The 449,950-nt window shown below is 61.2% G+C and carries 431 protein-coding genes, 2 tRNA genes, 4 pseudogenes and 1 riboswitch (1 of these 438 running past the window's edge); of the genes and pseudogenes, 208 read left to right on the plus strand and 229 right to left on the minus strand.

The window, feature by feature from the left end:
* The 4 genes from AC4CWH_RS11025 to AC4CWH_RS11040 form a co-directional block, all read right to left on the minus strand.
* On the minus strand, window positions 1-1,102 hold the 5' end (the start) of the coding sequence (locus AC4CWH_RS11025; protein ID WP_491318768.1) for a class I SAM-dependent DNA methyltransferase. It extends 2,333 nt beyond the left edge of the window; 1,102 of the gene's 3,435 nt are visible here — the first part of the coding sequence; it begins with the start codon at window positions 1,100-1,102; its stop codon lies beyond the left edge, outside the window.
* An 84-nt stretch (window positions 1,103-1,186) separates the two neighbouring features.
* Complete coding sequence (locus AC4CWH_RS11030; RefSeq protein ID WP_491318769.1) at window positions 1,187-1,612, minus strand: type II toxin-antitoxin system VapC family toxin; 426 nt, start codon at window positions 1,610-1,612, stop codon at window positions 1,187-1,189.
* Window positions 1,613-1,798 (minus strand): hypothetical protein, encoded by a 186-nt coding sequence (locus tag AC4CWH_RS11035; RefSeq protein ID WP_491282072.1) that lies wholly within the window; start codon window positions 1,796-1,798, stop codon window positions 1,613-1,615.
* A gap of 122 nt (window positions 1,799-1,920) precedes the next feature.
* The gene (locus tag AC4CWH_RS11040) at window positions 1,921-2,391 is read right to left on the minus strand and encodes a YcgN family cysteine cluster protein (RefSeq protein ID WP_491282073.1); all 471 of its coding nucleotides are present in this window, start codon (window positions 2,389-2,391) and stop codon (window positions 1,921-1,923) included.
* 182 nt (window positions 2,392-2,573) lie between these two features.
* Between AC4CWH_RS11040 and AC4CWH_RS11045 the strand changes: the two genes are divergently transcribed.
* Complete coding sequence (locus AC4CWH_RS11045) at window positions 2,574-4,772, plus strand: transglycosylase domain-containing protein (RefSeq protein ID WP_491318770.1); 2,199 nt, start codon at window positions 2,574-2,576, stop codon at window positions 4,770-4,772.
* A 32-nt stretch (window positions 4,773-4,804) separates the two neighbouring features.
* Entirely contained in the window at window positions 4,805-4,990 is a 186-nt protein-coding gene (locus tag AC4CWH_RS11050; RefSeq protein WP_491318771.1) for a hypothetical protein, read from the plus strand.
* A 14-nt stretch (window positions 4,991-5,004) separates the two neighbouring features.
* Here the strand turns inward: AC4CWH_RS11050 and AC4CWH_RS11055 are convergent, their stop codons facing one another.
* Both AC4CWH_RS11055 and AC4CWH_RS11060 read right to left on the minus strand, forming a co-directional pair.
* A complete protein-coding gene (locus AC4CWH_RS11055) occupies window positions 5,005-5,325 on the minus strand; it encodes a HigA family addiction module antitoxin (RefSeq protein WP_491318772.1) in 321 nt (106 codons plus the stop codon).
* Complete coding sequence (locus AC4CWH_RS11060; RefSeq protein ID WP_491321413.1) at window positions 5,297-5,581, minus strand: type II toxin-antitoxin system RelE/ParE family toxin; 285 nt, start codon at window positions 5,579-5,581, stop codon at window positions 5,297-5,299. The genes AC4CWH_RS11055 and AC4CWH_RS11060 overlap by 29 nt, the downstream gene beginning before the upstream one ends.
* Before the next feature lie 116 nt (window positions 5,582-5,697).
* On the opposite strand from AC4CWH_RS11060, the gene AC4CWH_RS11065 reads away from it, so the two are divergent.
* The gene (locus tag AC4CWH_RS11065) at window positions 5,698-6,285 is read left to right on the plus strand and encodes a DUF1214 domain-containing protein (RefSeq protein WP_491318773.1); all 588 of its coding nucleotides are present in this window, start codon (window positions 5,698-5,700) and stop codon (window positions 6,283-6,285) included.
* Window positions 6,278-6,826 (plus strand): DUF1254 domain-containing protein, encoded by a 549-nt coding sequence (locus AC4CWH_RS11070; protein ID WP_491318774.1) that lies wholly within the window; start codon window positions 6,278-6,280, stop codon window positions 6,824-6,826. Before AC4CWH_RS11065 ends, AC4CWH_RS11070 begins: the two co-directional genes overlap by 8 nt.
* A 15-nt stretch (window positions 6,827-6,841) precedes the next feature.
* Here AC4CWH_RS11070 and AC4CWH_RS11075 read toward each other — a convergent pair whose 3' ends face one another.
* Together AC4CWH_RS11075 and AC4CWH_RS11080 are read right to left on the minus strand one after the other, a co-directional pair.
* A complete protein-coding gene (locus AC4CWH_RS11075; RefSeq protein WP_491282078.1) occupies window positions 6,842-7,039 on the minus strand; it encodes a hypothetical protein in 198 nt (65 codons plus the stop codon).
* 570 nt (window positions 7,040-7,609) lie between these two features.
* Window positions 7,610-7,831, minus strand: coding sequence for a hypothetical protein (locus AC4CWH_RS11080; RefSeq protein WP_491321479.1), 222 nt, complete (start codon window positions 7,829-7,831; stop codon window positions 7,610-7,612).
* Between AC4CWH_RS11080 and AC4CWH_RS11085 the strand changes: the two genes are divergently transcribed.
* Complete coding sequence (locus AC4CWH_RS11085) at window positions 7,764-8,798, plus strand: DUF2336 domain-containing protein (protein ID WP_491321414.1); 1,035 nt, start codon at window positions 7,764-7,766, stop codon at window positions 8,796-8,798. The two genes, AC4CWH_RS11080 and AC4CWH_RS11085, sit on opposite strands and share 68 nt — an antisense overlap.
* Here AC4CWH_RS11085 and AC4CWH_RS11090 read toward each other — a convergent pair whose 3' ends face one another.
* Window positions 8,799-9,137: a DUF1491 family protein gene (locus AC4CWH_RS11090; protein WP_491318775.1), complete on the minus strand. Its 339-nt coding sequence runs from the start codon at window positions 9,135-9,137 to the stop codon at window positions 8,799-8,801.
* Window positions 9,138-9,285: 148 nt separating this feature from the next.
* Here AC4CWH_RS11090 and AC4CWH_RS11095 point away from each other — a divergent pair, with 148 nt between their 5' ends.
* On the plus strand, window positions 9,286-9,519 hold the full coding sequence (locus tag AC4CWH_RS11095; RefSeq protein ID WP_491282081.1) for a hypothetical protein: 234 nt from the start codon (window positions 9,286-9,288) through the stop codon (window positions 9,517-9,519).
* A 28-nt stretch (window positions 9,520-9,547) separates the two neighbouring features.
* On the opposite strand, the gene AC4CWH_RS11100 is transcribed toward AC4CWH_RS11095, so the two are convergent.
* The gene (locus AC4CWH_RS11100; RefSeq protein WP_491318776.1) at window positions 9,548-10,459 is read right to left on the minus strand and encodes a peptidoglycan-binding domain-containing protein; all 912 of its coding nucleotides are present in this window, start codon (window positions 10,457-10,459) and stop codon (window positions 9,548-9,550) included.
* Window positions 10,431-12,014 carry a sensor histidine kinase gene (locus AC4CWH_RS11105; RefSeq protein WP_491318777.1) on the minus strand — a complete coding sequence of 528 codons (1,584 nt, stop codon included), beginning with the start codon at window positions 12,012-12,014 and terminating at the stop codon, window positions 10,431-10,433. The genes AC4CWH_RS11100 and AC4CWH_RS11105 overlap by 29 nt, the downstream gene beginning before the upstream one ends.
* Window positions 12,015-12,461: 447 nt before the next feature.
* On the opposite strand from AC4CWH_RS11105, the gene AC4CWH_RS11110 reads away from it, so the two are divergent.
* Together AC4CWH_RS11110 and AC4CWH_RS11115 are read left to right on the plus strand one after the other, a co-directional pair.
* Window positions 12,462-12,887: a DUF5330 domain-containing protein gene (locus tag AC4CWH_RS11110; protein WP_491282084.1), complete on the plus strand. Its 426-nt coding sequence runs from the start codon at window positions 12,462-12,464 to the stop codon at window positions 12,885-12,887.
* 178 nt (window positions 12,888-13,065) lie between these two features.
* On the plus strand, window positions 13,066-13,500 hold the full coding sequence (locus AC4CWH_RS11115; RefSeq protein WP_491318778.1) for a SufE family protein: 435 nt from the start codon (window positions 13,066-13,068) through the stop codon (window positions 13,498-13,500).
* A 4-nt stretch (window positions 13,501-13,504) separates the two neighbouring features.
* Here AC4CWH_RS11115 and AC4CWH_RS11120 read toward each other — a convergent pair whose 3' ends face one another.
* From AC4CWH_RS11120 to AC4CWH_RS11165, 10 genes are all read right to left on the minus strand, one after another.
* Complete coding sequence (locus tag AC4CWH_RS11120) at window positions 13,505-14,407, minus strand: DUF6456 domain-containing protein (RefSeq protein ID WP_491318779.1); 903 nt, start codon at window positions 14,405-14,407, stop codon at window positions 13,505-13,507.
* Window positions 14,400-14,927 (minus strand): helix-turn-helix domain-containing protein, encoded by a 528-nt coding sequence (locus tag AC4CWH_RS11125; protein ID WP_491318780.1) that lies wholly within the window; start codon window positions 14,925-14,927, stop codon window positions 14,400-14,402. Before AC4CWH_RS11125 ends, AC4CWH_RS11120 begins: the two co-directional genes overlap by 8 nt.
* A gap of 656 nt (window positions 14,928-15,583) precedes the next feature.
* A complete protein-coding gene (locus AC4CWH_RS11130) occupies window positions 15,584-16,012 on the minus strand; it encodes a Ros/MucR family transcriptional regulator (RefSeq protein ID WP_491282088.1) in 429 nt (142 codons plus the stop codon).
* A 417-nt stretch (window positions 16,013-16,429) separates the two neighbouring features.
* Window positions 16,430-16,765, minus strand: coding sequence for a monovalent cation/H(+) antiporter subunit G (gene mnhG, locus AC4CWH_RS11135; protein WP_491282089.1), 336 nt, complete (start codon window positions 16,763-16,765; stop codon window positions 16,430-16,432).
* On the minus strand, window positions 16,762-17,139 hold the full coding sequence (locus tag AC4CWH_RS11140) for a cation:proton antiporter (protein ID WP_491318781.1): 378 nt from the start codon (window positions 17,137-17,139) through the stop codon (window positions 16,762-16,764). Before AC4CWH_RS11140 ends, mnhG begins: the two co-directional genes overlap by 4 nt.
* Complete coding sequence (locus AC4CWH_RS11145) at window positions 17,139-17,612, minus strand: Na+/H+ antiporter subunit E (protein ID WP_491282091.1); 474 nt, start codon at window positions 17,610-17,612, stop codon at window positions 17,139-17,141. The genes AC4CWH_RS11140 and AC4CWH_RS11145 overlap by 1 nt, the downstream gene beginning before the upstream one ends.
* Window positions 17,609-19,174, minus strand: a complete 1,566-nt coding sequence (locus AC4CWH_RS11150) for a Na+/H+ antiporter subunit D (protein ID WP_491318782.1) — start codon at window positions 19,172-19,174, stop codon at window positions 17,609-17,611. The genes AC4CWH_RS11145 and AC4CWH_RS11150 overlap by 4 nt, the downstream gene beginning before the upstream one ends.
* A 17-nt stretch (window positions 19,175-19,191) precedes the next feature.
* On the minus strand, window positions 19,192-19,569 hold the full coding sequence (locus tag AC4CWH_RS11155) for a Na+/H+ antiporter subunit C (RefSeq protein WP_491282093.1): 378 nt from the start codon (window positions 19,567-19,569) through the stop codon (window positions 19,192-19,194).
* Window positions 19,569-19,988: a Na+/H+ antiporter subunit B gene (locus AC4CWH_RS11160; protein ID WP_491318783.1), complete on the minus strand. Its 420-nt coding sequence runs from the start codon at window positions 19,986-19,988 to the stop codon at window positions 19,569-19,571. The genes AC4CWH_RS11155 and AC4CWH_RS11160 overlap by 1 nt, the downstream gene beginning before the upstream one ends.
* Window positions 19,985-22,372: a putative monovalent cation/H+ antiporter subunit A gene (locus AC4CWH_RS11165; RefSeq protein WP_491318784.1), complete on the minus strand. Its 2,388-nt coding sequence runs from the start codon at window positions 22,370-22,372 to the stop codon at window positions 19,985-19,987. The genes AC4CWH_RS11160 and AC4CWH_RS11165 overlap by 4 nt, the downstream gene beginning before the upstream one ends.
* Window positions 22,373-22,563: 191 nt before the next feature.
* On the opposite strand from AC4CWH_RS11165, the gene msrB reads away from it, so the two are divergent.
* Window positions 22,564-22,971 (plus strand): peptide-methionine (R)-S-oxide reductase MsrB, encoded by a 408-nt coding sequence (msrB, locus tag AC4CWH_RS11170; protein ID WP_491318785.1) that lies wholly within the window; start codon window positions 22,564-22,566, stop codon window positions 22,969-22,971.
* 19 nt (window positions 22,972-22,990) lie between these two features.
* Here msrB and AC4CWH_RS11175 read toward each other — a convergent pair whose 3' ends face one another.
* From AC4CWH_RS11175 to AC4CWH_RS11195, 5 genes are all read right to left on the minus strand, one after another.
* A complete protein-coding gene (locus AC4CWH_RS11175) occupies window positions 22,991-23,293 on the minus strand; it encodes a type II toxin-antitoxin system RelE/ParE family toxin (RefSeq protein WP_491318786.1) in 303 nt (100 codons plus the stop codon).
* Window positions 23,290-23,556: a type II toxin-antitoxin system ParD family antitoxin gene (locus AC4CWH_RS11180; RefSeq protein WP_491318787.1), complete on the minus strand. Its 267-nt coding sequence runs from the start codon at window positions 23,554-23,556 to the stop codon at window positions 23,290-23,292. Before AC4CWH_RS11180 ends, AC4CWH_RS11175 begins: the two co-directional genes overlap by 4 nt.
* 104 nt (window positions 23,557-23,660) lie before the next feature.
* Window positions 23,661-24,164, minus strand: a complete 504-nt coding sequence (locus tag AC4CWH_RS11185; RefSeq protein ID WP_491318788.1) for a GNAT family N-acetyltransferase — start codon at window positions 24,162-24,164, stop codon at window positions 23,661-23,663.
* An 88-nt stretch (window positions 24,165-24,252) separates the two neighbouring features.
* A complete protein-coding gene (gene trhA / locus AC4CWH_RS11190) occupies window positions 24,253-24,921 on the minus strand; it encodes a PAQR family membrane homeostasis protein TrhA (RefSeq protein ID WP_491318789.1) in 669 nt (222 codons plus the stop codon).
* Window positions 24,922-25,096: 175 nt separating this feature from the next.
* Complete coding sequence (locus tag AC4CWH_RS11195; RefSeq protein WP_491318790.1) at window positions 25,097-25,507, minus strand: universal stress protein; 411 nt, start codon at window positions 25,505-25,507, stop codon at window positions 25,097-25,099.
* Between the two features lie 200 nt (window positions 25,508-25,707).
* Between AC4CWH_RS11195 and AC4CWH_RS11200 the strand changes: the two genes are divergently transcribed.
* Window positions 25,708-26,577 carry a VOC family protein gene (locus tag AC4CWH_RS11200; protein ID WP_491318791.1) on the plus strand — a complete coding sequence of 290 codons (870 nt, stop codon included), beginning with the start codon at window positions 25,708-25,710 and terminating at the stop codon, window positions 26,575-26,577.
* Between the two features lie 67 nt (window positions 26,578-26,644).
* Window positions 26,645-27,811, plus strand: a complete 1,167-nt coding sequence (locus tag AC4CWH_RS11205; protein WP_491282102.1) for an AI-2E family transporter — start codon at window positions 26,645-26,647, stop codon at window positions 27,809-27,811.
* A 76-nt stretch (window positions 27,812-27,887) separates the two neighbouring features.
* Here AC4CWH_RS11205 and AC4CWH_RS11210 read toward each other — a convergent pair whose 3' ends face one another.
* Window positions 27,888-28,277: a DUF930 domain-containing protein gene (locus tag AC4CWH_RS11210; RefSeq protein ID WP_491285396.1), complete on the minus strand. Its 390-nt coding sequence runs from the start codon at window positions 28,275-28,277 to the stop codon at window positions 27,888-27,890.
* Between the two features lie 153 nt (window positions 28,278-28,430).
* Here AC4CWH_RS11210 and AC4CWH_RS11215 point away from each other — a divergent pair, with 153 nt between their 5' ends.
* From AC4CWH_RS11215 to AC4CWH_RS11240, 6 genes are all read left to right on the plus strand, one after another.
* Window positions 28,431-28,706, plus strand: coding sequence for a hypothetical protein (locus AC4CWH_RS11215; RefSeq protein ID WP_491318792.1), 276 nt, complete (start codon window positions 28,431-28,433; stop codon window positions 28,704-28,706).
* A gap of 272 nt (window positions 28,707-28,978) precedes the next feature.
* Complete coding sequence (locus AC4CWH_RS11220) at window positions 28,979-29,194, plus strand: type II toxin-antitoxin system RelB/DinJ family antitoxin (RefSeq protein ID WP_491318793.1); 216 nt, start codon at window positions 28,979-28,981, stop codon at window positions 29,192-29,194.
* Window positions 29,195-29,320: 126 nt separating this feature from the next.
* Window positions 29,321-31,426 (plus strand): S9 family peptidase, encoded by a 2,106-nt coding sequence (locus tag AC4CWH_RS11225; RefSeq protein WP_491318794.1) that lies wholly within the window; start codon window positions 29,321-29,323, stop codon window positions 31,424-31,426.
* Between the two features lie 90 nt (window positions 31,427-31,516).
* Entirely contained in the window at window positions 31,517-32,779 is a 1,263-nt protein-coding gene (locus AC4CWH_RS11230; protein WP_491318795.1) for a DUF2254 domain-containing protein, read from the plus strand.
* Window positions 32,780-32,997: 218 nt separating this feature from the next.
* Window positions 32,998-34,716 carry a diguanylate cyclase gene (locus tag AC4CWH_RS11235; RefSeq protein WP_491318796.1) on the plus strand — a complete coding sequence of 573 codons (1,719 nt, stop codon included), beginning with the start codon at window positions 32,998-33,000 and terminating at the stop codon, window positions 34,714-34,716.
* A gap of 171 nt (window positions 34,717-34,887) precedes the next feature.
* Window positions 34,888-35,166 carry a hypothetical protein gene (locus AC4CWH_RS11240; RefSeq protein ID WP_491318797.1) on the plus strand — a complete coding sequence of 93 codons (279 nt, stop codon included), beginning with the start codon at window positions 34,888-34,890 and terminating at the stop codon, window positions 35,164-35,166.
* 164 nt (window positions 35,167-35,330) lie between these two features.
* On the opposite strand, the gene dmeF is transcribed toward AC4CWH_RS11240, so the two are convergent.
* From dmeF to AC4CWH_RS11255, 3 genes are all read right to left on the minus strand, one after another.
* Window positions 35,331-36,335, minus strand: a complete 1,005-nt coding sequence (gene dmeF / locus AC4CWH_RS11245) for a CDF family Co(II)/Ni(II) efflux transporter DmeF (protein ID WP_491318798.1) — start codon at window positions 36,333-36,335, stop codon at window positions 35,331-35,333.
* 74 nt (window positions 36,336-36,409) lie between these two features.
* Entirely contained in the window at window positions 36,410-36,682 is a 273-nt protein-coding gene (gene dmeR / locus AC4CWH_RS11250; RefSeq protein ID WP_491318799.1) for a Ni(II)/Co(II)-sensing transcriptional repressor DmeR, read from the minus strand.
* A 155-nt stretch (window positions 36,683-36,837) separates the two neighbouring features.
* Window positions 36,838-37,605 (minus strand): cation efflux transmembrane domain-containing protein, encoded by a 768-nt coding sequence (locus AC4CWH_RS11255; RefSeq protein WP_491318800.1) that lies wholly within the window; start codon window positions 37,603-37,605, stop codon window positions 36,838-36,840.
* Between the two features lie 86 nt (window positions 37,606-37,691).
* Here AC4CWH_RS11255 and AC4CWH_RS11260 point away from each other — a divergent pair, with 86 nt between their 5' ends.
* Window positions 37,692-38,105, plus strand: coding sequence for a MerR family transcriptional regulator (locus tag AC4CWH_RS11260; RefSeq protein WP_491318801.1), 414 nt, complete (start codon window positions 37,692-37,694; stop codon window positions 38,103-38,105).
* A 52-nt stretch (window positions 38,106-38,157) separates the two neighbouring features.
* Here the strand turns inward: AC4CWH_RS11260 and AC4CWH_RS11265 are convergent, their stop codons facing one another.
* Both AC4CWH_RS11265 and AC4CWH_RS11270 read right to left on the minus strand, forming a co-directional pair.
* Window positions 38,158-38,868, minus strand: coding sequence for a nucleotidyl transferase AbiEii/AbiGii toxin family protein (locus AC4CWH_RS11265; RefSeq protein ID WP_491318802.1), 711 nt, complete (start codon window positions 38,866-38,868; stop codon window positions 38,158-38,160).
* A 37-nt stretch (window positions 38,869-38,905) separates the two neighbouring features.
* A complete protein-coding gene (locus tag AC4CWH_RS11270) occupies window positions 38,906-39,112 on the minus strand; it encodes a hypothetical protein (protein WP_491318803.1) in 207 nt (68 codons plus the stop codon).
* Window positions 39,113-39,280: 168 nt separating this feature from the next.
* Between AC4CWH_RS11270 and AC4CWH_RS11275 the strand changes: the two genes are divergently transcribed.
* Both AC4CWH_RS11275 and AC4CWH_RS11280 read left to right on the plus strand, forming a co-directional pair.
* The gene (locus AC4CWH_RS11275; RefSeq protein ID WP_491318804.1) at window positions 39,281-39,853 is read left to right on the plus strand and encodes a GNAT family N-acetyltransferase; all 573 of its coding nucleotides are present in this window, start codon (window positions 39,281-39,283) and stop codon (window positions 39,851-39,853) included.
* A 30-nt stretch (window positions 39,854-39,883) separates the two neighbouring features.
* Window positions 39,884-40,456, plus strand: a complete 573-nt coding sequence (locus AC4CWH_RS11280; protein WP_491318805.1) for a DJ-1/PfpI family protein — start codon at window positions 39,884-39,886, stop codon at window positions 40,454-40,456.
* Window positions 40,457-40,466: 10 nt separating this feature from the next.
* Here AC4CWH_RS11280 and AC4CWH_RS11285 read toward each other — a convergent pair whose 3' ends face one another.
* The 9 genes and pseudogenes from AC4CWH_RS11285 to AC4CWH_RS11325 all read right to left on the minus strand — a co-directional run bounded on the left by AC4CWH_RS11285 (window position 40,467) and on the right by AC4CWH_RS11325 (window position 47,280).
* Window positions 40,467-40,805, minus strand: a complete 339-nt coding sequence (locus AC4CWH_RS11285) for a hypothetical protein (protein ID WP_491318806.1) — start codon at window positions 40,803-40,805, stop codon at window positions 40,467-40,469.
* On the minus strand, window positions 40,802-41,626 hold the full coding sequence (locus AC4CWH_RS11290) for a CbtA family protein (protein WP_491321415.1): 825 nt from the start codon (window positions 41,624-41,626) through the stop codon (window positions 40,802-40,804). The genes AC4CWH_RS11285 and AC4CWH_RS11290 overlap by 4 nt, the downstream gene beginning before the upstream one ends.
* Before the next feature lie 110 nt (window positions 41,627-41,736).
* The gene (locus tag AC4CWH_RS11295; RefSeq protein WP_491282118.1) at window positions 41,737-41,913 is read right to left on the minus strand and encodes a CbtB domain-containing protein; all 177 of its coding nucleotides are present in this window, start codon (window positions 41,911-41,913) and stop codon (window positions 41,737-41,739) included.
* A gap of 25 nt (window positions 41,914-41,938) precedes the next feature.
* Window positions 41,939-42,154, minus strand: a riboswitch (cobalamin riboswitch).
* Between the two features lie 83 nt (window positions 42,155-42,237).
* On the minus strand, window positions 42,238-43,152 hold the full coding sequence (locus tag AC4CWH_RS11300; protein ID WP_491318807.1) for a c-type cytochrome: 915 nt from the start codon (window positions 43,150-43,152) through the stop codon (window positions 42,238-42,240).
* Window positions 43,153-43,242: 90 nt separating this feature from the next.
* The gene (locus tag AC4CWH_RS11305) at window positions 43,243-43,686 is read right to left on the minus strand and encodes a c-type cytochrome (RefSeq protein WP_491318808.1); all 444 of its coding nucleotides are present in this window, start codon (window positions 43,684-43,686) and stop codon (window positions 43,243-43,245) included.
* A 169-nt stretch (window positions 43,687-43,855) separates the two neighbouring features.
* A pseudogene (locus tag AC4CWH_RS11310) lies at window positions 43,856-44,754 on the minus strand (metallophosphoesterase).
* Between the two features lie 500 nt (window positions 44,755-45,254).
* Window positions 45,255-45,857: a superoxide dismutase gene (locus tag AC4CWH_RS11315; protein WP_491318809.1), complete on the minus strand. Its 603-nt coding sequence runs from the start codon at window positions 45,855-45,857 to the stop codon at window positions 45,255-45,257.
* A 227-nt stretch (window positions 45,858-46,084) separates the two neighbouring features.
* A complete protein-coding gene (locus AC4CWH_RS11320; protein WP_491318810.1) occupies window positions 46,085-46,960 on the minus strand; it encodes a branched-chain amino acid aminotransferase in 876 nt (291 codons plus the stop codon).
* A gap of 197 nt (window positions 46,961-47,157) precedes the next feature.
* Window positions 47,158-47,280, minus strand: coding sequence for a hypothetical protein (locus tag AC4CWH_RS11325; RefSeq protein WP_491282124.1), 123 nt, complete (start codon window positions 47,278-47,280; stop codon window positions 47,158-47,160).
* A 185-nt stretch (window positions 47,281-47,465) separates the two neighbouring features.
* Between AC4CWH_RS11325 and AC4CWH_RS11330 the strand changes: the two genes are divergently transcribed.
* Window positions 47,466-49,019, plus strand: a complete 1,554-nt coding sequence (locus AC4CWH_RS11330) for a phospholipase D-like domain-containing protein (protein WP_491318811.1) — start codon at window positions 47,466-47,468, stop codon at window positions 49,017-49,019.
* A 46-nt stretch (window positions 49,020-49,065) separates the two neighbouring features.
* Window positions 49,066-49,758, plus strand: coding sequence for an exopolysaccharide biosynthesis protein (locus tag AC4CWH_RS11335; RefSeq protein ID WP_491318812.1), 693 nt, complete (start codon window positions 49,066-49,068; stop codon window positions 49,756-49,758).
* Between the two features lie 6 nt (window positions 49,759-49,764).
* Here the strand turns inward: AC4CWH_RS11335 and AC4CWH_RS11340 are convergent, their stop codons facing one another.
* The gene (locus AC4CWH_RS11340) at window positions 49,765-50,673 is read right to left on the minus strand and encodes a LysR family transcriptional regulator (RefSeq protein ID WP_491318813.1); all 909 of its coding nucleotides are present in this window, start codon (window positions 50,671-50,673) and stop codon (window positions 49,765-49,767) included.
* Between the two features lie 142 nt (window positions 50,674-50,815).
* Here AC4CWH_RS11340 and AC4CWH_RS11345 point away from each other — a divergent pair, with 142 nt between their 5' ends.
* From AC4CWH_RS11345 to AC4CWH_RS11355, 3 genes are all read left to right on the plus strand, one after another.
* Window positions 50,816-52,003, plus strand: a complete 1,188-nt coding sequence (locus AC4CWH_RS11345; protein ID WP_491318814.1) for an MFS transporter — start codon at window positions 50,816-50,818, stop codon at window positions 52,001-52,003.
* A 38-nt stretch (window positions 52,004-52,041) separates the two neighbouring features.
* A complete protein-coding gene (locus AC4CWH_RS11350; RefSeq protein WP_491318815.1) occupies window positions 52,042-53,079 on the plus strand; it encodes an aldo/keto reductase in 1,038 nt (345 codons plus the stop codon).
* Window positions 53,080-53,171: 92 nt separating this feature from the next.
* The gene (locus AC4CWH_RS11355) at window positions 53,172-53,999 is read left to right on the plus strand and encodes an aldo/keto reductase (protein WP_491318816.1); all 828 of its coding nucleotides are present in this window, start codon (window positions 53,172-53,174) and stop codon (window positions 53,997-53,999) included.
* 51 nt (window positions 54,000-54,050) lie between these two features.
* Here AC4CWH_RS11355 and AC4CWH_RS11360 read toward each other — a convergent pair whose 3' ends face one another.
* Together AC4CWH_RS11360 and AC4CWH_RS11365 are read right to left on the minus strand one after the other, a co-directional pair.
* The gene (locus AC4CWH_RS11360; protein WP_491318817.1) at window positions 54,051-54,638 is read right to left on the minus strand and encodes a YqaA family protein; all 588 of its coding nucleotides are present in this window, start codon (window positions 54,636-54,638) and stop codon (window positions 54,051-54,053) included.
* A gap of 443 nt (window positions 54,639-55,081) precedes the next feature.
* Window positions 55,082-55,540 (minus strand): MarR family winged helix-turn-helix transcriptional regulator, encoded by a 459-nt coding sequence (locus AC4CWH_RS11365; protein WP_491282132.1) that lies wholly within the window; start codon window positions 55,538-55,540, stop codon window positions 55,082-55,084.
* 199 nt (window positions 55,541-55,739) lie between these two features.
* Between AC4CWH_RS11365 and AC4CWH_RS11370 the strand changes: the two genes are divergently transcribed.
* The 3 genes from AC4CWH_RS11370 (at window position 55,740) to AC4CWH_RS11380 (ending at window position 57,390) form a co-directional block, all read left to right on the plus strand.
* Complete coding sequence (locus tag AC4CWH_RS11370; RefSeq protein WP_491282133.1) at window positions 55,740-56,162, plus strand: organic hydroperoxide resistance protein; 423 nt, start codon at window positions 55,740-55,742, stop codon at window positions 56,160-56,162.
* Window positions 56,163-56,264: 102 nt separating this feature from the next.
* On the plus strand, window positions 56,265-56,669 hold the full coding sequence (locus tag AC4CWH_RS11375; RefSeq protein WP_491318818.1) for an antitoxin Xre-like helix-turn-helix domain-containing protein: 405 nt from the start codon (window positions 56,265-56,267) through the stop codon (window positions 56,667-56,669).
* Entirely contained in the window at window positions 56,629-57,390 is a 762-nt protein-coding gene (locus tag AC4CWH_RS11380) for an RES family NAD+ phosphorylase (protein ID WP_491318819.1), read from the plus strand. The genes AC4CWH_RS11375 and AC4CWH_RS11380 overlap by 41 nt, the downstream gene beginning before the upstream one ends.
* A gap of 6 nt (window positions 57,391-57,396) precedes the next feature.
* On the opposite strand, the gene AC4CWH_RS11385 is transcribed toward AC4CWH_RS11380, so the two are convergent.
* Window positions 57,397-57,843: a MarR family winged helix-turn-helix transcriptional regulator gene (locus AC4CWH_RS11385; protein ID WP_491318820.1), complete on the minus strand. Its 447-nt coding sequence runs from the start codon at window positions 57,841-57,843 to the stop codon at window positions 57,397-57,399.
* A gap of 66 nt (window positions 57,844-57,909) precedes the next feature.
* On the opposite strand from AC4CWH_RS11385, the gene AC4CWH_RS11390 reads away from it, so the two are divergent.
* Both AC4CWH_RS11390 and AC4CWH_RS11395 read left to right on the plus strand, forming a co-directional pair.
* Complete coding sequence (locus AC4CWH_RS11390; protein ID WP_491318821.1) at window positions 57,910-58,647, plus strand: DUF899 domain-containing protein; 738 nt, start codon at window positions 57,910-57,912, stop codon at window positions 58,645-58,647.
* Window positions 58,648-58,664: 17 nt separating this feature from the next.
* A complete protein-coding gene (locus tag AC4CWH_RS11395) occupies window positions 58,665-59,471 on the plus strand; it encodes a VOC family protein (RefSeq protein WP_491318822.1) in 807 nt (268 codons plus the stop codon).
* Window positions 59,472-59,503: 32 nt separating this feature from the next.
* On the opposite strand, the gene AC4CWH_RS11400 is transcribed toward AC4CWH_RS11395, so the two are convergent.
* Window positions 59,504-60,952: an MFS transporter gene (locus AC4CWH_RS11400; protein ID WP_491318823.1), complete on the minus strand. Its 1,449-nt coding sequence runs from the start codon at window positions 60,950-60,952 to the stop codon at window positions 59,504-59,506.
* Between the two features lie 86 nt (window positions 60,953-61,038).
* Here AC4CWH_RS11400 and soxR point away from each other — a divergent pair, with 86 nt between their 5' ends.
* The 3 genes from soxR to AC4CWH_RS11415 all read left to right on the plus strand — a co-directional run bounded on the left by soxR (window position 61,039) and on the right by AC4CWH_RS11415 (window position 62,751).
* Window positions 61,039-61,488: a redox-sensitive transcriptional activator SoxR gene (gene soxR, locus AC4CWH_RS11405; protein ID WP_491318824.1), complete on the plus strand. Its 450-nt coding sequence runs from the start codon at window positions 61,039-61,041 to the stop codon at window positions 61,486-61,488.
* 212 nt (window positions 61,489-61,700) lie between these two features.
* Window positions 61,701-62,003, plus strand: coding sequence for an alkylphosphonate utilization protein (locus AC4CWH_RS11410; protein WP_210103172.1), 303 nt, complete (start codon window positions 61,701-61,703; stop codon window positions 62,001-62,003).
* A 109-nt stretch (window positions 62,004-62,112) separates the two neighbouring features.
* Window positions 62,113-62,751: a glutathione S-transferase family protein gene (locus AC4CWH_RS11415; RefSeq protein ID WP_491318825.1), complete on the plus strand. Its 639-nt coding sequence runs from the start codon at window positions 62,113-62,115 to the stop codon at window positions 62,749-62,751.
* A 55-nt stretch (window positions 62,752-62,806) separates the two neighbouring features.
* On the opposite strand, the gene AC4CWH_RS11420 is transcribed toward AC4CWH_RS11415, so the two are convergent.
* Window positions 62,807-64,396, minus strand: coding sequence for a helicase HerA-like C-terminal domain-containing protein (locus AC4CWH_RS11420; RefSeq protein WP_491318826.1), 1,590 nt, complete (start codon window positions 64,394-64,396; stop codon window positions 62,807-62,809).
* A gap of 132 nt (window positions 64,397-64,528) precedes the next feature.
* Between AC4CWH_RS11420 and AC4CWH_RS11425 the strand changes: the two genes are divergently transcribed.
* The 3 genes from AC4CWH_RS11425 to AC4CWH_RS11435 all read left to right on the plus strand — a co-directional run bounded on the left by AC4CWH_RS11425 (window position 64,529) and on the right by AC4CWH_RS11435 (window position 67,782).
* Complete coding sequence (locus AC4CWH_RS11425; RefSeq protein ID WP_491318827.1) at window positions 64,529-65,497, plus strand: YihY/virulence factor BrkB family protein; 969 nt, start codon at window positions 64,529-64,531, stop codon at window positions 65,495-65,497.
* A 162-nt stretch (window positions 65,498-65,659) separates the two neighbouring features.
* The gene (locus tag AC4CWH_RS11430) at window positions 65,660-66,049 is read left to right on the plus strand and encodes a hypothetical protein (RefSeq protein WP_491318828.1); all 390 of its coding nucleotides are present in this window, start codon (window positions 65,660-65,662) and stop codon (window positions 66,047-66,049) included.
* A gap of 260 nt (window positions 66,050-66,309) precedes the next feature.
* On the plus strand, window positions 66,310-67,782 hold the full coding sequence (locus AC4CWH_RS11435) for a serine hydrolase (RefSeq protein ID WP_491318829.1): 1,473 nt from the start codon (window positions 66,310-66,312) through the stop codon (window positions 67,780-67,782).
* 9 nt (window positions 67,783-67,791) lie between these two features.
* On the opposite strand, the gene AC4CWH_RS11440 is transcribed toward AC4CWH_RS11435, so the two are convergent.
* Complete coding sequence (locus tag AC4CWH_RS11440; RefSeq protein WP_491318830.1) at window positions 67,792-68,715, minus strand: LysR family transcriptional regulator; 924 nt, start codon at window positions 68,713-68,715, stop codon at window positions 67,792-67,794.
* Window positions 68,716-68,784: 69 nt separating this feature from the next.
* On the opposite strand from AC4CWH_RS11440, the gene AC4CWH_RS11445 reads away from it, so the two are divergent.
* Complete coding sequence (locus AC4CWH_RS11445) at window positions 68,785-69,429, plus strand: NADPH-dependent F420 reductase (protein ID WP_491318831.1); 645 nt, start codon at window positions 68,785-68,787, stop codon at window positions 69,427-69,429.
* A 66-nt stretch (window positions 69,430-69,495) separates the two neighbouring features.
* On the opposite strand, the gene AC4CWH_RS11450 is transcribed toward AC4CWH_RS11445, so the two are convergent.
* The gene (locus AC4CWH_RS11450; RefSeq protein ID WP_491282149.1) at window positions 69,496-70,227 is read right to left on the minus strand and encodes a L,D-transpeptidase; all 732 of its coding nucleotides are present in this window, start codon (window positions 70,225-70,227) and stop codon (window positions 69,496-69,498) included.
* A gap of 161 nt (window positions 70,228-70,388) precedes the next feature.
* Window positions 70,389-71,207 (minus strand): L,D-transpeptidase, encoded by an 819-nt coding sequence (locus tag AC4CWH_RS11455; RefSeq protein WP_491318832.1) that lies wholly within the window; start codon window positions 71,205-71,207, stop codon window positions 70,389-70,391.
* Window positions 71,208-71,394: 187 nt separating this feature from the next.
* Between AC4CWH_RS11455 and AC4CWH_RS11460 the strand changes: the two genes are divergently transcribed.
* Window positions 71,395-72,108, plus strand: a complete 714-nt coding sequence (locus tag AC4CWH_RS11460) for an SDR family oxidoreductase (RefSeq protein WP_491318833.1) — start codon at window positions 71,395-71,397, stop codon at window positions 72,106-72,108.
* Window positions 72,109-72,350: 242 nt separating this feature from the next.
* Here AC4CWH_RS11460 and AC4CWH_RS11465 read toward each other — a convergent pair whose 3' ends face one another.
* From AC4CWH_RS11465 to AC4CWH_RS11480, 4 genes are all read right to left on the minus strand, one after another.
* On the minus strand, window positions 72,351-73,343 hold the full coding sequence (locus AC4CWH_RS11465) for an alpha/beta hydrolase family protein (RefSeq protein WP_491318834.1): 993 nt from the start codon (window positions 73,341-73,343) through the stop codon (window positions 72,351-72,353).
* Window positions 73,344-73,413: 70 nt separating this feature from the next.
* Complete coding sequence (locus AC4CWH_RS11470; protein ID WP_491318835.1) at window positions 73,414-75,054, minus strand: cisplatin damage response ATP-dependent DNA ligase; 1,641 nt, start codon at window positions 75,052-75,054, stop codon at window positions 73,414-73,416.
* A 274-nt stretch (window positions 75,055-75,328) separates the two neighbouring features.
* A complete protein-coding gene (locus tag AC4CWH_RS11475; protein ID WP_491318836.1) occupies window positions 75,329-76,339 on the minus strand; it encodes a ligase-associated DNA damage response exonuclease in 1,011 nt (336 codons plus the stop codon).
* 51 nt (window positions 76,340-76,390) lie between these two features.
* Window positions 76,391-77,896 carry an MDR family MFS transporter gene (locus tag AC4CWH_RS11480; RefSeq protein ID WP_491318837.1) on the minus strand — a complete coding sequence of 502 codons (1,506 nt, stop codon included), beginning with the start codon at window positions 77,894-77,896 and terminating at the stop codon, window positions 76,391-76,393.
* Window positions 77,897-78,012: 116 nt separating this feature from the next.
* On the opposite strand from AC4CWH_RS11480, the gene AC4CWH_RS11485 reads away from it, so the two are divergent.
* Window positions 78,013-78,552, plus strand: a complete 540-nt coding sequence (locus AC4CWH_RS11485; RefSeq protein WP_491318838.1) for a MarR family winged helix-turn-helix transcriptional regulator — start codon at window positions 78,013-78,015, stop codon at window positions 78,550-78,552.
* 47 nt (window positions 78,553-78,599) lie between these two features.
* On the opposite strand, the gene AC4CWH_RS11490 is transcribed toward AC4CWH_RS11485, so the two are convergent.
* Window positions 78,600-80,126 carry a diguanylate cyclase gene (locus AC4CWH_RS11490; protein ID WP_491318839.1) on the minus strand — a complete coding sequence of 509 codons (1,527 nt, stop codon included), beginning with the start codon at window positions 80,124-80,126 and terminating at the stop codon, window positions 78,600-78,602.
* 492 nt (window positions 80,127-80,618) lie between these two features.
* On the opposite strand from AC4CWH_RS11490, the gene AC4CWH_RS11495 reads away from it, so the two are divergent.
* Window positions 80,619-81,284, plus strand: coding sequence for a glutathione S-transferase family protein (locus tag AC4CWH_RS11495; RefSeq protein ID WP_491318840.1), 666 nt, complete (start codon window positions 80,619-80,621; stop codon window positions 81,282-81,284).
* Here the strand turns inward: AC4CWH_RS11495 and AC4CWH_RS11500 are convergent.
* The 3 genes from AC4CWH_RS11500 to AC4CWH_RS11510 all read right to left on the minus strand — a co-directional run bounded on the left by AC4CWH_RS11500 (window position 81,232) and on the right by AC4CWH_RS11510 (window position 83,938).
* Entirely contained in the window at window positions 81,232-81,876 is a 645-nt protein-coding gene (locus AC4CWH_RS11500) for a DUF2087 domain-containing protein (protein ID WP_491318841.1), read from the minus strand. The genes AC4CWH_RS11495 and AC4CWH_RS11500 overlap by 53 nt on opposite strands.
* 174 nt (window positions 81,877-82,050) lie before the next feature.
* The gene (locus AC4CWH_RS11505; RefSeq protein ID WP_491318842.1) at window positions 82,051-82,974 is read right to left on the minus strand and encodes a LysR substrate-binding domain-containing protein; all 924 of its coding nucleotides are present in this window, start codon (window positions 82,972-82,974) and stop codon (window positions 82,051-82,053) included.
* A gap of 340 nt (window positions 82,975-83,314) precedes the next feature.
* Window positions 83,315-83,938 carry a glutathione S-transferase family protein gene (locus tag AC4CWH_RS11510; RefSeq protein WP_491318843.1) on the minus strand — a complete coding sequence of 208 codons (624 nt, stop codon included), beginning with the start codon at window positions 83,936-83,938 and terminating at the stop codon, window positions 83,315-83,317.
* 300 nt (window positions 83,939-84,238) lie between these two features.
* Between AC4CWH_RS11510 and AC4CWH_RS11515 the strand changes: the two genes are divergently transcribed.
* Window positions 84,239-84,727 (plus strand): hypothetical protein, encoded by a 489-nt coding sequence (locus tag AC4CWH_RS11515; protein WP_491318844.1) that lies wholly within the window; start codon window positions 84,239-84,241, stop codon window positions 84,725-84,727.
* Between the two features lie 271 nt (window positions 84,728-84,998).
* On the opposite strand, the gene AC4CWH_RS11520 is transcribed toward AC4CWH_RS11515, so the two are convergent.
* On the minus strand, window positions 84,999-86,006 hold the full coding sequence (locus tag AC4CWH_RS11520) for an asparaginase (RefSeq protein WP_491318845.1): 1,008 nt from the start codon (window positions 86,004-86,006) through the stop codon (window positions 84,999-85,001).
* Between the two features lie 172 nt (window positions 86,007-86,178).
* Between AC4CWH_RS11520 and AC4CWH_RS11525 the strand changes: the two genes are divergently transcribed.
* Window positions 86,179-86,916: a DUF3750 domain-containing protein gene (locus tag AC4CWH_RS11525; protein ID WP_491318846.1), complete on the plus strand. Its 738-nt coding sequence runs from the start codon at window positions 86,179-86,181 to the stop codon at window positions 86,914-86,916.
* A gap of 314 nt (window positions 86,917-87,230) precedes the next feature.
* On the opposite strand, the gene AC4CWH_RS11530 is transcribed toward AC4CWH_RS11525, so the two are convergent.
* Both AC4CWH_RS11530 and AC4CWH_RS11535 read right to left on the minus strand, forming a co-directional pair.
* Entirely contained in the window at window positions 87,231-88,232 is a 1,002-nt protein-coding gene (locus tag AC4CWH_RS11530) for an NAD(P)H-quinone oxidoreductase (RefSeq protein ID WP_491318847.1), read from the minus strand.
* 84 nt (window positions 88,233-88,316) lie between these two features.
* Complete coding sequence (locus AC4CWH_RS11535) at window positions 88,317-90,119, minus strand: bifunctional diguanylate cyclase/phosphodiesterase (RefSeq protein WP_491318848.1); 1,803 nt, start codon at window positions 90,117-90,119, stop codon at window positions 88,317-88,319.
* A 230-nt stretch (window positions 90,120-90,349) separates the two neighbouring features.
* Between AC4CWH_RS11535 and betI the strand changes: the two genes are divergently transcribed.
* Window positions 90,350-90,961 carry a transcriptional regulator BetI gene (gene betI, locus AC4CWH_RS11540; RefSeq protein ID WP_491318849.1) on the plus strand — a complete coding sequence of 204 codons (612 nt, stop codon included), beginning with the start codon at window positions 90,350-90,352 and terminating at the stop codon, window positions 90,959-90,961.
* Window positions 90,958-92,421 carry a betaine-aldehyde dehydrogenase gene (gene betB, locus AC4CWH_RS11545; protein ID WP_491318850.1) on the plus strand — a complete coding sequence of 488 codons (1,464 nt, stop codon included), beginning with the start codon at window positions 90,958-90,960 and terminating at the stop codon, window positions 92,419-92,421. The genes betI and betB overlap by 4 nt, the downstream gene beginning before the upstream one ends.
* 316 nt (window positions 92,422-92,737) lie before the next feature.
* Here the strand turns inward: betB and AC4CWH_RS11550 are convergent, their stop codons facing one another.
* Together AC4CWH_RS11550 and AC4CWH_RS11555 are read right to left on the minus strand one after the other, a co-directional pair.
* Window positions 92,738-93,088, minus strand: coding sequence for a helix-turn-helix domain-containing protein (locus AC4CWH_RS11550; protein ID WP_491282170.1), 351 nt, complete (start codon window positions 93,086-93,088; stop codon window positions 92,738-92,740).
* 6 nt (window positions 93,089-93,094) lie between these two features.
* A complete protein-coding gene (locus AC4CWH_RS11555) occupies window positions 93,095-93,340 on the minus strand; it encodes a type II toxin-antitoxin system RelE family toxin (protein WP_491282171.1) in 246 nt (81 codons plus the stop codon).
* 95 nt (window positions 93,341-93,435) lie between these two features.
* On the opposite strand from AC4CWH_RS11555, the gene betA reads away from it, so the two are divergent.
* On the plus strand, window positions 93,436-95,091 hold the full coding sequence (gene betA / locus AC4CWH_RS11560; protein ID WP_491318851.1) for a choline dehydrogenase: 1,656 nt from the start codon (window positions 93,436-93,438) through the stop codon (window positions 95,089-95,091).
* Between the two features lie 3 nt (window positions 95,092-95,094).
* Here betA and AC4CWH_RS11565 read toward each other — a convergent pair whose 3' ends face one another.
* Both AC4CWH_RS11565 and AC4CWH_RS11570 read right to left on the minus strand, forming a co-directional pair.
* Window positions 95,095-95,460, minus strand: a complete 366-nt coding sequence (locus AC4CWH_RS11565) for a type II toxin-antitoxin system VapC family toxin (RefSeq protein WP_491318852.1) — start codon at window positions 95,458-95,460, stop codon at window positions 95,095-95,097.
* On the minus strand, window positions 95,454-95,675 hold the full coding sequence (locus AC4CWH_RS11570) for a ribbon-helix-helix domain-containing protein (protein ID WP_491318853.1): 222 nt from the start codon (window positions 95,673-95,675) through the stop codon (window positions 95,454-95,456). Before AC4CWH_RS11570 ends, AC4CWH_RS11565 begins: the two co-directional genes overlap by 7 nt.
* Window positions 95,676-95,944: 269 nt before the next feature.
* Between AC4CWH_RS11570 and AC4CWH_RS11575 the strand changes: the two genes are divergently transcribed.
* The 5 genes from AC4CWH_RS11575 to AC4CWH_RS11595 all read left to right on the plus strand — a co-directional run bounded on the left by AC4CWH_RS11575 (window position 95,945) and on the right by AC4CWH_RS11595 (window position 100,363).
* Entirely contained in the window at window positions 95,945-96,496 is a 552-nt protein-coding gene (locus AC4CWH_RS11575; RefSeq protein WP_491318854.1) for an RNA polymerase sigma factor, read from the plus strand.
* On the plus strand, window positions 96,486-96,980 hold the full coding sequence (locus AC4CWH_RS11580) for a hypothetical protein (RefSeq protein ID WP_491318855.1): 495 nt from the start codon (window positions 96,486-96,488) through the stop codon (window positions 96,978-96,980). The genes AC4CWH_RS11575 and AC4CWH_RS11580 overlap by 11 nt, the downstream gene beginning before the upstream one ends.
* Window positions 96,977-97,426, plus strand: a complete 450-nt coding sequence (locus AC4CWH_RS11585; RefSeq protein WP_491318856.1) for a periplasmic heavy metal sensor — start codon at window positions 96,977-96,979, stop codon at window positions 97,424-97,426. Before AC4CWH_RS11580 ends, AC4CWH_RS11585 begins: the two co-directional genes overlap by 4 nt.
* Window positions 97,427-97,502: 76 nt before the next feature.
* A complete protein-coding gene (locus tag AC4CWH_RS11590; RefSeq protein ID WP_491318857.1) occupies window positions 97,503-99,137 on the plus strand; it encodes a DUF1800 domain-containing protein in 1,635 nt (544 codons plus the stop codon).
* Between the two features lie 2 nt (window positions 99,138-99,139).
* A complete protein-coding gene (locus AC4CWH_RS11595; RefSeq protein ID WP_491318858.1) occupies window positions 99,140-100,363 on the plus strand; it encodes a DUF1501 domain-containing protein in 1,224 nt (407 codons plus the stop codon).
* Between the two features lie 72 nt (window positions 100,364-100,435).
* Here the strand turns inward: AC4CWH_RS11595 and AC4CWH_RS11600 are convergent, their stop codons facing one another.
* From AC4CWH_RS11600 to AC4CWH_RS11615, 4 genes are all read right to left on the minus strand, one after another.
* Window positions 100,436-100,861, minus strand: a complete 426-nt coding sequence (locus AC4CWH_RS11600; RefSeq protein ID WP_491318859.1) for a hypothetical protein — start codon at window positions 100,859-100,861, stop codon at window positions 100,436-100,438.
* The gene (locus AC4CWH_RS11605) at window positions 100,858-101,112 is read right to left on the minus strand and encodes a type II toxin-antitoxin system Phd/YefM family antitoxin (protein ID WP_491318860.1); all 255 of its coding nucleotides are present in this window, start codon (window positions 101,110-101,112) and stop codon (window positions 100,858-100,860) included. Before AC4CWH_RS11605 ends, AC4CWH_RS11600 begins: the two co-directional genes overlap by 4 nt.
* Before the next feature lie 127 nt (window positions 101,113-101,239).
* Entirely contained in the window at window positions 101,240-102,169 is a 930-nt protein-coding gene (locus AC4CWH_RS11610; protein ID WP_491318861.1) for an IS110 family RNA-guided transposase, read from the minus strand.
* 334 nt (window positions 102,170-102,503) lie between these two features.
* Window positions 102,504-103,064 (minus strand): nucleotidyltransferase family protein, encoded by a 561-nt coding sequence (locus AC4CWH_RS11615; protein ID WP_491318862.1) that lies wholly within the window; start codon window positions 103,062-103,064, stop codon window positions 102,504-102,506.
* Window positions 103,065-103,316: 252 nt separating this feature from the next.
* Here AC4CWH_RS11615 and AC4CWH_RS11620 point away from each other — a divergent pair, with 252 nt between their 5' ends.
* From AC4CWH_RS11620 to AC4CWH_RS11655, 8 genes are all read left to right on the plus strand, one after another.
* Complete coding sequence (locus AC4CWH_RS11620; RefSeq protein WP_491318863.1) at window positions 103,317-104,660, plus strand: chloride channel protein; 1,344 nt, start codon at window positions 103,317-103,319, stop codon at window positions 104,658-104,660.
* A 267-nt stretch (window positions 104,661-104,927) separates the two neighbouring features.
* On the plus strand, window positions 104,928-105,962 hold the full coding sequence (locus AC4CWH_RS11625) for a TRAP transporter substrate-binding protein (protein ID WP_491318864.1): 1,035 nt from the start codon (window positions 104,928-104,930) through the stop codon (window positions 105,960-105,962).
* 94 nt (window positions 105,963-106,056) lie between these two features.
* A complete protein-coding gene (locus AC4CWH_RS11630; RefSeq protein WP_491318865.1) occupies window positions 106,057-106,596 on the plus strand; it encodes a TRAP transporter small permease in 540 nt (179 codons plus the stop codon).
* Complete coding sequence (locus AC4CWH_RS11635; RefSeq protein WP_491282187.1) at window positions 106,596-107,906, plus strand: TRAP transporter large permease; 1,311 nt, start codon at window positions 106,596-106,598, stop codon at window positions 107,904-107,906. The genes AC4CWH_RS11630 and AC4CWH_RS11635 overlap by 1 nt, the downstream gene beginning before the upstream one ends.
* A 264-nt stretch (window positions 107,907-108,170) precedes the next feature.
* Window positions 108,171-109,088, plus strand: coding sequence for a S8 family serine peptidase (locus tag AC4CWH_RS11640; RefSeq protein ID WP_491318866.1), 918 nt, complete (start codon window positions 108,171-108,173; stop codon window positions 109,086-109,088).
* A gap of 77 nt (window positions 109,089-109,165) precedes the next feature.
* The gene (locus tag AC4CWH_RS11645; protein ID WP_491318867.1) at window positions 109,166-110,086 is read left to right on the plus strand and encodes a cyanobactin maturation protease PatG family protein; all 921 of its coding nucleotides are present in this window, start codon (window positions 109,166-109,168) and stop codon (window positions 110,084-110,086) included.
* A 45-nt stretch (window positions 110,087-110,131) separates the two neighbouring features.
* On the plus strand, window positions 110,132-110,416 hold the full coding sequence (locus AC4CWH_RS11650) for a hypothetical protein (protein WP_491318868.1): 285 nt from the start codon (window positions 110,132-110,134) through the stop codon (window positions 110,414-110,416).
* 90 nt (window positions 110,417-110,506) lie between these two features.
* The gene (locus AC4CWH_RS11655) at window positions 110,507-110,716 is read left to right on the plus strand and encodes a hypothetical protein (RefSeq protein ID WP_491318869.1); all 210 of its coding nucleotides are present in this window, start codon (window positions 110,507-110,509) and stop codon (window positions 110,714-110,716) included.
* Between the two features lie 18 nt (window positions 110,717-110,734).
* Here AC4CWH_RS11655 and AC4CWH_RS11660 read toward each other — a convergent pair whose 3' ends face one another.
* From AC4CWH_RS11660 to AC4CWH_RS11685, 6 genes are all read right to left on the minus strand, one after another.
* A complete protein-coding gene (locus AC4CWH_RS11660; RefSeq protein WP_491318870.1) occupies window positions 110,735-112,114 on the minus strand; it encodes a GNAT family N-acetyltransferase in 1,380 nt (459 codons plus the stop codon).
* A 377-nt stretch (window positions 112,115-112,491) separates the two neighbouring features.
* The gene (locus tag AC4CWH_RS11665; protein WP_491318871.1) at window positions 112,492-113,553 is read right to left on the minus strand and encodes a sulfate/molybdate ABC transporter ATP-binding protein; all 1,062 of its coding nucleotides are present in this window, start codon (window positions 113,551-113,553) and stop codon (window positions 112,492-112,494) included.
* Window positions 113,554-113,567: 14 nt separating this feature from the next.
* Entirely contained in the window at window positions 113,568-114,431 is an 864-nt protein-coding gene (gene cysW / locus AC4CWH_RS11670) for a sulfate ABC transporter permease subunit CysW (RefSeq protein ID WP_491318872.1), read from the minus strand.
* Between the two features lie 197 nt (window positions 114,432-114,628).
* Complete coding sequence (gene cysT / locus AC4CWH_RS11675; RefSeq protein WP_491318873.1) at window positions 114,629-115,483, minus strand: sulfate ABC transporter permease subunit CysT; 855 nt, start codon at window positions 115,481-115,483, stop codon at window positions 114,629-114,631.
* A 43-nt stretch (window positions 115,484-115,526) separates the two neighbouring features.
* Entirely contained in the window at window positions 115,527-116,552 is a 1,026-nt protein-coding gene (locus tag AC4CWH_RS11680; protein WP_491318874.1) for a sulfate ABC transporter substrate-binding protein, read from the minus strand.
* 270 nt (window positions 116,553-116,822) lie between these two features.
* On the minus strand, window positions 116,823-117,272 hold the full coding sequence (locus AC4CWH_RS11685; RefSeq protein WP_491318875.1) for an RrF2 family transcriptional regulator: 450 nt from the start codon (window positions 117,270-117,272) through the stop codon (window positions 116,823-116,825).
* 368 nt (window positions 117,273-117,640) lie between these two features.
* On the opposite strand from AC4CWH_RS11685, the gene AC4CWH_RS11690 reads away from it, so the two are divergent.
* The 5 genes from AC4CWH_RS11690 (at window position 117,641) to AC4CWH_RS11710 (ending at window position 121,889) form a co-directional block, all read left to right on the plus strand.
* The gene (locus AC4CWH_RS11690; RefSeq protein WP_491318876.1) at window positions 117,641-118,402 is read left to right on the plus strand and encodes a phosphoadenylyl-sulfate reductase; all 762 of its coding nucleotides are present in this window, start codon (window positions 117,641-117,643) and stop codon (window positions 118,400-118,402) included.
* Window positions 118,403-118,538: 136 nt separating this feature from the next.
* Window positions 118,539-119,495: a sulfate adenylyltransferase subunit CysD gene (cysD, locus tag AC4CWH_RS11695; protein WP_491318877.1), complete on the plus strand. Its 957-nt coding sequence runs from the start codon at window positions 118,539-118,541 to the stop codon at window positions 119,493-119,495.
* Complete coding sequence (gene cysN, locus AC4CWH_RS11700) at window positions 119,495-120,985, plus strand: sulfate adenylyltransferase subunit CysN (RefSeq protein ID WP_491318878.1); 1,491 nt, start codon at window positions 119,495-119,497, stop codon at window positions 120,983-120,985. Before cysD (AC4CWH_RS11695) ends, cysN (AC4CWH_RS11700) begins: the two co-directional genes overlap by 1 nt.
* A gap of 213 nt (window positions 120,986-121,198) precedes the next feature.
* Complete coding sequence (locus AC4CWH_RS11705; protein WP_491318879.1) at window positions 121,199-121,570, plus strand: type II toxin-antitoxin system RelE/ParE family toxin; 372 nt, start codon at window positions 121,199-121,201, stop codon at window positions 121,568-121,570.
* On the plus strand, window positions 121,560-121,889 hold the full coding sequence (locus AC4CWH_RS11710; protein WP_491282197.1) for a helix-turn-helix domain-containing protein: 330 nt from the start codon (window positions 121,560-121,562) through the stop codon (window positions 121,887-121,889). Before AC4CWH_RS11705 ends, AC4CWH_RS11710 begins: the two co-directional genes overlap by 11 nt.
* A 99-nt stretch (window positions 121,890-121,988) precedes the next feature.
* On the opposite strand, the gene AC4CWH_RS11715 is transcribed toward AC4CWH_RS11710, so the two are convergent.
* Window positions 121,989-123,014, minus strand: a complete 1,026-nt coding sequence (locus AC4CWH_RS11715) for a LacI family DNA-binding transcriptional regulator (protein WP_491282198.1) — start codon at window positions 123,012-123,014, stop codon at window positions 121,989-121,991.
* Window positions 123,015-123,854: 840 nt separating this feature from the next.
* Between AC4CWH_RS11715 and AC4CWH_RS11720 the strand changes: the two genes are divergently transcribed.
* From AC4CWH_RS11720 to AC4CWH_RS11740, 5 genes are all read left to right on the plus strand, one after another.
* Window positions 123,855-124,208, plus strand: coding sequence for a hypothetical protein (locus tag AC4CWH_RS11720; RefSeq protein ID WP_491282199.1), 354 nt, complete (start codon window positions 123,855-123,857; stop codon window positions 124,206-124,208).
* A 151-nt stretch (window positions 124,209-124,359) separates the two neighbouring features.
* A complete protein-coding gene (locus AC4CWH_RS11725; RefSeq protein ID WP_491318880.1) occupies window positions 124,360-125,091 on the plus strand; it encodes a COG3904 family protein in 732 nt (243 codons plus the stop codon).
* Window positions 125,092-125,352: 261 nt separating this feature from the next.
* Complete coding sequence (locus AC4CWH_RS11730; RefSeq protein ID WP_491282201.1) at window positions 125,353-125,562, plus strand: cold-shock protein; 210 nt, start codon at window positions 125,353-125,355, stop codon at window positions 125,560-125,562.
* Window positions 125,563-125,741: 179 nt separating this feature from the next.
* Window positions 125,742-125,963 (plus strand): hypothetical protein, encoded by a 222-nt coding sequence (locus AC4CWH_RS11735; RefSeq protein WP_491282202.1) that lies wholly within the window; start codon window positions 125,742-125,744, stop codon window positions 125,961-125,963.
* 36 nt (window positions 125,964-125,999) lie between these two features.
* Entirely contained in the window at window positions 126,000-126,380 is a 381-nt protein-coding gene (locus tag AC4CWH_RS11740; protein ID WP_491282203.1) for a DUF6481 family protein, read from the plus strand.
* Between the two features lie 163 nt (window positions 126,381-126,543).
* Here the strand turns inward: AC4CWH_RS11740 and AC4CWH_RS11745 are convergent, their stop codons facing one another.
* The 7 genes from AC4CWH_RS11745 to AC4CWH_RS11775 all read right to left on the minus strand — a co-directional run bounded on the left by AC4CWH_RS11745 (window position 126,544) and on the right by AC4CWH_RS11775 (window position 132,578).
* Window positions 126,544-126,837, minus strand: a complete 294-nt coding sequence (locus AC4CWH_RS11745) for a helix-turn-helix domain-containing protein (protein WP_491318881.1) — start codon at window positions 126,835-126,837, stop codon at window positions 126,544-126,546.
* Entirely contained in the window at window positions 126,834-127,211 is a 378-nt protein-coding gene (locus AC4CWH_RS11750) for a type II toxin-antitoxin system RelE/ParE family toxin (protein WP_491318882.1), read from the minus strand. The genes AC4CWH_RS11745 and AC4CWH_RS11750 overlap by 4 nt, the downstream gene beginning before the upstream one ends.
* Window positions 127,212-127,345: 134 nt before the next feature.
* Window positions 127,346-128,539 carry an ABC transporter permease gene (locus AC4CWH_RS11755; protein WP_491318883.1) on the minus strand — a complete coding sequence of 398 codons (1,194 nt, stop codon included), beginning with the start codon at window positions 128,537-128,539 and terminating at the stop codon, window positions 127,346-127,348.
* A gap of 5 nt (window positions 128,540-128,544) precedes the next feature.
* A complete protein-coding gene (locus AC4CWH_RS11760) occupies window positions 128,545-129,687 on the minus strand; it encodes an ABC transporter permease (protein WP_491318884.1) in 1,143 nt (380 codons plus the stop codon).
* Entirely contained in the window at window positions 129,684-130,427 is a 744-nt protein-coding gene (locus tag AC4CWH_RS11765; protein ID WP_491318885.1) for an ABC transporter ATP-binding protein, read from the minus strand. The genes AC4CWH_RS11760 and AC4CWH_RS11765 overlap by 4 nt, the downstream gene beginning before the upstream one ends.
* Window positions 130,424-131,245, minus strand: a complete 822-nt coding sequence (locus AC4CWH_RS11770) for an efflux RND transporter periplasmic adaptor subunit (protein ID WP_491318886.1) — start codon at window positions 131,243-131,245, stop codon at window positions 130,424-130,426. The genes AC4CWH_RS11765 and AC4CWH_RS11770 overlap by 4 nt, the downstream gene beginning before the upstream one ends.
* A 289-nt stretch (window positions 131,246-131,534) precedes the next feature.
* Complete coding sequence (locus AC4CWH_RS11775; protein WP_491318887.1) at window positions 131,535-132,578, minus strand: helix-turn-helix domain-containing protein; 1,044 nt, start codon at window positions 132,576-132,578, stop codon at window positions 131,535-131,537.
* Between the two features lie 351 nt (window positions 132,579-132,929).
* Here AC4CWH_RS11775 and AC4CWH_RS11780 point away from each other — a divergent pair, with 351 nt between their 5' ends.
* Together AC4CWH_RS11780 and AC4CWH_RS11785 are read left to right on the plus strand one after the other, a co-directional pair.
* Window positions 132,930-134,099 (plus strand): sensor domain-containing diguanylate cyclase, encoded by a 1,170-nt coding sequence (locus AC4CWH_RS11780; RefSeq protein WP_491318888.1) that lies wholly within the window; start codon window positions 132,930-132,932, stop codon window positions 134,097-134,099.
* 3 nt (window positions 134,100-134,102) lie between these two features.
* Complete coding sequence (locus AC4CWH_RS11785) at window positions 134,103-134,234, plus strand: hypothetical protein (protein ID WP_491318889.1); 132 nt, start codon at window positions 134,103-134,105, stop codon at window positions 134,232-134,234.
* A gap of 73 nt (window positions 134,235-134,307) precedes the next feature.
* Here AC4CWH_RS11785 and AC4CWH_RS11790 read toward each other — a convergent pair whose 3' ends face one another.
* From AC4CWH_RS11790 to AC4CWH_RS11815, 6 genes are read right to left on the minus strand one after another with little or no spacing between them, the layout of a single operon-like run.
* On the minus strand, window positions 134,308-135,189 hold the full coding sequence (locus tag AC4CWH_RS11790; protein WP_491318890.1) for a MurR/RpiR family transcriptional regulator: 882 nt from the start codon (window positions 135,187-135,189) through the stop codon (window positions 134,308-134,310).
* A complete protein-coding gene (locus AC4CWH_RS11795; RefSeq protein WP_491318891.1) occupies window positions 135,189-136,250 on the minus strand; it encodes an ABC transporter ATP-binding protein in 1,062 nt (353 codons plus the stop codon). Before AC4CWH_RS11795 ends, AC4CWH_RS11790 begins: the two co-directional genes overlap by 1 nt.
* The gene (locus AC4CWH_RS11800; RefSeq protein ID WP_491318892.1) at window positions 136,247-136,999 is read right to left on the minus strand and encodes a glycerophosphodiester phosphodiesterase family protein; all 753 of its coding nucleotides are present in this window, start codon (window positions 136,997-136,999) and stop codon (window positions 136,247-136,249) included. The genes AC4CWH_RS11795 and AC4CWH_RS11800 overlap by 4 nt, the downstream gene beginning before the upstream one ends.
* A gap of 35 nt (window positions 137,000-137,034) precedes the next feature.
* Entirely contained in the window at window positions 137,035-137,844 is an 810-nt protein-coding gene (locus AC4CWH_RS11805) for a carbohydrate ABC transporter permease (RefSeq protein ID WP_491318893.1), read from the minus strand.
* The gene (locus tag AC4CWH_RS11810; RefSeq protein ID WP_491318894.1) at window positions 137,834-138,703 is read right to left on the minus strand and encodes a carbohydrate ABC transporter permease; all 870 of its coding nucleotides are present in this window, start codon (window positions 138,701-138,703) and stop codon (window positions 137,834-137,836) included. The genes AC4CWH_RS11805 and AC4CWH_RS11810 overlap by 11 nt, the downstream gene beginning before the upstream one ends.
* Before the next feature lie 56 nt (window positions 138,704-138,759).
* The gene (locus AC4CWH_RS11815; protein WP_491318895.1) at window positions 138,760-140,019 is read right to left on the minus strand and encodes an ABC transporter substrate-binding protein; all 1,260 of its coding nucleotides are present in this window, start codon (window positions 140,017-140,019) and stop codon (window positions 138,760-138,762) included.
* 424 nt (window positions 140,020-140,443) lie between these two features.
* Between AC4CWH_RS11815 and rfbB the strand changes: the two genes are divergently transcribed.
* From rfbB to AC4CWH_RS11860, 9 genes are all read left to right on the plus strand, one after another.
* Window positions 140,444-141,505: a dTDP-glucose 4,6-dehydratase gene (rfbB, locus tag AC4CWH_RS11820; protein WP_491321416.1), complete on the plus strand. Its 1,062-nt coding sequence runs from the start codon at window positions 140,444-140,446 to the stop codon at window positions 141,503-141,505.
* A gap of 3 nt (window positions 141,506-141,508) precedes the next feature.
* Window positions 141,509-142,393 (plus strand): dTDP-4-dehydrorhamnose reductase, encoded by an 885-nt coding sequence (rfbD, locus tag AC4CWH_RS11825; protein ID WP_491318896.1) that lies wholly within the window; start codon window positions 141,509-141,511, stop codon window positions 142,391-142,393.
* A gap of 4 nt (window positions 142,394-142,397) precedes the next feature.
* Window positions 142,398-143,282, plus strand: a complete 885-nt coding sequence (gene rfbA / locus AC4CWH_RS11830; RefSeq protein WP_491318897.1) for a glucose-1-phosphate thymidylyltransferase RfbA — start codon at window positions 142,398-142,400, stop codon at window positions 143,280-143,282.
* Window positions 143,282-143,827 (plus strand): dTDP-4-dehydrorhamnose 3,5-epimerase, encoded by a 546-nt coding sequence (gene rfbC / locus AC4CWH_RS11835; RefSeq protein WP_491318898.1) that lies wholly within the window; start codon window positions 143,282-143,284, stop codon window positions 143,825-143,827. Before rfbA ends, rfbC begins: the two co-directional genes overlap by 1 nt.
* Complete coding sequence (locus tag AC4CWH_RS11840; RefSeq protein ID WP_491282219.1) at window positions 143,827-144,645, plus strand: ABC transporter permease; 819 nt, start codon at window positions 143,827-143,829, stop codon at window positions 144,643-144,645. The genes rfbC and AC4CWH_RS11840 overlap by 1 nt, the downstream gene beginning before the upstream one ends.
* Window positions 144,635-146,005: an ABC transporter ATP-binding protein gene (locus AC4CWH_RS11845; RefSeq protein WP_491318899.1), complete on the plus strand. Its 1,371-nt coding sequence runs from the start codon at window positions 144,635-144,637 to the stop codon at window positions 146,003-146,005. Before AC4CWH_RS11840 ends, AC4CWH_RS11845 begins: the two co-directional genes overlap by 11 nt.
* A complete protein-coding gene (locus AC4CWH_RS11850) occupies window positions 145,998-151,193 on the plus strand; it encodes a glycoside hydrolase family 99-like domain-containing protein (RefSeq protein WP_491318900.1) in 5,196 nt (1,731 codons plus the stop codon). The genes AC4CWH_RS11845 and AC4CWH_RS11850 overlap by 8 nt, the downstream gene beginning before the upstream one ends.
* 68 nt (window positions 151,194-151,261) lie before the next feature.
* Window positions 151,262-153,538, plus strand: coding sequence for a glycosyltransferase (locus AC4CWH_RS11855; RefSeq protein WP_491318901.1), 2,277 nt, complete (start codon window positions 151,262-151,264; stop codon window positions 153,536-153,538).
* Window positions 153,535-154,515: an NAD-dependent epimerase/dehydratase family protein gene (locus AC4CWH_RS11860; RefSeq protein ID WP_491318902.1), complete on the plus strand. Its 981-nt coding sequence runs from the start codon at window positions 153,535-153,537 to the stop codon at window positions 154,513-154,515. The genes AC4CWH_RS11855 and AC4CWH_RS11860 overlap by 4 nt, the downstream gene beginning before the upstream one ends.
* A gap of 64 nt (window positions 154,516-154,579) precedes the next feature.
* On the opposite strand, the gene cysN (AC4CWH_RS11865) is transcribed toward AC4CWH_RS11860, so the two are convergent.
* The 4 genes from cysN (AC4CWH_RS11865) to AC4CWH_RS11880 form a co-directional block, all read right to left on the minus strand.
* Entirely contained in the window at window positions 154,580-156,475 is a 1,896-nt protein-coding gene (gene cysN / locus AC4CWH_RS11865; protein ID WP_491318903.1) for a sulfate adenylyltransferase subunit CysN, read from the minus strand.
* Window positions 156,475-157,374 (minus strand): sulfate adenylyltransferase subunit CysD, encoded by a 900-nt coding sequence (cysD, locus tag AC4CWH_RS11870; protein WP_491318904.1) that lies wholly within the window; start codon window positions 157,372-157,374, stop codon window positions 156,475-156,477. Before cysD (AC4CWH_RS11870) ends, cysN (AC4CWH_RS11865) begins: the two co-directional genes overlap by 1 nt.
* Window positions 157,375-157,406: 32 nt before the next feature.
* The gene (locus AC4CWH_RS11875) at window positions 157,407-158,330 is read right to left on the minus strand and encodes a glycosyltransferase family 2 protein (protein WP_491318905.1); all 924 of its coding nucleotides are present in this window, start codon (window positions 158,328-158,330) and stop codon (window positions 157,407-157,409) included.
* A 382-nt stretch (window positions 158,331-158,712) separates the two neighbouring features.
* Window positions 158,713-158,787, minus strand: a tRNA-Gln gene (locus AC4CWH_RS11880).
* A 172-nt stretch (window positions 158,788-158,959) separates the two neighbouring features.
* Here AC4CWH_RS11880 and AC4CWH_RS11885 point away from each other — a divergent pair.
* Together AC4CWH_RS11885 and AC4CWH_RS11890 are read left to right on the plus strand one after the other, a co-directional pair.
* On the plus strand, window positions 158,960-159,256 hold the full coding sequence (locus AC4CWH_RS11885) for a cupin domain-containing protein (protein WP_491282227.1): 297 nt from the start codon (window positions 158,960-158,962) through the stop codon (window positions 159,254-159,256).
* Between the two features lie 80 nt (window positions 159,257-159,336).
* A complete protein-coding gene (locus AC4CWH_RS11890) occupies window positions 159,337-160,251 on the plus strand; it encodes an MBL fold metallo-hydrolase (protein WP_491318906.1) in 915 nt (304 codons plus the stop codon).
* Between the two features lie 48 nt (window positions 160,252-160,299).
* Here AC4CWH_RS11890 and AC4CWH_RS11895 read toward each other — a convergent pair whose 3' ends face one another.
* Window positions 160,300-161,253 (minus strand): DUF1499 domain-containing protein, encoded by a 954-nt coding sequence (locus AC4CWH_RS11895; RefSeq protein ID WP_491318907.1) that lies wholly within the window; start codon window positions 161,251-161,253, stop codon window positions 160,300-160,302.
* A gap of 148 nt (window positions 161,254-161,401) precedes the next feature.
* On the opposite strand from AC4CWH_RS11895, the gene AC4CWH_RS11900 reads away from it, so the two are divergent.
* Together AC4CWH_RS11900 and AC4CWH_RS11905 are read left to right on the plus strand one after the other, a co-directional pair.
* Entirely contained in the window at window positions 161,402-161,665 is a 264-nt protein-coding gene (locus AC4CWH_RS11900) for a hypothetical protein (RefSeq protein ID WP_491321417.1), read from the plus strand.
* A gap of 25 nt (window positions 161,666-161,690) precedes the next feature.
* Entirely contained in the window at window positions 161,691-162,764 is a 1,074-nt protein-coding gene (locus AC4CWH_RS11905) for a glycosyltransferase family 4 protein (protein ID WP_491318908.1), read from the plus strand.
* A 54-nt stretch (window positions 162,765-162,818) separates the two neighbouring features.
* Here AC4CWH_RS11905 and AC4CWH_RS11910 read toward each other — a convergent pair whose 3' ends face one another.
* The 8 genes from AC4CWH_RS11910 to AC4CWH_RS11945 all read right to left on the minus strand — a co-directional run bounded on the left by AC4CWH_RS11910 (window position 162,819) and on the right by AC4CWH_RS11945 (window position 174,321).
* On the minus strand, window positions 162,819-163,037 hold the full coding sequence (locus tag AC4CWH_RS11910) for a hypothetical protein (RefSeq protein WP_491318909.1): 219 nt from the start codon (window positions 163,035-163,037) through the stop codon (window positions 162,819-162,821).
* Between the two features lie 7 nt (window positions 163,038-163,044).
* Window positions 163,045-165,720 carry a pyruvate, phosphate dikinase gene (gene ppdK, locus AC4CWH_RS11915; RefSeq protein ID WP_491318910.1) on the minus strand — a complete coding sequence of 892 codons (2,676 nt, stop codon included), beginning with the start codon at window positions 165,718-165,720 and terminating at the stop codon, window positions 163,045-163,047.
* Between the two features lie 816 nt (window positions 165,721-166,536).
* Window positions 166,537-166,974: an Ivy family c-type lysozyme inhibitor gene (locus tag AC4CWH_RS11920; protein ID WP_491318911.1), complete on the minus strand. Its 438-nt coding sequence runs from the start codon at window positions 166,972-166,974 to the stop codon at window positions 166,537-166,539.
* Window positions 166,974-170,435, minus strand: a complete 3,462-nt coding sequence (locus AC4CWH_RS11925; protein WP_491318912.1) for a chromosome segregation SMC family protein — start codon at window positions 170,433-170,435, stop codon at window positions 166,974-166,976. The genes AC4CWH_RS11920 and AC4CWH_RS11925 overlap by 1 nt, the downstream gene beginning before the upstream one ends.
* 396 nt (window positions 170,436-170,831) lie before the next feature.
* The gene (locus AC4CWH_RS11930; RefSeq protein ID WP_491318913.1) at window positions 170,832-171,536 is read right to left on the minus strand and encodes a DsbA family protein; all 705 of its coding nucleotides are present in this window, start codon (window positions 171,534-171,536) and stop codon (window positions 170,832-170,834) included.
* A gap of 148 nt (window positions 171,537-171,684) precedes the next feature.
* The gene (locus AC4CWH_RS11935) at window positions 171,685-172,182 is read right to left on the minus strand and encodes a DUF721 domain-containing protein (RefSeq protein ID WP_491318914.1); all 498 of its coding nucleotides are present in this window, start codon (window positions 172,180-172,182) and stop codon (window positions 171,685-171,687) included.
* On the minus strand, window positions 172,179-173,423 hold the full coding sequence (locus AC4CWH_RS11940; protein WP_491318915.1) for an O-antigen ligase family protein: 1,245 nt from the start codon (window positions 173,421-173,423) through the stop codon (window positions 172,179-172,181). Before AC4CWH_RS11940 ends, AC4CWH_RS11935 begins: the two co-directional genes overlap by 4 nt.
* A gap of 130 nt (window positions 173,424-173,553) precedes the next feature.
* Entirely contained in the window at window positions 173,554-174,321 is a 768-nt protein-coding gene (locus tag AC4CWH_RS11945; protein ID WP_491318916.1) for a glycosyltransferase family 25 protein, read from the minus strand.
* Window positions 174,322-174,376: 55 nt separating this feature from the next.
* Here AC4CWH_RS11945 and mutY point away from each other — a divergent pair, with 55 nt between their 5' ends.
* The 3 genes from mutY to AC4CWH_RS11960 are packed head-to-tail and all read left to right on the plus strand — an operon-like array spanning window position 174,377 to window position 176,420.
* Window positions 174,377-175,456 carry an A/G-specific adenine glycosylase gene (gene mutY / locus AC4CWH_RS11950; RefSeq protein ID WP_491318917.1) on the plus strand — a complete coding sequence of 360 codons (1,080 nt, stop codon included), beginning with the start codon at window positions 174,377-174,379 and terminating at the stop codon, window positions 175,454-175,456.
* Between the two features lie 48 nt (window positions 175,457-175,504).
* Complete coding sequence (locus tag AC4CWH_RS11955) at window positions 175,505-176,119, plus strand: HAD family hydrolase (RefSeq protein ID WP_491318918.1); 615 nt, start codon at window positions 175,505-175,507, stop codon at window positions 176,117-176,119.
* A gap of 4 nt (window positions 176,120-176,123) precedes the next feature.
* Window positions 176,124-176,420 carry a putative quinol monooxygenase gene (locus tag AC4CWH_RS11960; protein WP_491318919.1) on the plus strand — a complete coding sequence of 99 codons (297 nt, stop codon included), beginning with the start codon at window positions 176,124-176,126 and terminating at the stop codon, window positions 176,418-176,420.
* 323 nt (window positions 176,421-176,743) lie between these two features.
* Here the strand turns inward: AC4CWH_RS11960 and AC4CWH_RS11965 are convergent, their stop codons facing one another.
* Entirely contained in the window at window positions 176,744-177,874 is a 1,131-nt protein-coding gene (locus AC4CWH_RS11965; protein ID WP_491318920.1) for a site-specific DNA-methyltransferase, read from the minus strand.
* Window positions 177,875-178,017: 143 nt separating this feature from the next.
* Between AC4CWH_RS11965 and AC4CWH_RS11970 the strand changes: the two genes are divergently transcribed.
* Together AC4CWH_RS11970 and AC4CWH_RS11975 are read left to right on the plus strand one after the other, a co-directional pair.
* A complete protein-coding gene (locus tag AC4CWH_RS11970; protein WP_491321418.1) occupies window positions 178,018-178,314 on the plus strand; it encodes a nucleotidyltransferase family protein in 297 nt (98 codons plus the stop codon).
* An 11-nt stretch (window positions 178,315-178,325) separates the two neighbouring features.
* Window positions 178,326-178,652 (plus strand): HepT-like ribonuclease domain-containing protein, encoded by a 327-nt coding sequence (locus AC4CWH_RS11975; protein WP_491318921.1) that lies wholly within the window; start codon window positions 178,326-178,328, stop codon window positions 178,650-178,652.
* On the opposite strand, the gene AC4CWH_RS11980 is transcribed toward AC4CWH_RS11975, so the two are convergent.
* Complete coding sequence (locus AC4CWH_RS11980) at window positions 178,636-178,989, minus strand: antibiotic biosynthesis monooxygenase family protein (RefSeq protein WP_491318922.1); 354 nt, start codon at window positions 178,987-178,989, stop codon at window positions 178,636-178,638. The genes AC4CWH_RS11975 and AC4CWH_RS11980 overlap by 17 nt on opposite strands.
* Window positions 178,986-179,315, minus strand: coding sequence for an NIPSNAP family protein (locus AC4CWH_RS11985; protein ID WP_491318923.1), 330 nt, complete (start codon window positions 179,313-179,315; stop codon window positions 178,986-178,988). Before AC4CWH_RS11985 ends, AC4CWH_RS11980 begins: the two co-directional genes overlap by 4 nt.
* 73 nt (window positions 179,316-179,388) lie before the next feature.
* On the opposite strand from AC4CWH_RS11985, the gene AC4CWH_RS11990 reads away from it, so the two are divergent.
* Window positions 179,389-180,084: an ArsR/SmtB family transcription factor gene (locus AC4CWH_RS11990; protein WP_491318924.1), complete on the plus strand. Its 696-nt coding sequence runs from the start codon at window positions 179,389-179,391 to the stop codon at window positions 180,082-180,084.
* Between the two features lie 112 nt (window positions 180,085-180,196).
* A complete protein-coding gene (locus tag AC4CWH_RS11995) occupies window positions 180,197-180,883 on the plus strand; it encodes an HAD family hydrolase (RefSeq protein ID WP_491318925.1) in 687 nt (228 codons plus the stop codon).
* Between the two features lie 188 nt (window positions 180,884-181,071).
* Here AC4CWH_RS11995 and AC4CWH_RS12000 read toward each other — a convergent pair whose 3' ends face one another.
* Window positions 181,072-183,780: an autotransporter outer membrane beta-barrel domain-containing protein gene (locus AC4CWH_RS12000; RefSeq protein ID WP_491318926.1), complete on the minus strand. Its 2,709-nt coding sequence runs from the start codon at window positions 183,778-183,780 to the stop codon at window positions 181,072-181,074.
* A 240-nt stretch (window positions 183,781-184,020) separates the two neighbouring features.
* On the minus strand, window positions 184,021-184,590 hold the full coding sequence (locus AC4CWH_RS12005; protein WP_491285402.1) for a PilZ domain-containing protein: 570 nt from the start codon (window positions 184,588-184,590) through the stop codon (window positions 184,021-184,023).
* 273 nt (window positions 184,591-184,863) lie between these two features.
* On the opposite strand from AC4CWH_RS12005, the gene thrC reads away from it, so the two are divergent.
* From thrC to AC4CWH_RS12025, 4 genes and pseudogenes are all read left to right on the plus strand, one after another.
* Window positions 184,864-186,261, plus strand: a complete 1,398-nt coding sequence (thrC, locus tag AC4CWH_RS12010; protein ID WP_491318927.1) for a threonine synthase — start codon at window positions 184,864-184,866, stop codon at window positions 186,259-186,261.
* A 26-nt stretch (window positions 186,262-186,287) separates the two neighbouring features.
* Complete coding sequence (locus tag AC4CWH_RS12015) at window positions 186,288-187,586, plus strand: M16 family metallopeptidase (protein ID WP_491282251.1); 1,299 nt, start codon at window positions 186,288-186,290, stop codon at window positions 187,584-187,586.
* Window positions 187,587-187,646: 60 nt separating this feature from the next.
* Window positions 187,647-188,261, plus strand: a complete 615-nt coding sequence (locus tag AC4CWH_RS12020) for a GNAT family N-acetyltransferase (RefSeq protein ID WP_491282252.1) — start codon at window positions 187,647-187,649, stop codon at window positions 188,259-188,261.
* Between the two features lie 86 nt (window positions 188,262-188,347).
* A pseudogene (locus AC4CWH_RS12025) lies at window positions 188,348-191,161 on the plus strand (EAL domain-containing protein); the annotation flags it as partial.
* A gap of 21 nt (window positions 191,162-191,182) precedes the next feature.
* Here AC4CWH_RS12025 and AC4CWH_RS12030 read toward each other — a convergent pair.
* The 3 genes from AC4CWH_RS12030 to AC4CWH_RS12040 form a co-directional block, all read right to left on the minus strand.
* Window positions 191,183-192,244: a zinc-binding metallopeptidase family protein gene (locus AC4CWH_RS12030; protein WP_491282253.1), complete on the minus strand. Its 1,062-nt coding sequence runs from the start codon at window positions 192,242-192,244 to the stop codon at window positions 191,183-191,185.
* A 97-nt stretch (window positions 192,245-192,341) separates the two neighbouring features.
* Entirely contained in the window at window positions 192,342-192,533 is a 192-nt protein-coding gene (locus AC4CWH_RS12035) for a CsbD family protein (RefSeq protein WP_491318928.1), read from the minus strand.
* A gap of 102 nt (window positions 192,534-192,635) precedes the next feature.
* Window positions 192,636-193,277, minus strand: coding sequence for a YqgE/AlgH family protein (locus tag AC4CWH_RS12040; protein ID WP_491282255.1), 642 nt, complete (start codon window positions 193,275-193,277; stop codon window positions 192,636-192,638).
* Window positions 193,278-193,490: 213 nt separating this feature from the next.
* On the opposite strand from AC4CWH_RS12040, the gene AC4CWH_RS12045 reads away from it, so the two are divergent.
* The 3 genes from AC4CWH_RS12045 (at window position 193,491) to AC4CWH_RS12055 (ending at window position 196,741) form a co-directional block, all read left to right on the plus strand.
* Window positions 193,491-194,291 (plus strand): protein-disulfide reductase DsbD domain-containing protein, encoded by an 801-nt coding sequence (locus AC4CWH_RS12045; RefSeq protein WP_491318929.1) that lies wholly within the window; start codon window positions 193,491-193,493, stop codon window positions 194,289-194,291.
* Between the two features lie 98 nt (window positions 194,292-194,389).
* Complete coding sequence (locus tag AC4CWH_RS12050; protein ID WP_491282257.1) at window positions 194,390-194,875, plus strand: peroxiredoxin; 486 nt, start codon at window positions 194,390-194,392, stop codon at window positions 194,873-194,875.
* A gap of 177 nt (window positions 194,876-195,052) precedes the next feature.
* Window positions 195,053-196,741 (plus strand): FAD/NAD(P)-binding protein, encoded by a 1,689-nt coding sequence (locus tag AC4CWH_RS12055; protein ID WP_491318930.1) that lies wholly within the window; start codon window positions 195,053-195,055, stop codon window positions 196,739-196,741.
* On the opposite strand, the gene AC4CWH_RS12060 is transcribed toward AC4CWH_RS12055, so the two are convergent.
* Window positions 196,726-197,484 (minus strand): MOSC domain-containing protein, encoded by a 759-nt coding sequence (locus AC4CWH_RS12060; RefSeq protein ID WP_491318931.1) that lies wholly within the window; start codon window positions 197,482-197,484, stop codon window positions 196,726-196,728. The genes AC4CWH_RS12055 and AC4CWH_RS12060 overlap by 16 nt on opposite strands.
* 191 nt (window positions 197,485-197,675) lie before the next feature.
* Here AC4CWH_RS12060 and AC4CWH_RS12065 point away from each other — a divergent pair, with 191 nt between their 5' ends.
* The 5 genes from AC4CWH_RS12065 (at window position 197,676) to AC4CWH_RS12085 (ending at window position 202,458) form a co-directional block, all read left to right on the plus strand.
* Entirely contained in the window at window positions 197,676-197,798 is a 123-nt protein-coding gene (locus tag AC4CWH_RS12065; RefSeq protein ID WP_491318932.1) for a hypothetical protein, read from the plus strand.
* Window positions 197,795-198,544: a metal ABC transporter ATP-binding protein gene (locus AC4CWH_RS12070; RefSeq protein ID WP_491318933.1), complete on the plus strand. Its 750-nt coding sequence runs from the start codon at window positions 197,795-197,797 to the stop codon at window positions 198,542-198,544. Before AC4CWH_RS12065 ends, AC4CWH_RS12070 begins: the two co-directional genes overlap by 4 nt.
* On the plus strand, window positions 198,541-199,413 hold the full coding sequence (locus tag AC4CWH_RS12075) for a metal ABC transporter permease (RefSeq protein ID WP_491318934.1): 873 nt from the start codon (window positions 198,541-198,543) through the stop codon (window positions 199,411-199,413). Before AC4CWH_RS12070 ends, AC4CWH_RS12075 begins: the two co-directional genes overlap by 4 nt.
* Before the next feature lie 17 nt (window positions 199,414-199,430).
* Complete coding sequence (locus AC4CWH_RS12080; protein WP_491318935.1) at window positions 199,431-200,327, plus strand: metal ABC transporter substrate-binding protein; 897 nt, start codon at window positions 199,431-199,433, stop codon at window positions 200,325-200,327.
* A gap of 376 nt (window positions 200,328-200,703) precedes the next feature.
* Entirely contained in the window at window positions 200,704-202,458 is a 1,755-nt protein-coding gene (locus AC4CWH_RS12085; RefSeq protein WP_491318936.1) for a peptidoglycan D,D-transpeptidase FtsI family protein, read from the plus strand.
* On the opposite strand, the gene AC4CWH_RS12090 is transcribed toward AC4CWH_RS12085, so the two are convergent.
* The 17 genes from AC4CWH_RS12090 to coxB all read right to left on the minus strand — a co-directional run bounded on the left by AC4CWH_RS12090 (window position 202,452) and on the right by coxB (window position 216,377).
* Window positions 202,452-202,991 carry a TetR/AcrR family transcriptional regulator gene (locus AC4CWH_RS12090; RefSeq protein ID WP_491318937.1) on the minus strand — a complete coding sequence of 180 codons (540 nt, stop codon included), beginning with the start codon at window positions 202,989-202,991 and terminating at the stop codon, window positions 202,452-202,454. The genes AC4CWH_RS12085 and AC4CWH_RS12090 overlap by 7 nt on opposite strands.
* Before the next feature lie 588 nt (window positions 202,992-203,579).
* Entirely contained in the window at window positions 203,580-204,773 is a 1,194-nt protein-coding gene (locus AC4CWH_RS12095) for an IS91 family transposase (protein WP_491318938.1), read from the minus strand.
* Window positions 204,774-204,776: 3 nt separating this feature from the next.
* The gene (locus AC4CWH_RS12100; protein ID WP_491318939.1) at window positions 204,777-205,685 is read right to left on the minus strand and encodes a tyrosine-type recombinase/integrase; all 909 of its coding nucleotides are present in this window, start codon (window positions 205,683-205,685) and stop codon (window positions 204,777-204,779) included.
* 151 nt (window positions 205,686-205,836) lie between these two features.
* On the minus strand, window positions 205,837-206,145 hold the full coding sequence (locus tag AC4CWH_RS12105; protein ID WP_491318940.1) for a Dabb family protein: 309 nt from the start codon (window positions 206,143-206,145) through the stop codon (window positions 205,837-205,839).
* Window positions 206,146-206,225: 80 nt separating this feature from the next.
* The gene (gene rnhA / locus AC4CWH_RS12110) at window positions 206,226-206,669 is read right to left on the minus strand and encodes a ribonuclease HI (RefSeq protein WP_491282268.1); all 444 of its coding nucleotides are present in this window, start codon (window positions 206,667-206,669) and stop codon (window positions 206,226-206,228) included.
* Entirely contained in the window at window positions 206,666-207,646 is a 981-nt protein-coding gene (locus tag AC4CWH_RS12115) for a homoserine kinase (protein ID WP_491318941.1), read from the minus strand. Before AC4CWH_RS12115 ends, rnhA begins: the two co-directional genes overlap by 4 nt.
* Before the next feature lie 133 nt (window positions 207,647-207,779).
* Window positions 207,780-208,106 carry a type II toxin-antitoxin system RelE/ParE family toxin gene (locus tag AC4CWH_RS12120; RefSeq protein ID WP_491318942.1) on the minus strand — a complete coding sequence of 109 codons (327 nt, stop codon included), beginning with the start codon at window positions 208,104-208,106 and terminating at the stop codon, window positions 207,780-207,782.
* Window position 208,107: 1 nt separating this feature from the next.
* Window positions 208,108-208,353, minus strand: a complete 246-nt coding sequence (locus tag AC4CWH_RS12125; RefSeq protein ID WP_491318943.1) for a type II toxin-antitoxin system ParD family antitoxin — start codon at window positions 208,351-208,353, stop codon at window positions 208,108-208,110.
* A gap of 385 nt (window positions 208,354-208,738) precedes the next feature.
* Window positions 208,739-209,737 carry a 4-hydroxy-3-methylbut-2-enyl diphosphate reductase gene (ispH, locus tag AC4CWH_RS12130; RefSeq protein ID WP_491285404.1) on the minus strand — a complete coding sequence of 333 codons (999 nt, stop codon included), beginning with the start codon at window positions 209,735-209,737 and terminating at the stop codon, window positions 208,739-208,741.
* A 141-nt stretch (window positions 209,738-209,878) separates the two neighbouring features.
* Window positions 209,879-210,598 (minus strand): SURF1 family protein, encoded by a 720-nt coding sequence (locus AC4CWH_RS12135; protein ID WP_491321419.1) that lies wholly within the window; start codon window positions 210,596-210,598, stop codon window positions 209,879-209,881.
* 13 nt (window positions 210,599-210,611) lie between these two features.
* Window positions 210,612-210,995, minus strand: coding sequence for a DUF983 domain-containing protein (locus AC4CWH_RS12140; protein WP_491318944.1), 384 nt, complete (start codon window positions 210,993-210,995; stop codon window positions 210,612-210,614).
* Window positions 210,996-211,073: 78 nt separating this feature from the next.
* Window positions 211,074-211,949 carry a cytochrome c oxidase subunit 3 gene (locus AC4CWH_RS12145; protein ID WP_491318945.1) on the minus strand — a complete coding sequence of 292 codons (876 nt, stop codon included), beginning with the start codon at window positions 211,947-211,949 and terminating at the stop codon, window positions 211,074-211,076.
* Window positions 211,950-212,007: 58 nt separating this feature from the next.
* On the minus strand, window positions 212,008-212,613 hold the full coding sequence (locus AC4CWH_RS12150) for a cytochrome c oxidase assembly protein (protein WP_491318946.1): 606 nt from the start codon (window positions 212,611-212,613) through the stop codon (window positions 212,008-212,010).
* Window positions 212,614-212,641: 28 nt separating this feature from the next.
* Window positions 212,642-212,776, minus strand: coding sequence for a cytochrome c oxidase system small membrane protein (locus tag AC4CWH_RS12155; RefSeq protein WP_491321420.1), 135 nt, complete (start codon window positions 212,774-212,776; stop codon window positions 212,642-212,644).
* Window positions 212,776-213,732, minus strand: a complete 957-nt coding sequence (locus AC4CWH_RS12160) for a heme o synthase (RefSeq protein ID WP_491318947.1) — start codon at window positions 213,730-213,732, stop codon at window positions 212,776-212,778. Before AC4CWH_RS12160 ends, AC4CWH_RS12155 begins: the two co-directional genes overlap by 1 nt.
* Window positions 213,733-213,791: 59 nt before the next feature.
* Window positions 213,792-215,489: a cytochrome c oxidase subunit I gene (gene ctaD, locus AC4CWH_RS12165; RefSeq protein WP_491318948.1), complete on the minus strand. Its 1,698-nt coding sequence runs from the start codon at window positions 215,487-215,489 to the stop codon at window positions 213,792-213,794.
* A 15-nt stretch (window positions 215,490-215,504) separates the two neighbouring features.
* Complete coding sequence (gene coxB, locus AC4CWH_RS12170) at window positions 215,505-216,377, minus strand: cytochrome c oxidase subunit II (RefSeq protein WP_491318949.1); 873 nt, start codon at window positions 216,375-216,377, stop codon at window positions 215,505-215,507.
* Between the two features lie 356 nt (window positions 216,378-216,733).
* On the opposite strand from coxB, the gene AC4CWH_RS12175 reads away from it, so the two are divergent.
* The 3 genes from AC4CWH_RS12175 (at window position 216,734) to AC4CWH_RS12185 (ending at window position 219,359) form a co-directional block, all read left to right on the plus strand.
* A complete protein-coding gene (locus tag AC4CWH_RS12175) occupies window positions 216,734-217,354 on the plus strand; it encodes an invasion associated locus B family protein (RefSeq protein WP_491318950.1) in 621 nt (206 codons plus the stop codon).
* Between the two features lie 162 nt (window positions 217,355-217,516).
* Entirely contained in the window at window positions 217,517-218,932 is a 1,416-nt protein-coding gene (tldD, locus tag AC4CWH_RS12180) for a metalloprotease TldD (protein ID WP_491318951.1), read from the plus strand.
* A 4-nt stretch (window positions 218,933-218,936) separates the two neighbouring features.
* Window positions 218,937-219,359: a bleomycin resistance protein gene (locus AC4CWH_RS12185; RefSeq protein ID WP_491318952.1), complete on the plus strand. Its 423-nt coding sequence runs from the start codon at window positions 218,937-218,939 to the stop codon at window positions 219,357-219,359.
* 134 nt (window positions 219,360-219,493) lie between these two features.
* On the opposite strand, the gene AC4CWH_RS12190 is transcribed toward AC4CWH_RS12185, so the two are convergent.
* Complete coding sequence (locus AC4CWH_RS12190; protein ID WP_491318953.1) at window positions 219,494-219,802, minus strand: pyrophosphatase; 309 nt, start codon at window positions 219,800-219,802, stop codon at window positions 219,494-219,496.
* A gap of 278 nt (window positions 219,803-220,080) precedes the next feature.
* Between AC4CWH_RS12190 and AC4CWH_RS12195 the strand changes: the two genes are divergently transcribed.
* Entirely contained in the window at window positions 220,081-220,872 is a 792-nt protein-coding gene (locus AC4CWH_RS12195; protein ID WP_491318954.1) for a sulfite exporter TauE/SafE family protein, read from the plus strand.
* 110 nt (window positions 220,873-220,982) lie between these two features.
* Window positions 220,983-222,053, plus strand: coding sequence for a polysaccharide deacetylase family protein (locus AC4CWH_RS12200; protein WP_491318955.1), 1,071 nt, complete (start codon window positions 220,983-220,985; stop codon window positions 222,051-222,053).
* Here the strand turns inward: AC4CWH_RS12200 and pdxH are convergent, their stop codons facing one another.
* Complete coding sequence (gene pdxH, locus AC4CWH_RS12205; protein ID WP_491318956.1) at window positions 222,054-222,692, minus strand: pyridoxamine 5'-phosphate oxidase; 639 nt, start codon at window positions 222,690-222,692, stop codon at window positions 222,054-222,056.
* A 64-nt stretch (window positions 222,693-222,756) separates the two neighbouring features.
* On the opposite strand from pdxH, the gene AC4CWH_RS12210 reads away from it, so the two are divergent.
* The 4 genes from AC4CWH_RS12210 to AC4CWH_RS12225 all read left to right on the plus strand — a co-directional run bounded on the left by AC4CWH_RS12210 (window position 222,757) and on the right by AC4CWH_RS12225 (window position 226,448).
* On the plus strand, window positions 222,757-223,209 hold the full coding sequence (locus tag AC4CWH_RS12210; protein ID WP_491282287.1) for an RT0821/Lpp0805 family surface protein: 453 nt from the start codon (window positions 222,757-222,759) through the stop codon (window positions 223,207-223,209).
* A 248-nt stretch (window positions 223,210-223,457) separates the two neighbouring features.
* Window positions 223,458-224,702, plus strand: a complete 1,245-nt coding sequence (locus AC4CWH_RS12215) for a DnaJ C-terminal domain-containing protein (protein WP_491321421.1) — start codon at window positions 223,458-223,460, stop codon at window positions 224,700-224,702.
* 143 nt (window positions 224,703-224,845) lie between these two features.
* Window positions 224,846-225,664, plus strand: coding sequence for an enoyl-ACP reductase FabI (fabI, locus tag AC4CWH_RS12220; protein ID WP_491282288.1), 819 nt, complete (start codon window positions 224,846-224,848; stop codon window positions 225,662-225,664).
* 193 nt (window positions 225,665-225,857) lie between these two features.
* Window positions 225,858-226,448, plus strand: coding sequence for a histidine phosphatase family protein (locus AC4CWH_RS12225; protein WP_491318957.1), 591 nt, complete (start codon window positions 225,858-225,860; stop codon window positions 226,446-226,448).
* 15 nt (window positions 226,449-226,463) lie between these two features.
* On the opposite strand, the gene AC4CWH_RS12230 is transcribed toward AC4CWH_RS12225, so the two are convergent.
* The gene (locus AC4CWH_RS12230) at window positions 226,464-226,727 is read right to left on the minus strand and encodes a DUF1344 domain-containing protein (RefSeq protein WP_491285408.1); all 264 of its coding nucleotides are present in this window, start codon (window positions 226,725-226,727) and stop codon (window positions 226,464-226,466) included.
* Window positions 226,728-227,032: 305 nt separating this feature from the next.
* Between AC4CWH_RS12230 and AC4CWH_RS12235 the strand changes: the two genes are divergently transcribed.
* The 3 genes from AC4CWH_RS12235 (at window position 227,033) to ribB (ending at window position 232,571) form a co-directional block, all read left to right on the plus strand.
* Window positions 227,033-230,176 (plus strand): bifunctional diguanylate cyclase/phosphodiesterase, encoded by a 3,144-nt coding sequence (locus AC4CWH_RS12235; protein ID WP_491318958.1) that lies wholly within the window; start codon window positions 227,033-227,035, stop codon window positions 230,174-230,176.
* A 160-nt stretch (window positions 230,177-230,336) separates the two neighbouring features.
* A complete protein-coding gene (gene aroC / locus AC4CWH_RS12240) occupies window positions 230,337-231,434 on the plus strand; it encodes a chorismate synthase (RefSeq protein WP_491318959.1) in 1,098 nt (365 codons plus the stop codon).
* Window positions 231,435-231,470: 36 nt separating this feature from the next.
* A complete protein-coding gene (gene ribB / locus AC4CWH_RS12245) occupies window positions 231,471-232,571 on the plus strand; it encodes a 3,4-dihydroxy-2-butanone-4-phosphate synthase (protein WP_491282292.1) in 1,101 nt (366 codons plus the stop codon).
* Window positions 232,572-232,913: 342 nt separating this feature from the next.
* Here ribB and AC4CWH_RS12250 read toward each other — a convergent pair whose 3' ends face one another.
* The 3 genes from AC4CWH_RS12250 to AC4CWH_RS12260 form a co-directional block, all read right to left on the minus strand.
* The gene (locus AC4CWH_RS12250) at window positions 232,914-233,378 is read right to left on the minus strand and encodes a DUF5680 domain-containing protein (RefSeq protein ID WP_491321422.1); all 465 of its coding nucleotides are present in this window, start codon (window positions 233,376-233,378) and stop codon (window positions 232,914-232,916) included.
* Window positions 233,379-233,402: 24 nt separating this feature from the next.
* Window positions 233,403-233,768 (minus strand): GNAT family N-acetyltransferase, encoded by a 366-nt coding sequence (locus tag AC4CWH_RS12255; RefSeq protein WP_491321423.1) that lies wholly within the window; start codon window positions 233,766-233,768, stop codon window positions 233,403-233,405.
* 103 nt (window positions 233,769-233,871) lie between these two features.
* A complete protein-coding gene (locus AC4CWH_RS12260) occupies window positions 233,872-235,059 on the minus strand; it encodes a winged helix-turn-helix domain-containing protein (protein ID WP_491318960.1) in 1,188 nt (395 codons plus the stop codon).
* Between the two features lie 125 nt (window positions 235,060-235,184).
* Between AC4CWH_RS12260 and AC4CWH_RS12265 the strand changes: the two genes are divergently transcribed.
* From AC4CWH_RS12265 to AC4CWH_RS12285, 5 genes are read left to right on the plus strand one after another with little or no spacing between them, the layout of a single operon-like run.
* A complete protein-coding gene (locus AC4CWH_RS12265) occupies window positions 235,185-235,865 on the plus strand; it encodes an energy-coupling factor ABC transporter ATP-binding protein (RefSeq protein ID WP_491318961.1) in 681 nt (226 codons plus the stop codon).
* A complete protein-coding gene (locus AC4CWH_RS12270; protein ID WP_491318962.1) occupies window positions 235,859-236,464 on the plus strand; it encodes an energy-coupling factor transporter transmembrane component T family protein in 606 nt (201 codons plus the stop codon). Before AC4CWH_RS12265 ends, AC4CWH_RS12270 begins: the two co-directional genes overlap by 7 nt.
* Before the next feature lie 39 nt (window positions 236,465-236,503).
* Window positions 236,504-237,067, plus strand: a complete 564-nt coding sequence (locus tag AC4CWH_RS12275; RefSeq protein WP_491318963.1) for a biotin transporter BioY — start codon at window positions 236,504-236,506, stop codon at window positions 237,065-237,067.
* 60 nt (window positions 237,068-237,127) lie between these two features.
* The gene (locus tag AC4CWH_RS12280; protein ID WP_491318964.1) at window positions 237,128-237,433 is read left to right on the plus strand and encodes a type II toxin-antitoxin system MqsR family toxin; all 306 of its coding nucleotides are present in this window, start codon (window positions 237,128-237,130) and stop codon (window positions 237,431-237,433) included.
* Window positions 237,434-237,437: 4 nt separating this feature from the next.
* Window positions 237,438-237,860, plus strand: a complete 423-nt coding sequence (locus AC4CWH_RS12285) for a type II toxin-antitoxin system MqsA family antitoxin (RefSeq protein WP_491318965.1) — start codon at window positions 237,438-237,440, stop codon at window positions 237,858-237,860.
* 13 nt (window positions 237,861-237,873) lie between these two features.
* Here AC4CWH_RS12285 and AC4CWH_RS12290 read toward each other — a convergent pair whose 3' ends face one another.
* The gene (locus tag AC4CWH_RS12290; RefSeq protein WP_491282298.1) at window positions 237,874-238,275 is read right to left on the minus strand and encodes an acyl-CoA thioesterase; all 402 of its coding nucleotides are present in this window, start codon (window positions 238,273-238,275) and stop codon (window positions 237,874-237,876) included.
* Between the two features lie 148 nt (window positions 238,276-238,423).
* Between AC4CWH_RS12290 and AC4CWH_RS12295 the strand changes: the two genes are divergently transcribed.
* The 3 genes from AC4CWH_RS12295 (at window position 238,424) to AC4CWH_RS12305 (ending at window position 239,823) form a co-directional block, all read left to right on the plus strand.
* Window positions 238,424-239,359 carry a histone deacetylase family protein gene (locus tag AC4CWH_RS12295; RefSeq protein WP_491318966.1) on the plus strand — a complete coding sequence of 312 codons (936 nt, stop codon included), beginning with the start codon at window positions 238,424-238,426 and terminating at the stop codon, window positions 239,357-239,359.
* Window positions 239,360-239,361: 2 nt separating this feature from the next.
* A complete protein-coding gene (locus tag AC4CWH_RS12300; protein WP_491282300.1) occupies window positions 239,362-239,616 on the plus strand; it encodes an exodeoxyribonuclease VII small subunit in 255 nt (84 codons plus the stop codon).
* Between the two features lie 78 nt (window positions 239,617-239,694).
* Window positions 239,695-239,823, plus strand: coding sequence for a hypothetical protein (locus tag AC4CWH_RS12305; protein ID WP_491282301.1), 129 nt, complete (start codon window positions 239,695-239,697; stop codon window positions 239,821-239,823).
* Window positions 239,824-239,854: 31 nt separating this feature from the next.
* On the opposite strand, the gene AC4CWH_RS12310 is transcribed toward AC4CWH_RS12305, so the two are convergent.
* A complete protein-coding gene (locus AC4CWH_RS12310; protein WP_491321424.1) occupies window positions 239,855-241,123 on the minus strand; it encodes an ROK family protein in 1,269 nt (422 codons plus the stop codon).
* Between the two features lie 179 nt (window positions 241,124-241,302).
* Here AC4CWH_RS12310 and xylF point away from each other — a divergent pair, with 179 nt between their 5' ends.
* The 4 genes from xylF (at window position 241,303) to AC4CWH_RS12330 (ending at window position 245,340) form a co-directional block, all read left to right on the plus strand.
* Entirely contained in the window at window positions 241,303-242,343 is a 1,041-nt protein-coding gene (gene xylF, locus AC4CWH_RS12315) for a D-xylose ABC transporter substrate-binding protein (protein WP_491282302.1), read from the plus strand.
* 111 nt (window positions 242,344-242,454) lie between these two features.
* Window positions 242,455-243,768: a sugar ABC transporter permease gene (locus tag AC4CWH_RS12320; protein WP_491318967.1), complete on the plus strand. Its 1,314-nt coding sequence runs from the start codon at window positions 242,455-242,457 to the stop codon at window positions 243,766-243,768.
* 12 nt (window positions 243,769-243,780) lie between these two features.
* Window positions 243,781-244,566, plus strand: coding sequence for an ATP-binding cassette domain-containing protein (locus tag AC4CWH_RS12325; RefSeq protein ID WP_491282304.1), 786 nt, complete (start codon window positions 243,781-243,783; stop codon window positions 244,564-244,566).
* Between the two features lie 408 nt (window positions 244,567-244,974).
* Window positions 244,975-245,340: a hypothetical protein gene (locus tag AC4CWH_RS12330; protein WP_491318968.1), complete on the plus strand. Its 366-nt coding sequence runs from the start codon at window positions 244,975-244,977 to the stop codon at window positions 245,338-245,340.
* Between the two features lie 49 nt (window positions 245,341-245,389).
* On the opposite strand, the gene AC4CWH_RS12335 is transcribed toward AC4CWH_RS12330, so the two are convergent.
* A complete protein-coding gene (locus AC4CWH_RS12335) occupies window positions 245,390-246,310 on the minus strand; it encodes a homocysteine S-methyltransferase family protein (RefSeq protein WP_491318969.1) in 921 nt (306 codons plus the stop codon).
* 189 nt (window positions 246,311-246,499) lie between these two features.
* Window positions 246,500-248,476, minus strand: a complete 1,977-nt coding sequence (locus AC4CWH_RS12340) for a DEAD/DEAH box helicase (protein WP_491318970.1) — start codon at window positions 248,474-248,476, stop codon at window positions 246,500-246,502.
* Between the two features lie 225 nt (window positions 248,477-248,701).
* Between AC4CWH_RS12340 and AC4CWH_RS12345 the strand changes: the two genes are divergently transcribed.
* On the plus strand, window positions 248,702-249,625 hold the full coding sequence (locus tag AC4CWH_RS12345) for a pirin family protein (RefSeq protein ID WP_491318971.1): 924 nt from the start codon (window positions 248,702-248,704) through the stop codon (window positions 249,623-249,625).
* Window positions 249,626-249,728: 103 nt separating this feature from the next.
* Window positions 249,729-251,645 (plus strand): 1-deoxy-D-xylulose-5-phosphate synthase, encoded by a 1,917-nt coding sequence (dxs, locus tag AC4CWH_RS12350; protein WP_491318972.1) that lies wholly within the window; start codon window positions 249,729-249,731, stop codon window positions 251,643-251,645.
* A 323-nt stretch (window positions 251,646-251,968) separates the two neighbouring features.
* On the opposite strand, the gene AC4CWH_RS12355 is transcribed toward dxs, so the two are convergent.
* A complete protein-coding gene (locus AC4CWH_RS12355) occupies window positions 251,969-253,912 on the minus strand; it encodes a methyl-accepting chemotaxis protein (protein ID WP_491318973.1) in 1,944 nt (647 codons plus the stop codon).
* Between the two features lie 428 nt (window positions 253,913-254,340).
* Window positions 254,341-256,413 carry a methyl-accepting chemotaxis protein gene (locus AC4CWH_RS12360; RefSeq protein ID WP_491318974.1) on the minus strand — a complete coding sequence of 691 codons (2,073 nt, stop codon included), beginning with the start codon at window positions 256,411-256,413 and terminating at the stop codon, window positions 254,341-254,343.
* A gap of 203 nt (window positions 256,414-256,616) precedes the next feature.
* On the opposite strand from AC4CWH_RS12360, the gene AC4CWH_RS12365 reads away from it, so the two are divergent.
* Window positions 256,617-257,396, plus strand: a complete 780-nt coding sequence (locus AC4CWH_RS12365) for a TlyA family RNA methyltransferase (RefSeq protein WP_491318975.1) — start codon at window positions 256,617-256,619, stop codon at window positions 257,394-257,396.
* Entirely contained in the window at window positions 257,393-258,652 is a 1,260-nt protein-coding gene (locus tag AC4CWH_RS12370; protein WP_491318976.1) for a class I SAM-dependent RNA methyltransferase, read from the plus strand. Before AC4CWH_RS12365 ends, AC4CWH_RS12370 begins: the two co-directional genes overlap by 4 nt.
* A gap of 284 nt (window positions 258,653-258,936) precedes the next feature.
* Here the strand turns inward: AC4CWH_RS12370 and AC4CWH_RS12375 are convergent, their stop codons facing one another.
* From AC4CWH_RS12375 to AC4CWH_RS12385, 3 genes are all read right to left on the minus strand, one after another.
* Window positions 258,937-259,194 (minus strand): hypothetical protein, encoded by a 258-nt coding sequence (locus tag AC4CWH_RS12375; protein ID WP_491318977.1) that lies wholly within the window; start codon window positions 259,192-259,194, stop codon window positions 258,937-258,939.
* 77 nt (window positions 259,195-259,271) lie between these two features.
* Window positions 259,272-260,036 carry a crotonase/enoyl-CoA hydratase family protein gene (locus tag AC4CWH_RS12380; protein WP_491318978.1) on the minus strand — a complete coding sequence of 255 codons (765 nt, stop codon included), beginning with the start codon at window positions 260,034-260,036 and terminating at the stop codon, window positions 259,272-259,274.
* 11 nt (window positions 260,037-260,047) lie between these two features.
* Window positions 260,048-261,838 (minus strand): acyl-CoA dehydrogenase family protein, encoded by a 1,791-nt coding sequence (locus AC4CWH_RS12385; RefSeq protein WP_491318979.1) that lies wholly within the window; start codon window positions 261,836-261,838, stop codon window positions 260,048-260,050.
* A gap of 285 nt (window positions 261,839-262,123) precedes the next feature.
* Between AC4CWH_RS12385 and AC4CWH_RS12390 the strand changes: the two genes are divergently transcribed.
* Window positions 262,124-263,125: a transporter gene (locus AC4CWH_RS12390; RefSeq protein WP_491318980.1), complete on the plus strand. Its 1,002-nt coding sequence runs from the start codon at window positions 262,124-262,126 to the stop codon at window positions 263,123-263,125.
* A gap of 78 nt (window positions 263,126-263,203) precedes the next feature.
* Here AC4CWH_RS12390 and AC4CWH_RS12395 read toward each other — a convergent pair whose 3' ends face one another.
* The 4 genes from AC4CWH_RS12395 to AC4CWH_RS12410 form a co-directional block, all read right to left on the minus strand.
* Window positions 263,204-263,710 (minus strand): BA14K family protein, encoded by a 507-nt coding sequence (locus AC4CWH_RS12395; protein WP_491318981.1) that lies wholly within the window; start codon window positions 263,708-263,710, stop codon window positions 263,204-263,206.
* A 256-nt stretch (window positions 263,711-263,966) separates the two neighbouring features.
* The gene (locus AC4CWH_RS12400) at window positions 263,967-264,452 is read right to left on the minus strand and encodes a BA14K family protein (protein WP_491282319.1); all 486 of its coding nucleotides are present in this window, start codon (window positions 264,450-264,452) and stop codon (window positions 263,967-263,969) included.
* 172 nt (window positions 264,453-264,624) lie between these two features.
* Window positions 264,625-265,707 (minus strand): FAD-binding oxidoreductase, encoded by a 1,083-nt coding sequence (locus tag AC4CWH_RS12405; protein WP_491282320.1) that lies wholly within the window; start codon window positions 265,705-265,707, stop codon window positions 264,625-264,627.
* Window positions 265,708-265,835: 128 nt separating this feature from the next.
* Window positions 265,836-267,080 carry an aromatic ring-hydroxylating oxygenase subunit alpha gene (locus AC4CWH_RS12410; RefSeq protein WP_491318982.1) on the minus strand — a complete coding sequence of 415 codons (1,245 nt, stop codon included), beginning with the start codon at window positions 267,078-267,080 and terminating at the stop codon, window positions 265,836-265,838.
* Window positions 267,081-267,559: 479 nt separating this feature from the next.
* On the opposite strand from AC4CWH_RS12410, the gene AC4CWH_RS12415 reads away from it, so the two are divergent.
* The 3 genes from AC4CWH_RS12415 (at window position 267,560) to AC4CWH_RS12425 (ending at window position 270,987) form a co-directional block, all read left to right on the plus strand.
* The gene (locus AC4CWH_RS12415; RefSeq protein WP_491282322.1) at window positions 267,560-268,171 is read left to right on the plus strand and encodes a DUF6656 family protein; all 612 of its coding nucleotides are present in this window, start codon (window positions 267,560-267,562) and stop codon (window positions 268,169-268,171) included.
* Between the two features lie 45 nt (window positions 268,172-268,216).
* Complete coding sequence (locus AC4CWH_RS12420) at window positions 268,217-269,197, plus strand: L-threonylcarbamoyladenylate synthase (protein ID WP_491318983.1); 981 nt, start codon at window positions 268,217-268,219, stop codon at window positions 269,195-269,197.
* A gap of 356 nt (window positions 269,198-269,553) precedes the next feature.
* The gene (locus AC4CWH_RS12425; protein ID WP_491318984.1) at window positions 269,554-270,987 is read left to right on the plus strand and encodes an FAD-binding oxidoreductase; all 1,434 of its coding nucleotides are present in this window, start codon (window positions 269,554-269,556) and stop codon (window positions 270,985-270,987) included.
* A gap of 28 nt (window positions 270,988-271,015) precedes the next feature.
* Here the strand turns inward: AC4CWH_RS12425 and AC4CWH_RS12430 are convergent, their stop codons facing one another.
* Window positions 271,016-273,319 carry a DUF1217 domain-containing protein gene (locus tag AC4CWH_RS12430; protein ID WP_491318985.1) on the minus strand — a complete coding sequence of 768 codons (2,304 nt, stop codon included), beginning with the start codon at window positions 273,317-273,319 and terminating at the stop codon, window positions 271,016-271,018.
* A gap of 340 nt (window positions 273,320-273,659) precedes the next feature.
* Between AC4CWH_RS12430 and AC4CWH_RS12435 the strand changes: the two genes are divergently transcribed.
* A complete protein-coding gene (locus AC4CWH_RS12435) occupies window positions 273,660-274,226 on the plus strand; it encodes a DUF6101 family protein (RefSeq protein ID WP_491282326.1) in 567 nt (188 codons plus the stop codon).
* A gap of 104 nt (window positions 274,227-274,330) precedes the next feature.
* Here AC4CWH_RS12435 and ubiA read toward each other — a convergent pair whose 3' ends face one another.
* The 3 genes from ubiA to AC4CWH_RS12450 all read right to left on the minus strand — a co-directional run bounded on the left by ubiA (window position 274,331) and on the right by AC4CWH_RS12450 (window position 279,418).
* On the minus strand, window positions 274,331-275,293 hold the full coding sequence (ubiA, locus tag AC4CWH_RS12440; protein WP_491318986.1) for a 4-hydroxybenzoate octaprenyltransferase: 963 nt from the start codon (window positions 275,291-275,293) through the stop codon (window positions 274,331-274,333).
* Between the two features lie 364 nt (window positions 275,294-275,657).
* Complete coding sequence (locus AC4CWH_RS12445; protein ID WP_491318987.1) at window positions 275,658-276,914, minus strand: cyclopropane fatty acid synthase; 1,257 nt, start codon at window positions 276,912-276,914, stop codon at window positions 275,658-275,660.
* 188 nt (window positions 276,915-277,102) lie between these two features.
* Entirely contained in the window at window positions 277,103-279,418 is a 2,316-nt protein-coding gene (locus AC4CWH_RS12450) for a Tex family protein (protein ID WP_491318988.1), read from the minus strand.
* Window positions 279,419-279,611: 193 nt separating this feature from the next.
* Between AC4CWH_RS12450 and purD the strand changes: the two genes are divergently transcribed.
* From purD to AC4CWH_RS12465, 3 genes are all read left to right on the plus strand, one after another.
* Window positions 279,612-280,880 carry a phosphoribosylamine--glycine ligase gene (gene purD / locus AC4CWH_RS12455; RefSeq protein WP_491318989.1) on the plus strand — a complete coding sequence of 423 codons (1,269 nt, stop codon included), beginning with the start codon at window positions 279,612-279,614 and terminating at the stop codon, window positions 280,878-280,880.
* A 98-nt stretch (window positions 280,881-280,978) separates the two neighbouring features.
* Window positions 280,979-281,458 (plus strand): plant virulence effector HPE1-like domain-containing protein, encoded by a 480-nt coding sequence (locus AC4CWH_RS12460; RefSeq protein ID WP_491318990.1) that lies wholly within the window; start codon window positions 280,979-280,981, stop codon window positions 281,456-281,458.
* 238 nt (window positions 281,459-281,696) lie between these two features.
* A complete protein-coding gene (locus AC4CWH_RS12465) occupies window positions 281,697-283,538 on the plus strand; it encodes a methyl-accepting chemotaxis protein (RefSeq protein WP_491318991.1) in 1,842 nt (613 codons plus the stop codon).
* 102 nt (window positions 283,539-283,640) lie between these two features.
* On the opposite strand, the gene AC4CWH_RS12470 is transcribed toward AC4CWH_RS12465, so the two are convergent.
* The 5 genes from AC4CWH_RS12470 to AC4CWH_RS12490 form a co-directional block, all read right to left on the minus strand.
* Window positions 283,641-284,135, minus strand: a complete 495-nt coding sequence (locus tag AC4CWH_RS12470; RefSeq protein ID WP_491318992.1) for a 2-thiouracil desulfurase family protein — start codon at window positions 284,133-284,135, stop codon at window positions 283,641-283,643.
* Window positions 284,136-284,139: 4 nt separating this feature from the next.
* The gene (locus AC4CWH_RS12475) at window positions 284,140-284,439 is read right to left on the minus strand and encodes a type II toxin-antitoxin system RelE/ParE family toxin (protein WP_491318993.1); all 300 of its coding nucleotides are present in this window, start codon (window positions 284,437-284,439) and stop codon (window positions 284,140-284,142) included.
* Window positions 284,432-284,683 carry a type II toxin-antitoxin system ParD family antitoxin gene (locus tag AC4CWH_RS12480; protein ID WP_491318994.1) on the minus strand — a complete coding sequence of 84 codons (252 nt, stop codon included), beginning with the start codon at window positions 284,681-284,683 and terminating at the stop codon, window positions 284,432-284,434. The genes AC4CWH_RS12475 and AC4CWH_RS12480 overlap by 8 nt, the downstream gene beginning before the upstream one ends.
* A gap of 100 nt (window positions 284,684-284,783) precedes the next feature.
* Entirely contained in the window at window positions 284,784-286,934 is a 2,151-nt protein-coding gene (glyS, locus tag AC4CWH_RS12485; RefSeq protein ID WP_491318995.1) for a glycine--tRNA ligase subunit beta, read from the minus strand.
* Window positions 286,935-287,136: 202 nt separating this feature from the next.
* The gene (locus tag AC4CWH_RS12490) at window positions 287,137-288,405 is read right to left on the minus strand and encodes a 3-phosphoshikimate 1-carboxyvinyltransferase (protein ID WP_491318996.1); all 1,269 of its coding nucleotides are present in this window, start codon (window positions 288,403-288,405) and stop codon (window positions 287,137-287,139) included.
* Between the two features lie 295 nt (window positions 288,406-288,700).
* Between AC4CWH_RS12490 and AC4CWH_RS12495 the strand changes: the two genes are divergently transcribed.
* Entirely contained in the window at window positions 288,701-289,426 is a 726-nt protein-coding gene (locus tag AC4CWH_RS12495) for a pentapeptide repeat-containing protein (protein ID WP_491318997.1), read from the plus strand.
* 24 nt (window positions 289,427-289,450) lie between these two features.
* Here AC4CWH_RS12495 and AC4CWH_RS12500 read toward each other — a convergent pair whose 3' ends face one another.
* Window positions 289,451-290,386: a glycine--tRNA ligase subunit alpha gene (locus tag AC4CWH_RS12500; RefSeq protein ID WP_491285411.1), complete on the minus strand. Its 936-nt coding sequence runs from the start codon at window positions 290,384-290,386 to the stop codon at window positions 289,451-289,453.
* A 251-nt stretch (window positions 290,387-290,637) separates the two neighbouring features.
* On the opposite strand from AC4CWH_RS12500, the gene AC4CWH_RS12505 reads away from it, so the two are divergent.
* Window positions 290,638-291,042 (plus strand): thioredoxin family protein, encoded by a 405-nt coding sequence (locus AC4CWH_RS12505; RefSeq protein WP_491318998.1) that lies wholly within the window; start codon window positions 290,638-290,640, stop codon window positions 291,040-291,042.
* A 3-nt stretch (window positions 291,043-291,045) separates the two neighbouring features.
* Window positions 291,046-291,765 (plus strand): cytochrome c biogenesis CcdA family protein, encoded by a 720-nt coding sequence (locus AC4CWH_RS12510; protein WP_491282342.1) that lies wholly within the window; start codon window positions 291,046-291,048, stop codon window positions 291,763-291,765.
* Window positions 291,766-291,829: 64 nt separating this feature from the next.
* On the opposite strand, the gene AC4CWH_RS12515 is transcribed toward AC4CWH_RS12510, so the two are convergent.
* The 4 genes from AC4CWH_RS12515 to AC4CWH_RS12530 form a co-directional block, all read right to left on the minus strand.
* Complete coding sequence (locus AC4CWH_RS12515) at window positions 291,830-292,021, minus strand: hypothetical protein (RefSeq protein ID WP_491318999.1); 192 nt, start codon at window positions 292,019-292,021, stop codon at window positions 291,830-291,832.
* Window positions 292,022-292,053: 32 nt separating this feature from the next.
* Complete coding sequence (locus AC4CWH_RS12520) at window positions 292,054-292,929, minus strand: S49 family peptidase (RefSeq protein WP_491319000.1); 876 nt, start codon at window positions 292,927-292,929, stop codon at window positions 292,054-292,056.
* Window positions 292,930-293,020: 91 nt separating this feature from the next.
* Complete coding sequence (locus AC4CWH_RS12525) at window positions 293,021-293,815, minus strand: tRNA1(Val) (adenine(37)-N6)-methyltransferase (protein WP_491319001.1); 795 nt, start codon at window positions 293,813-293,815, stop codon at window positions 293,021-293,023.
* Window positions 293,816-293,837: 22 nt separating this feature from the next.
* Window positions 293,838-294,071, minus strand: coding sequence for a putative signal transducing protein (locus tag AC4CWH_RS12530; protein WP_491319002.1), 234 nt, complete (start codon window positions 294,069-294,071; stop codon window positions 293,838-293,840).
* A gap of 104 nt (window positions 294,072-294,175) precedes the next feature.
* Here AC4CWH_RS12530 and AC4CWH_RS12535 point away from each other — a divergent pair, with 104 nt between their 5' ends.
* From AC4CWH_RS12535 to moaB, 4 genes and pseudogenes are all read left to right on the plus strand, one after another.
* Entirely contained in the window at window positions 294,176-295,192 is a 1,017-nt protein-coding gene (locus AC4CWH_RS12535; RefSeq protein ID WP_491319003.1) for a polyprenyl synthetase family protein, read from the plus strand.
* Window positions 295,193-295,351: 159 nt separating this feature from the next.
* A pseudogene (locus AC4CWH_RS12540) lies at window positions 295,352-297,370 on the plus strand (tetratricopeptide repeat protein); the annotation flags it as partial.
* Between the two features lie 181 nt (window positions 297,371-297,551).
* Window positions 297,552-298,463 carry a 4-(cytidine 5'-diphospho)-2-C-methyl-D-erythritol kinase gene (locus AC4CWH_RS12545; RefSeq protein ID WP_491319004.1) on the plus strand — a complete coding sequence of 304 codons (912 nt, stop codon included), beginning with the start codon at window positions 297,552-297,554 and terminating at the stop codon, window positions 298,461-298,463.
* Window positions 298,460-299,011 carry a molybdenum cofactor biosynthesis protein B gene (moaB, locus tag AC4CWH_RS12550; RefSeq protein WP_491319005.1) on the plus strand — a complete coding sequence of 184 codons (552 nt, stop codon included), beginning with the start codon at window positions 298,460-298,462 and terminating at the stop codon, window positions 299,009-299,011. The genes AC4CWH_RS12545 and moaB overlap by 4 nt, the downstream gene beginning before the upstream one ends.
* 3 nt (window positions 299,012-299,014) lie before the next feature.
* Here the strand turns inward: moaB and AC4CWH_RS12555 are convergent, their stop codons facing one another.
* Window positions 299,015-299,527, minus strand: a complete 513-nt coding sequence (locus AC4CWH_RS12555; RefSeq protein ID WP_491319006.1) for a glycosyl transferase — start codon at window positions 299,525-299,527, stop codon at window positions 299,015-299,017.
* Between the two features lie 131 nt (window positions 299,528-299,658).
* Here AC4CWH_RS12555 and AC4CWH_RS12560 point away from each other — a divergent pair, with 131 nt between their 5' ends.
* Both AC4CWH_RS12560 and rnhB read left to right on the plus strand, forming a co-directional pair.
* Entirely contained in the window at window positions 299,659-300,816 is a 1,158-nt protein-coding gene (locus AC4CWH_RS12560) for a PA0069 family radical SAM protein (RefSeq protein ID WP_491319007.1), read from the plus strand.
* Window positions 300,817-301,128: 312 nt separating this feature from the next.
* Window positions 301,129-301,782 carry a ribonuclease HII gene (rnhB, locus tag AC4CWH_RS12565; RefSeq protein WP_491319008.1) on the plus strand — a complete coding sequence of 218 codons (654 nt, stop codon included), beginning with the start codon at window positions 301,129-301,131 and terminating at the stop codon, window positions 301,780-301,782.
* 411 nt (window positions 301,783-302,193) lie between these two features.
* Here rnhB and AC4CWH_RS12570 read toward each other — a convergent pair whose 3' ends face one another.
* From AC4CWH_RS12570 to AC4CWH_RS12620, 11 genes are all read right to left on the minus strand, one after another.
* Window positions 302,194-302,679, minus strand: a complete 486-nt coding sequence (locus AC4CWH_RS12570) for a F0F1 ATP synthase subunit B (RefSeq protein WP_491319009.1) — start codon at window positions 302,677-302,679, stop codon at window positions 302,194-302,196.
* A 5-nt stretch (window positions 302,680-302,684) separates the two neighbouring features.
* Window positions 302,685-303,308, minus strand: a complete 624-nt coding sequence (locus AC4CWH_RS12575; RefSeq protein ID WP_491319010.1) for a F0F1 ATP synthase subunit B — start codon at window positions 303,306-303,308, stop codon at window positions 302,685-302,687.
* A gap of 79 nt (window positions 303,309-303,387) precedes the next feature.
* Complete coding sequence (locus AC4CWH_RS12580; RefSeq protein ID WP_491282357.1) at window positions 303,388-303,615, minus strand: F0F1 ATP synthase subunit C; 228 nt, start codon at window positions 303,613-303,615, stop codon at window positions 303,388-303,390.
* 72 nt (window positions 303,616-303,687) lie between these two features.
* Window positions 303,688-304,437 (minus strand): F0F1 ATP synthase subunit A, encoded by a 750-nt coding sequence (locus AC4CWH_RS12585; RefSeq protein WP_491319011.1) that lies wholly within the window; start codon window positions 304,435-304,437, stop codon window positions 303,688-303,690.
* A gap of 61 nt (window positions 304,438-304,498) precedes the next feature.
* A complete protein-coding gene (locus AC4CWH_RS12590) occupies window positions 304,499-304,849 on the minus strand; it encodes an AtpZ/AtpI family protein (RefSeq protein ID WP_491319012.1) in 351 nt (116 codons plus the stop codon).
* 229 nt (window positions 304,850-305,078) lie between these two features.
* On the minus strand, window positions 305,079-306,212 hold the full coding sequence (locus tag AC4CWH_RS12595; RefSeq protein WP_491321425.1) for a cell wall hydrolase: 1,134 nt from the start codon (window positions 306,210-306,212) through the stop codon (window positions 305,079-305,081).
* A 209-nt stretch (window positions 306,213-306,421) separates the two neighbouring features.
* Window positions 306,422-308,335, minus strand: a complete 1,914-nt coding sequence (locus tag AC4CWH_RS12600) for a potassium transporter Kup (RefSeq protein WP_491319013.1) — start codon at window positions 308,333-308,335, stop codon at window positions 306,422-306,424.
* A 15-nt stretch (window positions 308,336-308,350) separates the two neighbouring features.
* Entirely contained in the window at window positions 308,351-309,322 is a 972-nt protein-coding gene (locus AC4CWH_RS12605) for a magnesium transporter CorA family protein (RefSeq protein WP_491282361.1), read from the minus strand.
* A gap of 137 nt (window positions 309,323-309,459) precedes the next feature.
* Window positions 309,460-310,629 carry an Mrp/NBP35 family ATP-binding protein gene (locus AC4CWH_RS12610; RefSeq protein ID WP_491319014.1) on the minus strand — a complete coding sequence of 390 codons (1,170 nt, stop codon included), beginning with the start codon at window positions 310,627-310,629 and terminating at the stop codon, window positions 309,460-309,462.
* 388 nt (window positions 310,630-311,017) lie between these two features.
* Window positions 311,018-311,752 carry a helix-turn-helix transcriptional regulator gene (locus AC4CWH_RS12615; protein ID WP_491282363.1) on the minus strand — a complete coding sequence of 245 codons (735 nt, stop codon included), beginning with the start codon at window positions 311,750-311,752 and terminating at the stop codon, window positions 311,018-311,020.
* Window positions 311,753-311,979: 227 nt separating this feature from the next.
* Window positions 311,980-312,765 (minus strand): IclR family transcriptional regulator, encoded by a 786-nt coding sequence (locus AC4CWH_RS12620; protein WP_491319015.1) that lies wholly within the window; start codon window positions 312,763-312,765, stop codon window positions 311,980-311,982.
* Between the two features lie 166 nt (window positions 312,766-312,931).
* Between AC4CWH_RS12620 and AC4CWH_RS12625 the strand changes: the two genes are divergently transcribed.
* The 5 genes from AC4CWH_RS12625 to AC4CWH_RS12645 all read left to right on the plus strand — a co-directional run bounded on the left by AC4CWH_RS12625 (window position 312,932) and on the right by AC4CWH_RS12645 (window position 316,987).
* Window positions 312,932-313,705 carry an SDR family NAD(P)-dependent oxidoreductase gene (locus AC4CWH_RS12625; protein WP_491319016.1) on the plus strand — a complete coding sequence of 258 codons (774 nt, stop codon included), beginning with the start codon at window positions 312,932-312,934 and terminating at the stop codon, window positions 313,703-313,705.
* The gene (locus AC4CWH_RS12630; RefSeq protein ID WP_491319017.1) at window positions 313,705-314,643 is read left to right on the plus strand and encodes a 2-dehydro-3-deoxygalactonokinase; all 939 of its coding nucleotides are present in this window, start codon (window positions 313,705-313,707) and stop codon (window positions 314,641-314,643) included. Before AC4CWH_RS12625 ends, AC4CWH_RS12630 begins: the two co-directional genes overlap by 1 nt.
* Window positions 314,640-315,278: a 2-dehydro-3-deoxy-6-phosphogalactonate aldolase gene (locus tag AC4CWH_RS12635; RefSeq protein ID WP_491319018.1), complete on the plus strand. Its 639-nt coding sequence runs from the start codon at window positions 314,640-314,642 to the stop codon at window positions 315,276-315,278. The genes AC4CWH_RS12630 and AC4CWH_RS12635 overlap by 4 nt, the downstream gene beginning before the upstream one ends.
* Window positions 315,275-316,159, plus strand: a complete 885-nt coding sequence (locus tag AC4CWH_RS12640; RefSeq protein ID WP_491319019.1) for an SMP-30/gluconolactonase/LRE family protein — start codon at window positions 315,275-315,277, stop codon at window positions 316,157-316,159. The genes AC4CWH_RS12635 and AC4CWH_RS12640 overlap by 4 nt, the downstream gene beginning before the upstream one ends.
* A gap of 207 nt (window positions 316,160-316,366) precedes the next feature.
* Complete coding sequence (locus tag AC4CWH_RS12645; RefSeq protein ID WP_491282369.1) at window positions 316,367-316,987, plus strand: PRC-barrel domain-containing protein; 621 nt, start codon at window positions 316,367-316,369, stop codon at window positions 316,985-316,987.
* Between the two features lie 119 nt (window positions 316,988-317,106).
* Here the strand turns inward: AC4CWH_RS12645 and AC4CWH_RS12650 are convergent, their stop codons facing one another.
* Together AC4CWH_RS12650 and AC4CWH_RS12655 are read right to left on the minus strand one after the other, a co-directional pair.
* Window positions 317,107-318,465, minus strand: a complete 1,359-nt coding sequence (locus tag AC4CWH_RS12650; protein WP_491319020.1) for a putative bifunctional diguanylate cyclase/phosphodiesterase — start codon at window positions 318,463-318,465, stop codon at window positions 317,107-317,109.
* A gap of 97 nt (window positions 318,466-318,562) precedes the next feature.
* Window positions 318,563-320,260 carry a response regulator gene (locus tag AC4CWH_RS12655; protein ID WP_491319021.1) on the minus strand — a complete coding sequence of 566 codons (1,698 nt, stop codon included), beginning with the start codon at window positions 320,258-320,260 and terminating at the stop codon, window positions 318,563-318,565.
* A gap of 288 nt (window positions 320,261-320,548) precedes the next feature.
* Here AC4CWH_RS12655 and mutL point away from each other — a divergent pair, with 288 nt between their 5' ends.
* Entirely contained in the window at window positions 320,549-322,438 is a 1,890-nt protein-coding gene (gene mutL, locus AC4CWH_RS12660) for a DNA mismatch repair endonuclease MutL (protein ID WP_491319022.1), read from the plus strand.
* Between the two features lie 89 nt (window positions 322,439-322,527).
* On the plus strand, window positions 322,528-322,761 hold the full coding sequence (locus tag AC4CWH_RS12665; RefSeq protein ID WP_491319023.1) for a DUF2093 domain-containing protein: 234 nt from the start codon (window positions 322,528-322,530) through the stop codon (window positions 322,759-322,761).
* Window positions 322,762-323,058: 297 nt separating this feature from the next.
* Here AC4CWH_RS12665 and lpxK read toward each other — a convergent pair whose 3' ends face one another.
* From lpxK to AC4CWH_RS12695, 6 genes are all read right to left on the minus strand, one after another.
* A complete protein-coding gene (gene lpxK / locus AC4CWH_RS12670) occupies window positions 323,059-324,108 on the minus strand; it encodes a tetraacyldisaccharide 4'-kinase (RefSeq protein WP_491319024.1) in 1,050 nt (349 codons plus the stop codon).
* Between the two features lie 169 nt (window positions 324,109-324,277).
* Entirely contained in the window at window positions 324,278-325,009 is a 732-nt protein-coding gene (locus AC4CWH_RS12675) for an HAD family hydrolase (RefSeq protein ID WP_491319025.1), read from the minus strand.
* Window positions 325,009-326,325 (minus strand): lipid IV(A) 3-deoxy-D-manno-octulosonic acid transferase, encoded by a 1,317-nt coding sequence (gene waaA, locus AC4CWH_RS12680; protein ID WP_491321426.1) that lies wholly within the window; start codon window positions 326,323-326,325, stop codon window positions 325,009-325,011. Before waaA ends, AC4CWH_RS12675 begins: the two co-directional genes overlap by 1 nt.
* A 146-nt stretch (window positions 326,326-326,471) precedes the next feature.
* Window positions 326,472-326,711, minus strand: coding sequence for a DUF4170 domain-containing protein (locus AC4CWH_RS12685; RefSeq protein ID WP_491282376.1), 240 nt, complete (start codon window positions 326,709-326,711; stop codon window positions 326,472-326,474).
* Between the two features lie 59 nt (window positions 326,712-326,770).
* The gene (locus tag AC4CWH_RS12690; RefSeq protein ID WP_491319026.1) at window positions 326,771-327,571 is read right to left on the minus strand and encodes a 3'(2'),5'-bisphosphate nucleotidase CysQ; all 801 of its coding nucleotides are present in this window, start codon (window positions 327,569-327,571) and stop codon (window positions 326,771-326,773) included.
* 2 nt (window positions 327,572-327,573) lie between these two features.
* Window positions 327,574-328,920 carry a TldD/PmbA family protein gene (locus AC4CWH_RS12695; protein WP_491319027.1) on the minus strand — a complete coding sequence of 449 codons (1,347 nt, stop codon included), beginning with the start codon at window positions 328,918-328,920 and terminating at the stop codon, window positions 327,574-327,576.
* A 104-nt stretch (window positions 328,921-329,024) separates the two neighbouring features.
* Here AC4CWH_RS12695 and AC4CWH_RS12700 point away from each other — a divergent pair, with 104 nt between their 5' ends.
* Window positions 329,025-330,818, plus strand: a complete 1,794-nt coding sequence (locus AC4CWH_RS12700) for a monovalent cation:proton antiporter-2 (CPA2) family protein (RefSeq protein WP_491319028.1) — start codon at window positions 329,025-329,027, stop codon at window positions 330,816-330,818.
* 65 nt (window positions 330,819-330,883) lie between these two features.
* Here the strand turns inward: AC4CWH_RS12700 and AC4CWH_RS12705 are convergent, their stop codons facing one another.
* Genes AC4CWH_RS12705 through AC4CWH_RS12715 form a run of 3 tightly spaced genes read right to left on the minus strand, consistent with a single transcriptional unit; the run spans window position 330,884 to window position 334,589 of the window.
* Window positions 330,884-331,762 carry a patatin-like phospholipase family protein gene (locus AC4CWH_RS12705; protein ID WP_491319029.1) on the minus strand — a complete coding sequence of 293 codons (879 nt, stop codon included), beginning with the start codon at window positions 331,760-331,762 and terminating at the stop codon, window positions 330,884-330,886.
* A gap of 10 nt (window positions 331,763-331,772) precedes the next feature.
* Complete coding sequence (gene rsmD / locus AC4CWH_RS12710) at window positions 331,773-332,333, minus strand: 16S rRNA (guanine(966)-N(2))-methyltransferase RsmD (RefSeq protein ID WP_491319030.1); 561 nt, start codon at window positions 332,331-332,333, stop codon at window positions 331,773-331,775.
* 3 nt (window positions 332,334-332,336) lie between these two features.
* Window positions 332,337-334,589 carry a pseudouridine synthase gene (locus tag AC4CWH_RS12715; protein WP_491319031.1) on the minus strand — a complete coding sequence of 751 codons (2,253 nt, stop codon included), beginning with the start codon at window positions 334,587-334,589 and terminating at the stop codon, window positions 332,337-332,339.
* A 156-nt stretch (window positions 334,590-334,745) separates the two neighbouring features.
* On the opposite strand from AC4CWH_RS12715, the gene AC4CWH_RS12720 reads away from it, so the two are divergent.
* A complete protein-coding gene (locus AC4CWH_RS12720; RefSeq protein WP_491319032.1) occupies window positions 334,746-335,201 on the plus strand; it encodes a nucleoside deaminase in 456 nt (151 codons plus the stop codon).
* Between the two features lie 351 nt (window positions 335,202-335,552).
* Here the strand turns inward: AC4CWH_RS12720 and AC4CWH_RS12725 are convergent, their stop codons facing one another.
* Together AC4CWH_RS12725 and ileS are read right to left on the minus strand one after the other, a co-directional pair.
* On the minus strand, window positions 335,553-336,194 hold the full coding sequence (locus AC4CWH_RS12725) for a hypothetical protein (protein WP_491285413.1): 642 nt from the start codon (window positions 336,192-336,194) through the stop codon (window positions 335,553-335,555).
* A gap of 138 nt (window positions 336,195-336,332) precedes the next feature.
* Window positions 336,333-339,284, minus strand: a complete 2,952-nt coding sequence (gene ileS / locus AC4CWH_RS12730) for an isoleucine--tRNA ligase (protein ID WP_491319033.1) — start codon at window positions 339,282-339,284, stop codon at window positions 336,333-336,335.
* A gap of 283 nt (window positions 339,285-339,567) precedes the next feature.
* On the opposite strand from ileS, the gene AC4CWH_RS12735 reads away from it, so the two are divergent.
* Both AC4CWH_RS12735 and AC4CWH_RS12740 read left to right on the plus strand, forming a co-directional pair.
* A complete protein-coding gene (locus AC4CWH_RS12735; protein ID WP_491319034.1) occupies window positions 339,568-339,819 on the plus strand; it encodes a DUF1902 domain-containing protein in 252 nt (83 codons plus the stop codon).
* A gap of 23 nt (window positions 339,820-339,842) precedes the next feature.
* A complete protein-coding gene (locus tag AC4CWH_RS12740; protein WP_491282386.1) occupies window positions 339,843-340,016 on the plus strand; it encodes a type II toxin-antitoxin system HicA family toxin in 174 nt (57 codons plus the stop codon).
* A gap of 6 nt (window positions 340,017-340,022) precedes the next feature.
* On the opposite strand, the gene AC4CWH_RS12745 is transcribed toward AC4CWH_RS12740, so the two are convergent.
* From AC4CWH_RS12745 to chrA, 3 genes are all read right to left on the minus strand, one after another.
* Window positions 340,023-341,003 carry a bifunctional riboflavin kinase/FAD synthetase gene (locus tag AC4CWH_RS12745; RefSeq protein WP_491319035.1) on the minus strand — a complete coding sequence of 327 codons (981 nt, stop codon included), beginning with the start codon at window positions 341,001-341,003 and terminating at the stop codon, window positions 340,023-340,025.
* A 12-nt stretch (window positions 341,004-341,015) separates the two neighbouring features.
* Entirely contained in the window at window positions 341,016-341,864 is an 849-nt protein-coding gene (locus AC4CWH_RS12750) for a TIGR01459 family HAD-type hydrolase (RefSeq protein WP_491319036.1), read from the minus strand.
* A gap of 130 nt (window positions 341,865-341,994) precedes the next feature.
* A complete protein-coding gene (gene chrA, locus AC4CWH_RS12755) occupies window positions 341,995-343,383 on the minus strand; it encodes a chromate efflux transporter (protein ID WP_491319037.1) in 1,389 nt (462 codons plus the stop codon).
* 199 nt (window positions 343,384-343,582) lie between these two features.
* On the opposite strand from chrA, the gene groES reads away from it, so the two are divergent.
* Window positions 343,583-343,879: a co-chaperone GroES gene (gene groES / locus AC4CWH_RS12760; protein WP_137132408.1), complete on the plus strand. Its 297-nt coding sequence runs from the start codon at window positions 343,583-343,585 to the stop codon at window positions 343,877-343,879.
* A 70-nt stretch (window positions 343,880-343,949) separates the two neighbouring features.
* Window positions 343,950-345,590: a chaperonin GroEL gene (gene groL / locus AC4CWH_RS12765; RefSeq protein ID WP_491282390.1), complete on the plus strand. Its 1,641-nt coding sequence runs from the start codon at window positions 343,950-343,952 to the stop codon at window positions 345,588-345,590.
* 85 nt (window positions 345,591-345,675) lie between these two features.
* Here the strand turns inward: groL and AC4CWH_RS12770 are convergent, their stop codons facing one another.
* A complete protein-coding gene (locus tag AC4CWH_RS12770) occupies window positions 345,676-346,626 on the minus strand; it encodes an ornithine cyclodeaminase family protein (protein WP_491319038.1) in 951 nt (316 codons plus the stop codon).
* 219 nt (window positions 346,627-346,845) lie between these two features.
* Here AC4CWH_RS12770 and AC4CWH_RS12775 point away from each other — a divergent pair, with 219 nt between their 5' ends.
* Window positions 346,846-347,298: a DoxX family protein gene (locus AC4CWH_RS12775; RefSeq protein ID WP_491319039.1), complete on the plus strand. Its 453-nt coding sequence runs from the start codon at window positions 346,846-346,848 to the stop codon at window positions 347,296-347,298.
* Between the two features lie 256 nt (window positions 347,299-347,554).
* Here AC4CWH_RS12775 and hisG read toward each other — a convergent pair whose 3' ends face one another.
* The 3 genes from hisG to hisS all read right to left on the minus strand — a co-directional run bounded on the left by hisG (window position 347,555) and on the right by hisS (window position 351,415).
* Window positions 347,555-348,250 (minus strand): ATP phosphoribosyltransferase, encoded by a 696-nt coding sequence (hisG, locus tag AC4CWH_RS12780; RefSeq protein WP_491319040.1) that lies wholly within the window; start codon window positions 348,248-348,250, stop codon window positions 347,555-347,557.
* Window positions 348,247-349,371 carry an ATP phosphoribosyltransferase regulatory subunit gene (locus tag AC4CWH_RS12785; RefSeq protein WP_491319041.1) on the minus strand — a complete coding sequence of 375 codons (1,125 nt, stop codon included), beginning with the start codon at window positions 349,369-349,371 and terminating at the stop codon, window positions 348,247-348,249. The genes hisG and AC4CWH_RS12785 overlap by 4 nt, the downstream gene beginning before the upstream one ends.
* A gap of 424 nt (window positions 349,372-349,795) precedes the next feature.
* Window positions 349,796-351,415, minus strand: coding sequence for a histidine--tRNA ligase (gene hisS / locus AC4CWH_RS12790; protein ID WP_491319042.1), 1,620 nt, complete (start codon window positions 351,413-351,415; stop codon window positions 349,796-349,798).
* A gap of 178 nt (window positions 351,416-351,593) precedes the next feature.
* Here hisS and AC4CWH_RS12795 point away from each other — a divergent pair, with 178 nt between their 5' ends.
* The 3 genes from AC4CWH_RS12795 (at window position 351,594) to AC4CWH_RS12805 (ending at window position 354,044) form a co-directional block, all read left to right on the plus strand.
* Entirely contained in the window at window positions 351,594-351,782 is a 189-nt protein-coding gene (locus AC4CWH_RS12795; protein ID WP_491319043.1) for a hypothetical protein, read from the plus strand.
* A gap of 335 nt (window positions 351,783-352,117) precedes the next feature.
* Window positions 352,118-352,873: a hypothetical protein gene (locus AC4CWH_RS12800; RefSeq protein WP_491319044.1), complete on the plus strand. Its 756-nt coding sequence runs from the start codon at window positions 352,118-352,120 to the stop codon at window positions 352,871-352,873.
* Window positions 352,874-353,114: 241 nt separating this feature from the next.
* Window positions 353,115-354,044 (plus strand): IS110 family RNA-guided transposase, encoded by a 930-nt coding sequence (locus AC4CWH_RS12805; protein ID WP_491318559.1) that lies wholly within the window; start codon window positions 353,115-353,117, stop codon window positions 354,042-354,044.
* A gap of 191 nt (window positions 354,045-354,235) precedes the next feature.
* Here the strand turns inward: AC4CWH_RS12805 and AC4CWH_RS12810 are convergent, their stop codons facing one another.
* On the minus strand, window positions 354,236-354,487 hold the full coding sequence (locus AC4CWH_RS12810) for a hypothetical protein (RefSeq protein ID WP_491319045.1): 252 nt from the start codon (window positions 354,485-354,487) through the stop codon (window positions 354,236-354,238).
* Between the two features lie 27 nt (window positions 354,488-354,514).
* Between AC4CWH_RS12810 and AC4CWH_RS12815 the strand changes: the two genes are divergently transcribed.
* The 3 genes from AC4CWH_RS12815 (at window position 354,515) to AC4CWH_RS12825 (ending at window position 355,965) form a co-directional block, all read left to right on the plus strand.
* On the plus strand, window positions 354,515-354,676 hold the full coding sequence (locus AC4CWH_RS12815; protein ID WP_491321480.1) for a hypothetical protein: 162 nt from the start codon (window positions 354,515-354,517) through the stop codon (window positions 354,674-354,676).
* Window positions 354,677-354,738: 62 nt separating this feature from the next.
* Window positions 354,739-355,155 (plus strand): CopM family metallochaperone, encoded by a 417-nt coding sequence (gene copM / locus AC4CWH_RS12820; RefSeq protein WP_491321427.1) that lies wholly within the window; start codon window positions 354,739-354,741, stop codon window positions 355,153-355,155.
* Window positions 355,156-355,257: 102 nt separating this feature from the next.
* Complete coding sequence (locus AC4CWH_RS12825; RefSeq protein WP_491319046.1) at window positions 355,258-355,965, plus strand: HAD family hydrolase; 708 nt, start codon at window positions 355,258-355,260, stop codon at window positions 355,963-355,965.
* Window positions 355,966-355,970: 5 nt separating this feature from the next.
* Here AC4CWH_RS12825 and AC4CWH_RS12830 read toward each other — a convergent pair whose 3' ends face one another.
* Window positions 355,971-356,600, minus strand: coding sequence for a DNA-3-methyladenine glycosylase I (locus AC4CWH_RS12830; RefSeq protein ID WP_491319047.1), 630 nt, complete (start codon window positions 356,598-356,600; stop codon window positions 355,971-355,973).
* Window positions 356,601-356,809: 209 nt separating this feature from the next.
* On the opposite strand from AC4CWH_RS12830, the gene AC4CWH_RS12835 reads away from it, so the two are divergent.
* Both AC4CWH_RS12835 and AC4CWH_RS12840 read left to right on the plus strand, forming a co-directional pair.
* Window positions 356,810-357,625 (plus strand): L,D-transpeptidase, encoded by an 816-nt coding sequence (locus AC4CWH_RS12835; protein WP_491319048.1) that lies wholly within the window; start codon window positions 356,810-356,812, stop codon window positions 357,623-357,625.
* Between the two features lie 90 nt (window positions 357,626-357,715).
* Window positions 357,716-358,384 carry an outer membrane protein gene (locus tag AC4CWH_RS12840; protein WP_491319049.1) on the plus strand — a complete coding sequence of 223 codons (669 nt, stop codon included), beginning with the start codon at window positions 357,716-357,718 and terminating at the stop codon, window positions 358,382-358,384.
* Here the strand turns inward: AC4CWH_RS12840 and glcF are convergent.
* Genes glcF through AC4CWH_RS12855 form a run of 3 tightly spaced genes read right to left on the minus strand, consistent with a single transcriptional unit; the run spans window position 358,381 to window position 362,395 of the window.
* On the minus strand, window positions 358,381-359,685 hold the full coding sequence (glcF, locus tag AC4CWH_RS12845) for a glycolate oxidase subunit GlcF (protein WP_491319050.1): 1,305 nt from the start codon (window positions 359,683-359,685) through the stop codon (window positions 358,381-358,383). The genes AC4CWH_RS12840 and glcF overlap by 4 nt on opposite strands.
* Window positions 359,685-360,896, minus strand: coding sequence for a glycolate oxidase subunit GlcE (gene glcE, locus AC4CWH_RS12850; protein ID WP_491321428.1), 1,212 nt, complete (start codon window positions 360,894-360,896; stop codon window positions 359,685-359,687). The genes glcF and glcE overlap by 1 nt, the downstream gene beginning before the upstream one ends.
* 44 nt (window positions 360,897-360,940) lie before the next feature.
* Window positions 360,941-362,395 carry an FAD-linked oxidase C-terminal domain-containing protein gene (locus tag AC4CWH_RS12855; protein ID WP_491319051.1) on the minus strand — a complete coding sequence of 485 codons (1,455 nt, stop codon included), beginning with the start codon at window positions 362,393-362,395 and terminating at the stop codon, window positions 360,941-360,943.
* 311 nt (window positions 362,396-362,706) lie between these two features.
* Here AC4CWH_RS12855 and AC4CWH_RS12860 point away from each other — a divergent pair, with 311 nt between their 5' ends.
* From AC4CWH_RS12860 to AC4CWH_RS12880, 5 genes and pseudogenes are all read left to right on the plus strand, one after another.
* Window positions 362,707-363,174, plus strand: a complete 468-nt coding sequence (locus tag AC4CWH_RS12860; RefSeq protein ID WP_491285417.1) for an NUDIX hydrolase — start codon at window positions 362,707-362,709, stop codon at window positions 363,172-363,174.
* Between the two features lie 225 nt (window positions 363,175-363,399).
* Window positions 363,400-364,909, plus strand: a pseudogene (locus tag AC4CWH_RS12865) (inorganic phosphate transporter); the annotation flags it as partial.
* Window positions 364,910-364,946: 37 nt separating this feature from the next.
* Window positions 364,947-365,684, plus strand: a complete 738-nt coding sequence (locus AC4CWH_RS12870; protein ID WP_491319052.1) for a 16S rRNA (uracil(1498)-N(3))-methyltransferase — start codon at window positions 364,947-364,949, stop codon at window positions 365,682-365,684.
* Window positions 365,685-365,825: 141 nt separating this feature from the next.
* Window positions 365,826-367,199 carry a glutamate--cysteine ligase gene (locus tag AC4CWH_RS12875; RefSeq protein ID WP_491319053.1) on the plus strand — a complete coding sequence of 458 codons (1,374 nt, stop codon included), beginning with the start codon at window positions 365,826-365,828 and terminating at the stop codon, window positions 367,197-367,199.
* Between the two features lie 114 nt (window positions 367,200-367,313).
* Complete coding sequence (locus AC4CWH_RS12880; RefSeq protein WP_491319054.1) at window positions 367,314-368,204, plus strand: DUF937 domain-containing protein; 891 nt, start codon at window positions 367,314-367,316, stop codon at window positions 368,202-368,204.
* 124 nt (window positions 368,205-368,328) lie between these two features.
* Here AC4CWH_RS12880 and AC4CWH_RS12885 read toward each other — a convergent pair whose 3' ends face one another.
* Window positions 368,329-368,640, minus strand: a complete 312-nt coding sequence (locus AC4CWH_RS12885) for a YjiS-like domain-containing protein (protein WP_491319055.1) — start codon at window positions 368,638-368,640, stop codon at window positions 368,329-368,331.
* A gap of 207 nt (window positions 368,641-368,847) precedes the next feature.
* On the opposite strand from AC4CWH_RS12885, the gene AC4CWH_RS12890 reads away from it, so the two are divergent.
* Window positions 368,848-369,801, plus strand: coding sequence for a LysR substrate-binding domain-containing protein (locus tag AC4CWH_RS12890; protein ID WP_491282408.1), 954 nt, complete (start codon window positions 368,848-368,850; stop codon window positions 369,799-369,801).
* Window positions 369,802-369,854: 53 nt separating this feature from the next.
* Here AC4CWH_RS12890 and AC4CWH_RS12895 read toward each other — a convergent pair whose 3' ends face one another.
* The 8 genes from AC4CWH_RS12895 to AC4CWH_RS12930 form a co-directional block, all read right to left on the minus strand.
* On the minus strand, window positions 369,855-370,733 hold the full coding sequence (locus AC4CWH_RS12895; protein WP_491319056.1) for a dienelactone hydrolase family protein: 879 nt from the start codon (window positions 370,731-370,733) through the stop codon (window positions 369,855-369,857).
* A gap of 156 nt (window positions 370,734-370,889) precedes the next feature.
* Complete coding sequence (locus AC4CWH_RS12900) at window positions 370,890-371,672, minus strand: 3-hydroxybutyrate dehydrogenase (protein WP_491319057.1); 783 nt, start codon at window positions 371,670-371,672, stop codon at window positions 370,890-370,892.
* A 63-nt stretch (window positions 371,673-371,735) separates the two neighbouring features.
* Window positions 371,736-372,848 (minus strand): DUF3734 domain-containing protein, encoded by a 1,113-nt coding sequence (locus AC4CWH_RS12905; protein ID WP_491319058.1) that lies wholly within the window; start codon window positions 372,846-372,848, stop codon window positions 371,736-371,738.
* A gap of 171 nt (window positions 372,849-373,019) precedes the next feature.
* Window positions 373,020-374,048 (minus strand): alcohol dehydrogenase AdhP, encoded by a 1,029-nt coding sequence (gene adhP, locus AC4CWH_RS12910; RefSeq protein ID WP_491319059.1) that lies wholly within the window; start codon window positions 374,046-374,048, stop codon window positions 373,020-373,022.
* Window positions 374,049-374,182: 134 nt separating this feature from the next.
* A complete protein-coding gene (locus AC4CWH_RS12915; RefSeq protein WP_491319060.1) occupies window positions 374,183-374,602 on the minus strand; it encodes an MAPEG family protein in 420 nt (139 codons plus the stop codon).
* Between the two features lie 98 nt (window positions 374,603-374,700).
* Window positions 374,701-375,063, minus strand: a complete 363-nt coding sequence (locus AC4CWH_RS12920; protein ID WP_491319061.1) for a hypothetical protein — start codon at window positions 375,061-375,063, stop codon at window positions 374,701-374,703.
* 109 nt (window positions 375,064-375,172) lie between these two features.
* The gene (gene guaB, locus AC4CWH_RS12925) at window positions 375,173-376,663 is read right to left on the minus strand and encodes an IMP dehydrogenase (RefSeq protein ID WP_491319062.1); all 1,491 of its coding nucleotides are present in this window, start codon (window positions 376,661-376,663) and stop codon (window positions 375,173-375,175) included.
* A 173-nt stretch (window positions 376,664-376,836) separates the two neighbouring features.
* On the minus strand, window positions 376,837-377,841 hold the full coding sequence (locus AC4CWH_RS12930) for an MBL fold metallo-hydrolase (RefSeq protein ID WP_491319063.1): 1,005 nt from the start codon (window positions 377,839-377,841) through the stop codon (window positions 376,837-376,839).
* A gap of 198 nt (window positions 377,842-378,039) precedes the next feature.
* Between AC4CWH_RS12930 and AC4CWH_RS12935 the strand changes: the two genes are divergently transcribed.
* Window positions 378,040-379,449: a DHA2 family efflux MFS transporter permease subunit gene (locus AC4CWH_RS12935; RefSeq protein WP_491319064.1), complete on the plus strand. Its 1,410-nt coding sequence runs from the start codon at window positions 378,040-378,042 to the stop codon at window positions 379,447-379,449.
* Between the two features lie 16 nt (window positions 379,450-379,465).
* Here AC4CWH_RS12935 and AC4CWH_RS12940 read toward each other — a convergent pair whose 3' ends face one another.
* Both AC4CWH_RS12940 and AC4CWH_RS12945 read right to left on the minus strand, forming a co-directional pair.
* Window positions 379,466-380,254, minus strand: a complete 789-nt coding sequence (locus AC4CWH_RS12940; RefSeq protein WP_491319065.1) for an RlmE family RNA methyltransferase — start codon at window positions 380,252-380,254, stop codon at window positions 379,466-379,468.
* On the minus strand, window positions 380,251-381,843 hold the full coding sequence (locus AC4CWH_RS12945; RefSeq protein WP_491321429.1) for a Ppx/GppA phosphatase family protein: 1,593 nt from the start codon (window positions 381,841-381,843) through the stop codon (window positions 380,251-380,253). Before AC4CWH_RS12945 ends, AC4CWH_RS12940 begins: the two co-directional genes overlap by 4 nt.
* 900 nt (window positions 381,844-382,743) lie before the next feature.
* Here AC4CWH_RS12945 and AC4CWH_RS12950 point away from each other — a divergent pair.
* Window positions 382,744-382,817 (plus strand) — tRNA-Gln (locus AC4CWH_RS12950).
* A 334-nt stretch (window positions 382,818-383,151) separates the two neighbouring features.
* Here AC4CWH_RS12950 and AC4CWH_RS12955 read toward each other — a convergent pair.
* Together AC4CWH_RS12955 and AC4CWH_RS12960 are read right to left on the minus strand one after the other, a co-directional pair.
* On the minus strand, window positions 383,152-384,327 hold the full coding sequence (locus AC4CWH_RS12955) for an MFS transporter (RefSeq protein WP_491319066.1): 1,176 nt from the start codon (window positions 384,325-384,327) through the stop codon (window positions 383,152-383,154).
* A complete protein-coding gene (locus tag AC4CWH_RS12960; RefSeq protein ID WP_491319067.1) occupies window positions 384,324-384,848 on the minus strand; it encodes a TetR/AcrR family transcriptional regulator in 525 nt (174 codons plus the stop codon). The genes AC4CWH_RS12955 and AC4CWH_RS12960 overlap by 4 nt, the downstream gene beginning before the upstream one ends.
* Before the next feature lie 304 nt (window positions 384,849-385,152).
* Here AC4CWH_RS12960 and AC4CWH_RS12965 point away from each other — a divergent pair, with 304 nt between their 5' ends.
* Together AC4CWH_RS12965 and AC4CWH_RS12970 are read left to right on the plus strand one after the other, a co-directional pair.
* A complete protein-coding gene (locus tag AC4CWH_RS12965) occupies window positions 385,153-385,764 on the plus strand; it encodes a hydrolase (RefSeq protein ID WP_491319068.1) in 612 nt (203 codons plus the stop codon).
* Between the two features lie 40 nt (window positions 385,765-385,804).
* Window positions 385,805-386,314: a hypothetical protein gene (locus AC4CWH_RS12970; RefSeq protein WP_491319069.1), complete on the plus strand. Its 510-nt coding sequence runs from the start codon at window positions 385,805-385,807 to the stop codon at window positions 386,312-386,314.
* Window positions 386,315-386,376: 62 nt separating this feature from the next.
* On the opposite strand, the gene AC4CWH_RS12975 is transcribed toward AC4CWH_RS12970, so the two are convergent.
* Window positions 386,377-387,141 carry an SDR family oxidoreductase gene (locus tag AC4CWH_RS12975; RefSeq protein ID WP_491319070.1) on the minus strand — a complete coding sequence of 255 codons (765 nt, stop codon included), beginning with the start codon at window positions 387,139-387,141 and terminating at the stop codon, window positions 386,377-386,379.
* Between the two features lie 123 nt (window positions 387,142-387,264).
* Here AC4CWH_RS12975 and AC4CWH_RS12980 point away from each other — a divergent pair, with 123 nt between their 5' ends.
* Window positions 387,265-388,173: a LysR family transcriptional regulator gene (locus AC4CWH_RS12980; RefSeq protein WP_491285422.1), complete on the plus strand. Its 909-nt coding sequence runs from the start codon at window positions 387,265-387,267 to the stop codon at window positions 388,171-388,173.
* 210 nt (window positions 388,174-388,383) lie between these two features.
* On the opposite strand, the gene AC4CWH_RS12985 is transcribed toward AC4CWH_RS12980, so the two are convergent.
* From AC4CWH_RS12985 to AC4CWH_RS13005, 5 genes are all read right to left on the minus strand, one after another.
* Window positions 388,384-389,187, minus strand: coding sequence for an inositol monophosphatase family protein (locus AC4CWH_RS12985; RefSeq protein ID WP_491319071.1), 804 nt, complete (start codon window positions 389,185-389,187; stop codon window positions 388,384-388,386).
* 31 nt (window positions 389,188-389,218) lie between these two features.
* The gene (locus tag AC4CWH_RS12990; RefSeq protein WP_491319072.1) at window positions 389,219-390,277 is read right to left on the minus strand and encodes an ABC transporter ATP-binding protein; all 1,059 of its coding nucleotides are present in this window, start codon (window positions 390,275-390,277) and stop codon (window positions 389,219-389,221) included.
* Entirely contained in the window at window positions 390,274-392,505 is a 2,232-nt protein-coding gene (locus AC4CWH_RS12995) for an ABC transporter permease (RefSeq protein ID WP_491319073.1), read from the minus strand. Before AC4CWH_RS12995 ends, AC4CWH_RS12990 begins: the two co-directional genes overlap by 4 nt.
* A gap of 77 nt (window positions 392,506-392,582) precedes the next feature.
* On the minus strand, window positions 392,583-393,608 hold the full coding sequence (locus tag AC4CWH_RS13000; RefSeq protein ID WP_491319074.1) for an ABC transporter substrate-binding protein: 1,026 nt from the start codon (window positions 393,606-393,608) through the stop codon (window positions 392,583-392,585).
* 108 nt (window positions 393,609-393,716) lie between these two features.
* A complete protein-coding gene (locus tag AC4CWH_RS13005; RefSeq protein ID WP_491319075.1) occupies window positions 393,717-394,739 on the minus strand; it encodes an ABC transporter substrate-binding protein in 1,023 nt (340 codons plus the stop codon).
* 214 nt (window positions 394,740-394,953) lie between these two features.
* Here AC4CWH_RS13005 and AC4CWH_RS13010 point away from each other — a divergent pair, with 214 nt between their 5' ends.
* The 8 genes from AC4CWH_RS13010 (at window position 394,954) to AC4CWH_RS13045 (ending at window position 408,452) form a co-directional block, all read left to right on the plus strand.
* On the plus strand, window positions 394,954-395,694 hold the full coding sequence (locus AC4CWH_RS13010; protein WP_491319076.1) for a response regulator transcription factor: 741 nt from the start codon (window positions 394,954-394,956) through the stop codon (window positions 395,692-395,694).
* The gene (locus AC4CWH_RS13015; RefSeq protein WP_491319077.1) at window positions 395,691-397,814 is read left to right on the plus strand and encodes a sensor histidine kinase; all 2,124 of its coding nucleotides are present in this window, start codon (window positions 395,691-395,693) and stop codon (window positions 397,812-397,814) included. Before AC4CWH_RS13010 ends, AC4CWH_RS13015 begins: the two co-directional genes overlap by 4 nt.
* A gap of 554 nt (window positions 397,815-398,368) precedes the next feature.
* A complete protein-coding gene (locus AC4CWH_RS13020) occupies window positions 398,369-399,958 on the plus strand; it encodes an AfsR/SARP family transcriptional regulator (RefSeq protein WP_491319078.1) in 1,590 nt (529 codons plus the stop codon).
* A gap of 39 nt (window positions 399,959-399,997) precedes the next feature.
* Window positions 399,998-400,987 carry a phosphatase PAP2 family protein gene (locus AC4CWH_RS13025; protein WP_491319079.1) on the plus strand — a complete coding sequence of 330 codons (990 nt, stop codon included), beginning with the start codon at window positions 399,998-400,000 and terminating at the stop codon, window positions 400,985-400,987.
* 169 nt (window positions 400,988-401,156) lie between these two features.
* Window positions 401,157-401,660 carry a hypothetical protein gene (locus AC4CWH_RS13030; RefSeq protein WP_491282482.1) on the plus strand — a complete coding sequence of 168 codons (504 nt, stop codon included), beginning with the start codon at window positions 401,157-401,159 and terminating at the stop codon, window positions 401,658-401,660.
* Between the two features lie 69 nt (window positions 401,661-401,729).
* Window positions 401,730-403,478: a vanadium-dependent haloperoxidase gene (locus AC4CWH_RS13035; RefSeq protein ID WP_491319080.1), complete on the plus strand. Its 1,749-nt coding sequence runs from the start codon at window positions 401,730-401,732 to the stop codon at window positions 403,476-403,478.
* A 301-nt stretch (window positions 403,479-403,779) separates the two neighbouring features.
* Window positions 403,780-404,715: a hypothetical protein gene (locus tag AC4CWH_RS13040; protein WP_491319081.1), complete on the plus strand. Its 936-nt coding sequence runs from the start codon at window positions 403,780-403,782 to the stop codon at window positions 404,713-404,715.
* Window positions 404,716-405,053: 338 nt separating this feature from the next.
* On the plus strand, window positions 405,054-408,452 hold the full coding sequence (locus AC4CWH_RS13045) for an AAA domain-containing protein (protein WP_491319082.1): 3,399 nt from the start codon (window positions 405,054-405,056) through the stop codon (window positions 408,450-408,452).
* Between the two features lie 288 nt (window positions 408,453-408,740).
* Here the strand turns inward: AC4CWH_RS13045 and AC4CWH_RS13050 are convergent, their stop codons facing one another.
* The gene (locus AC4CWH_RS13050; protein WP_491319083.1) at window positions 408,741-410,168 is read right to left on the minus strand and encodes an FAD-binding oxidoreductase; all 1,428 of its coding nucleotides are present in this window, start codon (window positions 410,166-410,168) and stop codon (window positions 408,741-408,743) included.
* A gap of 39 nt (window positions 410,169-410,207) precedes the next feature.
* Window positions 410,208-411,302 (minus strand): guanitoxin biosynthesis MBL fold metallo-hydrolase GntH, encoded by a 1,095-nt coding sequence (gene gntH / locus AC4CWH_RS13055; RefSeq protein WP_491319084.1) that lies wholly within the window; start codon window positions 411,300-411,302, stop codon window positions 410,208-410,210.
* A gap of 437 nt (window positions 411,303-411,739) precedes the next feature.
* On the opposite strand from gntH, the gene hisC reads away from it, so the two are divergent.
* From hisC to AC4CWH_RS13105, 10 genes are all read left to right on the plus strand, one after another.
* Window positions 411,740-412,852 carry a histidinol-phosphate transaminase gene (gene hisC, locus AC4CWH_RS13060; RefSeq protein WP_491319085.1) on the plus strand — a complete coding sequence of 371 codons (1,113 nt, stop codon included), beginning with the start codon at window positions 411,740-411,742 and terminating at the stop codon, window positions 412,850-412,852.
* A 635-nt stretch (window positions 412,853-413,487) separates the two neighbouring features.
* Window positions 413,488-414,516 (plus strand): Bug family tripartite tricarboxylate transporter substrate binding protein, encoded by a 1,029-nt coding sequence (locus AC4CWH_RS13065; protein WP_491319086.1) that lies wholly within the window; start codon window positions 413,488-413,490, stop codon window positions 414,514-414,516.
* A gap of 10 nt (window positions 414,517-414,526) precedes the next feature.
* The gene (locus AC4CWH_RS13070) at window positions 414,527-414,970 is read left to right on the plus strand and encodes a tripartite tricarboxylate transporter TctB family protein (RefSeq protein ID WP_491319087.1); all 444 of its coding nucleotides are present in this window, start codon (window positions 414,527-414,529) and stop codon (window positions 414,968-414,970) included.
* 12 nt (window positions 414,971-414,982) lie between these two features.
* Window positions 414,983-416,482 carry a tripartite tricarboxylate transporter permease gene (locus AC4CWH_RS13075; protein WP_491282493.1) on the plus strand — a complete coding sequence of 500 codons (1,500 nt, stop codon included), beginning with the start codon at window positions 414,983-414,985 and terminating at the stop codon, window positions 416,480-416,482.
* A gap of 90 nt (window positions 416,483-416,572) precedes the next feature.
* A complete protein-coding gene (locus AC4CWH_RS13080; protein ID WP_491319088.1) occupies window positions 416,573-417,136 on the plus strand; it encodes a MarR family winged helix-turn-helix transcriptional regulator in 564 nt (187 codons plus the stop codon).
* 709 nt (window positions 417,137-417,845) lie between these two features.
* On the plus strand, window positions 417,846-421,292 hold the full coding sequence (locus AC4CWH_RS13085) for a response regulator (protein ID WP_491319089.1): 3,447 nt from the start codon (window positions 417,846-417,848) through the stop codon (window positions 421,290-421,292).
* Window positions 421,289-422,122: a CheR family methyltransferase gene (locus AC4CWH_RS13090; RefSeq protein ID WP_491282496.1), complete on the plus strand. Its 834-nt coding sequence runs from the start codon at window positions 421,289-421,291 to the stop codon at window positions 422,120-422,122. The genes AC4CWH_RS13085 and AC4CWH_RS13090 overlap by 4 nt, the downstream gene beginning before the upstream one ends.
* Window positions 422,119-422,691, plus strand: a complete 573-nt coding sequence (locus AC4CWH_RS13095; RefSeq protein ID WP_491319090.1) for a chemotaxis protein CheB — start codon at window positions 422,119-422,121, stop codon at window positions 422,689-422,691. Before AC4CWH_RS13090 ends, AC4CWH_RS13095 begins: the two co-directional genes overlap by 4 nt.
* Entirely contained in the window at window positions 422,688-423,830 is a 1,143-nt protein-coding gene (locus tag AC4CWH_RS13100) for a hybrid sensor histidine kinase/response regulator (RefSeq protein WP_491319091.1), read from the plus strand. Before AC4CWH_RS13095 ends, AC4CWH_RS13100 begins: the two co-directional genes overlap by 4 nt.
* 201 nt (window positions 423,831-424,031) lie before the next feature.
* On the plus strand, window positions 424,032-425,585 hold the full coding sequence (locus tag AC4CWH_RS13105) for an HWE histidine kinase domain-containing protein (RefSeq protein WP_491319092.1): 1,554 nt from the start codon (window positions 424,032-424,034) through the stop codon (window positions 425,583-425,585).
* 208 nt (window positions 425,586-425,793) lie between these two features.
* On the opposite strand, the gene ligM is transcribed toward AC4CWH_RS13105, so the two are convergent.
* The 4 genes from ligM to AC4CWH_RS13125 form a co-directional block, all read right to left on the minus strand.
* Window positions 425,794-427,206 (minus strand): vanillate/3-O-methylgallate O-demethylase, encoded by a 1,413-nt coding sequence (gene ligM / locus AC4CWH_RS13110; protein ID WP_491319093.1) that lies wholly within the window; start codon window positions 427,204-427,206, stop codon window positions 425,794-425,796.
* A gap of 255 nt (window positions 427,207-427,461) precedes the next feature.
* Entirely contained in the window at window positions 427,462-428,196 is a 735-nt protein-coding gene (locus AC4CWH_RS13115; protein WP_491282501.1) for a GntR family transcriptional regulator, read from the minus strand.
* Window positions 428,197-428,342: 146 nt separating this feature from the next.
* Window positions 428,343-429,191: a formyltetrahydrofolate deformylase gene (gene purU, locus AC4CWH_RS13120; protein ID WP_491319094.1), complete on the minus strand. Its 849-nt coding sequence runs from the start codon at window positions 429,189-429,191 to the stop codon at window positions 428,343-428,345.
* 90 nt (window positions 429,192-429,281) lie between these two features.
* A complete protein-coding gene (locus tag AC4CWH_RS13125; RefSeq protein WP_491319095.1) occupies window positions 429,282-430,253 on the minus strand; it encodes a VOC family protein in 972 nt (323 codons plus the stop codon).
* Between the two features lie 359 nt (window positions 430,254-430,612).
* Between AC4CWH_RS13125 and AC4CWH_RS13130 the strand changes: the two genes are divergently transcribed.
* The gene (locus AC4CWH_RS13130; protein WP_491319096.1) at window positions 430,613-431,512 is read left to right on the plus strand and encodes a methylenetetrahydrofolate reductase; all 900 of its coding nucleotides are present in this window, start codon (window positions 430,613-430,615) and stop codon (window positions 431,510-431,512) included.
* 113 nt (window positions 431,513-431,625) lie between these two features.
* Here the strand turns inward: AC4CWH_RS13130 and AC4CWH_RS13135 are convergent, their stop codons facing one another.
* Complete coding sequence (locus AC4CWH_RS13135; protein WP_491282505.1) at window positions 431,626-432,156, minus strand: DUF992 domain-containing protein; 531 nt, start codon at window positions 432,154-432,156, stop codon at window positions 431,626-431,628.
* A 561-nt stretch (window positions 432,157-432,717) separates the two neighbouring features.
* On the opposite strand from AC4CWH_RS13135, the gene AC4CWH_RS13140 reads away from it, so the two are divergent.
* The 3 genes from AC4CWH_RS13140 to AC4CWH_RS13150 all read left to right on the plus strand — a co-directional run bounded on the left by AC4CWH_RS13140 (window position 432,718) and on the right by AC4CWH_RS13150 (window position 436,486).
* Window positions 432,718-433,368: a sugar transferase gene (locus tag AC4CWH_RS13140; RefSeq protein ID WP_491319097.1), complete on the plus strand. Its 651-nt coding sequence runs from the start codon at window positions 432,718-432,720 to the stop codon at window positions 433,366-433,368.
* 258 nt (window positions 433,369-433,626) lie between these two features.
* A complete protein-coding gene (locus tag AC4CWH_RS13145; protein ID WP_491319098.1) occupies window positions 433,627-435,060 on the plus strand; it encodes a mannose-1-phosphate guanylyltransferase/mannose-6-phosphate isomerase in 1,434 nt (477 codons plus the stop codon).
* Between the two features lie 121 nt (window positions 435,061-435,181).
* Entirely contained in the window at window positions 435,182-436,486 is a 1,305-nt protein-coding gene (locus AC4CWH_RS13150; protein ID WP_491282508.1) for a UDP-glucose dehydrogenase family protein, read from the plus strand.
* Window positions 436,487-436,588: 102 nt separating this feature from the next.
* Here the strand turns inward: AC4CWH_RS13150 and AC4CWH_RS13155 are convergent, their stop codons facing one another.
* The 3 genes from AC4CWH_RS13155 to AC4CWH_RS13165 all read right to left on the minus strand — a co-directional run bounded on the left by AC4CWH_RS13155 (window position 436,589) and on the right by AC4CWH_RS13165 (window position 439,240).
* Window positions 436,589-437,368, minus strand: a complete 780-nt coding sequence (locus AC4CWH_RS13155; RefSeq protein WP_491321430.1) for a metallophosphoesterase family protein — start codon at window positions 437,366-437,368, stop codon at window positions 436,589-436,591.
* 221 nt (window positions 437,369-437,589) lie between these two features.
* Complete coding sequence (locus AC4CWH_RS13160; RefSeq protein WP_491319099.1) at window positions 437,590-438,432, minus strand: DUF6030 family protein; 843 nt, start codon at window positions 438,430-438,432, stop codon at window positions 437,590-437,592.
* A gap of 211 nt (window positions 438,433-438,643) precedes the next feature.
* Window positions 438,644-439,240, minus strand: coding sequence for a transglutaminase-like cysteine peptidase (locus AC4CWH_RS13165; protein ID WP_491319100.1), 597 nt, complete (start codon window positions 439,238-439,240; stop codon window positions 438,644-438,646).
* A gap of 283 nt (window positions 439,241-439,523) precedes the next feature.
* Here AC4CWH_RS13165 and AC4CWH_RS13170 point away from each other — a divergent pair, with 283 nt between their 5' ends.
* From AC4CWH_RS13170 to AC4CWH_RS13190, 5 genes are all read left to right on the plus strand, one after another.
* On the plus strand, window positions 439,524-440,987 hold the full coding sequence (locus tag AC4CWH_RS13170) for an O-antigen ligase family protein (RefSeq protein WP_491319101.1): 1,464 nt from the start codon (window positions 439,524-439,526) through the stop codon (window positions 440,985-440,987).
* A 141-nt stretch (window positions 440,988-441,128) separates the two neighbouring features.
* A complete protein-coding gene (locus AC4CWH_RS13175) occupies window positions 441,129-442,304 on the plus strand; it encodes a polysaccharide biosynthesis/export family protein (protein WP_491282512.1) in 1,176 nt (391 codons plus the stop codon).
* Window positions 442,305-442,365: 61 nt separating this feature from the next.
* Window positions 442,366-443,160, plus strand: a complete 795-nt coding sequence (locus AC4CWH_RS13180; protein WP_491319102.1) for a hypothetical protein — start codon at window positions 442,366-442,368, stop codon at window positions 443,158-443,160.
* Window positions 443,161-443,193: 33 nt separating this feature from the next.
* Window positions 443,194-445,467, plus strand: a complete 2,274-nt coding sequence (locus AC4CWH_RS13185; protein ID WP_491319103.1) for a polysaccharide biosynthesis tyrosine autokinase — start codon at window positions 443,194-443,196, stop codon at window positions 445,465-445,467.
* Entirely contained in the window at window positions 445,457-446,167 is a 711-nt protein-coding gene (locus AC4CWH_RS13190) for a hypothetical protein (RefSeq protein WP_491319104.1), read from the plus strand. The genes AC4CWH_RS13185 and AC4CWH_RS13190 overlap by 11 nt, the downstream gene beginning before the upstream one ends.
* A gap of 199 nt (window positions 446,168-446,366) precedes the next feature.
* Here AC4CWH_RS13190 and AC4CWH_RS13195 read toward each other — a convergent pair whose 3' ends face one another.
* Window positions 446,367-447,188, minus strand: a complete 822-nt coding sequence (locus AC4CWH_RS13195; RefSeq protein WP_491319105.1) for a bifunctional allantoicase/(S)-ureidoglycine aminohydrolase — start codon at window positions 447,186-447,188, stop codon at window positions 446,367-446,369.
* Between the two features lie 640 nt (window positions 447,189-447,828).
* Here AC4CWH_RS13195 and AC4CWH_RS13200 point away from each other — a divergent pair.
* Window positions 447,829-449,571: an MFS transporter gene (locus AC4CWH_RS13200; RefSeq protein ID WP_491285424.1), complete on the plus strand. Its 1,743-nt coding sequence runs from the start codon at window positions 447,829-447,831 to the stop codon at window positions 449,569-449,571.
* 103 nt (window positions 449,572-449,674) lie between these two features.
* On the opposite strand, the gene AC4CWH_RS13205 is transcribed toward AC4CWH_RS13200, so the two are convergent.
* Window positions 449,675-449,860: a hypothetical protein gene (locus AC4CWH_RS13205; protein ID WP_491319106.1), complete on the minus strand. Its 186-nt coding sequence runs from the start codon at window positions 449,858-449,860 to the stop codon at window positions 449,675-449,677.
* Between the last annotated feature and the right edge of the window lie 90 nt (window positions 449,861-449,950).

The raw sequence follows: 449,950 nt of genomic DNA on the forward strand, positions 1-449,950 counted from the left end.
GCGTGTAATGGGCGCCGAGCTTGCGCCGGTCATCAGGATCGAGCGCCTGTTCCAGAAACGTGCCGAAAATGGCGGGCTCGACATCCTTCCAGTCGTAGCGGGCAGCCGCTGCCAGTTCGCCCAGTTCCTCTTTCGCCAAAGGCAGGGCGCGGCGGTTCTTGAAAAATTCGCCGTTGAACTTTTTCACCCGGTCGCGGATCGTGGCGGAAAAGCCGCCCTCGTCCATGGCCTTCCACAGGTCTTCCATCATGCCCGGAAAGATCGCCGGTTTTTGCGCACATTCCTGCAACAGCGCCTTGAAGCAATCCTTTGGCAGAAGGTCCACGTCCTCGGCAAACATGGTGAAAAGCATGCGCATGAGGAACATCGCCACCTCTTCCGTCGGGTGGCCGGATTTTTCCAGCGCCTGGCTGACGCGGGCAATACGGGTGGCAATTTCCCGCGTCACCTTTGCCGCATGGCGTGACGGATCAAGCGAGATCGGATCGCTCCAGATCGCCTTCAGCCGGTCGCGCACCTTATCGTCGCGCAGATCTTCCAGATAGATACGGAAGGTGCGGCGGTCAGGAAACTGGTCATAGGCCTTTCCGTCGCGGCGGAAATTGGCATAGACCTCGATGGCATGGCCGACATCGCAGACCAGCACGAAAGGCGGCGGCTCATGGGCGGCGGGCAGAAGCCGCACATAATTTTCGCCCTGCGCGCGGGCATTCAGCATCAGCACGTCCCAGGAGCGGTTGGCGCTGGCGCGTTTTCCGCGCGGGGCTGTCTCGTTTAAAAGCGTCAGACCGGGCATTTGCGGCGCGCCGGAGAGTTTCTTGTCCCCCGACAACCGGCTCTGCTTGGCCTCCAGCACAAAACAGTCGCGCTTGTAGAGATCGATGCGCTTGGAGGAGACGGTGCCATCGCGGGCTTTTTCCTTCACCACGCGCTCGAAGACATAGTCATTGTCCTCATGTGCGGCGGAGGCGGGATCGGGATGCGCAAGGCCGAGGAGGTCGCAGAGTTCCGTCAGGAAAAGCGCGTAATTGGCCCTTTCCTGGCCACCCTCCTGCCCCTGCCAGCGCTTGATGAATGCCTCAACCCTTGCCTGCACGTCCACGCGTTTCCCCTTTATCTTGCGCCGCGATCATAAGCATCGCACAGGTGGAGGCAACGGGGAAAAGGCGGGGGTGAGGTTTGCGGCTCAACACCGAATGATATCAATGTAACCGCCTGCGGCTATCTTGCCGATGGTGGCATCGCGGCTGACGACCGGGGCTTTTTTGTATCGCGCGGTTGCCATGATGTAACAATCGCCCGGATCTTTATGTCCGGTCACTGCAATCATGGTTGCGGCTTCAAGAGCCACCGCTGAACCGATGGGCACAAGTTTGCAGGACGTTGCCGCAACGGCCGCCCTGAACCAGTCCCTCACAGCGACATTTTCGATATCAGGTGCGTTCGCCTTCTTGTTGACGGCGATGGCCAGTTCCCATGCCGTGATCGGTGACACAAACAGTGTCCCGCTCTCCTGTGCAGCGGCAATCGCAACCAATGCGTCTTCATGAAGTGTTTCGGGCTGCGTGACCAACCACAACAGTGCGTGCGTATCGAGGACGACGCCCGCCAACTACTTGGGCTTCTTGCGGACCGTTTGGCCGAGAGCCTGGCTGGCAATGGGCTTGGTCAGGTCAAGGCCGGGCTGAATGGAGAGCTTGTTGTCCTTCAAGGCGCCGGCCCCTTGCACAGTCACAACCTGCCCGGTCCGCGAATTGCGGACTGTCATGCTGGACGGTTTCATCTTCAGCTGTGCCATGGCCCTAACATGAGCCGAAACCGTGCGCTCTTCAAGTCGGCAGAATGCGAATATGCTGCCTTCGATCCGTTATAGGGTCGCGCAGATGACGGCCCCTTCAACCTCTGCCGGATCTTGCCCCCTCACCGTCGCGCCTGCGCCGTTTCGCCCACATGCAGCGGCCAATCGACGAGATAGTCCTCAAAATCCTCGGCGGGCACGTCCATTTCGCTCACCGTGCGGTTTTTGGCCGAAATGCCGGCCTGATGCACGGTGTCGGCGCTGCCGGAAACGAGCGGGTGCCACCAGTAAAGGTCTTCGCCATCGCGGATCAGGCGGTAACCGCAGGTGGGGGGAAGCCAGGGGATGTCGCGCACCGCTTCCACCGTCAGCTGGATGCATTCCGGCACGATGTCCTGCCGGTTTTCATAGTCCGAGCAGCGACAGCTTGTGCCGTCCAGGAGGCGACAGGCAACGGAGGTGAAGGCCACCTCACCGGTGTCCCAATCCTCCAGCTTGTTGAGACAACAGAGCCCGCAGCCGTCGCAGAGGCTTTCCCATTCGGCCTGGCTCATCTCCTCCAGGCTTTTCGTTTTCCAGAACTGATTTTCCATCTTGTCTTTTTTAGCACCGGCTGAACATATTTCGCTGAACACAGATTTGAGTGGGATGGACCGGCGGCATAAACCGCGCGTCAACCATTTATCAGCCATTGCTGCCTAAAGCAGTCCCGAGGCTTTTCGTCGTTTGTTCGCCAAGCGTCAAGCTCTCCAGGTCCAAACGAGGAAGATCCACGGTGCCGGACGATCCCCACAGCCCGGACAAATCAAAAAGACCGCGCCGCGCCAAGCGCCACCTTCTGCTGCGCGCCGATAGCTGGATCGATTCCACCGTCTGGAACCTCGGCTTCAAGCTGTCCGAGATCTGGGAAGAAATTACCATCTTTTCACGAAAATTTCGCGTGCGCGGCTGGAAGCGTATCGTGGTGGAAGTGGCCGACGAGGCCATGACCTTCGGCACGGCGGGTTTCGTTCTGCTTCTGGCCCTGGCGCTTCCGGCGTTTGAGGAAACCAAGGAAGACTGGCGCTCGCGCGGCGATTTTGCCGTCACCTTTCTCGATCGTTACGGCAATGTGGTGGGCCATCGCGGCATCATCCATGAAGACAGCGTGCCCTTCGACCAGCTGCCGGACCATCTGGTGAAGGCGGTTCTGGCCACCGAAGACCGCCGTTTCTTCAGCCATTTCGGCATCGACTTTTTGGGCCTTGCCCGCGCCATGAACGAAAACGCCAAGGCCGGCGGCGTCGTGCAGGGCGGCTCGACGCTGACCCAGCAGCTGGCCAAAAACCTCTTCCTCACCAATGAACGCTCGCTGGAGCGCAAGATCAAGGAAGCGTTTTTGGCGCTCTGGCTGGAAGCGAACCTGTCGAAAAAGGAAATCCTGTCGCTTTATCTCGACCGCGCCTATATGGGCGGCGGCACGTTTGGCGCGGCAGCCGCCGCCCAGTTTTATTTCGGCAAAAATATAACGCAGGTGAATCTCGCGGAGGCAGCGATGCTTGCCGGCCTCTTCAAGGCGCCGGCGAAATACGCCCCCCACGTCAACCTGCCCGCCGCGCGTGCCCGCGCCAACGAGGTCCTGACCAATCTCGTGCAGGGCGGGCTGATGAGCGAGGGACAGGTGGTCGCCGCAAGGCGCAACCCGGCAAGCGTCATCGACCGGGCCGCTGCCACCGCGCCTGACTATTTTCTCGACTGGGCCTTTGAGGAAGTGCAGAAACTGGCGGATGCCGGCAAGCTGAAAAAACATTCCGTCATCGTGCGCACCACAATCGACATGGGCCTGCAGCAGGCCGCTGAGGAGGCGATGGAATCGGGTCTTCGCGAATATGGCGAGAGTTACCGCGTCAAGCAGGGCGCACTTGTCATGATTGAAAACGGCGGCGCCGTACGCGCCATGGTCGGCGGGCGCGATTACGGCGAAAGCCAGTTCAACCGCGCAACGAAGGCGCAACGCCAGCCGGGTTCCTCCTTCAAGCTCTTTACCTACACGGCCGCCATGGAAAAGGGCTTTACACCGGAAACCATGATTTCGGATGCGCCGATCACCTGGCGCGGCTGGTCTCCGCAAAACTATGCCCGCTCCTACAAGGGCCGCGTCACGCTTCTGTCGGCCATGGCGCAATCCTTGAACACGGTTCCGGTGCGCCTTGCCAAGGACGAACTTGGCACGGAAATCATTGCCGAAACCGCAAAAAAGATGGGCGTCGAAACCCCGCTTCGCACCGACAAGACCATTCCGCTCGGAACCTCTGAAGTGACCGTGATGGATCAGGCGACGGCCTATGCGGTCATGCCCGCCGGCGGCGTGCAATCGCGCCGGCACGGGCTTGCCCAGGTCATGGATTACGAAGGCGACGTGCTCTACGATTTTGCCCGCGACGAACCACCGCCGGCCCGTATCGTCAGCGAGCAGGCGACATCCTCGATGAACCGCATCCTGACGCAGATCCCGGTCATTGGCACCGCCAAGCGCGCAGCCCTTGATGGCGGCATCGTCACGGGTGGCAAGACCGGCACGTCGCAGAGTTATCGCGATGCCTGGTTCATCGGCTTTACCGGCAATTACACCACCGCCGTCTGGTTCGGGAATGACGATTTCACCTCGATGAACAATATGACCGGCGGCTCGCTTCCGGCGATGACCTTCAAGAAGCTGATGGATTACGCCCATCAGGGTATCGAGCTGAAACCCATTCCCGGCATCGAAAATCCTCTGCCATCGGGCACCCATGTCAAGGGTCCGGCCATGGCGGCAAAAGGCGATGCCGGCGGCCTGCCGACCCTAAGCCGCCCCCGTTCGCTGTCTGCCGAAACAACACGGCTTCTGCGCCGCATCGCCAAATCCTTCTCCACCGCCACCCCGCTCAGCCCTACGCCGCAAAAGCTTGCAGGCGGCAAGGCGCAGGTGGTGAAGGTGAGCGACGGGTTGTGAGGGGATGACGTCATGACCACGAGGAGATGCGCATGACCGACCTCAAACCGAAAGAATTTCGTGCAGGCGAAGGCTATAGCCGGAGAGAATGGGAGAGTGTCGATTTCCCCGAACTGACCGATCCGGAACTTGCGGCCATGCTACCGGCCCGCGAGGTGCTGCCGGAGGCCTTTTTCCAGGAGGTGGAGGCAAGGCGGCACAAAACAACCAAGCCTTGAGCGCTTTGCTCGGATCACGCGGCGTAAGGCTGGATGCGTTCCAGTTGCGGGCCAAGTTCGCGGCGGCGGTTCATCAGGTCGTGATCGATCTGCAGGCCGAGAAAAAAGCCTTCGGATACGCCGAACAGACGCGCCAGCCTCAGATCCGTATCGGCCGTCACCGCACGCTTTCCCAGCACGATCTCGTTGATCCGGCGTGGCGGAACGTCGATATCCCGGGCAAGCCTGTACTGGCTGATCCCCATCGGCTTTAAAAACTCTTCGAGCAGGATTGCCCCTGGATGCGGGTTGGGCAGAAGTTCCGCATCAGTCATGATAATCGACGATTTCGACATTTGAGGCGCCTCCGAAAGTCCATTGAAAGCAAACACGCCATTGCTCGTTGATGCGAATTGACCATTGCCCTGCGCGATTACCCTTGAGCGCTTCGAGCCGGTTTCCGGGCGGCACCCTCAGGTCCGTCAGCACCCTCGCCTGGTTCAGCATACGCAGCTTGCGAAGCGCAATGGGCTGTATATCGGCAGGCAGCTTGCGACTGCGCAGACCGTTCCAGATCCGTTCTGCTTGCGGGTCGGCAAAGCTCATTATCATCTTGACAGCGATAATATCGCATCGCGTTATCAATGGCAAACCTTGCCCTTCGCCATTTTCCAGCCCTTCAAACAATGTTATCCGTCTGAGCTGATTTGCAAAAGGTTCTGGCCCGCTTGTTTCGTCTTCCGTTTCTCGTGCTCATCGCCTTGACCGTCGCCTTTGGTGGCGGGATCTGGTCGACGCTTGTGGCGCTGGATGCCACCACCGGTTTCGGGGCGATCCGGCTTGGCGCCTGGGAGGCGTTTCCGCAGGCGCAGACCGCCGATGCCGATCCTTATGCCAAAGCCCACCGCGCCAATGGCGGACGGCTGCTTTATGGCAGTGCCGAGGGCTTGAGTTTTACCGCAACGGTGGATCAGAAGGGCGAGCGGCTTTCCGGGCGCTGCACCTATCTGATTTCCGGGCAAACGCCGGTGGCGCGCCTCTGGACGCTGTTTGCCAGCCGCGCCAATGGCGAGGCGCCGGCCATGGGCCAGGACCTGCCGATGGCGCTGAATTCCCGCACCGTGCTGCGCGATGGCAATGGCGCCTTTGTCATCACCATTGCGCCGCAGGCGGCACCCGGCAACTGGCTTGCCGTGCCGCCGGGCGAACCCTTTCGCCTGACATTGACGCTGCTCGATACACCGACGGCTGGCAGTTCCGGGCTGATCGACCTTGCAATGCCGCGCATCGACCGGATCGGGTGCGGCAATGCTTAAAGTGATACTCGCGCTCCTCGTCGGTCTTGTCGGGGCGGGCCTGCTGCACCTCGTCATCATCCTGTCGCTGCCCTCGTTCAGCGAGCGCGATGCCTATAGCCGGGTGCTCGGGGAAGGACCGCCGCATCGGTTTCATGTGCTGGCGGCGCGGGTGGATGCAGCCGGCCTGCAAAAGACCGATCCGTTTCTAGACACAGCCGTCTGTGCCTTCGATCTCTCGGAAAATCCGGTGCGGCTGACAGCTGCGGGCGCCCTGCCCTTCTGGTCGCTTGCGACGTTCGACAGCGCCTCGAATGAAATCTTCAGCATCAATGACCGAACCTCTGTGGGCAACGGGCTCGATGTGCTGCTGGCAACGCCTGTTCAGGCAACGGCCCTGCGCAAGGCGCAGCCTTCGCCGCTTGCGCAATCGATCATTGTCGAAACCCGCGCGGTGCAGGGTTATGCGGTTCTGCGCGCCATGGCGCCGCAGGCAAGCTACAAGCCGATGACAACAAAGTTCCTCGCCGGCGCTGATTGCTCAACGCTCGAACTGCGCTGACGCCTTCACCAAGCCTCAATGGCTGTCGAGGCGCATTGCCGTCTCGTCCATGCCGCGATGCGTCAGTTCCGCCGGCCGCTCGTAACGCACGCCGGTAAACATCAGCAGAGCCGCACCCGGCGCGGAGGAAGCCTTCTCCTGCTGCGGACGTGACAACAACCCGCGATGCGGATGGGCATCCCGCCATGTCTTCATTTGAACGATGTCTGCCATGCTCGTCTCCTCAAAGGGTTCGAGACGGATGAAGGACGGACCGATTTCACCCTGCCCCATGGGGGGCCGGCGCATCCTCGAAACGAGGCATTGTGCGCCTTTCTCGTCAGCGCCCAGGCTTTTTCGCCATGGGCTCCAGCGACACAGACAACACATGAAACGGCAACTGGTTTCACCGAGGGATCAAAGAGATTGATACCGGGTTCAAACCGGGTTTTCCCTTTGCTTCAACGGCCCTGCCCGCACCGGAAAACCGGTGGGGACAGGCAGCGATTCGCGCCATGCTGTCTGTTGCGGATTGAGCCATAGGGTCGTTAACAAGTCACTAATTCTAATAAACCTGTTTCGCATCCTCAAAACTTGTAAAGCGACCGAAAACCCTCCCGGCAGGCCGGTCTGCGCGGGCGCCAGAAGGCGCGCCCTGCCGTCTTTGCGCCAGTCCGCTGGCCAGCGCTCAAACCGCGGTATCCCGTTGCCAAAACCTGCCGCGCTTTGAAACAGCGGCTGGGGATAAGTCGAATGCTGCCACACTCCTTCACCAGACATTAACCTCGTTCCGGTAGCGTGTTTTTAACCATGCCAGACCGTAAACGACGCCGTGCAGCGCAGCGTTTCAACCGCGCCCACCGCCTCCTTGTCCAGCATGCCCGCATGAACATCTTCGTGGCGGAGCCCTGCCACGCCGAACCTTGAAGTCTGTATCTTTTGTATTGCGTCGGTGGATATGACCGTGGATCGGTATCGTGAACTTGAAAGGCCGCAGGCCATGCGCAGAAAGGATGTGGTGCTCATGGCGACCGTCACGAGTTTCGAGGAACTCGAGCATCCCACACGGTCAGAGCTGCGCCAATTTGCCGAACTGTTCCTGCCGCTTTTCCAGGCCTCCAGCGACGAGGCAAGGCGCCAGGCAGTTGCCGCCCTTTCCCGCTCCCGTCACGTACCCTCCGCAGTCGCCTTTTTTATCGCCAGCCAGCCGATTTCCATTGCAGCCCCCTTCCTTGCCTGCTCCGCCTGCCTCGATGATGAAACGCTGATTGCCATTGCCCGCACGCAAGGCGCCGAACATGCCCGCGCCATCGTGCGGCGCGAAAACCTGTCGCCGATGGTCATCGATGCGCTGGTTGGAATGCGTCACGCCCGCCATCCGGCCGAAGAAGACGACAGTCTGTCTGCCCCGACGGCCGCCCAAGTCGCTGCCGAACAGGACGAGGCCGAGGCGCGCCATCAGCGCGAGGAAACTCTTCGCCAGCAGATCAAGCGCATGGCCGCCCACCTGCATCGCGCCCCCGGCGACCGCCTGGGGCTTCGCACGCTGACCGACGTTCAGGAAGCGCTGCTGGTGCGTTTTGCCCGCGCCCGCGAGGCCGATGGCTTTGCCACAACGCTTGCCGATACGCTCTCTGCCAGCCGCTGGCTTGCCGAACGCATCATGCTGGATATTTCCGGCCACCAGCTGGCGACCACGCTGAAGGGCATCGGCATGCGCCAGGACGAAGCAGTCGCCGTGCTCGAACGGTTCTACAATCCTTTGCAGGAACCGATCGGCGACACGCGCCGCAGCCTCATCCTCTGGCAGTCTCTGCAGGAAGACGACTGCGGCCGGCGCCTGGAAGCCTGGCGCCGCGCCGATCGCCATACCCATGCGGATCCGGCAACCGAGCATGAGAATGAAAACGGCCGTAGCGCGGCAGAAACGGGCAAGGTCATCCGCACCACGGCAGTTGAACCGCTGCCGCTTCGCCTGCGCGCGGCGCGCTGATCAGCCGGTTTCGATCACCGTCAGGAGATCGCCAAGCGCATCGGTTTCGATTTCCACCAGCCAGAGATCGCTGTCAAAACGGCGCTCGCCCACGATCGCCGCCTCCACGTCGTCACGCTCGGCAAGGCTGAGGCGCTTTTCGAACCGGCGCTCGCCATCCTCCTCGATCATCATCTGCGGTGCCGGGCCGTAAAGATCCTCGCGGCCGTCGCGATATCTCAGGCGCACGAAAATGGCGCCGGCCTGATCAGCGCCGCGCTGTTCGACGGCGGCAAAACCGCCTTGCGAAAATACGCGCCGGGTGAGCGCTGCAACAAAAATATCGGACCTTAAACGCATGGGGGGAGATGTAGAGGGTTTTGGCCGCGAAGGAAACCAGGCGTCACGGCCGACAGCGGCGTGAAAACAAACGCCTCGCGCCTCGGGCAAGCTTCAGCCTCTATGGCAGGCAAAGCCACAGGCTCTGCATCCCGCAACAGGAGGTGACATGGCGAAATACAAATACAGTCAGCATCTGGTCGAGACCAACGTCCCGGCCTTCGACAAGGAATGGCAACCGGGACAGGTGCCGCCGAATGCCGGCATCTATCGCTGCAAGAACTGCGGCGATGAAATTGCCGTGGGAAAAGGCCAGCCGCTGCCCAACGGCCATCACCAGCACACGGTGCTCGGCCCCGTTGTCTGGACGATGCTGGTCTTTGCCCAGGAACACCCGAAATAGGTTTTTGGGGTTTCGCCGGCGCCTTGGCCTACAGCGCGCCGATGGATTTCAGCTTGGAAAGCACCGCCTCGGACGGTTCGCCATCGACCGGCAGACGGTAATGTTTCTGGAAATGGCGGATGGCAGCGCGCGTCTGCTCGCCTGCAACACCATCGATCGATACGTCCGTATAGGCGATGTTGGAAAGCCCCTGCTGGATCTGCAACACCAGCTGCGCCTCCGAGCCAAGCGACACCGGCGTTGCCTTCATGTCTGCTGCCTGACGCGCCTTGCTGGCACGCGCGGCGGCTGGAATATCGGCCGGTGGCGAAGGCTGCGCGCGGCTGGCCTGCAGGCGATTGGCCTGCGAGTTAATGGCTTGCTGGCTATTGGGCTGAGCGGCCGGCGACGACGGGCGGGCAGCAGGCTCTGGCCGAAGTTCGGCGGCCCGGATGGCGGCTGCCACAGGATCGACAGCGCCGGCGGCAGGGTTTACCGTCACGCTCGGGCGCGGCAAAGGCACGACAATTGGGGCAGCCGCCGGCGTGTCATCGCCGATCACATCCGCGACGCTGGTTTGCGATGGTTCAACGGAAGAAGCCGGTTGCGGCGCGGCGTCAAGGTCTGCGGTCTGCTCCGGTGCCACGTCGGGCGCGCGTTCGATGCGGAATGTCGTGACGTCTTCGGGGGCTGCTCGCCGTTGCGGCTGGTATCCGGCAATCGCGTTCGGATCCTGCGGGTCGCGCGTGGCAAGGAAAGGGTGCGGATGGTTGCGCGGCTGATACCAGAGCGCATTGGCGGCAACGAAGGAAAACACCACGAACAGCGCGACGCTGCCGCCGAGCGTGCGCGGATACCGCGCCACAAGCCCTGCCGCCCCGGAGAGGACCCGCAGGGCAAGAGCCGGGCGCTTCATCGGCGCCCGTCTGCGTTCAGCCGGCTTTCGCTTTCGCGCGGTCATGCGCAAATCCCTGTCTACCCGTTACGCTGCCGTCTGCCGGTTGGCGCAGGCGTGGCGGAAATTCCAGCGGCTCGGCAATGCGTGCCACGCCATCTGGCGCATCCGCACCATCGAGCGGCCGTTCATCGACCGGTTTTCCATCCACTGGAAAGCTGACCGTTACCACAGTTCCCTCGCCAAGGCGACTTTCGATCCGCATCTGTCCACCGTGGAGAGAGACGAGACCCTTGACCAGCGACAGGCCAAGGCCGGTGCCTTCGTAAGCGCGGGCAAGATTGTCCTCCACCTGCATGAAGGGCTGGCCAAGCAGCGCCACCTTGTCGCTGGCAATGCCGATGCCGGTATCGCTGACGACCAGTTTCAGCATGCCCTCTTCCACCAGCGCATCGATGGTGACCGCGCCGCCGGCCTTGGTAAACTTGATCGCATTGCCGGCGAGATTGATGAGGATCTGCTGCACGGCACGCCGGTCCGCCACGACATCACCAAGGCCCCGCGGGATGCGGGTGGCAAGCGTGACGCCCTTGTTGCGGGCCTGCAGGTCCAGCATCGCCCGGCAGCTTTCCACCGCGTCTGCAATGCGAAATGGCTCGGTCAGCAGGCAATAACGGCCGGCCTCGATGCGGCTCATGTCCAGCATGGTGTTGACGACGGAGAGCAGATGCGCACCCGACTGGCGGATCAGCGCCACATATTCGCGCTGGCGATCGTTTTCCAGCCGGCCGAAATATTCACCGGCCAGCACATCGGAAAAGCCCAGAATGGCGTTGAGCGGCGTGCGCATCTCATGGCTGACGGCCGCCAGAAACCGCGATTTTGCCTCGTTTGCCGATTGCACCTCAACGGCGCAGGCTTCCACCTCGTCGCGCAGGCACTGTTCCCAGGAGATGTCGGTCAACTGCACCAGAACCTGCTGCAGGGCGCCGTCACCGCCGGTGAGCGACGAAAGATCAAGCCGCACGGCCAGAAACTGCCGGCCGCCGAGCGGGCAGAGCCCCTGCTCGATGCGCACATCGGCAATGGCGGATGGCGCCCCCTGGCGCAGGCTGTCCAGCGCCTGCAAGACGGCAATACGATCGGAGACATGCACGAGCTCGGCAAGCGTCAGACCCGGACGTTCCCGCATAGCGGACGGCAGAAGATGACGGTCGCGGCCGCCGGTGCGCAGGATCGTGCCTTGTGTATCACAAGAGAGAAGCACACCGGGGCAGGCTTCAAAGACGAGATCGGCGGCCAGCCCGTCGCGCCCGCTTTCTGTGTCCTGTGTCTCGGCACGGGAAAGCCGCGAGACTGTCATGGCGGCAGCGGAAACGGCGAGCATGCCAGCGCCGACAAAGGCGACCCCGAGCGGCAGGGCAAGGGCGGGACCAACCAGAAGTGCAAGCGCTGCCGGCACAGCCACCAGGCAGGCAAGCCCTGTCGCCGTCATCAGGCGCAAGGTCGCAATGTCGGCGCCGCGTGGCTGATCACGATCGCCGAACGGGCCGAGCCAGCCGAGGGCCAGATGATCCAGCACATGGACCGCTCTGCCGCCAATGGAATTGAATACGCGCACGCCTATACCTTACCGCGAACTCTGTCAGGCCCGAACATAGGCGTCAGCGACTTAAGGAAACTCTAAAAACGAGAGCCCGAACGGCCCTCAAGGCGTTCAAAGCGGGGCTTTCGGTGTTTCGGTACGATGCAGTTCCAAATATGGTTAACAGGGCGTAAGCATCGGAACTTTTTCAATTTTATCGAGCCTGTTAGGTTTTGACGCAACCGCGCGCAAGATTCTCTTTGTATTTTGGCACAACTGCCATAAATATGATGAACGTGATCGGGTAAAGTTTGATTGAAATGCCGCTTGAAGGCTTTCCCGAGCGCGATATTTAAAATGCAGTTCAAATGTCGATTAAACTTTAGCGAGTGGCGTAACGGCGTGTTTTTCCAGAGTTCCTAAGCTTCATGGCATGGCCCCGGACAAGACCGGTGGGCATGTGAAGCGGGCGGGTAAAGGCAGATGTGGTTCCTGATCAAGGGTAGCGTGTTTTTTGCGATGGGTCTGGTGGTGCTGTCCTATTTCAGCACGAACCCGCATATCGCCGCGCCCGATCAAAAGCCGGTTCCCCTCTCCGACACGTTTTCCGCTGTCACCGACGCCTATCATTACATCAGCGCCATCTGCGTCGAAAAACCCGATGTCTGCGAAAAGGGCTCGGAAACGTTTACCGCGCTCGGTTACCGCGCCAAGGAAGGCGCGCTTGTGGCCTTTCGGTTCCTCGACAGCCAGTTTTCAGGCAATGAGCCTGAAGCGCCTGTGGTGAACAGCAAGACCTCCCCGCGTCAGCCGATGCCGGACAAACTGGTGAGCAACCAGAATTTTGCCACTGACGATGGACTGGCAACTGGTTCCGTGCCGGTGCCGCTGAGCCGCCCGCTGCACTGACAGCCATTCCTGTCAATCTTTGCGTCCAATCTCCGTTTTTCGTTTTCGTCCGGCCGTCTCGCCCCTATATGGAGGAGAAGGCCCGGGGGCCGATGCTGCGGCAAACACCGGGCCACGACGTGACACCCACGTCATGCGGCCTTGATGCATGACGTGCAGGACAAAGCTGGAGCCCTTCATGACGAGCCCTTCCACCCCCGGCATCGACCAGATCATCGATGATTTCGCCTATCTCGAGGAATGGGAAGACCGCTACCGTTACGTGATCGAGCTGGGCAAGGCGCTGCCTGAACTCGCCGACGAAAAAAAGACGGCGGAGAACAAGGTCAACGGCTGCGCAAGCCAGGTCTGGCTCGTCTCCCATCACGGTGATGGGGAAGACCCGGTGCTGACCTTCGAGGGGGATTCGGATGCGCATATCGTGCGGGGGCTCGTTGCCATCGTGCTCGCGGCCTATTCCGGTAAAAAGGCCTCCGAGATTGCCACTTATGATGTGATCGACACGTTCAACCGCATCGGGCTTGTCGAAAACCTCTCCTCCCAGCGGGCAAACGGCCTGCGCTCCATGGTGAAGCGCATCCGCGACGAGGCCCGCCTTTCGGCGCCCGCCTGAGGTTTTACATCTGCGGGCGAAACCCTTCGGCACCCCAGCTGTGGTTGAAGCGGGGCGCGGACGGCGGCGCATAATGGCGGGCAAGAGTGAGAAGCGCGGTGCGCAGCATCAGTTTTGCCGAGCGCACCGGCCAGCCGCGCTCGCGTTCCACCAGTTCCAGGCCTTTTTCAAAGCAGCAGATGTCAAGCGCCACGCCGGAGAGTTCCGGCCCCATGGCCTCGATGGCCCTGGTGACCCGGGCTCTTGCCGCCATGGCGCTTTCGGTGAGGTCCACCTTGCCGCCTGCCTCGCCTCTGCCACGTTGAAACAAACGCGGCTCCCAACTGGCGGTGATCTTCGGTTGCAGATGGCCGCGCTCGAAATCGCCTGCCAGCCGCTCCCCCGCCTCGATGGCCTCTTGGGGAAGAAACGGCCGGCCCTCGCGATCCTTCAGGCGCGCAAGGCCCGAAAGGGGCGATTCCAGAAGGTTGCGCCGCACCCTTTCGCGGCCCCCCTCAAACTCGACCGTATCGGACACGATGGCGCGATGCTGACCGGCAAAATCCATGCCGTCGGCAGGACCGCCGATCCCCTTGTCGCGCGCGGCCGATTTTCCCGCCGTCGTTTTTGCCACCCCGTCGACGTCTTCCGACGTGGCATCGCCCAGATGCCGGCGCAGGAAGGACAGCGTTTCCGGGCGCGCAAGAAGTTTTTCCCCCTTCTTTTGCACAAGACCGGCGGTGGCGGCCGCCTCAATGATGTCAAGGGAATGGCCATGGCGGACGCCGTTGCCGCAGAGGAAAATCTGCGCCGGCGTCTCGCCCGGTTCGATGGCGCAGGACCCGCGCGAAAGCTGGCGCAACAGGCGCAGCAGCGGGCGGGTTGCCGGCAGGATCTGCCCGGTGGTTCGTGCAATCACCTTAGTCATGCCGCGGCACCTCGCTGCGGCCAAACACGGTGTTGGCGATCCGCTCGACGGTCGAGACGAAATCGTCGAAACCGGCGTTTTCGCGCCTCTCCTCCACCACGCCGCAGGCATGACCGACGGTGGTGCGGTCCCGCCCGAAAGCCTCGCCAATATCGCTCTGGGCTATGCCAAGCGAGACGTGGCAGACATACATGGCGATCTGGCGGATGTGGCAGAGCGCCCGGCGACGGTCGCGGCGCATCTGCACGCGGTCGCCGATCAGCATCAGCAACTCGTCGACGAGATGGCGCACGATGCCGCAGGCCTGAACCGGCGACATGCCGGAAGGCGATGCGAGTTGCGATACCGGATGCGGTGCCGGGCTGTCGGCGGCAGCTGCCGGATCGCCGCAATGGCCGTCCGGCTGATGCACAGCGGCCGACGGGGCGGCATCCGTATCGTTGGGCGAAGAGGCCGGATAACGGCCGGGCCCGGCTGGGATGATTGCGGGGGAAGGCCCGCTTTTGGTTTCAAAAGACATGAACAACTCCTCTGATAGGAATTAATTCATACACCCTATGCGAAGATGGGGGATGAGCGAAAGCCCAACACGGACACTTCCACTTGTTTTTGGTGTGTTTTTTGATGTTACGCGCAAAAATTCTGGGATTATTTTCCTCATCCCTAATGAAACAATCACGCGCAAAGATATCCCGGGAGGCGAGATGCGCTGAAGGCGGGGCTGGATAGGAGGTAGGGGATGAGGCCGCGAACGCCGGTTGGATATTGTTCAGGCGTGTGGTGCCGGCAGACATATCGTGGCTGGAAGCGTGGGACGCGGGAAGGAGTGCCGCACGCACGACCGTCGAAAAGTCTGGCCGCTGGCTTCGCACCCATCATGCGCCTGAGAGGCAGATGGGCCGAAGACGTGCGAAACGTGCGAAAAACTTCGCACGTTGCATGGTTTTCAATCACCGCGCATGTTCAGCACCGGTGACCTTGATGTGGCGCCAAGATCCAGGCCGGTTCAGATGTGGCGGCCTTGGCACGCCCTCATCTTCCGTCACGCCGTCTCGCGTGACTTGTCCCGCAAGCACATGTCCTGCAGGGACTTGACCTGAAAACCCTGGCCTGCAGTGACTTTGCCCGCAGTGACCTGGGACGAAGTTACTTGGGGCGCAGTTATTTGGCGCGCAGTTATTTGGCGCGCTTGCGGCGCTGGCCGAGGCCCATTTCCTTGGCAAGCCGCGAACGGGCTTCCGCATAGGCCGGAGCAACCATCGGATAGTCGGACGGCAGGCCCCACTTCTCGCGATATTCCTCGGGCGTCATGTTGTAATGGGTCATTAGGTGGCGCTTAAGCGACTTGAACTTCTGGCCGTCTTCCAGGCAGATCAGGTAATCGTCTTCGATCGACTTGCGGATCGGCACGGGCGGCTTCGGCTTTTCGACGGCGGCGGGAACCTGAACCGGCGATGCGGTGTTGTTCAGTGCGCCATGAACGTCGGAAATCAGGCCGGCGAGATCGCCGACGGGAACAACGTGGTTGCTGACATAGGCGGCAACGATATCGGCGGTCAGTTCAACGAGAAGATCCGACCCCTTAACTGCGAGTGTTTCTGTCATTTCATATCTCCTGTTCGATTCACTGGAGCATGTATCACCTTGACACACAAACTCCGTAAAGCAACGCCGGAAAGCCCTGATCCGTGATCCGCACTTCGCGAACGAAGAAGGATCCACCCCTAGATCCCCACAGATACGGCGGACTTTCCCACGTTTTCGGCAACATCAACCACCCGAAGGCCTCCCGGTTGCTTCCCGACATCACGCACGATGCCGTTTTCGCCACGAGAGACACAACGAATTCCATCGATATTCGTGCTCTACTGAAATGCGATTAACATTGTTTGGCGCAAAGTCCAAATACAATCTTTAAGTATTTGTTCTATTGTGGAGATGCGCGAGCTATTTCCACACTTACTGATTGATTATCGGACAGCCCTCAAGGCGGCGAAGTAGATGTGTCAGGACCTCTGATATTCAAGGGGGACCGTTTCTCATCTCGTCCACGACGGTTGAGTGATGCAGCACGTATCCCACCTTGTGCGCCGCCCGCGCCAGCAGATGCGCGGAAATGGGGGCCGTGAGAATGAAGAACACCCCACCCGCCAAGGCCCTGACAAATATGGATATATCCCCGGAATGAATGCCAACCGCAATCAACAGCAGGCCGGATCCGACGGTGCCGGCCTTGGAGGCCGCATGCATACGGGAGAATACGTCGGGCAGCCGCAGCAGGCCCACAGACGCAATCAGCGCGAATAAACTGCCAGTAATAATCAGAATGACTGTCAGAAGCGTAAACAACCAGCTCATCCGCGACCTTCCTGTGTCGTTTTGGTACGCCCAGTGACATCAAACTCCGCCGAATCGACATCCATCAACCGATTATCCGCCTCGCCCTCCTCGTCGGCCGTGCGGCGCGAGAGGATAAACCGCGCAAATGCGACCGTAGCAAGGAAACCGACCAGCCCAAGCGCAATGGCGACATCGATGTAAAGAACAAAGCCGGTCTTGATGGCGATGAGCGCGATAAAACCGATGGCGATGCCAACCAGCATGTCGAGCGCCACCACCCGGTCGGCAAGCGTCGGGCCGCGCACCACGCGCGCCACCGTCAGCAGGAAGGAGATCGCGAGCAGCGCATTGGCGATCCAGATCGCCACGGCAAGCAGAGCCTGTTCGGTCATCAGCGGAACGCCTCCATGATCTTGGCCTCAAAACCTTCGCGGATATCGCGCTTGGTGCCCTCGATGTCGGAACAGTCGATGGCATGGACATAGAGGAAACGACGATCCTCGGAGACATCGATGGAAAGCGTGCCCGGCGTCAGCGTGATCATGTTGGCGAGAAGCGCGATCTCGAAATCGCGGTCCACCGTCAGCGGAAAGGCAAAAATGCCGGGCTTGGCGTCAAGCTTCGGCCGCGTGACGAGGACCGCAACCTTCCACGCCGAAAGCGCCAGTTCCTTGAAGAACAGCATCAGCAGCGACAGGATACGACGGATGCGCCCGAGGTAACTGACGCCATGCGCCTGCTCGCGGATGAGCCCGATGGCAAAGGCGGAAATCACGAAACCGAAGAGGAAGTTGAGGAAGGTGGCGCTGCCGCTCACCGCCACCCAGACGACGGCAAACAGCACATTCATGGAAAAAGCCGTCATGGCGCAACACCTCCCTGAAAGACCGAGCCGATATAGGCAGCCGGTTCCATCAGCCGGATGGCGGCTGCCTGCGACAGCACCAGCGGCCATTCCGGAAAGAGCCCGAACAGCGTGACGATGGCGGTCAGGCCAAGGATTGGGCCGAACGATGTCCAGCCGGTCGGCTCCGCTGCCCCATCATGGACATCCCCACCCGGCACTGGGCGCCAATAGGCCAAGAGGAAAACGCGGCCAAGCGCGATGGTGGAGATAAATCCGGAGACGAGAATGCCCGCCGCAAGCCACCAGGCGCCGATATCGATCGAGGCCTTCACAAGCATGATCTTTGGCCAGAGCCCGGAAAACGGCGGCAGGCCGGCAACCGCCAGCAGGAGCGCGAGAGAGACAAAGGCAAATGCCGGCGCCCGCTTGTAAATCCCGCCGATCGACTGCAGCGTGAAATGCCCTGATAGCGCGGCGGCACGCCCGACAACCAGATAAAGCGCCGTCATCGCCAGGATCGAATGCAGTGCGTAAAGCACGGCGCCGGCAAGACCGGCAACGGTTCCCGTCGCAATGCCGGCCAGCATATTGCCGATGCCGAGGATAACGGCATAACCGGCGAGACGGCGCAGGTCGTTTTGCGCCAGCATGCCAAGGCTTGCCAGCACCATGGTCAGAAGCGCCACCATGCCGACGACGAGGCTCCACTCTTCCGCCTGCACCGGAAACAGCATGATCATCACCCGCATCAGCGCGTAGATGCCGACCTTGGTCAAAAGCCCGCCGAACAGCGCAGACACCGTGATGCGCGGCGTGTGATAGGAGGCCGGCAGCCAGAAATTAACCGGAAAGGCGGCAGCCTTCATGGCAAAGGCCAGAATGAACAGGCCACCCAGCGTCATCAGCGGCGCGCCGGAAATGTCCCTCGCCCGCAGCGTCAGGTCTGCCATGTTGAGCGTGCCGAAGATGGCATAGGTATAACCGACGGCAATCAGGAAGAAGGTGGTGCCGAGAAGGTTCAGGATGGCATATTTCAGCGCGCCATCGATCTGCTCCCGCTCAGACCCTAAGATGAGCAGGCCGAAGGAGGAGATCAGCAGCACCTCGAACCAGACATAGAGGTTAAACAGGTCCCCCGTCAGGAAGGCGCCGGAGACGCCGGCCATCAGCAGCATCAGGAAGGGGAAGAAACCGTAACGGCGGCCCGTCGCGCTGATATCGGAGAGGGCGGCGATGCCTGCGGCAAGGGCGGCGACGGCAGACACCAGTGCCATCAGCGCACCGAAGACATCGACGGTGAAGGCAATGCCGAAGGGCGGCAGCCAGCGTCCCATCACCATGGTGACAGGCCCTTCCACCGACACCTTCCACAACAGAAGGGCATCGAGCAGCACCAGAAGTGCCAGACCCGGTACGGCGACAAAACCATGCAGACGCACCGAATGGCGCATCATCATCAGCACGGCGCCAAGCCCGATCATGAGGGCCGGCGGCAGAATGACCAGCCAGTCACCGATCGCAGGCGGTGTCATGACAAAGGCGAGGGAAAGATCGACAGGCGTCGAAGTAGTGGAGGCCATAGCGTCTGAAAACCTCCTCAGTAGCCGATAGGCGGCATGGGATCATCCTTCGGCTCTGCCAGCCGCATCTCGTCGGTATTGTCGGTGCCGAGTTCCTGATAGGCGCGGTAGGTCAGCACCAGCAGGAAGGCGAAGAACGAAAACGAGATGACGATGGCCGTGAGGATGAGCGCCTGCGGCAGCGGATTGGCGGCACCGGCCGGCAGTGTATCCATGCCTGCCCCGATGATCGGCGGCACTTCGCGCGTCAGCCGTCCGCCGGTAAACAGCAAGAGGTTGACGGCATTGCCGAGAATGGCGATGCCGAGCAGCATGCGCACCGAATGTTTTGACAACATCAGATAGATTGCTGCCGAAAAGAACGCACCGACGAGGATTGCGGCAAGAAACTCCATCAGTCGCTCTCCTTTTCTTCCAGTGCCAGCGCAATGGAGGTGATGGCCCCGACCACAACGAGATAAACCCCGATATCGAAGGACATGACGCTCGACAGCGCGATTTCGACGCCGAAGAGATGCGGATAAATCCAGAGACCGGTCATGAACGGCACGCCGGCAAAGATCGACAGGAAACCGGACAGCGTCGAGAGAAGAAGGCCGAAACCGGCAACCGACATCGGATGGAACCAGATGGCGCGGCGCACGGCGGCCACGCCATAGGCAATGCCGTAAATGGCAAAGGCGGAGGCTGCAATCAGCCCGCCGATAAAGCCGCCGCCCGGTTCGTTATGGCCGCGCAAGAGCACGAAGACCGAAAAGACCAGCATCAGCGCGGTGAGGAAGGGGGCGACGGTGCGAAAGATCAGCGTGTTCATGGGCGCGCTCCTTCGTTCATCGCAACGGTGCCGGCCGGCTTGGGTGTCGGATCGGGAGCATCCGGATCGTTATCGGCGGGTTTTATCGCCCCGACGCGGACACGGATGAGGGCAAGGATCGCAAGGCCGGTCACCATCACCACGGCGATTTCGCCCAACGTATCTGTGCCGCGGAAATCGACGATGATGACATTCACCACATTGGCGCCGTGGGCGATCACCTTGGAATAGGCGTTGAAGAAGTCTGTCAACCGCGTGTCAAAAACGCCCTCGACGGATTTCATCAGGAGCAGCATGAAGCCGACACCGCAGGAAATGGCGATCACCGCGTCGCCCAGCATCTGGCGGACCGGCCGGTGGTCGGTCGGCAGTACCCGCAGCCGCGTCATGGCAAGCGCCAGAATGACCACAGACAGCGTTTCCACCATGAACTGCGTGAACGACAGGTCCGGCGCGCCAAACAGAAGGAAGATGACGGCCACGGCAAAACCCTGAATGCCGAGCGAGACGATGGCCGTCAGACGGTTGCTGGCGCGCAGCACGGCGACAAGGCCGATCAGCGCAATCACGAAGAACGCCCATTCCTGCACCATCACCCCGGCGGGGAAGGACGGCAGCGCCGGCAGTTCGCCGTAAACGAAGGGCGGCACAAGAAGCGTCAGCGCCAGAAGAATGAAGGTCGCGGTGACATAAACCTCCAGCCGTCCGGGCTGAACGAAACGCGAGACGGCAACCGAAAACTTGACGAGACCGGCAATCGCAGCGTCGAAACCACGATCCGGCCCCGGCCCCAGCGCATCGATGAAGCGCACCATCAGGGCACGGATGCGGGCAAGCTGCAGATAAACGAGAAGTCCGAAGGCGACCGTGACCAGCGACAGGGCAAGGGGCGCCCCCCAATGCGGAATGGTGGAGATCGTCACGTCAGTTGCCACGCCCTCCACGGCGCTCGCCATCGGCGAGGAAATGAAGCGATGCGCAATGGTTGAAAACACGCCACTGACAAGGCCGAGAACGGCCAGCACCAGCGGGCCAAGCCACAGCAGAACCGGGCCTTCATGTGCATGTTTCGGTGTTTCCACCTTTTTGCCGAGAAACGGTTTCAGCGCCACGGCAAAGGCCAGCGCAAACATCAACCCGTTACCGATAACGGCAACCGTGGTGAACAGGATCGAGCGCAGATCGCCACCGGCCAGCGCATAATAGATCTCTTCCTTGGCCAGAAATCCGAAGAACAGCGGCAGACCGCCCATCGACAAGGCTGCCAGAAGGGCTGCCGCAAAGGTGATCGGCATGGCTTTCGCAAGGCCCGAAAGCTTGGTCACGTCACGCGTACCGGCCTCGTGGTCGATGAGGCCCGCGACCATGAACAACGCGCCTTTAAACAGCGAATGCGCCACCAGATAGAGGACGGCCGCGGCAATCGCGTGTTCGGAATCAAAGCCGGTCAGCATCACCAGAAGCCCGAGCGATGCCATGGTCGTATAGGCGAGCATCAGCTTCAGATCTGTCTGGCGCATCCCGAGAAAAGTGCCAACGATGAGGGTGACGCCGCCGAAAAAGGGCAGCAGGATTTCCCAGGCGGGCGTGCCGCCGAGCGTCGGGTTGAGCCGCATCAAGAGATAAACGCCGGCCTTCACCATGGTGGCGGAATGCAGATAGGCCGAGACGGGCGTTGGCGCTTCCATGGCGTTCGGCAGCCAGAAATGGAAGGGAAACTGTGCAGACTTGGTAAAACAGCCGCCGAGCACCAGCAGCAGCGCTGCCAGATAAAACGGGCTCTGGCGCATCAGCTCGCCCTGGTGGATGACGAGCGAGAGCTGGGTCACGCCGGTGATGTTCCAGATGAAGATGAGACCGGCAAGCAGGCAGAGCCCGCCGCCGCCAGTCACCACCAGCGCCTGCAACGCCGAGCGGCGCGCAGCTTCGCGCGTGTGATCGAAACCGATCAGCAGGAAGGAGGTGATCGAGGTCAGTTCCCAATAGACAAAAAGCATCAGGAAACTGTCGGAAACGACGACGCCGAGCATGGCGCCCATGAAGAGAAGAATGAAGGCGAAAAAGCGCCCCTGCTGCGGATGGCCCTTCATGTAACCGCCGGAATAAAGCACGATCAGCGTGCCGATGCCGGTGATGAGAAGGGCAAAGGTCAGCGACAGCCCGTCGAGAAACCAGGAAAATGACAGGTTGAGGCTGGGCACCCAGGCATAACCGCCCGTGACCACCTCACCGGCCGCAATTTCCGGCAGATAGCCGGCAAAGTAGAAAAAAGATAAAGCCGGCGCCAGCGCCAGTAGCCAGGCGGCATTTGCGCCAAGAGCGCGCGTCAGAGGAGGTGCAGCAACAGCCGCTATGAATGGCAGGAACAGACATACCAAGGTCATTGCGGCGATATCATCCTCCTGTCGGCGCCTTCGCACCCGTTATACATCTCCGCACCCAGGCCGAGACAAGAGAGCCCTACTTAAGGCATGGGTTTGTCAGTCTCAACGCTTTGTTGTCGAAAAACGACATCCGCCCACCCTTTTTGATGACAATGTGAACGCCTATATCCGGGGAAACAAAGGAGTGCTCCATGTCGGATATCAAAACGCCGAAGGTTATTAAGAGCGATCGGGACTGGCGCGAACAGTTGAGCCCGGAACAATACCGCATCCTGCGCGAACATGGCACGGAACGGGCCTTCACCGGCCCTTATTGGAACAGCAAGGACAAGGGGCTTTACCGCTGCGCCGGCTGCAACGAGCCCCTGTTCATTTCAGATACCAAGTTTGATTCCGGCTGCGGCTGGCCGAGTTATTTCGAGCCGGTGACGCCGGTTGCCGTGGTGGAACTGCGCGACATCAGCCATGGCATGGTGCGCACCGAAATCCGCTGCGCCTCCTGCGACGGCCATCTCGGCCACGTCTTCCCCGACGGCCCGCCCCCGACCGGCCTGCGCTACTGCATCAACGGTTATTCGATGGTGTTCGAGCCGGTGTGATGCCGGCTCACGAAGAGGCTCACTCGCCTTCCCCAAACAGCATGCGGTCGATGTCGCGGGCCGCATGCAGCACGTGGATGATCTCGATACGGTTATCGAGCACCCGGTAAAACATCAGGTAATTGCCATGGACAGCGCGGCGGATGCCTTTTGCCGAATAGCGCCTCACCAAGGCAAAGCGATAGGGCATGGTGGCGAGGCTTTCACCGAGATCGATCAGTTCTTCGACAAAACTTGTCGCACGGACCGAATTTTCTGCCGCAATAGCCTGCCAGATCGCGTCCAGATCGTCCCTGGCACGATCTGAAAAGACGACCTTCATCGCGATGTCGTGGATCGAGAGCCCGGATGCAGTTTCGCGCGAAAATGCGCCCGCAAATCCGCAGAGGATGTCACGCGCCCCGCATCGGCGTCGGCAAGGCCTTCTGCGATTGCAGAATCAAGCTCTGAAAGACGCTTTTCCTGCATCTCCAGCAACCGGACACCCTCCTGAAGCGCTTCGTCGCGCGATCGAAAACGCCCTTCGCTGACGAGGGACGCGACATAGTCTTCCAGGGGTTGGCCAAGGTCTGCCTTGATGCTCATCGGATGCTCCTGACGGACACGATAACACTCAAAACAAGGCCGGCAAAGCGCTGTAACGCCGGGACAGAACGGACCTGTTCCCGTCGCTGCCCCGAACCGCCTGATCACCCCAGCCGCTTTTCCATGCAGGTGAGATCCAGCCAGCGGCCGAACTTCGTGCCGACCTCAAAAAATGTGCCGGCGGTGCGAAAACCCAAGGCTTCGTGCAGGCGGATGGAGGCGCTGTTTTGCGCCTCGATGCAGGCCACCATCACGTGGATGCCGCCCGCTTCCGCCCGTGCCACAAGCGCCAACATCAACTGTCGGCCAAGGCCTGCGCCGCGATGATCCCGGTGGACATAGACCGAATGTTCCACCGTGTGGCGAAACCCTTCAAACGCACGCCAGTCGCCATAGGAGGCGTAACCGGCAATTTGCCCGTCCGCCTCTGCCACCAGAACCGGAAAGCCGCGGGCAAGGCGGGCCGCATACCACTCCTGTCGGTTGGCAAGATCGACCAGATTGTCGTTCCAGATCGCCGTCGTATTTGCCACCGCATCATTATAGATGTCGCGGATCGCGGGAAGATCCTTCTCTTCAGCGTCCCGCAGAAGGAGTTTGGCTGCCATTTAAAAATCCACTATAATAAACGTATCGTCTTCCATAGCAGACAGTCGGCGCAGACGTCCAGTGCCGTCTCCTGCCGCGCAAGCTCGGTCAGATGCTGGGCGACGGCAGGCTGAAGCAGGTGACGACGGCCGAATAATGCACGGCGGCGGCGGCAATGACGAAAGCGTGCCAGATGGCATTCTGGAAGCGCAACCGTTCCCAGACGTGAAAGATCACGCCGAGCGAATAGATGACGCCGCCGGCAACGATCAGCCACAGCGTGATCGAGGGCAGTTGCTGCGAGAGCGGTGAGATCACCACAACGCCGCTCCAGCCCATGCCGAGATACAGCAGGATGGTCAGCCGGTCGAAACGACCGGGAAACACGCATTTCAGCGTGATGCCGAAGAGTGCCACCGCCCAGACGAAGATCAGCATGGCAAAGACCAGCGGATCGGACGAGCCTCGTTCGAGAAACGGCGTATAGGTCGCGGCAATCAGCACAAAGATCGCCGAATGATCAAACCGTCGCAGCAGCCATTTGGTGCGCGAATGCGGCCAGATATTATAGGTGAACGACACCGAGAGACAGAGCACCAGCCCGATGCCATAGGTCCAGGCGGCAAACAGTTCGCCATGGCTTGACCAGAGCGTCGCGTAGAAGATGAGCGCGGTTGCACCGATCAGCGCAAACACGATGCCAACGCCGTGGACGACGCCATCGGCGACGATCTCGTGAAAATCATAGGCTCGTCCGAATCGCAGCAGGTCGCTCATAAATGCCCGGTCTCCTTTGCCGCCCACCATGAAGGTAAGGACAAAAAGACGCAACCGACGAGACGCCGCAGCCGCCATCACATTCCGTTATCAGCGTTTACGACTTTTCAAAACCGCGTGACAGCCTGTTCAGATTTCCTTCACACAGGCGTCACGGACGGATCATCGCCTGCGTTCAGCGCTCGACCAGAACCGAACATTTGGCGTGACGCACGACGCGGTCGGCGGTGGCGCCAATCAGGTAGTTGGAAAAATCCGGCACATGCGATGCCAGCATGATGAGATCGGCCTTATTGGCGGAGGCAGAGGCCAGAATCTCGTGTGCCGGTGCCCCCTGGCGTATCTCGATCTGCGCATCGAGCCCCAGTTTGTCACGCAGCGCGCCGAGCTTTGCCTGGCTATCGGCACGCGCCTGCCCCATCAGGTCGGAGGGGATATCGATGGTGAGATAACCCGGCACTTCCTCGACCACGTTGACGAGGGTGACCTTTGCGCCGGCATCCGCGAGCATGGCGGCCTTTGCCGCAAGGCGCTCGGCCTTGTCCAACTGTGCGACATCGATGGCAACGATGATGGAACTGTACATGGCATTCTCCCTGGAGTGTGCCAGTATGTTTCTCACGCCACGCGTGCGGGCGCCTTGAGGCAGGTCAAATCGTCAAGCATTGCAGGTTTCAGAAGATCGTTCTCTTTTTGTGAACGGGATGTCGTCATATCCAGATCTTTCGTGAACGATACGGCGCGTGCATAGTGCTGGCAATGATTGAGAATAGCGAGATCCGCAAGATGACGACTGCCGCAGCAACGCCCTCCTTTGCCCTCACCCGCCCCGCCCATGTGGAGGGCGCGCATCTGGTGGTGACCGATCTTGCCGGCACCGGCGCCTTCTACCGCGACATTATCGGGCTTTCGCTGCTGGAGGAACGCCCAAGCGGCCTGATTCTGGGTGTCGATGGCGTGCCGCTTCTGACGCTTTCCACCGGCACCGGCATTGCCCGTGCGCCACGAACCGCGGCCGGCCTTTTCCACACCGCTTTCCTGGTGCCCAACCGGGCAGAACTTGCCGCCTGGCTTGCCCATGCCGTCCACCGAGGTATCAGGCTCGAAGGCGCTTCCGACCATCTGGTGAGCGAGGCGATCTATCTCTCCGACCCCGAAGGCAACGGCATCGAGATCTACCGCGATCGCTCGCCGCTCGAATGGAACTATCAGCCGGATGGCATGGTTGCGATGGCGACCGAGCGGCTGGATCTGCAGGCGCTCTATGACAGTGCGGCAAAGGAAAGCTGGGCCGGCATGGCGCCCGGCACTGCCATCGGCCATATCCACCTGCAGGTGGGCAATGTGGCAGACGCCGATGCCTTTTACCGCGATGTGCTCGGCCTGAAGATCATGGCACGTTATCCGGGCGCCAGCTTCTTTGCGACCGGTGGTTATCACCATCACCTCGCCGCCAACATCTGGAACAGCCGGGGTGCCGGGATGCGCCAGAAGAGCATGAGCGGCCTTTCCGATTACACGCTGAAATTTACCGATGCGGCAGCGCTTGAAACGGCGCTGCAGGGCCTGGAAAAGCTGGAGATCGCCACCTCCCGGACTGCCGCCGGCATCACGCTTTCCGATCCCTGGGGCATCGGCCTGACACTTGCCGCCTGACGCATCATTTCCCGCTGGAACCGCTGCAACCCTCGCGCGTTGATGCCGCGCAAAGGGGATAGCGAATATGACAACCACAGCGGCCCGCGTGGCCAGGCAAAACGGCAAAGCCAAGCGACGCACGATAGAGCATGAAGGCGCGCGCCAGGACGAGATTGCCGGCTACAGCGCCGATGCAACCGAATTTATGCCGCTGGGCCGCGATGCGCTGGAAGTGGCCAAGGCCTGGGCGGTGATCGGGATTTTCCTCATCATCGGTTTTGCCGTGGTTCATCAGCTGTCACTGATCCTGAAGCCCGTGGCGCTTGCCATCGTCATCGGCATGATCCTTGGCATGGTGGCCGAGCGCATGGGGGAATTCGGCATTCCCCGCTTCGGCATTGCGCTCATCCTGTCGACGCTGGTGATGGCCTGCCTCTTCCTGCTCGTTAATGCGCTCGCCGAACCGGTGGCGACGCTCATTGGCGAGGGGCCGCGCGTGGTGGAGGAAACCTTTGCCCGCATCACGCCCTTCCTCGAAAAACACCACTGGCTGAACATCACGCCGGCCACGTTCAACAGCGGGCCGATGTCGATGGAAAAGCTCCTGGAAAACAGCGGCAATGTGCTGAGCGTGGTCTCGGCCAACCTGACGCCGGCAATCGTGCAGGGGCTGATCTTCTTTGCAGCCCTGCTGCTCTTCCTCTATGGGCGCCTGAAACTGCGCCGCACCATCATCATGGCCTTCCCGACCCGGCGCCAGAGGCTTTTGTCCATCCGCATCTTCAATGCGGTGGAAGAAGTGCTCGGTTATTATTTCGCCACCGCCAGCCTGATGTATCTCGGCCTCGGCGTGGTGATGACGCTGATCGCCTATGCCGGCGGCCTGCCCATGCCCATTCTCTGGGGCGTGTTTGCCTTTCTGTCCAGCTTCATCCCCTTTCTCGGCATCACCGTCATGACGTTTTCCGTCGCGGTTGCCGGCATCCTTGTGCATGATACGCTGATGATCGGGTTGTTGCCGGCGATCTGCTTCTTCATGGTCCATCTCATCATGGAAAACCTGGCTTTTCCCGCCGTCATGGGCCGCCAGTGGGAAATCAACCCTTTCGTGGTTTTTGTCGCCATCCTGTTCTGGACATGGATGTGGGGGGCCGTTGGCGCCATGCTGGCGCTGCCGCTGTCGCTGATTGTCATGACGATGTTCCACGAGATGTTTCCAGACCGCAAGACCGTGCCGCAACTGCCGGACTGAGCGGCGCAGACGACAGAGACAAAAAAGCCCGAGGATCCGGCCGGATCCTCGGGCTTTCGTATTGGGTCGGAAAATCTCAATCGTAGAGATAATATTCCGGCCACTGCTCGCGCGGAATTTTTGAGCCCAGCTTGTAGTCGAACGTAGTGATGGCGAGGCCATCATTGGCCGTCTGGCACTTGTATTTCAGGCGATACCAGTTGCCGCCGCTGCGAAAGACGGCACCCGGCGCCCGGATCAGGTCACCCTTTTCGATCGTATCGCCAAACGTGTAGGCGATCACCTTGTCGGGCTTGAAACCGTCCGCTTCCTTGGCGATCCGGTTCATCGCCTCGATGTCGCAACGTTGCTCGCGCCGCTCCTCTGGTGTCAGCGCATCCAGCTGGCGCACGATGCTGCTATCGATAGCATGGGCTTGAAGGGCGGGAAAAAATACGATCGTCAGAGCGACGATCCTCGCGGTCATTGTCATGGCATTCTCATCCAATAGAGGTCGGACGTGGGGGAAACTAGGAAAGGTAGGGCCGATTGACCACCCACCATGACGAGAATTACCCTGTTTTTGTTCACCCGCCGCCGGCGAATAGTAACGGCTGAGCGGAATGCGACGGAGGAGTTCATGTCTGATGTGGACGGGGAACCGCTGCTGATGCCGTCGTTGTCGGATGCCCGCAAGGAGCAGATCAAGCTGCGCGGCACATTTCTAAACGGTATCGGCATCGGCATCGGCGTCATCCTGATCGGCGTATTTACGCCGATCATTCGGATTCTGAACGACCCAGCACTCTCGCAGGCAAACCTGCTTTGGGCAGGACTTTCGCTTGTCGTTTGCTTTATTCTCGGCCTGTGCCTACGTTATACGGCAACGCTGATCCTCGATGGATTGGACCCATGACCCAACAATTGGCCTTGCTTCTGATGCCCGTCGCCGGCCTCGCCGCTGTAGTTGCGTTTGTCTACTGGCAAAACGGCCGCGACGCCCGCCGCGACCATCGAAAATAGTGCGCTTTTCTCCAGCATCTAAGCTTCTGCCGCTCTTGCACCTATGTGCCGCCCATCTCCGACATCTGCACTTGCTGCAGTACCCGAGCCACGCCTAAAGGGAGCAGCAGCTGATATGATGTCAATGAAAGATTGAGGACCACTCCTATCCTTGAGGACACCGCAATGGCTGGCAATACTTTCGTCCGAATCAGGATTGATGCATCCCTGAGGAACGAAGCGGCACTTGTACTCGACAGTCTCGGTCTGACCATTTCTGATGTCATGCGCATAACGCTGACTGAGGTTGTTCGAGAAAAGGCCCTTCCCTTGTATCTTTTGCGCCCCAATCCGCAGACTGTCGCCGCAATCGAGGAGGCGCGCGCTATCAAGGCGTCTTAACTCTTCGCGTAACCACTTCTCCCCATCACGTCCCCTTGTCCCACCACAATCGCGTCGCGCGCCTTGCCCTTCGCCCCCGCCCCGCCTATCTCTGGCTCTCCTGTTCCCCTGATGCCGGAGTGTCCCTTGGCCCGTTCCAAAGCCGTTTTCCAGAACCTCCCTTCCCCTCCGATTGCGCCGAAAAAGCCGGTGAGCGATACCCACCACGGCGTGACCCGCACGGATGATTATGCCTGGATGCGCGCCGACAACTGGCAGGCGATGTTCAAGGATCCAAGCCTGCTCGACCCCGAAATCCGCGCCCATCTGGAGGCGGAGAACGCCTATATGGAGGCGGCACTCGGCGATACGAAAGACCTGCAGAAGACGCTGTTTGCCGAGATGAAGGGCCGCATCAAGGAAGACGATTCGTCGGTTCCGATGAAGGACGGTCCGTTTGCCTATGGCACGCTTTATGTCACCGGCGGCGAGCAGGCGCATTATTTCCGCACGCCCCGCGACGGCGGCGACCGCGAACTGTTGCTCGATGGCGACCGCGAGGCTACGGGCAAGGATTATTTCCGCCTGTCCGGCATCGACCATTCCTCCAACCATGCCTTCGGCATCTGGGGTTATGACGACAAGGGTTCTGAATATTTTACGCTGCGGGTGCGCGATCTCTCGACGGGCGAGGATCTGCCAGACGTTATCGAAAATACCGCCGGCGGCGGCGTCTGGGCGCCCGATGGCAAGAGCTTCTTTTATACGCTGCAGGACGAGAACCACCGTCCGTCAAAAGTCTTCCACCACATCGTCGGCGAACCGCAATCAGCCGACCGGCTGGTGTTTGAGGAAACCGATCCGGGCTTCTTCATGGGCGTTGGCGGCTCGCTGCTGGATGACGTTATTTACGTCGACATCCACGACCACGAAACCTCGGAATACCGCATCCTCTCGACCAAGGATCTGACCGCCGAGCCGGTTCTGGTCGCCGAGCGCGAAGAGGGCATCGAATATTCGATGACCGAGGGCGGCGATGTCTTCTACATCCTCACCAACGCCGATGGCGCCAAGGATTTCAAGATCGTCGAGGCGCCGTTTGATGCGCCGGGCAGGCAAAACTGGACGGATCTGGTGGCGCACGAGCCGGGCCGCCTCATCCTCAACCACATGGCCTTTGCCCGCCATCTGGTCTGGCTGGAACGGCGCGACGGCCTGCCGCGCATCGTCGTGCGGGATCGAAAGAGCGGCGAGGAACATTCGATCGCCTTTGCCGAAGAAGCCTATTCGCTCGGCCTTTCCGGCGCTGCCGAATATGACACCGACGTCATCCGCTTTTCCTATTCCTCAATGACGACACCCTCGCAGCTTTACGACTACAACATGGCCACGCGCGAGCGTACGCTCTTGAAAACGCAGGAGGTTCCCTCCGGCCATAACCCCGATGATTACGTCACGCGCCGTGTGATGGCGGTGTCGCATGATGGCGCGCTGGTGCCGATCTCTCTGCTTTACCGCAAGGACACGAAACTCGACGGCTCCGCGCCCTGCCTGCTCTACGGCTACGGCGCCTATGGCATCAGCATTCCCGCCTCGTTTTCCACCACCAACCTGTCGCTGGCCGACCGCGGTTTCGTTTACGCCATCGCTCATGTGCGCGGCGGCAAGGACAAGGGGTTTTCCTGGTACGAAGACGGCAAGATGGAGATGAAGGAAAACACGTTTAGGGATTTCATCGCGGCGGCCGATCATCTGGTGGCGGAAGGCTTTACTGCCTATGACAACATCATTGCCGAGGGCGGTTCGGCCGGCGGCATGCTGATGGGCGCAATTGCCAATATGGCGCCGGAAAAGTTTGCCGGCATTATCGCCGCCGTCCCTTTTGTCGACGTGCTCACCACCATGCTCGACGACACGCTGCCGCTGACGCCGCCGGAATGGCCGGAATGGGGTAACCCGCTCGACTCGGCCGAAGAGTATCAATGGATTGCCGCCTATTCGCCTTATGACAACGTAGGAACAAAATCCTACCCGCCGATCCTCGCCATTTCCGGCCTCACCGATCCGCGCGTCACCTACTGGGAACCGACGAAATGGGTGGCGAAACTGCGTGACAAGGCGCCGGACGCCGGCCCTTACCTGTTGAAGACCAATATGGCGGCGGGTCATGGCGGAAAATCCGGCCGTTTCCAGCGGCTGGAGGAAATCGCCTTCGAATATGCCTTCGCCATCAAGATGGCGGGCCGCATGTAAGGGCTGCGTGATGATCAAGACCTCGCGATGGCGGCAAATCTTCGCCATCGCGATGGTCGGCCGAGACGGCTGAGGCGGCGAGGAGATCCGATGTTTTCCAGGCAGTGGTGGTTCATCTCGCACATGATGCGGCGGCTGTGGTTCACCGCAACGCTTTATTGCCTGTTCGGCGTGGTCTCGGCGCTTGCCGCCATCTGGATCGCGCCTTACCTGCCGGATGAACTGCCGCGAACCTTCGGCTCCAGCGCCGTTGACAGTATCCTGTCGATCATCGCGTCGAGCATGCTGGCCGTCACGACGTTCTCGCTGACGACGCTTGTCTCGGCAACGGGTGCGGCCGCCGATGCCGCAACGCCCCGCGCCACCAGCCTGCTTCTGGAAGACCGCACGGCGCAGCGGGCGCTCTCCACCTTTCTCGGCGCCTTCCTGTTTTCGCTGGTCGGGCTGATTGCGCTGAATACCGAGCTTTACGGCGAGCGCGGACGTTTTGTGCTGTTTATCGCAACGCTCATCATGGTGGCGCTGATCGTCGTGACGCTTCTGCGCTGGATCGATCATCTGGCGGGCCTCGGGCGCATGGGCGAAACCATTTCGCGCGTCGAGGAAGCCGCGCAAAAGGCGTTCAGCGCCTATCGCGCCGCCCCGATTTTTGGCGCCAATCCCTGGACACCGCCCGCTGTCGGTGCAATTGCCATCTACCATCCGCGCATCGGTTATCTCCAGCATCTCGACATCGCGACCCTCTCGGATATTGCCGGGGAACTCGATGCGACCCTTCACGTGGAGCGCCGGCCCGGCAGCCATTGCGATCCGACGGTGCCCATCGCCTACCTGACGCTCAGCGACAAAAGCCGCACGCTGGAAGACACCGTGCCCGGCCGCATCGCCTCCGCCTTCACCATCGGCAACCGCCGCTCCTTTGACCAGGACCCGCGGTTTGGCCTGATCGCGCTCTCGGAAATCGGCTCGAAGGCGCTATCACCTGGTATCAACGATCCCGGCACGGCCATAGACGTGCTGGCCACGCTGACACGGCTGATGGCCGCCGACACCGGCCCCGAAGAACCGTCCAAAATTCTTCATGAGCGTATCTATCTCTCGCATATTGCCGAAGACGACCTCATGGAGGCCGCCTTCATGCCGATATCGCGCGATGGCGCCGGACTTCTCGAAGTGGCAATCCGCCTGCAGAAATCGCTGGCGGCAATTTCTGCCCATTCCTCGGCGCAGGCCAGCGCCGCTGCCCGCCGCATGGCCGCCTCCGCCCTTGCCCGGGCGCGCGAATCGCTGACTTTCGGCGAGGATCGAAAGAGGATCGAGGACGAATACGCGCGGCTTTTCAACCACAACTGAGCGCCCTTCGCGCCGCACCCGCCCACAATCCTCCTGCCCCCCCGACAATAGCGCTTTCCTTGTGCCGTAGCGGAACAGACTGTGCCATTTTCCATCCGTAAGGCCGATGTTTCTATTGGCAAAAGCGCAAGAAGACATGCACGATTCAGCATGCCGTGGTATAGCGCAGGAACGCATCGTCCGAAGCAGGACTGGTGCAAGGGCAGGGGTTTGAAGCTTTGAGTGTATCGATCGGACTGCTGGCAGCAGTGATCGTCATGGGCGTGCTGATCATGATCGGCACGGTGCGGGCGCCCAACGCGCCCGGACGCAAGGCCTTTGCCCTGTCCATCCTGATGGCCCTGTGGTGGACCGGATGTGTGCTATACCGGCACGGCAGTGAAGATCTTGCGGCCCATATCCTGGCCTCCAAGCTTGCCTGGTTTGGCATCATGGGCACACCGCTCTTCTGGTCCTTGAGCTTTTTAAGCTATGCACGCGGCCGTGAATCGGAAAAGGGCTGGCACCTCATCGCGCTTGGCGCGATCAGCGCCTTCTTCGGCATCATGGCGCTGACCAACGACTGGCACCACGGCCTCTATATCGAGCTGCTCGACCCCAAAACCATGCTGTTTCGTCATGGCTGGCTCTATTCGGTCGCGAAAGCGCTGGCCTATACGGCCATGGCGATTTCCTGCTGTTCCGGCATTGTGCTGACCCTGCGCTCGCGCGGCATTCACCAGTGGCAGCTTTGGGCGCTGCTGGTATCGGCACTTTTGCCGCTCGCTGCCAATATCGCCTACACCGCCTATGGTTTCATGATCTTCGATGACGATCCGACCCCGTTCATCTTTGCCGGAACCGGGGCTTTCATGCTGGGCGCGCAGCTGTTCGGCCGGCTTTTTGTGCTGCCGCCCATCGGCCGCGATGCGATTTTTGCCGTTCTGCCCGATCCTGTAATCGTGCTGGATGAGGCGGGCCGCATTCTGGAACTCAACCCGGCAGCGGCAAGCCTGCCGGGCATTCCCGTGCAGCCAATCGGCAAGTTTTTGCACGAGCCGGCGGAAATCGCTGCTTTTCTGAAAACCATGACCGAGGACGATGGCGAGCGTCACGAACTGACGCTTGGCGGAAATGGCTGCACCTACGAGGTCTCCTGCCATTCGCTGCGGCCCTGGGGGCGCATCGGCGGACGGATGATCGTGATGCGCGATATCTCGTTGCGCAAGGCAGACCAGACGCGATTGGCCGACCTCTCGCGCGATCTGGAACTGAAACTGTCCGACAATTTGCACCTGCAGGCGCTGTTGCGGGAAGAGGCCATCCGCGACCACCTGACCGGGCTTTACAACCGCCGCCACGCGCAGGAGGTTCTGCCGCCGCTGATGCAGCATCGTGCCGAGACGGCACTGGACAGTTCACCCCACAGCGCCACCACGGACGCAGAGCAGCCGAATGCGGTTCTGGCGATTGCCATCGTCGATATCGACCATTTCAAATCCTTCAACGACCGCTACGGCCATCAGACGGGCGACGACGTGCTGAAGGTGTTTGCTGCCATGCTGCAGGAAAGCCTCGATCCCTCTGACAGCGTGTTCCGCTGGGGCGGCGAGGAATTTCTGGTGGTGATGCCGCAAACCAGCCGCCAAAAGGTGGAGGAACGGTGCGCCGAGTGGAAGGCCAGACTGGCCGATACAAGACTGGCTGACACAAGACTTTCTGGCAATCACTGCCCGGCACTCACCTTCTCCGCCGGTATTTTCCTTTCGACCGAAGGCGCGACAACGATTGACGAGGCGGTCAGGGCCGCAGACGTCGCACTTTACCGTGCCAAGGCCGATGGACGCGACTGCTGCCGCATCCATGGCGACGGCACACCTGGTCCGACGCTTTCTGTTGTGCCGGCCCTGGCGATGGCTGAAAGCGATGTGGCAGGCGCCCTTGCGGCGTCGGGCTGAGGCGCGACCTTTTTTTTAAAACTTCATCGTCGCGGCGAAGCAGGCGCCGGCAACCGTCAGAAGCGGCTGCCTGTCAATGCCCGCTTTCTCGCATTTGCGAGATGTCGCAAGCCTCGCGCAAGCTTGATCAGTTAACACATTCTTAACGATAACAACCACGGACAGACCGCCATGCAGATTGACAGCGGACTGAGCGGGTATGGATATTCCGGGCGAACCTACGGTATCGACCGCCGGACCGAAGAACCCGCACAAAGCCAGCCGGAGACGCGCAAACGTTCCGCCTCAGCCCTGACCGGCAGCAGCACGCTTTTATCCTCATCGCTGTCGAACGCGCTGTGGATGGTGGAAAACGCGCGTGCCGGAACAGAACCGCACGATGCCTCCCGCATTCTCCAGGCTCCCGCTCCCTCTGTGGAGCAGGTGGAAGACGTCTACTCGGAATTCTGACGCGCAACCGGCAAGCCTGTGGCGCGATAGCGCGGGCGGCCTTTATGGCCTTTGCCGGTCGATCTATCTACCTCATAGCCGCCATATCTGGCCTGCAGCCCGCCTGCGCCCCTCCCGGGATCGGCCTGCGGCAGCCCCCGCCCCAAAAAATGCTTAGATGGCTGTCACGCGGCCCGCATCACCTCCACGGTGACATGCGACAGGCTTTCAAGATCCTGCAGTCTTTCCTTGTAGGCGGCAGGCTCCAGCGGATCGCGCGCGCAGATGGCAAGGATGGCCGCATGATGGCCCGGCCCCACCTGCCAGACGTGAAGGTCGGTCAGTTGCGCATCCGCCCCTTCCACGCGGGCACGAATCTTGTCGGCCAGCCTGCCCTCTTCCGGTACGGCATCGAGAAGCACCGCAGACGTATCGCGCACCAGCCCTAAGGACCAGCGGGCAATCACCAGACCGCCGACAATCCCCATTACCGGATCGAGCCAGATCCAGCCATAGGCGCGGCCTGCCAGGAGTGCTGCGATGGCAAGAACCGAGGTCAGCGCATCCGCGAGCACATGCAGATAGGCGGCGCGCAGGTTGTTGTCTGCGGCTTTGGACGGGGCATGGTGCGCGTGATGGCCATGGTGGCCGTGATGCCCGTGGTGACCCTCATGGGCTGCATGACCGTCGTGGTCTTCGTGGTCTTCGTGCGCAAAATGATGCCCATGGCTGTGGCCGTGGTGATGATCGTCCTTCAGCAGCCAGGCGCTGACGAGGTTGACGACAAGCCCGAGCACGGCGACGACGACCGCCTGATTGAACTCGATGGCGACAGGGCTTGCCAGCCGCACCAGGCTTTCGACGGCAATCAAGAGAGCAATCAGCGCCAGCGCCACCGCACTGGCAAAACCTGCGAGATCGCCAAGCTTGCCGGTGCCGAAGGTGAAGCGACCGTTTTTCGCCTCGCGCTTCGCATACCAGTAGGCCCCGGCGGCAATCAGCATGGCGCCGGCATGGGTGGACATGTGCCAGCCATCCGCCAGAAGCGCCATCGAGCCATAAAGCGTGCCGGCGACGATCTCGCCCACCATCATCACGGTGGTGATCACAATCACCAGCCAGACCTTTTTGGCGTTGCGATCATGGTTTTCGCCGAGGAATACGTGGTCGTGCGAAGAGGAAGCGGTCATGGCGGGTCTCCGGGAAATCTTCTAGTCAGGCAATCCGGCTCGGCCGGTCGGGCGCGAGCGGTTAGACGATCGCATCAGCGGATGTAGCTGCGCAGCGCCGCAGCCAGTTCCTCGGCAGCCTTTGTCCGCTCGGCCTCGTCGGTTGCGTGCAGCACATGGTCGTGCAGATGCGCCTGCATCACCTCGCCGGTCAGGCCGTTCAGCGCACCGCGAATGGAGGCGAGCAGTTGCAGCACCTCGCCGCACGGCTTTTGCGCTTCCAGCGCCCGCTCGACGGCCTCCATCTGGCCCTTCAGGCGGCGCACGCGGGCCAGAAGTTTTTCACCGTCACGAATGGTATGGGACATGGCATTCTCAAATTTTACTATACCCCCCTACCCTATCATCAATTTGGTGCGGTGCAAGTTGGCTGCCGCCTATCTCGTGTTCAGGCGCCACGCAAAACGGCATAAAAAACGCCTCGCCGCGTGCGGCAAGGCGCTGGTATCCGGCCGGCAAACGGTCAGTGGCGGTGCCCTTGCCTGCCATCATGGTCGGAATGGCCCGATTGGTGAGAGTGACCGGCGTGATCCGAATGATCGGCGCAGCAGGCATGGGCGGCGTGGCTGGCCTCGCCGCTTCCGTGATCATGCGGATCGAGGTTCGGGTCGATGGCACCCTTGGTTTTCCATTCCGTCCAGGACTGGCGCACGATCTGCACCGAAGACGTGAGGAAAAGTCCGGCCATCACGCCTGCAACCGCAAGATCCGGCCAGGCCGATGCCGTGCCCCAGACCCCGGTTGCCGCCAGCATCACGACGACATTGCCGATGGCATCATTGCGCGAGCAGAGCCAGACGGAGCGCACATTGGCATCGCCATCCTTGTAATTGACGAGAAGAAGCACGCTGAAGAGGTTCGCGGCAAGCGCCAGGAAACCGATGACGCCCATGACCTCCGCCTCCGGAACGCCGGTCGCAAACACCCGGTAGACGGTGGAGCCGAACACCCAGAGGCCGATGAAGAACAGGCTTGCCCCCTTGGCCGCCGCCGCCATGGTGCGCACCTTCAAGGACGCCCCGATGACGGCGAGCGAAATGCCATAGGTGACGGCATCGGCAAAAAAATCCAGCGCATCGGCCTGCAGCGCCTGCGAGCGGGCCAGATGCCCCGCCGTCATCTCGACGAAGAACATCGCCGCATTGATGACGATGACCGCCCAGAGGCGCCGCCGATAATCGTCGGAAAGCCCCTCGAATGTGCCGTGATGATGGCCGCAGGACGCACTCATGATGTCACCTTTTTGCTTGATCTGGCGTGGTGACACCGTACATAATTGCTCTAGCGACTAGAGGTTCAAGCGGTAATTTTGAAAAAATGCTCTCGATTGGTGATTTGTCCCGACGCACCGGCGTGAAAGTTCCGACCATCCGCTATTACGAGCAGATGGGGCTGATGGCGGCTGCCGAACGTTCCGGCGGCAACCAGCGGCGATATGGCCGCGAGGATCTGGAACGGCTGGCCTTCATCCGCCACGCCCGCGATTTAGGCTTCGAGATCGAGCGCATCCGTGAACTGATTGCGCTCAGCCACCACCCAAAGGACGCCTGCGAGGGCGCCGACCGCATCGCGCTCGCCCACCTCGCCGACGTGCGCGAAAAGATCGACAAGCTGAAAAAGCTGGAACACGAACTGGAACGCATCGTCTCCCACTGCTGCGGCCACACGGTCGAGGACTGTTATGTCATCCGCGCGCTCTCGGATCATGGCCTGTGTGACCACGAGCATTGAGGGGAGCTTGAGCGGCACTCGTCACACCCTGCAAAGGCACGGGCCGGCCGCGTCAGCTACTCTCTTCGAAATGCTGTTGAACCTGTTGCCTCAAGGCAGCGATGGCATCCAGCGCAACAGCCAGATCCATATCCAGCGTCATCGCGGCATACTCTACCTCGCCCGGGTTCTGGCCGAGATGGCTGACAATGCCGCGCAGCTTGCGCCCGATGTCGGCGCCGTAAGCTGCCTCGGCTTTGACGCGCGCTGCCGGCGGAATGTCCCCATGCACGCGGATGAGGCGCCCGAGATCCATCGCATCGCGATAGGCGACCGCCCGATCATAACAACGGTCGGCATTGGCCAGAAGCTTTTCTGTAAACATGTCATCAAGCGACAGGGTCGGAACATGCAGATACGCGTGGCGGCTGCCGGTCAGATCGATGCGCCCTTCGCGGACAATCTCGAACTTCAGCACCAGCCCCTGGCACTCAAGAAGAGCGCGGATCCCGTAGGTATCAGCGACCGGCTCCCGCAAAAGCTGCACCGTGGACGGGAACAGCGCTCCATCTTTTCCCTCAAGAAAGCAACTGCGCAATTGCCGGTAACCGTCACGGTCGGCACAGAGGAAATCGATATCGAGAGAGCGACGATACTCCCCATGCGTCAGCACAATGGCCGTGCCGCCCCCGAACCAGCACCGGCATTCCATCAAGAGGTCATGGTCCAAACCTCGCAAAAGCGACGCGATGACCGTATGCTCGGGGCGTTGAAACTCTGTCACGGGCAACTTTCCGGCAAGCGCCGATGCAGGATGAGGATCAGATCAGCAGGCGGCCATGGCCGAACTCAATCGCCAGTTCGCGGATGAGGCCGCTCTCCCTGTCGGTCAACCGCTGGCGATCAACGAAACGCCAGTTCCTTTCGTAAAGCGAAAAAGCTTCGGCAGCGGGCAGCGGACGCTGCGGATCCCGGCTCCAGGCCAGGAGCTTCAGCTCGGGAAAATCGTCAGGGACAATATGCTGCAAATCCTGTCTCATGACACAAAGCCTATCATCGATGACGGGCAAAGTCAGCACCCCCCTTGACATCCACCCCTTTCCGGCGCATCGATCCTTCCCATGATGATCGTACACGCACCCCTCGCTGCCATGTATTTTTGGGCCTACCGGTAACCGGCGGCTCGACAGATCATTTTGTCAACAAGCCGCCGTCAGGCGGCTTTGTTGTATGAAACGGCACCTGACGGCACCAGATCAAACCTTCAAGGGATGCCGCACATGACCGAAGACAGTGAAATTTCCATCATCCGCGCCGATGTCGTCAATATACGCGCCGCAAAACCGCGCGACCTGCCGGAACTGAATGCCATGATCGCGGCTCTTGCCGCCCATCACGGCGATGCCGCCGCCATGACATCGGAAACGCTGGAGCGCGACCTGTTCGGCCCCGTGCCGTGGATCCAGGCGCTGGTGGCCGATACCGGTTCGGAACTGATCGGATACGCCATTCTCGTGCCGCTCTACCGCGCCCAGGAAGGCAAGCGCGGCATGGACCTGCACCATCTCTTCGTGCGTGATGGCCATCGCGGCCACGGCATCGGCCAGCATCTGGTCAATCGTGCCCGTGATTGCGCAAAGGCGCAGGGCTGCGATTACCTCTCCGTCAGCGCCGCCACCGGCAATTTCGCCGCGCATCGTTTTTACGAGCAGATGGATTTCACCGCCCGCCCGGTCACCGGCATGCGGTTCTTGCAGGCAATAGCCTGACATTTTCCCCTCCATTGCGGGAGAGACGACATGAAACGGGTTGTCATTGCGCTGACGGACGATTTTGCCGATTGGGAATGCGCCCTGCTGATGGCATCGGCGCGCACCTATCTCGGTGTCGAGGTGGTGACCGCAACGCCCGATGGTGCCGCGGTGCGCTCCATGGGCGGATTGACGGTCACCCCGGATCTTGCCTATGCAGCACTTGATGCAGAGGATTTCGATGCGCTGGTCATTTCCGGCGGCATGAGCTGGGAAACCGGGACGGCCCCGGATTTTGCACCGCTTGCCCAGCGGTTTCACGACGCGGGAAAACTCATCGGCGGCATCTGTGCGGCGGCATCCGCCCTTGCCGCAACCGGCCTGCTGAACGACGTTGCCCATACGGGAAATGCGCTTGCCGCCCATCAGGTCTATCCGGCCTATAAGGGCGCTGCCCGTTACCGGGATCAGCCGCAGGCCGTCTGCGATGGTGGGATCGTGACGGCGGCCGGCAGCGCGCCTTTTAGCTTCACCGTCGCAATCCTGAAGGCGCTCGATCTGTGGACGCCGGAAGCGCAGATGGAGCTTTCGCCGTTTTCCGCCGAGCATCATCGGGGCTGAAACGACCGCCTCAGCCGCCCAGCACGCGGCAGGCCTTCACTGGCCCATCCGAAATTTCACCCGCCATGGCGCGACGGATATCGCGGCTGTTGAGGTGAAGGTTTCGGCCGGGGGCCAGTTTCAGCCGCGCGATCTTGGCCATGGCCGCGGCTTCGAAATGCCGGCTTTCGCTGAGGAAAAATTCAAGACAGGCCTGCCGGGAAAGGCTTTCTCCCGGGCCAGAAGGCAAAAGTGCGCGAAAGGCGAGCCGGTGGACAAGGCAGAGACTGCCCTGCCCCGGCACGCCAAACTGCAGGGCATCGAGATCGTCGCGCCAGATTGCGGAGCGATCAGGAGCGCTTTCGCTCACCGCGCCGCCTCGAAACGCTTCATCAGGAGGCCACTCAGAGAACCGAGAAGCGCCCAGAACACGAGGCTCGTCAGCGTCGCTGCCACGATGAACTGGCGTTCCAGCCCAAGCGGGGCAAGCGCATGTTCGCCGTCTGGCGGCAGCGGTGCGCCGATGAGATGCGGTGCCGCAATCAGCGCAATGGCGGCGACAGCGGAAAACCCGTCACGGCGAAATGCCAGAAGCGCGATACCGAGTGCGGTGGCAAAGGCCGTCGACAGCCACCAGATCTGGCGCGCGCCGAGATCGCCGGCGGGAGAACCCGGCAGTTCCGGCGGCAGCCCCACCATTGGCGCCAGCATGACAGAGGCAAACCCTGCAAGGCCGAAGAAAAGGCCCGTGCGCCAATCGATGGTTTTGGCAAACCCGCCCTGAATAGCGACAGACAGAAGCCCGCAGAGCACCAGCGCATAACCGATGGCCGTCAGGATATTGGCGGCTGCCGTATAGGAGAGCCGTTCCAGCCCATCGGCCGGCGCCCAGCCGTCTCCGTGGTCATGGCCCCCGTGGTCATGGCCTTCCTGACCGTGACCATCGGCATGTTCATGTGGCGCCGTTCCGGCGGCATGGACGTGGGAGGCAGGGTTTTCTGTAGCGGCCGGCACGGCAACGGGTGCTGCTGCCGCTTGCGCGTGGTCATGGCCGGCGGCACCTGCGTTTTCATAGGTTTCGGCAGACAGAATGAGCGGCGTGGTGCCAACCATCTGCATCAGCGAGACGGCAATACCGCTCACAATCCCCACCACAACGGCGGAGAAGACAATGGATCTGAACATGAAGATAACCTTATCCCGTGCGGGCAAAGCGCCTATGAACCGGACGATGTCCGGCAAGCGCGATACCCGATTTAAACGTGGCTGAACGACCTGGTACTTTTCAGATGGAGCGCGCGTTAGTGGCAGGGAAAGGCGTTGGCGTGGCGCGTATCGTGGGCAGCGTTGTGCACGGCTTCCGCATGGGAAAAACCGACGAAGCCGACGATGAACAGGCCAAGTGCGACCGCAAAAACGGCCTGGAGCATGGATGTGGATTTCGCCGAAGTGCCGGCGGTGGATGTTTGGATCGACATGCAAAAACCCCTCGTTGCATATGCGTTGACGACAGGTGCGGCGGCAGGTCTCCTGGCTCGCGGGTCGCTGTTCAAGGACCAGACCTTCCCGGTTTCCCAGTGGCCAAAACAGTCGATGAACTCACCGCTCACAGTTGCGGGGGCAGCCACGAATGAGGCACTTCTCTCGATGCCCTATCGTGTTCCCTTTTCATCCCGACAGATCTTTCATCCGGCAGGAACCGTCACACGCTCTTCTTGTGGCCCGCCACCGGGGGCCTGTCAATACGCGTCGCAACCCTGGGGTTTCCGAGTTTTGCGGATGTACCGCGATTATTCCCCTGCTCAGCGGGAAGGAACCGCCTTCAGATAGGCCGCAATTGCCTCCAGATCGCTTTTGGGCAGGTGCGAAAGGTTCTGTTGCACCTCCACCATGGAGCCGCCGGCACTGTCGAATTCAGGGGTGAAGCCGGTTTCGAGATAATTGGCGATATCGCCCTCGCTCCAGCTGCCGATGGCCTTTCCGCCGGGGGTGATGTTGGGAATACGCCCCTCGCCTTCCGGGTTCGGCCCGCCTGCCAGCCACTGTCCACTTTCAAAGCCGCCGAGCGCATTGCGCGGCGTATGGCATTCGCCGCAATGGCCGGGCCCTTCCACGAGATATTGCCCGCGCTTGACGGCATCGCTCGGGTTGTCGAGCGCAACGCGCGGGTCTGCACTGAAAAACAGCAGCTTCCAGCCGCCGAGCGTCACGCGTTGGTTGAAGGGGAAACCGAGTTCATGCGGCGGCGCAACATTGCGGCTTGCCGGCAGCGTCTTCAGGTAACCGAAGAGATCGTTCACATCCTTTGGCGTCAATCGCGCGTAGGAACTGTAGGGGAAAGACGGATAAAGATGTTCACCCTCGGGGCCAACGCCCCGCGTCATCGCATCGCCAAACTGCGCCAGCGTCCAGCGGCCGATGCCAGCCTCTGGATCGGGTGAGATATTGGGGACGTGGAACGTGCCGAAGGCCGTTGGCAACGCGCGACCGCCCGACAGGACTTTCTGGTCTTCGCCCTTGGCATCTTTCGGCGCATGGCAGCTGACGCAGCCGCCGGCCCAGAACAGGTGTTCGCCGTTTGCCACATCCGCCGCGCCGAGCCCTGCCCAATAGTCTGCCGGATGTGGTGCGGGCCGCGTCAGCGCATAAGCTGCCGCGCCGCCCGCCACGACGGCAAAGACACCCGCCAGTGCGATTTTGGCCCATGTCGATGCCATGGCCGCTCCCCGTTCATGTTCTTAAAAACCCGAATGCCCAAAAAACCGCCGCCCGACAGGGTGCCGGGCGGCGATCATAAAAGGCTGCGCTTAGCGCTTCAGACGATAGGCCTGGTGACAGGTGCCGCAATCGGCGCCCAGCGTCTGCATGGCCTGCCCCACGGCTGCCTGATCGGCGGGCATGGAGGCCAGAACCGTTTCGGCATCGGTGGAAAGCTTCATGGACTTGGCCTTGAAGTCATCCATGTTCTGCCAGATGGCCGGCGACGCCGCCGTTTCCATGCCCGTTTCGGAACCGGCCGGAAAATGGTTGGGGAAATCCTTGGCGGACGCGCTGATCGTTGAAAGCGCCGTCTTCACGGTGGCTGCGTCATAAGGCTTCTGGCCCTTGGCGATGGCGCCAAGTTCACCCATGGAGCCGCCGATCTTCTTCATCAGCGCCTGACGCTCGGCCTGCGGCTCGCCGGCGGCAAACACCACGCCGGCGCCAAGACAGAGGGCCATCACGGCCGTGGATACCCGTTTCAAATTCATGCTCATTCTCCCCTTGTCGCAGGCCATGGAGGCACCGCACGCTGCTATGTCGGCGCCATGATTACATCGTATGCATTTGAGAGAAATGACATTTTTCTGCTCACACAGAGATGTGAACACCTGCGGCAAAAGGCAGCGAAGGGCCTGTCCTGCCCCGCGTGTCTTCAGCCTACGCGGCCGACTGACCGATGGCCCGCATCCCGGCGTTGATGGTGGCACCGGTAATGGTAGCGCGTGACAGATGCCGGCTTTCCTCGCGCCCGTAGCCGGTAATGGCAAGGTGGTCGGCATGAACATCCACGACGGCAAAGGCGCTCTGGCGTTCGGTATCCACCATGCCACGAAAGTTGACGAACCAGCAGGAACCGGCCTTTGCCACGCCGCCCGCATGATAATGCCCGCAGAGATAGGCAATCACCTGCGGCGAGGACGACAGCAGATCGGCAAGCGCGCCGCTATCCCAAAGATTATGATCGCCTGCCGGATAAAGCGGAAAATGCCCCATGACGATGACCGGCCGGCCCGAAGCTTCCGCAGCCTTCAGCTCTCTGGCGATCCAGTTGAACTGGCGGTCGGAGATGCCGCCGTTCCAGTCCATGGCATTGATCGCGCCCGGCTGCGCAGGCCATCCAGCCGGGCCTTTGCCTCGGCATGCCGCTCGGCATCACCCGCCGTTGCAAACAGGCTTTCCTCGCAGCCATCGATGACAAGGAAACGGATGCCGGCGCGGGTAAAGGCATAATAGGGTGCGGGCATGCCGAGCCGATCAAACACATGCGCAATCTTCTCCGGTGCGACGAGAAAATCATGATTGCCCGGCAGGAACAGGCATTCGTGGCGCGAGCGGCCAAAAATCTCGAGCGGCGCATCAAAGCTTGCAAAATCGCGGTCGATGAGGTCGCCCAGCGTCATCACGAAAGACAGATCCTCCCCCTCGAATGTGGCGATCGCTTCGGCAAGCTTGCCAAGGCTGTTTCGAAAATGCCGGTCGAGACCCGTGTTGGGCTCGAGATCGGCATATTGCGGGTCGGCGATCACGCCGAAGCGGAGGAGCGGCTGATTTGGCATGATTTTGCCAATAGCGGCATGGCGTGACAGGGGAATGACAGGGGAGCGGGCTGTGGATGGACGGCGGCGGTGGCGCGGATAGCAGTGGGCGGCGGGTGGCAGCGCGAGTGGCCCCCTCATCCGCCTGCCGGCACCTTCTCCCCGCTGGGGAGAAGGGAGAAGGAGGCACCGCCTTCACCAGTCTCTCGCCGCAAGACGAATGATGAGGCGGCACAACGCTGCGGCATGTCCCTTCTTCCCTCGGGGAGAAGGAACATGTGGCCAGCGCTTCGGTTCAATCTCCCTTCTCCCCTCGGGGAGAAGGTGGCGGCAGCCGGATGAGGGGGCGGCAACCACCGACGCTTCGGCATAGTAGCCCCAAAGGCGGCAGCGACCAGAACTGCCGGACAGTCGCCCCCAGCCTAAAAACCACACGCGCCGCCGGACAACCACCCAAAACACAAAAACGCCCGGCGGGAAAACCCGCCGGGCGTTCAACTTTCAAACCTTTTCCGAGCAGCTTACTTGGAAGCGGCTTCGTACATTTCCAGCACGTAATCCCAGTTGATCAGGCTGTCGACGAAAGCTTCGAGATATTTTGGACGGGCGTTGCGGTAGTCGATGTAGTAGGAATGTTCCCACACGTCGACGCCGAGGATCGGGGCGGCACCGTGAACCAGCGGGTTCTCGCCATTCGGGGTTTTCGAGATGACGAGCTTGCCGTCCTTGACCGAAAGCCAGGCCCAGCCGGAGCCGAACTGCGTGGTGCCGGCAGCGATGAAATCGGACTTGAACTTGTCGTAACCGCCGAGATCGCTGTCGATGGCTGCCTGCAGCTTGCCGGGCAGATTGTTGCCGCCGCCGTCCTTCTTCATCCACTTCCAGAAATGGATGTGGTTGTAGTGCTGGGCAGCATTGTTGAAGAGGCCGGCATGGGTGCCGAACGACTTCTTGACGACTTCCTCGACCGACAGATCGCCAAAGCCTGCTTCAGCAGCCAGCTTGTTGCCGTTGTCGACATAGGCCTTGTGGTGCTTGTCGTGGTGATATTCGAGCGTTTCCGCCGACATGTAGGGGGAAAGCGAATCGTAGGCGTAGGGAAGTTCCGGAAGTTCAAAAGCCATGATCTTACTCCTTTTCGGCAAAACAGCGGTCTGAGTGGTGATCGGGAACATAGGTGCGCGCGCCACAAGAGGCAACGGGCCGGAGCGCAATTTTAAACGCGCTCGTGTGTCCTGTCGCTAACGTTTCAGATCGTGTTTGGTTTGCCCGGCGCATGCGATTTTTTGCGCGCGCCGGGTTTGGACGACGGGCGAAGGCCGCAAGACCCCGCCCCTTGGCAAAGACAAACTCAGGCGGCCGCGCGGGCCCAGTCCATATAAAGCTGCAGCGCCTTGCGGGCGACCGGGCCTTCCTGGAATTCCTGGCTTTCCAGCCGGTTGACCGGCACGATCTTGGAATAGTTGCCGGTGGTGAAAATCTCGTCGGCGGCCATGAAATCATCGACCGTTAACGTGCATTCGCGCACCTCAACACCGGCGCCGCGCAACAGGTTGATGATACGCGAACGGGTGATGCCGGCCAGAAACGTGCCATTGGCAACCGGCGTCATCACCACGCCATCCTTTGCAAGGAAGATGTTGGAGGATGCGGTTTCGGCGACGTTGCCGTTCATGTCGCGCGCCAGCGCATTGTCGAAACCGCGGCCGCGCGCCTCGATGATCATGCGGCCGCTATTGGGATAAAGGCTGCCGGTCTTGGCGCCGGTCATCGCCACTTCCGGGTTGGGGCGGCGATAGGGCGAAACGGTGAGCGAAGACGGCTTTGCCGTGTGCATCGGTGCTTCGAACAGGCAAAGTGCAAAACGGGTCGATTCCGGATCAGGTGCGACAACCGAATAAGGCAGACCGTGTTCGGCCCAATACATCGGCTTGATGTAGATGGCGGTCTTGCCGTCGAATTTCTTCACGCCCTCCAGCGCCAGCGCCTCGATGGCCTTGGCTTCCATGACAGGCATCATGCCCATGTTGGTGGCGGAGCGGTTGACGCGCTCGCAATGCAGGTCGAGATCGGGAGACATGCCGTCGAACCAGCGGGCGCCGTCAAACACAGTCGAACCCAGCCACATCGCATGCGAGGTGGGGCCGATGAGCGGCGGATTGCCGGGCACCCAATCGCCATCGACAAAGGTGAAGGTGGCGCTGCGGGGGGTGGTATCGACAGGCATGGTATTCTCCTTGAACGCACGAATTTGGCGGGAATGAAGTCCCGCGCCGACGGCAAGGTCAAGGATTTTTTAAAGGGGCAGAGAGGATCGAAAGAATATTGCTCGCGAGCAGCCGGCAGCTATCCATGCCGTACGAGAGCAAGCAACGGCATAGATGAAATCATCACCGAAAGTGATGGCGCCAGGAACGCTCGCCCTCACGGCCGCTGCTGCGCCGGCGCCGGCAGAAGCGGCGCATCCTGCCGCGGCATCGTCGTATTCGAGTGGTTCTGCACCACGTCCCGTTCGATCAGCGGAATACAAAGGACGATGGCGATCAAGACCGCCAACCATACAATACACCAGGAAATCCTCATCAGCCCTCATGCTCTCTCATTGATGCCACCCTAGCCCCCTCATGCGGCATAAATTCGATGGCACCCTCGGAATTCCCGGAACAAAGCTGCCCCGATCCGCGTCTTTGGCACGAACCGCCGGTCTATTCACAGCAGCTTCGGAACACATCATGACATGCTTTCCCGCAAAGGGAACATCCGATCCGGCAGAGGCGAAAGCAATATTTGCCGCTCAGAGCCTTGTCGTGGAGACCGAAACCTGCTGGCGCATCGCGCATGCCGACAGGTTTTCGGTGATCGTTGATGCCGCCGATTTTTTCCGCCACGCCAAGGACATGATGATGCAGGCGCGCCGCTCCATCATGCTGATCGGCTGGGATTTTGATACGCGCATCCGCCTCGTGCCGGGCGAGGATACAAGCGAGCACCCGGACAAGCTCGGCCGCGTGTTCGAGCATCTGGCGCGAAAGAATCCGGACCTGCAGATCCGCATCCTCAAATGGGATGTCGGGCTTGTCCATTCGATCACGCGTGGTGAAACGCCGCTGCACATGTTGCGCTGGCTGTTTTCAAAACGCATCCACCTGAAGCTCGACCGCGCCCACCCTGCCCTTGCCGCCCATCATATGAAGCTCTTGATCATCGACGATACCGTGGCCTTCTGCGGTGGCATCGACATGACCGTCGGGCGCTGGGATACGCGGGACCATCGACAAGAGGATCCGAACCGGCTGTCGCCCTATGGCCACGCCGAACCGCCATGGCATGATGCGACAAGCTGTTTTTCCGGCCCTGCCGCCAAGGCGCTGGGTGACCTTGCGCGCGAGCGCTGGCAGATGGCAACCGGCCAGATGCTGGAACCGGTTCCCATCAACGAGGGTCTCTGGCCCAAAGACCTGCCGGCCGATTTCGAGGGCATAGACATCGGCATTTCCCGCACGGCCCCGGAATATGCCGACCATGAGCAGGTGGTGGAAATCGAGACGGCCACGCTTGCCATTATCGCGGCGGCCCGGCGCACGCTTTATATCGAAAGCCAGTATTTTGCCTCGCGCCGCATCGCAGAAGCCATGGCAAAGCGGCTGCAGGAACCGGATGGCCCGGAAATCGTCATCATCAACCCGATGGGCGCCAGCGGCTGGCTGGAGGAAAAGACGATGGATACGGCCCGCGCCCGGCTGCTGAAGCTGGTCAGGAAGGCCGACCACAACAACCGGTTCCGCATTTTCTATCCGGTCAATCACGCCGGCAAGGAAATCTATGTTCATGCCAAGATCATGATTGCCGATGACCGCATCCTGAAGCTCGGATCCGCCAATCTCAACAACCGCTCCATGGGTTATGACACCGAATGCGACATTCTGGTGGAAGCCCCCCGGAGCGGGAGTGACGAAAGCCTGACCCTTCTCACCCGTCGTAACGATCTTCTGGCAGAACATCTGGGACAGACCATCGAAACCATCGAGGAAACGCTGGAACGACATGGCGGATCTCTGGTGAAGACCATCGAAGCGCTTAATGCACCAGACGGCGGGCGGGGTCTGCGCCCCATCGAGGAGCGCGAAATGGGGATCGATGACGAGTGGGTGGCCGAATCCGATCTGGTCGATCCCGAGCGCCCGGCCGGGCTGCGTTACCGGACATCAGCCTTTCTGCGCAACCGTTTCGGCCGCCGGCTGTTTGGACGGCATAGCGAAAAGCCGATTGCCGACGCAAAAGATTGATCCCCCTTTCGCGCCGCAGCAGATTTTTGCCAAGGACAAGAGCCCAATGGACGCACGGACGCGCGACGACAGGACAACACCCGCAGCCGTTTCAGGCCACCATTCGGGGAGCCAAAATTCGGGGAACCACCAATCTTCCGGACGGGAACCGGAAAGCCTGACCGACGTGCTGGATGCCATTGCAAACCTCGCGAACGAGAAGGATGCAGTCAGCATTCACGACGTGCGCGAACAGATCGGCGAGCGCAGTTTCGGGCCGTTCCTGCTGGTGCCGGCGCTGATCGAGATCAGCCCGATCGGTGGTATTCCCGGCCTGCCCACGGTGCTTGCCGTGGTCATCGGGCTGTTTGCCGTGCAGATCCTCATCGGTCGAAAACATCTCTGGTTGCCGCAATTTGCCGAGCGCCGCACCATCGGCGCGCAAAAGCTGGCCAAGGCGATGGACACGCTGCGGCCGGTGGCGCGCTTTACCGACAGGCTGTTCAAGCCGCGGCTAAAATGGCTGACGAAACCGCCATGGCTGCAGGGCATGGCAGCGCTTTGCATCGCGCTCTGCTTCACCGTGCCGCCGCTTGAACTGGTGCCCTTTGCGAGCACCGCCCCGATGGGGACGATTGCGCTTTTCGGCCTGTCGCTGACGGCCCGCGATGGCCTGATCGCCAGCATTGCCGCCCTCACATCGCTCGGCGCGATCTACCTCGTCTATAGCGTGCTTGCCGGCGGGCTGATCGGCGGCTGAGGCCGCTTATGGCCCGACGCGACCGTGTTCGGCCAGAAAATCGAGAAGCGCGCGCACCCGCGACGGCAGTGGGCCGCCTTGGCCGACATAAACCGCGTAAAACGCCTCGCGATGACCGGGATCAAAATCTTCAAGCAGCGGCACGAGGCGGCCGGCGGTGATATCATCGGCCACCGCAAAGGCACCCATGCGGGCAATACCGACGCCTGCAAGCGCCAGCTGGCGCATGCCCTCGCCATCGTTCACCTGCACGGCACCGGCTGGAACAATGGAAAAATCCTCGCCATCCACTTTGAAATTCCACTCGCGAATGCTCCGCGTATAGGAAAACCTGAGCAGCGAATGGTGGACAAGGTCTGCCGGATGGCGCGGCGTGCCGGATCGTTTCAGATAGGCCGGGGAGGCTACGACCCGAAGCGGCGTCTCGCCAAGCTTGCGCGCCACAAGGCTCGACGCCTTTAAGGGCCCGGTGCGCACGGCCACATCCGCATGATCCGCCAGAAGATCAATCACCGCATCGGTCTGGGCAATATCCAGCGTGACGCCCGGATAAAGCGCCAGAAATTGCGGCAGCAGGCGATTGAGCACATGCGTGCAATAGACCGAACTGCTGTTTAACCGGATACGCCCGACCGCTTCCACGGCAGCACCTGCCGCCCGCTCCGCATCCTCGATACTGGCAAGAATGGCGGTGGCGCGATCAAAGAAATCGCGCCCCTCCGGCGTCAGCCGAAACTGCCGGGTGGAGCGAGACACAAGGCGGGCGCCGAGCCGCTTTTCGAGCCGCGTGACGAGCTTGCTCACTGCCGACGGCGTCATCGACAGGCGTCGCGCGGCGGCGGAAAAACCTTGCGCCTCCACCACCGCCACAAACACTTCCATTTCGCCGGAACGGTTGATCTCGGATCGGGCCATGGTGAAACCATTTCACAACTGATGTTCTCAAGCGCAGCCTAGTTCACAGTGAGCGGGCCGTCTATCTCTTTGGCAGATCTTCGGCACCGGCAATTTCTGCCAGCGCCTGCACCAAACCCTGTTCCACCTTTGGAAGACGCCCATGCCCCTTGCACTTTTTGCCCTGACGATCGCGGCCTATGCGATCGGCACCACCGAATTCGTCATCGTCGGCCTGTTGCCGACGGTTGCTTCCGATCTTCAAATCACCCTGCCGCTCGCCGGCATGATCGTGTCCATCTACGCGCTCGGCGTCACTTTTGGTGCGCCGGTGCTGACGGCGCTGTCTGGCCGCATTGCGCGAAAGCCGCTGCTGCTTGGCCTGATGTCGCTGTTCATCCTCGGCAATCTCGTAGCCGCGTTTGCTTCCGGTTACGGCATGCTGCTTGTCGGGCGCGTGCTGTCGGCCTTTGCCCATGGCGTATTCTTTTCCGTCGGCGCCACGATTGCCGCAGACCTTGTGCCGGAAAACCGCCGCGCCTCGGCCATTGCCCTGATGTTCATGGGGTTGACGGTTGCCATCGTCACCGGCGTTCCGCTGGGCACGCTGATTGGCCAGAATTTTGGCTGGCGCGCGACGTTTCTGGCCGTCTCCGGACTCGGCGTCATCGCCTTTGCAGGTATTCTCGCCCTTCTGCCGTCAAAGCTGTCGAAGGCGGCACCGGCAAGCCTTCTCGAGCAGGTGCGCGCGCTGGGCTCCGGCCGGTTGCTTCTCGTTTATGCCATGACCGCCTTCGGTTATGGCGGCACCTTCGTTACCTTCACCTATCTCGCCGTCATGCTGCAGGAGGTGACGGGATTTTCAGCGGGAAGTGTCAGCCTCGTGCTTGTGCTCTACGGGCTTGCCATCGCATTCGGCAACCTTGCCGGCGGGCGCATTGCCGGCCGCAATCCGGTGAAGGCGCTGGCCGTTCTGTTTGCGCTTCAGGCGCTGGTGCTTGGCCTCTTCACCGTCACAGCCCCTTATGCGGTGCCGGCGCTCGTCACGCTTGGGGCCCTTGGCTTCCTCTCCTTTGCCAGTGTGCCGGGCCTTCAGCTTTACGTCGTCCAGCTTGCCCGCCGTCATCGCCCCGGCGCGGTCGACGTGGCGTCTGCCCTCAACATCGCCGCCTTCAATCTCGGCATTGCCGGTGGTGCGTGGATCGGCGGGCTGGTGGTCGCCTCGCCGCTCGGCCTTGGTGCCACGCCGCTGGTTGGCGCCGTGCTGGTCGCCATCGCCTGCGGTCTGACGCTTCTGAGCGGCGGGCTGGACCGTGCCACAGAGGCAGCAACGCCGGCCCGCGCCGCCTGACCTCTCGCTTAACCATTCCATCAACAAAGGATCCTGTCATGGAATACCGCAATCTCGGCAAATCCGGCCTGAAAGTGCCGGTCTTGAGCTTTGGCGCCGGCACTTTCGGCGGTTCCGGCCCGCTGTTTGGCGCCTGGGGCAGCACGGATGTGGAGGAGGCAAGCCGCCTCGTCGACATCTGCCTGGAGGCCGGCGTCACCCTGTTCGATACCGCCGACGTCTATTCCGACGGCGCCTCCGAAGAGGTGCTTGGCAAGGCGATCAAGGGCCGGCGGGACCGCGTGCTGGTCTCCACCAAGGCCGGCTTGCCGACAGGCTCCGGCCCCAACGACTGGGGCACCTCGCGCGCCCGCCTCATCGCAAGCGTCGATGCGGCACTCAATCGGCTCGGCACCGACTATATCGATATTTTTCAGCTGCACGCGCACGATGCCTCGACGCCGGTCGAGGAGGTTCTCTCGACGCTCGACCTCTTGGTGAAGGCGGGCAAGCTGCGCTATATCGGCGTCTCCAACTTTTCCGGCTGGCAAATCATGAAATCACTGGCTGCCGCCGAGCGCCACGGCTGGACGCGTTATGTGGCGCACCAGGTCTATTATTCGCTCGCAGGGCGCGATTACGAATGGGACCTGATGCCGCTGGGCCATGACCAGGGGCTCGGCGCACTGGTCTGGAGCCCGCTTGCCTGGGGCCGCCTCACCGGAAAGATCGGCCGCGCCAAGCCGCTGCCTACAGGCAGCCGCCTGCATGAAACGGCGCAGTTCGGCCCGCCCGTCGAGGACGAATACCTGTACCGCGTCATCGACGCGCTGGAGGAAATTGCAGCGGAAGTGGAAAAAACCGTGCCGCAGGTGGCCATCAACTGGCTGACGCAGCGGCCAACCGTCTCCTCCGTCATCATCGGCGCCCGCAACGAGGAACAGTTGCGCCAGAACCTCGGCTCGATTGGCTGGCAGTTGACGGCAGAGCAGATCTTAAAGCTCGATGCCGCAAGCGCGGTCACAGCGCCTTACCCGCATTTTCCCTATCGCCGGCAGGAAGGTTTTGCCCGCCTTGATCCGCCGCTTGCCGGCTGAGGCGGGTTGAACTGCGCCCATTCCAGCCCATCTACAAAAGACACCCTTCATGGCGCATGCGCGCCGATCCACAATCTCAAAGGGAGCATTTCATGCATTCAGTCACCGCCAATGGCGCCCAGATTCCAGCGCTGGGCTTTGGCACCTTCCGCATGCCGGGCGCCGACATCCTGCGCGTTCTGCCAAAGGCGCTCGAGCTTGGCTTTCGCCATGTCGATACCGCCCAGATCTATGGCAACGAAGCGGAAGTGGGACAGGCGATTTCAGGCTCCGGCATTGCCCGCACCGATATCTTTCTCACCACCAAGGTTTGGGTCGACAAGTACGCCAAGGCCGATTTTGCAGCCTCCGTCGACGAGAGCCTCAAAAAGCTGAAGACCGATTATGTCGACCTTCTGCTTCTCCACTGGCCACAGAGCGACGTGCCGCTTGGCGAGCGGATGGACAGCCTGAACGCTGTCCATAAGGCCGGCAAGGTCCGCAATATCGGCATTTCCAACTTCAACATCGCGATGATGGAGGAAGCGGCAAAGCTTTCGGACGCGCCAATTGCCACCAATCAGGTGGAATTCCACCCCTATCTCGATCAGTCGAAACTGCTTGAGGCAGCGCGGGCCAAGGGCATTTCGCTGACCGCCTATTACCTGATGGCCGATGGCAAGGTGCCGAATGATCCGCTTTTGAAGGAGATCGGCGCCCGCCATGGCAAGACGGCAGCCCAGGTGACACTCAGATGGGCCGTGCAGCAGGACGGCGTGATTGCGCTTTCCAAGACGGCCACCGAAAGCCGCCTTGCCGAAAACTACGACATTTTCGACTTCGAACTCTCCGACGAGGAGATGGCGGCGATCAAGGGACTGGCACGGCCGGATGGCCGTATCGTCAACCCCGGCCACCTTCGTCCGCCGCACTGGGATTGATGTTTTTTTGGAAAACTTCTTCACGCGGCCGATGCGCCGCGTGGAGAAACCTCAATGCAGGAACATGTAGGCTGCGTAAACCACGATCAGCACGCCGGCCACCACACCTGAAATCAGCGACAGGCGTTTTTCGATGAAGTGGCGCATCTCCTCGCCATAGCTGTTGAGCAGCCAGGCCAGCGCGAAAAAGCGGGCGCCGCGGGCGACGATCGCCGAGAGGATGAACAGGCCGAGGTTGAAATTGGCAACGCCCGAGAGGATCGTCACCACCTTGATGGGCGGCAGATGCGCAAGGCCTGAGGTGACCAGCAGGATGAGGATGGTCTTCCAGTCCACCGAATGCGCCAGCCCCTCAAAGGTGTCGAGCTTGCCATAAAAGGTCAGCACCGGGCGGGCGATGGCCTCAAAGGCATAATGGCCGATGGTCCAGCCGAGAATGCCGCCAAGCACCGAGGCGATGGTGGCAATCGTCGCGTAAAAATACGCCCGGCGTGGGCGCGCCAGCACCATGGGCACAAAGAGCACATCGGCGGGGACCAGGAAAAAAGAACTTTCAACAAAGGCGATGATGCCAAGCCACCAGGCGGCGGCTTTTCGCGCGGCAAGCGCCATGGTCCAGGCGTAGAGATTACGAAGCATGCGGAAAACATCCTTTGGCATGTTCAAAAAATGCCGCAGCAGCGCTTGGGATCAATCAACCGGCGGCGGTTCGTCATCAAAACAGTGTGGCCACGGTTACCTCCCGCACCTGTCAGGCGCAAGACACCACGGTAAATACCGCCCGACGATTGAATGCACGGCTGGCCCCAAAATCCCTTCTGCCCAACCAGGGCTATTACAGATGAAGAAAGTCCCCTCCCAAACCCTCCCCACAAGGGGGAGGGCTTAACCCAGCCGCGCCGTCTGATGCAGGAACAGCGCGCTTGCCACGTCGGTTCTCCCCCCTTGTGGGGGAGATGCCCGGCAGGGCAGAGAGGGTCTTATCTGAAATGCAATAACTCTGCCCTTGTGGGCGGGGCGAGAGGGGACTTGTCTGATATGCCATTGCCCTGCCCCCAAAGGAGAGGGCAAGCCGCCTCCCCTTACCGGCTGCCGCTTTCAACCAGCATCGTCTTCAGCGTCGCAAGGCTGTCGCGAAGCTCATCCACCTGGGCACGCGTGCAGCCGGTGGCCTCACCGATCGCCGCCGTCACGCCGGCGGCGTCGCGTTGCAGCAGGCGGCCCTTTTCGGTGAGCATGATGATCACCTGCCGTTCGTCCTTTTCGGCACGGGTGCGGGTCACGAGGCCGGCCTGTTCCAGCCGTTTCAGAAGCGGCGACAGCGTGCCGGAATCCAGATCCAGCGCCTCGCCCAGCCCCTTGACCGGCTGGCCATCCTTTTCCCAGAGGCTGATCATGACGAGGTATTGCGGATAGGTCAGCCCCAGCGGCTCAAGTAGCGGCTTGTAGGCGCGCGAAAAGGCATGCGATGCGCCGTAAAGGGCAAAGCACAACATTTGCTGCAGGCGGATCTGCTCGCTGTTTTCGCTCACATCGCTCATTTTCTTCAAGCCTTTCCGCAGTTTTCCGGCCTTTATCGGCGGCTACCCCTGACATTGCCGCGCCCTGCCCTAACTTTCCTATTGTCGCAGGCTTGACGTGGGACTTCAATGCGCATAATTATATTGTGCGCAATTCAATTACACACAATAAATAGAACCCGACGTCAGGGCAAGCCTGACACCAACCAAGGAGACGATCATGGCTATCCTCTACACGACCAAGGCATCCGCAACTGGTGGCCGCGCCGGCCGCGCCGTATCCGAAAACGGCGTGCTTGACGTGACGCTGACGGTTCCGAAGGAACTCGGCGGCGATGGCGCCACCGGCACCAACCCCGAGCAGCTGTTTGCCGCCGGTTATTCCGCCTGCTTCCTCGGCGCGCTGAAGAACGTGGCCGGCAAGGAAAAGGTAAAGGTTCCGGAAGACACCAAGGTCACCGCCTCGGTTGGCATCGGCCCGCGCGAAGACGGCACCGGTTTTGGCATCGAAGTGTCGCTCGTTGTCGACATCCCCGGCATGGACAAGGCACAGGCCGAAGACCTGATCGCCAAGGCCCATATCGTATGCCCCTACAGCCACGCCATGCGCACCTCGACCGAAGTGCCGGTCTCGGCTGCCTGATCCGAACGTTCAGCTGACATTGGAAAGGGTCGCGTCCGCGCGGCCCTTTCTTGCATTTTGAGGTTTTTTCCCTATAGTCTTTCTAAGGAAAGAAGGTGGCCCATGCAGAACCACAGCCTGATGCGCGAGCCGGAAGTGCCCGTTCGCCAGACATCTCCGGCAGATGCCGCCGTTGTCGGCAAGGCTGCGGTGCGCGCGGCAGAGCGTCTTGGTCTCAACGGCCGGCGGCTCGGCGCCATTCTTGGCCTGTCGGAAGCCTCGATTTCGCGGCTGAAGCGGCAGGACCTTGCGTTGCAACCGACAGACAAGGCCTTTGAGCTGGCGCTTCTGTTCATCCGCCTGTTCCGGTCGCTCGATGCGGTCACCGGCGGCGACGAGGCGACCGCACGCGCCTGGATGGTAAACCACAACACGGCGCTCGACGGCGTGCCCGCCGACAAGATCCTCACCATATCGGGGCTGATCGATGCTCTCGCCTATCTGGACGCCCGACGCGCTCTCGTCTGAAAAGACCGGTATCCACGGACATTTCTGGCGTCTGGTGGAGGCACAGCATCAGGTGTCCACGATGAAGCTTGTCGATACCGCCGACGAGCAATCGCGCCTTGAAGACTTGCTGGAGGAAACCAAGCCGGCCTTCCCGAGCCAAGCGCGGGGGCTTGATTATCTGCTGGCCACGCCCTTCCGTTACGGTGCGCTTTATCCGACCGGTTCGCGCTTTCGCCGCGCCGGAAAAACCTTGGGCGTGTTTTACGCCGCCGCCACGCTTCAGACGGCCGTGGCGGAAATGGCCTTTTACCGGCTGCTGTTTTACGCCGAATCTCCCGCGACGCCACTGCCGGCCAATGCCAGCGACTACACGGCGTTCGCGGCCCGCATCGACACGGAAAACGGCATCGATCTCACGCTGCCGCCGCTTTCGGCAGATGGAAAAACCTTCGAGCATCCCACGGATTACGCCGCCTGCCAGACGTTTGCCGATGTCGCGCGGGCCGCCGGGCTGGACGCCATCCTCTACCGCTCGGTGCGTGACCCCAAAGGCGGGCAGAACCTTGCGCTTCTCGATGCACGCGGCTTTGGCGCCCGCGAACCGGTGCAGCGGCAGGCGTTGCGCATGCACCTTTCGGCCGGCCACGTGCAGGCGCTCTGCGATTTTCCGCGTCAGCGATTTGGTTTTGATCTCACCGATTTTCGCGCCGATCCGCGTATCGCCGCCCGCTTTTCCTGACGCCGCTCACCGGATCTTTGCAAGATCTGCGCGCAGCCGCTGCGAGCCACCCTCGCCCAGCCCCTCATCCACCACGCCATGCGTTGCAGTCCAGATCGGCACGGCTTCGGCAAGCAGCGAAATGCCCTCCGGCGTCAATGTCAAAAGCCGGCTGCGGGCGTCCTTGGGGTCGGCGATCACCTCGATCAGGCCGCGCCTCTGCAGCGGCTTCAGCGCCGCCGTCAGCGTCGTGCGGTCCATGTCGAGAAGGGTCGCGACCGAACCCATCGGCGCCGGCTGCGGCCGGTTGAGAGACATCATCAGCGAAAACTGGCCGTTGGTGAGACCCAGCGGGCGAAGCGCGGCATCGAATTTTCGCGCCAGTGCGCGGGCGGCGCGCTGCACATGCAGGCAAAGGCAGGTGTCGCGAACATGAAGGGTTGTCGAAAAAGGAATCACTGCGGGGTTTGACATAACTGATTTATGTTGATATCAACCCAATTGTCAAGACGAGCCACACATGATTGCCGGGAGGGCGATATGGAGCATGCCGTAGTCTCGAAGGAAGAATGGCTGGAGGCGCGCAAGGCGCTTCTGCTGCGGGAAAAAGAGGTGACGCGGTTTCGCGACACCGTAAACCGCGAGCGCCTGGCGCTGCCCTGGGTCAAAATCGACAAGGACTACCGGTTCGATACGCCCACGGGCCAAAAATCGCTCAGCGACCTGTTTGACGGCCGCAGCCAGCTGATCGTCTACCACTTCATGTTCGGTCCCGATTGGGATGCCGGCTGCACCGGCTGCTCCTTCTTTGCCGATCATCTGGATGGCACGCTTGTGCATCTCAACCATCACGACGTGACGCTGACCTGCGCCTCGCGCGCGCCGCTTCAAAAGATCGAGGCCTACAGGCGCCGCATGGGCTGGCACTTCCCCTGGGTCTCTTCCTTCGGCAGCGATTTCAACTTTGATTTCGGCGTGTCCTTCACCAAGGAGCAGCTTGCGAACGGTTCCGTCTTCTACAATTACCGGGAAACGCCGAGCGCCAAGGCGCATGACGAACTGCCCGGCAGTTCCAGCTTCTACCGCAACGACAAGGGCGAGATCTTTCACACCTATTCGAGTTATGCCCGCGGTGGCGAGGAAGGGTTGGGCACGCTGATGATGCTCGATCAGGCACCTTTGGGGCGCAACGAAAGTTCAACGATGAATTTCGTCAAGCGCCACGATGAATACGAGCCCGCCCCCGTTTTCATTCCCCCCGCCAGCTGCTGCCAGTGACACGAGAAGGAATTGTCATGCCCTCCAAAACCCATGGGAAATTCATCTGGTGCGAGCTGATGACCAGCGACACCGAGGCCGCCACACGCTTCTACAAAGCCGTGACCGGCTGGACGGTGGTGGAGATGCCGATGTCGGATCCGCCCGGAGCGGATGAGATGCGTTACCACATCTTCAACACGAATGGGGGCGCGGAACCCTGTGGCGTGGCCGGCATGATGGATATTCCAGCCGAGATGAAAGGCCAGGTGCCGCCGAACTGGACGGGTTATGTCGCCGTGGATGACGTCGATGCGATGACGCAGCGTTTTGCCGAAGAAGGCGGCGCCATCATGCGCGCGCCGGAGGATATTCCTGATATCGGACGTTTTTCCGTGGTGGCCGATCCGCACGGCGCCGTTCTTTGCCTGATGACGCCGGCACCGATGGACAATGCCCCGCCCGAACCGCACCCGGGCTCCCCCGGCACCATCGGCTGGTATGAACTGTTTGCCAATGATGGAGAGGAAGCGCTGGCCTTTTACGGAAAAATGTTCGGCTGGACGCTGGACCATGCGGTGGATATGGGCGCGATGGGGCAATACCTGATCTTTGCCCATCACGGCACCGCCATCGGCGGCATGATGACACGGCCGCCGCAGGTGCCCGTCGCCCACTGGGGCTATTACATCACTGTTGCCGCCATGACGCCGGCCGTTGCCGCCATCACGCAAGGCGGCGGCACGGTGATCAATGGCCCGATGCCGGTTCCCGGCGGAAGCGTCATCGTCAACGCGCAGGATCCGCAGGGCGCCTATTTTTCGCTGGTCTCCACCGCCGCCTGATGGTTTTGGTAAAAGGTGGCGGCTGAAGACCTTCAGCCGTCCATCGCCGCTCGCGTGGGCTTCAGCCGCACCCCCCGCGCCGCAAGAAACGCCAGAAGCGACAGACAGCCGGCGCCACCCCAGAGCAGCAGCACATCCGGATGCGGGCCTAAGCCGGCCAGCCGCTGGGGAATGGCAAAACCGCTGCTGAGGCCGGCCATGACGCTGCCGCCCATCACATAACCGCTCGTTTCAAGCGAGGGTAGAAGCGAGGCCGTCGTCATGCGATGCTCGGGGGCGGCATCCTCGATGACGGCCTGGCTGGTGCTGGCAAACACCATGGCAAAGGCTGCCCCGTTCAACATCTGGCCCGCAAGCACCAGCGGCAGGAAGGTCTGATAAAGACCTGTTCCGACACAGGCGACACCAGCGAGTTGCAAGAGCGGTCCGACCCGCAGGATCTTTTCGCGCCATGCCTCCTTCTCCACGCTGCCGACGGGGATGGCAACCACGCTCCAGGTGAGCGACAGCGTGATCAGCACCAGCCCGACGCGAACCGGCGCAAGACCGATGATATGATGCAGGCTATAGGCGAGGAAAACGGTGGAAACGCTTTGCGCTGCCGTCATCAGAAACAGCAGCCAGCTGCCGCGCCCGACGGTGGAGGAAACCGAAAAGAATCTTGGCGGCAGGAGCCGGAACGAACGCCTGCCGGTCCTCGACGCCTTTGCCTGCGTCGTGGCAGGTGCAGCCGACGCTTCGCCCGCCTCCTGCCGCAGCGCCTGTGGCAGAACAACAAAGAACAGCACAAGGCAGGGCAGGCTGACGGCAAGGGCCGCCCGCCAGCCGAAAAATTCCACCGTCAGCCCGCCGGCAAACGGCCCGAGCACGGCTGCCACCGCCCAGACCATGGCTTCCACGGCAAACACCTTTGGCACCAGATGTTTTGGAAAAAGATCGCTGATCAGGCTGTAGCAGAGCGCCACGATCCAGCCATCCGCCAGCCCCTGCAGCGCCCGCCCGAGGATGAGCAGCCCGGCATTGGGCGCCAGAACCTGCGCCAGAATGCCGACGCAATAGAGCACGCCCGCCAGCATGAGCCCGCGCATGGCGCCAAAGCGGCGCCGAAGCGGCGAGGCGGAAAGCCCGCCGGCAATCACTAGGGTAAAAAACACCGCATAAACATAAGGCAGGAGAACGACGCCGTTCAGCCCTTCCAGCGCGAGCGGCAGAACCGGGGCGATTGCCACCTCGTTGAAGGCATGCAGGCCGATGCCCACCGAAAGCGCCGCAAGACGCATTCCATAAGGGGCCGCCAGAAGCGCACGCCAGCCGGCCACCGGCCCCTCGGCTTCGACCTCTTTCACCGCCGCCGTCTTGGCAAGCCCTTTCTTGGCAGGCCCGGCCGCTGAGGCCACGGCACGCCTTGCGGCACCCTCCCCTTCGCACGGAACGCCCGGGTCCAATCCGTCGGTACTGCCCTCACCTGATGCCTGTTGCATGCCCTGTCCGATCCTTTTCGGTTTACGTGTCGGACAAAGCCTGTAAGACCTCAAGTGCAGTTGAGGTCAAGAGAGGAAACGCCGCCATGACGCTATCACGGGAGATGTCGGTGGGCGAGATTGCGCGGCGCAGCGGCGTTGCCGTTTCGGCCCTGCATTTTTACGAGGCGGAAGGCCTGATCCGGGCGAGCCGCACCGCTGCCGGCCATCGGCGTTATGGTCGCGATGTGCTGAGGCGCATCGCCATCATCCGCGTTGCCCAATCCGCCGGCCTGACGCTGCAGGATATTTCGCAGGCCTTCTCAACACTGCCGGAGGGGCGCACGCCAACCGCCCGCCACTGGCAAAAGCTGTCGGCCAGCTGGCATGAGGCGCTGAACACCCGCATCGACCAGTTGACCCGCCTGCGCGACAATCTGGCCGGCTGCATCGGCTGCGGCTGCCTGTCGCTCGATCAGTGTCCCCTGCGCAATGGCGAGGACCGCTTGTCGCAAAAGGGCGCCGGCGCGCATCTGCTGACCGGGCGGCAGGACTGAGCAGGCGGATTGAGCGTGCGGCTGTTCTTCACCCAGATCTTGTCCCCGATCTTGCCCCCATTTTGCCGATGACTTGCTTTGACTTGCCCAGCCCCACCAAGAGACTGACGCTCTTCCTTCCCCGGCAGAAACGCCCGCTTTGACATCTGCCGTCGAGGGGCCTAAGCCCGCTTATCCGATTTTTCAAACAAGCGATCAGGGAGCACGCGGCTATGGCTGGCGATGACGACGACTATATCTATGACGAAGCAACCGGCGAATGGCGTCCGGCCTCGGAACTGGCCGCCGCGGCCGCCAAGGCAGCCGAAGTGGTCGATTCCGCCGGCACCGTGCTGCAGAATGGCGACAGCGTCACCCTCATCAAGGACCTGAAGGTCAAGGGTGCCGGCCAGACGCTGAAGCAGGGCACCGTGATCAAATCGATCCGCCTCACCGACAACCCCGAAGAAATCGACTGCCGCCACGACGCCATCAAGGGCCTCGTGCTGCGCACGGAATTCGTGCGCAAGCGGTAAAGGGCGGAATTTGGGGCGGGGGTGATGTCTGAGCTGCCTTGGCATGAACGATCATGGATGCGGCTTGCCTTGGATCCAAAGGCATTCGCAACGACACGAAGGTGAGCAAATGACAACACCGCCGCGCCTCTTCGGAGCAGATTACAGCGTTTACGTCCGGATTGCTCGACTGTGCCTGATCGAGAAAGGCATCGAACATCAGCTTGTTCCGATCGATATTTTTGCAGAGGGTGGCCCTCCAGCCGACTACCTGGCAAGGCACCCGTTCGGACGCATTCCGGCCTTCGAGCATCAGGACATCAGTCTTTATGAGACGAGTGCGATCACTCGATATATCGATGAAGCTTTCGAGGGGCCGCACCTTCAGCCCTTGGACCCGCTGCACCGCGCAAGATGCAATCAACTCATCAGCATTGCTGACAACTATGCCTATCCTCATCTCGTGTGGGGCGTTTATGTGGAGCGGGTATCAAAGCCCGGCAGAGGCGTTCCCACAGACGAGGACACGTTGGTCGCGGCGCTCCCGAAAGCACGAAACTGCTTGATGGCGATGTCTCAATTGATGGGAGATGCCCCATGGCTCGTTGGCGAACAACTGACGCTCGCCGATTTGTATGCCGCTCCCATGTTCGACTATTTCCTGATGGCACCCGAGGGAGCGGACCTCATCCGCCAGCACGCAAACCTGCAGGAATGGTGGGCCCGCATGGCATCGCGGCCTTCAATGGCTGCAACTCAACCGTCTTAGTTTTCGTGCGGTCTGGCGTGATCTCGCGTATCTGGTAGCCCGGTTTCAGATCGGCCTACCGCTTCAAACTCCCCAAAATCCCTCGCACCAGCGCCCGGCCCACCTGGCTTGCTACCGAGCGGGCGGCACTTTTCATCGCGGCCTCGATAACCGTTTCGCGCTGGTATCCACCGCGTCTCGCGGACGGGGTGCGGCGGGCATCGTCGGTTTCTTCACCCTCCGTGCCAAAACCCGGCAGTTTCCAGCGGCCGGCGGCGCTGTTATTGTCTGGTGTGTCCTCATCCCTCGGGGCCGTTGTGGTGGCGGGCCGGGCGCGGGTGGACGGGGCTTTGCCCACCGCCTTTCCCGCCCGTGCCATCAAGATCTCGAAGGCGGACTCGCGGTCGAGGTCTTCGTCATAGAGGCCGGCGACCGGGCTGTCGGCCAGAATGGCGGCGCGCTCGGCATCCGTTAGCGGTCCGATGCGGGCCGAGGGCGGGCGGATGAGGGTGCGGGCGACGATGGAGGGCGCGCCCTTGGCTTCCAGAGTGGAAACCAGCGCCTCACCGGTGCCAAGCGTGGTGATCACCTCGGCGGTGGAAAAATCCGGGTTGGCGCGAAATGTGTCGGCCGCCGTCTTTACCGCCTTCTGCTCGCGCGGCGTATAGGCGCGCAGTGCGTGCTGCACCCGGTTGCCGAGCTGGGCGAGCACGGTTTCGGGCACATCGAGCGGGTTCTGCGTGATGAAATAAACGCCGACACCCTTGGAGCGGATGAGCCGCACCACCTGTTCCACCCGCTCCAGCAGCACCTTCGGCGCCTCGGAAAACAACAGATGCGCCTCATCGAAGAAAAACACGAGGCGCGGTTTTTCCGGGTCGCCCACTTCAGGCAGTTCCTCGAACAGTTCCGACAGAAGCCAGAGCAGGAAGGTGGCGTAGAGCCTCGGGTTCATCATCAGCCGGTCGGCGGCAAGCACCGAGACCATGCCGCGCCCATCCGGCGCAAGGCGCATGATATCCTCGATCTTCAGCGCCGGTTCGCCAAAAAACTGGTCGGCGCCCTGCTGTTCCAGCACAAGCAGCCCGCGCTGCAGCGAGCCGATGGAGGCTTTCGAGACAAAACCGAAACGGGCGGAAATTTCCGAGGCCTGTTCGGCCATGTAGGAGAGGAGCGCCTGCAGGTCCTTCAGGTCCATCAGCGGCAGGCCACCCTCGTCGGCTATTTTGAAGGCGATGTTGAGAACACCCTCCTGCGCGTCGCTGGCATCCATCAGGCGCGCCAGAAGAAGCGGCCCCATCTCGGCCACGGTCGAGCGCACGCGATGCCCCTTTTCACCGTAGAGATCCCAGAAGATCACCGGAAAGGCGGCATTGTCATAGTCGGAAAACGAAATATCCTCGGCACGTTTCAGCAAAAAATCCTTCGGCTCTCCAACCGCTGCGATGCCGGAAAGGTCGCCCTTGATATCCGAGCAGAACACCGGCACGCCGGCGGCCGAAAACCCTTCCGCCAGCACCTGCAGCGTCACCGTCTTGCCGGTGCCGGTCGCACCCGTCACCAATCCGTGGCGATTGGCGAATCTGAGGTCGAGATATTCCGCTTTTGCCAGCGTATCATCGGGATTGCGGCTGGCGCCGATAAAGAGTTTTCCCTGATCGACCATGCAACCGGCCCCCTTGCGTCAGCGTTAGCGCGTATTGGACTTTATAGGGGGGACAGGCATGTTCGGCAATGCGAGACGTTTTACGGCGGCAATGCCCTGTGGCCGCTCTTCGGATGGGAGAGGGACCGCAGGATGAAACAGACAGGCGGGGCCGATCTTCGCGGACGAAGCGCCGACACACCCTCGGCAATACCCTGGAAGGGCCTGCTCGATGTCGCCTACCGCGTCTATAACGCCATCATCGAAGACCGGGTGATGCTGGTGGCCGGCGGCGTGACCTTCTATCTGCTGCTCGCCGTATTTCCCGCCATGACGGCGCTCGTTTCGCTTTATGGCTTCGTGGCCGATCCGGCAGCGATTACCGAACGGTTGGATTTTCTGCGCGAGGTCATGCCCTCCGACGGCCTGGAAATCTTCTTCAAGCAATTGCAGACGCTGGCCGGCGAGGAGCGCAGTTCGCTGAGTTACGGTCTGGTGATCGGTCTTGCCATTGCGCTCTGGAGTACCAACAATGGCGTGAAAGCCATGTTCGAAGCGATGAACATTGCCTATGGCGAGGAGGAAAAGCGCAGCTTCATCCGCCTCAACCTCGTCTCGCTGTTGTTCACCTTCATGGCTCTGATTGCCGCCATCGTGCTTCTGGTCGGGCTCGGCGTCATTCCCGCCATGATCGCCTTCCTGCCGCTGGGCGGTTTTGCCGAAACGCTGCTGTCGCTGGCCCGCTGGCCGGTGCTGCTGGTTCTGGCAACGCTCGGCATCAGCCTGCTTTATCGTTATGGCCCCAGCCGTGAGCCGGCCAGAAAACGCTGGATCAGCTGGGGCGCTTCGCTTGCCGCCCTGTTCTGGCTCGGCGGGTCGCTTGGCGTCTCGTTTTATCTCTCCCATATCGCCAATTTCAACGTCACCTATGGCACGCTTGGCGCGCTCATCGGCTTTCTGTTCTGGGTGTGGATTTCCTCGATCATCATCATCCTCGGCGCGGAGATCAATGCCGAACTGGAGCACCAGACGCAGCGCGACAGCACCACCGGCCCGGAACAACCGATGGGAAAACGCGGCGCCTATATGGCCGATACGCTGGGAAAAATTTTTCGAAACTGAGCTTTCCGCCCTGCGCTATCTGGGAAAAACTGGAGCGCCCGATGGCAAGACCCACGGCGCGGTGCTAGCACTGAAATCCACGCGACGGCGCAGAGGTGAGGCTTGCATCCGGCGGCGCATTTATTTACGTTGACGTTAACGTCAAACATCGAGGAGAGTGTGATGAACGAACTGGTCACCCGCGTGGCAGACAAGGTGGGCATTGCGCCCGAAATCGCTGAAAAGGCCGTGGGCATGATGCTGGGTTTTCTCCAGCGCGAGGCCGATGACGCAGCCGTTGCCCGCATGATCGAGGCGATCCCCGGCGCACCGTCGCTGGTGGCGCAGTTCAATGGCGAAGGATCCGGCGGCGGCGGCCTGCTCGGCGGGCTGATGTCCACTTTCGGCGGCGGTGTCATGGCGCTTGGCCAGCAGTTGATGTCGCTTGGCCTCGGCATGGGCGAAATCACCGCCCTTGCCCGCGAAACCATTGCCGTTGCCCGCGAACATGCCGGCACCGAAACGGTGGACGAAGTGGTCAATTCCGTGCCCGGTCTCAGCCAGTTCGTCTGATTTTCCGACCCCATGCCTCAACCCGCCCGGCCGGCCGCCGGGCGGGTGCTGCTCCGTTACGGGGCGCCCGGCCTGCGCGCCCTGGTCGGGCATCTGTCGCCGCAGAAACCCTGCTTGCGCCATGTTCTGCATCAGAACGAAACATGTTCCCGCTTTGGTTCACCCTCCGTTAAGCGCGTCGGCAATCGATAAAATTCTATCAACTGTCTCGCCATATTGTGACGTTATGCGTCGGTTGGACGTCACAGCGGGGGTATGGAATGTCGATTACAGTGCGCGCCTACGCGATCATGCCATCGCTTGCCCTCGGGCTTGCCCTGATGTTGAGCGCGCTCACCGCCTTTGCCGGTCCGGCACGGGCGGGTTACGCGCATTTCGTCGTGGACGCGGCAACCGGCAAGGTGCTGGCGGCGGAAAATGCCGATACGCTGAACCACCCGGCGTCTCTCACCAAGATGATGACGCTCTACATGGTGTTTGAAGCGCTGCGCGATGGCCGTCTCAAATGGGACCAGCAGATCGTCATGTCGAGGAATGGTGCTGCCACCATCCCCACCAAGCTCGGCGTTCCCGCCGGCAAGACCTATACGGTGCGCGAGGCGGTGTATGGCATGGTGGTCAAATCCGCCAATGATGCCGCCGAAGGCATCGGCGATCATCTGTACGGTTCGGAAGAAAAATTCGGCGAGGCGATGACCCGCAAGGCCCGACAGCTCGGCATGAGCCGGACTGTCTTCCGCAACGGATCCGGCCTGCCCGACAGCCGCCAGGTGACGACCGCGCGTGACATGGCAACGCTCGGCCTTGCGCTGATGCGCGATTACCCCAGGGAATACAAGATCTTCGCCACCCGCTCCTTCACCTTTCGCGGCAAGACCATTCGCGGCCACAACAACCTCATGTACCGCTATAACGGCATGGATGGCATCAAGACCGGCTTCATCAATGCCAGCGGCTTTAATATCGTCAGTGCCGTCAACGACCGGGGCCGCAGGGTGATCGGCGTGGTGATGGGCGGGCGCACGGCAAGAGCCCGCGACGCACAGATGGCGGCCCTTCTGGATGATGCCATGCCGCGCGCCTCGGTCCGCGGCGGCGCTCTGGTGGCAGCCGTTGGTGCCCCGAGCCTGCCAAGATCGGGCGTCCCGACACCGTTCCGCAGAGCGCAGGCAGAGCCGGAAGGGTTCGATCCGGTGGCCGCACAGATTGCCCATGCCGAAACCATGGGGCGCACCCAGTCGGGCGAAAACCTTGGCATGGACGCCGAAACCGCCGACCATTTTCCGCCCGTTCCCACCCGTCCGGCTGCTGACCGCCCGGCGCGACAGCGCAGCCCGGCATCCCGCACCGCCGCCATAAAACCGGCAGCGCCGCCTGCAAGTCCGGTTTCGGCTTATGCCGAGGGGCCGGTGCCGCAGGCGGCCATTCCTGGCCGGCCCGGCAACCCGCCCGGCGGCCTGCCCTTTGCCATGGCCGAACATGCCGGCTGGACCGTGCAACTGGCCGCAGCGCCCAGCCAGGCGGAAGCGATTTCGCTTCTGTCGCGTGCGCTGCCGGCGCTTGATCGCAGCTTCTCCGGCATCACGCCTTATACGGAAAGCGTTCAGGGCCGCGCCGGCCTTCTGCACCGCGCCCGCCTCTCCGGCTTTGAAAACCGCGCCGCCGCGCAATCCGCCTGCCGGGCGCTGACGGCGCAATCCTTCTCCTGCCTGGTGGTGGACGGCAACGGCTGACCGTGTTGGTCAGCCCGCGCCGAACTCCTCCACGACGGCATCGACAAAACTGCGCACCTTGACCGTCGGGCGCCGGCCCGAGGGATAAAGCACGTGCATCGGCCGCACCGGCCCTTCATAATCATCGAGAACCCGCACGAGACGGCCGGCGGCGATTTCGCCGCTCAGCACGCTTACCGGCCCAAGCGTCACCCCAAAACCTTCGATGGCCGCATGGAGCAGCGCCTTCCAGTCATTGCTGCGCATGCGCCCGGTGGCGCACACCTCTTCGGCGCGGCCGTTGCGGGTAAACACCCAGCGGCACGGAATGGACGGCGACCAATAGGCATAGGCCAGACAGTCATGGCTTTCGAGATCCGAGGGTGTTTTGGGAACGCCGCGGGCCGCCAGATAGGCAGGCGAGGCGCAGGCGATTACCCGATAGGGTGACAAGGCATGGGCGATCAGGCCGCTTTCCTCGACAGGACCAATGCGCACCATCACGTCGAACCCCTCCTCCAGCGGATCGACAAAGCGGTCGTTCAGCGTGAGATCCACCTGCATGTCCGGGTAACGGGCGAGATACCGCGTCACGAACGGGGCAAGGCTGAAGGCGCCAAAGGTCATCGGCGCATTAACCCGCAGAACGCCCTGCGGGTGCGAACGCATCTCCTCAGCCAGCGCATCGGCGGCATCCGCCTCGGCCAGCACCAGCTTGCAGCGATCGTAATAGGCGCGGCCGACATCCGTCAGGCTCTGGCGCCGCGTGGTGCGGTGGATGAGGGCCGCGCCAACGCGATCCTCCAGAAACACCACATGTTTTGCCACCATCTGCGGGGAAATTCCCATGACCTCGGCAACGGCTGCGAACGAGCCGAGATCGGCCGCCCTGACAAAAACCGACATGCTGGTCAGCCGATCCATGAATTCCACCCTCACAGTTGTCAATGTCATTCGATCTCAAAGATTTATCACTGGATGAGCAGGAATTAAAGCTCTCTCCACCAACCATGGAGAGACCATATGAAAATCGGAATCATCGGAGCAGGTTTTGTCGGGCGTGCCATCGGCAAGCTGGCGGTCAAAGCCGGCCATCAGGTCATGCTCAGCAACTCACGCGGGCCACACACCCTGTTCAGCCTGCGCCACGGCGTTGGCGCCGAAGTGGGCACTGTCGAGGACGCCGCGAAATTTGGCGAGATCATTGTGATCGCCATTCCCTTTGCGGCCTATCGCAGCGTGCCGGCAGATTCTCTCGCCGGCAAGGTCGTCATCGACACCAACAACTATTACCCGGACCGCGACGGCCGCATCGCCGAACTCGACGCCTTCGAGACAACGACCAGCGAGATGCTGGCAAAACACCTGCCGCAATCGCGCATCGTCAAGGCGTTTAATGCCATCACGATGAATGATCTGGAAACGGACGGACGGCCTGCTGGTGCCGCAGATCGCCGCGCCCTGCCGCTTGCCGGCGACGATGTGGATGCCAAGGCTGTTGCAATGCGCCTCTACGAGGAATTCGGCTTCGATGCGGTGGATGCGGGGCCGCTGTCTGAAGGTTTTCGCTTCGAGCGCGCAACGCCTGCCTATTGCGTACCGCACACGAAACCACGGCTTGAAGAGACGCTGGCGCACACCACCCGCACCGGCACGCGCGCCGCGTAAAACGCCGCATGAAAAAGGCGCCACCCGGGCGCCTTTTTAGATCGGTGTTCGTACCCGCTGGCGACATTACTGCCAGACGATGATGCGGGCCTTGTTGGGTACGCGTTCGTAAAGGTCGATAATGTCCTGGTTCATCAGGCGCACGCAGCCCGACGAGACGGCCTTGCCGATGGAATTCCATTCGGGATTGCCGTGCAGGCGGTAAAGCGTGTCCTGGCCATTGCGGAAGATGTAGAGCGCGCGGGCGCCAAGCGGGTTCATCAGGCCGGGCGCCATGCCACCGTTTGCGGCGGAATATTTGACCAGTTCCGGCTGGCGGGCGACCATTTCCTGCGGCGGGGTCCATTTCGGCCACTTCTGGCGCCACTGGATAACGCCCTCGCCTTCCCAGGCAAAACCTTCGCGGCCGATGCCGACGCCGTAACGCATGGCCGAGCCGCCCGGTTCCACCAGATAAAGGAAACGCGAGGCCGTATCGACAACCACCGTGCCGGCCGGTTCACCCGTCGGGTCCACCACGCGCTGGCGATAGAAGCGCGGATCGATATTCCAGTAGGGAATGGCGGGAATGACGAAGCCGCCATCCACGGTTTCGCCATACATGGCATCGAGTTCCGGTGAGCGTCCACGCAGCGGAGCAGACGGCGGGGCAAAGGCGTTACCGCCATCGCGGTAGGTGATGCGAAGACCGCCGGGTCCGGTGCCGCCGGAGGAGGCGCAGCTTGCAAGCGTGGAGGCGGTGCCGACGGCCAGAAGGCTGAGCAGACGGCGGCGGCTGAAAAGATCGGATGTTGTCATGAGGGCGGTTTTACTTCTTCACTGGAAAAGCGGGTACATTAAGAACGCGCATCAACGAACGTCAGCGACACTTGTTCCCGCATTATGTCTGAAAGAAGTATAGGCCGCCACAGTTAGACGACCAGTGTGGCTGTCCGCACTCTATCGTGACAGAGGTGTGATCAGATAACCACAATCGGGGTTGCCGCCGGCACCCGATCATAGAGATCGATGACATCCTGGTTCAGCAGGCGCACGCAACCGGAAGAGGTGGCGCGGCCGACCGATTGCCAATCCGGCGTGCCATGGACGCGGTAAAGCGTATCCTTGCCGTCCTTGAAGATATAGAGCGCGCGGGCGCCGAGCGGATTGTTGAGGCCGGGCATGGCGCCACCTTCGGCGGCCGCAAATGGACGAAGATCGGGCTGGCGTGCCACCATATCGGCGGGCGGCGTCCAGCGTGGCCATTTTGCCTTCCACTGGATGACGCCACGCCCCTTCCAGGCAAAGCCCTCGCGCCCGAGGCCGACGCCGTAGCGGATTGCCCGCCCGTTCGGCTGGACGAGATAAAGGAAACGGTCCTTCGTATCGACGACCAGCGTGCCCGGTGCCTCCTGCGTGGCGTAATCCACCTCTTGGCGCAGATAACGCGCATCGATGCGCGAGAACGGAACGGCCGGCAGCGTGTGGCCGTCATCGCGGATGCTGGCGTAATAGGTGCGGTGGACGGGATTGGAGACCGGCAGCCCATAAGTCTGGTGGAACTGCGTCTGGTAAAGCTGGCGTTTTTGCGGAATGGCCTGCTGTTTCTGCGTGGGCTGCGGCTGCGGTTCCGGCGGGGCGGACGGATTGTAAAACACCGGCGCGGTTTCCTGCACGAAAACGTCAGGGTTCATGCGGCTGGTATCTGTGACCAGAATGCAGCCGGAAAGGCTGGCGGTTCCGGCAAGCATCGCCGCAAGGAGGACGCGTCGGGAGACAGTGCGCAAGGTCTGGAACATGAGAATACAGCTTCCGGCAGATGACATCAGCCGGAACAATGCACGCCGCGGCTGGCGCGAGGCTTTCCATGGGACCGTGCGCCGCCTGGACAAGGCAGAGCGCCTGCCGGCCGAAGCACGCCGCAATCAGGCTTGCCTGCCGGCGCCGGCAGTGAAACAGTTCGCTTATAAAACGGAGGAAAACAGCATGAGCGACACGACGGGCGGCAAGGTTGCCATCATCACGGCGGGCGGCAGCGGCATGGGGGCGGGAGCGGCGCGAAAACTCGCAGCCGATGGCTTCACGGTCGCCATCCTCTCCTCCTCCGGCAAGGGCGAGGCGCTGGCAGCCGAACTCGGCGGCATCGGCGTGACCGGGTCCAACCAGTCCAATGACGACCTGAAGCGGCTGGTCGATCTGACTATGGAGCGGTTCGGGCGCATCGACGCGCTTGTCAACAGCGCCGGCCATGGCCCGCGCGCGCCCCTGCTCGACCTCTCCGACGAGGACTGGCATCGCGGCATGGAGGTCTATTTCCTCAATGTCGTGCGCCCGACGCGCCTCGTCACGCCCATCATGCAGGCGCAGAAATCCGGCGCCATCGTCAATATCTCGACCTTCGCCGCCTTCGAGCCGGACCCGGTGTTTCCGACCTCCGGTGTGTTCCGCGCAGGCCTTGCCGCCTATACAAAACTGTTTTCCGACCGTTATGCGCAGGACAATATCCGCATGAACAACGTGCTGCCGGGCTTCATCGACAGCCTGCCGGAAAAGAGCGAATTCAAGGAGCGCATTCCGATGGGACGTTATGGCACGGTGGACGAGGTGAGCGAACTGATCGCGCTTCTCGCCTCCGACCGCGCAGCCTACATCACCGGCCAGAACATCCGCATCGACGGCGGCATTACCCGCTCGGTCTGAAGGCTGCACCGGGCAGGTTTTCCCCGCCCTCAGACTGCTGACAAAGGGCCTTGTGCATCTTCCGTCATGCTTGGGCTTGTCCCGAACAGATATAACCTATTGATTTTATTTTACCTTGGCAGATCCTCGGCACAAGGCCGAGGATGACGTCGTGGTAGGAAACAGCTCTGTCAGCAAGCTGCGGGCGGGATTATCCCCGCCCTCTCCTTTTTGCGCACGGCGACGCGGCGGCCGGTGCGATCTCAGGCGCCGTGGCTCTTGAAGAAGCGGATGCTTTCGGCGACCGCTCCCGGCACCACGCCATTATGCGTGCCGGGTAGGATCTTCTTGTCGATGGAGACACCACCGGCCACCGCTCGCTCGATGAACAGGAGATGATTCTTGTCAAACGGCCTCTCTTCGCTGCCGCGCAAAAGCAGCGTCGGGCATTTGAGGCTTGGCGAAAAACAGACCGACGAGCGCATGATGAATTCGCGCGGATCGTCCCAGTCGAAGCGGATTTCCTTCTCGTAACGACCGAAATAACGCCAGGCATCGACACCGGCCGATATCGGCGCTGCCGCCTTGAAGCGGCGCGTCATGGCAGCCAGAAGCGCCAGCGTGCCGCCATTGCTGTGGCCGGCAATGAAAAACCGGTTCTTGTCGACGCCGGGCAGGTTTTCCAGATAATCGGCCGCCGAAAGCGCATCGGCGGTCTCGTCATAGAAACCGGAATAATTGCCCGCCTGGCCGTTTTCGCCGCGAAACGAGGGAAGCATGACGATAAAGCCTGCCTCGACATAACCCTTCATCAGCTCCCAATGGCCATCGCCGGTGGCATTGCCGCCATGCAGGAACAGAACGGCCGGTTTTGGCGCGGCCGAAGGTTCGTAATGCGAAACCCAGGCCACCAGCGGCAGCGACCGATCCGGCCCGCCGGGATAGGTCACGCGCGTGGCGCCCGGCGGCGTGCCAAGCGGCGGCGCTGCCTCCGGCGACGGCCCCTTGCGCAACAGGTTGGTGCGGAAATGTTTACGCGCCTCGCTATAATCCGTGGTCTCAAGCGGCGGCACTTCCGGCGTCGGGAACGGTGCTTCGCTCACAGGCTTTGAGGCGGCAACCGAGGGAGCGGCCGCAGGAGCTGCAACGGGCTGCACGGCGGCAGATTGCGCTCTGGCTGCAAAGGGGGCCAGCGACGGCGCAAGGGCTGCCGTGGCGGAAAGCCCGAAAATCATCTGGCGGCGGGAAAACGGCATGAATATCACCATGTTGCAAAATAGTCCCGGATCGTAGCATCCGGATTTACGCTCGCAAGTCTCGGCCGGATCACGCTTTCTCGATGGGAAGCGGCCGGGCATCCACCATCGCCATCAAGGTGGAGAGCCGGTCCGCATCGGCTGGAAGCTTGTCGGTACGAAGCCTTGCAATACGGGGAAAGCGCATGGCAACGCCGGATTTGTGGCGGGTGGAGCGGTTGATGCCCTCAAAAGCCACTTCCAGCACAAAACCGAAGCCCGGCTCGGCCCGAACGGCCCGCACCGGGCCGAACCGCTCCACCGTGTTGTCGCGCACGAACTTGTCGAGCACCTCCAGTTCCGCATCGGTAAAGCCAAAATAGGCTTTTCCAACAGGCACCAGCTGCGCGCCCTCCTCGCCATCGGCCCAGACGCCGAAGGTGAAATCGGAATAATAGCTGGAGCGTTTGCCGTGGCCGCGCTGGGCATACATCATCACCGCATCGACATTAAACGGATCACGCTTCCACTTGAACCACGGGCCTTTCAGGCGGCCTGCCTGATAGGCGCTGTCCTTGCGCTTGATCATCACGCCCTCGATGACGGGATCGGGCGGGGCGATGCGCAACCGGTCGAGTGTCGCCCAGTCAGTGAACGGCACCAGCGCCGACAGATCGAACCGGTCATGCGGGGCCTTGTCGATGAGGCCGGTGAGACGCTCGCGGCGGGACAAAAACGTTTGCGCGCGGATATCGTCGCCGCCCTCGAACAACAGGTCATAGGCGCGCACGAAGGCCGGATAATCGGCAAGCATCCGGGCATTCACCGTCTTGCGGTTCAGCCGCTGCTGCAGATCGGAAAAGGTCCGCGTGGCACTGTTGGAGCGCGCCGTGCCGCCGACCAGCAACTCACCATCGACAACGCCCTCGAAATTGATCGCTTCGATGACATCGGGAAAGGCACCGGAAATATCGTCGCCGGAGCGGGAATAGAGCTTTTTCGTCCCCCCATGGCTCGACATCTGCACGCGAATACCATCCCATTTCCATTCCGCGGCGTAATCGGCAGGATCGAGCTTTTCCAGATCGCCCTCCTCCACCGGATTGGCAAGCATGACGGAATGGAAGATGGCGGGGCTTGCCAGCACCGGTTTTTCCGCCCTGCCCTCCAGCCAGGAAAACAGCGAGACATAGGGCGGCTCCAGCCCGTGCCAGAGCGTTTCGATTTCGGTCACGTCACGCCCGCTCATCTGCGACAGCGCCTGCTTGGCCAGCCGCGCCGATACGCCGATGCGAAGCCCGCCGGTTGCAAGCTTCAGGAAGGCAAAACGGCTGGAATGATCGAGGTGGTCGAGCAGATCGCGCACCGCACCGCGCACCTCCGTGCGTCCCAGCGCATTCATGCGGGCGACGACCTCGCCCAGCCGCGGCTGCCCGCCTTCCGCCACCCTCTCCTTGCCCCCGCCATCCCAGACGAGCGCGATGGTTTCGGCGAGATCGCCGACATAATCATAGGAATACTGGAACAGAACCGCATCGAGCCGTTCCAGCGCCAGTTCCTTCAAGAGCGCCGGCTTGACGCCCTTCAGATCGAGCGTTCCGGCAAGGGCGGCAAGCCCATAACCGCGATCCGGATCGGGCGTATCACGGAAATAGTCGGCCAGCAGCGTCAGCTTGCCGTTGCGCGACGGGGTGAGGACGAGGCGATCGAGGAGGGTTGCGAAGGGTTTCATGATCTGGCCCTCGCGGGACAAGGTTGCCCTTCTGTGCTGCTGGTCGTACCCCCTGCAAGGGCAGGGTCATTGCATTTGAAACAAGACCCTCTCTGCCCTACCGGGCTGACCGGGGTCGAGCCACAGGTCTCGCCCCGTCCTTCGGACCCCCCAAAGGGGGGAGATAAGACGCAGCAACCGCCCCATTCCTGCATCAGACGGCGCGGCCGGGTTAAGCCCTCCCCCTTGTGGGGAGGGTGTGGGAGGGGTCTTTCTTCATATGATGTTACCATCATCAATCCCCCTCATCCTCGTAACCCACCAGATGCAGCGGTTTGGCCGGGATGCCCTGCATCTCACACCAGCGCACCAGCGCTTCTTCGCGCCCATGCGTGACCCACACTTCGGAAGGGGCGATTTCGGTGATGGTATCCAGCAGTTCCGGCCAGTCGCAATGGTCGGAAATGACCAGCGGCAGTTCCACGCCGCCCTGTTTTGCCCTTTGCCGCACCATCATCCAGCCGGAGGCAAACGAAATCAGCGGTTCGTTGAAGCGGCGCGCCCAGCGATCCTGAAAAGCAGACGGCGGGCCGACGACGATGGCGCCGTGGAAGGCGGCGGGATTGCTCTTTTCAAGCGTTGCCGGGCGAAGTTCGCCAAGATCTATCCCCTGCCCGGCGTAATAATCGCAGAGTTTCTGCAGCGCGCCGTGGATGTAGATCGGTCGGTCATAACCGCAATCACGGATGAGCCGGATCACCCGCTGTGCCTTGCCGAGCGCATAGGCACCGACCAGATGCGTGCGCTCGGGAAACTGCAGGAGCGACGCCAGCAGCTTTTTTGTTTCCGCCTTCGGGTCCGGGTGATGAAAGACCGGCAGGCCGAAAGTGGCTTCCGTGATGAAGACATCGCAGGCGACGGGCGCAAACGGTGCGCAGGTTGGGTCTATGCCGCGCTTGTAATCGCCGGAGACGACGATGCGCAGGCCATCTTTCTCGATGGCGATCTGCGCCGAACCCAGCACGTGGCCGGCCGGATGAAAGGTGACGGTGACGCCGTTGACGGTCACTGCCTCGCCAAATTCTGCCGCCTGCTCGGCACCGGCAAAATCGACGCCGTAACGCAGCGCCATGATATCGAGCGTCTGGCGGGTGGCAAGCACATGGCCATGGCCTGAGCGGGCATGGTCGGAATGGCCGTGGGTGACGAGCGCCCGGTCCACCGGGCGCACCGGATCGACATAAAACTGGCCGGGCGGGCAAAAAAGCCCGGCCGGTGTGGGATGAAGAAGCGCCTCGGGTTTCATGCCCTCAAAGATAGGCAGGAATTGCGCGAGGAAAAGACACCCGGCGTGTGATCAGGCGCGTTTCACCTCGGCGGTCGGCAGCCGCACCGGCTTCAGCATGATGGCGGCGATGAGGCCGACGGTTGCAAAACCTGCCGCCGTCAGGAACATCGGCTCGAAGGCATGGCCATAGGCGGTGGCAATCGCTAGGCGGGCCGCGTCCGGCAGGCCGGAAAGCTGGTCCGGCGTCAGCCGGCTGACATCCTCGATGCCGGGCACCGTGACGCCCGCCATGAAGGCGGAGATGACGGCGCCATAGACGGAAATCGCAATCGCTGCTCCCCCCATGCGCGTCAGCGTGACGGCACCCGTCGCAGAGCCGATATCGGCGCGCGGCGCGGAATTCTGCACGCCGATGACAGGTGCCTGCTGGCCAAGGCCGACAGCCAGCCCCTGCAACAGCATGACCACGGCCACCACCCAGAGCGGCGTCGTGCCGGAAAGCTGGGAAAAGATGACCAGCGCCAGAACATTCAGCACCAGACCCGCGACGCAGAACGGCTTGTAACGTCCGGTTCTGGAAATCAGGCGGCCGGCCGAGAGCGAGCCGATGACGATGCCGCCGGTGACGGCAATGAAGAACAGGCCGGCATGGGTCGGCGACAGGCCACCCGTGGTCTGCAGGAACAGCGCAAAATAGTTGACCATGCCGATCGCCACGCCGCCGGTCGTCAGCGACACGATGAGGAAGAGCGAAAACGTGCTGTCCTTGAACAGGCGCAGCGGAATGATCGGTTCGGGCGCGCGGCGTTCGACGAGGATCCAGGCGATGACCGAGGCGACGCCGATCACCAGCACCGTCAGGCTCTGCCAGGAGACGAGCGAGCCGAACAACGAGATACCGTCGGTCAGCAGGACGACCGTGGTGCTGGCAAGCGCCAGAAGCACGGCGCCGAGGTAATCGATCTTCGGCTGGCGGGCCGGCCGGCGGTTGGGCAACAGGAAGATGAGACCGGCCAGCACGAAAAGCCCGATTGGCAGATTGATCAGAAAGATCGAACGCCAGCCGAACAGATCACTCATGGTGCCGCCGATGAGCGGCCCGACACTGCCCGAGGCCATGATGACGAGGCTGGAATAACTCTGGTAGCGGGCGCGCTCACGCGGCTCGAAGAGATCGGCATTGACGGCAAAGATCGACACCATGATGCCGCCGCCGCCAAGCCCCTGAAACACGCGCGCGGCAATCAGCGAGTTCATCGACCAGGCAAAACCGCAAAGCGCAGACCCGATGGTGAAGATGGTGACGGCGGCAATCATCACATATTTGCGGCCAAAAAGGTCGCCCAGCTTGCCATAGACCGGCATGACCGCACTGGTGGCGAGCAGGAAGGCAGAGCCCACCCAGCCGAAACGCTCGAACGCGCCGAATTCACCGACAATGGTGGGCAGCGCCGTCGAGACGATCTGGTTGTCCAGCGTCGCCATGAACATGGCCGTCATGAGAAAAAGGAAGAGGGTCAACCGCAGGCGCTTGTCGGTGACGAGCGGTTGCGGGGCGTTCAACGGCATATCCATGGGGCGATCCTGATGTTTCGCAAATTCATGTGCCTTTAGCATATAATTGTCAACGGCAGATTTTTGTGAACTGCATGTGCTTGAATGAAAGCAGGCATCTGCTATACGACAACACCATGACACAGGATCACGCCCCTAAAGCCTCACCGGAGCCCCCCGAGGACCTTGTCCGCATCGGGCAAAGCATGTCGATGATGCGGGTGATGATGGGCCGGCGCGTGATCGGCCGCATGGCCATTGCCCGCGCCGCCCCCGGTATCGACCTGTCGCAGCTCGATATTCTCGATGTGGTTCAGCGCATCAGCAAGGACGGCGGCGAGCCGACGGTCGGCGCGATTGCCGACGCCATGCGCATCGATCCCTCGCGCGGCAGCCGGCTGGTGGCGGAACTGGTGACACGCGGTCTCCTGAAACGCGATGCCTCGCAGGAGGACGGGCGCCGCTCGTTGATCCTGCTGACGCCTTCAGGCGAGGCCGTGCTGGGGGAAATCCGCGCCATCAAGCATAGCATCATCGAGACAGCGACCGCCGACTGGTCGGCGGACGAACGCGCCGTCTTCGGCGACCTGTTCGAGCGCTTCATCACCGGGTTCTACCAGGCGGCGCTTGGCACCGCGCCCGCCGACTGCGACGACACGCAGGCCGCGGCATCCTGACGATCAGCCGTCAGGCGTCCTGACCCCGGCAGAAACGCCTGACGTCCTCAGCCGAAGACGACATCCGTCTGGCGGCTGACCTGCAGGGCATCGCGGCCCATGGCCTTTGCGGCATACATGGCGCGGTCGGCGGTGGCGAGCAGCCCTTCGGGCGTATCGCCATCCTGCGGGTAAAAGGCAACGCCCATGCTGCAGGTGATGGGGATTTCCGTTGCCTCCACCGTCACCGGCTGCGACAGGATGGAGCGGATCTCGCGCAGGCGCCTCAGCACACTTGCCTCGTTCTGATAGGCATTGCTGAACACGATGGCAAACTCGTCCCCGCCAAGCCGCACCACGAGATCGGCCGCCCGCACCAGCTGGGTCACACGCCCGGCCAGCTGTTTCAGCACCTCGTCACCCATGGCATGGCCAAAACTGTCATTGATCCCCTTGAAATTGTCGAGATCGACATAAGCAACCGTGATCTTGCGGCTTTCGCGCTCCGCATCGTTCAGCGCGCGGCTGAACTGTGCCCAGAACAGCGTGCGGTTGGGAAGGCCGGTCAGCGGATCATGATAGGCCATGTGCTGGATGCGCTCTTCGTTCTGCGATCGCTCGATGGCGATGCCGCCGAGATCCACCGCCACGGCGGTGATCTCGATCTCGCGCTGCGACGGCGCGCGGATTTCGCTGGAATAAAGCGCAAACGTGCCGAGCACCCGCCCGTCGGCACTCATGATCGGGGTGGACCAGCAGGAGCGCAGGCGAAACACGGCGGCGAGATCGCGGAAATCCGACCACAGCGGATCGGTGTCGATATCCTCGACGACGACGGCGGCGCGGCGCCAGGCGCAGGTGCCGCAGGAGCCGACGCGCGGGCCGATCGCCACGCCATCGACCAGCTTGGTATAGGCGATCGGCAGGCTGGGAGCGGCGCCATGGCGCAAAAACTCGCCGGTTTCGTCAAGCAGCAGTACCGAGGCGGAAATGCCCTCAAGCTGGCCTTCCATCACCTGGCAGAGCGTTTCGAGCACCAATGGCAGCGGTTTTCCGCGCGCCACCATTTCCAGAACGCTGGCATGGCCGCGCTGCAGGTCTGCGTGGCGGCGTGCCTCGGTAATATCGCGTGACATCACCATCAGGCCGGCAACCGCCCCGTTGCTGTCGCGCAGGCAGGTGCGGGTGGTCGACAGCCAGAATTCCCGCCCGTCCGGCAGCCGCAGCAATTCCTCGCGCTCGCTGTTTTCGCCGTCCGACATCAGTTGCTGTTCGAAGGCGAACCGCTCTCCGGCGGCCTCGTCATCGAGAAAATCGAATTCGGTGCGCCCGAGCAGCGTCGACAGGTTGTCGAAACCTGCAAATTTTAGCACTGCGGCATTGGCAAACACAAAGCGGCTGCGGCGATCCTTCAGACAGAAGAATTCCGGGAACTGGTCAAACAGGGTCTTGTTATCAAGCGACTGGAAAAGAGAGGTACTGTCGAGACCATCGATATCCGCGGATGTGGCGACCTGAACAAGATACCGGCTCAGCGGATCGAGCGGAGCGACAGGCATGGCCTGCGCTGCCCGTTGCGCCATGGGTTCGTTCATCGGTCATTCTCCTTGATCCGCATGCCTGCTCTGGTCCCCGAAACCACCTGCCATCACGTCGGCAAAGGTTTACATGAGAAGTCCCAAATAAGTCTTAGGCTCCCGGTTTTGCCAAAGAATGGGGAGGCATGGCTTACGCTCTCTTAACGTGTTTGCGCAAAGACCCCCGCGAGCCCGCAGGCAGCGACAAGGGCGCCGGTTCCCGTGCCGGATCAGGACAGGCCGTTGCGACGCGTGGTTCCGGCACCTGCCCCCGCCACTGCCGCGAGCCGGAAAGCGGCTGGCAAACCGCACCGGTGATTCGCCCGCGCAGCCATCGGAAGTCACGAAAATTTTCGTGCCGCACGGCAGGCGGTATCGCGCCCCTTTTCGTCTTGCGGCCGGGGCCAGAAGGTTCTCTAACCATCCCATCCGCCATCGCGTGCGAGATCCGATCCCGGCTTTCACCGCAGATCCGCGTCGGCTGGCGGCAGTTGCAATGAGGAGCTTTCCATGCTGAAAATCTATGGCGCCTATCGCTCGCGCGCCACCCGCACGCTCTGGCTTGCCGACGAGATCGGGCTTGCCTTCGACCATGTTCCGGTGCTGCAGGCCAAGCGGCTTGCCGATCCGAAAAAAACCGATGCGCCCATCAACACGCAGTCGCCGGCATTCCTTGCCATCAACCCGATGGGCACCATTCCCTCGATCGACGATGATGGCGTGATCGTCCACGAATCGCTTGCCATCAACCTCTATCTCGCCCGCAAATACGGCGGCGACCTCGGGCCGAAGGATCTGGTGGAAGAAGCGGCGATGCTGCAATGGTCGCTGTTTGCGGCAACCGAAATCGAGGCGACGGCGCTGAAGATCTCGTTTGCTTCGCTGGCGGAGGCCACGGACGAGACGCGCGCCGTGGTCGACCAGTCGGCGGCAAATCTCGAGCGGTCGTTCACCGTTCTCGAAAAACACCTCGCGGACAAGGATTTTGTTGTCGGCGACCGCTTTACCGTCGCCGACATCAACCTTGCCGAAATCGTGCGTTATGCGCAGGCGCACGCGCCGCTGTTTGAAACACGCCCGGCGCTGAAAAGCTGGCTGGAGCGGGCGCAGGCCCGCCCCGCCTTCAAGGCGATGTGGGAGAAGCGGCTGGCGGAGCCGGCCTCGGGGCCGGTCTGAACGCCGGCCGGTTCGAGATCCGGGGCGTGGCCTTTGCCCTTATCCGCACTTGCAGATGGTGGATCAGGACAAGGGCGTTGGCCGGCGGACGGCACTCCGTTCGCCGGTAGAGCCTGCAATCGGTCGAGCGGCTCATCATGCCCCAGTCGATCATTTCGCGGCGCATCAGCACATGATCGCCAAAGCCGTTTTGCCGCTTCAGAATCTCGTTCACCTCGGGTTCCGGCAGTTCACGGCGGGCCGGCATCAACGACCAGCACCACCAGAGCGCCAGTTTCTGCTGCTGCGTCTTTTTTGGCCAGCGCGTCAGCACGCCGTCATCGTCAAAACACCGCAGCACCTGTTCGATGCGCCGGTGATCGACGGGCTCGGCCTCGGCCAGAGGCTGTGGCGCGGGTGCGGCAAGGCGCATCTCGGCCCCTTGTGAGGCTTTCAGGTGCTGGAAATTGCGAAAGCCGGCGCCGCGCGCCAGAATGTTCAAGAGTTCCACATGGCCGGGCTTGCGGTCTTCACCGTCATCAAGCGCACGCCGAATGGTTTTCGCCAGCGCCGAAACATCCGGCACGGTGATGGAAAGCGTAGTCTTCGACATCGTTTCATCCTCGATATCGTGCCGATCAAACTGTCGGTGGTCACCGTCTTTCCGACCCGGCACGCGGGGATAAACCTCATGCGTTCTGGGAAAACATATCGCGGCAGGTTTAGCACTTGACTCTGCGACAAGCGGTGACGCCTGGGTGAACTGCCGACCCTTGGCGCGGTTGTTTTACAAGGCGGCGGCCTCTGCGTCAATCACGGCCCAGTCGGCCATGGCGTCCGACAGTTCCTGGCGCAGCCAGCCTTCGAAGACGCGTACCTTGTGCGGTCGCCGCGCGCCGGCGCGTGTGACGAGGTAATGGCCCATTCCCGTCGAGGCGCGCTGCCGGAAAGGCACGACAAGGCAGTTCTGCCGCACCGCCGCCAGCGCCAGCAGATGCCAGGCGAGCATGACGCCCTGTCCGGCAATGGCCGCTTCAAGGCAGAGCGAGGCCTCGCTGAACACATGGCGTGGCGTCACCCGGCACTCGGAAAGGCCTGCTTCACCGAGCCAAAGATCCCAGGAGAACATCGCCTGGCCGTCCATCAGGATCGGCAGTTTCAGGAGGTCTGCCGGCTCCTTCAGGCCTTTGGCGAGGGTTGGCGCACAGACGGGAAACACCATCTGCGGCAGCAGAAGATCGGCTGTGACACCCGGCCAGTCACCCCGCCCGATGCGCACCCCGACATCGACATCGTCGCGGGAGAAATCGGCAAGCTGCGACGTCGCATCGAGCCGCAGGCGAATATCCGGGTAAAGCGCCGCAAACCGGTCAAGCCGCGGCAGGATGAAGCGGGAGGCAAAAACCGGCGCCACCGTCACGGTCAGCAGCGTGTCATCCGTTTCGCGCCCGATGGCGACAGCCTCCGACAGGGCGGCAAAACCATCCCGCAGCCGCGCGATCAGCGGTTCGGCCCCGGGCGCAAGCACCAGCCCGCGGGAGGTACGAACAAAGACCTGCCGGCCAAGCTGCGCTTCGGCCTTGATCACCTGCTGGCTGATGGCACCGACTGAGACACCAAGTTCGCCGGCCGCCGCCTGCATCGAGCCGAGGCGGGCAACGCTTTCCAGCGCCCGCAAGCCATTCAGATGAACTCGGTTGAGGTTCTGCATGAAGATTTTCTATAGGCGACTGCAGAAACAATCAATGGACGCAAGGACGCGTATCCCCGATAGGATGGCTCTCAGTCTCACCGACCCTTGAGGCATCCCATGATCATCTTCAAGTTTTTCTGGAGCGCCACTCGCCGGGCGCTGACGCAGGCGCTCGACTGGGCGCGACAACCGGACCTTGCTCTTTGCGGACATGATCCGCTCTTGCACCCTGCCCTTTGCGCCATGGATGCGCGTATGCTGGCGGACCTGCCCTTGGCCGATCCGCTCCATCAGCCGCAACAGCCGGCGGCAGGTTTTTCTGGCCCACCGCCCGCTGTACAGCCGAAGCCCTGCCTGATCAGGCAGCCGCTTCGTCGGCCAGAGCCTTGATGACCGCCGGGCGGGCCGACATCAGGGCATAATGATCGGCCACGCGCGGGAATTCGGCGATCTCGACGCCATCACCCTTCAACCAGCTTTCCATGACGAAGAGGTAGATGTCTGCGACGGAAAAATCTTCGCCCAGCACAAAGGGGCCGGCCAGCATGCCATCCTCGATCAGGCGAAAACAGTCGCGCATGGTGGCGGGCACCTTGCGCTTCATGTCCTCGATCGAGGTCGGCTCGTCGGCCCAGCGGCTGGCGCGACGGCCATGGGCATGGGCGACATGTACGGTGGAGGCGATGAAGCTGTTGAAGGCCTGCATCTGCGCCAGCTTGAACGGATCATCGAGCGGCGCCAGCTTCTTCTCCGGCGCCATCTGCGCGATGTAAAGAAGGATAGCCGGGTTTTCGCTGAGCGTGCCCTCGGCAACGGCAAGTGCCGGCACCCGCCCCTTGGGATTGAGCCTCTTGAACTCCGGCGAATTCTGCTGGTTCTCGGCAAGGTTCACCCGCGACAGCCGATACTCGAGCCCTGCTTCGATCAGGGCGATATGGGTGGCCAGCGAACAGGCGCCGGGCGAAAAGAAAAGCGTGATCATGACGGGTTCCTTGAGGTCAGCCCTGCGGAAAGGCTTCGGGACGGCGATGATAAAAAGGTCGGCGGTTGGAGGCAAGCGCTTTGGCGCCTTGAACACCCGCAGCAGACACGGACTTCATCGATCAAGCATGCGCAGCGCGCCTTGACGGGGGTGTCACGGACGGCCGCACAAATGGCCTTTGTGCTGATGTCCGCGCCATGGACGTTGCGGGGGGCAGTCCAAAGTGGCGAACGTGATCCGGCAACGCCATTGCGGCGTAAGGGCTTCAACCGGACGATGAACGGACCACAGGAGGAGAGGATGATCCCCGACCGACCCCATGCCGCTGCAAATGCCACCCTGCTGGCGCTCGATGCGACCGCGATGACCGGAGACCGGATCATAGCCGGGGCACTTCCCCTGGCGCTTGCGCTGGCGCTGGCATTTTTCGCGGCCCTTGCCCTGCCGGCGCGTGCCGAAGGCGAGCGTTTTTCCGATCACGACATCCAGCGGCTGATCGTTGGCAAGCGCATCTATCTGGCAGCCCCGCTGGGCGGCGAGTTTCCGCTCAACTATCGCCGCTCCGGCACGGTGGATGGCTCCGGCGAGGCCGTCGGCCTCGGGCGGCTGGCAAAGCCCAACGATACGGGCAAATGGTGGATCCGCGGGGACCGTCTCTGCCAGCAGTTCACCACCTGGTACAAGGGCGCGCCGATGTGTTTTGAACTCTACAAGACCGGCGCCACCACGCTGAAATGGATCCGCGACAACGGGCAGACCGGGACGGCAAGGATCGGGGAAACGATCTGAGTTTTTTGGGGGGTAATGAATGCCCGGCGTCCGGGCCCCCCTCATCCGCCTGCCGGCACCTTCTCCCCGCGGGGGAGAAGGGGGATGCGGCTCACGCCTCTGCCAAACATCAAGATGGTCGGCGCTCGCGACGCCCTGAACGGCATCCGTGATGCCTTATGAGCACCGTGTCTCTTAAGTGAGACCGTCCGGCACACCCCTTCTCCCCTCGGGGAGAAGGTGGCGGCAGCCGGATGAGGGGGCCGCACGGCACAGCCCCGCGCAAAAACCCTCACGCAAACAGCGCGTCGGTCACCTGGATATCCCCCACGTGAATTCCGTTCCAGTTCTTCATCGAACGGTTGGCCATGCCCATCAGCGTGTCGCGGATCTCGCTGCCCGGCTCGAACTGGCGGGCAATGAGCGCATAGATCATGGCTTCGGCGGCCCTTGTCGTGCCGTCCTCGCATTTGACGGCAATCGCCACGCCCTGGTCCGGAAGGGCTGCCACGAAAACGCCCTCGGCGCCGGTCTTGGCAAAGATTTTTCCAGGCGCCACCTGCATGAGGCGCGTGCAGGCGCGTTTGGTGCCGGCGACATAAAACGGTTCTGCCATGCAGGCGTCCATCAGCCGGCGCGAGGCCTGCGCGCGGGCGGCGGAAATTCCCTCGCCCGTCAGCATCTTGGCAAAACCATGCGCAAGCCCCTTCAGCGGCACGGCATAAGTCGGAATCGAGCAGCCGTCCGTACCGCAATTGTCGGTGCCAAGGGCAGCACCTGTCAGATCCGTCATCACGGCGCGGATTTCGGCCTGCAGCGGATGATCGTAACCGACATAACCCTTCGGATCGAACCCGGATTGCACGCAAGCGCAGATGAAGCCGGAATGTTTGCCCGAGCAATTGTTGTGCAAGGCGGTCGGCGCATCCAGCGTGCGGGCCTGACGGATCAGCGTCTGCTGGTCGGAGGACCAATGGGCACCACATTCCAGCACGGAGAGATCATGGCCGGCCTTTTTCAGCATGCCGGCTGCCGTTGCCACATGCGCCTCCTCGCCGGAATGGGAGGAACAGGAAAGTGCCAGTTCCGACGCCGAGAGGCCAAAGGCATCGGCAGCCCCGCTTTCGATCAGCGGCAGCGCCTGCATGGCCTTGCAGGCGGAGCGCGGAAACACCGGCTGATCGACATCGCCGAGCGAGAACAGGGTTTTGCCGGCGCCATCCACCACCACAGCGATGCCGCGATGACGGCTTTCGACACGATTGCCGCGGGTGACTTCGACGGTAACGGGATTTTGCATGGGAGTGCCCTGAAGTTGCTGTTTTGTTGCGGTCATAGCGCGATAACGCAGGCCGCGCAAAACGATATGGCCGCGTGCGAGACAGACCCCGCCTGACGGAAGGCGCCGCAGATGCCGGCAGGTTTTCGAGCCTTACGGTAATCAGCGGCAAACAGACACGGAAACGCATGAGATGAAGGCTGTAAAACGGTTGGCTCTGGCCATTCTGGTAATCTACCTGCTGCCGACCTTTGCCGCTGCCGGCTGGTGGGCGCTGCAGGACCGCCCTGCCCGCTGGAGCGAGGCAAACTGGGGCTCGGCGGGCATTTTACCCAAACCGGAGGCCGATGAAGACGCCGCCATTTACGTGTTTTCCGCGGCAACCGGCGGCCTAAAGGGCTCCGTTGCAAGCCATGCCTGGATCGTGACGAAGGACAAGGGCGCAAAGACCTATACCCGCTATGACAAGGTGGGCTGGGGCAACCCGATCCGCCGCAACCATCGCGCCGCCGATGCCTTCTGGTATTCCAACCGGCCGCAGCAGGTGGTGGCGATCACGGGCAGAGAGGCGGAATCTTTGATCCCGAAGGTGGAGAGCGCCATTTCCGCCTACCCTTACGCCGAGCCGGGCGGCTACACGATCTGGCCGGGGCCGAATTCCAACACGTTCGTGGCCTTCGTGCTGCGCTGCGTGCCGGAACTTGGCGCGGTGCTGCCGCCGCATGCGGTGGGGCGTGATTACCTGCCGGACGGCGAATTTCTGCATGTCGATGATGATTGGCGGGACGTGCATGTGACGCTGCGCGGCCTCATCGGCATATCAGCCGGCGTTCGAAGCGGCTTTGAGGTGCATTTTCTGGGTCTTGTCGCAGGTCTCGATCTTGCCCGCCCCGGCATCAAGATCCCCGCCATCGGGCGGATCGGCATCTGAAAGAAAGCGCAAAAAAGGAAAAGGGCCGCTTTCGCGACCCTTCCATGAGTTTGGTCTGTATCACCAGACCGGGACGACAGACAGGCTGCCAGACCCCGAGGAAAGTGTTGGTCAGGCAGAGGGCTGCCCCGTCAAAACCGTAACCTTTCCATTGTCCGACTTGCAGACCGAAATCTCACTCGACATTGGATCACCTTCCTTTCGTTACGTTGCTGTTGAGAAGAAGGTAGGCGCGATCAGGCGCTTATGCAAGGCACGTTATATGACAAAGTTCGAAAGGCCGTTACCGGATCCTCGTCCCCTGCCCGGCCGCCTTATCCGAGCTTCAGCACGATCTTGCCGATATGGCTGCTGCTTTCCATCAGGCGGTGAGCTTCCACCACGTCATCGAAGGGCAGGACGGCGTGGATGACGGGGGCAACGGTTCCCGCTTCCAGAAGCGGCCAGACATGCGACAGGAGATCGTCGCGGATGGCGCGTTTTTCCTCGGCCGTGCGCGGGCGCATGGTGGACCCGGTCACCGTCAGGCGCTTCACCATGATCGGCGACAGATTGATCTTTTCGGCGACCGCGCCGCCAAGGAAGGCAATGATCGACAGGCAGCCGTCCTTGGCAAGGGATTGAAGATTCTTTTCCAGGTAGGAAGCGCCGATCATGTCGAGGATGACATCGACCCCCGCCCCGCCGGTTGCCTCCTTCACGACGGAGACAAAGTCCTCCGTCTTGTAGTTGATGGCTTTTGTCGCGCCGAGCTTTTCGCAAGCCGCGCATTTGTCCGCAGAGCCCGCCGTCGTATAGACCGTCGCGCCAAAGGCATGGGCAAGCTGGATGGCGGTGGTGCCGATGCCAGAGGAGCCGCCGTGGATCAGCACGCTTTCGCCCTCGGTCAGCCCTGCCATCTGGAAGAGGTTTGCCCAGACAGTGAAGAAGGTTTCGGGCACGGCCGCCGCCTTCACCGCATCATACCCCTTGGGAAAGGCAAGCGCCTGCCCTGCCGGAATGACGGCATATTCGGCATAACCGCCGCCATTCGCCAGCCCGCAGACCTGATCGCCCACCGCAAAATCCGTAACACCTTCGCCAAGCGCTGCCACCGTGCCGGCAACCTCAAGGCCGAGGATCGGGCTTGCATCCTTCGGCGGCGGATAGGCGCCCTGGCGCTGCGCGACATCAGGACGGTTGACGCCGGCCGCCTCCACCTTGACGAGGATTTCGCCGGCGCGCGGATGCGGCACCGGGCCGGTCGCAAAGGTCATCACGTCAGGCGCTCCGAAGGACGGCAGGTCGACATGACGCATGGTGGCGGGAAGTGTCATCAGGAAATCCTCTTCGTTCGGTCCCCTGATGTAGGACAGCGATGGCGGCTTGAAAAGGCGGCGCGCTGACGCGGGGGGCAAGCCTCAGCCGGCGCCGAAGGTGGCAAACACCAGACCCTCCTCGCAATCCTTCGCCTGCGCCTTCACCTGCGCAATCGCGGTGCTGATGCGCCCGACATCATCCAGCAGCAGGCCTTGCGGCAGTTCCACCACGCCGATGGAGCAGCGCAGCAGCGGAAAATCCCGCTCGGTGCCGCTGCGATCATGGCCGCGAATGCTGCCGGCGGCTCGATCTTCGATGGAATAAAGCTCCACCACGTCGTCATGGAAATCCGACAGCAGGCGGGCAAGAATTTCCGAGAGGTCCTCGCGTGTCCAATCCGACAGGCCGATGAAGAAATCATCGCCGCCGACATGGCCGAGGAAATCGCCTTCCGAAAAGAAATACCGCTTCATCAGCGCGGCAAACAGCGAGATGGCGTGATCGCCCATCTGAAAACCGTAATGATCGTTGAACGGCTTGAAGTGGTCGAAATCGCAGTAACAGAAGAAACGCGTCTGGTCGTCGTCGCGGCCCACTTCCTGCATGAAATCGCGGATGGCGCGGTTGCCGGGAAGGCTGGTGAGCGGGTTCTGGTCCTGCGCCACCTTCAACTGTTTTTCGTTGATGACCTTGATCAGCGATGCCGCCGACACGATGCCGGCATAACGCATGTTTTCGGTGAGGATGACGCAATCACTGCCATCCATGTTGGCAAAAATGTTCATCAGCCGCTCGGCATTGGCATCGAGGCCAACGATCGGCGCGCCCTCAACGAAATGCGAGATGGAGCGCTCGTAGATCTTGTTCTTCAGGAGGTCGCGGCCGAAGGGGCGGTAGATATATTCCTTCAGATGGTATTCGCTGATGATGCCGCGCGGCTCGCCATTGGCATTCAGCACCGGAAAGAAGGCCTGGCGGGGATTGGCGCGAAACAGCTCGAACACCGTGTCGACGCTTTCGTTTTCATAAACCGTCGGCAGCATCTCGATCTGCTTGCGGATGAGGATTTCATCGAGCGACTGGCTGGAGCGACGCCCGCGCCCGAGATCGACAAGATGGGGAAAGGACGGCTGCAATTCGCTGAGAAACGTCGTCGGGCGCGCGATGAACCAGCCCTGCACGAGATCCACGCCAAATTCCCGGCAGGCAAGGCATTCCGCCTCCGTCTCCACCCCTTCCGCAATGACCCGCACGCCGAGCACATGGGCGATGTTGACGATGTTGCGGACCAGATGACGCTTGCGCGGGCTGGTATCGAGTTCGCTGATGAAGTGCCGGTCGATCTTCAGGTAATCCACCGGGAAATCACACAGCAGCTTCATTTCCGCATGGCCGACGCCGAAATCGTCGATGGCGAGCTTGAAGCCGGATTTGCGCATGGTGGTGATGAGGGCCGGAAATTCCGGCGCGCTGGTATTATCAAACCGTTCCGACAGTTCAAAACAGATGGACGATGGCGGAATGCCGGCCTTGCGCAGATGCTGAACCAGCTTTTCGATGACCTGCTCGCCTTCGCGGATGAGGCGGCCATCCAGGTTGATGAACAGCGTATTGTGGGCAAAATCCGGCAAAGTGGCAAATTTCGCCAGCGCCCGGCTTGCCATCATCTGTTCAAGGCCGAGCAACTGATCGGACCCGGCGGCCGTATCCAGAAGATCGAGCGGAGAGGCAAAGCCCAGCCGCTCATGGCCACGCATCAGGGTTTCATAACCGAAGACCCGACCTGTCGACAGCTCCACGATCGGCTGGAAAGCATTTTCCAGCACCAGCTTGGAGAGCGGCAAAAGCTGATCGTTGGCGTAACGTCTCAATACAGTGTCTTCCAGCGTGACAACGCTCGACATAAACGATCCCCGTTGCCCGGAAGCAAATGAAAAAATACGACAGACAATCACTTGCCACCCGTCAACGAAGTCTTGCCGCCAGATGAATGTTTCATGACAGTTAAACACTTTCTGTCCCTCTCTTCTTTCCGGTGACGTATCGCCGACGTCCGTAGCGACGGTCCCGGCAGGCAGATTTTTATTGATTGATCAGTCAATCAAAAATATACTCCTGCCTTCAGGAGACAAAAATGCCCAAGCTTGGAATGGAACCGGTGCGCCGCAAGGCGCTGGTGGAAGCGGCCTTGCGCACCATTGGCAGCCAAGGCTCGCTCGATGTGACGATGTCGGAGATCGCCCGCGAGGCCGGCGTTTCGGCAGCGCTTGCGCATCATTATTTTGGCAGCAAGCAGCAATTGCTGATCGCCACCATCCGCACGCTTTTGCGCCAGCTGAAGGCCGATGCGGTTGCAGCACTTTCGCACGCAGCCACGCCCCGGGAACGGGTGTCAGCGGTCATCCGCGTCTCCTTCGATGCCGATCAGTTTGCCCCTGACGTCGTGGCCGCCTGGCTGGCCTTTTATTCCGAGGCGCAACGCTCCGAAGAGGTACGCCATCTGCTGGTGCTTTATGCGCGCCGTCTGCACTCCAACCTTCTCTCGGGCCTCACGCCGCTCTGCGGCCGGGCCGAGGCCCAACGCATCGCCGAAGGGGCCGCCGCCCTGATCGACGGGCTCTACATTCGCCGCAGCCTGCGCACCGCGACGCTCTCCATCGATACCTCCGTCACACTGGTGGAGGATTATGTCAGCGGTCAGCTTGATACCCGAAACACCCGTTCACCGTCTGGAGACAGGACATGAAAGCCCAACCGCACGCCTCCCACTTCATCGACGGGGTTTATGTCGAGGATACCGCCGGCACGGTGATCGAGAGCATCTATCCGGCAACCGGCGAGGTGATCGCACGCCTGCATGCGGCAACGCCTGCCATCGTGGAACAGGCCGTCGCCTCCGCCAAGCGGGCGCAAAAGGAATGGGCCGCCTTCAGCCCCGCCCAGCGCGGCCGCGTGCTGAAAAAGGCCGCCGACCTGATCCGCGAACGCAACCGTGAACTGTCCGAGCTGGAAACGCTCGACACCGGCAAGCCGATCCAGGAAACGATCGTCGCCGACCCCTCCTCCGGCGCCGACAGCCTCGAATTCTTCGGCGGCATCATTGCAACGGCGCTGAACGGCAGCCAGATCCCGCTTGGCAGCGACTGGGCCTATACGAAACGTGTGGCCCTCGGCGTCGTCGTCGGCATCGGCGCCTGGAACTATCCGCAGCAGATCGCCTGCTGGAAGGCAGCGCCTGCGCTTGCCGCCGGCAATGCCATGGTGTTCAAGCCCTCGGAAGTCACGCCGCTCGGCGCGCTAAAAATTGCCGAAATCCTCATCGAGGCCGGCCTGCCGAAGGGCGTCTTCAACGTGATCCAGGGTGATCGCGATACGGGGCCTCTGCTGGTGAACCACAAGGACGTCGCCAAGGTGTCGCTCACCGGCTCTGTGCCGACGGGGCGCAAGGTGGCGGGTGCGGCTGCAGCCCAGCTGAAGCATGTGACGATGGAGCTTGGCGGCAAGTCACCGATCCTCGTGTTCGACGATGCGGATCTGGAAAGCGCCATTTCCGGTGCCATGCTCGGCAATTTCTATTCCTCCGGCCAGGTCTGCTCCAACGGCACCCGCGTCTTCGTGCAAAAGGGGCTGCGTGACAAATTTCTGGCGCGCCTCAAAGAGCGCACCGAAGCCATCGTGATCGGCGACCCGCAGGACGAGGCGACCCAGATGGGGCCGCTCGTTTCCTTTGCCCAGCGCGAAAAGGTTCTTTCCTATATCGAGAAAGGCAAGGCGGAAGGTGCCACGCTGATCTGCGGCGGTGGCATTCCCAACACCGTCTCCGGCGAAGGTTTTTACATCCAGCCGACCGTGTTTGCCGATGTGACCGACGAGATGACCATCGCCCGCGAGGAAATTTTTGGGCCTGTCATGTGCGTGCTGGATTTCGAGACCGAAGAGGAAGGTATTGCGCGGGCCAACGCCACCGACTTCGGCCTCTCCGCCGGCGTCTTCACCCGCGACATCACCCGCGCCCACCGCGTGGTGGACCAGCTGGAAGCGGGCACGCTGTGGATCAACACCTACAATCTCTGCCCGGTGGAAATCCCCTTCGGCGGCTCCAAACAATCCGGCTTCGGCCGCGAGAATTCGGCCGCAGCGCTGGAGCATTATTCGGAGCTGAAGACGGTCTATGTCGGCATGGGACCCTGCGAGGCGCCGTATTGAGATGACGGGGAGCGCCGGAATGCCCCTTCTGTCCTGCCGGACATCTCCCCCACAAGGGGGGGGCAGCGTCCGGCTGACGGCGCGTGCGCACCAAGGCGCCACCCGGCGCGCGACAGGCTACAGCCTGCTGACCACGCACACCGACGCCCCCCTCATCCGCCCTTCGGGCACCTTCTCCCCGCTGGGGAGAAGGGGAACGGTGCCGCAGCACGCGCCGATACCCCTCTCCCCTCGGGGAGAGGGTGGCCGAGCGCAGCGGAGGCCGGGTGAGGGGGCGGTGCGGCGGACACGTCCGCAGACCAGCCTCGTCCCACTGTTACATCACGATATCATCCAGATCGACCTTCAGGGCCGCGGCAATGCGCTTCAGCACATCCACCGAACCGGTCTTCTTGCCGCTCTCGATTTCCGACAGATACGGCTGCGAGATGCCGGCCGCTTCGGCCAGTTCGGAGACGGAGAGTTTTCGGTAGGTGCGGTAGGTGCGGATGCGGCTATCGGTTTCGGACAGTTCCATGACCAGCTCGAGCGGCCAGGTTTCTTCGCCTGCGGCAATGCGGGCCATGATGGCCTCGGCGTGAAGACCATCGACCAGATCCTCGTAGTCTTCCTCGCTCAGCAGAACATAGGACTTGCCGTCAATGGTCAGTTTCTGGATCTCACCCATATCAATCTAATCCTTGTAAATTCCGCCGCGCGGCCCTGCCTCGATGACGAAGATCACCCGCCCCTGCTCGTCAATAATCACGCGGTCATCGCCAACACGAATGCGATAGTAGCGGCTGTCTTTCATCTTCTTGATGTCGACCCGCTCGCCGCGCGCATAGGCCAGAAGTTTTGCATAGATGGCCGCTTGTCGCTTCGGCTGCATTCGATTGAGGCTGCGTGCCGCTTCTCGACTGACCACGACTTCCTTCATTCCGCCACCGTCGCCCAGAGCGATACCGCTGCGCCCAACTATAGCGCATCGCGATACACCTGTCACTCGTTTCACTAAAACACCGGAACCCCATCATGACCCAGCAGGCAGATTTCGTCATCATCGGTTCCGGCTCCGCAGGGGCTGCCATGGCTTACCGGCTGTCGGAGGACGGGAAGCACACGGTCATCGTGCTGGAATTCGGCGGCTCCGATATCGGGCCTTTCGTGCAGATGCCCGCAGCGCTCGCCTACCCGATGAACATGAACCGCTATAATTGGGGTTACCTGTCGGAGCCTGAGCCGCATTTGAACAACCGGCGGATGATTGCCCCGCGCGGAAAAGTGGTCGGCGGGTCCTCGTCGATCAATGGCATGGTCTATGTGCGCGGCCATGCCGAGGATTTTAATCGCTGGGAGGAGATGGGCGCCCAGGGCTGGGCCTATGCGGATGTGCTGCCCTATTTCAAGCGCATGGAACATGCCCATGGTGGAGAAGACGGCTGGCGCGGCACGGACGGTCCGATGCATGTGCGCCGGGGTGCGGCCAAAAATCCGCTCTACAGCGCTTTCATCGAAGCTGGTCGCCAGGCCGGATTTCCGGTGACAGAGGATTATAACGGCAGCCACCAGGAAGGTTTTGGCCTGATGGAACAGACGAGTTTTGCCGGGCGCCGCTGGTCCACCGCCAATGCCTATCTGAAGCCGGCGCTGAAACGCGATAATTGCCGTCTCATCCGCTGTTTTGCCCGCAAGGTGGTGATGGAAGGCCGCCGCGCGGTTGGCGTGGAAGTGGAGATCGCCGGCAAGATCGAGGTCATCAGGGCAAACCGCGAGGTGATCGTGGCAGCCTCCGCCTTCAACTCGCCAAAGATCCTCATGCTCTCGGGCATCGGGCCTGCAGCGCATTTGAAGGAGATGGGAATTTCCGTGGTGGCAGATCGGCCGGGCGTCGGTCAGAACCTGCAGGACCATCTCGAATATTACCACCAGTTCAAATCAAAGCTGCCGATCACCCTGCATGCCAAGAACAACTGGTTCTGGAAGGGTGTGGTCGGCGCCGAATGGCTGTTCTTCAAGACCGGGCTTGGCACATCCAACCAGTTCGAGGCCGCCGCCTTCATCCGCTCGGCCGCCGGCGTCAAATGGCCTGACATCCAGTATCATTTCCTGCCAATTGCCGTCTCCTATGATGGCAAGTCGTCTGCCGAAGGCCATGGTTTCCAGGCCCATGTCGGCTACAACATGTCGAAATCGCGCGGCTCGGTGACGCTGCGCTCGCCGGATGTGAAGGACGCGCCGGTGCTGCGCTTCAACTACATGAGCGACCCCGAAGACTGGGTAAAATTCCGCCATGCCGTGCGCGTGACCCGAGAAATCTTTGCCCAGAAAGCATTCGACCCCTACCGCGAAAATGAAATGGCGCCGGGCGGCACCGTGCAGAGCGACGAAGAGATCGATGCGTTTCTGGCCGAGCATCTGGAAGGCGCCTACCACCCCTGCGGTACGGTCAAAATGGGCCGTGTCGATGATCCGATGGCAGTGGTCGATCCGCAGTGCCGGGTGATCGGCGTGGAGAACCTGCGCGTGGCCGACTCATCCATCTTCCCGCACGTCACCTATGGCAACCTCAACGGCCCCTCGATCATGACCGGCGAAAAGGCCGCCGACCACATTCTCGGCCGCGATCCCCTGCCCCGCAGCAATCAGGAACCGTGGATCAACCCGCGCTGGCAGGTGAGTGACCGGTAGGGGTTAGACCCTATAGGGAATTCGAATGCTGGGATGGCCCGTCGGCATGTCCTTGATATCGCGGGTCACCAGCAGACGATCCTGCACCTGGGCGCTCGCCCACACGATTGCATCCGGCAGTTTCAACCGATGCTGACGGCGCAGGGCCACGGCTTTATCTGCAACAGCCCGGTCGATTTCCACCAGATGAAAACGGGCGAGGAATGCCTCGGTTGCCCCGCGGTGAGGCTCCGGCGCGCCCACCATCACCTCCATCCAGGTGATCATGCTGATGGCGCGGTCGTCGTAGAGACCGATTTCGTGTCGCGCCGCCTCAATGCCATTGAGGTAGTCGATCAGGATATTGGTGTCGAAAAGCGCCTTCACCATTCTGCCCTGAGCGCGCGCTGGTACTGCAGGCCATCCTGGCGCGCGTCATCCGATGCCCAGAGGCCGAATGCTTCATCGAAATCGGGCTTCAGGCGTTTTTCGAGGAGTGCCGTAACGGCCTCTCGCACCAATGCGCTGCGAGACACGTTCTCGTCGCGGGCGATGCGATCGAGAGCCGCAATCGCGGTATCGTCAAAATCGATGAGCGTGCGCATCACAGCCTCCATACCATATATCAGCATATGATATACGCATCCTGCATCCGCTCTCAAGGGCATCATTTTTCCTGAAATCCACCGACGGAATTTTGTGTTTGATGCGTTCAATAGGCATGATGCGGGCCTTAGAGGTCATGACGCGGCAGGAGAATGCAGATCGCCATCCAGTCGAGACGGGTGCAAGAGACACGTTGCCTGCGGTCCGCCCGCCAGCGCGCTGGGCAGGGCTGTCCGATTGGCGGGCGCGTGGCATCGGGCAGCCCCCGATGACCCTCGATCCCGATGCAGATCTCGTCCAAGGCGTTGCTGCCGGCGATGCGGCGGCGATGCGAGCGATGGTGACAAAAAAGCTGCCGCGGTTGCTGGCGCTTGCCACCCGCATGCTGGGCGATGCGGCGGAAGCAGAAGATGTGGCGCAGGAAACCTTTTTGCGCATCTGGAAACAGGCCGGTACCTGGCGGCAGGGGCGCGCGCGGTTTGACACCTGGGCGCACCGGGTGGCGCTGAACCTGTGTTACGATGCGCTGCGCAAGCGCCGCGACGTGCTGGTGGCTGAACCACCCGAGCAGGCCGATGACGCCCCTTTGCCGGATGACGGCGTTGCGGGCCGGGAAGCGGAAAGCCGGCGGGTGGAGCGCGCGCTGCAAACCATTGCGCCGCGCCAGCGCGAGGCGATCATCCTGGTCTATTACCAGGACATGTCGAATATCGAGGCGGCCGAGGTGATGCAGGTGAGCGTCGATGCGCTGGAAAGCCTGCTGTCGCGGGGACGGCGCGCATTGCAGGCCATCCTGAAGGGAGAAGACGATGAAGACTGAGACGCCCCCTATGAGCCCACAGGATTTTTACGCCCTTGTCGAAGCCTATGGCGCCGAAGAACGTCGCTGGCCGCTGGATAAAAGGGCCGCCGCCGCGCGGTTTGCAAGCACCCCGGAAGGGGCCGTCTATCTGAAAAAGGCCGCCGGGCTGGACGCGCTGCTGTCGCACTATCAGGCGCCGTCTCCTTCGCCGGCCCTGGTGGGCCGCGTGCTGCCGCCCACAGCGTTTGCCGCAGCCAGCCGGCGCGCAAGCTTGCAAAAACGGCTGCGGGCCTGGTGGATGGGGGCAGGTCTTGTCGGCCTTGGCCTTGCCGGCGGGTTGACCGGGGCGATTGCCGTTTCCGTCATCATGCCCGGCCAGCCGATGCCGTTTGGTGATGGTGGAATGTCAGGCGGGATATCCATTGGAATGGCCGGCAATGCCGATACCGCCTTCGGCACGGTGTCCGGCGACAATGACGTGACGATCGGAACGATGCAATGAACGAGACGAGTTTTCGCCGGCTGACTGTCGGCCTTCTGCTGGCCAATACCTTTCTTGTCTGCGCGCTTGCCGGCGCCGGCGCGGTTTATCTCTCCGGCCGCGATGCAGCCCCTCCGTCGCGCATGCCGCTTGCCGGCGAACAATTGCCGGGCGATGTGCGCGCCGCGTTCCAGAAGGCGCTCTCGGATGCAAGGCGCGAGGTGCGCCTGACGGTTCAGGAAGCGCGTCAGGCTCGTGTCGAGGCGGCCGCCCTGATGGGCAAGCCGGTTCTCGATGCACAGGCGCTGTCGGATGCGCTGGAGCGGGCGCGCGATGCGGAAATGGCCGTGCGTGCCGCCACCGAAAAGCGCGCGGTGGAATTTGCCCAAAATCTTTCGCTCGATGAGCGCCGCCGTCTGGCTGACGGACTGGTGCAGCGCGAGGCCCCGCGCCCCGCCACGAAATGATCACATTTGAAAACCGACGGATTGTTGCCCCTGCCCCCGTTGAAGAACCGATAACACAACGGAGTTCGGTTCCATCATGGCCAATCCCAGGGATATCGATGCAGCGCTTGCCCTCTGGCGTTTCGGGCTCGGCGCGCAAGAGGGCAGCATAAACGCCATCAAGGCAGACCCGCGTGATCTGCTGCGGCAGGAAATAGTCGAACAGGCGGTGCCGACCCCTGTCGGTGCGGACCTGCGCTCCCATGCAGACCTGCTGATCTCGCTATACGACTACAACGAGCAGGTGAAGGCCGAGCGCGAGCGCCCGCAGCCGACACAGGTTTCCGCAAAGCCCGGCGATGCCGCCATGGCAACAGCCGGAACTGCCATGGCAGGCGCCGGATCGACCCCACCCTCTGCCCCGGCCAAACCGGCAGCTTCCGGCATGCAAGGCGGCGGCAATGGAATGGGCGGCGCGGAGATGGGCGCAAGTGGCATGGGTTCAAGTGGAATGGGCGCGGGCGGAATGGCCCCCGGCAATGCTGCGGGCCAGAAAATGCCGGATGGCGGCGCGACAAAACCCGCCGCACAACAGGCCGACAGCGCCTCAAAACGTCCCTATCTGCCGCAGCAGATCCTTCTGGCGGAGGCGGACGCGCGCTTCAACGGCACCATTCACCAGCCGCTGATCGGCTTTGGCGAGCGGCTTGCGCAGTTCTGGGCCAATCACTTCTCGATTGCCACGTCCAAGGGCGGCGAGGTGCACATCCTCGCCGGCTGTTTCGAGCGCGAGGCCATCCGCCCGCATGTGTTCGGCCGTTTCGAGGACATGCTGGTGGCGGTGGAAACCCATCCGGCCATGCTGGTTTTCCTCGATAACCGCCAGTCCATCGGCCCCAATTCTCCCGCCAACAAGAACGGCAAGCGCGGCCTCAACGAAAACCTCGCCCGCGAAATCATGGAACTGCACACGCTCGGCGTCGGCAGCGGTTATAGCCAGGCGGATGTCACCTCGCTTGCCCGCATCATCACCGGCTGGACGGTGTTTCGCGATGAGAAAAAGCCGGGGCCGCAAGGCACGTTCGTCTTTAATACATACGCGCATGAACCGGGCGACCATGCGGTGATGGGCATAACCTACGCGGAAGGCGGCGAGGAACAGGGGCGCTCAGTGCTCCGCGATCTTGCCCGCCACCCCGCCACCGCCCGCCATCTCGCCACAAAACTGGTGCGCCATTTCGTGGCCGACGTGCCGCCGCCGGCGCTCGTGGCAAAGCTTGCCGCCGCCTATACCAAGACCGGCGGCGATCTCTCTGCGGTCTATATGGCGCTTGTCGATGCCGAGGAGGCGTGGAACCCGCAGCTCACCAAAATTCGCACGCCGCTGCAATATGTGACGGCCGTGCTGCGCACCACCGGCATCAAGCCCAAACCGCAGCAGGTGATTTCGGTGCTGAACGCTCTCGGCCAACCTTTGTGGAACCCCTCCGGGCCGAACGGTTTTTCGGATGTGAGCGACGCCTGGGCCTCGTCCGAAGGCCTTGCCACCCGCATCGATGCGGCAAGCCTGTTTGCCGGGCAGGTGCCGGGGGCTGTCGATCCGCGCGCCTTTGCCGGCGACCGGTTCGGGCCGCTCCTCTCCGATGACACGCTGCAGGCGATCTCGCGAGCGGAAACGCGCCCGCAGGGGCTTTCCATCGCCTTCCTTTCCCCCGAATTCCAGAGGGCCTGATCATGATGTGCGAAAATTTGAACCCCACCCGCCGCGCCGTGCTTGGCGCTTCCGGCGCGCTGTTTGCCTGGGCCTTCATGCCGCGTTTTGCCCATGCGGCCGGCGGGCGCGATCCGCGCTTCGTCACCATCATCCTGCGCGGCGCGCTGGATGGGCTGACCGCCGTGCCGCCGATTGGCGATCCAAATTATGCAAGCCTTCGCCAGCAGATCGCGATGCGGCTGGATGGCGACAACCCGGCGCTGCCGCTCGACGGCTTTTTCGGGCTTCATCCCTCGATGCCGAAATTCCAGAAGATGTTTCTGGCGAAAGAGGCAGCCGTCGTCCATGCCAGCGCCACCGCCTATCGCGAACGCTCGCATTTTGACGGGCAGGACGTGCTGGAATCGGGCTATTCGACCCCAGGCCATGTGGAAACCGGCTGGCTGAACCGCCTGCTGGAAGGCCTGCCGGAGGGCGAAAAGATCGCCCCCGGCGCATCCGAGCGGGTGCGCGGCCTGTCGATCGGTGCCAATGCGCCTCTGGTCATCCGCGGCAAGGCACCGGTGCTCGGCTGGGCGCCTTCGGTGCTGAAGGCAGCCGACGGCGATCTTGCCCCCCGTCTCGTCGATCTCTACGGCAAGACCGATCCGCTGTTGTCGGAACTGCTGAAGGAAGGCATCGAGACCGGCAAGATCGCCTCGGGCCTTGATGTGAAGGCGCGCGGCGGGCCGGGTGATCCGAATGGCATGGAGCAGATGGCGCGTGGTGCCGCAAGGCTTCTGGCGCAACCGGATGGCCCGCGCGTCGCAGCGCTTGCCTTCGAGGGCTGGGACACCCATGCGCAGGAGACGGAGCGGCTGGCGAAACTCCTGTCGGGCCTTGATAATTCGCTCGCCGCCTTCCGCGAGGAACTGGGCCCGGTGTGGAAGGATACCGCCATTGTAGTCGCCACCGAATTTGGCCGCACCGCCCGCATCAACGGCACCGAAGGCACCGACCACGGCACCGGCACCACGGCGTTTCTGGCCGGCGGGGCGGTGGCCGGCGGCCGCGTCATCACCGACTGGCCGGGCCTGAAGGACAGCCAGCTCTTCGAAGCCCGCGATCTCGCCGCCACCACCGATATCCGCGCGGTGGTGAAGGGCATGGCCGTCGATCTCCTGGGCGCCAGCGCCGGCCACCTCGCCGACGTCGTTTTCCCCGGCTCGCAAGCCGTTCAGCCGATGAAGGGGCTGATCGTCTGACGGGAGACGTGCTGCCGGTCTCACCCCCTGCCCCGAGACCGGCAGCCGCTCGCGTCGTCAACCTCAACCGGTTCAGCGTCGCGTCGAGGGAATGCGCCCCTTCATCATGGCCTGATGAAGCCGGGCCTTGATCGTTTCGAAAAAATCCGCAGGGATCATGCCGTAATCGAAGCGGTTCGGGTCAGACGGCAACGGGCGCAGATGAATGCCGGGCCACACGAACCGGTTGACCTCACTCACGCGCACCCAGTTAATCTCGTCATCCAGACCAAGCTGGCCCCGGAGTTCCGCAGGAACCTCGACGGAAAGCTCCTCCTCGCCGGGTTCGGGAGGCGAATGGGTGATGGGGACGACGATCGTGTCCTGGCTCTTTGAATGATAGAGGATGATGGCGCAGGGCCTGTCCTTGAGCCCGACAGTGCGCCCTTCGACTTTTTCCTGATCCCAAAGATAGTTGTAGCGGATGACAAGGCCGGGAACCGGGACCGGATAATTCACTCGGCTGCTTTGCCGTATTCGGCACCCATGATCAGCGCCATGGTGTCGTCATCGATCTCGCTTGCGCGGATAACCTCGCGTTCGCGCTTCTTCATATCCTGATAATGCTCGAGTTCAGCCGCAGACAGGAAGGCGCCGATGGTGCGATTGTGCGCCGTGATCTCGATCACGCCCGCCGTCTGCACCTGCTCCCTGAACGTGGTGAACTTGCGGGCAAATTCCGTGGCCGAAACTTTCAAAGCCTGCGCCATGACCCATCCATCTCTTTTTTTGTAAAATACGCATTTTACAAGCGCACGTCAAGGACGAGAGGATGAGAGAGCCGCCTCCGCTGCGGCAACATCCCTTCTCCCCCGGGGAGAGCGACTGTCTGGGCAGTCAAGCGTTTTGCCATGGTTTTTGGTCCCGGATGATGGCGTTGAGCATGGTGAGAAGTTTGCGCATTGTGGCGACGATGGCGACGATCTTGGGTTTGCCGGCTGCGACGAGACGGTCACGAAAGGCTTTGAGCACGGGGTTGTGCCGGCTGGCGACGAGGGCTGCCATGAACAGCACGGCCCGCACTTTGCCCCTGCCGCCGCCAATGAAGCTCTTGCCTTTCCACGTGCCCGATTGTCGGGTAAAGGGTGCCAGACCCGCAAGCCATGCGATCTGACGTCGATCGAGACTGCCCAGTTCCGGCATCTCGGCGAGCAGCGTGCGAGCGGTGGCGGGCCCCACCCCCGGCACCGATGTCAGCAGCTGCTCGCGCACCCGCCACAGCGGCGACTTGCGGATATGTTCATCGAGATCGGCGTCGAGACTTTCCAGCTCGCGCTTGAGGGCTTTCAGCAACCGCGTAATGCTCTTCTGGGCCTCTTTCGCCAGAACCATGCGCGCCCGGTTTTCCTCGGCCACGATCATCTGGACGATCTGCCGCCTGCGGGCCACAAGTGCCGACAAAGCCTGGGTTTCCAAGTCTTTGAGCGGTCTCAGCTCTGGCTGGGTCGCAATCACGAAAGCGGCAATCACTGCCGCATCGATCGGATCTGTCTTGGCGCGACGGCCGATCGCATTGGCATAAGAACGCACCTGCGCCGGATTGACCACGAGGACGGCAAAGCCCGCCGAAGACAGCGCCGCCACCGCCAGCATCTCAAACCCGCCAGTTGCTTCCATGGCAACGGCATCGGCTTTGATCGATTGCAGTCGCGAGACCAGATCTTCGACGCCCGCATGCGTATTTTCCACCGCAAACGTCACACCGGATGGCGCCACGGCGATATCCAGACGATCCTTCGAAACATCGATCCCAACAACGATATCCATCTTTTCCCATCCTTGCCTAAACGGACTTTGCCTGCGCAAGCGGTCCTGGCGACTGTTCGGGTTCGATGGAACGGCGGACGAAGACCCTTGCTCTCCCGCGGGCTTGGTGTCCCAAAGGTTTGTCGGTCTCCCATCCGCCACCGCATCGGGCAGTACACACCCAAATGCGGCTATTGGGAAGTTACAAAGGGTCCGCAGGACGCAAGGCGGATGAGGGGGGCGGCTGGCGCCTACTGTGCCCCCTTCTGAAGCGCTCTCGACAAACATCATCTTCGTTTAAAAGCCGCTGCTTTATAACGATATCACCGCGACGTCCGAACGTGTTGACGACGGATCATATTGCAACAGAAAGCCAGGGCCAGCGGGTTCTGTAATCCGCACATTTGCTGACGAACAAATCCTTCAGCGAATTATGGGGATTGATGCGCAGAATGCCGTTCCAGAGGTCGTTGAACCCGTGAGGGGCATAAACGGCACCATTCTCCAGATTGATCCCGACCTGCGTGCAGGTGATGAGAAAACGGTCAATCCCGCCTTCCACGCGTGTCAATGGCGGGCAGGCAGAACCGAATTTCTGCGCGTACCAGAGGTGAACACGCGCCTGATTTCTGATCTCGACTTTGTCCGCGAGATCGCCAAGCGTATCCCTTGCCTTTTGTATGACCGCGTCTTCCGCTTCCCACGACAGGTCGCCGGCGTCGAAATAGAAAATGTCATAGTCCTTGATGGCCCAATCCGGTTTGTTCCCGACCTTCAGGTTCCAGACCGTCTGAGCCAGGCAGCCGGCGGTAAGGGTGCCCTGCGGCAGTTCCAGGCTGGGGAGACTCTCCAGAAGCCGGCGGTTGACGGGATTTTTCCGGACATGCTCCACGAACTGCTGCTCAGAAAAGGGCATGATTCCGCCGCCACTTCGTTCCCTAAATGTTCCGACCAACCTTCCAGCGATTCATAGAATGTGTCAACGGGGCCGAACCTTCCATCACCAAGCGTCCGATGCAGTGACAGCGCCCTAGCCGATCCTTTCAACTCGCCTTTCCCCTTAAAATCCGCCCTATGTTCCGCCTTGCTGCGCTAAAGGCTTGCATCCCCATGCCTCGGAGGCGTTAAAGGGGTCTGCCTTACCTTAAAAAAATCTCCCGAGCCTGCCATGCCCCTCTCCTACCGCAAGTCCAAGATGTTTCGCCGCTCCCGTGTCATGCGCGGGTCGTGGCGGGTGTGGAAGCCGCGGATCGTGTTCTGGATCGGGGCGGTGGCGATCGGGGTGGTGAGCGTCGGTTTTGCCATGGCGGCCGATCAGGCGCAGCACCTGTTCAAGACGCTGACGACGGCCGGGCCTTACGCTTTCCTGCTGCCGCTGCTTTTGACGCCGGCGGGGTTTGCGCTGAGTGCATGGATGGCGCTGTCGTGGTTTCCCAATGCGCAAGGCAGCGGCATTCCGCAGGCGATTGCGGCCCGGCACTTGAGCCATGAGGCGGCGCGCGGGGCATTGCTCTCGCTGAAACTGGCGGTCGGAAAAATCCTGCTCACCCTTGTCGGCCTGTTTTGCGGCGCCTCCATCGGCCGCGAGGGACCGACGGTGCAGGTGGGGGCGGCCATCATGCTGGCGAGTGGTCGCATCGGCGGCATGGCGCAGGCCAAGGGGCTGATTCTCGCGGGTTCCGCCGCCGGCATTGCCGCTGCGTTCAACACGCCGCTTGCCGGCATCGTTTTTGCCATCGAAGAAATGAGCCGCAGTTTCGAATCCCGCGCCAACGGACTGGTGCTTGCCGCCGTCATCCTGTCCGGGCTTGCAGCGCTCGGGCTTGTCGGCAGCTATACCTATTTTGGCGAGACCTCGGTTGCCGCATCCGGCATGCGCGACTGGCTGCTGGTGCTTGCCTGCGGGCTTGCCGGCGGCGGGCTTGGTGCCGCCTTCAGCGCCGGCGCGCTTTCGGTTGCGCGGCGCGTGCGCCGTTTCGTACAGCCCTCACCGCTCAAGAAAACCGTGATGCTGGCTGCCATCTGCGGTCTGGCGGTTGCCGTCATCGGCATTATCTCCGGTGGTGAAACATTCGGCACCGGTTATGAACAGTCGCGCGCCATTCTGAACGGCGAGGCGCCTGGGCATTTCCTGTTTCTCGAAAAATTCGCCTCCACCTTCCTCTCCATGGCCTCTGGCATTCCGGGCGGCATCTTTGCCCCGTCGCTCACCGTCGGCGTCAGCCTTGGCGGAACGATAGCGGGCCTCATCGGCGGCAATATCGCACTCGGCGCGCTTCTCGGCATGGCCGGATATTTCGCCGGCGTCGTGCAGGCGCCGATGACCGCCTTCGTCATCATCATCGAAATGACCGGCAATCATGAAGCCGTCATCCCGATCATGGCGGCCTCGATGCTCGGTTACGTCACCTCGCGCATCCTTGCGCCGGAACCGCTCTATCACGGGCTGTCGCGCGCCTTTCTCGCGCAGGCGTTGCGCGCGCAGCGCAGCGAGCAACGCACGGCATCCTGAAAACCGGCGGGATGACGGCTGCTCCCTCGCATGGCCAGCACAAACCAATGCGATGCATATCCGTTAAGTTATGAATGGCGTGATTGTTTTTATTTGCGCGGCCCGTTTGCTTCTGTAAGCATAACCAGCATGGGGGAAGGATGGGACCACGGAGGGGTCCGTCCGGTCCGGAACAGGGCGCGGCGCTCACCACGAGTGCCGAAAGCCGCCGGCAGGACAAGGCCGTGCCAGATTTCCCCTGACATTTCAGCGCGATTGGAGGAGATCATGTTGCGCAAGTTCCTTTTGGCCGGCCTGTCCGGTGCTGCCCTTTCCCTGATGCCGCTTTCGGCCTTTGCCGCCGAGGTGGTTCTGAAACTGCACCATTTCCTGCCGCCGCAGGCCACCATCCCGTCCAAGGTGCTCACACCCTGGGCCGAAAAGATCAAGGCGGATAGCGGCGGCCGCATGGAGGTGGAGATCTACCCGGCCATGCAGCTGGGCGGCAAACCCGGCGAAATCGTCGATCAGGTCAAAGACGGCGTCGTCGACATGGGCTGGACGCTGATCGGTTATACACCCGGCCGCTTCCCGAAATCGGAAGCGTTCGAGCTGCCCTTCATGGTAACAACAGGCGAGGCAACCTCGCTTGCCTTCAACGATTATTACGAAAAACACCTGAAGGACGAGTTCAAGGATTTCCATGTTCTGGCCGTCCACACGCACGGCCCCGGCCTGCTGCACACGATTGCCGCAAAGCCGATCAAGTCGCTCTCCGACATGAAGGGGCTGAAGCTGCGTGGCACGTCCAAGGTGGTCAACCAGATGCTGGAAGCCATGGGCGCATCGGCGGTCGGCATGCCGGTAACGACGGTTCCGGAATCGCTGTCGAAGAGCGTCATCGATGGCACCGTGGTTCCCTGGGAAGTGACACCCTCGATCAAGATTGCCGAACTTGCGCCCAACCACACGGCCTTTGCCAGCAAGACCGGCCTTTATACGGGCGCCTTCATCTTTGCCATGAACAAGGACAGCTATGAGGCGCTGCCGGCAGACCTGAAAAAGGTCATCGACGACAATTCCGGTGCCGCCCTTGCCGCCAAGTTCGGCGCTGCGATGGATGCAGGCGATGTGCGCGGCAAGGAACTGGCCGACAAGGCCGGCAACACCACCTATGTGCTGGACGAGGCCGAGACCAACCGCTGGAAGGCGCTGGGCGACAAGGTGACGAAAAACTGGGTGGCCGAGATGGATGGCAAGGGCCTTGATGGCACCACGCTCTACAAGGATGCCATCTCGATGATCGAGAAGCACACCAAGTAATTTTGCAAGCACTGCCCCTGTCCAGGCACCGCCGGCGGTCGCCTGGACAGGCGTTTTCAAGATCATGTCTTTTTCAGAATCAAGGATGTCTCTGATGGCAACCGAAAAACCGACTGCGTTCGATGGGCTGGAGCGCGCGGCAAATCTTTTGGCTGGCGTTTTCGTCGGCTTTGGCGGGCTCTGCCTCGTCGCCGCCTGTACACTGACCGGCCTTTCCATTCTGGGCTCGCTGACGATCCGGCCGATCCCCGGCGAAATCGAACTGGTGGAAGCACTGTGCGGCCTTGCCGTCTTCGCCTTTTTGCCGTTCTGCCAGTTGCGGCGCGGCCATGTCGGCGTCGATATCCTGATCGCCGCCTTTGGGCCGAAGGCGATGAACGTCACGCAGCTGATTGGCGACATCATCATCGCCGTGCTTTTTGCCCTCCTCACCTGGCGCCATGGCGTCGGTCTCATGGACAAGTTCGGCAATGGCGAAACCACGCCGCTTCTGCTGCTGCCGGTCTGGTGGGGCTTTGCCGCTGCCATGGTCCTGCTTGTCGTCAATGTGTTGATTTGTCTTTTCGTCATTCTGGCGGACCTGCGCGATATCCGCCGCGGCCAAGCCATTGTCGCCTCCATGGGAGCCCATTGATGAGCAGTATTGAAATCGGGCTCTGGTCGTTTCCAGTCCTTATCCTGTTGATTTTTTTGCGCGTGCCGATTGCCGCCGCCATGCTCGGCACCGGCATTGTCGGCACCTATCTGGTGCTTGGCAAATGGGTGCCGATCCTGTCGCAGCTGAAATCCATCGCCTGGACAACGAACGCCAACTATTCCCTCTCGATCATTCCGCTCTTCCTGCTGATGGGCCAGTTTGCCGCACGCGGCGGCATGAGCCAGGCGCTGTTTAATGCCGCCGCCGCCTTTGTCGGCCACCGCAAGGGCGGTGTTGCCATGGCAGCGGTGGGTGCCAGTGCCGGCTTCGGCTCCATCTGCGGCTCGTCTCTGGCAACCGCTGCGACGATGGCGCAGGTCGCTTTGCCGGAGTTGCGCCGCCACGGTTATGCCGGTGGCCTCTCCACCGCAGCGCTTGCCGCCGGCGGCACGCTCGGCATTCTCATTCCGCCCTCGGTCGTGCTGGTCATCTATGCGATCCTTGCCGAACAAAATATCGCAAAGCTGTTTCTCGCCGCCTTTGTGCCCGGCATCATCGCGGCGATCTCCTATCTCATCGTCATCGCCATCTATGTGCGGGTGAAACCTGAAAGCGCCGGACAGGCGCCGCGCGTGCCCTGGGCCGAGCGGGTGCCGGCGCTCCTGGCCGTCTGGCCGGTCGCGACAATCTTCTTCCTTGTCGTCGGCGGCATCTATCTCGGCTGGTTCACGCCAACACAGGCAGCCGCTGTCGGGGCAGCCGGTGCAGGCCTCGTTGCCTGGAAAAATGGCGGGTTGGATCGTGCATCGCTTCTCGCCTGCTTCAAGGAAACCGCCGTTTCCACCGGCATGATCTTCTTCATCGTGCTCGGCGCCTCGGTGTTCAACTCGTTCCTTGCCTTCTCGCGCCTGCCGCAGATGGGCGCCGAATGGGTAACCGCGCAAGGGTTTGCGCCGATGACGGTGCTCATCATCATCCTCGCGCTCTACATCATCTTCGGCTGCATCATGGATTCGCTGTCGATGATCGTGCTCACCATCCCGATCTTTTTCCCGATCGTGACGGCGATGGATTTCGGGCTTTCACCGGAGCACTTTGCCATCTGGTTCGGCATTCTCGTGCTGATGGTGGCCGAGATCGGCATGATCACACCACCCGTTGGGCTCAATCTCTTCATCATATCCGCGATGTCGCGAGAGGTGCCGGTGCGCGATACCTACCGGGGCATCGTCCCCTTCGTCACCGCCGACCTCTTGCGCATCATCCTCCTCACGGCCTTCCCGATCATCTCGATCTTTCTGGTGTGACACACCGCTGAACTGCGGAACTTCGTCTGACTGTTGTATTGCGCGCCGTGTCTCGACACGGCGCGTTTTTTATTGCCCAAGACACCACCTTTGTTTGTGTGAAATATTTTTTATTCTTTATACGTGTATTTTACACTGGACACTTTTTAAGTGTATCTGTAAATATTTCTCCATAAGCACGTAAGTGCGTGGGAGCGTATCGATCAGCAGACAACATTGACGGCAGGGACCGGCGCACACCGCGCATCCGGGAGGAGTACAACCATGCCTGATACCAAGCGGCAGAGAACGCCGCCCCTTTTTGACGGGGGCAGCGAAGACATCACCATTGCCATTCTCGACGGCCAGGTGCTGAAAACGCACGAAAGCCTGCGCGAGGCGCGGCTTCACCTTCTGGGCGATACGGCGGCCGAAGCGGCACCTGCAACCGGCAATGGCCTGCAGCATGGCACCGCCATTGCGAGCCTGCTGTTTGGCCAGCCGGGCAGCGATGCCACCGGATTTGCGTGGCGCTGCAAGGGTTTAATCCGCCCGATCTATCGCGATGGGCCAGACGGCATCATTCCCGCAAGCCAGGAGGATCTGGCCAAAGCGATCCGTGACGTGATCGCGGCCGGTGCCGATATCATCAATATCAGCGGTGGCGAACTGGCCGGTAACAAGGCGATGTCACCGCTGCTTGCCGAGGCGCTGGCCGAGGCGGAACGCGCCGATATTCTGGTGATTGCGGCCACCGGCAATGACGGATGCGACTGCGCGCATTTTCCGGCCGCCGTGCCGAGCGTGTTGGCCGTCGGCGCCGTGGATATCGAAGGCATGGCCCTGCCCTCCAGCAACTTTGGCGCGCATTACACCAACCATGGCATCGTGGCGCAGGGACAGGGCATTGCCGCGGCTGCAACCGATGGCAGCGTGATGCACCCGCAGGGCACCAGCATGGCAACAGCGGTCGTTTCCGGTGCCGCAGCCCTGCTGATGGCCGCCGGCCGCCGCGCAGGCCAGCGCTTCGGTGCATCCGCATTGCGCCATGCACTAATTGCCGGCGCCCGGTCTGTCGAGGGACCGGACGCGCCCAGATACCTTTCCGGCCGTATCGATCTATCCGGCGCCCTGACGCGGCTTCTACCCCAGCTCCCCTCACCCCAGCCAACCCAGAAGAAAGCAGAGGCTATCATGCACTGATCACTTTATCCGATGTGACCCCTGATGAGATCTCGCCCAGCATGATGTCGGGATCGCAAGAGACGGACGCGCAATGGATGCCGTCCCTTGAGGCGCCGGCGGGTGGCACACTGCAGGCGGCAGCACCCCATAAACCTGCCGGACTTTCGCCCTCTGTGGCGCCGAGCGACGACGACTGCCCAACCTGCCAGAAGGGAGCTTCTGCCGGCACCGGCAAGATTGTCTACGCGCTCGGTACGCTGAGCTATGACCTGGGCAGCGATACGCGCCGCCGGTCGCTCAGCACATCGCTTGACGACAAGGCCTTCTACGATCCGAGTGCCCTGCTCAAGGAACTGCAGAAGGCTTCAAATTCCTATCTGGCCGAATCGATCATCTGGACGTTGTCCATTGACGAGGTTCCGGTCTATGCGATCCGGCCCGGCGGCGCATTTGCGGCCGAAGGCTACAAGCAGCTGCTTTCGCTGCTGGACGACCAGCTGAACGAAGGCGCCGAGCGCGTATCTCTTCCGGGCGTTCTTGACGGGCATGTCGCCCTCCCGAGCGGCCTCATCCTGCCGGTCGTCGTTCCCGAGCTGCGCGGCATGTACAGCTGGACCACGGCAGCGCTCGCCAAGACCATGCTTGCCGGTGTTGCGGATGAGAATGTCGCAGGCCTGGAGGATGCGATCGTCACCTTCCTTGAACGCGTCTATTTCGAGATCCGCAACCTCGGCCAGACGCCGCAGGACCGGGCGCTGAACTTTGCCGCCACCCAGGCCTATCAGGTGGAACGGGTGTTCGAGCGGGCGATGATGGAAAAGCTCCAGCTGGACGGGATCGAGGTGGGCAAAAGCCCGATCGCCCGGCCGGGCTCCGATAGCTGGGATGTCAAACTGACATTCTTCAACCCGATGAAGCGGTTGGAAGAGGCCAGAATGCTGTTCCGGTTCACCGTTGACGTCTCCGACGTCATCCCCGTGATGGTCGGAAAAGTACGCCAGTGGCGCGCCTACTGATCCGCTTTCACTTCCTAAAACCAGCAACCTCGAAAGGATGAAATCATGCGTCTACCCGTACAAGCCGGCGGTGTCCTGCCGTCCTCGTCACGCAATGGGGTTCGCCCGAGCTTCGGCTTCTGCGTGTCCGTGTCCGTCCAGAACGGCCAGGTCTGCGTCGATATCCCGATCTTCGGCAAGCATTGCATCTCGCTCCCCATCTCGCTGCCATCCGGCACCGCCGCCCAGGCCTGCGTCTCGTCCTGCGGCTCGTTCTTTCCCACGGGCGCCTGCGTGACCGTGACGGCACTCGGCCATCAGGTCGCGCGGGAATGCGTCGGCTCTTGCTGAGGAACTGATGTTCCAGCGCCGCCTCCCGCCTTTGCCGGCGGGGGGCGGCATCCCCTTTGGAGATGGCCATGAGCGACAGAGGAGGCCTTGATGTCTGATGAAAAGACACCCACAGCAGACGATGAAGCACCCGAGCCAACGCTACGGCGCATGCGCCTGCCACCGATCGTGCGGCCAGAGGATGAGGGCATGGGCGACGTGATTTCGCGCCTCAGCCGCAGCGTCGGAATGGTTCCCTGCGACAGCTGCCGCGAGCGACAGCAGCGGCTGAACGCCTGGATGCCCTTCCGCAGAAGCTAACCCGCTGACCATGCAGCATCACCGCCGCAGCATGTTGCGCAGCCCGCCGCCGATCAACATGGTGACATCGTAGAGTGATGCGATGGGTACGCCTGCGCCGACGGCGAGGTAACGGGGTTGCCAGGCGGGATCGAACTTCGACTTGAACGACAGGACGCCCTGGAAATTGTAGAACCGTTCGCCGTGGCAGAAGATCCGGCGGCCGATGTGGTTCCACAAGGGGGCGGCGTGGTGGTCGCTGAGGCCGGCAAGCGGCGCCATGCCGAGGTTCATCGTGCGATAGCCATCCGCCTTCAGCCCTTCCATGGTGCGCACGAACAAAAGGTCCATCAGGCCGCGATGGGTGCCGGGTATATGGCGCATCAGGTCGATGAAGGCTTCCCGGCCGTTGTCGGCCGTGAGGATATTGGCGAATGCCACGATGCGGCCTTCGATGCGCACGACGGCCACCAGGCTTGCCGCGACATAGGCCGGCTGGAACGTGCCGAGTGAAAAGCCCTTTTCGCCGGCATTGTGGGCGGCGAGCCATTGCCGCGAGACCGAAAAAAGTTCGTCCAGCACGGCCGGCACATCGCAGGGCTGCAGCAGGGAAAATTCAAGGCCGTCGCGCTCGGCCCGGTTGATCGAGCGGCGCAATTTTAGCCAGGCGCCGCCCTTCAGGTCGAAGCGCGTCAGGTCCACCGCCGCCTGTTCGCCAAGCTTGTAGGGTTTCAGCCGCGCATCGACGGCTGCCGGCAAAAATTCCGGCGAAACCTGGTAGAACACCGGGCGGCAGCCATCGGCGCGGGCCGCATCCATGAATTTCATCACCAGCCCCGGCCATTTTTCACGCGGACCAACCGGGTCGAACAGCGCCACCCAGGAGCGGTTGTGGCGGGCATACATGATGAAAGCTTCGCGGTCTTCGCAAAACAGCACATGTTTGTCGCCCAGCCGCACGAGGCCTGCGCTGGCGTTGGGATGGCGCGCGACAATCTCGGCAGCGCGGGCAAGATCCTCGGATGCCGGGCGGCTCCGGACCTGCGGAGCCGGGCGCAGGATGCGCCGCCCCGCCCATGCGCCGGCCACCAGCGTCAGCGACAGCGTCGAACCGGTCCCCTCCGGCATGGGAATGCCGAGCCACAGAGGCAGGGCAAGCAACCCCTCCTCCAGAAAAACATCCGCCAGCGCACAGGCTGTAAAGACGAGAAGACAGGCAAAACCGAAGGTGGGGCGGCCCGGCCGCACGCTGAGCAGCAGGGCGGCAAAGGCCAGCAGCCGGGCGGTCATGCTGCGGGGTCCCCCGTCCGCTTCCGCCTGCGCACCAACGTACCGTGCCACCGGCATGGGCATCTGCCGGTCGGTCAGGTCGTCGCCAACTCGCATCATCGTCTGAGGATCTGTCGAAAGCATATCCATGTCTGGCCCGTCAAAGCTTAAAAGTCCGGCAGTGGCACATAAAAGTCCTGCATGGTCTCAAGCTTATGGCACGCAGACGTAAACCAAGACGTAAGCGCCAAGGTTTCGAATGCGTGAAAACCGGTCCCGGGCGTGGTCCAGATACGGCGTCACTGATTGTCGGTCATTCCCCCAAGTGTTGCCAGACGACAATGCTGCAGCTGGACAATCGTGTGCAGAATGTTTTCAGGCGCATTAGGCATAAGACATCGGACCGGGCAGTCAATATCTGACGCGTCCGGATGCAAAACATCTTATACTGCAATGCACGCGTAAAAACCCTCTGCAACGCCGTGCGCCGATCCCGAATTGCCATGCCCGGGATCGACGGCCCTCGGTCAGCCCTCGAAAAACAGCCGCCAGCGGGTTGGACGGAAGGAGAGGTCAGCCCCGAGCGTCACGGGTGCATCGAGCGGAACCTCGATTTCGACGTGATGCGGCTTGCCGCCCTTGGCCTCGCCGTTGGAGATGTCGATTTCGGCAATGCGGGTGCCGGCAAGGCGACGACAGGCGGTGACCTTGCCCGACAGCGCATCGGCTGCGTCCATCAGCACCACATCCTGCGGGCGGAAGAACAGGCGGGCCTTGCCGTCCGCTGGCCCCTCTCCCGCCGCGCCGATACCGATCGGGCGGCCGTTGAAACGGACGCCACCACCCGCAAGCGTCACCGGCAGTTCCGACGAGGAGCCGATGAAGGAGAAAACGAAGGGCGAGCCCGGCCGGTCATAAACATCATCGGCGGTGCCCACTTGCTCGATCTTGCCCTGGCTCATGACGACGACACGGTCTGCCAGTTCCAGCGCCTCTTCCTGGTCGTGGGTCACGAAGACGGTGGTGTGGCCGGTGCGATCATGAAACTCGCGCAGCCAGCGACGCAGCTCCTTGCGCACCTTGGCGTCGAGCGCGCCAAACGGTTCGTCAAGCAGCAGGATGCGCGGCTCGATCGCCATGGCGCGGGCAAGCGCCACGCGCTGGCGCTGGCCACCCGACAGCTGGTTCGGATACCGTTTGTCGAGCCCGTTCAGCTGCACCATCTCGAGCAGATCGGCGACACGTTTGCGGATCTCGGCCTTTGGCGGGCGGGTGGCGCTGGGGCGTACTTTCAGGCCGAAGGCGATGTTTTCGGCCACCGTCATATGGCGAAACAGCGCATAACTCTGGAACACGAAGCCGACATTGCGCTCCTGCACGGTGCGGTGCGAGGCATCCTCCGTGCCAAACAGGATTTTTCCCTCTGTCGGCTGGTCGAGGCCGGCGATGAGGCGCAAAAGCGTCGTTTTGCCGGAACCGGAGGGGCCGAGCAGCGCGATCAGCTCGCCCGAGCGGATATCGAGCGAAACGTCGTTCAAGGCCGGAAAACGGGCGAATTCCTTGCGGATGTGGTTGATGGTGACGTCCATGGGAGTTGCGCCTTTCAATGCCGGCGGCCGCCAGCGCCACCGGCGCCGAACCGCAGTTCCAGAAGTGTTTTGAGAGCAAGCGTGACGAGGGCAAGGGCTGCCAGAAGCGAGGCCACGGCAAAGGCTGCGACGAAATTATACTCGTTGTAGAGGATTTCCACATGCAGCGGCATGGTGTTGGTAAGCCCCCGCACATGGCCTGAGACGACCGAGACGGCACCGAATTCGCCCATGGCGCGGGCATTGCAGAGAAGCACGCCGTACAGCAGGCCCCATTTGATGTTGGGCAGCGTCACGAACCAGAAGGTTTGCCAGCCGGATGCGCCGAGCGACAGGGCCGCCTCCTCATCGCCCGTGCCCTGGTCCTGCATCAGCGGGATCAGTTCGCGCGCAACGAAGGGGAAGGTCACGAACACGGTGGCGAGCACGATGCCGGGCACAGCAAACAGGATCTCGATGCCATAGCTTTTCAGGAAGGGCCCAAGCACGCTCTGGCTGCCGAACAACAGCACGTAGACGAGGCCGGAAATCACCGGTGAGATGGAAAACGGCAGGTCGATCAGCGTGGTGAGGAAGGCCTTGCCCTTGAATTCGAACTTGGCAATCGCCCAGGCGGCGGCCACGCCAAAAACGAGGTTGAGCGGCACGGCAATGACGGCCACCAGCAGCGTCAGCTTGATGGCAGAGACCGCATCCGGCTCCACCAGCGCCTCGACATAAGCTTCAGCGCCCTTGCGGAACGCCTCGACGAAAACGCCGACGAGCGGCAGGAACAGGAAGAAACCAAGGAAAACGAGGCCGATCAGGATCAGCAGCAGCTTGACCAGCGGGCTTTCATCGGCGGGATTGCGGAAATGTGCGCGGGTGGGTTTAGACATGAGACAAGACCCTCTCTGCCCTGCCGGGCGACCGGGGTCGAGCCACGGGTCTCGCCCCGTCCTTCGGACCCCCCACGAGGGGGGAGAACCGACGTGGCAACCGCTGCGTTCCTGCATCAGAGGGTGCGGCTGGGTTAAGCCCTCCCCCTTGTGGGGAGGGTTGGGAGGGGTTCTTCTTCAAGGCATCTCGAAAAACTTCACACATAACCATACCTCCTGCGGCTCCAGGCCTGGATGAGGTTGATGACCAGCAGCATGGCAAAGGAGATGGCGAGCATGATGGTGGCAACCGCCGTGGCGCCGGCGTAATTGAACTCCTCCAGCCTGATAACGATGAGGAGCGGTGCGATTTCCGAGACGTAAGGGATATTGCCGGCGATGAAGACCACCGAGCCGTATTCGCCGACGCCGCGGGCGAAGGCCAGCGCAAAGCCTGTGAGCACGGCCGGGGCCAGCCCCGGCAGAAGCACCTTGAAAATGGTCTGGAAACGGTTGGCACCGAGTGTTGCCGCCGCCTCCTCCACTTCGCGGTCGATCTCTTCCATCACCGGCTGCACCGTGCGCACCACGAAGGGCAGACCGATGAAGATGAGCGCCACGACGATGCCGATGGGGGTAAACGCAATGCGGATATCAAAGGGCGTGAAGAACGCGCCGATCCAGCCTTTTGGCGCATAAAGCGAGGCAAGCGCGATGCCGGCAACGGCCGTCGGCAGCGCAAACGGCAGGTCCACCATGGCATCGATCAGCCGGCGGCCGGGGAAATCATAGCGCACCAGGATCCAGCAGATCAAAACGCCGAACACGGCATTGACCACGGCGGCAATCAGCGCGGTCCCGAAGGATATATAAAGAGCAGCAAGCGTGCGCTCATCGAAAAAGATGGAAAAGAATTGCCCCCATCCGAGCGACGCCGTGCGCCACACAAGGCCCGTGAGCGGGATGAGAATGATCAGCGACAGGTAGGCGAGCGAAAAGCCGAGCGTCAACCCGAAACCCGGGATGATGCTCGGCTGTTTCCATCGCCACCGCGAGGTGGCTGTTTTTGTCATGCGAACGGATGCCCTCCGGTTCCCCTATATATATAAAGTGAGCTTAGCGGCCCGGCTTGTAGATCTGGTCGAAGATGCCGCCATCGCCGAAATGCTCGGGCTGGGCCTTTTTCCAGCCACCGAAGATCGGATCGTCGATGGTCACGAGCTTCACGTCAGGCAGTTTCTTCAAAAGCTCAGGCGCCACCACCTCGGGTTTTGCCGGGCGATAAAAGTGCTTGGCAGCCAGATTCTGGCCTTCATCCGAATAGAGATATTGCAGATAGGCCTCGGCGACCTTGCGGCTGCCCTTGGCATCCACATTGGCATCGACCACGGCAACCGGCGGCTCGGCAAGGATCGAGATCGGCGGCACGATAATGTCAAAGCTGTCCTCGCCGAATTCCTGGCCGGCAAGATATGCCTCGTTTTCCCAGGCAAGCAGCACATCGCCGATGCCGCGCTGGGCAAAGGTGACGGTGGAGCCGCGGGCACCGCTGTCGAGAACAGGGGCGCGCTTGTAGAGATCGGCGACATAGGCCTTGATCTTCACCTGATCGCCCTTGAACTCTTCGTTCGCCCAGGCCCAGGCGGCAAGATAATTCCAGCGCGCACCGCCCGAGGTCTTCGGGTTTGGCGTCACAATCTGGATATCGCCCTTCACGAGGTCGCCCCAGTTATGGATGCCCTTCGGGTTGCCCTTGCGCACCAGGAACACGATGGTGGAGGTATAGGGAGAGGAATTGTTGGCAAGACGTCCGCGCCAGTCCGGCTTGATCTTGCCGCCATTGTCGACGATGGCGTTGATGTCGCTTTCGAGCGCCAGCGTCACCACATCGGCTTCCAGACCGTCGATGACCGAGCGAGCCTGCTTGCCGGAGCCGCCATGCGATTGCTGGATCGTCACCGTCTCGCCGGTCTCTGCCTTGTAGTGTTTGGAAAAGGCCGCGTTGAACTCCTTGTAGAACTCGCGGGTCGGATCATAGGAGACATTGAGCAATTTCGTATCGGCAAAAGCCGGGGCCACGAGGCCGACACTGAGCGAAATTCCAAGCGCAATGGCGCCCAACCCATTCTTCAGTCTCTTCATGACGGTCCCTCCATCGGAATGCCACGTTAATGTCTACTGAACAGGTAGAGTTGGTCAATCGGGCTGACGTAGAAGGCAAAACTGTTTCCCTGCGCCGCAAATCGACAACAAAGAATGGGATGCGAGACGGCAATGTGGCGCAAAACACTGGTGGTGGGAAGCATCGGACGCGCAAACTTCATCCATGACGGGCGCGCAAAACGGGTGGACGGCGACAGAAATTCTGCGCCGGATCGTTCCTTCAAGCCGGTTATTCAGGTGGATGCCGGTTCAGGCGATGGCAAGATCCAAGGCCCGCGCGTCTTCGACACCGCCGACAGCATCGGCGATGGTGGTGGAAAACAGAACGTCGCGGCTGGCATCGGCGACGCGGGCAAAGACATGGCGGATTTCGCAGAGGTGTTCGCCGTCGCAATCCTCGCAGCGGCGATAGGCCGTCTGTGACAGGCAGGGTAGCGGCGCGATGGGCCCATCGATCAGCCGCAGGATTTCGCCAAAGGTGATGTCCTGCGCCGGCTTCAGCAGCAGATAACCGCCCTGCTTGCCGCGTCGGCTTTCCACGATGCCGTTCCGCTTCAGTTCCAGAAGGATCTGCTCGAGAAATTTCTTCGGAATGGCCTGCTGCGTGGCAATTTCCGAGATCATCAGCGGACGCTCGGTGTCGGCTTGCGCCAGAGCGGTCAGCGCCCGCAGGGCATATTTGGCTTTCTGCGAAATCATCAAGGTTCCATCAGCGAGATCGAATGCGAGTTGACCTCTGGAAACCCCGGCAACAGGATCGTCGGGAATGGCGGTCGACAGGGCGTGGAGAGGCATGCGCACGGCCCGCCACACGCAAGCCGGAGCGGGTGCCCCGGGCGCGTTCAAGCCGCGTCCCCGCACTACCCCAAATCCACCGGAAATACAAACGGATCAGCCCCCTCAATGGGGGCCGCGCGCAGGTTTTTGCCGGCAGGCGCCAAGTTTTCTCGGGAAGCGGCGTTTTCTAGAGATATTTGCTCTTACGCGCGCGCGCTTCAAATCCCTGTTTCTGTCTCCCGCAGTGCGGTCATGGCATAACCCTTGGCAACACAGCGGATTTTTGCTTCATGACCTTGCATCAGACACTTCAGGACATCGCCTCGCTCGACGCTGAACTCGCAGCGCTTCCTCTTGCCGGCCGGCTGTCGCTGGCAGCAGGCCTTGGGCGGGCGGTGTTTACCACCTCGCTCGGCATCGAGGATCAGGTGATCACCGCCGAGATCGGCACGCACCAGCTGCCGATCGAGGTTTCGACGCTGGAAACCGGACGGCTGTTTGCCGAGACGGTGGCGCTGATCGGCGAGACCGAGGAGCGCTACGGCATCACCATCAAGCGCTTTTATCCCAAACCTGCCGATATCGAAGGTTTTGCCGCGCAATACGGCCTCAACGGGTTTTACGACAGCGTGGAAGCCCGCCACGCCTGCTGTCATGTGCGCAAGCTGAAGCCTCTCGCCGAGGCTTTGGCTGGCGCCGACATCTGGATCACCGGCCTTCGTCGCGGCCAGTCCGGCAACCGCGCCACCACGCCCTTTGCCGAGTATGACGCCGAGCGCGGCCTCCTCAAGATCAACCCGCTCGCCGACTGGTCGCTCGAGGCGATCAACGCCCATGTCGAGGCCATGGATGTTCCGGTGAACCCGCTGCACGCCCGTGGTTATCCCTCCATCGGCTGCGAACCCTGTACGCGCGCCATCAAGCCCGGCGAAAACGAACGCGCCGGCCGATGGTGGTGGGAAAACGACGAAAAACGCGAATGCGGCCTGCATGTGCCCGAACCTCATGTGCCCGAACCGCCCGCCTCCTCCATCATCCCCACCCAGAACTGAATGATGGCCTGACTTTTTCGGCCTCCCTCTCCTCTCCCCACCGGGAACATGCTTCCCAAACGCGGTGAGAGGCTGAGGGTGGCAAACAGCGGCACATCAAAAACAAGACCGGGCGAAAAACCCCAGGAAAGACAAGATGCATATCCACACCTCCGAATACGATCCGCATTCCAAGGACCAGGTCGCCAAGCCGCCGCTCGATCCGCATCTGAAGGCGCTGGAAAACGAAGCGATCCACATTTTTCGCGAAGTGGCGGCCGAATTCGACAAGCCGGTGATGCTCTATTCCATCGGCAAGGATTCCTCCGTGCTGCTGCATCTGGCGCGAAAGGCGTTCTTTCCGGGGCGCGTACCCTTCCCGCTTTTGCATATCGATACCGGCTGGAAATTTGCCGAGATGATCGCGTTTCGCGACCTGATGGCGGAAAAATACGATCTCGACCTCGTGACCTACACCAACCCGCGCGGAAAAAGCGAAGGCGTCACCCCGTTCAGCCATGGCTCTGCGCTTTACACCGACATCATGAAGACGGAAGCGCTGCGACAGGCGCTGGATGCCGGCGGATACGACGCAGCCTTTGGCGGCGCGCGCCGTGACGAGGAGGCAAGCCGCGCCAAGGAGCGCATCTATTCCTTCCGCACACCCGAACACCGCTGGGACCCGCGCAACCAGCGCCCGGAACTGTGGAACATCTATAACGGCATGATCCGCAAGGGCGAAAGCGTGCGCGCCTTCCCCCTCTCCAACTGGACGGAAGTCGATATCTGGCGCTACATCCAGGCGGAAAACATTCCGCTGGTGCCGCTCTATTACGCAGCGGAACGCCCTTACGTGGAACGCGACGGCATGATGATCCTGGCCGAAGATCCGCGTCTTGAACTCCTGCCCGGCGAAACCGTGCAGCAGGGCATGATCCGCTTCCGCACACTGGGCTGCTTCCCCCTGACCGGCGCCATCCGCTCCACGGCAACGACGCTGGACGAGGTGATCGCCGAACTCGAAATCGCAACCGTCTCCGAACGCCAGGGCCGCGCCATCGACCGCGACCAGTCCGGCTCGATGGAAAAAAAGAAGCGCGAAGGATATTTCTGATGACCGCTCAGAACACCAAAACGGCCGAGACGGTGGCCAGCAATGTCGTTCCGTTTGCCGAACCGGTAAAGGCCGTGCGCGACAGCCGCCCGCTGCGCCTCATCACCTGCGGCTCCGTCGATGACGGCAAGTCCACCCTGATCGGGCGCCTGCTGTGGGACACGAAGGCAGTGAAGGAAGATCAGGCCGCGACGTTGCGCCGTGACAGCGGCAGCCAGAACGATCTCGGCCTGCCCGATTTCGCGCTGCTGCTGGATGGGCTGCAGGCCGAGCGCGAACAGGGCATCACCATCGATGTCGCCTATCGTTATTTCGCCACCGACCGGCGTTCCTTTATCGTGGCCGACACACCCGGCCATGAGCAATATACCCGCAATATGGCAACCGGCGCCTCGACGGCGGATCTTGCCATCCTGCTCGTCGATGCCCGTGCCGGCCTTCTCGAACAGACACGCCGCCATGCCACCATCGCCTCGCTGATGGGCATCAAGCAGTTCGTGCTTGCCGTCAACAAGATCGACCTCGTCTCCTACGACAAGGCGATCTTTGAAAAGATCAGCCATGATTTCAAGGAGCTGGCGCTGTCTCTTGGCGTGCGTCAGGTCACTGCCATCCCGATGTCGGCGCTGAAGGGCGAAAACGTCGTTTATGACGGACGCGCCGCCATGCCGTGGTACGAAGGCCCGAGCCTTGTCGAAACGCTGGAGCTTGCCACCACCCGCTCCGCCCAGGCCGGCGGTTTCCGCCTGCCGGTACAGCGTGTCTCGCGCCCCGGCGAAAGCTTTCGCGGGTATCAGGGCACGGTTGCCGGCGGCTCGATCAAGCCCGGCGACAGCGTCACCATCCTGCCGTCTGGCATGGTCGCAAACGTCAAGCAGATTGTCACCTTCGACCTTGTGCGCAACGCGGCTGTTGCGGGCGATGCCATCACGCTCGTCCTTGATCGGCAGGTGGACGTGTCGCGCGGCGACATGATCGTTTCCATGGACGGCCAGCCGATGACCGGCCTCAACTTCGATGCGCATCTGGTGGCGCTGCAGCCGGGCGGCATCGAGCCTGCCAAGCGCTACTGGCTGAAAAGTGGCGCGCGGCGCCAGCGCGTGACGATCACGCCCACCTCCCAGCTGGAGCTTTCCTCCGGCAAGTGGAAACCGCACCACGAAACGCTCTCGATGAACGCCATCGGCAAGGTGCATCTGACCTTTGACGAAGTGGCCGTGTTCGACCCCTACGAACAGAACCGCGGAACCGGTGCCTTCATCATCATCGACCCCGATACCAACAACACGGTGGCCGGCGGCATGGTGACGGCCAAGCGCACCGACCTGGGCGGCATTCACCGCGACGGCCAGCGCGTGCTGATGTCGCTTCCGGCAGATCTGGCCGACGAACTGATGGCCAGCGAGACCTTCGCCGCCCGCCGCGACGAGGTTGACCTGCGCCGCATCAGCGCCGCCCGCGCCGCCGATCTTCTTGGCGAAATCGAATAGGCTTTTGGGACTTGAAAAGATGAGCCGGCCGGCGCGATGCCTTGGCCGGCTTTTTGCTGCGCACTTGCTGGGGAGGATGGGGTGCGAAGTTGGAATGGTCTGCAATGAGGTGGCGAAGGTTACGATAACGTGACATTGTGAGAACTCCACCTATGAGTGCGCAGGCGATCCTGCACCTGTCAGCTTGACTTTATATCTTTTAGGATATATTTTTTGAAGAAGACGATGTCCTATGTCGTGAAGTTCCATTCCGATTTCGTCCCGGAATGGAAGGTGCTGGACATCGGATTGAAAGAACGTGTTGGCGAGGTTCTGGACCACCTTGAAGATGATGGCCCGTTCCTCAAACGGCCTGAGGTGGATACACTTTCGGGTTCCGCGCACGCCAATATGAAGGAAATCCGGGTGACATTCGCAAAGCAGGTGTGGCGTTTCGCCTTTGCCTTCGACCCCGACCAGGCTGCGATTATCCTGTGCGGCGGCGACAAACAGGGCAAGAACCAGACGCTCTTTTACAAGCAGCTGATCAGCAAGGCTGATCCCCGTTTCAGTTCGTGGCTGAAGGATAGAGAACATGGACAATGACTGGAAGACGCTGCGCGCCGAACTCCCGCAAGACGTTCGTTCACGCCTCGACGAAAAGCGCGAAACGCGCCGCCTGGGCAAGGCTCTGGCCGAAGTGCGCAAGGCGATGAACGCCACACAGCAGGACGTTGCCACGGGCGCCGCGATGACACAGAACACCGTCTCGAAGATCGAGAGCGCTGACGATGTCCTGCTGTCCTCGGTCATCCGCTACATGCATTCCATTGGAGGCGGCGTCGAGCTTGTCTTGAAGATGCCGGACGGCAGGGCGAAACGGGTCGACTTCGATCCTGAGATCGATGTGAAGCAGTACGCCTAACCCCAAGGCCGCGCGCACACATGGATGGCAGGTGCGGCCCAGTCCATTATTTTGGATCCTGCGCGTGCCGGCGATGTGCCAGTCCGGCTTCGTCCAAAATCACCCCTCGCGCTTGCGCGTGGTGCGGCGTTCGATCAGTTCGAAACCGAGCTTGATGGTCTGGCGTTCGATGGCGTTGCCCTCGGCGCTGCGGATCAGGAGGTCGCCGGCGCGGTAGCCCATTTCGAAGAGCGGCGTGCGCACGGTGGTGAGCGGCGGGTTCATCACGGCGGCGAAATCGAGATCGTTATAACCGCAGATGCCAAATTCGTCCGGCACGGATTTCCCCAGCCGCTGCGCCTCAAACAGCACGCCAAGCGCCAGATCGTCGTTCTGGCAGAAGGCCGCATCGATGCCGGGGCGAACCTTCAAGGCCCGGCGCAGCAGGCGGCAGCCCATCTGGGTGGTGGTGGTGGCATTTTCGTGGTGGATGAGATCGGGATCGTAAAGCCCGGCTTCCTGCAGCACGCGCGCATACCCCTCCGTGCGCCGGCGTCCGCGTTCGTCGGGCGTGCCGCCAAGAAGGGCGATGGTTCGATAACCGCAGGCCAGCAGATGGCGGGTGGCAGCCTCGGCGGCGGCCGCATGATCGACCGCAATGGCTGCCCCCGCCGTCTCGATGCCGACATCGACCACCTGAATGACCGTGCAATTGGCGCGACGGATCAGGTCGCTGATCTCGTCCAGCCCTTCAAGGCCGCCGAGCACGATGCCCGCCGTGTTCTGCGACATCAGCAACCGAACCTGGCGCTTTTCCTCCTCCACGGAATTGTGCGTATTGGCATATTGGATGCGGAATGTGCTGTCGCGCACCCGCTCCTCCACGCCTTGCATGAAACTGAGGAAGGCGCGGTTGGTGAGCGAGGGCACCAGGACACCGAAGGTGGAATTGTGACGGCTGGCCAGCGCCCGCGCTGCCTGATCGGGCACATAACCCATGTCGTCGATGAGATCGAGAACGCGCTGGCGAAGATTGGGAGAGACCTTTTCCGGCTCCCGCAGCACTCGCGACACGGTGATGGCACTGACGCCGGCACGCGCCGCCACATCCATCAATGTCGTGCGCTCGCTGCGCCCCCGCCTCAAAACCCTGTCTCCCTCGACCCTTCTGCCAGTGGCGCCGGCAGCACTTTGTCCGCCATGCGAGGCACGGACGGGAAACTGATGGATGGACGGAGTTTTTCGGACATGCGTTGTTTTTCCAGCTCCGCGTCGCAACCCTAGATGATTGCAACCAGTATCTCCGGAAGCCTGAAATAAGCAACGGCGCTCGGCAAGAAAAAACAGGAGCGGCAGAAGAACTTGTTGACAACGAAAAACAGATGTTTATGTAATTCTTAAATTACGTAACCGTGATGCCTGTGTATCGCTTGAATATGTTGATACAACCTGCACCACGGGAACATAAGCATCGATAGAAAACCGGCGGTCAGAAGACCAGACGGTACACCGACCATAGAATGACCGCCCACATCAGCATCGAGATGTTGAGCGACAGAACATAGGGCGAGTGGTAAAGTTTCATCATCATCTTTCCTCCTCCGCGACGGCACGCCTCCACACGACACCGTCACAGGAATGAAATATAACCGCAAAGGTTCCACGACGCAATAAGTGGTCAGCAGCAATTCAGCCGTTATGGCACAGCCTCCACAGGACATTGCCTCACTGTGAAACGGCCTGGCTCGAGCGTGCCATTGCGCGACAATAATGCGGCACCACGTGACAAAAAAGTAAAAGCAGCGGTTTATTTTCATGGCGCACGCAGCGCCCTCTCGCGGATACCCCCGCAAATCTGCTAGTGCGCCTCTTCAGGCACATGGGCCTTGTCCGTGCGCCACGGCGCGTGCTCCGCCAAGCCGAATTGCGTTTGAAGACGGCTTGCGAGAATGCCGTTTCACGAGAGATGAGAAGGGTTTACCAGAGATGAACTACCGCTTGATTGCTGCTGCCGCACTTGCCGGCGTGCTGTCCGGTTGCGCCACGACGGCTTCGCCGCCCTCGCCGATCGAGGCACGATGGAAAGGCCAGTCGGCCGGCGTGTTTTTTGCGCGGTTTGCGCCGCCTTATAGCGATGTCACCTCCGGTTCGCAGACCACCTATAACTGGCGCGGCGGCTTCCAGCGCATCAAGACGAAAGACGGCCGCTCGATGCGCGTCAACTGCAGCGCGCAGATCGTCACCGATCAGGACTACCGCATCCAGTCGATCACCGTCACCGCAGACCGGCCCGGCGCCAACGGCCCGAGCTACTGCACCGAGCTTCTGACCGCCGAATAATGTTTTTCGCCCGGTGGCGCCGCACGCGCCACCGGGTGTGCCTGCTGCAGCACTTGCCATGGGATGTATGTCACGAAAAAGCCCTCAACTCCGGGATGCTGGATGAAAGACGGCCTTTTGAGAAAAGCGTTGCGGGCCGCCGGAGACGCTTATGGGCCGCATATCCGCATGCATTTTGCCAGCCGGCGCCACGCCTGACATGCCCGATGCGACCATGCGCGATCGCACCGCCCCGCCCTCCTCTTCTTTCCTGCGAAAGCTTCGGGCGCTCACAAGCGCCCTCACAACTGCCGCCTGCCTTGTCATGCCCCTACAGGCATTTGCGGCAGAGATCACCGGCATCGAGATCACCCCCGGCTTCGGCCTGATCACGGTCAGCGGCCAGATCGTTGCCGGTGACGCGCAGCGGTTTTCGGCCGTCGCCCGGCACTATCCCGGCGCCACGGTGCGGCTGACAAGCCCCGGCGGCGAGCTGGAACCGGCGCTTGCCATTGGCGCGCAGATTGCCGCCAAGCGGTTTGCCACCAGCGTCGCGCCCTCATCGCTTTGCGCCTCCGCCTGCGCGCTCATCTGGCTTGCCGGTACCCCCCGCATCATGTCAGCCGACTCGCTCATCGTCTTTCACGCCTCCTATCGCCTGGAGACGGACGGGCGCAGGGTGCTGAGCGAACGCGGCATAGGCCGCGTGCGCCAATACCTTGCCCGCCTGCGCCTGCCCGCAGAAGCGATCTCGTTTGCCGCGCAGGACGCCACAGGCGCTAAGCCCGAGGAAAGCCTGGCGAGGCTTACCCCGGAAAAGGCCCGGTCCCTTCGCCTCGCCGTGGACATCCACCGCGCGCCAATGGCCGGCGCACCCTTTCCCGAAAGGCCGACACTGCGCTGATAAAGGCCTGATATCGTTATCCTTCTGCATGCGGATCGGCCCGGTCTCGGGAGAGGCATTTCCGAAATCGCGAAAATAAAAATTGACAAGGAAGCCGCCAGCCCTTAGGTATGGGTCATCGATATTTTGCTTGCTGAGCTTTGGTTACCGCGCGATTAGCACCGCGCCCTGAACGAACCTTTCCTTTCAAAACAATCGTTATCACCATCCGCGAGGCATCTGCTTCGTGGTTCCTCACGTATTGCTAAGAAAGGGTTCATCATGACCACTGGCACCGTAAAATGGTTTAATTCCACCAAGGGCTTCGGCTTCATTCAGCCTGACAACGGCGGCGCTGACGCCTTCGTTCACATCTCGGCCGTCGAACGCGCCGGAATGCGCGAAATCGTCGAAGGCCAGAAGGTTTCCTACGACCTCGAGCGCGACTCGAAGTCGGGCAAGATGTCGGCCTGCAATCTTCAGGCTGCTTAATTCGGTATCTGCTTTCCCTTGACCACGGATGTACTGGCACTGTCGAAAGCACGTGTACCAAGCGAGGTCAGGCAAAAATTGCCTGGCCTTTTTTATTGCCGCGGCCGCATAGCCCGGCCGTTCTCCTGGATGCTCACGGCCCGCGTGCATGCGCCGGCCCTTCCCGGGAAGGGAACATCATGACAGAGACTTACAGCAAATCCCGCCAGCAGGCCGAAAAGGCCTTCGGTGCCACGCAGACGCAGTTTTTTGCCAATGCGCATGCGGTGGAAGAACTGGACTCCATCACAAAAGCCCGCGACGACAAGACGGCGCGGCTGCGGGAAGCGCGCCTTCAGCGAGATCTTCAGGAAAGCCTGAAGCCTGCAAGCCCGTCATCAAAACGCGCTAAGAAACCCTGACTTCATCGCTACACTATCTTCAAACGGGACAGAGATTTGAAAAATATTCGAAACAACGAGATTTCCGAGCGTCGCGGCACTGCCGCCGAGGCAAAGGCCGCCCAGCTTGCAGCCTACCGTGCTGCCATGCAGGCCGCGGAACCGAACCGGGAAGCCAAGCAGGCCGAGCGTCTTGCCATTGCCGAGGCCCGCGATGCGCGCCGCGCCGAACGCGAGCAGGTCAAGCTTGAGGAAAAGAACCGCATCGAAGCGGAAGAAGCCGAGCGCGCGGCCGCCATTGCCGCTGCCGAAACCGCAGAAGCCGATGCCCGCGACGCCGCCAACAAGAACCGCGTCAGCCGCGTCATCGAAGACGAAGCCGCTCGCAAGGCAGAACGCGACCGCCGCTACGCCAACCGCAAGGCGCGCCAGCGCTGATAGAATGCAAGGCCGCAACGGGATCCGCCCCAAATACTGGCGCGGCCCCCTCGGCTATGCCCAGAACCCGGCGGCCCCGGTGAACTCCACCGGTCCCGCCCCGCCTTCCGGCGTTGACCGAAGGGCGAAAAACATTTCTGTCGAGATAGGCCGGGTGGCCCGTTCAGGCGTCCACCAGTTCGACTTTCAGTTTCTTGCCGATCGAACGGGCGGCCCGATCCAGCGTCTCCAGTGAAACGGCGACATTGCGGGGATCGAGCACGCGTTTCACCTGCGTCCGGCTCGTGCCCATTCGCGCAGCCATGTCCGACTTGCTGATCGAATGCGCCTTGCGCGCCTCCTCAAACTGCCAGGCCAGAACACGCTTGATGGCCTCGCCATAGATTTCCTCCCCCTCACCGATCTCCTTGAGGAAATCGTCAAGGCACCCGCCCACCGACGGCTGCAGGTCGCTCATGTCTTATTCCTCTTCTTAATTTTCTTCTGTCGCTTCGAACGCTCAAGATGGTCTTTCCAGCGCTTTGCGGCACGGCTGATCGCCTCCTGCTGGCCGTTTTTACCTTCCTCGCCATGAAGCAGCAGCATCACGCCATTGCCGATGCCGAAATAGGTGCGGGCTTCCACACGCCCTGCCTTGATGGTCGAGCGCACTTCGAAAACGCCGTCGCGGATCGGCCGACACGTCGGCATTCCCACAGGCCATCCCAGTTCCACGGTGGCGATATCGACGCCAATCACGTGCCGGTCTGCCTTGTCGAGTGACCTTAGCCAGTCCTTGACAGGCTCGGCTCCCTCGTCGGTCATGAAGAACCGCGCAACGATCCGCTTCATTCAATCTTCCTGTACCGTATAAGGGCCATTTGTGCAAGCGATACCTGTCGCGTGACTGGGTGCGGGGCAACCACAAACGCAATCAGGCGCTGCAATCTATACCCTCTACCGAACAATGAAACTGTGCCACACTGTTAACCCCTTGCCCGCAACGCTGCCGTCAGCGGCAAGCGTGTAGCGGCGAGTGCCGGCAAGGCGCCACCGATAAGGCCGATGAGAAGGCCGAGCAGGCCTGCCCAGACCATCACATCCGGCGTCACCGCAAGATCAAACGACATGCGGGCATTGTTGGCGCCGATCGTGCTCGCCTGCCAGCCGTTGAAGGCAAGGCGCGAGAGGACAAGGCCTAGAACGGTACCGATGGCGGCCAGCATCACCGCTTCCACCCAGGTGGCGAGGAAGGCGGAAAACCGGCTGAAGCCGAGGGCGCGGACCGTTGCAATCTCCACGGTTCTGTCGGAGACCGAACTCATCATTGTATTCAGCGCACCGGCCGTGGCACCTATGGCCATCAGGCAGGCGAGCGGCCAGCCGAACAGGCGGATGAGGCCCGCCGTGCGGCCCGATTGACCGGCATAAAGTTCGGCCTCGCTGACAGCGGTGAGCGGCGTTTCCGTCATTTTTGCAAGGTTTTCGCGAAGCTCGGCGAGGTCTGCCGGATCGGTGAGGCGCAGCTTGACGCTCTGGACCTCCCCCTGCCGGTCGAAGGTGGCGCGCACCGTCTCCAGATCTGCCCATAGCTCGGATTCAAACGCGCTGCCGCCGGCTGCAAATTCGCCGACAACCGTCCAGTCCACCGGCCCGAGCCGCAGCACATCTCCGACATGCAGGTTAAATTCACGGGCGATGCGCGCGCCGATGACGATATCGCGCGCACCCCCTGCAAACAGACGCCCTTGCGTGAGCATCACGCTGTCGCGGAGGACGGCACCGGCCGCATCCATGCCGCGCAGCGCAAGCGTTCGGGACACCCCGCCCTTAGCGTCTGCCAGATCGACCGGCACGACGATTTCGCGCGACATCAGAAGATGGCCGGCCACATCCCGTGCAAGACCCGCATCGGCGGGCAGAGCCGAGAGCGCGTGAACGGTGCCGGGGGGAATGGCGGAACCGCTTTCCTGGTTGGTGCCGCCGCCGAGAACGACCGCCACCAGCGGCGAACCGGCGCCGGCCAGTGCCAGCTCAAACCCGCGCGCCATGGCGAGAAAGCCTGCAAGCGTCGACACGACCAGCGCCACCGAAAGCGCCATGGAGGCGGAAAGCGCAAGGCGACGGGGAAGGCTTGTGAGGGCAGCGCGGATCATCACGCGCGATTGTCGGAAAGACATGGGTGTCACCTCGTTCTGAAGGCTTGGACAATGGGGGTTTTCAGCGCATTGAAGGCCGGCAGCGCGCCCGTCAGAAGGCCGAGGAGCACGATGAGCAAAAGCGCCCGCAACACGATCAGCGGCGTCATGACAAGGCCAAGCTCTGGGCCGGCCAGAAACGTCAGCAGTTTTGCGAGCGCAAGCCCCGCCGCGCCACCGAAAGCCAGCACGAACAGCGTTTCGGCAAGGATCAGTGCCAGGATCGCCGTTTGCGAAAAGCCGAGCGTTTTCAACACACCGATCTCGAAGCGGCGTTCGCGCACGGCAAACATCATGGTGTTGACGACGATCAGCATCAGCGTGACGAAGGCCGCCCCGACGACGAGGTTCACGATCAGGCCGACATCGGCATATTGGCGCAAAAACGCTTCGAGAAACTGCTTTTCCGACTGGGTGCGCGTTGGCGAGGCGGAGTTTTGAAACAACGCATCGATGCGCGCGGCAAGGCGTGCCGCGTCAGCGCCGGCTTTTGGGCGAACGACAAAGGCATCCACGGTATCGCGGCCTTTTGCGCGGGCGGCATCGACATAGTCGAGGCGGGCCATGCTGAAATAGGTGTCGGTGGAGGCGTTTTCGCCCTCGAAAATGCCGGCAATGGTAAAACGCCAGTCGCGCCCTCCCTCCTGCCGCGCCATGGCAAAGGCGCTGACGGTGACCGACTGGCCAACCTTAAACCCTTGCGCATCGGCAAGGGCGCGCCCGACAAGCAGCGTATCGCGCGCCGTGCCCATGGCCGCCACCAGCGCTGGCGTAAGCCCAAGGCTCTTGCCATTGACCTCCATCATCAGGGCGGGATCGACAGCACTGACGGCAAGGACGTTCTTTTCCGTGCCGACAAAACCGCGCAGGCGAACGAGGGGTGCAATGGCTGCGATATCGGGGTCGCCAGCCAGCCGCACCCGCGCCGCCATTGGCAGGGATTGGCCGCGGCCGCCGGCACTCATCACGCCCAAAATATCCTCGCTGGCGGCAGACGCGCCTTGTGAGCCGGCGAGAAAACTTGCGGTCAGTCCATGGATCAGGAAGGCAACGGCCACGCAGACGATGAGCAGCACGGTGCGCAGGGGTTTTCGCCAGGCATTGCGGCGGGCAAGGCCAAACAGGGTCATCCGGCAGCCCTCATTTCTTCCAGAAACTGTCCCTTGTCGAGATGCAGCGTGCGGCGCGCCTGAAGGGCGGCCTGCGGATCATGCGTCACCATCACGATGGTCTTGTTCATCTCGGTGTTGAGAAAGCGCAGCATGTCGAGCACCGCATCGGCAGACGCGCGGTCGAGATCGCCGGTCGGCTCGTCGCAGAGCAGAAGATCCGGATCGGACACGATGGCGCGGGCAATGCCGACGCGTTGCTGCTGGCCGCCGGACATCAGGCCCGGCATCTGTTTTTCCCGTCCGGCAAGGCCAACGAGATCGAGCACTTTTGCGACCCGCGCCCGCCGTTCGCGCGCCGACAGCGGTTTTAGAAGCAGCGGCAGTTCGACATTTTCGGCCGCCGTCAGCATAGGCAGGAGATTGTAGAACTGAAAAACGATGCCCATGTGATGCGCCCGCCAGGCGGCCCGCGCGCCCTCCCCCATCTGGTCAAGGCGGCTGTTGCCGATGCGAAGCGTGCCACCATCGGCCCGGTCTATGCCAGCGAGCATGTTGAGAAGCGTGGATTTTCCAGACCCCGAGGGCCCCATGATGGCGACGAAATCACCGCGGGGAATGGCAAGGTCGAGACCGGAAAAGATCGGGATCGTCTGGCCGCCGATGCGATAGGCTTTGCGCAGGTTTTCAAGCGCGATGTAGGGCTCGTCTGGTAGCGGCGTCTTTGCCAATGGGGTGGGCATGGTCTCGGCGGTGCTCATGGCAGGCGGTCTCCGGTGGGATCGAGGAAAAGGCGAATGCGGGCGGCCATGTTCGGCCGGATGCCCTCAGGTGGGTCGCGGAGCGAAAGACGCAGCGAAATCGTGCCCTTTTCAGCGGAAGCGGCAGGCGCCAGACGGGTGACGGTGACGGCAAAGGCATGATCGGGAAAGCCATCCAGCACCGCCTCCCCGGCAAGACCTGCCCGAAGCATCGCGATCTGGCTTTCGGCGACATCGGCATCGATCACCAGATGCGCGGTATCGGTGAGGGTCAGAAGGCTCTGGCTTTCGCGCACGCTGTCTACGCGGGCCAGCACGCTGTCTCCCACATGCGCCTCAAGCCGCGTGACAGTGCCGGCAAAGGGCGCGCGGACGGTGAGCGCATCGACTTTCTCCTGCGCGATACGGATGGCAAGATCGGCGCTATCCACCGATTGGCGCGCCTGCGCCACGGCGTTGTCAGCCTGAAGCAGCGCCGTCTCTGCCTCCTCCAGCGTCTGGCGGGATGCGGCATCTCGGATGGCGAGCGCCTTTATCCGGGCAAGGGATGCGGCGGCCTGCACACGATCGATCTCGCGCGCCTGCCGCTGCAACTCGGCCTTCGACTTGTCGGAAACGGCCTGTTCGAGCGCGAAACGGGCGCTGGCATCGTCGAGCACGACAAGCACCTGACCGGCCGTCACGACATCGCCGGGGGAGACTGCAACACGCAGAACCTCACCCTCATATTTGGAAAACACCGCCGTCTTCTGAGGGGCAATGACAAAACCGGACCCGGTGATTTCGCGCGCCGCGATGGCTGGCGGGGTAACCGCCACAGGCTTCTGCGGAGCCGGCGCCGGCGTTTTATCGGGCGCCTTGGTAGGCCAGACGACGGTGGCGCCCAAGGCGGCGGCACCGAAAAATGCGGCGAGAAGAAGCAGGTATAAAAGACGCCGGCGTTTGCGTGCCGGCGGCTCCTTTATCGGCGGGAGCGGCTCCTGGAAAAGAGACCGCAATGTCTCGGTGCGCGCCCCGTCGCGCGTCGGGTGAGATGTCTCGGGGTAAAGGGTGTGGGCTTGTCTGTTCATGCCGCAACGATGACGCAGCGGCGGGCGGTGCGAGACCTTAAACGCGCTTTGCGCCGTGCGAAATCGCGATCGAGGACGCCTGCTTGTCGCGCCACTCCAGCGGCGTCATGTCGGTGACCCGGCGAAATTCCCGGTTGAAGTTGGATTTGGTCTGGAAACCCACGGCAAACATGATCTCGGTCACCGGCCTGTCGCTCTCTGCCAGCAGCTGGCAGGCCTCGGCGATGCGCTGTTCGTTGACATATTGCGAGACGTTTTTGCCCGTCGCCCGGTTGATGGCCGCCGAAATCTGGCGCGCGGGAATGCCGGCCTTGCGCGCCAGCCGGTCAAGGTTGAGATCGGCATCGCGGTAGACGCGTCTGGTGCGCATCAGGCCCTCGATGGCAGCAAGCGTTTCGTGATCTTCAGGCAGCGAGGGTTCGGCGGCCGGCTCGGGCTTTTCGGCGGGCGCTGCGCTGGCGCTTGCCGCAGCCGCTGCAACGGAGAGAATGGCAAGCAGCGCCAGATTGCCGACAGCCACGACCGGACGGGCATATTCCCCGCGGGTGAAGGCCATATCGAGAAACACCAGAATATCGATGGTGGCCGAAAACAGCAGCGCAAAGGCGGCAAACAGGATGGCGCGGTAGGCCCGCGCGCTTCCCTCGAACGGCGCAAGCTTCAGCGCATCCGCGCCCGGCCGCATCAAAAGAAGAATGGCCATGGCATAACCGATAAAAATCGCCACCAGCACAAGATCGATGGGGTCACGGCCGAACACCAGAAGCATCACGATGGAGAAAGCCGGAAGCGCATGGAGCAGAAGTCGGCGCGGCAAGGGCGTGCGGCTTTTGCGCACCAGCCGCAGCACACCCGCATAGGCAAGCGGCGGCACGAGCGCTGCCCCGACCGGCGCCAGATACATGACCCAACTTAGCCCATAGCCCCAGCGCAGGCCAGACAGCAGCGATTGCAGGACGCTCAAAAGAATGAGCGCCAGAAACGGAAAATTGCGCGCGCCGTCTTCATCACGTCTCACGACATGGACGAAAACGACAACGAGAAGAATGGCAACGACAAAGGGAAGCGGAATGAACGGCATGAGAGACACTGTGCGCGAAGCGATCCAAATATCATGACCGGGAACCGCACCGAACGCGACCTCAAACGTGATCGAGAACCGAAAGACACACGATAACCGCCCGGCAGCATCTCTTCGTGCCGCCGCCGCCCCCGGCTGCCCTTTCAAGGTTGTGACTCTGTCAGCGCGCCACTGGAGAAAACGGCACATGTCTGCTATCGCGGACGCAGAGGCACACGGCCGACTGTATCAGGAGGAGACAACGGCCAGATCAACGCCTTGACATTGAGCTTTCGTTAAGCTGCCCCACAATAAAACGGATCGTGACGAAACGACGTCGGGTGGTGACGTTCTCCTCAAGCCGGGCATATCATGGGCACGAGCAATATCATCGTTTATGTGCCGCCTGTGATTTTCGGGATGGTCGCCATCATCTTCCTGCAACTGTGGCGAAGCGGCATTGCCACGACCTGGCATTGGAGTGCGGGATTTGCGCTGACCGCTTCCGGTTTCCTGCTGTCGACCTTTCCCGTCGGCCCGCAATTTGATGCCTTCGTCTCGGGCGTGATCTTCATCGCAGCCGCCTATTGTTATTCGAGCGCCGTGCTCGAGCATTTCGAGGCGCCGCCGTGGCATCGGACGCGCCGGCTGTTCTGCGCCGTCTATCTTCTCCTCCTCATCCACACCGTCTTCATCATGCAGAGCCTGCGTTACCAGCTGCTGCTGACCGATGTCGGCTTTGCCTGCCTTGTGGCGCTGGCGCTCGGGACGAGCCTGCCCCGGGCCTCGCGCGGCATCGACCGTATCCTTCTCGCCTCGGTTGGCCTCGTTTTTGCCGATACGATGGTGCGGGCGGTGGTGTTTTTCTTTTTTGTGGATCAGAGCGACGATCTCGCCGATTTCGTCACCTCCACCTATAATCTGAGCGTCCACGTCACGACGATCACGCTCTGCCTGACCTTTCCGTTTGCAGCGCTTGCCGCCATCGGATCGGCAGCCATCGAACGGCACCGGGATGCGGCAGAACGCGATCCGCTGACGGGCCTGTTCAACCGGCGCGGCTTTGACGCGGCCATCGACCGGGCCTTTCCGCTGGGTCTCTCTGCCGGATCGGTCATTGTCTGCGACATCGATCACTTCAAGGCGATCAACGACGCCTACGGCCACGCGGCAGGCGATGAGGTGCTGGTGCAACTGGGCAGACAGTTGCACCAGGCAATCGGCGCCCATGGCATACCGGCCCGCCTCGGCGGCGAGGAATTCGTCGCCTACCTGCCGCACCACGCCCCGCAGGAGGCAGCCCGGCTTGCCGAAACGTTTCGCATGGCCGTGGCAAACCGGATCTTGAACCTGCGCGGCACGTCGCGAACCATGACCCTCAGCCTCGGCATCGCCCCGCTGGAGCCCGGCCGCAACACGCTTCAGACGGCGATCGACCGCGCCGACGAAGCCCTCTACCGCGCCAAGGCCGCTGGCCGCAACCGCACGACAATCGCGACGCCTGCAGGAGATATCGAGGGGGAAAAAACGGCACGAGGGTGAAGGGTGTTACGCATCGACATCACCTGCGAAGACGCCGCACGACCGGGTCAGGTGATGCTCGTTGCTGGCATGCCGGTCGAGACCTTTATCCAGACTGGCGAAAGAAGCGTCGCTTCCTATCTGCTGAAACCCTAAAACGACCAGATCATGCGCGCCTTCCGGGAGAACTGACGGGAGAGCGGGAGGGGGCGAGAAAGAAAGCTTCGCCTCAGTCGAGCTTCAGCCGTGTCTCGGCCCGGAACGACCGCAGTTCGCCAAGCGCCCGGATCGAGCGACCGTCATCGATGGCGGCAAGATCGAGAATGATCGCGTTGGCAATGGTCATCGGCACCACGAGCGATTGGGATTGACCGGGCTCTCCGCGTGAGACCGAGATGTGGCGATCTGGCGCGGGATCGATGCGGGCGGCATGCAGGTCCGTGAGGGCCAGCGTCACCGCGCCACGCTCGGCGGCAATCCGGCGAACCTCGTGCACCAGAGGCGCGACGCGGCGGAAGGAGAGAAGCCAGACCACATCGCCTTTGGAAAGAGACCAGAGAAGCTCCGGCATCTGATCCATCTGGCTGGCAATGTTGACGGCCTCGTATCCCGATCGCACCAAGCGCAGCGTAATGAGGGCCGAGAGCGCCGAAGAATGGCCGCGCCCGAAGACGAAAATGCGGCGGCTGTCGCGCAGGTGCTCGGAAAAGGCGCGGATATCGGCATCGGATACGGTGTTTCGCACAGTGTTGAGCGCGGCGATTTCACTATCCAGAACCGAAGCGAGCAGGCCGCCCTCCTCGGCCCTGACAAGCCGGGCGGCCATGCGCGCGGCAGAGCTTTCAAAATCGCCGCCGCCGTCTCGAAGACTGGCCTGCAGGAAGCTGCGAAACTCCGGATATCCCTTGAAACCCAGCCGCCTTGCCAACCGGACGGCGGAGGCGGGATGGACGCCGGCGCGGAAGGAGACATCCTTGCCGTTCTCCATCGCAGCCCGGATCGGGTCCTGCACCAGCACATCGAGCAGGCGCGTATCGGCATCGGTGAGCCGGGTCGAATGGCGGCTGATCAGATCGGCAAACGCCGGGGGAAACGGGTCTTGCCTGTCCATCACTCTTCCGCTGTTCTGATGCTGCGCAAATCGCGTGCAAGGTCAACACGCTCTCCACTGTCGTTAGCAAAGAACAGCGCCCGGTCAAGATCGTAGGAGATCCACAGCTGCGCCGTATAGTCGGGCATGGCGCGGCGCGGTGCGATGGCCGTCAACCGTCCCGCAGCACTGTCGCAATGCAGGAGCAGATCCGATCCGGTCATTTCCGACAGGACAAGGCGCGCTTCCAGCGCCGGTCCTGCCGGCTTTTGCGCATGAACGCTGAGGATATCCGGGCGCAGGCCTGCCGTCAGTCCCTGCATGCCCTGCCAGCCCGGCAATTTCTCCGCGGCGACGAAATTGATCGGGGGCACGCCGAGAAAACCCGCGACAAATCGGTTGGCGGGGCGATCGTAGATCACCTCCGGCCGGTCGAACTGCTGCAGGTGGCCATCCTTCATGACAGCCACCCGGTCGGCCAGCGACAGGGCCTCGGTCTGGTCATGCGTGACATAAACGATGGTGGCGCCGAGCTGGCGGTGCAGATCCTTGATCTCGGTGCGCATCGCCACCCTGAGCGCATTGTCGAGGTTCGACAGCGGCTCGTCCATCAGGAAGGTGGAGGTGTTGCGGGCCATGGCTCGGCCCATGGCGACACGCTGGCGCTGACCGCCGGACAGCGCGCCCGGCTTGCGCTCCAGATAGGGTTCCAGCTGCAGCATGCGCGCCACCTCCTCGGCCCGCCGGTTGCGCTCGGCCTTCGGCATGCCGCGCAATTCCAGCCCGAAGGAAATGTTTTCACGCACGCTCATATGCGGATAGAGCGCATAGTTCTGGAAGATCATCGCGATGTCGCGGTCCTGCGGCGCCAGATCATTGGCGCGAATGCCTGCAATCTCGATCTCGCCGGCATCGGCACGCTCCAGCCCGGCGATCAGCCGCAGCAGCGTGGACTTGCCGCAGCCGGAGGGGCCGACAATGACGATGAACTCGCCGGGATGGAACTCCATCGACACATCGTGCAGAACCGTCGGGCCGCCCGGATAGGCCTTGCGGATGTTGCGAAGGGCAATGCCGCTCATGCCGTGATCTCCTTCTGGCGAAAGGCAGTGCGCCGGGCAATCGCCAGCGTCGGCCGGTCGGTGGTAAACACCTTGACGCCGAGCGCCAGCGCCTTGTCGATCTGCGCCGGCGTGTGGGCGGCCCAGCAGCCGAAATCGATCCCGGCAGCCTGCACGGTTGCAGCGAGCGTGGCATCGGCCGTGTCGATATGCACGCCAATTTCAGGCACGCCATGCGCCCGGCACAGCTCGATCACCCCATGAACGCCAACCTGTTTCAGCACCGGCGGGCTGACCAGCCACAGTCGCGGCCGGTCGGTGGCAGCCGCCAGCTCGTCCAGCGAGGCGAGCAGGAAGGAGGAAAAGGTGGTGCGCGCCAGCAAGCCGTGGCGGGCAAGCAGGTCGATCACCTTCGGCACGAACCCCGGATAGGCGAGGCCATCGGCGCCGGGCTTGATCTCGCAGCGGAAATCGACGCTGGATGAGGCATAGAGGGCGCAGAGTTCGTCGAGCGTCAGCGGATGGCCGCCGGCACTGTAGTGGATGGTGGCGTCCTTCACCTCGGCAAGCGACAGCGCCGCAATCGCGCCGTAGCGGTCGGTCGTTCCCTCCAGCGTTGGATCGTGATGGACGACGATCGCGCCGTCGGCTGTCGGGTGGACGTCGAATTCCACTTCCTCCAGCGCCATGGCAGCGGTCGCGGCAAAACCGCGCGGCGTGCTGTCGCCATATTCGAGCGTGCCGCCGCGATGGGATGCGATGCGTGTCATCAGTCTGGTCTTTCCCGTTTCGTCTTTTGAGAGGTTCATTTCACGGCGCCCATGGTGATGCCGCGCACGAGATGGCGCTCCACGAACAGGAAACCGGCAAGCACCGGCAGGATAGTAATGGTGGAGGCGGCCATGACCAGCGGCCAGTCGACGAGCCCCTCCCCCGGATTGATCTTGTAGAGCCGTGCCAGACCGATCTGCAGCGTGTAGAGATCCTGCCGGCCGACGGCCACCAGCGGCCAGATGTAGTTGTTCCACTCGGTGATGAAGATGTAGAGCGCCATGGAGGCAATGGCCGGCTTGGAGAGCGGCACGATGATGCGCCACAGCACGGTAAGCGGCGAGGCTCCATCCATATAGGCCGCCTCGTCCAGCGCCTTCGGGATGCCACGAATATATTGCCGCAGGAAAAAGGCGGCAAAACCGTTGGAAATCGCCGGCAGGATCAACCCCGCATAGGTATCGAGCAACCCGACCTTTGCAAGCGTCAGGTAATTCGGGATGAGGCTGATATGGCTCGGGATCATCAGTGTGGCGACGGTTGCGCCGAACAGCAGGTCGCCGCCGCGAAAGGTGAAGCGGGCAAAGGCGAAGGCGGCAAGCGTTGCCACCGTAATCCCGAGAACGGTGACAAGGCCGGAGACGATCAGGCTGTTGAGGAGGTAGCGGGCGAAATTGAACTGGCCGACGGCCCGCTCGTAATTGTCCAGCGTGAAGGTGACGTGACCGGCATAAAAGGCATCGGCCGTCTGGAACGACATCCAGATGGAATAAAGCACCGGCGAGAGGAACAGCAGGCCGACGACGAGCGACAGCACCGCAACAATAGGATTTTCAGGCTTCATAATGCACCTTGCGGCCGATGATGCGCGATTTGAGGATGGCAAGTGCCACCAGCAGGACGAAAAGAATGACGGCAAGTGCTGAGCCGCGGCCGATGTCGAACAGCACGAAACCGATCTCGTAGAGCAGGTTCACCAGCATGTCGGTGGCGCCGGCCGGTCCGCCTTTTGTCATCACATTGACGATGGTGAAGACCTGGAAGGCCTCGATCACCGAGATCACCAGCAGGAAATAGGTGGTGGGCATCACCAGCGGCATGGTCACGCGGCGAAAGACGTGGAGGCGCCGGCCGCCATCGACGGCGGCCGCATCGTAAAGCTCCTGCGGGATCGCCTGCAGGCCGGCGATATAGATGACGATGTCATACCCGATCTGCTTCCAGGTGTTGACGACGATCAGCACCCAGAGCGCCAGATGCGGATCCTGCAGCCATTGTGGTCGGCCGAGCCCCAGCCAGCCAAGAAGCGCGTTCATCATGCCGTAGTCGGTGGAAAAGACCCAGGAAAACACCACCGCGATCGAGACCGTCGATGTCACCGACGGCAGGAACAGCGCGCCGCGCAGCAGCCGGGAGGCCAGCGTTTCGCGCACCAGCCAGTTGGCGATGGCAAGTGCTGCGCCAAGCCTCAGCGGCACCGAAAGCACGGCAAAGATGGTGGTCACCCACAGCGAGTTCCAGAATTCGGCCGAGGCGAACAACTCTTCATAATTGCGAAGCCCCACGAAGGGCATGTCGGGGGTGAGGAAATTCCACTGGCGCACGCTGAGGTTCAGGCTCGTCAGGATTGGAATATAGGTAAACACCGCGATGAAGATCATCAGCGGCGCAACGAAAAGATAGGGCGTCAGCTTGCGGAGCATTGTTTATCTGCGCCGGTCGGACGTTTGCCCGACCGGCGCCCCTGAAGGTTGAAAAATCAGTTTCCGGCGCGCTGGCTTTCCTTGCGCGTCTGTTCGGCAAAGTCCTTCAGCGCCTCGTCGGCCTTGCGCTGGCCAAGCGCAATCGACTGCCACACCTTGTATTCATTGGTGCGCATCCAGGTGACGAAGGTGGCGCGGGCGCGCCCATGGGCGTATGGCAGCGAATTGATCGCAACATCGATGCCCGGCTGGCTTTCCAGCGCCTTGACGGCGACCGGAAGGGCCGCACTCTTCCTGTTGATCGGCAGGTAGCCGGTCGCGGCAAACCAGGCGGCATTTGCCTCCGGCGAAGCGGCGTAGCTCACGAATTTGTAGGCCGCATCCTGCACGTCCTTGGGCGAAGAGGCCATGATGCCGATGCCGGCGCCGCCGATCGGAACCGAGCAGACCTTGTTGCAGGGCATGGGCCGCACGACGAGATTTTCACCCAGCGCCTTCTTGCGGCCGCCGTAGCTACCGGTCGAATCCATGTCGAGACCGACCTTGCCGGCCATGAAGGCGGCATTGCCCATGTCCTCGTCGGTCACGCCATCCGGGGAGGCAACCTTGTGCTGGCTGACCAGCGAACCCATCCACTGATAGGCTTCGATGGTGTTCGGTTTGTCGAGCAGGATCTCGTTGGTCTTCGGATTGATCAGCTCGCTGTCATTGGCCATGACCAGGCCCCAGCGCGCGAACTGGCCAGGCGCGCCCATTCCGGAAATGCCCTCTGAGCCCAGCTTTTCCTGGATCGTCTTTGCCGCCTTGAGGATGTCGTCATAGGTCTTCAGCGGGGTATCGACGGACAGGCCCGCGCGGGCAAAGATGTCCTTGTTGAAATAAAGAACCGGCGTGGAGGAGTTGAACGGCACGGCATAGTTCTTGCCGTTGATCTGGCCGATTTCGAGGGCGAAGTCGTAAAGATCACCCTTCAGCGGATCGGCATCGACGTAAGGCGTCAGGTCCGTCAGGATATTGTTGTTGGCAAACAGACCATAGCGGGTGATCTCAAGGATTACGGCATCCGGTGCGCGACGGGCGGGAATGGCCGCCTGCAGCTTGGCAACCAGATCGTTGTAATTGCCGACAAATTCCGGCTCGACATCGATATCGGGATGGGCAGCTTCGAAGTTTGCGATGATCTTGTTCAGAGCCTCGCCATTGGTCTTGCTGAACGTGTGCCAGAATTTGACCGTGGTTGCGGCTTCGGCAGAGCCGATCGTGGCGAACAGGGCAAAAACGCTGGCTGCAATCGTGCTGTGCAATTTGCGTGTCATGTCTCTCTCCTCTGCAAGTTAAATTGCAATGAGAGCGACATAACGGTCGCACACGACATTCCCGTGAAGCCCGCATGAAGACTTGATGACGGTGCGCTGCCGCGTTGAGAGGGCCCGTTTCGCTGAAGAGGTGGGGATCACATCACCGGCGAACGTCTGGCATCGCATGGCTGACACGATCCAACAGTAGCGCATCTGGAAGGATTGTAAGCCACGCTGGATGTGCCTGCATGGCTGCGAGGCTCATTCAAATGCACCCATATTCTCAGCGTTTCAGTCCCACGCGTATCCGGCCGCGCAAGCGCTCATTCCGCAGCGGGGTTTGACCCGCTTCCAGTCGTCGTGTAACTCCTCCGCTTGCATTGAGGCACGAGACCTCAACTCAGCATCTTTGCGTTCATGCGTAATTCGTGAGGGACATTCGATGGCTATTCTCGTTACCGGCGGCGCTGGCTTCATTGGAAGCAATTTTGTGCTCGACTGGCTCGCCCAAAGTGACGAACCGATCGTCAACCTGGATAAGCTGACCTATGCGGGCAATCTAGACAACCTGGCTGGCCTGGAAGCGGACGCACGGCATATTTTCGTCAAGGGCGATATCGGCGATAGGAAGCTTGTCTCCAAGCTGCTCTCCGAACACAATCCGCGCGCGGTCATCAATTTTGCCGCTGAATCGCATGTGGACCGGTCCATTCACGGACCTGCCGAATTCATACAGACGAACGTGGTTTCAACCTTCACCTTGCTCGAGGAAGTTCGCACGTACTGGGCAAATCTGGCAGACAGTGAAAAGACGCCCTTCCGCTTCCTGCATGTCTCCACCGACGAGGTGTATGGCTCGCTTGAAAAGGATGAGCCTGCGTTCCGTGAAGAGAACCAGTACCGGCCAAACAGCCCCTATTCGGCCAGCAAGGCGGCATCCGACCATCTTGTTCGCTGCTACCATCACACCTACGGCCTGCCGGTACTCACCACCAATTGCTCGAACAATTACGGGCCATTCCATTTTCCGGAAAAGCTCATTCCCCTGTGCATCCTCAACGCGCTATCGCTTAAGCCTTTGCCGATCTACGGTGATGGCCAGCAGATCCGCGACTGGCTCTATGTCCGGGATCACTGCTCTGCCATCCGGCGTGTTCTCGATGCAGGCAAACTCGGCGAAACTTACAACGTCGGAGGCTGGAACGAGAAGGCCAATCTGGATGTGGTTCGCACACTCTGCGCGATCCTCGATGAACTGCATCCGCGGGCCGATGGTCAGTCCTATGCAACACAGATTGCCTTCGTGAAAGACCGTCCGGGCCATGACAGGCGGTATGCGATCGATGCAGGCAAGCTGGAAAGGGAACTGGGCTGGAAGCCGGTTGAAACGTTCGAGACGGGCATTCGCAAAACGGTGCAGTGGTATCTGGAGCACCAGGACTGGGTCCAGAACGTGACGAGCGGCGCCTACCAGCACTGGGTCGGAAAGCAATACGGGAGCTGATCGATGCGGTTGTTGTTGACAGGCAAAAACGGTCAGGTTGGTTTCGAATTGCAAAGGGCGCTTGCCCCTTTGGGGGACGTGATCGCGCTGGACCGGAACGCTTGCGACCTCTCCGACCACACTCAATTGCGGTCGGTTATCCGGGACGTAAAGCCTGATATCATCGTCAATCCGGCTGCCTACACCGCCGTCGACAAGGCGGAAAGCGAACAGGATCTGGCTTTTTCCATTAATGCTACGGCGCCGGGCATCATCGGTGCCGAGGCCGCCGCTCTTGGCGCATTGGTGGTGCATTACTCGACCGATTATGTCTTTGACGGCATGGATGACGGTTTCTACACCGAGGCGCATGAGCCCAGTCCGCAGGGCGTGTATGGCCGCAGCAAGCTTGCCGGCGAGCAATCCCTGAAAGCCAGCGGAGCGCGGCACCTGATCTTCAGGACATCGTGGGTGGCCGGTGCGCACGGCGCCAACTTCATGAAAACCATGCTCCGTCTCGCGGCGGAGCGCGACGAAATGAAGGTTGTGGCCGACCAGATTGGAGCACCGACATCGGCCAGCCTGATCGCCGACGTGACAGCGCATGCCGTGCGGGAAGCCCTGAAACAGGGCCACGCCATTCCAGATGGGGTTTACCATCTTGTGGCGAGCGGAGAAACCAACTGGCACGCTTACGCGTGCCATGTGATCGAAGCCGCGCGTCGCGCAGGAAGGCCTGTCCGCGTGGCGCCGGATGCAATTTTGGCCATTCCCTCAAGCGAATATCCGACGCCGGCGAAGCGGCCTGCCAATTCCAGACTTGACACTTGTAAACTTCGCACGACTTTCGGCTTGAACCTGCCCCATTGGCAGGCCGGTATTGACCATATTCTCCAGCAAATGTTTTGAGGCGATGACGACACGCAAGGGTATCATTCTGGCCGGGGGATCCGGCACACGGCTTCATCCGGCAACGCTGGCAGTCTCCAAGCAGTTGCTGCCGGTGTATGACAAGCCAATGATCTATTATCCACTGACAACGCTGATGCTGGCAGGCATCCGGGATATCCTGATCATATCGACGCCACAGGATACGCCCCGCTTCGAGGCGCTGCTTGGCGATGGCAGCCAGTGGGGTCTCAACCTCACCTATAGCGTACAGCCAAGCCCCGATGGGCTGGCGCAGGCCTTTATCCTGGGCCGCGATTTCGTCGGGGGAAAACCATCTGCCCTCGTGCTGGGGGACAACATCTTCTACGGTCATGATTTCCAGAAGTTGCTGAAGCACGCGGCAACGCAGACTGATGGCGCAACGGTGTTTGCCTACCACGTGACCGATCCCGAGCGTTACGGCGTTGTGGATTTCGACAAAAACAAGAAAGCCTTGTCGATCGAGGAAAAACCTCAGAGGCCAAAGTCGCATTATGCCGTGACGGGTCTCTACTTCTACGATGAGCAGGTCTGCGACATCGCGGCGGATATCAAGCCCTCTGCCCGCGGCGAACTCGAGATCACGGATGTTAACAGCCGCTACCTCGCGCAGGGCCAGTTGAACGTCGAGATCATGGGGCGCGGTTACGCATGGCTGGACACGGGCACCCATGATTCACTGCTGGAGGCAGGACACTACATCGCCACGATCGAAAAACGGCAGGGCTTGCGGGTCGCCTGTCCCGAAGAGGTCGCCTACAGGGCGGGTTGGATCGACGCTGCAAAACTGGAGGAGCTGGCGGCTCCGCTGAAAAAGAGCGGCTACGGCGTCTATCTGATGAACCTTCTCAAGGAGGAAGTGTTCTGATGCAGGCGATCTCAACCAGCATTCCTGACGTCTTGATCCTCGAGCCTAAGGTATTCGGAGACGACCGCGGCTATTTCTTGGAGAGCTTCAACGCGCGCACCTTCAAGGAACTGACGGGTCTTGATCGTGATTTTGTGCAGGACAACCATTCCAGATCATCAAAGAATGTGTTGCGGGGGCTGCATTATCAAATTCGGCAGCCGCAAGGAAAGCTTGTGCGTGTCGTCGAAGGGGAAGTCTTCGACGTTGCCGTCGACATTCGCCGGTCGTCACCGACATTCGGCCATTGGGTCGGCGTTCATCTGAGTGAGCAGAACAAGCGGCAGCTTTGGGTCCCCGAGGGCTTCGCCCATGGTTTTGTCGTTTTAAGCGATGCCGCGCAGTTTCTCTACAAGACGACCGACTATTATGCGCCCGAGCATGAGCGCAGTCTGCTGTGGAATGATCCGCGTATCGCGATTGACTGGCCAATCCAGGGCGAACCGAAGCTTGCGGCAAAAGACGCTGCGGCAGCCACGTTGGATATGGCGGAGTTGTTTGACTGATGCAGACCTTTTCCGCGAGCCTCCGGGAAATGGTGGCGAGCCAATGGCGCCACCGCGGCCTGCTCAAGGCCTCGATAAAACGCGAGGTGCTTGGCCGCTACCGGGGTTCGTTTCTGGGCGTGTTCTGGTCTTTCTTCAACCCGTTGCTGATGCTGAGTGTTTACACCTTCGTCTTCAGCTCCATATTGAAGGCGAAATGGGGCACGGGGGGAACCTCGAAGGCAGAGTTTGCCCTGGTGCTTTTCGCGGGACTCATGACATTCAATCTCTTTTCCGAGACGATCAATCGGGCATCCGGTCTCATCGTTGGCAATCCGAACTACGTCAAGAAGGTCGTCTTCCCGTTGGAAATCCTGCCATCCGTGGTGCTGGGATCTGCGCTCTTTCATCTTTTCATCAGTTTGGCGGTCTGGCTTCTGGCCTATCTCGTGTTTTATGGCCTTCCTCACGCGACCGTTCTGTTTTTCCCGCTCGTGCTTTTGCCCCTTTGCATCTTCACGCTTGGGGTAAGCTGGATCCTGGCGTCGTTGGGAGTGTTTCTGCGTGATGTTGCGCAATTCATCGGCGTTGCCACGACGGCCTTGATGTTCCTGTCGCCTGTCTTTTATCCCGCAAGCGCGCTCCCGGAGAATTTTCGCATCGTCCTTTATCTCAATCCCCTGACACCGGCCATCGAACTCTCACGGGATGTGCTGTTTTGGGGTAAGGCACCCGATTTCGTCATGCTGGGCCTCTATGCATTGGCATCCGTAGCAGTCGCCTGGATCGGCTTCCTGTGGTTCCAGAAGACGCGCAAGGGGTTTGCCGATGTCCTCTGACCTGGCCATAAAGGTAGACAACGTCAGCAAGTGTTATCAGATTTACGATACGCCACGGGCAAGGCTCAAGCAGTTCCTGCTGCCGCGCCTGCGCCGCTCCTTCGGCCTGTCCCAGAACCAGTATTTTAGGGAATTCTGGGCTTTGCGGGATGTCTCCTTCGAAGTGAAGAAGGGCGAGACGGTCGGCATCATCGGTCGCAACGGCAGCGGCAAGTCGACCTTGCTGCAAATGATCTGCGGGACCCTCAATCCGACGTCTGGAAGCATTACGGCGAACGGACGCATTTCTGCCTTGCTCGAACTGGGCTCGGGTTTCAATCCCGAGTTTACCGGCCGTGAGAACGTCTACATGAACGCGGCGATCCTGGGGGTCAGCAAGGACGAGATCGATGCGCGTTTTGGCGACATCGCCGCATTCGCTGACATTGGCGACTTCATTGAACAGCCGGTAAAGAGCTACTCAAGTGGCATGATGGTGCGACTGGCCTTTGCCGTGGCCATCAATGTGGAGCCCGAAATCCTCATCGTGGATGAGGCGTTGTCGGTGGGTGACGAACTGTTCCAGCGCAAATGTTTTTCCCGGATCGAGGCCATCCGTGCGAAGGGCGCGACGGTATTTTTCGTTTCCCACTCGGCCTCGCAGATCGTGGAACTGTGCGACCGAGCCATCATGCTCGACTCCGGCGAGATAATCGCGTCCGGCGAACCCAAGCAGATCGTATCCAGCTATCAGAAGCTGCTGTATGCGCCGGCGCATCTGCGCGATGGGCTTCGCCAGCAGTTGATGGCGGGTTCACTGAATGGCTCGGGCGACGATCTGGCAACCGGAGACGACACCGCTCCTGCGGAACGCGGGGTAGAGCTTGATGAAACCTTCGATCCGAATTTCGTTCCTCAAAGTACCATCGAGTTCGAGGCTCGCGGCGCTCGGATAGGAGACCTTGCACTTTTGACCGCCGATGGCCGTCGGGTCAATTCTCTGAAGAAGCAGGGAAGATACAGGCTCCGATACGAGGTCAATGTCGAGAAATTTATAACCAACGTCCGGTTTGGCATGCTCATCAAGACGGGAAGCGGTATCCCCTTGGGAGGTTTCATGTCGGCCGCGACACTTGCGGATGCCATTGCCTTTGTGGAGCCGGGAACGCGTTACACAGTGGAATACTCCTTCACCTGTTTCTTGAATCCGGGCGTATATTTCATGAATGCGGGCGTCTTCGGTTCTGATGATGCAGATGGCGAGGCTGTTTTGCATCGCAAGGCCGACGCGGTTGTTTTCAGGGTTTTGCCCACGGAAAGAAACTGCTCAACCGAAATCATCGACTTCGACTTCCACTGCGTGGCGAACATAAATGACTGATATCTTTAACCGTCTTCTGGTGTCCTGCCCCAATGAGGCCGGAGGTCTGTTCCTTATCAACCATGACACGGTTCGCAGGATCGATGCGAGCCAGTCAACAGGTCTCGCCATTGATGGCAACCGGACACTTCGAGGCATTCAGCCAGGCACGGTTATCCAGCTCGGGGAACGGCCGTGGATCATCAGCGACAATGAAGCGGGTGTGGATGACATTCACGACGTCGTGTTCAAGGATGGGTATTGTTATGTTGTCGGAACCACCGGCAACAAAGTTATCAAGCTCGACGGAGAGGGCCAGGAAGCCGAAACCTGGACTTTTGCAGATGCCGATGATTCCTGGCATATCAATTGTCTAGGCGACTGGAACGACCGCATCGTTTTTTCTGCTTTTGGCGATTTCTCGACCACGCGCGGCTACAAAAAAGCGACCGCCGGCGCGGGCTTTGTGCGAGATCTGTTATCGGGCAACACACTGATTGATGGGCTCTCGCAGCCGCACAGCCTGGTCTCCTGCGACGAAAATTTGATTGTCGCAAACTCCGAAATGAAGGAAATCCGGGAATACGCCCCAGATGGCACGCTACTGCGCACGGCACAGTTCGATGGCTATACGCGCGGAATCAGCGTCGGCGAGCAAATCGTCTATATCGGCCTTAGCTGTTCGCGAAACGTCAGCGATGCGGGTGTGTCTACGGCCACCGTGGTCGCTATTGATCGAGCGACATGGGCAGAAATTGGCCGTATCGCGCTGCCGTCGCGCGAAATCTACGACATCAGGCAGGTCATCAATCGCGATACCCTCCTGGATGTTATCGGTTCCATCGGAGAGGACGTTGTCAACAGGCTGACCGATGCGTTGAGGCAGCAGCATATTGAGTTTGAGAAAATTCAGCGGGAGCGTGACGAACAGACCCAGCGGGAGCACGAGGAGCAGATCCAACGGGAGCGCGACGAGCAGAACCAGTTGGAGCATGACGAACAGATACAGCGGGAGCGTGACGAGCAGAACCAGTTGGAGCATGACGAACATGTTCGACGACTTGACGAGCAAGAGCGTGTCGTCGAAAGGTTGAATGCGCAAATCGTCGCGATTTTGAATTCACGGTCGTGGCGCTTGACAGAACCATTGCGCAAGGTGGTGTCGCTCATTGCGCAAGTGAAAACAGCATCTGGTGAGATTGATGGCCCCTTGCTGCAGCGATTGCGTCGGGGCTGGCGTGAGTTGCGGCTGCACGCACCGCTCCGGGACGTCCGCAACAGTGCGTTGTTTGATGCGGACTATTATCGCACGACATATCCCGACGTCTCTGAAAGTGGCCTGGACCCCGCAACACATTTCGTCGTGCATGGCTGGAAGGAGCATCGCAATCCTTCTGCGGCCTTCGATACGGCCTTCTATCTGTCCGAAAATCCCGACATTGCCGGAGCAAGTATCAACCCTTTCCTTCATTACATCAGGCACGGCCGTCAGGAAGGGCGAAGAATTTCCGCTTCAGAGACCGTGTCTTTGATTGAGACTGATCCTGAACAGCTGGAGCGTGAGATCGAGACAATCCGCTTGTCAGGTCAGTTCGATGAACAATTTTATGTCTGCGTGTATCCTGAACTTCAATTAGCGCCCGAAGATGCGGTTCGCCACTACTGCGAGCGCGGCTGGAAGGAGCATCGCAATCCTTCTGCGGCCTTCGATACGGCCTTCTATCTGTCCAAAAATCCCGACATTGCTGGAGCACGTATCAACCCTTTCCTTCATTACATCAGGCACGGCCGTCAGGAAGGGCGAAGAATTTCCGCTTCAGAGACCGTGTCTTTGATTGAAATTGATCCTGAACAGCTGGAGCGTGAGATCGAGACAATCCGTTTGTCAGGTCAGTTCGATGAACAATTTTATGTCTGCGTGTATCCTGAACTTCAATTGGCGCCCGAAGATGCCGTTCCCCACTACTGCGAGCGCGGCTGGAGACAGGGCCGCGATCCCTGCGATGACTTCGATACGCAGTTCTATCTTTCGACGTATGATGACATTCGAAATGCAGGAATGAACCCGTTTTTGCACTACGTGGTTTCCGGCGCGGCAGAGACCCGGCGGGCATCAGATCGCTCAAGTGGCCGGCGGGAAGCCGACGCGTGGTTTGGAGAGATCGATAACGACGTTAAACTGATTGCGTTCTATGCAGTGCCGGACTGGGATGTGTTGCAATCGGCGCGGCCGTTGTTCCCGCATCATTCGCAGCCCAAGAAACCTGATGGCAGTCTTGGATATTATGATGTGGCCAGTGCGGACGTCCTGCGCAATCAAGCCGAGATGGCGACGCGTCATGGTGTGTCCGCCTTCTGTTTTGAGCTGACGACTGCGCCAAGCCGCGATACGGACCGAAAGGATCCGCTTGCGCTCTTCCTCGAAAATGAAGACATCAATATACGATTTTGCGTCAGAGTTGACATCTCGGCCGGGGCTGGGGAGAATCTATCCGCAATCGGTGACGCATTGGTGCGGCTTTCCAGCGACCCGCGCTGCCTGCGGGTAGCCGGAAGACCGTTGGTCGTCGTCGAGGCCGCGCAGAAATCATTGCAAGTTTCTCGTTATGTTCCTGCTCTAAGAGGATGGTTTCGCGAACAAGGGTTGGATGAGCCCTTTATCGTCGGGCGCTGTGTTCTTGGCGACGCACAGCACCCCGAACTCATCGAGCTTCTTTCGAGCGGTTGTAACGCTGTTCTCGATTTTCCCGCTAATCCCGTACCGGGCGAAACCGGAGATTTCCGCCCGGATGACCGGAACGGAGTCCAAATAGTTCCCTATAAGGTGGTTTGCGCTACTGGTATAAAAAAAGCACGGATGAAAGCGAACCTGCTGCAACCAGTTTACTCTGTCGTTACACTCGCCCGTGACAATACAGCCCAGCAGACAGATAGTCGCTTGGTATATACGAATTTTTCCACTGACAGCTATCGGCAATGGCTGGATGAATGCATTGCGACCACCCGGGAGGTTCACCCTGAAGATAGGCGTTTTGTGTTTATCAACGCCTGGAACGACTGGGAGAAAGGTCTTTATCTCGAGCCCGATCGTCAAGGTGGCTTCAATAGGCTGAATGAAACCGCGCGCGCGCTTTTGAAGCTAGAAGCCGGCTTGCGTCTACCCAAGATCTCTGTAATTGTTCCAAACTACAATCATGAGGTGTTCCTGCGACAGCGCCTTGAGAGTATATATTCCCAAACCTACAGAAACATTGAAGTTTTATTATTAGATGATTGCTCGTCCGACGGAAGTCGCGAGATTTTAGATGAATATTTGGCGAAATATCCGAACATCACGCGCGTTATATATAATGTAGAGAATTCCGGCGGGCCTTTTAAACAATGGGCCAGAGGCTTGAAAGAGGCGTCTGGCGAACTCGTTTGGATTGCAGAGAGCGACGATTTTTGCGACGAGAGATTTCTTGAGGTGCTCGTTCGTTGCTTCGATGACGAGGCGGTATTGCTCGCTTACGGAAAATCCATGTTCGTGAATCGCGACGGGGCGCCGGTTCGCGATGATTTTAAGGCTTATCTGGCTGATCTTGCTTGTGCTGCCAAATGGGAGAGCGCTTACGTCGAGACGGCTCACAATGAGGTCCAGGAAGCATTAGGTATAAAAAACACGATACCCAACGCGAGCAGTGTACTTTTCAAACGACCGATCGAACTGCCACTCCTGGAGGATGAGCAGTGGTTGTCTATGCGTGTCGCCGGCGATTGGGTGTTTTATCTGCATGTCATTCGGGGTGGAAAGATTGCCTATAATCCCGACGCGATAAACTTCTTCCGTCGTTATGAGGGCAGTGCGGCTGAAGCCACTTACAAGAAAGATTCATTTTATCGCGAAGTCGGACTGGCAAGTCGAGCGGTTGCCGCACTCTATCAGGTTCCCCTTGATGTCCTGGAGCGTTGTCGCAAAGGCTATGAAGAGTTCTATTGGACAAGGGTCGGCAACACAGAGGCAGAATTCTCGGATTGGTACAATTACGAGGCGGTTCTTCAGGCGCGCAGTGAGCGCTCACCCAACGTTCTCGTGTCGACGATGGGGTTTTACCCCGGTGGAGCAGAAATTTTGCCGATTCGCCTGGCAAATGAGTTCAAGCGGCAAGGTCTCTCAGTGCTGCTGCTAAGCGCTGGCCTCGGTAGTCGCGAGGATGGCGTGCGGCAAATGCTTCGCAATGATGTACCTTTTGTCGAGACCTCTAATGTTACGAAATTCAAGGAGACTATAAGCAAATTCCACATAGAGGCGCTGAACACGCACCAATGGCATATTCAGAAATACCCCTTGGTGGTTACAGATGTTTTTGACGATCTTCGAACGCATGTGGCTTCGCTTCATGGCATGATAGAGCACGGCGAAGCGTTTGACGTGACAAAAGAGCAGTTATCTGAAGCCGACCGCAATGTCACAACCTGGGCCTATACAGCCGATAAGAACCTCGAGCCGTTCAAAAAGCTTGGAATTTACGATGCTTCTTCGCCGCGGTTCCAGAAAATACAGAACGGAATGCAGCCGCCCAAAGTGGTCCCTGTTTCGCGTGCGCAACTGAACATCCCTGAGAACGCATTTGTTCTATGCTGCGTGAGCAGAGCGATACCGGACAAGGGTTGGGCGGAAGCGATAGATGCCGTTGAAAGAGCGAGACGGTTGTCAGGACGGGACATACGCCTGATGCTTGTTGGCAACGGGCCCGTCTACGATGATTACTGCAAAAATTTCGCCCCGGATTTTGTTCATCTAGTGGGTTTTAGCGAGGACTCGGTTGGGCATTACGCGGCCGCGGACATGGGTATCATGCTAACGAAATTCAAATCGGAGAGCTTTCCGCTCACGATCGTGGATTGTCTTTTTGCGGGCAGGCCATATATCGGCACGGGTGTGGGTGAGATTGAAAACATGCTTACGGTCGAGGGCGAACTTGCTGGCGCAGTTATTGGCCTTGATGACTGGGAGGTCCCCGTGGAGCAGGTGGCGCATGAAATAGCCGAGTTCGCGTCGGACCACACCAAGTATTCGAAAGCATTGTCCTTAGTGCCTCCGGCAGCCTCTAGGTATAGAATTGACGTAGCGGCATCACAATATATCGCGCTCTTCAAGCGCGATCGTGACGGAGAGCCGATCGGCATGAAAAAGGTCAGAACATCCAATCCTGTTGAATATTCATAGCGTTTTGAGGCAAGGGTTGGTTGCAGTGAAATCAGTTGGTCGGATGCATGCGACAGAATTGTGAGTCGATGAATTTTTTACGCCGCAAGTTTCAGCATGTAAAAGCTCTGACTGCCGCACTTCGCCCCGCTCTATCCTTCTACCAGGGATCGCCGCTGCTTGCGATCCGCAGGGTTGCCGGTGTCTTCAGGCGTGAGGGCATTGGCGGCATCGTTCGGCGTGCGCACATGTTGACGGGCCGCCCCTTGGCGGGAGACGAATTTTCCTCGACCGATCTCTATGGTGAAGTGCGCCCGCTGGCGGCGGATTTCCGCCCGTTGGTTTCAGTCATCGTTCCAAACTATAACCACGCGCCTTATCTGGCGCAGCGGCTGGATTCGATTTATCGGCAGACCTACTCAAATCTGGAAGTGATCCTGCTGGACGATTGTTCGAGCGACGACAGCCTGCAGGTGCTTGGCGACTATGCGGCACGTTACCCGGAAAGGACGATCTGTCATTTCAACGCGGTAAACTCCGGCGGTGTCTTCAATCAATGGAAAAAGGGCCTGGAGCTTGCAAAGGGCGATTTGATCTGGATTGCCGAAAGCGACGACTATTGTTCGGACAGCTTCCTGGAAGAGATGGTGCGTTGCTTCCAGACCGAGGGCGTGAAACTGGCCTTCAGCGATACGGAATTCGTCCGGGGCACGCCGCCGGAAACGATCTGGCGCCTTCAACACTATCTTCATGATCTTGGACTTCATGTCTGGGACAGATCTTTCATACGCTCGGCGCATGCCATGGTGAAGGCAGGCTGGGTTGCGAAGAATCTTGTGCCCAATGTCAGCAGTGCCGTCTTCCGGCATCCGGGAAAGATCGATCTTTTCGACGACGCCGAGTGGCTGCGACTGAGGCTTTGCGGGGACTGGGTATTCTACCTGACCTTGGTGCGCGGCGGGCTTGTCGCGTATAATCCCAAGGCCATAAACTATTATCGCCAGCATGCTGCCAACACCTCCGTAAATGCCCAAAAGGAGGACATTTACTACCGTGAGCACGAGATCTTGGCAAAGCGTGTCGCGGCACTGTATGCGGTCGAGACCGAGGGCTTCAAGCGACAAGAGCAGGTCCTCTACACCCACTGGTGCTCGCAGCGCGGCGAAGGACGATTGAGCGAGTTTCAAGAACTCTACAATCTTGAGCGGATCCTGCCTTGCGCAGCCGGGCGATTGCCGAATGTGCTGATGGCGGTCTACGCGCTTGCAGCAGGCGGTGGTGAAACCTTTCCAATCATGCTGGCAAACGAACTGGCTGAGAAGGGTTATGCTGTGACGGTTCTGAACTGCCACCAGCAGGCTACGGAATCGGGCGTTCGCGCGATGTTATCGCCACGCGTAGCGCTTCTGGAACTGGAACAGATGGATCGCGTTGCAAGCGCGTGTTCGGACATGGGCATCAGCCTGGTTCACTCGCATCACGCATGGGTCGATATGTCGCTCGCCATGCTGTTGATCGGCAAGTCCGACATTTCGCACGTCATCAGCACGCATGGCATGTACGAAATGATGACGCCGGAGCAGGTTACCGGGTTCATGCCCCTGCTGCGCAAGCGCGTTGACGCTTTCGTGTATACGGCCGAAAAGAACCTCGGCGGCTTCCCGCCGGACCTTATTCGCGAAAAGACCTTTCGGCGCATCGATAATGCATTGCCGTTCAAACCTGTTCAGCCGATTCCCCGCGAGACGCTTGGCCTTGGGCAGGGTGATTTCGTGCTGTGTCTGGTTGCAAGGGCCATTCCCGACAAGGGTTGGGAGGAGGCAATCAAGGCGGTCCAACTGGCGAACGATCGATCATCTCGCTCTATCCAATTGCTGCTTATCGGAGAGGGCCCGGAGTTCCAACGCCTTCGTCAAATGCCGGTTGACAAACATATCCACTTTATCGGCTTTAAGGCGAACATCAGGGATTATTTCGCCGCGTCCGACATGGGATTCCTGCCCTCCCGCTTTAAGGGTGAGAGCGCCCCGCTTGTGTTGATTGACTGCCTGCTCTCTGGAAAACCGGTACTGGCAAGCGACATCGGCGAAATACGGTATATGCTGGAAACGGATTCGGGACCGGCGGGATCGCTTTTCGCATTGCAAGATTGGTCGATCAACACGGAAACCTTAGCAGAGATGATCGTCAAGGTCGCAAACGATCCCGAGAGTTATACCCGGATGTCCTCGCAGGTCTCCGCGGCAGCAGCGAAATTCGAAATGGCCGCAATGGTTGAGAAATACGAAGACGTCTATCGCAGTGTGATCACGCCGACCGGTCCCCGATATGATGCTGCGCAACCACATCGGAGATTGGTAAATTGAGCAACTTGAACGATCTCTCCTCAAGATCCGTGAAGCGGTGTTTGATCCTCGGCGGACGCGGCTTCATCGGCTCACATCTTGTCGATGCCCTGCTGGCACGTGGCTTTCAGGTGAGGTGCTTTGATCGCCCGCATGTGCAGCCCATCAGTTCATCCCATCTGAGCGATCCCAATTTTGAGCTTTACGAAGGAGACTTTGTCAGCGAAGCGGATGTTGCCGGCGCGCTCGACGGCTGCGATATCTGCTTCCATCTCGTATCGACAACCCTGCCGAAATCGTCGAATGCCGACCCCGTCTTTGATGTTGACAGCAACGTCATCGGCACTGTTCGCCTGTTGGATCAGGCCGTCAGGCTCGGCGTAAAAAAGGTCGTATTCGCCTCGTCCGGCGGCACGGTTTATGGCATACCGGCGCGGGTGCCGATCGAGGAAACCCATCCAACGGATCCTCTGTCTTCGTATGGCATTACCAAGCTTTCCATAGAGAAATACCTTCACCTGTATAATGTCCTGCACGGACTGGACTATACCGTTTTGCGACTGGCCAACCCGTTTGGCGAGCGCCAGCGTGTGCATGCAAGCCAGGGTGCGGTTGCCGTATTTCTCGGCAAGGTCCTGCGCGGTGAGACGGTTGAGATATGGGGCGATGGTTCGGTTGTCCGGGATTACATCCATATTGCCGATGTCATCGAAGCCCTTATAGCGGCGGCCGAGCGCAATCCCAGTGAACGCGTCTTCAATATCGGCTCAGGTCGAGGGCATAGTCTTAACGAAGTGCTGGATGCAATCGAGAATGTGACAGGCCAAAAGACCGACCGTCGCTATCTGCCGGGTCGGCCATTCGATGTGCCGACCAGCGTTCTCAGCATCGAGCGGGCAAAGCAGGCATTAAACTGGTCGCCGAAGGTGAGTTTCGAAGATGGGCTGCGCCGCTTTTCCGACTGGTTGCGGACAACGGGGAACGACGGCGGGCCGTAAGAGACGGTTTCGTCGCCGCTTTGAGAATGGCGACCGATCTCCCCCGCCCCTTGCAGCAACTCCCCTAAAACTTGTGCTCGAGGTAGTCCTGAACGAGAGCCGCGAGGTCTGCCGGATCCGTTCCGATGGTTCTTAGATGCAGCTCCGGAGTTTCCGGCGGCTCATAGGGCGATTCAATGCCGGTGAAGTTGCGAATGCCGCCCGCGATGGCGCGCTTGTAAAGTCCCTTTGGATCACGTCGGATACATTCCTCAAGCGGTGTATCCACAAAGACTTCGATGAACTCGTCCTTGCCCAACAGTTCGCGCGCAAACTGGCGCTCCGAGCGGAATGGCGAGATAAAGGAAACGATGACGATGAGCCCGGCTTCCGTCATCAGCTTGGCAACTTCTGCTATGCGGCGAATGTTTTCGACGCGATCGGCATCCGTAAAGCCGAGATCACGGTTGAGGCCGTGACGGACATTGTCACCATCCAGCAGAATGGTGTGGCGCCCGCTGGCGTGAAGAAGCTTTTCGACATTGTTTGCAATGGTGGACTTGCCCGATCCGGAAAAACCGGTGAACCATAAAACCGCAGGCCGCTGGTTCATCAGGGCCGAGCGGGACTGTTTGGATACATCCAGCGCTTGCCACTGGATATTCTCCGAGCGGTGCAGCGGAAAGTCGATCATTCCGGCGCCGACGGTCGCATTGGAAAAGCGGTCGATGAGGATGAAGTTGCCGGTGTTTCGGTTGTCCTTGTAAGCATCAAAAACGAGTGGTGCCTGGACCGAAAAGTTGCAGACGCCAAATTCGTTTCGCTCAAGAGACCTTGCAGCCTTATGGGCAAAATTGGTGATATCGATGCTGTGCTTGAGGGCGGTCACGGTTGCTGTGACGCTGTCGCATTCGGTTCTTAAAATGTAGTTGCGCCCCGGCATCAGAGCTTTTTTGTCGAACCAGATCAGATGCGCCTGGAATTGATCGGCAACGTGGGCGGGGTGGTCTGCCGATACCAGCATATTGCCGCGCGAAACGTCAACCGCGTCTTCCAGAACGATGGTCACCGCCTGCCCCTCGCGGGCGCTCTCCAACGAAGCGTCCTGCGTGACAATATCCTTGATGCGCGTCGTTTGCCCTGACTTGGCCACGCGCACACGATCGCCTGGAGCCACTGTCCCGGAGGCGATCTGCCCTGCGAAACCGCGAAATTCCGCATTGGGCCGCGATACATATTGAACGGGAAAACGAAACGGCTTTTCCAGATTGACCTGGTCAATGGCAACCGTTTCCAGTTCGTCCAGAAGCGTTGGCCCCTGATACCAGGGCATTCTGGTCGATTGCATCGTGACATTGTCACCATGGCGTGCCGACAGGGGAATGGGCTGGATGGTTGCAAAGCCCAGACCATCCGCAAACGCTTTGTACGCATCGGCTATCTGGCAAAAAACATCCTGATCGAAATCGACCAGATCCATCTTGTTGACGGCAAGCACGATGTGACGGATCCCAAGCAGGGATGCAATGAAGGAGTGGCGTCTGGTCTGGGGGAGAATGCCCTGCTTGGCATCCAGCAGCACGACGGCCAGATCCGCGGTCGATGCGCCGGTCGCCATGTTGCGCGTATATTCCTCGTGGCCGGGAGCATCGGCCACGATGAACTTTCGTTTTTCCGTGGCAAAAAAGCGATAGGCGACGTCGATCGTGATGCCCTGTTCCCGCTCCGCCTCCAGACCGTCGACCAGCAATGCAAAATCAATCTCGGTGCCGTTAGTGCCATGCTTTACACTATCACGCTCAAGGGCCGCCAACTGGTCTTCGAAGATCAGTTTCGTATCGTAAAGCAGCCGGCCGATCAGCGTGGACTTGCCATCATCGACGGAGCCACAGGTCAGAAAACGAAGAAGCGACTTGCTCTCCTGCTGGCGCAGGTAATCTGCCACACGGGTGGCAGCGCTTGGCGTTTTTGACGGCTCCATCAGAAATAGCCCTCCTTCTTTTTCTTTTCCATGGAGGCTGCTTCATCCCGGTCGATCAACCGTCCCTGGCGTTCTGATGTGCGAACGGCCAAAGTCTCTGCAACGATATCCTCCAGCGTTGCGGCTTCGGACTCGATTGCGCCGGTCAGCGGATAACATCCCAATGTGCGGAACCTGATGAGCTTTTCTTCGATGACTTCGCCGGGTTCAGGCTTCAGCCTGTTGTCATCGACCATGATCAGCATGCCGTTTCGCTCCACGACAGGGCGCGTGCGGGCAAAATAGAGGGGCACGATGGGGATATTCTCTTTCAGGATATATTGCCAGATGTCGAGTTCGGTCCAATTCGAAAGCGGAAAGACGCGGATGGACTCCCCTGGGTTTATCCGCGTGTTGAAGGTCTTCCACATCTCCGGCCGTTGGGTTTTGGGATCCCAGGCGTGCTGCTGGTTGCGAAAGGAGAAGATCCTTTCCTTCGCCCGCGACTTTTCCTCGTCGCGGCGTGCCCCGCCAAAGGCGGCCTCGAAGCCATATTGATCGAGCGCCTGTCTGAGCGCCACCGTCTTCATGACGTGAGTGTAGAGGTTTGAGCCATGGCTGAACGGATTGATGCCCTCCGCCACCCCATCGGCATTGGTATGAACCAGCAATTCCAGTCCCAGCCGCGCAACCGTGCGGTCGCGAAACTCAATCATTTCGCGAAATTTCCAGGTCGTATCGATATGCATGAGAGGAAAAGGCGGCTTTGCCGGATAAAAGGCCTTCATCGCCAGATGAAGCATGACGGACGAGTCTTTTCCGATCGAATAAAGCATCACAGGCTTTGAAAAGCTGGCTGCGACTTCACGGAAAATGTGGATGGACTCAGCTTCAAGGCGATCAAGGTGGGTCAGGGTCAAGACAGGTTTTCCATGCGGATGGGGATAAATTTCTAGATTTGCCTCAGCAACACGGCACTCGCGAGGCCGATATTCCCGGGCAATGTCTGCCGATATAATCCGGAGTTCATGAACGCGCGCAGGTTCTTCGGAAAGGTTGCGGTGCGCGCCTCCTGAAAACGGCGGAGGATCTCGCGGTTTTCAGGGGTAAGGCGTGCTTCAACGGGCTGGAGAGCCGCCATGTGCTGCTCGCTCCATCGTTTGAACCGCCCCTCTTTCAACATCTTCATTCGTCGCAAACGCGCTCGTATACCGGAGTTCGAACCGACCAGATTAAAATCGTGCTGGCGATAGTCAATCCTGGCTATGGGATCATAATGGACAGCACCGCCTGCCCCACAGACCATGATATAACACCACCAGTCGTGGCTCGGGATTGCCAAATCAGCGCCGGCGCTCACAATCAATTCGCGAGCCGCCCGGTTCATGATCATCGTGTTGCCACCGGCAATACTTTGAACAAGGGCGTTGGCAAAGCTTGGCAAACGCTGGAACAGCGGCGAAAATCCGATGGCATTCCCGTCTGGACCAACGATTTTCGTGCGTGAACAGAAGAGTGCCGGGCGATCCGCAGGCTGCCTGCCCAACCACTCAAGCGCAGCCTCAACTTTGTCCGGATGCCATTTGTCATCCTGGTCGGAAAAGCCATAATAGTCGGCATCGATCTCCGGCCTGGCCAACAGCGTCATGAAATTGCGCAAAAAACCCTGACGTGGGCCGGCCAAGAAATGCACAGGCGCACCCGCCTTCAGGCCAAACGCCTCAACGATCTCTTGCGTCTGGTCTGTTGAACCGTCGTCGGAAACCCAGAGGCTCCAGTTCGAATGCGTTTGAGTTCGAATGGACTCGAGTTGTTCCGGCAGAAACCTTTCCCCCTGATAGGTTCCCATCAATATCGCAATGTGGTCGTCTTGCATTTCACATCAAACTTTCGCGTTCTTCCAGACGAATAGGCCCGAGTTGCCGACTGTCATGCGCTGTCTGGGACGCGAGGCTACCAACGGCTCCGCATCCGGTAAATATCGGGGCAGGTGAAGATCGCGGTCACACCCTCTTTGCTCCACCACAGACGCCACATGACCCGTCCATCGTTCAGAAGCCGTCACTTGCATCAGCAACAAATTTACAAGTTTCGAGGCATAAATACGATCAATCACGACATGACAATGAATTATCCCAGCTGCGCGCGACGCAGGCTATCGCCCCGAGAAAGCGCGGTTGGCCCGTGGACCGGTAATATGTGCTCCGCTGACGAAATTTCCACCGCATAAGCTTTTGATTATCGGGCTTATGGGAACATGGCTGGGGCGCCAGGATTCGAACCTGGGAATGCCGGTACCAAAAACCGGTGCCTTACCGCTTGGCGACGCCCCACCGTAGGATGGCGTTAGAGGCTAGGGTGCCGCCTTGGCCATCCGGGTGCGCCTGCATTAGCAAAGCTCCCTTCGCCCCACAATCCTTAAGTTTATCGCCGTCACAGTTTTCTGTGCGCGAAAACCTGCTGCGTGCTAGGTCTTTTGAAAAAGCGTCCATCCTCGGAGACACCATGAGCCAGTATCGCGCCCGCCCGCCTGCCATTGCCACCACGCTGGTCGATGATGCCGTGGTGCGCATCATCCGCTGGGACTTTGAGCCCGGCGCCGATACAGGTGTTCACACCCATGGGCTGGGTTATGTGGTGGTGCCGATGACCGATTGTTCCTTCCTGATCGAGGAAGGCGGCAGCGAGCGTCGGGTTGAGATTGCCAAGGGTGCCGCCTATCGGCGCGATGCAGGCGCCGAGCATAATGTGGTCAATGCCGGGAAAAAGCCGATGTCGTTCATCGAGATCGAATACAAGTAAGGCTAAGGGCTTCCCGCCATGTGCCGGGTGCATCCCTTCTCTCACCACGCGATTTTCTAAACGACAGGCCTTCACGACGCATGGAAACACCGGAATTCGACCGCACTTTCGAGGCAGCGTATGGCGAGGCGGTGCCGGTGGCCGAGGGGGTCTGGCGCATCACCTGCAACAACCCCTCCCCGTTCACCTTTGCCGGCACCAATTCCTATCTCGTCGGGCGCGGGCAGGATGTGGCGCTGATCGATCCGGGGCCGGAAAACGAGGCGCATTTCGAGGCGCTGATGCGCGCGCTGGAGGGCCGTCGCCTCAGCCACATTTTTGTCAGCCACACGCACCGCGATCACTCGCCGCTCGCTGCCCGGCTGAAGGCGGAAACGGGCGCGATCACGGTTGCCGAAGGGCCGCACCGCGCCGCCCGCCCGCTGCATCAGGGAGAGATGAACCCGTTTGCCGAAAGCAGCGATTCGGGGTTTGTGCCCGATCTCGTGCTGGCAGATGGCGCCGGAGTAGAGGGCGATGGCTGGTCGCTGTCCGGCATCTACACCCCCGGCCATACGGCAAACCACATGGCCTTTGCGCTGGAGGGGACCGATATCCTGTTTTCCGCCGATCACGTGATGGCCTTTGCCACCACGGTGGTGGCGCCACCGGATGGTTCGATGGCCGATTTCATGGCCTCGCTGGACAAACTGCTTTCCCGTAGCGACCGAATTTTCTTTCCCGGCCACGGGGGACCGGTTGTCGATCCGCCCGCCTTCCTGCGCGGCCTTCGCACCCACCGGCGCATGCGCGAACGCGCCGTGCTGGAACGGGTGAAAGCCGGCGACCGGGAGATTGCCACGATGGTGAAGGCGATCTATGCCTCAACCGATCCGCGCCTGCATGGCGCTGCGGGCCTTTCGGTTCTGGCCCATCTGGAAGATCTGGTGGCGCGCGGACAGGTGTCTTGCGAGGGGCCGCCGGGCCTTTTGAGCCGTTATTTTTATGCGGACTGACATGTTTTGACGAGAGGAAGTGCCAGACCGGCAGTCCCCTCACGCCCTTCACTCCGGCGCAATGCCTAAAAGCTCCGCATCAAGCGCGCGTAGGAAAGATTGCGCGATTTCGGCGCCTTCGCCAAGGTCATGCGGGCCATAACGGATGGCAACGCGCATATCGACGAAAGTGGTTTCGGCCTCTTCGCTCAAGCGGATCACCACATCGAAAGGCAGGCCAAAAATCAGCGTGCGGGTTTCCCCTTGCAACAGCATGTCGCCGCTTTCGGTTGTGTCGAGGCCGGACGCTGCAAGCGGTGAAGATGCGCCTGCGAGCGGTCGCGGCAGGGGAATGGGAACGACATCGGGCAGGACAGACGCAGCATTGCCCCGTGCAGACGGGCTGCCGCGGCCGGCCGGCAACGCTTCCACCACAGGGGTTTCCGGCGTTGGCAGCTTTTCCCGAACCACCGGCTTTTGCGTCTTCAGCGTAATGCGATTGGCGCGGGCCACGGTGACCACCGCCTGATAAACGCGGTCGAGCGCGCCTTCGTAACGCCGGCCGGTGAGGCCCGGATAAGCCGCCTGCTGCGCCTCCCGATCGCTTTGGGTCACAAAAGCCGGGCGCGGCAGCCAGATCTGGTCGGCCTTGGGCTGACTTTTCCAGGCGGGGGGATCGACGATATCTGTCGTCACATCGAAAAGACGCGGGCGGGTCTCGTAGAAAAACGCGCAGTAGCCTAAAAGCCCCAGCGGCAGTGCGGCCAACAGAATGGCCTTTGTCGCTGCCGTGCCGCCCCGTGCCCCCACCTGCCAGAGGCGCGCGAGGCCAATGATGGCAAGCGGCAGGCTGAGCGCTGCCATGGCGCCGGCCAGAAACACCAGCGCCAGAAAATGCGGCGTGGCCAGCGGCCCGAACCGGTGGGCAAGCCCTGCCAAAAGCAGAAGCAGCAGCGATGCCTCTCCAAGCCATTTTCCGGCATAGGCTGCGGTCGATACGGGTCTGACGAAACGAACAGTCATTTACAGGGGTCTCAGCGTGTCGCGGCGGCGCGGAAATCTGTCTCGACCTTTTTCCGCCTTGCCATTCGTCCTATCTTCTATGACATGCGCTCGTTTGCGTCACCTGCCGTTCAACGCGTGCCGCCTTTCCAAGGAGTTTGCCATGACCATGCCCCGCGCCCTCCTGCCCCTGATGCTCGTTGCCGCCGCCGCACTGTCCGGCTGCCAGACGATGACGCCGGAAGAGAGGCGCGCAGTCGATGAACGCACCTGCGCCGGTTATGGTTTTCGGCCGGGAACGGATGCCATGGCCCGCTGCCTGCTCGACATCGATCTCGACCGCTGCGCCGACATGCGCGCCTTTCAGACCCGCAGCATGATGTTCGACCGCCCGGTGATCCTCGAGCGGCGGGTGATCGTAGAACGGCGGTAACCCCTGCCAGAGACGGAGCCTTCGCTTGTCTTTTCCCTCAGCCTCGCCGATCGTTTTTCTCGCCAGCGCCGATTATGCCCGATTGACCGGCGGTTATGTCTATAACGCGCAACTGCTCACAGCGCTGGAACGCCAGCGTGGCCGGTTTGGCGAGATTACGCTTGCGACCGGTTTTCCAACGGTGCCGCAGGTTGAGCGCGCAAGCCTTGCCGAGCGGCTGAAGACGCTGCCATCGGACACCGTCATCCTCACCGATCATATTTTCCTCGCCGATCTCCCGGATGTGTTTGCAACGACGGAGATTTCCGTGGTGGCGATCTTTCACCATTCGCTGGTGGAGGAAAAGGGCGGGCAAGGAAATGCCGATCCAACCCTGCGCCAGCGCGAAAAACAGGCTGTTTTGCGCGCCAGCCGAATTCTTGTGACATCGACGGAGACCGCGCGTTATCTCCACCAGCATTACGGCGTGGCGGAAAACCGCATCCGCATTGCCGTGCCGGGAAACCGGGCGGCGATCAGGGGCACGGCAGGCAAAGACCGCTCGGGTGGTGCGGCCGGCCAGCGCAATTTCCTATCGGTCGGGGCGGTGATTGCCCGCAAGCGTTATGACTATTGCCTTGATGTGGCAGCCCATCTGCCGAAGGAAGGCTGGCGCTGGAAGATCGTTGGAGATCCTGCCCGTGACCCCGCCCTTCTGCGCGCGCTGCAAGAGAAGGCCGATGCACTCGGCCTAACCGACCGCGTGACCTTTTGCGGCGATCTCAGCGACGAAGCACTCGAAATGCTGTGGCAGGAGACCGATCTTTATATCGCCGCTTCCCGTTATGAAGGGTATGGCATGGCGATTGCCGAAGCGTTTCGCCACGGCGTTCCCGTCGTCACCACAGCATCCGGCGCCGTCTCCACCTGGGCCTCCGGCGGCATCACCGAGGCCCCGGCAGACGATGCCGCCGCCATGGCCCTCGACATCACCACCCTCCTTAAAGAACCAGCACGGCTGCAGGATCAGGCCGAGCGCGCCTGGGCTTTTGGCAGGACACTGCCGACATGGGAGGAGACGTTTGAAGGCGTTGCGGACTGGGTGGTGGGGGACGGCTGACGGGCTATCCAACTCAAAGGTTCAGCGCGGCATGCTCAGCGGGTCGCGAGCGCTTTAACGAGCCCAGACAGCATTCACCTCATCGTCACTGGCAAAATCACCGCGAGCAGCCGCGGCCTTGGATGTCGATATCGCCGCCCGCTCGGCGGCAGAAAGGGCAACAGGCTCCGGCTCGGCATCGGCGAGGCGCAAGGGAATGACGGCAAGCTCATCCTGCTGATCGGATGGCAAGGTCCGAATATGGGCGACGGCCTTTTCGAGCGGATCTGTCATGCGACCTCTACCCCGCCTTCCCCCGCTCCTCGATTGCCGCCTGTGCGGCTGCAAGCCGTGCGATCGGCACGCGGAACGGTGAGCAGGAGACGTAATCGAGGCCGACATCCTCGCAGAAGCGGATGGAGGCGGGATCGCCGCCGTGTTCGCCGCAGATGCCGAGCTTCAGGTCCGGACGCGTCTTGCGCCCGCGTTCGGCGGCAATGCGGATGAGTTCGCCGACGCCGTCGAAATCCAGCGAGATGAACGGGTCCTGCACGATGATGCCCTTGCGCTGGTAGGTGGGGATGAAACTTGCGGCATCGTCGCGCGAGATGCCGAACGTCGTCTGCGTCAGGTCATTGGTGCCGAAGGAGAAAAATTCGGCGGTTTCGGCAATCACATGGGCACGGATGGCGGCGCGCGGCAACTCGATCATCGTGCCGGCGAGATAACCGATCGCCATGCCGGTTTCGCGCGAGACGTCGGCGGCGACCGCATCGATGCAGGCTTTCACGTAATCCAGTTCGGTGCGAAGGCCGACGAGCGGCACCATGATTTCCAGCTCGACGGCAGCGCCGGTGGCCTTTGCAGCAGCAGCCGACGCCTCGAAGATGGCGCGGGCCTGCATTTCGGCAATTTCCGGATAGGATATCGCCAGACGGCAGCCGCGATGGCCAAGCATCGGGTTAAACTCGTGCAGCGCCTCGACGCGGCGCGAGAGAAGCGCCGGCTCCATATCCATGGCCGCCGCCACTTCCTCAATTTCTTCCGGACTTTTCGGCAGGAACTCGTGCAGCGGCGGATCGAGCAGGCGGATTGTTACCGGCAGGCCGGACATGATGGTGAACAGTTCGGTGAAATCCGAACGCTGCATGGGCAAGAGTTTGTCGAGCGCGGCGCGGCGGCCGGCCTCGTCCTCGGCCAAGATCATTTCGCGCATCACATGAATGCGGCCGCCCTCGAAGAACATGTGTTCGGTGCGGCAAAGGCCGATGCCTTCGGCGCCAAACGAGCGGGCGGCGCGCGCATCCGCCGGCGTATCGGCATTGGTGCGCACGGTCATGCGGCGCGCCTTGTCGGCCCAGGCCATCAGCCGGCCGAAATCGCCCGACAGCGCCGGCTGGATCATCGGCACCTCGCCCTTCATCAGGTGGCCGGAGGAGCCATCGACGGTGACGATATCGCCGCGCTTCAGGGTGAAGCCTGGGCCGATCAGAAGTTCGTTGCGCAGATCGACGCGCAAGCCGCCCGCCCCGACCACGCACGGAATACCCATGCCGCGCGCCACCACCGCCGCATGGCTGGTCATGCCGCCGCGCGTGGTCAAAATGGCTTCCGCCACATGCATGCCGTGAATGTCTTCCGGGCTGGTTTCGATGCGCACCAGGATGACTTTGCGGCCTTCGGCTTCGGCTTCTACCGCAGCCTCCGAGGTAAACACGATTTCCCCGGACGCCGCCCCCGGCGAGGCCGGAAGGCCGGAGCCGATCACCACGCGCTCGACGCGCGGATCGATGGTCGGGTGCAAGAGCTGGTCGAGCGAGGGCGGGTCGATGCGGCAGATGGCGTCTTCTTCCGAGATCAGCCCCTCATCCACCATGTCGACGGCGACTTTCATGGCAGCCTTCGTGGTGCGCTTGGCAGAACGCGTCTGCAGCATCCACAGCGTGCCGCGCTCGACGGTGAACTCCACATCCTGCATGTCGCCGTAATGGGTTTCGAGCCGGGTGCAGATCGCCTTGAACTGCGAAAACACGTCTGGCATCAGCTTTTCCATCGAGGGCTTTTCCGAGCCCGACGCGATGCGCCCCTCCTCCGTCAGCGATTGCGGCGTGCGGATGCCGGCTACCACATCCTCGCCCTGGGCGTTGATGAGGAATTCGCCGTAGAGGTTCTTTTCGCCGGTCGAGGGATTGCGGGTAAAGGCAACACCTGTGGCAGACGACGAGCCGAGATTGCCAAACACCATGGCCTGCACGGTGACCGCCGTTCCCCACTCGTGCGGGATCTTGTGCAGCGTGCGATAGGTGACGGCGCGGGCATTATTCCAGCTGGAAAACACCGCGGCAATCGCCCGCCACAACTGCACATGGGGATCTTGCGGAAAATCTTCCCCCAGTTCCTCGACGATCACCTGCTTGTAGAGCGAGACGACATGCTGCCATTCAACGGCCGACAGTTCGGTATCGTAATCATGGCCGAGCTTTGCCTTCTCGTCTTCGAGGATTTCCTCGAAAACCTCGTGATCGAGACCCATCACCACGTCGCCATACATCTGGATGAAGCGACGATAACTGTCCCACGCAAAGCGCGCATCTCCGGCATCGTGGCCGAGCGCCTGCACCGTTTCGTCATTGAGACCAAGGTTCAGAACCGTGTCCATCATGCCCGGCATGGAAGCGCGCCCGCCGGAGCGGACGGAGAGAAGCAGCGGATGCGTGGCCCCGCCAAAACGGCGCCCGGTCAGCGCTTCCATCTCGGCAAGCCCCTCGAGCACCTGATCTTTCAGTGTGTCGGGAAGCGTGCGGCCGCTGGAAAAATAATGCAGGCAGGCATCGGTGACGATCGTCAGCCCCGGCGGCACCGGCAGGCCGAGCGAGGCCATTTCGGCCAGATGCGCGCCCTTGCCGCCTAAAAGCGTGCTGTCCTTCGCACGGCCTTCAGCCTTGCCACCGCCAAAACGGTAGACCCATTTGCTCATGTCGCTCCTCCACCCGAGCATGCACTGCTTCTTGTTTTACCAAGCATTTACAGGATAGCGCGCCGCTTGGGAACCATTGGAGACCAGCATGATGCTGCATTGCAACAAAAATACGGCCCCGCACGGCAAACATGTGAGAATTTCGACAGCAGATCACGTTTGAAGCGGCAGTTCCGGTGCGGGCGCGGGGCGGCAAACGGAAGCCGCACGAGACGGGTTCGGACGACCTGGTGGGCAGATCGAGATTACTGCGCGGAGCCAACAAATGAGCAACGGCGGAGCGCCCACAATGAAAACGGCCGGAAAATTGCACGAAGCAATTTCCCGGCCGACCTTACAAATCGCTCAAGTATATTTTGAATAAGTCCGAAAATCAGACTTTGCGGGGCCGCCTGCTCCGGCCCCGCAAAGTCTTCCGGCAGGTACAGGAACCCCGCCGGGGGGTGCTTGAAACTGTATCGGGACACTGAAATCACTGAATGTCATCATAAGTTAAAATGATCAGAAATCAATCATTTTACATCGATAACGTCCTGTATTTCAGGCCAATTCTCAGGCAGACGCTGGATAGACTTGATCAAAAGCAAAAACACGCGCGCATATGCGATCAACAACAATCAGGCGCTATGCCGTGTTCGCTGTCGATGCAGCCGTTTTACAGCGTAGACAGGGCCTCGATCAACCGGGTTTTTCAAAATTTTCCGTATATCCTGAATTTCGCGCGGCGGCAGACAAACACGTCTCAAAGGGGCACGCTTTTGCCGCCATCCGTGCCGAAATAAGTCACGACATCTGGACGAGGTGTGCAACAGTCGGTCAGATGCCCGGCAGGCGCAGCTGCGACAGAGCAGCTTGCGAGGGCGCACCAAGCAGCACTTCGCCAAGCTGCGCATCCTCCACCCGCAGCGATAGCGCATCACCCTCCGGCGAAAACAGCACCCGCAGGCGGCTTTGCCCACATTTGCCGGCAAGGCAGGCGCCAAACAATTCGGCCGGCTTGCCATCGACAGTAACGGCACGGGAAGCGCCGGAGACATAACGCGGGTTGGAGATCATGTTGCGCACCCAGGAGGGCAGAGAGCGCGCGCCCCGCAACAGCGCCTGCAGGTTCTTCTCATGTTTTTCAGAGCTGCCGACCACCTGCTGCAGAAACCGCCCCGACTGTGCTTCTGCCGCAAAGGCTGGGCCGCCGACGCAGGAAAGGACCAGCACCAGCATCAAAAGCGTGCGCAGGAGACCTGCCATCACAGCCATCACACCGCCTCGCGCAACAGCTCTGCCGTCTGCAGATCGACCGACACCAGCTGGCTCACGCCCTGCTCGGCCATGGTGACGCCGAACAGGCGGTTCATGCGCGCCATGGTGATCGGGTTATGGGTGATGATGACGAAGCGGGTTTCGGTCGATGCCGCCATCTCGTCCATCAGGTTGCAGTAACGCTCGACATTGTGGTCGTCGAGCGGTGCATCCACTTCGTCGAGCACGCAGATTGGTGCGGGATTGGTGAGGAAGACGGCAAAGATCAGCGCCATCGCCGTCAACGCCTGCTCGCCACCGGAAAGAAGCGTCATGGTCTGCGGTTTCTTGCCCGGCGGACGGGCGAGGATTTCAAGGCCGGCCTCCAGCGGATCGTCGCTCTCGATCAGTTGCAACTCGGCCGTGCCGCCATTGAACAGATGGGTAAACAGCCGCTGGAACTGCGCGTTCACCACATCGAAGGCGGCAAGCAGCCGTTCGCGGCCCTCACGGTTGAGGCTCTGGATGGCCGAGCGCAACTTTCGGATCGCATCGATAATGTCGTCGCGCTCCTTGATGAGGGCGGCAAGTTTTTCCGAAAGCTCCTTTTGCTCCTCCTCGGCGCGCAGGTTGACGGCGCCCAGCCGCTCGCGCTCGATCTTCAAGCGGTCGACATCGCGCTCCACGATGGCGGTATCGGGAAGCGCCGCACCGGGGGCAAGCCCGGCCAGCCGGAAGGCTTCATGCGGCTCGATATTCAGCGCCTGGCGAATGGCGTTTTCCATGTCGTGGCGGCGCTCGGCGGTGGAAACCAGCCGTTCTTCGGCGCGGCCGCGCTTTTCGCGCACGTCGGCAAGTTCCGCCAAGGCGGTTGCGGCCTGCTTGTCGGCCTCGCGCTGACGTGTCTCAGCTTGCGCCAGCGCATCGCCGGCCGCCCGCTTTGCAGCGTCCGCCTTGTCCAGCTCATTCATCAGGGCGCGGCGTTTGTCATCGAACTCTTCCGGCGCAAGATCGAGATCGGCCACCTCTTCGCGGGCTTCTTCCTCGCGTTCGCGAAGGGTTGCGATATGGTGCTCGGCGCTCGCGGCCCGGCTCGTCCAGCTCTGACGCTCCTGCGCAATCGCGTTGAGGCGCCGGCGGCGAGCCTCGATCTCGCGGGAAAACCCTTCATGGCGGGCGCGCGCCTCGGCAAGGCTTGCGCGGTCAGTCGCGACTGCCAATTGCTGTTCTGCCAGCCGGCGCTCGACTTCGGATAGATCCGGGGCGTCTTCAAGCTCGCTGCGCGCATCTTCTTCCAGCGCCTGAAGTTCCTCGATCTGTCCCTCGAACTGCTGGATGGCGCTTGCCACCACATCGCGGCGGCGCATCAGGTCGCCGGCGGCGCGCTCCGCCTCAGCCAGCCGGTCGCGCGCATCCGACAGGTTGCGCTGGAGAATGCGTGAGCGCTCGCGGGCGTCGGTGAGATTGGCTTCCTCGACGCCGATGGCCGCAGACGCGTTAGCCAGCAGGCTTTCGGCTTCGGAGAGAAGGATCTGCGCCTCGTCCACCTCCGCTTCCAGTTCCGACAAACGGTTCTTCTGGGCCAGGCGAAGGGCGGCCGCACTTGGCGCTTCCGAGCCGGTGACATGGCCATCCCAGCGATAGACGGCGCCTTCCCGGGTGACGAGACGCTGGCCGGGTTTCAGCTGCGGCAGAAGAGTGTGTGCGTTTTCAGCGGAGACCACGCCGATCTGGTTGAGGCGGCGCGACAATGGCTGAGGTGCCGTCACATGGCGGGCAAGCGGCGTCACATCCGCCGGCAGCGCGGGATCGCCGGTGCCATCGCCATTGCCGGCCCAGTGGGCAGGCGCCTCGGCATCAAGCGGGCTGTCAAGATCATCGCCAAGCGCGGCACCCAGTGCCGTCTCGAACCCGCGATCGACACGGATCAGCTCGGCGGCCGGGGTGAAGGCTCCGGCGGCCATGCCGGCGGCCAGCATTCGGCGGATCGTGCGCGCTTCGGTTTCAAGGCCGTTCAATGTCGCCCGCGCTGCCTCGACCGGCCGGCGCGCCTCGATTTCGCTCTGGCGGGCGCGGGCAAGGGCTGCCTCCACATCCTCGATGGCAAGGCCTGCATCCTCGACAGCACCTTCGGCCGCTTCCACCGCCTCGCGCCGCTCCTGCGGGTCGGCCAGTCCGGCAAGCTGATCGGCCAGCGCCTCAGCCTCGCCCTTCGCCTCGGACAGCTGACGGTCGAGCCGCAGGCGGCGGTCGGCAATATCGCGGATGCTGCGTTCCAGCTGCGTGCGGCGGGCAGACGCCTCGGCGCGCTCGGCGGTCACCTCGGTAAACAGCTGTTCGCTGTCGGCAAGCCGGGCGGCGGCCTCGGCAAACAGTTCGCGGGTTTCCTCCGCCTCCTCGCCCGATTGCGCCAGAAGCTCGCCCAGTTCTTCCTCTTCCGCATCCAGACGGGCGATGACCTGCGCGTTTTCAGCCATAAGCTGCTCTTCGCGCCTGATGTCTTCGGCAAGCTGGGCAAGACGGCGCGCAAGATCGTCGCGGCGGCGCAGGAGGCGTCCGGCCTCTTCCTCCAGCTGGCCGCGGGCGATCTGCAGGCGCTGGAGGGCTGCACCGGCGCTGGCTTCGGCTTCGCGCAATTCCGGCAGTTTCAGGCTGGCGATGGCTTGCGCTTTTGCCGCCTCCATCTGGTTTTGCGCCTTTTCAGCCACCAGCGAGGTTGCCTGATTGAGCGCGGTGTTCGCCTCGTTCTCGGCGTCGCGCGCCAGCACCCAGCGGATATGCAGGAGCATGGCTTCGCGCTCGCGGATATCGGCAGAGAGCATCTTGAAGCGGTTCGCCTGACGGGCCTGGCGCTTCAGGCTCTCGATCTGGCTTTCCAGCTGCGAGGTGACGTCTTCCAGCCGTTCCAGATTGGTTTCGGCGGCGCGCAGGCGTAGTTCCGCCTCGTGGCGGCGCGAATGCAGGCCCGAAATGCCGGCCGCCTCTTCCAGCAGCTGGCGGCGCGCCTGCGGTTTGGCCTGGATGAGTTCGCCGATGCGCCCCTGCCCGACCATGGAGGGCGAGCGGGCACCGGTGGAGGCATCGGCAAACAGCAGCTGCACATCCTTGGCGCGGGCTTCCTTGCCATTGATGCGGTAGAGCGAACCCTGCTCACGCTCGATGCGGCGGGACACCTGGATCTCGTCGCTATCGTTGAAGCCGGAAGGCGCGGTACGGTCGCTATTGTCGAGATAAAGCGCAACTTCTGCCGAGTTGCGTGCCGGACGGTGGCCGGAGCCGGAAAAGATCACGTCGTCCATGCCGGATGCGCGCATGTTCTTGTAGGAGTTCTCCCCCATCACCCAGCGCAGCGCCTCGACAAGGTTCGACTTGCCGCAGCCATTCGGCCCGACGACACCGGTGAGACCCGGCTCGATGACAAATTCGGTCGGTTCCACGAAGGATTTGAAGCCAACGACACGCAGCTTGTTGAACTTCATCGAGCCACCCCGATGGCAGGCGGCTGGAGGCCGGGAAGACGATCATTTCCGCTGTGCCGGAGGTTTACCCCCCTCTGCCCTGCCGGGCATCTCCCCCACACGGGGGGAGATCGGAAGGAGGTGGCGGCGGAGACCCTGCTCAGCCCTTCAGGGCGTCTGCCCGACACCCAGAAAGAGCTGATGGTGGCGGCGGAACCTCTTTTGACAGGAAAATTTCTAGAGGAAATGGGCGCAAGAGGCCAAACACCCTGCTGATCTCCCCCCGCGTGGGGGAGATGCCCGGCAGGGCAGAGGGGGGTAGCCCCAGCCGCCAACCTGCCCAAAAACCCGTCAGACACCCCATAAAAAACGGGCGCACGGCTTTCGCCGGCGCCCGTTTCCATCAAAACGGCCAGATCAGAGAAGGCTGTCGAAAAGGGCAGACATGGCTTCAACCGACATGTCTCCAGAATAATGTTTGCCATTGATCAGGAAGGTGGGCGTGGAGTTCACCTTGAACTCGTCGGCGCCGCGCTTCATCGTGGCGTTCACATCATCGAGAAGCTTCTGGTTCGTCAAGCAGGCTTCGAAGCTCTCCTGTGTAAAACCGGCAAGTTTCGAGTTCTGCAGGAGTGCTGCGCGCACATTGCCGTCCGCCGGTGCTGCCCAGGCGCGCTGCTGCTTGAACAGCATGGAGACCATGGCGAAATAGGCGGCCGGCTCGGAAAGCTCCGCCGGCTTCTGCGGGTTGCAGCGGGCCAGCATGAAGGCGGCCGTCGCCACCGGATCGAATGGGAATTCGCGCACGATGAAGCGCACCTTGCCGGTATCGATATACTTCTGCTTGATCGGTTCAAACGTGGTGTTGTGGAAATGCGCGCAGTGCGGGCAGGTCATCGACATGTATTCGACGACCGTTATCGGTGCATTGGCTTCGCCCAGCGCCATTTCCGGCAACGGGCCGGGCTTCAGAACCTCTGCCATATCCACCGTGCCGGTCGATTCGGGCAGGTCCACCGCAAAGGCCTGCGAGGCCATGCCGATGACCGGCAGGCTTGCGGCGGTAACGGCCACGCCGCCCATCAGATGGCGCCGGGTGAGAGAAAGGGAGCTGATCGGCATTAATGACACCTATTGTTCAATGGAACGCGAAAATCTGAAGAATTCCGTATCGCGCCGGGAAGACCGCGACAAGCACAACAGTTGCCACTCTTCTCAAACAATTGTGACAGAGTGGAGATGGCCCGCAAAAAGCGAAGTGGGCAGTCCGCTATCGCTTGCGCGGCGCTGGCTGCATCACGGCGGTGCCCAGCCGCTCGACAGCGCGGCGCAATGCCTCGTTCTCGATGCCGTCCATCATGTCGGACAGCCGTTTTGCCGCATCGCCCCTCAGCGGCTGCGGCGGGCGGCGATGACGCGTGGAGATGCTGACCGGCTTCTGCACGATGCGCATCTGGCGGATGGCGGGAAAGCCGAAGAAGCCGTTGATCCGCTCGATCAACTCACCCTGCGCGTGGGCCAGAAACAGTGCGCGGGCGCCCTCGCAGGCAATGGTCAGCACGCCGGCCTGATAACCCGCTTCTTCCGTGCCGTCGCGGCGCGGCCAGGCGATCTTTTCCGGCCGCGTGCAATCGGCAAATTCCTCACCGGCAATCTCGTCCCAGGAGCCGAGAAGGGCTGTGGAAATGCCGGCACGGCGCGCCAGCACCGGGTCCATCAGGCCATTGGCGATTTCAGCGATCTGGCGGGGTATCGGGCGTCTACTCATGCAGGAGCCTTCCGCCCTTCCGCCGCCGGCGTCAAGAGCCGCAGGCGCCGAACCTGCGCAATCATCACGCCGCTGAACAGCATGATCGTTGACATGCAAAGCTCGTGGTAAAACGGATCGTGCAGCATGCCGAAGGCAACCGCGGTGAAAGTCACATAAAGCGCGGCGCGCTTGGCGCTGTCTTCGAGCGGACTTGAGATCACCGTCCAGAGAAAACCGAACAGGATGGCGAGCATGAAGGCCAGCCCCAGCACGCCGTTTGCCAGCAATTCCTGCAGCACGATGTTATGCGGATGCTTGAAGCCTTCGAGCATACCGGCATTCGGCCCGGCGACCGCCTTCATGTCGGTGAACATGTCCATCAGGCCGACACCGGTCAGCGGATGCGCCTCGATGACTGTCATGGCCGATTGCCACATGACGAGCCGGATATCCCCCGACTGCATGTCGCGGTCAGGCGCACCCTCGACATAATAGTTGTAGACGGTAACGAAACGCTCAGTCAGCATGCTCTGCACCGGAGGCGCAAGCAGCAGCAGCAGGATGCCGATCGACGCGCCGACATAAGCCCGGTTGCGCAGCCGCGGCCGCCAGTCGAGGCTGCACATGACGAATTCGACGAGGCACAGCACAGGCATGACGACCAGCACGGCCCGGGTCTGCGTAAGGAAGATCGGAAAACAGGCCAGCAGCAGATAAAGCAGGCCATTCGGCAGCAAGCGTGGCGGATGCTTCAGGCGGATGGTCGACATGCCCGCGGCAATCGCGATGAGGAAGGCAACGATGGCGGCATTGCCCTGCCCGTCGTAGCGCTCGGCCACGCCACCCTCCTCAATGAGCGTGCCAAGCGCCAGCACAACCGCGCCATAAATGCCGATCCGCGCGCCGAGAACGAATTGCCGCAGCGGGTGGCGCACGAGACAGAGGCCCGGCGTAATGAAGGAGAGGCCAAGCAGCAGGCACATGAACCCCAATTGCCGGTTGCCCGCCTCGATTTCGCCGCGCCAGGCAATGAGGGACAGCGAAAACAGCGCATAGACCGACACGAGCCCGCCCCAGGAGCGCAGGTGACGCAGGAACCGGCGGCGGTTGGACAATGTCACATACAGCCCGGCAAGCCCGAAAAAACCGGCAACCACAAGCGTGACGGAGATATAAAGCGTAAACGTTGCGGACGCGGCGGTGACCATCCAGCCGTCAATGCGCCTTCGATACAGGAGGGTCTGCTTGAATGTCGGCATCACAGCACCCGGCTCACGTCCGGTGACAAAGGCATCACCTGCAATGCAGTCTCCTTGATCCGGGCCCTCCTGCACGTCAGGGGGCCGTTCCTTGGGAACCTAGCGCTTACTCCTGCCATGTCGAGCGATCTCAGACGAAAAAACCGGCTTGCGCACGCAAAAATGCCTCGCGCGTCCGAAACAGATGCGTCGGCATTTTTTTCCACCCGCGCAGCTTGTGCTGGCGATAATCCGCCCGGTGCGCGATCATCGTATCCTGCCGAAGGGTGCCGAAATCGAGAAGGTTTTCCTTCACTGTCAACACCGGCACCTGATGGTTCCACACCCGCTCCAGCGCCATGTCGAATGGCAGCGACATCGGCAGCAGGCGTGAGACCAGATTTTGCGCGGCCCCGCGTGTGACGAGATAACAGGCGGCAGAACCCTGCGGGCCGAAGAGACAGCGCCCGACATGATCGCCCAGCGCGCTCACCGCCGTCTCGCGAAAGGCGACCACGCGGTGGTTGACCAGTTTCACCACCGCATCGGCCGGCACGACATCCAGAATGGCGGCGGCGCGGGCAACGAGATCCGGCGACAGCGACACATCGTCTTCAATGATAATGGCCGCATCCTGTCCGCTCTCGACCAGATGCGCCAATGCCTTCAGGTGGCTGCGATAACAGCCATATTCGCCTGAAATCATCGGGCGGCCATTGCGGCGGCGGAAGAGGTCGAGATCGACATCCTGCCACATTTCCTGCGGCACGGCGCCGCCATCGACGCCGGCAATGGGCGAAAGGGAAATGCCGAGTTCCAGTGCCTGGCCTTCGATCAACCGCCGCCGGGCGGCTGCCCGTTCGATATTGATGAGGAGGACCGGCAATTGTCTGTCTGCTGCCATTGGCTTCAACGTCACCGCACTTTATCTCTTGGGGCCAGATCGTCCGATCGCTCGAACCCGCACCGGATCCATGCCCGCTTCACCTCACCCAAGCCTCACAGCCGCACTGCTTGCCTGGTACGACCGCCACCACCGCGAACTGCCGTGGCGGGTTTCACCGCGCCAGCGCGCTGAAGGCATCAAAGCCGATCCATACCACATCTGGCTATCGGAAGTGATGCTCCAACAGACAACGGTGCAGGCGGTCAAGCCTTATTTTCTGAAATTCCTGTCGCTGTGGCCGACCGTCAACGATCTGGCGGCCGCCCCTGTGGACGATGTGATGGCCGCCTGGGCGGGGCTTGGTTATTATGCGCGGGCGCGAAACCTGAAAAAATGTGCTGAAGCGGTGGCCGCCGATCACGCCGGTGTTTTTCCCTGTACCGAAGACGGCCTGCGGGCGCTGCCCGGAATTGGCGATTATACCTCGGCCGCCGTTGCCGCCATTGCCTTTGACCGTCCCGCCGCCGTGATGGACGGTAATGTGGAGCGTGTGATTTCAAGGCTTTACGCCATTTCCGACCCGCTGCCGGGATCAAAACCGGCAATGAAGGCAAAGGTGCGCGACCTGACGCCGGAGGTGAGACCGGGCGATTTCGCCCAGGCCATGATGGATCTCGGCGCCACGATCTGCACGCCAAAACGCCCGGCCTGCGCGCTCTGTCCCTTCAATGCCGACTGTCTGGCGCTAAAACACCACGATCCGCAAAACTTTCCGGTAAAAGCCGCGAAGAAAGAAAAGCCGGTGCGCCAGGGTGCGGCCTTCGTCGCCGTCTCGGCGGATGGAAACATTCTCCTGCGCCGGCGCATCGACAGCGGGCTTCTGGGCGGCATGACCGAGGTTCCGACGACCGCCTGGACCGCGCGGCTCGACGGCGGCATCAGCCGAGATGATGCACCGTTTAAGGCGGACTGGCAGATGGCCGGCGTGATCACCCACGTCTTCACCCATTTCGAACTGCGCCTCACGGTGTTTCGCACGCGGGTGGAAATCGAAGAGGAGGCCGGGGGATGGTGGCATGCGGTGACGGAGCTGGAGACTCAAGGCTTGCCGACCGTCATGAAAAAAGCGATCACTCAGGCTATTCCATTGGCTTTCGCGCCCGCCTGACAGCTTTTTGTCATCGCGGGGCACCATTTTTAGATCCTGGGAGTTTTCATGAGCAGTTCCATCGACCACATCGTTTTCGACATCGGCAAGGTGCTGATCCATTACGATCCGAACCTGCCCTTTTCCCGCATCATTCCCGATGCCGACGAACGCCGCTGGTTCTTTGAAAACGTCTGCACCCACGAATGGAACCTGGAACAGGATCGTGGCCGGGACTGGGCGGTGGCCGAAGCGGAACTCATTGAAAAATTCCCTGAACGCGCCGACCATATTCGCGCCTTCCGCCAGCACTGGTCCGAAATGGTGCCGCACGCCTATGACGGCAGCGTCGAAATTCTTGAAAAACTGATCGCCAACGGCCGCGACGTGACCATGCTCACCAACTTTGCCGCAGACACGTTTGTCGAAGCGCGCAAAATGTTTCCCTTCCTCGACAAACCGCGCGGCGTGACGGTGTCCGGCGAAATCTTCCTCATCAAGCCGGATGTGGACATCTACCACATGCACGCCAACAATTTTGGCCTCGACCCGGCGCATACGCTGTTCATCGACGATGCCTTGGCAAACGTTGAGGGCGCAAAAGCTGCCGGCTGGCAGGCGGTGCATTTTGTCAGTGCCGAAAAGCTGCGGGCGGATCTCGCCGGATTTGGGATTTCGGTTTGAGACCATGAACACAGAAAACATCTACCTCGACGGCCATATCGATGTTCCCACAGAGCGGCTGGCGGATGTAACCGCCGCCCTGCCCGCGCATGTGGCGCTGACCCGCGCTGAGGCGGGCTGCCTGTCTTTTAACGTGACACCCTGCGCCACGGTGCCGGGTCGCTTTCTCGTCTCGGAAGTCTTTTCCGATCGTGCAGCCTTTGACGCCCATCAGGAACGCACGCGCAAGTCGCACTGGTTTACGGTGACCGCCGGCATTCCCCGCGATTACACGATCCGCAGCGGTGATACGCCTGCCTGAGCCTGGCCTTTGAACGAAAACGCCCGCCACATTGTCGTGCGCGGGCGTTTTGCCATCCGGGACTGGAACCGGATGGGAAAGTCATCGTCGGAGGCGGTGGATCAGGTCTGCGGCGATGAGACAATTTCAGAAAACACCCCATCTGTGGCAAAGGCGAGGCAAACAGTCAGGTTTTGGACCTCACGGTGGATGGCGGGAACAGGCGCTGTGCCAGTTCGCCCCTCGCTGTCCTGCCAAGCTGATTAGGCTTGAGCCTGGCAAGTCAGAAGGGAGGTAAACCTCGAACGCTAGGAGCCCGATCCAAGCCCCCCAAAAAAAGAACTTCAGCCGAGCTTGCCCATGCCGGCGCGGACGATGGCGCGCAGGTCATCGATCGGCTTCAGCACGCCCTCTTCCTCGAAATGCCAGAAGGTCCAGCCGTTGCAGGTGTCAAAGCCCTGCACCTTGGCGCCGACGCGGTGGATGGAGCCGGCCTCGCAACCGGCAACCAGCGTGCCATCGGCGCGCACGATGGCGCTGACGCGGCGTTTGGCATCCGTCAACACCTGGCCGGGCTTGACCATGCCGCTTTCCACCAGCGTGTTGAAGGCGACGCGCACCTCGGCCTTCTTGCCGGTGAGAACCGTCAGTTCCACCTTGCCGAGCGGCTCGACGGCGGCGATGCGCTCGGAGGCCGCATCGATGTAATCCTGCTCGCGCTCGATGCCGACAAAGTTGCGGCCGAGGCGTTTTGCAACGGCACCCGTGGTGCCCGAGCCGAAGAACGGATCGAGAATGATATCGCCGGGCTTGGTGGAGGCCATGATGATGCGGGCGAGAAGCGCTTCCGGCTTTTGCGTCGGATGCACCTTCTTGCCGTCATCGCCTTTCAGGCGCTCATGGCCGCTGCAGATGGGAAACAGCCAGTCGGAGCGCATCTGCACGTCGTCGTTGGAGGCCTTCAGCGCATCGTAGTTGAACGTATAGGATTTCGCCTTGGCATCGCGGCTTGCCCAGATGAGCGTCTCATGCGCGTTCTGGAACCGGCGGCCCTTGAAATTCGGCATCGGGTTGGTCTTGCGCCACACCACGTCATTCAACAGCCAGAAGCGCAGGTCCTGTAGCATGGAGCCGACGCGAAAGATGTTGTGGTAGGAGCCGATGACCCAAATCGTGCCATTCGGCTTCAGCACACGCCGGCAGGCGAGCAGCCAGGCGCGGGTAAAGGCGTCATAGGCCTGAAAGCTTTCGAACTGGTCCCAGTCGTCATCGACCGCATCGACCAGCGACTGGTCGGGACGGTGCAGCATGCCGCCGAGCTGGAGATTGTAGGGTGGATCGGCAAAAATCACATCGACCGACTGGTCGGGAAGCGCCTCGAGGGCGGCCACGCAATCGCCCTTGATGATGGAGTTGAGCCAGGTGTTCGGACGCACCTCGGCCTTCAGGTCTACAAGCGGGAGAACGGCTGCCATCTGATACTCGCTATACGCTGACTCGGATACGTTTACTGACTGTTATGGTTACCTAGTTTGGTTACCAAACCCTGAAGCAGCGATGTCAAATGCGAGAAATAATCGGGATGGCGGCAAAGCCTCGATGGGATTATGTTAACGGCATGAGGAAAGATGATGCGATCAGATTGCTGAGCGAACGGGCCGAGGCCATACGGGCCCTGGGCGCGACCTCGCTTTATCTGTTCGGATCGGTGGTGCGGGACGAAGCGCGCGAGACCAGTGATCTGGATCTGTTCATTGATTACGACGCGTCAAAAAAATTCTCCCTTCTCGATCTGGTCGGCCTGAAAATTTTTCTGGAAGAAGAGTTGCTGTTGGATGTGGATGTCACGACCCGCAATAGCCTGCATCCAAGGCTGCGCGAGCGGATAGAGCAAACAGCAGTTCAGGTCTTTTGATGCCAAGAGACGTGACCGTCGTCCTTGACGAAATGCTGGAAACGATCGAACGCATCGAAGCATCGCTGGCTCACCGGAAATTTGATCATCTTGCCTCGGAATGGCTTTTCCGAATGGGTATCGAAAGAGCGATCGAGATCCTCTCCGAGGCTTCACGACATCTTCCCGATGATCTCTTGGCGACCGAACCCGGCATCCCCTGGAAGCGGGTTCGTGGCGTGGGAAATGTCCTGCGCCACGAGTACCACCGCATTGCTGCCGAAGTCATCTGGGACGTTGCCGTCAGCGACCTCCCGCCGTTGAAGGCAGCCTTGATCCGTTTTAGATCGCGGTTTTGATATCAACCTCCCCCTCCCCCGGCGCCTCCCCCCGCTCGAACATGCCGTAGTCGCGCAGCACGTGGCCGATACGCAGGCGGTAATCGGCAAAAAGCGTGGCCCTGCCCTCGCGTTGTGCGGCCCGATGCGCCTCGACCTTGCGCCAGGCCTTTACCGCCGCCTCGTCGCGCCAGAAGGAGAGCGACAGGATCTTGCCGCGCAGGGTCAGGCTTTCAAAACGCTCGATGGAGATAAAGCCGTCGATCTGTTCGAGTTCGGAGCGTAGCGCGCCGGCGAGATCGAGGTAACGGTGGCGTTCGCCCATATAGGGCACCACCTCGAAGATGACGGCGATCATGGCGCAACCTTCGGGCCATGCGGCAGCGACAGGTTTTTGAGGAACAGGCGGTCCTCCTTCAGGATGAAGCGTTCGCGCTTGGCAAACACATAGTTTTCACGGCCCAGCGGATCGTCGCGCAGCCGCGCCCGATAGGCCTCGTAGGCGGCGAGGTTTTCGATGTTATAGATGCCGTAGGCGGTGGTGGCAGACCCCTCGTGCGGGCCGAAATAACCGATGAGATCGGCACCGCAGCGGGGAATGGCCTGCCCCCAGGCTTTCGCATAGGCGGCAAATTCATCGCCCTTGAACGGGTCTATTTCATAGCGGATGAAGCAGGTGATCATGGATATGTCTCCGTTGTCAGTGGAGCCATCATGCCCCGTTGCGCAACGAGAATGCTTCGTCTACCATCGAAGCATGAAAGAAGGACCAGACATTGCCCGCATCGGAACGCTGATCGGCGATCCCGCCCGCGCCAACATGCTGACCGTACTGATGGGCGGCGAGGCGCTGACGGCAAGCGAGCTGGCGCAGGCCGCCGGCGTGAGCCTGCCGACGGCAAGCGCGCACCTTTCGAAGCTGGAGGATGGCGGGCTGCTGACCCAGCGCAAGCAGGGTCGCCACCGCTATTTTGCGCTGTCTGCGGAAACGGCAGCGCTTCTGGAAACCATCATGGGCTTTGCCGCAAGCCGTGGACATCTGCGCCACCGCCCCGGCCCGAAAGATCCGGCGCTGCGTGAGGCGCGCGTGTGTTATGACCATCTGGCCGGAGATTTTGGCGTGCGCATGCTCGACAGCCTGTTTGAGCGCGGTGCTATTTTAGCCGATGGCGAAGCTCTCGACCTGACGCCGCGCGGAAAAACCTTCATCTGCGACATGGGCATCGATGTCGATGCGCTCGCCTCCCCCCGCCGGCCGCTCTGCAAGGCCTGCCTCGACTGGAGCGAACGGCGCTCACATCTGGCAGGTGCGCTCGGCAAGGCGCTTCTTTCGCATTTCCTCGATACGGGGCTTGCGAAGCGCCAGCCCGACAGCCGGGCGATTACCTTCACGCGGCAGGGCAAAAGCCGCTTTCTTGCCCTGTTTCCGGTCCACGACGCAGATGCTGCCTGATTGTTATCGACGCCCTCGTCGTGTAGGGGAGGCAGATCAGGCGCCCGGCCACGGTTTTTCGGCACGGCCGGCACCCACCGGCCTCTAACCATGTAAAAAAGAGCTTTTTATCATGAGCGGTTTTGACCTCATCATTTTTGACTGCGACGGCGTTCTCGTCGATTCGGAAATCATCGCGGCGCAGGTGGAATCCCGCCTGCTGACGGAAGCCGGTTATCCGATCAGCGTCGAGGAAATGGGCGAGCGTTTTGCCGGCATGACCTGGAAAAACATCCTTCTGGCCATCGAGAAGGAAGCCGATATTCCGCTCTCGGCAACGCTCATCGACAAGTCGGAAAAGCTGCTCGACGCGCGGCTTGCCCGCGACGTGAAGGTGATCGAGGGCGTCAAGTTCGCCCTGTCGAAGCTCACCACGCAAAGCTGCATCTGCTCCAATTCATCGAGCCAGCGGCTGGACATGATGCTGACCAAGGTCGGCCTCAAGCCCTATTTTGCCCCGAATATTTTTTCCGCCAAGGATCTCGGCCCCGACCGTGTAAAGCCGCGCCCGGACATTTTCGAGCATGCACTGAACGCATTTGGTGTATCGCCGTCGCGCGCCGTGGTCATCGAGGATTCCGTGCATGGCATCCACGGCGCTGTTGCCGCCGGCTGCCGGGTCATCGGTTTTACCGGCGCCTCGCACACCTATCCGAGTCACGCCGACCGCCTGACCGATGCCGGCGCCGAAACCGTGATTGCCCGCATGAGTGATCTGCCGGCCACGATTACGGCGCTCGCCGAATGGGTCGTCGTTTAACAGCCTGCCCCATAATCCCCACCGGCGGGCTGCAAATGGCAATTTCTGTGCTTCCGGTGCTCACGTACGTCAAGTACGCTCCGCTCCGGTTCTCGAAATCACCATTTTCGCCACGCCAGCGGGAATTCTGGAACAGGCTGTGGCCGAACCTCTCTTGAACGCCTTAGCCTTAACGGCGTTGCTCGCCGTCAGAACGAGCCGGCGAGCAATATCGTAGCGCGGTTGCTGACGACATTGTCTGAGAAGAGGCCGTTCCAGTTGAGGGTGAGGCGAATGGCGGGGGCCAGCTGCGCCTCCAGCCCGGCCTTGATGATCACCGCATCACGGGCAAGCGGCACGCCCTCGACGCTGAACGACTGTCCGCCGGCATAGGTGAAGCCGGTTGCCGGCGTCAGATCCCCCACACCGTGGCGCCAGCCGAGTTCGCCGCTCATCGTCACCGGGATATCACCGAACGGAACGGTGGTTTCGGCGCGCAGCCCGAGCGTTGTCAGCGTGACATCGTCGATGCTTTTTCGGGCCGTCAGCGCTGCAATGCCGCCGTCTTCCGCAAAACCATCCGTATAGAGTCGCACGCGGGCGATATTGGCAAAGGGCGACAGGGTGAAATCACCGGCGCGGATATCGGTGGAGACCTCGGCAAACACCTGCGCCGTATCGCTGTCGTAATCGCTGGAAAGGCTTTCGGACACAGAACCGAAATTCACCTGCCGATCGACGGAGACGCGATTGCCGGACCAGACCGCGCCGGTGCTGACCGTCACAGGTCCAAGCCAGGTGCTGGCATAAAGCCCGGCGTGGTAGCTGTCGACATCGCCGCTGTCATGGCTTGCCGTTTCAGACACGGATTTGCGGCTGGCGCCGGCCACGACACCAACGCGGGCGCCGTCGAAACGATCGCTGTCGAAAAGAATGCCATCGGCGCCCAGAAGCGCACCCGCCAACCGGCTTTTCACCTCTTCCGCATTGCCATCGCCGCCGATCTGCGTTCTGGCACCGAACACGGCGGCCCAGAACGTATCCTTGCCCGCCTCATCCTTGCGCATGCGCTCCAGCACCTGATCGCGCGTAAACTGGCTGTCTTCCAGAAGGGTGGATTTGAGCGAGGCGTGGAAATCGCCGTCCAGTTGCTCGAAGGAAGCCGGGGCTTCGTCACGTCCGAGCGATACGACGGCGCGGTAGAGCGGGTCGGTGGAGGCAAGGCCGTCGGCGGCGGCCGCCGCTGCCCGTCCATTTGCCGTTTCGGCCACCGAGGCAAACGATACGGCATTGCGATCGAGATCAAAACTCACGTTCGTTGCGCCATAGGTCAGCAAAGGCGACAGGAAGGCGAAATCGGAGACGACGTTGGAAAACTGACCCGAGACCGCATTTGCCGTCAGGATCGTGTATGTCGTGCCGGGCACATAGACCTCATCTGCCGCCAAGATCTGAAGCGTGGCGTCGGAAATCTGCGCCGTGCCGCCCACCGTCACGAGGTCGGAGGCGCCGCTGGAGGCGATATCGGCAAGATAGGTGGAGCCGGAACCGAGCGTCAGGTTTCCGGTGACATCCATGGTGGCAAGCCCCGGCCCCGGCGACAGGATGCCGCCCGCACCGACAGACAGCGTGCCGACGCTGCCGGTGCCGGACAGGATACCGGCGCCTGAGACATCAAGCAGACCGAGCACCGCGCCATCGTTGACCAGCGTGCCGCCGGAGACGGTGGCTGCGCCGGAAATCGTGCCACTGTTTTCAAACAGGCCATCGGTGTTGGACAGCGACGCCACGGTGCCGCCGTTGGAAAACTGGCCGGCATTGCTGACGGTACCGGCCGTTGCACCATTGTTGTTGACGACGCGGCCACCAGTGCTGACGGAGACATCGGCAAGGCCTGCATTGTTGGTGAGCGTACCGCCGGAGACGGTCGTCGTGCCCGTCACCGTGCCGCCGGCATTGTTGGTAAAATTGCCGGCGGTATTGGAGAGCGAGGCGATTGTTCCGGCATTGCTGACTGTACCGGCATTCGAAACGTCACCCGCGGTCGCGCCGGTATTGTTGGTAAAGATGCCCGACGCATCGACCGAGACATCGGCAAAACTGGCATTGTTGGTGACGGTGCCACCGGAGATCTGTGTTGCGCCTGTGATCACGCCACCGGAATTGTTGGTGAAGCTGCCGGCCGTGTTGGCAAGCGAGGACAGCGTGCCGGCATTGGAGGTATTTCCGGCATTTGCCACCGCGCCAGCCACGGCCCCGCTATTGTTGACGAAGATCGCGTTGGCCGAGACATCCACACCGGCTGCCGTGCCGTTATTGGTAAACGTGCCGTCGCGGACCTCGGTCTCGCCGGCAATCGTGCCGGTGGAATTGTTGATGGCGATGCCGCCCGTTTGAACGGTGAGGCCCGCCATCGTGCCATTGTTGGTGAAGGGGGCGGTGGAAACGCTGGTGTCGCCGGTGATCGTGCCATCATTGACGGCACTGCCGCCCATCAGGAAGAGATCGCCATCCAGCATGCCGGAGATGGACAGCACGCCGCCGCTCACCGTCACGCCCGAAGACAGCGTGCCGCCAACCAGAACCTCGATCTGCCCGGAAGACAGCAGGGTTCCGTTGCCAACCGTCAGTTGGTCCTGCACGCGAAGCGTGCCGCCACTGACGCCAAGGCTTGAAACAGCCGCATCCGGGGAGACGATGGCAACGCCCGAGCCGATCTCTGCCGCATCGCCCGACCCCGGCGCTTGCGGATCCGTCGACCAGTTGCCTGCGTTGGAAAAATTGCTATCGGCATTGCCGGTCCAGCTTGCCGGAGACGATTGCGCGAAAACCGCAGCGGCCGGCGCCACTGCCATGCCAGAGACGAGCGCCGTGGACAACCAAAGGCGAGGCCCGCAGATCCCGCGTCTGCCGTTCATCATCGCCCTCCCCCAACAAGTAGATCGCAAGCTGTATCGCTGCCGTTATCCAATCTAAATTAGAATTTAAGGGTTAAGAAACGTTTAAACCACAGGCCCGGCGAAGGATACCTGTCGCATATCAGGAAAACGCATCGACGGGTGCCAATCGCTGACGCGCCGGCCCATGGCGGCCACGCACAAAAAAGCCGGTCCCGTCGCAACGGAACCGGCTTTTGTGAGGAAAGAGCCGAGTTGAACTCAGCGCTTCTTGCGCGACGTTTTTGCAACCGACCCCTCGTCGAAGCCCAGACGCACACGGGTGAAGCGGGAATTTCCGCTGGCAGCCGTGTTGGGGATCGACACATCGGCCTTGTTGAAGATGAACTGCGTCGAGCCTTCGGCGGGAACATCGACCGGGAAACTGACGGACTGCGAATAGATGACATTGTCGCCATCGACCACTTCCACCACGACCGGCAGCGTCACGCGGCCGGATTTTCCGGCGGGGCCGAGGATGAGGCGGCCCTGCGCCACGACATTGATCGTCATCGTTGCTTCATTTGCCGAGCAGGCGCGGGTCGCATCTGCAAGCGAGGCGCGGTAGATCAGCTTGTCCGGATCGTCCTTGGCGTTGCCGGCATAGGAACTGCGCACCGCCGTTTCATCCCGCAGCACGACCGGCGGGCAATAGGCCTGCACCACAGGCGCCACCGGCTGGGCTACCGGTTCGGCAGCCGAAAGCCCGGAGGTTGGGGCGGAGGAATTGCAGCCGGCAAGAATTGCAAGAAGCGAAACCGAGACAAACTTGAGCGATGACTGGCCAGACACGTAATGCAACCCTTTTCTTCCCAACCGTCCCTGAATAGGCATTCCGGGCTTTCACGGCAAATTTTGATGGTCTATATCAGCGGCGCACGGAAAAATCGATTGGGATTGCAGCCGAATTTTGTCTGAAGCGTTGTTTGCGGGAGGAGTGGCCGAATTTGGCCTTGAGACAGGCCTCCTGCAGAGAAGACGACAGGCAGCATGTGCCGCCTCTTTCGAAAGCCTGCGCCGCCGTCCGGCACGGACAGATGAACACGCGATCCTGGGACCGATATCTTGGAATATATTTCTACTCGCGGCGATGCGCCCGCTCTTGGCTTTCGTGATGCGCTGCTGGCAGGCCTTGCCCGCGATGGCGGGCTTTACCTGCCGCGCGAATGGCCGCAGCTGTCGAAGAAGGATATCCGGGGCCTGCGCGGCAAATCCTACCAGGATGTGGCCTTTACCGTTCTCTCCTTCTTCGTTGATGGCGAAATCCCCGATGAAGCGCTGCGCCGCATGATCGACGAGGCTTATGCCACCTTCCGCCATCCAGCCGTTGTGCCGCTGGTGCAGCTCGGCCCGAACGATTTTGTCGCCGAGCTTTTCCACGGCACGACGCTGGCGTTCAAGGATGTGGCGATGCAGCTGCTGGCGCGTCTCATGGACTACGTGCTGGCCGAGCGTGACGAGCGCGCCACCATTGTCGGCGCGACCTCCGGTGATACCGGCGGCGCGGCCATCGACGCCTTTGGCGGGCGCGAGCGCACCGATCTCTTCATCCTCTTCCCGCATGGCAAGGTGTCGCCCGTCCAGCAGCGCCAGATGACCACGTCCGGCCATAAGAACGTGCATGCACTTTCCCTGCACGGCAATTTTGATGATTGCCAGGATCTGGTGAAGGCCATGTTCAACGACGTGCCCTTCCGCGAAAGTGTCAACCTGTCCGGCGTCAACTCCATCAACTGGGGACGCATCATGGCGCAGGTGGTGTATTTCTTCACCACCGCCGTGTCGCTTGGCGCGCCAGACCGGAAAGTGTCGTTCACGGTGCCGACAGGCAATTTCGGCGATATTTTTGCCGGCTACGTGGCAAAGCGCATGGGCCTTCCCATCGACCGGCTGGTGATTGCCACCAATGACAACGACATCCTTGCGCGCACGCTGAAAACCGGCCGCTACGAGATGAAGCCGGTGATGGCGACGACTTCGCCGTCGATGGATATCCAGATTTCCTCCAACTTCGAACGTCTGCTGTTTGAAGCCTATGGTCGCGAGCCCTCTGCCGTGCGCACTGCCATGTCCGGCCTTCGCCAGTCCGGTGCGTTTGAGATAGAGGCCGAGGCGCTGAAATTCATCCGCCGTGATTTCCGCGCCGGGCGCGCCACACAAAAGCAGGTGGCAGAGACGATCCGCACGACGCTTGCAACCACCGGCTACCTGCTCGATCCGCACACCGCAACCGGCGTTTTCGTCGCCTCCAAGCACGCAAAACCGGCAAGTCCGATGGTGACGCTGGCCACCGCCCACCCCGCCAAGTTCCCCGCGTCGGTAGAAACCGCTTGCGGAATTCATCCGGCGCTCCCATCATGGCTCGCTGATTTAATGACGAGGGAGGAGCGCTTCGACCTGTTGGAACCCGAGCTTAAGGCGGTCGAAACCTATATCGGCCAGCATGCGCGGGCGAAGGCGTGAAGGGCGTAGTGCCGGAAAGACAGACAATGAATGTTGAAATCACCCGGCTTGCCTCCGGGTTGACTGTCGTTACGCAGAACATGCCGCATCTGGAAAGCGTCGCGCTCGGCGTCTGGATCAAGTCCGGCGCACGCAACGAGACCACCGACGAGCACGGCATTGCCCATCTTCTCGAACACATGGCTTTCAAGGGCACGGCGCGCCGCAGCGCCCGTGACATTGCCGAGCAGATCGAGAATGTCGGCGGAGAGCTGAACGCGGCGACCTCGACGGAAACCACGTCCTATTATGCCCGCGTGCTGAAGGACCATGTGCCGCTCGCCATCGATATCCTCGCCGATATCCTGACCGAATCCGCCTTCGACGAAGACGAGCTGGAGCGTGAAAAACACGTCATCCTGCAGGAAATCGGTGCCGCAAACGATACGCCCGACGACGTGGTCTTCGACCGTTTTTCCGAAGTCGCCTACCGCGACCAGACCATCGGCCGCCCGATCCTTGGCACGCCGGAAACGGTCAAATCCTTCACGCCCGACCAGATCCGCGGTTACCTGTCGCGCAATTACACGACCGACCGCATGTTTATCGTGGCCGCCGGTTCGGTCGATCACGATACGCTGGTCAAGCAGATCGAAGATCGGTTTTCGCTGCTGCCGACGAAGCCTGCCACCTCGCCCATCTTCGAGCCCGCCCGTTATCTCGGCGGCGACGTGCGCGAAACCCGCGACCTCATGGATACACAGCTGCTTCTCGGTTTCGAGGGCAAGGCGTATCACATGCGTGATTTCTACTGCTCGCAGATTCTCGCCAACATCCTCGGCGGCGGCATGTCGTCGCGCCTTTTCCAGGAAGTGCGCGAGCATCGCGGCCTGTGTTATTCGGTCTATGCCTTCCATTGGGGTTTTTCCGACACCGGCATCTTCGGCATCCATGCCGCAACCGGCGGCGAAGACCTACCGCAGCTGGTGCCTGTCATCATAGACGAGCTGCGCAAGTCTTCCGAAGTCATCCACCAGCAGGAAATTGACCGCGCTCGTGCCCAGATCCGCGCCCAGCTTCTGATGGGCCAGGAAAGCCCGGCAGCGCGCGCTGGCCAGATTGCCCGGCAGATGATCCTCTACGGCCGCATCATTCCGAACGGGGAAATGATGGAAAGGCTGGAGGGGATCACGACTTCGCGATTGACCGATCTTGCCGGACGGCTGTTTTTCGATACAGTTCCAACATTGTCCGCCATCGGCCCGGTTGAAAAGCTGGCATCCCTGTCGGACATCACGGCGGCGCTGTCTGCGCCGGACGTGGGGCGACACAAGGCAATCGGCTGATCACGGCGCAATTCCGCTCCGTCGACCGTGTTGCAACGGGCGGGGCGGAACGGGCAGAGGATGACGCGATCGGTGTTTCGGTTCTTGTCACGTCAGCCGGAGATGCCGGAGCTTTACGGCGATCACCACATGCTGCGCCTTGCGCGCTACACAGATTACCGCGCGTGGTACAGGCTGCGCTCGGAAAGCCGCCAGTTCCTGCAGCCGTGGGAACCCACCTGGCGCCATGACGAGTTGACGGAGGCCTCGTTTCGCGCCCGCGTCACCCGTCATACACAGGAATTCTCGTCAGGCCTTGCGGTGCCGCTTTTGCTCTTTCACCGCGACGACATGAGCCTGCTGGGCGGGCTTACCATCGGTTATATCCGCCGGGGGGCAGCCCAAAGCTGCATGGTTGGATACTGGATGGGTGAAAAACAGGCGGGCCAAGGTCATATGTTTGCCGCACTCCGTCTTGTAGTACCCTACATCTTCACCGGGCTTCAGTTGCACCGCATCGAAGCGGCCTGTATCCCGGAGAACTGGAAGAGCGTACGGCTGTTGGAAAAAGCCGGTTTCGAACGGGAAGGTCTTTTGCGGAAATATCTGAAAATCAACGGCGAGTGGCGGGATCACACCCTCTATTCCCTGCTTTCGGGCGACCCGGTGGACGTGAAGGTGCAGGCCGAGCGATGAACAGGCCAGGCGCACCCCTATCCCCTCTCCTCACCCGGCTGGCGATGGTCTTCGCCTGCCTTTTCCTCATGCTGCCCGGTGCAGCACTCGCCTTCGAGCCGGTGAAGATCTCCCGCGACGACCGCGCGCTGGACCTGACGGCCACCACCGACATCTATGCCAATCAGGGCGAGGCGTTTCAGGTGTCCACCGCCGCCGGCTCCGATGGCATTCGCCGGCGCATCGAGGTGCGTTCGGCAACCCCTGGCCACCAAGGAGACTGGGCGGTGTTTGCGCTTGCCAACGTTTCGGAAGAACAGCTGGAGCGCGTCATCGTCGCCCCGCATTTCCGCCTCGTCGGCTCGCGCCTCATCTGGCCGGATCTCGGTTCGCAGCGCATCACGGCAATCACCCCTTCGGAAGGTTTTGCCCTCGACCGCGTGGCAAGCCCGGATGCCGACGTGTTCCGCATCACGCTGAACCCCGGCTCGGTCATCACCTTCGTGGCGGAACTGACCTCGCCCAATCTGCCGCAGATCTATCTATGGGAGCCGGACGCCTACAAGGACACGGTCAACTCGTTCACGCTCTATCGCGGCATCGTGCTCGGTATTGCGGGCCTGCTTGCCGTCTTCCTCACCATCCTCTTCGTGGTGAAGGGCACCTCCATGCTGCCGGCAGCGGCAGCCCTTGCCTGGGCGGTGCTTGCTTATATCTGCGTCGACTTCGGTTTTCTGGAAAAGCTGATCAGCATCACCTCCAGCGACGAGCGAATATGGCGAGCGGGCGCCGAAGTGGCGCTGGCCTCCTCGCTGGTGATTTTCCTGTTTGCCTATCTCAACCTCAACCGCTGGCATGTGCATCTGGGTTACGCCACCTTTGCCTGGGTGATCGGACTTGCGCTGCTGTTCGGCGTTGCGATCTACGATCCCTCGATTGCATCAGGCATTGCCCGCATCTCGCTGGCGCTGACCGCCACCGCCGGCATTTTCCTCATCATCTATCTCGGCCTCAACCGGTTTGACCGGGCGATCCTTCTGGTGCCCACCTGGGCGCTGATCCTCGTCTGGCTGTTCGGCGGCTGGCTGACGGTGACGGGTAAACTCGACAACGACATCATCCAGCCGGCGCTCGGCGGTGGCCTCGTTCTCATCGTTCTCCTGATCGGCTTTACCGTGATGCAGCACGCCTTTGCCGGCGGCGCCTATCAGCAGGGCCTGTTTTCCGATCTGGAACGCCAGTCGCTGGCGCTGATGGGCAGCGGCGATACCGTGTGGGACTGGGATGTGGCCCGTGACCGTCTGGTAACGACACCGGATATTTCGCTGCGGCTTGGCCTGTCGCCCGGCTCCATGCACGGGCCGGTGCGCAACTGGCTGCCGCGCCTTCACCCTGACGACCGCGATCGCTTCAAGGCGACGCTCGACGTGCTGCTGGAGCACCGCAAGGGCAAGCTGAACCACGAGTTCCGCATCCGCGCCGAAGACGGGCATTTCCACTGGCTACAGATCCGCGCCCGCCCGGTGCTGGGCTCGAACGGCGAAATCATCCGCTGCGTCGGCACGATCGTTGATGTGACGGAGCCGAAAAATTCCGTCGAGCGGCTATTGGCCGATGCCATGCATGACAACCTGACCGGCCTTCCGAACCGCCAGGTGTTTCTCGACCGGCTGCAATCGGTGCTAACCATTGCCGCCACCAGCGATGCGGTGCGCCCGACGGTACTGGCCATCGACATCGACCGCTACAAGCAGGTGAATGACAGCCTGGGCATTGCCGCCGGCGACAACATTCTGATCGCGCTGACGCGGCGCCTGCGCCGACTGCTGAAGCCGCAGGACACGCTGGCGCGTATTTCCGGCGACCAGTTCGGCCTCATCCTCGTCTCCGAACGCGATCCCGGCAAGGTGGCCGATTTTGCCGATGCGGTGAGCAAGGCGATCATGGTGCCGATCAACTTTGCCAATCGCGAGGTGATCCTGACGGCCTCCATCGGCCTCTCCTCCTGGGTCGACCAGCAGGAAAGTGCCGCAAGCCTGCTGGGTGATGCTGAGCTTGCCATGTACCGCGCCAAACGCGCCGGCGGAAACCGGGTGGAGCCGTTCCGCCCCGCCTTCCGCAGCAATGGCACGCCGGACCGGCTACAGATCGAGACCGATCTTCGCCGGGCGCTGGAACGAAACGAACTGACGCTCGCCTACCAGCCGATCATCCGGCTCGACAATGGCGAGATCGCCGGTTTCGAGGCGCTGATGCGCTGGGAGCATCCCAAGCGCGGCAGCATTCCGCCCGGCGAGTTCATTCCCATTGCCGAAATGTCCGACCTCATCGGTCCGCTCGGCATGTTTGCACTGGAAAGTGCAACAGCTGACCTGACGACCTGGGAAAAGCAGACGGGCGAGCTGCCGGTGTTCATTTCGGTCAACCTGTCGAGTGCGCAGCTGCTGAACGCCGATCTCTACACCGAAATACGCTCGCTCCTCAGCCGCAGCCACTTCGACCCGGGCCGGTTGAAGCTGGAACTGACGGAATCCATGATGCTGGAAAATCCGGAACAGGCACGCCTTGTTCTGGCAAAACTCAAGGAAACCGGCATCAGCCTGGCGCTCGATGATTTCGGCACCGGTTATTCCTCGCTGTCGCACCTGACGCAGTTCCCCTTCGACACGATCAAGCTCGACAAGTCGATCGTCGCCAATCCCTCCGACCGCGGCGCGGTTCTCCTGCGCTCGGTGATTTCCATGGCGCGGCAGATGGAGATGACGGTCGTGGCCGAAGGCATCAGCTGCGACGAGGATGCAGGGGATCTTGCCAAGATGGGCTGCCAGTTCGGCCAAAGTTTCCTCTTCGGCGCCCCGATGCCGCCAGACGCGGTGCAGCGCCTGCTGAAGGAACGTTTTCCGCTGACCAAGCGCGCCTGACAAGACAGGCGCGCCCTTCCCTCAATGATTGCCGTGAACCAGGCCGTGGATAAACTCCAGCTTGGCAACCACTGTCGGCGTCAGGATGAACGGATAAAGATCCGGCACGCCCATCGAGCGGTGGATGCTGTTCATTGCCACGCTGAAGGGGATCCAGGCTTCCACCAGCTGGGCGGCATCATGGGCGCGGTAGGGGTTGAAATCCACTTCGGAGGCAAGTTCGGCGTGGCCGCGGGGCTCCACCACCATGCCCAGCGCCCGCGCCATTTCCAGCGTATCGACGATATGCACGTAATGGGCAAAACACTCGGCAAAATCCTCCCACGGATGGGTACTGGCATAGGTGCTGATGAAATGCTCCCGCCAGTCCGCCGGCGGACCTTGCTCGTAATTGCGCTTCAACGCCTCGGCGTAATCGGCGCGTTCATCGCCGAAGGCGAGGCGAAACGGATCGAGCCGGTTCATGTCACGCACCAGCTTGTCCCAGATGTAATGGCCGGTTTCGTGGCGGAAATGGCCAAGCATGGTGCGATAGGGTTCGTTCATGGAGACGCGGATCTGCTCGCGGGTCGCATCGTCTGCCTCGGCGGCGCGGATGGCGATAAGGCCGCTTTCGTGGCCGGTCATCGCCGGCACCACGGTGCCGTCCGGCTTCACCTCGTCCACGAGGAAATCGAACACCAGCCCGCCTTCGGGATCTTCGGCGCGGGTGGTGCGCGGCAACTCCCATTTCAGCATCGAATAAAACAGATGCCGTTGCGCCTGGCTGATGGTGCGAAACTGGCGAAGGCCATCGTCGGTGGACGCATCCGGCACCAGCCGGTTATGGCGGCAGGCAACGCAGAAGGTCTCCTCCCCTTCAGCCGGTATCGTCCAGTTGCAGATGTCATTCACCTCATTGGCGCAGAGGCGCAGCGTATGGCCGGGATCCGACACCAGCCGCCAGAAACCATCCGGCCCCTCGTTCAGCGCCTGCATCGTCAGCCGTTCCGGCACGAAGGCCAGCCTGTGGCCGCAATTGATGCAGACGCGGTTGTCGAAATGGATGGATTGGCCGCAATGATCGCATTCATAAAGGCGCATGGATCGGATCCGTTAAATAAGAGCAGGGCTTACACATACAAAGCCTGCCCCGACTGACGCCGGGGCAGGCTTTTTAAAAAATTCGGCGAAGGATGGATCAGGCCTTGTCGATGACGCCCTTGGCGCCTTCCTTCAGTTCACCCTTGGCATGCTGAGCCTTGCCCTTGGCTTCCTGGGCGTGGCCCTTGGCTTCCAGGGAGTGATTGTCGGTCGCATCGCCAACAGCCTGCTTCGTCTTGCCGGCGAGTTCGTTGGCCTTGCCGGATACCTTGTCGCTCATGCTACCCATGGGTCTTCTCCTTGGTTCACCGCAGTTTGCCCGCGGTTTCTGGAGGAGAGAACGCAAGGAACACAACTTGGTTCCGGCAGGCTTTGCCGTCAGACTTTGCCGTCAGGCGTGGCCGGCTTCGCTCGACAGCATTTCCGGTCGCACCCCCATCAGCCCAAGCGCACGCTCGTATTTGTCGTCCAGCGTGCGGTCGAAGATCAGCTCCTCGTCGGCGGGGCAGTTCAGCCAGCCATTGGCGCCGATCTCGGCCTCCAGCTGGCCGGGGCCCCAGCCGGCATAACCGAGCAGCATGGTGGCACGGGCAGGCCCGCGCCCCTCGCAGATCGCCCGCACGATATCAAGCGTCGCCGTCAGCGAAATGTCATCGCTGACCGGAATGCTGGAATCGCTCAGATAATCGTCCGAATGCAGCACGAAACCACGGCCCGTCTCGACAGGCCCGCCGTTCAGGATCGGAAAATCGCGCGCTGCACTCGGCAGCATGATGGCATCCGTCTGGTCCACCATCTTCAGGTGCAGCAGGATTTCCGGAAACGAGATGGATTGCGCACGGTTGATGATGAAGCCCATGGCGCCCGCCGGCGAATGGGCGCAGATATAAACCACCGAACGGCTGAAATTGCCGTCCTGCATGCCGGGCATGGCGATGACGAACTGGCCGTCAAGAAACCCGCGCTCGCGCTTGTCGGCCGGCTTTTCCGCCAGTCTTTCTGCCAGTTTATCCGTCAGCGTCGACAATGGCATCGTGCCTCCTGCTCGGTAGGCCCGGCCCGGGTATGGGCGAGGCGTTTTTTTTCGTCAAAACGGCCGTCTCTCTTCAAGATGGGGCAGGTCCTGTGATCAATCAACCGAAAATGATCCGCATTGTACGCATGTGACTGGAAGCTGGCAGGGGCTTCGACTAAATCTGCAGCCATGGCATTCAATTTATTCGCAACCGCGCGCCGCCATGCATTCATGGCTCTTCTCCTTGCCGCAGCCGTGGCGCTGCCGCATGGCGCCCGGGCGGCCATGACCGCTTGGGCGGAAAACGAGGGCGGCCGGATGCGAATCATCACGCTGCCGGCAGAACCTGATGGCACCGTGCGCGGCGCGCTGCAGATCGAGCCGAAGAACGGCTGGATCACCTATTGGAAAGAGCCAGGCCAGGCCGGCATTCCCCCGCAGATCTCGCTGTCGCCGGGCGATGGCGTGACACTCAACGAACTGGAGTTCCCGGTTCCGCAAAAATTCCAGACCGGCGAGGTGCGCGATCTCGGTTATGACCATGCGGTGACGCTGCCCTTCAGGCTGAGCGTAAAGGACAAGGGCCAGCCGCTGATGCTGAATGCCAGCGCCTTTATCGGCCTCTGCCGCAATATCTGCATTCCCTTCCAGGCCGATTTCCATCTCGATCTCAAAGGCGGCAAGGGGCTGCCGTTCGAGGAAAATCTCATTCTGGACGAGGCACGCAAAAGCCTGCCGGAAAAACCCTCAGACGATTTTGCCGTGACGCATTATGCGCTGACCAAGGGCAAGAGCGACCTCAGCCTTGGCCTTCGCCTGCCGCAGGGCAGCCCATTGCCGCAGATCTTCGTGGCAACGCCTGCGGGCCATGTGCTGTTTGACCAGATGAACGGCAGAGACGTCGATGGCACCTATGTGGTGGACATGCCGCTTGGCAAGGGTGCCGACAAGGTGACGGCGGGCGGCAAGCACTGGGACATTCTGGTGATTGCCGGAAACCGCGCCATGGAAACCGCGCTTGCCTTCGATTGAGGCGGCTTTATAGTGCCGCGAATGCGCCAGCGCGTGCCCCGTCTGGCTCTCATTTCAGCCCGAGCTTTTCAGAACAGACCGCATCCAAGGAGATGATCATGACGATTTCCGTCGGCGATACGCTGCCGCAAGCAACGTTTAAGGAAAAGACCCAGGACGGACCGGTGGAAGTGACGACCGACAGCCTGTTCAAGGGCAAGAAGGTCGTATTGTTTGCCGTACCCGGCGCGTTTACGCCCACCTGCTCGCTGAACCACCTGCCCGGCTATCTGGAAAACCGCGACGCGCTTCTGGAGCGCGGCGTCGACGACATCGCCGTCGTTGCCGTCAACGACTGGTTCGTGATGGGCGCCTGGGCCGAAAAGAGCGGTGGCCTCGGCAAGATCCATTTCCTCTCCGACTGGGATGCCGCGTTTACCAAGTCGCTCGGCCTCGATATCGACCTCTCCGCCGGCGGCCTTGGCGTGCGCTCCAAGCGTTATTCCATGCTGGTGGAAGATGGCGTGGTGAAAACCCTCAACATCGAGGAAAGCCCCGGACAGGCCACAGTTTCCGGCGCCGCTGCCATGATTGAGCAGCTCTGAGATTTTACGCTTCAAGATGATGGCAAAGCGGCTGTGACGGCCGCTTTGCTGCATTGTGCTCACCAGCAACGCACCAGCCCAACAACCAAGACGTGCTTGCGGAACAAGCGGCCATTCCCGACATTGTAATGTCTCGTGCGCGAACTCTCTTTCGCGCTTCTCCAGATCGAGACACAGATGCAAGATAGAATCGCGATCATCGGCAGCGGACCAACGGGTCTTTACACGCTGAAGGGCCTTATCGCCTCGGCCATTCCCCTCTCCATCACCATTTTCGAAGCGGAAGCGGAGCCGGGCAAGGGCACGCCGTATCATCCCGATATCAACGATCCCGCCATGCTGTCGAACATCCCGAGCATCGAATTTCCGGCGCTGACGGAAACGCTGGTGGAGTGGCTGTCGCGCCAGCAGGATGCAGAACTGCAGCGTTTGAGCATTTTGCGTGAGGCGATCGATGCGCGTGAATTTTATCCGCGCGTCGTGCTGGGCGAATATATGCGTGCGCAGTTTCTGCAGCTCGTGGCCATCGGCGAGCGCAACGGCCACCGCATCGACGTGCTGGACCGGCACCGGGTCATCGACATTGCGCTTCAGGAAACCGATATCCGCCTTTCGGTGACCGGACGCGATGGCATCCGCTTCGAGGCGGTGTTTGACCATGTGGTGATGGCAACCGGTCACAATTGGCCGGACAATACGGAAATCCGCCCCGGTTATTTCATTTCGCCCTGGCCGGCGGCAGCGCTCAAAACCATTCCGCACGGATCCGTCGGCATTCTCGGCACGTCGCTCTCCGGCATTGATGCGCTGATGAGCGTGGCGACCGCCCGCGGCACATTCCGGCTGGATACGGCCGGAGACCTGCAATATCAGCCGGCCACCGGCAGCGAGGCGTTTCACGCCACGATGATGTCTCGCAAGGGCCTGTTGCCGGAGGCGGATTTTTACTGTCCGCTGCCCTACCGGACGCCGCAGGTGTGTACCGAAGAGGCTGTCGATGCGCTGATTGCAACCGGCCGCCATAACCTGTTGGACGAGATTTTTGAGCTGTTTCGCCGCGAAATTCTGGTCGCCGATCCCGATTATGCATCGAAAATCGGTCTATCCGAGCTGACTGTGGAGACCTTTGCCGAGGCCTATTACCGCGAAAGGGTCGCTTCAGACCCCTTCGTGTGGGCCGCCAGAAACCTTGCGGAGACGCAAGCCAACCGGGACAGGCAATACACGGTGCCGTGGCGTTACGCGATCCTCATCACCCACGAGATTGTTGCGCGCGCCATTCCGCATCTTGATGAGACGGATCTCAAACGTTTCCATCGCCATTTCAAATCGATCTTCGTTGATGATTATGCCACCGTGCCGCTGATGTCGATCCGCCGGCTTCTGGCACTGAAACGCGCCGGAAAGCTCGATATTCTGGCACTCGGCAGTGATTACGACATTTCGAGCGACGGGATGGAGCGAGGCGCGGCTGTGACTGAAAACGGCAAAAGCCATGTCTTTGATGCCTTCATCGATGCGACCGGCCAGGCAACGCTGTCTGCCACCGATCTGCCCTTCCCGACGCTGGTGGCCCAGGGTGGCGTGCAGAAATCCGCAACGCCTGTCGCGCAGGGGTTTGTGACCGATACGGACGCCGTGCCGATGATCCGCACCGGCGGTATCGATATCGATGAGCAGTACCGGCCCAAGACGACGGCGCCGCTCTGCAACAATCTTTATTGCGCGGCGATTTCCTTCCTCTTGCACAAACATCCCTTTGTGCAGGGCATTACCAGCGCATGGGAGATCGGCGAAACCGTATCGGAGGCGATCCTCGAGACCATTTCGCCCCGACACGAGAGCCCGCTTCAACTGTCGGCGTAAACGATATCGCCGACCGAGATTGTTGCTTGGTCGGCGCCCTCAGCGGCAAGCCTGCCATAAACACCGAGATGGCGGGCGTTGTGGCGCATGATGGCGCGCAGCACATTGGCATCCTCCTCGATACCGGGCTGGGCCGCGAGCGTCATGCCGCAGCGGCGGGTGGCTTCGGTTACGCAAATCCTGTGTGTGCCGATGCGGATGTCTGAGCCGATCCAGTGGTTTTCGACAAAGTCCTCGCAACCCTCTTCCGTTTCAATGAGCACCGTCGGGCGAAAGCGGCGCGGATCAGGGTTCGACAATCCGCCGAGATCGCCGAGCCTTGTCAGCGATGCGGTTGTGAGGAGATGCAAGGGGGCTACGTCATAACGCGGCGCAAGTTTTGGAAAATGCGCCGGCGCATCCGCTGAAAACGCCTCCTGCACACCAATTGCGACCGGAAAACCGAAATGCACCGAGAGCTGCTCGGCAAGATCTGGCGCATCCAGCGGAAAAATCCGGCCATTCGGGAAACGGATGTTTGGCAAGGCGCTGCCTTCGGCAGTTTCCACCGTCAGCAAAAGCGCCGGGCGCCAGCGCGGCTCCTGCTCGGGCGCGGCCGGGCGGCCGGTTGCGGGATCGAGGAGGCCAAAACGGCGGTCGCCGGCGACACCCTCCCGCGAGAGGTTGATCGTCTCCAGCGCCTCTCCCCCGAGCGAACTCACCGGATACCGGAACACCTTCGCCACCCGCCCGATTTTCTGCATTTAATCTCGCCCTGTTCCCTGACGCCCGTTTTCGCGTGCGACCCACGAATGTGGGTTTGCGAGGGAGAAGACAATTGTCTGCCCGGGGTTCCAAAAGATCGACCGGCGGGCTTGCCATTTTTCTGCCTTGATCGTTATAACATAACAATCCTCGTTCTCGACCAATCATCCTCCCCCGGCAGGCATACAGAATGCGCTCACCTTCCTCCCCCTTCAGCCTCATGCAGCATTCCGCACTGTCGCGACTTTTCGCCGTTGCCGTGGTGATTGTCGGCCTATGGCTTGCCATTCACTGGGCGGTGCTGCTGCCATGAGCGCGGTGAAGGAGCCGGCCATTCGCCTGCATAACCTGACCGTGGCCTATGACCGGCATCCGGCGGTGCATCACGTTTCCGGCAGCCTTGCGAAGGGCAGCCTGACGGCGATTGCCGGGCCGAACGGGGCTGGAAAATCGACGCTTCTGAAGGCCATTGTCGGTGAATTGAAGCCGGCGGAGGGCCGCATCGAGCATACACTTTCCCGCACCGATATCGGTTATCTCCCGCAGGCGGCCGATATCAACAGGCGTTTTCCGATCAATGTTCTCGATACCGTTTTGCTCGGTGCCTGGAAGACAAGCGGTGCCTTTGGCAGCATCAACAGGGCAGCGCAGGAAAATGCCGGCGAGGCACTGCAGACCGTTGGCCTCGAAGGCTTTGAAAAACGCCCCATCGGCTCGCTGTCGGCCGGCCAGTTCCAGCGCGTGCTGTTTGCCCGCCTGCTGCTGCAGGATGCAAGCGTGATCCTGCTCGACGAACCGTTTACCGCCATCGATGCCCGCACCACCCGCGATCTCCTGGAAATCGTGGCCAACTGGCATGGCGAAGGCCGCACCGTGGTGGCGGTGCTGCATGATTTCGACCAGGTGCGCAGCCATTTCCCGCAGACGATGCTGATTGCCCGCGAACTGATCGGCTGGGGGCCGACATCCGAGGTGATGGCGCCGGAAAACCTGCTGCGCGCCCGCGCCATGGCCGAGCGTTTTGATGAAAACGCCGAAATCTGCGAGCCGGCCGCATGAGCGCCTATGACATCTTTTTCGCGCCGATGGTGGATTACGGTTTTATGCGCCGCGCGCTGGTGGCGTGCCTCTGCCTGGCGCTCGGCTCCGGCCCCATCGGCGTGTTTCTGATGATGCGGCGCATGAGCCTGATGGGCGATGCGCTGAGCCATGCCGTGCTGCCGGGTGCCGCCATCGGTTACCTGATTGCAGGCTCTCTGTCGCTGACGGCCATGGGCATCGGCGGGCTGGTGGCGGGCATGTCGGTGGCGCTTCTGTCAGGCGCCGTCAGCCGGGCCACGGTGCTGTCGGAAGATGCAAGTTTTGCCAGCTTTTATCTCGCGTCTCTGGCGCTTGGCGTGCTGATCGTGTCGCTGCGCGGCTCCAATATCGACCTGCTGCATGTGCTGTTCGGCACCATTCTTGCGATCGATGCCCCTGCCCTCTTCCAGATCGGCGCGATCACCTCGCTCACACTCATCGTCCTCGCCGTCATCTATCGCCCGCTGGTGGCGGAATGTTTTGACCCCGGCTTTTTGCGCGCCGTTGGCGGGCGCGGGCCGCTTTATCACGTCGCTTTCCTGCTGATGGTAGTGCTCAATCTCGTGGCCAGTTTCCAGGCGCTCGGCACGCTGATGGCGGTGGGCCTGATGATGCTGCCGGCAGCCATTGCCCAGCTCTGGGCGCGCAACCTGCCCTCCATGCTGCTGGTGGCGGTCGGCTCGGCGCTCGTCTCCGGTTATTTCGGCCTCATCGCCTCCTACCATCTCGAAATCGCATCCGGTCCCACCATCATCATGACGGCGGCGATCATTTACGGGATTTCGATCTTCATCGCGCCTTCCGGCATCGCCCGGCGCTATTTCCCCCGCCCGCATCTCAAGGGTTAACCTCAAGGAGCTTGCCCATGTTGTCCCGCACACTCTTCCTGTCAGCCGCACTGCCAGCCCTCATCGCCTTTGCCGCGCCTGTTTCGGCGGCCGAACTGAAGGCCGTCGCCTCGTTCACCGTTCTCGCCGATGTCGTCCATCAGGTCGGCGGCGATAAGGTGAAGGTGACGAGCCTCGTTGGCCCCGACGGAGACCCCCATGAATTCGAACCCTCGCCAAAAGATGCCAAGGCGCTGAAGGCCGCCGACGTGGTGTTCGTGAGCGGCGAAGGCCTGGAAGGCTGGCTCGACCGGCTGATCTCGGCCTCCGGCACGAAGTCCAAGCCGGTCACCGTTTCGGAAGGCATCAACACCCGCACGATGGAAGAAGACGGCAAGACCGTGACCGATCCGCATGTGTGGAACAGCCCGGTCAACGTAAAGATCTGGGTCGCCAACATCGAAAAGGCGCTTTCCGCCGCAGACCCTGAAGACGCCGCCACCTTCAAGGCAAACGCCGAAGCCTATACGAAAAAACTCGACACGCTCGACGCCTATGCCCGCGAAAAATTCGCAAAAATCCCGGAAGACCGCCGCAAGGTGCTGACCAGCCACGACGCCTTTGGCTATTTCGGCCGCGAATACAAGGTGAGCTTCCTCTCGCCGCTCGGCGTTTCCACCGAAACCGAAGCCTCTGCCGCCGACGTTGCCAAGCTGATCGACCAGATCAAGGCCGAACACGTCAAAACCTACTTCTTCGAAAACTCCAACGACCCGCGCCTCGTCAAACAGGTCGCCAAGGCCACCGGCGCCGAACCGGGCGGCGAACTTTACGTCGAATCCCTGTCAAAGCCTTCTGGGCCGGCTGCGACGTATGAAAAAATGTTCCGGTTTAATGTGGACCATCTGGCAGGCGCGATGCAGAAGGGGAGCTGAGGTTTTTTTGGGGGACTCTCTCCTCGTCCTACGGGGAGAGAGTGGCGCCGAATGGGAACCACAAGAGAGACCAGCGCCGGAGTGGCGGATTTGCGCCCGCAATTCGGACATCGAGTTGATCACCTCATGTCCCCTGTGCGCCAATTGCAAACATCCCTGGAAGCGCCCTGTTGGGCCTCTTAATGAGGCGCTTCCGTTCGCCGCCTGACGTTGGGCACTTAGAGCTGCGAGCTTGCTAATGCAACACAAAATGCATTAAGAGATTCGAAACCAACTAATGCTACACAAATCGCATTAACAGTTCTTGTGGGTTCTCGGGCCTCGCTTGGCGGCAAGCGGCGGCTGTAATGCCGCGCCTTCATTTGGGAAAAACCGGATGGCTATGCTTCCTCGACTCCACGCTCTCCGGAGCAAGGCGCATTTCGCGCTGGTTAAGTCAGGTGGCCAAAGGTTTGTCGGAGCACGAAGCCGCAGCACGCTCGACACGCGTCAGCGCCTGATCGTCCTGATCGGCTTCTTTCTATGCATCTATGCAGTCATTGGCGGTCGGCTCGTTCAGTATGGGATGGCTAAAGGCCGCATAACGGGCAGCGTCGGTAACAATGGGAGCCACGTCGCTTCCCGGCCCGACATCCTTGACCGCAATGGTGAGCTGCTTGCGACCGATCTGAACATGGTCTCGCTCTACGGCGAGCCCCGGCGCATCGTTGATGTCGATGAGGCCGTCGAAAAGCTGGCAAGCGTGATCCCCGATCTGGACTGGGCGGAGACCCATAAAAAGCTCGTGGCAGATAGCGGTTTCCAATGGCTTCGTCGCCAGCTCACCCCGAGGCAGCAAGCCGATATCATGAAGCTGGGTATCCCAGGGATCGGCTTTCGTCCCGAAAAGCGAAGGTTCTATCCCGGCGGCGCGACGGCGGCTCATATCCTCGGCTACGTCAACATCGATAACCAGGGGTTGGCGGGAATGGAGCGTTATATCGACCAGCAGGGTCTATCCGCGCTGCGAGCAGCAGGATTGACCAGCGACGTGCCGTTATCGCCCCTGCGCCTGTCAATCGACCTGCGGGTCCAGAACATCGTCCACGAGGTCGTCGCCAACTCAATGACAGCGTATCAGGCAGAGGCGGCCGGCGCGGTGATCCTCGATGTCGAGACAGGCGAAGTTCTGGCCATGGCCTCTGTTCCAGACTTCGATCCCAACCAACCCTCCCGCAACTTGCCGGACGGAAGTGTCGACAAGGAGTACGAGAAGGGCTGGTTCAACCGAATGAGCAACGCCACCTATGAGATGGGCTCGACGTTTAAGAGCTTCACCCTCGCGATGGGGCTGGACATGGGTAAGGTCAACCTCAACAGCGTGGTTGATGCCAGCAAGCCGTACCGGCTTTCAGGCTTCACGATCCGCGACGATCATGGCCAGGGACGTCCGCTCACAGTGCCCGAAGTCTTTCAATATTCCTCGAACATCGGCACGGCAACCATTGCCGCCATGGTCGAACTTTCAGACCATCAGGCCTTCCTGACAAGACTTGGTCTCCTGTCGAAGATGAACACCGAGCTGCCCGAGGTGGCGACGCCGACGCAACCCCATCCTTGGAGGAAGATCAATCAGGCGACGATCTCCTTTGGCCATGGCGTGGCGACGACGCCTCTCCAGACAGCGGTCGCCGGGGCGGCTCTCATCAATGGCGGGAAACTTCTTGAGCCAACCTTCCTCCCAAGAACGGCCGCAGATGCCGACGCTTCAGCAACTCAGGTCATCAAGCCGTCAACCAGCGCCGATATGCGGTTTCTTTTTCACTGGAACGGCGTGAAGGGGTCCGGTCGCAATGCTCTCGTCCCCGGTTTTAACGTGGGCGGAAAGACGGGTACTGCCGACAAGGTCATAAACGGCCGATATGCGACGCATCTGAATTTCAACGCGTTCCTGGCGGGTTTCCCGATCGACAAACCTCGCTATATCGTTCTCACGGTCATCGACGCCCCCTTGACTGGCGAAAAAGGTGGCCGGCTTGCAGCCTATACAGCCGCGCCGATGGCCAGGGAAATCATCAGCAGGACCGGAGCGCTTCTCGGCGTCCAGCCAAGGTTCGGGGACGGCCAGGAGCAGTTGCTTGTCAACTACTGAGGATCGTTGTCATAGAGAACGTAGTCCTTGATGGAGGGCTGACTCTCGAAGGGCTTCATGATGCCTGGTGAGCTAAGTCCGTTCTCAATAAGCTCCGACTGATAGGCCTTGGTGATAGACTGGCCCGTAAAAAAGATGCGGTAGACTATTGGCGCAAAGATCATGTCCATCAACCGATCGGGAACTGGAGCGGGTTCGCCTCTTGCGGAGCATCGGTCCGCGAAGCAGGCGAAGTTCTGGAAGACATATCCGGCAGCCGTCTGCGCTAAACCCAGCTTGTTGATCCGTTCACGAAACAAGGCGCGCCCAGGACCTGAAGAGATATCGTCAACGAGCTGCTCCAACCAGACCTCCAGATCACCTCGCAAACTTCCGGTGTCAGTCGGGATGCTGTCTGGTAGAAACCGCTCTCTTGCCACATCTTCAAGAAGCTGCTGGAGGGTTCCCCACCGCCGATAGATGGTGGAGGGAGGAACGTCTGCACGCGCTGCAATCTGAACAACGGTCAGTTCCTCGCCCTGCTGTTCGTCCATGAGCTCTCGCACGGCCCTGTGAACCGCGATCTGGATACGTTCGCTTCTGCCACCTGGCCTGATGAGTGTACGCGCCACAAATGCCTCCGTGCTTCAGACGGATCATCTAGCACAGCACACAGCCGTCAAAGAAGGTGGTTCAACCGAAGGCGATGATCCATCTAAGATTATAGCGGTCAGAAACCAGGGATATCCGCTGCGGCCGCGCATGCACCATTGGGGGCTTCGCGCATCCATTGCAGTCATTCCGAGCAGAGGCTCTATCTCTCAAAAACTGCCTGTCCGGTTCCGTGAAGAGTTTCGGGCGCCGGCAGGCGTACGAAAGTCCCCGAGGAAGGAACCCGCGGACCACAGGCGGATGCTATGGAGATTTCGCTTTTCGGCTGAGGCGCGGGGTGGCGAGACTACAGCCAGGAAGTTGATCGATGGCTACGGACAGGCCGCTTGGTTTCGCACCCGTGCGTCTTTGACAGCCCGGCGCCCGGCTCGCCGCAACACTGTCGACGGCGTTGATCCCCACGGACGCATGTCGGTTTGTCGCCGGAGGCGTGATGCCTGCGGCTGAGGTTTTAGCCATTTCATGGCGGGTCATGAAGCTGCCTCCCGGGTCGTCTTTGTTGCTTGTGGTGGTCCTCGCGGTTGCTTCCAGCGTGCAAAAACCTCGACGACGATCATTCGCCCGCCACAGCAGAAGCATGGCGGGCGGAAGTCATCGTGTTCGCCTGGATCGGCCTCATCGGCAGGTGCGGCGACGTGCAGGAGTTCGCGCGCAAGCGCAAGGCTGGTCTTTCGGGCAGAGCCTGCGAGAAGGCCGTAGTGCCGGATGCGGTGGAAGCCGCGCGGCAAGACATGGAGCAGGAAGCGGCGGATGAACTCATCGACGGCGAGCGTCATGACCTGCTGCCGATCGCGACCGTCGCGACGGTAGTCTTTGTAGCGGAAGGTGACGCCAGTGTCGTTAAAGGCGATCAGTCGGCGGTTCGAGATTGCGACCCGATGGGTGTAGCGTGACAGGTAGGCGAGCACTGCTTCCGGTCCTGCGAAGGGCGCCTTGGCATAGACCACCCAGCGCTTTTTCCGAACTGGCGATAGATGTCGCAAGAAGGCCTGCCGCTCGGCGAGATGGGCAAGAGCACCGAAGAAGCCAAGCCGCCCGGCATCGTGCAGAGCGACCAGTCGGGCAAGGAACAATCGTCGGAACAGTTTGCCGAGTACCCGTACGGGAAGCAGGAAAGTCGGGCGCGATGATATCCATCGGCTTCCGTCTGGCGTGATCCCGCCACCCGGAACGATCATGTGAACATGCGGGTGATGCGTCATCGCCGATCCCCATGTGTGGAGCACGGCGGTGATGCCAATTCGCGCGCCGAGATGTTTGCGATCGGCCGCGATGGTCAGCATCGTCTCCGACGCCGCCTTGAACAGCAGGTCATAGACGAGCGCTTTGTTCTGGAACGCTATATCGGCAACCTCTGCAGGCAGCGTAAACACGACGTGGAAGTAGCCCACCGGAAGAAGATCGGCCTCACGTTCGGCGAGCCATGTTCGCGCAGCGGCACCCTGGCACTTCGGACAGTGCCGGTTGCGGCAGGAGTTGTAGGCGATCCGCCACTGGCCGCAATCCTCGCAGGCCTCGACGTGACCACCAAGGGCAGCGGTGCGGCAGTTCTCGATCGCCGACATTACCTTCAGTTGCGGCAGGCTCAGATGTCCTGCATGCGCGCGCCGATACGCAGCCCCGGCGACACGGAAGATGTCGGCGACCTCGATCGAGGCACGCAAGGCTCAACCGTCGGGGAAGGCTTCCTCCGGCTTGAACAGGCCGAGCTTGTCGAACGGGCTGGTAACCGTCCGAACAGTCTTGGTCGCCACCTTGGCGTAGAGGGCGGTGTTGTTGAGTTTTGCGTGTCCGAGAAGGACCTGGATGATCCTGATGTCTGTGCCGTCCTCCAGCAGGTGAGTGGCGAAGCTATGGCGCAACGTATGCGGTCCGACCCGCTTGGCAATGTCGGCGGCCCGTGCCGCTTCCACGACAACACGATAGAGCTGCCGCGTACTGATAGGCTTCATCGCGTGCTGTCCTGGGAATAACCAACCGTTGCGATGCATCACACCCTGCTGACGCCCCACCTTCCACCACTCGCGCAACAAGGTAAGCAGATCCTCAGAAAGCATGGCATTGCGATAGCGCCCGCCCTTGCCGCGCTCGACCCGCAGGACCATCCGCTCACTGTCGACATCGGTGACCTTCAGCATGGAGACCTCAGCGACACGAAGGCCGGCGCCATAGGCGACCGACAATGCGGCCTGATGCTTGAGGCAAGTGGTGGCATTGAGCAACCGGGCAACCTCGTCGCGGCTCAGTACCACAGGCAGGTTTCGAGGATGCGCCAGCCGGACAAGCCTGCGCGCCAGGTCCGGACGGTCGAGGGTCTGGGTAAAGAGGAAGCGCAACGCCGACACGATGCTGTTCATTGTCGGAACGGGTACGCCATCGTTCTGCTGCTCGATCTGGAACCGACGCAGATCATCGGCAGTCGCCGTGTCTGGTGACCGCCCGAGGAAGGCTGCGAGGCGTCCAATATCGCGAAGATAGTTGCGCTGCGTTTCGCGTGAGAAACGCCGCATGTTCATATCGTCGATCAACCGCTGGCGCAGCGGGCTGATAGGTGTGTCGAGATCGGGGTACTGCATGATCAGGCTCCTTTGTTGAAGAAGCTCGTCATGCTCTGCCCTTGCCGGGCGACGTTCAATCCAGGCGCCGACTCCAGCCTGCGCCCGCTACCTCAACCGCAGACGCCCTCCCGCGCAGCGGGTTCGTTCATCGGCCCCAAACCAGCCCCCCTCAAACCTCCAGATCAAACACCAGCAACCCCGCCAACCCGCCATCGCAGGCCGCCACAATGCGTTCGCCAACCGCCTTGTGGTCGGGGTGGATGAGATAGGCGTCGCGGGCGTCCGGGGTTTCGAAGGTCACGGCAAAGCCGTCCTGAAAACCGCCGCTCAGACCCTCCGGCGAGACGTTGGGGCCGAACTTGATCGAGACGATGCCGGGGATGACGGTTTGGAGGGCCGACAGCGCCTCGAAGATCGAATGCTTTTCCGCGGGCGCAAGGGCTGATTTCAGGCGCAGGAAGACGCAGTGCAGGATCATGGTGTTCTCCGTGATGGGTCTGGTCCGGTTTCTGGCTTTGCAAAGGGGCGGCCGGCAGGCGGCCGCCCCTTTGCAAAAATTCAGCGTCTCTTGAAGGGGGCCATGCCGAGGCGCGCCAGTTCATCGGCGCGTTCGTTTTCCGGGTGGCCGGCATGGCCTTTGACCCAGTGCCAGGTCACCTTGTGGCGCTGGTTTGCAAGGTCGAGCTGCTGCCACAGCTCGCCGTTTTTCACCGGCTTCTTGTCTGCGGTCTTCCAGCCGTTTTTCTTCCAGCCAAAGATCCATTTCGAGATGCCATCCATGACATATTTGCTGTCGGTATGGAGGTTGACCTCGCACGTGTCCTTCAGCGCGTTGAGCGCGGTAATGGCGGCCAGCAGTTCCATGCGGTTATTGGTCGTATCCGCCTCGCCGCCGTGAAGCTCCTTCAAGGTTTCGCCATAACGCAGGATGGCGCCCCAGCCACCGGGGCCGGGATTGCCGGAACAGGCGCCGTCCGTATAAATCTCCACCTGTTTCATCAAAACGCCTCCTGACGCAGTTCAAGCCCATATTCCGTGGGCGACACGATGGCGCGGTGAAAGCGCAGCTTCTTCAGATATTCCAGCGGATCCTTCTTCACCACCAGCGCGCCGGCGGGTGTTGTCAGCCAGTCATAAAGGCGGGTGAGGAAGAAGCGCAGGGCCGACCCCCGGCAGAGGATCGGCAGGGCGGCAACCTCTGCGTCCGACAGCGGCCGCACCGACTGGTAGCCGGCAAGCATGGCCGACCCCCGTGCAAAATTATAGGCGCCGTCGGCCTCGAAACACCAGGCATTGAGGCAGATCGCCACGTCATAGGCCAAGAGATCGTTGCAGGCGAAATAGAAATCGATGAGGCCGGAGAGCTTGTTATCGAGGAAAAACACATTGTCCTGAAAAAGGTCGGCATGGATGACGCCGGCCGGCAGGTTTTTTGGCCACACGCCCGAGAGATAATCCAGTTCATCGCCGATTTCCGCCTCAAGGCCCGCCAGAACCTCGTCGGCGCGCGGGGCAGCCTTTTCCCAAAGCTCCACCCAGCCATCAAGCGACAGGGCGTTCGGCCGCCGGATCGAAAAATCGGCCGCCGCCAGATGCATTTCAGCCAGCGCCCGGCCGACTTCAAAGCAGTTCTGCGCCTCGGGCTTGCGCAGCCACACACCTTCGAGAAAGGAAATGAGCGCGGCCGGCCGGCCGGAAAGCTCGCCGGTCAATTGCTGGTCCTTGCGCGCCAAAGGCAGCGGGCAGGACAGGCCGCGTTTTGCCAGATGCTGCATCAGGCCTAAGAAAAACGGCAGATCGCCCGCATCCACCCGCTTTTCATAAAGTGTGAGGATCAGCGGCTCCTTCGTCGTGTGCAGCAGGAAATTGGAATTTTCCACGCCCTCGGCAATGCCGCGATAAGAGGTCAGCTCGCCCACATCATATTGCGCGAGAAAGGTCTTCAGGTCGGTTTCGGAAATATCGGTATAGACGGCCAAGTGTGTGTGTCCTGCGGGCTGCGCGCTGCAACGTCAATGAAGCACAGGCATACAGCGGCAGGCGCCGGCATGGCTAGCCCCTTAGGGGCCAAGGGCACAGGATTTGGCGACGGGGGATGTTGGGGATCCGGCCTCAGGTCTCGAACGTGTCAGGCGGCAGGTTTACGAAATGGCTCTCAACATCACGGTGTCCCTCCAGAATGTTGATCACCTCGAACAGGTCATCCCTCAGACGGAAGAAGATGACATAACCACGAAAGGCAGAGCTGCGGATATCGGGACCAAGTTCTGGCCGCAACCGCCCCATATCTCCGGGAAGTTCGGCCAGATACCGGCATTTCTGTCGCAGCAGGCCGGTAAAGTTCTGCCCGATGGCAACCGAGCCGCTTGCCTTGGCAATATAACGCAAGATACCGATCAGATCCTGCCGGGCGCTGTCCAGATAGACAAGCTTCGCCACCTCAACGGGTGCTCTGCGACAGTCGGTCCGCTTCGGCAGCCAACGCCACCTCTATCTCGTCATCACTGACGCCGCCGCCTTGTGCAAGGGAGGCGTCCAGCGTTTCCCGAAGCGCGCGAAGCTTCATCTCCCGCTCTTCGACCAGCCGCAGCCCCTCGCGCACGACCTCGCTTGCCGAACCATACCGGCCCGTCTGCACAGTCGTTTCGACAAATTTTTCCCAACGCTCACCCAAGGAGACGTTCATGACGGGGCACTCCTGTTCGACCTTGAGGATAGTGGATAACAGGAATTGCGCAAGATTGGTTATTGGAGAGGTATCGGTTAAGAGGCCGAGGACGCCGACATGGATCCCGGCCCTTCGCTTGGGGCTTAAGGGTGTTCGGCGCGGAGCACATGTCATTCGCCTGTCTTGCGACTGGCGAGGGGGCTGGAGGATGCCGAAACCGATCCCGGCCCTTCGCTTTAGGCTTAAGGGCGTTCGCACTCAGCACATGTCATTCGCCTGCCTTGCGGCTGGCGCCGGGGGCTGGAGGATGCCGAAACCGATCCCGGCCCTTCGCTTTAGGCTCAGGGCGTTCGCGGCTCAAAACGTGCCACTGGCACGTTTTGCCGGCTGGCGCCGTCGCCGCTCACCCATTCACCCACGCCATGTCTTCGCGGGTCAGCTCGACGCTGCGCAGTTCGCGGTTGACGAGGAAATGTTCGTTTTCTTCCGCGGTAATGGCAAGTTCCACCTTGGCATCGAAACGCTCGCGAAAGGCCTCGATGATCTCGTCGACGATGACTTCCGGCGCAGACGCCCCGGCGGAGATGCCGAGCGTGCGGATGGGGCCGACCTCATCCCAGGCGATTTCGGCGGCGCGCTGGACGAGAAGCGAGCGCGTGGCGCCGGCGCGAAGGGCAACCTCCACCAGGCGCTTGGAATTGGAGGAATTGGGGGCGCCGACGACGATGAAGAGATCGCAGCCGGGTGCTGCCTGCTTCACCGCTTCCTGGCGGTTGGTGGTGGCATAACAGATGCTGTCGGCGGATGGTGCGGTGAGATTCGGAAAACGCTCCTGAAGCTTGGCGATGACGCCGGCGGTATCATCGACCGAGAGCGTCGTCTGCGTGACGTAACCGAGATTATCGGGATCGATCGGCTGATAGGCTTCCGCATCGGCAATCGTATCGATGAGCGAGACCGTGCCTTCCGGCAATTGCCCCATCGTGCCGATCACTTCCGGGTGGCCGGCATGGCCGATGAGGATCACATGGCGACCGAGGCGCTGGTGGCGCATGGCCTGCTTGTGAACCTTCGACACCAGCGGGCATGTGGCATCGAGATAAAACAGGTTGCGGCTTTCTGCATCCTCCGGCACGGATTTCGGCACGCCATGGGCGGAAAATACCACCGGCTGGGCGCGGTGCTCTTCCGGGATCTCGTTCAGTTCCTCGACGAAAACGGCACCCTTGGCTTCCAGCCCTTCCACTACATAACGATTGTGGACGATCTCGTGGCGCACATAAACCGGCGCACCATAGGCTTTGAGCGCCAAAACGACGATCTGGATCGCCCGGTCAACGCCGGCGCAAAAACCGCGCGGGCCGCAAAGGCGGATCGTCAGCGGGGGGCGGTTTACGTTCATGTCCATCGGTTCAGCCTGTTATCGGAACGGTAATCAGGGCAAGGGCGACGGAACATACCGGAGGCACGCCGCACGCCCGTTGCGCCTCCATATAGGCCAGCCCGCCGCGCATCGCCAAGAAAAAACACTGTGACCGGAGGCTCACGGCTTTCGCTTAAACACCATCACACCGGCAACCAATGCCAGCGCAAGCGCCAACCCATACCAGGTCACGGCATATTGCAGATGGTTGTTGGACAGTTCGAACTGCGTCACGCCCCCTTGCGGGAAACCGCCGGGATTTTTTACGGCATCATCGACATCAACGAAAAAGGGCAGCACCTTTTGGGGATCGAGCCCGACGGTGGCCGCCATGGCATCGAGATCCTTCCAATAGAAAATGTTCTTGGCCGGATCATTGTCCGGCACCAGCCAGGACGGTTTTTCCGAAAGCCGGTTGCGGAAATAACCGGTGAGCGACACCGCCCCTTCCACCTGCCCCGCCATGCGGGTGACGACCGATTTCATCTCATAGGGCACGAAACCGCGATTAACGAAGAGGATCTTTCCGCCGGACAGCGTCATCGGTGTGTAGATATAAAAACCGCTGCGGCCCTGGTGGGTGGCGAAGAAATGCCGCTCGCGGCTGTGATCGAACACACCTTCGATCACCACGCCGGCATATTCCTCGTCTTCGCCCGTGCGTTCCTTTTCGGCAATCTGCGAAAGCACGACCGGTTCGGACTGCCGGCGCTCAGAAATCTGGGCAAGCAGCCCTTCCTTCCAGTGCAGGCGCTGCACCTGCCATGTGCCGAGCGATAGCAACAGGGCAAACGCCAGAGCCACGATGGCGCCGGTTGCGATGCGCTTGCCAAGGCTCATGCGGGGGGCGGGCTCAATCACGATCGATGCTGCCTTCACTGGCGCTATGCTTGTATTGCAGCGAGATCAGCAACCCCTTCAGCAGGCGCAGCGACCCGAGGCAGACGATGACGGCAAACGGGGCCGTGATGAAAAAATGCCAGATCACGCTCGGGTGGAAGGTAAACTCGAACCACAGCGCAAAGCCGACAACGAGAAAGCCGACCAGCAACATGACGAACACCGCCGGCCCATCGCCCGCATCGGCAAAGCCATAATCCAGCCCGCAGGCGGCGCAGCGCGGGCGCACCTTCAACAGGCCGTCAAACAGTTTTCCTTGCCCGCAACGCGGGCAGCAGCCGGCAAGACCGGTGCGGATGGCATCCTGGGGGGGAAACTGTGCTTCATCCTGTTGCATGGCTTCAAGCCTTTCCGGCGGTGGTTCCAAATAAAAAGGGCGGCACGCGCCGCCCCTCTCTTAATCGGTGTGACCGGCTCAATGCGCCAGCGGTGCGCCCCAGCCGCCCCATACGTAGATCGAAAAGAACAGGAAGAGCCAGACCACGTCAACGAAGTGCCAGTACCAGGCGGCGGCCTCGAAGCCGAAATGTTTGGTGGAGGTAAAGCCGCCGTTCATCGCGCGGATCAGGCAGACCAGCAGGAAGATGGTGCCGACGAAGACGTGGAAACCATGGAAGCCGGTCGCCATGAAGAAGGTGGCGCCATAGATCGAGTTGCTGAATTCGAACGGGGCGTGTGCGTATTCGTAAACCTGCACGAAGGAGAAGAACAGGCCGAGCGCCACCGTCAGCGCCAACCCGTTCACCACGCCCTTGCGGTCGTTGTGCAGCAGCGCATGGTGAGCCCAGGTGACGCAGGTGCCGGACAGAAGCAGGATGATGGTGTTGTAGAGCGGCAGATGCCAGGGATCGAGAACCTCGATGCCCTTCGGCGGCCACTGGCCACCGGTTGCGGTGACGCGCGAGGCCTGAATGGCTTCATTGGCGTAAAGGCTGGCGTCGAAGAAGGCCCAGAACCAGGCGACGAAGAACATCACTTCGGACGCGATGAACATGATCATGCCATAACGCAGGTGCAGCGACACGACCGGCGTATGGTGGCCTTCACGGCCTTCCTTGATCGTATCGGCCCACCAGCCGACCATGGTGTAGATGAGGATCGCGAGGCCGATGAAGAACAGCCACGGGTGAGCAAAATCCAGCCCGAACATGTGGAACTGCCCGCCATGCAGGTAACGCATGTAACCGACGCCCCCGAACGTCAGAATAAAGGCGCCAACGGAGGCCATAAGCGGCCAGATGCTCGGGTCTATGATGTGGTAGTCGTGGTTCTTTTGATGCGCGTTGGCCATGCCAGCAGTCCCCGATGTTTCTCCTCAAGCCTTCCCGCACAAGCGGGCCGACCCTCTCTCACAACTTTTTCGCGCTGCCTTCAGCCTTGTCCTTCAAACCGGCAACCGGTTTTGCCCCCTGGCTCGGATAGAAGGTGTAGGACAGCGTGATATTCTTGATATTCCTGGTTTCTTCAGCCTTGACGATTTCCGGGTCGATGAAAAACACCACCGGCATGTCGAGCGTCTGGCCCGGCTGAAGGGTCGTTTCGGTAAAGCAGAAGCACTGCACCTTGTTGAAATAGGCACCCGCTTCCATCGGCGTCACGTTAAACACCGCAGTGCCCGTGACAGGCACCGGCGAATGGTTTGTCGCCTGATAGCTGATCTGCACGGTCTCGCCGATCTTCGGCTCCACCGAGCGGTTCACCGGCTTGAAATCCCAGTTGAGACCGCTCGACGTGTTGGCGTCAAAGGTCACGCGCATGGTGGTGTCGAGAATGGTGTCGGAATATTGCTCGACGCGCTGCGTTGTGCCGTTATAGCCGGTGACCTGGCAGAACAGCCGGTAGAGCGGCACGGAGGCATAGGCAGCACCCACCATGCCGCCGACAAAAACCAGACAGGCCACGAGGATCGCGCCATTGCCTGCCTTCTGCTTTTTAGCCATGCTGTCTACCGCCATGTTTTCCTCCTCCCGCACCTGAAATCCGTCAGCCCGTTCCGCCGATCTTGATCAGCGTCACCACGTAGAAGATGACCACCAGCGCGCCAAGCACGAGGCCAAGCGCGATGTTGCGCCCGCGGCGGGATTTCTTCTGTGCTTCATTGATCTTGACGGTCTCGATCATGACAGGCCTCCGACAAGATTAAACAGCGCACCAGCATAATGACTGGCGATGAGGGCCGAAAAGATCGCAAACAGGTAGAGAACCGAATAGGCGAACATGCGCTTGGCCGGCACCATCTTTTCATCGCCGTCGGCCATACGCCAGACGGCGATGGAACAGAGGACGAAGATGGCGCCGAGAATGGCGGCAAACATGCCATAACCCCAGCCGACAAGCCCGGTCATGGCAGGCGCCACGCCAACCACGGCGGTTGCCACCGCATAGGCTACGATCTGGTGCTTGGTCACCCGTTCGCCGGACACGTTGGGCAGCATAGGAACGCCGACAGAGCCATAATCGCGCATCTTGAACAGGGCCAGAGCCCAGAAATGCGCGGGCGTCCACAGGAAGATGATGAGGAAAAGCAGGATGCTATCGAGCGAAACGCCGCCGGTGACGCAAGCCCAGCCGATCATCGGCGGAAAGGCGCCGGAGGCACCGCCGATCACGATGTTCTGCGGCGTCGAGCGCTTCAGCCACATCGTATAAACGACCGCGTAGAAGAATATGGTGAAGGCGAGCAGGCCGGCTGAAAACCAGTTGACCGCAAGGCCGAGGATGCAGACGGAAAAGGTGGACAGCGTCAGCCCGAAGGCCAGCGCTTCCTGCGGACGGATGCGGCCGGACGGAATGGGGCGGCGCGCCGTGCGCGTCATCACCGCATCGATATCGGCATCGTACCACATGTTGAGCGCACCCGACGCGCCGGCGCCGACGGCAATGCAGAGGATGGCGATGAAGCCGATGACCGGGTTGATGGTGCCCGGTGCCAGCAGAAGGCCGGCAAAGGCGGTAAACACCACTAGCGACATGACGCGCGGCTTCAACAGTTCGAAATAATCGCGCGCGCCGGCTTCCGACAGACGGAACTCGTCCTCGTCTCCCAAGGCAGCGTGATGATCGATGGCGGTCATGCAGTCAGTCCTGTTGGTTGGTGGCCATGGCGTGAGGCCGCGCCATGGCCAGAAGCAGATTACTTGATCTTCGGCAGCTGTTCCCACTGGTGGAAGGGCGGCGGCGAAGACAGCTGCCATTCCAGCGTGGTTGCACCTTCGCCCCACGGATTGTCGCCGGCGATGCGCTTCTTGGCAAAAGCTTCCCAGACGCAGAAGAGGAAGATCAGCACGCCGACGAAGGAGATGTACGAGCCGATGGATGACACGTAGTTCCAGCCGGCAAACGCATCCGGATAATCGATGTAGCGGCGCGGCATACCGGCAAGGCCGAGGAAATGCTGCGGGAAGAACACCAGGTTCACACCGATGAACATGACCCAGAAATGCAGGTTGCCGAGCTTTTCCGAATACATGTAGCCGGTCATCTTCGGGAACCAGTAATACCAGGCGGCAAAGATCGCAAAGACGGCACCCAGCGACAGAACGTAATGGAAGTGGGCCACGACGTAATAGGTGTCATGCAGCGAGCGGTCGAGGCCGGCATTGGCCAGCTGCACGCCGGTGACGCCACCGACCGTGAACAGGAAGATGAAGCCGATCGCCCAGATCATCGGCGTGCGGAACGACAGCGAGCCGCCCCACATTGTCGCAATCCACGAGAAGATCTTGACCCCTGTGGGCACTGCGATGACCATGGTGGCGAACACGAAATAACGCTGCGCATCAAGCGACAGGCCAACCGTGTACATGTGGTGCGCCCAGACGATGAAGCCTACGGCGCCGATTGCCACCATCGCATAGGCCATGCCGAGATAACCGAAGACCGGCTTTTTCGAGAAGGTCGAGACGATGTGGCTGATGATGCCGAAGCCGGGCAGGATCAGGATGTACACTTCCGGGTGACCGAAGAACCAGAACAGGTGCTGGTAGAGGATCGGGTCGCCGCCGCCTTCGGGTGCAAAGAAGGTGGTGCCAAAATTGCGGTCGGTGAGCAGCATGGTGATGCCGCCGGCCAGAACCGGAAGCGACAGCAGAAGCAGGAAGGCGGTGATCAGCACGGCCCAGGCAAACAGCGGCATCTTGTGCAGCGTCATGCCGGGAGCGCGCATGTTGAGAATGGTGGTGATGAAGTTGATGGCGCCGAGGATCGACGAGGCACCCGCAATATGCAGCGAGAAGATCGCAAGATCCACCGCAGGGCCAGGCTGGCCGGATGTGGCAAGCGGCGGATACATCGTCCAGCCACCGCCGACGCCAAACGCACCTGCCGGTCCCTCCACGAACATGGAAAGCAGCAGCAGCAGGAAGGCCGGAACGATCAGCCAGAAGGAGATGTTGTTGAGCCGCGGAAACGCCATATCAGGCGCCCCGATCATGATCGGGATCATCCAGTTGGCAAACCCGCCGATCATCGCCGGCATGACCATGAAGAAGATCATGATCAGCGCGTGGCCGGTGGTGAACACATTATACATGTGCTTGCCGCCGTCGATGGCTGCATCGCCCTCGAAGCCGTAGACCATCGCGGCAAGGCCGTGGAAGATCTGGATGCCGGGCTCCTGAAGCTCCATGCGCATGGCAACGGAGAGCAGGCCGCCGATGATGCCCGCGATGATCGCGAAAATCAGGTAAAGCGTGCCGATATCCTTGTGGTTCGTCGACTTGAACCAGCGGTCAAAGAAGCTCAGCTTGTGGTCGTGGTGATGGTCGTCGCCGGCATGCGCCTCGTGGGCGGCATGGGCGTGATGACCGTCGTGTTGTGAATGTCCAGCCATTGTCCTTACTCCCCCTTACTTGGATGCGACGTCGAGCGTAGGCGCGCCGGCAGAGGCCGTCAGCACCTTGTATGCGCTCGGCAGGTCGCTTGCGGCCGCCGTCAGCCAGGCATCGTATTTCTCCTGGGAGACGATGCGGATGGCGATGGGCATGAAGGCGTGGTCCTTGCCGCAAAGCTCGGAGCACTGGCCGTAATACAGGCCTTCCTTCTCGGCGCGGAACCAGGTCTCGTTGAGGCGGCCCGGCACGGCATCGATCTTCACGCCGAAGGCCGGCATGGCAAAGGCGTGGATGACGTCGGTCGGGGCTGCCGTCACCAGCATGCGCACGGTCTTGTTGACCGGCAGCACCATTTCATTGTCGACGGCGAGAAGGCGCGGATAAACCTTCATATCGGTCTTGCCGGCGGCCGTGCGTTCGGTTTCCTTCAGCATGTAGCTGTCGAAGGCCACCGGCGTTTCGCCGCCTTCATATTCGTAGTTCCACTGCCACTGGGTGGCGGTGGCCTTGACCGTGACGTCAGGATTTTCCGGCATGGTCAGCTGGGCGTTCAACAGGTTGAACGAGGGAATGGCGAGAAACAGCAGCACCAGGACAGGACCGAGCGTCCAGGCGATTTCGATCGTCGTGTTGTGGCTGGTGCGCGAAGGAACCGGATTGGCACTTGCGCGGAACTTCACGACAACCCAGATCAGAAGGACCAGCACGAACAGCGTGATCGGCACGATGAACCACAGGCTGTAATGGTTGAACCACTTGATCTCATGCATGATCGGGGTCACCGGCTGCTGCAGGTCCATCTGCCACGGCACGGGCTGGTCTGCCGCCGCCCCCGAGGCGCAGAGCAGACAGATCATCGCAGCAAACGCTGCATAGGCTCTGTTCATCACTATTTCTCTCCCCAAGCGTTTGATCTGGATCAGATCGCAACGCAGAATCCCAATCTATAGGCTATCGGTTCAATCACAGTTTGCCAAATGCCGCAATATGCGCCACACGGTTCTGCCACTGCTGGCCGTGCGGCATTTTTGCGCCTTGTCAATTTCGGCAACAGTGTTGCGATTTCAAATGGCTGGTTACAGCCCGCAAAACACCGGCTCTTCGGTCCGGACAGCCTGCAATTTGCGGCATGACAGCCTGCTCCGCATTTTTGCCGTACTCGCCTGAAAAGAGGTTAAGGGCTTTTCATTAACCCTCCCTGGCGACAAGATTAGCACGACTGATTCGAAAGACAGAGGTATTCATGCGTTTCTCCCTTCTGCGCGCCGTAGCGCTGGCCGCCCTGTTGCCGGGTGCCCTGCTGGCCTATCCGGTGCTGGCGCAAACGCCGCAGGCAGGAGAAAAGCAGGCAAGACCGCCGCAATCGGCCCCGCTGACGCCCGGCGCCCAGCAGCCGGCAGCACCGGGCGCTGCCCCGTCTGCGGCACCGCCCGCCGGCACCGTGCGCGGCAATCACGGCGCCTGGTCCATTCTCTGCGACCGGCCGGCCGGCGCCTCTGCCGAACAATGTGCGCTGATGCAGAATGTCATCGCCGAGGACCGGCCCGAGGTTGGCCTCTCCGTCGTTGTCCTGAAGACTGCCGACCGCAAGGCAAAGATCCTGCGCATTCTGGCCCCGCTCGGCGTTCTCCTGAAGGATGGCATGGATCTTTTCGTCGACGGCAACAATATCGGCCGCGCCTATTTCACCCGCTGCTTCTCCGAGGGCTGTTATGTGGAAGTGGAGATCGACGAGGAGCTGATGAAGATCCTGCGCGCCGGAAAGAATGCCGTGTTTGCGCTGCGTGAATCCGTCGATCAGGACCGCGTCGGTATCCCAATCGAGCTTGCCGGCTTTGCCGACGGCTATGACGCGCTGCCCTGACACTGCCGGCCATCGTCCCGATCAGCCCTGACCTCCCGCGCAAGCTTGTGTTTGTTTTCCGGACGCCGCCTGCCGGAAGATAACCTTGCGCCGCCGTCGCGTCAGTCCTACATCGGACCAAAGACCGGATGCGTCGACAGCGTCCGCCAGAGGAGCGCCACGATGACCACCGACCTCATCAACCTTTTTGATTGCGACGAGACGCGGCTGCGTGAAATCCTCGCCGCAGCACTTGTCGGCGCAGACGACGGCGAACTGTTTCTCGAACATGCGCAGGCCGAATCGCTCTCCTTCGACAATGGACGCCTGAAGGGTGGCTCGTTCAACACCGACCAGGGGTTTGGCCTGCGGGCGGTCGCCGGTGAGGCGGTGGGTTATGCGCATGCGGGCGAGTTGTCGGTGTCTGCCCTGTCGCGCGCGGCCGATGCGGTGGGCGCCGTCACCCGCGGTTATTCCGGCTCTTATGCGGCAGCCCCCCAGCGCACCAACAAGAAGCTTTACGGCGATGAAAACCCCATCGGCCAGCCCTCCTTCGAACAGAAGGTGGCGCTGCTGACCGAGATCGACGCCTATCTGCGGGCAAAAGATCCCAAGGTGCGCCAGGTCACGGCCTCCATTGCCGCAAGCTGGCAGGTGGTGGATATCCTGCGGGCCGATGGCCACCGCGTGCAGGACGTGCGCCCGATGACACGCCTCAACATTTCCGTCGTCGTGGGCGATGGCGACCGTCAGGAAAGCGGCTCCTTCGGCACCGGCGGGCGCATCGGCTTTGGCGATTTCATCACGAACGGCAACTGGCAGACGGGCGCCGACGAGGCGTTGCGCCAGGCTTTCGTTAATCTCGACGCCATCGAGGCGCCGGCCGGCACCATGGATGTGGTGCTCGGCAATGGCTGGCCGGGCGTGATGTTGCACGAAGCGGTCGGCCACGGGCTGGAAGGTGATTTCAACCGCAAGAAGACATCGGCCTTTGCCGGCCTGCTCGGTGAAATGGTCGCAAGCCCCGGCGTCACCGTCGTTGACGACGGCACCATCGACAACCGCCGCGGTTCGATCACTGTTGACGACGAGGGCACGCCCTCGGCCTATAACGTGTTGATCGAGAACGGAAAACTCGTCGGCTACATGCAGGACCGCCAGAACGCCCGCCTGATGGGCATGACGCCCACCGGCAACGGCCGCCGTCAGGGTTATGCCCACCAGCCGATGCCGCGCATGACCAACACTTACATGCTCTCAGGCGACAAGACGCCGGAAGAGATCATCGCTTCGGTGAAAAAGGGCATCTACGCCGTTTCCTTCGGCGGTGGGCAGGTGGATATCACATCCGGCAAATTCGTCTTTGGCTGCACCGAAGCCTACATGATCGAAAACGGCCGGCTCGGCGCGCCGATCAAGGGCGCCATGCTGATCGGTAACGGTCCGGATGCCATGAAGCGCGTCTCGATGGTCGGCAATGACTCGAAGCTCGACACCGGCATTGGCAATTGCGGCAAGGCCGGCCAGTGGGTGCCGGTCGGCGTTGGACAGCCGCATCTGCGGATGGACCAGATCACGGTCGGCGGCACCAGGACGTAAAGGCTTGAGCGAAAACGCGCTTGTACCGGAACTTGCCGTCAGCGACTGGACGGCAAGCCGGGCGTTCTATACCGACCTCATCGGCTTCGACATTCTCTATGAGCGCCCGGAGGAAGGGTTTAGCTACCTGACGCTCGGCGCGGCACAGTTGATGATCGACCAGATTGGTCTTGGCCGCACCTTCGACATCTCCGATGCGCCCTTGCAAAAACCCTTTGGCCGGGGCCTCAACCTGCAGATCCGCGTGCCCGATGTAGGCGCCATTCTAGCGCGTCTTGAGGATGCCAACGTGCCGCTTTATGTGCCGCTTGAGGAAAAATGGTATCGCCGCGACGACCACGAGGTGGGCAACCGCCAATTTGTCGTCGCCGATCCCGACGGTTATCTGCTGCGACTGTTCGAAGATCTTGGTGCGCGCGCGATCTGATCCAGGCGTTCATGCGGAAAACCTCGGCGAAAGCCCCTCATCCGCCTGCCGGCACCTTCTCCCAGCTGGGCGGGGCGAAGGGGGTATGCCGCACGCTAGCCTCGGGATAAAAAGGCTGACGTGACGGCCGGCACTCACGCCCCTTGCGTGCGAAAATGCCATTTGCGTTCCACGGCCGCAGCAAGATCGATGTCGTTTTGCCGCGCAAACAGCAGGATATGGCCGAGAACATCGGCGGCTTCATCGGCAAGGTCACGGCGGATCTCTTCTTCGCTGCGGCCCTTGGCAAGACCGCGGCCGCGCAGCCGGTTCCAGCTCTGCGTGAGTTCCCCCACCTCCTCGTGCAGCTTCAGCATGAACCAGTCCGGGTCCCGCACGATGCCATGGTGGTCGGCGTAGCGACGCGAGGCCGTCTCGAAATCATCGATCAATTGGCGCAGCATGATGTTCTCCTTTTGTTTTCCATGAAAACACCGATTCGGCCACCTGCGTCCATCCACAGCCGTTGACCCGCGCGCTGGCGGCCAAAAGGCAGAGGTGCCGCAGCAACATTTGCGCTCCTGCCGGTGGTTGGCCTCACCGCGGCTTGGCAAGCGCCGGCGCTTGACAGCCAAGGCGACCGGCCGCAAAAGCGCAAGGCTGCCTTTCCGTCAGCCTTCAACCTCAAGCCCGTCCCTCTTTCCAGGCCCCGCCTCAGGGCCGTCCTCACGCGATCCGTTCCATGACGATTTTCGACACTCTTGCGGCAGACATCGCGTCTTTTCTCGCCGTCCATCCCTCTGCCGAAATAGTCGCTCTTTTCGCCGTGGCGATGGTGGCCGGGCTTGCGCGCGGATTTTCCGGTTTTGGCGGCGGACTGATCTTCATCCCCATGGCAAGCGCCATTGCCGGACCACAGGCGGCCTCGCCGCTGCTTCTGGTGATCGACTGGGTGATGACACTTGGCATGGTGCCGGATAGCTGGCGCCGGGCAAACCGGCGCGAAGTGGCAACACTTCTGGTCGGAGCGCTGGCCGGCGTGCCCGTCGGCACCGCCCTTCTGGCGTTTGCCGAGCCGCTAGTGCTGCGCTGGATCATATCGGCCGTCGTGCTTGCACTCCTTGCTTTCCTGATCAGCGGCTGGCGCTATCAGGGCCGCCCGAAGCCGCAGCTTGGGATTGCGACCGGGGCCATTGCCGGGCTCTTCGGCGGCGTGGCACAGCTTTCCGGACCGCCGGTCGTCGCCTACTGGCTGGGTGGTGCGATCGAACGCAGCGTGGTGCGGGCAAACCTTGTGCTCTATTTCGCGCTGGCCTCGCTGATCTCGGCCACATCCTATGTCAGTGCCGGTCTTCTGACGATCGATACCCTGATGCTGGCCGCCGTTGTCGGGCCAGGTTATGGCATTGGCATTCTGCTCGGCTCCCGCCTGTTCGGCTTGGCCGACGAGGCGGCCTTCCGCCGCATCTGTTTTGGCCTGATTGCCGCCGCCGGCCTCATCAGCCTGCCGGCGCTCGACGGGATCCTGCGCTGACCCGTGTGCGGCAAGGATCAACGCTCTCTTCCCCCCAAGCTTTTCGCAGTTCTTTTTTAGCAAGGCTTAACGCTCGCCCGATAGGTTGGCGCCCAGCACAGGGAAGAGCAATGAACGGAAAGATCGATGCCCTATGGCGCCGCGGTGTGAGGCGCGGGCTGATTGCAGGCGGGCTGAAAACCGCCGGCATCCTGGCGCGCGCCGGCCTGATGCGCGAGGCGCGCGGACGCGGTGCGATCTTTACGCTGCACCACGTGCGCCCGAAGGTTGCAACCCCCAGCGCACCCAACGCCCATCTGGAAATCACGCCGGAATTTCTCGATGCCGCCATCGCGCAGTTGGCGCAAGAGGGTTACGATTTCATCGCGCTCGACGACGTGCCGGGACGGCTGGTCTCGCCGCAGGAACGCCCGTTTGCCTGCTTCACCCTTGATGATGGTTATCGTAACAATGCCGAGCATGCGCTGCCGGTCTTCGAGCGTCACAAGGTGCCGTTCACGATCTTTGTCAACGAGGGTTTTGCCGACCGCACCCACACCATCTGGTGGGAAACGCTGGCGGCACTTTTGAACGCCTGCGACCAGCTGATCGTCGATTTCGGCGGCGCCGATGCGGGTGACGGTGTTGAAATTATCGATCTTTCGACGGAACGCGCCAGGCTCGATGCCTTTGATCGGATTTCCCGCCTGATCGAGAGCGATGATGAGGCCGGTGCCGTGGCATGGCTGGACTCGCTGGCACGCCGGCACGGCATCCAGCCGCTGGAGATCACCCGTGCCTTGACAATGGGGCGCGATGACCTGTCGAAGCTCTCGCGCCATCCGCTTGCCTCGCTCGGCGCCCATACGGTGAGCCATCGGGCGTTGAAACGGCTATCCGACGAGGAGGCGGCGCGCGAGATGCAGCGCTCCGCCGACTGGCTGGAGGCGCTGACCGGCACGCGACCGGCCGCCATCGCTTATCCCTATGGCACCCAGGCCGCCGTCTCCGAGCGTGATCAGGCGCTGGCGAAGGCGCTCGGTTTTTCCGTCGCCGTCACCACGCAGCCCGGCACGATCTGCGAAAACTATGTCAGCCGCCTGACGGGCCTGCCGCGCATTTCGCTGAACGGCTATTATCAGGAGCCGCATTATGTCGCAGCGCTTGCCTCCGGCATTCCCTTTGCCATCGGCAACGGCTGATCACGGATACATCCGCACCTTCGACCAGCCTTCCGCGTGACCGTTGCCCTGCCCCTCGCCATCCCGGCGAAACTCCACCCGGTCGTGCAGGCGAAACGGGCGATCATGCCAGAACTCGATGGAGGTGGGCTCGATTCTAAAACCCGACCAGTGGGCCGGGCGTGGAATCTCGCCGATGGCATAACGGGCGGTATATTCGGCCACCGCCTTTTCCAGCGCAAAACGGCCCTCGAGCGGGCGTGACTGTTTCGACGCCCAGGCGCCGATGCGGCTGCCGCGCGGGCGCGACGCGTAATAGGCATCCGCCTCCTCGTCCGAGACCACGGTGACCGGTCCGCGCAGTCGCACCTGGCGGCGCAACGATTTCCAGTGGAAACACATGGCGGCCTTGCCCTGGCCCAGGATTTCCCGGCCCTTCTGGCTTTCGAAATTCGTATAAAAAACGAAGCCGCGTGCATCAAAGCCCTTCAGCAGCACCATGCGCACATTGGGAAGGCCATCCGCATCCACGGTTGCCAGCGCAACCGCGTTCGGATCGTTCAGTTCGGAACCTTCCGCATCCTTCAGCCATTCGGCGAAAAGGGCGAAGGGTTCGTTTTCCTCGGTGAAGTCACCGCTTGTTAACCGATCTTGCGACATATTGACTAAAATGCTCCCGATCTGATCAAATGGACCCGTGAACCTTTTCCGGACTGGACGCAAGGTGGCAGTGATAGACAAGACAAAAAACCGCACCCCAACGCCGCTGTCGCTCACGCTTAAAGCAGCCCTGTTTCTCAGCCTTTCCGCAGCTGTTTCCAGCTGCACGAGCGGCGCCTTCGACCTGTTCGACAGTTCGGCCAAGGTGGACCGCAGTCTCTCCACCTCCACCATTCCGAAGCGGTCGCAGGAATCGGTATCCGACGAAGTGACGGTGCGCAATGCCGTGACCTCCGCCGATCTTTCCAAGGTGGCCGGCGCCCCCCTCCCCTGGGCCAATACCGCAACCGGCAGCGCCGGCGTGGTCTCGGGCATTCGCGAGGCCAATGTCTCGGGCGTCGTCTGCCGCGGCTTCACCACCACCCGCCATTCCTATGAGGGCATTGCCAAGTTTACCGGCCAGGCCTGCATGGCAGACAGCGGCGACTGGATGCTGACCTCTTTCCAGCGCCAGTAATTTTGCGGCACAGCATGTGGTCTGCCATTGCCGCAAAGTGCCGGCTGGTTACTTTCCGGTAATCTTAATTCAACTTCGCCGGGCTGCGTAAATCCTCTTTAGAGGTTGAAGCGATTATTTTCTTCACCATTGGCCGCGATGCCGGGGACCCTTCTGGAGGAACCCTTTGGCGCCGGCAAGAGTTGTTTGTCGATCGGCACCGCCGGACCGTTCCGGAAGGCGCCGTGGAAACGTAACCGGTGGATTTTATGCGCGATCCCTATTCCCTTCTGGGCGTCAAGAAAGACGCCGCTGCCGACGAGATCAAGGCTGCGTGGCGCTCCAAGGCGAAATCGCTGCATCCCGATCACAATCAGGACGATCCCGGTGCGACCAGGCGTTTTGCCGAAATGGGACAGGCCTATGAGGTGCTGAAGGATCCCGAACGCCGCAAGCGCTACGACCGCGCCTATGAAACCCACCAGACCATCATGCAGCAGCGCCAGAACGCGCGACAGGCGGAAGAACGGGCAAAGGCCGCCCGCGCCAAGGCCGAAGAGGTGATGGAGGAACTGGCGCGCGCCAATGCGCAGCGCGCCCAAAACCAGGCCAAGCAGCAGCAGGCAAACGGCACGTCCGGCGCGAGCACTCTGGGCGCCGAGGAGAATCCGGAAGACCTGATCGACCGGATTTTTGGGCCGGCACCCTCTGCCCGCTCGACGGGCAGCGCCGGAACCGGTCAGGCTCGCCCGCAGGCAAAAGACCCCGATGCGGGACAATCACGTCCGCACAATCAGCAGCAGGCCCAGTATCAGACACAGTCTCAGACACAGTCTCAGACACAGGCGAAGCCGGCAGGCGACACCGCGCAAGCCGCCGGTGCCGAAGGCGGCACGGCCAAGGCCGACCTGGCGGGACAGAAGGTGGCCCCGCCTCTGCCGTTGCAGGCCATCGAGCTTCTGTCGGGCCTGATGCGGCGCATCCGCGGCACTGTGGCGCCGCCTGAAAAGGCGCCCGATCTTTCCGCAACGGCAACCGTGTCGCTTAACGACATGCTCGCCCTCAACACGGCAACCGTCACCCTTTCGGACGAGCGCGAGGTGCGTTTTCCGCTTGAAGCCGGCATGACCGATGGCCAGGTGCTGCGTCTGGTCGGCCAAGGGCTGCGGTTGCCGGGTGCGCAGCGCGGCGACCTTCTGGTGACGCTGAAGATTGCCCGCGACAACCGTTTTCATGTGGAAGGTTTTGATCTCCACACTGTGCTGCCGATCTCGCTCGAGGACGCGGTTCTGGGAACGGAGGCCGAGGTGGAGACGCCGGGCGGGCGCGTTCCCGTTTCCATTCCCACCTGGACAGGATCGGACCAGAGCGTGCGCATTGCAGGCCTCGGATTGGCCGATGATGCCGGCGGGCGGGGCGATCTGGTGGTCGAGGTGCGGGTGGTCCTGTGGGAGAAACCCGACCCGAAGGTGATCGACCTCATGCGCCATATGCGCCACGGCCTGTTCGTGTGACAGGTTTGCGACGCTATCCCCAGGCGATTGCGTCCGCGCACCCATTGTTACACCCCCTAACAGGAGATGATCTCACGCAAGCTTGAACGCGGGGACGGCCTATGCCATAGGCAGCTTTCGTCTTAAGTCTTAGAGGATAGAGTATGGCTCAGGCTTCCGGCCTCATGGCAGGCAAACGTGGCATCATCATGGGTGTCGCGAACAACCGTTCCATCGCGTGGGGGATTGCCAAGGCCATTCATGCACAGGGTGGCGAAGTGGCGCTCACCTATCAGGGCGATGCGCTGAAAAAGCGCGTCGAGCCGCTGGCCGCCGAAATCGGCGCAACTCTTGCCGGCCATTGCGATGTCAGCGACGAATCGACCATCGATGCCGTCTTTGCCGATATCGAACAGCGCTGGGGCAAGATCGACTTCCTCGTCCACGCCATCGGTTTTTCCGACAAGGACGAGCTGACCGGCCGTTATGTCGACACGACCGCCGACAATTTTGCAAAAACCATGCAGATCTCGGTCTATTCCTTCACGTCGGTTGCACGCCGCGCCGAAAAGCTGATGACCGACGGCGGCTCCATGCTGACGCTCACCTATTACGGCGCCGAAAAGGTCATGCCGAACTATAATGTCATGGGCGTGGCGAAGGCCGCACTCGAAGCCAGCGTGAAATATCTGGCGGTCGATCTCGGCCCGAAGAACATCCGCGTCAACGCGATTTCGGCTGGTCCGATCAAGACGCTCGCCGCCTCCGGCATCGGCGATTTCCGCTATATCCTCAAGTGGAACGAATATAACGCGCCGCTGCGCCGCACCGTCACCATCGAAGAAGTCGGCGATGTCGGCCTCTACATGCTGTCGGACCTGTCGCGTTCGGTGACCGGCGAAGTGCATCACGCCGATAGCGGTTACCATGTCGTTGGCATGAAGGCCGTCGACGCGCCTGACATCTCCGTCATCAAGGATTGATGACGCCCCTCCCCGAGACGCAATTCGGGGATGGACTTTCGCCTTTCAATGGGTAGGCTCGGATCAAGGCCTCGGCGGGAAACCGCCGGGCTTGAATTACCGGACGCCCCGCCGATCTCGGCATCTACGGGAACCGGCTGGACGATCGGCGCTGCAGGATACCGCAGCCAAGGCATGAAAGAGGGTTTTGCCCGTGCTCATCTACATGATCCGCCACGGACAGACCGACTGGAATGCCGAGGGACGCTTGCAGGGCCAGAAGGATATCGGCCTTAACGACAAGGGCCGCGGACAGGCGTTTCAGAATGGCGAAACGCTGCGTGGCCTTCTCGGCGCAGATATCCAAGACTTCGATTTCGTCGCCTCCCCCCTCTCGCGCACCCGCGAAACCATGCAGATCGCCCGCAAGGCGATGGATCTCGATCCTATGGGCTACCGCACCGACGAGCGGTTGGTGGAACTGTCCTTCGGCGACTGGGAGGGCCATACGCTGGACGATATCCGAGCCGTGGCGCCGGAGCGGCTGAAAATGCGCTCGCGGCAGAAATGGAATTTCATTCCCCCCGGCCCTTCGGCGGAAAGCTACGAGATCCTCTCATGGCGCATCGGTGCCTGGCTGCAATCGGTGGAGCAGCCGACGGTCTGCGTCAGCCATGGCGGCGTTATCCGCACGATCCTGAAGCTGGTTGGCGGCTGGGATGAACTGGAAGCCTCACGCTGCGACATCCACCAGGACCGCGTGCTGATCATCGAGCGCGACAAGGGCCGCGCCGAATGGCTCTGAAAACGGATTGAACGCTTACTGCTGGACGACCTGCAGGTCGTCCACGACCCGGTTGCCATCCACGACCGTGTAAAACACCACGACCTTGACGCCGGATGCCAGCCCGTCGAAGTTGAATTCCTCCGGCACCTTGTAGGTCTTGCCATCGTCCAGCGTCAGGCTGAGCTTGTTCACGTCCACGGACTTGATGGTCGCCTCCACATCGACGCTCTGCGCCATCGTGGAGAGAGGGGAAAGCATACTGGCAGTTGCGAGCAGCGCTGCGATCAGGAGGCGCATCGTATAAGCCTTTGGCACATCAAGGAATGTTTTGTTTCGAAACATGATTTGCCCTCCGATTGTGGCAAAAGTTGCCCGGCTTGATGTCATTTCGCGTCTCATTGATGAACAGGATTTTAACCAAATGCAACCGGTTGCGCGGAAATGCCCGGCGGATCGGGCAAAGCGGCAACCAGAGCGGCATTTCACCCCCAGATATCGCCCGCAAGTTTGCGTCCATAAGCGCAATTGGAAATTAACCCGGCCTGTCTAGCCTGTGGAAAACCAAGGCATCGAGGGGGACAGTGCGCTTGAGATTGAGGCTGATGGCAAACTGGCGTTCAGGCCTGGCACGCATGCGCTGGCGCGCGCCATTGGCGGTGGCCTCTGCCATGACGCTTGCGGTCATCGCAACCACCATCATTCTCGACCGCCAGCACCGCCACGACTATCAGGATTTTCTGCGCAACGCGACCACACGCGCCGTGGACATGCTGCACCAACGCCTTGCAAGTCGCCTGCAGGGCGACCTCATCATTGCCGATCACCTGTCGCAGGTGCTGCGCGAGACCGCGCAATTCGATAGCACCCGCTTCGAGCCGGCGGCGCGCAACATCCTCTCCCGCAATCCGCATCTGATCGCCGTGGCGCTTGCGCCCGACAACCGGCTCGGGCACCTCATCATCGGGAACGACGCTGCATTCGCCACGCCCGAAAACCTTGACGGGACCGGTCGCTCCACCGGTTTCAACCTTACAGCACTTTCCGACACGATCCTCGCCCATCGGCTCTCCGGGCACGGACTGAGCACCACCGGCGATGGATTGCTGACGCTTGTTGTGCCGCTCTTCGATGCAGACCGGCCCTGGGGCGCGATGGCGCTGGTGATCGACCGGCACCGGTTTCTCGCCGATGCCGGCATCAATGCCGATACGCTGACCATCGAACTGCGCGAGCCGCCGCACGAGGACCGGCTGCATATCGCCATCCGCCACATCGATGCCCAGGGACAACACGTGCTGACAGGCCACGTGACCGTGGCGGACGGGGATCCGGTGATGGCGGCCGTTCCGGTTTCGGGCGGCCATTGGGAGCTTATGGCGGCCCCCTCCGCAGGGTGGATGGCGCCCCCGAACGATCAGGTCTCCTTCCGCCTTCTGCTGTCGTCCGCCGGTTTTGGCATGATCCTTCCGATTCTCGTGGCGGGCTGGCTCATCAGTGAGCGCAACCGGCATATCGCCATGCTGAAGGCGCGCGAGGCAAACCTTTTGGAGCTGTCGCAACGCTTCAGCCTGGCCATGGAAACCTCCAACATGGGCATATGGGAGGTGAGCAGCGACAACCATCTGACCTGGGACGCGCGTGCCGCCGCCCTGCACGGGCGAGCGGCCGAAGGCGACGGCAACCGTCTCGACGAGTGGTTGCACACCATCCATCCCGACGATGTGGGCACGGCGGAAGCGCATTTCTTCAGCTGCATCTGTTCTGCGACCTCGCGCACCGATGTCTACCGCGTGATGCTGCCCGACGGCACGATCCGCACCCTGCGTTCGGCCGGCGCCACCTATACCAATGCCGATGGCACCATTCGCACCACCGGCATCGTCTGGGACGTCAGCTCGGATGCCGAGGCAAACCAGGCCCTGCGCCACGCCAAGGAAAACAGCGACATCAAGAATGCCGAGCTGGAACTGGCACTGGATGAATTGTCCAACCGCGAGCAGGACCTGGAGGAGCTGTCGACCAAGCTCGACCTGGCGCTTGGCTCCTATGACTGCGGCATCTGGGAAACCTACCCGCAGGAGTGCATCGAAATCTGGGACCAGCGCATGTGCCAGCTTTATGGCATTGCCTATACCGATGGCCGCCTCAGCACCGAACGATGGCTCGGCCTCATCCACCCGCAGGACCGGTCGCTTGCGGAACGGATGCTGACACATTCTCCGATGGGGACCAGCAAGACGTCGCTGGTGGTTCGCGTGCCGCAGGCGGATGGCAGCCTTCGCTACATCCGTTCGATCGGCAAGCAGCATAGCGGCCGCGATGGCCGCTCCAAACTGGTCGGCATCGCTTTCGACGTGACGGAAGACATGCAGATGACGGCAGCGCTGAAGGCCGCCAAGGAGGCGGCGGATGCCAATAACGTCGAACTGGAACTGGCCAAGCGCCGCATCGAGCACAACGCGCTGCACGACCCGCTGACCATGCTGGCCAACCGCCGCAAGCTGGATATCGCGCTGGACGCGCTGTCGCGCGAAAGCCTCGGCAGGCGCTGTCATGTCTCCATGCTGCATCTTGATCTCGACCGGTTCAAGCAGATCAACGACACGCTCGGCCACGCGGCAGGCGATGCCATGCTGGTGCATGCAGCACAGATCCTGACGCGCAACGTCAGAAACGGCGACCTGGTGGCCCGCATCGGCGGCGATGAATTCGTCATCCTCGTGCAAAACAGCGCCGATGCCGGCCAGATGGCGGAACTTGCCAATCGGATCGTGACGGAACTGCATCAGCCGATGGACTTCGAGGGTTTTTCCTGCCGCTGCGGCGTCTCTATCGGCATTGCCCAGAAAAGTGGCCGCAACATCGACGCGCGCAAGATGCTGATCAATGCCGATATCGCGCTTTACCGGGCCAAGGGCCTTGGCCGCAACCGCTTCGAATTCTTCACCCAGAACCTGCAGGCCGAGGTCATCAGCCATAAGCGGACGGCAGACGAAATCCTCGCCGGCATCGAGCAGAACGAGTTTTTCACCGTCTACCAGCCGCAGTTCTGCGCCAACACGTGCCAACTGGCCGGCGTCGAGGCGCTGATCCGCTGGCAGCACCCGCATCGCGGCCTGCTGTTGCCGGATGCCTTCCTGAAGATCGCCGAGGATCTGAACGTCTCGGCAGCGCTTGACCAGATCGTGCTGGAAACGGTGCTGAAGGACCAGATGGTCTGGAGTGCTGCCGGCATCAACGTGCCGCGCGTTTCGGTCAACGTGTCGTCCAAGCGCCTGAACGACCGGGCACTGGCCGATACGCTGAAGACGCTTGCCATCTCGCCCGGCCGCATCGCCTTCGAACTGCTGGAATCGATCTTTCTCGATGAAAGCGAGGACGTGGTGACGGAAAACCTCGAACGCATCAAGGCGCTCGGCATCGAGATCGAGATCGACGATTTCGGCACCGGCCATACCTCCATCGTCAGCCTGCTGAAACTGAAACCGAAGCGGCTGAAGATCGACCGGCAACTGGTCATGCCGATCCTCACCTCGCCGCAGGAGCGGTCGCTGGTGCGCTCGATCATCGAGATTGCCCGGTCGCTGGGCGTCGAGACCGTGGCGGAAGGCGTTGAAACCATGCAGCACGCAACGCTCCTGAAGGAACTGGGCTGCGACCTCCTGCAGGGATTTGCCTTTTCGCACCCGCTCACCTGCGGCGAATTCAGCGCCGCCGCCGCCCAGGGTTTCAAGTCGGCCGCCTGAAAATCCAGGGTGGAAAACACGGACGAACCGGGGCACGCGCCTTGTGTCGGTGCCGCAAAAAGAGCTTCCCCCCCGCCCCCCTTTTCCACTATGACAAATCCGCTTCACGTCACGGCGGCTTCACGTCACGGGGTTTGCCGCCGCTTAACGGTCAGGGTTCATGTCGCATAATACATTCGGTCATCTGTTCCGCGTCACCACCTGGGGCGAAAGCCATGGTCCAGCCCTTGGATGCGTTGTGGATGGCTGCCCTCCCGGCATCCGCTTCACGGCGGCCGAGATCCAGTCCTTCATGGACAAGCGCAAGCCCGGCCAGTCACGCTTCGTGACCCAGCGCCGCGAAGACGACATCGTCAAGGTTCTGTCGGGCGTCATGCTCGACGAGGACGGCCTGACGATGACGACGACAGGCACGCCGATTTCGATGCTGATCGAAAACACCGACCAGCGCTCCAAGGATTATGGCGAGATCGCCAAGCGTTACCGCCCCGGACACGCCGATTTTGCCTATGACGTGAAATATGGCATTCGCGACTATCGCGGCGGCGGGCGCTCTTCGGCGCGCGAAACGGCGGCCCGCGTCGCCGCCGGCGCGCTCGCCCGCAAGGTTCTGCCGGGGGTCACGGTTCGCGCCGCGCTGACGCAGATCGGCATCCACAAGATCAACCGCGACAACTGGGACTGGGCCGAGGTCGACAACAACCCGTTTTTCTGCCCCGACAAGGCGATAGTGCCTGTCTGGGAAGACTACCTGGATGGTGTGCGCAAAGCGGGTTCCTCCATCGGCGCGGTCATCGAAGTGGTGGCAGACAATGTGCCGGCAGGCCTTGGCGCGCCGATCTACAGCAAGCTCGACCAGGATATCGCCTCGCTGCTGATGTCGATCAATGCGGTGAAGGGTGTCGAGATCGGCGAGGGTTTTGCCTCTGCCGAACTGTCCGGCGAAGAAAACGCCGACGAGATGCGCATGGGCAATGACGGCAAGCCGCTGTTTTTATCCAACCACGCCGGCGGCGTGCTGGGGGGCATTTCCACCGGCCAGCCCATCGTGGCGCGTTTTGCGGTGAAACCCACATCCTCGATCCTGACCGAGCGCCAGTCGATCGACAGCGATGGGCAGAATGTCGATGTGCGCACCAAGGGTCGCCACGATCCATGCGTGGGCATCCGCGCAGCCCCGATCGGCGAAGCCATGGTGGCCTGCGCCCTTGCCGACCATTTTCTGCGCGACCGGGGCCAGACCGGCCGCGCCCGTTAATTGCCCCACAAGGAATTTCCCAAGAGGATAACTGCCATGCCGTTCGACCAAAAGCGCGTTGTCGATGCCATCAGGGCCTTTGAGGCCGGCGAGATCGTTGTCGTCACCGATGACGACGACCGCGAAAACGAAGGCGACCTGATCGTTGCCGCCGTTCACTGCACCCCGGAAAAGATGGCCTTCATCGTGCGCCACACCTCCGGCATCGTCTGCACGCCGATGCCGCGCGAGGAGGCAAAACGCCTCAACCTTAACGCCATGGTAGCCGAAAACGACAGCGCCCACACGACGGCCTTTACCGTCAGCGTCGATTTCAAGCATGGAACGACGACGGGCATTTCCGCCGACGACCGGACGCTGACGGTGCGCAACCTTGCCAATTCCAATGTCGGCGCTTCCGATTTCGTACGCCCCGGCCACATCTTTCCGCTGATCGCCCGCGAAGGCGGCGTGCTGATGCGGTCCGGCCATACAGAAGCCGCCGTCGATCTCTGCAAGCTTGCCGGCCTGCCGCCCATCGGCGTGATCAGCGAACTGGTCAACGACAACGGCACCGTGATGCGCGGGCCTGATGTGGCAGCCTTTGCCGCTGAGCACAAGCTGACGCAGGTGTCTGTTGCCGATCTCATCGCCTACCGCCAGCGCAAGGAAACGCTGATCGAGCTGCAATCCAGCTTCGACATCACAACCCCCGTCGGCAAGGCCAAGGCGCATGCCTATTCGCTGCCCTGGGATACGATGCAGCATCTGGCCGTCGTTTTCGGCGATATCCGCGATGGCGTCGATATTCCCGTGCGCCTGCATCTGGAAAATGTCGCAAGCGACGTGTTTGGCACGGATCGTTCCATCGGCCGCTACATGGACAGAATAGCGGACGCCAAGCGCGGCGTGATCATCTATCTGCGCGAAGGGTCTGTCGGCGTTGGCCAGAACGGTCTCAACCGGCGCACCCGCATGGGCACCGAAGAGCACGGCAATGCCCAGACCCGCGACAGCGAATGGCTGGAAATCGGCCTTGGCGCGCAGATCCTGAAAGACCTCGGCGTCTCCTCGATCCGCCTGTTTGCCTCGCGCGAGCGCCATTACGTCGGCCTCGAAGGGTTCGGCATCAAGATCTCCTCGACCGAGATTGTGTAAGGCGTTTTGAACCTGTCGGCAGCCCTCTCTGGCTGCCGCCATCTCCCCCCACAAGGGGGGAGAGCTATCGCATTTGAAACTAGACCCTCTCTGCCCTGCCGGGCCGACCGGGGTCGAGCCACGGGTCTCGCCCCGTCCTTCGCCCCCCCCACACGAGGGGGGAGAAACGGCGCGGCAAGCGTCCCGTTCTGCACGAAAGGGCGCGGCTGGGTTAAGCCCTCCCCCTTGTGGGGAGGGTTTGGGAGGGGTCTTGCCTCATATGTGATAGCCCCACACTCCGCATGAGATGGCGGCAGCCAGAGGGGTAAAAACCCCAAATCAGCGCTATAACCGAAGTGCCCTTCAGGCAATCACCAGTCCACCGTGATAATCGAGGCGGTAGACCGCACGGCCATCGGCCAGAATACGCTCGACGCCCGTGAAACTCGTGTAGTCGCCTTCGCTCTCATCCACATAACGATACAGCCCGACATCGCGGGCAAATCCCCCGAGAAACCGCCCCTCGGCATACATCAGCGGCAGCGCCGTGCGCAGCACATCGGCGGCTCTGGCGCCGTCGATGGCGCTGCCATCCAGCACGCGCCCGTAATAATTCATCGCCCAGACCGGCTTTTCATTCCGCCACACCACCTCCTGGCCGAGAAAATCCGTGCCCCCGAAATAGCTGTCGAGATAGGACCAGTCGTCCCGGCGGTAAGGAATGTCCCGCGAGCCTGGCCGACATGACGTCTCCCCGGGCTTACCGCCCATATAAGCGGCGGCCTTGGCCTCGACGATGAACGCCAGAAGCCCATCGATTTCCTTGATCGTCTCCATGGGTTCCCGCCTCCCCTACCGCACAATCTTCATGGCCATGCCGAGCGAGCGCGGCGCGGTTTCCTCAAAACCGAACTGGGCGTAGAGCCGATTTGCCGGAACATCGGCAATCAAGCTGACATAGGCGCTTTCGGGCGCTGCCATCTTCAGGTGATCGACAAGGGCGGCCATGATCTTTTTGCCAAGCCCCTTGCCCTGGTGCGCCGGCTGCACGGCAATGTCGGTCACCTGAAAAAAGCAGCCGCCATCGCCGATGATGCGCCCCATGCCGACGATTTCTCCGCCGCACACCACCCGCACGCCGAAAAACGTGCCTTTGAGCCCGATGGTGGCCGCCTGCGGCGTAAACGGGCTGAGCCCGGCCTCGTGGCGAAGACGCAGATAATCCTCAAGCGGCGGTGCCTGTGTTCAAGGTGATAGTGCTGCCTTTCCCTGGCGTCGTCCTGCATCCCGCGTGTTCCCCGTTGATCGCTTCGCCAAAAGCTCAGCCGTGCCAGTCGCTGGCGTAACTCACCCGTTCCACGCCGGTGAAGCGCGCCAATCGCTGCAATTCCGCATCGAGTTTTTCCAGACGGCCAGCCGAGGCACGCACGCCTTTTTCCAGCCAGAGCCGTTTCACGTCGAGCACGCCTGCCTTGCGATCCGCCTTCATGTCGATACGGCCGATCAGGCGGTCGCCTTCCAGAAGCGGAAAGACGTAATAGCCAAACTGCCGCTTCGGCTCGGGCACAAAGATCTCGATGCGATAATTGAAGCCGAACAGGCGCTCGGCCCGGTCGCGGTCACGCAGCAGCGGATCGAAAGGGCTCAGCACCCGGATGCGGGCCGGCGGTTCCGGCGGATCGGCAAGCGCCGGCAGCATGCCCGGCAGCGCGTAGGACAGGCGACGGCGGCCATCGACGGTGACGATCTCCACCGGCTGCAGGTTTTCAGCCTCAGCCGCCAGCCAGTCCTTTGCCTCCTGCGGGGTGACGAGATCGAAAAAGGCGGCAATCTCGCCCGAGGTCGCAAAGCCGAGGCGCGAAAGCGCTGCCCGGCAGGCCCAGTCGATAAATTCGGCGTGGCTGACCTCCGGCTCATGGTGGTGCGCCGGCAGGACCCGTTCCGTCAGATCATAGAGTTTTTGAAAATTCACCCTTCCGGCAATGGCAAAGCGGCCGGTGCGCCAGTGATATTCGAGCGCCGTCTTCGAGGGATGCCAGTTCCACCAGCCGCCGGATTTGTGCTCCTCGTGGCGGATATCGCGCGCCATCACCGGCCCGTTTTCCTTCACGCGGGCATAGGTCTCGTCGAACACCGAATCAAAACCCTCCCCGCGCCATTTGCGCCAGCGCTCGACAATCGCTGCCTCCTCCCTGAGGAAACGATGTTTCCAGTACCGAAAGAAGGTGGAGGGAATGATGGCCGCATCATGCGTCCAGTGCTCGAACAGCGCGCCATCTTTTTCCAGAAGCGCCACAAGATCTTCGCGCCGATAGGTCTGGTTGCGGGAAAACAGGATCTGGTGATGCGCCCGCTCCACCGTCTGGATACTGTCGACCTGCACGAAACCGAGTTCCTCGATGAGGGCAAGCAGGCCCGCCTTGCCAAGCTTCAGGTTCGGCGCACGCGAAAGCCCCTGCCGTTCCAGGAAGGCCCACCGTGCCTGTTGATTGTCGATCAGAATCGTCATGGGAAGAGGCTAGCGCGTGTTCGCGTTTTGTTCAACATCTATCCCGATGCTTTCACAACGTCTGGCACATTTCCCTTCCGGCCTGCGGCGGTTATAGAGACGCCAGCAAGACAGGATGACAAGACGTGCACATCATCTTCGACAAGGCCGAACTGCGTTATGGCGAGCGCGTGGCTCTACAGCCGCTGAGCCTTCAGCTATCAGAACCGCGCATCGGCGTGATCGGCCTCAATGGTTCGGGCAAGACAAGTTTTGCCCGGCTGGTGAACGGGCTTGTGAAGCCAACGAGCGGCCGCGTGACACTCGACGGACTGGATACGGTGGCAGACGCCAGAGCGGTTCTTGCCGCCACCGGCTTCATCTTCCAGAACCCGGCAAACCAGATCATCCTGCCGCTCATCCGCGATGACATTGCCATGGGGCCAAAGGCGCGCGGGCTGAAGGGCAAGACGCTGGATGACGCGGTGGATGCGGTGATGGAGCGGTTTGCCATTGCCGACCTTGCCAAGCGCCGCCCGCACGAACTGTCCGGCGGGCAGTTGCAGCTGGCAGCGCTTGCGGCCGTGGTGGTGACAGAGCCAAAGCTCATCCTGTTTGATGAGCCGACCAACCAGCTGGACCTCAAAAACCGCGCGCTGGTGCGCCGCGCAATCGAAGGGCTGGAGCAGCAGGCGATCGTCATCAGCCATGATCTGGAACTCGTCGCCGGCTTTGGCCGCGTGCTGGTGTTTCACGAGAGCAGCCTTGCCTTCGATGGAGACGGTGCCGAGGCCATTGCCCGCTACCGGGAGATTGCCGCATGCTGACCAGCCTTTATGTCGAGGGCACAAGCATTCTCCACCGCATGAGCGTGCGGGCAAAGCTTGCGGGTCTGATGTTGTTCGGCCTTGCGCTTTTCGTTGTCGACAATTCCTTTGTGCTGGGCTCTGCCCTTCTTCTCACCGCCACGCTCTATCTGCGGTTGGGGCTTGGGGTCACCGAAGCCTTCCGGCGTCTGCGCCCGGTGCTTTTCACCATCGCCTTCTTCGCCCTCGTCAACATATTCGTGCTGTCACCGCACGAGGCGTTCGTCTCGACCTTGCGCCTGCTTGCGATCCTGTTTCTGGCGGCAAGCGTGACGGCGACCACGACGATTGCCGATTTTATCGCAGCGATCACCGCCCTACTTCTGCCTCTTGAGCGGCTTGGCCTGATGAAGGCCTCCGATGGTGGGCTTGCCTTCGGGCTGGTGCTGCGCTTCGTGCCGGAAATCGCCCATCGCTACGAGATGCTGAAGGAGGCGCATGCGGCGCGCGGGCTGGTGCTGAAGCCACACCGGATCATCGGGCCGCTGATCATTTCAACCCTCAAGGAAGCAGACGCCATCGCCCAGGCAATTGACGCGCGCGGTATTCGCGGTCAGTAAAAGCAGCGACAAGGCAGTTTATCCGCATAGGAGCGCTACATGACCACCAAGGATCTCGTGCTTTCGGCACTGTTTACCGCCATCATCATCGTGCTGGGCCTGATCCCGCCGGTGACGCTCGGCTTCATTCCGGTGCCGATCACGGCGCAATCCATGGGGGTCATGCTGGCCGGCACCATCATTGGCGCAAGGCGCGGAGCCCTCGCCTACGCTCTTCTCGTCGTTCTCGTGGCCGTTGGCCTTCCGGTTCTGTCGGGCGGACGCGGTGGGCTCAATGTGCTGATGGGGCCGACCGGCGGTTATATCCTCGGCTGGATTGTTGGCAGCTTCGCCACCGGTTACCTCAGCGAGCGCCTGGTGCGCGACGGCCAACCGGCCCTGCTCCAGGCCGCTGGCTTTTTTGCCGCAAGCATTGCCGGCGGTATTGTCGTGGTTTACGCGATCGGCATGCCCTGGGTTTCGCTGATAACAGGCACGCCCTTCAGCAAGGTCATGCTCGGCTCGCTCGCCTTCATCCCCGGCGACCTTTTGAAAGCCGCCATCGCCACACTTGCCGCCCGCGCCGTCATGGTGGGTTATCCGCTTCTGCCGCAGCGGGCGTAACAGCGTCTGCGACGTTAAGACAAGACTTGAAATGCCACCTTAAAGGTGGCATTTTTCGTCATGGAGAAGAAGCGACCGACCTATCATCTCGAGGCAATACAGGCGGCGCTCGGCACGGTAAATTCGCTTGCCATGACGTCTTCGGCCTTGCGCGATGCGCTGGCACTGGGCTTTGACCGGCAAGGCGTTGTGGAGACGATTGCAGGCATTCGTCCTGCGATGTTCTACAAATCAATGACGACCTTCATTGATCACAGGGTCTGGCAGGACGTCTACCACGTGCCGGCAAACGGCTACATTCTCTACGTGAAGTTCCAGGCAGACGTGATCACTGAATTCACGGTCATGTCGTTCAAGGAGAGGTAAGCAGATGACCGTTGCCGTACAGAAGCCCGAAACCATGCTCTCCCCGGAAACCGGCTGCCTGCTGCGCAGGGGTTCACGTCCCTTTATCGTCTCCTATAAGGGTGAAACTCTAACAGTCGATCTCCCCGGCTACTATCCCGACGATGGTGGCGACGGCCTGCATGTGGGCGATGACATGCGCCCGGCGGATGAAGCGTTGCGGCTTCTGAAAGAGCGTGTGGATGGCCTTCCCTCGCCCGTCAGCATCCGCAAGCTTCGCCACAAGCTGAAACTGTCTCAGCGCGAGGCCGGCCAACTGTTGAAAGTGGGGGAGAGTGCGTTCGACAAATACGAGCGTGGACTTGCCGAGCCCAGCGGCCCGACCATACAACTCATGAAACTGCTGGACCGGCATCCGGACCTTGTCGATGATCTGCGCACGGTCTGAAGCGTTCGAAACATCACTCCAGATACTGATACAGCCAGTCGCGCAGCGGTTCCGGTAGCGGCAGCGTCTCGCCGGTCAGCGGATCGCAGGCGGTCCAGACGATTTCGGCTTCGGCCACCAGATCATCGCCGCGGCTGAGAAGGATGGCAAAACCGGCCGATTTGCCGCCGATCTTGCTGACGCGCACCGCAGTGGACACGTCGTCGCCGAACCGCAGGCCCTTGTGGATGGTGCAGGCGACCTTGGAGACGTAGAAGAGCGGATCGGTCTTCTGCGTGGCGCGGGCGCTCCAGAAGCGGGCCAGCGCCTCCTCCGCATAGGTGATATAGGCGGCGCTGTGCATTTCGCCGCGCATGCCCACGTCGCGAAACGGAACCACAAACGCATAATGACTGTATCGACTGGTCTCTGCCACGCAACCCCCACCGAATTTCGCGGCATTTAAGACCAGACGCGCGTCTTGAACAAGACGCAAAGCCGGCCATGCCGCTTGAAATACGCCCGCGTTTGCGCCATTTCGATGAGACCCGCCGCTCGTATCCGGCGCGGCAGGAGCTTTGACCATGACGACCCGCCTTTACGAACACAAGATCTTCCTCGAGCACAACACGCCAGCCGGCCATCCCGAGCGCGCCGACCGGCTGCGTTCGCTGGCGATCGCGCTGGAACATCCGAATTTCGAGCGGCTGGTGCGGGTGGAAGCGCCGCAGGCGAACGAAGATGCCGTGATCCTGGCGCATCCGGATAGCCACCTGATTTCGGTCATGCGCGAAATCCCCGAGGAAGAAGACAGCATCCGCCAGATCGAGGCCGATACTTATGTCAGTTCCAAAAGCCTGCAGGCAGCGCTGACCGGCATCGGCGGTGCGATGGCAGCCGTCGACGACGTGTTTCTGGGCCGCGCCGACAATGCCTTTGTCGCCTCGCGCCCGCCCGGCCACCATGCGGAAAAAACCAAGGCCATGGGGTTTTGCCTGTTCAACAACGTGGCGATTGCCGCCCGCCATGCGCAGAAAACCTATGGCGTGGAGCGCGTCGCCATCGTCGATTGGGACGTACACCACGGCAACGGCACCCAGGACATCTTTTGGGACGATCCGTCCGTGCTGTTCTGTTCGACGCACCAGATGCCGCTCTACCCCTGGACCGGAGAACTTGGCGAAACCGGCGCACACAAAAACATCGTCAATGCGCCGCTTGAAACCAATTCGGCCGGAGAGCATTTTCGCGAGGCGTTTTCCAGCCGCGCCCTGCCGGCGTTGCATGAATTCCGTCCGGATTTTATTCTGATTTCGGCCGGTTTTGATGCCCATCACCGTGATCCGCTGGCGCAGATCAACTTGGTCGGCGACGATTTCGACTGGGCGACCGGCCGTCTCATGGAAATCGCCGGCAAATACGCCGGCAACCGGGTCGTCAGCCTTCTGGAAGGCGGTTATGATCTGGAGGGGCTCGCCGAATCGGCCGGCCTCCATATTTGCAGACTGATGAAAGGCTAAAAATGTCGCAGAGCCCTGAAGCCAACGACGTTGGCGGTTACAGCTTTGAAAAGGCCGTGGCCGAACTCGAAAGCATCGTGGCGCGCCTGGAGCGCGGCGACGTGGCGCTGGACGAATCCATTGCCATCTACGAGCGCGGCGAAGCCTTGAAGAAACACTGCGAAAAGCTGCTGAGCGCTGCCGAAAACCGCATCGAAAAGATCCGCCTCGACCGCGCCGGCAATCCGCAGGGCGTGGAGCCGCTGGATAACGCGTAAACCCCAGGCGGCGATCTGAACCCTCTTGGAACAACGGCGGGTTTTGGAACAAACGGCGGGATTTGCCGTTGATGCGCCATGACAAAAGACACCGGACCCAAGGCCCGCAGCGGCATGATCACCTTCGTTCTTCTCATCTTCGCCGTGGCGCTTGTGCTGGCGGGGATCTACATGTTCGGCTTCACGCCGGGTGAGACGAACGGCTGACGCAAAACATCACGGCTGGCACATGGTCCCGTCACCGAGGTGCTGTCAGGCGCTGATCCACCGCCGTCAATGCCCGGTCCAGATGGCCCTCGAACACCAGCGACTGCTCGTCTTGGATGATATCGATGGCGGGCAGGCCGTTGAGGCGCACGTGCAGCGACTGTAAAAGTCCTTCGTCCAGCCCCCCTTTCAACAGATCGAAAAACCGCGTGCCGGGACCGGTGACCGCAATCGGCAGGTTGCCGGCGATGCTGAGCACCCGCGACAGACCCTGGCCGAGCGCAAGGCCCGCCTGACGAAACGCGTATTGCGCCATGCGATTCTGCTGGCGCGCGGCCGTCGCAATCTTTTCCATCTCCGTGAGCGGCACGAACTTGGCGGGAATGGTGTTTTCCGGCACCTGGAAGGCCAGCCGCAAAATGCCGTAAAACCCAGCCGTTGCCTCGACGCAGCCATAGGCGCCGCAGCGACAGAGCCGGTTGTCCGGCGTGTTCAGCATATGGCCGAAATTCGGCGCGGTGACGGAAAGCTGATCGCCCGGCCCGTCCTTGCGCGCAATGCCAAGCCCGATGCTGTGGCCAAGCGACAGGGCGACAAGGCCGGAAAAACCCTCCGATGCGTCCGCGTGGCCAAGCCTGCGGCGCGACAGCGCCTGCGCCACCAGCAGTGTTTCATTACCGACATCGAGCGCTGCATCGGGATAGAGCGCAAGAAGCGGTGAAAAATCCACCTGCTCGCGCCCGAACACCGGCGACCAGATGAGCCGGCCCTCCTCTCCATCAACAATGCCCTTGCTGCTCAGCGACAGGAGCGCAATCGCAGACGGTTCCAGGCGGGAGCGCTGCAGAAGACGCGCAAGGGCTGTGCCGATCTCGGCCAGAAACGCGTCCGGCCGCTTGCCCATGGCATCGCGCGGCATGCTGAACCGGTCGATCAGCGTGCCACGAAAATCTGACAGCGCATAATGCAGGGCATCCGACGATATCTGCACGGCGACCACATGGGCAAAACCTGCCGCGCGCGAAAACAGCACGCGCGGGCGCCCCCGCAGGCCCGCCACCGTCTGTTCCTCGCGGGCAATCGCGCCCAGCTTTTCAAGGTCGGCCGTCAGCGCCGTGACGGTGGCAGACGCAAGCCCCGTGAGGCTCGACAGGTCCGTATGCGACATCGATCCATGCAGGCGAAGGCCGGAGAGAACGGCCAGAAGATTCTGGCGGCGCAGCTGTTCCGTGCCCGGCCGCGCGCCGTTTGCGGGCACCGCTGCATCGGTTGCGCCGGGCAAAGTGGAGCGGCTGCGCATGGGCATGAAATTTCAGTCGATGGAGGGCTGTTGACAGGTTCCTCATCATCTGCCAGATATTTTCTCGACTGTCGAGAAAAACAATCTTTCTCAGGGGATCGGGGGTTTGCCGACGGTTATTTCAAGCGGGCACAGGCGGACGAGGAGGTTCGCGGCCCGCGTCACTCGGGAGGTTTAAAATGAAATCCGTCTTGAAGCTGATGGCCGCTGCTGCCGTCATCACATCCGTGCATGTTCCGGCTCAGGCCAAGGATCTGGTCGTTGGCGTTTCCTGGTCGAACTTCCAGGAAGAGCGTTGGAAAACCGACGAAGCCGCCATCAAGGAAGCCCTGAAGGCTGCCGGCGCCAAGTATATTTCCGCTGACGCCCAGACCTCTGCCGCAAAGCAGCTGACCGACATCGAAAGCCTGATCTCGCAGGGCGCCAATGCGCTCATCGTGCTGGCGCAGGATTCCGGCGCCATTGGTCCTGCCATCGAAAAGGCCGCCAATGAAGGTATTCCGGTCATCGGCTACGACCGCCTGATCGAAAATCCGAACACCTACTACATCACCTTCGACAACAAGGAAGTCGGTCGTCTTCAGGCCAAGGAAGTCTTCAAGGTCAAGCCGACAGGCAATTACGTGTTCATCAAGGGCGGTTCCACCGATCCGAACGCTGATTTCGTCTTCTCCGGCCAGATGGAAGTGCTGAAGGCTGCCATCGACAGCGGCAAGATCAAGAATGTCGGCGAAGCCTATACGGACGGCTGGAAGCCGGAAATTGCCCAGAAGAACATGGAGCAGTTCCTGACCAAGAACAGCAACAAGGTTGATGCGGTTGTTTCGTCGAACGACGGTATGGCTGGCGGCGTTGTCGCAGCGCTTGAAGCGCAGGGTCTTGCCGGTTCCGTTCCGGTCTCCGGCCAGGATGGCGACAAGGCAGCGCTGAACCGCGTGGCGCTTGGCACGCAGACCGTGTCTGTCTGGAAAGACAGCCGCATGCTGGGCAAGAAGGCCGGCGAAGTGGCCGTGGCGCTTGCCGGTGGCAAGAAGATCAGCGACATCCCAGGTAGCACCAAGTTCAAGGGCGGCGCCAAGGGCGTGGAAATCACCTCGCAGTTCCTGACGCCGCAGGCGATCACCAAGGACAACCTGAACGTGGTTCTGGACGCCGGCTGGATTTCGAAGGCCGAGCTTTGCCAGGGCGTCAAGCCCGGCGCCGTTCCTGCCTGCAAGTAAGGCAGCGACCGAAGGCCACCCGTTCTAGACCGGGCAGGACGCCGCAACTGGCTTGCGGCGTCCATTGCCTGACTGTGGCTTTGAAAAATAACAAAGGGGAGTAGAAGGGTCATGACGGATCAGACGATCGCCGTGCCTTCCAGCAGCGCACGCCACGCCAAGGGCAACCTCTGGCAGCGTTTCTTTCACGCAACGGAATTGGACACGCGGCTTCTGGGCATGGTGTTTGCCCTTGTCGTCATATGGGTCGGATTTGATATCCTGTCCGGCGGATTGTTCCTCTCATCGCGCAACCTGTGGAACCTTTCGGTGCAGGCGGCCTCGGTTTCCGTCATGGCAACCGGCATGGTGCTGGTCATCGTGACGCGCAACATCGATCTGTCGGTCGGCTCCATCCTCGGCTTCGTGGGCATGATCATGGCAGTCACCCAGACGAAATACCTGCCGGCCCTGCTCGGCTTCGATCACCCGCTGACCTGGATCCTGACGCTGTCAGTCGGCATTGCGCTCGGCGGCGCAATCGGCGCCTTCCAGGGCGCGATCATCGCTTTCCTCGGCGTTCCCGCCTTCATCGTGACGCTCGGCGGCCTCTTGGTCTGGCGCGGTGCGGCCTGGATGGTGACAAGCGGCGCAACCGTTGCGCCCATGGACACCACGTTCCGCCTGATGGGCGGCGGCGCGGACGGCTCGATCGGTGCGACGGCCTCGTGGATCGTCGGCATCGTCGCCTGCGTCTTCATCGTGCTGTCGATCATCCATTCGCGGCGCCAGCGCAAGCGCTTCGGTTTTCCGCTAAAGCCGATGTGGGCTGAATATTTCACCGCTATCGTCGGCTGCGGCGTCCTGCTTGGCGCGGTCAATGTGCTCAACAGCTATTACATGCCGGTCAACCTTGCCCGCCGTTATGCCGAAGCAAATGGCATCGCCTGGCCGGAAGGCGGGCTGGAGATCCCGCTCGGCATTGCCATTCCGGTGCTGATTGCGCTTGGCATTGCGGTCGTCATGAACTTCCTCACCAACCGAACGCGGTTCGGCCGTTATGTGTTTGCCATCGGCGGCAACCCGGAAGCCGCAGAACTGGCGGGCATCAAGACCCGCTGGGTTACCGTGCGCATCTTTGCCCTGATGGGCGTGCTCTGCGCCATCGCAGCGGCCATTTCCACCGCCCGCCTCAACGCGGCAACCAACGCACAGGGCACGTTGGACGAGCTTTACACCATCGCAGCAGCGGTCATCGGCGGCACCTCGCTTGCCGGCGGCATGGGCACCATTGCCGGCGCCGTGCTGGGCGCCATCGTCATGCAGTCGTTGAATTCCGGCATGGTGCTGCTCGGCATGGACGCCCCGCTGCAAAGTATCGTTATCGGCCTGGTGCTGGTGTTTGCCGTCTGGCTCGACACCGTCTACCGCGCCCGGGCTCGCTAGGAGGTCTGAGACATGACGCAAAACCGTACACCTCTCGTGGAAATGCGCGACATTTCCATCTCCTTCGGCGGTATCCATGCGGTCGACAGCGCCTCCGTCGACCTCTTCCCCGGCGAAGTCGTGGCGCTTCTCGGCCATAACGGCGCCGGCAAATCGACGCTGATCAAGATCCTCTCCGGCGCCTACCGGCGCAATGCCGGCGAAATCTTCATCAATGGCGAGCAGGTCGAGATCAACAACCCGCGCGATGCCAAGCAGTTCGGCATCGAGACCATCTACCAGACGCTGGCAGTGGCCGACAATGTCGATGCCGCCGCCAACCTTTATCTCGGCCGCGAGTTGCGCACCCCCTGGGGCACGCTCGATGATGTGGCGATGGAGGCAAAGGCGCGCGAGGTGATGGGCCGCCTCAACCCCAACTTCCAGCGTTTCAAGGAACCGGTGCGCGCGCTCTCCGGCGGCCAGCGCCAGTCGGTGGCGATTGCCCGCGCCATCCTGTTTGATGCCCGCATCCTCATCATGGACGAACCGACGGCCGCCTTGGGCCCGCAGGAAACCGCGCAGGTGGGCGAACTGATCACCCAGCTGAAGCGTGAGGGCATCGGCATCTTCCTGATCAGCCACGACATCCACGACGTCTTCGATCTGGCAGACCGTGTGTTCGTCATGAAGAACGGCCGGGTTGTGGGCCACGCGCGCACGGAAGATGTGACCAAGGACGAAGTGCTCGGCATGATCATCATGGGCAAGGTGCCGCCGGGCGCGGTGGCGGGACCTGGGGCGGCACAGATGGCGTGAGGGAGAACGGCTAACGCTTCTTCCTTGGCCACGTGTGTCTCTGGTCACTGTGTCTGGGTCCATCAGGGTTGCCGGCGTTGGTGCAAGCGGCCCCCTCATCCGGCTGCCGCCACCTTCTCCCCGCTGGGGAGAAGGGGTAGAACGCAGATGTTGCAGTTCCATCGCCTGCGAGAATAGAACGTAACGCCGGCCAAACATCCCTTCTCCCCTCGGGGAGAAGGTGCCGGCAGGCGGATGAGGGGGCGGCGGACGCTGCCCCGGGGACATTCCGAGCGTGTTGATTATCGGTATGATCGTAAACTTTTGGCCAATTTGAAACTTCATCACCAAAACACAACCGAAATATAAAATGCATTAACCCTGAAACTACATTATATCGGATAACAATTTCATCAATAGAGGCATAAAATGAGTACTTTCAGCGCCGCAGTACAATACGATGATTTTAAGGGAACTGTTGCCGCGGATCGGTCAGACAATGTCGCACTTGCCGATTATCTCGTATCCTTGGGAAAAGCGGAAAAAGACGAGCAAGTTATGGGATTCCGGATCGCTTCCGGAGAAAACCCAGGTACACCTGTGATCGAAGTGTCGCTCGTGGCATATCTGCTCCGTTCTACTGAGTTAGAGCCCGCCCCTGCAGCCGTGCGCGCCGTTGAGGTGCTGATCACACCGAACCAGGCATTGGCATTTTTCAAACGCTTCGACCTCGTAGCAATGCTGAGCGGCGTCGACTTCAGCAAGACTCGAGTAGATGGTCCGCACTATGATTGAGCACATTAGGGGAGCCTAACATCCAAATCTATCGCTCAGACCAGAAATCTCACCGCCCGCGCAGCGCACCCGCAATCGTGTGGATATGCGAAGCGCCGATGCCGCAGCAGCCGCCGATCAGCGTGGCACCGGCATCGGCCCAGTTGCAGGCAAAACGCGAATAGGCGTCGGTGGTAAGATCGGCGCGGGTTTCGTGCAGGCCCTCGTTGGCGGCCGTTTCATCCGTGTCGCTCTCGAACGCATTGGCGTAAACACCGATGCGGATCTCGACGCCCTGTTCAGCAAAAACCGCAGAGGCGGTGCGCACGGCTTTTTCCATCACTTCGGGTTTGGCGCAGTTGAACAGCAGCGCCTCAGCGCCGGAACCGGCAGCCCAGAGGGCGGCGTCTCGCACTGTTTCGCCGGAGCGCAGCTTCGCTTCGCCGCCCTCAGCCTGCGCCGCCACCTGCGCCTGATCGTCGGCAAGCGTGAACGAGATCCAGAACGGCTTTTGCGTGTCCTTGACCGCCACCCGCACGGCCTCGCCCTCGGCAATCAGGCTCAGCGTTTCGCCCAGCCAGAGATCGACGTGGGGGTCGAGGTTTTTCACCAGCACCGACAGGTAGTCCTGCACGGTCTCCGGGTTGAAGTTTTCAGGCTCGTAGGAACCAAAAATCGGCGGCAGGCCACCGGCAACCGTGACCTTGCGGCCAGCATTGTCGGCAGCCTCACGGGCGAGACGACCGGAGAGATCGATGAGGGTTGCCCCCTCCCTGGCAAACCGCTCCTCGCCGATATGGAAGGGCACCAGCGCATAAGAATTGGTGGTGATGACATCGGCACCGGCTTCGATGAATTCCGCATGCACCTGACGCACAATCTCGGGCGAATTGATCAGTGCCATCGCCGACCATTCAGGCTGCACCAGTTCGGCGCCGAGACGCAGAAGCTCGCGGCTCATGCCGCCATCGAGAATAAGAAGTTCGTTCATCGCCCCTGCCCCTTTTGCATGTTTGTCCACCCTCCGCTTTAAGCAATGTTACAGCGGCTGGAAAGCCTGACGGAGCTGGAGCGCGGCGCGCCCACGGAAACCCCGACATGAAAAAGCCGGCCACTCTCCAGAGGCCGGCTCTTCGTCAATCGGATGGTGTGTCCGGGGCCGAGACCCCGGATGTCACGCTCAAACGCGCGGCTTGCCGCCGGCGGGCTTGGGCGACTTGGGCTTCTTGGCAAAAGGCTTGCCGTCGTTGGCGTAAGGCTTGGCATCCTTGTTGAACGGCTTGCCGCCTTCCTTCTTGAAGGGGGCCTTGTCCTTGAACGGACGATCGCCTGCCGGCTTGTCGCGGAAAGGCTTGTCGAAGCTTTTCGCGCCTTCGCCAGCAAAGGCGGGTTTGCCCTTCGGCTTTTTCGACCAGTCCTCGCGGGTGCCGTCACGCGGGGCTTCGCGGGCCGGGCGGTCCTCGTAGGCCTTTTTGACGAAGGGCTTGGCTTCCGCCTGGCGGGAAAGATCGGGCGCGCCGTCAAGGCGCGTTACGCGGATGCCGCGTTCCAGCGTCTTGTTCTGGCCGATCGCCTGCGAAAAGGTTTCGGCATGCTGGGCGGAGATTTCGACGAAAGTTTCTTCCGTCTGCATCTTGATCGCGCCGATTTCGGCCTTGGTGAGATTGCCGTTGCGGCAGAGCATGGGGATCAGCCAGCGCGGTTCGGCATTCTGCTTGCGCCCGACAGAGAGCGAGAACCAGACGGAGGGGCCGAATTCGCCGCGCGGCGTGCGGGGCGTGCTCTCGAATTCCGGGCGCTCGAAACCGCCTTCGCGGGGCTTTTTCGCCGCACCCGGCTGGACGGAAATCTCGATCAGATCTTCCGGGGCGGACTGGCGCGACCGGTAGAGATTGACGAAGGCCGCCGCCAGCTTTTCGGCACCATGCGCCTCGACCAGACGGGCGATGATATCCTGTTCTTCCTCACGGGCCTCTTCGCCAAAAATCGGGTCGGAGAGCAGACGTTCCTGGTCGCGGCCGATCACCTCTTCGGCCGACGGCGGGCGAGCCCATTCCGGCGTCACATCGGCGCCGGCGAGCAGGCGCTCGGCCTTGCGGCGCTGGTTGATCGGCACGATCATCGCGCTGATGCCCTTGCGGCCGGCACGACCGGTGCGGCCGGAGCGGTGCAGCAGCGTTTCCGAATTGGTCGGAAGGTCTGCGTGGATGACGAGGTCGAGGCCGGGCAGATCGATGCCGCGGGCGGCCACATCTGTTGCGATGCAGACGCGGGCACGACCGTCACGCATCGCCTGAAGCGCATGCGTGCGCTCGTTCTGCGTCAGTTCGCCGGAGAGTGCCACCACATCGAAATTGCGGTTGTTGAAACGGGCGGTCAGATGATTGACGGCCGCGCGCGTCGAGCAGAACACGATGGCGTTCTTGGCATCATAAAAGCGCAGCACGTTGACGATGGCGTTTTCGCGGTCGGCAGGGGCGACGACCAGCGCGCGGTATTCGATATCGGCGTGCTGCTTTTCTTCCGTCGTGGTGGAAATGCGCACGGCGTTGCGCTGGTAGCGCTTGGCAAGCTTGGCGATGCCGCTCGACACGGTTGCCGAAAACATCAGCGTGCGGCGGGTTTCAGGCGCTGCCTCGAGGATGAATTCGAGATCCTCGCGAAAGCCGAGGTCGAGCATTTCGTCGGCCTCATCCAGCACGGCGACGCGCAGTTCCGACATGTCGAGCGCATTGCGGCGGATATGGTCGCAGATACGGCCGGGCGTGCCGACAACGATATGGGCGCCGCGATCGAGCGCGCGCCGTTCGTTGCGGATGTCCATGCCGCCAACGCAGCTGGCAATGACAGCGCCGGTCAACTCGTAGAGCCATTCCAGCTCGCGCTTCACCTGCATGGCCAGTTCGCGGGTCGGCGCGATGACGAGCGCCAGCGGGGCGCGGGCCGTATCGAAGCGCTCGGCCTCTTCCAGAAGCGTCGGCGCAATGGCGATGCCGAAGGCCACCGTCTTGCCGGAGCCGGTCTGGGCGGACACCAGCGCATCTGAGGTGACCAGCGCCGGATCCAGCATGGCCTGCTGGACGGGGGTCAAGGTTTCGTAACCGCGCTTCGTCAACGCCTTGGCGATCGCCGGGACGGCGCCATTCAATTCGGACATCTACCTGTCTTTCGGATTTTAGTGCGCATTGACGCGCGGGCCGCGAGTGTTCGCAGCGGGATATGCCTCTCCCTACTGATTTGCGCAGGAAATGTCAAAGCGCATACGCTTGGAGGTCAATGGTGTCGCTCCAAAGGGTAAATGGACAAGACGGACGCAACCGGCCGTGGCATACTGGGAAAAGCCAGAGGGGCACAGCCGCCACATCAACTGGAGAGCAAACCCATGTCCTTTTTCCCCGGAAACGATCCCGCACCCGGCGATGCCTTTGCTTGCGACGCCATCGAAAACCTCATCATTCCCCGCTCCTCGGATATCGGCGGTTTTTCCGTGCGCCGGGCGCTGCCCTCACGGCAACGGCGGCTCGTCGGGCCGTTCATCTTTTTTGATCGCATGGGACCGGCGGTGCTGAAGGCGGATGAGGCGCTCGATGTAAAACCGCATCCGCATATCGGTCTCTCCACCGTCACTTACCTGTTTGATGGCGAGATCAAACATCGCGACAGTCTCGGCACCGAACTTGTGATCCGTCCCGGTGACATCAACCTGATGACGGCGGGCCGCGGCATCGTGCATTCCGAGCGTACGCCGGAAAACCTGCGCGGACATCCGCTTTCCATGTCCGGCCTGCAGACCTGGCTTGCCCTTCCCGACAGCCACGAGGAAATCGACCCGGCCTTTGCCCACACGGCGCGGGAAAACATGCCGATGATCGACATGCAAGGCATTTCCGGCCGGGTGGTGATCGGCGCGCTCGATGGGGTCACCTCCCCCGTTCCGACCTTCACCGATACGCTCTACGTCGATCTGTCGCTGGAGGCGGGCAAAAGCTTTCCCTTTTCCGCCGCCCATGAGGAAAGGGCGATCTATATTCTTTCAGGCGAACTTTGGGTTGCCGGCGACTGTTTTGCCAGGGATCAGCTTCTGGTGCTGCGGCCCGGCGACGAGATTACGCTGAAAGCGGGCGAGACCGGTTGTCACATCATGCTGTTTGGCGGTGCGGCCTTGAACGCGAAGCGCTATATCTGGTGGAACTTCGTGTCTTCCTCCAAGGAACGCATCGAGCAGGCAAAAGAAGAGTGGCGCACGGGCCGTTTCGATATCGTGCCCGGTGATGAAGAAGAGTTCGTGCCTTTGCCAAGCGCGTGAATTCCGCTAGAAGCGCGAGCTTGAGAGACTTGAAAAAGCCGCGTTCCATCTCATCTTGAGAGAAAACGAAGGCTCGGGACCAGAGCAGAAAAGGCCATCATTCGTGACATCCAGCCCTCAGACGCCGCTGCTTGACAAGGTGAAGCTGCCGGCCGACCTTCGCCAGACCGAAGACCGCGACCTGCCGCAGCTTGCGCGCGAACTGCGCGACGAGATGATCGACGCGGTGTCGAAAACCGGCGGGCATCTGGGCGCGGGCCTTGGCGTGGTGGAACTGACGATTGCCATCCACAAGGTGTTCAACACGCCGCATGACCGGCTGATCTTCGATGTTGGCCACCAGTGTTATCCGCACAAGATCCTGACTGGCCGTCGCGACCGTATCCGAACGCTGCGCCAGGAAGACGGCCTGTCCGGTTTTACCAAGCGCGCCGAGAGCGAATACGATCCCTTTGGCGCCGCCCACTCCTCCACCTCGATTTCGGCCGGCCTTGGCATGGCGGTGGCCGCTGATCTCTCCGGCACGCCGCGCAATGTGGTGGCCGTGATCGGCGATGGCGCGATGTCGGCGGGCATGGCCTATGAGGCGCTGAACAATGCCGGTGCGCTCGATGCGCGCCTGATCGTCATCTTGAACGACAACGACATGTCGATTGCGCCGCCGACCGGTGCCATGAGCGCCTATCTGGCGCGCCTTGCTTCCGGTCGCAGCTATATGGGCTTTCGCGACCTGGGCAAGAAACTGACGGCCTATCTCGGCAAGAACATCGACCGGGCGATCACCCGCGCCGTGGAACATGCGCGAGGTTACGTGACCGGCGGCACCATGTTCGAAGAGATGGGTTTTTACCACATCGGCCCGATCGACGGCCATTCCTTCGACCATCTTTTGCCGGTGCTGCGCAATGTGCGCGATAACGGCAAAGGCCCGGTGCTGATCCATGTGGTGACGCAGAAGGGCAAGGGGTATGCGCCGGCGGAAGCTGCCGCCGACAAATATCACGGCGTCAACAAGTTCGATGTGATCACCGGCGCGCAGGCGAAAGCCAAGCCGAATGCGCCAAGCTATACCGCCGTCTTTGCCGATGCGCTGGTGGAGGAAGCCCGCCACGACGAAAAGATCGTCGGCGTTACCGCCGCCATGCCCTCGGGCACCGGTCTCGACAAGCTGCAGGACGTGTTTCCCAAGCGCACTTTCGATGTCGGCATTGCCGAACAACATGCGGTCACCTTTGCCGCCGGCCTTGCTTCGGAAGGCTTCAAGCCGTTCTGCGCGCTTTATTCCACCTTCCTGCAGCGCGGTTACGATCAGGTGGTGCATGACGTGGCAATCCAGGGTCTGCCGGTGCGTTTCCCCATCGACCGCGCCGGCCTTGTTGGCGCCGATGGTCCGACCCATGCCGGTTCCTTCGACACCACGTTCCTTGCGACGCTTCCGGGCATGGTGGTGATGGCCGCAGCCGACGAGGCGGAACTGAAGCACATGGTGCGCACCGCTGCCGCCTATGACGATGGCCCGATCTCCTTCCGTTATCCGCGCGGCGAAGGGGTTGGCATCGAGATGCCGGTGCGCGGCGAAATTCTCGAAATCGGCAGGGGCCGCATCGTCAAGGAGGGTGCCAAGGTGGCGCTTCTCTCCTTCGGCACCCGGCTTGCCGAATGCCTGCTTGCCGCCGAAGACCTTGACGCGGCGGGCCTTTCCACCACGGTTGCCGATGCGCGGTTCGCAAAGCCGCTCGACCATGACCTTATCCGCCAGCTTGCCCGCCACCACGAAATCGTCGTCACCATCGAGGAAGGCGCCGTCGGCGGTTTCGGTAGCCACGTGATGCAGTTCCTCGCCAACGAAGGCCTACTTGATCAGGGCCTCAAGGTGCGCTCGCTGGTTCTGCCGGATGTCTGGATGGACCAGGCCAAGCCTGAGGTGATGTATGCCAAGGCCGGCCTCGATCGCGCCGGCATTGTATCGACGGTGTTCAAGGCGCTGGGGCAAACGCAGAAGGTTGGCGTGGCGGGGTGAATGTTGTCGGCGGCAGGTTCTCGCCGTCGGCATCCTGTAATCACCCCCCTCTGTCCTGCCGGACATCTCCCCCACACGGGGGGAGATCAGCAAAACGGCTGGCACATCGACCTCAATTCGATCCGGCATGCGTGACATGACGGGTTGGCAAGGAAGCGGGCGTTATCGTCTGTCTGATCTCCCCCCGTGTGGGGGAGATGTCCGGCAGGACAGAGGGGGGTATCCGACGCATCGGCCTGTCGTTAAGCAGCCCCGGCCCCAAACGAAAAAAGGGCGACCCTGAGGCCGCCCATTTGATGTTTTAGCTAGTCCCCAGTCCGGGCTTAAAACTCTTCCCAGCTTTCGGCGGCAGCGCCGCCGCCGAGACCGACGGCACCGGCGACCTTGGCCATCATGCGGCGGGCTGGCGATGCCACGGGTTTTGCATTGCTGCGAGCGGCTTCCGGGCGGCGTGCTCCAGAAACACCTTCGGTTGATCCGCCGACGCGGAACTGGCCGATGATATCACGCAGCTTGTTGACCTCGTTGGAGAGGGCAGCACTGGCGGCGGTGGATTCTTCCACCATGGCGGCGTTCTGCTGGGTGACCTGGTCCATCTGGTTGACGGCGGTATTCACCTCGGCGAGACCCACCGACTGTTCCTTGGCAGAGGTTGCGATGGCATCGAGCTGGGTGTTGATGGTCACCACCTGCTGTTCGATAACCTTCAGCGCCTCGCCGGTTTCCTGCACGAGCTTGACGCCGGTGGAGACTTCATCGACGGAGTTGCGGATGAGGTCCTTGATCTCCTTGGCGGCCTGGGCAGAACGCTGTGCCAGTTCACGCACTTCCTGTGCAACAACGGCAAAACCCTTGCCGGCTTCCCCGGCGCGTGCGGCCTCGACCCCGGCATTCAGCGCCAGAAGGTTGGTCTGGAAGGCGATTTCATCGATGACGCCGATGATCGAAGAAATCTGGTTCGACGACTGCTCGATGCGCTGCATGGCATTAACGGCGCTTGACACGACCTCGCCGGAGCGACGCGCCGACCGGTTGGCTTCGACGGCCACGTGACGGGCTTCTTCCGTGCGCTTGGACGAATTGGTGACGTTCGTGGTGATCTGGTCAAGGGCTGCAGCGGTTTCCTCGAGCGAGGCCGCCTGCTGTTCGGTGCGCTTGGAAAGATCCTCGGCGCTCTGGCTGATTTCGCGTGTGCCGTTGCCGATGGAGCCGGTGGCAACAGAGACGGAGCGCAGGCTGTCTGCGAGCTGGCCGACGGCGGCGTTGAAATCGGCGCGCAGGGCTTCGAAATCCCGGGCGAAGGGTTCGGCGAGGCGGAAGGTGAGATCGCCATCCGACAGATGTTTCAGGCCCTGTGCCAGGCCAGCGGTGGCCTGCGCCATTTCTTCGGCACGCACGCGGTCGGCTTCGATCGCACGGGCCTTTTCGGTTTCCGAGGCGGAACGGGCCTGATCGGCTTGCTGTTCCAAGTCGCGGGCCCGCAGGCCGTTGTCCTTGAACACCTGCACGGCCTTTGCCATGCCGCCGATTTCGTCGCGGCGATCCGTGCCATCGACGGACACGCCGAGATCGCCATTGGCGAGCGTCACCATGGTGGTGGACATTTCGCGGATCGGCTTGACGAGCCAGGAGCGGATGGCCAGGAAGCCGGCGAGAAGAACAATAACCAGACCGCCGAGGACAGCGCCGATGGTAATCTTGACGGTTGCGTTTGTCGCGGCCGTCAGCTCGTCGCTCTTCTTGTCAGCGGAGGCGACGACCTCGTTCGTCAAAGCGGTGAACTTGGAACTGATCGCAGCGAATGCCGGCTGGCACTGCGTCTGAAACAACGCCTGCGATGCTGTGATATCCTGGTCGCTTGTGGCCTTCTTGCCTGCGGCAATTGTTGCGCCGCAGGTTTGATCGACAACCGCCAGAACTTCGCTGCGCAGCTGAGAGACGCCGGTGTTGGCGGGAATGGAGGAAGCAACCTTGTCCATGAAACCCATGAAGCTCGAACGAGCGTCCAGGATGTTCTTTTCCGCGGCCGCGTTCTGCTCGTCTGTGCGCGCCATCATCAGGTCGCCGATGGAAGCTCGGATGGCCTGCATGCTGCGATTGGAACGGGCAAGATAAAGCGCAGCGGACGATTCGCTGGTGAGCAGATGGCTGTAGTTGTCATCAATGTCTGAAATCTGCTGCGCGGAATAAACCGCGATACCGAGCGTAAACAGGCCAAAGCCTGCCATGATGATCAGAAATTTCCCGATGATAGAAATATGTTTCACAAGCCACTCCTGCAGGGAACCTGGCGTTCATCTGAGTGAGCCACGTGCAAATCATTCACCGGGCAAACGTGAAAGAGCAGCATGCGCACCACAAGGCACCGCCGCCTCTTTTGAGACTGCGGAAAGTACGGGCCGCGCATAAAAAGCTCTGCCGGAACAAGGCGTCAGTATCGCCGCCCTGTTGCAACAACCCTATTCTTAGCGTGGCATCCTTAAATGTGAGTTAATGCAAATATAATCATGTATTGTCTTTACCTAAACCCGAATAAGGCAGGACAGCACCTTGCGGTAAAACTGATATATGCACGGAAATGCTGCAGAGCAGCAACACGCGCACCCTGAAACGCCGAAGGGGCAGACTATTGCCTGCCCCTTCATGCATCGGTTCGGGATTTTTCCTTGATTTTACAGCCGGCAGAACCCGTTGCCTAAAACTCTTCCCAATTGTCAGCGACTGCTTTCGGCGCCGATTTCACAGCCGGGCTTGCTGTCGAAAAGGCGCTGGCGAGACGCGTGTGCAGCGCATTGGCCGGTGATGGTTTTGACCGGATGGCGGCGCCGGCGCTGGCTGGTCTGCCGATGGCGGCAATCGTCTGAGGTCCGGCTGCAGGGGTCGATGGCCGTGTGCGGGCCGCCGGTGCCGGCTGTGACGTCCGGCTGGATGCGGGGGCTGAGGCTCGAACGTCGGCAAACGTCCGCTGCGCCTCTGCGCCACCAAGCTTGAACTGGCGCAGCAGTGCATCCAGCTCGCTTGCCTCGCGCGCTAGCGCATGGCTTGCCGCCGTCTGTTCTTCCACCATGGCAGCGTTCTGCTGGGTATTGTGATCCATGGCACTGACGGCGGTGTTGATTTCCTGCAAGCCCGTTGCCTGTTCGCGCGACGCGGTGACGATGGCCTTGATGTTTTCGTTGATCTCCTGCACTTCGACCACGATCGCCTGCAGCGCCTCGCCGGTTTCACCCACCAGCGACACGCCGGCATTCACCTGGGCGCTGGACGTGGTGATCAGCGTCTTGATTTCCTTCGCCGCATTGGCCGAGCGCTGGGCAAGCTCGCGCACTTCCTGGGCAACCACGGCAAAACCCTTGCCGGCTTCGCCTGCACGCGCGGCTTCCACGCCGGCATTCAGCGCCAGAAGGTTGGTCTGGAAGGCAATATCATCGATGACGCTGATGATGTTGATGATCTCGCTGGACGACTTGGAAATGCCTTCCATCGCGACCACCGCACGGCGCACCACGTCACCGGATCTTTCCGCCCCGACCCGTGCCCGCTCCACCCGTTCACCGACATCTTCGGCGCGGCGTGCTGAATCCTTGACCGTCGTCGTCACCTCTTCGACGGCAGCGGCCGTCTGCTCCACGGAAGCGGCCTGCCTCTCGGTGCGCTTGGCCAGATCATCGGTGGCGCTGCGGATTTCCACGGCACCGGCATTGATGGCCGAGGCATTGCGGCCCACACTTTGCAGCGCATCCTGCAGTTTTTCGAGCGCCTGATTGAAGTCGACGCGCAGACGGTCGAGATGGCTCGCAAAGGGCTTTTCGAGCCGTGTCGCCACATCGCCATCGGCAAGGCGCGACAGGCCATCGGCCAGCGCATTCATGGCAAACTCGATTTCGGCGGCCTCATTCGCCTTGCTTCTGTCATTGGTCTGGCGTTCGCGCTCGCTTTCCACCCGCATGTCCTCGGTTTCGCGGCTGAGGCGCAGCTTTTCGATGGCGGCATCCTTGAACACGGCAACGGCCTTTGCCATCTGGCCCACTTCGTCGCCACGATCGAGCGCGGGAACGGCGATATCGTGATTGCCGGCGGCAAGGGCCGACATGGCATCCGTCATGCCGACAATGGGGCTGACGATGGCGCGCGACAGAAGCCAGATGAGGCCGACGGAAATGACGCCGGCCACGGCACCGCCGATGAGCAGCGTCCAGAGAAGATTGGTATGCGAGTTCTGCTGCGTCTCTCCCGTTGCGCGGATGAGATCCGCCACCTGCGCCTTGATGCGGGTCGCAGCGGCCCGGAACGCGACAAGTGGCGCAGAGCCATTGTCGGCGGTTGCCTCGGTCGGGGCCTTGGCCGGAACCGCATCGCCGCCGGCCTGGCGGGCCTTGATCTGCGGATCGATGACCTGCTGCTTGTAGGCGCTCGACGCACTCAGCATCTCGTCAAGCGTGGCGACCATGGCCGGAAAGCCGGCGGCCTGTTTGCGCGCTTCGGCAAGGGCGCTCACCACGCCGTCTCGCGCCACCGTGATGGCGTTCAGCATGGCGGCATTGCCCGACAGCAGGTAACCGCGCTGGGAAAAGCCTTCTTCCATCTGCGCTTCCAGCGCCTGGCCAACGGCGGCGGCAATGGCCTGCGCCTGCATCTGGTCCCGCGAGGCCGCCGCCGAGTTCAGTCCCTGCCAGTAAACCACGGCAGAGGCGATGAGGCAGACGGACATCAGGGCGAGAAAGGTGCTGATCAGCTTTTTGTTGAGAGACAGGTTCTTTAACGACATGGGATTGTTCTGCGGCTTCTTCTGGTTCGATGGGAAGGCGTTTGCGCGCCGGCTATGAGCCATGAAAAGACCGCAAGCGCCTTAACATCGGATTGAGAAAATCGGCAGGATTTCATGCAACGCGTCGGCGAAATTGCGCTCTGTCAAGCCACGAACCGCAAAACCCCTTGCCAGCCTGCGCATTCACCGTCATGGACTGGCACATGACATCTTCACACGATCAAAGACTAGACCAGCTGCTGGTCAACCGGGGCCTGTTTGCCAGCCGTTCGCGCGCCCGCGACGCCGTTCTGCGCGGCACCGTCAAGGTCAACGGCCAGACCGTTCTGAAACCAAGCGCCGTGGTGCCGGGCAATGCCAGCTTCAGCATAGACGACCCCGCCCAGGAATATGTGTCGCGCGCGGCGCTCAAACTGGTGGCGGGGCTCGATCATTTCGGGCTCGATCCGGAAGGCCTCAACTGTCTCGATATCGGCGCCTCCACCGGCGGCTTTGCCGAGGTTCTGTTGAAGCGCAAGGCCGCCTATGTGGTGGCCATCGACGTCGGCCACGGCCAGATCCATGACCGCATTTCCGGAAGCCCGAGAGTGCTCAGCCTCGAGGGCCTCAATGCACGCGCCATGACCCGCGACGATGTGGGCGACGACGAGTTTCATCTCGTTGTCTCCGACGTCTCGTTCATCTCGCTGAAGCTCGCGCTGCCGCCGGCACTCGACATGGCCGAGCCGGGAGCGGCCTGCGTGCTGCTGGTCAAACCGCAATTCGAGGCGGGCCGCGATTTTGTCAGCAAAGCGGGCCTGCTGAAGGACCCGGACACGGCACCTGAGGTGGCAGCCGAGCTGGAGCGCTGGCTAATCGAGGACATGGGCTGGGAAAGCCTTGGCCTCATCCCCTCCCCCATTGCCGGCGGCGATGGCAACCAGGAATATCTGCTGGCCGGGCGCAAGCCTCTGGTGGATGACGAAGAGGAGGACGCGTTATGAGCACCCAGACATCCGGCACCCAGACCGTTACTATCGCAAGGCTCGGCGTGCAGGGCCATGGCATAGCCCATGGCGAGGACGGGCCGATCTACGTGCCCTTCGCACTGCCCGGTGAAACCGTGGCGATTGCCCGCACCGGTGCGCAGGGCACCGTCATGTCCACCGCCACGGTTTCGCCGGAGCGGGTCGAACCGATCTGTCGTCACTTCGGCCCTGATAGCGATGCCTGTGGCGGCTGTTCGCTGCAACATCTGGCAGACGCGCCCTATCACGCCTTCAAACGCCAGCTCGTGGTGGATGCGCTGAAATCCAAGGGCTTGACGCCTGAGGTGAAGGATCTGGTGACCGCTGCCCCCGGCGAGCGCCGCCGCGTGGTGTTTTCCGCCCGCACCACCGAAAAAGGGCTGCTTCTCGGCTTCAACCGGGGTGAAACGCATCAGGTCTTTTCGGTCGTGGAATGTCCCATCACCTCGCCCGGCATCGTGTCGCGGCTGGATGTGATCCGGCAGGCCGCAACCGCCCTTGCCAATGGCGCCGATGCCTTTCGCCTGACGGTTCTCGAAACCCTGACCGGGCTTGATCTGTCCGCCGAAGGACTGAAGCCGCTTTCGGAAAGCCAGCGCCGCAAGGTGACGGAGACGATCCTGAAGCTGAAGGGCATTGCGCGCCTTTCGGTGAACGGCGAAATCCTGATCGAGCTGCAAAAGCCGATGCTGAATTTTGGTGGCGTGCAGGTGTTCCCGCCGCCCGGCGGTTTTACGCAAGCCAGCCGCGAGGCCGAAGAGGCGATGGCCGCCATCGTGATCGGCCATCTCGGCAAGGCAAAACGCGTTGCCGATCTCTTTGCAGGCTCCGGCACCTTTGCGCTTCGGATCGCCGCCAAGGCGCGCGTGCATGCGGTGGAAGGTGACGAAAAGGCGATGGCCGCGCTCGATCACGCCGCCCGCCACGCGCAAGGGCTGAAGCCGGTGACGGTGGAGCGCCGCGATCTCTACCGCCGGCCGTTGATGGCGCAGGAGCTGAAGGTGTTCGACGCTGTGGTCTTCGATCCGCCCCGCGCCGGCGCCGAGGTTCAGGTAAAAGAACTCGTCCGCTCGGGCGTGAAGAAAATCGCCGCCGTCTCCTGCAACCCGCTGACGCTGGCGCGCGATCTCTCGATTCTGGTGGAGGCCGGCTACCGCATCACCTCCGTCACCCCCATCGACCAGTTCCTCTGGACCCCGCATGTGGAAGCCGTGGCGCTGCTGGAGAAGTAATTACCCCGCCGGTCGTAACGTGCCGTTGCCGGTGGCGCCGTCGCAGCGGCAGGGGTTTACCCCCCTCTGCCCTGCCGGGCATCTCCCCCACACGGGGGGAGATCAGCCGGAGCTGGGAACTCCATTCCCCATGAATGTCGCGATTGCCGCAACGCCTCTTGTGGAAGCAGGCATAGACCACACGATGATCTCCCCCCTTGTGGGGGAGATGCCTGGCAAGGCAGAGGGGGGTGAACCGCGCACTCAACATGCCTGTCTACCCGCAAAATATCAGCCTGATGACATCACCCCGCCGGTCGTAACGTGCCGTTACCCGTCACGCCGTCGCAGCGGCAGCGTCCGCCGGCGCGGCCTTCCGGGGCGCGGCAGACATACGGTCGGGTGCGGTCTGCACTTTTAGGCGGATCGATGACGCAGACGAAGCGCGCACGCGGCTTGAAATCACTGTCGTTATAGACCCGCGTATTGGGGCCGGACGATTGCGAAAAAACGCTGCTTGCGCCCGAAAGCAGGATGAGGATGCCGGCAGCCAGCCTGGCCATGGTCATATCTCCTAAGACAATGCGGAAAAGATTTCCCCATCCTTGGCGGCTGCGCCTTAACGCCGGGTGAAGAGACATTACCGGTTGCTGCGCTGCAGAAAAGCCTCGAAAGCGGCGCGGGCTTCTGCACTTTTCAGCTGGCTTGAAAAATGCACCATCTCCTCGTCCATGCGCGCCAGAACCTCCTGTACATTACCGCGCACGAGATCGCGGGCGATCTTCAGGGCGCCCACGGGTTTTGCGGCAAGCGAAGCGGCTGTTTTCAACGTTTCCGCCTCCACCTCCCCGGCCTCGACCACCTTCCAGATCAGCCCCGCCTCGCGGGCGGCCTCGGCCGAAAACCCCTCGCCGGCTGCGAGAAGCGCAAAGGCGCGCTGATGGCCCATGATGCGGGGCGCAAGAAGGCTGGACGCCGCTTCCGGCACCAGCGCGAGATCAACGAAGGGCGTGCGAAACAGACTGCGGGAGGAGGCGATTGTGAGATCGCAATGCAGGTTCAGCGTCGTGCCGATACCGATGGCAAGGCCATCGACGCCTGATACCAGCGGCTTGTCGAACGTGGCGAGCGCCTTCAGGAAATCCACGGCGGCCGGCGGTTCTGTGGTGCCGGACATGGCGTAGGCCAGAAAATCGGCCATGTCATTTCCGGCAGAAAAGCAGCCCTCCGAGCCCAAGAATGCAACGGCGCGGATGGCGGGATCATCGCTTGCCGCCTTCAGCGCCGCCACCATGGTGCGATACATCGGCGAGGTAATGGCGTTTTTCTTGTCAGGCCGGTTGAAGCGGATGACGGTCACGCCGGAAAAACGCTCCGGGTGTTCGATCAGGATCGGATCGCTCATGGCTCTCTCCTTCAGCCGAACACGGCGCGGGCGGCAGCAAGGCTTGGGGCCCCGTTCACCACCCGGTCCTTGAGGGCTGCGGTTTCAGCAATCAGGTTTTCCGCGGCAAAGCGGCAGAGCGCCACGCGGTCCGCCCTGCCATGCGCCTCATCCGCCAGCGCCCCCTTGGCGAGATAGATGCCGGTGAGTGCCAGCCCGAACAGCCGCAGATAGGGCGTGGCGCCGGAGAGTGCTGCCACCGTATTTCCCGCCGCCTGCTGCGCCAGCAGCCATTCGGTGGAAGCGTCGAGGTCATCGAGGCTTTGCGCCAGCCGGGCTGCCGTCTCGCCAAAACCATCGAGGTTGGAGGCGCGCACAGCCTCAGCCACCGCTCTCATTTCGGCAATGAAGCCGCGCACATGGCCGCCCTCCGACAACGGCAGTTTTCGCGTCACGAGATCGATGGCCTGAATGCCGTTGGTGCCCTCGTAGATCGGGGCGATGCGGGCATCGCGCAGCAATTGCGCAGCACCGGTTTCCTCGATGAAACCCATGCCGCCATGCACCTGGATGCCGAGCGAGGCGACATCGACGCCGATATCGGTGGCAAAGGCTTTTGCAATCGGCGTCAGAAGTGCGGCGCGCTCCTGCCAGAACGGCGTTTCGCCGGCGTGATGCGACAGATCGATGGCATGGGCGCAGGCATAACAAATGGCGCGCGCGCCTTGCGTCAGCACCTTCATGGTCAAAAGCATGCGCACCACATCCGGATGCTCAATGATCGGGCTCATGCCGCCGCCGGCAGGCTTTTCCCCGCTCCAGGCCGGCGCCTTGCCCTGCGTGCGGTCGCGCGCATAGGCGACAGCCTTCTGGGTTGCCGCTTCCGCCACGGCCACGCCCTGCATGCCCACGGCCAGACGCGCATTGTTCATCATGGTGAACATGCAGGCGAGACCACGGTTTTCCTCGCCGACCAGCCAGCCGATGGCGCCGGCTTCCTCGCCATAACGGCCGTCGCCATAGATCATCGTGCAGGTGGGCGAACCATGAATGCCGAGCTTATGCTCCAGCGAATGGCAGAACAGATCGTTGCGTGCACCCAGCGTCCCATCCTCGTTGACGAGGAATTTTGGCACGAGAAACAGCGAGATGCCGCGCGTTCCGGAGGGCGCATCGGGAAGCCGCGCCAGCACCAGATGAATGATGTTGTCGCTCGCGTCGTGTTCGCCCCAGGTGATGTAGATCTTCTGGCCAAAGATCCGGTAGGTGCCGTCGGCGCGTCGTTCGGCGCGCGTCTTGAGGACGCCGAGATCGGAGCCCGCATGCGGTTCGGTAAGGTTCATCGTGCCCGTCCATTCGCCGGAGACGAGCTTTTCCAGATAGGTCTGCTGCAGCAGGCGGCTGCCATGCGCCTTCAGGGCCTCGATGGCGCCAACCGTCAGCGTCGGCCCGAGCGTGAAGCCGACGGAGGCGGAATTCCACATTTCAAGCGTTGCCACATTCAGCATATTGGGCAGGCCCTGCCCGCCAAATTCTTCCGGTGCCGTCAAGCCGTTCCAGCCGCCGGCGCACCAGGCCTTGTAGAGCGCCACCCAGCCATCCGGCGAGATAACCTTGCCATCCTCGGCCATGCGGGCACCCTGCGTGTCGCCGATCCGTCCGAGCGGCGCCATCTCGTCGGTCGCAAACCGGCCGGCCTCCGACAGGATGGCATCGACCAGATCCTCGCTCAGATCATCGAACCGCCCCTCGCCGATGGCCGCTTTCAGGCCGATGACATGGCTCAGGGTGAAGGCGATCTCCTCGACCGGTGCCTTGTACATGAGAACTCCTCCTCAGTCGTTCCTCGCGGCGCGTCCAGAGCGCTCCGCCTCCATATGCTTTTTACGTAAACGTAAGATGTTTTGTCAATCGCGAAGGCCAAGGCGGCCGCCACGGTATTTGTGACAATTGACCAACACGGCGACAAAGACCGTCACACAGTCGCGATAAGGAGGAAGCAAGGGGCTTCCGCCCGCTGCACGCCACCGTTATCCTCACCGTCAACGCCCAAGGCAGCAAGGCGGCAGCGGCACGGCGCCCTTCCCTTGTCATTTCCGGATACCCGTATGGTGCTTCTCACCCCCTCCGTTCCAGGCCTCGTCTGGGCCTACCAGTTCCACAGCAACACGAAGACCTGCCGCCAGCTGCCGACGGAAGCCGGCCGCGAGGAGCTGACGATCACCGAAACCGGCGATTTCCTCTGGCTGCATCTCAACCTGGCAGACCAGCGGGTGCCGGCCTTTCTCGAGGGTTTCGAAGGGCTTCCCCCAAACGTTGTTGCCGCCCTCACCACCCATGAAACCCATGCCTCGATCACGCTCGACGAGGGCACGGTCTATGGCACGCTGGTGGATTTCCAGCGGGATTTCGATGCCGACACACGCGACATCGGCTGGCTGCATTTTGCCGTCTGCGGCAACCTCATCATCACCACGCGGCTGCAGCCGCTGCGCTCCATCGACCGGGTGCGGGCCGCGGTGGAAAAGAACCCGGCGCGTTATCGCCGGCCCATCGACCTCTTCGAGGCCATCGTTGCGGAATTCCAGCGCACGATGATCTCGCTGGTGATCGAGTTGACGGAGGAGCTGAACCAGATCGAGGATGTCGTCTACGGCAACGATTCCCGCGACGAGCGGCGGCGGCTGGCGCCGGTGCGCCGCATCGTGGTTCGCCTGCACCGCCACCTGCGCACCGTTCTGACGCTGATGCGGCGGGCGGCCGCTGCCGACGAAGACGAGATGCCGGACGGTTTCGACGATGTCGCCGGCCGCCTCACAAGCCGGCTCGAAGCGGTCGATCACGATGTCTATGCGCTGCAGGACCGGGCGCGGCTGCTGCACGAGGAAATCGATTCAAAGCTCTCGTCGGAAACCAACCGTCACCTCTACATCCTCTCGCTGATGACGGCCTTCCTGCTGCCGCCCTCGCTGGTGACGGGCTTTTTCGGCATGAACACCGCAGCATTGCCCTTTGCCCATGGCGAAAGCGGCACCTTTTATGCCTTCGGCTTCATGTTGTTGTCGGTGGCCTTTGCCTGGTGGCTGCTGAAACGTGCCGGCATTTTGTGAAGCGATCCAAGAAAAAGCCGCCCGGACTGGCATCCGGACGGCTTTTCATGTTGGCATTTGAACGGATCGTGACCCGTCTCAGTAATACGGCGACAGGCACTGCTGGCGCGGGCCTTCATAGGGCTGGAACGTATTCGAATAGCTGTCATACGAACGATAACGCGCCGCGCAATATTCATAGTGGCGCGGGTTAAGACCGGCGCGAACCGGGGCTGGCGCACGATATTCCGGCACGTAGCGCGGTGCCGGCACATACCGTGGCTCCGGGCGCGGCTGGGCAATGGCACCGCCGATGATCGCACCAGCCGCAAAAGCTGCCAGCGGATACCAGTAGCCATCGCGGTAACGGTGGTTCGGGCGATGTTCGCGGTAACCGCGATAACCGCCGTAATAACCGGGGCGGCCATAATCACGACCGTAATAACGACGCGGCGGCGGCCCGTCGCGCCAGTACTGCACGGTCACGACATCGCCGCCGGTCGCCGGCGCAACCGCCAGCGGCATGGCCTGCGAGGGCAGCATCGAGCCCGCCAGCATGGCCACAGACAGCCCGAGGACGGATATCTTCTTCATCAACGTCATCATTCCAGTCTCCAATCCGGAAATGGGGGCACGAAAACCGGGCCGGACATCCGTTACCACGGCTTTTGCGTGTATGAGCAAACCCTAGCTTTGCCTACCTGAACCGGCGATTAACGCTAAGCGGGCGCCGCAATGCCGGGTTCACAACTTCGTTTTCAGAACCGCACAGGTAGCACGAACCCGAAAAATCCGGCCCCCGCACAGTGCGGAGGCCGGAGCATGTCGATGAGGGTCATACCCTTGGGTAAAGACTGGGGTCTTAGTAAGGGGAGTTGCAGCTCAGGCGTTCGCCGCGGCTGTTTGCGACAAACGTGTTGTCGGAGGCGCGGTAGGTCTTGTAGCGGTTCTGGCACCAGGAATAATGGCTCGGCGAATACCGGCCGGGGCTGACGCGCTGCGGCTGGGCTGCAGCACCACCGATGATGGAGCCTGCCGCAAAGGCTGCGAGCGGGAACCAGAAACCGTTGTGATAACGATAGCCGGCGCGGCGCTCCCGATAACCGCGGTGACCGTTATAATAGCCATCGCGATGCGGCGGGCGGCGATAATCGCGGCGGGAATTGTAATGGCGGCGGTCGTTGAAGTGACGGCGGTCATCACGGCGCCACTGCACATCCGTGGCCTGTGTCTGCACCTGCGAACGCTCGACCGGAACGATCGGCATGGCCTGAACGGGTGCAAGGCCGGTAAACGTCACCGCAAGCGTGGTCGCAAGCACTGCCAGTTTCTTCTTGATGTTGCCCATGGGGGTATTTCCTCTGTCCTAGTAAGACAGTCAGAACGCCTAAACTCCCCGACAGGTTCCTGCATTGGTTGAACAGGCGCGGCCGGACCGGGGTGATCCGGGCCGCCAAAGGACGCTCAATTGAGATATCCCCGGCCTCAAGGCATCCGATGAGCGGGCGCTTCAGGAGACGTCAGATCTCGATCTCGACATCACCCTTGGGCCGCGAGCAGCAGGCAAGAATATAACCCTCTTCGATTTCCTCATCGAGAATGCCGCCATTGTGGTTCATGTCCACTTCGCCTGAAAGCAGCATGACACGGCAGGTGCCGCAGAGACCGGATTCGCAGGCCGCCCCGATGCGCACGCCATTGGCACGCGCCGTCATGAGGATGGTTTCCCCGGGTTTGCACGCTGCCTGCTTGCCGGCAATGGCAAAGGAGACCATGGCGGGCACGTCGCCTTCGGCCAGCGCCACAGCTTCCACTTCGACGGTTGGCACCGCCGGCTGGAAACTTTCCTGGTGGTAGCGGCTCATATCGAAGCCCGCCCCTTCCAGCGCCGAGCGCACAGCCGCCATGAACGGCTCCGGCCCGCAGCAGAAGATGGTGCGATCGAGGAAATCCGGCGATAGAAGCGAGATCTTGGCGCGGTCAACAAAGCCGCGCAGGCCGTGCCAGGGTTCCGCCTTGCCGCAATGCTCCACCACGAAGCCGAGATTGAGCTTTGGCATCAGCCGCGACAGGTTTTCCAGCTCGTAACGGAAGATGATCTCCGACGGCGAGCGGGCGCAGTTGATGAAGACGATATCCGAGAGCGGCGCCCGGTCGGCCATGTCACGCGTCATCGACATCATCGGCGTGATGCCGGAGCCTGCCGAGATGAAGAGATATTTTTCGCCCGGATGTTTCACATAGGAAAAATCGCCGAGCGGCCCGTAAGCCCGCATCTTCATGCCGGGCTTCAGGTGCTCGAACATCCAGCGCGTGCCGATGCTGTCCTTCTGCGCCTTCACCGTGACGGCCAGCGCATAAGGCCGCGACGGGCTGGATGACAGCGTATAGGTGCGCATGACCGGCTCCGGCCCGACCGGGATTTCCAGCGTCACGAACTGGCCCGGCAGATAGCGGAACCAGACGGACCGTTCCGCCTTGAAGGTGAAGGTCATGACATCGGGCGCCTCCAGTGTCACGGAGGTGCATTCGAGAAGATGCAGCCGGTCGCTCCATGGCACCATCTGGTCGAAATGCTGGTAGGTCGTCACGGCCATGTTCATCTCACGTCATTCCGTCTGCGGGCAGGTTGTTCGGTTATCTCGTCGCTCACAGTCTGTTCAAGAATTCTCTTCGGCGCGGCACAGAAATCGCCATGTCAGCCCGCCGAAGGGAATGATGGGACAGACTGTCAGGCAACGGCCGAAAGCTTTGCCTTGTCGCCCTGCAGGCGGTTCAGCATGAAGGTCGTGTACCAGTCGACGAACTGCATCACGCCGCCTTCGTGATCCGGCGAATAGGGGCCGGGTTCATAGGCGGGCGAGCGGATGCCGAAGGCGTTTTCTTCCACGATGGAGCGGTCCTGGTCGTTGGTCATGTTCCACACATGCGTCAGTTCTTCCAGGTTGTAATCGACGCCTTCCACCGCATCCTTGTGGACGAGCCACTTGGTGGTGACGGCGGTTTCTTCCGCCGACAGCGGCAGCACGCGGAAGGAAATCGCGTGATCGCCCAGCATGTGGTTCCAGGTGGTGGGGTAATGGAAGAGCAGCATCGTGCCGATATGGCTGATCGGCACATCATCCGACAGCGGGCGCTTGACCGCCCGCTTGCCGGACATGGTGTAGCTTTCGGCTTCTTCGACGAGCGGCATGCGCGCGACGCGGAACTGGCCGCTCTCATGCATGGCGAATGTGCTCGGAAGGCCTGCCGCCTCGCAGCGCTGCCAGTGTTCGGAGATGAACGGATCGTCGCCCGCACCCTGCACGCCGGTTGCCGTCGGCGCTTCCGGGTAGGTGCGGCACAGTTCCGGATGGTTGCTGGCGCAGTGGTAGCATTCGCGGTTGTTTTCCCACACGAGCTTCCAGTTGCCCTTTTCGATAATGGTGTTCTGGTAGGCGACCTTGGCCTCCGACAGCCGGTGCGGCGCCATGTAGGGCTCGACCATCTGGCGCACCGGGGCAAAATCCGGCGCTTCCTCGGCAAGGCAGATGAAGATGTAACCGGCCACCGTTTCGCAGTGAACCTGCTTCATGCCGAACTGCGCCTTGTCGAAATCCTCACCCATCTGGCGGGCAAAGACCAGCGAGCCATCGAGATCATAGGTCCACTGGTGATAGGGACAGACGAGCTTTGCCGCGGCACCGCGTTCCTGCGTGCAGACGCGGTGGCCGCGATGGCGACAGGTATTGTGGAAGGCGCGGATGAGCTTGTCGCGGCCGCGCACGACGACCACAGGATAATCGCCCACCTGCAGCGTGACGTAATTGCCGGCGCGCGGGATTTCGCAATCATGGCCAATGAACAGCCAGTCGCGATACCAGATGGTTTCGAGATCCAGCTTGTAATAATCCTGATCGATGTAGAACGGCTGCTCCAGGCTGAAGCCCGGGCGGTGGTTCTTCAACTGCCGCAGCATGGTGTCGCGAATATCCATCTTCCGTTCCTTCGATGGCGGGGATGCGAGCCAGGCATGGGAGGGTGCCTCAAAGGGCCGGGCCTTGTCCATCCCCGTCGCCCACCGCGATGGGTCAACCTGTCACTCGGGCCTTTTTGCGGCAGCGCCGGCGGCTTTTAGCCCTGGCCGGCACCCCGGTTGTCTTCGCCTCTCGGCGGCGAAACCTCGAATGATCAAGATATAACCGAGCCCTCCCCGGCTGAGCGGATGCAATGCGACATGTCATCCCGCATTGACGACAAAACGCGACATCCACTGCGCCGGGCAACAGGCACCTCCGGCCCCTGCATTTCTGCCGCCAAAGCGGGGTTTAGCGGACCGTTGCAGGCCAGCGCCTGCAACGCTCTTGCGGGAGAGAGCACGGCGCAAATGGAACAGTGGTCCCGATGTTCCAGCGCAAGCCACCGTTAAGGATGTTGCCCTAAACTTCAGCCCAAGACGACAGGGAGTGATTGAACGTGGACGCCAAGGCGAAGCTCAGATATTTCGATGCCCGCGCCGAAAGGCCGCCGGCACCGCCGGCAAAAGCAGCGACACATTCGGAATTCCTGCGCACCGGACGCATCTCGCGCGACCGGCGCGACTGGCTGCCCGAGGAACGCCGCTACCTCACCTATGAGGAAGTAGGCGCGCGCACCGAACTCAAGCTTGCCTCCGCCGGCGAAAAGACCCATGCGCGGATCAATGCCGTTCACCGCGCCATCCAGTTTCCAAAGCTGCTGTTCAGCCGTTCGCTGACGGACACGCCGCATCTTGGTTATTGTCATGTGACGGCAGCCCGCACCTTCTTCAGCCCCAGACGCCCGGTCAGCTGGTCCTTCTATATCTGCAATTTCTTAGCCGAAATCGGTGATGAGGAAGAATTCTTCGGCCATATCCGCACCGATTACGCCCGCATGTATTTTGCCGTTGCCATCGAGCGGCAGGAGACGGGCGAAACGCGCATCAACCGCACCGTGCGCGGCAACGGCATCCTGTTTCGCACCAGTGATCCGGCAGAGGCGCTGAAAAACGTGCTGATGCTCGGCGCGCCCGAACCTTCATTGCGTGAGGTCATCGCCAGGCTCTGAAAGAATTTGCCTCACGGTCGCATTTGGCGTTATGGAAGCGCCATCATGGCAGCACGCATCATCGACATTGCGACAGACCGCGACGCGGCGGTGACGGAAGCCTGCCGGGTGCTGGGGCAAGGCCTTCCCGTCGCCATTCCCACAGAAACCGTTTACGGCCTTGCCGCCGACGCCACCAATCCCTCAGCCGTAACCCGCATCTACGAGACGAAAGGCCGGCCGCGCTTCAATCCGCTGATCTGCCACATGTCCGATCTTGCCATGGCCGAGCGTTACGCCATGTTCGACCCGATCTCGAGACAGCTGGCCGAAGCCTTCTGGCCGGGTCCGCTGACGCTGGTTCTGCCGCTGAAGTCCGATTGCGGCATCCACGCGCTGACAACCGCCGGCCTCGACAGCGTCGGCATCCGGGTGCCCAAGGGATTTTCCGCAGACCTGATCGCCGCCTTCGGCAAGCCGCTGGCCGCCCCAAGCGCCAACACATCCGGCAAGGTCAGCCCGACATCGGCGCGCCATGTGGCCGACGATCTCGGCGAAAAGCTTAACCTCATCCTTGATGGTGGCAGTGCTGCCGTCGGTGTGGAATCCACCATTCTGCGCGTCGAGGGCGAACGCATCCGGCTGCTGCGCCCCGGCGGTCTTGCCGTCGAAGACATCGAGCGACTGACCGGCCGCACGGTCGAACGCCAGGACGGCCCCGCCCCCGCCATCGAGGCGCCGGGCATGATGGCCTCGCATTATGCGCCAGGCGCTGCCGTGCGGCTCAATGCCTCATCGGCAGAACCGGGCGAGGCGTTGATCCGTTTTCATGGGCTGCCCATATCCGGATCAACGGACGCAACCGCGATTTTCGACCTGAGCCCCGAGGGCGATCTGGCCGAAGCTGCCGCCAATCTGTTCGATTACCTGAAGCGGGCCGATGCGACGGGCGCGACCTCGATTGCCATTGCCCCCATTCCCGACCACGGGCTTGGCGAAGCGATCAACGACCGGCTGTTTCGCGCGGCCGCACCGCGCGAGGGATAGGGGATTGGGGAGGATGGGACGCATGGCAAATTTCGGAGCCAGAGGCCCCCTCATCCGCCTGCCGGCACCTTCTCCCCGAGGGGAGAAGGGAGACCTCCGCAAACTCATCGGTTCACCTCTACCCAGGCAGACGGGCGGTTGCGGAAACCGTGGCCGTGTCCACCTCTTGGCAAGCGCCCCCTCACCCCGTCTCCGCTTTGCTCGGCGGACCTCTCCCCGAGGGGAGAGGGGAACCGCAGACCTTGCCGCAACACCCCTTCTCCCCTCGGGGAGAAGGTGCCGGCAGGCGGATGAGGGGGCGGCTTCATCCGCCCAGAACCGTATAAACCACGCCGCACACCCCAAGGAGACACCCCATGGACGCCCATAAAAACCCCAGCAGCGACCTTCTCTCCCGTTTCACTTCCATTGTCGGCGCGGCGAATGTGGTGACGGATGCGGCAGACATGGCGCCGCATCTCGTGGAAAACCGGGGCCTCTACAAAGGCGCCTCGCCGATGCTGCTGAAGCCGGGCTCGACGGCGGAGGTCTCAGCGATAATGAAACTGGCGTCGGAGACCGGCACCGCCATCGTGCCGCAGACCGGCAATACCGGTCTCGTCGGCGGACAGACGCCAAGCGCCGATGGCAGCCAAATCCTCCTGTCGCTGGAGCGGATGAACAAGATCCGGGATGTCGATCCGCTTGCCAATGTGATGGTGGTCGAGGGCGGCTGCATTCTGGCAGACGTGCAGAAGGCGGCGGAAAATGTCGGGCGGCTGTTTCCGTTGTCGCTCGGTTCGGAAGGGTCGTGCCGCATCGGCGGCAACCTCTCGACCAATGCCGGCGGAACCGCGGTTCTCGCCTATGGCAACATGCGCCAGCTTTGCTTGGGGCTGGAAGTGGTGCTGCCGACCGGCGAGATCTGGGATGGCTTGCGGCGCCTGAAAAAGGACAATACCGGCTACGACCTGCGCGATCTCTTCATCGGCGCCGAAGGCACGCTCGGCATCATCACCGGTGCGGTGCTGAAACTGTTCCCGCAGCCGGCCGGCCATCAGGTGGCTTTTGTCGGGCTCGCCTCGCCGGAAATGGCGCTGCATCTCTTCGAAAAGGCCTCCAACCTGTGCGGCACGGCGCTGACCGGCTTCGAGCTGATGCCACGCATCGGCGTCGATTTCACCACCCGCCACATTGCCGGCGTGCGCGACCCCTTAAGCTCGATCCACGACTGGTACGTGCTGATCGACATCTCCACCAATGATTCCGCTGAGACAGCACAGGTGATGGTGGAAACGCTTCTGGAACAGGGGCTGGAAGCCGGGCTTATCGAAGACGCGGTGATCGCATCATCCGTTGCCCAGCAGAAGGCGCTCTGGCACATGCGCGAAAGCATGTCGGATGCGCAAAAGCCGGAAGGCGGCTCGATCAAGCACGATGTGTCCGTGCCGGTCTCGAAAATCCCGGCCTTCATGGCGGAGGCGGAAAAGGGCGTGCTGGCGGCGATGCCGGGTGCGCGCATCTGCGCCTTCGGACATCTCGGCGATGGCAATATCCATTACAACATTTCCCAGCCGGTGGGTGCCGACAAGGCCGAATTTCTCGGCCGCTGGCGCGAGATGAACGCCATCGTGCATGGCATCGTGCTTAAAGCGGGCGGGTCGATTTCGGCCGAACACGGCATCGGCCAGCTGAAGCGGGACGAGCTGGCAAAGATCCGCTCCGAGATCGAGATCGACCTGATGCGCCGCATCAAGCGTGCCTTCGATCCCGCCGGTATCATGAACCCCGGCAAGGTCGTCAGCGTCTGACGCAACCTTGCGGGGCTATCGCCGGCCGTCAGCGGTTCTGCGACAGCGAATAAAGAAGATCGGCGCTGATGCCGCCATCCGAGCCGCTGCCGGTGAGGATGGACAGCGCCGAGGAACTGGAATCGGAATTCTGCACGTCGTACATGACGGTGAATTTCTCAACCATCTTCGCCACTTTTTCCGGATCCTTGAGATCCTCGAGGTTCATGTATTTCTTGACGAGCGCTGCCTGCTTGTCGACGTCGAGATTGCTGAAACTGTCGGGCAGCTGGTAGCTGACGCGGAAGAACTCGAGAAGCGCGGTATCGCCGAGGATATCGTAGGCGCTGGTGATGGAATGCGACATGCGCTCGAAATAGAGCGCCAGGCGCACGCCCGCATTGCTCTCGCCCTCGCCCTCCTCAAGGCTCTGGCGGGTATATTTATTCTGCGTTTCCAGCACCTTGCCGGTGCTCTGGGCGCCGGCCATGCGGTCGTCGGTCAGCTTGCCGCTGGCGTCGAAATTGAAGGTGCCGAGAATTTCGGCCCAGACGGTATCGGCCTGTTTGTTGACGAAACTGTTGGCATCGTTGAGATCAGAGGAAAAGACCTGTTTCAGGAAATCCTTGCTGACGGATTTCGGATCGACGTCATAGGCCGTGAGAAGGACATTCACCAGACGGTCGTCGTTGACAAACTCCGATGCGGTCTGGATGGACAGCATCTTGGTCGAATAATACTTGACCTCGGTGGAGGCAGCTTCCTTTGCCGCCGTCTTTTTGTCCTCATCGAGGAAGCGCGTCATCTGCACGGTATAGTCGGAGGCGACAGACGTGATGGTGCCCTGCGACTGCGCCGTCAGCGGCACTGTCACGTCGCCCTTGGCGTTGAAGTTGAAGGCTTTGGCCAATGTCAGGTAGCGATCGTCCTTCAGCGTGTAGATATAGCTCTTGGGATCATCGAGATTGCTCATCAGCGCCTGACGCACGGTAAACTTCGAGACCTTGTCGGGATCGAGGCCCACGGCCTTGAGGGCGAAATCGTAGACGTCACCGGTATCCATGAACTCGGCAACGCTGTCGATTTCCGAGATCGCCGCTTTGTAAAGGCTGGTCGCCTTTTCGTCTGCAGTGTCCTGGGCGTCGTTATAGGTGCTGTAATAGCGGTTGACCGTGGCGGCCTGCTGCGTGGCGGTCTGGGCAGCACCGGCCGTTACCGTTCCATCGGTTGCAAAGCCAAAATCCTTGGCCAGCTCCAGATAGGCCGGATTGCTCGTACCGAAGCGGTTGGCATAGCTGTTGGGATCGTTGAGGTCGCTGGTCAGGATCTGCTCGATGGTGGAACTGACCACGGTGATGCCGGAGAGCCCATAGGACGTCTTGATGAAGTTGTAGAGCCGGCGGTCTGCGATAATGTCGGAGACATTGTCGACCGAAGCCATCTTTTCCTTGAAGTAGTCGGACTCGTTCAGCGCCGTGGCGCTGGAAAGGCGCGTCTGCTTGCTGAGATAGAGATCGTTGATGGTTTCTTTCTGCGCGGCCGTCTGCGCGCCGCCTGAGGGCACACTGCCATCGGCATTGAAGCTGAAGGCATCGGCCATGTCGTAATAGGACTGGATCGAGGTGAGCTTGGCGTCGTAACCATCGATCTCCGTCTGGATGATCGCCTTGTCAGCCGTCGTGGTGGCCGCGGCAAGCCGCGTCTGCGCATCCGCCACCTGCGCATTCAGCGTATCGCGCTGCGGCCCAAGCGTCTGGTTGATCGTGCTTGAACTGTCGCTGGTATCGCTCGACAGCACGCCCTTCAAAAACGTGCGCGAATAATAGGTGTCCGACACGCCGTAGGAGGTGAAGAGATAACTCCGCAGGCGGTCATTGTTGAGGAGATCATCGACGGAGCCGATCTCGCCCATCATCGCGTTGAAATAATTCGTCTCGGTGGTCACGGCATTACCCTGGCTCACCATGGTGGACGTATAAAGGCCGACCATCGCATCGACCTGCGTTGCCGACTGCGCCGTCTTTTCTTCAGAGGAGAAATTGAAGGCGGTGGCAAAATCGCGGTAGCGGTCGTCGGTCAGCTTGTTGGCAAAGCTGTCTTCGTCGGAGAGATCGCTTTCCAGCACCTTGCGCATGAAGGCCTTGGCATAGGTCATGTCCTCAAGACCGAACGCCTTCATTGCGTAGGAATACAGCCGGTAGTCGTCGAGCAGGTCGTCGACCGAGGTAACCTTTGCGATGTTGTCCTTGTAATAAGCGGCCTCGCGCGAGACGTCCGACTGCTTTGCGACACGCTTCAGGCTGGCCTGGAGGTCGCGGTTCACAAGGTCATAACTCAGGTAGGTCGATACCATTTCGGTGGCCCTTATCTCCCGTTGACGGTTCAGGACAGTGCGCCGGATGATACGTCAACGAAACTTAAAGAATTGCTCTTTGCCCTTTGCACGCTGGGCTTGCCCGGACCTGACCTCCTGCCAAAAGATGTTTTAGACCCACACAAAACGGCAGAAATTCACGTTCAGGAAACCCTGCCGGATTCACTTTTGCTAACCATCAGGGGAGGCAAAGATTTCTTAACCGCAATTTTTAAGTGGTTCTGGAAAGGCCCCGCCTATGTTGGCCCCATCAGAGGACAAAAGTCCCGACAAGAGATCCGGCAGCGGCTCTCGGGTAAAACAAGGGTAGCAATTGACGATGACAAATACGGTTCTGAAGCCCTCATGGGCAGGTGCAACACTTCGGCTCGATCCGTCGCGTTTTCCCCAGCAGATCACGTACAGGCTGCATGATGCCGCCGGCGATGTCACCATTACCATCGACGAACGCGGCGCAGTCCTGCGCAAGATCCTTCCCGGCAGCGGGCTTCCGCTGTCGTTTGCTCTTCCGGCCCGCGCCTTCAAGGGTGTCGCGGCCCGGGCCATCGACCACGGCAATGGCGAAGTGACCGTCACGCTGGAACTGCACCACGACGACGTGGACCTCTGCATTCCGCTGCTCGTGGCCCATGATCTCTGCGACATCGCTGCAGACTGGCGCAGTTGGTCGGAAGCCTTCCGCATTCCCATGCTGATGGTGGAAGCCGACGGCATTGCCCGGCCGCTGGAAAACCATCTCGGCGAAGTGCGCATGCAGGATACCAAGCCGCGCCGCCGCCACTCCTATTTCGCCGCCCGCCGCCCGCGTTTCCTCGTGCGCCGATCCACCGGCAGCCTTGGCGTCGCGATGCGCATCGAAGGCAAGGAGATCATTGCCCGGCGCTGATCGACCGGCCACCGCCTGGCCACTCTTGGAACTATAGACCTCCCGCAAAAGAGCCCGGCACCCCTGCCCGGGCTCTCTTTGCATTGAGGCACATCACCAAAATCTCAGCCGCCGTGGCTGACCAGCGATACGACGAGGCTTAAGAAAATCACCCCGCCAACGCGGCCGTTGAACTTGAAGAGCCGCATGCAGTGATCGGGATTATCGATATCGAGGATCAGGATCTGCCAGGCAAACATCAGGGCGGCAATAAAAAGCCCGATATAACCGAGAACGCTGACATGCGCCGCCATGAAGGCAAACAGCAGGAACACCAGCGCCAGACCGTAAATGCCGGAGAGCCAGGCCTTGGTGTTTTCGGCAAACAGGCGCGCGGTGGAGCGAACGCCGACCAGCGCATCGTCCTCCTTGTCCTGATGGGCATAGATCGTGTCATACCCGACGGTCCAGGCGATGGCGGCAAGATAAAGCCAGATCGGCGCCCAGGAGAGGCTTGCAAAAACGCCCGCCCAGCCCATCAGCGCACCCCAGGAAAACGCAAGGCCGAGAAAGAACTGCGGCCAGTCGGTAAAGCGCTTGGCAAACGGATAGATCACCACCACCAGCAGCGAGGCAAAGCCCAGAAGAATGGTGAAGGTGTTGAACTGCAGGAGCACGATGAGCCCGACCAGCGCCTGCAGCAGAATAAAAATCTTCGCCTGAAGCCGCGTGGCGCGCCCCGAGGGCAGCGGACGCGAGCGCGTGCGCGCCACTTCGCTGTCGATTCTGTGGTCGACCAGATCGTTATAGGTGCAGCCGGCGCCGCGCATGGCAATCGAACCGACGAAGAACAGGAAGAGATGCGCAAGCTTCAGCTCCAGCGAAAACCCGCCATCGGGTGCCGCATCCGCATTGGCGGCCAACGCTGCCGACCAGAAACACGGCCACATCAATAGCTGCCAGCCGATCGGCCTGTCCCAGCGGGCAAGCTGTGCATAAGGCCACAGCGCGCGCGGCAGGAACCGGTAAACCCAGTTATCGGAGGGGGCATCGGCCACGCGGCCGGAACTATCGTGTGTCGTGCTCATGGCTCAAACTTCTAAAAGCTTTACCGCCAAAAGCAATCGGGAGGATTGTCACGGGAGGGGTGGTTGTGGATGGGTCCGTCTGCGTGTGCATCCGGGGTTTGCCCATTGGCCGCCGGAATATGACGCCTACTCCCCTCTAGCCTGCCGAGTATCTCTCCCACGGGCTTGGATACCCGCCTATGAGACAAGTCCCCTCCCAAACCCTCCCCACGAGAGGGAGGGCTTAACCCGGCCGCACCGCCTGGTGCAGGAACCGGGCGCTTGCTGCGCAGTATCTCCCCCCTTGTGGGGGAGATGCCCGGCAGGGCAGAGAGGGCCTTAGTTAAAATACGATAACCCTCCCTTCTACCCCGCCGGCTTGATCTCAAAAAATCACCGGCTCCAGCGGTGCCCGTCCCGCCTCGAACATCTTTAGCGCCTCCTCGCGCCGCGCGATATAATCGCGGTCGTGCGGCACGGCATCGCGGGCCTTCTTGAGCTGGATCTGGAAGATGAAGAAGTTCTCGTGGGTAAACGCCATTTCGGAGCCAGCGAGATAAAACTCCCACATGCGGTAAAAGCGCTCGTCGTAGAGCGCCAAGGCCTCTGCCTTGCGGGCTTGAAACCGCATCCGCCAGTGGCGCAGCGTGTGGGCGTAATGCATTGGCAGGATTTCGATGTCGGAGACCAGAAGGCCCGACCGCTCGATCTGCGGCAGCACTTCGCGGAGCGCCGGGATGTAACCGCCGGGAAAGATGTATCTTTCGATGAAGGGATTGGTGACATAGGCGACATTCGGCTGGCCGATGGAATGCAGCAGCATTACGCCATCGTCGGCCAGCACCTCATGCGCCTTGCGAAAATAATTGGCATAGTTTGTCCGCCCGACATGCTCGAACATGCCGACGGAAACGATACGGTCAAACTTTTGCGGCGGCTTCAGGGTGCGGTAATCCTGAAGCTCGAAACGGACCCGATCCGAGAGACCACGCTTTTGCGCCCGCTCGCGCGAGATCTTCAATTGCTCGCGACTGAGCGTGATACCGGTAACATCGACGCCTGAGGATTCGGCCAGATACATCGCCATTCCGCCCCAGCCGGAGCCGATTTCCAGCACCCGCTGGCCGGGCTCGACCAGAAGCTTTGCCGCGATATGGCGTTTTTTCGCCAGTTGCGCCGCATCGAGCGAAAGGTCCGGCGGATTGAAATAGGCGCAGGAATATTGCCAGTCCTCATCGAGGAACAGCGAAAACAGCCGCTCGTCGAGATCGTAATGATGGGCGACATTGCGCTGGTTGTGGTTGATCGGCACGCGGTTGCGAAACAGCGACACGCCCATGCGAAAGAGGCCGCGCCAGATCATGCCAAATGTCAGGCCTTCGCTGAGCGTATTGTCCTTCACCAATGCGAGGAATTCGTAGATGTCGCCCTCCTCGACGATCATCCGTCCCTCCATGTAAAGTTCGCCGAGCTTTAAGGCAGGATCGGCCGCGAGTTCCTCCTCGGCCTTGTCATCGGTGAAACGCAGCGTGACCCTTCGCCCGCCACCGCTGCCGAATTGTTGCTCTCCGGCTGGGCCTCGCACGACGAGCGTTCCGACCTTGATGATTTTTGCAAGCAGAAGACGCAAGGACGAGGCCATGGACACCTCCAGATACTAAGGATGCCTTACTATTCTGAAAAAGAACCTAGTACGGATTTTTCCGCTGGCAAGCGCAATTTTTTGAACGCGACGTCACACGCGTTCAGCCCGCCAAACAGGGTTGAGCGGGCTGAGTTTATAGAGGCTTAAAAGCAGGGGCTTGAAAGGAGAGACCGGGTGACCGCAGCTCAGCGTTTCTTCATGGCTTCCGCAAGGGCAGCACCCAGTCCGCCGAGTTGTGAGGTTTCCGCCTTCGCCGGCTTGGCGTTGGCGTGGCGCATGGGGTTACCCTGCCCGCGGGGTTCGCGCATCGAAGGCGCTTCCGCCTCTCCACCATCTTTTCGCATGGTGAGCGCGATGCGCTTGCGCTTCACGTCCACCTCCACCACGCGCACCTTCACCACATCGCCGGCTTTCACCACCTCATGCGGATCCTTCACGAAACGGTCGGCTAGCTGCGAGACGTGAACAAGCCCGTCCTGGTGCACGCCGATATCGACGAAGGCGCCGAAGGCGGCCACATTCGTCACGGTGCCTTCCAGCGTCATGCCGGGTTTCAGGTCGGTGATCTCGTCGATGCCTTCCGCAAATGTCGCGGTCTTGAAGCTCGGGCGCGGGTCGCGGCCGGGCTTTTCCAGCTCGGCCAGAATGTCCTTCACCGTCGGCAGGCCAAAGGTGTCGTCAATGAACTGGCGCGGATCGAGCTGTTTGAGCGCCGCACTGTCACCCATCAGCGAACGCAGGTCACGCCCGCAGGCGGCGACGATCTTTTTCGCCACGCCATAGGCTTCCGGGTGGACGGCGGAGGCATCGAGCGGTTCCTTGCCATCGGGAATACGCAAGAAGCCGGCGCATTGCTCAAACGTGCGCGCGCCAAGACGCGCCACCTTCAACAGTTCCTTGCGGCTGGCAAACGGCCCGTTCTGGTCGCGGTGAGAGACGATGGCATCGGCAATGCCGCGGGACAGGCCAGCGACACGCGCCAGAAGCGGCGAGGATGCGGTGTTCAAATCGACGCCCACGGCATTCACCGCATCTTCCACCACGGCATCCAGCGAGCGTGACAGCTTTTGCTGGTCGACATCGTGCTGATACTGGCCGACGCCGATGGATTTTGGCTCGATCTTCACAAGTTCCGCCAGCGGATCCTGCAGGCGACGGGCAATCGAGACGGCACCGCGCAAGGAGACGTCGAGGTTCGGGAATTCCTGAGCTGCCAATTCCGAGGCCGAATAGACCGAAGCGCCTGCTTCCGATACGATCACCTTCGTTGGCTTCTTGGCCGTCGCCGGAAGCTGCGTCAGCATATCCGCCACCAGCTTTTCCGTCTCGCGGCTGCCGGTGCCGTTGCCGATGGAGATCAAATCGACATTGTGCTTGCGGATGAGGCTTGCCAATTCCGCTTGCGTGCCGCGAATGTCGTTCCTCGGCGGGAACGGATAAACGGTCGAGGTTTCCAGCACCTTGCCGGTGCCATCGACCACCGCCACCTTGACGCCGGTGCGGATGCCCGGATCAAGGCCCATCGTAGCACGCGAGCCGGCGGGAGCGGCGAGCAGAAGATCCTTGAGGTTGCGGGCAAAAACGCGGATCGCCTCTTCTTCCGAACGCTCGCGCAGTTCGCGCATCAGGTCGAGCGACAGCGACATGGAAAGCTTGACCCGCCAGGTCCAGCCGGCGACATCCATCAGCCAGCGATCGGCCGGACCCTTTTCACCGATGCCGAAGGCAAAGGCGATCTTGCGCTGCACGGGCTTGACCGGCGACGGATCGTCCTGGTCCACCTCGATGGTGAGCGTCAGAAATTCCTCATTCCAGCCGCGCAGCATGGCGAGCGCCCGGTGGCCGGGCGTGCCGGACCAGCGTTCGAAATGATCGAAATAGTCGGAAAACTTGGCGCCGGCCTCCTGCTTGCCATCGACCACCTTGGCGCGCAGCAGCGCATTGTCGCGCAGATACTGGCGCAGCGTCTTCAACAGGTCGGCATTTTCAGTGATGGTTTCGGCAACGATATCGCGCGCGCCTTCCAGTGCCGCTTTCACGTCGGCCACCTCTGCAGAGATGTAAGCGGCTGCCAGCTGCTGCGGATCGGCGGCGCGGTTGGCCCATATCGCATCGGCAAGCGGCTGCAGCCCCCGTTCGCGGGCGATTTCCGCCTTGGTGCGGCGCTTCGGCTTGAACGGCAGATACAGGTCTTCCAGCTCGGCCTTGGTCGTGGCGCGGGCAATTTTTAGCGATAGCTCGTCGGTCATCTTGCCTTGGGAACCGATCGAATCGACGATGGTCGAGCGGCGCGCTTCCAGCTCTCGCAGGTAAACGAGACGTTCGGCGAGATTGCGCAGCTGCGTGTCATCCAGCCCGCCCGTCACTTCCTTGCGGTAACGCGCGATGAAAGGCACCGTCGATCCCTCGTCCAGAAGCCCGATGGCGGCAACGGCCTGATCGGGCCGTGCGTTGATTTCCTGGGCAATGGTTGCGGCGATGGATCTGATGTCGGCGGCCATGGGCATCTTCTCTTTGTTGTTCGGGCGCGACCATAACGACAGATCGTGGCAAGGCAACGCCGGCGGGGGCGATTCCACAGGATCTGGCTTCGCAACCGGATGAAGCCATGTGTGGGCGGCCAAAAGCCTTGACCTTTCCCCCCGCTCCCCTTAACCGCGCAGGCTTACTCTTTGACCTTTTAAGGGGGCGATAGTGAAGGTTCTTCTGATCGGATCCGGTGGCCGCGAGCATGCGCTGGCCTGGAAACTGGCGCAATCGCCCCTTTTGACAAAACTTTACGCCGCACCCGGCAATCCCGGCATGGCCGAGGACGCCGAGCTTGTGGCGCTTGCCGTCGAAGACCACGCCGCCGTCATCGCCTTCTGCCGCGAGAAGACCATCGATTTCATCGTTGTCGGCCCGGAAGCGCCTTTGGTGGCGGGCCTGGCCGATGATCTCCGCGAGGCCGGCTTTGCCGTGTTCGGCCCCTCGAAAGCTGCCGCCCAGCTGGAGGGGTCCAAGGGTTTCACCAAGGATATCTGCGCCCGTTACAATATTCCGACCGGCGCCTACCAGCGCTTTAACGCGGCAGAACCGGCAAAGGCCTATATCCGGCAACAGGGTGCGCCCATCGTGGTAAAGGCCGATGGCCTTGCCGCCGGCAAGGGCGTGACCGTTGCCATGACGCTGGATGAGGCACTTTTCGCCGTCGACGACTGCTTTGCCGGCGCCTTTGGCGCGGCCGGCGCCGAAGTGGTGGTGGAAGCCTATCTGGATGGCGAAGAGGCAAGTTTCTTCTGCCTGTCCGATGGCAAGACGGCACTGGCGCTGGCCACCGCGCAGGACCACAAGCGCGTGGGCGATGGCGATACCGGACCGAACACCGGCGGCATGGGCGCCTATTCGCCGGCACCGGTGATGACGCCAGACATGGTGCAGCGGACAATGGATGAAATCATCCAGCCGACGATATCAGGCATGGCCGACAGCGGCATGCCGTTTACCGGCGTGTTTTTCGCCGGCCTGATGATTACCGACAAAGGCCCTGAACTCATCGAATACAATGTGCGCTTCGGCGATCCGGAAACGCAGGTGCTGATGATGCGGCTGAAAAGCGATCTCCTGCCGATCCTTTATGCGGCATCAACCGGCACGCTGGATCAGGTGAGCGCCGAATGGCGCGACGAGGTGGCGCTGACCGTGGTCATGGCATCGAAGGGTTATCCCGGCGCTTATGACAAAGCCACGCCGATTGCAGCACTTCCGCAGGACACGGACGGCGCAAAGGTGTTTCATGCGGGCACGGCGCTGCAGGATGGCAAGCTTGTCGCAACCGGCGGGCGCGTGCTGAACCTCACAGGCCTTGGCAGCACGGTCGCGGATGCGCAGGCGCGGGCCTATGCGCTGGTGGATGCCGTGGAATGGGACAACGGCTTTTGCCGCCGCGATATCGGCTGGCGTGCCATCGGCCGGGACGTCTGAGCCCGCGCCGCCGGTGTTTACGACGCGTTAACCGCGTCCCCTGACCGGTTGGAAAGGAAACGGCGCTAGCCTTCCGCGAGCGATCGAGGAAATGCGCCATGCCAAGCCCTGCCCTGCTGCTGTTGATGACCTTTGCCGCAACCCCTGCGGCGGCAGCCTCCCTTGAGGCGATTTCGACAGTGCCTGCCGCGCAATCGACAAGCATCGTCACGCTTGGCTGCCTGTCCTGCAAAACAGCTGGAAAGCCTCACCTTGCGGTCACAACGCCCTCAGACCTTGCCCCCGGCCAGCAGATCCTGACGCTGCAGGAGCGGCACGGAAAGCCGGCTTTGCTGCGCACCGAAGCTTGGATGGGTGGCTCCCCTGTCACCTTCGTCAGCCTCAACCCGGTGTGGATCGACCGCGAGGAACAGGCGATCGTGCTGCGCGCCATGCCGTCCGGTCGCACCGATCCGGCAGCGCCCGCCGATCCCCTGGATACCGGCACGACGGCTGCCGTGCCGCCGCAACCGGCCGCCCGGACCGCACCTCCCTCACCGCCGGACTTTTCCGGCGTGGCGCTGCGCCCCTCCCTCTGACTGAAGTATTTTTCTTCCGGATAAAACAGAGTTCCTGTCAGGTTCCAGCGATTTCCTTAGCGAAACAGCAAGGCTCTGCCAAATGACGGAGGATTAGAGTTTTATTTATAGTTAAATACTAAAACGAGAGATGGGGCACGGTATAGTGCCCGTCAAGCGCAGGAGCGCGATAACGAAACAAGTTGTCGCCCTTCCTGTTCATGGACCTTCGGCGACAACCCCAATGGCGGTGGTAGCAATGAAGAACATGAAAATATCCACTCAGCTGTTCCTGCTGGTGGGCGCCATGATGGTGGTATTTGCAGCCATCACCTTCTTTCAGATCCGGTCCTCGACAACTGCCGTCTACCGTGAGCGCTACGAGATGCTGCGCACGCAGGTGGAAACGGCGATTTCCGTGATGAGCGATTTCAACGATCGCGTCAAAGCCGGCGAATTTACCAAGGAAGAGGCGCAGAAGCGCGCCTACGCGCTCATCAACAAGATGCAGTTCCAGCCGGATGGATATTTCTTCGGTTATGATTATGACGTCGTGCTGGTATTCCACCCCTCCTCGCCCAGCGTCGGCAAGAGCAACAAGGGCAAGGGTGACCCAACCGGCAACATGTATCGCGACGATCTCGTCAAGCTCGGTCGCGCCGGCGGCGGTTACGTCGAATTCATCGGCCCGAAGCCTGGCAAGGACCCGAACGACTACAGTTACCCGAAGGCCGCCTATGGCAAGGTGTTCGAGCCCTGGCAGATCGTTGTCGTCACCGGCCTTTACACCGACGACCTGAAGGCGGAAGTGCGCAACAACATCATCAAGACCGTGGGCGGTTCGGCTGCCCTGTTCCTGATGGCCATTGCCGGCGCCTTCTTCGTCATCCGCGGCATCACCGGCCCGCTCAACGCCATTCACGATGCGCTGGGGGCGGTTGCCGACGAAAATACCTCAAAGACCATTCCGCACACAGACATGAGCAATGAAGTGGGCATGATGGCCAAGGCCACCCTTTCGCTTCAGCAGAAGATCCGCGAGCGCCATGCACTGGCCGAGCGCCAGAAGGCGCAGGAGCAGGAACTGGATGCCGAGCGCCAGCGCAATATCGCCTCGCAGCGCGTCGATGCCGAGCAGCAGGCGCATGTGGTGGCAACGATCGGCAAGGCGCTCGAACAGCTCGCCGATGGCGACCTCACCATCCGCTGCGACGATATTGGACCCAAATACGAAGGCCTGCGCCAGAACTTCAACGAGGCGCTGTCACGCCTCGAGCAGGCCATGTCCCGCGTCAACCTCAAGGGCAACGATATCGGCGTCTCCAAGGAAGAGATCCGCCGCGCCTCCAGCGAGCTTGCCCAGCGCACCGAACGCCAGGCGGCAAATCTTGAGGAAACATCCGCAGCGCTCGACGAACTGACGGTGGCCGTGCGCCAGACGGCAGACGGTGCCCGTGAAGCGGCCCAGCGCGTCAAAACGATCAGCACCGAAGCACGCCAGAGCGACAGCATCGTGGAACAGGCGATCGGCGCCATGAGCGGCATCGAGCAATCCTCGTCCGAGATCACCAAGATCATCGGCGTGATCGACGAGATCGCCTTCCAGACCAACCTGCTTGCACTGAATGCCGGTGTGGAAGCGGCCCGTGCCGGCGAAAGCGGCAAAGGTTTTGCCGTCGTTGCCCAGGAAGTGCGCGAGCTTGCCCAGCGCTCGGCGGCCGCCGCCAAGGAGATCAAGGCACAGATTTCCCGCTCGTCTGGCCAGGTGGAACAGGGCGTGCAGCTTGTTGCCCAGGCGGGCGAGGCTCTGAAGCGCATTTCCAACCAGATCGAGGGCGCCAACGACATCGTCGGCAAAATCTCGCACAGCGCCCAGGAGCAGGATACGACGCTGCGTTCCATCTCGGCAGCACTGAACCAGCTGGACAGCGCCACCCAGCAGAACGCCGCCATGGCCGAGGAAACGACGGCTTCCGCCGAAGTTCTCGCCAATGACACCGGCGACCTTCTGGACCTCATCCGCAGCTTCCGCACCGGCGACGTGCGCGATGCCGCCGGCAACCTTCAGGGCATGGGCCAGAAGATGCGCCGCGCCGGCTGATCTTTACGCTTTGTCTTGACGCAATTGCGGACGTTGGAATTGCGTCGCACACGCAGACAACGCCGGCCCCCGTGGCCGGCGTTTTGCGTTCAAAGCATCGCTTCAGAGAGAGGCGTCCAGTTCCGCCATCAGCCGGTCGATCTCATACCCGGCAAAAACGGTTATGCCGTTCTGGCGCAACAGCGCCGCCGTAACGCCCGATCCCGCATGCCGGCGCCCGGCAAAGGCGCCATCATAGATAGAGATCGAGCCGCAGGACGGGCTGCCATCGATCAGAAGCGCGTGGCGGCAGTGATTTTCAAGTGCAACCGCCAGCGCCTTGTGCGCACCGGCCACGAAGGCAGCGGTGACATCGCCGCCAGTCACTTCCAGCACCCTTGCGCGCCCCAAAAGTACATCCTCGCCCGTCAGCCCCGCCTCGATTTCCGCAGGCGGCCGCGGCACGCTCATACCGCCCGCCAGTTCCGGACAGAAGGCGACCACCCGCCCCTCCTCCTGCAGACGCGTGAGGGCCGCATGCGACAGCAGCTTTCCCTTGCCGTCATAACGAACCGGCTGGCCGAGAAGGCAGGCACTGACGAGGATTTTTGCGGGCATGTTCTTACACGTCCAATCGGCGCGGGATGTCGGATCGTTCATGAAGAATGCGGACCACTTCGACCAGATCGTCCCCAACAATGACATAGAAAATCAGGTGAGAACCGGCTCTCCTTCGCCGATAGCCGGGCCGCACCCAGTCCACTTCGCCACCCGCGAATGGATGACGGCCGATCTCGGCAATCACCTCAAGGATCTCTTTCAGATAGCGCTCTGCCTGGGCTTTCGACCATCGATCTCGCGTCTCGTCGCCAATGTCGAGGAAATCGTTTCGGGCCGCGGGACGAAGCCGGACCTCAGCCACGGTCCTTCCATCTCTCCCGTGCCAAATCCATCAGGTCTTCAGGATCGAAGGGCACCGAAGGGCCACTGTTCTCACCCTCGATCAGCGCATCGCGCAAGCCTTCCAGCTTCGCCTGCTCTTCCTCCAGCAGCCGGAGCCCCGCTTCCACGACTTGCTGCGGCGAGGAAAAACGGCCGCTTTCGACCTGCTCATCGACAAAGCGGTCGAGCGGTGTATCGAGAAAGATCGAGAAGGGCTTGTTCATGGGAAGCGTCCAGCATTGAACTGTGGATGCAATTTAGCACAGATCGCCGCCAAAGCGGAAGGCAGATACAAAGGCCCCGCCGAAGCAGGGCCTTCAGCAATTATCCCGCGATCTTCGAAAAATCCGCGACCGTGCCGGTGGCTTCCCGCACCGCGTAAAGCAAAGCGAGGCGGTTGGCGCGGATTTCAGGGTTTTCGTCGTTGACGAGCACATCCTCGAAGAAGGTATCGACCGGGCCGCGCAAGTTTGACAGCGCCTGCATGGCGGAGCGGAAATCTTCCTGCACGATGGCGTCGGAAGCTTCAGCGGAGGCGGCGCGCACGGCGGTGTAGAGCGCCTTTTCTGCGTCAAGCACCAGAAGTTCGTCGGAAACGCCATCGGCAATGACGGCACCCTTCTTTTCTTCGGCCGCCAGAAGCTGCGTGGCGCGCTTGGTGCCGGAAAGCAGGTTCCTGCCGTCTTCCGAGGTGATGAAAGCGGTGAGCGCCTCGACCCGGCGGGCCACCAGCAGCAGATCGTCGGCAACCGGCGTCAGCACGGCATCGATCAGGTCATGGCGGGCGCCCATGTCACGCAGATACACTTTGAGGCGGTCGTGGAAGAAGGAGAGGAGATCGCTGTCCTTGATGATGGCAAGCAGCCGCAACCGCACCTTGCGTTCCATGATGATGCGCACGACGCCGAGCGCGGCACGACGCAGCGCGTAGGGGTCCTTGGAACCGGTCGGCTTTTCATCGATGGCCCAGAAACCGGTCAGCGTATCGAGCTTGTCGGCTAGCGCCACGGTCAGGCCCACGGCGCCTTCCGGCAGGCGTTCGGACGGGCCTTGCGGCTTGTAGTGATCCTCGATAGCGGCGGCAACTTCGGCCGGTTCGCCCTGAAGCGCTGCATATTTGCGGCCCATCAGGCCCTGCAGTTCGGGAAACTCGCCAACCGCTTCGGTGCGAAGATCGGCCTTCGCCAGCACCACGGCGCGGTCCACGAGCGCCGGATCGGCACCGACGAGCGGGGCAAGCTGGGCGGCCAGCGCCCGGATGCGCGCCACGCGCTCCCCTTGCGTGCCGAGCTTGGCGTGAAACGTCACGTTCAGCGCATCGAGCTTGGCCATGCGCTGGTCGAGCGGTTTTGTGAGGTCGAGGTCGAATTTTTCGGCAGAGGCCTTTAGCGTTTCGAGATCCGGCAGGTTGCCCTGGTCGCGGGTCCAGAAATGCTTGGCATCCGACAGGCGCGCGCGCACGACCTTGCCATTGCCGTGGATGATTTCCGCACCGCCATCCTTCGCCTCGATATTGGAGACGAGGATAAAGCGGTTCGACAGGCCTTCATCGCCTTGGCGGCGGGTGACGAAACATTTTTGGTTGGTCTTGATGGTGAGGCGGATGATTTCGGCGGGGATCGCCAGATAGTCTTCCTCGAACGAGCCCATCAGCACATGCGGCCATTCGACAAGGCCGGAGACTTCTTCGAGAAGACCTTCGTCTTCGACGAGATCCAGGCCGCTGGCAAAGGCGAGATCGCGCGCATCATGCAGGATCACGTCCTTGCGGCGCTCGGCATCCAGCATGACCTTCGCCTTTTCCAGGCTCGTCACGTAATCGTCAAAGCGGCGCACCTTGATGGCATCGGGCGCATGAAAGCGGTGGCCATAGGTGATGTTGGCGGCCTTGATGCCATCCACCTCGAAATCCACCACCTGCGTTTCGTCATGCTCCGGCCCGAAGACGCAGAGGATGGATTGCAGCGGGCGCACCCAGCGCAGGCTTTCCGACCCCTTGCCCTCGATGCCGCCGAACCGCATGCCCTTCGGCATGGAGGCAGCGCCCGAGCGCATGGTGACCGGCCACGGGAACGTGCGGATGATGGCGGGCATCACGTCCGCGATGATCTCTTCCGCCGGACGGCCGGGCTTTGCGATGACGGCGACATAAAAATCGCCCTTCTTCGGATCGGAGACGATCTTTGCCTCGGAGATATCCGTGAGGCCCGCCTTGCGCAAGAACCCCTGCACGGCCTGTTCCGGCGCCTTGGTGGAGGGGCCCTTGATCTCTTCGCGCTGGTCGGCCGAGCGGGCGTTGAGGCCCCGGATATCGAGCGTCAGCCGGCGCGGTGTCCAGTATTCGCGGGCACCCTCATAGGTCAGCCCCTGATCCACCAGCGCATCGGTGACGAGCTTTTTCAGGTCGCCTGCCGCCTTGCGCTGCATGCGGGCAGGAATTTCCTCGGAGCGAAGTTCGAGCAGAAGATCAGGCATGGTTCATTTCCTTCGCCCGCAAGCAGGCATGGTCTCTTTCCTCACCCTCCGTTGCCGGAGGGGCGGACACGGGGGTCCGGGGTGGGATCATAAAAAGCTTGGGGCACCTGCTAGCAAAGATTCAGGCCCTCGCACAATCGCGAAAATCGATGGGCCCGCCCAGAGCCAGTGCGACACCACCAAAGTGCGCCCGCCCGCGCCCTCAATCCCGCTCCAACTCGACCCCGAGCGAGGCCAGCGCATCCCAGTAACCGGGATAGGTTTTGCCCACGCAATCGGGATCGAGAATGGTGATGCCTTCGATCTTCAGCCCGGCGAGCGCAAAGCTCATGGCGATGCGGTGATCGGCAAAGGTATCGATGTTTGCCGGCAGGTGCTGGCCGGCAAGCCCCGGATCGGAGGCGACGACGAGATCATCACCTTCCTCTGTGGCAAGCCCTTCCCGTATGGCGTTGAGGCCGGTCGAGAGCGCGCGGATGCGGTCGCATTCCTTGACGCGCAGGTTGGCGATACCGACAAAACGCACCGGTGTTTCGTTAAACGCGGCAAGCACGGCAATGGTCGGGATCGCATCCTGCATCTGGCTGCCATCGATGACGGCCGGCATATGCGGGAAGGCAGCGATGACGGCATGGGCCTTGGCATCCGGCTGGGTGAAGGCGTCGGCCGGTGTGCCGATGTCGATGCGGCCGCCGGTCAGCACTTCGGCACCCCAGAGATAGGTGGCGGCCGACGCGTCCGGCTCGATATGGAAATCGGTGGCCGTATAGCCGGTCGGCTTTACCCGCCAGGTGGCGTTGTCCAGCGGCTCAACCGTAGCGCCGAAGGCGCGCATGGCATCCAACGTCAGGTCCACATAACCGCGCGCGCCGATCTCGGTGCCGGTGAGCGCCACGGTGACCGGGGCATTGGCGCCTGCAAGCGCAAGCGGCGCAGCCATCAGCAGTGCCGAGACATACTGGCTGGAGAGGCCCGCATCGATTTCGACGCGGCCCGAGGCGAAATGGCCAGAACCCTTGACCGTAACGGGCGGGCAGCCGGTCGGCGCTTCCGCGGCAATGCCAAGCGCGTTGAGGGCAGACACCAGCGGCCCGATCGGGCGCTTGCGCATATGCTCATCGCCATCCACAACCACCGTACCCTCGACCGAGGCAACGGCTGCCGTCAGAAAGCGCGTCGCCGTGCCGGCATTACCGAGGAAAAGCGGCGCGGACGGTGCGGTGAGGCGGCCGGTGCCGGTGACGACGAAGGTCGTTGCATCCGGCTCCTCGACGATCACGCCCATGGCGCGCAGGGCCTCTGCCATATAGCGGGTATCGTCGCTTTTGAGCGCCCCGGTGAGCCGGCTCGTTCCGCGCGCAAGGCCTGCCAGAAGCAGCGCGCGATTGGTGATGGACTTGGAGCCAGGAGGCGCCACATCCCCGTTCAGGGGATGGCCGGGGGGAACGATGGTCAGCTTATCAAGGGTCATATCGGTCTCGTCCGTCTCGGATGGCATGCGGAAACGGATGGGGGCCGCGTCTCGGCAGGCCGGTTCCACTCCGTCTCGTGGTTGATGTCGTGACAAGGCTTGTTCACCAAACCGAGCCGGCTGGCAACAGGATTTGGCCGCAAAACCCATGAACCGCGCGCAGAGAGCGGCCCGGTTCAGCAAGCAACGCGGGCGCGCCACAGAACAGGGCTGTGCAGCCCGTAACCGGACCTGTAAGAAAAACAGCCGACGCAAAACGGTCTCGGGTCCAAGGCCCGGCCGCAGGAGGAACCGCATGCAGCCGCTTCAGGAAAGACTGGCCGGCAAAGGCCCGATCATCGACGCCCGTTTCGACGGGGAAGAGATGCAGGAGGCCCATATTGCCGAGGCGGAATTTCGCAATTGCCGGTTTTCAAACTGCACGTTTGACGAAGCCACCTTTCGCGCCTGCCGGTTTTACGGCTGCGTGTTTGATCATTGCAGCTTCCGGGAGGCCAGGATCGAGGACTGCCAGTTCTGCGAGGGCGAGATCGGCACACAGTGGCGTTATTGCGATCTCTCCAAGGCAGAGATCCGCCGCAGCAATCTCAGCCTCAACACCATGACCGGCAGCACGGCCTATCTGACTGCCTTCAGCGATTGCTCGGCCGCCGGCATCCGGCTCGACCTCGAGACCCAGCGGAAAATTCGCACGCAGATTCTGGCCGGCGGCGTGACCTTCCGCAAATGCAAGCTGCAATATGCCGCCTTTTCACCCGCCGATTTTCGCGAAAGCGTGTTTGAAAGCTGCGATCTGCGCGATGCAAGCCTTTCCGGCTGCAATCTGTCGCAGGCAAGCTTTCGCGGCTCCAGCCTCCACAATATCGATTTCACCGGATCGACGCTCGACCATGCCGATCTGTCGCATGCCAGCTTCGACGCGCTGGACCTGACGAGCCTTGCCTCGTTTCACGCAGCCGTGGTGACGCGCGACCAGCACGAGGCCATTCTGTCTTCGCTCGGGATTTTGACGGCGGATTGATCATCCGCCACCATCAGCACCGCCTCAGGCGACGGCCTTTTCGATGTTCACACCGCCGGCATCGGTCAGCAGAAACGCTTCGCCACAAGCCTTGGCGAGCGTTCTCACCCGGAGGATATAGCTCTGGCGTTCGGTGACGGAAATCACGCCGCGGGCATCCAGGAGGTTGAACACGTGGGACGCCTTGATGCACTGGTCATAGGCGGGGAAAACGCATTTGTGCAGGCGCTGGTTGGCATTGTCGCCCGGCGCGCCGAAGGCGAGCAAAGCCGCGCATTCGCGCTCGGCATCCTCGAAATGGCGCAGCAGCATGTCCGTATTGGCGTATTCGAAATTGTGCCGCGAATATTCCTGCTCGGCCTGCAGGAAAACGTCGCCATAGGAAATCTTTTCCTCGCCCTCGCGGCCGTTGAAATTGAGATCATAGACGTTGTCGACGCCCTGCACATACATGGCCAGACGTTCCAGACCATAGGTCAGTTCACCCGCGACCGGCGAGCATTCGATGCCGCAGACCTGCTGGAAATACGTGAACTGCGACACTTCCATGCCGTCGCACCAGCATTCCCAGCCAAGGCCCCAGGCGCCAAGCGTCGGGCTTTCCCAGTCGTCTTCCACGAAGCGCACATCATGCAGCAGCGGATCGAGACCGATGGCGGCGAGCGAACCGAGGTAAAGCTCCTGCAGGTTCGACGGATTCGGCTTCAGGATGACCTGATACTGGTAATAATGCTGCAAGCGGTTGGGGTTTTCGCCGTAACGGCCATCGGAGGGACGGCGTGACGGCTGCACATAGGCGGCCTTCCAGGGCTTTGGTCCCAGCGCCCGAAGCGTCGTTGCCGGATGAAAGGTGCCAGCCCCCACTTCCATGTCATAGGGCTGCAGCACCGCGCAGCCCTTGTCGGCCCAGTAAGCGTGGAGCGTGAGGATCAGCGCCTGAAACGAGCGCTTGGGGTCCATGTGCGGGGCAAGGGGCGTGGTCATGGGACTATCCGGAATGTCTTGGGGGTCTGTGACGTGGCCCGTCTGGTGCCACGACGGAGCCGGAGGGTCAAGCACTTCGCCGCGCAACACGCAAAGGGCATGGAAAGATCGAAGCTGCTGCAACGCTGAGAACCCACGTTTTCGTGATCCTGTAACGGACCTCTTGCAACCTTCGTAAAGGAGAGGTGGCTGCCAGAAACAGCCGGCCAGAACCCGAGGAGAACATCATGAGACTTATATCTGCCTTTGCCACCCTGATGGCTGCTGCAGCCCTCACCCTCACAACCGCCCTCACTGTCGGTGCGGCCGAAATCCGCTCCTTTGAGAAGGATGCCTTTGCTACCGCGCAAAAGGCCGGGCAACCGGTTGTAGTGGATATCACGGCCAGCTGGTGCCCGACCTGCGCCAAGCAGAAACCGATCATCGACCAGCTGGCGGCCAGCGGCAATTTCAAGGATGTGACCGTCTTTACCGTCGATTTCGATGCCCAGAAGGATGTCGTGCGCGCGCTCGGCGCCTCCATGCAATCCACCCTCATCGCCTACCGGGGAGCACAGGAAACCGCACGTTCGGTGGGCGATACAAAACCCGCATCAATCGAGCAATTGTTCAAGTCATCCATGGCGAACTGAGCCATGCTGACCAGCATCACCTTTGCCGGCCTTGCCGGCATGTTGTCCATTCTGTCGCCCTGCGTGCTCCCGCTGGTACCGATCGTGCTGGCGAGTGCGGCCACCCGCCACCGCTTCGGCCCGGCAGCGCTTGCCGCCGGACTTGGCGTCTCATTTGTCGCGGTTGGCCTCTTCGTGGCGCTGGTCGGCTTCGGGCTGGGGTTGGATCTCGGCGTGTTCCGCTCCGTGGGTGCCGTCATCATGATCGTCATTGGCGCGGTTATGGTGATGCCGTCCATGCAGGCGCGGGTGGCACTGGCCGCAGGCCCCATCGGAAACTGGACGGAAAAGCGCTTCGGCGGTTTTGATGAAAGCGGCTGGCAGGGCCAGTTCGGTGTGGGGCTGCTGCTGGGCACGGTGTGGAGCCCCTGTGTCGGCCCCACGCTGGGTGCCGCATCGCTGATGGCGGCACGTGGTGAAAACCTCGGTCAGGTCGTCGTCACGATGCTGGCCTTCGGCATCGGCGCGGCACTGCCGCTTCTCCTGCTCGGAACGCTCTCGCGCGATGTGTTCAACCGCAGCCGCGAGCGTATGCTGGGGGCCGGCAAATGGCTGAAGCTCCTGTTCGGAGTGGTGCTGATTGTTATCGGTGTGCTGATCCTCTCCGGCATCGACAAGCAGCTGGAGACGGCGCTGGTTTCCGCATCGCCCGCCTGGCTGACAGACCTGACAACGCGCTTTTAAAAGGAAGCCGCAAGCGAAGCTTGTTCATCGCTTGCGGCGTTCAATTCCTTTTCCTCTTGGCGCCCTATTCCTCATCCCGTTTGACGCGATATTCACCGGTCTTCTCATCCTTGATCAGGGTGCCTGTTGCTCCCGTTTGGCGCTCACGTTCTTGCTCGCGCCGGCGAATGGCCAGCTTTTCGGCATCCGTTATGAAGCGTCGGTAAAGATACCAGCCCCCGCCGACAAGGACGGCGAGGAACAGAAGTTGTGCCATGGAAGATGCCCCTTACTATCGCCCCTGATGAATCAAAGGCCGTAACGGCTCCACAATGCCCGCTCTTCCAGCGTGGCTGCAAGACCCGATGCGGCAGATGCCGCCAGTTGCGCACCCTGCCCGCCATCAAACGTCGATAGGACACCGGGCAGGCGCCGGCCAAGGAACCCGCGGGCGCCGCCGATCAGTTCCAGCTTGGTCTTCTTGCCATAACGGCGCTTCAGCACCTCGCGCATTTCGCCAAGACCATCGACAAGGCCGAGTTCGACACCGCGGGTGCCCGTCCAGAACAGGCCGGAAAAGATCGTTTCTTCGTCGGCCAGCCGCTCGCCACGGCGCGCCTTCACCATGTCGATGAAGACCTTGTGGATATCGAGCTGCAGCGTCTTCAGATATTCGATATCGCCTTCCTTTTCCGGCTGGAAGGGATCGAGGATGACCTTGTTTTCGCCGGCGGTATAAACGCGGCGCTCGACGCCGATCTTCTTCAACAGTTCAGGAAAACCAAAACCGCCTGAGACGACGCCGATGGAGCCGACGATGGAGGTGGGATCAACCAGGATCTCATCGCCGGCAATGGCGATCATGTAACCGCCGGAGGCGGCCACATCCTCCACGAAGACCAGCACGCGCTTGTTCTTTTCTTCCGCCAGTGCCCGGATGCGCTGGTAGATGAGGCGCGACTGCACCGGCGAACCGCCCGGCGAATTGACCGACAGCGCAACCGCTGGCGAATCCTTGCGCGAAAACGCCTTTTCCAGCATGGGCGCGACGGTTGCGAGATTAAGGGCGGGGCGAAACTGGCTGCCACCCGTCATGATGGCGCCATGCAGGCGCACGACGGGAATGGTGATGCCTTCGTCCTTGCGAAACCGCTTCGGCACCAACCGCTTCAAAACACCAGCCATTTCATCTCCTGCTTCAGCACATCTCTTGGACTTGAGATGTATGCAACGGAATGGCCGGCGCAATGGTTGCGCTTCATAAATTCCGCGTCATTCAGGAGCTTTTGCGCCGATAGGCGGTGCGGCCGTTGTTGAGGTCATCGACAAAAGGCTGGAACGCGTGGCCCTCGTCTGCATGCATATAAAGCGGCGCACGAACCCTCAGCCGTGCGCGCGAGCCCTTGATTGCTGTCACCAGAAGCCGGATTGCATCCTCGCCGGGCCGCGGATGGATGAGCGTCAGTTCCAGCCCGCCGAAACGTTTGCCGCAGGCGGCAAGGATATCGCCCACCGAATGCGGCCGCGCGATGAGCGAAAGCTGGCCGCCCGGCACCGTGATGGCACCGGCGGTGCGGATCCAGCTTTCAAACAGGTCATCGGTCATCGCATGGGCCTCGGCCTTCAGCACATCCGGCGTCTTGCGGTCGCGGCCATCGTTGAAAGGCGGGTTCATGATGACGTGGTGGAAATGATCGTCCAGGAGACCGGCTTCAACCCGCAGCTTGCCGCGCAGCGTCACATCCGCCTCGATGACCGCTGCGCGGCCTGAAAGATGGGCGTTTTGTTGAAGGGCAAGCGTGCGCCGCGCATAGTCTGCCATCTGCGGCGAGCGCTCGACCAGCACCACCTCGGCTGCGGCAAGCCGTGCGGCCACCGCAAGACCCGCCGCCCCGGCGCCGGCGCCAAGATCGGCCACCCGCACCGGACGATCTGCATCGACCAGTGAGGCGAGCAGCATGGCATCCATGCCCGCCCGATGCCCGCCATCCCTTGGCTGCACCAAAAAGAAACGCCCGCGATGGAAGGCGTCGATTGTCTCGTTCACCACCTCATCCAGGGTGTCAGGCATGGGGTCCGGCTCGTCCATGGCTTCATTCGTCCCCGGGAATTCGAAGCTCGGCGGAAAGCCCGGCATCGGTCAGAATGCGGCGCGCCTCGTTGATCCGCTCGCCCTCCACCAGCAGGCGGCGCGGCAAAAGCCCGAGGGAACCTTCCAGAATGCTCATGGACTGATCCGCGACGAGACAATGGATGCCGGCATCCTTGAGCAGGCTCTGCGAAAAGGACAATACAACCGCATCATTGGTGCGGATCAATTCTTTCATGGGTCAAACCACCTCAATTATCAGTCATCAGTCCGATTGCCCCTTGCCGGGCCACCCTCCCCTTTCTATTGTCCGGCACAAATTTTGAACAGGAGGCCATTTCATTGGGCGTCGTTATTCCGCTCGAAGAGGGCAAAAACAAGCAGGCATCCGTCAAACCGCTGGTCGATCTGACCAAGGCGGACATGGATCGGGTCAACCAGCTGATCCTGTCCAAGGCCGGATCCGATGTGGAAATGATCCCGGAAGTGGCCAATCACCTGATTTCTTCGGGCGGCAAGCGGCTGCGCCCGATGTTGACGCTCGCATCCGCCCAGATGTTCGGTTACGAGGGCGAAGGCCATATCAAGCTCGCGACCAGCGTCGAATTCATGCACACGGCAACGCTTCTGCATGACGACGTGGTGGACGAAAGCGATCTGCGCCGCGGCAAATCCACCGCCCGCATGATCTGGGGCAACCAGGCTTCCGTTCTGGTGGGTGATTTCCTGCTCGGCCAGGCCTTCAAGATGATGGTCGAGGTCGGCTCGCTCGATGCGCTCGATGTGCTTGCCACCTCCGCTTCGGTGATTGCCGAAGGCGAAGTTCTGCAGCTCTCGGTCGCCAAGAACATGGAAACGACGGAAGACGATTATCTCTCCGTCATCCGCGCCAAGACGGCGGCGCTGTTTGCAGCCGCGGCCGAAGTCGGCCCGATCATTGCCAATACGGACCGGGCCAGCCGCAATGCGCTCAAATCCTACGGCATGAACCTCGGCCTTGCCTTCCAGCTTGTCGATGACGTCCTGGATTACGGCGGCAAGGCTGCCGAAACAGGCAAGAATGTCGGCGACGATTTCCGCGAGGGCAAGATCACGCTTCCGGTCATCCTCTCCTACCGGCGCGGCACGGCGGAAGACCATGCCTTCTGGAAGGCCGCCATCGAACAGGGCGACAGCAGCGACGAGAACCTGGAAAAGGCGCTCGGTCTCATCTCCAAATACAATGGCCTTGGCGATACCATTACCCGTGCCAGGCACTATGGCGAGATGGCCCGCGATGCGCTGTCTGCGCTTCCCGCTTCGCCCCAGAAGGCGGCGCTGATGGAAGTGATCGATTTCTGCATCGACCGGGTCAACTGAAGGCGGCAGGAGAGGCTTAACCCTCTCCTGTGGATGCCGGTTGGCAATGGCAAGTTTCTTGCAGACCTGCTCCAAAAAAGCCATTCTGTGGTGAATCATCAGCGCAGGATTCCATGGCGGCCACACGGGCGCCCACAGCTTTTCATGAGAGGCACCTTCATGCGGCAGAAATTCGCCCATCGTCTGCTATCGGGCACGGCATTCGGGGCAGCGCTCCTGTGGGCGGCGGCAATGCCTCATCTGGCCATGGCCCAGCAGCCTCCGGTGACGGAGCCCGCACCTGCAACCCAGCCTGCACCTGCAACCCCGTCTGCGCCTGCAACAGAGCCTGCGCCCGCAACGCCTGCTCCCGCAACGGAGCCCGCGCCGGCGACACCCGCGGCTCCGGCCCCCGATCAAGCACCCGTCACAGAGCCTGCACCGACGCAGGCCGCCGCACCGGCACCGATCATTGACGCGCCGGAGTTTTCGACCGCCAAGGTCAACAGCTTCTCCGGCGCCTTCCTTGCCGCCCGCACCGCCGATGTCGATCACGATTACGCGACCGCGATTGCGCTCTACCAGAAGGCGCTGCAGTTCGATCCGGCCAATCTCGACATTCGCGAACGCCTGATGATCTCGCTTCTGATGAACGGCCAGTTCGACGAAAGCCTGAAACAGGTGGATGCGCTGAAGGAAGACGGCGCCGTCGAACGGGTGACGAAAATCGTGCGCGGGCTGGATGCCATCCGCAAAGGCGACTACGCCAATGCGGAAAAGATCCTTGCCTACAAGGGGCTGAACGATCTCGACCGGCTGACGCAGGCGCTGATCACCGGCTGGGCCAAGGTGGGTGCCGGCAAGGGCAAGGAAGGCATTGCTCTCATCAAGGGCCTGAAGGGTCCGGACTGGTTCAAGGTATTTACCGATTACCACATCGGCACCATGGCCATCGTTGCCGGCGACAAGGCAACTGCCCGCAGTTACCTGAAGGCCGCCATCACCAGCGAAGAAGCGGTTGCCACGACCCCCGACACCTTCATGCGCGCCGTAATGGCGCTCGCCCGGCTGGAAGCGTCTGACGGCAACAAGCAGAAGGCACTCGACGCGATTGCCGTCGCGGAACGCCTCATTGCCAATTACGCGCCGCTGAAGGCGCTGCGCCAGTCGATTGAAAACGGCGAAAAGCCGGAGCAGCAGGTGACCAACGCCACCGAAGGTTCTGCTGCCGTTCTGTTTGCCGTGGGCAGCGCGCTGAACCGCCAGGGCGCCGAGGAAATGGTGTCGCTCTACCTGCAGATTGCCCATGCGCTGGACCCGAAGAGCGCCGATACGCTGGTGCTTCTCGGCGGCATTGCCGAAAAGATGGAACAGCCCAAGCAGGCGATCGAGCTTTACAGCCGCGTGCCGGAAGGTTCGCCCATGCGGCGTATTTCCGAGCTGCAGCTGGGCCTGACGCTGGCGCAGACCGGCGATGTCGATGGCGCGCGCGCGCATCTGAAATCGCTGATCGAGAGCGATCCGACCGACATTCGCAGTTACATCGCCTATGGCAGTGTTCTCTCCGATGCCAAGGATTATAAGGCGATGGCAGAGACCTATGACAAGGCCGTGGACGTGATCGGCCCCGTGCCGCGCCCGACCGACTGGTCCGTTTTCTTCCAGCGCGGCATCGCCTATGAGCGCCTGAAGGAATGGGACAAGGCTGAGCCGAACTTCAAGAAATCGCTGGAGCTGAACCCGGACCAGCCGCAGGTGCTGAACTATCTCGGTTATTCCTGGGTGGACATGAACCTTAACCTGGAAGAGGGCCTGAACCTCATCCGCAAGGCCGTGGAACTGCGCCCTGACGACGGTTACATCGTCGATTCGCTCGGCTGGGCCTATTACCGCCTTGGCCGTTACGACGAGGCGGTGGAGGAACTGGAGCGTGCCGTGCAGCTGCGCGCCGGTGATGCCGCCATCAACGACCATCTGGGTGATGCCTACTGGCGTGTGGGCCGCAAGCTGGAGGCGGGTTACCAGTGGCAGCGGGCGCTGACCATGAAGCCGGAACTGACCGAAATCCCGAAGATCGAGCAAAAGATCCGCGAAGGACTGGCCGACGCCGGCCCGCCGCCGGTGCAGACGGCCATGGCATCGCCCGCCGCAACGGCGCCAGCCGTGCCGCAGCAGGATCCTGCCGCCGCTGCCAAATCGAACTACATCGTCGGTGCCGGCGATACGCTGTGGAAGATCGCCAATGACGCGCTGGGCGATGGCGACCGTTTTCGCGAGCTGATCGAGATCAACCCGGAGCTGAAGCGCAACCCGAACCGGCTTTATCCCGGCCAGGTGCTGGAGCTTCCCGGCCCCGCCAACTGACAGCGTTTTGCCCGGCATGACACTATCTGGCTTGGCCTTGGGTATCCCGGCAGCCGACGTGACCGAAACGGCGCCGGCAAAGATAAACCTTTGCCTGCACGTGACCGGGCGCCGGGCCGATGGCTATCACCTCCTCGACAGCCTCGTGACATTTGCCAGCCACGGCGACACGGTGCGGTTTACCGCAAGCGGCACGGACAGTTTTGCGCTGACCGGCCGCTTCGGCCCGCTTCTGTCGCCTGACGGCGATAATCTGGTGCTGCGGGCGCGCGACCGGCTGCGGGCGGCGGTTGAGGCGATGGGCATGGCCGCGCCACCCGTTGCCATCACGCTGCAAAAGGACCTGCCGATCGCCTCCGGCATCGGCGGCGGGTCTGCCGATGCGGCAGCGACCCTGCGTGGCCTGTTACGCTTCTGGGGCGTATCGCTCGATGAAACCCGGCTTGCCGAGATGACGCTTGGCCTTGGCGCCGATGTGCCGATGTGCTTGGCTTCCCGCCCGCTGATGGCGTGCGGCATCGGCGAGGATCTGGCCCCGGTCAAAAATCTGCCGGCGCTTTTTATGGTGCTGGTCAATCCGCTGGTTTCGGTCTCGACGCCCGAGATTTTTCGGCGCCTCATAAAACGCGACAACGCAGCCGTGCCGCCCCTGCCCTTGGGTGAGGACGCCGACTGGCTGTCCTTCATCGCAAGCCAGCGCAATGATCTGGAACCTGCGGCCCGCGCCGCCGTTCAGGATATCGACACCGTGTCCGAAGCGCTCTCGCAGACCGGCGCAGCCCTCGTGCGCATGTCCGGCTCTGGCGCGACCTGCTTTGGGCTTTACCGCTCGACAGAGGAAGCAGAGGCTGCGGCAAGCATTCTGACAGACCGCCACCCCGGCTGGTATGTTCAGGCCACCACCACGATTGCAGGAGATGCCGCATGAACCGGATCGACGACAGCCGCCCGTTCCTTCCCGTCGGCATCGCGGTGCTCACCGTGTCCGACACCCGCACGCCAGACACCGACAAATCCGGCGATACGCTGGTGGCCCGCGTTGAAGAGGCCGGCCACAGGCTTGTGGCGCGCGCCATCGTGCCCGACGACAAGGCAGCGATTTTTGAGCGCGTGCGCCAGTGGACGCTGATGGACGAGGTGGACGTGGTGATCACCACCGGGGGCACCGGCTTTACCGGCCGCGACGTGACGCCCGAGGCGCTGGAGCCCCTGTTTGAAAAACGCATGGACGGCTTTTCAGAAGTCTTCCACCGGATTTCCTACGACAAGATCGGCACTTCCACCATCCAGTCGCGCGCGACCGGCGGCGTGGCCAATGCCACCTTTATCTTCGTGCTGCCCGGCTCTCCCGGCGCCTGCAAGGATGCCTGGGACGGAATTCTGAAGGCGCAGCTCGATTACCGCCACATGCCCTGCAATTTCGTGGAAATCATGCCGCGCCTCGATGAACACCTGCGGCGCGGCGGCAAAAGCTGACCGTCAGCTGCGCGCGGCCCAGGCCGGCACCATCTCGCTGGTCAGCCGGAAGGTTTTTTGGGCCTTCGCGAAATCCGACAACCGCATGCCCGCACGCGCCTGCGCCAGTGCCTTGCTCTTTTCCACGATCAGCCCCTGCTCCAGCGGTTTTGCCGAACCAACCAGCCGCGACAAAAGCGGACGGCGATGGTTGCGCGACGGCGAAAACCGCGCCGGATGACGGTTGAGCGCGATATGCTCGGCCACCTCATCGATCCAGCCGATCTGCGGGCGCGCGCCGGGCTCGATGAGAAACAGCCATTCGCCCCTGGTGGAGCGCAACACATCCTCGATATTCCAGCCGGTGTGAAACCGGCAGCCGGCCGCATCCGCCACGCGCGCCGAGGCATCCGTCGAGCCGTGATCGAGCACGGACACGTCACTCACCAACCCCTCCACGGCACCCGCCACAAGCACAGACAAGGTCTGGGCCAGTTGGGTCTCCTGGTCATGGCATTCCATCAGCACGCTCAGCATTCCCAATGCTTACCGCATCGCAACAGGAATTGCCACAAAACTGACACAGCGATTTTGTTCTTGCAATGTTCTCTTTTTGCCATTACCAATGAGGTCACGGTGATTACGAGATCGGCGCCGAGGAGTCTTCCATGAACGAGCTGAACCAGCTGCGGCAGGACGCTTTTGCGCCTGCCCATACGGCAGATATTGCCGACGCCCTGGTGGAAACCTCGGGGTTGCGCATCGAGATCGACCGCAGGCGTGGACGTGGCGCCGGCTTGAACCCCAGCGGCCGTTTCGAGACGGAACGCCGCGAAGTGTTTGACGACGGCTGGCAGACGCTGGAAGAGCTTGCGCCCTTCAAGACCGAAGTGCAGATCGAAAAACCGCGCACGATCATCAGCCGCAACGATTCTCCCGATATTCCCTTCGACCGCTCGATCAATCCCTATCGCGGCTGCGAGCATGGCTGCATCTATTGTTTTGCCCGCCCGACGCACAGCTATATGGGGCTTTCAGCAGGTCTCGATTTTGAGGCAAAGCTGTTTGCCAAGCCCGATGCACCAAAGCTGCTGGAACGGGAACTGAGCCGTCCCGACTACAAGCTGCGCACGATCGCCATCGGCACCAATACCGACCCCTATCAGCCGATCGAGCGGGAATGGCGGGTGATGCGCCAGATCCTTGAGGTTCTCGCCAAGGCCAATCATCCCGTCATGATCGTCACCAAATCGGCACTGGTAACGCGCGACATCGATATTCTGTCCGACATGGCATCCAAGGGGCTGGCCAAGGTGGGCATCTCGGTGACGACGCTCGACGGCAAGCTTGCCCGCAGCATGGAGCCCCGCGCCTCGACACCGGTAAAGCGACTGGAAGCGATCACCAAGCTGACGGCGGCAGGCATTCCCACCAGCGTTCTCGTTGCCCCGGTCATTCCGGCGCTGAACGACCACGAGATCGAACGCATTCTGGATGCGGCAAAGGCGGCCGGTGCGAGCGAGGCAAGTTACGTGCTGCTGCGCCTGCCGCTGGAGGTAAGCCCGCTGTTTCGCGACTGGCTGCTGCGCAACTACCCGGATCGCTACCGCCACGTGATGTCGCTGGTGCGCTCGATGCGCGGCGGCAAGGATTACGACGCCGAGTTCGGCAAGCGCATGAAAGGGGCCGGCCCCTATGCCTGGCAGATCTCGCGGCGTTTTGAACTCGCCACCAAGCGCCTCGGCCTTGGCCGTCGCGGCATCCAGCTGCGCGACGATCTTTTTGTTCCGCCGGCCGGCACCGGCATCCAGCTGTCGCTGCTGTGATCTTTTTTGAGGCACGACGGTTGTTGGAGAAATACGACCATACGTATCCATGGCGCGCTCCAGCACTTGGCCCCAGAGGCAGAAACGCTGACGGACTGGCAATGTTGGACGCATCCGCCTGATCAAGGCCAGCGACCGGGAGCGATAGCGGACGCGACGTTGAGTGAAAATGAGAATTCGGCACGGTCCACCGCCTCAATCCGTGCTGAACACCCCCGGCCCGCCCCTCCCCTTGGGCGGATCAAGCGATGCCGCAATCAGCGCTTTGCCGGGGCTTGCAGGAGATCGGGTGCGCGTGCGAGTTTCCGCCGCATGTTACAGAGCACGCCACCCGATTCTCCGAGCCTTTTCGACCTTGTTCCTCTCGTTCCGGATTTCAGCCTGGAGCTTGCGGCACGACAGGCCGGCCATTGGCCGGTTGCCGGCACCGACGAGGCCGGGCGTGGGCCGCTCGCAGGTCCAGTCGTTGCCGCCGCCGTCATTCTTGATCCGGAACGGATTCCGCACGGTCTCAACGATTCCAAACAGCTCACCCTGAAACAGCGGGAACATCTGTTCGAGGAAATCCTCGCCACGGCCCATGTCGCCATCGCCGCCTCCGGGCCGCGACACATCGACGAAAAGAATATCCTGCGCGCCAGCCTCGATGCCATGCGCCGCGCCATTGCCGGGTTGGCGGTTGCGCCCGCCCTTGTTCTCGCCGACGGTCGCGACGTGCCGCCGGGCCTCTCCTGCTCCGGCAAGGCGGTCATCAAAGGCGATGCCCGCTCCGTCTCGATTGCGGCGGCCTCCATCATCGCCAAGGTTACCCGCGACCGCATGATGACCCGCGCCGGCCTCGTTTACCCCGCCTATGGCTTTGACGCGCATGCCGGCTACGGAACGGCCCGCCACCGCACCGCCATCGACACATCAGGCCCCTGCCCGCTCCACCGCATGAGCTTTCGCCCGCTGCGCAAGGATTGAGGTTTTTGCGACCGATGTGAACAGGGTGATGTTGGGATACGGCCTCACCGCCTGACGTTGAGGTATCTGCATTGCCAAACGTGTGAGACCGACGATGCGTTCGTTGTCTGACTCGGACGTCAACGCCGTGCCAGCCGCCCCCTCATCCGGCGCGACGCGCCACCTTCTCCCCAAGGGGAGAAGCGAACCGCTGGCGTTGGATGCACACCAATGCCGGAGGGCCCGAGGAGAATCAGTTTACGGCTTTCCGGAAGGTCGGCGACGGCTCGTCCCTTCTCCCCCGCGGGGAGAAGGTGCCGGCAGGCGGATGAGGGGGCGGCTGGCGCAACGCCAGCCGGAGGCCGCCGCCCGAAACGCAAAAAGGCCGGACAAAAGCCCGGCCTTTTAAAACATTCCAGAAATCGCCAACCCTCAGTTGAGGCGGGTCTTAACCTGGCTGATCGTGTCGGCGAACAGCGCCTGCTGGGCGCCGGCATCGGCCTTGGCGGCGATGACTTTTTCGGCAGCGGCAATGGCGATGTCGACGGCTGCGGCGCGCACGGCGCTGATGGCGTCGGTTTCGGCCTGGCGGATCTTCTGTTCCGAGAGCGCGTTGCGGCGGGCGACGAATTCCTCGGTCTTCTGGCGGGCTTCTTCGCTCAGCATCGCGGCTTCGCGTTCGGCCGATGCCAGAATGCCTGCAGCTTCCGCTTCGGCTTCCTTGCGCTTGCGCTGGTATTCAGCGAGCAGCGCCTGGGCTTCTTCGCGAAGACGCTTGGCTTCGTCCAGCTCGTCGCGGATGTTGTCGGCGCGCTTGTCGAGCGCCTTTGCCATCATGGCCGGCACCTTCACATAGGCGAGAAGCACAAAAAACAGGATGAGGCCGACGAGGGCAAAGAATGTTGCGTCAAATGCCATGGTGATCAAGCCTCCACTTTGGCGCTGGCAACGGCGACCCGGACGTCCTCGGCCGAGGCCTTGGGTCCGATCAGCTGCTCAACGATGGCACCGGCTGCCTCTTCGGCAATGGCACCCACTTCGGCAAAGGCCTGCGCCTTGATCGTTGCGATGCTGGCTTCGGCGGCGGCAATCTTTTCAGACAGTTCCGTCTCGATGGCGGCGCGGTCGGCGGCGGCCTTGGCGCGGGCAGCTTCACGGGCGGTCTCGGCAATCGTGCCGGCCTTGGCGCGAGCGCTTGCCAGTTCCTTCTCGTAGGTCTCGACGGCAGCGTCTGCTTCCGCCTTCAGGCGCGAGGCCTCGTCGAGATCCTGCGCGATACGGTCATGGCGGTGTTCAAGAATGCCGCCAACGCGGGGCACGACCACCTTCTGCATGATCCAATAGAAAAAGCCGAAGGTGATGACCAGCCACAGCAGCTGCGACGAATAGGTCGTATGGTCGAAGGGCGGGAAAACGCCGGTTGCATGCGCATCGTGCGCAACACCGGTTTCAGTATGCACTTCGGCCGCCGGCGCGGTGCCGGTTGCTGCATTCGGATCGCCATTGGCCGGCGCGCCTTGCGCGAATGCCGGTGTCACGAACATCATCACCTCCAAGGGGTATTCAAATACGAAGAATCACGGCGCGCCTTTTTAAGACGGCCGTGATCCCAATTCCAGGCCGCTCTTAGACAGCGAACAGGAGGAGGAGAGCAACGAGCAGCGAGAAGATGCCCAGAGCTTCCGTAACGGCGAAGCCGAATACCAGACGGCCAAACTGGCTGTCGGCAGCAGAGGGGTTGCGCAGTGCGCCGGTGAGGTAATCACCGAAGATACGGCCGAGTGCCAGCGACGTACCAGCCATGCCGAGGCATGCGAGACCTGCGCCGATGAACTTTGCTGCTTCCGCGTCCATATGGATACTCCTTCGAAATGGTTGTTGCGGCATTTTGAGGACCCGGAGAGGCCGGGACCCGCGACTATATTCTCAGTGACCGCCGTGCACGGCGTCATTCAGGTACATGCAAGTCAGTACCGCGAAGACATATGCCTGCAGGAAGGCCACGAGAAATTCGAGACCGGTCATGGCGACCGTCATCAAGAGAGGCAGGATCGCGCCACCGACGCCCAGTGCGCCCATGGCGCTCATGGAGGCGACGAAACCGGCAAACACCTTCAACGTGATATGGCCTGCGAGCATGTTGGCAAACAGACGAACCGAAAGGCTGATCGGGCGCGACAGGAACGAGATGATCTCGATGGACGAGACCAGCGGCAGCAGCACCTTGGGCACGCCGGCTGGCGCGAAAACGCTGAGGAAGTGCAGGCCGTGCTTGTAGAAACCGTAGATCAGAACCGTCAGGATGACGAAGAGCGCCAAGGCAAACGTGACGATGATCTGGCTGGTGACGGTGAAGAAATAGGGGAACATGCCGAGCAGGTTTGCCGTCAGCACGAACATGAACAGCGAAAACACCATGGGGAAGAACTTCATGCCCTGGCTGCCGGCGCCTTCGCGCAGCATCGAGGCGATGAATTCATAGGACATTTCCGCAACCGACTGCATGCGCGTCGGGATCAGACCGCGATTGGCGGTGGAGAAATACAGGAAGCCGGACGCAGCCGCGACGGTCGCAACCATGAACAGCGACGCATTGGTGAACGAGAAGTCGATGCCCCCGATTTCGATCGGGACGATCTTGAAGACCTGGAACTGATGCGTCGGATCGTTGGCCACCGCTCTACCTTCTTTCTTCCTTACACCCGCCGCAATCGACGGATTATCTTAGTCTGCAGTCTCAACTGCCGTCCTTGTCGCTCTGGTCCTTGAAGGGACCAGGCTGGGCAACCATGCCCAGCGCACGCAGAACGTTCAGTATTCCGGCACAGAAACCAAGGAGAAGAAGAATGATCATCCCCCACGGCGTTGTGCCGACAAAACGGTCGAGAAGATAGCCAAGCATGGTACCGACAGCGATGGCAGCGATAAATTCCGAAGAGATCTTCAGCCCCAGAGCCATGCCTTTACGGCTTTCCTCGGAACTCTTTTCCTTCGCATTTTCCGCTGCATCGCCCTTTTGCCTGTCCGCAAGCTTGGCGGACAGATTTTTGCGGCGCTGCTCAAGACTATCGTCGCGGTCTTCCGTCACTTAATCCCCCCTTCAAGCTTCCGTTGCCCTGACCAGAGGTCAAAGCCTCTCTCGAAGCCCGGGAATAAGCGCCTTCCGGCCGTTTTGAAGTCGGCGCACCATAGTTTTGCGCGAACCCATAGTCAAGGCAGCACAGGGCGCTCATCCAGAACTAATTTAATGGGGAAATTCAATCGTTTAAGTCACAACCTGATGAAGTCGTGATCGGTTGTTGAGCAAATCACACATTTCAACTCCATCCGCCGCCATAGGTGCGGTAGAAGATGTGCAGGCCAATGCGACCAACCTTCTCCATGCTGCGGGCCCATTTGGGGCGCACATAAACGGCGTGATAATGGGTGGAAGAGCCCACTTCCGGCAGCCAGATCTTGCCCGCCGTCACCGCCAGAGCGACCTCGCGGGCCATTTTCCAGTGGTCTTCGGAGCGGATGCGGTCCTTGATGTCGTCGCAGGCGAAGGAAAACTGGCAACGGTTGCGCCAGTCCTCGTTCTGGTAGACGACGCCGCAGATGGTTTTCGGATAGGCCGGATTGCGCACCCGGTTCAGAATGACCTGGGCGACGGCCGCCTGCCCCTTCACCGATTCGCCGCGGGCTTCAAAATAGATGCCTGATGACAGGCACTGCTGTTCGGCGGGCGAAAACACGGCGGCTGGAAGCGCGGTTGCGGCCCAGGCATGGTCCTTCGGCCCGATTTCCGGCACGAAGCGACCCTCCTCCGGCTTTTTGGTGAGAATCGCATCGAACGGCGACTGGCGCGAAAAATCCGGTTTCTGCGGCGCAAAGGCGGTGGCCAGAATATCGGCATGGGAATTGGTTACAAGGCCGGCCACCATCGGCGAGAGCGCCGGTTCGCGCGGCGCCTCGTCCTTTTTGCGGAAATAGAAGGCGGCAAGTTTGATGTCGTCCTTCGGCTTTGGCGGCATGGCAAAGGCCACAAGCTCACCCGGCTTGCCGGGCGGGGACAGCAGCGAACTCTGCCGCTGCAAGACCGAGCCTGCGGTAAAATCCTTCGGCGGTTGCATCCGCTCCACCGCGATCACCCGGCCGGCCTTGGCCGCCCGGTTGACGCGCTCTTCGTCGGTGGATTGTTCGACATTCTTGGTGGCGCCCGCAAAAGCAATCTTGCGGCCATCGGCCATGGTCATGCCGGCATCGTTTGCCAGCCGCTCCTCGCCTTCGGGAAAGGCAAGTTCTGCCGCATGCAGCGAGCCTGCCGGCGAATCGGTCAGCACCATGCGCCACTGGCTGCCACTGCGGTCAAAGCCGGCGAGCAGGTCTGCGAGATCGCCCTTGGCCGGAAGCGACGGGAAGATCAGCCAGGCGGCAAGACCGAACAGTGCCGGTGATGTCCACCGGTCCATACGCGTGGATGATCCACGCTTGATAGTTTTGCCACGCACAGCCGCAACTCCAACACGTCAACTGGTATGCGCGAAGGATCTGATATTAACCTAAATGGAGGGTTAACGGCCCGGATGTTCCAGGCTTTGCGGGCTTTTTGTCGCCCGCGGGCACGGGTGGACAGGCCCGTCCTCCCCACATGGTTAAGACGGGCGCAGGAATGACCGCCTTAGATGATGACGTGCGAGCCTAGCTCCACCACACGATTGGCCGGCAGGTGGAAATAATCGGACGGGTCTGTTGCGGCATTGGCAAGCGCAATGAACAGGCGGTCCTGCCAGATCGGCATGCCCGATTCGGCATCCGGCACCAGCTTGCGGCGGCCGAGATAGAAGGAGGTCGACATGATGTCGAACTTCAGGCCGCATTTGCGCAGGTAGGCAATGGCCTGCGAAACGTTCTGCGACTGCATGAAGCCAAAGCGCAGCTCGATCAGCGTGAAGCGCTCGGAAAATTTCTCCACATGGAAACAATGCTCCTGGGAGACGCGTGGCTTGTTCACCGTCTTGATGGTGAGGATGACGTTCTTTTCATGCAGCACGTGATTGTGCTTCAGATTGTGCATGAGCGCCGCCGGGGCCGATTCCGGATCGCTGGTGAGAAAAATTGCCGTTCCCGGCACGCTGACGGGGGCATGGGCGCTTTTGCCGTTGATCGATTTTTCGATCGAGGCGGCAAAGGCTGCCAGCGGTACGTCGGAGCGGCGGGTTTTTTCCGCCAGAATTGCCGTGCCGCGCTTCCATGTCCACATGATCACGGTAAAGCAGATCGCCATCATGACGGGCACGTAACCGCCATCGTGGATCTTTAAAAGGTTTGCGCCGAGAAAGACCAGTTCCAGCGCCAGAAGCGGAGCCAGCGCAAGCGCTGCCACGATGCGCGGCCACCGCCAGCGGGCGCGGACGAACTCGAAGGCCATCATCGTGGTGACCACCATGGCGCCCGTGACCGAGATGCCATAGGCGGTGGCCAGCGCATCGGAACTTTCAAAGCCCAGCACCAGCGCCAGAACGCCGATCAGGAGCAGCATGTTGACGCCAGGCAGGAAGATCTGCCCGGTATTGGTTTCCGAGGTGAAGAGGATTTCCATGCGCGGCAGGTAACCGAGATGGATCGCCTGGCGCACCAGCGAGAAGGCGCCGGTAATCACGGCCTGGCTGGCGATGATGGTGGCCGCGGTCGCAAGGATCACCACCGGCAGCAGTGCCCAGCTGGGGAACATCAGGTAGAATGGGTTTTCCATGGCTTCCGGATGTTTTAGCACCAGCGCGCCCTGGCCGAGATAATTCAGCGTCAGCGCCGGAAACACCACCACAAACCACGCCCACTGGATGGGCCGGCGGCCGAAATGACCGAGATCGGCATAAAGCGCTTCAGCCCCGGTGACGGTCAAAAACACGGCGCCGAGCACGACCACGCCGACAAAATGTTCGTCCAGCATGAAAGTGACCGCATAAAGCGGATTAAAGGCTTTCAGGATGCTGAGGTCATCGGAAATATGGGCAATGCCGCCGGCGCCCATGACGATGAACCAGACCAGCGTGATCGGCCCGAAAAAACGCGCCACAAGGCCGGTGCCCTGCGACTGGATGGCAAACAGCCCGATGAGGATGACGATGGAGATCGGCAGCACGGCTTCGCTGAGAGCCGGCGTGACCAGTTTCAGGCCCTCGACGGCGGATAGAACCGACAGCGCCGGCGTGATCATCGCATCGCCGAGAAAAAGTGCCGCGCCGATGAGGCCGAGCATCATCAGCACCGCCTTGTTGCCGCCGGCCGTCTTCATCAGCATGGCCAGAAGCGACAGCGTGCCGCCTTCGCCGTGGTTATCGGCGCGCAGCAGAAACAGCACGTATTTGATGGTGACGATGATCGTCAACGTCCAGATCATCAGCGAGATGATGCCGATGATTTCCATCTGGGTAACGCCATCGGCCGACACCGGGCGCAGCGCCTCGCGAAAGGCATAAAGCGGGCTCGTGCCGATATCGCCATAAACGACGCCCACGGATCCCAGCGTCAGCGCGAGGAAATGTTTGAGGCTCTTGTTTTCGGAGATGTGGTCGTCAGCTGCGTGTGACATCCGGTTTCCTGGCGCTTAAAGCCAGCCCTTCCAGCGGAAAAAATAAAACGGAACGATGGCAGAGATCAACATGGCAACAAGCGCCATCGGATATCCAAACGTCCAGTCCAGTTCGGGCATTGCGCGAAAATTCATGCCGTAGACCGACGCCACCAGCGTTGGCGGCAGGAAGACCACGGAGGCGATCGAAAAGATCTTGATGATGGAATTCTGCTCGACATTGATGAGGCCGAGCGAGGCATCGAGCAGGAAGGAAATGTTGCCGGCGATGAAGGCTGCATGTTCAGACAGCGTCGCGACATCCTTGGCCACCGTGCCGCAGAGAGAACCGACCTTGCCGTCATCATGAACGGCCGGCACGTTGAGGATGAAGGACAAAAGCCGCGACAACGAGCCGAGACTATCGCGCACCTTGCCGACGAGACGATGACATTCGGCAATTTCGGCCAGCTTGCGCTCGAGGAATTTTGGCGGCCGGCGCCCGTCACCGGCGCGAAAGATATCCCCGGACAGGCGATCGAGGCGGGCCACCACGGTTTCGATGATTTCGGCGGTGCGGTCGGCGATGGTTTCGACAAGATGCGCCAGAAGCAGCCGTCCGTCGCAAGCCTCGTCCGGTGCGCGCCCGAGCGCTGCAATGAACAGGTTGAAGGATTTTGGCTCGGCATAACGCACCGTCACCAGCCGGTTGCCGGTGAGGATGAAGGCGACATCGGTCAACTGCGGATCGCGCGTATCGGCCTTCAGCACGAGCGAGGCCGTCATGTAGACGGCATCCTTCTCGATGTAGAGGCGGCTGGACGGCTCGATGTCCTTCAGGTCGTCGCGGGTTGGCACGTCGATACCAAGCAGGTCTTCCACATGCCGGTCTTCCTCGCGCGAGGGCGCAACGAGATCGATCCAGACGATATCGGAAGGCAAGGCAGCCGCGGACATATCCGGGGCAAGCACCGTATGGGAGCCATTGGCACGATAGGCATTGATCAAGCAGCGTCTCCGCGCCGGCGCCCGATCGACCGACACAATTGAACGTAAAGGGCCAACATGCAGTTCCCCCGTCCCAAGCGAGACGGGCGTATAAGACCAGTCACTGATGAATGCAAGCGAAACGAATCGGAAGGCTGTCAGTCGAAAACGATTGCAGGGGCCGGACGCGGCTTCATGCCCGTCAATTCCTGGACAACGCGGGTGGCGATATCGCGGTAGATTTTTGCCGAAGCGCCGTCGGGATCGGACACGACAACCGGTGTTCCCGCATCCGAGCGTTCGCGGATATCCATGGTGAGCGGCACTTCACCGAGGAAGGGCACGCCGATGCGGTTGGCTTCCGCCTGCGCGCCGCCATGACCAAAAATGTCGTAGCGCGCGCCGGTATCGGGGGCGAGGAAATAGCTCATGTTCTCGACGATGCCGAGCAGCGGCACCTCCACCTTGCGGAACATGGCAATGCCCTTGCGGGCATCGATGAGGGCGAGATCCTGCGGGGTCGAGACGATGACGGCACCGGCAAGCGGCACCTGCTGGGCAAGCGTCAATTGCGCATCGCCGGTGCCGGGGGGCATGTCGACGACGAGCACATCCAGCTCTCCCCAGGCGACTTCACGCAGCATCTGCAGGATCGCCGACTGCACCATCGGTCCGCGCCAGATCATGGCTGCTTCTTCGTCCACAAGAAACCCCATCGACATGGTTTTCAGGCCATAATTTTCCATCGGCACGATGATGCGGTTCTCGATCTGCTGCGGACGGCCGGAAATCTTCAACAGGCGCGGCACGGAGGGGCCGTAGATATCGGCGTCCAGCAGGCCGACCTTCAGGCCATTTGCCATCATGGCGAGCGCCAGATTGACGGCCGTGGTGGATTTGCCGACGCCGCCCTTGCCGGAGGCCACCGCAATGATGGCACCGACGCCGGGGACGCCAGCCTTTTGCGGACGCTGCGGCTGCGCCGGGCCAGCGGCCTGCGGTGCGTGGGAATGGCCACCGTGCGAATGGGGCGCCGGCTGCGGCCGGGGTGGTGCGGCTGCGGGCGCGGCACCGGCCTTGCGGTCTGCCGTCAAAGTCACCAGCGCGCCGCGGACGCCGTCGATGGCGGTCACGGTTTTTTCAGCGGCAATCCTCAACGGTTCCAGTTCCTTGGCGCGCTCGGCCGGAACGGTGATGGAGAAATAGACCTTGCCATCGGCGATGAAGACATCCGACACCATGTGGCGCGACACGATATCGCCTTCCAGGTCCGGTCCGCGCACGCGCGACAGCGCTGCAAGCACGATATCCTTGGTCACATCCGCCATGTCAAACTCCCTTGCCCCGTGCATCAACGCCAGCCCCCTTCCCGTGCAAGATCTTTGGGTCTTGCGGGATATCTGGCGCGGCTCATCCGGTCGGACTTATAGGTGGTGCATCCGGGCGCGGGCAACAAGTATTAAAGCCGCCGCCTGAAGCCTGCCGCAGTCTTGACGACGCGCGAAGCTCAGACGACGGCTTTTGTTGAATGCGCCTCTTGGGACGCTTTTTTCAGTCCCCTCTGGACCTGCCGGAGAGGATGCAGGATGCATGCCAGTTGGAAAACCGGGCTATTCTGCCCCCAGGAGGCAAAAATATCCGCCTGGAAGCAGGTTTGGCGGACGGCCATGATTAAAAGATAAGCCGCGATGAACAGAAGGCCGCCTGAACTGCCTCTCAGGCGATCAATTTCATCCGCAATGCCTTGGCAACCGCCTGCGTACGGTTCACCGCATCGAGCTTCTTCGTGGCACGATTGAGATAATGGTTAACCGTGTGTTCCGACAAGGTCAGGATCTCGGCGATTTCGGCACTGGTCTTGCCGGCAGAGGTCCAGTTGAGGCAATCGATCTCGCGGTCGCTCAATTGCTCGGCCACCTTGATGTCGATATCGCGGATCTCAGCCAGGCGCTGGTAGACATGCACTGACAGATAAAGAAGCTCCACCATCTGCTGCACGGTAAACATCACGCCGTCGCCGCAGAAACCAACAGTGCCACGCTTGCCGGCGGCATCATGCACGGGGAAAAATGCGCCGCCGCTCATGCCGAAACGCTGAAACAATTCGCAGGAGACCATGTCGCCGCCGCGCGCCAGCGCGATTTCCGCCATCGTATAGGTCACCGGCAGCGTGGCACTGCGCAGGCGCTGCAGAATGGGGCTTGTCTGTAAAAGGCCCGCCTGATCGAAATTCGACATCAGCTCGGAGGGCCAGTTGGTGATGATCGTATTGCCGGAAAGCTCCAGCGTTGTCGTCGAGGGCAGTTCGCAGACGATGAACATGCGGCATCCGTAACTTTCGGTGATGCGGCGCATGAAACGGAAAATATCGAATTGCGTTTGAAGGGACTTCAGTTCCGCCACGCGGGCGGCCACGGAATAGGTGGCATCGAAGCTTTCGGTCTTATCCATCTTGCATGACAATCTTGGTTAGAGCGTCCCCGACGCACCCACCGATTGCCCGATGTTCAGGCGTCAGGAAAGCTTCGAGGTGACATCGAGCCGGCAACCAACAGGCCGGTCTTGCGTAGATGCCATCATGGCCGCAATCATCATGCCGCAATCATGCCATGATTGGTTGTACTTGACAAACACTCAGTTCCGGATTTCGAGAGTTTTCGTAAAATTCGTCGATTTTTTCAGCGCCGCGGGCCAAGCCGACCGGCGATATCGGCGACAATGGCGCTGGCCGCCCTGCAGACCGGCTCAGCCCAGGCGTCCAATTGCTCTGACCCTGCCCGAAAAGCCGGCGCGGTGACCGAGACGCCGCCGAGAATTCCCGCCGCCGGCGCGTGAATGGCGGCAGCCACGCAACGAATGCCCGGCTGATGTTCCTCCAGATCGAAGGCAAAACCGCGGGCGCGGATATTTGCGATATCATCCATAAGGTCTCCCGCACGGACAAGCGTTCTCGGTGTATAGGAATGGAAGACCATGCGCGCGCAGCGCGCAGTGAGATCCGCATCATCAAGACAGGTGAGCGCGGCCTTGCCGACGCCGGTGCAATAGGCGGGCGCGGAATTTCCGACCTGCGAATGCATGCGCACCGCCTGCCGGCTTTCGATCTTGTCGAGGTAAACGATCTCGCAGTCGCGCAGCACGCCGAGATGCACCGTCTCGCCGGTTATCTCATGCAGCCGCGTCAGATGCGGCTCGGCCACCAGGCGAAAGGAATTGCGCGCCCAGGCGCGTGAGGCAAATTGCAGCAGGCGAAGGCCCGGCGTGTAGACGCCATCCGGCGACAAATCGATTAATCCCTCCATCACCAGATGCCGCAATTGCCGGTGCAGGCTGCCGCGCGGCTGGCCGGTGAGCTTTAAAAGATCGGTAAAGCGCGGCGGGTTTTCCGCACGTGCCACCAGATCCAGCAGCGCCACCGCCTTGCCGAGCGTACCCGTTTCGCCAGCGGCACTTTGCGCATCCACGTCCGCGGCTGGGCCATGAGGATCTGGCGATGATTGAGGCAATGGACAGTCCCCGCCTGTTGAGGAGGATCGGCCGCGAAGGCGGCTTGACACGTCCGCCGGTTTATTCTCTTTATTCCAATTAGTCAAACTCGGTTCCATATAATGGAACAACAGGAATATATCCTTGAGCCCTTCGCCCTCCTTCCGCTTTGCTGATCTTGAAGACCGTGGCGTGCTGATCACCGGCGGCGGTTCGGGCATTGGCGCCGCCTTCACCCGCGCCTTTGCCCGTCAGGGTGCCCGCGTCGCCTTCATCGACCGGGCGGATGAGCCGAGTGAAGCGCTGGTCAAGGAGCTTGACCGCGACAGCCGCCATCCGGTGACCTATCTCAACGCCGACCTGCGCGACATGAACGCCGTTGAAGCAGCGGTTAAGGCGGCAGCCGATCGCTGTGGCGGGCTGGGTGTTCTCGTCAACAATGCCGGCTGGGACGACCGCCACGAGTTGTTGGACGTGACGGAAGAGTATTGGGACGACAACCAGGCGATCAACATCAAGCAGATGTTTTTTGCCGCCAAGGCCGCCGCTCCCCATCTGAAGGCCGATGGCAACGGCGCCATCGTCAACCTGTCGTCCATCGCCTTTATGCTCAACATGGGCAGCCTGCCGAGTTATGCGACGGCGAAAGCCGGCATTCTCGGGCTGACGAAAAGCCTTGCAGGACGGCTGGGGCCGGACAATATCCGCGTCAACGCCATCCTGCCCGGCATGGTGGTGACAGAGCGGCAGAAGGAATTGTGGCTGACAGACGAAAGCATCAGCGCGATGATCGATCGCCAGTGCCTGAAACGCAGCCTGATGGCGGAAGACATGGTGGGGCCATGCCTGTTTCTCGCCTCCACCGCATCCGCCGGCATGACGGCGCAATGGCTGACCGTAGATGGAGGAACTCTCTGATGGCTGAGGCCACCTATATCGCCGTGGACTGGGGCACCAGCAGTTTCAGGCTCTGGCTGATGGATGCCGGACATAATATTCTGGCCGAACGCCGCAGCGGCGAAGGCATGACGACGGCTGCCGAAACCGGTTTTGCCACGGTGCTTGACGCGCATCTGGCCGCCGTCTCCGCCCCCGAAAACGCACCTGTCATCATCTGCGGCATGGCCGGCGCCCGTCAGGGCTGGGTGGAAGCCGGTTATGCCAATGCCCCTGCCCCGCTCTCCTCGGTGCTGGAAGGCGCCGTTTCCGTTCCCGGCCAGATCCGCAACATCCGCATCCTGCCGGGTATTGCCCAGCGCGCACCGGACGCACCGGACGTGATGCGCGGCGAGGAAACCCAGTTGCTCGGGGCCCTCGGCACCGCATCCTCTGGAAAGCAGCTGGTCTGCATGCCCGGGACCCATTCGAAATGGGTGAACGTCGAAGACAGCCGCGTGACGAGCTTTGCCTCCTTCATGACCGGCGAAGTGTTTGACGTTTTGTCAAAACAGTCGATCCTGAAACATGCGATGGCCGGTGCCGAAGGATTTGACGGGTCACACCCGGCCTTTCTGGCCGCGATCAAACGGGCAGTCTCCGCCCCTGCCATGGTCACCAACCTCATCTTCACCGCCCGTTCCGGCCAGCTTCTGAACGGGCTTGATGCGACAAGTGCGGCCGCGCGCCTTTCCGGCACGCTGATCGGCACGGAAATCGCCGGTGGCCTGTTTGCAGCCGGTGGCCACGTGGAGACGATCCAGCTGGTGGCATCCGGCCGCCTGCAGGGCCTTTACCAGGCCGCGTTCGAGGCACTTGGCCTTGGCTACCAGACGGTGGATGCCGATCTTGCCGTGCGCAACGGCCTTGGCGCCGCCGCCCAAACCCTTTTCTTCTCCGATGCAAGGATGCCCGCATGACCCGCGTTCCCTTTCCCCCGATGCAGCGGCCGCTGGTCGCAATCCTTCGCGGCCTGAAGCCGGAAGAAACACAGGCCGTTGTCGGTGGCCTGATCGAGGTGGGCTTTACCGCCATCGAAATTCCGCTGAATTCGCCTGATCCGTTCCGCTCCATCGAGATCGCGGCAAAACTTGCGCCTTCCGATTGCCTGATCGGCGCCGGCACGGTGCTGACCGTCGAGGATGTCGCCTCGCTTGATGCCGCCGGCGGACGGCTGATGGTGAGCCCGAATGTCGAACCGGCGGTGATTTCCCTTGCCGCCCAAAAGGGCATGGTCACGCTTCCCGGCTGCTTTACCGCAACCGAAGCGCTGGCCGCCGCGCGTGCCGGTGCCACGGGCCTCAAATTTTTCCCCGCAAGCGTGCTTGGTCCGTCGGGCATCAATGCCATTCGCACCGTGCTGCCGAAGGATCTCGTGATCGCGGCCGTTGGCGGCGTCTCGGATGCCAATTTCGCCGACTATATCAAGGGCGGTATCACCGCCTTCGGCCTCGGCTCCAGCCTCTACAAGCCGGGCATGACGCTTGCCGAGGTGGTGGGCAAGGCCATGATGACCATCGAGGCCTATGACCGGGCCATGGAGGCGCACGCATGACGCAGGTGGTCGATTTCAAAGGCACGGTTCTCTCCTCGCATGGCCTGGAACTCGGCGAAGGCCCGACCTATGATGCGGCAACCGACACGCTTTGGTGGTTCAACATTCTCGGACGCGAACTGCATGAGTTGAACGTGACGAGCGGGGCTGCCCGCGTGCATGCGCTGCCGTTTCGCGCCAGCGTTCTCGCCCGCATCGATGCCGGACGCCAGCTGCTGGCATCCGAAAAGGGCCTTTTCATCCGCGACGTCGCAACCGGCGAGCTGACACCCTACCGCGAGCTGGAACCGGCCCATATGGGCACCCGCTCCAATGATGGCAGGGTTCACCCCTGCGGCGCGTTGTGGATCGGCACCATGGGCCTGAAGGCCGAAGATGGCGCGGGCTCCATCTATCACGTGGCCAAGGGTGTCATCACAAGGATGTTTGCCGGCGTCAGCATTCCCAATTCCATCTGCTTTTCGCCGGATGGCGCGACCGGTTATTACACCGATACCCGCATCGGCAAGATCATGCGCGTGCCGCTCGATGCGGCAACCGGCCTTCCCGCCGGCAAAGCCGAGGTTTTTGTCGAAAGCGGCACCGCCGGCGGACCGGATGGCTCCGTCTGCGACAGCGATGGCAACGTGTGGAACGCACGCTGGGGCGCATCGGCCGTGGATTGCTACCGCCCCGACGGCAGCCATGCGGCGCGTTATGCGCTACCGACAAGCCGCACCTCCTGCCCCGCCTTCTTCGGCAAGGAATTTGGCCGCATCGCCGTGACCACCGCCTATGAAGGCGCAAGCGAAGCCGAACGCGCCGCCGATAAGCAGGCCGGCTTCCTCTTCGATCTCGGCATCACCGTGAAGGGACGCGAGGAACCGGCCTACCTGCTCTAGCAGGCGCCGGCGAAGGCCGAACGAAAAAGAGCCCGCGAAGGCGGGCGCAAACAACGATCAGGCGAAAACGTTCCCGCGTTTTCGCCTATTTTTTTGGCATATGCCTCCGGAACCATCCCCTACCCCATGCATTCTCTCCTCGAACCGGCGCAACGAGCCAACAGTTTGAAGCGCCAGAGACAAACAGATTACAAAGGTAGGTACGATATGAAGAAGACCCTTAGCACCATGGCAGCCGCTGCCGTACTGATGGCCTCCACAGCAGTCGCACCCGCGCTTGCTCAGACCGCCACCCCGGCTTCGCCGGCCGCTCCGGCCACCCAGTCCGGTACGACGACGACGGCACCTGCCGCCGGCACGACCGGTACGACGTCCGCCGCAGGCGCTGGCATGACCGGCGAATATCTGACCGAACAGGCTCAGAACCAGATCAGCGCCAATGACTATATCGGCAAGTCGATCTACAATGGCGAAGACAAGAGCATCGGCAGCGTGACCGACCTCATTCTCGAAGAAAACGGCGGCATTGTCGCAGCGGTGGTCGGCGTCGGTGGCTTCCTCGGCATGGGCCAGAAGGACGTCGCAGTCCCCATGGACAAGATCACGGTGACCCGTGAAGCCGACAGCAACGACATTCGTCTGACGACGACCGAAACGGCTGACGCGCTGAAGGCTGCACCGGAATTCAAGACGCTTGACGATCAGGATACGGCTGCAACATCCGGCACGATGGATGGGACCACCACCTCCTCGACCGGTGGCGCTGCAACGACCACGGCGCCTGCTGCAGGCGGTGCCACAACCCCGTCGACGACCACCCAGCCGTAATCTTTTACGGCGGGTCCCGGAACGAGGGACGCATTGCTTTTGAAGGCGAAACGGATCAGGGCGGCACGCAGGCGTCGCCCTTTTTCGTGCGTGATTTTCGCGTGTTGCAGCACAACAGGTCAGGCGGTTTCGCTGAGGTTACCGGGGTCGCGAAAATGTTGCTGGAGATACCGCTGCGTGGCGACGGCATCGACGGGCCGTCCGTAATAATAGCCCTGCCCCATGGCGCAGCCGAGCCCCTTCAGCTTTTCCGCATCCGCCCGCTCTTCGATGCCTTCGGCCACCACTTCGAGGTTCAGCCCGTCGCACATGGCGATGATGGCCTTGACGATATGTTCGGAGGCACGGTCCGTGGTGATGCGGGAGATGAATGCCCGATCGATCTTGACCTTGTCGAAGGCAAAATCGCGCAGGCGCCCCAGGCTGGACTGGCCGGTGCCGAAATCATCGAGCGAGATGCGCACGCCGGCCCGGCGAAGGTCGGCGATGATCTGCTCGGCGGTATCGGCCGAGGTCATGACGGCCGTTTCGGTGATCTCCAGTTCCAGCCGGGCAGGATCGAGCCCGACGCGTGACAGTGTGTTGAGGATGGCACCGGCCGTGCCCGTATCCATCAGCTGCGCGGAAGACAGGTTGAACGACAGGAACAGCTCGCGCGGCCACGACAGTGCTGCCTCCGCCGCCTTGCGCAAAAGTGCATGCGAGAGGGCATCGATAAAGCCGCGTTCTTCGGCAAGCGGTACGAAAACGGCAGGCGACACGAAACCGAGATCCGCATCGTTCCAGCGGGCCAGCGCCTCGAAACCCACGACGCAGGCATCGCGAATACGCACAATCGGCTGGAAATGCACCTCCACCGCATCGGCGATGATGGCATTGCGCAACGCCTGTTCCAGCTGCGTCGAGCGCTTCATTTCCTGGGCAATTTCGCGCGAATAGACGGTGATCTGGCCGCGGCCCCGACGTTTGGAGCGATAAAGCGCCGTTTCAGCGCTTTTCAGCAATTCCTCGAATTCGGCACCGGCAAAGGGATAAACGGCAAAGCCGAGCGAGGCCGAAAGCCGGACATTGCGATCGCCAAGATCATAGGGTGCCGAAAGTACGTCCTTGATCATCTGCCCCAGCCGTTCGGCACTGTGTTTTTCAAACACCAGCGGCAGCAGAACGGCAAACTCGTCGCCCTCGTGGCGGGTCACCGTCGCGCCATCGGGAATGCAGGCCTTCAGGCGATAGGCCACCTGGCAGAGGATCTCGTCGCCGGCTTCAGAGCCGAACAGGTCGTTGATCGGCTTGAAGCCATCAAGGTTAACGATGCCGATGGTGAAGGGGGCGGGATCATCGGCGCGTTCGGCGGCAATCAGGCGCACCTTGTCGCGCAACCGGTAGCGATTGCCAAGCCCCGTCAGGGGATCACGGTATGCCATCGCCTGCAGTTCGTTCTGACTGACGTCTGGCAACGGATCGCCCGCCGACTTCATAAACCCGTGCCCCGTTGAGATTTCTGGCCTTGGCGCACAATGCTGGCGAAAGATTAATAAAACATGGCAGCACGACTGTGGGTATTGTAGCCCGCGCCTAACGCAACCCGTCGCGCCGTCGCTTCACCGGGCTCTCGTCTCCCAGGTAGCGGCGGAACTTTTCCTCCAGCACGTCGGGGCTGAGCGGCTTCATCACCACGTCGTTCATGCCGGCGGCCCAGCAGGCATCGCGGTCTCCCTCGACGGCAGGCGACAGCACGCCGATGATCGGCACCGTGCCGGCCACCGTTTCCATTTCGCGGATCGCCGAGGCTGCCTCAAAGCCGTTAAGGCGCGGAAGCGTGATGTCCATGAGGACGATGCGCGGCTGGAGATCGCGAAACAACCGCACCGCCTCCTCGCCATCGGCGGCAATCGCGTAACGATAGCCGAGCCCTTCCAGGATCTGCGAAAAGACGATCTGGTTGACGCCGTTATCCTCCGCCACCAGCACATCGACGGGCATGGCCGAGGAAATCTGCCACTGCTCATCCGCCACCGGCTGTGCCGGCGGGGGATTGCGGAAACGACGCAGCACGGAAGGGATCAGTTCGCGCGCGACCTGAAACCCTTCCAGCACCAGCACGTCGATGCCGCAGGCTTGTGCGGCTTCCAGGCAGGCGAAATCCATGCCGGCATCCACCACCACCAGATCGACCACCACCTGCCTTTGGCGGGTGATATCGAGCACGGCGGCAAGCTCGCGGCCGTTGCGGGCAGCGGTGGCATCAAAACCGGCGCGCAGCAAAAGCGAGACGCCTTCCTCTTCCACCGCGCCGTCATCCGTCACAAGAAGAACACGGCGTCCGGCCATGTCCACCGGTGGCGTGACCTCCGCCGCCTGCCCCTCCGATTTTGGCCGGCGCATGTCCGAGACGATGAAATCGACACCCTCGAGACCGGCGAAATTCCATTCCGGCTGCTCGCCATTCGCCAGCAACTCGGCCACATCCTCCATGACAGTCACGACGTAATAACGCCCCGGCTTGCCGACACGGAATTTGCGCATGAGATAACAGGACGGTGGTTCCTCCGGCAGAATGATCTGGATACCGATGGAAAACGGCACGCCGGTCTCCAGAACCTGGCGGTTGGCGGCGTCGATATGGGCTGCCGGATCCGCAGCATGCAGTTCATCGGCCCTGCGACCGAGAATTTCATCCGCCGGGCGGCAATAGAGCCGTTCTGCCGCCTTGTTGACGGCCACGCAGAGGAGATTGCGATCGCGCACCATCACCGGAAAGGGCAGAGAATCGAGAATCTCTTCCGTCAGCTGCACCCGCTCGAGGTCCGTGCGCCACTGATCCTCGCGCCGGCGCAGTTCGGAGACATCACGCAGGATGCAGGTGCCGTAACCGGATGGCAGGCGCCGCCGTGTGAGGCTCATCCAGCGGTCGGCATCCCGGCGCACCACGGTTTCCGAACGCTCGCGCCAGAGGGCGGCGATCTCGCCGGCGATCCAGTCCTCGCGGCTGATGCGGCGGCGCTCCCCGCTGCTGGTTGTGTCGCCCTTCAGGCCGGCTTCCGGATCCGCGCTGTAGCCGCCCTTGTCGTAGATGCGGCCCAGCACATCGCGAAGCCGCGTGCCGGGCTGCGGTGCGGCCGACAGCGCCGGCAGGAAACCGACGACCTGCGGGCTTGCAAAGACAATGGTGTCATCGCGATCATAGATCAGGAAGGCGCCCGACATCGCATCGGCGATCAGTTCCATCAGCGCGGTGGCGGCAAGCCCCTTCATCTTCACGGTCTCAATCATCGCAGAACCGTTCGCATGGTCCGGGCGGCTCCCGCCCGGGGGAGCCGGCTTTCGTCCGCTGCCGGTTGCATCGCTTCCTGTCCTGTCTTTGCGCCCGCCTTGTCGCGCGGGTTCGCACGTCTGCGCCCAACAGATACGCCGCTTCGACTGGCGCAAGGTCGTGCGGCGCGGTATCCTGTTGCAAACGATAGCCGATTTGGCGTTAAGTTGCGCTTAACGCTACGATCTGCGGGGGACAAAGCGACAGGCCGGCTTTTCCCGGACCGGAAAATCCTGGAAAATAATGCGATGTCCGTCAAACAGCTTCCCGAAACGCTCATCAACCAGATCGCCGCAGGCGAAGTGATCGAGCGTCCCGCCAGCGCCGCCAAGGAGCTGATCGAAAACGCCATCGATGCCGGTGCGACCCGCGTGGAAATCGCGACCGCCGGCGGTGGCAAGAGCCTGATCCGCATCACCGACAATGGCAGCGGCATGGACGCCGATGACTTGAGCCTTGCCGTGCGCCGCCACTGCACGTCAAAGATTTCCGAAACGCTCGACGATATCCGCACGCTCGGTTTTCGCGGCGAGGCGCTGCCCTCGATCGGCTCGGTCGCCAAACTCTCCATCACCAGCCGGCGGGCCGGTTCGGCCACGGGCGTGGAAATTGCCCTTGCCGGCGGCAAGCTGACGCCGGTGCGCCCGGCGGCTGCCAATATCGGCACCGTGGTCGAAGTGCGCGACATCTTTTTTGCGACCCCTGCCCGGCTCAAATTCCTGAAGACGGAAAAGGCAGAGGCCGGCGCCATCACCGAAGTGGTGAAGCGCATGGCGATCGCCTTTCCGCATGTGCGTTTCGTGCTCTCTGGCTCCGACCGCTCGACGCTGGAATTTCCAGCCTCGCCCGGCGATCCGCTGAGCCGCATGGCGCAGGTTCTGGGCGCGGAGTTCAAGGACAATGCCATCGAGATCGATGCTGAGCGCGAAGATGTCGGCCTCACCGGTTTTGCCGGCGTGCCGACCTTCAACCGGGGCAATTCGGCGCATCAATATGCCTTCGTCAACGGACGCCCGGTGCAGGACAAACTGATCCTCTCGGCGATCCGCGGCGCCTATGCCGAAACCATTCCGTCCGGTCGTTATCCGGTGGCGGTGCTGTCGATCACGCTCGATCCGGCGCTTGTGGATGTCAATGTGCATCCGGCGAAGGCCGATGTGCGCTTTCGCGATCCGGGCCTCGTGCGCGGCCTCATCGTCGGGGCGCTGCGCCAGGCTTTGGCCCGCGAGGGCGACCGGGCGGCAACGACCGGGACCGACGGCCTGATGCGCGCGTTTCGTCCAGGCTTTGGCGGCGCACCCACAACGGAGACCGCCACTTCGCAGGCTGGCGGTTCGTCAGGCTATTTCACCGGCCACCGCAGCGGCAATGTCGGCTGGACGCCGGCCGCCTCGCCGTTTCGGCCGATGACGATTGCCGAGCCGGCATCCGCCGGGGTTTTTGGCGAGCGCGGTCAAGCGGCCTTTGACGCGGTGATGACGCCCAGCGCCCGCGCCGATGGCATGATGCCGGCTGCCGCAGAAGGCATCGTGGCCGGTGCGCCAGACCCCGCCACGCAGTTCCGGCTGGGGGCAGCGCGCGCGCAACTGCATGAAAATTACATTGTCGCCCAGACCGATACCGGCCTTGTCATCGTCGACCAGCATGCCGCCCATGAACGGCTGGTCTTCGAGGCGATGCGCAAGGCGCTGGAAAAGGACCGCCTGCCCTCGCAGGTTCTGCTGATCCCCGAAATCGTCGATCTGCCGGAAGAGGAGTGCGACCGGTTGATTGCACACGCGCCGCAGCTGGAAAAGCTCGGGCTGGCGCTGGAGCGGTTCGGCCCCGGTGCCGTTGCCGTGCGCGAAACGCCGGCCATGCTCGGTTCGGTTGATGCGGCAGGCCTGGTGCGCGATCTCGCCGACGAAATCGGCGAATGGAATACGTCGGATGGCCTCAAAAGCCGGCTGGAGCATGTGGCCGCCACCATGGCCTGCCATGGCTCGGTGCGCTCCGGCCGCAGGCTTCGCCCGGAGGAGATGAACGCTCTGCTGCGCGAGATGGAGGCGACCCCCGGCTCTGGCCAGTGCAACCATGGGCGCCCGACCTATATCGAGCTGAAACTCAACGACATCGAGCGCCTGTTCGGCCGCAGCTGATTTTTTAAACACGCCCAGCCCGCCGGGTCTGGCCAAGGGGCGGCGTGCGGGGGTAGATGAAACCAATGAACTTACGCAGGAGACGACCGATGAACCGTTTTGAAGGCGGCAGCCACCGCGAGGCAAAAATCCGCTATCTCGACGGCGATTTCCAGATCCTGTCGGCCGGCGCCTATGTGACCTGCGCCATGACCGGTGCGCAGATCCCGGTCGATGAATTGCGCTACTGGAGCGTCGCCCGCCAGGAACCCTATGCCGATGCCGCATCGTCGCTTGAAGCCGACAAGCGGGCGGGCATATTGCCGAACCAGAGGCGCGGATAGTTTTTTTGGGGGCCGGCTTGCGGCTCTATAGCCGCCGAATATGCCGCTTAGCCCCCCTCTGCCCTGCCGGGCATCTCCCCCACAAGGGGGGAGAGCAGATGGGGCAGACGCCCAACTTCCTCGATATCGACCAAGTTTCTCGGTAGCATTAAGGGCAGCACACCTCTGCAATGGGAGCCCCGACGGCAGCGCCACGCTAATCTCCCCACCTGTGGGGGAGATGCCCGGCAGGGCAGAGGGGGGCTTGCGGCAGATTGGAAGATCTCGTCGCATGCCGAACGCCTTCGACGCGCCACGTTAAACCGGCCTGCTGCCTCGCTTTTCCCGCAACACCCGCTCCCGGCAATGAGCAATCGCCTCGTCGATCATCTGCCCCGGCACATGGGGATCGTCGAACACCATATCGACCTCCACCACCCGCAGCCGATCCAGCAGCGTTTTCGCCGCCCCCGGACGCCCGGCAAGGCGCACGGCATCTTTTGACGTGGTGACGATCAGCAGATTTTGCTCCTCCGCCTCGCGCATGAGATCCGCCGCTTCCGCATCCGAAAAAGCGTGGTGGTCGGCAAAAGAGCGCTCGACGGCAATCTCCCCGCCAATCGAGGCAACCGTTCGATAGAACTTCTGCGGATCGGCAATGCCGGCAAAGGCCAGCACGCGCTTGCCGGCAATCTCCGGGTCAGGACGCGGCACGAGGCTTGCCACGCGAAGCGGTTTTCCGGCGCGCGCCGCCTGGCGCACCACCGCATCGGCGCCGGTGCCACTGCCGACCTTCATCAGCGCCGACATCTGGCGGATCTGTTCGGAAAGCGGCGCACGCAGCGGTCCTGACGGGAGGACATGGCCATTGCCCACGCCGCGCACAGAATCGATGACGACAAGGGCGAAATCGAGCACCAGGCGGGCGCTTTGAAAACCGTCGTCCATGATGATGAGGTCGCAGCCTTCTGCCACGAGCCTTCGCGCCCCTTCGAACCGCTTGCGGGAAATCACCGTCAGTGCCTCGCGCGCCAGAAGCAGTGGCTCGTCACCCACGGCATCGGCGCCGTGCAGCTTCGGATCCACCACCGTCGTCACGGAAAGCGTGCCGCCATAACCGCGACTGAGAAAGCCGGGTGTGAGCCCTTTCGCCTTGGCCGCTCGGGCAAGGGCAATGGCAGTCGGTGTTTTGCCGGCGCCGCCGACGGTGAAATTTCCGACGCAAAGCACAGGCACGGGAACGCTCGGCCGCTGCGTGCGGGCCATGCGCCGGCCGGCAATGCGACCATAAACGACAGAGAGCGGCCACAGGCCATAGGCACGCCAGTTCGCCCGTGTCCACCAGAAGGAAGGCGCCTCAGAAACCATCTTTGTCCTCTTTGCCGCCGGCAGCTAGAGCAATTCCAGCAAAAGTGCGAAGCGGTTTTGCGTCCGGATTTGCGTGAAAACAAGCAGATAGAGCATTAAAGGCGAGTCCCTTTTCGCCGGAAATGCTCTATCCCGCCGGACGCTCGCGCAGTATCAGGCCAGGCAACGCTCAGGCCGGCTCACCCTGCGGCAGCAGCGTTTCAAGCCCGGTAATATCGGCCAGCACATGGTCGGCAGCCGCTGCCAGCGTTGCCGGCGAGCCGGTGCCTGTGAGAACCGCGACTTTCAGCCCGGCACCGGCCGCCGCCCCCATGTGCAGGTCGTGATTGTTGTCGCCGATCATCGCCACCTCGAACGGTTCAAGGCCCACAGCCTTGCAGAAGCCGAGAACCATGCCCGGTTCCGGCTTGCAGCCATGGCCGCTGTCATAACCGCAGATAAAATCCAGATGATCGAGAAAGCCGAAACGTCGTGCCGTCTCGCGGATCGAGCGCTCGTTATCGCTGGAGGCGACGCCGAGGCGAAAGCCACGGGCGCGAAGGCGGCCGAAATAGGCGCTAAGATCGGTGACCGCAACGGAAAAATCCGAGGCGCGCACGAAAAGATCATCCAGTGCAACGGTGAGCGGCCCAACGGCAAGCGGTGAGCCGGCCTTGGCGAAACCGGCAGCGATCTCTGCGGCGGTTCCGGCGGCAAAAAGACTGTCGGCCCTGGTCAATCCGGTCACCGGATCCATGCCGCAGGCGATCAGCAACCGGTTTTCGAGATCCTCGCCACCGCCATCGGCGGCAAGTTTTGCCGCCTGCCGGTTCACCGGGCCCCAGCTTTCGTCATAACGCAGCAGCGTGCCGTCCTTGTCGAACAGCAGGCCCTTGATGGTGGAAAGGGAGGGCGTATCCATCAGCCAGCGGTTCCGGCAGGGCGCAGCCGTGCGGTGACGGTCAGCGGGTTGAGATAGGGTTCCAGCGCCTTGATCGTGGTGGAGAGCGCACCGCGCATATCCTGCACCGCCTCATGGCCGCAATCGATCATCTTCTGACGGGCCGGATCATTGGTCATCAGGTAATGCACGGCTTTCGCCAGCATTTCGGTATCGCGCACCATGCGCGCGCCGCCACGCCGGATCACCTGCTGATAGGTCTCGCGAAAATTCTGCACATTGGGGCCGGTCAGCACCGCGCAGCCGAGCATGGCGGATTCAAGCGGGTTCTGCCCACCTTCGGCCGTCAGCGAACGGCCGACAAAGGAAATCTCGGTGAGGCGCAGGTAAAGCCCCATTTCACCGATCGTATCGCCCAGAAAGACATCGGTTTCCGGCGTGATGCGGTCGTTGCGGCTGCGGCGGGCAACAACAAGCCCCTGCCCGGTCAGCATCGCCTCGACCGCGTCGGCGCGTTCGGGATGGCGCGGCACGAGAACGGTCAGCTGCCCGTTGCGCGGCTTCAACGCCCGGTGAACGAAGGCGGCCGCCTCGTCCTCGCCCTCGAATGTGCAGATGGCAGCCCAGGTCTTGCGGGTGCCGATCTCGGCAACGTAGCGTTCCAGCACGGCCTCATCGACCGGTGGCGGGTCTGTGTCGCCCTTCAGATTGCCGGAAATGACCACCGGCCAGGCACCGAGATCGCGAAAGCGTTCGGCATCGAGGTCGGAGCGGGCCACCACCAGCGCAAGCTTGCCGAACAACAGTTCGGCAATCGCCGAGCGGCTGCTCCAGCGCTCGAAGGAGCGATCGGAAATACGGGCATTGACGCGGATCTGCGGGATATTGCGCCGCGTCAGTTCCGCCATGGTCGTCGGCCAGATTTCCGATTCCGCCGTAATCGCCGCATCGGGACGCCAATAGGCGATGAAGCGTTTGATCGGAAACTTGACGTCCAGCGGCACATATTGGTGGATCACCTCGTCGCCGAGGCGTTTGTGACTAAGCTCGGCCGACGTCATCGTGCCGGTGGTCAGGAGAACATGGATGTCCCGGCGCCGCAGTTCGCGGATGAGCGGAATGACGGCGATGGTTTCGCCCACGCTTGCCGCATGCACCCAGATCAACGGGCCGCGCGGACGCGCAATGCTGGCATACCCGAAACGTTCCAGACGGCGCTGGCGCTCTTCCTTGCCCTTGATGGCCCGGTAGGCAAGATAGGATGAAGCCAGGGGATATGCGCAGATACCGGCCACGCGGTATCCGAGCAACGCCATGCGCGCCAAGCCGTTGCTCAATGCCATCGCCCCTTTATGCTTGCCATCCCCACCATCCCCGGTCGCAGCCCTTGTTTTTTGCACATTGGCCCATGCCTGACAAATGCGTCGAAAACACAGCTGTCGATTGCCTTAAGAGGCGGGCGGACCGCCGCATGGTCGATGGATCAGCCCTTGGAATCGGGATCCAGCAGACGGTGCATGTGAACGATGAAATAGCGCATGTGCGCATTGTCAACGGTCATCTGCGCCTTGCTTTTCCAGGCTTCCAGAGCGCTTGCATAATCGGGATAGATACCGACGATGTCGAGGGCCGCCAGATCCTTGAAATCAAGGCCCTTGAGGCTTTCCAGCTCACCGCCGAAAACCAGGTGTAGGAGTTGTTTCTTGCCGCTCTGCTCGGTCATTTTCTACCTCGTCTTTTCGTCTCCCCGTCCCTTCCTCCTGCGGCATTCGAGGGCAAAGGTCAACCCGAGGCAAGGCCGGCGACCAAGCTTTCCAGAACATGTTCCGCCCCGCCGCAGAGCACACCCTGCGTAACAGCCTGCCGGTTGTAGATGAGGCGATGGCCATCAAGATCGACAAGCCGCCCGCCGGCCCGCTCCAGGATGATGTCGGCAGCCGCCAGATCCCATTCATGGCTGTTGCGCTTCACCACCGTGCCATCGATCCGCCCATCGGCGACCATGGCAAGCCGGTAGGCAAGCGAGGGCACGTGGCGGATGCGGTTGAGCGTCCGGCGAAAATCGGGCGCAAACTGGCCGAGCATGTCTTCGGCCACCGCGATCTGGCGAAGCGCGCCGGGATTTTCGGCAGACACGGAAATCGGCACGCCGTTCTTCAGCGCCGGCCCACCCACGCAGGCGCAAAATTCCTCCTGCAGCGCCGGCGCATACAGAACACCCGCCACCGGCTTGCCACGATGGACCACCGCGACACTAACGCACCAGGTCTTTTCGCCGTTGATGAAGGCGCGCGTGCCATCGATCGGATCGACCACGAACAGCGTGTCGCGCGACAAACGCTGCGCATCGTCATCCGTCTCTTCCGACAGCCAGCCATAGCCAGGACGGCTCCCAAGAAGCAGCGTCTGCAGCCGGTCGTTGGAGGCAAAATCGGCGGCACTCACCGGCGAGCGCCCCTCGTTCTTCCACCAAACTTCCGGTGAACGGCCAAAATAGCCAAGCGCGATATCGCCCGCCTCGCGGGCTGCCTTACGGATCAGCGCCAGATCGTCGTCAAAGGTCTGCTCTGCGTCATGGTTCAAGATCAGCGCCCCGCCAGTGTCATGCCTTCAATCGCAATTGTCGGTGCGGCAACGCCATATTTGCGGTCGATGTCGCTGGCCGGCGTCAGCCGCATGAACATGTCCTTCAAGTTGGAGGCGATGGTGACTTCGGAAACGGGAAAGGCCAGTTCGCCATTCTCGATCCAGAAGCCGGTGGCGCCACGGCTGTATTCGCCCGTCAGCATGTTGACGCCCTGCCCGATGAGTTCGGTGACGTAAAGCCCGGTGCCGATGCTGGCGATGAGGTCTTCCGGCGAGATATCGCCCGGCTCCAGCGCCAGATTGGTCGAACCCGGCGAGACAGAAGTGCCGCCGCGCACGCCGCGCCCGTTGGTGGAAAGGCCAAGTTCCCGCCCGGTCGAGGTGGACAGGAACCAGTGGTTCAGCACGCCGTCCTCGATCATCGAAAGCTTGGCACCCGATACGCCCTCGCCATCGAAGGGGCGCGAGGAGGATCCGCGCACGATCATCGGATCGTCGGTGATCGACAGCCCCGATTTCAACACCTGCTGGCCCATCTTGTCGCGCAGGAAGCTTGTCTTGCGGGCAACCGATGCGCCGTTGATGGCGCCGGCGATATGGCCGACAAAGCCGCGTGCGATGCGCGGGTCAAACACGACGGTGACATTGCTGCCCGTATCCACCTGGCGCGGGTTGACGCGCTTGACCGTGCGTTCACCGGCGCGTTTGCCGATTAGTTCGGGAGAGGCAAGGTCTGCGGCATAAAGGCGGCTGTCGAAATCATAGTCGCGCTCCATCTTCGTGCCTTCGCCGGCAATGACGCTGACGGAGCGGCTGAAGCGGCTGGCCATATAGCTGCCGGAAAAGCCGTGCGAGGTGACGAGCACCAGCCCGCCGGCACCAGCCGATGCGCCGGAACCGGACGAATTGCTGATGCCAGGCACGCCAAGGGCTGCTTCTTCCATAGCAAGGGCTGCCTGCGTCAGTTCCTCCGTCGACATCTCGGTCGGATCAAACAGCTCGAGATCGGGATAGGCGCGGGCCAGATCCGCCTCGTCGGCAAGGCAGGCGTAAGGGTCATCCGGCGAGACGCGCGCCATGGCAACGGCGCGTTCGGCAAGGGCTGCAAGATCAAAGCCCGGATTGGCCGAGACGCTGGCGACGCGCTTTCCGACAAACACCCTCAGCGAAAAATCGTCGCTTTCGGAGGCTTCCGTACCCTCCACCTTGCCAAGGCGAACGCTGACGGAACGGGAGCGGGAGCGCACGATGACCGCATCGGCCTGATCGGCGCCTGCCTTGCGTGCAAGATCGACAAGCTCGCCTGCGCGAGACAGCAGCGCGTTTTGGCCATTTTCAGAGGACATGGGAAACCCTTTCATTCCCGTTCCATGTATTGTGGACTAAAGGATGCATCAAGGGCGGCGGGGCGATTCTTGTTCCCAATGCCGAAACGACCCCGCGAGGTTTCATGGCAAGTGCAGATCCCCTGTTTACCGAAACGCTGCTGCTGCTGGGCGGCGCGGTGCTGGCCGCACCAATTTTCAAGAAGCTCGGGCTTGGCACGGTGCTCGGATATCTTGCGGCGGGCATCGTCATCGGACCCATCCTGCAGCTGATTGCAGATCCCGAAGAGGTACTGCATGTCTCCGAACTCGGCGTCGTTTTCCTGCTCTTCATCATCGGGCTGGAGTTGAAACCCTCGCGCCTGTGGCAGATGCGCGGCGATATTTTTATCCTCGGCACCGCGCAGGTGTTGTTGAGCGGTCTGGCGCTGACGGGACTTGCCTGGGCAACCGGCATTGCCAGCTGGCAGGGTTCGGTGATTGCAGGCTTTGGCCTTGCCCTCTCCTCCACAGCCTTCGCCCTGCAGATCCTCAACGATGCCGGCGATACGAATTCCGCTTATGGGCGACGCGCCTTTTCGGTCCTGCTGTTCCAGGATCTGGCCATCGTGCCGCTTCTGGCGCTGGTCACGCTGCTGCGATCGGGACCGGGTACTGCAGAAAGCTCGTTCCTCACCGATTTTGCCGTGGCCGCCGGCGCCGTCATCGGCATGGTTCTGGCCGGTCGTTACCTGCTGACGCCGCTGTTTCAGGTGATTGCCCGCACCGGCGCGCGTGAGGTGATGCTGGCGGCGGCCCTTCTGGTGGTGCTGGGTGCTGCCGTCCTGATGCAGCTTGCCGGGCTCTCCATGGCCATGGGCGCGTTTCTCGCCGGCATCATGCTGGCCGAATCCTCCTACCGGCATGAACTTGAAGCCGATATCGAGCCGTTTCGCGGGCTGCTGCTCGCCATGTTCTTCATGGCGGTCGGCCTGTCGCTCGATCTTGAGGCCATTCTCGCCAATCTCGCGCTGATCCTCATCGGCGTGCCGCTGTTCATGGCTGCAAAGGGGTTGATCCTCTATATCCTCTGCCGTATCGGCGGCTCCAGCCGCGAAGATGCCGCAAGCATTGCCGTGCTTCTGCCGCAGGGCGGCGAATTCGGTTTCGTGTTGTTTACAACGGCGGTTGCCGCCGGCCTTCTGTCGCCGGCCACCGCTTCGCTGCTGATTGCCAGCGTCACCCTGTCGATGGCGCTCACCCCCCTCGGTTCGGCGATTGCCAAGCGTTTCCTCGTGCGTGAACAGGGCCGCGAGGAAATGCCGGAGGATTTTGAGGGCGCGGGCTCCGACGTGCTGATGGTGGGCTTTTCGCGTTTCGGCCAGATCGCAGCGCAGATCCTGCTTGCCGGCGGTCGCGAGGTCACCGTCATCGACGATTCGCCCGACCGTATCCGACAGGCGGCGACCTTCGGCTTCCGCATCTATTTCGGTGACGGCACACGGCGCGAGGTGCTGATGGCAGCCGGCATAGAGCGGGCCAAGATCGTTGCCGTCTGCACCCAGAAACGCGAGGTGACGGACCACATCGTTGACCTCATCCGCGCCGAGTTTCCCGAGGTGCGCCTTTTCGTGCGCTCCTATGACCGTATCCACACGATTTCGCTGCGTGCCCGCGAGGTGGAATACGAACTGCGAGAAACGCTGGAATCCGGGCTTCTGTTCGGGCAAAAGACGCTGGAGGCACTTGGCACATCGGAATCGGAAACGAGCGAGATCGGTGACGACATCAGACGACGCGACGAGGAGCGGTTGCAGATCCAGGCGGCGCAAGGCATTTCCGCCGGCGCCCATATGCTGCACACGCGCCCGGTTCGCCCGGAACCGCTGACCAAGCCGAAACGCGCCACCACCGTGACGGAAGAGCCGGAAAACGTTTAGGCCGGGACATGTCCGGCGCGAGAGCCGGACGGAGCGAGATCTAGCCAGCGCAAGATGGGGGCGGATCAGGTGCGGGCGACGGCGAGCAGGCCTTCCAGCCCGCGCTTCAACTCGTCCTTGATTGGCGCGGATTCCTCGAGGATTTCGTGGGCTTTGAGAAAATCCATCACCCCGAAGCGGTTGACGGAGGGGCGCAGGAAAAGATGCGGCGGATGCAGCTTCATCTTCAAGGCAATAGCCGCCTGCATCATCAGCTGGCTTGCCCCGAACACGCTGTCGATGCGGTTCGGCGCATGGGTGCCATCCCCTTCCGGCGCGCCCACCACATCGACGCCGATGACGATGTCGCAGGTGTCCATGACATGTTCATAAGGGATCGGGTTGAACACGCCGCCATCGATCATCACCCGGCCATGGATCATGACAGGCATGAAGAGACCGGGAATGGCAGCCGAGGCGGCAATGGCCGTGCGCAGGTCGCCCTCTTCCAGGATCACCTCCGACTGGCCGTAATAATCGGTGACGGCGATTTTCAACGGGATTTTCAGGCCTTCGAAATCCGCCGGGATTTCCGGCGGCAGAAATGCCTCAAGGATGCGCTCCAGGTTGAAATGGCCCAGCCGAAAGCCGCCCACCACATCGCGCATGCTGGATGGTCCGAGCGACCACAGGCGGTTCAGCACGGCGGAACGGTTGCCGACGGTTTCGAGCGTATAATCGCGGATGGCAGCGCCTGACAGGCCGGACGCCATGCCGGCGCCGAAGATGGCACCGATGGAGGAGCCGGCAATCGCGACGGGAACGATGCCCATCTCGTCCAGCGCCTCGATGACGGCGATATGAGCGATGCCGCGCGCACCGCCGCCGCCAAAGGCCACCGCTACCCGTGGCATGCCGCCGTGAAGCGACAGGCCGTGTTCGGGAAGCGAGAGCTTCGTCGTCATGGGTCCGTCCTCAGGCCGGCTTGTAACGGAAGAAATCGACGCGCGTATCGCCAAACACACGCTGTTCCAGCGGCTGGAAGACCGGGGCGACGGAGGGCGACGCATCGGCGCGCTCCTCCAGCACCACGAGCGCACCGGGCAAGAGCCAGCCGCCTTCATGGGCAGAAACGAGCGCTGCTTCCCCAAGGCCGCGCCCATAGGGCGGATCGGCAAAGAGGAAATGGCAGGGCTCCATCGTGCCGACGGTGCCAAGCTTGGTGGCATCGCGGCGCAGGATGCGCGCCCGGCCGTGAAGGCCAAGGCTCTCGATGTTTTCCCAGAGGAGACCCCTGCCCTCGACGCCGTTTTCGACAAACAGCGCGCTTCGACAGCCGCGCGACAGGGCTTCGAGCCCCACCGCGCCGGTGCCGGCAAACAGGTCGATTACCCGCGTGCCTTCAATTGCCTCGGGATAAACATGCCCGATGATGTTGAACAGGCTTTCACGCGTCCGGTCGATGGTCGGCCGGATCGCGTCTGTCTTGGGCGCGGCAAGATTGCGGCCACGAAATTCACCGCCAACGATGCGCAAGGTTTAGCCCCTCGGTGTTCTGGAGCGCGTGCCGCCGCCCTTCGGGCCGGAGCCCGGACCGCGACCGCCGGATGGCTTTCCACCGGAAGGCTTGCCGCCAAACGGTTTTGCGCCGCCGGGTTTTCCGCCGAAAGACTTGCCGCCGCCGGGCTTGCCGCCAAACGGCTTTGCACCGCCGGGCTTGCCGCCGAAGGGCTTGGCACCCGCCGGCTTATCCCCGAAACTGCCACGTCCACCTTCAGACCGTTCACCGGCCGGACGACCCGAATAGGGGCGCGCACCGGCAGGCTTTGCACCAAAGCCGCCGCGTCCACCCTCGGAACGTCCGCCCTCGGAGCGACCACCTTCAGAACGAGCTGGCCGGTCGCCACGGTCACCCGCGGGCTTGCCGGAATAAGGACGGCTGCCGGCCGGCTTTGCGCCGAAACCGCCCCGTCCGCCCTCAGAACGACCGCCTTCAGAACGGCCACCTTCAGAGCGGGGGCCGGACGGGCGAAACGCCCGTTCGGCATTTTCACGCGGCGAACGGCCGGGGCCGGCACCTGCGCCATACGGCTTGGAACGGCCACCCTCTTCGCGCGGCTTGCGATCACCAAACGAACGATCGCCACGGGGGCGATCACCGGACGGGCGGTCGCCTGACGGACGATCTCCTGCAGGACGCGGGCCACGCGGACGATCGGAAAAACTGCGGTCGCCACCTTCACTGCGGGCGGGACGGTCGCCACGGGGACGGTCACCACGAGCAGGACGATCACCGCGATCACCCCTGTCCCCACGATCACCGCGACCTTCGCCACGGCCGCCGGCCCGATCTCCACGGCCGCCAGCAGGCGGTTCATCGGCGCGGATCCAGTCGCTGTCGCCCTCGACGCGGGTCACCTGCACGCGCAGGCTCGGATCATCCGTGCCCTTGGCAAACAGGCGCTCGGCCTCGGCGCGGGCAGACGATTTGCCCTTCACATCGGCGGTCGGACGCGCACCGGGCGCCATCCAGACATTTGCCGTGCGCGACGTGCCCATCGGCGGACGCTTCTTCGGCTTGTCCTCGTCGAAGGCGGGCGCCCTGTCGAACTTGCCGCCGAACTTTGCGCCACCCTTGTCGAATTTGCCAGCCGGTTTGCCTGATGGCTTTGAAAATGCCGGGCGTTTGCCCTCACCGGCACCCTCGGTCGAGCGCTCGCGGCGTTCAACGGCAAAGCCGCGTTCCTCGCGGTCGCCCTGCTTGCCGAAGGTTTTGCCAAACGGCTTCTCGCCCGGCTTGGCAGTGGTGGCATCCTCTTCGACGGGGCCGTTATTGGTATAGATCGGCGCGTCGAAATTGGCCTTGGATTCTTCGATGAGGCGCGGCCCGAGCTGGTCGCGCAGCATGCGGCCGCGCACTTCCACCACATGGCCTTCCGGCAGGTCGCCGAGCTGGAAGGGACCGTAGGACAGGCGGATCAGGCGGTTCACGTCGAGGCCGAGCGCGCCGAGCACGTTCTTGATTTCGCGGTTCTTGCCTTCGCGAAGACCCATGGTGATCCACACATTGTGGCCTTGCGTGCGGTCCAGCGTGGCGTCGATTGCGCCATAAAGCACGCCGTCGACGGCAATGCCGTCCTTCAGCGTGTCGAGCTTTTCCTGGCTGATATCGCCATAGGCGCGCACGCGGTAACGGCGCAGCCAGCCGGTGGTCGGCAGTTCCAGAACGCGCGACAGGCCGCCGTCATTGGTCAGCAGCAGCAGGCCTTCGGTGTTGATATCGAGACGGCCGATCGACAGAACGCGCGGCAGGTCTTCCGGCAGGTTGTCGAACACGGTGGGCCGGCCTTCCGGATCGGAATTGGTCGTCACCAGGCCAGACGGCTTGTGGTAAAGCCACAGGCGCGTGCGCTCGATGCCGCGGATCGGCTGGCCATCCACCTCGATGCGGTCGGCAAGCGTGGCGTTGAGAACCGGCGTCTCCAGCTGCTTGCCGTTGACGCTGACGCGGCCTTCCATGATCATCCGCTCGACATCACGGCGCGACGCAATGCCGGCGCGGGCGAGGATTTTCGAGATGCGCTCGGGCTTTGCGGGGGCAGATCCTGCCCCTTCCGTTGCCGCAGGCGCTGCCTTGCGGGCCACGCGTGGCGCACCCTCCAACGCAGACTTGGCCGGCGCAGACTTGGCCTGCGCATTCTCGGCCGAGGCCTTCTTGGGGGCAGAAGTGGATTTCCGGTCGCGATCGAAGGACTTGGTCCCCTCGCGCTTCGGCTTGTCTTTGAAGCTCATTTGTTGTTTGCCTGAAGCGTGTGTCGGACAATGCTGTCCATGACATCAGTGTTTGACTGAAATTAATGTCTGTCGCGTTGCGAAAGACGGCTGACGCAACGCAGGTTGGACCGTTCCTAACAGTTCGCGTTGCCCTGGTTAAGAGGAAATCGCCGCATGAGCGGGACAAATCGCTTCATGGACGCAGCATTGATCGAGGCACAGCGGGCGGCAGAGCGAAACGAAGTGCCGATTGGCGCCGTTCTGGTGCTCGATGGCGACATCATTGCCCGTGCCGGAAACCGCACGCGCGAGATGCATGACGTGACCGCGCATGCCGAAATTCTTGCCATCCGCATGGCCTGCGAAGCCCTTGGCGAGGAGCGACTTGCCGGCGCCGATCTTTATGTGACGCTCGAGCCCTGCACCATGTGTGCGGCCGCCATCTCTTTCGCGCGCATCCGAAGGCTTTATTACGGTGCAAACGACGCCAAGGGCGGCGCGGTGGAAAGCGGCGTGCGCTTTTTCAACCAGCCCACCTGCCACCACCAGCCGGACGTCTATTCCGGCATTGGCGAAACGGCCGCAGCGGAAATTCTGGTGGAATTTTTCAAGGGTAAGCGCGGGGATTGAGGTGGAGTGGTTTGCCGGGGCGGGATTTGGTGAGGGCAAGAATGGCATTGAGAAAACACGGAGCAAGCCGCCCCCTCACCCCGCCTTCCGCTTTGCTCGGCGGACCTCTCCCCGAGGGGAGAGGGGAACCGCAAGCGCTGCGGCTATTGCCATGAAAAAGTAGAGAAGGAAATGAACCGGCGTCCACACATCCCTTCTCCCCTCGGGGAGAAGGTGCCGGCAGGCGGATGAGGGGGCCACAACTGCAACGGACAGCAGCTTATCCTCGACAAGAAGAACGAAGTGGCCTCATCCGCAACAGCAGCGTCTCAATCAGAAACCAAGACCGACCGGTCCGCCCCAAAAAACACCTTACTGGAACGGCTTCCACCAGGACGATGTCTTTGTGCCGGCTTCCTGGGCGGCCTTCTTGCGTTCGCGTTCCTTTTTAAGCTCCGGTTCACCCAGATCGTTCAGCTGATCCGTATCGGCAATGCGGTATTCGGTCGGCGGGTCGGTCAAGGTGCGGCGGGTGCCGGTGATGCCGGGGTTTTCGGCGTTCTGGCGGGCCTTGCGGAAGGCTTCCCACTTCTGCGGTTCGGTCAGCGTACCGGCCGTGCCGTTGCCGGCGAGAAGCGGCGAACGATAGTTGGGGTTATCCTTGTTGGCGTCTGCCTCGTCGCGCAGGCGCGCACGGGTTTCTTCCGGCGATTCCACCCAGTTGGGATTGTTTTCGCGGCTGGCAAGCGATGCCTGCGGGGCAGGAAGGCCCGTGGCGTTCTTGTTCACCACCAGCTGCGGACGCGGATTGTACCGGGTGTTCTTGTTTGCGGGTTCAGAACCCAGCGACACGGCCTGACCCAGGTCATCAACCAGCTGCTCGCCGGACGTCTTGCTCGTCCCGTAGGTCGGGCCTGTCGTGCAGCCTGAAACAGCAAGAGCGGCCGCCACAACGGCAAGAAGCCCCGCGCGCGCGCGAATTGCACCTGCCCGTGCGCCAATGACATTGGTCATGTTCATCAAAACCCTTCCAGCCGCGCCCGTCCGAGACGCTTGCGAGATCCATCATCTCCCGTTGGCCGCAAATTCCGGCCAATTTCAGGCAGATTTACCGGATGACGCGCCAAAGCGCAATCATCCGGTATCAAGGCTTCAGTTTAGCGCGGCAAGTTCACGCAGAGCTTCCGCATCGCGCGCGGACACATCCGGATAAGCGGGATCGGACCCGACATCCTTGGTGATCTTCCACGAGCGGGCGCATTTGACGCCTTCGGCAAGTCTTGGCTCGACGGCAACCTTCGTGCCGTCTTCCAGGCGAAACGCATCCGCCGGCCCCTCGCCTGCCACCACTGAAATATCCGAGGTGATGCAGATTTCAGCGAGATCCAGACCATCCAGCGCCGAAAGGAGATCGGCATCCGCAACATGGACGACTGGCGCTGCCTCCAGCGAGGAGCCGATACGCTTGTCCTTGCGTTCCAGCTCCAGCGCGCCGGTGACGGCACGGCGCACTGCGCGCACGCGTTTCCACTTGTCGGCCAGCGCCTCGTTCAGCCACTCGGCCGGAATGCTCGGAAACTGTTCCAGATGCACAGAGATGGCGGAAGGATCGCGGCTCAGCCACGCCTCTTCCGTCGTAAACGGCATCATCGGGGCAAACCACAGCACAAGGCAATCGAACAGCTTGCGGATGACATGCAGGGCGGCCCGGCGGCGCAGCGACGACGGCGCATCGCAATAAAGCGCATCCTTGCGGATATCGAAGTAGAAGGCCGACAGTTCCACATTGGCGAAATCGGTCAGCGCCCGGGTGATGCGCTTGAAATCGAAATCATCGTAAGCGCGGCGCACAAGCTGGTCGAGTTCGGCCAGCCGGTGCAGCATCAGCTTTTCCAGCTCCGGCAGATCCGCATAGGCGATCTCCTCGCCCTTGTCGTGGGCGAGCGTGCCGAGCATCCAGCGGATAGTGTTGCGGATTTTTCTGTAGGCATCGATATTGGTCTGGATGATCGTCTTGCCGACGCGCAGGTCTTCGGCATAGTCCGACGACATGACCCAGAGACGCAGGATATCGGCGCCGGCATCATTCATGATGGCCTGCGGGGCCGTCACGTTGCCCTTCGACTTCGACATCTTCTCGCCCTTCTCATCCATGATGAACCCATGGGTGACGACGGCGTTGTAAGGTGCCCGGCCGCGCGTGGCGCAGCTTTCCAGAAGCGAGGAATGGAACCAGCCGCGATGCTGGTCGGACCCTTCCAGATAGACATCGGCCGGCCATTTCAGGTCCGGGCGGTCTTCCAGCGTAAAGGTGTGGGTGGAGCCTGAATCGAACCAGACATCGAGAATGTCGGTCACCATCTGCCACTGTTCGCTATCATGCGCATTGCCGAGGAAACGCTCCTTGGCGCCTTCCGCAAACCAGGCGTCTGCCCCTTCCTTCTCGAAGGCTTCGAGAATGCGGGCATTGACGTCCTCATCCTGCAGCACGTTTCCGGCCTTGTCGGCAAACACGCAGATCGGCACGCCCCAGGCGCGCTGACGCGACAGCACCCAGTCCGGACGCCCCTCGATCATGGCGCGCAGACGGTTCTGGCCGGCGGCGGGCACGAAACGGGTATCATCGATGGCCGACAGCGCGCGCGACCGCAGCGTCGTGCCATCGGACAGCTCCTTGTCCATGTAGACGAACCATTGCGGCGTGTTGCGGAAGATGACCGGCTTCTTGGAGCGCCAGGAATGCGGATATTCGTGCTTGATGCGGCCGCGGGCAAACAGGTTGTTGGCAGCGATCAGCGCCTCCATCACCCGCTTGTTGGCATCACCCTTCTTGCCGTTGTCATCCAGCACGCGCGCGGCCCCGCCTTCGGCGGACGGGCCAAAGCCATAGGCTTCATCGGTGTAGAAACCGGCATCATCGACCGGGAACGGGATTTTTGTGTCAATGCCACGGGCTTCCAGCGCGCGGACATTGCTCATCCACGCCTCAAAGTCTTCGCGACCGTGGCTGGGGGCCGTGTGGACAAAACCGGTGCCGGCATCATCGGTGACGTGATCGCCATCGAGGAGCGGAACGGCGAAGGTGTAGCCCATGTCGGCGAGCGGGTGGGCGCAGGTGATGGCTGCGAGTTCCGCACCGGTGACGTCGCGGATCAACTTGAACGTGACCTTGGCCTTGGTTGCAGAGTCCTCCGCAAGACGCTTGGCAAAGATCAGCTTTTCACCCGGCTGCGGGCCAAAGTCGTTGACGGCTTCGGTGACTTCGTAAAGCCCGTATTCGATGCGCGACGAATAGGAGATCGCGCGGTTGCCGGGGATGGTCCAAGGGGTGGTCGTCCAGATGACGACGGCGGCTCCAGCCAACTCGTCCTGAACAGTTGCCTGCTGACCGGGCCCGCCGCGTTCGGAAGGCTCCACCAGACGATGAGGGATTGGAAACTTCACCCAGATCGTGTCGCTCTCGACCTCGTGATATTCCACTTCGGCTTCGGCCAGCGCCGTGCGCTCCACCACCGACCACATGATCGGCTTGGAACCACGATACAGCTGGCCGGACATGGCAAGTTTCAGCAGTTCGCCGGCGATGCGGGCCTCAGAGTGAAAATTCATCGTCGTATAGGGGCGCTCGAAATCGCCCTCGATGCCGAGGCGGCGAAACTCTTCCGACTGGATGTCGATCCAGCCTTGCGCGAACTCGCGGCATTCGCGGCGGAATTCGTTGACCGGGACCTCGTTCTTGTCCTTGCCCTTTTCGCGGTATTTTTCCTCGATCTTCCATTCGATCGGCAGGCCGTGGCAATCCCAGCCGGGCACGTAATTGGCATCAAACCCGCGCATCTGGAACGAGCGGGTGATGACGTCCTTCAACACCTTGTTCAGCGCGTGGCCGATGTGGATATTGCCGTTGGCGTATGGAGGGCCATCATGCAGCACGAATTTTTCGCGGCCGGCAGCGGAAGCGCGGAGCTTCTTGTAAAGCTCCATGTCCTTCCACTTTTTTGCCATTTCCGGCTCCTTGGCGGGCAAGCCAGCGCGCATGGGAAACTCGGTCTCAGGCAGATAGAGGGTTTTGGAATAGTCAAGTTTTTCAGCGGTATCGGTCATGGATCAACCATCGGAAAGGCGACCGGTCGCGGTCGCAGAATAAACAATGTGGATTGGCGACGGACGCGCAAGGAAAAACCCCAGCGCCAAAAACCCGGACCCTCCCTTCAGCTTTTCAAGCTGCCGGGAAAGCCGGGCCAATAATTCGAATGACACGGGCCGCCGAAAGATACGTCATGGTGGCGCATTCTTTAGGGGTTTTCGCGCCCGAAAGGAAGAGGGGATTGGAATTGCGCGGGATCGCTGTATTCTTGGGGTCGCAAGGTTTGCGGAGTTCATAGCCATGGCAAAACGTACCTTCTCGGTAAAGGCACTTTGGGACGCCGAGGCAAAGGTCTATTACTGCGAGAGCGACATCGACGGCCTGCATATCGAAACCGCCACGCTTGAGGCTTTTGAAGAGGTGATGTTCGATGCGGCGGTCGAGTTGATCATCGCAAATCACATGTCGCCCGAAGAGTTGGCAACGACGCCGCTCAAGGATCTCATTCCAGCCATTCTGTTTGAAAGACCGCTTGAGCCCATGGCCGCCTGATGGTCTCAGGATATTACAGCCTCGTGTGCGAGATCATCGCCCAACTGGGCTATGAATATCTGACCAATGCCAAAGGCTCGCACGAGAAATGGCGCTCCAGCAAGACCGGCAGGATCATCCTCGTGCCGCGCAACCTGATGAGCCGCCACACGGCAAACGCCATTCTGAAAGACGCGGGCTCAACCCGAAAACTTTAAAAACCCTCAGAACGCGATCTTCCCATCCACGTCACTCAGCGGCGTAACACCTGAGAGCAGCGCGCGCGCCTCTTCCTCGTCCCGCTTCATCTGGACGACGAGCGCATTGAGCCCGTCGAACTTCAGTTCCGGGCGCAGGTAACCGAAGAAGGATACCGAACAGATTTCGCCGTAAAGGCTGCCGGAAAAGTCGAAGACAAAAGTTTCCAGAAGCGGTGCGCCGTTTTCCGTCACGGTCGGGCGCCGGCCATAACTTGCGACGCCATTGTAGAGCGTGCCGTCCGGCCTGCGGAAGCGCACGGCATAGATGCCGGCTTTCAGCTCCACCTCGGGCGCAAGCGCCATGTTGGCGGTGGGGTAACCCAGCGTGCGGCCAAGCTGTTCACCGCCGACGATTTCCGATTGCACCGTATAGCGATACCCGAGCAGCCCGGCCGCCTCGCTGACCTCCCCTTGCGCAATCAACTCGCGAATGCGGCTGGAGGAAATCACCTCGGTGTTTTCATCGCGAAAGGCATCGACCAGCGTCACGTCGAAGCCGAAGCGGCGCCCGGCATCCATCAGATAGGCCGGGCCGCCCTCGCGGCCACGGCCGAAATGGAAATCGAAACCGGTGACGACGGCGCTCGCCTGCAACCAGCCGCCCAGAATGTTTTCGACAAAGTCCTCGGCGGAGCGCTGCGAAAACTCCCGGTCGAACGGGTATTCGATGACCGAATGAAAGCCCATGGCTTCCAGAAGCTGTGCCTTCAGCGGGCCGGGCGTCAGGCGAAACACCGGCTGCTCCGGCTTGAAGACCGTGCGCGGATGCGGCTCGAAGGTGAGCACCAGCGCCGGCACGCCGCGCTCCTTGGCAAGCGCCAGTGCCCGCTCCAGCACGCTGCGATGGCCGCGATGCACGCCATCGAAATTGCCGATGGCAACGACGCCGCCCTTCAGATCCGCCGGCAGCGCTTCCTTCTGTTCATTGCGGTGAAATACGGTCATCTCGTCCATCCGTCAGGCCAGCCGCGGCATCCACCATTTGGGTGTGGCTCCCTCGCGCTCCAAATAGGCGTTGAGGATCGCCTCGTCGGTCTCGCCGTTTATGGTATATTCCGCCGCGTGAATGCCGCCGGAGATGTAGAGGAGGTCGAGCCCGTAACTCAAGGCGCCCTTCACGTCGGTCGGCATGCCATCGCCGACCGCAATGATCTTCGCCAGGTCGATTTCGCCCTTCACATCGCGGGCGCTGGCAAGCGCTGCCTCATAGATCGGCCGGTGCGGTTTGCCGCCGAAACGATTATGGCCGCCAAGCTGCGCGTAATAGGCGGCAACGGCGCCGGCGCAGGGGATGATGCGATGGCCGCGCTCAACGACGAGATCCGGATTGGCGCAGATCATCGGCACGTCGCGGGCGATAAAGCGCGACAGCATGTCGTGGTAATCTTCCGGCACCTCGCGCTCGTCATCGAAAAAGCCAGTGCAGACAATACAATCGGCGTCCGCCTCGTCGGTGACCATGACATCAAGCCCCTCAAACAGCGGCATGTCGCGCTCCGGGCCGAGCAGAAAGACCTTCTTCGGGCCTTCGGCGATCAGCGCGCGGGTGACGTCGCCTGAGGTGACGATCCGGTCATAGGCCTCATCCGGCACGCCGAGTACGCGCAGCTGGTCGATGACGCCGGGGGCCGGACGCGGCGAATTGGTGATGAGGACAACGGCAAGGCCTGCCTTGCGCGCCGCCGTCAGCGCTTCGCAGGCGGCAGGAAACGCCGTGATGCCATCGTGCAGAACACCCCAGACATCCGAAAGCACGAGATCGTAGCCAGCGGTGATCGCGCTGAGGTTCTTGATGCGGTCTGCCATGATCATCCTGATGCGTTGCAAGAAACTGGCGCTGACATGGCAAAGCTCCGGCCCGATGGCAAGGAGTTTTAGGCCGGCAGCACCAATCAGCCCTTACCTTGCGCAAGGGGTGGCGGCACGGCCCGGCGCCTTAAAAGCCGGAAAGGCGCCAGACGAGGCCGGCTGCGGCGCAAAGGCCGAGCACCTTGACCATGCCGAGCCGGATCCTGAGCAGCAGGAAGGCCGAGAGGGAAAAAAGCGCGAGCGCTGCTGCATCGAGCGAGGCCGGCTGCGGCCACCAGATGCCGGGCGCGCCAGCACCTTGCCAGCTGGAGAGGAAGGCGATGCGATCGACGTTCGCAAACAGCACGTGCAGGCCGAACCAGATGGCAAGGTTGAGGATGACGCCGACCACGGCAGCGGTGATGGCGGAGAGCGCCGCGGATATGGCCACATTGCCGCGCAGGCGCTCGATGTAGGGTGCGCCGGCAAAGATCCAGATGAAGCTCGGCACGAACGTAGCCCAGGCCGTTAACAGCGCACCAATGATGCCGGCGACCACGGGATCGAGCCCCGGCACGGTGCGAAAGCCGACGAGATACCCGACATAGGAGAGAACCAGCACCAGCGGCCCCGGCGTCGTCTCGGCCAGCGCCAGACCATCCAGCATCTCTCCCGGCCGCAGCCAGCCGTAATTTTCGACCGCCACCTGCGCCACATAGGCCAGAACCGCATAGGCGCCACCGAAGGTCACCAGCGCCATCTTCGAGAAGAAGGTAAACATCACCGCCAGGCTTTCGGCGCCGGCGATGAAGGAGAGGACAAGAAGCGGCAACTGCCAGACGCCGACCCAGAACAGCAGCAGGGCAAACGAGCGCGCAAGTGGCGGGCGGGCGAGAACCGGCGCGGTGTCACGCGGTTCGGAGACCGTCAGCGCATCGGGTGCGCTGGCACGCCGTGCGCGAAAATATCCGGCAAGGGCTGCAAGGAAAATAACCAGCGGAAACGGCAGGGCCAGCACGAAAAGCGCAAGAAATGCCAGCGCCGCCAGCACACGCAGAAAAGCGGTCTTCAGCGTTTTCCTGGCAAGCCGGATCACCGCTTCCACCACGACCGAGAGGACGGCGGCCTTCAGCCCAAAAAACAGGCCGGCAAGCCAGCCGGCATCCTGATAAAGCCCGTAGGCCGTGGAGAGCCCGATGATGACGAACAGGCCGGGCAGCACGAAGAGCAGGCCGGCAATAATGCCGCCGCGCACGCCATGCAGAAGCCAGCCGGCATAGGTGGCCAGCTGCTGCGCCTCCGGCCCCGGTAAAAGCATGCAATAATTCAGCGCGTGCAGAAAACGGTCTTCCGACAGCCAGCGGCGCTCGTCAACGACTGCCCGGTGCATCATGGCGATCTGGCCGGCCGGCCCGCCAAAACCCAGACAGCCGATGCGCGCGAAAACCAGCGTCAGTTCCTTCAGGGAAGGTTTGGGTGCCGTAACGTCGGCGGAGATGGCTGCCGCGCCTGCTGGATCGGGCGTCGCGACGCTCACGACACCACTCCGCCGCAATGGATGGGCAAAGCGTGTGACGGCGCTGAGAAAGGCGCAGATTTTTTAGAGGCCCGTTCTTGACTCATCACAGCACCGGTCTTATCTCGGGGTCGTTAGCACTCCCAATAGGTGAGTGCTAGCAACAGGGACACGGGCCTCCTCAAAGCCCGTAAAGGTCATTTGATCGAGGGATTAGACAATGGCAAGCACCAATTTCCGCCCGCTTCACGACCGCGTCGTCGTTCGTCGCGTTGAATCCGAAGCCAAGACCAAGGGTGGCATCATCATTCCCGATACCGCCAAGGAAAAGCCGCAGGAAGGCGAAATCGTCGCCGTCGGCTCCGGCGCTCGCGATGACAGCGGCAAGATCGTTGCACTCGACGTCAAGGTTGGCGATCGCGTTCTGTTCGGCAAGTGGTCGGGCACGGAAGTAAAGCTCGACGGCGAAGACCTTCTGATCATGAAGGAAGCCGACATCATGGGCATCATCGGCTGATTTTTCAGTCCGATCTTTCCATCCGAATTATCAAATCAACCAAAGGGCGTGATGCCCGGGAGTTTTGAACATGGCAGCTAAAGAAATCAAGTTCGGCCGCACTGCGCGCGAAAAGATGCTGCGCGGCGTCGACATCCTCGCAGACGCAGTGAAGGTAACGCTCGGCCCGAAGGGTCGTAACGTCATCATCGACAAGTCCTTCGGCGCACCGCGCATCACCAAGGACGGCGTATCGGTCGCCAAGGAAATCGAACTGGAAGACAAGTTCGAAAACATGGGCGCCCAGATGGTGCGCGAAGTGGCTTCCAAAACCAACGACATCGCTGGTGACGGCACCACGACGGCAACGGTTCTGGCCCAGGCGATCGTTCGCGAAGGCAACAAGGCTGTTGCTGCCGGCATGAACCCGATGGACCTGAAGCGCGGCATCGATCTGGCTGTTGCTGAAGTCGTGAAGGATCTCCAGGCCAAGGCCAAGAAGATCTCCACGTCTGAAGAAGTTGCCCAGGTTGGCACGATTTCGGCAAACGGCGACGCACAGGTTGGCCGTGACATTGCTGAAGCCATGCAGAAGGTCGGCAACGAAGGTGTTATCACCGTCGAAGAAGCCAAGACCGCCGAAACCGAACTCGAAGTCGTCGAAGGCATGCAGTTCGACCGCGGTTACCTCTCGCCTTACTTCGTCACCAACCCTGAAAAGATGGTTGCTGACCTGGAAGACGCTTACGTTCTCCTGCATGAGAAGAAGCTTTCGAACCTCCAGGCCATGCTGCCTGTTCTCGAAGCTGTCGTTCAGACCGGCAAGCCGCTCGTCATCATCGCTGAAGACGTTGAAGGCGAAGCTCTTGCAACGCTGGTCGTCAACAAGCTGCGTGGCGGCCTGAAGATTGCGGCTGTCAAGGCTCCTGGCTTCGGCGATCGCCGCAAGGCCATGCTGGAAGACATCGCGATCCTCACCGGTGGTACCGTGATCTCGGAAGACCTCGGCATCAAGCTCGAGTCTGTCACGCTTGACATGCTCGGCCGTGCGAAGAAGGTGTCCATCACCAAGGAAAACACCACCATCGTTGATGGCGCCGGTGCAAAGACCGACATCGAAGGCCGCGTTGCCCAGATCAAGGCGCAGATCGAAGAAACTTCTTCGGACTACGACCGCGAAAAGCTGCAGGAACGTCTTGCAAAGCTTGCTGGCGGCGTTGCCGTGATCCGCGTTGGCGGCTCGACGGAAATCGAAGTCAAGGAACGCAAGGACCGCATCGACGACGCGCTGAACGCAACGCGCGCTGCCGTTCAGGAAGGCATCGTCCCCGGCGGCGGTACCGCTCTCCTGCGTTCTTCCACGAAGATTACCGTCAAGGGTGCAAACGACGACCAGGAAGCCGGCATCAACATCGTTCGCCGCGCCCTGCAGTCGCTGGTTCGCCAGATTGCTGAAAACGCAGGCGACGAAGCCTCGATCGTTGTGGGCAAGATCCTCGAAGGCAACAGCGACAACTTCGGCTACAACGCCCAGACGTCTGAATATGGCGACATGATCGCCATGGGCATCGTCGACCCGGTCAAGGTTGTCCGTACGGCCCTGCAGAACGCAGCTTCGGTTGCTTCGCTGCTGATCACTACGGAAGCCATGATTGCCGAACTTCCCAAGAAGGAATCGGCTGGCGGCATGCCGGGCGGCATGGGCGGAATGGGCGGCATGGACATGATGTAAGACCCTTTGGGTCTTGCATCTGAGCCATCCGGTTCAGTTACGGAAAGGGCGTCGGGAAACCGGCGCCCTTTTTGCGTTTGTGCCGTCACCTGCGCCTTGCCAGATGATCCGCAATGCGGGAGGCAACGACGACTTCGGTACCGGCAAGTCCCGTCGAGCAAAACAGGGTTATGTCATCCGGTTCGCGTGCCGGGCCAACGGCGTCTTTAGCCTGTAATCCAGCAACAATGTCTGCCAGATCCTCGACGCGTTCGAGATGCGGCGTACCGGCAAGAAAGAACGGCCGCGCATAGGCCAGCAGTTGCGCAGGCGAATCCGTGACGATCCGGCGGGCAGCGGCAGCGATTTCAACGCTCAACTCATGCGCATCGACGGTTTTCGGGCCGACGGTATTGATGTGCACGCCGGGCATTAGCCACTCTAGCTTCAGCACCGGTTCGGGGCTGGCAGTCGCACAGAGCACGATATCGGCGCCCTCCACCGCAGCCCTTGCCATCTCGACGGCATGCACCGGTATCCCGATGCGCTCCTGCATCTCGATGGCGAAGCGCTGGCGGTTTTCGGCTGATCGACTGAACACCCGCACGCCCCGGACGCGACGCACCGCCACGGCCGCTTCCAGCTGCGTGCGCGCCTGCCGCCCCTTGCCGATGACGGCAACCACGCTCGCATCCGCGCGCGACAGGTGCCGAATGGCCGCTCCACCGATCGCGCCCGTTCGGATAGCGCCCAGCAAGGAGCCGATGACTATGGCCTTCAGGCGGCCCGTCTCCACGTTCCAGACCGCCACCAGCTGATCGTCCTGCTCGCTCGAAAAACTCGTATAGGCGCGAAATCCGGCGACGGGTTTTTGGCCACTGACACCGCCGCCAATCGTGAAGACAAGATCCCCGGCACCGCCAATCTGAACGGCATGGCGGGGCGGTGAGACAAAGGCACCCCTCGCCCGCTGCAGCAAGGCGTCCTCGACAGCTTCGATGGCCAGCGGCATCAGGGCCGGCAGTTCGAGGTGATCGTTGGTAAAAACACGCGTCATCGTCAGCTCCTGTTTGACATTGACAGGACGATGGAACCTCAACCGCTCTTGAGGTCAAGTGGGAAGCTCAGACGTCTCCGTGCTTTAACGGCCATGCCATCGTTCACCAATATCGAACAATTCGTCTTCGGTTGTTCATCTTTCGCGGCGCGACAATCTGGCGCATATATCCTGCCAGAACGTCATTGGCCATTTGGCCCTGCCCCCGGAGATCCTCCCATGTCCACCACCAACAATGCGATCCTGCTTCTCGCGCGTATCCTCCTCTCCTTCATCTTCATCCTGTCCGGCTTCGGCAAGCTGGCTGATCCGGCAGGCACGGCCGGCATGATTGCCGGTGCCGGCCTGCCCGCCGCAACTGCGCTCTCCTATCTCGCCGGCCTGTTTGAACTGGTGACCGGCCTTGCCGTTCTCGCCGGCTTCCAGGTGAAGATCGTCGGCTGGGCGCTGGCGCTGTTCTGCATCTTCACCGGCGCCGTCTTCCATTCGGGCACGGTTGCCGTTCCCGGCTGGCCGGATGCCGCTCTCGGCTGGATCAACACGCTGAACGGCATCATGATGATGAAGAACTTTACGCTGGCTGGCGCCTATATCCTGCTCGCCACCGTTGGCGCTGGCGCCTACTCGGTTGACGCTCGCCGCGGCACCGCACCGGCACTCGCTGCCCGCTAATCCCTGCCCCCAAGGCAAAAAAGAGCCCGCTGGAGCGATCCGGCGGGTTTTTTCGTTTTGGGAATACAGGCAATTCGGTGAGGGCGGAGCGAGTGGCCCCCTCATCCGGCTGCCGCCACCTTCTCCCCGCTGGGGAGAAGGGATTTTTTCGCCAGCGCTTCGGTTCTTTCTCCCTTCTCCCCTCGGGGAGAAGGTGCCGACAGGCGGATGAGGGGGCGGCTGGCACAAATGCCAACCAACGCCGTCCGCACAGCGCTTACAAAACCCCGCGCACCGCCTCCACAATCCTTGCGACAGTCGCATTGCCCTCATGCTCCGGCTTTTTCGCCCGCACCAAACAGGCCTCGGAGCGCAAAATCACGCCGTCCGACAGCACCTTCAGGTGATTGGCGACAAGTGTGGAGCCGGTCGAGGTGATATCGACGATGATATCGGCCTGTCCCGCCGCCGGTGCGCCTTCCGTGGCGCCTAAGCTTTCCACGATGCGATAAAGCTGGATGCCGTGCTGGGCGGAAAAATGCTGCTGGGTGAGGCGCCAGTATTTGGTGGCAATGGCAAGGCGACGGCCGTGGCGGGCGCGAAAATCGGCCGCGACGTCTCCGAGATCCGCCATGTTTTCCACGTCGAGCCAGATGTCCGGCACCGCCACCACCACATCCGCATGGCCAAAACCCAGACGGGCGGAAATTTCCATACGCCGGTCGGCGTCCGCCAGTTCCTCGCGGATCAGGTCCTCGCCGGTCACGCCGAAATCCACCGTGCCATTGCCGATCTCGCGGGAGATTTCCGAGGCCGAGAGGAAGGCGATTTCGACGTCTTCCATGCCCTCGATGCGGCCGCGATAGGAGCGCTCATTGCCGATGGCCGAAATCACCATGCCGGCGCGGGCGAAGATGGCGGAGGCATCGTCCTTCATGCGGCCCTTGGAGGGAAGCCCGATGGTAATGGTCATCGTGCGCCCCCCTTGGCCTTTTCGATGCGATCCAGCCAGAGGGCAAAGCCCACGGCCGGGATATGGTCTTTTGCGCCGAGCAGCGTCAGCATGCGGTCATACCGCCCGCCACCGGCCAGCACGTCATGATCGCCGCGCGCGGTGATCTCGAACACGAGGCCGGTGTAATAATCGAGCGGACGCCCGAAGGCGGCGCGCCAGGTGATATCGGCAAGCGAGGCACCGGCATTGGCAAAGGCGGCCACGCGCGCATCAAACCCTGCAATCGCCTGTTCCAGCGGCAGGCCGGCGGAACGGGCGAAATCGGCAAGCACGCCCGGCGCATAACGCAGCGACACGTTGATCGACAGAAATTCCTTCAGCGCATCGAGCTTGGCCGTGTCGAGCGAGGCACCGGCCAGCAGCCGCTTTTCCTTCAGCCGCTGCACGATTTCCGAAGGCGACCGGCTGGCATTGGTGAGATAGCCGGTGCGCTCCATTTCCGCTTCCACATGGGCGACAAGCGCTGCCTCATCGCCGGCTTCCAACAGCGCTTCCACCGCAGGCGAAAGACCCGTGACGGGCTGCGGGCGGGCGAGCCGTGCAATCATCGCTTCCAAGAGATCCGTCTGGCCAAAGGCGCGCACGAGGCGTTTTTGCCAGCCGGCGGGCAGACCAAGGGCTGCGACAACGGCCTCGAACACCGCCTGATCGCCGATGGTGACGGCAAGGCCGCGTCCCGGCAGGATTTTTGTGAGGCACGACAGCGCATCCACCACCACGCGGGCATCCGCACTTGCGGCATTGCGGTCCCCCAGATCCTCGATGCCGGCCTGATAGAACTCGCTTTCGCCCTCGCGGCGCTGGCGAAACACCTGGCCGAGATAGGCATAACGTTTTGGCGTGCCGGTTGCCGTTTCGATGTGGCGAAGGCAGACGGGAATGGTGAATTCCGGGCGAAGGCAAAGGCTTGCCCCGCGCTCGTTTTCGGTGAGGAAAATGCGCCGGCGCAGGTCTTCGCCGGCCATGTCGAGAAACGGCGCGGCGGGCTGGATGACGGGCGTATCCACCCGCGTTGTGTTGCGCGCGGCAAACTCTTCGAGCATCACGGCGGCGAAATCTGGCATGTCGGTCAGCGGCATGGGGTGGCTCCTGTTGGAGGATTGCCCCTCATCCGGCTGCGTCCTGCGGACCCTTCTCCCCGTGCAGACAGGAAGACGGGAGTTGACGCGCCCTCTCGATGATGTCCAGGCGCCGCGCAAGCTCGCCCCCCTCTGTCCTGCCGGACATCTCCCCCACGCGGGGGGAGATCAGCTGGAGCCGACAGCCTTGGGTTCGAAATTCTTGTGCAGACAACGCCGGCCGAAATCGCCAGATGGTGGATAGCGCAGATCCCTCTGGCTGATCTCCCCCCGTGTGGGGGAGATGCCCGGCAGGGCAGAGGGGGGTAACGACGCGGCACAACGCCAACCGGTTGACGTGCCGCCGCAAAGCGCGACCCGGGCAGCGCACGAAAACCGGCTCCCTCCCCCGTCTGGAGAGGGTTGGGGAGGGGAAACGCAGACATCAGCCCGCCTTCGCCCGCAGACGGTCTTGCGCCTGCTGGCCCAGAATTTCCTTCACCGTCTCGACCAGATCCGCCTCCGGCACCATGACCTGCGCGACGCGAGCCTCGCGCCATTCGGTGTTGTCGGTAATCTCGCCGGAGAGGCGCTTGCCCTCGATGAGGTCCTTGATCTGCACGACACCCTCAGCCCGCTCGTCACCGCCCTGGATGATGGCAATCGGCGAACCGCGACGGTCGGCATATTTCAGCTGGTTGCCGAATTTCTTCCAGTTGCCCTGGTACATTTCAGCGCGGATGCCGGCATTGCGCAGGTCCTGCGCAAATTTCTGGTAGCGGCCCATGGCCGCCACATCGCCATCCATGACGGTGACGAGAACCGGCGCCAGAACCTCGTCCTGCCCCAGCTTGCCAAGGTTCTTGAGCGCCGTCATCAGGCGCGACACGCCAATGGAAAAGCCGGTGGCCGGCACCGGCTGGCCCATGAAGCGCGACACCAGACCATCATACCGCCCGCCACCGCCGACCGACCCGAAGACGACTTTTTCACCTTTTTCGTTGGTGACATCGAAGGTGAGTTCGGCTTCGTAGACGGGGCCGGTGTAGTATTCGAGGCCGCGGACGACGGAGGGATCGATAATGATACGCTTCGTGCCGTAGCCAGCCGCACTGAAAAGTTCGGCCATAGTCCGGAGTTCTGCCGCGGCCGCACGACCCGTGTCGTTGTCGGCGCCTCGTTTTCCGACCATTTCCACGAGGTCTAGGTTGTCAAGCCAAACGGCTTCCGGATCACCCGATTGCCGATCATCAAGAACGACATTATCTGGTAGGCCACCTAACTTAGCGCTGGTGAACCGAGCACCCGTTGAGAAGAACACAATTTTCTCCTCAACGATATTGATCTGCTCTTCGGTAAGACCTGCACCCTTGGTGAAATCTCCGCTTTCATCCTTACGGCCTTCACCCAACAAAAGCTTCACGCCCTCGGGGCCAAACTTGTCGAGCTTGTCAATCGCCCGCAGCACATTCAGCCGCCGCGCCGCGTTCTCCTCGCCGCCGAGGCCAATCGCTTCCATCACGCCATCCAGAACCTTGCGGTTGTTGACGCGGATGACGTAATCGCCGCGCTTGATGCCGAGCGCTTCCAGCGTATCGGCCATCATCATGCACATTTCGGCATCGGCAGAAACGCCGGGTGCGCCAACGGTATCGGCATCGAACTGCATGAACTGGCGGAAACGGCCGGGGCCTGGCTTTTCGTTGCGAAACACATAGCCGGCACGGTAGGTGCGGTAGGGCAGCTGGATCTCGTTGAAATTTTCCGCGACGTGGCGGGCGAGCGGCGCGGTGAGATCGTAGCGCAGGCTCATCCACTGGTCGTCGTCGTCGGTCAGCGAAAACACGCCTTCGTTCGGGCGGTCACTGTCGGGAAGGAATTTGCCGAGCGCATCGGTATATTCAAACAGCGGCGTCTCGATCGGGTCAAAGCCGTAACGCTCGTAAACCTCGCGGATTTTGGCCACCATCTCGTTGGTAGCATGGATGTCGGTGGCGGTACGATCCCCGAAACCGCGCGGCAGGCGGGCCTTCAGTTTCTGCGGTTTTTGCTTTTTGTCGCTCATGATCGTCATCCTTGCCCCCGGCACAGGAAAAAAGGCCGGAAATGTGTGCGGTTTCTTAGAGGATGCAGGCCAAGGCGGCAAGCCTTGAAGCTTGCACAAAGGCTGGCCGCAGGAGCAGCCGGCCTGCTAGGATGGGTGGCCGTCGGAGATTGCGCGATGAACCCGCATAACACCCGATATGCCGGATGAAACCTATGCGCTCCTCAGCAAGGAGGCCGAAAAGGCCGGCTCGACGGTCGAGGAATTCATACGCGACACGGTCAGGAGCCATATCGGGCGCGAACTGCGTGAGCAGGAGGTTTCCCATGGTCGGCAAGAGTTCTCACAGTCTGTTCAAGAATTGCCTTCGGCGCGGCGAAAATGGTGATTTCGAGAACCGGAGCGGAGCGTACATTTGGTACGTGAGTACCGGAAGCGCAGAAATCGCCATTTGCAGCCCGCCGGAGGTAATTGTGGGACAGACTTTTAGGTGCCTGACGCGGGTTGCGGTCCCCATCCATGACGGCGCAAGCTCGCCCCCCTCTGCCCTGCCGGGCATCTCCCCCACAGGTGGGGAGATCGGCTGCGGCGACCTCTCGTACTTCGTCGGCGCGCAGGTGCTTCGAGCGAGGGCGCACAGCTGTTTGCCTTGCGGGAACAGAGCAATGGGTTAAATGGGTTCTGCGTGCTGGTCATTCCCATTCAAGAAGATCGCAATACCCCATGATCCTCGAAGCCTTCCATTATGCCGCAAGCTGGCCGCTGACGCCAAAGCCGTTTCGCGACCACATTGCCTCCTCCATCAGCCTTTTGGCCCGCGCCAACCGGTGCCGCAGTGCCTGGGCAGAACATGAGGACAACAGCAAGGCGCATGTGCTTGCCGCCGTGAAAAACCTGAAGCAGCGCCGCACCGCCGTCGTGCTCGGCTCCGGCCTGTTGCGCGATGTGCCGATCCTGGAACTTTCTCGTGCGTTCGATACGGTGGTGCTGGTCGATCTCGTGCATCTGGCAAGCGTTCGGGCTTTTCTCATCGCAAAACGACTTTCCAATGTGCGGCTGATCTGGCGCGATCTCTCCGGTTATGACGAGGCCGTTGCGGGACAGGTGCCGGAACCGCTCGGCTTCCTGCGGCAGGTGCCGTATCTCGATCTCGTCGTCTCCGCCAACATCCTCTCGCAGATAAGCGTCGGCGCCCGCTGGCGGCTGAAAGCCGAGGGACGGAGTTCTGAGGCTGACATCGTGCTACCCGCCCTCATCCGCGCCCATCTCGACGGGCTGGCACTGGTTTCGGCAAAAACCTGCCTGATCACCGATGTCTCCTATTGCACGCAGGACAGAACGGGAAAGATTCTGGAAGACCACGATCTTCTGGCCGGCGTGCCCGTGCCCGCCCGTGACCGCAGCTGGGACTGGCCGGTGGTGCCGTTCGAGGAGGCGGGCGGCGCGTACCGGGCGGTGCATCGGGTGGTGGCGGGGTGATGGACAGAAGGCGAACCGCAGCGCGTGCCGCCCCCTCATCCGCCTGCCGGCACCTTGTAACTTCCCAATAGCCGCATTTGGGTGTGTACTGCCCGATGCGGTGGCGGATGGGAGACCGACAAACCTTTGGGACACCAAGCCCGTGGGAGAGCAAGGGTCTCCGTCCGCCGTTCCATCGAACCCGAACAGTCGCCAGGACCGCTTGCGCAGGCAAAGTCCGTTTAGGCAAGGATGGGAAAAGATGGATATCGTTGTTGGGATCGATGTTTCGAAGGATCGTCTGGATATCGCCGTGGCGCCATCCGGTGTGACGTTTGCGGTGGAAAATACGCATGCGGGCGTCGAAGATCTGGTCTCGCGACTGCAATCGATCAAAGCCGATGCCGTTGCCATGGAAGCAACCGGCGGGTTTGAGATGCTGGCGGTGGCGGCGCTGTCTTCGGCGGGCTTTGCCGTCCTCGTGGTCAATCCGGCGCAGGTGCGTTCTTATGCCAATGCGATCGGCCGTCGCGCCAAGACAGATCCGATCGATGCGGCAGTGATTGCCGCTTTCGTGATTGCGACCCAGCCAGAGCTGAGACCGCTCAAAGACTTGGAAACCCAGGCTTTGTCGGCACTTGTGGCCCGCAGGCGGCAGATCGTCCAGATGATCGTGGCCGAGGAAAACCGGGCGCGCATGGTTCTGGCGAAAGAGGCCCAGAAGAGCATTACGCGGTTGCTGAAAGCCCTCAAGCGCGAGCTGGAAAGTCTCGACGCCGATCTCGATGAACATATCCGCAGGTCGCCGCTGTGGCGGGTGCGCGAGCAGCTGCTGACATCGGTGCCGGGGGTGGGGGCCGCCACCGCTCGCACGCTGCTCGCCGAGATGCCGGAACTGGGCAGTCTCGATCGACGTCAGATCGCATCGCTGGCGGGTCTGGCACCCTTTACCCGACAATCGGGCACGTGGAAAGGCAAGAGCTTCATTGGCGGCGGCAGGGGCAAAGTGCGGGCCGTGCTGTTCATGGCAGCCCTCGTCGCCAGCCGGCACAACCCCGTGCTCAAAGCCTTTCGTGACCGTCTCGTCGCAGCCGGCAAACCCAAGATCGTCGCCATCGTCGCAACAATGCGCAAACTCCTCACCATGCTCAACGCCATCATCCGGGACCAAAAACCATGGCAAAACGCTTGACTGCAAAGACAGTCGCTCTCCCCGGGGGGAGAAGAGAGTGTGCGGCCGCCTGCCTGCCGTGACCACAGACAGTTTCGCCTGCGTCCCCTGCCCGTGGCTTGCCGCCACGCCAACGGTTCGCTTCTCCCCTCGGGGAGAAGGTGGCGCGGAGCGACGGATGAGGGGGCGGCTTGCGCCGGCGCCCACGCTCATCAACTGGCGCTCCAGGGATTGGCGGCCTGACAAGGGTCATCAAATGCATTGCCCAGCCGCCATAAATCCCCTAGTTTCATGCCATGCGCCACCTCGCCCAGCTTTTGATGGTTCTGTCGATTGTCCTGCAAGGGATGATGCCTGCCATGGCAATGCAGGCCCCGATGCCGCATCATCAGAGCGCGCAGTCCCATCATCACGGCCATGGCGCGGATAAGATTGAGGTAGCAGGCGATGCGGCGGCGGACCATTGCCCCACCTGCAAACCCATGCATGCCATGACCTGCTGTTCTGCCTCACTCTGCGGCACCTGCCTGTCGCCCATGCCGGTGGTGACTCAAGGGCAGACAAAAATCCTGCCGCTGCGTTATCCCCTTGCCCGCGTGGCACAGATGCTGGCCGGCGCGCCCGATCCGCTGGTTCCGCCGCCCCGCGCCTGAGCGTTTGCGATGAATGGGCCGATCCGGCCTCTCTTCCATCCATATGTTTCAGACAAAGGGAAATCCCCATGAAGACCAGACTGCTTTCGGCTGCCTTCACCGCAGCGCTCATTTCTGCCGCCCCGCTTCTCAGCCCTGCCGCGAGGGCGCAGGATATGCCCGCCCATGCCGGGCATGGCGAGGTGAAAGGCACCATGAAGGGCCAGATGCCAAAGACGGCGGACACGCCCTCCTCCCGCGCCTTCATGGCCGCCAACCAGAAAATGCATGGCGACATGGCCGTGAAATACACCGGCGATGCCGATGTGGATTTCGTCCGCTCCATGATCCCGCACCATCAGGGCGCCATCGACATGGCGCGCGTGGAACTGGAACACGGCAAGGACCCAAAGATCCGCGCGCTGGCGCAAGCTGTGATCCAAGCGCAGGAGGCTGAAATCGCCGATATGAAGGCCTGGCTGAAAAGCCGCGGCCAGTAAGGAAAGGCAGGCCGAGCCCGGAGCAATGGCGCCTGCCAGCGCCATTGCCTTGCCGCAGCCGGGCGTTGGGGTAGAATGACCAAAAAATCCGGGAGGTTGCCCATGACGATCCGCCCATTGACCGTGATCGGTTTCGATGCCGACGACACGCTGTGGCAGAACGAGCAGTTCTATCGCCTGACGGAAGGCCATTTTCGCGACCTGCTGACGGAATTTGCCGAGGGCGAGCATGTGTCCGAGCGGCTGCTGGAGGCGGAAAAGCGCAACCTTGCCCATTACGGTTTCGGCATCAAGGGTTTTACCCTCTCGATGATCGAGACCGCGCTGGAGGTCACCGGCGGCAAGGTGTCCAGTCAGGCAATCGGCAAGATCCTGGCCATCGGGCGCGATCTTCTGAGCCATCCGGTGGAATGCCTGCCGCAGGCGCGCGCGGCGCTGGAGGCCCTGCGCGGCCGTTATTTTCTCGTGCTGATCACAAAGGGCGACCTGTTTGACCAGGAGCGCAAGCTTGCCCAATCCGGCCTTGGCGATTTTTTCGATGCGGTGGAGATCGTCTCCGACAAGACCGCGACCACCTATCGCCGCATCTTTTCCAGATATGGCGAAGGCCCCGAACGGGCGATGATGGTGGGCAATTCGCTGAAATCCGATGTGGTGCCCGCCATTGCCGCCGGCAGCTGGGGCGTGTTCGTGCCGCATGAACTGACCTGGGTTCTGGAACACGTGGAGCGGCCGATGGAAGCACCGCGTTTTCGCGAAATCGAGACGCTGGGCGAGTTGCCCGACCTTGTTGCTGAGATCTGTAGCTGACCGGTTCAGGGCCGCGCGAATGCGCCCCGCAGCGCTTCTACCTCGCTCTGGCGGTAGCAGCCGTCGAGATGGTCGTTGACCAGCCCCATCGCCTGCATGAAGGCATAAACCGTGGTTGGACCGACGAACGTCCAGCCGCGTTTCTTCAGATCCTTGGATAGCCGGATCGAAACGGCGGTCGTCGGATTGGCGCGCAGCGTATCGAGATCCATCACGGCCGGGCGCTCGGAAGGCGCCGGCTCATAGGACCAGAAGAATTTGGCAAGCGAGCCGAATTCATCGCGCAAGTCCACGGCGCGCCGGGCATTGTTGATGGTGGAAACGATCTTTCCCCGGTGGCGGATGATGCCGGCATCGGCCACGCAGCGCTCGATATCCGCCTCGCCGAACTGCGCCACCTTTTCGAAATCAAAGCCGGCAAAGGCTGCGCGGAAATTGTCGCGTTTGCGCAGGATGGTGAGCCAGGACAGGCCGGACTGAAAGCCTTCGAGGCAGATCTTTTCAAACAGCCTGATATCGTCGGTCATCGGCAGGCCCCACTCTTCGTCGTGGTAGCGCTCGTAATCGGCAAGGCCCTGATGCCAGCTGCAACGGCAGCGCCCATCCGCCCCTTCGATGATCCCCGGCTTCTGCATCTGTCCTGCCCCTTCAACGCGCTGCCTTTCCGTTTAGCGGGGATAAACCATGTCTGCCAACCACCGATTAACCCTGATGCCAGAGTTTGCGCCAAAACCTGACAGGCAACGGGGGCGCATTTACCTTTCACTTGCACCTTTCCCGCAATTTCGGGCGATCGCAGGCTGAAGGCGATCAAGGGGTTAAGCATTTGCAAAGGATAAGGCCGATGAAGAGGATGTGGCTGATCGGTGCGCTGGGTCTTGCAGCCTTTGCCGGGCCGGCCGTGGCCGATGACCGATACGCGGAGCGCCCGCCTGTCATCGTCAGCCCGGATCTCACCGCGCCTTGGATCACCCAGCTTGGCGGCACACCACGCCGCGCCGTGGCCGCTGCCCCCGGCGTCCGCGCCGCTCAGGTCCCGCCGCCGCCGGGCTTGCGCGTCATCTACCGGCAGCCCCAGTCCCTCGCCCAGCCTTCGCCGCGCACGCAGTCCACCCAGATCCGCCCGAGGCAGCAGGTGGAGGCGCGCCAACCGGTGCAGACGGCAGTGGCCGGACGCGCCATCCCTGTCATCCGTGGCCGTATCGAGCCGCAATTTTTGCCGCAGATCGTCACCTTCGAAACGCAGCATGCCCCGGGCACGATCATTATCGATACCACCAGCCGCTTTCTCTATCTCGTGCTGCAGGACGGCAAGGCGAAACGTTATGGCGTCGGCGTTGGCAAGCCGGGCTTCGAATGGGCCGGCGCCCATACCGTGACCCGCAAGGCCGAATGGCCAAGCTGGCATCCGCCGAAGGACATGATCAGCCGCGAGGCGGCAAGGGGCCATTACCTGCCGGCCTCCATGCAGGGCGGACCGGAAAATCCGCTCGGCGCACGCGCGCTTTATCTCGGCTCGACGTTGTACCGCATCCATGGCACCAATGCCCCCTGGACCATCGGTTCCGCCGTCTCCTCCGGCTGCATCCGCATGCGCAACGAAGATGTCACCGATCTTTACGGGCGCGTTCCCGTCGGCACCAAGGTCATCGTGATCTGAGCCTGATGATGCCGCCATGCCACAGCCGCGTCATCACCCTGTCACGCATTGCCGGTTAGCTCGAGGACATCAGGGGATCGGGGTTCTCTCATGTCAAATCGCAATGCCATCAGCGTCGCTGCTGTTTTCGTCGGCGCCTGTCTTTTGTCGAGTGTCGCCTTTGCCGGCGATATCGAAATTTCAGCCTATGGCGGTTACCAGACCGCGCCGCACAGCAAGGTGGAAGTTTCCGACCAGCCGGATTTCACCGCCGGCTGGGAAGGCAAATCCTTTGCATCGCCGCCCTATTGGGGCGTGCGCGGCACCTACTGGTTCGAAGGCGGTGCGCTCTCCAACCTCGGCATCTCCCTAGATTACACCCATGACAAGGTCTATGCCGATGACGACACAATGCGAAAATCGGGCTGGTCGCATTTCGAGTTCACCGACGGCCTCAATCTGCTGACCCTGAACGCGCTCTATCGTTTTCCGCTGGAAAGCCTGCCGGCACTCACGCCGTATGTCGGCGCCGGTGCCGGCATCAACGTGCCGCATGTCGAGGTGACCCGCGCTTCGGGCAAAACGTTCGAATACCAGTTCGGCGGTGCCACCCTGCAGGCGCAGGCGGGCATCAGTTACGCGATCACCAAGAACTGGTCGACCTTTTTGGAATACAAGGGCACCTATTCCTTTGTCGACGTCGATATCGACAGCGGCGCTTCGCTGAAGACGGACGTTAAGACCAATGCCGTCAATCTCGGCGTGGCCTACAAGTTCTAAACCTTTGCGACGCCGGAAAGCTTGGCGGGTTTCGGCCCGCCATAGGCCCAGTCGAGTAGTTCCACCGTGTGCAGGATCGGCATTTTGGCAGCCGTTGCGATCTGCGTGATGCAGCCGATATTGCCGGTGGCAATGAGGTCGGCCCGCGTCGCCTCGATATTTTTCACCTTGCGCGCCTTCAGCTCGGCGGAAATCTCCGGCTGGAGGATGTTATAGGTGCCGGCCGAGCCACAACAGAGATGGCCTTCCGCCGGATCCTTCACGGCAAAACCCGCCGCCTTCAGGAGAAGTTTGGGCTGCAGGGTGATCTTCTGGCCATGCTGCATCGAACAGGCAGAATGATAGGCGACAGTCAGGTTTTGCGGGGCAAGGCGCGGCAGGTCAAGCAGCGCCAGATATTCCGTCACATCTTTTGCAAGCGCCGAGACACGGGCCGCCTTTTCCGCATAGGCCGGATCGAGCCGCAGCATGTGGCCGTAATCCTTGATCGTGGTGCCGCAGCCGGACGCGGTGATGAGGATGGCATCGAGACCGCCCGCCTCGATCTCGCGCGTCCAGGCATCGACATTTGCGCGGGCAAAATCGAGCGCTGCGGCCTCGCGGCCCATATGATGCACCAGCGCGCCGCAACAGCCCTCCCCTTGTGGGCGAACGATCTCCACGCCGAGCCGTGACAGAAGCCGTTCGGTTGCCGCGTTGATGCCGGGATCGAGCACCGGCTGCGCGCAGCCGGCAAGAATGGCGACGCGCCCGCGCACCGGCTTTTCCACTAAGACCGGACCCGCAGGTGCGGCCGGAAGCGGCCTTTGCGGCGCAAGCTCCAGCATGGCGGCAAGCGGTTTTAGCGCTGTGACGCGGGAAAGGACCGGGGCCAGCGGCCGGGCAAGACGGGCCAGCGACAGTGCCAGCCGGAACCGCCGGGGATGCGGCAGCACGGCCACAAGCACCCCGCGGATCAGCCGGTCCATCAGCGGCCTCTGGTAGGTGTTTTCGATATGCGCCCGCGCATGGTCGATCAGGTGCATGTAATCGACGCCGGAGGGACAGGTGGTGGTGCAGGCAAGGCAGGAGAGACAGCGATCGATGTGGGTCACCACCTCGCGGTCGGCCGGCCGGTCGTTTTCCAGCATGTCCTTGATGAGGTAGATGCGCCCGCGCGGACTATCCAGCTCATTGCCAAGCGTCACATAGGTCGGACAGGTGGCGGTGCAGAACCCGCAATGCACGCAGCGCCGCAGGATCTTTTCAGACTCCGCCACATGCGGATCGGCAAGCTGTGCCTCGGTGAAATTGGTCTGCATCAGCCGTTACGCCCCATCTTCCCCGGATTAAAAATGCCCGCCGGATCAAGCGTTTGCCTTACCCGCTCGGAAAGTGCGGCCAGTGGTGCCGGTTGCGGTTCGAAGGCAGGCGTTGAGGCCCGCAGGGGGTCGCTGGCGCGCATCAGCGTGGCGTGGCCGCCGCCGAAGCGGGGGATGAGGGCGCGCAGGAGGTCTGCTTCCGGCTCGGCCTCCATGCGCATCCACACAAGGCCGCCCTGCCAGTCGTAGAAGGCATCGATACCGGCGTGCTGGCGCAGCGCAAGAACGAGCGCGGCACCGGCACCGGGCGCCACGGAAACCCGCCAGAGCGGTTTTTGGCTGTCGCCGGCGTAAGGCAGAACGTCACGGATCTGGTGCCAGAGATGCGCGCTGGTTTCCGCCTCGATGCGGGAAATCGGGCCGAAACGGCCAAGCGCTGCGGCAAGCTTTTCGGCCCGCACGGGAACGGAGGCGGAAAGGCCTTCGAGCCTCAGTACAGTTGCGGCACCTTCCGGCAGGCGCCCGTTCAGGAAGCGGCCCTTCACGCTATCGGGCAGATGGGACGCGCCGGATACTTCCACGGAAAGCCCCATGGCAAGCGCCATGGCGCGCGCAGCCTCTTCATCGAGGAGACCGGAGAGGATCAGCGTCTGCTCCGTCTGCGGGCGCGGGGCGACGCGAAACGTTACCTCGGTTAGAAAGCCGAGCGTGCCGAAGGAGCCGGCCAGCAGCTTGACCAGGTCAAGTCCGGTGACGTTCTTCATCACCCGGCCGCCGGCGCGGATCGCCTCGCCTTGCCCGTTGACGAAACGGATGCCGAGGAGGCTGTCGCGGGCGGCACCGGACAGCAGCCGGCGCGGGCCAGATGCGTTGGTGGCAAAGACGCCGCCGATGGTCGGCTCGCCTTCCGTGCCCATGACGGTGCGGTGGTCGATGGGCTCAAAAGCCAGCATCTGGTTGTTTTCGAGCAGGATTTCCTCGATTTCGGCAACCGGCGTGCCCGCCCGCGCCGTCATCACCATCTCGGTGGGATCATAGGCGACGATGCCGGAAATGGCCGCCGAACGCAGCACGGCATCCGCCTCGACGCGATTTCCAAAACCGGAGCGCGTATTGCCGCCGGAGATCAGAAGCTTGCGGCCCGCCGCTGCCGCCGCCCGGATCATGCCGGCCGCCTCTTCCTCGCAGACGGGAACGAGGATGGCGCTCATCGGCGCCATGTTGACCTCTGATGTCGTGTTGATCGTGATCGCACTCATGCCGAAAACGCTCTCGTTTCGGGCCGTCCATCGAGCGGAAACACCTTTGACGGGTTCATCAGCCACTGCGCGTCGAAGGCGGAGCGCACCGCCATCTGCTGGTCGAGATCGGCCTTGGAAAACTGGTGGCGCATCAGGTCGCGTTTTTCGATGCCCACACCGTGTTCGCCCGTCAGACACCCGCCGGCATCAACGCAGAGTTTCAGGATCTCGTTGCCGGCCGCTTCCGCCCGTGCCGCCTCATCCGGATCGTTGGCGTTGAAGAGGATGAGCGGATGCATATTGCCATCGCCAGCGTGAAAGACATTGGCGACGCGAAGGCCAAACCCCTCCACGATCTCGCCGGTGCGCTTCAGCACATAAGACAGCTGGCTGAGCGGCACCGTGCCGTCCATGCATATGTAATCGGCGATGCGGCCGGTGGCACCAAAGGCGGATTTGCGGCCCTTCCAGATCAGTGCCGCCTCTGTTGCCGACTGGCATTCGCGCACGGTTTTGACGCCATGGCGGCGGGCGATCTCGACGATCAGCGCCAGCATCGCATCCATCTCGGCTTCAGAACCTTCCACCTCGACGATGAGCAGCGCGCCGACATCCAGCGGATAACCGGCCTTGGCAAAAGCCTCGCAGATCTCGATCGCCGGCTTGTCCATGAATTCGATGGCAACGGGAATGATGCCGGAGCCGATGACATCAGTGACGCAGGCGCCCGCCTCTTCCGATGTCTCGAAGCCGAACAAAACGGGCCGTGCGCCTTCCGGCTTGGCAATGAGGCGAACGGTCGCCTCCGTCACGATGCCGAGCTGGCCCTCGGAGCCGCAGATGAGGCCGAGCAGATCGTAACCGCCGGCATCCAGATGTTTGCCGCCCAGCTCCACGATGGTGCCATCCACCAGAACCATCGTCACGCCGAGCAGGTTGTTGGTGGTCACGCCGTATTTCAGACAGTGCGCACCGCCGGAATTCATGCCGATATTGCCGCCGATGGTGCAGGCAAGCTGCGAACTGGGATCCGGCGCGTAGAAAAAACCTTCCGGCGATACGGCGTCCGAAATGGCAAGATTGGTGACGCCCGCCTGCACCTTTGCGGTGCGGTTGAACGTGTCGATCTCCAGAATGCGCGACAGGCGCGACAGCCCGATCACCACCGCATCCTCCTGGGGAATGGCCCCGCCGCAGAGCGAGGTGCCAGCCCCGCGCGGCACCACGGGAATGCCGTAGCGGTTGCAGTATTTTAACACGGCAGAGACCTGCGCCGTGGTTTTCGGCAGCACCACGGCGAGCGGCAGCCGACGATAGGAGACGAAGGCATCCGTCTCGAACGGCACCAGTTCGCGCGCCTCATGCACCAGGCATTCGGGCGGCAGCATGTCGGCCAGATCGGCGATGATGATCGAGCGGCGCGCCATCACGTTCGCGCGAGGTTCAAGAAAAGCAATTGCGTCCGACACGTCGTCTCCTCCACCTGTCCCGCACCTACTCGTCTCACGAATGGCCGGTCAGCATCAAGCGCTGATAAAGTCGCAAGCGTCCCGGCTCAGAAAAATGCGCGACATATTCAAGCAGGCCCTTATATTTCAGGTTCACGCAACCCAGCTGGTGTAAGACTGTTTGGACAAGCGTGTACACCGAATCAAATTTTCGGTTAACGTCGCAAATGAACAGCTGTGCAATGCGCTATCGTGCTAGGAGCCATTCAGCATATCCGGAGTGAACAAAGACAGTGAACCTTCTCAAGGAACTCGCCTCGAACCTGTATCTGATGCTGCGGCGTCCACCGCGGCAGCAATATGCTGCGCTGTGTTACCGGTTTGATGCGATGGCGGGCCTGCAGGTTCTGTTGTTGACCAGCCGCGAAACGCGCCGCTGGGTCGTTCCGAAGGGCTGGCCGATGAAGGGCAAAAAGGCCCATGCGGTTGCCGAGCGGGAAGCCTATGAAGAAGCCGGCGTGCTGGGCAAAGCCGAGAAGGAGCCCTTCGGTTATTTTGCCTATATGAAAAAGCGCAAAAGCGGCGTGGAAGTGCCTGTCAGGGTGCAGGTTCATGCATTGCACGTTAGTGAGATGCTTCCCGATTTTCCCGAACGGGACAGCCGCACGCTGGAATGGACCTCGTGTGCCGAGGCTGCACTGCGGGTGAATGAGCCCGAACTACGGGCGCTGTTCATGGCTTTTGCCAAGCGCATGGTGCCGGCACCTGTCGAAGGCAAGCTGCGCGCTTTCGGGCGCTGATTTTTTAAAGGTGACGGATTTCAGACGATCGCGTTTTGCGATCGGCGACCGGAATTAAACCGCATGCGTGGACTTTACCACTGCGGACGAGATTGTCGAAGATGCGTTCGCGTGACAGGCTGGCGCTGCCGCGCACCGGCCATGATCGACACACGAAAGATTTTGCGAAGGCGGCGCTTTTTCATTGAAGACAATACCCGAACCAGAACATGACGGCCGGCACAAAAACCGCGCCCTGCAAGCCAGGAAAGCGACCCTCGACAAGGATCTGGAAAAGATCGCCTCGGTGGAAGATGCCTCAAAGCATATCGGCCGCCGGCTGGCTGGTCCCGGTGCCGGTTTCCTGTTCCTCATCGCCGTCATGATCTTTACCGTCGCCTTCACGGCCGGCCATCCGGAAACCATCGTTGCCATCACGGCGGCCGTGTTGGCGGGCTACATGGCGATGAACATCGGCGCCAATGATGTCGCCAACAATATCGGTGCCGCCGTCGGTTCCAAGGCACTCAGCCTCGGCTTTGGCCTTGCGCTTGCCGCCATCTGCGAGATTGCCGGCGCGCTGATTGCCGGAAACCAGGTGGCCGGCACGATTGCCAATGGCATTATTTATGCCGATCGCCTGGCAAATCCTGATCTTTACGTCTGGGCGATGATGGCCGCACTTTTGGCAGCCGCGATCTGGATCAACATCGCCACCTGGATCAGCGCGCCCGTCTCCACCACCCATGCCATTGTCGGCGGGGTGATGGGCGGCGGCATTGCGGCAGCCGGTGTCAGCGCCGTCAACTGGACAGTGCTTGCCGGCATCGCCACCAGCTGGGTTGTCTCTCCCCTCCTCGGGGCGGCGGTGGCCATCGCCATGCTGGCCTTCATCAAGACCTTCATCATCTATACGCCCGACAAGATTGCCGCCGCCCGCCGCTGGGTGCCGGTGCTGATCGGCGTGATGTTCGGCTCGTTTGCCGCCTACCTCCTGATGATATTGCCCCTGGGAACCCTGACGCTTCCCCTGCCGCAGGCCCTGCTGCTGGGACTTGTAAGCGGCATCCTGGCAACGGTTCTCAGCCGGCCGCTGGTCAGGCGCCAGTCGGAAGGGCTGGAAAACCGCAACCAGTCGCTGCGCAAGCTCTTCCAGATGCCGCTGATCTTTTCGGCCGCCCTCCTCTCCTTCGCCCATGGCGCAAACGACGTGGCAAATGCCATCGGGCCGTTGGCGGCCATCATCGGCACGTTGAACGATGGGCCGCTGGTCGGCGATGCCCCGATCCCGCTCTGGGAACTTCTGATCGGCGGTGTCGGCATCTCGATGGGGCTTCTTCTGTTCGGGCCAAAACTCATCCATCTCGTTGGCAAGGAAATCACCAAGCTCAACCCGATGCGCGCCTATTGCGTGGCGCTGTCTTCCGCCGTCACCGTTATCCTTGCCTCTTCGATTGGCGCGCCTGTGAGTTCCACGCATATCGCCGTCGGCGCCGTTTTCGGCGTCGGCCTGTTTCGCGAATGGCATCACCGCTATTCCAAACAGCGCAAGGCCTATCTGAGCCAGATCGCACCGGGCGGACAGGATCTTGGCGAAAGGCCGGTCGGCGAGGTCAACACGGCCGAAGTGCGCCGGCGTTATCTGGTGCGCCGTTCGCACCTGCTGACCATTGTCGGCGCCTGGACGATTACCGTTCCGGTCTCCGGCGCCCTTGCAGCCGTCATCGCGATGGTTATGTTCCGCCTGTTCGCCTGACAGGCTGTTGACCAAAGACAAGAACGGGGCATTCCGAATGCGCGCCAATTTCCGCATGCAGCGGCTTTTCATCGACCAGAAGCTGGCTCTCGGCCTTTCCCACGAGGCGGCAAGCGACCATTTCAACTACCTGATCAACGTGCTGCGCATGGCAGAGGGTGACGAGGTGCTGGTGTTCAACGGCGTTGACGGCGAATGGCGGGCGCGCCTTCTGCTGCCCACCCGCAAGAAATTGCTGATCGAACCCATAGAGCAGACGCGGCCACAATCACCGCTGCCGGATCTGCATTATCTGTTTGCGCCGCTGAAAGTCGGCCGGCTGGATTATCTCGTGCAGAAGGCGGTGGAGATGGGCGCCGGCCTGTTGCAGCCGGTGATGACGCAGCACGTGCAGGGCAAGATCACCAGCCTGGAAAGGCTTCAAGCCAATGTGGTGGAGGCGGCCGAACAATGCGGCGTGCTGGCCGTGCCGGCAGTAGCGCCCCCGGTGAAGCTGAAGGATCTGCTGGAAACCTGGCCTCATGACCGGCGCATCATCTTTTGCGATGAGGGCGAGGAAAGCCAGAACCCGCTGCCTGTTCTCAATGAGATCAGGGAGCGCAAGCTTGCATTGCTGATCGGCCCGGAAGGCGGGTTTTCTGAAGAAGAGCGGGTGCTGCTGCGCAGCCTCGACTTCGTCACCGCCATTCCGCTTGGACCGCGTATTCTGCGCGCCGATACCGCAGCCGTGGCCGCCCTTGCACTCGTGCAGGCAACCATCGGGGATTGGGCATGAGGTTTTTGTCTCATTCTGCGTTCAGAGAAATTCACTTGCACCGCCGCTAGATCCGGTACAAGCAACTTTTCCGAAGGTCTGATTGCAGCGTTCGGGATAGCGTCCTGCTTCAAGGCTCCTACTTCAAACAAGGTCGACTTCATGGCCCGCGATACCACCGATCACACCCCGCTGACCTCCGTTTCGGAACTTGCCGACTATATGGCCGGGGGCTGCAAGCCGGAAGCCGATTTCCGCATCGGCACCGAACACGAAAAGTTCGCCTTCTTCCGCACCGACAATTCGCCGGTTCCCTATTTCGGCGAGGCGAGCATTTCGGCGCTTCTGAAGGGCATGCAGCAAAAGCTCGGCTGGGAACCGATCATGGATGGCGACAACATCATCGGGCTTGGCGAGACCGGTGGCATGGGCGCGATCTCCATCGAGCCGGGTGGCCAGTTCGAACTGTCGGGCGCGCCGCTTGAAACGCTGCACGAGACCTGTCGCGAATCCAACCAGCATCTGGCTGTGCTGCGCGAGATTGCCGAGCCCATGGGCATCCGCTTCCTCGGCATTGGCGGCAGCCCCAAATGGACGTTGGCGGAAACGCCGGTCATGCCGAAATCCCGCTACAAGATCATGACCCGTTACATGCCGAAGGTCGGCAGCCACGGGCTCGACATGATGTACCGCACCTGCACCATCCAGGTGAACCTCGACTTCTCCTCCGAAGCCGACATGGCGCGCAAGATGCAGTTGTCGCTGAAGCTGCAGCCGCTGTCGACAGCGCTGTTTGCCTCCTCGCCCTTTACCGAGGGCAAGCCGAACGGGCTTCTGTCGTGGCGTGGCGAGATCTGGCGCGATACGGACAATGCCCGCGGCGGGTTGATGCCAAAGGCCTTCGAGCCCGGTTTCGGTTTTGCCACCTATGTGGAATGGGCGCTCGACGTGCCGATGTATTTCATCGTGCGCGACGGCAAATATCACGATTGCACCCACGTCACCTTCCGCCAGTTCATGGCAGGCGCGCTGAAAGGCGAAGTGGCCGACTGGCAGCCGACGCTTGGCGACTGGACGAACCATCTCGGCACCCTGTTTCCCGATGTGCGCCTGAAGCGATATCTGGAAATGCGCGGCGCAGACGGTGGCCCGTGGCGGCGCATCTGCGCGCTTCCGGCCTTCTGGGTCGGCCTTCTCTATGACGATGCCGCAATGACCGCTGCCGAAGAGATCACCCGTGACTGGACCTATCAGGATGTGCTGGCGCTGCGCGATGCCGTGCCGGTCGAGGGGCTTGCGGCAAAAATTGCCGGGCGCCCGCTGATGGAGGTTGCGCGCGACATTCTTTCCGTTTCCACACAAGGCCTCAAGGCCCGCAACCGGCTGAACGGCGAGGGTCAGGACGAATCGGTGTTTCTGCAGCCGCTGGAAGAGATTCTGGCCAAGAAGAAGGTGCTGGCGGAAGAACTGCTGTCGCTTTACCACGGCCGCTGGAACGGCTCCGTTGAGCCGGTTTTCGACGAATGCCAGTATTGAGCCTCAAGCCTTCCCGCCACGGGACAGTTTAAAGCTGAACAAACCGGTTCCGTCCCGGATTTTTCCAGTTATAGTAGCTGGATACAAGGGGAATCCAGGAAGGAGCCGGTTACCATGCTGCCGCTGTTCGACATGATGCTGAAGGCGCAGAACGGCGCCGCGATGGACACTCTGGCCAAGCAGTTCAATCTGGCCCAGGAGCAGGCGGCGCAGGCCATGGCCGCCCTCCTGCCGGCGTTTTCTTCAGGCCTCAAGCGCACCAGCAACAACCCATATGATTTCAGCGCGCTGATGAGCGGCATGTTTTCCGGCGCCTACGGCAAATATTTCGAGGACATCAACAAGGCTTTCACGCCGCAGGGCATGGCCGATGGCAATGCGGTGCTGGAACGCCTGTTCGGCTCCAAGGATGTGTCGCGCGCGATTGCGGCGCAGGCGGCACAACTGACCGGCATCGGCCAGGATGTTTTGAAACAGATGATGCCGGCCATGGCCGACACGATCATGGGCGGGCTCTTCAAGCAGATGACCGGCCAGGTCTCCGCCAATCCCTTCTCGCCGGAAGCCATGGGCCAGGCGACGCAGCAATGGCTGCAGGCGATCGGCTTCCAGCCCAAACCCAAGCCGCAGCCGCAGGCCATTCCCTTCGACAACCCGATGTTCCAGGCCATGCGCAGCATGTGGGGGCTGGAAAAGCCCGCAGAGGCAGCCCAGCAGACCAACCCTTTCACCGACAATCCGTTCGCCAAGGCTTTTCAGGACATGATGAGCGGCAGTTTTTCCGCGCCCGAGGCTGCCCCACAGCCAGCCAAAGCCGCAGCGCCGAAGACTGAGGCGTCCGAGACGCCGACTGGCAAGCCGGAGATCGAGAAATTCCAGGCCGTTCTCTCCAGCATGTTCGATAGCGGCGTCGAAGTGCAGAAAGCCTATCAGAAGAATATGGAAGCCATCTTCGAGGGTTATGTACGCGCGCAGGCCGGCGATGCGCCCAAGGCTTCCGTTTGATCACTGCCTGAACCAGAGGCCCTGCCCTGCAGAGGTTTGCAGGCCATAAAAAAGCCCGGCGCGGATAAACCGGCCGGGCAAGTATGCAGGGTCATTGGCGTTACCCTGCGGGGAAAACTGGTGGTCAGGCGCGCTTGTTCACTAACAGCGACCGGCGGCCGCGCTGGCGGGCATGCGGTGGCAGGAGCGAATAGGGATCCTCAAACAGGCCCGACTGGATCATCGCACGATCGACCTCCAGCCGTGTCAGGCCGATATCGAACAGCTGGTGATCTTCAAGCTCGCTCAGCGCATTCATGGCCTTGCGATTGCGAAGGGCACGAAGAACGGTTTTGCTCCATGCCGCCGTATAGGCGATCACATCGGCAAAAAGGCGCCCATTGACCTTCCGGGTGGCGGAGAGGGTGCGGGTCATGGTCCGTTCAGTCGTGCTCATGGGAACTTCCTTTCGTCAGGCACGAAAATTCATTCCTCCAACAGTGTCAGGCCGCTGGATCGGGCCGCCGTTTCTGGAAGGAAGGCAGGGACGGCGCTTGAAAAGCGACATCTGTTTGGCTTTGCCCTTGCGTTATGCGAAATCACCATTGATCAGTCCAACGAATGTTTCTAATGATTAGCATCAAACTCACTGATGGGTGCTCCAATGTCTGCTCCACTTGATACTGACCAGTTGCAAACCTTCGTCGCCATCGTCGACAGCGGCAGTTTCACCAAGGCCGCCGACCGCGTGTTCAAGACGCAGAGCGCCGTCTCCATGCAGATGCGACGGCTGGAGGAGCGGGTGGGCAAGCAGCTGTTTGCCAAGGACGGGCGCGGCAACCGGCTGACGCTGGAGGGCGAAAAGCTCTTGAACTATGCCCGCCGCATCATCCGGCTGAACAACGAGGCAATTGCAGCCTTCGACGACAACCGGCTGGAGGGCACGCTGCGCATCGGCACGCCCGACGATTACGCCGACCGCTACATGCCTGAGATCATCGGGCGTTTTGCAAAGACGCATCCGAATGTCGAGCTGTTCATTGTCTGCGAACCCTCGGTGGATCTGGCGGAAAAGATGGCGCGCGGCGAGCTGGATATTGCGCTTGTCACCCACAATCCCCGCGCCCGCCAGTCGGATGTGGTGCGCACAGAGCCGCTCTGCTGGGTGGCCTCGGCCAACCATCCGCTGCGCGACGATGCGCCGGTGCCGCTGGCTGTCGGCCGGCGCGATTGCAACTGGCGCCAGCTTGCCTGTTCGGCGCTCGATGCGGACGGGCGCGAATACCAGATCCTGTTTACCAGCTGGTCGTCCATGGTGGTGGCATCAGCGGTTCTCGCCGGCATGGCCGTGTCGATCCTGCCGGAATCGGCCCTTCGCCCGGGCATGAAGGTTCTGAGCCAGTCGGACGGTTTTCCGCCGCTTCCGCCGGTGCAGATCGGCCTGATGAAGCGGCCGGGCCTGTCGCCCTCGCTGATGACGGCGATCACCGATCACATCACCGCCTGCCTCGACAACATCTCGCCGGCCGTTGCACCTGACGATCTCGATGGCGACATGAAGGCGTTTGGCCGCGCTGCCGCCCGCCTGCGCACCGCCCAGCTGATGCCGGGGTGGTGAGCAGGATTTGAGGGCCGTGCCGGCTGATGCGGGCACGGCCTCTGGCAGTAAGATTACGCCAGATATTTGCGGAAAAATGCCACGGTGCGGCTCCAGGCAAGGTCAGCTGCCGCCTTGTCATAACGGGCCGACGAGGTGTCGTTGTTGAAGGCGTGGTTCACGCCGTCGTAGATGAAGATTTCAAACGTCTTGCCGCCGGCTTCCAGCCCCTTGCGATAGGCATCGATGCCGGCATTGATGCGCTCGTCGAGGCCGGCGTAGTGCAGCATGAGCGGCGCCTTGATTTTCGCAACGTCTGCGGCGGGTGGCTGGGCGCCGTAATAGGCGACGCCGGCGTTCAGCTCCGGTGATGCCACCGCCATGCGGTTCACCATGCCGCCGCCCCAGCAGAAACCGACAGCCCCCACCTTGCCGTTTGCGCCCGCGCGCTTTGCCAGAAAGGCGCGGGTCGCCTCGGCGTTGGCGGTAGTGGCACCCATGTCGAGGCTGGAAAACATCTGGCGGGCCTGATCCTCATCCGTGGGCGTTCCACCGTTCGGGGAGAGGAAATCCGGGGCGAGCGCCACAAAACCATCCAGCGCAACGCGCCGGGCGACATCGCGGATATGCTCGTTCAGGCCACGGTTCTCGTGGATGACGATGACGGAGCCGAGCGCGCCGGCGGCATTTTTCGGCGTGACGAGATAACCTTTCATCTCGCCGCCCGAACCGGGATAGGTGATGTCCTCGGCCGTCAGCCGGTCGTCGTTTACAGGCACGATCGCTGCTTGCGCACTGCTTGCCGCCAGCATCGGGGCGATGGCCGCAGCAGCCGCTCCCGAGCCGGCGAGAAGGCTCAGCTTTTCCATGAATTTTCGGCGATCGAGGCTGAGATGCGTATATTCGTCATAGGCATCGATCATCGCCTGCGTGATCTTCGGCTTGTCGGTCATTGCGTTTCCTCCATCAAATCCCCAAGGCTTGGGACAAGATGGGCGAAAGCGCAGGTTTTGGAAGCGGCCCGGCCGCCACCCGCACCACAACTTTGCGTGATGCTTGAGGAGCGGCGCGGGTTGCGTCGACGTGATGCTCCGGTGGACGGAGAAGGCTCAGCCCATGTGCCAGCCGTGGCTGACGGTGATCGACTGGCCAGACAGCGCATTGGTCTTGAAGGCGGCGAGGAATAGCGCAACGTCGGCCACATCCTCCACCGTGGTGAATTCGCCGTCGACGGTTTCGCCGAGCATCACCCGCTTCACCACCTCATCCTCGGAAATACCAAGGGTTTTCGCCTGTTCGGGGATTTGCTTGTCAACGAGCGGCGTGCGCACAAAACCGGGGCAAATGACATTGGCGCGGATGCCAAACTCGCCGCCTTCCTTGGCAAGCACCCGGGCAAGGCCAAGAAGCCCGTGCTTTGCGGTCACATAGGCGGATTTGAGCGGCGAGGCCTCGTGCGAGTGAACGGAGCCCATGTAGATGACCGCGCCGCCGCCACTCGCCTTCATATGCGGCACGCAGGCCTTGGTGGTGAGGAAGGCGCCATCGAGATGGATGGCCAGCATCTTCTTCCAGTCGGCAAACGGGAAATCCTCGATGCGGTGAACGATCTGGATGCCGGCATTGGAGACGAGAATATCGACGCGACCGAAGGTTTCCACGGTTTTTGCGACGCCCGCATTCACCGCCGCTTCGTCGGTCACGTCCATGGCAACGCCAATCGCCCGGCCGGGGCCGATGGCGGTCAGTTCCTTCGCCTTCGCGTCCGCCGCATCGAGCCTGAGATCGGCGATGACGACATTCGCGCCCTGTTCGATATAACGCCTGGCGATTTCGGCGCCGATGCCGCTTGCCGATCCGGTGACGATGGCGATTTTTCCGTTGAGGGTCATGGTGCGGTCTCCTTGAAATCGGGCCGCCCCGTCGGTGTGTTTGTACCGGCTGAGGGTCCGTCGTTATTCGTCTCGCGGCCTGTCCTGGGCGAGATCGAAGATCTGGATGCCATCCTTCGGACGGCCCCGTTTTTTCCACTTGGGGTGGTTCAGCGTGTGCATCGCATCGTCATATCCGGCCTTCCAGTTGGCTTCGACGCTGGCGCGCGAGAACTCCGCATCCATGGCGTGCGAATCATAGGCGGCGCTGCGATGGATGAGGTGGACCAGCGTCACATCGTATTCGATGCCGACGGAGCGAAGCAGTTTAACATCCTCGTCGTCGCGAAGCTCCGGCGGAAGCTTTTCGAGAAGGCGGCGGGCGGCGCGGCGAAAGATCTGCTTGCGGGCGAACTCGTCGGTGTTCATGCGCGTGCGGCTGGAATAGCGGATTTCCTTAACGCGCGCATCGACCTCCAGAAGGTCGCGCGGCATCTGGCCACGGGCGGGAAACAGATCGACCTGAAAGATGCACAGATCCGCCTCAAAACCATCGGCCGCCAGCACATATTGCAGCGGCGTGTTGGAGACGAGACCGCCATCCCAATAAAACTCGCCGTCGATCTCGATAGGCGCAAAGCCCGGCGGAAGCGCGCCGGAGGCCGCCACATGGCGAGCCGAGAGCTTGATGTCTCGATTGTCGAAATAGGCGAAATTGCCGGTTTTCACATTGACCGCACCAAGGCTGAGGCGCACCTCGCCCTGGTTGATCCGGTCGAAATCGACAAGCCTGTCGAGCGTCTTCAACAGCGGTTCCGTATCGTAATGGCTGATCGTCACGTCGCGGTTGAACAGAAGCTGGTAAGGGGTCTGCAGGCGGGGCGAGAAAAAGCCGGGAATGCCGGTCATCGCGCCGGCAAGCACAGACCAGTCCTTGAAGAGCCGCTTGGCATCATGCTGAACCACCGGCCCAAAATCGAGACCGGAAGAGACCATGTCCCAGAACTGCCGCAGATTTTCCACCTGCCGATCGTCAGGACTTCCGGCAATAATGGCGGAGTTGATGGCGCCGATGGAAATGCCGGCGAGCCAGTCCGGCTTGATGCCTTGTTTGTGAAGCGCCTCGAAGGTGCCGGCCTGATAGGCGCCAAGCGCACCGCCGCCCTGGAAGACAAGAATATTTTCGATGGACCGCATGCCCTGAACTCCCGATGCTCTCTGCTTGTTCGCAACTGCAGCATCTTCATCTTCACATGGGGCGCAGCTTTCAAATTGTCATCACCTGCAAGATTAAACTTCGTTCATGCGGGGAGATGCAAAAAGCCGCCCCGGGGCGGGACGGCTTTGTCATAGATGCGTCGGGAGTTGTCAGCCGGCGAGATCGAGCACGATGCGGCCGTCGATCTTGCCTTCTTCCATGCGGTGGAAGATGTCGTTGATGTTTTCGATTTTATCCCAGGAGTAATGCGCGGCAACCTTGCCTTCGCCGGCAAATTGAAGGCTTTCCTCGAGATCCTGACGGGTGCCGACGATGGAGCCGCGCACGGTGATGCGCTTCAGCACTGTCTCGAATACCGGCAGCGAGATGAAACCCGGCGGCAGGCCGACCAGCGCCATCGTGCCCTTGGAGCGCAGGAAACCATAGGCCTGTTCCATGGCCTTCGGCGAAACGGCAGTCACCAGCGCGCCGTGGGCGCCGCCGGTTGCCTTCTGCACCTGTGCGATGGCATCAGCGTCGCGGCCGTTCACCGTTACGTCGGCGCCAAGCTTCTTGGCAAGCTCCAGCTTGTCGTCAAAAATGTCTGCGGCCACCACATGCATGCCCATGGCCTTGGCATATTGCACCGCCATATGGCCAAGGCCGCCAATGCCTGAGATGACCACCCATTCGCCGGGGCGCACCTCGGTTTCCTTCAAGCCCTTGTAGACGGTGACGCCAGCGCAGAGGATGGGGGCAGCCGCTCCGAATTCGAGATTATCCGGCAGGCGGCCGACGAAATCCGGGTCGGCCAGGCCATATTGGGCAAAGGTGCCGTTCACCGAATAACCGGTGTTCTGCTGGCTGCCGCAAAGCGTTTCCCAGCCGGTGCGGCAGGGGTTGCAGCAGCCACAGGCGGTGTGCAGCCAGGCCACGCCAACGCGGTCGCCTTCCTTGATGCGGGAGACACCCGCGCCAAGCTTTGCCACGTAGCCGGTGCCCTCGTGGCCGGGAATGAAGGGAGGATTGGGCTTGACCGGCCAGTCGCCATTTGCTGCGTGCAGATCCGTGTGGCAGACGCCGGTTGCTTCGTATTTGACAAGAATCTGGCCGGGGCCGGGTTCCGGGATCGGCATTTCCTCGATGGTGAGCGGCTTGCCGAACGTGCGCACCACTGCGGCCTTCATCATTGCTGCCATGGATCTTCTCCTCGAACCGGTGACGGCACCTGATGGTGCCGCGCGACTGCCTTGCAAGCGGTCTTTCCGCCTGCACCGGTTCTAGAGGATCGGACCCTGTGACAGTTTGATCTGCCGCAAAAGCCGTCAATCTATCAGGTGAGCGCCAGCCACACGACGAGCCAGCCCCACATGCCGACAACGCTTGCCACGCCAACCATGAACAGGTTGCGGCGCAGGAACACCCGGTTGCTGGTGACATGCACATAAGAATGGGCATAACGCGAGGCAACGAACAGCCAGGCGAGGATGACGGTGCCAATATTGTCGCCATCGACGGCAAACAACGCCAGGCAACCGATGTGGAAGAACATTGGCAGCTCGAACTGGTTCTTCAGGTTGTTATGGACGAAAAGACTGTCCTCCGGCTCCTGAAGGTTGGCGCGAAACTGCGAGACGGTTGCCCGCCCGGCCTTCACCGCCGCCACCCGCCGCTTCGACAGCAGCACGTAAAGAATGAGGACGAGGGCCGCATGCGCGACCATCGGCCAGATCATCGCTTCGTTGGAAATCATCACTCATCCTCGGGGTTCGGCAGACACTGGCCATGTCATAGACGAAGGACACCCGCGAGGGAAAGCCTCGGGGATACGGAACCCCCGAAGGAAAACGATCAGTTCCTGCGGGTCAGCACCTCGGTGCCGGCACCGTCCTCGCCGGAAATCGTCCAGACGCCATCCAGCACGCCATTGTCCTTCACCTCGTAGACGATGAGGCCGACAGCATCGCCGAGCACATAGCCAGCTGCAAAAGCATTGTCGTGCAGCATGCAGATTCCTTCAGACGTCGTGCCGCCCGTCGACCATTCGATGGCACAGGTGGTTTCGCTGGTGAGTGTGATGACGGCGGTGCCATCGTAGGGCGAGCCGTCGAGATTGGTGCCGGCAACGTCATAGGTGCCTTCGCGCACCGTCTGGGCGGCGGCTGCGGAACAAAGGCCGGCGGCCAGAAGCAGGCCTGCAAGAATGATTTTCATGACTTCCCCCCGATATCCGGAACGATCCCCGGATACCCCAGCATAAGAGGGAAACGGCGGCTGGCAATGGCTGCCAGCCGCGAAGTTTGTGCAGGGTTGACGAGAAACCTCAGGCGCCGCCGGGGTAGTTCGGGCTTTCGCGGGTGATCGTCACGCCATGCGGATGGCTTTCGCGAAGGCCGGCGCCGGAGATGCGCACGAAGGTGGCCTTTTCCTGAAAATCGAGGATATCCTTGCCGCCGACATAACCCATGGCAGCCTTCAGGCCACCGGCGAGCTGGTGCAGCACGGCCGAGACCGGGCCCTTGTAGGGAACCTGGCCCTCGATGCCTTCAGGCACGAGCTTCAGCGTATCGCGCACTTCCGCCTGGAAATAACGATCTGCAGAACCGCGGGCCATGGCGCCCACAGAGCCCATGCCGCGATAGGCCTTGAAGGAGCGGCCCTGGTAGAGATAGACCTCGCCCGGGCTTTCATCGGTGCCGGCGAGAAGAGAGCCGACCATGACGGCAGACGCGCCGGCCGCAATCGCCTTTGCCACGTCACCGGAAAACTTGATGCCGCCATCGGCAATGACGGGAATGTTGTGCTTGTTGGCTTCGGCAACGGCGGCCATGACGGCGGCCAGCTGCGGCACGCCGACGCCGGCGACGATGCGCGTGGTGCAGATCGAACCCGGGCCGATGCCGACCTTGATGCAGTCCGCACCGGCATCGATGAGGGCGCGGGTGCCGTCACCGGTTGCCACATTGCCGGCGATGATGCGCACGGCGTTCGTCATCTTCTTCACCTCAGCCACCGCATCCAGAACCTTCTGGGAATGACCGTGGGCGGTATCGACAACGATCACGTCCACACCGGCCTCGATCAGGCGCTCGGCGCGCTCGCGACCGTCCTCGCCGGTGGAGATGGCAGCCGCGACCCGAAGGCGTCCCTGCACATCCTTGGAGGCATGCGGGTTGAGCTGCGACTTCTCGATGTCCTTCACCGTAATGAGGCCGATGCAGCGGCCCTGATTATCGACCACCAGCAGCTTTTCGATGCGGTGGCTGTGCAGGAGACGCTTGGCCTCCTGCTGCTCGACGCCGTCCTTCACGGTGATGAGGTTTTCCCGCGTCATCAGCTCATAGATTTTCTGGCTGGGATCGGAGGCAAAACGCACGTCGCGGTTCGTCAGGATGCCGACGAGGCGGCCGGGGCGGCTTGTGCCTTCCACAACCGGGATGCCGGAAATGCCATGGGCGCTCATCAGCGCCTTGGCTTCGGCAAGCGTTGCCTCCGGCCCGATGGTGACGGGGTTGACCACCATGCCGCTTTCGAACTTCTTGACCTGGCGAACCTGCTCGGCCTGCTCGATGGGGGTCAGGTTGCGGTGGACGACGCCGATGCCGCCAGCCTGCGCCATGGCAATCGCCAGACGGCCTTCCGTGACCGTATCCATGGCAGACGACAGGATCGGCAGGTTCAGCTCGATGTCATGGGCGATGCGGGTGGCGATGTTCGTCTGGCCAGGCATGACCTCCGAATGTCCCGGCTGCAACAGCACGTCGTCGAAGGTAAGCGCGTCCGCGCCGGTTGCAGATTCTACAATGCGAGCCATGGCCAATTTCCTTTAATGAATGGAAGTTCGGTCCGGCGGGAGGTTAACCGGAGGCGATCTTCAGGAATGGGAAGTTGGCGAGGGCTGGTAACACGGTTATGACGGGAAGGAAACAGAAAAAACCCGGAAGCCGAACTCCCGGGTTTTTCAAAGGCTAACAGGTGACGATCCGCTCAGATGTCGAACTGGTAGGACTTGGGCACGAAACGGTAGCCCGTCTCCTGCTTTTCCACGTAGCCGACAGCTGGAAACGGCATGTGGTAACCGAGGAAGGCGACGCGGTCGGTGGCGAGCATGTCGAACACCGTCTTGCGGCTTGCGGCGGCCGCCTTCTTGTCCATGTCGAACTTTACTTCCCAGTCCGGCCGCTGCAGCGACAGCACGAAATGGTTGGCCGTATCGGCCGTCAGCACCAGGCGACGCCCGCCCGATTCGACATTGTAGATCATGTGGCCGGGCGAATGGCCAAAGGCTTCCAGGCTGGTAATGCCGCTCACCACGGTTGAACTTTTGCCGATGAACGTCGCCTTGTCAGCCAGCGGCTTCACATTGGCAAGCACCGCCTTGTGGCCGCCTTCCGCTGCCGTGCCGACGCGCGCCGAACTGCTCCAGAAATCATATTCCACCTGGCCGATGATGTAGCGCGCGTTCGGAAAGGCCGGCTTGCCGCCTTCCATCAGGCCGCCGATGTGATCGCCGTGCAGATGCGTCAGCACCACCACGGTCACGTCTTCCGGGCGGTAGCCGGCAGCCTGAAGGCCCTCCAGCAGACGGCCATTGCCGGCGGCTCGGCCTCTTTCACCAAAGCCGGTATCAAACAGCACCCGGTCGCTGCCGGTATTGATCAGCGTCGGCGAGAAGGAATTGACGAAATTGTCCTTGGGCAGGAAATTTTGCTCCAGCAGTGCCGAAACCGTCTGCTCCTTCTGGTTGGTGCCAAAGGTTTCGCCAGGTTTGCCGGAGGCGCGGGCGCCGTCCTTCACCACCAGAACCTCAAACTCGCCGAGCTTGAAGCTGTGGGTATCTGCCGGCAGGACTTTTGTCATATGTCTATCCGTCGAGGTTTGTGTGCTGCTGGCTTGCGCCAGGGCGCGTCCGGACAAAACCGCCGGTGCGGCCAGAAAGCCCACCCCCGCCGTGCCCAAAAGCGCGCGCCGCCCCAATTTAGAGTTATGCATTGCCACCCTCCCATGCGCAGACCGAATGCGCGTGTGCCGTCGTGACCGGTCGCAGCAACAGATATGGCAAAGACATGCAAAGGAGAACGCCTGTCACGTAGTCGTGATAGCCATGCCAGACACCCTGAAACCCAGTAGCCGGACGCCCAAACGAGGCGTAGGAAGACGCCAGCCGAAGTTTCGCAAAGCATGCCTGCCATGAACCGGATTGTCCCCCTCATCCTTGCCGTCGCTCTTTTCATGGAGCAGATGGATTCCACCGTCATTGCCACCGCCCTTCCCGCGATTGCGACCGACCTTGGCGTCGGGCCGATCACGCTGAAGCTGGCGCTGACCTCCTACATGGTGGCGCTGGCCGTCTTCATTCCGATCAGCGGCTGGATGGCCGACAAGTTCGGCGCAAAAAGCATTTTTCGCGTCGCAATCCTCGTTTTCGTGGTGGGTTCCATCTGTTGCGCCGTTTCCTCGTCCGTCGTGGAATTCGTCATGGCGCGCTTCCTGCAAGGCATGGGCGGGGCGATGATGACGCCGGTCGGGCGGCTCGTTCTCTTGCGCACGACGCAGAAGAAGGATCTGGTCTCGGCCATGGCGCTTCTGACCATTCCAGCCCTTGTCGGACCGCTGACGGGACCGCCGGTCGGCGGCTTCATCACCACCTATTTCACCTGGCACTGGATCTTTCTCATCAATGTGCCGGTGGGTCTTGTCGGTGTGTGGCTGGCCACGATCTACCTGCCCGATATTGAACGGCGCGATGCACCGCCGATCGACCTTTACGGCTTCCTGATGATTTCGCTGACGGCTGCCGGCACCGTGTTCGGGCTTTCGGTGGTCAGCCTGCCGGCGCTGCCGCCGGCGGTGGGCATCGTCACCACCCTAATCGGCCTCGTCTGCGGTGGACTTTACCTTCGCCATGCCCGCACGCACCCTGCCCCGATCCTCAAGCTGACGCTGTTTCGCAACCAGGCGTTTCGCGCCGCCATTACCGGCGGCACGCTGTTTCGCATCGCAACCGGCGCCGTGCCCTTCCTGATGCCGCTGATGCTGCAGCTGGCCTTCGGCATGACGCCGTTCCAGTCCGGCCTCACCACCTTTGCCGGGGCACTTGGGGCGCTGACGGTGAAATTTGTTGCCAAGCGGCTGTTTGCCTCGACGGGCTTCAAGATGACGCTGATCGGGGCAAGCATTGCGGGCGCCGCAACGACGGCCGTGAACGGCTTCTTCACCGACCAGACACCGCAGGGCGTCATCATCCTTTTCCTGTTTGCCTCGGGCCTTGCGCGTTCGATGTTCTTTACCGGCACCAATGCGCTGAGCTACTCAGAAATCGAGGATGACGAGGCAAGCCAGGCGACATCCATCAGCTCCGTTTTGCAGCAAGTCAGCCTTGCGCTCGGCGTCGCCTTTGCCGCCTTCGTGCTGGAAGCCTCGTCCTATCTCTCCGGCTCACACCTGCAGCTGGCGGATTTCCACCTTGCCTTTTTCCTCGTCTCGGCGGTGTCGCTCGCGTCGCTGCTGCCGCTGTTGTCGCTCAAGGCCAATGCCGGCTCCGACGTTTCCGGCCACCGCCGTTATGCGGGCCGGCCGGTGGACGTGCCCGGGGAATAGACAAGAGGGCTGAAACTCAGCCCTCGTCATCCTCGTCGGCATACTGCGGACGATGGTCGCCGGCATCCTCCAGCGGATCGGTTTCGCGGTGCATTTCGTCGCGGTAACTTCCCATGACGCTGCCTTCCTTGCGGCCCTTGAAACCCTTGGCCAGCAGGAACATTTCCACCGATTCCTGCCGCGATGAGGCCGGCTTGATGTGCATGACCTGGCGAAAATTCTGCTTCAGCATGTTGAGCAGATCCTTTTCCGTGCCGCCCTGAAAGGTCTTTGCCAGGAAATGCCCGCCTTCGCCGAGCACTTCCACGGCAAAATAGGCAGCGACTTCGCACAGATGCATGGTGCGCAGGTGGTCTGTCTTCTGGTGGCCGGTCGTCGGCGCCGCCATATCGGAAATGACCAGATCCGGCGTACCGCCGACGGCTTCCATCAGCTGCGCCGGCGCATCCTCGTCCAGAAAGTCGAGCTGCAGGATTTTCACTCCCGGCAGCGGCGCCATTTCCAGAAAGTCGATGGCGGCCACGCGCACGTCCGTATCCGTGGAGCCGGTGACCTTGGCAGCGATCTGCGACCAGCTGCCAGGGGCTGCACCCAGATCGATGATGCGCCGCGCACCCTTCAGGATCTCGTGTTTTTCGTCGATCTCCAGCAGCTTGAAGGCGGCGCGGGCGCGATAACCCTCGATCTTTGCCCGCTGCACATAGGGGTCGTTGATATGGCGCTCGATCCAGCGGCGCGAGGACGCCTTGAGCTTGCCCTTTTTCACCTTCTGGCCGAGCTTTCGGCCGATAGGAGCCTTGGTCATCGATGGTTCTCCGTGGCACCGCGTGCCGCATTATCGCCTGGGCGGCGGCCGCGAAAGCGCCGCCAGACGCCGTCATCCGCCATCATATCGGTCAAAAGTCCTTCGCGCAGACCGCGATCGGCAACCCGCATGCGCTGGCTTGGCCAGCGTCTGCGGATCGCTTCCAGAATGGCGCAGCCGGCCAGAACCAGATCGGCGCGATCCGGCCCGATGCAAGGGTTTGCCGCGCGGCCCTCGAAATCCCAGGACAACAGCTTTTCCTGCATGGCGCTCACCTCCGCATCCGAAAGCCAGAGGCCATCCACCTTGCGCCGATCATAGCGCGGCAGATCGAGATGCACGCCGGCAAGCGTGGTGACCGTGCCGGACGTGCCGATAAGGTGAAAATCCTCATCCGGACGCGCGCTTTCCTCGCCAAGTGCGGGGCATTCGAAACCGGCAAGCATGCCCTCCACCTCGTCGACCATGGCCGAAAACACGGCGGGCGTGACATTCTGCCCACCATGACGCTCGGAAAGCGTGACGACGCCGACCGGCAGCGAGGTCCAGTGGGTGATGTGGTTGGCAAGCCGCGAGGAGCGGTTGTCGCGAATGCGGATGACCGCGATTTCCGAGGAGCCGCCGCCGATATCGAAAAGCACCACGGAACGCGCCTCGCGCCCGACCAGCGACGAGCAGCCGGAGACCGCCAGCCGCGCCTCGGTTTCCCGGTCGATGATCTCCAGCTCGAGCCCGGTCTCCCTGGTGACGCGGGCCAAAAATTCCTCGCCATTGGCGGCAGCCCGGCAGGCCTCCGTCGCAATCAGCCGCATCTTGCGGATCGGCCGGTTGGCAAGTTTTAGCGCGCAGATGCGCAGCGCTTCCACAGCCCGGTCCATCGCCTCGGTGGAAAGGCGTCCCGTCGCGGCAAGCCCTTCCCCCAGCCGTACGATGCGCGAAAACGCATCGACGACCCGAAACTGACCCGGCCGCGTCGGCTGGGCAATCAGCAGGCGGCAATTGTTCGTGCCAAGATCGAGTGCGGCGTAAAGATCATCCGGCGCGCCACGATCGGATGCCGCCCGCTCTGATGTTGCCCGCTCTGATGTTGGTCGATCTGATGCGCCACGGAAAACCGTCCCCGCCGCTTCGCCGGCAAACCCGGCACGGCCGCGTGCTTCCTGTGCGGACGCTGTAAAGCCCGGCTTTCCATGCCCCCCTTTAGCGTGCCCGCTATGGGGGCCGTGGGCACCATGCGGATGCGCGCCAGAAGAATGAGAACGCGCCTGCGGACCAGAATGGGAACCGGCAGATGAACGACCGCCACCCCCTGCCTGCCCACTCAGATGCCCACCCGCATGGGGGCTGGCAGGAGTGCCTGGATGCCGACCGGATTGCCCGACAGCTGCCCGCGTGCCTTGCCCCGCCTGATGGCCGGCGCCACCGGAATGCCCAGCCTGATGGGGCGCATCGTTTGAACCATGCGCCGCCCCCTGGCCTGAACCAGAGCCTGAACCAGAGCCCGAACCGTGGCCGGAATGTCCGTGAGATGCATGACCGGCGCGGCTGGCGCCCCCCTTGCCGGTGGATGCAAGCGGACGTCCCTGCAGGCTGCGCGCCTCGCTTTTGGCGCGACCACGCCGGCGACGACGGCCGGCGGACGTTTCACGTCCGTCACGGCCCTCAGCCCCATCCTCCGGGCGCCCTGATCCGCTCTGCGACGATAGACTGTCCTGGCGTGCGGACCCGTCCGGGCGTCCCGCCCCCTCGCCTTTGCCGACACGTTCGGCACCATTGTACGTCCCAGCGGCAGCGGCCGCATGGCTGCCACCTGACGTCTTTGGCGAAGGCGTACGGGGATGACCAGCAGCATCCGGCGTTCCGGACACGGCCTCTGCGCCACCACCCGGAGCCTTGGCTTGTCCCTGGCCTTGTCCCTTTGCGCCACGCGAACGGCGGCGCTTGCGCTTGCGCGGCGGGCCGGTATCGTCTTTTATATCCGGGCGTCCGGCATCCGGGCGTGCGCCCTTGTCGATGCCATGCGCAACAGCTGCGGACGGCGGCTTGCCGCTCCGCTTGGCCTTTCGGCGACGGCCGGATTTTTCGTCCGGTCGTCCTGCTGCTGACGCCCCGCCTTCGGGCGGCTTTCCGCCGCTGTCGGGGTTCATCACTGATCTATCCATCATGCCGCGCAAGAGCCGTGGGCCCGCTGCGGCGTTAATCGTTTCGTTGACAAGAGGATAACAGCAGCAGACGATTTCGCCAATGGCTTTGTCACGCCCCAGGATCGCCGCAGTTTGCGCGCCCGGCAAAGCCGCAACTCCAGCGCGGCCATCTTCCAGCCGATCCCTCATTTTCGCGCTGCGGAAAAAGTGGCCAATGGGCACTTGATCGACCCGAAAAATCTGTTACAAGGCGCGCACCGACGCGGTTCGGTGCTCAGGAAACCCACCTGAAACTGGCGAAAGCCCACCCGCCGCACAGTCCGAAACGCACGTGTTTCGACGGACTGGGGAATAGTTCAACGGTAGAACGACGGACTCTGACTCCGTTAATCTTGGTTCGAATCCAGGTTCCCCAGCCAAACTTCTTTTCCATATAAATCCATGGGTTAAATTGCGGACTGTTGCACGTATCGGAACAGGTTTCCGCTCCTCATTACGGCCCAGTCCGGTTCACCCGTTTGGATCTTGTTGGGGTGCTGGCAAGGTGCCCATCACTGTCCGATACGTAGTCGAGGATTGACATGGGGCCGAGAGCGGCCTGGGCGGTTTCAGATGATCTGACATGGGAATCAGGTCGTTCCCCACCGATCATGGCAGCGGACTGCTTTCGACCTCGTTTAAGCCGTTCCCCATCCGCGCGCTCTGCCCCAGACGTGGACATTAGGGGCGAAGAGCTGGGCAATATGGTATCCGTCATTTGATTGGCGCTGATTTCACCTTCCGTTCCAAGCCGCAGCATTTCGGTGTTAACCGATCCCCTGTACACATCAGCCCGGCGGCCATTCCGAGAAGCGCGAAGGCAAACACGGCCGTATCGGCGTCGAACCTGTCGAGCAGGATGCCGAACACAGGTGCTCCAACTGTCTGCCCCACCGCCATCATCAGGAAACCGACCATGAGCCCTATCGCGGGCCTGTCGGGCAGGATCCTCAGCCCCCAGACGAGATAGACGCCGCTGAGAAGCACATAGGACGCGCCGAACAATGCCCCGCCGAACAGGACGCTAATCGACGACGAGAAGGACGCCCCCACCGTGACCATGCCGGCGGCCATGAGCGAAAGGAACGTCCAGTGAACGCGGCTGATGCCGTAGCGGGCGACAAGCGAGCCGGCCCAGGCACCGGCGATGCTGCTGAACCCAATCACGGTCCATAGAATGCCGATCTGCCTATCTTGCCAGCCAAGGTTCAGGGCAGCGAGCTGGCCACCGAACGACCATAAAGACGTGCTGGCCGCGCCCATCATGAACGCTGCTATGAGGAGGCGCACGAGCGCGCCTGACATCGACGGCAGCCCGACTTTACGGCCCTCCGTTGATTGTCCACCAGGGACAGCCAGGGGAGCTGCAACAGCAAGCACGAAGGCAGCCGCAGCAAAGCCGCCGAAGGCCAGCCGCCATTCCTGGGCTATCCACACCGCGATCGCGCCGGAAAGCCCGACACCAATGCTTGTGCCTGCGTTAACGATCGTGTTGGCAGCGTCGCGTCGATCTTCCTGAACGGACATAGCGATCGCGGCGGCCAGCGGCGGCGATGCGAGGCCGGTGCTGCACCCTGCCAGCAGCACCGCGCCGGCAAGCCAGATCGCATCGGGCGCAAGCGCGATGCCAGTCATGCCGATTGCTGCCACCAGCGCGGCTCCCACAGCGACGCGCCTCGGCCCATACCGCTCGGTGAGCACAGCGGACGCGAGGATGGCGATGCAGTATCCGGCGAACGACCCACCCGAAATCACACCGGCGAGCGTTTGACCTAGTTCGAGTTCCTTGCCGATGGTTGGAAGGAAGAGGCCGAAGGCGAAGCGGGCCAAGCCGTAGCAAACCGCTACCAGCGCGAAGCCAAAGGCACCAAGGGCGAGCGTAGGGTTCATCGTCGCGCTGCCGCGACGAGTACGGCGGCGGCCGATCGCGCCGCTTTCGCGGCCTCGGTTCCACGATAAACTGCCGAGACCACCGCGCCTTCAAACAGTACCAGCACCTGTTCAGTGACTACACGGTCGCTGCTGCCAAGATCGGTCGCGACGATCGCGGCAATCCGATCGCGGAACTCGCTCTTGTGGGCGGCGAAAATCTCAGCGATTTCCGCAATGTCACCGCCCGTCTCCGCCAAGGTGCGCAGTAACATGCAGCCGCGCGTGCTTTCGGAGCGCTGCCATTCCTCAAGCGCGGCAAAAAGATCGTCGACACTCGCAACGTCGATCGCATCCATGAACCGGGCGTTACGTCCATTGAGCACAGCCGTCATCAGAGCAACCTTGCTACCGGCGTGCTTGTAAAGCGTCCGGCTGGATATCCCCGCCGCTTCGGTCAGCCTGTCCATGCCTGTGGCCGTGAAGCCGTGACGATCGAACAGGCTTTCGGCCGCAGCAATCAACTTTGTTCTTGTATCCATGGCAACCGGTGTAAACCGATCGTTTTACATTGGCAATGAGAATCCAAATTTAATGCCCGCGACCCTTAAAGCGAGGGCGTCGATCACTCCCGGATTTTTCAGGAATATTTCAGCCCGGCCTCAGGACTTTGCCCGTGCACTTGCCAGAATAGCTGCGGATCGATCGCCACACTCACCAGGCAAACAGAGATCGACTGCCGAAGGCTTCGGTGGCCAGAAGTAGGAGCCGGTCAACGCCACCTGACCCTTCCGGCCTTCGCTTGCCGCATGTCGTGCCCCGTCCCAATCCTTGAAAGGTTTGCCCATGACCTCGCCTGCCACCATCCGCGATCCCTTAGAAGATCATATGCTGACGCCGGAAAATGCAGCGCTTATCACCATCGATTTCCAACCGGTGCAGGTCGCCTCTGTTGTCACGATGGAACGGCGCCAACTCGTCGCCAACGTGGTGGCGGTCGCCAGGACCGCAAAACTTTATGGCCTGCCGATCATTCTTTCGACCGTGAATGTGGAAACCGGCCGCAACCGACCCACGATTCATCAACTGACCGAAGCCCTGGCCGATGTCATTCCCATCGATCGGACATCGATCAATGCCTGGGAGGATGTGGATTTTGCCAATGCCGTGCGAGCAACCGGGCGCCGCAAGCTGATCATGGTGGCGCTCTGGACCGAAGTCTGCCTGGTTTTTCCGGCTCTCGACGCGCTGAAAGAGGGATTCGAGGTCTATCCGGTTGTAGATGCTGTTGCAGGAACCTCTCAATGCGCGCATTCTGCAGGTCTTGATCGGATCATGCAGGCGGGGGCCAAACCGATCACCTGGATACAACTCGCCTGTGAACTGCAACGGAATTGGGCGCGCCAAGCAACGGTGCCGGGATTTGCCGACATCGTCTTTGCCTCAATCCACCCGTAAACGTCGACATGCCATGATGACATAGCTCGAGGGGGTTCACATGTCTGCAATCCTGGTCCTTACTCTCTTTCATGTGCTGATAAGTCTTGTTGCCGTTGTGGCAGGCCTTGGCCTCATCCGCCGGCTGATCGGAAACGGCAAGGATGGTATCCTGGCACAATGGTTTCTGGTAACAATGGCGGTGACGCTCGTGACCGGCTTCCTGTTTCCTTTCAACGGCATAACGCCGGCAATCAATGTCGGCATCCTCTGTACCGTCATCCTCCTGGTAACACTTTATGCGCGCTACCGGGGAAGATTGGCGGGGTTCTGGCGGCCAACCTATGTGGCGGGTGTCACGCTTCTGATGTTCTTCAACACGCTGGTCCTGATCATCCAGTCGTTTCAGAAGATCGGACCGTTGCATGCGCTGGCGCCACTCGGCAACGAGCCCGCGGTCATCGCTTGCCAGCTCATCCTTTTGCTCGCCTCTCTGGCTGCCGGCATTATGGCGGTGTTGCGGTTTCGACCGTCCTTGTCGGTCGCTCGCGCATCCATACCCTCTGCCTGACAGGTTTTGCGTCCTCAGCGGCAAACGGACGATGGCTCTCGCCCGCTTACCGGCTGGCAAATTCAGGTCCGGGTGATCGATGTCCCGCCATCCACCAGAGATGCCGTGCCGGTGACGAAGCTTGCATCATCGGACGCGAGATAGAGAACGGATCGTGCAATTTCCTCGGCCGTGGCAACACGCTTCAGCGCATGCAGGGCGGTAACGAATGCCTGCTTTTCAGGCGTGTCATTCATTTCCCGGTACATGTCCGTATCAACCGCACCAGGCAGGATGGCATTAACCCGGATGTTCTTTGCACCAAACTCGGCAGCCAGCGCCTGCGTGAGGCCAATCAGGCCGGACTTGCTGGCGGAATAGGCTGCGACGCCGGGGAAAGAATAGCTGTAACCGACAAAGGTCGACGTGAAGATCATCGAGCCCGCGCCGTTCTTTTCCATCGCGGCTGCCTGATGTTTGGCCGCGAGGAACGATGCCGTCAGATTGATCGCCAGCGTATCGGCAAAACCCTGCTCTGACACACCTGTTGTCGGGCCGGCTTCGCCCAGCGTGCCCGCATTGTTGAAGGCAATGTCGAGCTTGCCGTAACGCTCGATTGCGGTTGCCACCAGACGCTGGTGATACTCTTCCGACCGCACATCTCCAGCGATCGCAATCGCCCGGCCGCCTGCGGCCTCGATTTCGGCAACCAGGCTATCGAGTTCCGCCTGTCGGCGGGCGCCAACGATAACCTTTGCGCCCTCTGCGGCAAAAAGCTTTGCCGTTGCCCTGCCAATGCCCGAACTTGCGCCGGTGACGATGGCAACCTTGTTGTTAAGCCGTGTCATATCCTCATCTCCATCTGTGCGCAGCAACCCGCCGCTCTCTTCGATGGACTGAAGATGGCATCTTGCCATTGTTCGGATTAGTCGGCAGATACTGGATCTGAAATCCGGAGATGCCGAACAATGTTGATGCGGACCGAAGGGATCGTCACCTTTGTGGCTGTGGTCGAAAGTGGCTCCATCAGCGAGGCGGCCAGACGGCTGAGGCTGTCCAAGTCCGTCGTCAGCGAACGTTTGGCCGAGCTGGAAAAGGCGCTCGGTGGGCTGCTGCTGCAAAGGACGACCCGAAAGCTCACCTTGACCGAGAGCGGGCAGGCCTTTCTCGAACGCGCCCGCCGCATTACCCTCGAAATGCAGGCAGCAGCCGAAGAGATGTCGGAGCGCCGCGGCGAGATTGTGGGGCCGTTGCGGATCGCAGCCCCCGTCACCTTTGGCCGCATGCATCTTGGCCCAGCCCTCTATCCCTTCCTGGCCCGGCATCCGAAACTGGAACTTACGCTGGATATCGATGATCGCAGGGTCGATCCTGCAGCCGATGGTTATGACGCGATCATTCGCCATGGCCCCATATCGGAATCGCGGTTGATTGCCTGGAAACTGGCGCCCAGCCGTCGGATGTTGACGGCCTCTGCTGACTACCTCTCGCGTTTCGGCACCCCCCGCACACTGCAGGATCTGGAACAGCACAAGGGCATTTTCTACACGAACCGTGGTGTCGCCGACTGGCGATTTCAGACCGACGCCGGCAACGTCATCGTCCGGGCCAAACTTGGGCTTGCGATCAACAACGGCGATATGATGCGCGATGCCGCCATCGCAGGCCTCGGCCTGGCGCTCTTACCAGCGTTCATCGCCGGCCCTGCCATTCGCGATGGTTTGCTTCAGGAAGTAGAGGTCGATCACAAGCCGGAACTGGAATTCATCTTCATGGCCCACCCGCAAGGGCGCCAGCCACAAGCCAAGCTGCGCGCCATAGCCGATCATTTGAAGATCGCATTCGGCAATCCGCCCTATTGGGATCCATGGTCCGTTTGATGTCTTTTTTCACGACGACATGGTGAGATCAGAACCAAGTCATCAGATTTGCGCTTTTTCAATGCTTGGCCTGCGTCGCGCTTTGGCTGCCTAACGATGTTGGGCGGGGCCGCCCCCGGCCCCGCTTCAATCCGCCAGCAAAGCGGACGTCATATCCCTCAAGGGTTCTGGCGCTTCTGGCTGCAGCTCAACGGGGCGACCGCCTTGGCGTCAAAGATTGCGCATATGAAGCTGCAAGAGTTCGTCATAGCAGGACGGGTTTGCGGCAAGCACCGGATGCCCATTCAGGAACTCGGCGCCGGCTCCTGGGAAATCAAGGTTCTTGCCTCCGGCTTCGCGGACCAGGCAGAAGCCCGCCATGCAGTCCCAGGCGCGCATATGGGGCTCGTAATATCCAACCAAGCGGCCGGCGGCGACATAGGCAAGCATCAGCGCACCCGACCCGTTGCGGATGAAGTTGCCGCCCAGGTCCATCAGGCCCGCGATAATGGCGCCGACGCGCTGAGGGGTAACATAGTTATTGCAGCCAATCCCCGTCATCGCATTCTGCAGATTGCGGGTGGGATCGAGTTGCAGCGGCTTGTCATTCAGCGTCGCACCGAAACCAAGCGCCGAGGCGTAAAGCTCGTCCGAGCAGGGCACATGGATCACACCCACGACCGATTGGCCATCCCTGACGATTGCAACGGACACACACCAGGTCGGCATGCCGTTGACGAAAGGGGCCGTACCGTCGATCGGATCGACGACCCAGGTGAAGCCGGAGGACCCTTCGTCATGGCCGAACTCCTCCCCGAGGAAGCCATCATTCGCGTAGATTTCGGCGACGCGTTCCTTCAGGAAGGTTTCGACGTTGCGGTCGGCGATCGAAACGACGTCCTGTAAATCGCGCTTCGTCTCGATCACCAGCGTGTCGCGCCGATTGAAATAGTCGAGCGCCATCGCTCCCGCTTCCGCCGCCAGCGTCTTGGCCAGAGCAAAACGCGCGGCGAGTGCCGTATCATTCACTGTCATTTTCTTCTTCCTTGATCTTATTGCAAAATCGTCAGCCGCTGATCACGGCAATTCCACGGTTCTTGAACGCCAGTGTGACGTCGCTTGTGGCGGCATGGGCGTGGTCGACATCGTGGTCGATGACGAAGAGGGTGCCGACATCGGTTTCGACCTCATATTCGACATGACCGCCGAGATAGGCGGAATGAAGAACCCGCCCCTTCAAACCCTCCAGGCCGGCAGCACCAATCCTGATCGCACCGGGTCGAACCGCGAGCTTGGCCGGGCCTCGACCCGCCTTGGAGAGCAGGTGATGTTCAATATTGCTGACCCGTACGAGCACCTCCGCCCCATTGGATTGTACCACTTCACAGGCAAGCACATTCGCCTCCCCCATGAAATCGGCGATGAAGGGCGAGGCCGGCGCTTCGTAGAGTTCGCGCGGTGCGCCGGACTGGGCGATTTCTCCATCCTTCATGACGATGATCCGGTCGGAGACGGCAAGCGCTTCGTCCTGGTCATGGGTGACGTAAACGGCGGTGAAACCGAGCCGCTGCTGGAGATCGCGGATTTCGGTGCGAACCCGACGCCTCAAGCGCGCATCGAGGTTGGAGAGCGGCTCGTCGAGCAGCAGAACCTGCGGCTCCAGCACCAGAGCGCGCGCCACGGCAACGCGCTGCTGCTGGCCACCCGAAAGCTCTGCCGGCAGGCGGTGGCCCATGCCGGCGAGACCGACCAGCTTCAGCCCTTCCTCGGCCTTTTCGCGCGCTTCCTTTTTGGCCAGACCGGACGACTGCAGGCCATAGGCAACGTTTTCGAGCGAGGTCATGTGCGGAAAGAGCGCGTAGGACTGGAAGACCATCGAGACGTCACGCTCGTTGGCCGGCAGCATGGTCACATCCTTGCCGCCGATCAGGATCTTGCCGGAACTCGGATGTTCGAGCCCGGCCAGCATGCGCAGCGTCGTGGTCTTGCCGCAGCCGGAGGGGCCGAGCAGGGTCACCAGCGTGCCCGGCTCGATGGTAAGCGACAGATCATGGATGGCGGTGAAAGCGCCGAAGGTCTTGCGCACATTCTGGAAGGTGACGGATCCGGCTTTGACGGTGATCATGCGGTTTTCTCCTGACCGAGAGGAACGGGACGGGTATTGCCGAGACCGGCGATACGGTTTTCGCGGCGCAGTTTGCGTTCGCCGACAAGGAGCTGGAAGACGCCGATGACGGTGATCATCACGACGATCAGCATCGAGGAATAGGCAATCGCCACGCCGTATTCGCCGTTTTCGACAAGGCCGACGATATAGGAGGTCGCCATGTTGTGTTCGGCACTGACCAGGAAGATGACGGCGCTGATCGAGGTGATGGCCCGCACGAAGGAGTAGACGAGTGCGGCCGTGATGGCTGGCCGCAGGAGCGGCAGGATGATCTTGCGCACCGTGCGGAAGCTATTTGCGCGCAGGGTAAGGGAGGCTTCATCCAGGCTCTTGTCGAGCTGGCTCATCGCCGCGATCCCGCCGCGCACGCCAACCGGCATGTTGCGGAAAACGAAGCAGGCGATGAGGATCAGGGCTGATCCCGTCATTTCGAGCGGCGGCAGGTTGAACGCCATGATGTAGCTGACGCCGATGACCGTGCCCGGAATGGCAAAGCTCATCATCAGCGCGAACTCGAAGAGGTTCCGACCGGCGAATTTCTGCCGGACGATGATGTAAGCTGTGAGAAGGCCGACGGCTGCGGTGAGCGGCGCGGAGACAAGGGAAATCTCCATGGTCGTCCAGAATGAGTTCCAGGCGACACCCGTCCAGGCGATCGCGCCGTTCTGGATGCTGACGGAAAAGGCACGGGCGTAGTGGTCGAGCGTCAGCGTGTTGTCGAGGCCCCAGGTGGTGACGAAGCCACCGAAGAGGATCATGCCATAGACCACGACGGTGAAGACCATCCACGGGACGACGAGGGCGTGAACGCCGATCGAGATGCTGCGCGGCAGGGCGGCATGGGCGCCGCTGTCTCCCTTGCCGGTGACGGTCGCAAAATTTTTGCCCGACAGCCAGACGCGCTGGGCGAGAAAGGCCGAGAGCGTGAAGACGAGCAGGACAAGCGCGAGCACTGCCGCCCGTGAAGGATCGTTCTGCGAGCCGACCACGGCAAAGAAGATTTCGGTCGAGAGCACGCCGTTGCTGCCGCCAAGCACCAGTGGATTGCCGAAATCAGCCATGCTTTCGATGAAGCCGATCAGGAAGGCGTTGGCGAGACCCGGCTTCATGAGAGGTAGCGAGACACGCCAGAAGGTGCGCCAACGGTTGGCCCTCAGCGTCTGCGACGCCTCTTCCATGGAGGGGCTGACGCCCTCGACAACACCGATCAGGACGAGGAAGGAAATCGGGGTGAAGGACAGAACCTGGGCGATCCAGATGCCGGTCAGGCCATAGAGCCAGCGGCCGGGCTCGATGCCGAACAGGCGGGACAGGCTCTCGGTGACCACGCCGGCGCGGCCGAAGAGCAGCACGAGCGCAAGCCCGATGACGAAAGGCGGCGTGATGATCGGCAGGATGGTGAGGACACGCAGCCCCTTCTTGAAGGGGAAGCGGGTGCGGGTCGCCACCAGCGCAAAGGCAAGGCCGAGCAAAGTGGAGGCCGACGCCGTCATGATGGCGAGCGTAAAGGTGCGCCAGGCGACGCCGCAGCGCCCTTCACCCACGAGGCAGTTGAAGCTCCAGATGCCCGGATCCTGCATATTGCGGATAACACCGTCCGGATTGAAGGAGCCATCAAAATCCTGGACGGCGGCGAGGAACATGCTGCCGATCGGATAAAAGACGAAGACAAAGACGAGGAAAACAAGAAGCGAGATCGACCCGACGACGAAGGCATCGCCCTTCATCACCCCGCGCTCGACGAGACCGAAGGAAAACATCAGGACGAAGACAATCGCCATCAAAACGGCACCGGCCCCCATGGAGGGTTGCCCGTTGGTCAGCGCTCCGAAAAGGGTTTCGCTGATCCCCCAGGTCCAGCCGGAAAACCCGACCGCCAGGCCCTGCAGGCAGAGATAAACAAGGCCAGCGGCCCCGGATGCGGCAAACAACGCGCCCCGGCGCATCGGGTCTGCGACGAACCGGGCCACAAGACCGAGGCCGAAAAACAGCACGACACCAAGAAGCCAGAGGCGGCCATGGCCCAAAAGTTGCAGCAGGCCGGGCGCTGTCTCCGGGGTGAAGGGAAAATCGCCAAGCCAGCGCAGGCTGAAGAAGCCGGATTCCAGCCTGTACCAGGGGAACAGGATGAAGGACGCGGCGCCAACGGCCAGCAACAGGTCCAGTCTGCGGTTGCCATGTCTCATGGTCGACCTCGTTCACGCATGTCGGAAAATGGAGAAAGTGCCGGCGGCATCAAGCCGCCGGCTGGACTGATGGACGATCAGTTGGCGACAGCGCCGACTTCGCGATCCCAGCGTTCCAGCAGCGCCTTGCGCTTGGCCGGGTCACCAAAGGTCTTGAAGTCGTAATCGATGAGCTTGATGTCTTCAAACCGGGGCGCTTCTTTCGGAATCTCCGCGCTCTTGTTCGACGGAAGCTGGAAGGACTTGGCATCCTTCATGCGAGACTGCACTTCCGGCTTCAGTGACCAGTCGTACCAGATCTTGGCGTTTTCCATGTTGCGTGCACCCTTGACGATCGACATGGAGCCGATTTCGTAGCCGGTGCCTTCGCATGGGGCGATCGACTTGACCGGGAAACCTTCCGCCGTCTGCGCGACAGCGTCATGCATGAAGACGATGCCGAGCCCGGTTTCGCCACGGGCCGCTGCCTTGACCGGCGCCGAACCCGACTTGGTGTATTGCGAGATGTTGCCGTTGAGCGCCTTCAGATATTCGAAGGCCTTGTCTTCGCCCATGATCTGCACGAGCGAGGCGAGCGCGGTGTAGGCAGTGCCAGAAGAATTCGGATTGGCGATCTGGATCTCGCCCTTCAGCTCGGGTGCGAGCAGGTCGGCCCAGCAGACGGGCTCCTTGTAACCCTTCTGCTTGAAGATCGCGGTGTTGTAACCCCAGCCGAGTGCGCCGGCATAAACACCGACGGTCTTGTAACCGGAGCTTTCAGCCTGGCTCTTCGCCCAATCCTGCAGCTGGTCGAGCATCGGCGACTTGTATTCCGCCGTCAGCCCTTCGGATGCTGCCTGGAGATGGGGGTCGCCGGTGCCGGCCCACCAGAGGTCGGTCTTCGGGTTGCGGGCCTCGGCGCGGATCTTGGCATAGGCCTCGCCCGAGGACATGCGCACCATGTTCACCTTGATGTCATGGGCCTTTTCGAAATCGCCCTTCATTTGTTCGCAGATGACGACGTCGGCGGCGCAGATCAGGTTGAGTTCACCGGCAGCCAGGGCCGAACCGGCCGTCAGGCTCGTGCCGGCGAAGAGAAGAGTGGAAAGCAGTGTCAGTCGCATGGGGTTCCTCCTGTTGTTTGCGTCTGATGGAAGTCGACGACAACGGACAAGCCTTCGGCGGCGGTGCCGCAAGGGCACCGGGTCGGGGATCGTCCGGTCGTTAAAAAATCAGTTGGTCGGGTTGATCTCGGTGTCGAAGCGGCTCAGCAGCCGACTTCGCTGTTCGGGTGAACCGAAGGTGGCAAAATCATAGTCCACCATCTTGATCATCGAGATGTCGGGAGCCGCAGGCGGCAACACCGCCTTGGCATTGGATGGCACCTGGTTCTGGCCAGCGGCAGCACCGGTTGCCTGACCTTCGGGGCTGAGTGCAAAATCGACGAAGCGGCGCGCCGCCTCCAGATGACGACTGCCCTTGACGATGCTGACCGCGCCGATTTCGTAGCCGGTGCCTTCGCAGGGCGCGACGATGACGAGAGGCGCGCCGGCCTCCTTCTGCGTCACGGCATCATGCATGAAGGATATGCCGATCATCGCCTCCCCCCTGCCCGCAGCCTTGACCGGCTCGGCACCGGCTTTCGTGTATTCGACGATATTTCGGCCGAGGTCCTTCATATAGGCGAAGGCATCATCCTCTCCGAGCAACTGCACCAGGGTCACCAGCGTGGTGAAGGCCGTACCAGAGGAATGCGGGTTTCCAGAGAGGATATGGCCGCGATAGATCGGCTTGGCGAGATCCTTCCAGCAGTTGGGCGCCGGCAGACTGGCAGACGCAAGAAGGTCTGCATTGTAGGCAAAGCCGAGCGCTCCGGCGTATAGACCGGCGGATGTGCCGCCAGACAAAGAGAAGAAATTCCGAGCCCAGGGCAGAAGGTCCGCTTCCTGCTGTGGGCGATAGGCTTCGAGAAGGCCCTCATAGGCGGCCTGCAGATGCGTGACACCGGTGCCGCCCAACCAGACATCGACGGTGGGCGCATCCTTCTCGGCCCGAACGAAGTCGAGTATCTCGCCGGTGCTCATCCGCGTCATGTTGACGGCAAGGCCGGTTCTGGCCTCGTAAGTCTTCTCCATGACGGTGCACCAGACCTCGTCGACACCGCAGAGAATGGTCAGCGTGTCTGCGGCCCGGGAAATCGTAGCCGTGGCAAGGGTCGCAAGAACCCCCGCACAGATGGCGGTCAAAAACTTCACGTCGTCCTCCCTTGGAACCTCCCCGTTCCAATGAATGAAGCATGTCCATATCGGTCCGGGCTGGCAACCCGGAGAATGGTTACCGATCTTTCACCATGACCTCGTCACCCGTTGCAGAGATTGCAAATGTTACAATTGTGACGTCTGCCGATAACGACCAAATCTTTGGCGTTTTCGACCTGCGCGGTTATGATGCCGGTGGGAGGACTGCAACGTGTTGAACCAGAAGATAAAAATTCTGATCGTCGAGGACGATCCGGATATGGCGGAGCTTATCTGTGACCTGGTGGAGGCAGAGGGCTGGATCCCGGTGACTGCCCCCTCAGCCGAGGCTGCGCAGGAGCGGTTGCAACAGGAAACGGTTCAGTTGGTTCTGGTCGACCACAATCTGCCTGGCCTCTCCGGCCGGGCCTTTGCCCAGCGCCTGAGGGCCCAGACCGATGTCGGCATCGTCATGGTGACGGCAGCAGGCAGCGCAACCGATCGGGTGCTGGGACTGGAGACGGCAGCGGATGACTATGTGGTAAAACCGTTCGAACCGAATGAGCTGACCGCACGGATCAAGGCGGTTCTCCGTCGCACCCATCCGCAATTGCGCCACGACAGGGAGAGCGACCGCGAACAGACGCCGGCAGCGCTCCGGCTCGGCGAATGGGCCATTGATCTCGCTCAACGCCGGGCCGTATGCCTCACCGATCCGACAAAGACGCTGACATCCGCCGAATTCGCCTTGCTGGAAATCCTCGCCGAGACGCCGAATACACCGGTCAGCCGCGCACAGATTCTCGACCGGATGGGGGCCGACTCCGATCGGTTCGTAGATCGCAACGTCGATGTTCTGGTACTGCGTCTCAGGCGCAAGATCGAGCGGAACCCAGACCTCCCACGCCATATCCAGACGCGGCGCGGCAAGGGTTATGTTTTGTACACCGACGACGCCGGATCATTGCCTTGATCAACCGCGCCTTCGTCTCCTCGATCGCCTTTCGGTTGCCATTCGCAATCGCCTTCATCTGCGTATCGGTTCTGCTCCTGTCCACCGTCGCCATTTATGGCCTTCAAAGGGCGCGTAATGAAATGTCCGCCTACAGCGTGAAGGCCTTCACGAGCCTCGCCAAGGCTTCACTTGTTTCGAGGCAGGTTTCCGACCTTGTTTCGAGCGCGCCATTCCTGATGAATGCCACCTCTCCCTATCGTGTCTCGAGCGAAAGCCGCGCCGTGGTCGCGCAGGTAGAGACGCTGCTTAAGACGATGACACCGGATCAGCCAGCTGTGACCATGCAAGGCGCTGATGCGCGCCGCATCATTGAACTCCTCGAAGATATAGAAGCACAGACGCTTGCACTTGCAGCCAATGCAGATGCCGCCCAGGAACACAAAGCGGAAGCAGCCGTCGCGCTCGGAGAGATAGCCACTGCCCGCACCATTCAGGATCAGGATCTGCGGCAGCGTCTGAATGGCATCGCACAATCTGCATCGACATCGGATAGCCTCTTTCAGCTTGGCGAACTTCAACGACGCTTCGTAGCCGAGGCAACCGTTCGAATGCTGGTACCAGGCCCCAATCTGCGGGTATTGCCTGAACAGCTCGGACCTTATCGAAGGATCTTCGAGGCACAGACACGTTACCTCCTTGAAATGTTCACCATCCGCGCATCCGTCTCACGCCTGCACACCGTCTCGCGTGACCTCTCTCATGCAACCGAAACCCAGAGTGCGTTTGTTGCCGGCGCGCTGAACCAGAACCTCGAAGCCACCTCGAGCGCGTTGCGCCAGTTGCTTGTCATGATCGTGCTCGCGTCCTTTGCGGTCGTCATCCTGGCAATTCTCTCCATCCGCTCGGTCATGCGCGTTTCACACGGAATAGGTGACCTCTCCCGCGGCATGAATGCGCTGGCGCGCGGAGAGGAGAATGTCGGCCCCCCCGTTTATGCAGGCACTGAAACCGAACTGATCCGCTTGCTCGACGCCTTTCGCGCTTTCAAGGAGAGCGTCGATCGCCTGTCGCGTCTCCGACGTACCGCAGAAGCTGCTGCTCGTACAATACGATCGACTTTTCGGACGATGAATGAGGGCATTGCCCTCTTCGATCCCGCCGGCCGACCGATCACCATGAACCGTCGCATCATTGAACTGATGCGGCAGACGGGATCGTCCCGAAAAATGTCACTGCGCCGGTTCGTTGCAACGGTCCCGGAGATCGATCCTCTGCTCATGCCGACCGAAAATGACAGCGGCTCGCTTGTCGAGCGTCAAGTGCTTCGGCACCGGTTTGTCGACGACCAGGTCGTAGAGATTTCTGCATCAAGGCAACCGGACGGAGGGCTGGTCCTGCTCGCCCGCGACGTCACGGCCATGGATCGCCAGGAGATGGAAGCGGCCCGTGCCCAGCGCCTGGATGTGGTGATGCGCATGACGCACCAGGTGAGCCACGAGGTTGGCAATATGATTGGCATCATCACCGGAAGCCTTGGCCTGCTGGAGCGCGAACCTGGCTTCACGGAACGGCAGAAGCGCCACCTGGGACGCATACGCAAGGCTGCCGAGCGCGGGCGAGCGCTCGCCTCAAGCATGTTGTCCGTCGGTAGCCAGCAGCAGATACGTCCAGCAGCGATCGAGGTTGCCACGATCCTTCAGGGGATGGCTGATGTTCTGGAAATGGCGATCGGCACCCGCAATCGACTGGAACTCGACCTTGCAGCCAATCTGCCAACCGTCAACCTCGATGCTGCGCTGCTCGAGCAATCCATCCTGAACCTATGCCTCAACGCATCGGCCGCCATGCCGGATGGCGGCGCGATTCGCGTGGAAGCATTAGGAAATACCGAAACCGTCATCATAGCCGTCGTTGACGAAGGTGTCGGCATGTCGCCTGAAGTCCTCGACCAGGCGATGGAACCCTATTTCACGACACGTTCGAAAACCGGAGGGTCGGGCCTTGGGCTGGCGATGGTCTATGGCTTCGTGCGCCAGTCTGGCGGGGAAGTCAGGATCACCTCTCGGCTGGGCGAAGGAACGCGTGTGGAGCTTTGTTTTCCGAGTGTCGAACCCGGATATGACGCCATAGGCGGCTGAACATGAGCCGATCCGAGCGAGCCGTGGAAGGCCTGCCGCCCTCACCACGCAATTCAGCGTCCCATCAAACTTGACCACCAGGAGCAGAAAGAGCCACCGCCCTCCCGTCCCATTGACGTCAGCCTTTGATCTACCCCAGAGAGTAATGAATACTTTAGGCAGAGAATGAAGGCATACAACGCGAGCCTACAAAACCGGGCGCTGCCACACCATTTTTGTGGCGGACCAGTTTTGCCGGAGGCATTCTGGTCTAATTTATTTTAGCCATGTCTGGCACACTCAGCGCGACGAAATAAAATTTTTAAACATTCACCGACTGATACTGACGATTATCATCAATATTTATCTCCTATATACAAATAACTATAATATATAATGGAAATATATGCGCTTTAATGCATCATTCATCCGCGATCTATTTATATTTGTTTCGCTTGATATTTAGTAAAATTTTATCGATGATATCTCCAGTGATTGCGCAATACCGAACACTTTGAATTCCATAGAAGCATATTTCGATTGAGCCCGCTGAACCTCAAGCCGACGAGTTCTTTATGCGATCATCGAAGCCATTTTCAGTTAAAGTTCTTGGTGCGTTCGATCTTGTCGATCGCAACGGGCATTCGATTCGGCCAGCAGGTCGCAAGGACTGTGCGCTCATTGCGATGCTTGCACTGACGCGAAATCATCGTCAGACCCGCACTTGGCTTCAGGACAAGCTGTGGGGCGATCGCGGACCGGCGCAGGCCGCTGCGAGCCTCAGGCAATCATTGACGAGCCTGCGCACCATATTCAACGCCGAAGCTGAAGTCTTGGTCGCAGACCGTACATGGATCTGGCTGGAACAAAGTTACATCGACTTCGACCATGTCGTGCCAGGTGCAAGAGGCGAAGTTTTGCGGGGCCTTGATCTGCGAGAAGAGGGCTTCAACGACTGGCTACGGCAAATCCGCAGCGAGGTTGAAGCGCGCGACACGCGATGGGGTTTGGTCGACGCGCCAGGCCTGCCAGACAGGCGCTGGCATCTTGACCTGCCCTCCCACCCCATGGCGGACGACGGACTTGCGGGAATATGTGAATCCCTGACCGAGAGTATCATTGAGGCTCTTTCCGTCTTAGGCCTCAACACAGTGATAGGAGTTCAAAGCGACGGCGCCCGGTCGCCCCGCGCCACAGACATGGTGGTGCGGATGCGCGCGCTTCGCCTGGGATCGGGAGGAACCTTGTCCATCTCCATCACGGACGGTTTTGGTTCGCTCAGATGGCAGATTCGTCGCGAGATCGAGCCAAACCGATGGCATGAGCTGCGCCGGATTCAATCCGAGATAGTTCAGATGCTCCAGGACTTCGCCATTCGAACAGAGGCGAAGAGCCTGCGCGGTGCACAATGGAGCGCACACGCCAACTGCTGTCAGGCATTGATGGGCATGCTCGTGCCGGGATCAATGGCACCCCGGGAAATCATACGGTGCAGCGAGGGGGCTTTGGCCGCTGAAGAGAATGGCCTTTATCACGCCCTCCTGGGCGTCGGGCACTTGATGTTGCTGAACGAACGGAAAAGGCACGCCACACTTGACAGTCAGCAGGTGATGGAAAGCTTCCGGACGGCAATGCGGCTGGCGCCCGGCAATGGTCTTGCTTTTGCCCTGGCAGGCCACAGCTACGGCTTCTTGTTGCACGACCTGGAACGCAACCTGACCTTGACCCGAGAGGCGGTCCGACTGTTGCCCGGGAACGGTGCGTGCTGGACCTTCTATGCTGTTGCGTGCGTGTATTGTGGCAAATCGACGGAGGCCGTGAAAGCGGCCCGGAATGCGGTGTGGCTCTGCCGAGGCACGGTGGCGCAACCCTTTGCACTTGCCATTGAACAGTTCGCCTATTTGATGGCCGGTCAGCCGCGCAAGGCAATACAATCGGGTGAGGCATCCCTTGAGCATATTCTGTTTCGCCCAACGATCATGGATCTGATGACCGCATACGCACTGCTGGGCGAGACAGCAAAAGGGCGTGAGAAGCTCAACACTCTTATTGCACGAGAACCCGACCTGTCTTTGGACATGCTCCGCTCCGGTGACTACCCGATCGTCAATCAGGCTCATCGGGAATTGACCGTACATGCGGCGATGCAACTGGGCCTGAGATAACAAAGGAGTAGTCAAGTGAGGCTAGCACCCTACGGAGTGATGCATGACGACCTGAAATCCAAGACCAAGGCACCGGACACGCAGCCAGGGGACTGGGCTGCGGGCAACACCGACTATCCGGCCATCATCAGCAGATGGATTGCCGAAGTTGCAGACAAGATCTGGCCTCGCTGGGAAAATGACGCCTGGACAGGCGACGCAATCAATTTTGCAGAGCGCGCAACGCACGACGAACTGGCTATCGCGGTTTCACTCTACCATGGTGGCGGAGATCAACTTGGGATTCTCTGCGAGTTGGCGGGTTCGAACGCGCCTTTCGAAGGCCCGCAGCGTGATCACAACTGGCACTACCGGATCGAGGATGCCCGACTTGATCACCCGGACTACAACGATATCCAACTGCCAATCTGTTTCTCGTCTTCGCTCGAGTACCGGACCGGCAAAGACGGCACGGCAAATTATCCGCTCTATGGGGGGCCAGTGATGGATCCTGCTACTTTCAAGACAAAGTTCTTGGAGGAGGCTTCGGCAAAGCGGCCTGAGGTTCTCGGACTGAAGCAGCTTTTCCAACGCCCGCGTCCCAGAGCAGCAGCGACGGCATTGGGGGTGAAGGGTTTCCGGTGGGTTGCCGCCCACCGGAACGTGCATACCGGCCAACATCCAGCATTCCCGAGCGGCCATTGCATGCAGGGAATTCTGGGCGGCTGCACCGTATACGAACAACTGATAAAATCGGGCAAGAAGCCTACCCCTGAGGAACGCGAGCAATTGCAGAAATACATGGTCGATTGGGGAGACCGACGGGTCTTTGCAGGGGTGCATTACATGACCGACAATATTGCATCCTGGACGCTGTTGCGGCGGGTAATCCCACATGTTTTCGAAACTGAAGAGGTCGAAGAACTCGCGGTTCAGGCGATCACTCGGCACAGCCGGGTCTTCGCTGATATCATCAGGCATTTCGACAAGGCCAGCACGGCTCGCCAATTTCTTTTGGACGGATTCCCGGAGGCCAACATCGCGTCGTGACCCACGTCGATTGTCGCGTCGCAAAGCAGCCTCCACGCCATGCCCGACTTCGCACAAGCCTGCGGAAGCTTCCATAATTGACCGAATTATTGACGATGGTTTAACGATCGATTGATCCTGCGCTCACGGGCGAAGGACACAGTGCCGGCAGCAACACAGGAGGCTGCCGATGACCTCAGATACCTTCCGCATCGCAATGCTCAATACGCTGCGTGTCGGCCCCTACGACACGCCGCACCAGACCAACCCATCCGTGCACGAATGGCTCATTGCCGCCCGAAGCGGCCCGGGCGGTGTTTTTCTGGTCATCTCGGACACGGCGATCCCGGTCGATCCCAACGCGACGTCGGCGCCAGATGATCTGAGCGAACAAAACTCGATCGTGGCAATCCTCGCCGAGGACCGTGCCGACGCGCTGCAATTTCTGATGGTACGTCATTTGCCGGCGTCCGTTACCGTCCCCGGCCGTTTCTTTCCGGCAGACGGCATGGCCGAACTGCGCAAGGACGACACACGAATGCGCCTGACCGCCTTCGGCCGGCATGCGCACAGCCGTGGCTCCACTGATGGCCAGGCGGTGCTCCACGACATCCCGTACCCTGCGCCTAATGCCGAGGGCGCGCTCAACTGGCATTTCGCGGCCGAAGAACGGCCGTGGGTCGGAGCCGGCTGATAAGGCGGGGTACACCAGAAATTTTCCTCGTCCCCTTGCCCAACTGACCACCCACCCATGGAGAAACCAATGCTTGTTCTACCCGAAATCGACGAGCCCTCGGGGCTGAATGCCTTTCCGGTCCTGTACTGGAACCATGCCGGTCTGCAGATGAACCGGATCACCCATTCGCTGGGTGGCCCGCAGGGCGGCCCGACGATGAGCTCCCGCGCTTTGGGACTTCTGCATCTTGCCATGCACGACGCCTTCTTCGGGGTGCTGAACGACACCGCGAACCCGTCGATGTGGCTGGACGCCGCCAATCGTCCTCCACTGCCCGCCGGCCTCGCGGTAGACCTTACGACCGCCAACGCGGCCCTGACCGGCGCGGCGATCACGATACTTGAGCGGCTCTACGGTGCTCCGGGCAATATTTCGGGCGCGGCGAGTTGGACGCTGACGACCGCCCTGCAGGAGTTTAAGAGCAGCTACAGCAACCCCATCAATACCAACTCTGAGGACTATCGGTACGGTGTGGAAATCGCCGAGAAGGTTCACTCCGCACTCGCCGTGCTGCCGGGCGAGCCGGGGGCCGATCAGGGGAATTACAAGCCCAAGGGAGGCCGTTACCACTTCGATGACGAGCCGCTGAACCCCGTCCGCCTCATGGACATCGACCCCAACAATCCGAGCAAGGGAAAAAAAGCGCAGCGCGTCTATCACGGGCCTTTTTATGGCACGACGGTGAAATCCTTCGCGGTAACGGATCCGGACGGTCACCGGATCGCGGCATGGCCAGATCCGAAAAAGCCCGGATACCCGGCCGCGCTGAGGGAAGTGCACCGCCTCGGTGGCGCGGCATCGCTGAATAGCACTATGCGGAGCGCGGACCAGACCGTCGCCGCCTATTACTGGGCCTATGATAGTGCAAACCTGATCGGCACGCCGCCACGCCTCTACAACCAGATTCTGCGTGAGATTGCCTGGGCCAAAAGCAACCCGGCAAACACCGAACTCGACAGGAGCAAGGAGTTCGTTCGGCTTTTCGCGCTCGCCAATGTCGCGATGGCCGATGCGGGTAAATTTGCCTGGGCCGAGAAATACCGTCACGATTTGTGGCGCCCGTTGTCTGGCATCCGCCAGCACGACGCCAGCGCCTTCGAGACCGATGGTGGCAGCGCTCAAGTCGTGCCGCCAGCCGACCCGTTCTGGCTTGCCCTGGGCGCGCCCGAAACGAATACCAACAAGCTCAGCTTCAAGCCGCCGTTCCCGGCGTATCCTTCGGGTCATGCAACCTTCGGTTCCGCCTGCTTCCAGATGGCACGACTTTATTACGCCTCGATCGGCACCGCGACCGTGGACAAGAACGGCCCAGACGACATTACCTTCAGTTTCGTGTCCGAAGAGATGAACGGGATCAGCCGAGATTTGCATCAGCCCCACGATCCGTCATCGCCGATCGAAGACCAGCCGGGTCTCGTGCGGACCTATGTTAAGCGCAAGTTCCCCTCGCTCTGGCATGCGATCTGGGAAAATGCCTTCAGCCGCATCTGGCTGGGCGTGCACTGGCGGTTCGACGCCTTCGACTACGCGGATGTCGCAAAAGGCCCGGATGCCGAAGGTGACGATGCTTACAAGAACCCGGCGGAGGTGAGCTATTCATATGTCTGGACCGCAAAGCGCGGGGACAACGATCAGCTTCCTGTCGGCGGCGTGCCGCTCGGTCTCGGCATCGCCAACGACATTTTCGCCGACGGGATGCGTCAGCAAGAGGGGGCGATGCCTGCTGCAAGGTCCGTGCCACTGCAGAGCAAGATCAGCAATACCACTTGTAAATGATACCACCATCGGCGCCCCGAATTCGTCGGGGTGCCCCTCCCACAACGGAGTGTAATCCCGTGATCGTCGCCCAAGGCATCTTCACCGATCGCAGGCTTCGAGGACAGGCGGGGAATCGAGGACGGCGAGGGACGGTATTTCCCACGCCCGGCCTTCGAGATGCAGGCCGCGGGTCCCTTCCACTCGGTCACCGGGCTAACCCTCATCCTCGGCGGCCGCCAGATCCATGGACATACCGATGACCCAGAGTTGGAAGAGGCGCTGAACCGCGCCCGCAGCAACACTCAATAGGAGAAGCACCATGCTGTTTTCCGCTGCCGTCGATACGGCCATCGGCCTTATGATGGTCTACCTGACCCTTAGCCTGATCTGCACCAGCATCAACGAGGCCATCGCCGGCCTGTTGCGGCTGCGGGCTCGCAATCTTTACAACGAGGTGTCGCATGCGTTGGGCGACACGACGGTGAATAAAGCCTTCTGGGAAAGCAGCCTGATCCGCAGCCTTTCGCGGGGCCAGGGGTTGCTGGACTTCAAGCCTCCGCCGACGCCTGTATCCGCAGTCACACGAATGCATGCGCCTAGCTACCTGGATCGCCGGGATTTTTCCCTCGCGCTGATCGAAGCGCTGCGACACATCGATGGATCGAAATCCGATGTCAAGCAACCGCTAGATTTGGCGATCCTTGCGAAAAAGATCGACGCGAACTCTCCTCTGCCGCGTCTTCTGACGGCCCTTGGGATCGATGCGACCTCCACGATAGAGGAGACCCAAAAGGCCCTCGGGGACTGGTTCGATCAGGTGATGGACCGAGCCTCAGGCGCCTACAAGCGGTGGATGTCACTGCTCTCCTTTGCGGTCGCGCTGGCGTTAATTGTGACCATCAACGCCGACACCCTGCAGATCGCCCGCACCTTCTGGTACGACGAAGCCCTCAGGACGGCATTCGTTGAGGCGGCCGCGCAGCTGACCGCCGCGTCTGCCGACGGGTCCTCTGTTCTACCCGATCTCGCCAAGGTCAATGGACCGCTGCCTTCGCCCCTGGGTTGGTCAATGCCGGGATCCTTCGGCGGGGTCCAGACTGCACCCTTGCCCAAAGCCCTCGGTCTTCTGCTCACCGCCTTCGCGGTAACCCTTGGCGCGCCGTTCTGGTTCGATTTATTGTCGCGCTTCGTCGCCATTCGCAATAGCGGCCCGCCGCAGAATAAGAAGAGCCCGGCTGAGTTAGAACGGCAATGATGGGGTAATCGCCGGTTCCACGCTCGGCCAAACCAGGCAGCGGAAATAATTGCCGCTTTAGCCCTCCGGTTAACCGATGCCCAAAACCGGGACGCAAAGGTGGCATCCATGGTCGCGCGCGATGGGGAAACAGAGGGGATTCCAGGGTCCGCCGCTGCCACAGGTTCCGTAGCGCAATCGCAGGTGACGCCTCCGGTCAAGACCTCTGAACTGCGCCTGTTTGCAGCCCTGCCAAAGAGAAGACCTCAGGCGGATGTTATCCCAGGGATGGAGTGCATTGCGGTTTTTGTCTTATATATCTGCACCCTAACCTCAGCAAAGCGAGTAGTGCAGATTTCATGACCGCAAGCATCCGAGACAATCTGCGCTACTGGCGAACTTCGCTCGCCGATGGCGCGCTGGGTGACGGAAAATTCACACAGTCCGACCGTAAGCGGTTTATTGATATTCATGCGGGCGCGCTGAAGACCGGGGTGCTGCCAAAAGAGGTCTTGGATTTGGTGTTCCGAGACCAGATTTCGGCGAGGAGCGTTGGGGTTCGGTTATGGCCTCTTGTTACCGCGCGAAAGTCGTCACACGGGGCGGCGCGAGCGGGCGGATTACCAGAAATCGTGGCGCCGGTGGTCACAGAGGCGACCGTCGATCGAGAGGGGAAGATCACACCGATACGAAACGCACTTGCCCGGGAACTGCTGACGCCGCTTCCGTCTGGAGAGTTTGCCATCGGTTCTATCGACGACCTGGATACATTTCTGACCGAGACGCCTCTGCCCGATATGTCGGGCACCGCCGCATGGGAGGACTATCTTGGCCATTGCCGCAAGATGGTGGATGCCGTTTCGCAAGGGTGGCCCCGTGGGGATGCAGATTATCAGCCGATCGGCTCCGGCTTTCTGGAATTGGCTGAGGATGTAAATGCGACAGTGCGGGCAAGCCTTGATCTTTATGACAAGCTTCTGGCCGAAACACCTGACACGCCGTTGCTGAAACAGATTGTGCAGCCGCAGGAGGCTGTCACGGACCTGGACCATCGGATTGAACAGGAGTTTGCCCGCAGGCTTGGCCATTCAAACCCGAACTTCCCGTTGACTGAACAACAAAGGCAGGTTCTGGCCTGGCTGGATGCCTCAGGGTCGGGAGAGGTGATCGCCGTAAATGGCCCGCCCGGGACCGGCAAAACCACTATGCTGTTGTCGGCCGTAGCGGGCCTCTGGGTAGGTGCAGCGCTTCGTGGTGAAGACCCGCCGGTGATTGTGGCCGCGTCATCTAACAATCAGGCTGTGACGAACATTATTGACGCCTTCGGCAAGGACTTCGATCAAGGAGCGGGTCCGTTTGCAGGGCGGTGGTTGCCTGATGTGGATAGCTTCGGGATGTTTCTTGCGTCACATTCCCGCCGTCTTGAGGCAGCCCGTCGCTACCAGACCGAAGAGTTTCAGGTCGAGCGCGAGACGGTTGCCTATGTCCAGCGCGCGAAAGACCACTATCTTCAGGCGGCCAGGGTCGCATTTCAAGAACTTGCCAACCCCGATCTGGAGCGTGTGGTGGCGGCGCTGCAAGAGCGGATGGCGGGTGAAACAGACAAGCTGACGCAGATCGATCGCGCCAGCCACGCCTATCGCGCGGCCAGTGCCACTCTTGCAGCAAGCCTTGGCCCTGATCCTGATGCCGCTTTAGCTTCGCGCCGTGAAAAGGCAGCAGCACGAACGGCCGCGGTGGAGAAATTCCGCGCAGCAAAAGCTGCCCTGGACCAGTATCTGGCGGCAGAATCGCCGCTGATCGGGTTGCTCGGTTTCCTGCCCTTCGTTGAAAGGAAACGCGCCTTGCGGGCTCGGCTCGCCATCGGTGAACTCATGCCGGAGTTGGAAACAGCCAAGCGGGTTTCAGACATCGAGGACAGGGTTCGAACCGATCTACAGGCTGCGAATGAGGCGCTGCACTCGGCCGAGCAGGCATTGGCAACAGCCAGAACGCTACGCCTCAATTTCCAGGAGGCGGAGATCAACTGGGCCAAAGCGAGGGAAGCCTTTGGCGGGGCCGATGACTTGGCAGAACTGGAGCGTCAGGCAGACCTCGATGTCCGGTTTTCCCTCTTCCTTTTGGCAACGCACTACTGGGAAGGTCGCTGGCTTCTGGCCATGGAAGCTGACCTTGCCGGGATCGTCGCCTCCAAGGAGAAAAAAGGAAAGGCGACAGTCATTCCTCGTTGGCACCGTCGCATGATGTTGACCCCCTGTGCCGTGGCAACATTTGCCAGCCTACCAGGCAAGATGACCTACAGCCGCCGTGACGGTGGCAAGTGGGCCACTGAGTATCTCTTTAATTTCATCGACCTATTGATCGTCGATGAAGCCGGTCAGGTTTTGCCAGAGGTCTCAGGTGCGTCTTTCTCATTGGCGAAGCGTGCCCTGGTGATTGGTGACACGCAACAGATCGAACCGATTTCATCGGTGCCCCGACCTGTGGACGTGAGCAATCTTCGACACAACGGCCTTCTCCCGAGCGAAGCCGGCATTGACACACTTGTCGACCGCGGGATCTGCTCGACCAATGGCAGTGCCATGCGCCTTGCACAGCACGCCTGCCGAGTGTCGCCGTATCCAGATCTCGAGAAGGGTCTCTACCTCTTCGAACACCGGCGGTGCTACGACGAAATCATCAGCTTCAACAATGCTCTGTGCTACAAGGGAAAGCTGCGACCGCTGCGGGGAAAGGCACCGGCAGACAGAGGCCTTCCGGCGCTTGGATATCTGCACATAGACGGCCGTGCAGTTGCGTCAGGGAGCAGCCGCAGCAATCCACTCGAGGCGCAAACTATTGCGGCCTGGCTTGATGCAAACCGAGCTGAGCTAGAACTGCGCTACGGCAGGCGGTTGGAACAGATTGTTGCAATCATAACCCCTTTCGGCCGACAGGCTCGCGAAATCAGGGGGGCCTGTGCCAACCGCAAGATCGCGGTCGAAGGGCGCGAAGGCATGACCATCGGAACCGTCCATTCGCTGCAAGGTGCCGAACGACCCGTCGTGATCTTCTCGCCTGTCTATTCGAAACACGCAGACAGCAGGTTTATCGACATTTCGCCCAGCATGCTGAACGTGACCGTCTCCCGGGCAAAGGACAGTTTTCTAGTGTTTGGTGACATGGACGTTATTGCGGCAGCGAAAGCCGGGTCACCAAGGGCAATCCTCGCAGACTTCTTGTTGGCATCAGAATTGAGTAGGCTTGAGTTTGCGGCCGAGCCGCGCATGGACCTGAATCAGGGGAACGCTCAGCTTCAGATGCTGCGGGATGCGGCTGGGCATGATGCTTTCCTTCTGGATGCGCTGTCCGGCGCTGGCCGCCGCTATACTATCGTCAGCCCGTGGGTGATCGCATCCACGATGGAACGTGTTGGACTGATGGCCGCATTCGAAGCCGCCATCCAGCGAGGCGCCGAGATCGATGTATTCACGGATCCGCTGCTCAACCTGGGCCCGGCGGCCGATGGCCTGACCCAGATGGAAGCGGTCGAGAAGGCCTTCTCAAAGGTCGGGGTACGGCTGCACAAGCTTCCAAAGCTGCACAGCAAGATCGTCGCGATCGACACGGACCTTCTTTGCATCGGGTCTTACAACTGGCTCAGTGCCGATCGAAATGGCCAGTATGCACGCCACGAAACATCGTTCGTCTACCGAGGGCAGCATCTGGAAGAGGAGATCAGTACCATCGTTGGCAGCCTTCGCCGCAGAGAAAAATAATGGGTAGAAACTCGACTGCAGTGCGAGCGCCCTCGCTCAGCCTCATATGCACCGAGCCCTGAAATTGGCGCAGCGCCAAAACCCGGATCACCGGCCGCTTCTGAACTTGGCATCACAGGCTAAAACGATGCGCAACCTAAAGCACGTTCGCTTTGGCGCGCAAGACAGCCTTGAGCTCTAAAGTGGCCTTCTCGATGGCCGTCTCGATGGGTTGAAGTCGGGGCTGGAGGGCGGACGATAGAGCAAGACCGTCATGTCCTCGATCATACGGCGGCGAAGAGGCCAAGCTCAGCCTGCATCGATCAGTTTGCCCGGGTTAAAGATCTGCATCGGGTCAAGCAGCTCTCGGATCGACACCATCAAGTCGATCTCGACTTTCGTCTTTTGAAGACGGATGCGATCCTTGTATATGGTTCCCACCCCATGTTCGGCCGCAATGCTGCCTCCCATACTCCAGATGAGCGCGTCGATCTTTTCGACATAGAGCCTGCAAAGAGCGTCCAGCGCATCGGCAGGACGTTCCGGCGGGAAGATGGAGAAATGGATGTTCCCGTCTCCGACATGACCGACGGCATAGGGGATGGCTTCCGGTTCATGGCTCTTTGCGATTTCGGCTGACCGCTCCAGAAACTCCATCATGCGATTGATGGGAACTGAAACATCCCATTTGATCTGCTTTCGGCGGAAATATTGGGTGGGCATCAGCTGCTCACGAATTTCCCAAAGATTTCGTTCCTGTGCTTCCGATTGTGCCATCGCGGCGTCGGAAAAGATCTCCTCCTCGAGACCGCGTTCAAACAGCCGCTCCAGCGCAGCCGTGACCGGTTCAGGGCCAGCCATCCTGATCAGAAGATACCAATCCGCCTTGACCTCGAGCGGGCGCCGCAGGGCGGGATATCGCTTGAGAGCCAGTTCAATACCGAGCCCGTTCATCAGCTCGAACGCAACGAGTTGCCCCTTGGCGATCGATTTCGCCAGATTGAAGCAGTGCATGAGCCTGGATGTGTCCGTCAGGACGGCGAACATGGAAGCCTGATGAACCGGGGCGGGATGCAGCTTGAAGACCAGTCTGGTGATGATGCCGAGGGTTCCTTCGGAGCCAATGAACAGATGCTTCAGGTCATAGCCTGAGTTGTCCTTGACCAGCGAACGAAGGCCGTTCCATATGCGACCGTCGGCGAGAACGACCTCCATTCCCAGAACCTGTTCGCGGGTGGTCCCGTACTGCAACACGTTCAGTCCGCCGCCATTGGTCGCCACCGCCCCGCCGACCTGTGCTGTTCCGCGGGCGCCCCAGTCTGGCGCGAACAGGCGTCCGGCGGCGCGTGCTGCGTCCTGGACCTGCTGAAGCGTTGCTCCTGCTTCCACGAGGATTGTTGAGCACTCTTCATCGAGGTGGATGATGCGGTTCATCCGCGACATCGAAAGGATGACGGCGTTCTGGTTGGGAAGAGGCACCGTCATGCGGCACACATTGGTATTGCCGCCCTGGGGAATGACGGCAATGCTGTACTTTGCGCAGATTTTCACCGCCTGGGAGACTTCCTGCGTCGACGCGGGGCGCAAGACAGCCAGGCACCGCTCCCCGTCTCCGGCGACAGGCGTTTCGAACGGTGCCGTATCAGCGCCGGTTATCATGCCTGCCTGGCCAAGGAGGCCTGCGAGTTCCTCAAGGGCACCCTCGTTCAATCCTCGTCCGATCTGACTGTGGCTCATGTGGAAACTCTCCGGTTCTGGCGGCTTCAGTCGTGCGCCCTAGATGGCATCGGCAATGAAGGTACTGACCCCATCGACCTTTATCTCGGCGTCCTTCAGCCATTGGGACATCTGCGCCACCTTCTGGGTTTCCATGGCCGGGCGTTTTTCGCCGTGATTATGGGCAGGCACCGGCCAGGCAAGGTCGGGCACGCAAGCCTGACGCTGGGTGATCTTCTCCTTCGTCACATTGAGCACCATGAGATCTTCAGCAAGAGCGGCAGGCCCCTTCCAGGTAACCCGCAGGTCATCGATGATCGGAATGCGCAAGCTTTCAGAGATCATCGTATGATAAATCACGCCCAGGCGCGGTTGGCACAAGTCAAAGATCTTTCCGGCGGAACGCGGCGGGCAATGGACGCCATGGGCGATGTTCTGCGCGATCTGCAGGGGAAGATGGGTCTTCTGTGCATAGTCTGCTGCAGGCACGAATGCCTCATGAATGAGAACGTCGACGTTCTGGGCGTTATCGACCATGAACTGGCTTGGCTTTCCGTCGCCGAGGAAGGCCATGGACAGGCCATTCCAGTCGAGACGATAGCTGACCGGACCATCAATGCAATGTATGGCAGGAAAGGCACGAATGGTGACGCCGTTTTCCTCGAAGATCACGTGACCGTTGATAGAATAATCGAACTCGGTGAAGTCCGTCTGCCAGCCCGTGCCGGCGCTCACAACCCCTCTGCGGCTTTCAATATCCCAGGCCATCATGTCGGTGAACGCCTTGCCGAAAGCAGCCGTGCCCAGGCGAGCCTCGCCAGCAGATGGCCCCCACACGCGCAGCGGCGTGAAGCGACCCCGAACCATGCCCATGCCATAGAGAGCGCCGATATCGCTGAAGTGATCGATATGGAGATGGGTCAGAAAGACCTTATCAAGCAGGGAATGCGGAATGCCGAGCGCATTCAAGTTCGCTGAGCTTCCCGTGCCAAGGTCAAAAATGAACTTGTCACCGTTTCCCAGTTCGACGAGCCAGCCAGGCGATGCCTGACGGCGCCGACAAAAAGGCATGCCCGTGCCGAGTGCGGTGATGCGCATTTCATCGGCAAGGATCTCTTCGCCAGGATAAAAGAAATTGACGTCACGAATTGCCATACGAATTTTCTCCTAGGACTGAATTTTAAGAAACGCATCGCTGTGTCAGCGATGCGCGTTGAAAGCTTTGGGGGCGCTCTTCTTTGCCCATGAGGCGACCGGAGCCGAAGCCTACCCATTCAGTATGCTGCAGACTTCGGCGCCCCCTTTCATGACGTCATTGCTCCGACAGCAGCGAGCCGCGCGCCTCACAGCCACCTTCCGGCAAAGGCCCCGCCTTCGACGCGGGAGCCGGCGCCTCTAACTGATCATCTTCTGTTTCAAGCGTGCACCTCGTCTAACGTCTGCCCCGCGTACAGAACGACCCGGGCATCCCGCGGCTCCAGTGTTGACGCAAACCAAAATCGATTTCAACACAAAAATATGCTTGCTCATTTTATGACGACACATATATCTTTTGTCAGGAGCGGAACAACAAAAAAGCGAGGCAAGCCCGGATGAGTGACGCCAGCAATTCTCCAACACCGAAGCCCAGCATCATGAAGATCGCCTCGTATGTGCCAGGACGCAGCGCAGCCAAACCGGGGGTGAAGGTTCATAAGCTTTCATCGAACGAGACGCCGCTTGAACCGAGCCTCTCGGTTATTGAGGCCTGTCGCGAGGCGCTTGCAAACCTGCCCTTCTATCCCGACGGATCGGCTTCGAGGCTGCGCGAAATGATTGCTGAAACGCATGGCATCGAGCGCGACCGCATCGTCTGCGGCAATGGCTCGGACGAACTCATCGGGCTCCTTGCGCGCCTCTATCTCGACGCGGGCGACGAGGTTGTCTTGTCGCAATACGGGTTCCTGGTCTACCGGATACAGGCGCTTGCGAGCGGAGCCACCCCGGTCCTCGCACCGGATCGGGACTATTGCGCCGATGTGGATGCTCTGATCGCCAGGATCACCGACAGGACAAAGATTGTCTTCCTCGCCAACCCCGGCAACCCCACGGGCACCTATATCTCTCGCTCCGAGGTGGAACGCCTTCTGGACAGCCTCCCGAAACATGTTCTGCTCGTGATAGACGCCGCATACGCGGAATATGTTCAGCAGGACGACTACTCGCCCGGTGCGCACCTGGTTGAAAAGCACGACAATGTCGTGATGCTGCGGACGTTGTCGAAGATTTACGGTCTGGCGGGGCTTCGGGTCGGTTGGATGTACGCGCCAGCGCCGATCGTGGACGCCATCAACAGGATCCGGGGGCCCTTCAACCTCAACTCCTTGGCCATTGCGGCGGGTTGTGCGGCCCTGAAGGACCGCCAACATGTCCAGGCTGCCATTCGCCACAACAGCCAGTGGCTGTCCTTCGTGACAGCAACACTGCGTAAGATCGGCCTGACCTTTACGCCAAGCGTTTGCAACTTCGTGCTGATTCATTTCCCCGACGACGAACCGTCCAGGAGCGCGTCAGCAGCGGACGAATTTCTGACGGCGCGCGGCTATGTCTTGCGCCCTGTGCGCCCTTATGGACTGAACAACGCATTGCGCATGACCATTGGATCGGAGGAAGCCAATCGGGGCGCCATGCTCGCCTTGAGCGAATTCATGTCCAAGGCGCGGTAACGCCTGCCGCTGGACGGCACCTCGCGGTGCCGGCGGGCTGCTTTGTCAGTCGATTGTCAGCAGGCCTCGCCGCGTTTGCCTGCCTTGCTGGGCGCCACCAAAGGCGATGCATCACCCGGCCTCAAACACGTCGAAAAGAAAACGGAGGGAACAGACGAGACTATTGCATGACAATTCATATGATGTCACAGTTTCTATATGGAAAGCGGCCTGATGTTCAACACTGCTGAAACGGTAGCGCGGGCGCCTTCCTGCATCCCGGATTGGAAATGCAGACTGCATAGCGCGTAAAAACCTGATCCGTTGTGGCGATCAACGAAATCAGGTCCGACGATCTCCGAAACGGGAACGAGTTTGCGGAACTTTGGAATCTGAATCACCCTGACTTGTCGACGACAAGTGATCCCACAAGATGACAACCGGGGCCTGATGATCCGCCGAGGGCTCTGAGGAAATACAGTTCAGCAACGAGAAGAAGCCCCTTCGGAACGGGAAGATTCCGTCGAGTGGCCGTTGCCCAAGCTGCCAGCAGGCATGGAGAGACCGCAAGGGCCTCGATTGGCGCACCAGGCGCATCCTGCAATGGCAGTCTTGCAGATCAATCTGAGCAGCGATCAACGCTGCCGGGAATGACGATGTTCATGAACAACATAACAAGGGAACATAAAATGCTGGGAATGACCAAATTCATCAAGAAGTCGCGGATCTGCAATCTGATCGCGGCGGCAGGACTGCTGCTCGGCGCTCATTCGGCCATGGCCGAAGTGGCCTATCCGACAAAAGCCGTCAAAATTATCGTTCCTTTCCCGCCCGGCGGCACCACTGACGCCTTCGCGCGTTTCGTGGGCGAGCAGTTGCAAGCCAAATGGGGCCAGTCGGTGATCGTCGAGAACAGACCCGGTGCCATGGGATCCGTCGGCACCGAAGCTCTGAAAAAGGCTCCGGCGGACGGCTATACGATCCTGCTCGGTGCCAGCTATCTGACCATCGCACCCAGCCTGTTTTCCACGCTCCCCTACGATGCACGCAAGGATCTCCTTCCGACCGGCGTCGGCGTCAGCTATCCCTTGGTTCTTTATGCATCTGCCAGCATGGGAGTGAAAACCTATGCTGAAGCCTTGGCCAAGCTGAAAGCAGAGCCTGACGCTTACAATATCGCATCGGCCGGAAACGGCACGCTGGCTCATATCGCAGGTGAACTGTTTCAGCGTGATGCCGGCGTGAAAATGGTCCACATTCCCTATCAGGGAACGGCACCCGCCCTGCTTGACGTGATCGCCGGCCGCGCGCAGTTGATATTCGAGGCCGCTTCGGCAGGAAAAGGTTATCTCAAGACGGGGCAGTTGGTCCCACTGCTCCGCAGCTCGTCAGCGCCGATAACCGGTTTCGAAGCCATTCCCAGCGCCGCATCTGTTGGTCTCCCGGCTCTCGATATCGCACCTTGGAACGTGTTCTTCCTGCGCACCGGCACCGATCCGGCCCTTGCCGCCAAGATCTCTTCGGATCTTTCGGCGGTCGTATCCTCCCCCGCCACCACCACCCTGTTGAGTGAACAGTCGAACGAGGCCGTTCTATCGAACACGGTGGACTTCTCCGCTCGCATGGAGCGCGAGTTGAAGCAGATGAGCGATATCATCAAGTCCGCAAACATCAAGGCGAACTGAGGGGGTCATCATGCAACGAGATTTCCTCAACCGGGACACTCTCACCGGTACCCTGTTTGTCGTGTTCGGGGCCCTCTGGCTTTGGCTGGGTGGGGATTATCCCTTGGGAAGTGCTTCGCGGCTGGGCCCCGGAGCATTCCCGCTCATGCTGTCAGTGGCCCTGGTTGCCATCGGCGCCGCTGTCATACTGAAGGCAAGCCGGGCGAGCGGCAAAGTGCGCATATCGGAAGCAAGGGAAGTGTTCTTCATCCTTCTGGCGGTGGCACTGTTTTCCCTGGTGGAGACGCTTGGCCTTTTCTGCTCGGGGCTTCTGGTTGTCCTGATCAGTTCCTTTGCGCATCGCGACTGGAGTTTTGGTCGAAGGTTTGCCTACGGCCTCTGCCTGACGGCTTTCGTCGCCTTGATCTTTCACGGGCTGATCGGGCTCACGACGCCACTTTGGCCGACGCTCTGAGGACCCCATCCTATGGATATGTTTTCACATCTTGCGCTCGGTTTCGGCGAAGCTTTGACGGGTATCAACCTGCTCTATTGTCTCGTGGGAATTCTGCTGGGAACCTTGGTCGGGGTACTCCCCGGTCTTGGTCCCGTGCCAACCATGGCCATGCTTTTGCCCGTCACCTTCGGTCTGCCGCCAACGACGGGTTTGATCATGCTCGCCGGCATTTTTTATGGCAGTCAATACGGCGGCTCGACCTCCGCGATCCTGTTGAGGTTGCCGGGGGAAGTCTCCTCCATCGTCACGGCTTTGGACGGATACAAGATGGCGAGGAGCGGTCGCGCCGGATCCGCACTGACAGTGTCGGCTCTGGGCTCATTCTTCGGCGGCTGCATGGCCACGTTCTTCTTGGCAGCGCTTGCTGTACCCCTGTCGAGTTTGGCTCTCAAATTCGGACCGGCCGATTATGTATCCCTCATGGCCCTGGGCCTGGTCGGCGCTGTTGCCCTGTCATCCGACTCGACCTTGAAGGCCGTCGGTCTGGTCCTCGTCGGCATGCTGCTCGGCCTTATCGGGACAGACCTCACCTCGGGCCTCGTCAGGTACACATTCGACATTGGCTTTTTAAGCGATGGTATTGATTTTGTCGTCATTGCCATGGGGCTGTTCGGCATCGCGTCCGTCATATCCAGTCTGGCAGAGGTGGCATCAGCACCCACTGAAGTCCCGAAGATCGGCCGATTGAGGATGACACGGGAAGAGGTCAAAGCGTCGGTGCCGGCGATCCTGCGGGGCACCGTCATGGGCAGCGTTCTCGGGATTTTGCCGGGCGGCGGCGTCGTTTTGTCTTCTTTCATGTCCTATCTGGTCGAAAAGCGCCTTTCCTCGACCCCGGAACGTTTCGGCGAAGGGGCAATCGAAGGCGTTGCGGGGCCTGAGTCCGCAAACAATGCGGCCAGCCAGACGACATTCGTACCCCTCCTCATTCTGGGCTTGCCAACCAATGCGGTTGCCGCACTGATGGGTGGAGCGATGATGGTCCATAACATCGTGCCCGGCCCCGAAGTGATTTCAAGCAACCCATCCTTGTTCTGGGGCCTGATCGCTTCCATGTGGATCGGCAATGCCATGCTGCTGTTTTTGAACCTCCCGCTGATCGGCCTTTGGGTGCGGCTGGTCTCCATGCCCTATAAATACATTTTCCCGGCGATCATCCTGTTTTGCTGCATCGGGGTTTATGCAACGAGTTATCAGCCAGGCAACGTTGTCTTATTGATGCTGTTTGGGCTCTTCGGCTATGTTCTTTATCTGCTGAACTGTCAGCCTGCACCGCTGCTGATGGGAATGGTGCTAGCACCCCTTCTGGAGGAACAATTCAAGCGCGCCATGCTGATGTCGCGGGGAAGCCCCATGACATTTCTGGACAGCCCGATCTCTGCGTTTTTCATTGCACTCATTGTGATCGTTCTGCTGGTCTCGGCTCTTCCGCGCGTCACCAGCTGGCGAAGAACACACATCGTGGAATGAGATGTTCGTCTTGAGGGCAACCTCAAAAATTTACCGGGTGTGGGAAGGAATGGTATCCGCCTTCCGCGAAGTTGAACGATATGTCATACAATGACTGCAAATATTTGTCGGGATGAAGATCAATTGAATGAACCGGAGCGCGAAACGGTGGCCCCCGAGAAAGACCCAATTCTCGGCCACCAGATACCTGATGTCGCAAGCGTCATACACGTCGCGGTAGACCGCCTTCACCGCATCATGCGAAGCGAATTCGATGCCTTCCTGAAGGTAACCGGCGACCTGAAGCTCGCGGAATGGCGCGTCATGGCCGTTCTCCACGGCAATGGGTCCATGGCTCAGAAGGACATCATTGCTGCAGTCGTCGTGGAACAGGCCCAGGTCAGCCGCGCACTTGCATCGCTGAACAAGGCCGGGCTGGTGCTCATCCGAAGGGGACGCAAAGACAAGCGCGTCTGGTTGTTCAGCCTGTCGGAGAAGGGAAAACAGCTCTACGAGACGATAAAGCCCCTGGCGCTCGCCCGCCGGGCCCGTCTCGACGGCGTCTTGGGCGAAGAGGGAAATGCGCAGTTTTTCAGGATGCTCCGCGCTTTGGCCGATGCGGCGTTGAGCGGCCAGAACCATACCGAAACCGACATCAGCACGTTGGAACTATAACGAGGAGACCGTGCGCGGACATGGACCTTTCAGGTCTTTGGAAGGCAGGCGATGGTGCGATCGCTTTCGATCTTCATTCATTGGCTGCCGCAGATTGTTTGCCCTTCAATCGGTGGCGGCGATGATGTTGAGACATCACTTCAGATTGTAGGCGCCGGCGGCGGGACGGATTTGCAAGCCAGCTTTCCAAAGCCCCACCCCGCCAGCGCAATCGTCGTGGCCCATAGCTGCGTTTCCACCTCCCGAAGATTTTCTCGATCCGCCCGCGGATGCGATGGATCGCGGAGCCGCTTCCGCGGCGCATGCACCGAGGTCCCGTTCTCGGAGTTTCCGAACCTTACCACCTGGCAGCAAGGGCTGCTTGACACTGTGTGTGCCCGCCTGGGCAGAGACGAAGCGGGAGGTGGACGCGCGTATCGACAGCGCACCGGCTGGCGCAGGGATGGAACTATGAGCGCGCAAGGGGCGGCGGGGGATTCCGAACTCTTCTGGGTCAGGAGTTCAATTCGTTCGAATTTCAGTACATTCTTGCTTTATGGATAGAATAATTGCTACCTAGCCCTCATCACAGAGATCGTGATCGGCTGAGTTTGACGACCCGACATCCTTAAGGTTTCGCGACGCCGAACGCCAATCCAATGCCGACGCCACCGCTCAATCTCGACACAGCACAACCGAGTGCCCAGCCCACATAGTCAGAGCTTTTCACATGCACAGAAAAACAACCGCCCTGGCAGGCAGGAGAACGCTCGGTCTGGAGCATAACGTTGCCATCGGCTTGCTGTCGGCGATCTTCTTTTTCATCGTCAGCACCGCAATATCCATCTACACGGTCCAGAACGTCAAGGACAGCAATGCGGGGGTGACGCAGACGCATGGTCTTGTCGTGGCGCTCGACCTTCTTCTGATCGACATCCAGGATGCGGAAACTGCCCTGCGCGGGTTCCTCCTGACAGCCGACGAAAGCTATCTCTTGCCGTATCATCGCGCCCTTCCTCAGGTTCAGGGCCGTATGGACAGCATCAACTCGGCTGTCACGGCCGAAATGCGGGAACGCGGAAGTGTCGAGGAACTGCGGGGCTACCTCTCGTCCAAGCTCGAGGTGATGGCGCAAACCCTTGGGCTCTTTCAGAGACAAGGGGCAGCGCAAGCGCTGGCGCTGGTAAAATCGGATCGCGGCCGCAGCGACATGGACGGCATCCGCACTATCATATCGCAACTTCGCAATGAGGCTACCGAAGATCGAAGCCAGCGCCTCGGCGAAATGGACACCTCCTACATCATTGCCTGGGTGAGTGCGCTCGCCTCCGGTGTGCTGGGCATTGGCCTTACCCTGGTCATCTCAGCCCTGACGAGAAAAGTGTCACTGGCGAGAAGGCGCGATCAGTGGCTGCAGGACGCGCAACTGGGCCTCGCGTCGTCCCTCGCTGGCGAGCAATCGCTGGGCGAACTGGGTGAAAACATCCTCGGTTTCCTCACGAACTATCTCGGCGCCGTGGCGGGAGCGATCTACGTCGAGCACGCCGGCCGCTATCAGCGTACTGCCGTCCACGGCGTGCCCTCGGACGTCACCCTTCCGGCAAGTTTCGGCAGGAATGACAGCCTGTTCGGGCATGTGCTGAGAGATCACCGTCCGATCGCGGTCGGCGAAGTGCCAGATGGCTATATCAGCTTCGGCTCCGGTCTCGGACAGCAAAAGCCCCGTCATCTTGCTTTGGCACCGGCAATCGTCGAAGGCGACATCAGGGGCGTCTTCGAGCTTGGCTTCCTGTCGCCCGTCAGCGACGAGACCTTGCAGCTTCTGGAGAAAGTTTCCGAGATTATTGCCTTGGCCATCCGGTCCGCCGAGTTCAGGACACGCCTTCAGGCCCTTCTCGAAGAGACGCAGCGGCAATCGGAAGAACTGCAGGTGCAGAGCGAGGAGCTGCGCGTTTCCAACGAAGAACTGGAGGAACAGGGCCGGGCCTTGCGCGAACAGCAGGCGCGGCTTGAGCAGCAGCAGGCCGAACTCGAACAGACGAATGCGCAGCTAGAGGAGCAGGCGCAGGAACTGGAGCGCCAGAGGGACGACCTTGAAAAGTCGAAGGACGCCATCGCGGCCAAGGCGAAAGAAGTGGAGCTTGCCAGCCGCTACAAGTCGGACTTCCTGGCCAACATGTCGCATGAGTTGCGCACACCGCTCAACTCATCGCTGATCCTTGCCAAGCTGTTGGCCGACAATTCCGACGGCAACCTGACGGCGCAGCAGGTGCAGTTTGCCCAGACCATTCAGTCGTCCGGCAATGACCTCCTCAACCTGATCAACGACATCCTCGACCTGTCCAAGATCGAGGCGGGACATGTGGAAATCAATCCTGAAGCGGTGTCTATCGAGCGCACGGTCAATTCGTTACGCCACCTGTTTGAACCGCTCGCGGGCAACAGGGGCATCCAGTTCAACGTCTCCGTGGCCGCAGACACACCCGCCGTCATCGAGACGGATCCGCAGCGCCTGGAGCAGGTTTTGAAGAACCTCCTGGCGAACGCACTGAAGTTTACGGAAAACGGCAGCGTCTCGCTTGCGGTGCGCCGTTATGGCGACAATCAGCTTGCCTTCGCCATCAAGGATACGGGCATCGGCATTGCCGAAGAGCAGCAGAAGCGCATCTTCGAAGCATTTCATCAGGCCGACAGCACGATCAGTCGAAAATTCGGTGGCACCGGGCTCGGCCTGTCGATCTCCCGCGAACTGGTACGGCTGCTGGGAGGCCGCTTCCAGCTTGAAAGCAGCCTTGGACAGGGCAGCACGTTTACCGTCATCATTCCTGCGGCCTTCGATAAAACGCTTGTCCAGGCCCCGAACCAGACAGTTGCCGACGCGACTTCTGCCGTCGCAGAACCCGTTTTGCGGCCGGCGACCGAGGTCACCGCACCAAAGCCGATGGCAGCCGCGATCATCGAGGACGACCGTGCAGCAACGGAGGGTACGGCACGCAAGCTGCTGATCGTCGAGGACGATCAGTCATTCGCCCTCATCCTCAGGGATCTCGCCCGGGAATTGAAGTTCCAGGCGCTCGTTGCCGGGACCGCACAGGCAGCTCTTGAACTCTCCTATCAGTATTTGCCCGACGCCATCCTGCTGGATGTCGGCCTTCCCGATCAATCCGGCTTGTCCGTGCTTGACCGCCTGAAACGCGATGTGCGGACCCGCCATATTCCCATCCACATTCTTTCGGCCGAAGACTATTCCGATCGGGCGCTCTCGCTGGGTGCCGTCGGATATGCACTGAAGCCGGTTCAACGCGATCACCTGGTATCGGTGATCGAATCCCTTGGCGCAAAGGCCGAGCAGACGCTGCGGCGCGTCCTGATTGTCGAAGACAACACCGTTCAGCGGGATGCGCTGTCAAAACTTCTGTCATCGCATGACGTTGAAACCGTGGGTGCCGGCACGGCAGCCGAATGTGTTGCTCTGCTCGCAAAACAGACCTTCGATTGCATGGTTCTGGATCTGTCGCTGCCCGATGCATCCGGCTTTGCGCTTCTGGAGACGCTGAGCCAGGAGGGCATGCATTCCTTCCCGCCCGTGATCGTCTACACCGGTCGTGTCCTGTCTGCCGAGGAGGAGCAGAGGCTTCGCCGTTACTCGAAATCCATCATCATCAAGGGCGCAAAGTCGCCGGAGCGACTGCTCGACGAAGTCACGCTTTTCCTGCACCAGGTGGTGTCCGAGTTGCCGGACGAGCAGCAGCAGATGATCCGCAAGGCGCGCAATCGCGACGAACTGCTGGAGGGGCGCCGCATTCTGATCGTCGAGGATGACGTGCGCAACGTCTACGCCCTCACCAACATTCTCGAGCCGCGCGGCGTCCTGGTCGATATCGCCAGAAACGGCCAGGAAGCGCTGGAAAAGCTGGAGCAGTCGCTGACCAAGGCCGACGCACGGATCGATCTCGTCCTGATGGATGTGATGATGCCGGTCATGGACGGCCTGACGGCCACCCGTCATATCCGCCGCAATTCGGCATGGCAGAAACTGCCGATCATCACCTTGACCGCAAAAGCCATGCCTGACGACCAGAAGCGCTGCATCGAGGCCGGCGCCAATGATTACATGGCCAAGCCGCTCGACGTCGAAAAGCTGTTGTCTCTCGTGCGCGTGTGGATGCCGCAATGACCGAGACATTCGAAAAGATCGAGGACATCGAAATCCGACTGCTGCTGGAAGCGCTTTACCACCGTTATCATTATGACTTTCGCAGTTACGCCATGTCGTCGATCCGGCGGCGCCTGCGTCAGGCCCGCGAGCAACTGGGGTTTGCGACGATTTCGGCCATGCAGGAGCGTGTCCTTCACCATCCGGACATGCTCGCCGACATGCTGCGCTACCTTACGATCCAGGTCAGCGAGATGTTTCGCGATCCCTCCTACTTCGCAGCCATCCGCGAAAAAGTCATTCCGCACTTGCGCACCTATCCTTCGCTGAAGATCTGGATCGCCGGATGCAGCTCCGGCGAAGAGCTGTATTCCTTCGTCATCCTGTTTCGGGAAGAGGGTCTGGAGGAGCGGACGCTGTTTTATGCAACGGATATCAATCCGGATGCGCTCGCCCACGCGGAAGCGGGGATTTATGACATTGATCGCGTCAGGCTGTTTACCGAGAACCATCGTCAATCCGGCGGCAAGGGGTCTTTGTCCGACTATTACACCACCGGTTACAATCGCTGCATCCTGGACAAGAGCCTGCGGCGCAACGTGGTGTTTTCAGATCATAGCCTCGTGACAGATCAGGTCTTCGGGGAGATGCAGTTTGTCTCCTGCCGCAATGTGATGATCTATTTCGACCGAACCCTGCAGGACAGGGCCGTCGGTCTGTTTCGCGATGCGCTGCCGCGCAACGGCTTTCTCGGCCTGGGCTCCAAGGAGACACTGCGCTTTTCTTCGCAGGCCGACGGCTTCCGGGAATTTGTCCGTGAGGAGAAGATCTATCAGAGGATCGGCTCATGAGGGGCGATCCGGACGGTGCCGTAATCATCGGTGCATCAGCCGGGGCGCTTGAGGCCCTGTCTGCGATATTGCCTGCACTCCCTGCGACTTTTCCCTATCCGGTCTTTGTCGTTGTGCATTTGCCGCCCAGCAAACGCAGTGTGCTGGCCGCGATCTTTGACCTGAAATGCCAGCTTCGGGCGATTGAAGCGGAAGACAAGGAGCCCGTTGCAGCCGGGTCCATTTATTTTGCGCCGCCTGATTACCATCTGTTGCTCGAGGGGCGAACGCATGTCGCGTTATCCAGCGAGGAAGAAGTCCTGTTCTCGCGCCCTTCGATTGACGTGGCATTCGAAAGTGCGGCGGACGCCTGGGGCCGCCAATTGACGGCCATTGTCCTGACCGGCGCCAATCATGACGGTGCCCATGGCCTTTCGACCGTTGTGCGCGCTGGCGGCACGGCGATCGTGCAGGATCCCTCCAACGCCTATGCAAAGGCCATGCCCGAGGCTGCCATTCGCGCCTGCCCGGAGGCTCACATCATGACATTGCCCGCCATTTCAACCTATTTGCAGAACAAAGCCCGATGACAACCGCTGTTAAATTTCTCCTCGTCGACGACCTGCCGGAGAACCTGCTTTCCCTGGCGGCCTTGCTGCAGAGCGATGATCTCACGCTGCTGAAGGCAAGGTCCGGCGATGAAGCCCTCGAACTTCTCTTGCAGCATGACGTGGCGCTGGCCCTCATCGACGTGCAAATGCCGGGTCTCAACGGCTTCGAACTGGCCGAGCTGATGCGCGGCAACGAACGCACAAGGCGGGTGCCGATCATTTTTGTCACCGCCGGAACCCACAGCGCGGAGCGCCGCTTCCAGGGATATGAAGCGGGTGCCGTCGACTTCATCCAGAAGCCCATCGAACCCGACATCCTGCGCAGCAAGGCAGATATCTTTGCCGAACTTTATCGCCAGCGGGGACTGCTTGCAGAGCAGCGGGATCTGCTGGAGGAGCAGACACGTGCCCTGCAGCTTGCGGATAATCGAAAGAATGAGTTCATCAGCGTCCTGGTTCACGAGTTGCGCAACCCGCTGGCGGCTCTCAATGGCGGCTTGAAGCTTCTGTCGCGAAAGCCGGACGAAGCCAGATCCGACCAGATCCAGGGCCTCATGCACCAGCAGATGGATCACATCATCCGGCTCGTCGACGACTTGCTCGACGTGTCGCGGATCACGCAAGGCAAGATCAATCTGGTCAAGTCTGAATTCGACGTGAAAGAGGCCGTGGCCACGGCGCTGGAAATGACAAGGCTGGCCGTCGAGGAAAAGCAGCACGCCCTGATGTTCAGGGCGCCGGAACAGCCATGCCTGATCTACGCCGACAAGGTGCGCCTGACACAATGCGTCTCAAACCTTGTCAATAATGCCGCAAAGTATACGCCGCGCAGCGGCCAGATCGAGGTGGTGCTGGAATTGCATGAAAATGCCTGCCGCATCAGCGTCACCGACAACGGACTGGGCCTTACGCCTGAGAGTTCGATGGCGATCTTCCAGATGTTCGAGCAGGTCGAAGAGCATCGGCGTCACGCGCATGGGGGTCTCGGGATCGGCCTTGCTCTGGTCAAGCAGCTGATGGAATTGCACGGCGGCGACGTGACCGTGTCGAGCGATGGTCCAGGCCTGGGCAGTACCTTTTCCCTCGATCTGCCGAGACACGCAGACGAAACCCAATGAGGCGAATGCGCGGTTGCAGGATCCGCTCCAGCGCCGTCGAATGGCAGAGGCCTCTGCGCCTGACTGTTCACCTGCCAGCAGAAATAAAAGGCGGTGCTGGCGAGACTGCAAACCTATCGTTGCGAGCGATTTGGCGATAACTTAAAACAGAACCGAGCGAATGCATGGCCGTTGCTATTGGCACGTCCAACGGAGACCGAGATGAGTTCTACTGTGGCGGAGACGGCGGCCAATCCTGTAGCGCCGAGTGATTACGATGCGGCCCCGGTTGGCCTGTGTGTCATCAGCAGCGATCTACGATTTATCCGTGTCAATGAAACGATGGCTTCCTTTAACGGTCATGCCGCTGAAGAACACGTTGGGCGTGCAGTATCCGACGTCGTCCCTGAGTTCGAACCAGCGGCGCGCCGGATCATGAAGACGTTGATAAGCACCGGAGAACCTGTGGGGCCGTTTGAAGTTGCGGGTGAGGCTGCAGCCGACCCCGCAGAACAGCGGTTCTGGATGGAGATGTGGTCGCCGCTGACGGATGACCAGGGGCAGGTCGTTGCGGCAAGTGTCGCCGCCTTTGAAATCACGCAACGCAAACGGCTGGAACGTGAGATCGAGCAGGCATTGGCGGAGACAAAAAGGCGTCTCAAGCAGCAGACCGCGATTGCCGAAACGGGCCAGCTGGCATTCCGCGATGTTGGCTTTCAGACGATACTGGAAAGGGCTGTCGCAGCTGCCGCTGATGGCTTGGACGTTCCGCTGACGAAGATCCTTGCGTTCGAGGATTCGGCAGAGAAACTCAAGCTGGTTGCCGGGATAGGGTGGCAAGAGGGCCTTGTGGGTGTCGCGACCGTTGGCACGGAGCGGGAATCCCAGGCGGGTTATACTCTCAAGTCCGGCGAACTGGTCGTTGTTGAGGATCTTGCAACGGAGACGCGGTTTTCGGGACCGGACCTGCTCAAGGCGCATGGTGTTGTCAGTGGAATGAGCGTGACAATCGCCGGCGCTGATGGCCGCGCCTACGGCGTCTTTGGCATTCACGCCAGGCAACATCAAGCCTTCGACCAGGGCGACGCAAATTTCCTCCTGTCGCTCGCCGTGATCATATCCAACGCGGTCCGCCAGGAAAATGCAAAGGCGCAAAGTACGTTGTTGATCCGCGAAATGTCCCACCGCGCCGGCAATATGCTGCAACTCGTCAGTTCAATCGCAACCCAGACATTCCGTCACTCCAGCGATCCAGACAAGGCGCGCGCGGCTTTCAATCAAAGACTGTCGTCTCTCGCCCGCACAAACCATGCAATCTCGCAGCAAGGCTGGACCAACACGCGGTTCAAGAAAGTGGCCGAAGAGACCCTTTTGCCGTTCGCGGACAAAATTCGGATGGCAGGAAACGATGTTCTGCTGCCAGCAGAGCTGAGCTTCGACCTTGGCCTGGTACTGAACGAATTGTGCGCCAATTCCATAAAATACGGCAGCTTGGCGCAAGAAGAGGGCGTTCTGACCCTGGAGTGGCGCACCATCACCTCTCCGGACGGCTCCCGATTTGTCGTGCAGTGGATTGACCCTGTTTCATCGGCGGATGTCTCTTCCGAGGCGCTGGCGGGCGGGTTCGGTTCAAAGCTCATCAAGCAGCTTGTGGAAAGAAAATGGCAGGGCGAGCTTTCTGTCTCACAAACCGATCAATACCACATGCGGATCAGCATCCCTTTGCCTCAGTCACACGCGGAGAGCACAGACGCATCAAACGCGCATCCCGGCTGATCGGAAGAGGTTTTTTGCGTCGCATGGTCGGCGTCACGGCATTTGCGGCTGGGGCGGGTCCATTTTCCCGAACCTTCAAGCCGGATCTTGTCTGCGCCTTTCGCGCTCCCGCCGTCGCGGCTTCATCCTCCCAAATCCCCTGCCCGCAACCCCACACAAAAACGGCGCCCCTTGGGCGCCGTTCGTTGATGGGGCGTTTGATGATCGCTTAGCCGGCGCGCTTGGTGCGCCAGCTGTCGGCGTAGCTTTCGCGGGCCTGGGCGGCGTAAGGGGTGGGGGAAACGCGCACACGGATATGGGCCTGCTTGTGCGGTTCAGCGGAGGTTTTTGCGGTGCCGCCATCGGGTTCGCCCCAGACCAGCGTCAGGATTTCGCCTTCCTTCACATCGGCATCGACAATGCCGAGCGAGAGCATGCTGCGCTCGTTGTAGGAATAACCGTTGAACATCGACATGCCCACCTTCTTGCCGTCGCGCAGGATGAGATCGGCGCTGGAGGAGGCATAGTTCGGCTGCGGGAAATCGATCCACTTGTAGTGGTCTTCACCCGGACGGAAGGCCGACGCGATGACCTCAACCACGTCTTCGGCGTTCCACTCGAAGGTGACCTTCTTGCGGTTGTTGGCGCCCTTCATCTTTTCGAGCGCCGCCTTGCCGATGAAGTCGTCCTTTTTCCAGCCGATGTAGAAGTCGTAACCCAGCTCGAACGGGTTGACGTAATAGTCCTCGATATTATCGGAGACGAAGCTGCCGCCGATCGAGCCCATGGCCTCATAGCTGTCGGCGCCGAGCCAGTCGCGATAGGCGGCGAGCATGCCGTCGCCGGTATAGATGCCCGGCAGCGGTGACGGGATCCATCCCGATTCCAGCGTGTTGGTGGAATAGGCGCGGCTGCCGCAGCGCACGAGATCGACGCCGGCATCCTTGGCCGCTTCGAGGATGCAGGAGAGGATGTAGCTCTTGTCCTCGTAAGGCCCCCAGATTTCCAACCCCGGCGCGCCGGACATGCCGTGGCGCAGCGCCTGCACCTTCTTGGAGCCGACATTGATCCAGTCGACATGGAAGAACTTGATGTCGGGAATCGGCCCGCCATTCATCTTTTCAAAGATCTTCGGCGCGTCCGGCCCCTGGATCTGGTAGCGGTAATGGGTGCGCAGGACGCGCTCGCCCTCGGGGCGCGACGGCGAGCGCGGATCGTGCTTGATGCGCACGTTCCACTGCCCATAAGCGGCGCAGAACATCAGCCAGTTGGAGGTCGGCGCACGCCCGACGAGGATGAACTTGTCCTCGCGCTCGCGAAAGATGATGTGGTCGCCGATGACATGGCCGTTCGGCGTGACCGGCACGAAATGCTTGGCACGGTTGAGGCCGAAATTCGAAAACGCGTTGATGCCGTGATGGCTGAGGAATTTTTCCGCCTCCGGCCCTTCGACGATCAACTCGTCCATATGGTGCGACTGGTCAAACAGCACGGCGGAATTGCGCCAGGCGGCCTGTTCGCTGCGCCAGTTGGTAAACTCCGGCGTCACAACCGGGTATACATACATGCCCGTGCGGGAATTGCGCAAAAGCTCCACCGCATTGCGTGAACCTTTAAGAACGCTGCTCAAACTCGATGCCATATCCGGGTCTCCTCCCATGGTGATGATATCTATGTATACACAGAACGACGGGTGAGGAAATTTTGCAAGCCTAAAAATCGCCGTGCGGGAAGATTTGGTTTTATGCGGAGGCATCGTTTCAAACGCGCCGAATGGCAGCGCCTGACCGTGCATTGAAGCCGCTGGCAGGGTATTTCATCAAAAAACGGCCTGGACTGCCGTCAAGCGGCTCAAAATCCGGATCAGCGCCGAATTCATGGCGGCGGGGAAAATGGCCTAGCTCTGCACCAGCGCCAGCACTTTCACCTTGTCGAACAGCTGCGGCTCTTCATGCAAAATGTATTCAAGATTGTTGCGGGCCGTGCGGGCATGTTCGCGCGCGATGGCCTCGGCGCGGCTGCCCTCGCGCTGCTCCACGGCGCGGATCAGCGCCCGGTGCTGTTCCTGCGCGGTGCGCAGCGAACGACGGAAGGTTGCGATATTGGAACGATCCGGCAGAAAGGCAGAGGGCGAGGCAAAGGGTAGTGCACTTGCCCGCTCCACCTCGCGGCGAATGACGTCGCTACCGGCGAGGCCGGCCATCTGCCGGTGAAAGATGGCGTTGAGATCGGCGTATACGTCGAAATTCACGTCATCCGGCATGTCGCCGAAACAGCCGTCCAGCTGGGCCAGCGTCTGCTTGATGTCGGCAAGCAGGGCCGGTTCCACGCCGCGTTCGGCCGCAAGCCGCGCTGCCATGCCTTCCATCACACCACGCACCTCGATGGAATCGACCACATCGGCCAGCCCGAAACGGCGCACGATAAAACCGCCGCTCGGCAGGCGATCCAGCAGACCTTCCTCGGCCAGCCTTGACAGTGCCTCGCGCACCGGCGTGCGGGAAATTTCCAGAAGCTCGGCAAGCGGCACCTCGAACAGGCGCGTTCCACCAGCGATCTCGCCGCTGAGGATCCGCTCGCGAAGTTCGATCACCGCGCGCCTGCCATGTGTTGCCGCTTCCACCTGCTTCATCAACGATCAGCCCCTGCCCCATTCACAGGCCACGCCTGCATTCCTGTATCCATATCACGTGCAAAAAAGGAATGACAATCAACGGCTGAGGCCGTGGGGCCCTGCTGCACAGCATGGCCTGTATACAGGGATGCAGACGCTGCAGCCTATTTCGCAAACACCACCGTCTTGTGCTTGTTGATCAGCACGCGATCCTCCATATGGAAGGAGACGGCCCGGGCCAGCACGCGCCGCTCGATATCGCGGCCCTTTCGCACCAGGTCGTCAGGCGTATCGGCATGGCTGACCGGTTCCACATCCTGGCAGATGATCGGCCCTTCATCGAGATCACCGGTGACATAATGGGCGGTGGCGCCGATCATCTTGACGCCGCGCGTATGCGCCTGATGATAGGGTTTTGCGCCCTTGAAGCCCGGTAGGAAACTGTGGTGGATATTGATGCAGCGGCCGGACAGGAAACCGGAAAACTCATCCGAGAGGATCTGCATGTAGCGCGCGAGAACCACCAGTTCGGCGCCGGTCTCTTCCACCAGACGGCGGATGGCAGCCTCCTGCTGCGCCTTGTTCTCCTTTGTCACCGGCAGGTGGTGATAAGGAATAGTGCCGAGCAGCGTGAGGTTCAGCGCCTCGCGCGGATGGTTGCCGACAATGGCGACCGGATCGAGCGCCAGTTCGCCGATCCGCGTGCGATACAGAAGATCCCCCAGGCAATGGTCGAATTTCGAGACCATCAGCAGCACCTTGCGCTTCTCACCGGCCGGACGCAGCGTGATATCGAGCCCGAAACCGGCAATTTCGGCCTGAAGGGCTACGCGCACCGCATCAGGGGAGGCTTCCATGCGAAAGGCCACGCGCATGAAGAACATGCCGGTTTCGGGATCATCAAACTGTTGCGCCTCGGTGATATCACCACCATGCGCGGCAAGTTTTGCCGCAACGGCTGCCACGATGCCGCTGCGATTGTCACACCGCAGCGTCAGGATGTAATCGCTCATCAATTTTCCTCCGGAACGGCGGATGCCACCGCTCATCATGCAAAATTCAGCCCGTCAAACAGCCTGCGCATGGCGCTGTGCGCCATGGCATCACGCCTTTGCTGCTGGCTGAGGACTAACCGGCGGGGTGCCGTGGGTGTGAAAGGTCTCGATGGTTTTCAGGCCCCAGGCCTGGCCCTTCTTACGTTCGGTCTCCGTCCACGTCACGGTCGGCCAGTCCGGCCGCAGAATGAGGCGCGCCCCGGCATTGGCAAGCTCCACCCGGTTGCCGGCGGGCTCCCAGACATAAAGAAAGAACGTGCCCTGGATGGCGTGTTTGTGTGGGCCCGTTTCGATATGCACGCCGTTTTCGAGAAAGATGTCGGCGGCGCGCAAGATATCCTCGCGCTGATCCACCGCATAGGTGACATGATGGAATCGGCCGGTGGCGCCGGTGTGATCCTCCGAATAGGCGATGTCATAGGTCTTGTTGTTGACAGTGAACCAGCAGCCGCCGAGCCGGCCATTGTCGAGCAGGATCTGTTCCGTCACCCGGCTGCCAAGTGCTTCCACCATGAAATCGCGGATCTTGCTGACGTCCTTTGCCAGAAGGTTTAGGTGATCGAGCCGGCGCGGCGAAGCACCGCGCCCATGATAACGCTGGGCAATGTTCTTCAGCGCCGGCTTTTCGGCAGGCGGCGCCTCATAGACGCGCGTCTCCCAGTACAGTTCAAAGATGTGATCATCGGGATCACGGAACCGGTAGGCGCGGCCATGGCCCTCGTCACCGTCCACCCATCCGATGCCGCAGCCCATGGCCTCGATAACCGCAACCCGCCGCTCCAGTGCCGCCTGCGAACTGGTGCGGTAGGCGACATGGCCGATGCCCGTCGTGTGGTGGCGGGTGAGCTTCAGCGTGTGAAACTCGTAATCGTCGAATGCCCTCAGATAGGCGGTGTCCTCATCGGAAAATGTCGCCGTCAGGCCATAAACCCGCGTGAAAAAAGCGAGGCTTTCCTCGAAACGGTCGGTATAAAGCTCGACATGACCGAGATGCGCGACATCAAAACAGGGTTCGCTCATGACCGGCGCCCTCCCCCGACCTGTCGCGACACCGCGCGCAAAAACAGCGCCTGTCCAAAAACTGCATTCATAACCGTCCCTCCCAAGACACTATGCATGCACCGCACCCTCACGTTAGAAAACGCGGGCGCGATTGCAAGGAAGGTGCCACGGCACCCTGCCTTTCAACGCCAAGACTGCCAGAAGCCGGCAAGGACCGCAAGTTATGAATACATGGATTTCCATGCAGCCGCGGAAATCGTCTTTCCTGACGTTCAAAAACGCCGAAACGCCGGATTTTATCGGCCGAAACTGAATCTTGATTTACGACCCCGTAATTTCATGTATACATTTGTCTCCGGGAGTTAGGGAGGATGAGGATGGATATGCGCATCAACCAGCAGGACCGGACCACGGAGGAAAGTGCTGTCCGTTCGCCGCGCCTCCTCGATCAATGGTCAATCGAGGTCATGCCGCGCACGGCGGCAAAAATCGCCGATTTCAGGACGCTTCTGCCGGAGCGTACCCGCGTCTACATCGCCCATATCGAGGGCACGTCGGTGGAGGACATGGTCGCGACCGCAAAACGGCTTCAACGCGAGGGTTTTCCCGTGATGCCGCATATCCCGGCACGCTCCATCGAAAACCGGGCCGCCCTTGAGGATCTGCTCAACCGCTATCGCAGCGAGGCCGATGTGCGCCAGGCGCTGCTTCTGGCAGGCGGCAATTCAAGCCCGCGCGGTAGTTTTGAAAGCTCGCTCCACCTGATCGAGACCGGCCTGTTCGACGCCATGGGTTTTACCGACCTGCACATGGCCGGCCACCCGGAAGGCAACCGCGACATCGACCGCGACGGCTCCACCACCGTCATAGACCGGTCGCTCGTAACCAAGCAGGATTACGCCAACCGTACCGATGCCCGCATGGCCATCACCACGCAATTTGCGTTCGATGCGGCTGGCGTGACGGCTTGGGCGGAACGCATTGCAGCGCTTGGCGTGACGCTGCCGATCCATGTGGGCATTGCCGGGCCGGCAAAAATCCAGACCCTGATCAAATATGCCATCTCCTGCGGCGTCGGCCCCTCGCTGAAAGTCCTGCAGAAGCGAGCGATGGACGTGACCCGCCTGCTCGTTCCCTATGAACCGACCGAACTGGTGGCAGCACTGGAACGATACAAGCGCGAAAATCCTGGAAGTCTGATCGAGCGCATCCATGTCTTCCCGCTCGGCGGCATCGAGCCGGCCGCAAACTGGTGTAAGCGCGAAAGCCGCAGCTGACACCACCCGCCCCCCTCGGATCACGGCGCCCCGCGGAAAACTGAGCAAGAAAAACGGCAGGCAAATGATACGCCTGCCGTCGTCATTATATCGATGTATAGTTCAGGCGCCGATCAGGACGCGGGCGTCAGCGTAACCGACGTGCCGGTTGCCGCGACATTGAGGCCGAGCTGTCCGGTCACGCTGACCGTCTGAAGATGGATCGAGCCCGAGGTGCCGCCAACGAGGATATTGGCACCAACGCCTGCCACCACGGTCGCTTCCGCCGTAATGCCCTGGTAAAGGCCGGCAAGCGAACCCGGATGATAACCGGCAGTCGGCGCAAAAACAGCCCAGATCAGGCGGCTCTTGGTGGTGAAGCCGAGATCGACACCCATCTTGCGGATCGTGCCAGTATACTGCTCGACAGGTTCACCGCCCATTGTCGAGGTAAAGGCGCAGGTCGCAGCCTTGGCAGACCCGATGACGTAACCGACGCCGCCTTCGATGGCGCAATCGAGATAACCGATCCGCACACCGCCGCGCTGACCTTCGGAATATTCCGGCACACGATCCTGATAACGCACGGCATCAGCCGCCAGCGCAGCACCTGCACCCTGCAATACGGTAACGGCAGCCAAAGCCGCAGCAACACTCTTATTCATCCCTGTACTCCAATCATCTTGTTCTTGGCCTTCGGGCAGCTTTGCCACCCGACGACACATGACGCTTAAACGCATGTGTTCCACGATTGATCCCACCGCATGGCAAAAAGAGGGCCGCAAAGACGCATCGAGGGATGCAACGGCCTGCGAGCAGACTTATCCAGCTATCACGGCAGCAGTGCCGAAGGCCTGAAAGGCTGACAGACGCGCCCCATCAAGCACGCCGGAGGCTGACACCCAGAGCCGGTCCAGCGACTTGAATCTGTCATGGATTTTCCAACGCGTATATTATGCTTACATAATTCCTTCAACCAAATCTCTTCTGAAAATCCCTGTACCGGATTCGCCACACATCTCGATTTGCTTTGGAATATGTTTTACGATCCATTAAATAAATAGGTGACACTGATTATGATCCGGAATATGAAGTATTGAATTCAGCTGTTTATTTGCTTTTCAATATTGAGTGGGGTGGTTTCAGTGGCGGCGACTGATATGCACAAGGAAGAACCTCTTGTGGCTTTTGACCACGTGGCTTCGCTTTGGTCTTATCCAGGTGATGTGTCTGAACAAGGCCGGTTTGAAAACAGGTCTGCGGTCAGCAAGGCCCTTCATCTGTCCCTGAAGAGGTGCCTTGATATTGCAGCTTCTCTGGCTGCGCTCATCGTGCTGGCGCCATTGCTGCTTCTGGTAGCGCTGATCATCCGCCTGGAAAGCAAGGGTCCAGTTCTTTTCAAGCAGACGCGCTGGGGTCAGGGTTGCAAGCCGATCCGGGTTTACAAGTTCCGCTCCATGTATACGGACCGCTGCGATCCGAGCGGCGTAAACCAGACGGTGAAGGACGATCCGCGCATCACCCGCATGGGCCGCATCATTCGCCGCACCAATATTGACGAGCTTCCGCAATTGCTGAACGTGCTGAAGGGCGAAATGTCTCTGGTCGGCCCTCGTTGCCATGCCATCGGCATGCTGGCGGCAGGCGTGCCTTACGAGGAACTCGTACGGCAATACCATCGCCGTCACCTTCTGAAACCCGGCATTACTGGTCTTGCGCAGATGCGCGGCCTACGCGGACCGACCGACCGTCCCTCCAAGGCACGTGCCCGGATTGCCTGCGACCTCTATTATGTCGAAAACTTTTCCATATGGCTCGACCTGAAAATCATTATCGGCACCATCCGTTCCGAGTTGTCCGGCGGACAGGGTTTCTGACGAGGCCTCTCGCCAGAGAGCCCTTGCATTGTGGCGCAACATCTTTCATCACGCACCAACAGGATTGCCCAGCAGTGCGGTCATAATTGCTCTTTGGCCGCAATTCTTGACGACACAGCGGAGCTGCTCGGCATGGAATATGTTTACGGTGTCGCCGCTCAGGACTTGCGGCGGCCGAGGCAATAAGCCAATTCTGCTGCCGCTCCAGGTCTGGCCGTGCGGCCAGGTCAGATCGACATATCATTGCCGGAGATCGACATGAGCCAGAAAATCATTCCCGTCATCATGGCTGGCGGAAAGGGAACGCGGTTGTGGCCCCTGTCGCGCTCAAGTGCGCCCAAGCAATTCATCAAGGTGACCGGCGACAAGACGCTTTTCCAGTTGACGCTGGAGCGGGTGGCAGACCGCGACATCTATGAAGCCCCTGTTGTCATCACCAACCAGGACTTTCGTTTTCTGGTGGCGGAGCAGGCCCGTGAAGCGGGACTGGAACTGTCGGGCATCCTTCTGGAGCCGGTGGCGCGCAACACCGCGCCGGCTATCGCTGCGGCTTGCGCTTTCCTCGGCGAGCGGTTCGGCTCGGAGGCCGTCCTGCAGCTTCTCGCGTCCGATCACGAAATCGACGCAGGCGCGGACTATCTGGATGCCATCCGGCTTGCCCACCGGACAGCACTTTCGGGCAAGGTCGTGACGTTCGGCATCACACCGACGGAGCCTGCAACCGGATATGGCTATATCGAAGCAGGCGAAAGCCTGGAAACGGGCGCTCGTGCCGTCAAGCGTTTTGTCGAGAAGCCGGCGCTTGAACGCGCCGAGGAAATGCTTGCCGCGGGCGGATTCTACTGGAATTCCGGTATCTTCATGTGCCGGGTTGATCTCCTGCTTGGCGAACTCCAGCAATTTGCCCCCAAGGTTGCCGAAGCTGCCCTTGCCGCTGTCGAAAACGCCCATCGCGACCTGGATTTCATCCGCCTCGACCCCAAGAGTTTTTCGGCAAGCCCGGATATTTCCATCGATTATGCCGTCATGGAGAAGACCGCGAACGCAGCTGTCGTTCCCTCGAAGTTCGCATGGTCGGACCTGGGAAGCTGGGATGCCGTGTGGAAACTCGGCGAAAAGGATGCCGGCGGCAATGTCGTGCTGGGCAATGCAACTGTGATCAACACCGAAAATTCGTTGATCATTTCGCGCTCCAGCCATCTTGCCGTACAGGGCCTGAAGGATGTTGCCGTTATTGCCAGTGAAGATGCGGTCTATATTGGCAGGCTGGAGGATAGCCAGGAGGTCGGCAAGCTGGTGAAGCAACTGGCATCGGCTGCCACGACATCCGCATTGACGGAAACGCATCCGACCTCCTATCGCCCCTGGGGTGGCTATACGTCGCTGCTCAACGGCGAACGCTTTCAGGTCAAGCGGTTATTCGTCCTGCCGGGCAAGAAGCTGTCGCTGCAGCGCCACCATCACCGCGCCGAACACTGGGTCTGCGTCAAGGGTGTCGCCGAAGTCACTGTCGGCAGCGAAGTGAAACTCCTGCGCGAGAACGAGTCTGTTTACATTCCGCAAGGCGAGTTGCATCGGCTTCACAACCCCGGCAAGATCCTGCTGGAAATGGTGGAAGTACAGAGTGGATCTTATCTCGGCGAGGATGATATCGTGCGCATCGAGGACGAATTCGGACGCGACAAGGCCTAAGCCTCCGCAGGCTCACGAGGATTGCATCACAAGCACTTTCAATCGACCCTGAATTATCATTGCCGGCGTTGCGAGACGACCGAGACAATTCCGGGAAATCCGTCTTGATGAGGAATAGTATATGCGAATAGTCATGGTTGGTTCAGGCTATGTCGGCCTGGTATCGGGCGCGTGTTTTGCCGATTTCGGCCACGAGGTCGTCTGCGTCGACAAGGCCGAGGAAAAGATCACCGCGCTGAACAAGGGCGTGATGCCGATCTATGAGCCGGGCCTCGATCTGCTGGTGGGCAACAACGCCTCCTCTGGTCGCCTGTCGTTTACGACGGATCTCGGCCCGGCGGTCGAAGCGGCGGATGTGGTGTTCATCGCTGTGGGCACCCCTTCGAGACGCGGCGACGGTCATGCCGATCTGAGCTACGTCTATGCGGCGGCCGCGGAAATTGCCCAGTCGATCAAGGGCTTCACCGTCGTAGTCACCAAGTCAACCGTGCCTGTGGGCACGGGCGACGAGGTCGAGCGGATCATTCGCGAGACCAACCCTACCGCTGATTTTGCCGTCGTCTCCAACCCGGAATTCCTGCGGGAAGGTGCCGCCATCGATGACTTCAAGCGTCCAGACCGCATCGTCATCGGCCTGTCCGACGAGCGAGCCCGCAGCGTGATGACGGAAGTCTACCGGCCGCTTTACCTCAATCAGTCGCCGCTGGTCTTTACCGGCCGTCGCACGTCCGAACTGATCAAATATGCGGCAAACGCGTTCCTTGCCATGAAGATCACCTTCATCAACGAAGTGGCCGATCTTTGCGAAAAGGTTGGCGCGGATGTGCAGGACGTGTCGCGCGGCATCGGCCTTGATGGGCGTATCGGTGCAAAATTCCTGCATGCGGGGCCGGGTTACGGCGGTTCCTGCTTCCCCAAGGACACGCTGGCTTTGGTGAAGACCGCGCAGGACCATGACAGCCCCGTTCGTCTGATCGAAACGACGATTGCCATCAACGACAATCGCAAGCGTGCCATGGGACGCCGCGTGATCAATGCTCTCGGCGGCGACGTCCGCGGCAAGAAGATTGCGCTGCTCGGCCTGACGTTCAAGCCGAACACGGATGACATGCGCGACAGCCCCGCCATTGCCATTGCCCAGACATTGCAGGATTCCGGCGCTATCGTCTCCGGTTATGATCCGGAAGGTATTGAGAACGCTCGCCAGTTGCTCAATATCGACTTTGCCTCCGGCCCTTACCAGGCAGCCGAAGGTGCGTCTGCCCTGGTGCTGGTGACGGAATGGAACGAGTTCCGTGCGCTGGATCTGGCGCGACTGAAATCGACCATGGACACACCTGTTTTCGTCGACTTGCGCAATGTCTACCGCGCGCCCGAAGTGGAAGCACACGGCTTCACCTACCACGGCGTCGGCAAGGCCGATTGATCTGGTCGCAGCGCCGTGGTCTTTCAAACACGGCGCTGCACCGGCTAAAACCACGATCACCGCCAGGGCGCAAAGGAGCGCCCTGGCGACCCAAGCAATTGATTATTCGATCAGGCTCGTTTCGCCCTGAAACAGCTTTAGAACCGACAGCCGGCCCGTTGCATAGGCACAGGTGTCGATGCCGATACGGCTAATGCCGAATTCCGGCTCCATGACCGGCGTGTGACCGTGAACGACGATCAGCGGCTGCTCCGGCCCGCGTGAGATAAACGGTTCGCGGATCCACAGAAGATCCTCATCACTCTGCTCCTCAAGGGCAAGACCGGGCCTTATCCCCGCGTGAACGAACAGATGGTCCCCAAGCCGAAGCGTGGTGGGCATGTTGCGCAGGAAATCGATATGAAAGGCCGGAACGGATTCATCCAGAAGCCGCTTCAGTGCCACCATGTCGATCCTGTCGCGCTTCTGGATAAGTTCGATATCGATGCCATAGGACATCAATGTTTCGCGCCCGCCGAACTCCAGCCATGTCGGCACGGACCGAGGGTCCTCGATGAACTTCAGGAACATCTCGTCATGATTGCCGCACAGGGCCAGCCGGCGCAGGCCACGCGCGCTCGGTTTTGCCAGATGGGCGAGAACCGCAGACGAGTCCGGCCCACGGTCGACATAATCCCCCAGCAAAACGACAAGGCCCGGCAGGTTGCTTGCAGCCATATCGGCGGCGATCCGCGCCTCTGCATCTTGTAGTTCCTTCAGGCAACCGTGGACATCTCCGATAGCATAGACCGCGTAGCCTGGAGATCTGTGACCGAGATCGATCCGCGAACGAGAACTGATAGGCCTTGCAACGTCTCCACGCGCATTCAGCCAATCCACCATTTTACGAACGAAATTCAAACGTCACCTGCTATCCAATCCCAAGTCAGACTTTTCCTCGACGTCCATCGCCACCTGTTTTAGCAGAACAGCGATCAACTTTGGCAGTTCTTATGCAGCCATCTCCCAACTTGGCGCTTCAGAAGCGATTGAAACCAGAGAAGCAAGCCAACGGCAACCATTTGCTCCACCGCAAACATGTCATTTTCATCGCCTGCTGCATATCATAGCCCTTGCCCGAGCCGCCCGGACTTTGACGAGAGCACGCCGGGTTTCTCGACATTACCACCTGCTCGAAACCGGAGGGCCGAAAGTGGCGGCGGCGCATAGGCCCGAAGCCCGCCGCGCTGCGCCAGCAGATTAAAGCGGCTGGGATCGCTGAATTCGGGACGAAAGCTTAGTCTCTGGGTCCCCATGTAATAATAGAATGGCTGCCAGTCTCTTATTTTCGTGTCGAGAGCGGCGAAAATTTCCTCACTCAGCGCAAGGGATTGCAGCGCCTTCCTCAACATCTGCAAGCCCTCGCTGGCAATTTCGGTGCCGTCCGACCCTGACTTGCTGAACTTGGCGCGCCACGCAACGATATCTCCGTGTGCATCGCCACGGATCTGGAGGAATATCGACGGGGCTTCCGGCTCCTCAGACGCTTTCCAGAACATGACACATTGCCATATGCCATCATTTTCCGTGGTAAACTGCGGCGGTTCCTGAGCCGTAACAGCAAGGTCAAGGCATCGCTGATCCGGCAATTGAAACGGCACGATCATGTCATGCACCAATCCAGCCGGCGGGCGAAATGGCCATAATCTTGCTGACCTCACTCCCGTTTTGGGCAGATCCCGCTTCGGCGCATCGGCTGTTCTTGTCGAGTAATCGATCCCGAGACGATGCATCACAATTTTGAGATTTCGCCCATCATTGGCAAGGAGAACGACAGCAAGCGTGACGCCAATCACCAGGCTCAACCAGATGGCGAGGCCGCGGCGCTTGGGCGGCCGCGGCGGAAGAACCGAAGCTTCTTGGCTGCTGCCATCGGACATATCAAACAGACATTCAATCGGAAACACCACAGGTGTTCTTCAGGTGTATCAGCATTGATCGATGGTCAAGTCAAACCTTCATCATCTGCAAAAAACCCGACTATATCTATCAGATCAAGCGTGCCTGTCGTTCGATGCGAAGGACAGGCACTTTTCTGACAGTCCTGAGCCGGATCCTGATCGAATTCGCGCTGTAACACCGGAGGCACGGCCAAAGCGGCATTGCCCTCTATGCCGCTCAACCGTTATTGGTAAGGTCATTCCAGAACAGGGGATTTGTATCCGACTGGATTTTCAGCCAGCGGAGGTCTGTGTCGCGCCAGTTGCGAATATCGTTGCTGCGGTTATCGAGCACAAGATCACCGCTATCGGTGCTGACAACCAGAACCGCATGACCATTGTTATTGGGTGTCACGGTCACGGCAACGCGCAGCTTGTTCGCTGGCCATCCGAGCTTTACCAGCCTGCTGCGTTTGGTGAGCACGTAATCCTCACAGTCACCTCTTTGGACATTGATGCTCCACTCGTCGTGTCCAGCAACGTCATTTTCTGGCTTGATGTCCCGGTTGACCTGGAAGTTGACCCGCCTCAGCTCGCGGAGCAGCAAGGGCGTCAGCACCAAAGTATCGGCGCGATTGTCGTCCCGACATTCTTCACCATGCGCGACGCAGAAGCTGACAAATGCATAGGGAGCAAGCGTTGGCTTTGTCGCTGGAATGCGCAGGGATCCTTTGGGCGCAGGAGCGGCCAATCCGGCGGGGCCGACTGCCCAAGAGGGAGACACGTTTCCCGCAAAGATAACGGCAGCAAAGGCTGCCAGCATAAGCTTCTTCATCGCCAGACCTCGTTGCAAAGAGATGCAAACCTGCGTCTGCACCTCGTGCCACCGTTCTAAGCGGGGAAAAATGATGGGCGCTTAAGTGGAAAGTTCAAATTTTAGACGTGACGCATTTTATGGTGCTGTACCGCTTGAGCCCGCCTCGCGGGATTTAGGCTGAAAAGTGGCTGAAAAGCAGCATTTAGTATTTTGATGCAGTGTTATTTATGCTAGCAGAAATATCGCGTTCACTTATATTCTGCACAGGCAGGCCAGTGGCAGGTTGAAGAGAGCATTGGCGATGCAGCAGAATCTTCCAAAGAAACGTGCGACGCCCTCGGCCGAGAGCACCGATTACAGCATCGTGGCCCGTTGGCTGCGAAACCTTTCCATCGGTTTGTTTCTATCGTCGCTCTGCACGGTTTATCTGTCGCATGGAGGTGTTTATCCGGAAGCCTTGACCATCAGCACCCTGCTGATGTCGCTTTGTCTCGTGATTGCCTATTTCACTCTTGGCATTGCCGCCCCCACCCGTACGTTTTTTCTGATCGTTCTATCGATCTGGGCATCGGTGGTGGTCTGGACCATAATGCAGTCGATGCCGCTGCCCGCAGGGATCCCAGGCAATGCCGCATGGCGAGTTCTCCAGGAGGCGGGAATTGCGGCATCGCACTCCATATCGCCTGCGCCAGCCGACACACTTTGGGCCCTCGGCCCGATCAGCCTGCCAGCTATGGCGTTGTTGTGTGTCCTGCTGCTTTTTCGGCAGGAGGGGGAAATCGACCGTGCCATAACGGTTTTTTGTGCGGCGGGCGGCTTGATGGCGGCCTTCTCACTTATCCAATTCGTTGCATTTCCCAAGTCATTGATGCTTGCCGAAAAGCAGTACTACCTGGGCTCTCTTACCGCTCCCTTCGTCAACCGCAATACGGCCGCCACCTTCTACGGCGTCACGCTTGTCGCGATGATTTCCCGTTTCAGGGGCATAAAGGTCCGGCTGATACCCGGTAGCGACGTCTTTTATCGACGCGACGGGTGGACGCCAATCAATGCAGCCCTGTGGCTTCTACTCGGACTCATCACGCTTTCGGCTCTCGTGCTGACACAATCACGCGGGGGTGTCCTGGCAACCGCTCTGGCTCTCATATGCCAGATCGGTGCCAGCGCCTTCTTTCGATTCCAGATGCCTTCCGGTGGCACCCTCCCGACGGTTCGCGCACCAGCCTCCTGGCGGCGCGTCCTTCAAGCGGCGGCTCTTGCCGCCTTATCGGTTCTGGTCATCGGCTTTTTCGCCGGCCGAGTTCTGTTGAGAGCGCAAGTGCAGGGGCTGGAAGACGGGCGCCTTTGCGTCATGCCGGGCATACTGTCCGCGATCCGGGACCATGCCCTCGTTGGCATCGGCAGCGGCGCATTTCCGGCTGTCTTTCCGGCCTACCGGGATGCCGCCTGCGGTCTTGCCGGTTACTGGCCGATGGCCCACAATTTCTATCTGGACGGAATCCTGGCCTTAGGGCTGCCGTTTGTGTTGCTGGCGGTATTTTTCTTGGCGACGATAACCTTTTCATTCTGGACTGGAATCAACCGCCGCCGCAGCAAGCGGCTTATAGTTGTCGGGGCAGCATCCGCGACTATTCTTGTCTTGATACACTCAGCCACGGATTTTTCGATGCAGATACCGGGCTTTTCAGTATGGTGGGTTTTGTTTATAGGACTTTCGATCGCCGTGAGCTATGGTCGCAGAACGACGGTTAAAATGAAAAATTAACCAAATTTTGTTGTTTATTTGCTACATGCCTATTCAAGTTACCTGTAAAATAGTGCGCCGCAATAAAAACTTCTGGCGCGACTGGAATATCCGATATTTAGTATAAACAACCTCTCAATGACGCGGTGGGAAATAATGGGGATGATGGTAAATCGTATTTTATCGATTGCAATGGCGGGTTTGCTTGCAAGCTGCACGTCGTTGCCCCGGTCAGGGCCGGACCAGCGTGTGGTTGGCACCAACGCTTCGGTAACGGTGGGCACTGGCGACCAGAAGGTCGGCATTGATTATGCTCTCGTGGATATCAACAAGGCGGTTCTCGATCACATCTCAACCGCCGCTGAAGGTAGTCTTCGCGGAGGCTTTGGGGCGTCTCGCGACGGCGTCCCGGATATTGTGCTTGGCGTTGGTGACGTCGTGCAGGTGTCTGTTTTTGAAGCCCAGGCTGGCGGCTTGTTCATTCCGGCCGATGCCGGAGCAAGGCCCGGCAATTACATCACCCTGCCAAGCCAGACCGTCGATCGCCAGGGAAACTTGACAGTTCCATACGCTGGCACCGTTCGTGCCGCCGGAAAGCCTGTCCATGACGTGCAGATCGAAATTGCCAGCCGATTGGCCAATCGCGCCATTGAGCCACAGGTCGTAATCTCCGTAAGCGAAAGCCGCTCGATGGAGGCTTCTGTCCTCGGCGACGTGAATTCGCCGAAGAAGATCACGCTCAGTCCTGCGGGCGAGCGTGTGCTGGATGTCATCTCGGAAGCCGGCGGCCTCAGCGCCCCAGCCGCTGAGACGTCCATCTCGCTTCAGCGCCGTGGCAGGCAGGCCGAAGTTGCCTATAATACACTGGCGCGTAATTCCGCCGAAAACATCTATGTTCAGCCCGGCGACACTATTCTCGTACGGCGCGAGAAAAGGACATTTCTCGCATTTGGTGTTACCGGCCAGAGTGGAAGCTTTGATTTCGAAGATTCAAACCTGATGCTGGGTGATGGGCTTGCCAAGGCAGGCGGATTGCTGGATGACAAGGCAGAACCGCAATCCGTTCTTCTGTATCGCACCGTCAACAAGAGTTTTCTGACTAAACTTGGTGTTGATACGGCCCGCTTCAAATCCGAAGAAGTTCCGGTGATCTTCCGGGCAAACCTCAGAGATCCCTCAGGTTTCTTCGCAGTGCAGAAATTTCCCATGCAGAATAAAGATGTGCTATACGTGTCCACGTCTGACGCTGTCGAGTTGACCAAGTTCCTGACAATTTTGAACTCTGCTACGTCTTCAGTGTCCAATATCGTCGATACGCGTGACAACATTCGCAATTAACGCAAAAACCAATTGGCTCTAGCCAGAGGCAATTGAAGTTTTATAGTCAACCAGGCTGCTGATGGATGTATTCTTCAGTATCCGGATACGTTCGAAGAGGATCGCTCTCATGGGCACTATATTGAAGAAATCTCAGATCATCGTTTCCGGCCTGGCGATGTTGATTGCTGGAAATGCAACTGCACAGACTCCAGCACAGCAGCCGGCGCCGGCTCAGCAACAGGCGCCGGCGCCACAACAGGCTCCGGTAGCGCCGGCTTCTGCCGAACAGCTGGCGGCGTTCCTGGCCAATCCGCAGAGCATTCTGACCCTGCCGGAGGAGGAACTCGCAGCGCTCGTTGCATCCCTCTTGCTTGCAGCGACGGCAGAGGCAAAATTAACCGAAACCCTGACTGCACTTCAGGCGGCGGCGCTTACCGCAAGCCCAGCGCAAGCAGCAGCGTTGGTAACGGGCACAAATTTGGCGACCGCAGTATTGGCCGCCAATCAAAATCAGGCCGCCGTAGCCCAGATTCAGGTTGCCGTTGCCTCCAGCACGCAGTTGGCATCGGCTGCTGCGCAGGTCAATGCGGCTACCGAGACGCAGACGGCTGAAACTCCAACAGCGGCCCCGGCTCCTGGCGCCATTGCGGGAGCGGACACTGCGGCCGCAGGTGGTCTCACTGGCACACTCGGTGGTGATGCGGCCGGGGGGCAGACGGGCGGCGGCGGACAGACGGCGTCGACCACGACAACGACAAGCAGCGGATCCGGTACGTTTTCCGGTGCAGGCGGAGGAAGCTCGTCGGGCAGCAACAACAATGGTGGCAACAATGGTGGTGGCGGGACCTCCGTAAGCCCGACCACCAACGGATAATACATCAACTTTCTTCATGATTAGGATTGCCCGGTGAACCAGCACCCTGTTTTCGTCACCAACCAAGATGCCGGTCAGGGTGATTCGGTTGCCAATGAAATAAACATCGACCAACTGCTGGCGATTGCTCGGCGGCAGTGGGTTGTTGTTGCCGCAGCTGTCGTTCTCATGTTGGCTGTGGGTGTCGTGTATTTGCTGACTGCCGTCCCGCTCTACACGGCCTCGACAAGCGTTCTCATCGACCGCGGCAACAGCGAGGTTGTGCAGCAATTATCCACGATCGGTGGCGTGCTCGACGACGAGGCATCGGTGCTGAGCCAGGTCGAGCTATTGAAATCCGACACCATCGGTTTGGCGACGGTTGATCGCCTGAAGCTTCAGGATAATGCGCAATTCATGTCTTCCGGCGGCTCGCTGGTGGGAACAGTGGCATCCAGCATAAAGGCACTAATTGCCTCCATAGGACTTTCTTCGAAGTCGAGCGAGGAATTTATTGATCCTCTCGAAGCAAAGCGGCGGTCGGCTCTGTCGCGCCTTCAGGATAACCTTGCCATTCAGCGCGTCGGTCGCGCCTACGTTCTGGAAATCGCGGTTACGTCACCATCACCGAGCTTGGCTGCGACTATCGCAAACGCAGTTGCGGAATCATACATCAACGACAAGCTCGATGCAAAATACGAAGCGACTAGACGTGCCGGTGAGTGGCTTCAGGACAGAATAGAAGAGTTGCGGCAGCAATCGCTGGCATCAGATCTTGCCGTTCAGAAATTCAGGGCCGCCAATGGTCTGGTAACGGCTGGCAATGGCCTCGTGTCGGACCAGCAACTGACTGAACTGAACAGTGCCTTGATTGTTGCCCGCGCCGACACGGCTCGTGCGCAAGCCCGTTATGACCGCATCCAGGAAATCCTCGCCAGTGGACAGACGGACGCCATCGTGACGGACGCACTGGACAGTTCCGTAATCAACACACTTCGCCAGAAGTATCTTGAAGCCTCCAAACTCGAGTCGGAGATTACAAGGAGACTGGGCCCGGACCACGTTCAGGCGGTTCGTCTGCGCCAGGAAATGTCCGAATATAATCGATTGATGTTTGATGAACTGAAGCGTATTGCGGAAAGCTATCAGAGCGAACTGGAAGTTGCGCGCTCTCGCGAACGCAACATCACAGAAGGGGTCGTGAAGGCAACAAGTGTCAGCGTCACCGCAAGCGAAACGCAGGTCCAGTTGCGCGAATTGGAACGCTCTTCGGAAGCCTATAAGAACCTTTACCAGACCTTCCTGCAACGGTATCAGGAGGCTGTTCAGCAGCAATCCTTCCCGGTGACCGAGGCACGTATCATTTCGAAAGCAGTCGGACCAGCTGCTCCCAGCAGCCCGCGCAAGCCATTGGTCGTCGCGATTTCAGTTCTCTTCGGCTTGATGATCGGCGCCGGCATTGGAGCATTCCGCGAATTTCGTGACCGCTTTTTCCGCACAGGGGATCAGATCAGAGATATTCTCGGGGTGGAATATCTTGGAGCCACGCCGGCAATCGTCAAGAAAACAGACACGTCGGTGACTGCGCCCGTTGACCGGGAGGTTCATTTCCGCAACAGCGTGTCGAACTTTGCGATGAATTATCCGCTCTCATCCTTTTCTGAGACCCTGCGCAGTTGCAAGATTGCCATTGATCTTAACATCGCCAAGGCGAGCAAAATCGTGGGCCTGGTCTCCACTCTCCCGGGTGAAGGCAAATCCACCATCGCTCTTAATCTGGCTCAGGTACTTGCAAAAAGCGGCAGAACCCTGTTGATCGATACGGACCTGCGCAATCCCGGCACCACACGTGCAATCGGCCAGCATGCACAGGCCGGTCTGATCCAGGTACTGACGGAAGGTTTGCCCTATACGTCCGTCCTGCTGCATGATGCAGCCTCGGGACTGGATGTTTTGCCTGTCGTGGTCAAGCGTCGGATTACCCATTCATCGGAACTGCTGGCATCTCCCCAGATGCACCAGCTGCTGAGTAGGGTGTCTGCGGAGTATGATTATGTCGTGCTTGACCTTCCTCCGCTCGCGCCCGTGGTGGACGCACGTTCCATTGCGGCGCGGATAGACGGCTTTATCATGGTTGTCGAATGGGGTGTCGTGTCGCGTAAGGTCGTCCAGCAGACACTGGCTTCGGAACGCCAGATTGCCGAACGAACGCTCGGCGTCGTTCTCAACAAGGTGGACGTCCAGAAGCTGAAGCTCTATCGCGAATACGGATCATCGGACTACTACAGCTCGCGTTACAGTTCCTATTATGTTGATCATGAAACGTGAGACTGTCATTTCCGCCGTTTTGCTGGCGGTTCTGATAGCGGTCAATTTCTCGCAGATCCGTTTTCTGCCGATCGCTGCGGAATTTCGTGATCTCATGCAGTTGAGAAAGCTTGCCTATGCGGGGGAACCATTGTCGGCCCCCGCTGTCGATGACGCTTTAAGCAGGGCCGATGCCATTGTTGCCTCGTGCGATCACGATGGCATTACTGCTCTTGTCGACCTTCTAACTTGGCAGGCAGACAGGATTACCCCGCGCGAAAATCGCGAGGCTTGGCTCGAAAAGCTGAGGCGGATCGATGAAGTCTCCGTCAAGGGCCTGCAATGCCAGCCCACAAACGGTTTTCTGTGGGCACGCCTGGCCTTTGCCCGATGGTTTCTAGGGCGTCCTGCAACCGAGCAGGCAATGCTGCTCGGATACTCGCAAAGCTACGCGCCTTCGGAAATAGCCTCGCTCACCGCACGCATGACACAGTGGAAGCGCGTATCCGGTGCCGTACTGGATCTGGCGCACGACCATGTCGAGGCTGATATCCGCACCCTCCTCAATTATGCCCCAACGCGCACTGCGTTTGAACAGCTCTCGGATCTGCCCCCGCCGCTTGCTGACGTGCTCAAATCGCAATTGCCACTTCTTCCACCCGAACGCCTGGAAATGCTTTTGAAGATCTCAGGAGCAGAGAAGGTCTTTGCTCCCGAGTGACGCTTCGTCCCGGGTGACTGTCCAGAAACCCAGAGCTGGCTCGTTGGCCACGACCTGATCGCTGCCGCACGATCATGGCTTCAGACCTGTCGCAACACCCACCAGACGGAACCGAGCAACAAGCCGGACAACTGGCATTCGTCCGGCCCTTGCTTTCAAAACCAACTCAGCGGCCATGGCGCTTCAGCGCCAATCACCCTTACCAGAGATCCACGTGGCGATTGACGTCCTTGTACAGAAGGTAACGGAAGCGGCTGGGGCCGCTGGCATAACAGGCCTGCGGGCAAAACGCGCGCAACCACATGAAATCGCCAGCTTCGACTTCCACCCAATCGGCGTTGAGGCGGTAAACGGCCTTGCCTTCCAACACATAGAGACCGTGTTCCATCACATGGGTTTCCATGAAGGGAATGGTGCCACCCGGCTCAAACGTGACGATGTTGAGATGCATGTCGTAGCGAATGTCGGAGGGATCAATGAAGCGCGTCGTGCCCCAGGCGCCGTTGGTGTCGGGCATGTGGGCGATCTCGTGATCGCTTTCGTGGGAGAAGATGGCCGGCGGCGGCGCGAGGCCCTCGACAGCCTGGAATACCTTGCGCACCCAATGAAACTTGGCCGGTGCTGCCGATGTGTTTTCCACCGTCCACTTTGCTCCAGCCGGTAGATAGGCGAAGGAGCCGGCGCGCAAGGCATTCGGCTTTCCGTCCAGCGTGATGGTCATTTGTCCCTCGACAACGAAGATGGCCGCCTGCGCCTTAGAATTCGGCTCCGGTTGCGCGCTTCCGCCGCCGGGCGCCATTTCCACGATATACTGTGCAAACGTCTCCGAAAAACCGGTCATTGGCCGCGCGATGATCCAGGCACGGCTGTCGGTCCAGTGCGGCAACAAGCTGGTGACGATATCCGTCATCACGGTGCGAGGAATGACGGCATAGGCCGTGGTAAACACCGCTTTGCTGGAGAGAAGCTCCGTCTGTCCCGGCAGGCCGCCCATGTTTGCGTAATATCGTCTGGTATCCATCAAACCCGTTCCCGTCATTTTTGCCGATTTTTGCCCGGCATCCGGAACTGTCATATCGCCAAGTGAGGACAAGGCCAAGATGAGACACGCAGTCTCGTATAGGCCGGACGGCGGTGGAGAACGAGCGCTCCCGTCACCTGTCCACCGGAAACAGCAGAGAGACGCGGCTATTGAAGCGCATGGGGCAGACCCTTCGGCCAACGCTTGCACCGCCGTCATCATGGCAAGTGTCGCCGGTGCGGAGGATGCCGGCAATCTGAGGCCGAAGCCGTGCCCGCAATGCGCAGCAAAAGCTCTATGCAGTTTCGCCGGCACTACCCCGGTCTTAGACCAAAGTCGTTCTGATCCGTATATGCGCGCTATGCTAAATATCATTCCATCGTGTGCTGCCGGAGCGATGTAGATGGCAGGACACGCAATACGGATCCGGCGAAAGTCGGCTCCGCGTCATGAGGGGGCGGACCGCGCAAGCGGGCCGTGAACCGCGGCCGGTGAGAGGACCGGATCGCGGCGCATGCGGCACGGATGTGGCGTGTGCGGATCAATGGGATCAGCGAATTTGGCCGGCCGGGAGGCCGGAAACTGGAGGAGGCATTACATGGCAGCGACGGATATGAACGTCAGGGATCGTTCGCGTCCCATGACCGCTGACGAGAGGAAGGTCATCATGGCCTCCTCAGCGGGGACGATCTTCGAGTGGTACGACTTTTATCTTTACGGCTCACTTGCGGCGATCATCGGCGCGCAGTTCTTCACGTCGTTCCCGGAAGCGACGCGAAACGTCTTTGCCCTTCTGGCCTTTGCCGCGGGCTTTATCGTACGCCCGTTCGGCGCACTGGTCTTCGGCGCACTCGGCGATATCGTCGGGCGCAAATACACCTTCCTGATGACGATCCTGATCATGGGTCTGTCCACCTTCCTCGTCGGCCTTCTGCCTGGCTACTCAAGCTGGGGGGCGGCCGCGCCGATCATCCTGATTGCGCTGCGCATGCTGCAGGGGCTTGCCCTTGGCGGTGAATATGGCGGCGCTGCGGTCTATGTGGCCGAACATGCGCCTTCCAATCAGCGCGGTTATTTTACCGCCTTTATTCAGACGACAGCAACGCTTGGGCTGTTGCTCTCGCTGGTGGTGATCCTTGCGGTGCAGGGTTATGTCAATGCCAACTGGGGCGCGACACCGGTTCTCGATGCGGCCGGCGCTGCGGTGATGAACCCGGACGGAACGGCAAAGATGATCAAGGCGTTTGATCTCTGGGGCTGGCGTGTTCCGTTCCTCGGCTCGATCTTCCTGCTGCTCATCTCGCTCTACATCCGCATGCAGATGAACGAATCCCCTGCCTTCAAGAAGATGAAGGAAGAGGGTGCGGCCTCCAAGGCACCTCTGCGGGAAGCTTTCGGCACCTGGAAGAACGGAAAGATCGCGCTGATCGCCCTGTTCGGCCTCGTGGCAGGCCAGGCCGTGGTCTGGTATTCCGGGCAGTTCTATGCGCTGTTCTTCCTGCAGAATGTCATCAAGGTCGATAGTTTCACTGCCAACGTCCTGGTGGCATGGTCGCTCATCCTCGGCACTGGCGGCTTCCTGGTCTTCGGTGCCCTGTCGGACCGTATCGGCCGCAAGCCGATCATTCTGGCCGGTTGCCTGATTGCAGCCCTCACCTACAAGTTCGTCTTCCCGCTGCTGACCGAAATGGCAAATCCTGCGCTGCATGCGGCACAGCAGAGCCAGGTCGTCGTCACCGCAGCGCCGAATGACTGCTCGTTCCAGTTCAACCCGACGGGAACGGCCAAGTTCACTTCGTCCTGCGATATCGCCAAGGCGACGCTCGCACGCAGCTCGGTGAACTATTCGACGGTCGAAGATCCGGCAGCCACGGTGGCGCAGATCAAGATCGGCGAAACCGTCATTCCCTCCTATGACAGCGCAACGCTTACCGGCGATGCCCTGAAGACTGCACCTGCCGGCTTTAACAAGGCTGTTACAACCGCACTTACCAGCGTTGGTTATCCGTTGTCGGCAGAAGCCAACACCACGGTTGCCCGGGCGCAGAACTTCTTCGACATCTTCACCGGTCAGAAGATCGCAGTCGTCCTGATCCTCACCTATCTGATCATCCTGGTAACGATGGTCTACGGACCGATTGCAGCCATGCTGGTCGAACTCTTCCCGACCCGCATCCGCTATTCCGGCCTGTCGCTGCCATACCATATCGGCAATGGCTGGTTCGGCGGCCTGATGCCGGCAACCGCCTTCGCCATTTCGGCGCAGTCAGGCAACGTCTATGGCGGCCTCTGGTATCCGATCATCATCGCCGGTGCGACCGTGGTCATCGGCGCGCTGCTGGTGCCTGGGAACACCCACAAGAAGGACATCTTCTCCGATTGAGCGGGATCTTCTGAAGGCATTTCAAAAAAATCGAAGGGCCGGGCAGAAATGCCCGGCCCTTCTGCATTGATCCTGCGAAACGGCATTTGCTGAAATGTGCAGCCTACTTGCGGCGCCTTTCCCAGACGAACCAACCGCCAAGGAAAACCGCGAGAATGATGGCATTGGCGATGATGCCGCAGAGAATGGAAAAGAGCCGCGTACTGCCCTCGGGATCCACTGTCGCACCCGTGGTCAGCGGCAGCAGAATAGCGATGAACACCACGCCCATGGCAAGAGGCGCGCGCATGCCCATCTCCCGGCGGGTCCTTATCGCCGTGAGGAGAAGAAAGAAAATCAGACCGATCCGAAACGGATCGATAATTTGCGAGACAAGAAA

The organism is Neorhizobium sp. PAMB6716, assembly GCF_058242805.1.

What these genes read in the sequence shown, in the direction of transcription:
- AC4CWH_RS11035 (WP_491282072.1), bottom strand. Translation starts at nt 1,798, where the DNA reads ATGGCACAGCTGAAGATGAAACCGTCCAGCATGACAGTCCGCAATTCG.
- AC4CWH_RS11040 (WP_491282073.1), bottom strand. Translation starts at nt 2,391, where the DNA reads ATGGAAAATCAGTTCTGGAAAACGAAAAGCCTGGAGGAGATGAGCCAG.
- AC4CWH_RS11050 (WP_491318771.1), top strand. Translation starts at nt 4,805, where the DNA reads ATGACCGACCTCAAACCGAAAGAATTTCGTGCAGGCGAAGGCTATAGC.
- AC4CWH_RS11055 (WP_491318772.1), bottom strand. Translation starts at nt 5,325, where the DNA reads ATGTCGAAATCGTCGATTATCATGACTGATGCGGAACTTCTGCCCAAC.
- AC4CWH_RS11060 (WP_491321413.1), bottom strand. Translation starts at nt 5,581, where the DNA reads ATGATAATGAGCTTTGCCGACCCGCAAGCAGAACGGATCTGGAACGGT.
- AC4CWH_RS11070 (WP_491318774.1), top strand. Translation starts at nt 6,278, where the DNA reads ATGCTTAAAGTGATACTCGCGCTCCTCGTCGGTCTTGTCGGGGCGGGC.
- AC4CWH_RS11075 (WP_491282078.1), bottom strand. Translation starts at nt 7,039, where the DNA reads ATGGCAGACATCGTTCAAATGAAGACATGGCGGGATGCCCATCCGCAT.
- AC4CWH_RS11085 (WP_491321414.1), top strand. Translation starts at nt 7,764, where the DNA reads ATGACCGTGGATCGGTATCGTGAACTTGAAAGGCCGCAGGCCATGCGC.
- AC4CWH_RS11080 (WP_491321479.1), bottom strand. Translation starts at nt 7,831, where the DNA reads ATGAGCACCACATCCTTTCTGCGCATGGCCTGCGGCCTTTCAAGTTCA.
- AC4CWH_RS11090 (WP_491318775.1), bottom strand. Translation starts at nt 9,137, where the DNA reads ATGCGTTTAAGGTCCGATATTTTTGTTGCAGCGCTCACCCGGCGCGTA.
- AC4CWH_RS11095 (WP_491282081.1), top strand. Translation starts at nt 9,286, where the DNA reads ATGGCGAAATACAAATACAGTCAGCATCTGGTCGAGACCAACGTCCCG.
- AC4CWH_RS11100 (WP_491318776.1), bottom strand. Translation starts at nt 10,459, where the DNA reads ATGACCGCGCGAAAGCGAAAGCCGGCTGAACGCAGACGGGCGCCGATG.
- AC4CWH_RS11110 (WP_491282084.1), top strand. Translation starts at nt 12,462, where the DNA reads ATGTGGTTCCTGATCAAGGGTAGCGTGTTTTTTGCGATGGGTCTGGTG.
- AC4CWH_RS11115 (WP_491318778.1), top strand. Translation starts at nt 13,066, where the DNA reads ATGACGAGCCCTTCCACCCCCGGCATCGACCAGATCATCGATGATTTC.
- AC4CWH_RS11120 (WP_491318779.1), bottom strand. Translation starts at nt 14,407, where the DNA reads ATGACTAAGGTGATTGCACGAACCACCGGGCAGATCCTGCCGGCAACC.
- AC4CWH_RS11125 (WP_491318780.1), bottom strand. Translation starts at nt 14,927, where the DNA reads ATGTCTTTTGAAACCAAAAGCGGGCCTTCCCCCGCAATCATCCCAGCC.
- AC4CWH_RS11130 (WP_491282088.1), bottom strand. Translation starts at nt 16,012, where the DNA reads ATGACAGAAACACTCGCAGTTAAGGGGTCGGATCTTCTCGTTGAACTG.
- mnhG (WP_491282089.1), bottom strand. Translation starts at nt 16,765, where the DNA reads ATGAGCTGGTTGTTTACGCTTCTGACAGTCATTCTGATTATTACTGGC.
- AC4CWH_RS11140 (WP_491318781.1), bottom strand. Translation starts at nt 17,139, where the DNA reads ATGACCGAACAGGCTCTGCTTGCCGTGGCGATCTGGATCGCCAATGCG.
- AC4CWH_RS11145 (WP_491282091.1), bottom strand. Translation starts at nt 17,612, where the DNA reads ATGACGGCTTTTTCCATGAATGTGCTGTTTGCCGTCGTCTGGGTGGCG.
- AC4CWH_RS11150 (WP_491318782.1), bottom strand. Translation starts at nt 19,174, where the DNA reads ATGGCCTCCACTACTTCGACGCCTGTCGATCTTTCCCTCGCCTTTGTC.
- AC4CWH_RS11155 (WP_491282093.1), bottom strand. Translation starts at nt 19,569, where the DNA reads ATGGAGTTTCTTGCCGCAATCCTCGTCGGTGCGTTCTTTTCGGCAGCA.
- AC4CWH_RS11160 (WP_491318783.1), bottom strand. Translation starts at nt 19,988, where the DNA reads ATGAACACGCTGATCTTTCGCACCGTCGCCCCCTTCCTCACCGCGCTG.
- AC4CWH_RS11165 (WP_491318784.1), bottom strand. Translation starts at nt 22,372, where the DNA reads ATGACCTTGGTATGTCTGTTCCTGCCATTCATAGCGGCTGTTGCTGCA.
- msrB (WP_491318785.1), top strand. Translation starts at nt 22,564, where the DNA reads ATGTCGGATATCAAAACGCCGAAGGTTATTAAGAGCGATCGGGACTGG.
- AC4CWH_RS11175 (WP_491318786.1), bottom strand. Translation starts at nt 23,293, where the DNA reads ATGAAGGTCGTCTTTTCAGATCGTGCCAGGGACGATCTGGACGCGATC.
- AC4CWH_RS11180 (WP_491318787.1), bottom strand. Translation starts at nt 23,556, where the DNA reads ATGAGCATCAAGGCAGACCTTGGCCAACCCCTGGAAGACTATGTCGCG.
- AC4CWH_RS11185 (WP_491318788.1), bottom strand. Translation starts at nt 24,164, where the DNA reads ATGGCAGCCAAACTCCTTCTGCGGGACGCTGAAGAGAAGGATCTTCCC.
- trhA (WP_491318789.1), bottom strand. Translation starts at nt 24,921, where the DNA reads ATGAGCGACCTGCTGCGATTCGGACGAGCCTATGATTTTCACGAGATC.
- AC4CWH_RS11195 (WP_491318790.1), bottom strand. Translation starts at nt 25,507, where the DNA reads ATGTACAGTTCCATCATCGTTGCCATCGATGTCGCACAGTTGGACAAG.
- AC4CWH_RS11200 (WP_491318791.1), top strand. Translation starts at nt 25,708, where the DNA reads ATGACGACTGCCGCAGCAACGCCCTCCTTTGCCCTCACCCGCCCCGCC.
- AC4CWH_RS11205 (WP_491282102.1), top strand. Translation starts at nt 26,645, where the DNA reads ATGACAACCACAGCGGCCCGCGTGGCCAGGCAAAACGGCAAAGCCAAG.
- AC4CWH_RS11210 (WP_491285396.1), bottom strand. Translation starts at nt 28,277, where the DNA reads ATGACCGCGAGGATCGTCGCTCTGACGATCGTATTTTTTCCCGCCCTT.
- AC4CWH_RS11215 (WP_491318792.1), top strand. Translation starts at nt 28,431, where the DNA reads ATGTCTGATGTGGACGGGGAACCGCTGCTGATGCCGTCGTTGTCGGAT.
- AC4CWH_RS11220 (WP_491318793.1), top strand. Translation starts at nt 28,979, where the DNA reads ATGGCTGGCAATACTTTCGTCCGAATCAGGATTGATGCATCCCTGAGG.
- AC4CWH_RS11230 (WP_491318795.1), top strand. Translation starts at nt 31,517, where the DNA reads ATGTTTTCCAGGCAGTGGTGGTTCATCTCGCACATGATGCGGCGGCTG.
- AC4CWH_RS11240 (WP_491318797.1), top strand. Translation starts at nt 34,888, where the DNA reads ATGCAGATTGACAGCGGACTGAGCGGGTATGGATATTCCGGGCGAACC.
- dmeF (WP_491318798.1), bottom strand. Translation starts at nt 36,335, where the DNA reads ATGACCGCTTCCTCTTCGCACGACCACGTATTCCTCGGCGAAAACCAT.
- dmeR (WP_491318799.1), bottom strand. Translation starts at nt 36,682, where the DNA reads ATGTCCCATACCATTCGTGACGGTGAAAAACTTCTGGCCCGCGTGCGC.
- AC4CWH_RS11255 (WP_491318800.1), bottom strand. Translation starts at nt 37,605, where the DNA reads ATGAGTGCGTCCTGCGGCCATCATCACGGCACATTCGAGGGGCTTTCC.
- AC4CWH_RS11260 (WP_491318801.1), top strand. Translation starts at nt 37,692, where the DNA reads ATGCTCTCGATTGGTGATTTGTCCCGACGCACCGGCGTGAAAGTTCCG.
- AC4CWH_RS11280 (WP_491318805.1), top strand. Translation starts at nt 39,884, where the DNA reads ATGAAACGGGTTGTCATTGCGCTGACGGACGATTTTGCCGATTGGGAA.
- AC4CWH_RS11295 (WP_491282118.1), bottom strand. Translation starts at nt 41,913, where the DNA reads ATGTCGATCCAAACATCCACCGCCGGCACTTCGGCGAAATCCACATCC.
- AC4CWH_RS11300 (WP_491318807.1), bottom strand. Translation starts at nt 43,152, where the DNA reads ATGGCATCGACATGGGCCAAAATCGCACTGGCGGGTGTCTTTGCCGTC.
- AC4CWH_RS11305 (WP_491318808.1), bottom strand. Translation starts at nt 43,686, where the DNA reads ATGAATTTGAAACGGGTATCCACGGCCGTGATGGCCCTCTGTCTTGGC.
- AC4CWH_RS11315 (WP_491318809.1), bottom strand. Translation starts at nt 45,857, where the DNA reads ATGGCTTTTGAACTTCCGGAACTTCCCTACGCCTACGATTCGCTTTCC.
- AC4CWH_RS11320 (WP_491318810.1), bottom strand. Translation starts at nt 46,960, where the DNA reads ATGCCTGTCGATACCACCCCCCGCAGCGCCACCTTCACCTTTGTCGAT.
- AC4CWH_RS11330 (WP_491318811.1), top strand. Translation starts at nt 47,466, where the DNA reads ATGACATGCTTTCCCGCAAAGGGAACATCCGATCCGGCAGAGGCGAAA.
- AC4CWH_RS11335 (WP_491318812.1), top strand. Translation starts at nt 49,066, where the DNA reads ATGGACGCACGGACGCGCGACGACAGGACAACACCCGCAGCCGTTTCA.
- AC4CWH_RS11340 (WP_491318813.1), bottom strand. Translation starts at nt 50,673, where the DNA reads ATGGCCCGATCCGAGATCAACCGTTCCGGCGAAATGGAAGTGTTTGTG.
- AC4CWH_RS11345 (WP_491318814.1), top strand. Translation starts at nt 50,816, where the DNA reads ATGCCCCTTGCACTTTTTGCCCTGACGATCGCGGCCTATGCGATCGGC.
- AC4CWH_RS11350 (WP_491318815.1), top strand. Translation starts at nt 52,042, where the DNA reads ATGGAATACCGCAATCTCGGCAAATCCGGCCTGAAAGTGCCGGTCTTG.
- AC4CWH_RS11355 (WP_491318816.1), top strand. Translation starts at nt 53,172, where the DNA reads ATGCATTCAGTCACCGCCAATGGCGCCCAGATTCCAGCGCTGGGCTTT.
- AC4CWH_RS11360 (WP_491318817.1), bottom strand. Translation starts at nt 54,638, where the DNA reads ATGCTTCGTAATCTCTACGCCTGGACCATGGCGCTTGCCGCGCGAAAA.
- AC4CWH_RS11365 (WP_491282132.1), bottom strand. Translation starts at nt 55,540, where the DNA reads ATGAGCGATGTGAGCGAAAACAGCGAGCAGATCCGCCTGCAGCAAATG.
- AC4CWH_RS11370 (WP_491282133.1), top strand. Translation starts at nt 55,740, where the DNA reads ATGGCTATCCTCTACACGACCAAGGCATCCGCAACTGGTGGCCGCGCC.
- AC4CWH_RS11375 (WP_491318818.1), top strand. Translation starts at nt 56,265, where the DNA reads ATGCAGAACCACAGCCTGATGCGCGAGCCGGAAGTGCCCGTTCGCCAG.
- AC4CWH_RS11380 (WP_491318819.1), top strand. Translation starts at nt 56,629, where the DNA reads ATGCTCTCGCCTATCTGGACGCCCGACGCGCTCTCGTCTGAAAAGACC.
- AC4CWH_RS11385 (WP_491318820.1), bottom strand. Translation starts at nt 57,843, where the DNA reads ATGTCAAACCCCGCAGTGATTCCTTTTTCGACAACCCTTCATGTTCGC.
- AC4CWH_RS11390 (WP_491318821.1), top strand. Translation starts at nt 57,910, where the DNA reads ATGGAGCATGCCGTAGTCTCGAAGGAAGAATGGCTGGAGGCGCGCAAG.
- AC4CWH_RS11395 (WP_491318822.1), top strand. Translation starts at nt 58,665, where the DNA reads ATGCCCTCCAAAACCCATGGGAAATTCATCTGGTGCGAGCTGATGACC.
- AC4CWH_RS11400 (WP_491318823.1), bottom strand. Translation starts at nt 60,952, where the DNA reads ATGCAACAGGCATCAGGTGAGGGCAGTACCGACGGATTGGACCCGGGC.
- soxR (WP_491318824.1), top strand. Translation starts at nt 61,039, where the DNA reads ATGACGCTATCACGGGAGATGTCGGTGGGCGAGATTGCGCGGCGCAGC.
- AC4CWH_RS11410 (WP_210103172.1), top strand. Translation starts at nt 61,701, where the DNA reads ATGGCTGGCGATGACGACGACTATATCTATGACGAAGCAACCGGCGAA.
- AC4CWH_RS11415 (WP_491318825.1), top strand. Translation starts at nt 62,113, where the DNA reads ATGACAACACCGCCGCGCCTCTTCGGAGCAGATTACAGCGTTTACGTC.
- AC4CWH_RS11420 (WP_491318826.1), bottom strand. Translation starts at nt 64,396, where the DNA reads ATGGTCGATCAGGGAAAACTCTTTATCGGCGCCAGCCGCAATCCCGAT.
- AC4CWH_RS11425 (WP_491318827.1), top strand. Translation starts at nt 64,529, where the DNA reads ATGAAACAGACAGGCGGGGCCGATCTTCGCGGACGAAGCGCCGACACA.
- AC4CWH_RS11430 (WP_491318828.1), top strand. Translation starts at nt 65,660, where the DNA reads ATGAACGAACTGGTCACCCGCGTGGCAGACAAGGTGGGCATTGCGCCC.
- AC4CWH_RS11435 (WP_491318829.1), top strand. Translation starts at nt 66,310, where the DNA reads ATGTCGATTACAGTGCGCGCCTACGCGATCATGCCATCGCTTGCCCTC.
- AC4CWH_RS11440 (WP_491318830.1), bottom strand. Translation starts at nt 68,715, where the DNA reads ATGACATTGACAACTGTGAGGGTGGAATTCATGGATCGGCTGACCAGC.
- AC4CWH_RS11445 (WP_491318831.1), top strand. Translation starts at nt 68,785, where the DNA reads ATGAAAATCGGAATCATCGGAGCAGGTTTTGTCGGGCGTGCCATCGGC.
- AC4CWH_RS11450 (WP_491282149.1), bottom strand. Translation starts at nt 70,227, where the DNA reads ATGACAACATCCGATCTTTTCAGCCGCCGCCGTCTGCTCAGCCTTCTG.
- AC4CWH_RS11455 (WP_491318832.1), bottom strand. Translation starts at nt 71,207, where the DNA reads ATGTTCCAGACCTTGCGCACTGTCTCCCGACGCGTCCTCCTTGCGGCG.
- AC4CWH_RS11460 (WP_491318833.1), top strand. Translation starts at nt 71,395, where the DNA reads ATGAGCGACACGACGGGCGGCAAGGTTGCCATCATCACGGCGGGCGGC.
- AC4CWH_RS11465 (WP_491318834.1), bottom strand. Translation starts at nt 73,343, where the DNA reads ATGCCGTTTTCCCGCCGCCAGATGATTTTCGGGCTTTCCGCCACGGCA.
- AC4CWH_RS11470 (WP_491318835.1), bottom strand. Translation starts at nt 75,054, where the DNA reads ATGAAACCCTTCGCAACCCTCCTCGATCGCCTCGTCCTCACCCCGTCG.
- AC4CWH_RS11475 (WP_491318836.1), bottom strand. Translation starts at nt 76,339, where the DNA reads ATGAAACCCGAGGCGCTTCTTCATCCCACACCGGCCGGGCTTTTTTGC.
- AC4CWH_RS11480 (WP_491318837.1), bottom strand. Translation starts at nt 77,896, where the DNA reads ATGGATATGCCGTTGAACGCCCCGCAACCGCTCGTCACCGACAAGCGC.
- AC4CWH_RS11485 (WP_491318838.1), top strand. Translation starts at nt 78,013, where the DNA reads ATGACACAGGATCACGCCCCTAAAGCCTCACCGGAGCCCCCCGAGGAC.
- AC4CWH_RS11490 (WP_491318839.1), bottom strand. Translation starts at nt 80,126, where the DNA reads ATGAACGAACCCATGGCGCAACGGGCAGCGCAGGCCATGCCTGTCGCT.
- AC4CWH_RS11495 (WP_491318840.1), top strand. Translation starts at nt 80,619, where the DNA reads ATGCTGAAAATCTATGGCGCCTATCGCTCGCGCGCCACCCGCACGCTC.
- AC4CWH_RS11500 (WP_491318841.1), bottom strand. Translation starts at nt 81,876, where the DNA reads ATGTCGAAGACTACGCTTTCCATCACCGTGCCGGATGTTTCGGCGCTG.
- AC4CWH_RS11505 (WP_491318842.1), bottom strand. Translation starts at nt 82,974, where the DNA reads ATGCAGAACCTCAACCGAGTTCATCTGAATGGCTTGCGGGCGCTGGAA.
- AC4CWH_RS11510 (WP_491318843.1), bottom strand. Translation starts at nt 83,938, where the DNA reads ATGATCACGCTTTTCTTTTCGCCCGGCGCCTGTTCGCTGGCCACCCAT.
- AC4CWH_RS11515 (WP_491318844.1), top strand. Translation starts at nt 84,239, where the DNA reads ATGATCCCCGACCGACCCCATGCCGCTGCAAATGCCACCCTGCTGGCG.
- AC4CWH_RS11520 (WP_491318845.1), bottom strand. Translation starts at nt 86,006, where the DNA reads ATGCAAAATCCCGTTACCGTCGAAGTCACCCGCGGCAATCGTGTCGAA.
- AC4CWH_RS11525 (WP_491318846.1), top strand. Translation starts at nt 86,179, where the DNA reads ATGAAGGCTGTAAAACGGTTGGCTCTGGCCATTCTGGTAATCTACCTG.
- AC4CWH_RS11530 (WP_491318847.1), bottom strand. Translation starts at nt 88,232, where the DNA reads ATGACACTTCCCGCCACCATGCGTCATGTCGACCTGCCGTCCTTCGGA.
- AC4CWH_RS11535 (WP_491318848.1), bottom strand. Translation starts at nt 90,119, where the DNA reads ATGTCGAGCGTTGTCACGCTGGAAGACACTGTATTGAGACGTTACGCC.
- betI (WP_491318849.1), top strand. Translation starts at nt 90,350, where the DNA reads ATGCCCAAGCTTGGAATGGAACCGGTGCGCCGCAAGGCGCTGGTGGAA.
- betB (WP_491318850.1), top strand. Translation starts at nt 90,958, where the DNA reads ATGAAAGCCCAACCGCACGCCTCCCACTTCATCGACGGGGTTTATGTC.
- AC4CWH_RS11550 (WP_491282170.1), bottom strand. Translation starts at nt 93,088, where the DNA reads ATGGGTGAGATCCAGAAACTGACCATTGACGGCAAGTCCTATGTTCTG.
- AC4CWH_RS11555 (WP_491282171.1), bottom strand. Translation starts at nt 93,340, where the DNA reads ATGAAGGAAGTCGTGGTCAGTCGAGAAGCGGCACGCAGCCTCAATCGA.
- betA (WP_491318851.1), top strand. Translation starts at nt 93,436, where the DNA reads ATGACCCAGCAGGCAGATTTCGTCATCATCGGTTCCGGCTCCGCAGGG.
- AC4CWH_RS11565 (WP_491318852.1), bottom strand. Translation starts at nt 95,460, where the DNA reads ATGGTGAAGGCGCTTTTCGACACCAATATCCTGATCGACTACCTCAAT.
- AC4CWH_RS11570 (WP_491318853.1), bottom strand. Translation starts at nt 95,675, where the DNA reads ATGCGCACGCTCATCGATTTTGACGATACCGCGATTGCGGCTCTCGAT.
- AC4CWH_RS11575 (WP_491318854.1), top strand. Translation starts at nt 95,945, where the DNA reads ATGACCCTCGATCCCGATGCAGATCTCGTCCAAGGCGTTGCTGCCGGC.
- AC4CWH_RS11580 (WP_491318855.1), top strand. Translation starts at nt 96,486, where the DNA reads ATGAAGACTGAGACGCCCCCTATGAGCCCACAGGATTTTTACGCCCTT.
- AC4CWH_RS11585 (WP_491318856.1), top strand. Translation starts at nt 96,977, where the DNA reads ATGAACGAGACGAGTTTTCGCCGGCTGACTGTCGGCCTTCTGCTGGCC.
- AC4CWH_RS11590 (WP_491318857.1), top strand. Translation starts at nt 97,503, where the DNA reads ATGGCCAATCCCAGGGATATCGATGCAGCGCTTGCCCTCTGGCGTTTC.
- AC4CWH_RS11595 (WP_491318858.1), top strand. Translation starts at nt 99,140, where the DNA reads ATGATGTGCGAAAATTTGAACCCCACCCGCCGCGCCGTGCTTGGCGCT.
- AC4CWH_RS11605 (WP_491318860.1), bottom strand. Translation starts at nt 101,112, where the DNA reads ATGGCGCAGGCTTTGAAAGTTTCGGCCACGGAATTTGCCCGCAAGTTC.
- AC4CWH_RS11610 (WP_491318861.1), bottom strand. Translation starts at nt 102,169, where the DNA reads ATGGATATCGTTGTTGGGATCGATGTTTCGAAGGATCGTCTGGATATC.
- AC4CWH_RS11615 (WP_491318862.1), bottom strand. Translation starts at nt 103,064, where the DNA reads ATGCCCTTTTCTGAGCAGCAGTTCGTGGAGCATGTCCGGAAAAATCCC.
- AC4CWH_RS11620 (WP_491318863.1), top strand. Translation starts at nt 103,317, where the DNA reads ATGCCCCTCTCCTACCGCAAGTCCAAGATGTTTCGCCGCTCCCGTGTC.
- AC4CWH_RS11625 (WP_491318864.1), top strand. Translation starts at nt 104,928, where the DNA reads ATGTTGCGCAAGTTCCTTTTGGCCGGCCTGTCCGGTGCTGCCCTTTCC.
- AC4CWH_RS11630 (WP_491318865.1), top strand. Translation starts at nt 106,057, where the DNA reads ATGGCAACCGAAAAACCGACTGCGTTCGATGGGCTGGAGCGCGCGGCA.
- AC4CWH_RS11635 (WP_491282187.1), top strand. Translation starts at nt 106,596, where the DNA reads ATGAGCAGTATTGAAATCGGGCTCTGGTCGTTTCCAGTCCTTATCCTG.
- AC4CWH_RS11640 (WP_491318866.1), top strand. Translation starts at nt 108,171, where the DNA reads ATGCCTGATACCAAGCGGCAGAGAACGCCGCCCCTTTTTGACGGGGGC.
- AC4CWH_RS11645 (WP_491318867.1), top strand. Translation starts at nt 109,166, where the DNA reads ATGCCGTCCCTTGAGGCGCCGGCGGGTGGCACACTGCAGGCGGCAGCA.
- AC4CWH_RS11650 (WP_491318868.1), top strand. Translation starts at nt 110,132, where the DNA reads ATGCGTCTACCCGTACAAGCCGGCGGTGTCCTGCCGTCCTCGTCACGC.
- AC4CWH_RS11655 (WP_491318869.1), top strand. Translation starts at nt 110,507, where the DNA reads ATGTCTGATGAAAAGACACCCACAGCAGACGATGAAGCACCCGAGCCA.
- AC4CWH_RS11660 (WP_491318870.1), bottom strand. Translation starts at nt 112,114, where the DNA reads ATGGATATGCTTTCGACAGATCCTCAGACGATGATGCGAGTTGGCGAC.
- AC4CWH_RS11665 (WP_491318871.1), bottom strand. Translation starts at nt 113,553, where the DNA reads ATGGACGTCACCATCAACCACATCCGCAAGGAATTCGCCCGTTTTCCG.
- cysW (WP_491318872.1), bottom strand. Translation starts at nt 114,431, where the DNA reads ATGTCTAAACCCACCCGCGCACATTTCCGCAATCCCGCCGATGAAAGC.
- cysT (WP_491318873.1), bottom strand. Translation starts at nt 115,483, where the DNA reads ATGACAAAAACAGCCACCTCGCGGTGGCGATGGAAACAGCCGAGCATC.
- AC4CWH_RS11680 (WP_491318874.1), bottom strand. Translation starts at nt 116,552, where the DNA reads ATGAAGAGACTGAAGAATGGGTTGGGCGCCATTGCGCTTGGAATTTCG.
- AC4CWH_RS11685 (WP_491318875.1), bottom strand. Translation starts at nt 117,272, where the DNA reads ATGATTTCGCAGAAAGCCAAATATGCCCTGCGGGCGCTGACCGCTCTG.
- AC4CWH_RS11690 (WP_491318876.1), top strand. Translation starts at nt 117,641, where the DNA reads ATGACCTTGCATCAGACACTTCAGGACATCGCCTCGCTCGACGCTGAA.
- cysD (WP_491318877.1), top strand. Translation starts at nt 118,539, where the DNA reads ATGCATATCCACACCTCCGAATACGATCCGCATTCCAAGGACCAGGTC.
- cysN (WP_491318878.1), top strand. Translation starts at nt 119,495, where the DNA reads ATGACCGCTCAGAACACCAAAACGGCCGAGACGGTGGCCAGCAATGTC.
- AC4CWH_RS11710 (WP_491282197.1), top strand. Translation starts at nt 121,560, where the DNA reads ATGGACAATGACTGGAAGACGCTGCGCGCCGAACTCCCGCAAGACGTT.
- AC4CWH_RS11720 (WP_491282199.1), top strand. Translation starts at nt 123,855, where the DNA reads ATGAACTACCGCTTGATTGCTGCTGCCGCACTTGCCGGCGTGCTGTCC.
- AC4CWH_RS11725 (WP_491318880.1), top strand. Translation starts at nt 124,360, where the DNA reads ATGGGCCGCATATCCGCATGCATTTTGCCAGCCGGCGCCACGCCTGAC.
- AC4CWH_RS11730 (WP_491282201.1), top strand. Translation starts at nt 125,353, where the DNA reads ATGACCACTGGCACCGTAAAATGGTTTAATTCCACCAAGGGCTTCGGC.
- AC4CWH_RS11735 (WP_491282202.1), top strand. Translation starts at nt 125,742, where the DNA reads ATGACAGAGACTTACAGCAAATCCCGCCAGCAGGCCGAAAAGGCCTTC.
- AC4CWH_RS11745 (WP_491318881.1), bottom strand. Translation starts at nt 126,837, where the DNA reads ATGAGCGACCTGCAGCCGTCGGTGGGCGGGTGCCTTGACGATTTCCTC.
- AC4CWH_RS11750 (WP_491318882.1), bottom strand. Translation starts at nt 127,211, where the DNA reads ATGAAGCGGATCGTTGCGCGGTTCTTCATGACCGACGAGGGAGCCGAG.
- AC4CWH_RS11755 (WP_491318883.1), bottom strand. Translation starts at nt 128,539, where the DNA reads ATGTCTTTCCGACAATCGCGCGTGATGATCCGCGCTGCCCTCACAAGC.
- AC4CWH_RS11760 (WP_491318884.1), bottom strand. Translation starts at nt 129,687, where the DNA reads ATGACCCTGTTTGGCCTTGCCCGCCGCAATGCCTGGCGAAAACCCCTG.
- AC4CWH_RS11765 (WP_491318885.1), bottom strand. Translation starts at nt 130,427, where the DNA reads ATGAGCACCGCCGAGACCATGCCCACCCCATTGGCAAAGACGCCGCTA.
- AC4CWH_RS11775 (WP_491318887.1), bottom strand. Translation starts at nt 132,578, where the DNA reads ATGCCGTTCATTCCGCTTCCCTTTGTCGTTGCCATTCTTCTCGTTGTC.
- AC4CWH_RS11780 (WP_491318888.1), top strand. Translation starts at nt 132,930, where the DNA reads ATGGGCACGAGCAATATCATCGTTTATGTGCCGCCTGTGATTTTCGGG.
- AC4CWH_RS11790 (WP_491318890.1), bottom strand. Translation starts at nt 135,189, where the DNA reads ATGGACAGGCAAGACCCGTTTCCCCCGGCGTTTGCCGATCTGATCAGC.
- AC4CWH_RS11795 (WP_491318891.1), bottom strand. Translation starts at nt 136,250, where the DNA reads ATGAGCGGCATTGCCCTTCGCAACATCCGCAAGGCCTATCCGGGCGGC.
- AC4CWH_RS11800 (WP_491318892.1), bottom strand. Translation starts at nt 136,999, where the DNA reads ATGACACGCATCGCATCCCATCGCGGCGGCACGCTCGAATATGGCGAC.
- AC4CWH_RS11805 (WP_491318893.1), bottom strand. Translation starts at nt 137,844, where the DNA reads ATGAAGCCTGAAAATCCTATTGTTGCGGTGCTGTCGCTCGTCGTCGGC.
- AC4CWH_RS11810 (WP_491318894.1), bottom strand. Translation starts at nt 138,703, where the DNA reads ATGCTCCGCAAGCTGACGCCCTATCTTTTCGTTGCGCCGCTGATGATC.
- AC4CWH_RS11815 (WP_491318895.1), bottom strand. Translation starts at nt 140,019, where the DNA reads ATGACACGCAAATTGCACAGCACGATTGCAGCCAGCGTTTTTGCCCTG.
- rfbB (WP_491321416.1), top strand. Translation starts at nt 140,444, where the DNA reads ATGGCTATTCTCGTTACCGGCGGCGCTGGCTTCATTGGAAGCAATTTT.
- rfbD (WP_491318896.1), top strand. Translation starts at nt 141,509, where the DNA reads ATGCGGTTGTTGTTGACAGGCAAAAACGGTCAGGTTGGTTTCGAATTG.
- rfbA (WP_491318897.1), top strand. Translation starts at nt 142,398, where the DNA reads ATGACGACACGCAAGGGTATCATTCTGGCCGGGGGATCCGGCACACGG.
- rfbC (WP_491318898.1), top strand. Translation starts at nt 143,282, where the DNA reads ATGCAGGCGATCTCAACCAGCATTCCTGACGTCTTGATCCTCGAGCCT.
- AC4CWH_RS11840 (WP_491282219.1), top strand. Translation starts at nt 143,827, where the DNA reads ATGCAGACCTTTTCCGCGAGCCTCCGGGAAATGGTGGCGAGCCAATGG.
- AC4CWH_RS11845 (WP_491318899.1), top strand. Translation starts at nt 144,635, where the DNA reads ATGTCCTCTGACCTGGCCATAAAGGTAGACAACGTCAGCAAGTGTTAT.
- AC4CWH_RS11850 (WP_491318900.1), top strand. Translation starts at nt 145,998, where the DNA reads ATGACTGATATCTTTAACCGTCTTCTGGTGTCCTGCCCCAATGAGGCC.
- AC4CWH_RS11855 (WP_491318901.1), top strand. Translation starts at nt 151,262, where the DNA reads ATGAATTTTTTACGCCGCAAGTTTCAGCATGTAAAAGCTCTGACTGCC.
- cysN (WP_491318903.1), bottom strand. Translation starts at nt 156,475, where the DNA reads ATGGAGCCGTCAAAAACGCCAAGCGCTGCCACCCGTGTGGCAGATTAC.
- AC4CWH_RS11875 (WP_491318905.1), bottom strand. Translation starts at nt 158,330, where the DNA reads ATGCAAGACGACCACATTGCGATATTGATGGGAACCTATCAGGGGGAA.
- AC4CWH_RS11885 (WP_491282227.1), top strand. Translation starts at nt 158,960, where the DNA reads ATGAGCCAGTATCGCGCCCGCCCGCCTGCCATTGCCACCACGCTGGTC.
- AC4CWH_RS11890 (WP_491318906.1), top strand. Translation starts at nt 159,337, where the DNA reads ATGGAAACACCGGAATTCGACCGCACTTTCGAGGCAGCGTATGGCGAG.
- AC4CWH_RS11895 (WP_491318907.1), bottom strand. Translation starts at nt 161,253, where the DNA reads ATGACTGTTCGTTTCGTCAGACCCGTATCGACCGCAGCCTATGCCGGA.
- AC4CWH_RS11900 (WP_491321417.1), top strand. Translation starts at nt 161,402, where the DNA reads ATGCCCCGCGCCCTCCTGCCCCTGATGCTCGTTGCCGCCGCCGCACTG.
- AC4CWH_RS11910 (WP_491318909.1), bottom strand. Translation starts at nt 163,037, where the DNA reads ATGACAGATCCGCTCGAAAAGGCCGTCGCCCATATTCGGACCTTGCCA.
- ppdK (WP_491318910.1), bottom strand. Translation starts at nt 165,720, where the DNA reads ATGAGCAAATGGGTCTACCGTTTTGGCGGTGGCAAGGCTGAAGGCCGT.
- AC4CWH_RS11920 (WP_491318911.1), bottom strand. Translation starts at nt 166,974, where the DNA reads ATGGCTGTGATGGCAGGTCTCCTGCGCACGCTTTTGATGCTGGTGCTG.
- AC4CWH_RS11925 (WP_491318912.1), bottom strand. Translation starts at nt 170,435, where the DNA reads ATGAAGTTCAACAAGCTGCGTGTCGTTGGCTTCAAATCCTTCGTGGAA.
- AC4CWH_RS11930 (WP_491318913.1), bottom strand. Translation starts at nt 171,536, where the DNA reads ATGCCGATCAGCTCCCTTTCTCTCACCCGGCGCCATCTGATGGGCGGC.
- AC4CWH_RS11935 (WP_491318914.1), bottom strand. Translation starts at nt 172,182, where the DNA reads ATGAGTAGACGCCCGATACCCCGCCAGATCGCTGAAATCGCCAATGGC.
- AC4CWH_RS11940 (WP_491318915.1), bottom strand. Translation starts at nt 173,423, where the DNA reads ATGCCGACATTCAAGCAGACCCTCCTGTATCGAAGGCGCATTGACGGC.
- mutY (WP_491318917.1), top strand. Translation starts at nt 174,377, where the DNA reads ATGCCCGCTTCACCTCACCCAAGCCTCACAGCCGCACTGCTTGCCTGG.
- AC4CWH_RS11955 (WP_491318918.1), top strand. Translation starts at nt 175,505, where the DNA reads ATGAGCAGTTCCATCGACCACATCGTTTTCGACATCGGCAAGGTGCTG.
- AC4CWH_RS11960 (WP_491318919.1), top strand. Translation starts at nt 176,124, where the DNA reads ATGAACACAGAAAACATCTACCTCGACGGCCATATCGATGTTCCCACA.
- AC4CWH_RS11965 (WP_491318920.1), bottom strand. Translation starts at nt 177,874, where the DNA reads ATGGCAGCCGTTCTCCCGCTTGTAGACCTGAAGGCCGAGGTGCGTCCG.
- AC4CWH_RS11970 (WP_491321418.1), top strand. Translation starts at nt 178,018, where the DNA reads ATGAGGAAAGATGATGCGATCAGATTGCTGAGCGAACGGGCCGAGGCC.
- AC4CWH_RS11980 (WP_491318922.1), bottom strand. Translation starts at nt 178,989, where the DNA reads ATGATCGCCGTCATCTTCGAGGTGGTGCCCTATATGGGCGAACGCCAC.
- AC4CWH_RS11985 (WP_491318923.1), bottom strand. Translation starts at nt 179,315, where the DNA reads ATGATCACCTGCTTCATCCGCTATGAAATAGACCCGTTCAAGGGCGAT.
- AC4CWH_RS11990 (WP_491318924.1), top strand. Translation starts at nt 179,389, where the DNA reads ATGAAAGAAGGACCAGACATTGCCCGCATCGGAACGCTGATCGGCGAT.
- AC4CWH_RS11995 (WP_491318925.1), top strand. Translation starts at nt 180,197, where the DNA reads ATGAGCGGTTTTGACCTCATCATTTTTGACTGCGACGGCGTTCTCGTC.
- AC4CWH_RS12000 (WP_491318926.1), bottom strand. Translation starts at nt 183,780, where the DNA reads ATGAACGGCAGACGCGGGATCTGCGGGCCTCGCCTTTGGTTGTCCACG.
- AC4CWH_RS12015 (WP_491282251.1), top strand. Translation starts at nt 186,288, where the DNA reads ATGAATGTTGAAATCACCCGGCTTGCCTCCGGGTTGACTGTCGTTACG.
- AC4CWH_RS12020 (WP_491282252.1), top strand. Translation starts at nt 187,647, where the DNA reads ATGACGCGATCGGTGTTTCGGTTCTTGTCACGTCAGCCGGAGATGCCG.
- AC4CWH_RS12030 (WP_491282253.1), bottom strand. Translation starts at nt 192,244, where the DNA reads ATGCGCCTTTATGAATGCGATCATTGCGGCCAATCCATCCATTTCGAC.
- AC4CWH_RS12035 (WP_491318928.1), bottom strand. Translation starts at nt 192,533, where the DNA reads ATGGGTAGCATGAGCGACAAGGTATCCGGCAAGGCCAACGAACTCGCC.
- AC4CWH_RS12040 (WP_491282255.1), bottom strand. Translation starts at nt 193,277, where the DNA reads ATGCCATTGTCGACGCTGACGGATAAACTGGCAGAAAGACTGGCGGAA.
- AC4CWH_RS12045 (WP_491318929.1), top strand. Translation starts at nt 193,491, where the DNA reads ATGGCTCTTCTCCTTGCCGCAGCCGTGGCGCTGCCGCATGGCGCCCGG.
- AC4CWH_RS12050 (WP_491282257.1), top strand. Translation starts at nt 194,390, where the DNA reads ATGACGATTTCCGTCGGCGATACGCTGCCGCAAGCAACGTTTAAGGAA.
- AC4CWH_RS12055 (WP_491318930.1), top strand. Translation starts at nt 195,053, where the DNA reads ATGCAAGATAGAATCGCGATCATCGGCAGCGGACCAACGGGTCTTTAC.
- AC4CWH_RS12060 (WP_491318931.1), bottom strand. Translation starts at nt 197,484, where the DNA reads ATGCAGAAAATCGGGCGGGTGGCGAAGGTGTTCCGGTATCCGGTGAGT.
- AC4CWH_RS12065 (WP_491318932.1), top strand. Translation starts at nt 197,676, where the DNA reads ATGCGCTCACCTTCCTCCCCCTTCAGCCTCATGCAGCATTCCGCACTG.
- AC4CWH_RS12070 (WP_491318933.1), top strand. Translation starts at nt 197,795, where the DNA reads ATGAGCGCGGTGAAGGAGCCGGCCATTCGCCTGCATAACCTGACCGTG.
- AC4CWH_RS12075 (WP_491318934.1), top strand. Translation starts at nt 198,541, where the DNA reads ATGAGCGCCTATGACATCTTTTTCGCGCCGATGGTGGATTACGGTTTT.
- AC4CWH_RS12080 (WP_491318935.1), top strand. Translation starts at nt 199,431, where the DNA reads ATGTTGTCCCGCACACTCTTCCTGTCAGCCGCACTGCCAGCCCTCATC.
- AC4CWH_RS12085 (WP_491318936.1), top strand. Translation starts at nt 200,704, where the DNA reads ATGGCTATGCTTCCTCGACTCCACGCTCTCCGGAGCAAGGCGCATTTC.
- AC4CWH_RS12090 (WP_491318937.1), bottom strand. Translation starts at nt 202,991, where the DNA reads ATGGACGAACAGCAGGGCGAGGAACTGACCGTTGTTCAGATTGCAGCG.
- AC4CWH_RS12100 (WP_491318939.1), bottom strand. Translation starts at nt 205,685, where the DNA reads ATGCAGTACCCCGATCTCGACACACCTATCAGCCCGCTGCGCCAGCGG.
- AC4CWH_RS12105 (WP_491318940.1), bottom strand. Translation starts at nt 206,145, where the DNA reads ATGATCCTGCACTGCGTCTTCCTGCGCCTGAAATCAGCCCTTGCGCCC.
- AC4CWH_RS12125 (WP_491318943.1), bottom strand. Translation starts at nt 208,353, where the DNA reads ATGAACGTCTCCTTGGGTGAGCGTTGGGAAAAATTTGTCGAAACGACT.
- ispH (WP_491285404.1), bottom strand. Translation starts at nt 209,737, where the DNA reads ATGAACGTAAACCGCCCCCCGCTGACGATCCGCCTTTGCGGCCCGCGC.
- AC4CWH_RS12135 (WP_491321419.1), bottom strand. Translation starts at nt 210,598, where the DNA reads ATGAGCCTTGGCAAGCGCATCGCAACCGGCGCCATCGTGGCTCTGGCG.
- AC4CWH_RS12140 (WP_491318944.1), bottom strand. Translation starts at nt 210,995, where the DNA reads ATGCAACAGGATGAAGCACAGTTTCCCCCCCAGGATGCCATCCGCACC.
- AC4CWH_RS12145 (WP_491318945.1), bottom strand. Translation starts at nt 211,949, where the DNA reads ATGGCCAACGCGCATCAAAAGAACCACGACTACCACATCATAGACCCG.
- AC4CWH_RS12150 (WP_491318946.1), bottom strand. Translation starts at nt 212,613, where the DNA reads ATGGCGGTAGACAGCATGGCTAAAAAGCAGAAGGCAGGCAATGGCGCG.
- AC4CWH_RS12160 (WP_491318947.1), bottom strand. Translation starts at nt 213,732, where the DNA reads ATGACCGCCATCGATCATCACGCTGCCTTGGGAGACGAGGACGAGTTC.
- ctaD (WP_491318948.1), bottom strand. Translation starts at nt 215,489, where the DNA reads ATGGCTGGACATTCACAACACGACGGTCATCACGCCCATGCCGCCCAC.
- coxB (WP_491318949.1), bottom strand. Translation starts at nt 216,377, where the DNA reads ATGAACAGAGCCTATGCAGCGTTTGCTGCGATGATCTGTCTGCTCTGC.
- AC4CWH_RS12175 (WP_491318950.1), top strand. Translation starts at nt 216,734, where the DNA reads ATGCGTTTCTCCCTTCTGCGCGCCGTAGCGCTGGCCGCCCTGTTGCCG.
- tldD (WP_491318951.1), top strand. Translation starts at nt 217,517, where the DNA reads ATGACCACCGACCTCATCAACCTTTTTGATTGCGACGAGACGCGGCTG.
- AC4CWH_RS12190 (WP_491318953.1), bottom strand. Translation starts at nt 219,802, where the DNA reads ATGCTGCGCCAATTGATCGATGATTTCGAGACGGCCTCGCGTCGCTAC.
- AC4CWH_RS12195 (WP_491318954.1), top strand. Translation starts at nt 220,081, where the DNA reads ATGACGATTTTCGACACTCTTGCGGCAGACATCGCGTCTTTTCTCGCC.
- AC4CWH_RS12200 (WP_491318955.1), top strand. Translation starts at nt 220,983, where the DNA reads ATGAACGGAAAGATCGATGCCCTATGGCGCCGCGGTGTGAGGCGCGGG.
- pdxH (WP_491318956.1), bottom strand. Translation starts at nt 222,692, where the DNA reads ATGTCGCAAGATCGGTTAACAAGCGGTGACTTCACCGAGGAAAACGAA.
- AC4CWH_RS12215 (WP_491321421.1), top strand. Translation starts at nt 223,458, where the DNA reads ATGCGCGATCCCTATTCCCTTCTGGGCGTCAAGAAAGACGCCGCTGCC.
- fabI (WP_491282288.1), top strand. Translation starts at nt 224,846, where the DNA reads ATGGCTCAGGCTTCCGGCCTCATGGCAGGCAAACGTGGCATCATCATG.
- AC4CWH_RS12230 (WP_491285408.1), bottom strand. Translation starts at nt 226,727, where the DNA reads ATGCGCCTCCTGATCGCAGCGCTGCTCGCAACTGCCAGTATGCTTTCC.
- AC4CWH_RS12235 (WP_491318958.1), top strand. Translation starts at nt 227,033, where the DNA reads ATGGCAAACTGGCGTTCAGGCCTGGCACGCATGCGCTGGCGCGCGCCA.
- aroC (WP_491318959.1), top strand. Translation starts at nt 230,337, where the DNA reads ATGTCGCATAATACATTCGGTCATCTGTTCCGCGTCACCACCTGGGGC.
- ribB (WP_491282292.1), top strand. Translation starts at nt 231,471, where the DNA reads ATGCCGTTCGACCAAAAGCGCGTTGTCGATGCCATCAGGGCCTTTGAG.
- AC4CWH_RS12260 (WP_491318960.1), bottom strand. Translation starts at nt 235,059, where the DNA reads ATGACGATTCTGATCGACAATCAACAGGCACGGTGGGCCTTCCTGGAA.
- AC4CWH_RS12270 (WP_491318962.1), top strand. Translation starts at nt 235,859, where the DNA reads ATGCTGACCAGCCTTTATGTCGAGGGCACAAGCATTCTCCACCGCATG.
- AC4CWH_RS12275 (WP_491318963.1), top strand. Translation starts at nt 236,504, where the DNA reads ATGACCACCAAGGATCTCGTGCTTTCGGCACTGTTTACCGCCATCATC.
- AC4CWH_RS12280 (WP_491318964.1), top strand. Translation starts at nt 237,128, where the DNA reads ATGGAGAAGAAGCGACCGACCTATCATCTCGAGGCAATACAGGCGGCG.
- AC4CWH_RS12285 (WP_491318965.1), top strand. Translation starts at nt 237,438, where the DNA reads ATGACCGTTGCCGTACAGAAGCCCGAAACCATGCTCTCCCCGGAAACC.
- AC4CWH_RS12295 (WP_491318966.1), top strand. Translation starts at nt 238,424, where the DNA reads ATGACGACCCGCCTTTACGAACACAAGATCTTCCTCGAGCACAACACG.
- AC4CWH_RS12300 (WP_491282300.1), top strand. Translation starts at nt 239,362, where the DNA reads ATGTCGCAGAGCCCTGAAGCCAACGACGTTGGCGGTTACAGCTTTGAA.
- AC4CWH_RS12305 (WP_491282301.1), top strand. Translation starts at nt 239,695, where the DNA reads ATGACAAAAGACACCGGACCCAAGGCCCGCAGCGGCATGATCACCTTC.
- AC4CWH_RS12310 (WP_491321424.1), bottom strand. Translation starts at nt 241,123, where the DNA reads ATGCGCAGCCGCTCCACTTTGCCCGGCGCAACCGATGCAGCGGTGCCC.
- xylF (WP_491282302.1), top strand. Translation starts at nt 241,303, where the DNA reads ATGAAATCCGTCTTGAAGCTGATGGCCGCTGCTGCCGTCATCACATCC.
- AC4CWH_RS12320 (WP_491318967.1), top strand. Translation starts at nt 242,455, where the DNA reads ATGACGGATCAGACGATCGCCGTGCCTTCCAGCAGCGCACGCCACGCC.
- AC4CWH_RS12325 (WP_491282304.1), top strand. Translation starts at nt 243,781, where the DNA reads ATGACGCAAAACCGTACACCTCTCGTGGAAATGCGCGACATTTCCATC.
- AC4CWH_RS12330 (WP_491318968.1), top strand. Translation starts at nt 244,975, where the DNA reads ATGAGTACTTTCAGCGCCGCAGTACAATACGATGATTTTAAGGGAACT.
- AC4CWH_RS12335 (WP_491318969.1), bottom strand. Translation starts at nt 246,310, where the DNA reads ATGAACGAACTTCTTATTCTCGATGGCGGCATGAGCCGCGAGCTTCTG.
- AC4CWH_RS12340 (WP_491318970.1), bottom strand. Translation starts at nt 248,476, where the DNA reads ATGTCCGAATTGAATGGCGCCGTCCCGGCGATCGCCAAGGCGTTGACG.
- AC4CWH_RS12345 (WP_491318971.1), top strand. Translation starts at nt 248,702, where the DNA reads ATGTCCTTTTTCCCCGGAAACGATCCCGCACCCGGCGATGCCTTTGCT.
- AC4CWH_RS12360 (WP_491318974.1), bottom strand. Translation starts at nt 256,413, where the DNA reads ATGTCGTTAAAGAACCTGTCTCTCAACAAAAAGCTGATCAGCACCTTT.
- AC4CWH_RS12365 (WP_491318975.1), top strand. Translation starts at nt 256,617, where the DNA reads ATGACATCTTCACACGATCAAAGACTAGACCAGCTGCTGGTCAACCGG.
- AC4CWH_RS12370 (WP_491318976.1), top strand. Translation starts at nt 257,393, where the DNA reads ATGAGCACCCAGACATCCGGCACCCAGACCGTTACTATCGCAAGGCTC.
- AC4CWH_RS12375 (WP_491318977.1), bottom strand. Translation starts at nt 259,194, where the DNA reads ATGGCCAGGCTGGCTGCCGGCATCCTCATCCTGCTTTCGGGCGCAAGC.
- AC4CWH_RS12380 (WP_491318978.1), bottom strand. Translation starts at nt 260,036, where the DNA reads ATGAGCGATCCGATCCTGATCGAACACCCGGAGCGTTTTTCCGGCGTG.
- AC4CWH_RS12385 (WP_491318979.1), bottom strand. Translation starts at nt 261,838, where the DNA reads ATGTACAAGGCACCGGTCGAGGAGATCGCCTTCACCCTGAGCCATGTC.
- AC4CWH_RS12390 (WP_491318980.1), top strand. Translation starts at nt 262,124, where the DNA reads ATGGTGCTTCTCACCCCCTCCGTTCCAGGCCTCGTCTGGGCCTACCAG.
- AC4CWH_RS12395 (WP_491318981.1), bottom strand. Translation starts at nt 263,710, where the DNA reads ATGATGACGTTGATGAAGAAGATATCCGTCCTCGGGCTGTCTGTGGCC.
- AC4CWH_RS12400 (WP_491282319.1), bottom strand. Translation starts at nt 264,452, where the DNA reads ATGGGCAACATCAAGAAGAAACTGGCAGTGCTTGCGACCACGCTTGCG.
- AC4CWH_RS12405 (WP_491282320.1), bottom strand. Translation starts at nt 265,707, where the DNA reads ATGAACATGGCCGTGACGACCTACCAGCATTTCGACCAGATGGTGCCA.
- AC4CWH_RS12410 (WP_491318982.1), bottom strand. Translation starts at nt 267,080, where the DNA reads ATGGATATTCGCGACACCATGCTGCGGCAGTTGAAGAACCACCGCCCG.
- AC4CWH_RS12420 (WP_491318983.1), top strand. Translation starts at nt 268,217, where the DNA reads ATGGCAGCACGCATCATCGACATTGCGACAGACCGCGACGCGGCGGTG.
- AC4CWH_RS12425 (WP_491318984.1), top strand. Translation starts at nt 269,554, where the DNA reads ATGGACGCCCATAAAAACCCCAGCAGCGACCTTCTCTCCCGTTTCACT.
- AC4CWH_RS12430 (WP_491318985.1), bottom strand. Translation starts at nt 273,319, where the DNA reads ATGGTATCGACCTACCTGAGTTATGACCTTGTGAACCGCGACCTCCAG.
- AC4CWH_RS12435 (WP_491282326.1), top strand. Translation starts at nt 273,660, where the DNA reads ATGACAAATACGGTTCTGAAGCCCTCATGGGCAGGTGCAACACTTCGG.
- ubiA (WP_491318986.1), bottom strand. Translation starts at nt 275,293, where the DNA reads ATGAGCACGACACACGATAGTTCCGGCCGCGTGGCCGATGCCCCCTCC.
- AC4CWH_RS12445 (WP_491318987.1), bottom strand. Translation starts at nt 276,914, where the DNA reads ATGGCCTCGTCCTTGCGTCTTCTGCTTGCAAAAATCATCAAGGTCGGA.
- AC4CWH_RS12450 (WP_491318988.1), bottom strand. Translation starts at nt 279,418, where the DNA reads ATGGCCGCCGACATCAGATCCATCGCCGCAACCATTGCCCAGGAAATC.
- AC4CWH_RS12460 (WP_491318990.1), top strand. Translation starts at nt 280,979, where the DNA reads ATGCCAAGCCCTGCCCTGCTGCTGTTGATGACCTTTGCCGCAACCCCT.
- AC4CWH_RS12465 (WP_491318991.1), top strand. Translation starts at nt 281,697, where the DNA reads ATGAAGAACATGAAAATATCCACTCAGCTGTTCCTGCTGGTGGGCGCC.
- AC4CWH_RS12470 (WP_491318992.1), bottom strand. Translation starts at nt 284,135, where the DNA reads ATGCCCGCAAAAATCCTCGTCAGTGCCTGCCTTCTCGGCCAGCCGGTT.
- AC4CWH_RS12480 (WP_491318994.1), bottom strand. Translation starts at nt 284,683, where the DNA reads ATGAACAAGCCCTTCTCGATCTTTCTCGATACACCGCTCGACCGCTTT.
- glyS (WP_491318995.1), bottom strand. Translation starts at nt 286,934, where the DNA reads ATGCCTGATCTTCTGCTCGAACTTCGCTCCGAGGAAATTCCTGCCCGC.
- AC4CWH_RS12490 (WP_491318996.1), bottom strand. Translation starts at nt 288,405, where the DNA reads ATGACCCTTGATAAGCTGACCATCGTTCCCCCCGGCCATCCCCTGAAC.
- AC4CWH_RS12495 (WP_491318997.1), top strand. Translation starts at nt 288,701, where the DNA reads ATGCAGCCGCTTCAGGAAAGACTGGCCGGCAAAGGCCCGATCATCGAC.
- AC4CWH_RS12500 (WP_491285411.1), bottom strand. Translation starts at nt 290,386, where the DNA reads ATGGACCCCAAGCGCTCGTTTCAGGCGCTGATCCTCACGCTCCACGCT.
- AC4CWH_RS12505 (WP_491318998.1), top strand. Translation starts at nt 290,638, where the DNA reads ATGAGACTTATATCTGCCTTTGCCACCCTGATGGCTGCTGCAGCCCTC.
- AC4CWH_RS12510 (WP_491282342.1), top strand. Translation starts at nt 291,046, where the DNA reads ATGCTGACCAGCATCACCTTTGCCGGCCTTGCCGGCATGTTGTCCATT.
- AC4CWH_RS12515 (WP_491318999.1), bottom strand. Translation starts at nt 292,021, where the DNA reads ATGGCACAACTTCTGTTCCTCGCCGTCCTTGTCGGCGGGGGCTGGTAT.
- AC4CWH_RS12520 (WP_491319000.1), bottom strand. Translation starts at nt 292,929, where the DNA reads ATGGCTGGTGTTTTGAAGCGGTTGGTGCCGAAGCGGTTTCGCAAGGAC.
- AC4CWH_RS12525 (WP_491319001.1), bottom strand. Translation starts at nt 293,815, where the DNA reads ATGCCTGACACCCTGGATGAGGTGGTGAACGAGACAATCGACGCCTTC.
- AC4CWH_RS12530 (WP_491319002.1), bottom strand. Translation starts at nt 294,071, where the DNA reads ATGAAAGAATTGATCCGCACCAATGATGCGGTTGTATTGTCCTTTTCG.
- AC4CWH_RS12545 (WP_491319004.1), top strand. Translation starts at nt 297,552, where the DNA reads ATGACACTATCTGGCTTGGCCTTGGGTATCCCGGCAGCCGACGTGACC.
- moaB (WP_491319005.1), top strand. Translation starts at nt 298,460, where the DNA reads ATGAACCGGATCGACGACAGCCGCCCGTTCCTTCCCGTCGGCATCGCG.
- AC4CWH_RS12555 (WP_491319006.1), bottom strand. Translation starts at nt 299,527, where the DNA reads ATGCTGAGCGTGCTGATGGAATGCCATGACCAGGAGACCCAACTGGCC.
- AC4CWH_RS12560 (WP_491319007.1), top strand. Translation starts at nt 299,659, where the DNA reads ATGAACGAGCTGAACCAGCTGCGGCAGGACGCTTTTGCGCCTGCCCAT.
- rnhB (WP_491319008.1), top strand. Translation starts at nt 301,129, where the DNA reads ATGTTACAGAGCACGCCACCCGATTCTCCGAGCCTTTTCGACCTTGTT.
- AC4CWH_RS12570 (WP_491319009.1), bottom strand. Translation starts at nt 302,679, where the DNA reads ATGGCATTTGACGCAACATTCTTTGCCCTCGTCGGCCTCATCCTGTTT.
- AC4CWH_RS12575 (WP_491319010.1), bottom strand. Translation starts at nt 303,308, where the DNA reads ATGATGTTCGTGACACCGGCATTCGCGCAAGGCGCGCCGGCCAATGGC.
- AC4CWH_RS12580 (WP_491282357.1), bottom strand. Translation starts at nt 303,615, where the DNA reads ATGGACGCGGAAGCAGCAAAGTTCATCGGCGCAGGTCTCGCATGCCTC.
- AC4CWH_RS12595 (WP_491321425.1), bottom strand. Translation starts at nt 306,212, where the DNA reads ATGGACCGGTGGACATCACCGGCACTGTTCGGTCTTGCCGCCTGGCTG.
- AC4CWH_RS12600 (WP_491319013.1), bottom strand. Translation starts at nt 308,335, where the DNA reads ATGTCACACGCAGCTGACGACCACATCTCCGAAAACAAGAGCCTCAAA.
- AC4CWH_RS12610 (WP_491319014.1), bottom strand. Translation starts at nt 310,629, where the DNA reads ATGGCGGATGTGACCAAGGATATCGTGCTTGCAGCGCTGTCGCGCGTG.
- AC4CWH_RS12615 (WP_491282363.1), bottom strand. Translation starts at nt 311,752, where the DNA reads ATGGATAAGACCGAAAGCTTCGATGCCACCTATTCCGTGGCCGCCCGC.
- AC4CWH_RS12630 (WP_491319017.1), top strand. Translation starts at nt 313,705, where the DNA reads ATGGCTGAGGCCACCTATATCGCCGTGGACTGGGGCACCAGCAGTTTC.
- AC4CWH_RS12635 (WP_491319018.1), top strand. Translation starts at nt 314,640, where the DNA reads ATGACCCGCGTTCCCTTTCCCCCGATGCAGCGGCCGCTGGTCGCAATC.
- AC4CWH_RS12640 (WP_491319019.1), top strand. Translation starts at nt 315,275, where the DNA reads ATGACGCAGGTGGTCGATTTCAAAGGCACGGTTCTCTCCTCGCATGGC.
- AC4CWH_RS12645 (WP_491282369.1), top strand. Translation starts at nt 316,367, where the DNA reads ATGAAGAAGACCCTTAGCACCATGGCAGCCGCTGCCGTACTGATGGCC.
- AC4CWH_RS12650 (WP_491319020.1), bottom strand. Translation starts at nt 318,465, where the DNA reads ATGAAGTCGGCGGGCGATCCGTTGCCAGACGTCAGTCAGAACGAACTG.
- AC4CWH_RS12655 (WP_491319021.1), bottom strand. Translation starts at nt 320,260, where the DNA reads ATGATTGAGACCGTGAAGATGAAGGGGCTTGCCGCCACCGCGCTGATG.
- mutL (WP_491319022.1), top strand. Translation starts at nt 320,549, where the DNA reads ATGTCCGTCAAACAGCTTCCCGAAACGCTCATCAACCAGATCGCCGCA.
- AC4CWH_RS12665 (WP_491319023.1), top strand. Translation starts at nt 322,528, where the DNA reads ATGAACCGTTTTGAAGGCGGCAGCCACCGCGAGGCAAAAATCCGCTAT.
- lpxK (WP_491319024.1), bottom strand. Translation starts at nt 324,108, where the DNA reads ATGGTTTCTGAGGCGCCTTCCTTCTGGTGGACACGGGCGAACTGGCGT.
- AC4CWH_RS12675 (WP_491319025.1), bottom strand. Translation starts at nt 325,009, where the DNA reads ATGGATACGCCCTCCCTTTCCACCATCAAGGGCCTGCTGTTCGACAAG.
- AC4CWH_RS12685 (WP_491282376.1), bottom strand. Translation starts at nt 326,711, where the DNA reads ATGACCGAGCAGAGCGGCAAGAAACAACTCCTACACCTGGTTTTCGGC.
- AC4CWH_RS12695 (WP_491319027.1), bottom strand. Translation starts at nt 328,920, where the DNA reads ATGTCCTCTGAAAATGGCCAAAACGCGCTGCTGTCTCGCGCAGGCGAG.
- AC4CWH_RS12700 (WP_491319028.1), top strand. Translation starts at nt 329,025, where the DNA reads ATGGCAAGTGCAGATCCCCTGTTTACCGAAACGCTGCTGCTGCTGGGC.
- AC4CWH_RS12705 (WP_491319029.1), bottom strand. Translation starts at nt 331,762, where the DNA reads ATGACGACGAAGCTCTCGCTTCCCGAACACGGCCTGTCGCTTCACGGC.
- AC4CWH_RS12715 (WP_491319031.1), bottom strand. Translation starts at nt 334,589, where the DNA reads ATGAGCTTCAAAGACAAGCCGAAGCGCGAGGGGACCAAGTCCTTCGAT.
- AC4CWH_RS12720 (WP_491319032.1), top strand. Translation starts at nt 334,746, where the DNA reads ATGAGCGGGACAAATCGCTTCATGGACGCAGCATTGATCGAGGCACAG.
- AC4CWH_RS12725 (WP_491285413.1), bottom strand. Translation starts at nt 336,194, where the DNA reads ATGACCAATGTCATTGGCGCACGGGCAGGTGCAATTCGCGCGCGCGCG.
- ileS (WP_491319033.1), bottom strand. Translation starts at nt 339,284, where the DNA reads ATGACCGATACCGCTGAAAAACTTGACTATTCCAAAACCCTCTATCTG.
- AC4CWH_RS12735 (WP_491319034.1), top strand. Translation starts at nt 339,568, where the DNA reads ATGGCAAAACGTACCTTCTCGGTAAAGGCACTTTGGGACGCCGAGGCA.
- AC4CWH_RS12745 (WP_491319035.1), bottom strand. Translation starts at nt 341,003, where the DNA reads ATGACCGTATTTCACCGCAATGAACAGAAGGAAGCGCTGCCGGCGGAT.
- AC4CWH_RS12750 (WP_491319036.1), bottom strand. Translation starts at nt 341,864, where the DNA reads ATGGCAGACCGCATCAAGAACCTCAGCGCGATCACCGCTGGCTACGAT.
- groES (WP_137132408.1), top strand. Translation starts at nt 343,583, where the DNA reads ATGGCAAGCACCAATTTCCGCCCGCTTCACGACCGCGTCGTCGTTCGT.
- groL (WP_491282390.1), top strand. Translation starts at nt 343,950, where the DNA reads ATGGCAGCTAAAGAAATCAAGTTCGGCCGCACTGCGCGCGAAAAGATG.
- AC4CWH_RS12770 (WP_491319038.1), bottom strand. Translation starts at nt 346,626, where the DNA reads ATGACGCGTGTTTTTACCAACGATCACCTCGAACTGCCGGCCCTGATG.
- AC4CWH_RS12775 (WP_491319039.1), top strand. Translation starts at nt 346,846, where the DNA reads ATGTCCACCACCAACAATGCGATCCTGCTTCTCGCGCGTATCCTCCTC.
- hisG (WP_491319040.1), bottom strand. Translation starts at nt 348,250, where the DNA reads ATGACCATTACCATCGGGCTTCCCTCCAAGGGCCGCATGAAGGACGAT.
- AC4CWH_RS12785 (WP_491319041.1), bottom strand. Translation starts at nt 349,371, where the DNA reads ATGCCGCTGACCGACATGCCAGATTTCGCCGCCGTGATGCTCGAAGAG.
- hisS (WP_491319042.1), bottom strand. Translation starts at nt 351,415, where the DNA reads ATGAGCGACAAAAAGCAAAAACCGCAGAAACTGAAGGCCCGCCTGCCG.
- AC4CWH_RS12795 (WP_491319043.1), top strand. Translation starts at nt 351,594, where the DNA reads ATGCCGGATGAAACCTATGCGCTCCTCAGCAAGGAGGCCGAAAAGGCC.
- AC4CWH_RS12800 (WP_491319044.1), top strand. Translation starts at nt 352,118, where the DNA reads ATGATCCTCGAAGCCTTCCATTATGCCGCAAGCTGGCCGCTGACGCCA.
- AC4CWH_RS12805 (WP_491318559.1), top strand. Translation starts at nt 353,115, where the DNA reads ATGGATATCGTTGTTGGGATCGATGTTTCGAAGGATCGTCTGGATATC.
- AC4CWH_RS12810 (WP_491319045.1), bottom strand. Translation starts at nt 354,487, where the DNA reads ATGGTCCGCCGCCGCATCGCCTGCTACCTCAATCTTATCCGCGCCATG.
- AC4CWH_RS12815 (WP_491321480.1), top strand. Translation starts at nt 354,515, where the DNA reads ATGACCTGCTGTTCTGCCTCACTCTGCGGCACCTGCCTGTCGCCCATG.
- AC4CWH_RS12825 (WP_491319046.1), top strand. Translation starts at nt 355,258, where the DNA reads ATGACGATCCGCCCATTGACCGTGATCGGTTTCGATGCCGACGACACG.
- AC4CWH_RS12830 (WP_491319047.1), bottom strand. Translation starts at nt 356,600, where the DNA reads ATGCAGAAGCCGGGGATCATCGAAGGGGCGGATGGGCGCTGCCGTTGC.
- AC4CWH_RS12835 (WP_491319048.1), top strand. Translation starts at nt 356,810, where the DNA reads ATGAAGAGGATGTGGCTGATCGGTGCGCTGGGTCTTGCAGCCTTTGCC.
- AC4CWH_RS12840 (WP_491319049.1), top strand. Translation starts at nt 357,716, where the DNA reads ATGTCAAATCGCAATGCCATCAGCGTCGCTGCTGTTTTCGTCGGCGCC.
- glcF (WP_491319050.1), bottom strand. Translation starts at nt 359,685, where the DNA reads ATGCAGACCAATTTCACCGAGGCACAGCTTGCCGATCCGCATGTGGCG.
- glcE (WP_491321428.1), bottom strand. Translation starts at nt 360,896, where the DNA reads ATGAGCGCCATCCTCGTTCCCGTCTGCGAGGAAGAGGCGGCCGGCATG.
- AC4CWH_RS12860 (WP_491285417.1), top strand. Translation starts at nt 362,707, where the DNA reads ATGCTGCGGCGTCCACCGCGGCAGCAATATGCTGCGCTGTGTTACCGG.
- AC4CWH_RS12870 (WP_491319052.1), top strand. Translation starts at nt 364,947, where the DNA reads ATGCGCGCCAATTTCCGCATGCAGCGGCTTTTCATCGACCAGAAGCTG.
- AC4CWH_RS12875 (WP_491319053.1), top strand. Translation starts at nt 365,826, where the DNA reads ATGGCCCGCGATACCACCGATCACACCCCGCTGACCTCCGTTTCGGAA.
- AC4CWH_RS12880 (WP_491319054.1), top strand. Translation starts at nt 367,314, where the DNA reads ATGCTGCCGCTGTTCGACATGATGCTGAAGGCGCAGAACGGCGCCGCG.
- AC4CWH_RS12885 (WP_491319055.1), bottom strand. Translation starts at nt 368,640, where the DNA reads ATGAGCACGACTGAACGGACCATGACCCGCACCCTCTCCGCCACCCGG.
- AC4CWH_RS12890 (WP_491282408.1), top strand. Translation starts at nt 368,848, where the DNA reads ATGTCTGCTCCACTTGATACTGACCAGTTGCAAACCTTCGTCGCCATC.
- AC4CWH_RS12895 (WP_491319056.1), bottom strand. Translation starts at nt 370,733, where the DNA reads ATGACCGACAAGCCGAAGATCACGCAGGCGATGATCGATGCCTATGAC.
- AC4CWH_RS12900 (WP_491319057.1), bottom strand. Translation starts at nt 371,672, where the DNA reads ATGACCCTCAACGGAAAAATCGCCATCGTCACCGGATCGGCAAGCGGC.
- AC4CWH_RS12905 (WP_491319058.1), bottom strand. Translation starts at nt 372,848, where the DNA reads ATGCGGTCCATCGAAAATATTCTTGTCTTCCAGGGCGGCGGTGCGCTT.
- adhP (WP_491319059.1), bottom strand. Translation starts at nt 374,048, where the DNA reads ATGGCAGCAATGATGAAGGCCGCAGTGGTGCGCACGTTCGGCAAGCCG.
- AC4CWH_RS12915 (WP_491319060.1), bottom strand. Translation starts at nt 374,602, where the DNA reads ATGATTTCCAACGAAGCGATGATCTGGCCGATGGTCGCGCATGCGGCC.
- AC4CWH_RS12920 (WP_491319061.1), bottom strand. Translation starts at nt 375,063, where the DNA reads ATGAAAATCATTCTTGCAGGCCTGCTTCTGGCCGCCGGCCTTTGTTCC.
- guaB (WP_491319062.1), bottom strand. Translation starts at nt 376,663, where the DNA reads ATGGCTCGCATTGTAGAATCTGCAACCGGCGCGGACGCGCTTACCTTC.
- AC4CWH_RS12930 (WP_491319063.1), bottom strand. Translation starts at nt 377,841, where the DNA reads ATGCATAACTCTAAATTGGGGCGGCGCGCGCTTTTGGGCACGGCGGGG.
- AC4CWH_RS12935 (WP_491319064.1), top strand. Translation starts at nt 378,040, where the DNA reads ATGAACCGGATTGTCCCCCTCATCCTTGCCGTCGCTCTTTTCATGGAG.
- AC4CWH_RS12940 (WP_491319065.1), bottom strand. Translation starts at nt 380,254, where the DNA reads ATGACCAAGGCTCCTATCGGCCGAAAGCTCGGCCAGAAGGTGAAAAAG.
- AC4CWH_RS12955 (WP_491319066.1), bottom strand. Translation starts at nt 384,327, where the DNA reads ATGAACCCTACGCTCGCCCTTGGTGCCTTTGGCTTCGCGCTGGTAGCG.
- AC4CWH_RS12960 (WP_491319067.1), bottom strand. Translation starts at nt 384,848, where the DNA reads ATGGATACAAGAACAAAGTTGATTGCTGCGGCCGAAAGCCTGTTCGAT.
- AC4CWH_RS12965 (WP_491319068.1), top strand. Translation starts at nt 385,153, where the DNA reads ATGACCTCGCCTGCCACCATCCGCGATCCCTTAGAAGATCATATGCTG.
- AC4CWH_RS12970 (WP_491319069.1), top strand. Translation starts at nt 385,805, where the DNA reads ATGTCTGCAATCCTGGTCCTTACTCTCTTTCATGTGCTGATAAGTCTT.
- AC4CWH_RS12975 (WP_491319070.1), bottom strand. Translation starts at nt 387,141, where the DNA reads ATGACACGGCTTAACAACAAGGTTGCCATCGTCACCGGCGCAAGTTCG.
- AC4CWH_RS12985 (WP_491319071.1), bottom strand. Translation starts at nt 389,187, where the DNA reads ATGACAGTGAATGATACGGCACTCGCCGCGCGTTTTGCTCTGGCCAAG.
- AC4CWH_RS12990 (WP_491319072.1), bottom strand. Translation starts at nt 390,277, where the DNA reads ATGATCACCGTCAAAGCCGGATCCGTCACCTTCCAGAATGTGCGCAAG.
- AC4CWH_RS12995 (WP_491319073.1), bottom strand. Translation starts at nt 392,505, where the DNA reads ATGAGACATGGCAACCGCAGACTGGACCTGTTGCTGGCCGTTGGCGCC.
- AC4CWH_RS13000 (WP_491319074.1), bottom strand. Translation starts at nt 393,608, where the DNA reads ATGCGACTGACACTGCTTTCCACTCTTCTCTTCGCCGGCACGAGCCTG.
- AC4CWH_RS13020 (WP_491319078.1), top strand. Translation starts at nt 398,369, where the DNA reads ATGCGATCATCGAAGCCATTTTCAGTTAAAGTTCTTGGTGCGTTCGAT.
- AC4CWH_RS13025 (WP_491319079.1), top strand. Translation starts at nt 399,998, where the DNA reads ATGCATGACGACCTGAAATCCAAGACCAAGGCACCGGACACGCAGCCA.
- AC4CWH_RS13030 (WP_491282482.1), top strand. Translation starts at nt 401,157, where the DNA reads ATGACCTCAGATACCTTCCGCATCGCAATGCTCAATACGCTGCGTGTC.
- AC4CWH_RS13035 (WP_491319080.1), top strand. Translation starts at nt 401,730, where the DNA reads ATGCTTGTTCTACCCGAAATCGACGAGCCCTCGGGGCTGAATGCCTTT.
- AC4CWH_RS13040 (WP_491319081.1), top strand. Translation starts at nt 403,780, where the DNA reads ATGCTGTTTTCCGCTGCCGTCGATACGGCCATCGGCCTTATGATGGTC.
- AC4CWH_RS13045 (WP_491319082.1), top strand. Translation starts at nt 405,054, where the DNA reads ATGACCGCAAGCATCCGAGACAATCTGCGCTACTGGCGAACTTCGCTC.
- AC4CWH_RS13050 (WP_491319083.1), bottom strand. Translation starts at nt 410,168, where the DNA reads ATGAGCCACAGTCAGATCGGACGAGGATTGAACGAGGGTGCCCTTGAG.
- gntH (WP_491319084.1), bottom strand. Translation starts at nt 411,302, where the DNA reads ATGGCAATTCGTGACGTCAATTTCTTTTATCCTGGCGAAGAGATCCTT.
- hisC (WP_491319085.1), top strand. Translation starts at nt 411,740, where the DNA reads ATGAGTGACGCCAGCAATTCTCCAACACCGAAGCCCAGCATCATGAAG.
- AC4CWH_RS13065 (WP_491319086.1), top strand. Translation starts at nt 413,488, where the DNA reads ATGTTCATGAACAACATAACAAGGGAACATAAAATGCTGGGAATGACC.
- AC4CWH_RS13070 (WP_491319087.1), top strand. Translation starts at nt 414,527, where the DNA reads ATGCAACGAGATTTCCTCAACCGGGACACTCTCACCGGTACCCTGTTT.
- AC4CWH_RS13075 (WP_491282493.1), top strand. Translation starts at nt 414,983, where the DNA reads ATGGATATGTTTTCACATCTTGCGCTCGGTTTCGGCGAAGCTTTGACG.
- AC4CWH_RS13080 (WP_491319088.1), top strand. Translation starts at nt 416,573, where the DNA reads ATGACTGCAAATATTTGTCGGGATGAAGATCAATTGAATGAACCGGAG.
- AC4CWH_RS13085 (WP_491319089.1), top strand. Translation starts at nt 417,846, where the DNA reads ATGCACAGAAAAACAACCGCCCTGGCAGGCAGGAGAACGCTCGGTCTG.
- AC4CWH_RS13090 (WP_491282496.1), top strand. Translation starts at nt 421,289, where the DNA reads ATGACCGAGACATTCGAAAAGATCGAGGACATCGAAATCCGACTGCTG.
- AC4CWH_RS13095 (WP_491319090.1), top strand. Translation starts at nt 422,119, where the DNA reads ATGAGGGGCGATCCGGACGGTGCCGTAATCATCGGTGCATCAGCCGGG.
- AC4CWH_RS13100 (WP_491319091.1), top strand. Translation starts at nt 422,688, where the DNA reads ATGACAACCGCTGTTAAATTTCTCCTCGTCGACGACCTGCCGGAGAAC.
- AC4CWH_RS13105 (WP_491319092.1), top strand. Translation starts at nt 424,032, where the DNA reads ATGAGTTCTACTGTGGCGGAGACGGCGGCCAATCCTGTAGCGCCGAGT.
- ligM (WP_491319093.1), bottom strand. Translation starts at nt 427,206, where the DNA reads ATGGCATCGAGTTTGAGCAGCGTTCTTAAAGGTTCACGCAATGCGGTG.
- AC4CWH_RS13115 (WP_491282501.1), bottom strand. Translation starts at nt 428,196, where the DNA reads ATGAAGCAGGTGGAAGCGGCAACACATGGCAGGCGCGCGGTGATCGAA.
- purU (WP_491319094.1), bottom strand. Translation starts at nt 429,191, where the DNA reads ATGAGCGATTACATCCTGACGCTGCGGTGTGACAATCGCAGCGGCATC.
- AC4CWH_RS13125 (WP_491319095.1), bottom strand. Translation starts at nt 430,253, where the DNA reads ATGAGCGAACCCTGTTTTGATGTCGCGCATCTCGGTCATGTCGAGCTT.
- AC4CWH_RS13130 (WP_491319096.1), top strand. Translation starts at nt 430,613, where the DNA reads ATGGATATGCGCATCAACCAGCAGGACCGGACCACGGAGGAAAGTGCT.
- AC4CWH_RS13135 (WP_491282505.1), bottom strand. Translation starts at nt 432,156, where the DNA reads ATGAATAAGAGTGTTGCTGCGGCTTTGGCTGCCGTTACCGTATTGCAG.
- AC4CWH_RS13145 (WP_491319098.1), top strand. Translation starts at nt 433,627, where the DNA reads ATGAGCCAGAAAATCATTCCCGTCATCATGGCTGGCGGAAAGGGAACG.
- AC4CWH_RS13150 (WP_491282508.1), top strand. Translation starts at nt 435,182, where the DNA reads ATGCGAATAGTCATGGTTGGTTCAGGCTATGTCGGCCTGGTATCGGGC.
- AC4CWH_RS13155 (WP_491321430.1), bottom strand. Translation starts at nt 437,368, where the DNA reads ATGGTGGATTGGCTGAATGCGCGTGGAGACGTTGCAAGGCCTATCAGT.
- AC4CWH_RS13165 (WP_491319100.1), bottom strand. Translation starts at nt 439,240, where the DNA reads ATGAAGAAGCTTATGCTGGCAGCCTTTGCTGCCGTTATCTTTGCGGGA.
- AC4CWH_RS13170 (WP_491319101.1), top strand. Translation starts at nt 439,524, where the DNA reads ATGCAGCAGAATCTTCCAAAGAAACGTGCGACGCCCTCGGCCGAGAGC.
- AC4CWH_RS13175 (WP_491282512.1), top strand. Translation starts at nt 441,129, where the DNA reads ATGATGGTAAATCGTATTTTATCGATTGCAATGGCGGGTTTGCTTGCA.
- AC4CWH_RS13180 (WP_491319102.1), top strand. Translation starts at nt 442,366, where the DNA reads ATGGATGTATTCTTCAGTATCCGGATACGTTCGAAGAGGATCGCTCTC.
- AC4CWH_RS13190 (WP_491319104.1), top strand. Translation starts at nt 445,457, where the DNA reads ATGAAACGTGAGACTGTCATTTCCGCCGTTTTGCTGGCGGTTCTGATA.
- AC4CWH_RS13195 (WP_491319105.1), bottom strand. Translation starts at nt 447,188, where the DNA reads ATGGATACCAGACGATATTACGCAAACATGGGCGGCCTGCCGGGACAG.
- AC4CWH_RS13200 (WP_491285424.1), top strand. Translation starts at nt 447,829, where the DNA reads ATGACCGCTGACGAGAGGAAGGTCATCATGGCCTCCTCAGCGGGGACG.
- AC4CWH_RS13205 (WP_491319106.1), bottom strand. Translation starts at nt 449,860, where the DNA reads ATGCGCGCGCCTCTTGCCATGGGCGTGGTGTTCATCGCTATTCTGCTG.